The 363,629-nt window shown below is 50.5% G+C and carries 317 protein-coding genes, 2 tRNA genes, 4 pseudogenes, 2 riboswitches and 2 other annotated features (2 of these 327 running past the window's edge); of the genes and pseudogenes, 244 read left to right on the plus strand and 79 right to left on the minus strand.

All coding sequences use genetic code 11. The annotated features are described in order from the left end of the window. Both MKX98_RS06680 and MKX98_RS06685 read left to right on the plus strand, forming a co-directional pair. On the plus strand, window positions 1-313 hold the 3' portion of the coding sequence (locus tag MKX98_RS06680; protein WP_339222196.1) for an NAD(P)H-dependent oxidoreductase. The gene continues 233 nt to the left of window position 1, outside the view; the window shows 313 of its 546 coding nt (coding positions 234-546); its start codon lies beyond the left edge, outside the window; its stop codon occupies window positions 311-313. 190 nt (window positions 314-503) lie between these two features. Continuing rightward, the gene (locus tag MKX98_RS06685) at window positions 504-1,034 is read left to right on the plus strand and encodes a GrpB family protein (protein ID WP_339222198.1); all 531 of its coding nucleotides are present in this window, start codon (window positions 504-506) and stop codon (window positions 1,032-1,034) included. A gap of 12 nt (window positions 1,035-1,046) precedes the next feature. Here the strand turns inward: MKX98_RS06685 and MKX98_RS06690 are convergent, their stop codons facing one another. Then, window positions 1,047-2,108, minus strand: coding sequence for a response regulator (locus tag MKX98_RS06690; RefSeq protein ID WP_339222200.1), 1,062 nt, complete (start codon window positions 2,106-2,108; stop codon window positions 1,047-1,049). Then, window positions 2,083-3,954 (minus strand): histidine kinase, encoded by a 1,872-nt coding sequence (locus tag MKX98_RS06695; RefSeq protein WP_339222202.1) that lies wholly within the window; start codon window positions 3,952-3,954, stop codon window positions 2,083-2,085. The genes MKX98_RS06690 and MKX98_RS06695 overlap by 26 nt, the downstream gene beginning before the upstream one ends. A 190-nt stretch (window positions 3,955-4,144) precedes the next feature. On the opposite strand from MKX98_RS06695, the gene MKX98_RS06700 reads away from it, so the two are divergent. From MKX98_RS06700 to MKX98_RS06735, 8 genes and pseudogenes are all read left to right on the plus strand, one after another. Further along, window positions 4,145-5,509 carry a sugar ABC transporter substrate-binding protein gene (locus MKX98_RS06700; RefSeq protein ID WP_339222204.1) on the plus strand — a complete coding sequence of 455 codons (1,365 nt, stop codon included), beginning with the start codon at window positions 4,145-4,147 and terminating at the stop codon, window positions 5,507-5,509. Window positions 5,510-5,539: 30 nt separating this feature from the next. Beyond that, window positions 5,540-6,505: a sugar ABC transporter permease gene (locus MKX98_RS06705; RefSeq protein ID WP_339222206.1), complete on the plus strand. Its 966-nt coding sequence runs from the start codon at window positions 5,540-5,542 to the stop codon at window positions 6,503-6,505. 60 nt (window positions 6,506-6,565) lie between these two features. After that, window positions 6,566-7,390 carry a carbohydrate ABC transporter permease gene (locus MKX98_RS06710; RefSeq protein WP_339222208.1) on the plus strand — a complete coding sequence of 275 codons (825 nt, stop codon included), beginning with the start codon at window positions 6,566-6,568 and terminating at the stop codon, window positions 7,388-7,390. Window positions 7,391-7,459: 69 nt separating this feature from the next. Further along, the gene (locus MKX98_RS06715; protein ID WP_339224347.1) at window positions 7,460-8,326 is read left to right on the plus strand and encodes a sugar phosphate isomerase/epimerase family protein; all 867 of its coding nucleotides are present in this window, start codon (window positions 7,460-7,462) and stop codon (window positions 8,324-8,326) included. Beyond that, entirely contained in the window at window positions 8,323-9,333 is a 1,011-nt protein-coding gene (locus MKX98_RS06720; RefSeq protein ID WP_194541257.1) for a Gfo/Idh/MocA family oxidoreductase, read from the plus strand. Before MKX98_RS06715 ends, MKX98_RS06720 begins: the two co-directional genes overlap by 4 nt. Before the next feature lie 54 nt (window positions 9,334-9,387). Then, window positions 9,388-10,416, plus strand: coding sequence for a Gfo/Idh/MocA family oxidoreductase (locus tag MKX98_RS06725; protein ID WP_194541258.1), 1,029 nt, complete (start codon window positions 9,388-9,390; stop codon window positions 10,414-10,416). A gap of 16 nt (window positions 10,417-10,432) precedes the next feature. Beyond that, window positions 10,433-11,215: pseudogene (locus MKX98_RS06730) on the plus strand (glucosamine-6-phosphate deaminase); the annotation flags it as partial. A gap of 186 nt (window positions 11,216-11,401) precedes the next feature. Beyond that, window positions 11,402-12,379, plus strand: a pseudogene (locus tag MKX98_RS06735) (amidohydrolase family protein); the annotation flags it as partial. 153 nt (window positions 12,380-12,532) lie between these two features. Here the strand turns inward: MKX98_RS06735 and MKX98_RS06740 are convergent. Both MKX98_RS06740 and MKX98_RS06745 read right to left on the minus strand, forming a co-directional pair. Continuing rightward, complete coding sequence (locus MKX98_RS06740) at window positions 12,533-13,195, minus strand: CatB-related O-acetyltransferase (protein WP_339222211.1); 663 nt, start codon at window positions 13,193-13,195, stop codon at window positions 12,533-12,535. Between the two features lie 181 nt (window positions 13,196-13,376). After that, the gene (locus tag MKX98_RS06745; RefSeq protein WP_339222213.1) at window positions 13,377-14,324 is read right to left on the minus strand and encodes a YafY family protein; all 948 of its coding nucleotides are present in this window, start codon (window positions 14,322-14,324) and stop codon (window positions 13,377-13,379) included. 112 nt (window positions 14,325-14,436) lie between these two features. Here MKX98_RS06745 and MKX98_RS06750 point away from each other — a divergent pair, with 112 nt between their 5' ends. The 3 genes from MKX98_RS06750 to MKX98_RS06760 are packed head-to-tail and all read left to right on the plus strand — an operon-like array spanning window position 14,437 to window position 15,758. Further along, a complete protein-coding gene (locus MKX98_RS06750) occupies window positions 14,437-14,925 on the plus strand; it encodes a DinB family protein (RefSeq protein WP_339222215.1) in 489 nt (162 codons plus the stop codon). Between the two features lie 37 nt (window positions 14,926-14,962). Continuing rightward, a complete protein-coding gene (locus MKX98_RS06755) occupies window positions 14,963-15,451 on the plus strand; it encodes a helix-hairpin-helix domain-containing protein (protein WP_220686318.1) in 489 nt (162 codons plus the stop codon). A gap of 10 nt (window positions 15,452-15,461) precedes the next feature. Further along, entirely contained in the window at window positions 15,462-15,758 is a 297-nt protein-coding gene (locus MKX98_RS06760; RefSeq protein ID WP_339222219.1) for a DUF4097 family beta strand repeat-containing protein, read from the plus strand. A 40-nt stretch (window positions 15,759-15,798) separates the two neighbouring features. Here the strand turns inward: MKX98_RS06760 and MKX98_RS06765 are convergent, their stop codons facing one another. From MKX98_RS06765 to MKX98_RS06775, 3 genes are all read right to left on the minus strand, one after another. Next, window positions 15,799-17,250, minus strand: coding sequence for an erythromycin esterase family protein (locus MKX98_RS06765; protein WP_220686317.1), 1,452 nt, complete (start codon window positions 17,248-17,250; stop codon window positions 15,799-15,801). Between the two features lie 162 nt (window positions 17,251-17,412). Beyond that, entirely contained in the window at window positions 17,413-17,610 is a 198-nt protein-coding gene (locus tag MKX98_RS06770) for a helix-turn-helix transcriptional regulator (protein WP_009594955.1), read from the minus strand. Between the two features lie 25 nt (window positions 17,611-17,635). Beyond that, the gene (locus MKX98_RS06775; RefSeq protein ID WP_339224349.1) at window positions 17,636-18,151 is read right to left on the minus strand and encodes a DUF6773 family protein; all 516 of its coding nucleotides are present in this window, start codon (window positions 18,149-18,151) and stop codon (window positions 17,636-17,638) included. A gap of 451 nt (window positions 18,152-18,602) precedes the next feature. Here MKX98_RS06775 and MKX98_RS06780 point away from each other — a divergent pair, with 451 nt between their 5' ends. The 16 genes from MKX98_RS06780 (at window position 18,603) to MKX98_RS06855 (ending at window position 40,665) form a co-directional block, all read left to right on the plus strand. Continuing rightward, entirely contained in the window at window positions 18,603-19,475 is an 873-nt protein-coding gene (locus MKX98_RS06780) for a putative RNA methyltransferase (RefSeq protein WP_339222225.1), read from the plus strand. 111 nt (window positions 19,476-19,586) lie between these two features. Then, on the plus strand, window positions 19,587-20,018 hold the full coding sequence (locus MKX98_RS06785) for a VOC family protein (RefSeq protein ID WP_220686315.1): 432 nt from the start codon (window positions 19,587-19,589) through the stop codon (window positions 20,016-20,018). Between the two features lie 416 nt (window positions 20,019-20,434). Next, a complete protein-coding gene (locus MKX98_RS06790; RefSeq protein WP_220686314.1) occupies window positions 20,435-21,349 on the plus strand; it encodes a hypothetical protein in 915 nt (304 codons plus the stop codon). Between the two features lie 219 nt (window positions 21,350-21,568). Next, window positions 21,569-22,612: a LacI family DNA-binding transcriptional regulator gene (locus MKX98_RS06795; protein ID WP_194541268.1), complete on the plus strand. Its 1,044-nt coding sequence runs from the start codon at window positions 21,569-21,571 to the stop codon at window positions 22,610-22,612. A gap of 427 nt (window positions 22,613-23,039) precedes the next feature. Next, the gene (locus tag MKX98_RS06800; RefSeq protein ID WP_194541269.1) at window positions 23,040-24,407 is read left to right on the plus strand and encodes an extracellular solute-binding protein; all 1,368 of its coding nucleotides are present in this window, start codon (window positions 23,040-23,042) and stop codon (window positions 24,405-24,407) included. 61 nt (window positions 24,408-24,468) lie between these two features. After that, complete coding sequence (locus MKX98_RS06805) at window positions 24,469-27,426, plus strand: extracellular solute-binding protein (protein WP_220686313.1); 2,958 nt, start codon at window positions 24,469-24,471, stop codon at window positions 27,424-27,426. A 12-nt stretch (window positions 27,427-27,438) separates the two neighbouring features. Then, complete coding sequence (locus MKX98_RS06810; protein ID WP_216533217.1) at window positions 27,439-28,407, plus strand: sugar ABC transporter permease; 969 nt, start codon at window positions 27,439-27,441, stop codon at window positions 28,405-28,407. A gap of 4 nt (window positions 28,408-28,411) precedes the next feature. Further along, entirely contained in the window at window positions 28,412-29,323 is a 912-nt protein-coding gene (locus MKX98_RS06815; protein ID WP_071221217.1) for a carbohydrate ABC transporter permease, read from the plus strand. A gap of 10 nt (window positions 29,324-29,333) precedes the next feature. Next, window positions 29,334-30,797 carry a gluconolactonase gene (locus MKX98_RS06820; RefSeq protein WP_339222231.1) on the plus strand — a complete coding sequence of 488 codons (1,464 nt, stop codon included), beginning with the start codon at window positions 29,334-29,336 and terminating at the stop codon, window positions 30,795-30,797. Continuing rightward, entirely contained in the window at window positions 30,778-31,398 is a 621-nt protein-coding gene (locus MKX98_RS06825) for a Yip1 family protein (RefSeq protein ID WP_339222233.1), read from the plus strand. Before MKX98_RS06820 ends, MKX98_RS06825 begins: the two co-directional genes overlap by 20 nt. A 14-nt stretch (window positions 31,399-31,412) precedes the next feature. After that, complete coding sequence (locus MKX98_RS06830; protein ID WP_220686310.1) at window positions 31,413-33,989, plus strand: DUF5696 domain-containing protein; 2,577 nt, start codon at window positions 31,413-31,415, stop codon at window positions 33,987-33,989. Continuing rightward, window positions 33,986-34,885 (plus strand): sugar ABC transporter permease, encoded by a 900-nt coding sequence (locus tag MKX98_RS06835; RefSeq protein WP_220686309.1) that lies wholly within the window; start codon window positions 33,986-33,988, stop codon window positions 34,883-34,885. Before MKX98_RS06830 ends, MKX98_RS06835 begins: the two co-directional genes overlap by 4 nt. A gap of 43 nt (window positions 34,886-34,928) precedes the next feature. After that, window positions 34,929-35,924, plus strand: a complete 996-nt coding sequence (locus MKX98_RS06840; RefSeq protein WP_220686308.1) for a carbohydrate ABC transporter permease — start codon at window positions 34,929-34,931, stop codon at window positions 35,922-35,924. Window positions 35,925-36,065: 141 nt separating this feature from the next. Then, entirely contained in the window at window positions 36,066-37,082 is a 1,017-nt protein-coding gene (locus MKX98_RS06845; protein WP_220686307.1) for a glycosyl hydrolase, read from the plus strand. A 154-nt stretch (window positions 37,083-37,236) separates the two neighbouring features. Next, a complete protein-coding gene (locus MKX98_RS06850; RefSeq protein WP_339222236.1) occupies window positions 37,237-39,795 on the plus strand; it encodes a glycoside hydrolase family 2 protein in 2,559 nt (852 codons plus the stop codon). Window positions 39,796-40,119: 324 nt separating this feature from the next. Continuing rightward, window positions 40,120-40,665 carry an alpha/beta hydrolase gene (locus MKX98_RS06855; RefSeq protein WP_339222238.1) on the plus strand — a complete coding sequence of 182 codons (546 nt, stop codon included), beginning with the start codon at window positions 40,120-40,122 and terminating at the stop codon, window positions 40,663-40,665. A 171-nt stretch (window positions 40,666-40,836) separates the two neighbouring features. Here MKX98_RS06855 and MKX98_RS06860 read toward each other — a convergent pair whose 3' ends face one another. The 5 genes from MKX98_RS06860 to MKX98_RS06880 all read right to left on the minus strand — a co-directional run bounded on the left by MKX98_RS06860 (window position 40,837) and on the right by MKX98_RS06880 (window position 46,742). After that, window positions 40,837-40,971, minus strand: coding sequence for a hypothetical protein (locus tag MKX98_RS06860; protein ID WP_267907841.1), 135 nt, complete (start codon window positions 40,969-40,971; stop codon window positions 40,837-40,839). Between the two features lie 242 nt (window positions 40,972-41,213). Beyond that, the gene (gene tnpA / locus MKX98_RS06865) at window positions 41,214-41,702 is read right to left on the minus strand and encodes an IS200/IS605 family transposase (protein ID WP_071223663.1); all 489 of its coding nucleotides are present in this window, start codon (window positions 41,700-41,702) and stop codon (window positions 41,214-41,216) included. A gap of 175 nt (window positions 41,703-41,877) precedes the next feature. Next, window positions 41,878-43,698 carry an ABC transporter substrate-binding protein gene (locus MKX98_RS06870; RefSeq protein WP_194541280.1) on the minus strand — a complete coding sequence of 607 codons (1,821 nt, stop codon included), beginning with the start codon at window positions 43,696-43,698 and terminating at the stop codon, window positions 41,878-41,880. 79 nt (window positions 43,699-43,777) lie between these two features. Further along, window positions 43,778-45,286 (minus strand): ABC transporter permease, encoded by a 1,509-nt coding sequence (locus tag MKX98_RS06875; protein WP_339222242.1) that lies wholly within the window; start codon window positions 45,284-45,286, stop codon window positions 43,778-43,780. 13 nt (window positions 45,287-45,299) lie between these two features. Then, the gene (locus tag MKX98_RS06880; protein ID WP_220686304.1) at window positions 45,300-46,742 is read right to left on the minus strand and encodes an ABC transporter permease; all 1,443 of its coding nucleotides are present in this window, start codon (window positions 46,740-46,742) and stop codon (window positions 45,300-45,302) included. A gap of 147 nt (window positions 46,743-46,889) precedes the next feature. Between MKX98_RS06880 and MKX98_RS06885 the strand changes: the two genes are divergently transcribed. From MKX98_RS06885 to MKX98_RS06940, 12 genes are all read left to right on the plus strand, one after another. Next, a complete protein-coding gene (locus MKX98_RS06885) occupies window positions 46,890-48,632 on the plus strand; it encodes an ABC transporter ATP-binding protein (protein WP_220686303.1) in 1,743 nt (580 codons plus the stop codon). A gap of 334 nt (window positions 48,633-48,966) precedes the next feature. Continuing rightward, a complete protein-coding gene (locus MKX98_RS06890; RefSeq protein WP_339222245.1) occupies window positions 48,967-49,602 on the plus strand; it encodes an SGNH/GDSL hydrolase family protein in 636 nt (211 codons plus the stop codon). Between the two features lie 367 nt (window positions 49,603-49,969). After that, the gene (locus MKX98_RS06895) at window positions 49,970-51,091 is read left to right on the plus strand and encodes a sugar ABC transporter substrate-binding protein (RefSeq protein ID WP_071221205.1); all 1,122 of its coding nucleotides are present in this window, start codon (window positions 49,970-49,972) and stop codon (window positions 51,089-51,091) included. 87 nt (window positions 51,092-51,178) lie between these two features. Next, window positions 51,179-52,726, plus strand: coding sequence for a sugar ABC transporter ATP-binding protein (locus tag MKX98_RS06900; protein WP_339222248.1), 1,548 nt, complete (start codon window positions 51,179-51,181; stop codon window positions 52,724-52,726). Next, window positions 52,723-53,718: an ABC transporter permease gene (locus MKX98_RS06905; protein WP_071221204.1), complete on the plus strand. Its 996-nt coding sequence runs from the start codon at window positions 52,723-52,725 to the stop codon at window positions 53,716-53,718. Before MKX98_RS06900 ends, MKX98_RS06905 begins: the two co-directional genes overlap by 4 nt. A 234-nt stretch (window positions 53,719-53,952) precedes the next feature. Further along, the gene (locus MKX98_RS06910; protein WP_220686301.1) at window positions 53,953-54,408 is read left to right on the plus strand and encodes a thioesterase family protein; all 456 of its coding nucleotides are present in this window, start codon (window positions 53,953-53,955) and stop codon (window positions 54,406-54,408) included. A 50-nt stretch (window positions 54,409-54,458) separates the two neighbouring features. Next, window positions 54,459-55,457 (plus strand): Gfo/Idh/MocA family oxidoreductase, encoded by a 999-nt coding sequence (locus MKX98_RS06915; RefSeq protein WP_220686300.1) that lies wholly within the window; start codon window positions 54,459-54,461, stop codon window positions 55,455-55,457. Window positions 55,458-55,583: 126 nt separating this feature from the next. Further along, window positions 55,584-56,660 (plus strand): fatty acid desaturase, encoded by a 1,077-nt coding sequence (locus tag MKX98_RS06920; RefSeq protein WP_220686299.1) that lies wholly within the window; start codon window positions 55,584-55,586, stop codon window positions 56,658-56,660. A 99-nt stretch (window positions 56,661-56,759) separates the two neighbouring features. Continuing rightward, window positions 56,760-57,893, plus strand: a complete 1,134-nt coding sequence (locus MKX98_RS06925; RefSeq protein ID WP_194541288.1) for a sensor histidine kinase — start codon at window positions 56,760-56,762, stop codon at window positions 57,891-57,893. Further along, on the plus strand, window positions 57,890-58,492 hold the full coding sequence (locus tag MKX98_RS06930) for a response regulator transcription factor (RefSeq protein WP_071221199.1): 603 nt from the start codon (window positions 57,890-57,892) through the stop codon (window positions 58,490-58,492). Before MKX98_RS06925 ends, MKX98_RS06930 begins: the two co-directional genes overlap by 4 nt. A gap of 367 nt (window positions 58,493-58,859) precedes the next feature. Continuing rightward, window positions 58,860-60,080, plus strand: coding sequence for a cation:proton antiporter (locus MKX98_RS06935; protein ID WP_220686298.1), 1,221 nt, complete (start codon window positions 58,860-58,862; stop codon window positions 60,078-60,080). 81 nt (window positions 60,081-60,161) lie between these two features. Next, window positions 60,162-60,650, plus strand: a complete 489-nt coding sequence (locus MKX98_RS06940) for a cation:proton antiporter regulatory subunit (protein ID WP_071221197.1) — start codon at window positions 60,162-60,164, stop codon at window positions 60,648-60,650. Window positions 60,651-60,863: 213 nt separating this feature from the next. Here MKX98_RS06940 and MKX98_RS06945 read toward each other — a convergent pair whose 3' ends face one another. Beyond that, window positions 60,864-61,610 (minus strand): class I SAM-dependent methyltransferase, encoded by a 747-nt coding sequence (locus tag MKX98_RS06945; protein ID WP_194541291.1) that lies wholly within the window; start codon window positions 61,608-61,610, stop codon window positions 60,864-60,866. Window positions 61,611-62,083: 473 nt separating this feature from the next. Here MKX98_RS06945 and MKX98_RS06950 point away from each other — a divergent pair, with 473 nt between their 5' ends. Genes MKX98_RS06950 through MKX98_RS06965 form a run of 4 tightly spaced genes read left to right on the plus strand, consistent with a single transcriptional unit; the run spans window position 62,084 to window position 65,351 of the window. Continuing rightward, window positions 62,084-63,268 carry an acyltransferase gene (locus MKX98_RS06950; RefSeq protein ID WP_194541292.1) on the plus strand — a complete coding sequence of 395 codons (1,185 nt, stop codon included), beginning with the start codon at window positions 62,084-62,086 and terminating at the stop codon, window positions 63,266-63,268. A gap of 8 nt (window positions 63,269-63,276) precedes the next feature. Beyond that, window positions 63,277-63,441 (plus strand): hypothetical protein, encoded by a 165-nt coding sequence (locus MKX98_RS06955; RefSeq protein WP_194541293.1) that lies wholly within the window; start codon window positions 63,277-63,279, stop codon window positions 63,439-63,441. Next, complete coding sequence (locus tag MKX98_RS06960) at window positions 63,420-64,112, plus strand: response regulator transcription factor (RefSeq protein WP_113060234.1); 693 nt, start codon at window positions 63,420-63,422, stop codon at window positions 64,110-64,112. Before MKX98_RS06955 ends, MKX98_RS06960 begins: the two co-directional genes overlap by 22 nt. A 21-nt stretch (window positions 64,113-64,133) precedes the next feature. Next, complete coding sequence (locus MKX98_RS06965; protein ID WP_339222256.1) at window positions 64,134-65,351, plus strand: ATP-binding protein; 1,218 nt, start codon at window positions 64,134-64,136, stop codon at window positions 65,349-65,351. A gap of 434 nt (window positions 65,352-65,785) precedes the next feature. Here MKX98_RS06965 and MKX98_RS06970 read toward each other — a convergent pair whose 3' ends face one another. Further along, window positions 65,786-66,127, minus strand: a complete 342-nt coding sequence (locus MKX98_RS06970; RefSeq protein WP_194541295.1) for a sigma-70 family RNA polymerase sigma factor — start codon at window positions 66,125-66,127, stop codon at window positions 65,786-65,788. Window positions 66,128-66,372: 245 nt separating this feature from the next. Then, window positions 66,373-68,085, minus strand: a complete 1,713-nt coding sequence (locus tag MKX98_RS06975; RefSeq protein ID WP_194541296.1) for a DUF4127 family protein — start codon at window positions 68,083-68,085, stop codon at window positions 66,373-66,375. Between the two features lie 271 nt (window positions 68,086-68,356). Here MKX98_RS06975 and MKX98_RS06980 point away from each other — a divergent pair, with 271 nt between their 5' ends. The 11 genes from MKX98_RS06980 to MKX98_RS07030 all read left to right on the plus strand — a co-directional run bounded on the left by MKX98_RS06980 (window position 68,357) and on the right by MKX98_RS07030 (window position 81,296). Beyond that, on the plus strand, window positions 68,357-68,680 hold the full coding sequence (locus MKX98_RS06980) for a hypothetical protein (RefSeq protein ID WP_220686291.1): 324 nt from the start codon (window positions 68,357-68,359) through the stop codon (window positions 68,678-68,680). Between the two features lie 192 nt (window positions 68,681-68,872). Further along, a complete protein-coding gene (locus MKX98_RS06985) occupies window positions 68,873-71,128 on the plus strand; it encodes a PQQ-binding-like beta-propeller repeat protein (protein WP_339222259.1) in 2,256 nt (751 codons plus the stop codon). A 59-nt stretch (window positions 71,129-71,187) separates the two neighbouring features. Next, the gene (locus MKX98_RS06990) at window positions 71,188-71,529 is read left to right on the plus strand and encodes a hypothetical protein (RefSeq protein WP_220686289.1); all 342 of its coding nucleotides are present in this window, start codon (window positions 71,188-71,190) and stop codon (window positions 71,527-71,529) included. Between the two features lie 189 nt (window positions 71,530-71,718). Next, window positions 71,719-72,270 carry a PadR family transcriptional regulator gene (locus MKX98_RS06995; RefSeq protein ID WP_220686288.1) on the plus strand — a complete coding sequence of 184 codons (552 nt, stop codon included), beginning with the start codon at window positions 71,719-71,721 and terminating at the stop codon, window positions 72,268-72,270. Next, complete coding sequence (locus MKX98_RS07000) at window positions 72,251-73,012, plus strand: type II CAAX endopeptidase family protein (protein ID WP_339222262.1); 762 nt, start codon at window positions 72,251-72,253, stop codon at window positions 73,010-73,012. The genes MKX98_RS06995 and MKX98_RS07000 overlap by 20 nt, the downstream gene beginning before the upstream one ends. A 242-nt stretch (window positions 73,013-73,254) precedes the next feature. After that, window positions 73,255-75,570 carry a helix-turn-helix domain-containing protein gene (locus tag MKX98_RS07005; RefSeq protein ID WP_339222264.1) on the plus strand — a complete coding sequence of 772 codons (2,316 nt, stop codon included), beginning with the start codon at window positions 73,255-73,257 and terminating at the stop codon, window positions 75,568-75,570. A 191-nt stretch (window positions 75,571-75,761) separates the two neighbouring features. Continuing rightward, the gene (locus MKX98_RS07010) at window positions 75,762-76,682 is read left to right on the plus strand and encodes an ABC transporter permease subunit (protein ID WP_339222266.1); all 921 of its coding nucleotides are present in this window, start codon (window positions 75,762-75,764) and stop codon (window positions 76,680-76,682) included. A 12-nt stretch (window positions 76,683-76,694) separates the two neighbouring features. Then, the gene (locus tag MKX98_RS07015; RefSeq protein WP_339222268.1) at window positions 76,695-77,555 is read left to right on the plus strand and encodes a carbohydrate ABC transporter permease; all 861 of its coding nucleotides are present in this window, start codon (window positions 76,695-76,697) and stop codon (window positions 77,553-77,555) included. Between the two features lie 60 nt (window positions 77,556-77,615). Continuing rightward, on the plus strand, window positions 77,616-79,166 hold the full coding sequence (locus MKX98_RS07020) for an extracellular solute-binding protein (RefSeq protein ID WP_220686285.1): 1,551 nt from the start codon (window positions 77,616-77,618) through the stop codon (window positions 79,164-79,166). A 28-nt stretch (window positions 79,167-79,194) separates the two neighbouring features. Further along, the gene (locus MKX98_RS07025; protein ID WP_220686284.1) at window positions 79,195-80,250 is read left to right on the plus strand and encodes an amidohydrolase family protein; all 1,056 of its coding nucleotides are present in this window, start codon (window positions 79,195-79,197) and stop codon (window positions 80,248-80,250) included. Window positions 80,251-80,924: 674 nt separating this feature from the next. Beyond that, window positions 80,925-81,296 carry a Rieske (2Fe-2S) protein gene (locus MKX98_RS07030; protein ID WP_220687502.1) on the plus strand — a complete coding sequence of 124 codons (372 nt, stop codon included), beginning with the start codon at window positions 80,925-80,927 and terminating at the stop codon, window positions 81,294-81,296. A gap of 613 nt (window positions 81,297-81,909) precedes the next feature. Here MKX98_RS07030 and MKX98_RS07035 read toward each other — a convergent pair. The 3 genes from MKX98_RS07035 to MKX98_RS07045 are packed head-to-tail and all read right to left on the minus strand — an operon-like array spanning window position 81,910 to window position 83,557. After that, window positions 81,910-82,452: a chromate transporter gene (locus MKX98_RS07035; RefSeq protein ID WP_194541307.1), complete on the minus strand. Its 543-nt coding sequence runs from the start codon at window positions 82,450-82,452 to the stop codon at window positions 81,910-81,912. After that, on the minus strand, window positions 82,452-83,021 hold the full coding sequence (locus MKX98_RS07040; RefSeq protein WP_194541308.1) for a chromate transporter: 570 nt from the start codon (window positions 83,019-83,021) through the stop codon (window positions 82,452-82,454). The genes MKX98_RS07035 and MKX98_RS07040 overlap by 1 nt, the downstream gene beginning before the upstream one ends. 53 nt (window positions 83,022-83,074) lie before the next feature. Then, entirely contained in the window at window positions 83,075-83,557 is a 483-nt protein-coding gene (locus MKX98_RS07045; protein WP_339222271.1) for an Lrp/AsnC family transcriptional regulator, read from the minus strand. A 332-nt stretch (window positions 83,558-83,889) separates the two neighbouring features. Between MKX98_RS07045 and MKX98_RS07050 the strand changes: the two genes are divergently transcribed. The 6 genes from MKX98_RS07050 (at window position 83,890) to MKX98_RS07075 (ending at window position 97,264) form a co-directional block, all read left to right on the plus strand. Further along, entirely contained in the window at window positions 83,890-84,984 is a 1,095-nt protein-coding gene (locus MKX98_RS07050; RefSeq protein ID WP_339222273.1) for a CapA family protein, read from the plus strand. Window positions 84,985-85,453: 469 nt separating this feature from the next. Next, window positions 85,454-91,570, plus strand: a complete 6,117-nt coding sequence (locus MKX98_RS07055) for a phosphodiester glycosidase family protein (protein ID WP_339222275.1) — start codon at window positions 85,454-85,456, stop codon at window positions 91,568-91,570. Window positions 91,571-91,808: 238 nt separating this feature from the next. After that, window positions 91,809-92,135, plus strand: a complete 327-nt coding sequence (locus tag MKX98_RS07060) for an antibiotic biosynthesis monooxygenase (RefSeq protein ID WP_339222277.1) — start codon at window positions 91,809-91,811, stop codon at window positions 92,133-92,135. Window positions 92,136-92,173: 38 nt separating this feature from the next. Then, on the plus strand, window positions 92,174-93,169 hold the full coding sequence (locus MKX98_RS07065; RefSeq protein ID WP_220686281.1) for a Gfo/Idh/MocA family oxidoreductase: 996 nt from the start codon (window positions 92,174-92,176) through the stop codon (window positions 93,167-93,169). Between the two features lie 334 nt (window positions 93,170-93,503). After that, window positions 93,504-96,440, plus strand: coding sequence for a family 10 glycosylhydrolase (locus tag MKX98_RS07070; protein WP_339222280.1), 2,937 nt, complete (start codon window positions 93,504-93,506; stop codon window positions 96,438-96,440). Between the two features lie 185 nt (window positions 96,441-96,625). Continuing rightward, on the plus strand, window positions 96,626-97,264 hold the full coding sequence (locus tag MKX98_RS07075; protein WP_339222282.1) for a TVP38/TMEM64 family protein: 639 nt from the start codon (window positions 96,626-96,628) through the stop codon (window positions 97,262-97,264). On the opposite strand, the gene MKX98_RS07080 is transcribed toward MKX98_RS07075, so the two are convergent. Both MKX98_RS07080 and MKX98_RS07085 read right to left on the minus strand, forming a co-directional pair. Next, window positions 97,259-98,935 (minus strand): PH domain-containing protein, encoded by a 1,677-nt coding sequence (locus MKX98_RS07080; RefSeq protein WP_339222285.1) that lies wholly within the window; start codon window positions 98,933-98,935, stop codon window positions 97,259-97,261. The two genes, MKX98_RS07075 and MKX98_RS07080, sit on opposite strands and share 6 nt — an antisense overlap. Then, window positions 98,928-99,410, minus strand: a complete 483-nt coding sequence (locus tag MKX98_RS07085; protein WP_339222287.1) for a PH domain-containing protein — start codon at window positions 99,408-99,410, stop codon at window positions 98,928-98,930. The genes MKX98_RS07080 and MKX98_RS07085 overlap by 8 nt, the downstream gene beginning before the upstream one ends. Before the next feature lie 243 nt (window positions 99,411-99,653). Here MKX98_RS07085 and MKX98_RS07090 point away from each other — a divergent pair, with 243 nt between their 5' ends. Both MKX98_RS07090 and MKX98_RS07095 read left to right on the plus strand, forming a co-directional pair. Beyond that, on the plus strand, window positions 99,654-100,604 hold the full coding sequence (locus MKX98_RS07090; protein ID WP_339222289.1) for a YafY family protein: 951 nt from the start codon (window positions 99,654-99,656) through the stop codon (window positions 100,602-100,604). A gap of 57 nt (window positions 100,605-100,661) precedes the next feature. Then, window positions 100,662-101,174: a GyrI-like domain-containing protein gene (locus tag MKX98_RS07095; RefSeq protein WP_339222291.1), complete on the plus strand. Its 513-nt coding sequence runs from the start codon at window positions 100,662-100,664 to the stop codon at window positions 101,172-101,174. A gap of 140 nt (window positions 101,175-101,314) precedes the next feature. Here MKX98_RS07095 and cpaA read toward each other — a convergent pair whose 3' ends face one another. The 5 genes from cpaA to MKX98_RS07120 all read right to left on the minus strand — a co-directional run bounded on the left by cpaA (window position 101,315) and on the right by MKX98_RS07120 (window position 106,263). After that, window positions 101,315-101,800: a capreomycin N-acetyltransferase CpaA gene (gene cpaA / locus MKX98_RS07100; protein ID WP_220687501.1), complete on the minus strand. Its 486-nt coding sequence runs from the start codon at window positions 101,798-101,800 to the stop codon at window positions 101,315-101,317. A 155-nt stretch (window positions 101,801-101,955) separates the two neighbouring features. After that, window positions 101,956-102,780 carry a carbohydrate ABC transporter permease gene (locus MKX98_RS07105; RefSeq protein ID WP_339222293.1) on the minus strand — a complete coding sequence of 275 codons (825 nt, stop codon included), beginning with the start codon at window positions 102,778-102,780 and terminating at the stop codon, window positions 101,956-101,958. Window position 102,781: 1 nt separating this feature from the next. Next, complete coding sequence (locus MKX98_RS07110; RefSeq protein ID WP_339222295.1) at window positions 102,782-103,735, minus strand: sugar ABC transporter permease; 954 nt, start codon at window positions 103,733-103,735, stop codon at window positions 102,782-102,784. A gap of 85 nt (window positions 103,736-103,820) precedes the next feature. Beyond that, window positions 103,821-105,128, minus strand: coding sequence for an ABC transporter substrate-binding protein (locus tag MKX98_RS07115; RefSeq protein ID WP_339222297.1), 1,308 nt, complete (start codon window positions 105,126-105,128; stop codon window positions 103,821-103,823). A gap of 202 nt (window positions 105,129-105,330) precedes the next feature. Next, window positions 105,331-106,263, minus strand: coding sequence for an AraC family transcriptional regulator (locus tag MKX98_RS07120; RefSeq protein ID WP_339222299.1), 933 nt, complete (start codon window positions 106,261-106,263; stop codon window positions 105,331-105,333). Between the two features lie 183 nt (window positions 106,264-106,446). On the opposite strand from MKX98_RS07120, the gene MKX98_RS07125 reads away from it, so the two are divergent. Beyond that, window positions 106,447-107,646, plus strand: coding sequence for an acyltransferase (locus MKX98_RS07125; RefSeq protein WP_339222301.1), 1,200 nt, complete (start codon window positions 106,447-106,449; stop codon window positions 107,644-107,646). Window positions 107,647-107,778: 132 nt separating this feature from the next. Here MKX98_RS07125 and MKX98_RS07130 read toward each other — a convergent pair whose 3' ends face one another. Next, window positions 107,779-110,046: an AraC family transcriptional regulator gene (locus MKX98_RS07130; RefSeq protein ID WP_339222303.1), complete on the minus strand. Its 2,268-nt coding sequence runs from the start codon at window positions 110,044-110,046 to the stop codon at window positions 107,779-107,781. Window positions 110,047-110,408: 362 nt separating this feature from the next. On the opposite strand from MKX98_RS07130, the gene MKX98_RS07135 reads away from it, so the two are divergent. The 13 genes from MKX98_RS07135 (at window position 110,409) to MKX98_RS07195 (ending at window position 129,255) form a co-directional block, all read left to right on the plus strand. Next, window positions 110,409-111,299, plus strand: a complete 891-nt coding sequence (locus tag MKX98_RS07135) for an ABC transporter permease subunit (protein WP_233355163.1) — start codon at window positions 110,409-110,411, stop codon at window positions 111,297-111,299. A 15-nt stretch (window positions 111,300-111,314) separates the two neighbouring features. Then, a complete protein-coding gene (locus tag MKX98_RS07140) occupies window positions 111,315-112,196 on the plus strand; it encodes a carbohydrate ABC transporter permease (protein ID WP_071221163.1) in 882 nt (293 codons plus the stop codon). A gap of 33 nt (window positions 112,197-112,229) precedes the next feature. After that, window positions 112,230-113,849: an extracellular solute-binding protein gene (locus MKX98_RS07145; RefSeq protein ID WP_194541325.1), complete on the plus strand. Its 1,620-nt coding sequence runs from the start codon at window positions 112,230-112,232 to the stop codon at window positions 113,847-113,849. A 650-nt stretch (window positions 113,850-114,499) separates the two neighbouring features. Continuing rightward, window positions 114,500-119,614: a choice-of-anchor I family protein gene (locus MKX98_RS07150; protein ID WP_339222305.1), complete on the plus strand. Its 5,115-nt coding sequence runs from the start codon at window positions 114,500-114,502 to the stop codon at window positions 119,612-119,614. Between the two features lie 167 nt (window positions 119,615-119,781). Continuing rightward, window positions 119,782-120,150, plus strand: coding sequence for a hypothetical protein (locus tag MKX98_RS07155; protein WP_339222307.1), 369 nt, complete (start codon window positions 119,782-119,784; stop codon window positions 120,148-120,150). Between the two features lie 236 nt (window positions 120,151-120,386). Continuing rightward, window positions 120,387-120,553: riboswitch (FMN riboswitch) on the plus strand. 136 nt (window positions 120,554-120,689) lie between these two features. Further along, window positions 120,690-121,670, plus strand: coding sequence for a DMT family transporter (locus tag MKX98_RS07160; RefSeq protein ID WP_220686265.1), 981 nt, complete (start codon window positions 120,690-120,692; stop codon window positions 121,668-121,670). A 205-nt stretch (window positions 121,671-121,875) separates the two neighbouring features. Next, complete coding sequence (locus MKX98_RS07165) at window positions 121,876-122,418, plus strand: sigma-70 family RNA polymerase sigma factor (RefSeq protein WP_220686264.1); 543 nt, start codon at window positions 121,876-121,878, stop codon at window positions 122,416-122,418. A 61-nt stretch (window positions 122,419-122,479) separates the two neighbouring features. Continuing rightward, window positions 122,480-123,481: a hypothetical protein gene (locus MKX98_RS07170; protein ID WP_220687500.1), complete on the plus strand. Its 1,002-nt coding sequence runs from the start codon at window positions 122,480-122,482 to the stop codon at window positions 123,479-123,481. 542 nt (window positions 123,482-124,023) lie between these two features. Beyond that, window positions 124,024-124,989, plus strand: coding sequence for an ABC transporter permease subunit (locus MKX98_RS07175; protein WP_339222311.1), 966 nt, complete (start codon window positions 124,024-124,026; stop codon window positions 124,987-124,989). Between the two features lie 13 nt (window positions 124,990-125,002). Next, the gene (locus tag MKX98_RS07180; RefSeq protein WP_339222313.1) at window positions 125,003-125,875 is read left to right on the plus strand and encodes a carbohydrate ABC transporter permease; all 873 of its coding nucleotides are present in this window, start codon (window positions 125,003-125,005) and stop codon (window positions 125,873-125,875) included. A 47-nt stretch (window positions 125,876-125,922) separates the two neighbouring features. Continuing rightward, window positions 125,923-127,548 carry an extracellular solute-binding protein gene (locus MKX98_RS07185; protein ID WP_339222315.1) on the plus strand — a complete coding sequence of 542 codons (1,626 nt, stop codon included), beginning with the start codon at window positions 125,923-125,925 and terminating at the stop codon, window positions 127,546-127,548. Window positions 127,549-127,658: 110 nt separating this feature from the next. After that, complete coding sequence (locus tag MKX98_RS07190; RefSeq protein ID WP_339222317.1) at window positions 127,659-128,459, plus strand: Nif3-like dinuclear metal center hexameric protein; 801 nt, start codon at window positions 127,659-127,661, stop codon at window positions 128,457-128,459. 121 nt (window positions 128,460-128,580) lie between these two features. Continuing rightward, window positions 128,581-129,255, plus strand: coding sequence for a GntR family transcriptional regulator (locus tag MKX98_RS07195; RefSeq protein ID WP_194541333.1), 675 nt, complete (start codon window positions 128,581-128,583; stop codon window positions 129,253-129,255). A 77-nt stretch (window positions 129,256-129,332) separates the two neighbouring features. On the opposite strand, the gene MKX98_RS07200 is transcribed toward MKX98_RS07195, so the two are convergent. Continuing rightward, window positions 129,333-130,106: a sporulation protein gene (locus MKX98_RS07200; protein WP_071223634.1), complete on the minus strand. Its 774-nt coding sequence runs from the start codon at window positions 130,104-130,106 to the stop codon at window positions 129,333-129,335. Between the two features lie 230 nt (window positions 130,107-130,336). Between MKX98_RS07200 and rlmD the strand changes: the two genes are divergently transcribed. The 3 genes from rlmD (at window position 130,337) to MKX98_RS07215 (ending at window position 133,788) form a co-directional block, all read left to right on the plus strand. After that, complete coding sequence (rlmD, locus tag MKX98_RS07205; RefSeq protein ID WP_339222321.1) at window positions 130,337-131,938, plus strand: 23S rRNA (uracil(1939)-C(5))-methyltransferase RlmD; 1,602 nt, start codon at window positions 130,337-130,339, stop codon at window positions 131,936-131,938. Between the two features lie 365 nt (window positions 131,939-132,303). Continuing rightward, window positions 132,304-132,879, plus strand: a complete 576-nt coding sequence (locus MKX98_RS07210) for a 50S ribosomal protein L25 (protein WP_220686259.1) — start codon at window positions 132,304-132,306, stop codon at window positions 132,877-132,879. Between the two features lie 204 nt (window positions 132,880-133,083). Then, entirely contained in the window at window positions 133,084-133,788 is a 705-nt protein-coding gene (locus tag MKX98_RS07215; protein ID WP_339222323.1) for a DNA alkylation repair protein, read from the plus strand. A 64-nt stretch (window positions 133,789-133,852) separates the two neighbouring features. Here the strand turns inward: MKX98_RS07215 and MKX98_RS07220 are convergent, their stop codons facing one another. Next, window positions 133,853-134,281 carry a GNAT family N-acetyltransferase gene (locus MKX98_RS07220; RefSeq protein WP_220686258.1) on the minus strand — a complete coding sequence of 143 codons (429 nt, stop codon included), beginning with the start codon at window positions 134,279-134,281 and terminating at the stop codon, window positions 133,853-133,855. A gap of 346 nt (window positions 134,282-134,627) precedes the next feature. On the opposite strand from MKX98_RS07220, the gene erm reads away from it, so the two are divergent. The 8 genes from erm (at window position 134,628) to MKX98_RS07260 (ending at window position 141,513) form a co-directional block, all read left to right on the plus strand. Then, entirely contained in the window at window positions 134,628-135,494 is an 867-nt protein-coding gene (erm, locus tag MKX98_RS07225; RefSeq protein ID WP_339222326.1) for a 23S ribosomal RNA methyltransferase Erm, read from the plus strand. 127 nt (window positions 135,495-135,621) lie between these two features. Then, window positions 135,622-135,999, plus strand: a complete 378-nt coding sequence (locus MKX98_RS07230) for a MerR family transcriptional regulator (protein WP_071223574.1) — start codon at window positions 135,622-135,624, stop codon at window positions 135,997-135,999. Next, window positions 135,996-136,316 (plus strand): thioredoxin family protein, encoded by a 321-nt coding sequence (locus MKX98_RS07235; RefSeq protein WP_113058574.1) that lies wholly within the window; start codon window positions 135,996-135,998, stop codon window positions 136,314-136,316. Before MKX98_RS07230 ends, MKX98_RS07235 begins: the two co-directional genes overlap by 4 nt. A 142-nt stretch (window positions 136,317-136,458) precedes the next feature. After that, a complete protein-coding gene (locus MKX98_RS07240; protein ID WP_339222329.1) occupies window positions 136,459-137,136 on the plus strand; it encodes a CPBP family intramembrane glutamic endopeptidase in 678 nt (225 codons plus the stop codon). A 244-nt stretch (window positions 137,137-137,380) separates the two neighbouring features. After that, window positions 137,381-138,235, plus strand: coding sequence for an aminoglycoside phosphotransferase family protein (locus tag MKX98_RS07245; RefSeq protein ID WP_339222331.1), 855 nt, complete (start codon window positions 137,381-137,383; stop codon window positions 138,233-138,235). Between the two features lie 82 nt (window positions 138,236-138,317). Continuing rightward, window positions 138,318-138,704, plus strand: a complete 387-nt coding sequence (locus MKX98_RS07250) for a MerR family transcriptional regulator (RefSeq protein WP_339222332.1) — start codon at window positions 138,318-138,320, stop codon at window positions 138,702-138,704. Next, window positions 138,691-139,431 carry an SDR family oxidoreductase gene (locus tag MKX98_RS07255; RefSeq protein ID WP_339222334.1) on the plus strand — a complete coding sequence of 247 codons (741 nt, stop codon included), beginning with the start codon at window positions 138,691-138,693 and terminating at the stop codon, window positions 139,429-139,431. Before MKX98_RS07250 ends, MKX98_RS07255 begins: the two co-directional genes overlap by 14 nt. Before the next feature lie 153 nt (window positions 139,432-139,584). Next, entirely contained in the window at window positions 139,585-141,513 is a 1,929-nt protein-coding gene (locus tag MKX98_RS07260) for a PAS domain S-box protein (RefSeq protein WP_194541343.1), read from the plus strand. 179 nt (window positions 141,514-141,692) lie between these two features. Here MKX98_RS07260 and MKX98_RS07265 read toward each other — a convergent pair whose 3' ends face one another. The 4 genes from MKX98_RS07265 to MKX98_RS07280 all read right to left on the minus strand — a co-directional run bounded on the left by MKX98_RS07265 (window position 141,693) and on the right by MKX98_RS07280 (window position 149,639). After that, on the minus strand, window positions 141,693-143,405 hold the full coding sequence (locus MKX98_RS07265; RefSeq protein ID WP_339222336.1) for a cellulase family glycosylhydrolase: 1,713 nt from the start codon (window positions 143,403-143,405) through the stop codon (window positions 141,693-141,695). Window positions 143,406-143,783: 378 nt separating this feature from the next. Continuing rightward, entirely contained in the window at window positions 143,784-147,611 is a 3,828-nt protein-coding gene (locus MKX98_RS07270; protein WP_339222338.1) for a copper amine oxidase N-terminal domain-containing protein, read from the minus strand. Between the two features lie 173 nt (window positions 147,612-147,784). Then, the gene (locus MKX98_RS07275; protein WP_194541346.1) at window positions 147,785-148,750 is read right to left on the minus strand and encodes a proline dehydrogenase family protein; all 966 of its coding nucleotides are present in this window, start codon (window positions 148,748-148,750) and stop codon (window positions 147,785-147,787) included. An 82-nt stretch (window positions 148,751-148,832) separates the two neighbouring features. Continuing rightward, window positions 148,833-149,639 (minus strand): AraC family transcriptional regulator, encoded by an 807-nt coding sequence (locus MKX98_RS07280; protein WP_339222340.1) that lies wholly within the window; start codon window positions 149,637-149,639, stop codon window positions 148,833-148,835. A 145-nt stretch (window positions 149,640-149,784) separates the two neighbouring features. Between MKX98_RS07280 and MKX98_RS07285 the strand changes: the two genes are divergently transcribed. The 7 genes from MKX98_RS07285 (at window position 149,785) to MKX98_RS07315 (ending at window position 160,057) form a co-directional block, all read left to right on the plus strand. Further along, window positions 149,785-150,102, plus strand: a complete 318-nt coding sequence (locus MKX98_RS07285) for a metalloregulator ArsR/SmtB family transcription factor (protein ID WP_194541348.1) — start codon at window positions 149,785-149,787, stop codon at window positions 150,100-150,102. Between the two features lie 67 nt (window positions 150,103-150,169). Beyond that, the gene (locus MKX98_RS07290) at window positions 150,170-150,652 is read left to right on the plus strand and encodes an SRPBCC family protein (RefSeq protein ID WP_339222342.1); all 483 of its coding nucleotides are present in this window, start codon (window positions 150,170-150,172) and stop codon (window positions 150,650-150,652) included. 129 nt (window positions 150,653-150,781) lie between these two features. Continuing rightward, window positions 150,782-151,789: a C45 family peptidase gene (locus MKX98_RS07295; RefSeq protein ID WP_339222344.1), complete on the plus strand. Its 1,008-nt coding sequence runs from the start codon at window positions 150,782-150,784 to the stop codon at window positions 151,787-151,789. Window positions 151,790-152,164: 375 nt separating this feature from the next. Beyond that, window positions 152,165-152,866: an ABC transporter ATP-binding protein gene (locus tag MKX98_RS07300; protein ID WP_339222346.1), complete on the plus strand. Its 702-nt coding sequence runs from the start codon at window positions 152,165-152,167 to the stop codon at window positions 152,864-152,866. A 13-nt stretch (window positions 152,867-152,879) separates the two neighbouring features. Further along, entirely contained in the window at window positions 152,880-156,197 is a 3,318-nt protein-coding gene (locus MKX98_RS07305) for an FtsX-like permease family protein (RefSeq protein ID WP_339222348.1), read from the plus strand. A 277-nt stretch (window positions 156,198-156,474) separates the two neighbouring features. Further along, window positions 156,475-158,217: an ABC transporter ATP-binding protein gene (locus MKX98_RS07310; protein ID WP_194541352.1), complete on the plus strand. Its 1,743-nt coding sequence runs from the start codon at window positions 156,475-156,477 to the stop codon at window positions 158,215-158,217. Then, window positions 158,198-160,057, plus strand: a complete 1,860-nt coding sequence (locus MKX98_RS07315; RefSeq protein ID WP_339222350.1) for an ABC transporter ATP-binding protein — start codon at window positions 158,198-158,200, stop codon at window positions 160,055-160,057. The genes MKX98_RS07310 and MKX98_RS07315 overlap by 20 nt, the downstream gene beginning before the upstream one ends. A 403-nt stretch (window positions 160,058-160,460) precedes the next feature. Here MKX98_RS07315 and MKX98_RS07320 read toward each other — a convergent pair whose 3' ends face one another. From MKX98_RS07320 to MKX98_RS07330, 3 genes are all read right to left on the minus strand, one after another. After that, complete coding sequence (locus MKX98_RS07320) at window positions 160,461-161,381, minus strand: class I SAM-dependent methyltransferase (RefSeq protein ID WP_339222352.1); 921 nt, start codon at window positions 161,379-161,381, stop codon at window positions 160,461-160,463. A gap of 145 nt (window positions 161,382-161,526) precedes the next feature. Beyond that, window positions 161,527-161,811, minus strand: coding sequence for a hypothetical protein (locus tag MKX98_RS07325; protein ID WP_339222353.1), 285 nt, complete (start codon window positions 161,809-161,811; stop codon window positions 161,527-161,529). A gap of 260 nt (window positions 161,812-162,071) precedes the next feature. Continuing rightward, a complete protein-coding gene (locus MKX98_RS07330; protein WP_339222355.1) occupies window positions 162,072-163,466 on the minus strand; it encodes an MFS transporter in 1,395 nt (464 codons plus the stop codon). 119 nt (window positions 163,467-163,585) lie between these two features. Here MKX98_RS07330 and MKX98_RS07335 point away from each other — a divergent pair, with 119 nt between their 5' ends. From MKX98_RS07335 to pepT, 11 genes are all read left to right on the plus strand, one after another. Beyond that, on the plus strand, window positions 163,586-164,497 hold the full coding sequence (locus tag MKX98_RS07335; protein WP_220686243.1) for a LysR family transcriptional regulator: 912 nt from the start codon (window positions 163,586-163,588) through the stop codon (window positions 164,495-164,497). A gap of 98 nt (window positions 164,498-164,595) precedes the next feature. After that, complete coding sequence (locus MKX98_RS07340; protein WP_339222357.1) at window positions 164,596-165,552, plus strand: cupin domain-containing protein; 957 nt, start codon at window positions 164,596-164,598, stop codon at window positions 165,550-165,552. 281 nt (window positions 165,553-165,833) lie between these two features. Further along, window positions 165,834-166,610 carry an ABC-2 family transporter protein gene (locus tag MKX98_RS07345; RefSeq protein ID WP_339222359.1) on the plus strand — a complete coding sequence of 259 codons (777 nt, stop codon included), beginning with the start codon at window positions 165,834-165,836 and terminating at the stop codon, window positions 166,608-166,610. Next, entirely contained in the window at window positions 166,607-167,407 is an 801-nt protein-coding gene (locus MKX98_RS07350) for an ABC-2 family transporter protein (RefSeq protein WP_071223555.1), read from the plus strand. Before MKX98_RS07345 ends, MKX98_RS07350 begins: the two co-directional genes overlap by 4 nt. Before the next feature lie 15 nt (window positions 167,408-167,422). Continuing rightward, a complete protein-coding gene (locus MKX98_RS07355; RefSeq protein ID WP_339222361.1) occupies window positions 167,423-168,409 on the plus strand; it encodes an ATP-binding cassette domain-containing protein in 987 nt (328 codons plus the stop codon). 102 nt (window positions 168,410-168,511) lie between these two features. Next, entirely contained in the window at window positions 168,512-169,009 is a 498-nt protein-coding gene (locus tag MKX98_RS07360; protein WP_194541359.1) for a DUF3995 domain-containing protein, read from the plus strand. Between the two features lie 207 nt (window positions 169,010-169,216). After that, window positions 169,217-171,187, plus strand: coding sequence for a tetratricopeptide repeat protein (locus MKX98_RS07365; protein WP_339222363.1), 1,971 nt, complete (start codon window positions 169,217-169,219; stop codon window positions 171,185-171,187). A 220-nt stretch (window positions 171,188-171,407) separates the two neighbouring features. Continuing rightward, window positions 171,408-172,157, plus strand: a complete 750-nt coding sequence (locus tag MKX98_RS07370; protein ID WP_339222364.1) for a methionine ABC transporter ATP-binding protein — start codon at window positions 171,408-171,410, stop codon at window positions 172,155-172,157. Between the two features lie 4 nt (window positions 172,158-172,161). Continuing rightward, window positions 172,162-172,860 carry a methionine ABC transporter permease gene (locus MKX98_RS07375; RefSeq protein WP_339222366.1) on the plus strand — a complete coding sequence of 233 codons (699 nt, stop codon included), beginning with the start codon at window positions 172,162-172,164 and terminating at the stop codon, window positions 172,858-172,860. A gap of 56 nt (window positions 172,861-172,916) precedes the next feature. Next, window positions 172,917-173,753, plus strand: coding sequence for a MetQ/NlpA family ABC transporter substrate-binding protein (locus MKX98_RS07380; RefSeq protein ID WP_220686237.1), 837 nt, complete (start codon window positions 172,917-172,919; stop codon window positions 173,751-173,753). 145 nt (window positions 173,754-173,898) lie between these two features. Further along, on the plus strand, window positions 173,899-175,131 hold the full coding sequence (pepT, locus tag MKX98_RS07385; protein WP_339222368.1) for a peptidase T: 1,233 nt from the start codon (window positions 173,899-173,901) through the stop codon (window positions 175,129-175,131). 100 nt (window positions 175,132-175,231) lie between these two features. Here pepT and MKX98_RS07390 read toward each other — a convergent pair whose 3' ends face one another. Next, entirely contained in the window at window positions 175,232-176,116 is an 885-nt protein-coding gene (locus tag MKX98_RS07390) for an AraC family transcriptional regulator (RefSeq protein ID WP_220686235.1), read from the minus strand. A 190-nt stretch (window positions 176,117-176,306) separates the two neighbouring features. On the opposite strand from MKX98_RS07390, the gene MKX98_RS07395 reads away from it, so the two are divergent. Beyond that, window positions 176,307-177,605, plus strand: a complete 1,299-nt coding sequence (locus tag MKX98_RS07395) for an alpha-glucosidase/alpha-galactosidase (RefSeq protein ID WP_113056501.1) — start codon at window positions 176,307-176,309, stop codon at window positions 177,603-177,605. Window positions 177,606-177,775: 170 nt separating this feature from the next. Continuing rightward, on the plus strand, window positions 177,776-178,126 hold the full coding sequence (locus MKX98_RS07400; protein ID WP_339222371.1) for a hypothetical protein: 351 nt from the start codon (window positions 177,776-177,778) through the stop codon (window positions 178,124-178,126). A gap of 73 nt (window positions 178,127-178,199) precedes the next feature. Here the strand turns inward: MKX98_RS07400 and MKX98_RS07405 are convergent, their stop codons facing one another. After that, window positions 178,200-179,453, minus strand: coding sequence for a HAMP domain-containing sensor histidine kinase (locus tag MKX98_RS07405; RefSeq protein ID WP_233354782.1), 1,254 nt, complete (start codon window positions 179,451-179,453; stop codon window positions 178,200-178,202). Window positions 179,454-179,695: 242 nt separating this feature from the next. Between MKX98_RS07405 and MKX98_RS07410 the strand changes: the two genes are divergently transcribed. The 12 genes from MKX98_RS07410 (at window position 179,696) to ald (ending at window position 195,156) form a co-directional block, all read left to right on the plus strand. After that, window positions 179,696-181,516: an ABC transporter substrate-binding protein gene (locus MKX98_RS07410; RefSeq protein WP_339222373.1), complete on the plus strand. Its 1,821-nt coding sequence runs from the start codon at window positions 179,696-179,698 to the stop codon at window positions 181,514-181,516. Between the two features lie 103 nt (window positions 181,517-181,619). Continuing rightward, window positions 181,620-182,630, plus strand: coding sequence for an ABC transporter permease (locus MKX98_RS07415; protein WP_113056503.1), 1,011 nt, complete (start codon window positions 181,620-181,622; stop codon window positions 182,628-182,630). 1 nt (window position 182,631) lies between these two features. Further along, window positions 182,632-183,468: an ABC transporter permease gene (locus tag MKX98_RS07420; RefSeq protein WP_339222376.1), complete on the plus strand. Its 837-nt coding sequence runs from the start codon at window positions 182,632-182,634 to the stop codon at window positions 183,466-183,468. An 8-nt stretch (window positions 183,469-183,476) separates the two neighbouring features. Beyond that, entirely contained in the window at window positions 183,477-184,487 is a 1,011-nt protein-coding gene (locus MKX98_RS07425) for an ABC transporter ATP-binding protein (protein WP_071223652.1), read from the plus strand. Continuing rightward, window positions 184,474-185,274 carry an ABC transporter ATP-binding protein gene (locus MKX98_RS07430; RefSeq protein WP_100540692.1) on the plus strand — a complete coding sequence of 267 codons (801 nt, stop codon included), beginning with the start codon at window positions 184,474-184,476 and terminating at the stop codon, window positions 185,272-185,274. The genes MKX98_RS07425 and MKX98_RS07430 overlap by 14 nt, the downstream gene beginning before the upstream one ends. Before the next feature lie 262 nt (window positions 185,275-185,536). After that, window positions 185,537-187,969: a PAS domain S-box protein gene (locus MKX98_RS07435; RefSeq protein ID WP_339222378.1), complete on the plus strand. Its 2,433-nt coding sequence runs from the start codon at window positions 185,537-185,539 to the stop codon at window positions 187,967-187,969. 53 nt (window positions 187,970-188,022) lie between these two features. After that, window positions 188,023-188,688, plus strand: coding sequence for a response regulator transcription factor (locus MKX98_RS07440; protein ID WP_194541369.1), 666 nt, complete (start codon window positions 188,023-188,025; stop codon window positions 188,686-188,688). Window positions 188,689-188,908: 220 nt separating this feature from the next. Next, window positions 188,909-189,031: a hypothetical protein gene (locus tag MKX98_RS07445; RefSeq protein ID WP_256720554.1), complete on the plus strand. Its 123-nt coding sequence runs from the start codon at window positions 188,909-188,911 to the stop codon at window positions 189,029-189,031. A 6-nt stretch (window positions 189,032-189,037) separates the two neighbouring features. After that, the gene (locus MKX98_RS07450) at window positions 189,038-191,035 is read left to right on the plus strand and encodes a methyl-accepting chemotaxis protein (RefSeq protein WP_339222381.1); all 1,998 of its coding nucleotides are present in this window, start codon (window positions 189,038-189,040) and stop codon (window positions 191,033-191,035) included. Window positions 191,036-191,217: 182 nt separating this feature from the next. Then, on the plus strand, window positions 191,218-192,138 hold the full coding sequence (locus tag MKX98_RS07455) for an AraC family transcriptional regulator (RefSeq protein ID WP_194541371.1): 921 nt from the start codon (window positions 191,218-191,220) through the stop codon (window positions 192,136-192,138). Between the two features lie 107 nt (window positions 192,139-192,245). Then, entirely contained in the window at window positions 192,246-193,751 is a 1,506-nt protein-coding gene (locus MKX98_RS07460; RefSeq protein ID WP_339222383.1) for an alpha-glucosidase/alpha-galactosidase, read from the plus strand. 286 nt (window positions 193,752-194,037) lie between these two features. Then, entirely contained in the window at window positions 194,038-195,156 is a 1,119-nt protein-coding gene (ald, locus tag MKX98_RS07465) for an alanine dehydrogenase (RefSeq protein WP_339222386.1), read from the plus strand. A 145-nt stretch (window positions 195,157-195,301) separates the two neighbouring features. Here the strand turns inward: ald and MKX98_RS07470 are convergent, their stop codons facing one another. Continuing rightward, complete coding sequence (locus MKX98_RS07470; RefSeq protein ID WP_339222387.1) at window positions 195,302-195,994, minus strand: pseudouridine synthase; 693 nt, start codon at window positions 195,992-195,994, stop codon at window positions 195,302-195,304. Between the two features lie 192 nt (window positions 195,995-196,186). Beyond that, window positions 196,187-196,747 carry a DUF1273 domain-containing protein gene (locus tag MKX98_RS07475; RefSeq protein WP_220686224.1) on the minus strand — a complete coding sequence of 187 codons (561 nt, stop codon included), beginning with the start codon at window positions 196,745-196,747 and terminating at the stop codon, window positions 196,187-196,189. A gap of 125 nt (window positions 196,748-196,872) precedes the next feature. On the opposite strand from MKX98_RS07475, the gene MKX98_RS07480 reads away from it, so the two are divergent. Beyond that, complete coding sequence (locus tag MKX98_RS07480; RefSeq protein WP_339222389.1) at window positions 196,873-197,748, plus strand: DUF6612 family protein; 876 nt, start codon at window positions 196,873-196,875, stop codon at window positions 197,746-197,748. 229 nt (window positions 197,749-197,977) lie between these two features. On the opposite strand, the gene MKX98_RS07485 is transcribed toward MKX98_RS07480, so the two are convergent. Together MKX98_RS07485 and MKX98_RS07490 are read right to left on the minus strand one after the other, a co-directional pair. Further along, entirely contained in the window at window positions 197,978-198,958 is a 981-nt protein-coding gene (locus MKX98_RS07485) for a DUF4871 domain-containing protein (protein ID WP_339222390.1), read from the minus strand. Beyond that, window positions 198,955-199,473, minus strand: a complete 519-nt coding sequence (locus MKX98_RS07490) for a sigma-70 family RNA polymerase sigma factor (protein WP_339224353.1) — start codon at window positions 199,471-199,473, stop codon at window positions 198,955-198,957. The genes MKX98_RS07485 and MKX98_RS07490 overlap by 4 nt, the downstream gene beginning before the upstream one ends. Window positions 199,474-199,627: 154 nt before the next feature. On the opposite strand from MKX98_RS07490, the gene MKX98_RS07495 reads away from it, so the two are divergent. Then, window positions 199,628-200,131 carry a hypothetical protein gene (locus tag MKX98_RS07495; protein WP_339222392.1) on the plus strand — a complete coding sequence of 168 codons (504 nt, stop codon included), beginning with the start codon at window positions 199,628-199,630 and terminating at the stop codon, window positions 200,129-200,131. Between the two features lie 43 nt (window positions 200,132-200,174). Continuing rightward, on the plus strand, window positions 200,175-200,690 hold the full coding sequence (locus MKX98_RS07500; protein WP_339222394.1) for a mismatch-specific DNA-glycosylase: 516 nt from the start codon (window positions 200,175-200,177) through the stop codon (window positions 200,688-200,690). 141 nt (window positions 200,691-200,831) lie between these two features. Here the strand turns inward: MKX98_RS07500 and MKX98_RS07505 are convergent, their stop codons facing one another. After that, the gene (locus MKX98_RS07505; protein WP_071223528.1) at window positions 200,832-201,686 is read right to left on the minus strand and encodes a 1,4-dihydroxy-6-naphthoate synthase; all 855 of its coding nucleotides are present in this window, start codon (window positions 201,684-201,686) and stop codon (window positions 200,832-200,834) included. Next, entirely contained in the window at window positions 201,683-202,393 is a 711-nt protein-coding gene (locus MKX98_RS07510) for a futalosine hydrolase (RefSeq protein ID WP_194541380.1), read from the minus strand. Before MKX98_RS07510 ends, MKX98_RS07505 begins: the two co-directional genes overlap by 4 nt. Before the next feature lie 187 nt (window positions 202,394-202,580). Between MKX98_RS07510 and MKX98_RS07515 the strand changes: the two genes are divergently transcribed. From MKX98_RS07515 to mmsB, 7 genes are all read left to right on the plus strand, one after another. Next, on the plus strand, window positions 202,581-203,180 hold the full coding sequence (locus tag MKX98_RS07515) for a TetR/AcrR family transcriptional regulator (protein ID WP_194541381.1): 600 nt from the start codon (window positions 202,581-202,583) through the stop codon (window positions 203,178-203,180). Between the two features lie 225 nt (window positions 203,181-203,405). Continuing rightward, window positions 203,406-204,413 carry a substrate-binding domain-containing protein gene (locus tag MKX98_RS07520; protein WP_194541382.1) on the plus strand — a complete coding sequence of 336 codons (1,008 nt, stop codon included), beginning with the start codon at window positions 203,406-203,408 and terminating at the stop codon, window positions 204,411-204,413. Continuing rightward, window positions 204,403-206,337, plus strand: coding sequence for a sensor histidine kinase (locus MKX98_RS07525; protein ID WP_339222399.1), 1,935 nt, complete (start codon window positions 204,403-204,405; stop codon window positions 206,335-206,337). The genes MKX98_RS07520 and MKX98_RS07525 overlap by 11 nt, the downstream gene beginning before the upstream one ends. Continuing rightward, window positions 206,334-207,551, plus strand: a complete 1,218-nt coding sequence (locus tag MKX98_RS07530; protein ID WP_339222401.1) for a response regulator — start codon at window positions 206,334-206,336, stop codon at window positions 207,549-207,551. The genes MKX98_RS07525 and MKX98_RS07530 overlap by 4 nt, the downstream gene beginning before the upstream one ends. Window positions 207,552-207,843: 292 nt before the next feature. Continuing rightward, a complete protein-coding gene (gene chvE, locus MKX98_RS07535; RefSeq protein ID WP_194541385.1) occupies window positions 207,844-208,929 on the plus strand; it encodes a multiple monosaccharide ABC transporter substrate-binding protein in 1,086 nt (361 codons plus the stop codon). 42 nt (window positions 208,930-208,971) lie between these two features. Then, window positions 208,972-210,504: a multiple monosaccharide ABC transporter ATP-binding protein gene (mmsA, locus tag MKX98_RS07540; RefSeq protein ID WP_339222404.1), complete on the plus strand. Its 1,533-nt coding sequence runs from the start codon at window positions 208,972-208,974 to the stop codon at window positions 210,502-210,504. Window position 210,505: 1 nt separating this feature from the next. Then, a complete protein-coding gene (gene mmsB / locus MKX98_RS07545) occupies window positions 210,506-211,672 on the plus strand; it encodes a multiple monosaccharide ABC transporter permease (protein WP_194541387.1) in 1,167 nt (388 codons plus the stop codon). A gap of 83 nt (window positions 211,673-211,755) precedes the next feature. Here the strand turns inward: mmsB and MKX98_RS07550 are convergent, their stop codons facing one another. The 4 genes from MKX98_RS07550 to MKX98_RS07565 all read right to left on the minus strand — a co-directional run bounded on the left by MKX98_RS07550 (window position 211,756) and on the right by MKX98_RS07565 (window position 214,548). After that, on the minus strand, window positions 211,756-212,481 hold the full coding sequence (locus tag MKX98_RS07550; protein WP_339222406.1) for a Tat pathway signal protein: 726 nt from the start codon (window positions 212,479-212,481) through the stop codon (window positions 211,756-211,758). Next, window positions 212,478-213,356: an ABC transporter ATP-binding protein gene (locus MKX98_RS07555; RefSeq protein ID WP_339222408.1), complete on the minus strand. Its 879-nt coding sequence runs from the start codon at window positions 213,354-213,356 to the stop codon at window positions 212,478-212,480. The genes MKX98_RS07550 and MKX98_RS07555 overlap by 4 nt, the downstream gene beginning before the upstream one ends. After that, window positions 213,346-213,732: a GntR family transcriptional regulator gene (locus MKX98_RS07560; protein ID WP_071223518.1), complete on the minus strand. Its 387-nt coding sequence runs from the start codon at window positions 213,730-213,732 to the stop codon at window positions 213,346-213,348. Before MKX98_RS07560 ends, MKX98_RS07555 begins: the two co-directional genes overlap by 11 nt. Before the next feature lie 222 nt (window positions 213,733-213,954). Further along, window positions 213,955-214,548 carry a M15 family metallopeptidase gene (locus MKX98_RS07565; RefSeq protein ID WP_339222411.1) on the minus strand — a complete coding sequence of 198 codons (594 nt, stop codon included), beginning with the start codon at window positions 214,546-214,548 and terminating at the stop codon, window positions 213,955-213,957. 173 nt (window positions 214,549-214,721) lie between these two features. On the opposite strand from MKX98_RS07565, the gene MKX98_RS07570 reads away from it, so the two are divergent. Further along, entirely contained in the window at window positions 214,722-215,249 is a 528-nt protein-coding gene (locus tag MKX98_RS07570) for a hypothetical protein (RefSeq protein WP_194541391.1), read from the plus strand. 200 nt (window positions 215,250-215,449) lie between these two features. Here the strand turns inward: MKX98_RS07570 and MKX98_RS07575 are convergent, their stop codons facing one another. The 3 genes from MKX98_RS07575 to MKX98_RS07585 all read right to left on the minus strand — a co-directional run bounded on the left by MKX98_RS07575 (window position 215,450) and on the right by MKX98_RS07585 (window position 218,555). Then, window positions 215,450-216,631, minus strand: coding sequence for a PatB family C-S lyase (locus MKX98_RS07575; RefSeq protein WP_216534760.1), 1,182 nt, complete (start codon window positions 216,629-216,631; stop codon window positions 215,450-215,452). Window positions 216,632-216,664: 33 nt separating this feature from the next. Beyond that, window positions 216,665-217,588, minus strand: a complete 924-nt coding sequence (locus tag MKX98_RS07580) for an AEC family transporter (RefSeq protein ID WP_194541393.1) — start codon at window positions 217,586-217,588, stop codon at window positions 216,665-216,667. 247 nt (window positions 217,589-217,835) lie between these two features. Next, a complete protein-coding gene (locus MKX98_RS07585) occupies window positions 217,836-218,555 on the minus strand; it encodes a 3-ketoacyl-ACP reductase (RefSeq protein WP_220686211.1) in 720 nt (239 codons plus the stop codon). 162 nt (window positions 218,556-218,717) lie between these two features. Between MKX98_RS07585 and MKX98_RS07590 the strand changes: the two genes are divergently transcribed. After that, window positions 218,718-220,850, plus strand: coding sequence for a class I SAM-dependent methyltransferase (locus tag MKX98_RS07590; RefSeq protein WP_339222415.1), 2,133 nt, complete (start codon window positions 218,718-218,720; stop codon window positions 220,848-220,850). 160 nt (window positions 220,851-221,010) lie between these two features. Here MKX98_RS07590 and MKX98_RS07595 read toward each other — a convergent pair whose 3' ends face one another. The 4 genes from MKX98_RS07595 to MKX98_RS07610 all read right to left on the minus strand — a co-directional run bounded on the left by MKX98_RS07595 (window position 221,011) and on the right by MKX98_RS07610 (window position 223,612). Further along, on the minus strand, window positions 221,011-221,733 hold the full coding sequence (locus MKX98_RS07595; RefSeq protein WP_220686209.1) for a peptidylprolyl isomerase: 723 nt from the start codon (window positions 221,731-221,733) through the stop codon (window positions 221,011-221,013). A 241-nt stretch (window positions 221,734-221,974) separates the two neighbouring features. Beyond that, on the minus strand, window positions 221,975-222,367 hold the full coding sequence (locus MKX98_RS07600; RefSeq protein WP_071223510.1) for a hypothetical protein: 393 nt from the start codon (window positions 222,365-222,367) through the stop codon (window positions 221,975-221,977). 92 nt (window positions 222,368-222,459) lie between these two features. After that, window positions 222,460-222,636, minus strand: a complete 177-nt coding sequence (locus MKX98_RS07605) for a hypothetical protein (protein WP_201259445.1) — start codon at window positions 222,634-222,636, stop codon at window positions 222,460-222,462. Window positions 222,637-222,916: 280 nt separating this feature from the next. Further along, window positions 222,917-223,612: a hypothetical protein gene (locus MKX98_RS07610; RefSeq protein ID WP_339222418.1), complete on the minus strand. Its 696-nt coding sequence runs from the start codon at window positions 223,610-223,612 to the stop codon at window positions 222,917-222,919. 343 nt (window positions 223,613-223,955) lie between these two features. Between MKX98_RS07610 and MKX98_RS07615 the strand changes: the two genes are divergently transcribed. From MKX98_RS07615 to MKX98_RS07625, 3 genes are all read left to right on the plus strand, one after another. Then, complete coding sequence (locus MKX98_RS07615) at window positions 223,956-225,407, plus strand: SulP family inorganic anion transporter (protein WP_071223508.1); 1,452 nt, start codon at window positions 223,956-223,958, stop codon at window positions 225,405-225,407. Between the two features lie 204 nt (window positions 225,408-225,611). Then, window positions 225,612-227,519 (plus strand): ATP-binding protein, encoded by a 1,908-nt coding sequence (locus tag MKX98_RS07620; RefSeq protein WP_339222421.1) that lies wholly within the window; start codon window positions 225,612-225,614, stop codon window positions 227,517-227,519. Between the two features lie 149 nt (window positions 227,520-227,668). Next, on the plus strand, window positions 227,669-229,558 hold the full coding sequence (locus MKX98_RS07625) for a sensor histidine kinase (RefSeq protein ID WP_194541400.1): 1,890 nt from the start codon (window positions 227,669-227,671) through the stop codon (window positions 229,556-229,558). 94 nt (window positions 229,559-229,652) lie between these two features. Here MKX98_RS07625 and MKX98_RS07630 read toward each other — a convergent pair whose 3' ends face one another. Together MKX98_RS07630 and MKX98_RS07635 are read right to left on the minus strand one after the other, a co-directional pair. Further along, window positions 229,653-229,892 (minus strand): NHLP leader peptide family RiPP precursor, encoded by a 240-nt coding sequence (locus MKX98_RS07630; protein WP_194541401.1) that lies wholly within the window; start codon window positions 229,890-229,892, stop codon window positions 229,653-229,655. Between the two features lie 72 nt (window positions 229,893-229,964). After that, entirely contained in the window at window positions 229,965-230,918 is a 954-nt protein-coding gene (locus tag MKX98_RS07635) for a hypothetical protein (RefSeq protein ID WP_194541402.1), read from the minus strand. A gap of 235 nt (window positions 230,919-231,153) precedes the next feature. On the opposite strand from MKX98_RS07635, the gene MKX98_RS07640 reads away from it, so the two are divergent. Then, complete coding sequence (locus MKX98_RS07640) at window positions 231,154-231,816, plus strand: general stress protein (protein WP_194541403.1); 663 nt, start codon at window positions 231,154-231,156, stop codon at window positions 231,814-231,816. Between the two features lie 76 nt (window positions 231,817-231,892). Further along, the gene (locus MKX98_RS07645; protein ID WP_220686204.1) at window positions 231,893-232,261 is read left to right on the plus strand and encodes a hypothetical protein; all 369 of its coding nucleotides are present in this window, start codon (window positions 231,893-231,895) and stop codon (window positions 232,259-232,261) included. A gap of 193 nt (window positions 232,262-232,454) precedes the next feature. Here the strand turns inward: MKX98_RS07645 and MKX98_RS07650 are convergent, their stop codons facing one another. Beyond that, window positions 232,455-233,564 carry a GNAT family N-acetyltransferase gene (locus MKX98_RS07650; protein ID WP_339222424.1) on the minus strand — a complete coding sequence of 370 codons (1,110 nt, stop codon included), beginning with the start codon at window positions 233,562-233,564 and terminating at the stop codon, window positions 232,455-232,457. Between the two features lie 193 nt (window positions 233,565-233,757). On the opposite strand from MKX98_RS07650, the gene MKX98_RS07655 reads away from it, so the two are divergent. The 3 genes from MKX98_RS07655 to MKX98_RS07665 all read left to right on the plus strand — a co-directional run bounded on the left by MKX98_RS07655 (window position 233,758) and on the right by MKX98_RS07665 (window position 236,976). Further along, entirely contained in the window at window positions 233,758-235,206 is a 1,449-nt protein-coding gene (locus tag MKX98_RS07655; RefSeq protein WP_194541406.1) for a potassium/proton antiporter, read from the plus strand. Window positions 235,207-235,411: 205 nt separating this feature from the next. Continuing rightward, window positions 235,412-235,885, plus strand: a complete 474-nt coding sequence (locus MKX98_RS07660; RefSeq protein WP_220686202.1) for a DNA starvation/stationary phase protection protein — start codon at window positions 235,412-235,414, stop codon at window positions 235,883-235,885. Window positions 235,886-236,070: 185 nt separating this feature from the next. Then, window positions 236,071-236,976 (plus strand): EcsC family protein, encoded by a 906-nt coding sequence (locus MKX98_RS07665; RefSeq protein WP_220686201.1) that lies wholly within the window; start codon window positions 236,071-236,073, stop codon window positions 236,974-236,976. A gap of 121 nt (window positions 236,977-237,097) precedes the next feature. On the opposite strand, the gene queF is transcribed toward MKX98_RS07665, so the two are convergent. The 6 genes from queF to MKX98_RS07695 all read right to left on the minus strand — a co-directional run bounded on the left by queF (window position 237,098) and on the right by MKX98_RS07695 (window position 241,100). Next, on the minus strand, window positions 237,098-237,595 hold the full coding sequence (queF, locus tag MKX98_RS07670; protein WP_009591586.1) for a preQ(1) synthase: 498 nt from the start codon (window positions 237,593-237,595) through the stop codon (window positions 237,098-237,100). A 67-nt stretch (window positions 237,596-237,662) separates the two neighbouring features. Beyond that, on the minus strand, window positions 237,663-238,373 hold the full coding sequence (queE, locus tag MKX98_RS07675) for a 7-carboxy-7-deazaguanine synthase QueE (protein WP_233355165.1): 711 nt from the start codon (window positions 238,371-238,373) through the stop codon (window positions 237,663-237,665). Window positions 238,374-238,446: 73 nt separating this feature from the next. After that, window positions 238,447-238,938, minus strand: a complete 492-nt coding sequence (gene queD, locus MKX98_RS07680) for a 6-carboxytetrahydropterin synthase QueD (RefSeq protein WP_220686200.1) — start codon at window positions 238,936-238,938, stop codon at window positions 238,447-238,449. A 1-nt stretch (window position 238,939) separates the two neighbouring features. Beyond that, entirely contained in the window at window positions 238,940-239,611 is a 672-nt protein-coding gene (gene queC, locus MKX98_RS07685) for a 7-cyano-7-deazaguanine synthase QueC (RefSeq protein WP_194541411.1), read from the minus strand. 134 nt (window positions 239,612-239,745) lie between these two features. After that, window positions 239,746-239,777, minus strand: a riboswitch (PreQ1 riboswitch). A 111-nt stretch (window positions 239,778-239,888) separates the two neighbouring features. Further along, window positions 239,889-240,593 carry an AIM24 family protein gene (locus tag MKX98_RS07690; protein ID WP_194541412.1) on the minus strand — a complete coding sequence of 235 codons (705 nt, stop codon included), beginning with the start codon at window positions 240,591-240,593 and terminating at the stop codon, window positions 239,889-239,891. A gap of 54 nt (window positions 240,594-240,647) precedes the next feature. Then, on the minus strand, window positions 240,648-241,100 hold the full coding sequence (locus tag MKX98_RS07695; RefSeq protein ID WP_194541413.1) for a cell division protein ZapB: 453 nt from the start codon (window positions 241,098-241,100) through the stop codon (window positions 240,648-240,650). 221 nt (window positions 241,101-241,321) lie between these two features. Here MKX98_RS07695 and MKX98_RS07700 point away from each other — a divergent pair, with 221 nt between their 5' ends. The 7 genes and pseudogenes from MKX98_RS07700 (at window position 241,322) to MKX98_RS07730 (ending at window position 247,948) form a co-directional block, all read left to right on the plus strand. After that, on the plus strand, window positions 241,322-241,477 hold the full coding sequence (locus tag MKX98_RS07700; RefSeq protein ID WP_220686199.1) for a hypothetical protein: 156 nt from the start codon (window positions 241,322-241,324) through the stop codon (window positions 241,475-241,477). Between the two features lie 150 nt (window positions 241,478-241,627). Beyond that, window positions 241,628-242,005: a hypothetical protein gene (locus MKX98_RS07705; protein WP_339222430.1), complete on the plus strand. Its 378-nt coding sequence runs from the start codon at window positions 241,628-241,630 to the stop codon at window positions 242,003-242,005. 293 nt (window positions 242,006-242,298) lie between these two features. Next, on the plus strand, window positions 242,299-242,925 hold the full coding sequence (locus MKX98_RS07710; RefSeq protein WP_259445414.1) for a hypothetical protein: 627 nt from the start codon (window positions 242,299-242,301) through the stop codon (window positions 242,923-242,925). A gap of 114 nt (window positions 242,926-243,039) precedes the next feature. Further along, the gene (locus MKX98_RS07715; RefSeq protein ID WP_194541417.1) at window positions 243,040-243,438 is read left to right on the plus strand and encodes an HTH domain-containing protein; all 399 of its coding nucleotides are present in this window, start codon (window positions 243,040-243,042) and stop codon (window positions 243,436-243,438) included. A 323-nt stretch (window positions 243,439-243,761) separates the two neighbouring features. Beyond that, window positions 243,762-244,694 carry a copper amine oxidase N-terminal domain-containing protein gene (locus MKX98_RS07720; RefSeq protein ID WP_339222432.1) on the plus strand — a complete coding sequence of 311 codons (933 nt, stop codon included), beginning with the start codon at window positions 243,762-243,764 and terminating at the stop codon, window positions 244,692-244,694. A 929-nt stretch (window positions 244,695-245,623) separates the two neighbouring features. Continuing rightward, a pseudogene (locus tag MKX98_RS07725) lies at window positions 245,624-246,163 on the plus strand (DUF5704 domain-containing protein); the annotation flags it as partial. 87 nt (window positions 246,164-246,250) lie between these two features. Beyond that, window positions 246,251-247,948 carry a hypothetical protein gene (locus MKX98_RS07730; protein ID WP_339224666.1) on the plus strand — a complete coding sequence of 566 codons (1,698 nt, stop codon included), beginning with the start codon at window positions 246,251-246,253 and terminating at the stop codon, window positions 247,946-247,948. 258 nt (window positions 247,949-248,206) lie between these two features. On the opposite strand, the gene MKX98_RS07735 is transcribed toward MKX98_RS07730, so the two are convergent. Beyond that, entirely contained in the window at window positions 248,207-249,310 is a 1,104-nt protein-coding gene (locus MKX98_RS07735; RefSeq protein ID WP_194541420.1) for a YheC/YheD family protein, read from the minus strand. A 292-nt stretch (window positions 249,311-249,602) separates the two neighbouring features. Between MKX98_RS07735 and MKX98_RS07740 the strand changes: the two genes are divergently transcribed. The 19 genes from MKX98_RS07740 to MKX98_RS07830 all read left to right on the plus strand — a co-directional run bounded on the left by MKX98_RS07740 (window position 249,603) and on the right by MKX98_RS07830 (window position 266,286). Next, window positions 249,603-250,748, plus strand: coding sequence for a glycosyltransferase family 4 protein (locus MKX98_RS07740; RefSeq protein ID WP_220686195.1), 1,146 nt, complete (start codon window positions 249,603-249,605; stop codon window positions 250,746-250,748). A gap of 82 nt (window positions 250,749-250,830) precedes the next feature. Continuing rightward, window positions 250,831-251,391 (plus strand): WIAG-tail domain, encoded by a 561-nt coding sequence (locus tag MKX98_RS07745; protein ID WP_220686194.1) that lies wholly within the window; start codon window positions 250,831-250,833, stop codon window positions 251,389-251,391. A 279-nt stretch (window positions 251,392-251,670) separates the two neighbouring features. Next, a complete protein-coding gene (locus MKX98_RS07750) occupies window positions 251,671-252,426 on the plus strand; it encodes a glycosyltransferase (protein WP_071223649.1) in 756 nt (251 codons plus the stop codon). A gap of 85 nt (window positions 252,427-252,511) precedes the next feature. Next, entirely contained in the window at window positions 252,512-253,507 is a 996-nt protein-coding gene (locus MKX98_RS07755) for a glycosyltransferase family A protein (RefSeq protein ID WP_339222436.1), read from the plus strand. Beyond that, window positions 253,504-254,265 carry a glycosyltransferase family 2 protein gene (locus tag MKX98_RS07760; RefSeq protein ID WP_220686193.1) on the plus strand — a complete coding sequence of 254 codons (762 nt, stop codon included), beginning with the start codon at window positions 253,504-253,506 and terminating at the stop codon, window positions 254,263-254,265. The genes MKX98_RS07755 and MKX98_RS07760 overlap by 4 nt, the downstream gene beginning before the upstream one ends. Continuing rightward, complete coding sequence (locus MKX98_RS07765) at window positions 254,262-254,993, plus strand: sugar phosphate nucleotidyltransferase (RefSeq protein ID WP_194541426.1); 732 nt, start codon at window positions 254,262-254,264, stop codon at window positions 254,991-254,993. Before MKX98_RS07760 ends, MKX98_RS07765 begins: the two co-directional genes overlap by 4 nt. Continuing rightward, entirely contained in the window at window positions 254,990-255,727 is a 738-nt protein-coding gene (locus MKX98_RS07770; protein WP_220686192.1) for a glycosyltransferase, read from the plus strand. Before MKX98_RS07765 ends, MKX98_RS07770 begins: the two co-directional genes overlap by 4 nt. A gap of 66 nt (window positions 255,728-255,793) precedes the next feature. Further along, on the plus strand, window positions 255,794-256,084 hold the full coding sequence (locus MKX98_RS07775; RefSeq protein WP_071223480.1) for a nucleoside-diphosphate sugar epimerase: 291 nt from the start codon (window positions 255,794-255,796) through the stop codon (window positions 256,082-256,084). Between the two features lie 17 nt (window positions 256,085-256,101). Further along, window positions 256,102-256,428 carry a hypothetical protein gene (locus MKX98_RS07780; protein ID WP_339222439.1) on the plus strand — a complete coding sequence of 109 codons (327 nt, stop codon included), beginning with the start codon at window positions 256,102-256,104 and terminating at the stop codon, window positions 256,426-256,428. After that, window positions 256,428-256,742: a hypothetical protein gene (locus tag MKX98_RS07785; protein WP_220686191.1), complete on the plus strand. Its 315-nt coding sequence runs from the start codon at window positions 256,428-256,430 to the stop codon at window positions 256,740-256,742. Before MKX98_RS07780 ends, MKX98_RS07785 begins: the two co-directional genes overlap by 1 nt. A 7-nt stretch (window positions 256,743-256,749) precedes the next feature. Beyond that, a complete protein-coding gene (locus MKX98_RS07790; protein ID WP_074961975.1) occupies window positions 256,750-257,058 on the plus strand; it encodes a hypothetical protein in 309 nt (102 codons plus the stop codon). Between the two features lie 203 nt (window positions 257,059-257,261). Then, entirely contained in the window at window positions 257,262-258,353 is a 1,092-nt protein-coding gene (locus tag MKX98_RS07795) for a glycosyltransferase (RefSeq protein WP_220686190.1), read from the plus strand. Window positions 258,354-258,402: 49 nt separating this feature from the next. Further along, window positions 258,403-259,527 carry a glycosyltransferase gene (locus MKX98_RS07800; protein WP_071223476.1) on the plus strand — a complete coding sequence of 375 codons (1,125 nt, stop codon included), beginning with the start codon at window positions 258,403-258,405 and terminating at the stop codon, window positions 259,525-259,527. A 167-nt stretch (window positions 259,528-259,694) separates the two neighbouring features. After that, window positions 259,695-261,080 (plus strand): glycosyltransferase, encoded by a 1,386-nt coding sequence (locus tag MKX98_RS07805; RefSeq protein ID WP_339222444.1) that lies wholly within the window; start codon window positions 259,695-259,697, stop codon window positions 261,078-261,080. Window positions 261,081-261,233: 153 nt separating this feature from the next. Continuing rightward, entirely contained in the window at window positions 261,234-262,328 is a 1,095-nt protein-coding gene (wecB, locus tag MKX98_RS07810) for a UDP-N-acetylglucosamine 2-epimerase (non-hydrolyzing) (RefSeq protein ID WP_194541430.1), read from the plus strand. Continuing rightward, window positions 262,318-263,304, plus strand: a complete 987-nt coding sequence (locus tag MKX98_RS07815; RefSeq protein ID WP_071223473.1) for a polysaccharide biosynthesis protein — start codon at window positions 262,318-262,320, stop codon at window positions 263,302-263,304. The genes wecB and MKX98_RS07815 overlap by 11 nt, the downstream gene beginning before the upstream one ends. Beyond that, window positions 263,301-264,128 carry an SDR family oxidoreductase gene (locus tag MKX98_RS07820; RefSeq protein WP_071223472.1) on the plus strand — a complete coding sequence of 276 codons (828 nt, stop codon included), beginning with the start codon at window positions 263,301-263,303 and terminating at the stop codon, window positions 264,126-264,128. The genes MKX98_RS07815 and MKX98_RS07820 overlap by 4 nt, the downstream gene beginning before the upstream one ends. Then, window positions 264,110-265,069 carry an NAD-dependent epimerase/dehydratase family protein gene (locus MKX98_RS07825; RefSeq protein WP_339222447.1) on the plus strand — a complete coding sequence of 320 codons (960 nt, stop codon included), beginning with the start codon at window positions 264,110-264,112 and terminating at the stop codon, window positions 265,067-265,069. The genes MKX98_RS07820 and MKX98_RS07825 overlap by 19 nt, the downstream gene beginning before the upstream one ends. 176 nt (window positions 265,070-265,245) lie before the next feature. Further along, window positions 265,246-266,286 (plus strand): sporulation protein, encoded by a 1,041-nt coding sequence (locus tag MKX98_RS07830; RefSeq protein WP_339222449.1) that lies wholly within the window; start codon window positions 265,246-265,248, stop codon window positions 266,284-266,286. A gap of 97 nt (window positions 266,287-266,383) precedes the next feature. Here MKX98_RS07830 and nagA read toward each other — a convergent pair whose 3' ends face one another. Genes nagA through MKX98_RS07845 form a run of 3 tightly spaced genes read right to left on the minus strand, consistent with a single transcriptional unit; the run spans window position 266,384 to window position 269,175 of the window. Next, window positions 266,384-267,571, minus strand: a complete 1,188-nt coding sequence (gene nagA / locus MKX98_RS07835; protein WP_339222451.1) for an N-acetylglucosamine-6-phosphate deacetylase — start codon at window positions 267,569-267,571, stop codon at window positions 266,384-266,386. Next, a complete protein-coding gene (gene nagB, locus MKX98_RS07840) occupies window positions 267,568-268,296 on the minus strand; it encodes a glucosamine-6-phosphate deaminase (RefSeq protein WP_339222453.1) in 729 nt (242 codons plus the stop codon). Before nagB ends, nagA begins: the two co-directional genes overlap by 4 nt. 6 nt (window positions 268,297-268,302) lie before the next feature. Beyond that, window positions 268,303-269,175: a MurR/RpiR family transcriptional regulator gene (locus tag MKX98_RS07845; RefSeq protein ID WP_194541435.1), complete on the minus strand. Its 873-nt coding sequence runs from the start codon at window positions 269,173-269,175 to the stop codon at window positions 268,303-268,305. Window positions 269,176-269,465: 290 nt separating this feature from the next. Here MKX98_RS07845 and MKX98_RS07850 point away from each other — a divergent pair, with 290 nt between their 5' ends. From MKX98_RS07850 to MKX98_RS07880, 7 genes are all read left to right on the plus strand, one after another. Beyond that, window positions 269,466-269,690 (plus strand): LuxR C-terminal-related transcriptional regulator, encoded by a 225-nt coding sequence (locus MKX98_RS07850; protein ID WP_006208732.1) that lies wholly within the window; start codon window positions 269,466-269,468, stop codon window positions 269,688-269,690. A gap of 278 nt (window positions 269,691-269,968) precedes the next feature. Continuing rightward, the gene (locus tag MKX98_RS07855) at window positions 269,969-270,241 is read left to right on the plus strand and encodes a hypothetical protein (protein WP_339222456.1); all 273 of its coding nucleotides are present in this window, start codon (window positions 269,969-269,971) and stop codon (window positions 270,239-270,241) included. A 174-nt stretch (window positions 270,242-270,415) separates the two neighbouring features. After that, a complete protein-coding gene (locus MKX98_RS07860; protein WP_339222457.1) occupies window positions 270,416-272,209 on the plus strand; it encodes a sensor histidine kinase in 1,794 nt (597 codons plus the stop codon). Beyond that, window positions 272,184-272,969, plus strand: a complete 786-nt coding sequence (locus MKX98_RS07865) for a response regulator (protein ID WP_339222459.1) — start codon at window positions 272,184-272,186, stop codon at window positions 272,967-272,969. The genes MKX98_RS07860 and MKX98_RS07865 overlap by 26 nt, the downstream gene beginning before the upstream one ends. Before the next feature lie 115 nt (window positions 272,970-273,084). Next, entirely contained in the window at window positions 273,085-274,404 is a 1,320-nt protein-coding gene (locus MKX98_RS07870) for an extracellular solute-binding protein (RefSeq protein ID WP_194541439.1), read from the plus strand. A 99-nt stretch (window positions 274,405-274,503) separates the two neighbouring features. After that, window positions 274,504-275,385 carry a sugar ABC transporter permease gene (locus tag MKX98_RS07875; protein ID WP_194541440.1) on the plus strand — a complete coding sequence of 294 codons (882 nt, stop codon included), beginning with the start codon at window positions 274,504-274,506 and terminating at the stop codon, window positions 275,383-275,385. Between the two features lie 13 nt (window positions 275,386-275,398). Continuing rightward, a complete protein-coding gene (locus tag MKX98_RS07880; protein WP_339222462.1) occupies window positions 275,399-276,283 on the plus strand; it encodes a carbohydrate ABC transporter permease in 885 nt (294 codons plus the stop codon). A gap of 106 nt (window positions 276,284-276,389) precedes the next feature. Here MKX98_RS07880 and MKX98_RS07885 read toward each other — a convergent pair whose 3' ends face one another. From MKX98_RS07885 to MKX98_RS07895, 3 genes are read right to left on the minus strand one after another with little or no spacing between them, the layout of a single operon-like run. After that, the gene (locus MKX98_RS07885) at window positions 276,390-277,775 is read right to left on the minus strand and encodes a nucleoside recognition domain-containing protein (protein WP_339222464.1); all 1,386 of its coding nucleotides are present in this window, start codon (window positions 277,773-277,775) and stop codon (window positions 276,390-276,392) included. Then, a complete protein-coding gene (locus tag MKX98_RS07890; protein WP_194541443.1) occupies window positions 277,726-278,472 on the minus strand; it encodes a FeoB small GTPase domain-containing protein in 747 nt (248 codons plus the stop codon). Before MKX98_RS07890 ends, MKX98_RS07885 begins: the two co-directional genes overlap by 50 nt. After that, complete coding sequence (locus MKX98_RS07895; RefSeq protein WP_339222466.1) at window positions 278,469-278,720, minus strand: FeoA family protein; 252 nt, start codon at window positions 278,718-278,720, stop codon at window positions 278,469-278,471. Before MKX98_RS07895 ends, MKX98_RS07890 begins: the two co-directional genes overlap by 4 nt. Before the next feature lie 232 nt (window positions 278,721-278,952). Here MKX98_RS07895 and MKX98_RS07900 point away from each other — a divergent pair, with 232 nt between their 5' ends. The 8 genes and pseudogenes from MKX98_RS07900 (at window position 278,953) to MKX98_RS07935 (ending at window position 289,234) form a co-directional block, all read left to right on the plus strand. After that, window positions 278,953-280,023 (plus strand): NAD(P)-binding domain-containing protein, encoded by a 1,071-nt coding sequence (locus MKX98_RS07900; protein WP_339224357.1) that lies wholly within the window; start codon window positions 278,953-278,955, stop codon window positions 280,021-280,023. Further along, complete coding sequence (locus MKX98_RS07905; RefSeq protein WP_071223457.1) at window positions 280,004-280,309, plus strand: metalloregulator ArsR/SmtB family transcription factor; 306 nt, start codon at window positions 280,004-280,006, stop codon at window positions 280,307-280,309. The genes MKX98_RS07900 and MKX98_RS07905 overlap by 20 nt, the downstream gene beginning before the upstream one ends. A gap of 368 nt (window positions 280,310-280,677) precedes the next feature. After that, window positions 280,678-282,397, plus strand: a pseudogene (locus tag MKX98_RS07910) (proline--tRNA ligase). A gap of 312 nt (window positions 282,398-282,709) precedes the next feature. Beyond that, on the plus strand, window positions 282,710-282,856 hold the full coding sequence (locus MKX98_RS07915) for a hypothetical protein (RefSeq protein WP_339222468.1): 147 nt from the start codon (window positions 282,710-282,712) through the stop codon (window positions 282,854-282,856). A 123-nt stretch (window positions 282,857-282,979) separates the two neighbouring features. Beyond that, window positions 282,980-284,002 carry an MBL fold metallo-hydrolase gene (locus MKX98_RS07920; RefSeq protein WP_339222470.1) on the plus strand — a complete coding sequence of 341 codons (1,023 nt, stop codon included), beginning with the start codon at window positions 282,980-282,982 and terminating at the stop codon, window positions 284,000-284,002. 446 nt (window positions 284,003-284,448) lie between these two features. Then, window positions 284,449-285,633, plus strand: a complete 1,185-nt coding sequence (locus tag MKX98_RS07925; RefSeq protein WP_194541448.1) for a glucose-1-phosphate adenylyltransferase — start codon at window positions 284,449-284,451, stop codon at window positions 285,631-285,633. A gap of 14 nt (window positions 285,634-285,647) precedes the next feature. Next, window positions 285,648-286,751 carry a glucose-1-phosphate adenylyltransferase subunit GlgD gene (gene glgD / locus MKX98_RS07930; RefSeq protein ID WP_194541449.1) on the plus strand — a complete coding sequence of 368 codons (1,104 nt, stop codon included), beginning with the start codon at window positions 285,648-285,650 and terminating at the stop codon, window positions 286,749-286,751. Between the two features lie 38 nt (window positions 286,752-286,789). Further along, window positions 286,790-289,234 carry a glycogen/starch/alpha-glucan phosphorylase gene (locus tag MKX98_RS07935; RefSeq protein WP_220686172.1) on the plus strand — a complete coding sequence of 815 codons (2,445 nt, stop codon included), beginning with the start codon at window positions 286,790-286,792 and terminating at the stop codon, window positions 289,232-289,234. 366 nt (window positions 289,235-289,600) lie between these two features. Here MKX98_RS07935 and MKX98_RS07940 read toward each other — a convergent pair whose 3' ends face one another. Then, on the minus strand, window positions 289,601-290,164 hold the full coding sequence (locus tag MKX98_RS07940; RefSeq protein ID WP_071223452.1) for a phosphatidylglycerophosphatase A: 564 nt from the start codon (window positions 290,162-290,164) through the stop codon (window positions 289,601-289,603). Between the two features lie 166 nt (window positions 290,165-290,330). Here MKX98_RS07940 and MKX98_RS07945 point away from each other — a divergent pair, with 166 nt between their 5' ends. The 3 genes from MKX98_RS07945 to MKX98_RS07955 all read left to right on the plus strand — a co-directional run bounded on the left by MKX98_RS07945 (window position 290,331) and on the right by MKX98_RS07955 (window position 292,894). After that, on the plus strand, window positions 290,331-291,389 hold the full coding sequence (locus tag MKX98_RS07945; RefSeq protein WP_071223451.1) for a GerMN domain-containing protein: 1,059 nt from the start codon (window positions 290,331-290,333) through the stop codon (window positions 291,387-291,389). A 112-nt stretch (window positions 291,390-291,501) separates the two neighbouring features. Then, the gene (gene rph, locus MKX98_RS07950; RefSeq protein WP_339222473.1) at window positions 291,502-292,260 is read left to right on the plus strand and encodes a ribonuclease PH; all 759 of its coding nucleotides are present in this window, start codon (window positions 291,502-291,504) and stop codon (window positions 292,258-292,260) included. A 4-nt stretch (window positions 292,261-292,264) separates the two neighbouring features. After that, window positions 292,265-292,894: an XTP/dITP diphosphatase gene (locus MKX98_RS07955; RefSeq protein ID WP_339222475.1), complete on the plus strand. Its 630-nt coding sequence runs from the start codon at window positions 292,265-292,267 to the stop codon at window positions 292,892-292,894. Window positions 292,895-292,973: 79 nt separating this feature from the next. On the opposite strand, the gene asnB is transcribed toward MKX98_RS07955, so the two are convergent. Next, on the minus strand, window positions 292,974-294,818 hold the full coding sequence (asnB, locus tag MKX98_RS07960) for an asparagine synthase (glutamine-hydrolyzing) (protein ID WP_339222477.1): 1,845 nt from the start codon (window positions 294,816-294,818) through the stop codon (window positions 292,974-292,976). Window positions 294,819-294,980: 162 nt separating this feature from the next. Between asnB and MKX98_RS07965 the strand changes: the two genes are divergently transcribed. Next, entirely contained in the window at window positions 294,981-295,289 is a 309-nt protein-coding gene (locus MKX98_RS07965; protein ID WP_339222478.1) for a hypothetical protein, read from the plus strand. Between the two features lie 56 nt (window positions 295,290-295,345). Next, complete coding sequence (locus MKX98_RS07970; protein WP_194545084.1) at window positions 295,346-295,711, plus strand: hypothetical protein; 366 nt, start codon at window positions 295,346-295,348, stop codon at window positions 295,709-295,711. Window positions 295,712-295,816: 105 nt separating this feature from the next. Here the strand turns inward: MKX98_RS07970 and MKX98_RS07975 are convergent, their stop codons facing one another. Next, window positions 295,817-296,842, minus strand: a complete 1,026-nt coding sequence (locus tag MKX98_RS07975) for an aldo/keto reductase (RefSeq protein ID WP_339222480.1) — start codon at window positions 296,840-296,842, stop codon at window positions 295,817-295,819. A gap of 100 nt (window positions 296,843-296,942) precedes the next feature. On the opposite strand from MKX98_RS07975, the gene sigZ reads away from it, so the two are divergent. Together sigZ and MKX98_RS07985 are read left to right on the plus strand one after the other, a co-directional pair. Continuing rightward, on the plus strand, window positions 296,943-297,518 hold the full coding sequence (gene sigZ / locus MKX98_RS07980) for an RNA polymerase sigma factor SigZ (protein WP_339222481.1): 576 nt from the start codon (window positions 296,943-296,945) through the stop codon (window positions 297,516-297,518). Window positions 297,519-297,844: 326 nt separating this feature from the next. Continuing rightward, entirely contained in the window at window positions 297,845-299,326 is a 1,482-nt protein-coding gene (locus MKX98_RS07985; protein ID WP_339222482.1) for a copper amine oxidase N-terminal domain-containing protein, read from the plus strand. A 91-nt stretch (window positions 299,327-299,417) separates the two neighbouring features. Here MKX98_RS07985 and MKX98_RS07990 read toward each other — a convergent pair whose 3' ends face one another. Then, a complete protein-coding gene (locus MKX98_RS07990) occupies window positions 299,418-299,714 on the minus strand; it encodes a DUF4870 domain-containing protein (protein WP_194541457.1) in 297 nt (98 codons plus the stop codon). 159 nt (window positions 299,715-299,873) lie between these two features. On the opposite strand from MKX98_RS07990, the gene MKX98_RS07995 reads away from it, so the two are divergent. From MKX98_RS07995 to MKX98_RS08005, 3 genes are all read left to right on the plus strand, one after another. Beyond that, a tRNA-Arg gene (locus MKX98_RS07995) sits at window positions 299,874-299,947 on the plus strand. 208 nt (window positions 299,948-300,155) lie between these two features. Continuing rightward, complete coding sequence (locus MKX98_RS08000; RefSeq protein WP_194541458.1) at window positions 300,156-300,620, plus strand: GNAT family N-acetyltransferase; 465 nt, start codon at window positions 300,156-300,158, stop codon at window positions 300,618-300,620. A gap of 62 nt (window positions 300,621-300,682) precedes the next feature. Then, a complete protein-coding gene (locus MKX98_RS08005) occupies window positions 300,683-301,123 on the plus strand; it encodes a hypothetical protein (RefSeq protein ID WP_194541459.1) in 441 nt (146 codons plus the stop codon). Window positions 301,124-301,211: 88 nt separating this feature from the next. On the opposite strand, the gene argS is transcribed toward MKX98_RS08005, so the two are convergent. The 3 genes from argS to MKX98_RS08020 all read right to left on the minus strand — a co-directional run bounded on the left by argS (window position 301,212) and on the right by MKX98_RS08020 (window position 304,758). Next, the gene (gene argS, locus MKX98_RS08010; RefSeq protein ID WP_194541460.1) at window positions 301,212-303,074 is read right to left on the minus strand and encodes an arginine--tRNA ligase; all 1,863 of its coding nucleotides are present in this window, start codon (window positions 303,072-303,074) and stop codon (window positions 301,212-301,214) included. 63 nt (window positions 303,075-303,137) lie between these two features. Beyond that, window positions 303,138-303,362 (minus strand) — a binding site (T-box leader). 55 nt (window positions 303,363-303,417) lie between these two features. Beyond that, window positions 303,418-304,185 carry a class I SAM-dependent methyltransferase gene (locus tag MKX98_RS08015; protein WP_194541461.1) on the minus strand — a complete coding sequence of 256 codons (768 nt, stop codon included), beginning with the start codon at window positions 304,183-304,185 and terminating at the stop codon, window positions 303,418-303,420. Between the two features lie 144 nt (window positions 304,186-304,329). Then, window positions 304,330-304,758, minus strand: a complete 429-nt coding sequence (locus MKX98_RS08020) for an EamA family transporter (RefSeq protein ID WP_339222486.1) — start codon at window positions 304,756-304,758, stop codon at window positions 304,330-304,332. Window positions 304,759-304,865: 107 nt separating this feature from the next. On the opposite strand from MKX98_RS08020, the gene MKX98_RS08025 reads away from it, so the two are divergent. Further along, window positions 304,866-305,336: an acetyltransferase gene (locus MKX98_RS08025; RefSeq protein ID WP_339222488.1), complete on the plus strand. Its 471-nt coding sequence runs from the start codon at window positions 304,866-304,868 to the stop codon at window positions 305,334-305,336. Between the two features lie 177 nt (window positions 305,337-305,513). Then, window positions 305,514-308,309, plus strand: coding sequence for a DEAD/DEAH box helicase family protein (locus MKX98_RS08030; RefSeq protein ID WP_339222490.1), 2,796 nt, complete (start codon window positions 305,514-305,516; stop codon window positions 308,307-308,309). Window positions 308,310-309,600: 1,291 nt separating this feature from the next. On the opposite strand, the gene MKX98_RS08035 is transcribed toward MKX98_RS08030, so the two are convergent. Then, a tRNA-Arg gene (locus MKX98_RS08035) sits at window positions 309,601-309,674 on the minus strand. A 361-nt stretch (window positions 309,675-310,035) separates the two neighbouring features. On the opposite strand from MKX98_RS08035, the gene MKX98_RS08040 reads away from it, so the two are divergent. The 5 genes from MKX98_RS08040 to ispG all read left to right on the plus strand — a co-directional run bounded on the left by MKX98_RS08040 (window position 310,036) and on the right by ispG (window position 315,713). Beyond that, window positions 310,036-310,875, plus strand: a complete 840-nt coding sequence (locus MKX98_RS08040; protein WP_071223436.1) for a hypothetical protein — start codon at window positions 310,036-310,038, stop codon at window positions 310,873-310,875. Between the two features lie 145 nt (window positions 310,876-311,020). Next, complete coding sequence (gene tig, locus MKX98_RS08045) at window positions 311,021-312,343, plus strand: trigger factor (RefSeq protein WP_071223435.1); 1,323 nt, start codon at window positions 311,021-311,023, stop codon at window positions 312,341-312,343. Between the two features lie 275 nt (window positions 312,344-312,618). Then, complete coding sequence (gene clpP / locus MKX98_RS08050; protein WP_009590407.1) at window positions 312,619-313,209, plus strand: ATP-dependent Clp endopeptidase proteolytic subunit ClpP; 591 nt, start codon at window positions 312,619-312,621, stop codon at window positions 313,207-313,209. A gap of 14 nt (window positions 313,210-313,223) precedes the next feature. Next, entirely contained in the window at window positions 313,224-314,489 is a 1,266-nt protein-coding gene (gene clpX, locus MKX98_RS08055; RefSeq protein WP_071223434.1) for an ATP-dependent protease ATP-binding subunit ClpX, read from the plus strand. A 114-nt stretch (window positions 314,490-314,603) separates the two neighbouring features. Next, window positions 314,604-315,713, plus strand: coding sequence for a flavodoxin-dependent (E)-4-hydroxy-3-methylbut-2-enyl-diphosphate synthase (gene ispG, locus MKX98_RS08060; protein WP_339222494.1), 1,110 nt, complete (start codon window positions 314,604-314,606; stop codon window positions 315,711-315,713). Window positions 315,714-315,922: 209 nt separating this feature from the next. Here ispG and MKX98_RS08065 read toward each other — a convergent pair whose 3' ends face one another. Continuing rightward, window positions 315,923-316,105 (minus strand): hypothetical protein, encoded by a 183-nt coding sequence (locus MKX98_RS08065; protein WP_339222496.1) that lies wholly within the window; start codon window positions 316,103-316,105, stop codon window positions 315,923-315,925. Between the two features lie 151 nt (window positions 316,106-316,256). On the opposite strand from MKX98_RS08065, the gene lonB reads away from it, so the two are divergent. The 45 genes from lonB to MKX98_RS08290 all read left to right on the plus strand — a co-directional run. Next, complete coding sequence (gene lonB / locus MKX98_RS08070; RefSeq protein WP_339222498.1) at window positions 316,257-317,987, plus strand: ATP-dependent protease LonB; 1,731 nt, start codon at window positions 316,257-316,259, stop codon at window positions 317,985-317,987. 84 nt (window positions 317,988-318,071) lie between these two features. Beyond that, on the plus strand, window positions 318,072-320,408 hold the full coding sequence (gene lon, locus MKX98_RS08075; RefSeq protein ID WP_339222500.1) for an endopeptidase La: 2,337 nt from the start codon (window positions 318,072-318,074) through the stop codon (window positions 320,406-320,408). 17 nt (window positions 320,409-320,425) lie between these two features. After that, on the plus strand, window positions 320,426-321,070 hold the full coding sequence (yihA, locus tag MKX98_RS08080) for a ribosome biogenesis GTP-binding protein YihA/YsxC (protein ID WP_113061184.1): 645 nt from the start codon (window positions 320,426-320,428) through the stop codon (window positions 321,068-321,070). Between the two features lie 214 nt (window positions 321,071-321,284). Next, window positions 321,285-321,875 (plus strand): non-ribosomal peptide synthetase module, encoded by a 591-nt coding sequence (locus MKX98_RS08085; protein WP_339222503.1) that lies wholly within the window; start codon window positions 321,285-321,287, stop codon window positions 321,873-321,875. Window positions 321,876-322,165: 290 nt separating this feature from the next. Next, a complete protein-coding gene (gene speD / locus MKX98_RS08090) occupies window positions 322,166-322,564 on the plus strand; it encodes an adenosylmethionine decarboxylase (RefSeq protein ID WP_006208786.1) in 399 nt (132 codons plus the stop codon). A gap of 339 nt (window positions 322,565-322,903) precedes the next feature. Next, window positions 322,904-324,310 carry a glutamyl-tRNA reductase gene (gene hemA, locus MKX98_RS08095; RefSeq protein ID WP_339222505.1) on the plus strand — a complete coding sequence of 469 codons (1,407 nt, stop codon included), beginning with the start codon at window positions 322,904-322,906 and terminating at the stop codon, window positions 324,308-324,310. Between the two features lie 18 nt (window positions 324,311-324,328). Next, a complete protein-coding gene (gene ccsA / locus MKX98_RS08100) occupies window positions 324,329-325,159 on the plus strand; it encodes a cytochrome c biogenesis protein CcsA (RefSeq protein ID WP_071223427.1) in 831 nt (276 codons plus the stop codon). A gap of 7 nt (window positions 325,160-325,166) precedes the next feature. Then, a complete protein-coding gene (locus MKX98_RS08105; protein WP_339222507.1) occupies window positions 325,167-325,826 on the plus strand; it encodes an NAD(P)-dependent oxidoreductase in 660 nt (219 codons plus the stop codon). 3 nt (window positions 325,827-325,829) lie between these two features. Further along, complete coding sequence (hemC, locus tag MKX98_RS08110; protein ID WP_339222509.1) at window positions 325,830-326,786, plus strand: hydroxymethylbilane synthase; 957 nt, start codon at window positions 325,830-325,832, stop codon at window positions 326,784-326,786. A gap of 4 nt (window positions 326,787-326,790) precedes the next feature. Next, a complete protein-coding gene (gene cobA, locus MKX98_RS08115; RefSeq protein WP_339222511.1) occupies window positions 326,791-328,347 on the plus strand; it encodes a uroporphyrinogen-III C-methyltransferase in 1,557 nt (518 codons plus the stop codon). Between the two features lie 55 nt (window positions 328,348-328,402). Then, window positions 328,403-329,401 (plus strand): porphobilinogen synthase, encoded by a 999-nt coding sequence (hemB, locus tag MKX98_RS08120; protein ID WP_194541474.1) that lies wholly within the window; start codon window positions 328,403-328,405, stop codon window positions 329,399-329,401. Window positions 329,402-329,437: 36 nt separating this feature from the next. Further along, window positions 329,438-330,733, plus strand: coding sequence for a glutamate-1-semialdehyde 2,1-aminomutase (gene hemL, locus MKX98_RS08125; protein ID WP_127589524.1), 1,296 nt, complete (start codon window positions 329,438-329,440; stop codon window positions 330,731-330,733). Then, a complete protein-coding gene (locus MKX98_RS08130; protein WP_339222515.1) occupies window positions 330,730-331,638 on the plus strand; it encodes an RluA family pseudouridine synthase in 909 nt (302 codons plus the stop codon). Before hemL ends, MKX98_RS08130 begins: the two co-directional genes overlap by 4 nt. Window positions 331,639-331,801: 163 nt before the next feature. Continuing rightward, window positions 331,802-333,163, plus strand: coding sequence for a LysM peptidoglycan-binding domain-containing protein (locus tag MKX98_RS08135; protein ID WP_339222516.1), 1,362 nt, complete (start codon window positions 331,802-331,804; stop codon window positions 333,161-333,163). 254 nt (window positions 333,164-333,417) lie between these two features. After that, window positions 333,418-333,717: a binding site (T-box leader), on the plus strand. Window positions 333,718-333,828: 111 nt separating this feature from the next. Next, window positions 333,829-336,498, plus strand: a complete 2,670-nt coding sequence (locus MKX98_RS08140) for a valine--tRNA ligase (protein WP_339222517.1) — start codon at window positions 333,829-333,831, stop codon at window positions 336,496-336,498. 35 nt (window positions 336,499-336,533) lie between these two features. Next, entirely contained in the window at window positions 336,534-337,910 is a 1,377-nt protein-coding gene (locus MKX98_RS08145) for a folylpolyglutamate synthase/dihydrofolate synthase family protein (protein ID WP_339224359.1), read from the plus strand. A gap of 6 nt (window positions 337,911-337,916) precedes the next feature. Next, a complete protein-coding gene (murC, locus tag MKX98_RS08150) occupies window positions 337,917-339,293 on the plus strand; it encodes a UDP-N-acetylmuramate--L-alanine ligase (RefSeq protein WP_071223416.1) in 1,377 nt (458 codons plus the stop codon). Window positions 339,294-339,506: 213 nt separating this feature from the next. Further along, the gene (locus tag MKX98_RS08155) at window positions 339,507-340,892 is read left to right on the plus strand and encodes an SPOR domain-containing protein (RefSeq protein WP_339222518.1); all 1,386 of its coding nucleotides are present in this window, start codon (window positions 339,507-339,509) and stop codon (window positions 340,890-340,892) included. A 127-nt stretch (window positions 340,893-341,019) separates the two neighbouring features. Then, window positions 341,020-341,262 (plus strand): DUF4321 domain-containing protein, encoded by a 243-nt coding sequence (locus MKX98_RS08160; protein ID WP_071223415.1) that lies wholly within the window; start codon window positions 341,020-341,022, stop codon window positions 341,260-341,262. 25 nt (window positions 341,263-341,287) lie between these two features. Further along, window positions 341,288-341,899 carry a Maf family protein gene (locus MKX98_RS08165; RefSeq protein WP_071223414.1) on the plus strand — a complete coding sequence of 204 codons (612 nt, stop codon included), beginning with the start codon at window positions 341,288-341,290 and terminating at the stop codon, window positions 341,897-341,899. Between the two features lie 84 nt (window positions 341,900-341,983). Beyond that, window positions 341,984-342,673 (plus strand): DNA repair protein RadC, encoded by a 690-nt coding sequence (gene radC, locus MKX98_RS08170; RefSeq protein ID WP_009593994.1) that lies wholly within the window; start codon window positions 341,984-341,986, stop codon window positions 342,671-342,673. Window positions 342,674-342,711: 38 nt separating this feature from the next. Next, window positions 342,712-343,746: a rod shape-determining protein gene (locus MKX98_RS08175; protein WP_009593998.1), complete on the plus strand. Its 1,035-nt coding sequence runs from the start codon at window positions 342,712-342,714 to the stop codon at window positions 343,744-343,746. A 56-nt stretch (window positions 343,747-343,802) separates the two neighbouring features. Next, the gene (gene mreC / locus MKX98_RS08180) at window positions 343,803-344,678 is read left to right on the plus strand and encodes a rod shape-determining protein MreC (RefSeq protein WP_194541479.1); all 876 of its coding nucleotides are present in this window, start codon (window positions 343,803-343,805) and stop codon (window positions 344,676-344,678) included. Beyond that, window positions 344,675-345,202 (plus strand): rod shape-determining protein MreD, encoded by a 528-nt coding sequence (gene mreD, locus MKX98_RS08185; protein WP_194541480.1) that lies wholly within the window; start codon window positions 344,675-344,677, stop codon window positions 345,200-345,202. The genes mreC and mreD overlap by 4 nt, the downstream gene beginning before the upstream one ends. Before the next feature lie 83 nt (window positions 345,203-345,285). After that, entirely contained in the window at window positions 345,286-345,948 is a 663-nt protein-coding gene (locus MKX98_RS08190) for a septum site-determining protein MinC (RefSeq protein WP_194541481.1), read from the plus strand. Window positions 345,949-345,951: 3 nt separating this feature from the next. Beyond that, entirely contained in the window at window positions 345,952-346,746 is a 795-nt protein-coding gene (gene minD / locus MKX98_RS08195; RefSeq protein ID WP_009594006.1) for a septum site-determining protein MinD, read from the plus strand. Window positions 346,747-346,881: 135 nt separating this feature from the next. Beyond that, window positions 346,882-347,787, plus strand: a complete 906-nt coding sequence (locus tag MKX98_RS08200) for a M23 family metallopeptidase (protein WP_339222522.1) — start codon at window positions 346,882-346,884, stop codon at window positions 347,785-347,787. After that, window positions 347,780-348,643 carry a M50 family metallopeptidase gene (locus MKX98_RS08205; RefSeq protein WP_216535365.1) on the plus strand — a complete coding sequence of 288 codons (864 nt, stop codon included), beginning with the start codon at window positions 347,780-347,782 and terminating at the stop codon, window positions 348,641-348,643. The genes MKX98_RS08200 and MKX98_RS08205 overlap by 8 nt, the downstream gene beginning before the upstream one ends. A gap of 117 nt (window positions 348,644-348,760) precedes the next feature. Continuing rightward, window positions 348,761-349,996 (plus strand): Rne/Rng family ribonuclease, encoded by a 1,236-nt coding sequence (locus MKX98_RS08210; protein WP_220686151.1) that lies wholly within the window; start codon window positions 348,761-348,763, stop codon window positions 349,994-349,996. A gap of 162 nt (window positions 349,997-350,158) precedes the next feature. Beyond that, entirely contained in the window at window positions 350,159-350,470 is a 312-nt protein-coding gene (gene rplU / locus MKX98_RS08215; RefSeq protein ID WP_113061207.1) for a 50S ribosomal protein L21, read from the plus strand. A 13-nt stretch (window positions 350,471-350,483) separates the two neighbouring features. Beyond that, a complete protein-coding gene (locus MKX98_RS08220; protein ID WP_339222525.1) occupies window positions 350,484-350,816 on the plus strand; it encodes a ribosomal-processing cysteine protease Prp in 333 nt (110 codons plus the stop codon). Window positions 350,817-350,833: 17 nt separating this feature from the next. Continuing rightward, window positions 350,834-351,145, plus strand: coding sequence for a 50S ribosomal protein L27 (gene rpmA / locus MKX98_RS08225; RefSeq protein ID WP_015734021.1), 312 nt, complete (start codon window positions 350,834-350,836; stop codon window positions 351,143-351,145). 169 nt (window positions 351,146-351,314) lie between these two features. After that, a complete protein-coding gene (locus MKX98_RS08230; RefSeq protein WP_233354790.1) occupies window positions 351,315-352,055 on the plus strand; it encodes a Spo0B domain-containing protein in 741 nt (246 codons plus the stop codon). A 13-nt stretch (window positions 352,056-352,068) separates the two neighbouring features. Next, on the plus strand, window positions 352,069-353,379 hold the full coding sequence (gene obgE, locus MKX98_RS08235; protein ID WP_071223403.1) for a GTPase ObgE: 1,311 nt from the start codon (window positions 352,069-352,071) through the stop codon (window positions 353,377-353,379). 278 nt (window positions 353,380-353,657) lie between these two features. Further along, entirely contained in the window at window positions 353,658-354,965 is a 1,308-nt protein-coding gene (locus MKX98_RS08240) for an SPFH domain-containing protein (RefSeq protein WP_339222529.1), read from the plus strand. 20 nt (window positions 354,966-354,985) lie between these two features. Continuing rightward, window positions 354,986-355,744, plus strand: coding sequence for a hypothetical protein (locus tag MKX98_RS08245; RefSeq protein WP_339222531.1), 759 nt, complete (start codon window positions 354,986-354,988; stop codon window positions 355,742-355,744). 24 nt (window positions 355,745-355,768) lie between these two features. Next, window positions 355,769-356,521 (plus strand): hypothetical protein, encoded by a 753-nt coding sequence (locus MKX98_RS08250; protein ID WP_339222532.1) that lies wholly within the window; start codon window positions 355,769-355,771, stop codon window positions 356,519-356,521. Between the two features lie 43 nt (window positions 356,522-356,564). Then, window positions 356,565-357,218: a hypothetical protein gene (locus tag MKX98_RS08255; protein ID WP_194541489.1), complete on the plus strand. Its 654-nt coding sequence runs from the start codon at window positions 356,565-356,567 to the stop codon at window positions 357,216-357,218. Window positions 357,219-357,492: 274 nt separating this feature from the next. Continuing rightward, the gene (locus MKX98_RS08260) at window positions 357,493-357,930 is read left to right on the plus strand and encodes an ACT domain-containing protein (protein WP_009594028.1); all 438 of its coding nucleotides are present in this window, start codon (window positions 357,493-357,495) and stop codon (window positions 357,928-357,930) included. Between the two features lie 55 nt (window positions 357,931-357,985). Then, window positions 357,986-359,272: a homoserine dehydrogenase gene (locus MKX98_RS08265; RefSeq protein WP_194541490.1), complete on the plus strand. Its 1,287-nt coding sequence runs from the start codon at window positions 357,986-357,988 to the stop codon at window positions 359,270-359,272. 62 nt (window positions 359,273-359,334) lie between these two features. Beyond that, window positions 359,335-360,408 carry a threonine synthase gene (gene thrC, locus MKX98_RS08270; protein WP_339222535.1) on the plus strand — a complete coding sequence of 358 codons (1,074 nt, stop codon included), beginning with the start codon at window positions 359,335-359,337 and terminating at the stop codon, window positions 360,406-360,408. Next, entirely contained in the window at window positions 360,405-361,373 is a 969-nt protein-coding gene (gene thrB, locus MKX98_RS08275; RefSeq protein WP_339222537.1) for a homoserine kinase, read from the plus strand. Before thrC ends, thrB begins: the two co-directional genes overlap by 4 nt. Further along, on the plus strand, window positions 361,370-362,257 hold the full coding sequence (gene pheA, locus MKX98_RS08280; protein ID WP_194541493.1) for a prephenate dehydratase: 888 nt from the start codon (window positions 361,370-361,372) through the stop codon (window positions 362,255-362,257). Before thrB ends, pheA begins: the two co-directional genes overlap by 4 nt. Then, on the plus strand, window positions 362,258-363,142 hold the full coding sequence (gene ilvE / locus MKX98_RS08285) for a branched-chain-amino-acid transaminase (protein ID WP_071223394.1): 885 nt from the start codon (window positions 362,258-362,260) through the stop codon (window positions 363,140-363,142). A gap of 163 nt (window positions 363,143-363,305) precedes the next feature. Next, a protein-coding gene (locus MKX98_RS08290) for a LysM peptidoglycan-binding domain-containing protein (protein ID WP_339222540.1) crosses the window boundary here: on the plus strand, window positions 363,306-363,629 show its start. It continues 1,413 nt past the right edge of the window; 324 of the gene's 1,737 nt are visible here — the first part of the coding sequence; its start codon is at window positions 363,306-363,308; its stop codon lies beyond the right edge, outside the window.

A 363,629-nucleotide genomic window follows, 5' to 3' on the forward strand; every position in this document is an offset into this window, starting at 1 on the left:
GAAATGGTTCGATGACGTTCTGACCTTCGGTTGGGCGTTCGGACCAGAAGGCAACAATCTGAAGGGCAAGGAATTTATGGTGGCCACGACGGCAGCAGGCTTAGAACAAGGATATCAGGCAGGCGGGGACAATTGGTATACCGTAAGTGAGCTGCTGCGCCCGATTCAAGCTACGTTGAACCGGTGCAAAGTTCGATATTTGCCGGCCTTTGCGACCTATAACGTAGAGAAGGTAAGCGATGAGGAGCTCCAGGCGGAGGCAGGCAGATATGCCGACCAGGTTCTAGCACCTGCAGCCGAAAGCCGATATTGAGGCATGCTTCTCGGCCTGAACCGATAGAAGATTGGCACTTGCCGGCCGGCGCCATAAAAGGCATGATGGAGTCATGTATGACATGACCTGTAGCAGTGCCTCGGGTTTTTGGGCCAGCCCATTTACGGGTTGGGTTGGCTCGAACCGGCTTCATCGCACATGCTTACAAAAATTGTGAGGAGGAGCCTTCATGACAATTGACGAAGCCATTCACTTGGAGTCCTACGACCAGCAGTGGGCCGATCGGTTTAGCGAAGAACTTCAGACGTTAACGAGGGAGATCGGGCCCTATACGGCTGCCATCGAACATTTTGGAAGCACATCCGTACCTGGGATGACAGCCAAACCCATCATCGATATTCTGGTGGGCGTGGAGAATGCGCTGCATTCGAGTGAAATCATCCCCAGACTGACCGCTATGGGTTATGAGGATCTCGGAGAAGCCGGAATTCCAGGCCGTTTATATCTCCGCAAAAGAGGCAGCTTTGCCTATAACGTTCATATTGTGTTATTTCGTGGCGACATCTGGAATCATAACATCATGATCAGGGATTACCTGCGGGCACATGCCGTCGAAGCCGAGCGTTACAGCGAGATCAAACGACGGATCGTTTCACAAGGGACCCGGACCCTCCTCCAATACTCCGATGAGAAGAATGCGTTCGTTGAGCAGCTGCTTGGCAGGGCGAAAGCATGGAAGAACGGTGTGCAATCCGAATAAGCGCCTGCGAATTTATTCTCCATTCATGGCCTTGCACTGCTTTCGGTAAGCGGAAGGGGTGAGGCCATGAAATTTTTTGAACGTTTTGCTGAAATGGACATAGTCCGAGAAACCGACGCGGTAGGCTGTTTCCTGAGCGGAAAGCTCAGACTCCGCCAGCAATTCCCTCGCTTTTTCCATGCGTACCTGCACCAGGTATTTTACGAAGTTCATATTCGTTTCGCTCTTGAAGGTGCGGCTTAAATACGTGACCGACATCCCTACCGAATCAGCTACCTCCTGCAAGGACAAATCCTCCATCGCGTAATTCTCTTCAATGTAACGTTTGGCTTTCTGAATATTGTGGCGAGACCCTAGATTTCGGGAGCCCTTAATCAGCGCCAGCATTTCCTTGATCTTATCTTGTATTTGACGGCTGCAGGCAATGGGATCGTCCTGTGGCCATTGATCCTCGCCAATCTCCATCGCAAGAAGCAAACCGCGTTCTTTCATCGCCGTCAGCAGATCCTGCATCAGCATATGGGCGTAACGTGACACGCTGACTTCTTCTGGCCCGCTCGTCTCGAAAAGAGCCATGATCTCGCGAAATTGTTCCAGCGCTCCCTGTTCATCGGCAGAATACAACAGGTCAGCCAGCCTGGCTTTATGGCGCTGCTGCGCAAGCGTCCATTCCGTTTGCCGGGAGAACCGCGCTTTCCGCTCATCCAGCTCCCTGCAGGCACGTTCCAGCGTCGTTTGGAACTGGGCAGGATCGATGGGCTTCAGCAGGAAGTCCGAAACGCCATAGCGCAGGGCCTGACGCGCGAATTCGAAGTTGTCATGGCCCGACAGGATAATGAAAAACATCTGGGGATGGGATTCCCGCACACGGCGGATAAATTCCAGTCCATCCATTTCAGGCATGCAAATATCGGTCACGATGATGTCGGGCCGGCTATCCTCCAGCAATTCCAAGGCCTCAACCCCGTCTTCGGCTTCGCCGGCAAACTCAATCCGAAGACCCGACCTCTCTACAAGCTTTCGCAAACTCAAATGAATGGCGTATTCGTCATCTATCAACATGATCCGGTACATGGCGTCCCTCCTCGCTAGTCTTGTACGGCAGTCTGATTTCAAATATCGTGCCTTCCAAGGGCACGGATTCCACAAGCTGCAGGCCATACTCGTCACCGAAGGTAAGCTGAAGTCTTTGATGTACGTTCAAGAGGCCGATGCCGCTGGTGGTTTCCTCTCCGTCGTTTGGCAGCATGCCTTCACCCGGCTTCTCGCGGGGTTGCAGGATTTGCCTGATTTGCCAAAGTGTTTCCGCCGTCATGCCAATCCCCTTGTCCCGGATGATGATGGCAAAATAGCCCGCCTCCGCACGGGAGCTGATCCCGAGGTAGCTTGGTTTCTTGCCCCGGTATCCGTGGATGAACACATTCTCTACGATCGGCTGCAGCGTCAGCCTGACGGCGTTTACGCGATCCAGGTCCCGTTCGTTCAGGTTCATATCGATCCGGAGCCTGCGGAAACGGGCGCTTTGAAGGTCGAGATAATACTGGACATGCGTAATCTCCTCCCGCAGCGGAACGACGGATCCGGCATGACCGATATTGTAACGAAACATATGGGCCAGCGCCCTCGTCATGCGGCTGATTTCCATATGATCGTCCGCAATGGCATATGAATTAATAATCTCCAATGAATTGTACAAAAAATGCGGGTTGATGTGGGACTGCATGGAGCGGAGCTCGGATTCCTTCTGCTTGATCATGAGCTCCCGTTCCTTCAGCTGGGAATCCTGGACCTCCCGGATCAGCCGCTTCAGCTCTCCCGTCATGCTGTAGAAGCTATGAAACACGGCGGTCATTTCATTGTTGCGGAACCGGTTCACGTTGGTAGGAAGCACAAAATCCCCCCGCTCGACGCGGGCCATCAGCTTCTGCAGCATGGAGAGCGGTCTTGTTAAAGACAAGGAGAAGCCGCCCACAAGCGCCAATGCAATGATCATGAGAACGGCTGCGGCCGCAAGCGAGTAATTGCGCTGGGTGATTAAACCGCCGATGAGATTGTTCAGCGGCAGATCGGCAACAACCGTCCAGCCGGTGATCTGCGAGCGTTCATGCAGGACCATCTTTTCGGTGCCCGAAACGGTGTCTTGATGCTGGAAGAAGGAGGAGTCCCGGTTTTGAATACGTATTAACAGCCCCGGTTCGACTGGGGTTCCGACCCGGCTCGGATCCGGGTGGTAGATCATCTGCCCATCCTTGCCCATGATCCAGACGTCAAAGCCCCCCAGCGAATCGTTAGAGCAGATGGCTCCGAGTTGCTTCAGATTGAGGTCGACAATCAATAAGCCTTTATAGAGAAAGGACGAATTGTCATACAGCTTCCGGGCCACGGTAAGGGCTGGCGTGTTTCCTACCCGGCTGAGGCCGATGATTTGAAAATCGTTGAATTGATCCAGCTGCGCCTGATAGGATCGGTTGCGTTTGCGGATTTCACTCATGTCGAGCAGTCCCGGCGCGCTTTCGTAATCGGTAATTTGTCTTTTGTTCTCGGCGACGAGCGAGATTCCGATAATGTCGGATCTGCCGTAAATCATCTGGGAAAACAAGTCGTCCTCCACTTTTTTGGCAAGCTGAAAGTAGGCATAGGGAGTAAGCTGGGCAGCCGAGAGAAATTGCTGGATCTGAGGGTTGTGAATAAAGGGATAGGTGGAATTCTCCAGATTGGATATGTACGAATCCAGCGAGACGTTGGTTTGCTCGATGATACGCTTGTTAGCGCCTGCGGCAAACTGTTCAATCGCTTCAGTTGACGACTGGTACCAGAAGCTGCCGAGCAGAAAGAAGGGGAGGCCAATGAATAGGGTGATCAGCACGAACAAACGTTGGTTAATGGTCAGATTACCGGTGGAAACGCCTTGGATGTTCATCGCTCTTCCGCCTTCCTCGCATTGAAGTAGGGAATGTAAGGAACATTGTAGCAAAAAAACACAAGTTGTAAATAAAAAACCATGATGCCGCAGCAAGAAATCACAAGTGGGCTAAGAAAGCACAGGGCGCATTCGGTCGTTATCAACTACAATCGCATTAATCCATTTCAAACAATAGGGGGCGAGGATTGTGAAAAAGAGAAAAGGGTTTTACAGCTGGTTAACGGCCTTATTGCTGATATCCGTTATGGTAAGCGGTTGCGGCAATGCTGGCGATGGTCAGAGCGGCACCGCATCTTCCGGCACCGGAGGCGGCGAGGAAGATAAGAAGGTAGAAATCCTGCTCGGATATTATTCGAGCGACAGCTCCGATGCGAAGATGAAGGAGCTGATCGAGCAGTTCGAGGAAAAGCATCCGAACGTTACGGTGAAGACGCAGAGCGCGCCTTACGGGCAGTTCTATCAGAAGCTGGATACGCAGATCGCGGCCGGCCAGGCGCCGGACGTATGGCTGTCCGACGGCGTCTACGTGATGAAATACGCCCAGCGGGGCGCGGCCAAGGATCTGACCGATTGGATTGCAAGGGATCTGAAAGCCGATGAGTACTACGGCCTCGATTTCAACAAGGACGCGGACGGGCGCTATTGGGGCGTGCCGCAGGGCATACAGGTCGGCGTGCTGTTTTACAACAAAGAGCTGTTTGATAAGGCCGGCGTAGCGTATCCTTCGGATGAATGGACCTGGGAGGATCTGAAATCATCGGCAGCCAAGCTGACGGTGGATGCCGGCGGAAAAACGGCCGAGGACAGCGGGTTCGACGCAGCCAGCGTGAATCAGTTCGGGCTTACGTTCTTCAGCATTACCGAGGGCTGGTTCTCCGTGATGAAATCCTACGGCGGTGGAACCCTTGACGAGAAAGCGGAGAACTCGATCATCAATTCCCCTGAGAACAAGCAGGCGTTCGAATGGATGGTCGACGGCATGCAGCGCGGCATCATTACGGATCCGGTCGATCTGAAGAGCTTCCAGAGCAATACCGCCGTGTTCCCAAGCGGATCGGCCGCCATGCGGATCGGCATTTATGCCCGGGTGCAGGCAGCGAATGAAGCCGGTCTGAATTACGATGTGGCGCTGCTGCCGAAGGGACCTGACGGCAAGCGGGTGTCCCCGGTCATTGCCAACTCGTGGGTGGTTAATCAGAAGTCAAGCGACGAGAAAGCGGAAGCTGCCTGGGAGTGGATTAAATATTGGGCTACGGAAGACGATGTGCAGAAGCAGTGGACCGAGCTTGGCGAAGCCGTGCCCGTGAAAAAATCCGTTGCGGAATCCGAAGTGTTCCTCAAGGCGGGAGAGCAGCCTGCTAATCGCCAAGCTTTCCTGGATAGCCTGGCGTTCGCGCAGACGCTCGACAATAACGCGGTCTGGGAAGAATGGGTAGGCAAATTCAACGAGCATGCGGAGCGTGCCTTCCTGGGGGATGCAACCATCGATCAGGCTTTAAGCGAAGCGGACGCAGCCGTCCAGGCGGTCCTCGATGATTTCTATAAAAAATAAAACCAAGGGTAGAAGAAAGGCGGGAGTGAAATGGACAATACGCTAAACGACAATGCAGCACTCAAAGCCGATCCGATGCCGCACGGAAAGCCCGCCCGAAAACGGAAATGGGATCATGAGGGGAGATGGGGGCTGCTCATGGCCTCCCCCTATGTTCTCCACTTTATCATTTTTGTGGCGGGTCCTCTCGCCGCATCCCTGTACTTCAGCTTCTCCGATTATGACATGCTGAATCCGCCCGAGTGGAGCGGATTGGATAATTTCCGGCGCATGGCCGAGGAATCGATGTTCTGGCGTTCCCTGTGGAATACCTTGTATTTTGCGGTTCTGTTCGTGCCGCTCCAGACCTTTCTGGCCTTGGTGCTGGCCGTTGCGCTAAACCAGCGTTTGAAAGGGCTTAAATGGTTCCGGATGGCCCATTTTATCCCGGTGATCTCCTCATGGACCGTCATCCTTTATGTTGCTGACGCTATATTCAACCCTCGCTTCGGTTTGGCGAATACGCTGCTTGCCAAGCTGGGGCTGGAAGGGCAAGGCTGGCTGCAGGATCCGAAGCTGGCGATTCCGCTGCTCGTGTTCATCGCGGTTTGGAAAGGGATCGGCTATATTATGGTCATTTATCTGGCGGGACTTCAGAGCGTTCCCGGGGATTTATATGAAGCCGCGGAGATCGACGGTGCTGGAGCCCTGCGCAAATTCCGGTATATTACCGTTCCATTGATCTCGCCGACGACCTTCCTGGTTGTCATCATGAGCACGATCTCTACCTTCCAGGCATTCGAACAGATCTACGTGCTGACCGGCAGGGGCGACATCAGTTCGGCGGGAGGTCCGAATAACTCCAGCCTGGTCATGATGCTGTATTTATATCGCGAAGGGTTCACCTTTATGAGGATGGGGTATGCTTCCGCCATTGCCTGGGTGCTGTTCATGATCCTGTTCCTGTTGACGCTGATACAGCTTCGGGCCCAAAAGAAGTGGGTGCATTATGACTGATCAAGCGATCAAGATGGAACCGGGGATTTGGAACCGCATCGGAGGAAGGAGTGGCCTCAAATGAGAAGAAAGCTGCTGGGAAAAAGTATCGGATACGTGCTGATTGGGATCAGCTCGCTCATCATGATCGTGCCGTTTCTGTCGGCACTCATGAATTCATTGAAAACCTACAAGGAATATACAACGGTTCCGCCCCGCTGGATCCCTGAATTATTCCAATGGTCCAATTACGCCCAGGTGTTCCAGCTTGGGAATATTGGCGGCTACACGCTGAACAGCGTCTTCGTAGCCGCATTGTCCGTCATCGGCGCCCTGATCTCCTGCTCGATGGTCGGTTATGCGTTCGCAAGACTGCGCTTTCCGCTGAAAAGTGTGCTGTTCGTGATGGTGCTGGGTACGATGATGATTCCGGCGGTGGTCATCATCATCCCGCATTTTATCATTTTTAATAAGCTGAACATGCTGGATACGCTCACGCCGCTGTGGATTATCGAATGGCTGGCTCAGCCGTTTGGGATTTTCCTCATGCGGCAGGCTTTTATGAATATACCTAAGGAGTACGAGGAGGCGGCCAAGATGGAGGGCTGCAATCCGTTCCAGATTTACCTGCGGATTTTTATTCCGATGGCCAGGCCTACCCTGGCGACGCTGGCGATCTTTACGTTCATGGGCAAGTGGAACGAGATTCTGACGCCTGTCATTTATTTGACCTCGAATGAGAAGTATACGCTGCCCATCGGCATTCTCTCCTTGTCAGGCCAGTGGACCGGCAATGAACAGCTTATGATCGCAGCCGCACTGGTCAGTCTGGTTCCGATCCTGCTGGTATTCCTGTTTGCCGAGAAATATTTTGTGCAGAACCACAATATGGCCGGGATTAAATAATGAACGTTACTAACGTTACTATCGGCTCCGGAAGGGGCCATGTCTGTGATGGAAAGGATGAAAGAGAAGATGAAAATAGCGGCATTCAGCGGATCGTTAATCGATTACAGCATCCATGAAGCGATGTCGATCGCGGCCAGGCTCGGTTTTAACGGAATCGAAATTGCCTGCCGCGAGCCGCACTTAAGTCCGGAAGCTTCGCTGCCGCGGGTACGCGAAATGAAGGCTGTTGCGGAAGGCCATGGCTTGGAGATTCCTGCATTGGCTGGTTATATGGGACATTTCTCGACAAGCGGAGATGCGGAATGCGCTGAGGCTTACGATCAGTTTATGGGCCTGCTTGAACGCGCGGTCATGTTGGAGACGGGGATGATACGGATCTTTCAAGGAGGGCCGAATGCCTTCCTGGCGGAGGATTATCATTATGACAAGGCGGCTTTCTGGATTCGGAAATGCGCGGAGGAAGCCCGCGCTGCGGGAAAACGGATCGTGCTGGAGATTCACAACCAGAGCCTGGTAGAGACGACAGATAGCGCTCTACGTCTGCTGGATTTGATCGGCGATGACCAGGTTGGTCTGATTCATGACGCAGGGAATATGTACATCACGGACACGGAATTTGGGGAAGAGTCGGTCCGGCAGCTCGGAAGCCGTTTGTTCCATGTGCACATCAAGGATGAACGGCGGATCGCGCAGGGGGGCGCACCGGGAACGTTCAAGAATTTGACCCGTCACGGGGAAGAGTTCTTCCTGCAGTGCCGCCTTGGTGAAGGAGAAGTGGATCACGACGGGCTGCTCAGAGGACTTCGGGAATACCGGTACGAGGGTTGGCTTACGCTGGAATGCGCAGCTCCCTATCCGCCGAAGGAACGGCTTGCTTATGATCTGTCGGTCATCAAGGAGTGGCTGCAGGCTGTGGAGGTGTCGATCGGATGACGGGGAACGCGCGGAAATTTGGAATTATCGGCTGCCAGCATGCCCACATCGGCATGTTCATCGAGGAGATGCTGGCACTGGGCTACGAATGCGCAGGCGTATACGAACCGGATAATAAGCCGCTAGCCCGTACTTTTGCCGACCGGTACGGTCTGGAACTGACAGGGGATCAGGAATCGCTGCTGAGCGACGAAGGCGTGAGCGTTATCGGCTGCGCGGCTATCAACCATGAGAAGCTGGATGTCATTGAGCTGTGCGAGCTGCACGGCAAGCCCGTCATGATCGACAAGCCTGCTGTGACGGATCGGGCGGGGCTTACCAGGCTGCGCGGCGTTCTGGAGCGGGGAAGAATCGAGGTAGGGATGATGCTGACCGAGCGCTTCCGCCCTTCGCTGCATACCATTCATCGGATGATCCGGGCGGGAGAGTTAGGGGACATCGTCCACATCTCGATGCGTAAGCCGCATCGGCTGAATCCGGAATCGAGGCCAGCCTGGCATTTTGACAAGTCGCAATCCGGAGGCATCATTAACGATCTCTTCGTGCACGATTTTGACCTGTTACGATGGCTGACGGGCCGGGAGGTGGAGGCTGCATCCGGTTATCTGGCGAAGCATATGCTGCCTGAATACCCGACCTTCTATGATGCAGCCGGCGTGCAGGTATTCATGGATGGCGGGATCACGGCACAGCTGTACGCCGACTGGCACACACCCGCTGGCAGCTGGACTTGGGGAGACGGCCGGATATTCATTACGGGGACGCACGGCATTGCGGAAATTCGGCTGGAAGGCGATCCCTTATTATCGAGTGATGAGGTTGCGCTTGTCATCACCGAACAGGAGCTGCGTTCTTTGCCTTTGGCACCGCCGCCCCTCTCCCTTGCTCAGGATTTCCTGAACCGGGTGGAGGGGGAAGAGGGGGTCATCACGCATGAAGATATTTACAAAGCCTCGGAGGCTACGGTGATGGCCGATGAGGGAGCACGGGTCCTGATCCGGGAATAGGGAATGTATACGGCTTTCATCGAAAACAGAGCGTATGGAGGAGGCGTAGGGAACATGACAAAGGAAAGGCTGCCCGTCCGATTCGGTATGATCGGCTGCGGGATTATTGCGGATATTCATGCGAAGGGCATCTTGAATACGGAGGAGGCTGAGCTTGCCGCCGTATTCGATACGAAACGGGAATCAGCCGCCAAGCTTACCGAAACGTACGGAGGAGATATCTGCAACACCTTGGAAGAACTGCTGGCACGCGAGGATGTGGAGGTCGTCTGTATCTGCACGCCAAGCGGCATGCATGCAGAACAGACGGCGATGGTTGCCCGGGCGGGCAAGCATGTGCTGGTGGAGAAACCGATGGCGATCCGGCTCGACGATGTCGAGCGCATGATTGAGGTATGTGCCGAGAACGACGTGCTTCTCGCAACGGTCTTTCCGAGGCGCATGTCCCCGCAGGCCGGGTACGCCCGGCAGGTCATTCAAGAAGGACGGCTTGGGAAGCTGAGTTTATGCTCGGCGTATGTCATGCTGTACCGTGATCAAGCCTATTATGACAGTGCGGGCTGGCGCGGGACCTGGGCCATGGATGGCGGCGGGGCGATGATGAATCAGGGAATCCATACGGTGGATATGCTGCAATGGCTCGTAGGCCCTGTTGCGTCCTTGACTGCAAAGGCCAAGGCCGTTCTGCGCAATATCGAAGTCGAAGATACCGTTATCGCTGCGCTTGAATTTGCGAGCGGGGCGCTCGGCGTGCTGGAGATCACGACGACGGCCTGCGACGGCAAAGGACAGCGGCTGGTCATCCATGGGGATAAGGGCGTGCTCGTCATTGAAGAGGATACAATCGTATCCCTTGAGATCGATGGCCAGCAGATTCAGCTGCCTGAGTTCGAGCCATTTAAAGTCATACCGGACGGTCATCGCCTGCAAATTCGAGATATGGCGCTTGCCGTTCGCGAAGGCCGACAGCCTGTTATCACCGGGAAGGACGGCAGGCATTCGCTGGAGATTATTCTCGGCACCTACGAGGCTTCCCGCCAGCGCAAGGAAATCGAACTGCAGACCGGAACACCGGTGTTGTAGGGATGGAGGTGACTTTATGATGTCTCAGCGCAGCGTAAAGCCTGTGCTTGAAAAAGTTCAGGATCAACTGAAGGTCCGCATTTATGACCAGCGCGAGGCGATGGGGAAGGCGGCCGCCGCCGATATTCGTGTTGCCATTCAGCGCCTGCTGGCCGAGAAAGTGCGCATTCGCATCGTCTTTGCAGCCGCCCCGTCCCAGAATGAGTGCCTGGCGGCGCTGGTGCAATCGGACGGATTGGACTGGAGCCGAGTCACGGCTTTTCATATGGACGAATACATCGGCCTTCCCAAGTCGGCCCCGCAGCGGTTCGGGAACTTTTTATCCCGGCGGCTGTTTGATCTCGTATCTCCAGGAGAGGTGCATCTGATCGACGGCATGAATGATCCTGAAGGGGAGTGCGACAGGTACAGCGGATTGATTACCGCTGCGCCGATCGATATGGTGGTCCTCGGCATTGGCGAGAACGGGCATATTGCTTTCAACGATCCGCCCGTTGCCGATTTTGCGGATCCGTTATGGGTAAAGCGGGTGAAGCTGGACGAGGATTGTCGCCGACAGCAGGTGAATGACGGCTGTTTCGCGAGCTTGGAGGAGGTTCCGAAATACGCGCTTACGCTTACCATTCCGGCCTTAATGTCGGCTGCCCATCTGTTCTGCGTCGTTCCCGGCGCAAGCAAGCGAGCGGCGGTACAAAGGACGCTGTACGGCGATATAAGCGAGGCCTGCCCTGCCAGCATTCTTCGGCAGCATTCGGATTGCACGCTGTACGTGGACCGGGAGTCGTACGGGGAATCCGGAATGGATAGCCATGAACTTGTTCGTATGGGCCGTCATTACGCAACAGGGGAGCAAATAAGGCTAGAATGGGACTCTGGCGGCGGGATAGAACGGATACTTCCTCACGATGGTGAAGAGGAGACGTGGATCGCTCCCGGATTGATCGATCTTCAGATTAACGGCGGTTACGGACATGATTTCAATTCGCTGCCGCTCACAACGGATACGATCATTCAGGCAACCCGGCGCTTATGGGAGAAAGGCGTAACGCTGTACTACCCCACCGTCATTACCAACGGAGACGAAGAGATCGAGCAATTGCTGCGGGTTATCGACGCGGCTTGCCTGGAGGATGAAGCGGTCGGTTCAACCATAGGCGGGATTCATTTGGAGGGACCTTTCCTTTCTCCGGAGGAAGGCCCAAGGGGAGCGCATGATTCCCGGTATATCAAGGAGCCGGACTGGGCATTGTTTGCGAGATGGCAGGCGGCATCGGGGAACCGGATTCGGATCGTCACCCTATCGCCGGAGTGGCCCGATGCCCCGAGTTTTATCCGGTTGTGCGTCGAATCGGGAATCGTCGTATCGATCGGGCACACCGCTGCGACGCCTGCGCAAATTCGGGAAGCCGTGGAAGCAGGAGCCACGATGTCCACCCATCTGGGTAATGGCGCACATCTGACGCTGCCGCGGCATCCGAATTATATATGGGAGCAGCTTGCGCAAGATCAGCTGTGGGCAGGAATCATTGCGGACGGGAACCATCTGCCGGATTCGGTGATCAAGGTGATGCTCCGCGCCAAGTCGTCCAAAGCGCTGCTCGTCAGCGATGCCGTCTATTTAAGCGGGATGCCGCCAGGGGAATACGAGACCCATATCGGTGGAAATGTTGTCTTAACGCCTGAGGGTCGATTGCATCTCGCCCGCAAGCCCGAGCTGTTGGCAGGCTCGGCCATGATGCTTGCCGATGCAGTTTGGCGGCTGGCTCAGTCGGGGCTGTGCACGTTTCCTGAAGCTTGGGACATGGCTTCCATGCGGCCCGCCGAGGTTATGGGGCAAGCGGAACCCTATGGCCTGAAGAGAGGAGCACAGGCCGACTTCGTGCTTCTGGAGAAGCGCAAGGGGTGCCTCCGCATTGTGGAGACCGTCAAGGGAGGCCGTTCAGTTTACCAAGGGGATTGTTAGGTGTCCTTTTTAGGATATCTAATACGGGGTCCATAGGTTGTAATGAACAGCTGCAGATTTCTTCGCTCTTTCATTTTTATGTGAAAGACCACGTAAAAAATATCCCTTCTTGAATTCAAGAAGGGATATTTGCATCCGTTTTTTTCTAACGTTTTAAACGTATGGCTTTATTTCTTTTTGATAAAAGTCATATAATTGATTTACAGAAGAACTTGACAAGATCTGACCGGCTCGTTCAACTTTCTCGCGTTCCCAATCGAACCATCGCATTTCCTTTAACTTCTCAATTTCTCCATCCGTAAAGCGTTTCTTCATCTCTTTAGCAGGGTTGCCGCCTACGATCGTATAGGGTGGGACATCTTTTGCAACAACCGAACCAGCTGCCACAATGGCACCTTCGCCAATGGTCACACCTGGCATAATCATGGCATTCATTCCAATCCAGGCATCACTTTCGATGATGGTATCGCCTTTTGGTGCGTAAGAAGTTTCAATCTGATCGACAAACGGGTACACAGTTATCCATTCAGGATGATGATTGTGATTTCCACCCATTAGTATAATAACACCACTTGCTATACATACGTAATTGCCAATAATCAACTTATCTATATGCCAACCATGGTCTTCGATGGGATTAAACAACCTTCGGGATTTCTCATCCCCCCAAAGGTATCTAACGCAACCATCTTCAAAATCATGATGATCGTAATAACCGGAATAGTAAGAGTATTCTCCTACTGTAATCATTGGGTTAGTGACAATATCCTTTAAATACTTAATTTCGGACCAGTGTTCGAACCGATGTTGTTTCATTCTTATACCTCGCTTCTAAGTAGAGTTGGTCATTACTTAGAAGCTAATGCAGTAGCGACATTCTTAAACCTTATCAAGCGACGAACCATCGTTCTCATCCTTTTCCTCAGTATTGGTGAGATTGTAACAAAAGGTTGATCTTTTCGTCAAACGCATGCTTTACAAGCCATGTTGGGTACCTTTAATCGTATTTCGCCATAACCTTCTTCAGAATCCCCTTCATGCAATCCACCAGCTCCTGCGGCTCCTTCACCGTGGCTTCATTCCCTAAGCCTAGAAAAAATTTAGCAAAATACAAAATTTCGCTGACAGGAACGCTCTGATCGAGCCGTCCGCTTCCATCCGGTTGCATGTCAACATGGGGAACAGGACACAATTCGGATTCGCAGCGCTGAACGCCTTCCCGGCTCAGATCAACGACCATCCGGGTATAGACTGATTTCTCTGCCCCGTATTCCCTCCAATTGCCCAGATGGATATGGCGGTGATCCCGCGGCTCGACTCCGGTTGTATCATATACCACGGTCTGCATGCGGTCACAACGGAACAGACGGAAATCCTCCCGCAGAAAACAATAAGCGGGACAATACCAGAAGCCGTTGCTTGCATAGATGCCCACCGGCTGAAGGCTCCGCTCCGTATAGCCTTCTTTGGTCTCGTATTCCACCGTAACGACTCGCTGATCAACAGCGGCATCCAGCAGAACGCCGAGAGATTCGGCCTTCTGCCGTCTGGTATGCGTCAGAAAATCCACACGGTTCTTCATCTGGTCAATCCGGTCACGAACATCACCCGGCATGTAATAATAAAATTTTTGAAGCGCGGTAGAGGACTCGGCTTCAAAGGGAAGAAATAGATAGTGACGCAGGGCGTGGCTGGCAAAAAACATCGCAACGGCTTCTTCCTCGCTGAAGGCGATCGGGGGGAGAATCCGTTCTTTGAGCACCTGGTATCCGCCGTGCGGTCCTACCTCGGAATAGAGGGGAACGCCCAGCTCGCTCAGCTCCTGCAGGTCCCGCAAGATCGTGCGAGAGGACACGTCGAATTGATCGGCCAATTCCCTTACCGTGAATTTCCGCATCCGGTTCACGGTCATCATCAGCTCCATGAGACGTTTGGATTTGGACATAAGATCAGCTCCATATCTGTTTGATGACTATGACAATAGTTGTCACCATTATACGCTATACTGGCTGTAGAACCCAGAGACCCCTTATAACTAAAAAATGGAGTGATGAAACGTGAATCAATTGCATGAAATGAAGCAGCTGTTGTTCGAGGAACTGGAGCTTATCGTTAGGACCAGTTCGAATCTGATCGGCAAAATTTCACCGGAGCATTGGGATTACAGGCCTGCCCATAATATGAGATCGCTTCAGGAGCTCGTGCATCATCTGGTGTCAGTGCCTGCAACGGATCTGTTAATTTTGCAAGAGAAGAGCGAAGCGGAGATCCGGGAGCTGGAAGCTAGCATCGCCGCTGACGGCGTGGACAAGGACAAGCTGATCTCCTGTATGACGAAGGGACTTGCGGATGTGAAGTCTTACATGGGCGGACTGACAGATGAAGAATTTATGCAGAAGAAAACGAAACCCTTCTACTTGGAGCATGGTTCAACCCAAGCCAAGTGGCTGATTGAAATTGTCACGCATGCCCAGCATCATCGGGCGCAAATGTTCAATTATCTGAAAGCCCAGGGCTATGAAGTGAGTATGTTCGATTTATATTAAACGTCAGGAGTGCTGATTAAGAACAGGAGGGAGAAGGATGCCGCGACAAATACCGGGAAAATCGCCGAAGCTGCCGTTAACCGGCAAAGAGCGAGCAAAGCTGCGGTCAAACAAAATGAAGCTCAGCGATATTGCGCATATGGATATCGAGTTATTGTCCGGCGTGCTAGGTGTTTCGGATAGCCGCGCCCAATATATCCGGGGAATGGCGCAGTTTCAGACGGTTCCTTCGATCGGACCGAAAGTGGCTGAACGCGTAGTCCAGTTGGGGTATTACGCATTGGAAGATATCAAGGATGAAGACGCTGCCGCTTTAACGGACCGGATGGAAGCGAGCAGCGGTTTCTGGATGGATCCTTGCGTGGAGGATGCGTTTCGCTGCATCGTATATCATGCCAATCATCCGGGGAGCGGGAAGAGCTGGCATGACTTTACCGAAGTGCGTAAGCAATTCAGGGAGCAGCACGGATATCCTCCAACCCGTCCAACATTATCGTGGTACGACAACAAAGATGGACAACCATAGGATCCATAACTTGACCAACATACAGCTCGATGAAGAAACGCCTGATGCGACATGGATGCTGCAATCCGGCAGCGGACATCGGTCCATTGCCGTTCCGCTCGAGGACAGGAAGGAGAGCAACCGGAAGACGGAAGGACGCTCCGGTGACGGGCAGCATGAGGTGAAGCTCAAAACCTCCTCGGGGAATATCTCGATAAATAACATGCTAGAAAGTAAGAAAAAGAAGCATCCCCGTACTGGTCCGCTCCAGAGTCCACAGTTTATGTGCTCTAAGAAGCAGACGATCAGGGGATGCTTGGCATGTTAACCTATTAAACTCTTATATGATTAAGAAAAATGATAGCACCTTATTCTTCGGCAGGCACTGAAGCCTTGGATGAAGCGGAAGATCTCATATATTGAGGCGGGTTCACATCATCGATCAGCAGAATACCGTCGTATTGGTCACGGGCGATTAAGCTCTCTGGAATCATGCCCCAGCTATAGGCAAAACGCGGCTCGAACATCCAGGAATTACCTGTCTCACGCTTTTGGTACCGCAGATCAACGAAGGTATACGGCGAGCCTGCGGCCGACAGGATCGATTCGATGGATCCCGGCTCTGCCGGCAGAACGTCATGCACATTCCCCATGTTATCTGCGGTTTGTCCGCTGGCTGGATACAGGCCAAGCACGTAACTGTATTTTTTCATTTCATCCGAGAGTTTTTCTCCCATTAAAGTCACCGGATATGGCGAACCCATCACTTCCGTTTGGGCTTTGCGGATGTGGTCGTTATGTCCCCAAACGATGAATTTCTCCGTCGGGTATACTTCGGTTGCCAGCCACATGAGATTGTCATGCATCGCCTGATCCCGCCATTCCATCGATTCCATGAACGGTTCATAATCCCCGCTTTCCATGCCGAGGGTTGACTTGATGGAGAGCTCCACATATTCCTGAGCTACCCGAATCCGGTCGTTCAAGCTTCTTTCAAGCAGCATGGACAGTTTGGGGTTATCTGGATATAGCCGCTTCAGATGAGACTCGTTTGCCTCCGTCTTTAAGGATTTTAGGGCATCTTTGTATACTTGAATCAGCTGATTTTTCTCTTTGCGGTATGCGGCAAGATCCGTACCAAGAGCGTAGTCTGACAATTTCTTCTCAGCTTCCGTTAGACGCTTAGCCATGGCCTGATCCTGCAGCCATTGCCCATCCAACAGCGGATGCTGCAACTGCATGTCAAAACCGGTCAGCACGAGCGGCTGCTTGCTCTTTTGTGCTGTTTGTATGTATTCGAACAACGGCAATATCTCCTTGGACCACCAGACGCCAAAGATGGAATCTTTCATCGTTTGTTCCGCGCTCTGCTGTCCGGCCCGGCCGTAAGCCAAGGAGCTATTGCCAAGACCACTCTCAAAGGCCAGAACGTTGTACCCCATCTCCTGATGCAGGAATTGAATTAAACGGGTCTTAGCCAGATTGAACTCGCCAACCCCGTGGGAGCTTTCCCCCAGAAACACGAAACGTTTATCTTGCAGCAATGGTTTTAGCATAGCCAGATCCTTATATTGGTTTGGACCGCCCGCCGTCTCGGCGGGTTGAATCGTATCCAGTCGGTACGCGTGGTCTTTGGCCCAGTCCTCCCACTCGGCAATCTTTTCATCCGAAGTTCGGGCTGTTTTAACTTCTGTAACCTGGCCTTGGATGGAATCGGCGGTAGCAGCATATGCATCTCCGTGAGGGATTAGGGAAGTTCCTACGATAGAAGCGGTGAGCAGAAACACGGTGAATGCTTTTCTAGCGTTATGTAGTGGCACAGAGGATCACTCCTTATAAGATGTCGTATGATTTTTAAATTGTATGAACGGACGTGTAAAGATGCCCGCCACTAAGTGCTTTCTGCCTTGAATGTGGGAATCACCTCCTTAACATAGCCGAGATTACGGCTCGTTGGTTCAACGCCGCCATGAGTTGGCCGCTTAATCCTCTTCCCAGAACAGATCGTTCAAAGTACGCGATAATGCCTTGCATATGGCCACGCACAGGCTGAGGGACGGATTATATTTCCCCAGCTCGATCAGGCCGATGGTCTGCCTGGAGACACCGACGATCTGGGCCAGTTCTTCCTGCGATAAATCCTTCTCGACGCGGGCCATCTTCAATTTGATGTTTTTCATCCGTCAGTCCCCCTGATATCCCTTTCTATGAGTCGAATGGATCGTTCTGTGACATTTTCTGGCTTACCTTGTTGGCGCCGTAGTGGATCAACCAATTCCCTCCGACAAAGAGCGGGATGTAGATGATCAGTGAGACCAAGAAAACGCTGAAGAAATATTTGAGCTCGGTCGCACTGTTGTCATTGCCAAACAGGATCGCGCTGCGGATACCGAAAAAAAGAGCAAGTGCAACACCGATAATGAGCCCCCATATCGCCGTACGCATGCTGAACGAAATTTTGCTCCGCTGGTCATGGACCTCCACTTCATCCGAGTAAATCCCCAGCGCCACGCTGCGTATCCCAAAATATAAGCTTCCTCCCAGTATGATCAGCATTTCCAGCCAGACGGACTCCGTTCGCGGGAGTGCAAAAGATTTGATGATAACGGAAATGCTGCATATGATCATGATCAAGGTATACACCTCTTTATATAACTTGTTCTTTAGATTGACGATACGCTCATCTTCAGCCGTGCTCTTCTTAAACCAATTCAAGCTCATCATTCCTTCCTTTGGTTAGAGATAGGTTTTGAGATTTTCTGGATACATGCATTGTAATAGTATTTACGTCTTTTTGCAATATATATATGTCATTTTGAATTTAATATTTGTCTTTTTAAGTGAGCAGGTGAATAGAGCTTCAAGCACTCATCATAGTCCATAGGGGGAGCTAATTCTTGATATTTTTTGCTGAACCGGATGCTTGCGCCGGAGGTTTACACTCTGTGCTCGCGTGTTAAAATTGGAATAGGGCATCTCTCTTGCCCGAATTGATGTCAGGAGCGTGTTTTTTCGTGATCCATTTCATTCGTTTACGTTAATGTGAGGTACAGATCAAAGTAGGCTCGGCCCTTTTTTTTTGACAACTGCGGCCGGAGTTTATTTTTCTGTGCCTTTTTCATTGCGATCAATCGAATGAAAGGGTGATTTTGCTGTGTCCAACAATGAAAAATTGATAAAAAAAGCACGAAAATTTTCGATACACGAGAAGATGTTTCAATGCCCGATTTGCGGCGGTGCCATGAAGGTAGAACGGATGGCCAGCCTGGAATGCGAGAACGGGCACTGCTATGATATATCCAGACAGGGATACGTAAACCTGTTGAACCATTCATCCAAAACCAAATACGATAAAGCCTTGTTTGAGGCTCGAAGAACGATCAGCGGCAGCGGCTTTTTCGGCCCCATGGTAGAAGCGGTAACGACTCGCCTGATCCAGGAACTGAAGTCCCAGGAATCCGTGAAGCCCGTAAGACTGCTTGATGCAGGCTGCGGGGAGGGCTCCCATCTATCCGCCATTTTACGTAAGCTTCGGGAGCAGCGAATGGTGCCGGACGTTCTCGGTGTGGGTATGGATATTGCCAAAGAGGGAGTTGTAACGGCTGCCAAGACATTTCCGGACCCTATGTGGTGCGTGGCCGACCTGTCTCAGAGCCCGTTTGCCGACCAACAGTTTGATTACATTTTGAATATTCTGTCCCCTGCTAATTATTCGGAGTTCAGGCGGCTGCTAACGAGTGACGGAATGTTGGTGAAGGTAATTCCGGGGAGCATGTATTTGCAGGAGCTTCGCGCTTTGCTTTATACAGGTACAGGTAAAGAGACGTATTCCAATGACGGCACGATGGAGCTGTTCATCCGTCACTTTGAACGGATCGAATTCGAAGAGCTTCGGTATCGCGTCATTCTGGATTCCGAGCAGATGAAGCAACTGATTCACATGACGCCGTTATCCTGGGGCATTTCAGATGAGCTTATTGAACGGATACCGGATGGAGAGAGGGAGGTAACCGCCGACTTCACACTTCTGTATGGATGGATATGAGGTAAGTATGTTCCCGTCTTAGAGTTGCGTCATATTTTGCTAAAGTGATCCTGTTGGGAGATAATAGGAGTTATCTACTTCAATATGAAAATAAAAGGTGGTTAACGATCCATGACACTTCGATTGAATCCGTATCTCATTATGGATGGGAATGCTAAGGAAGCTATTCAATTCTATGAAAAAGCGTTGGATGCCCAGGTCGTTATGGTTCAGACCTTCGGCGAAATGCCGGCGAACCCTGATTTTCCGCTGCCGGAGAGCGCGAGGGATCGCGTTTCCCACGCTTTGCTGAAGGTAGGAGAGACGGATCTGATGTTTTCGGATACATTTCCCGGTCAACCGGTTGAATCCAGCAATCAGGTTCAGATCTGCATCATGACCGACGCACCCGAACACGCGAAGCGGTTCTACGAAGCGCTGCTTGAAGGTGGCCAGGTGGTTATGCCGCTGCAGGAGACGTTCTGGAGCCCGGCCTACGGGATCGTTGCGGACAAATACGGCGTATACTGGAATATCTCAACCGAAGTTGAAGCGCAGAAGTAGATTCTACTCCTGTAGGTATAATAAAAGGGCCCTGACGATTTGCCGTCAGGGCCCTTATTCGGTTCAAAAGGCATAATCTACGACTCGAATTGTATAAGCGTGTTTTTCGACCGGTCAAGCGTCTGAAAGCGCTTCGGGTCGAAGATGGGCTGTTATAACTAGCTAACTCGATGCTTAGTGACTACAGGACTAAGGAAGTGTATATATCCCCCACTTTGAAAAATGGAATCGCGAAAAAAAGGCATGTTTTTCGCGAAGGTGCTAGGGAATGAAGTACGATGTACCATGAAATAATCGAGCTCGGAGCAAGCAGGTTATAGTCTAAAAGTTAGGGGTTCGGAATTCCTATTGGAAGACAACATGCCATTAGGTAAAATATCCCTTATTGACTATCTATAAAAGAGGGGCGAAATTCGATGAGATTGGTGCGAAAATCGGTATTGACCATCTGCAGCCTTTTGCTTGCAGTCTCGGTCCTATTTCCGCAAACAACGGTTCACGCAGCGGATCAGAAATGGATGAATCAAGTATGGAGCGAGTATAAATCCTATAACAAGAAGACGGTAGATGCGTATAACAATTACCAGAAACAAGTAGACAAGAAATATAAGGTGTTTTATGATGCAAGCCATGCGTCCCTGGATCAGCTGGAGAAAAAAGTGCTGGAGGATCAAAAGCAGTGGGACGAGAAGCTTCAAGCAGATCTGGATCAGCTGAAGCTGAAGTATGAAGGGAACCGTGATTTAAAGGATAAGCTGACACAATATGAACGGTTGATCAATCCAAGCTATTTAAACAGTCCGATGTGGAAGTATGCGAAAGCCGCAGACCGGGATTATTTGAACAGCACCCTCTGGAAGCTAAGCAAAGAAATGAACGAGGGTTATTTGAACAGCTTGATGTGGACATACAAGAAGACGATCACCCCGAGCTATTTGAACAGTTCCGCATGGAAATTCAGCAAAATGGTCAGTGAAAGCTATTTAAACAGCCCGATGTGGAAGCTTCGTAACGGATCGAGTACGTCGTATCTGAACAGTCCGATGTGGAAGTACAAACAGGGGAAAATCAGCAAGGCAACAGCTAAGAGCCAATACAGCAAGCTGTTTAAGGAACAGACAACCGCGATCTCCAAGGGCAATGCTGCAAGAAAATCCGAAATAACGAAAATGGCAAGCGGTACGCAGAAGAAGATAGGTGAGCTATACAAGGAAACGGTAATCACACTTGAGACACGCCGCGAGGAGGCATTGAAGAGCATCTCCGACCTCCGGACAGAAATCACCGGGGAAGGCTTGCAGTGGGAAGCGCTGCTCGTGGAGAAACCATAATATCGTAATATTATCTCTTACAAGAGAGGAGCTGTCCTGCTGGTCTGAACATGACCAGAGGACAGCTTTTGTTTTTGTAAAAATGAAAACAAGAAAATGCAGGATATTCTTTGACTTTGACTGCTTTTTCAAATAATATTATGTCTGTAACCTAACAAAAACTAACATAAATAACACGGGAAATGAACGACAAATTCGCACTTAAGTAGGTAGATAACGATGAAAACGAAAGTGACGATTCAGGAAATTGCCGATTTCACGGGCGTATCTAAATTCGCGGTATCCCGTGCTTTGTCGGGAAAGTCGGGCGTCAGCCCGCAGACCAGGGACATGATTCTGAAGGCAGCGGGGCAACTGGGGTACTTTAAGGATCAGCCGAACCAAGCCGCGGGGAAAAACCAGCAGCTTCAAGATCCGGAGAACAGGAAATGGGCGGGGGCGGTGCTTGTTCTATTCCCGAATGTCCGTTATCAAAATCGGGAATCCCTCTATTGGGGACCGGTGTTTGACGGCATATCTACTCGTCTGAATCAGAAGGGGCTGGACATTCTCACGCTGACGGAGCCATCGAATGACCATATGTTCACTCTGCTAAATCCCCAGGGCATTCTCGGGATTGTGACGGTGGGCTCGGTATCCACCCAAAATTTAATGGATATCAAGAAGCTGAACATTCCCGTGGTCATGGTGGACCACATGGACCCGGCTTTTCAATCGGACACGGTATTCACCGACAATATGCACAGCATGAAACAAATCATGACCAAGCTGATCAGCAGAGGGTATAAAAAGTATCAGTTCATCGGCAATATCGAAGATGCCCAGAGCTTTTACGAGCGCTGGATCGGCTTCTCGTCCGCGCTGGCCGATTACAAAATCGAACATCGTCAGCTGCCTTCCCTGATCAGCCCGGAGATTGAGAATATACACGCAGCGTTAGAAAAGGTCCTTGCCGGAAGCGAGCTTCCGGAAGTGTTTGTTTGCGCCAACGATATCACCGCCATGTTTGCAATGGAGGCGCTCAGGAAACAGGGCATCGACGTACCGGGCCGCGTACAGGTGACTGGATTTGATAATATGTACGATAACCTGCCGATTATGGCAACCGTCAACATCGATAAGGAACTGCTCGGGATGCGTGCCGTCGATCAATTGCTGTGGCGGATATTGAACCCGGATTCCAATTACGAGCGGCTTTTAATTCAAGCGGACGTCATTGTTAGGGATTTGAATAACGCAACACGCGATACGGATGAAATGTAAGCTGCATTGTCATATTCTCACGTTAGCCCCGGTGTCTCCATGACATTGGGGTTTTTTATATATTCATAACAAAAAAATAACGAATATTATGATCGTATAAAGGTCCACTTCGCTGGATTCATTGAAATATATCGTTGATATATAAGGGAATGTATCGAAAAAAGCCGAGTTGTGCAGAAATAATTTGTAATCGCTGTCACTAAATATTTATGTTATTTTTAATAATTAATTAGGTTTATTGTTATTATTATCATAAAATATATTGACGAGATTACAATCGAAGTGATATATTTTTTGGCAAACAGGGATAACGGATTGGGGGCGAGGATAGCAGCAGGGAAAACTGTGAATTAATCCATTCAATATCATCTTAGGGGTACATGCAGCTTTTAAACAGGGCGTTTAACAAATAGGGGAGGTTTTTAGCGTGAGAAAAATGAAAGGGCTTTCTTTATTGCTTGTCTGTTTATTATTTTTGATTACGGCCTGCAGTGGGGGAGGCGCTAAACAAGCGGAGACACCGCCTGCGACTCCGGCTCCTAGCACGGACAAGGCAGCTGAGACTCCAAAAGAAGAACCCGCTGAACCTGAAGCAGAACCTGTAGATCTAGGCGGCCGCGTAATTAAGGTTGCTTCTTGGTGGGACCTGAAGCCGGCAGGCACAACAGCCGGAGAGAAAGCCCGCTTGGAGAAGATTGCCGAAATCGAGAAGAAATACAATTGCAAAATCGAGTTTGTTAACGTTCCCTTTGAGGAGTACATGAATAAATTTACGACAAGCGTGCTGGCAGGCGAGCCGTTTGCCGATATCGTGCAGCTGGAGTACAAATCGGCACTGCCGGCTATTATGAAAGGGCAGATCCTGCCGATCAGCGAGTTTACGACGGATCAGAACAATATCAATAACGAAGCCGATCTGCAGGCGAAATATCCTGCCATTGGCGGAGGAGAATACGGCTTCGATAATCCGACCTCCATCGGACTTGGACTTCATTACAATCGCGATTTGTTTAAGAAGAACGGCCTCCCGGATCTTCAGGAGCTGTATGCCAAGGGAGAATGGAACTGGGATAAACTCATGGAGATTGCCAAGCAGGCAACCAAGGATACGAATAACGACGGGAAAACCGACGTATGGGGCTTCTCCGGTTGGGCAATTGATGCCGTTAAACATTTCACCGCCGCTAACGGGGGCAAAATCGTTGATGATTCCAATGGCAAAGAAGGTTTGTCCGATCCGAAAACATTGGAAGCTGCCGAATTTGTGAACCGCCTCTACAACGTGGAGAAAGTGGTTAAAGTCAAGAGCGGCAACAAAACGAACTGGGAAGAAACAAACACCTTTAAAGACGGTGATGTAGCCATGTTTACGGCAGCGGAATGGATGCTCGGCGACATTACGTTCGAGGTCGGGGTGGTTCCGATTCCTAGCGGTCCGCAAGGCTCCCCGGAAACAACGTATGCCAATACCGCCGCATCCGCGAAGTTCATTCCAAAGGGCGTGAAAGATCCGGCCATCGTCTATCAAATTTATGAAGAGACGTTCGATATACCGCCAACAGAGGAATATCCGGGCCAGGATTACCTGGAGAGCATCTATACCAATCAGGAAGACATCGACATGATTCGCGAGCATATTGCCGGAACCGGTGTCATCACGGTCGACGAAGCTTACACGGATTACCCTACTGGGGCTTTCATTGAGGATATTATCGTGAACAATCAATCGGTAACCGCTACGGCCGAGAAATATAAACAACAGGCGCAGGCTGCTGTCGATAAAATGGGCAAATAAGATGGACGGGGGCGTTAAAGCTTAAAGCCGCGCCCCCTTCTCCTGAACAGGGGGATGAACATTGACACTTCATGTGCAGCTAAAAAAATGGATGAATCGACTATTGATTCTTTTGGCGGTCATGGCCGCTTTGATTCTGTTTTTTAATAGAGGGGGAAGTGAACCCGGATCCGGCATCAAGGCGGAAGACAGCCGGACAGAGCTTTCGTTGGAACGTCCCGCATCGCTGGTCAAACTCAGCACGCAGCAGGGAAAAAGCATTTCGTATGCCCAGTATTTGTCGGATCATGACGGAAAGAGTCGACCTGATCGTGTAATCACGATTCCTGCGGCGGAATACAGTCGTGCCGACGGCGGGGAATTCCGCAGACTGGAAGCCTATGAGGGTCATCCTGGAACCTCGCTTTTTACGGGGGAGAAGGGGGAGGTGGAATGGAAGGTTCATGTAGAGGAAGAGGGAATGTACAATCTGTCTCTGCTCTATTATCCAGTGGAAGGAAAGAGCTCCTCTATTGAGCGCTCCATCCGCATCGACGGGAAGCTTCCCTTCCAAGAGGCTGGCTATTTGCAATTCGATCGGATCTGGGATAACGCCAAGGACGGCATCGATCAGGATAACCAGGGCAATGACCTGAGACCGAAGCAAATCGAACGTCCGGTCTGGGTCGAGGCAGTGCTGAAGGATGCGGACGGATATATCACGGAGCCGTTTCTTTTTTACTTTGAAAAAGGAGAGCATACCGTGTCTCTTACAGCAGCAAGGGAGCCGATGGTGATCGGGGAGCTGAAGCTTTTCAAGCAGGAGCGCCCGCTGACGTACGCCGAGCTGCATCAACAGTATGAGGCTGAAGGTGCTCGAATAACCGAAGGAACTTTACTTACGATTCAGGGTGAAGACGCAGTCGCCAAATCATCACCGACCTTGTATCCGCTAAGCGAGCGTTCGAGTCCGAGCGTCAGTCCCTACAGCGCCTCAAAGATCCGAATCAATACCATTGGCGGTTTGAACTGGCGACTGCCCGGGCAGTGGATCGAATGGGAGCTGGATGTACCCGAGAGCGGGCTCTACAAGATTGCATTTAAATCGCAGCAAAATTTTGTGCGGGGCATGTACACGACGAGAAGGCTGACGATCGACGGGAAGGTTCCGTTTGAAGAAATGAACCACGTTCCGTTCCAATTTAAGAACGGATATCGCATGGACGTGCTTGGAGGCGATGAACCCTATCTGTTCCGGTTGGAGCAAGGTAAGCATGTGTTACGCCTCGAGGCGAGTCTGGGTGAATTCGCTCCGCTCATTCAAGAGGTGGAGGACAGTCTGCTGAACCTGAATGCCATGTACCGCAAAATTTTGATGATCACTGGCACGAGTCCGGATGAATTCCGCGATTACCGCGTGGAGCAGCGGATACCGGAGCTGCTGGAAATCTTCCGATTCGAAAGCGACAGACTGAAAGTCATCGCGGCCAGATTGGTTGAACTGTCGGGACAATCCGGCGATCAGGAGGCGCTGCTAAAGACCATGGCGCTTCAGCTGGATGAGATGATCGCGAAGCCGGATACGATTCCGCGCAGGCTGGAGGCTTACAAGACGAATACCGGCGGACTTGGAACATGGCTGCAGCAGGCTAGGGAGCAGCCGCTCGAGATCGATGCCCTCTATGTTGCCTCGGCCGATGTCAAGCTGCCCAAGAGCGGGATGGGTGCCGGTGATAAGGTGAAGCATGAGGTGTCGACGTTCATCAGCTCCTTCTTTATCGATTACAACAATATCGGTAATGTCGCGGATGCGAAGAATCAACGTTCGATCACGGTATGGATCGGCAGCGGTCGCGATCAGGCCAATACCATCAAGGCGATGATTGACGAGACCTTTACGCCGGAGACCGGCATTAACGTCAATCTGAAGCTGGTCAACATGGGGACGCTGCTCCCCGCAACTTTGTCGGGACAGGGACCTGAGGTCGCGATGCAGATCGGTAATGATCTGCCGGTGAACTTTGCCATGCGGAACGCGGCAGCAGACCTGACGCATTTCCATGATTTCGATTCGGTAGCGGACCGATTCAGGGACAGCGCTTTGGTGCCTTACCGATACCTGGACGGCGTGTATGCGCTGCCCGAGACGCAAACCTTCAATATGATGTTCTACCGGAAGGATGTGCTGGAGGAGCTTGGACTTGAAGTTCCGAAGACCTGGGACGATGTAGCCAGCCTGCTTGCCGTATTGAACAAAAATCATATGCAATTCGGTCTTCCCGTTGTGGCGCAGGCACCGGATCAGTGGACTACACTGCCGCCGAATTCCTTGTATGCGGCGCTCCTGATGCAATCCGGCGGGCAATTCTACCGCAACAACAATCAGGAATCGGATCTGGATTCCAAGATAGGGCTGGAAGCCTTTAAACAATGGACGGAATACTACACGGATTACAAGCTGGAGCGGGAGTATGATTTTGCGAACCGGTTCCGTACAGGACAAATGCCGATCGGCATTTCCGACTACACCACCTATAACCAGCTGTCGGTGTTCGCGCCGGAAATTCGTGGCGTATGGGGCTTTGCGCCCGTTCCGGGAACCGTTCAGGCGGACGGCACGATTGATCGCACCGTTCCAAGCGGTGGCAGTGCCGTGCTGATGCTGGATGATGCCAAGGATAAGGACGCGGCCTGGGAGTTCCTGAAATGGTGGACCAGCGATGCAACGCAGACCAGCTTCGGCCGCGAGATGGAAGGCCTGATGGGCGCAGCGGCACGCTATCCGACCGCGAATATTAAGGCGCTTGACAGTCTGCCGTGGCCCGTTGCCGATTATGAGAATTTGAAATCGCAATTTGAATGGGTGCAGGGAATTCCGGAGGTGCCAGGCGGCTATTCGACGGGCAGGCATCTGTTTAATGCCTTCTACCGAGCGGTGATCAGCGGCATCGAGCCGCGGGAGGCCTTGATGGATTCCGTGCAGTATATTCACGACGAAATCCGGACCAAGCAAGAAGAATTCGGCGAGCCGCAGGGATAGGGGGAATCCAAATTGCATAATGTCAGCCTTCAGGATCCTGAGGTTACGATCTCTGCCGCTGTTCACCCGGTGAAGCCGCAATCATGGTGGAAGCGGAAGCTGGCGGAGATCAAGGCCAGCAAGCATTCCTATATATTGCTTGCGCCTTATATGATCCTGTTCACGCTGTTTACCGTTTTTCCGGTCGTTATTTCCATGATTCTCAGCTTTACGTACTTCAACATGCTGGAATTTCCGCGGTTTGTCGGTTGGGATAATTACACGCGTTTGTTCCTGGAAGACGATATCTTTCTGGTTGCGCTGAAGAATACTCTTCTCTTCGCCGCCATCACAGGACCCATCAGCTATTTGGCCTGTTTCCTATTTGCGTGGGTCATCAATGAGCTGGGTCCGCGGCTGCGGGCGTTCATGACTCTGATCTTCTATGCGCCTTCGATCTCCGGGAACATTTACTTCATCTGGCTGATGATCTTTTCGGGCGACCGCTACGGCATAGCGAACGGCATGCTGATTAAGCTGGGCATCATCCTGGAGCCGATCCAATGGCTGAAGACCGAAGCGTTGATTATGCCGATCATCATTTTGGTCCAGCTGTGGCTCAGCCTCGGAACCGGCTTCCTGGCTTTCATCGCCGGTCTTCAGACCGTTGATAAAACGCTCTACGAAGCCGGTGCCGTGGACGGGGTCCGCAACCGTTGGCAGGAGCTGTGGTACATCACGCTGCCTTCGATGCGGCCGCAGCTCATGTTCGGCGCGGTCATTCAGCTTACGACATCGTTTGCTGTGGCCGATGTATCGATTGCGCTTGCCGGTTTCCCGAGCGTGAATTATGCGGCGGAAACGATCGTAACGCATCTCATCGATTTTGGCACGACTCGTTTCGAGATGGGTTTTGCTTCGGCGATTGCGACCGTGCTGTTCATTCTGATGGTGGGAACTAACCTGATCGTCCAAAAATTGCTGCGCAAGGTAGGTGAGTAGACGCATGAGGGTTACATACGAACTTCCAAAAAAACGGGGCAGCCGCCTGCTGAACGTAAGTCTTAAAGGGCGCAGCAAACGGGTAAACCGCTCCTTCATGGGCACCTTCTCCCTGTTTGCGCTGCTGGCGGTGTTCGGCGCTTTCATGGCGCTGCCCTTGGTGTATGCCATCAACAATGCCTTCAAGCCGCTGGACGAGATTTTCCTGTTCCCGCCCACGTTGTTTGTCCGCAATCCCACGTGGAATAATTTTTCCGATTTGATCAACCTGCTCGGTCAGTCCTGGGTGCCGTTCTCGCGGTATATCTTCAATACGGTATTCATTACCGGCGTTGGCATTGTCGGGCACGTAATCTTTGCCTCCGCTGCGGCATATCCGCTGGCCAAGCACAAGTTTCCGGGCAAGGTTTTTCTGTTCCAAATCGTGGTGTTGTCTCTGATGTTCACGCCGGTCGTGACGGCGACGCCGAACTATATGATCCTGTCGTGGCTGGGACTGATCGACACCTACTGGGCGGTAATTATACCGGCATTCGGTTATTCGCTCGGCCTATACCTGATGAAACAGTTCATGGAGCAGATACCGGATGCCCTGCTTGAAGCGGCCAAGATCGACGGAGCCAGCGAATACCGGATCTTCTGGTCCATCGTGATGCCTAACGTGAAGCCGGCGTGGCTTACCTTGATTATTTTGCTGTTCCAGATCCTATGGGGGACCGATGGCAACGGCTTTATTTACAGCGAGCAGCTCAAGACCCTGCACTATGCGTCCAATCAGATCATTCTGGGCGGTATATCCCGGGCCGGCGCAGGCGCGGCCGTGGCAGTCATCCTGATGAGTGTGCCGATTGTGCTCTTTCTGTTCTCGCAGAGTCGGATTATCGAGACGATGGCCACATCCGGGATGAAGGATTAGGGGGGATCACATGTCAGCGAAAAAATGGTTGCTATCGCTCGCGGCGGCCTCCCTGCTGCTAACCGGCTTGATGCCGGGGAGTGCATCCGCCAGTGCTCCGTATGAGAGCTATATCTACAATTATTGGGAGGAAACGGTTGCCGTGCCTGCAGCCTATCTGCCGGTACGCTCCGTGACGGGGAAAGATCTGGGTATCGGGGAGTTTTTGGAGCCCAGCGATATGTATGTGTCAGAGGCGGGGAACATCTACGTGCTGGACAGCGGCAATAAACGGATTGTATGCCTCGATGAAGCGTGGAATGTCGTTCGCGTCATTGATGCCTTTATGAATGAAGGGAAAGAGGACGGCTTTGCCAATCCTTCCGGCATCTTCATTGACGGGGACGAGAACATCTATGTTGCTGATACCGACCATCAGCGGGTTGTCGTATTAACGGCGGAAGGCGCGCTTGTCCGGATCATTGAGCAGCCGGAATCGGATGTGCTGCCTCAAGGCTTTCAATTCATCCCGCTGAAAGTAACGGTGGATGAAGCCAAGCGGGTATTCGTTGTCGCACGGGGTGTTTATGAAGGCATTATGCAGTTTGAGGAGAACGGTACCTTTCTCGGTTACGTCGGAACGATTAAGGTAAAACGCGATTATGGCGATTATTTCTGGCGACTGGTATCAACGAGTGCCCAAAAAGCCCAGATGAGACTGTTCATCCCGACCGAATTCTCCAATCTGGATATCGACGCCAAAGGATTCGTTTACGCCACGAATATTGATGTCGGGTCCAAGGAGCCGATTAAACGCCTTAATCCGTCAGGTGAGGATGTGCTGAAACGCTTTGGCTACTTTCCGGTTGCCGGGGATATTTATTATCGGAGAACGGTAGGTCCCTCCAAGTTCGTTGATATTAAAGTGCTTGGCGACGGGATTTACAGCGCGCTCGACTCTACTCAGGGACGCGTATTCACCTATGATGAGTCCGGAAACCTGCTGTATGTCTACGGCGGCATCGGGAATCAGCTGGGCGTGTTTAAGACGCCGGCGGCGATTGAACAGCTTGGAGACCGTCAGCTTGTGCTGGACCGGGGAAAGGCAAGCATTGTCGTGTTCGAGCCAACCGAGTTCGGGAAACAGGTTAACCTTGCCGTACGCCACCATTATCGCGGGGAAGACGCGGAGGCGGAAAGGTACTGGGAACGCGTGCTTCAGCTCAATGCCAACTATGACATCGCTTATATCGGTATAGGGAAAGCGAAGCTCATGAAGGGGGAGAACAAGGAAGCCCTTCGATATTTTGAGTTAGGCATGGACCGCAAAAATTATTCCGTTGCTTATAAACGCTACCGCAGAGAGGTCATGAAGGAGCATTTCGGCACCATTTTATCGGTTGGGACCAGCGTTGTGCTGCTCTATGCGGTCTATAGAACGGTGAGATACCGAAAGCAGAGGAGGGAAGGGAAGCATGAAACAGGATTATCTTAAATTCCCCCTTCATTTGATTGTTCACCCCTTCGACGGATATTGGGATCTAAAGTACGAGAATAGAGGTCGTCTCGGGGTTGCTTATGTCGTATTGGTGCTTGTGGTCATGGCCATGATTTTGCAGCGGCAATACGCGGGATTTCTGGTCAATTACAATGATCCGCGGACGCTGAGCAGCATCGACGAACTGATCTTTATCGTGCTCCCGTTCTTTCTGTGGTGCGTCTCCAACTGGTCGGTCACCACGCTCATGGGCGGGGAAGGGAAGTTTAAAGAAATCGTGATGGCCAGTGCGTATGCCCTGATTCCGATGGTGCTGATTTATCCGCCCATGACGCTGGCGAGCCGGTTTATGGTGCAGGAAGAGACCGTGTTCTACTATCTGCTTACGACGGTTGCGGCGATTTGGTTTATCGGGCTGCTCTTTGTCGGCACGATGACGGTTCATCAGTACTCGGCCGGCAAAACGGTCGTCACGATGTTTCTGACCCTGATCGTAATGGGCATCATCGTATTTCTGGGCACGCTCGTGCTGAGCATGATGCAGCAGATTTACACGTTCGTTGTCAACGTTTACCGAGAGATCCTATTCAGGCAATAGAGGAGGCCGCATCCGTGGAAAAAAGAAAATGGCTGTACACGGTGCTTGCATGTACCGTTATAACGTGCATGGCTGCGGGCTTTCTGATCTACGTGAATCGGGGAGCACCGGCAGTTGACGTGGCGGCTTACCGAATCGCGGCAGCTGAGTCGACGCCGGGCGGTGAGCTGACCCTTCTGAACGATTCGACAGACGGCGTAGCCGGTATGGATCTGGTAGCGGAGACGGCGGCGCTTGCTCTGTATTATCATCCGGAAACGACCGAGGTGGCGGTACGGGATAAACAGAGCGATACGATATGGTACAGCAATCCGTCAGACCGCATGGAGGATGGAATTGCCTCGCCGTTTGAGAAGGAAGTGCTGTCTTCGCAATTGACGCTGACGTTCCGGGATGCGATCGGCACGCTTGAGACCTATCCGAACTATACGTGGAGTGTGATGAACGGGAACTACACGGTGGAAAGCTTGGACAACGGAATTCGCGTCACGTATACGCTTGGAGATGTGTCGCTCGGAATCGACGCCTTGCCGAAATACATCTCACAGGACCGATTGCAGGAGAAGGTGATCAGCAAGCTGGATGAGTCGCTGGCGAGATATGTGCAGGCCCGGTATTACCCCATGAAGGATAATCCGGCGATGCTGGAGCGATTGGATGACCAGATCAAGAAAGAGCTGGTGCTGAAAAAAATGCTGGGGGCGTTCGAGCAGGCCGGCTACACCGCGGAGGATCTTGCCTTTGATAACGAAGCGGGCGGAGGAGCCGCCGCAAGTGCCTCTTCGAAACCGCAGTTCAAGATTCCGCTCGATTACCGGCTGGAGGAGGATTCGCTGGTCGTTTCAATTCCGCTTGACCAGGTAACGGAAAGCGAGAGCCACCGTCTGCGCAGCGTGGAGCTGCTTCGTTATTTCGGCGCGGCCGGCTCGCAGGAACAGGGATATATGCTGGTCCCGGACGGCAGCGGCAGTCTCATTAAGCTGAATAACGGCAAAGTGAAGGAAGAGCAGTACGTGCAGCGGATATACGGCACCGATCCGAATAATAACAGCGGCAGCCGCGGGCAGGTGGCGGAGCAGGCGCGGATGCCCGTGTTCGGTATGAAGAGCGGTGATCGCGGCTGGTTTGCCGTGATTGAAGAAGGCGACGCCATCGGGAGCGTGTCCGCTGACATCGCAGGGAAGCAGAACTCGTACAATCATGCATTCAGCAGCTTTGCCGTGCGCGGCGAGGATATGCTGGAGCTTTACACCGGCAGTACGGTGCAGGAGATTCAGCTGCTGAATGACAAGCTCTACAGCGGCAATCTGGCGGTTAGATACAGCTTCCTGTCGGGTGATGAGGCCAGCTACTCGGGCATGGCGCGCTTGTATCAGCAAACGCTCGTGGAGGATAACCAGCTGACTCCACTGGAAGAAGACGAGGGGATCCCGTTCTATCTGGATATGCTGGGCAGCGTGGATAAACGGAGATCTTTTCTGGGCGTACCTTATGATGCCGTCGTCTCGATGACCACCTTCGAGCAGGCAGGGGAGATCGCCGCTCTTCTGAATGGCGAGGGCATCGCCAATCTCCGAATGCGTTACCTCGGCTGGTTCGGCAAAGGCGTCCATCACAAAACCCCGGTGAAGGTAAAGGCTGATCGCGTGGTAGGAAGCACAGCGGAGCTGAAGGCCCTATCCCAGCAATTGAAGGATTCCGGCGGCGGATTGTATCCGGATGTTGCCTTTCAGCACGTCTACCATGACGATGGGGCGTTCACGCCGTCATCCGATGCATCCCGTTTCGTGACCAGGGAAACGGCAGCGCTGCATCCGTATGACCGGAACATGAACCGGATGGATTCTTATTACGGTACGTACAATCTCATGTCGCCGGCGAAGCTTCCCTATTACGTGGACCGATTCGCGGGGCAATATGAACGCTTTGGCATCGGGGCTGTGTCATTGCGGGACCTGGGCGATGTTCTGAGCTCGGATTACCGGGTGCAGCGGGTGGTGTTCCGTGAAACCGCGAAGCTTATCGTGACCGATCAGCTGCAGAAGCTGCATGAGGTCTATCCGGATACGATGATTTCCGGCGCCAATGCATACAGCTGGGCTTATGCCAGCCACGTGATCGATGCACCGACGTCGAGCAGCGGATTCGGGCTGACGGATGAGGAAGTCCCCTTTTATCAAATGGTCATTCACGGATACCTGGATTATGCGGGGGCAGCAGTCAATAACCTGAATGAGCAGGATTTACGCAAGCAGCTTCTGCAGTCACTGGAATCCGGATCAGCTCCGCACTTCCTGTGGTCATATGAACAAAGCTCGAAGCTGAAGTACACGCGTTTTGATGACATGTACTCCACCCATTACAAGGATTGGTTCGAAGAAGCGGTTTCCTTGTACAAGGAGCTGAATGAGGTGCTGGCGCCGCTCCGGACGCAGCGGATGGTGGAGCATAAGCGGCATGAAAGCGGCGTGGTCGAAGTGAGGTACGAGAACGGCACGTCGATTCTGATCAATTATACCGATCAAGCCGTCGATGTTAACGGGGTCCTTGTGGAGCCGCAAAATTATGCTGTAGGGGGTGGCCGGGCATGAAAATGAGATTGTCCCTGACTCAGAAAAGATCCATGCTCGGTCTCCTTTTCATCGCACCATGGCTGATCGGTTTCATCTTTTTGTTTGCCGGACCTTTGCTCCAGTCCATCCTGTTCAGCTTCAGTAAATTGAACATTTCCCCCACAGGCTATGAACTGGAGTCGGTTGGATGGAGCAATTTCAACACGGCGCTGTTCGTGGACGCGAATTTCAACCGGATCTTGACGGAATCGATACTGGGCATGGTGGTGGACGTTCCGCTGATCTTGTTCTTCAGTTTGTTCTCCGCCATTCTGCTGAATCAGAAATTCAGGGGGAGAGCCCTAGCAAGGGCGATATTCTTCCTGCCGGTCATCCTGGCGTCAGGCGCAATTTCCGCAGCGGAAACTTCCGGTCTGATTAATCTGGTCGGAAATGCTACGGTGGCGGAGGAGCTCGGGCAAGCTTCCGGGCAATTCAATGTGCTGTCGATGGTGCGCATTTTATCCGAGGCCGGATTTCCCCTTACCGTAACCGAGTATATTATCGGGGCGGTCATGAGGATCTACGATATTATCAGCAGCTCGGGTGTTCAGATTCTGATCTTTCTTGCCGCCTTGCAGGCCGTCCCGGGTTCAATGTACGAGGTCGCGAAGATCGAAGGGGCTACCGCTTATGAATCGTTCTGGAAAATTACCTTTCCGATGGTCAGTCCGCTCATCCTGACAAACATGATTTATACCATCATCGATTCGTTCGCGGACAGCACCGTGACCCGGACGATATACGAGACGGCTTTCAAAACGCAGAATTTCGGGCTCAGTGCTGCGATGGCTTGGCTGTATACCATCTTTATCAGCTTGCTGCTGATTATTATGGGGATCATCGTCTCAAGGAAAACCTTTTATCAAAACTAATGGCTAAGAGATTCCTGACGGTACAGGAAAAAAGGAGGTCCGTATGGCATCGATTCGGGATCGCTCGGACGAAACGGCTCAGGAACGAATGAACCGGTTCAAGAACAAGGCGCTGCCTATTCTGTGGGCGGTGTTCCGCTACCTGCTGATCATCGGCATTACATTCATCATCATCTATCCGATCATCTCCAAGTTCTCTGTGGCGTTTAAAGACAAACAGGATATTTATAATCCAACGATTTATATGATTCCGGTGCATTTCACATTGGATAACTTCAAGCTCGTGCTCGACCTGCTGGATTATTGGCCGCTGCTGCTGAACACGATGATTTACGTATTCATCACGATGCTGCTGACCACGATGTCGACCGCGCTTGCCGGATATGGCTTTGCCCGGTTCACCTTTCCAGGAAGCAACCTGCTGTTCGGCCTGGTCGTGCTGACGATCTTGATTCCGATGAGCACGCTGATGGTACCGATGTATTTGCATTTTCGCAGCTTTGATATTCTGGGGCTGGTTCATTTGTTTACCGGAAAAGAAGGTGTTAACCTGCTGAACAGCTACTGGCCCTCGATTATTACTTCGGCTACGGCCACCGGGCTTAAAGCCGGACTGTTCATTTATATCTTCCGTCAATTTTTCCGGGGGCTCCCGAAGGAGATTGAGGAAGCTGCGCTGATTGACGGTGCAGGCGGGATTAAGACGTTTTTTGCGATCATGCTTCCCAATGCGATTCCGCCGCTCATTACGGTGACGCTGTTCTCGTTCGTCTGGCAGTATAACGACACCTTCTATACCTCGCTCTTTATGAGCGAACAGTCCCTCATGCCGCTGAAAATCGCTTCGCTGCCGGCGGACGCCAACCAGTTTCTCCCGGCTCTGATGGGGCTCGGCTCATCGGCCAAGGCCGATCCGAACTATGTGGCGCTTGTGGTGGATACAGGGATTTTGCTGGCCATTCTGCCGCTGATCGGACTGTATCTGTTCGTGCAGCGCCATTTTGTGGAGAGCGTGGAGCGTACGGGGGTTGTCGGGTAGAGGCTGCTGCAGGGCAGGTGCATCGCCGAAGGATCGATATCATCTCGGAGGATAGAATGCCGTGTCGGAGGATAAGTCTTGTGCTTTGTTGCGGGCGGCAACCTTCACCTAATAAGAACTTACAGGACAGGAGTGAATCGCATGACAAAAGCAAGCAGCACCCGCTTTGAGGTCCAGCCGGACCTGATCAACCCGGCCGCTTCCGATCAAGCCAAACGGCTAATGGAGTATTTGTGCAGCATCTACGGCAAACGGATGCTGACAGGGCAGCAGATTGGCGTTGTATCCACGCCGGAGTTCGACATGATCCACGAGGTCACGGGGAAATACCCTGCCGTCGGCGGATTCGATTTCATGAATTACTCGCCTTCACGGGTGGAGCGCGGAGCCGAGTGTCAGGACACGGATCTGGCGATGAAGTGGTGGAATCGCGGCGGGATCGTGACCTTCTGCTGGCACTGGAACGCCCCGAAGGATTTGGTGGATTTGCCGCCGGATCGGACCTGGGGCAGAGGCTTTTACACCAATGCGACAACCTTTGATATCGCACAGGCGATGGCGGAGCCTTCATCGGAAGAGTACGGCCTTATCATCCGGGATATCGATGCTATTGCAATCGAACTTAAGCGTCTGCAGGATGCCGGCATCCCGGTGCTGTGGAGACCACTGCACGAGGCTTCGGGAGGCTGGTTCTGGTGGGGGGCCAAAGGCCCCGAGCCTTGCATCGCGCTCTGGAAGCTGATGTACGAACGCATGACGCATCACCACGAATTGAACAACCTCATCTGGGTATGGAACGGGCAGCACAGGGATTGGTATCCGGGCGATTCCTACGTCGATATCCTCGGAGAGGACATTTACCCGCCTGCCCGGGATTACGGTTCGCAATCTGAGCGGTTCCGCACGGCTTTATCGTATACGGATACGGCAAAAATCATTGCGCTGACCGAGAACGGCGTCATTCCCGACCCCGATCTCATGCTGGAGGACGGATGCCCGTGGGCATGGAATTGCACGTGGTATGGAAACTTCGTGTTCACAGAAGAAGGAAATGAACGGAGGTATTCAGAAGAGTATACGGACGAGCAGCAGCTGATCCGAACCTATCATCATCCGTTTACGGTCACGCTGGATGAGCTTCCGGATCTGAAAGGCTGAGCGGCCTTGTATCTGACAGGGATGCAGGCATAAGGCGCAAGTAACGACTGTAGAGCTAGAGTGGAGAACAAGCTGATGCGCGGAGAAGCCATATCTGTATGGAATATGACCCGATCCGCATCAAATAAATATATAGAGATGGAGAGACTACATCATGAATCATAACGTTATGACCTTAAACCAATGGAAATTCAAAGCGTGCGACGAATCCGAGTGGCTTCCGGCACAGGTGCCGGGCTGCGTACACACGGACCTGCTGAAAAATGGCAAAATCCCGGATCCCTTCTACGGAACGAATGAGCATGACCTACAGTGGATCGACAAGAAGGATTGGGAGTATGAGACGACATTTGACCTGGATCCGAAGTTGAGCGCCCAATCCCGCATTGAACTCGTATTTGACGGCCTGGATACCTACGCGGAAGTATTCGTCAACGGGACGAAGGTGCTTTCCGCGGATAATATGTTCCGTTCATGGCGGATCGATGTGAAATCGCAGCTAAAGATTTCCGGCAACGTGATTAACATTCGCTTCCGTTCCCCTATCCAGGAGGATCTGCCGAAGCTTGCGAAGCTCGGATATCCGCTGCCGGCTACGAATGACCAGTCTGAGCTTGGAGGCCTGGGCGATCAGAAACTGAGCATATTTTCCCGTAAAGCGCCTTATCATTATGGCTGGGATTGGGGACCGCGGTTTGTGACCAGCGGAATCTGGCGGGAAGCCCGGATTGAGGCTTGGTCCGAGGTGCGAATCGATGACTTGTTCATCCGTCAGGATGAGGTTACGGCTGACATGGCTAGAGTTACCGCAGTAGCTGCAATCGAAGCGGGGCAACCTTGGCAAGGGGTGCTGCGCGTAACCGCAGGCAGTCAGGTATGGGAACAGCAGGTACAGCTTGAAGAAGGCCGTCACTCGGTTGAATTAAATCTTGCGATTGCGGAGCCGAAGCTGTGGTGGTGCCGCGGCCTGGGCGAGGCTCATCTGTATTCGTTCCATGCCGAGCTGGTGGAAGCGGAACGGATCGTTGCAGGGAAAGAGGTTAGAACCGGCCTGCGCACCGTCAAGCTGGTACGGGAACAGGATAGCCGCGGCACTTCTTTTTACATCGAGCTTAACGGCACGCCTGTGTTTGCCAAGGGGGCAAACCATATCCCGAATGACAGCTTCATAACGGAAGTGACGGCAGACCGTTACCGTCATGAAATCGCGTCCGCAGCGGAGTCCAACATGAACATGCTGCGCGTATGGGGCGGCGGTATTTATGAAGAGGACGTATTCTACGATCTGTGTGATGAATATGGAATCATGGTATGGCAGGATTTCATGTTCGCTTGCAGCATGTATCCAGGCGACGAGCCGTTTCTGGAGAACGTACGGCTGGAAGCGGAGGAGAACCTGGTCCGTCTGCGGAATCATCCGAGCATCGTGCTCTGGTGCGGCAACAACGAGATTGATTCTGCATGGGCGCATTATGAAGAGAAGGGCGGCTGGGGCTGGAAGCAGGACTATACCGAGGAACTCCGCGAGAAGATCTGGAGCGACTACGAAAAGGTATTCCACGAAATTCTGCCTGAGGCAGTAACCGGTTATGCACCGGGCGCGGAGTATTGGCCTTCATCCCCGCTGGTATCGCTCAGCCATGACAAGGAGCAGCATGCCAATCCGTCCACAACGAGCGGAGATATTCATTACTGGGGCGTATGGCATAATACGGAGCCGTTTGATAACTACAATGTTTATGTCGGCCGGTTCATGAGCGAATACGGATTCCAGTCCTTCCCGGAACCGAAGACGGTCCGTACCTACGCCGAAGACGGTGATATGGAGCTGGAGTCGACAGTCATGCTGGCGCACCAGAAGAACGGTGCCGGCAATCGCTTGATCAAGACTTATATGGATCAATATTATAATGAGCCGAAGGATTTTGAAGCTTTCCTGCATATGAGCCAAATTCAGCAGGCCGAAGCAATGAAGATGGCGATTGAAGCCCATCGCCGCAACAAACCGTACTGCATGGGCACGCTGTACTGGCAAATGAATGACTGCTGGCCGGTCGCTTCGTGGGCGGGCATGGATTATCTCGGCAGATGGAAGGCGCTGCAATATGTGGCCAAGCGCAGTTTCCGGGATGTGAGTCTGTCGATCGAGTCCAAGGACTCCGAAATTCTGGTCCATCTTGTATCCGACATTTCAGAAGAGGTCCAAGGGACTCTTAAGGTTCAGTTATTCGATTTTAATGGAAAAGAGCTCTATGTATCGGAGCAATCGATCCGTGCGGAAGAGCAGGCGTCGCTCGTTGTGTTCCGAGCTGTGAACGAGGAACTGCTTCGTGGACATGATCCAGCTGAGGTCGTGCTGTTGGCGCAATTGCTTCAGGACGAGGACGTGGTAGACAGCAAAACATTCTATTTCGTGAATGACAAACAACTTCGTCTGCACAGCCCGACCATCCACGTAAAAGAGGTCGAGGGAAGTAACGGCACCACGTTTGTGCTGGAGAGCAACGTGCTTGCCCGCCACGTATGGCTGTCGTCGGAAGCGGAAGGCTTCTATAGCGATAACTTCTTCGACTTGATACCGGGCATTCCGATGACGGTTTCCTTCAACTGCCGAAATAACGGAGAGCAGGCATTCGTACCGGGCAAGCCAGGCCAGGTCGAGGTTCGGTCCATGGCTGATTGTATTGACCCGGCGATGGTGCTGGCGATATAAAAAAGAGACTATAATAGATCCGCTAAAAAGAGCCGTCCCTTCAACCGATTCTGGTGAAGGGGCGGCTTGCTTGTCTTTAGTGGAGCCATGAATTTGATGCTAACCATTTCTTTGTTGGCATAATCATAAGCGGGTGATCACGGGGGTCGACACCTTGATCTGGATACCTTTAAGTGATAAAGGGTATGCCATGGGTTGTGATACAGGTCGGATGTCAGCAAACGAAAAGAAGTCCGGCACGCTGCTATCAGTTATTCTAGGTTGGTACACATCCTGTTGGACATGCTCATACCCCATAAGCAAAGATCGGGAAGGAGGCTGAACATGAAAAAACAAGTTATGTTCATCCATAGTGCAGGCCCGCAAGGTATTCACCAAGGCAGCAGCGGCTTGATCGCTCATCTACAAGAACAGCTCGGTGAAGCTTATCATGTTATATCCCCAGGCATGCCCGAGAATCTGGATTGTGCTCTGTGGAAAGCGCAGATAGCTAGTGAAATCGAGGAACTGGATGAGGAGCTTTTCCTCATAGGCCATTCCCTAGGCGGCTCGGTGCTACTGAAATATCTATCGGAAGAAGGTTGCAAGCGAACCATCTCTGGACTGTTCTTGGTCGCGGCCCCCTATTGGGGCAAGGACGAGAATTGGCAGCATGAAGAGTATACGTTATCCAAGTCATTTGCAGCCAAGCTACCGCACATATCAAAGTTAATTCTATACCACAGCCGTCACGATCCAGTAGTACCTTTCGCGCATGCCCAGCACTACGCGAAGCAGCTGCCCCAAGCCGTCACCCGAACATACGAGGGTGACGATCACTACTTCGGCAAGGGCTTGCCCGAGCTTGTGGACGATATCAAGCGCATGTAATCCAAGCCTTCAATCTTCGTCTGTTCAGCCACCCCTGTATATGTGAATTACAGGGGCGGCTTCCTCTCACCACCCTCCCAAAAAAGGGAGAGAGTGGCTGCGCCGCGGCTATCCTTCGTCCTTTTAAATGGTATACGAGATGCATCGAAGCATGAGCCAACAAGGCATTACTTAAAGGTACTGCTCCAGCGGAGAAGGCGGAATGATTCTGGAGAAGCGATAGCGGTCTCCCGAAAGCTTTCTGAAAGAAAGCTGCATCGTAAGCGTAAACCGCACCCGGATTTCTACACTGGCCCATTCATTCATGGAAATCTGGGGGCAACAGAGATCGGAAGAATCATCCGCATGCGGAGCGATGCAAAGGGCTACCGTGTCCTTAGTGACGTTATAGTAGTTAGTGGCGCATATAAACCTCGCATCAATCAAAACCACCCGTGTGAACGGGTGGTTTGCTCTGCGGCTGAAAGCCTTTGTTACTGGCCAGCCCTAAAGGGCATTGAATCGTTCGCCAACCGCACTACTTTTTCGGCTACCCCTTAAGGGGTCTTCTAGTTCTTCTTCTTTCGTTTGCTTCCTGTTTCTTCTCCTGTGAATGGATCTATATACTCTTCCAGCGTCATTTGCTCTGCAACCACGTCTTCTTGTAACTGATTTCGTATATACTCTTCAATCACTTTCTTGTTCCTTCCTACCGTGTCCACATAAAACCCTTTACACCAGAATTTTCGATTCCCATACTTATATTTTAAATTTGCATGGCGATCAAATATCATTAAGCTACTCTTCCCTTTTAGATACCCTATAAATGATGACACACTTATTTTCGGCGGTATACTTACCAGCATGTGTATATGATCTTTACATGCCTCTGCTTCTATAATTTCTACACCTTTTCTTTCACACAATTGTCTTAGTATTTTTCCTATATCTCTTTTCAATTTCCCATAGATCACTTGTCTTCTGTACTTTGGTGCAAACACTATGTGATACTTACAATTCCATTTTGTATGTGCTAAACTGTTCACATCAGATGCCATCTGATCTCCTCCTCGTGTTTTAAATTTGGTTGGCGAACCGAATTTATCTTAACACTTCGGAGGATTTTTTTTATACAACGCTTAAGCTATCCTGAACCATACGCATAGCGTATGGTTTTCTTTTTACAAAATAAAAAAAGACGACATCAGCTTTTCGCTAATGTCGTCCTCTTTTTTACTTGCTCGCTTTATATGCGCTCAAGAATTCCTTCACCTTCGCCGGATCGGCCACCAGCTCGTTGCCGGTTTTTACGATTGGGCTGACGGTGGAGTAGGCTTTGATTTTGTTATTGTTGTAGTAAGTCAAAATTTCATCCTGGTTGATGGAGTAGAGCACGGCTCTTCTCAGATCATCGCTTGTTGCCACATCACGGTTCTTCGTGTTGAACAGCAAGTAGGATACGGCGTTGCTTTCGATCGTTTGCAGCTTCAGCTTGCTGTCGCCTTTAACCACATCGTATTTCGTTTCAGGCACGCCGTAGTACAAGTGAATCTCGCCGCTGCGCAGTGCGGAAAGCGTGCTGTCCGCATCCTTGATAAAGCGCACCTTCACTTGCTCGATTTTCGGTTCGTGCTCGGTGCCCTTCATGTAGCCAGGGTTTTTGAAGAAGGTCGCTTCATAGTCATTTTTGGAAGACAGAATATAAGGACCGCTGGCATACAGCGTGTTGTTATATTTGTCGCCTTCGGTTACCGTGTTTTGGTCGCCGTAAGGGATGTCTTTGTTCACATCGAATTTCTCAACGTCATACGTGTTGATGGATTCCACTTGTTTCTTCGATACGATACCGGCCGATTGGTGAGCCAGGTAGTTCAACACTTGCGGGAACGGCTCAGTGGTCGTCAATTTAATGACTTGGTATTTACCGTCTTTCGTGCTTGCTTGATTCTTGTCGTCAACGAGGGAAGTGATCTTGGTATCCAAGCCAGCTTCCAGCGCATCCTTAATGCTTTCGCTGCCACCGGATACTTTGGTGTTCTCCAGTGCGCTCAGATCGGTTACAGCTTCAACCGTGTTGATATGCTCGTGAAGCGTGTAGGTGCGGTGATCCGGTACCGAATTTTTGTCTTTGGCTCTGTTCATGGAGAAGATGACATCGTTAGCGCCTACGCGCTCGCCGGAATCTTCAGCCTTTTTGTTTGTGATTTTGGCAAAGTTAATGTCGTCTCTAAGAATGAAGTAATACTCCGAGTTGCCTTCGCCAATGGCATGGTTATAAGACAGCGAGCCTTCGGATGTGATCTTGTCATCATCGGTCAGGTTGATCAGACGTACGTTCATGTTGGTGTTGATGATGTTGATGGAACCGTCATTACCCTTGATTGGATCAAGAGAAGTCAGTTCGGAGATCGATTGGGACAGAATCAGCGGCTGCGAAGCACGCTTGGATTGGTCTTTGAAATCAACGGCTTCCCAAGGAAGGGAACGGGATTTCGAGAGACGGACGGAATTTTCGTCCAGGACGTCCTTGTTGAACGCTTGGCTCTTCAAGGAGATGTACAATGGTGCGATATAAGCTTTGTCTGTTACAAGACGTTGTTCCAGCTGTTTGTAAGTCTCAACAGCGTCTTCAGGCGTTTGCGTTGCTGCTTGGTCGATCAGCTTGTCCACTTCTTCGTCGGACAGGATGCTGTAGTCGCCGCCGGTTTTGAACAGGGAACGTACGGCATAGTCAGGGTTACCCGTGACGGTAGTCCAGCTGGACAGCGCGATGTCGTAGTTGCCGGCATCCTGCTGTGCCTTGAAGCTGCCGTAGTCCGCCTGCAGATTCAGCTTCACGTTGAAGCCGTTCTTCGTGAGCTGGTCGCGAATGATGTTGACATCGGATTCGTTCGAGCTCATGCCAAGCAGTTCAATATTAACAGCGGATGTGTCTGTAGCTGTATCCGATGGTTCTTGCTGATTTTGCTGTGCATCATCTTTGGTTGTTACGTTGCATCCGGCCAGTACAATAACTAGCGAGAGAAACAGTAACAGCAAGGAACTCTTTTTCATTGGTGATACCCTCCTGAGTTGTATATATATGAAATATTTTTTGAAACCGATAGTTAGTGTGCCGAGGGCACGAAAAGTTTTAATCCAGTTTAGGATCCAGGGCATCCCGCAGTCCGTCGCCAAGGAAGTTGAAGGACAGGACAAGCCCAATGATGGCTAGACCCGGATAAATGGCCAAGTAGGAATGCGTCTCAAGATACGTGCTTCCGATCTTCAGGATATTCCCCCATTCCGGGATGTGCGGCTCAACGCCGAGACCCAGATAACTCAAGCTGCTCGTCGAGATGACGGCTGCACCAATGGTTAGCGTAGATTTGACAATCATGGGTGCAAGCGAGTTAGGAACGATATGCTTGAATATAATCGAAAAATTGCTGGAGCCGAAAGCTCTGGCCGCATCGACATATTCAAAGGTGGAGACCAGGAGCACGTTCGCCCTCATGGTTCTCGCATAAGTCGGAATTGCGCCTACGCTGAGCGCCAGGATGAGGTTGACGGTGTTGGCTCCGAATGCAGCAATGATCGCAATGGCGAGCAGGATGCCCGGAATGGCGTACAGCACGTCCAGCAAACGCATGATGATGTTATCGGTATGGCGGCCATAGTAGCCGGAGATGGCACCGAGAACACCGCCGATGACAACCGGGATCGCTGTAGAGGCAAATCCGACGATCAGCGAGATTCGGGCACCGAATACGATTCGGGAGAACAAATCCCGGCCGAAGTTGTCCGTACCGAATGGGTACACAAGGCTTGGCGGCTGCAGGATGGCACTGTAATTGTTATCGATCGCGATGCTGTAATCAAAGGTAAACAGACTGCTTACCGACAGACAGAATAGGAAGATCACAAAGAACAGTCCGGACATGGCCGCCTGGTTGGCAGTAAGCTTCACCCACACGTCGCCCCAGCGGGTCATCGCCGGATTGCCGTTCTTGCGTATTTTCGCAAGCAGGTTGATGCCGAGCACCAAGGCAAAAATATTACCCGTCACCGCAGTCAGAATGAGCGGAAAGGCAAGCCAGGCCATCCGGGGAGGTGCAGAATTCGTTGTAACATATCGGGCAACGAGTATAAGCGCGATCAGCTGAATGACTGCAATAATCAGAAGCAAGGCCATCGCTGGCAGGAATGTATTCGAGACGTAAGGCTTGAACAGATTCAGTGCCGAGACCGCAATGACAAACAGCTGGGTTAACAGCATGTAGACGGCAATTGTATATTCAGGAGGCTTCTGTTTTTTTATCAGATTGAAACCGAACGTGACGGTAAACAGATTTCCTGTGACAATGCTCAGCAGCTGAATGTATCCCATGATCCTTGTCGAGCGCCGGATTTCTCCCTGGCTATGAAGATCTCTGCGGATCAACAGCGTAATGATGATCTGAATGATGGTGAACAATGCATATGCCGCAAAGGCGGCGAACACCCACGGTTTGATGGTTCCCCCAGTGAAATCAAAGCTGTTCAGAAGCAGGATCACCGTTAAGGTCAAAGAAATAACCCATGTGAAGCTGGCTTGACTGTACTCGTGTGAGGATTTCAGCTGGTGTTTGGTTTCTTGTTTAGAAAGAAGCTTCTTGATCATGAGTACACCTGCTTTAGTATTGTTTCATCTTGGACCTGATCCGTGGATCGAAGAACGCGTACAAGATATCAATGATGACGTTCACCAGCGATATGGTAATGGCGGTGTAAACGACGCCGCCCATAATGGCCGGGATGTCAGGGATGAATTGTTTATCGACGATGTAGCTGCCGATTCCGCTGATGTTGAATACCTTCTCCGTAACGGCAGAGCCGCCGAGCATTCCGCCGAACTGAAGTCCGATGACCGTAATGATCGGAATGATGGCGTTGCGGACAGCATGCTTCATCAGAATGGTGCCCTTGCTGAGCCCCTTCGCTCTGGCCGTGATCATGTAATCTTCATTTATAACCTCCAGCGTAGAGGAGCGCGTCATTCTCGCTACCGAAGCGGTAAGTCCGGTACCGAGCACGATCACCGGCATGATCATGGACAACCAGTTCTCAGGGTTAAAGGTGGCGGGGAGCCACTGCAGCTTGATCGAGAAATTCAGGATGAAGATCAGTCCCTGCCAGAAGTTTGGAATGGACAGCCCGATCAGCGCGATAAACATAAACGTATAATCAAAAAACGAATTCGGTCTCGTAGCCGAGATAATCCCGATCGGCAATGCGATCACAATCGCGATAATCAGGGAAATGACAGTAAGCGTCAGCGTAATCGGGAACTTTCTGGCGATGCTTGAAGTAATCTCTTCATTGCCCGAGAAGGATTTGCCGAGATCGAAGTAGGCGATTCCTTTAATGTTGTTCCACAGCTGGGTGAGATAGCCCTGATCCAGTCCGTGCATTTTGTTAAAAGCCGCGATCTGTTCCGGCGTTGCCGTCTCGCCCAGAATGTTGGCCGCCGGGTTGAACGGCGACAAGTGGAGAATCGTAAAGACGAGCACCGCTACCCCGAAGATAACGAAGATCGTCATCACGAGTCTCTCCAGAATATATTTCAGGTAAGGATTGCTGTACAAAAAAATAAGGATGTACATCAGCAAGCCCGGAATAAGTGATATAATGAAGAACAACGGATTCTCGATGAGAGAACCAAACGTATCGGCCATGGTCAACCGTTTCCGGTTGCTCAGTTTCAGTTCCTTGACAGTCCGTTCCTTAAGGACTTCCCGGAATCTTGCTTCTACGATTTTGTCGACTTCCTGCCGAAGCTGCCCCTCATTGACTTTTTGCTTGAAGAAGTCGTGCTTGCGCTTCTGCTGCTCCATAATCTCGGAGCGAAGGGCCTCCAGATCTCCGGCAGCCAGCATCTCGCTGCGTATGCGGTTCTCAGCCGCCGCGTAGTCGTCCTTCTTTCTCTGAACCAAATAAAATAGGAAGACCACGAGATTCACGGGCGCTCCCAATAATAATAGTAAGTATCTATAAGAAGGATTCAGAAGGATCTTACTGTATGTGCTGCTTATCGAACCTATGAGTCTGTTTGGTCTTGCTGCTTCTGTCCCCCCCATAAGCTGCCTTTCCTCCTTGTTTCAAATTGCATTATTCCGAGTGATATAGTATATTTTATTTTAGCCTATTTTAAAAGTCAATAGATTATAAGAGTTGTAGATGATATTACTTTAATGACATAAACGCATAATGGCAGGTGAGCAGAGTTGGAACCGATATTGCAGGTTAGAAATTTGAGTGTAGCCTTTCAATCCCGTGATTCAGAATTTCACGCGGTGCGTGGGGTCAGCTTTGAAGTGAAGAAAGGGGAAACGCTCGGAATCGTTGGGGAATCGGGAAGCGGCAAAAGCGTCACCGCACGCTCGATCATGCGGCTGCTGCCTTCCCCGCCTTCTTATATGAAGGATGGGGAGATTCTGTTCCTTGGCCAGAACCTGGCGGAGAAAACCGAGAAAGAGATGGAGAGCATCCGCGGTCGCGATATCGGGATGATTTTTCAGGATCCGATGACCTCGCTTAATCCGACGATCCGAATCGGGGAACAAATATCAGAGAGCCTGGTCAAACACCAGAAGCTGTCCAAGCAGGAAGCGAAGCAGCAGGCGCTTGAGATGCTGAAGCTGGTCGGCATCCCGAACAGCGAAGCGCGTTATAATCAATATCCGCACGAGTTCTCGGGCGGCATGCGGCAGCGGGTGATGATCGCCATCGCCCTGGCGTGCAGACCTGCGCTGCTGATCGCGGACGAGCCGACGACGGCGCTTGACGTAACCATTCAGGCCCAGATCCTCAATCTGATGAAAAATATGCAGGAGCGCTTCGGTTCTTCCATTATATTGATCACGCATGACCTCGGCGTTGTTGCGGGCATGTGCGACCGTGTGGCGGTAATGAAGGACGGCGTGATTGTCGAGACGGGAACGACGGAGGAAATTTTCGAGAACCCTCAGCATCCCTACACCTTGAAGTTGTTAAACGCGCTTCCGCGCCTGGACGAGAAGAAGAAAGCGAAGCCCGCGCCGATCATTGTGCCAAGCACCGATTACAAGGGACCTCTGTTAGAGGTTAAATCCTTGAAGCAGTATTTTGATATGGGCAAAGGTAATGTGCTTAAAGCGGTGAATGATATCAGCTTTCACATTCAGGCTGGGGAAACGCTCGGGGTTGTCGGGGAATCCGGCAGCGGAAAATCGACGACGGGACGAGCCATCCTTCGCCTTCACCAGCCAACAGGCGGAGAAGTGCTGTATCAAGGAATGTCCGTAAATCGACTTTCTCCTTCGGAAATGAAGGCCATGCGGCGCCATATGCAGATGATTTTCCAGGATCCGTATGCCTCGCTCAACCCGAGATTGAAGGTGGTGGACATTATCGGCGAAGCGCTGGATGTCCACAAATTGACCAGCAGTAAGCAGGAGCGGAAGAAACGGGTCGAGGAGCTGCTGGATATGGTCGGATTGGATCCGGCCTATGCCACGCGCTACCCGCATGAATTCTCCGGAGGCCAGCGCCAGCGAATCGGGATTGCCCGGGCGCTTGCGGTGGAGCCGAAATTCATCGTGTGCGATGAGCCGCTCTCCGCGCTCGACGTGTCGATCCAATCGCAGATCGTGAAGCTGCTGGAGGAACTGCAGCATCGTCTAGGCTTGACCTATCTGTTTATTGCGCACGACCTGTCGATGGTGAAGCATATCAGTGACCGCGTTGCCGTTATGTATATGGGCAAAATCGTGGAGCTGGCTGAAAGCGAAGAGCTGTACTCCAATCCGCAGCATGATTATACGAAGTCCTTGCTCGCGGCGATTCCGGTACCCGATCCGAAGATCGAATCCAAGAAGAAACGGGTACTGCTGGAAGAGCGCACCGGTGAGGACAAATATAACCTCGAGCATTCGGAGCTTGTGGAAGTATCGGAAGGCCATTGGGTGGCTATGCCAACCGGAGCTTAATCGAACTATAACAGAACCTGTCCCGATTTTGGGGCAGGTTTTTATATGAGTAAATAAGAATAAACTTCAGATGCTTATTAGCATCCTCATCTCACAAGAAAAGCTTCCGCTTAAAGCGGACTGTCTCCTGAGAAGATGCGTAGATACACGTTGTTCTCTTCCAATGAGTCATGCCAAAAAATTCGCTCATAAATCGACGATTTGCATGGTACATAAAAAGGAATTGAGCCCTGCATGGCAAATATTTAATGCTAGGAAGCGTTCTCACGAGAAATGAGCCTACGGATTTCCAATTGTACGTACATTAGCAACATACCGATGAGGAGGAAGTGGAATGAATCGTTTGCAGCAAGGGGATGTCGTATTATTTCAAGGAGACAGCATTACGGATTGCGGTCGCGACCGGAACTTTTCCGGCAGCTTGGGGAACGGATACCCGCTATTGATTGACTCGTTGTTCGGCATGAAATTTCCTGAGTTAAACGTAACCTTTTTGAATAGAGGGATCAGCGGAAACCGAGTCGTCGACTTGAATGCTAGATGGCAGGAGGATTGCCTGGACCTGAAACCGGACTGGGTATCCATCTATATCGGAATCAATGACACTTGGCGCCGGTATGATAGCGGGGACCCGACAAGCACCGAGGATTACAAAGCCGGTTACCGTAAATTGATCGAACGCACCAAAGGGGCGCTTGACGCCAAGCTGATTCTGGTTGAGCCGTTCGTGCTGCCGCATCCGGAGGATCGCAAAGTTTGGCGCGAGGATCTGGATCCGAAAATCACGGCCGTTCGCGAATTAGCAGTGGAATACGGGGCGCTGCTTGTGCCGCTGGACGGATTGTTTGCTGCGGCGTCGGCGCGCCGCGAAGCTGCCTACTGGGCGCCGGACGGCGTGCATCCGTCACCGGCCGGACATGGGCTGATCGCGAAGGCTTGGCTTGAAACGATGGGCGTTCGTTTGGATTAATTCATTTGTCAGCGAAAAGCGGAATGCAAATGCTGCAGGATAAGCTTGGGTGAGCTGATCGATTAGGATGGGTAAAGAGCTCGGGGGGTGAATCACTGCCTTCCCGAGCTCTTTTTTTCTGATAGGATTTGCACGGGATATGAAATATGAGCGAGCCGCTACCGATACATATCAAATGGGGCTGGCGTTTGGAATGAAAGCGTCCCGAAGGCAGAACGAGAGTTAGAAATAACTTTCATTTTTTTTGCCATTGTGGTGTAATGCATTAAAGCGAGAAAATAAGGGTTGACGCCTCTAATTAAATCCTATAGGATTACTTGTATTAATTAGTATAGTCCTTTTAACGGAAAACAGGGGGAGAGAGAACATGAAAGGCAGTAAACACGTAAGGAAATTAACCGCGCTGGTGCTAGCGTTTATGATTGTCTTAACCGGCTGTGCTGAATCGGGCAGCGGCGGCGGTAGTGGAGCAGGCAATCTGGCGGACAAGGTCGAGAACCTGCCGGCAGGCATTGCCGAGAAGGATCCGGTGAAATTGATGGTCGTCCGGAAAATCGGGGGCGATGATCATACGGCGCAATTTTTGGCAGGCGCGAAGCAGGAAGGCGAGGCTCTCGGATTTAAGGTAGATACCTTCTCGGCGAACGGGGATTCCGCTAAATTCCACGATGCGATCGCCCAAGCCATTGACAGCGATTACGATGGATTTATCATTTCGCACGGAGATGATCCCGCATCCGTTCAAGACGTGAAGAAGATTACGGATAAAGGAATTCCTGTCGTTACCTTTGACTCCTTGCCGGAGATCGGCGACATTGCAGGGGTAACCCAGACGTCGCAGGATGATGAGCAGCTGGCGAAGCTGGCACTGGACAAGCTGGTCGAAGAGCAAGGGCCGGAAGCCAACATCGTCTACCTCTGGGTGGACGGATTCCCGCCGATGGTACGACGTAATGCCGTATACCAGGAAACGCTGAAGAACAATCCGGGCATCAAGGAAGTGGAGCGTTTCGGCGTGGCGAGCGACCAGACTTCGCTGGAAACGCAAAATGCGGTATCCGCCATCCTGACGAAGTATCCGAAGGGCGAAATCGATGCGATCTTCGCAACCTGGGATGCGTTCGCCATCGGCGCAGCCAGAGCGCTGGAGGAAGCGGGACGCACCGAGGTCAAGATTTACGGCATCGACGTATCCAACGCGGACCTGGAGCTGATCCAGAAGCCGGACAGCCCTTGGGTGGCCACCGCAGCCGTAGATCCGAAAACGATCGGCGCGATCAACGTCCGTTTGCTTGCTAAAAAGATTGCCGGCGAGGAAACGCCTGCCACGGTCAATCTGGAGCCTGTATTGATCGAGCGCTCCAGCCTTGAGGGTGCAGCCGAAGCAGTCAACATGGTCAACCTGGCGGATATTATCCCTAGCTGGGGGACGAGCACCGAATTCGAAGAGGACTGGATGAAGGCGTTGAAAGAAGCAAGCGGCAAATAAACAGCATTATTCATACAGGCGCTCTTGTCGGTCATCGATAAGGGCGCCCTATCCTATTTGAAGGGAAGAATACACTTGCGAAGCGTTATGGAGCCAACAACTGCCACATCGACCGACGTGTCGGATTCGGCACCCTTACTTCAAATGAAGCATATCTCAATCTCTTTTCCAGGCGTTAAGGCGTTAATCGATGTTGATTTTCAGGCGGTCGCAGGAACAGCACATGCATTAATTGGCGCGAATGGCGCAGGGAAATCTACATTAATGAAGATTCTATCGGGTGCTTACAACCATTATGAGGGCGAGATCTGGATCGATGGGAGCAAGGCAGACATCCGTTCCCCGAAGGAAGCGAAGGATCTGGGCATTCAGATCGTCTATCAAGAGGTGGATACGGCGCTCATTCCGAACCTGACGGTCGGAGAGAACATTATGCTCGACCGGACGGTTCACGATATGGGCAAGCGGCACCTGATCCGCTGGAAGGAGCTCCATCAGGAAGCTGAGTCGATTCTTGCACGGATGAACATCCGGGTTCCCGGCAAGAAGCTGATCTCGGAGCTGACGCTGGCGGAGAAGCAGATGGTGCTGATCGCAAGAGCCGTCTCCAAGCAGTGCCGGATTCTGGTTCTGGACGAGCCGACCGCGCCGCTCAGCCACAGCGAGACAGATCAGCTGTTCAAGCTGGTGCGCAAGCTGAAGCAGGAGGGGGTCGGCATTATTTTCATCTCGCACCGCCTGCAGGAGCTGTATGAAATCTGCGATGATATTACAATCATGCGGGATGGTCAGCTGGTGAAGAGTGACCGCATTGCGAATATCGACCAGCCCAAAGTGGTGGAGTACATGCTGGGCTCCAGGATGGAGCAGCAGTTTCCCCATAGCCAGCGAGAGATCGGCTCCGTCTGCTTCGAGGTGAAGAACATGTTCGACCCAGGCAAAATCAACAGTGTTGACCTGCACATACGCAAGGGAGAAATCGTCGGCTTGGCCGGGCTGGTCGGGGCCGGGAAAACGGAGCTGTGCCGGGCGATATTCGGAGCATCCGACACATCAACCGGCGAGATCACGCTGAACGGGAATAAGCTCCGCATCCGCTCGCCGCACGATGCCGTCTCGCATGGCATCGCGCTGGTCCCCGAGGAACGCCGACGCGAAGGCGTCTTCGTGGAAGAGCGGGTGTCCGTCAATTTAACGGCTGCGGTGCTGTCCCGTTTTTCCAGATGGGGATCCTGGCTTAACTTCAGCAAGGAAAAGCGGGCGGCGAGGGAGATTATCGAGTCGCTCGGAATTAAGACCCCGAACGAGCGGGCCCGAGTGAGAAACCTGTCCGGGGGCAACCAGCAGAAGGTGGCAATCGGCAAATGGCTGCTGGTCGACGCCGATGTGTATATTTTTGATGAGCCGACCAAAGGGGTTGACGTTGGCGCGAAGCGGGACATTTTTCATCTGGTGGCCGAGCTGGCCAAGCGGGGGAAGTGCGTGCTGTACGCCTCCAGCGAGCTGTCCGAAATTGTTGGCATCACGGATCGGGTGTATGTGATGTATGACGGCGGCATCACGAAGGAGCTGACGACGCAGTCATCCAACGAAGAGGAACTATTGCTTTACTGCACAGGAGGCGGATTAACATGAATACAGCAAGACCAATTAAGGAGAAGCCGGCGGCTAGTTTCGCTTTTGATTTTCTATATAAATACGGCACGTTGATCACGGTATTTGCACTTATTCTCGTATTTGGGACCGTTGCCGACAACTTTTTGAATACAAGCAACATTATTAACATACTCCGTTCGATCTCGATCGTGACGATTATTGCCGTGGGACTGACCGTATCGCTGGCTGTGGGCGGCTTTGACCTGTCTGTTGGCTCAACGGCTTCCTTGGCGAACGCTCTGGTTATTTCCATGTTCGTCTGGCACGGGCAAAATATCGGCATCGGCATCGGCCTCACGCTGCTGTTCTGTCTAGCCGTCGGGCTGATCAACGCGTTTCTGGTCATCAATTTCAAGATCGACGACATGCTGATGACCCTGGCGACGATGTTTATCTTCCAGGGCATTGCCTTGACATATACCCGCGGCGCTACCATTTCCCAGAATATGATCCTGCCGAGCGGAGATTTTGCCACGGGTAAAATTCCGGCGGTGTTTGAGAAGATCGGGCAGGTGCCATGGATCATTATCATCATGGTGCTCGTGGTCCTCGTGGTCCATCTGTTCCTGACCTATACCAAACACGGACGGTATATGTACATGATCGGAGGCAACCGAGAAGCGGCAGCATTATCCGGGATTCCGGTGAGCAAATACCGTTTGATTGCATACCTGGTCTCCGCATTGTTTGCCGCCATCGGCGGGATTATCCTCGGGGCTCGCGTCATGACGGCCGAGGTGGGCTCCGGCGGACCTTATCTGATGGATGCCGTCGCTGCGACCTTCATCGGATACTCCGTATTCGGAGCCGGCAAGCCGAACGCGCTCGGGACCTTTGTCGGCGCCGTGTTGATCGGCATATTGCAAAACGGTCTGATCATGCTGTCCGTGCCGTATTATGCGATGGATATCGTGAAGGGCTCGGTGCTGGCGTTGGCGCTTGCCTTAACTTACTATAAGAAGAGACATTGATGGCTAAGCGGCACGTATTTTGACCAACTTGTTCCATTCATCCTTATCAAGACCATCCCTCCAGTGATTCTGCCCTGGAGTGGGTGGTCTTTTTTCATGGCCGGCTGCATTCTTGGCAGGTTATCCATGATTTGGTTAGGTAGTTGACGGACTCAACTTGTATTGACTATCCTTGTAGAAGACTGATTTAATTGTACATACATTTGTCTCTTACAGAGAGAAAGGGGACTCATCATGAAAAAAACAACCTTCATACAACCGGATCCCAAGGCTTGGCTGGACATGTTTCACTTTGAAATTCCGATAAAGATAAGGTACTGCGAAACGGATATGCTTGGTCATGTCAATAACGTCAGCTATTTCATGTATTTTGAGCAGGGACGCATTGAGTATTTCGAGAACTTGGGATTGACCGAGGACCTGTTCAGCAAACAAAAGGTGTCGGTGGTTGCGGATCTGGAATGCCAGTATCTTGCTCAATTGTATCTGAAGGACCCGCTTAAGCTTCATGTCCGAGTGGCTGAGATCGGACGCTCCTCCATGGACGTCCAGTATGCGATCGTGGTGGACGGCACCTTAAAAGCGGCCGGTCGCGGAACCATTGTGCTCATCGATACCGCGACAGGCAAGAGCACGCCGATTCCGGATTCGGCACGCGAGCGGATTTCGACTTTTGAAGGATGGATGTAACGCAAAGTGAAAGATCACTTACTATCAGATGAGAAGGGAAGGGATTAGGGATGAACATCCGTTTTGCCGTTATCGGCACAAACTGGATTACCGAGCGGTTTCTCCAAGCTGCTCTGGAGACGGAAGAATTTATACTTGCTGCCGTATACTCCCGTACGGAAGAGAAGGGCAGGGTTTTCGCGGCGAAGTACGCGGATCCCAAAGTGTATACGGATCTTGTGACGATGCTGCAGGATGACGAGGTTGACGCAGTGTACATTGCGAGTCCGAATTCCTATCACGTAGATCAGGCGATATTATGCATGAACTACGGGAAGCATGTTCTGTGCGAGAAGCCGATGGCTTCTAACGCAGCCGAAGTGTCCGCCATGATAGAAGCAGCGAAGAATAACAACGTTCTGCTCATGGAAGCCCTGAAGTCGACGTTGATGCCGAATTTCAAGACCGTTAGGGACAACCTGTACAAGCTGGGTCCGATTCGGCGTTATTTTGCAAGCTATTGCCAATATTCTTCCCGTTACGATGCTTTCAAGCAGGGGACGGTGCTCAATGCGTTTAACCCCGAATATTCCAACGGCTCTCTTATGGATCTGGGGATTTATTGCCTGTATCCGATGGTCACCCTGTTCGGCAAACCGGACTCCGTCAAAGCTTCCGGCTATATGCTATCTTCCGGGGTTGATGGCGAGGGCAGCCTGCTGTTGTCCTATCCCGAGATGGATGCCGTGATCATGCACTCCAAGATCAGCGATTCCTATGCCCCTGCCGAAATCCAGGGCGAGAACGGCACGATGATTATCGACAAGATCAATCAGCCTTATGATGTGAAGATTCATTACAGAGACGGCACCATTGAGAACGTGACCCAGCTGCAGACCCATGAATCGATGTATTATGAAGCCCGGGAATTTATCGATTTAATCCAATGCGGCGAACGGGAAAGTGCAATCAATACCCATGCCAACTCCCTCATTACGGCCGAAATCATGCAGGAGGCCAGACGCCAGGTAGGACTGCGGTTTCCGGCCGATTCCCGGACCGATATATGATATTTGTCATACTCCCGAAATGACGTTTATGACTACGACGTGCGTGACATTCTATCTATAATTAGATTAGACAAGTGCGTGATGCATGTATAACGTCCTTGCGCCATTTCGAGGAGGAAGACAACTATGGCTAAACCCGATAACAAACTATCCAGCTTGAAAAAGAACGTTGCCCCTTATGAAGAAATTGACACAAAGGCGAGTATAGGTCAGCTTTTCAATACACTGGTTCCCTTGATATTGCTGTGGTATGCAGCCTATTTAAGTTTATCCGTATCATACTGGCTGACCATGCCCATAGCGATTATTGCATCGGGATTTGTTGTTCGGACGTTTATCATATTCCATGACTGTTGTCACGGATCTTTCTTTAAAAGCCGCCGGGCGAACAAAATTCTCGGTACGATTACAGGCGTTATTACATTGTGCCCTTACGAGCAATGGAAGAACACGCACGCGATTCATCACGCGACGAGCAGCAATCTCGATAAGCGGGGAATCGGCGATATGTGGGTATTGACCGTTGAAGAGTATGGAGCGGCTTCTTTTTGGCAGCGTTTATACTACCGGGTATACCGTAATCCGATCGTGATGTTCGGACTGGGTCCCATCGCCATATTTCTGGTATCCTACCGTTTTAACCGTAAAGGTGCGAGACGCAAGGAGAAAATCAGTAACTATATAACAAATATTTCGATTGTTGCACTGTATGCACTGCTGTGCTGGGCGATCGGATGGCAGGCCTTCCTGCTCGTTCAAGCTCCTATCTTCATGGTGTCGGGAATGCTTGGCATTTGGCTGTTCTATGTACAGCATCAATTCGAAGAAACGTACTACGAGCATGATGAAGAGTGGAGTTATATCAATGCAGCCGTAGAAGGCAGCTCTTATTACAAACTTCCGAAGGTTCTGCAATGGATCACGGGTAACATCGGCTTCCATCACGTTCACCATCTGAGCCCGAAGGTTCCTAATTACAACCTGGAGAAGGCGCATGAAGCTGCTCCTCCGCTGCAAAAGGCAACAACGATTACACTCAAAACCAGTTTGAAATCTATTCGTTTCCGTCTGTGGGATGAAGAGAAAAAGGTGTTTGTCACGTTTAAGGAAGCAAAGAAGTCGCTTCGAAAACCGAAGGAATCGGTATTGGCAAAAGCCGAGAAGAGCTTGGCGAGCAGCAGACCCAGAGTTCAGGGCGAGTAATTCCTTGCGGTTATGAGGTTATAATAGGAATAAATAAGAATAACGGGTGCGTTATACAGAAATGAGGACAAAGCTAGAACCGACAGAAGGTGGGACTCCATGCAGAAATGGTATCAGATATTTCATAAAAGTACGGGGCTGAGCCCTTATGTATGGGTCGTCTTCTATATCCTTCCGTTCTATTTCATCTTCCGGTCGACTTCTACCTATCAGGTCGTATTCGGTACTCTGATGATCCTGATGTTCTTTGCTTTCTACGTGCTTTCATTTCTGGCCAAAGGCTGGCTCGTCTACTTCTGGACGAGTCTGCAAATTCTGATATCGATTACGATGTCATTGGTATTCGGGTATATCTATTTCTCGTTGTTCCTCGCATTTTTTATCGGGAACATCAAGAATAAGGCCGGGTTTATCACGCTGTATTCGATCCATCTGGTCACGACCATCATTACGGTCAATTATGGATTGTTAACGCGGAATCCGTTCTTTATCACACAGCTGCCATTTGTGCTTGTCAGCGTAGTCGGGGTGATTCTGCTGCCCGTGACGAACTATAACCGGAATAAGAATGATCAGCTGCAGGGTCAGCTGGAGGATGCCAACAAACGGATTTCGGAACTGGTGAAGCTGGAGGAACGTCAGCGGATTGCCCGCGATTTGCATGATACGCTCGGACAGAAGCTGTCTCTCATTGGTCTAAAAAGCGATTTGGCCGGTAAATTGATGACGCAGGATACGGAGAGAGCCCAGGCCGAGATCAACGATGTACGCCAGACGGCCAGAACGGCGCTCAAGGAAGTGCGCGAGATGGTGACACGGATGCGGGGGACCCGGCTTACGGATGAAATTTTCCGCATTCAGCAAATTCTAAAGGCTGCCCAGATTGAATTAACCTTTGAGGGAACGCTGGAGCCGGAAAATCTGTCGTTAATGAATGAAAATGTGATCAGCATGTGCCTGAAAGAGGCCGTGAATAACATAGTGAAACATAGCAATGCCACGGCTTGCTCCATTGTGATCGAATCCACGGAAACGGATCTGATTGCGAGGGTGAAGGACAATGGAACAGGGTTCGTGACCGATGCGAGAAACCGCGGCAATGGACTGCGGGGAATGAGAGAACGGCTTGAATTCGTAAACGGAAGCATGGAGTTCACTTCCGGCGAGGGGACTACGCTGGTCCTACGTGTACCTAATGTGCTCAGAATGCCGGATAAGGAGGCGGGAATATGATCCGAATTGTCATAGCCGAAGATCAGCGATTGCTGCTTGGAGCCCTGGCCTCACTGCTTGATCTGGAAGAAGATATGCAGGTGGTCGGGACGGCAGGTAATGGGAAGGATGCCGTACAGCTTGTCAAACTTCATAAACCGGATATCTGCATCATGGATATTGAGATGCCAATGATGAACGGACTTGAAGCGGCTGAAGAACTAAAGGGCTCTGGCTGCAAGGTGATGATCTTGACAACCTTCGCCCGGCCGGGGTATTTTGAGCGTGCCGTGAAGGCCGGCGCCAACGCCTACCTCCTGAAGGACAGCCCGAGTGAGGAACTGGCGGCATCCATTCGGAGCATTATGGCCGGCAGACGAATATACGCCTCCGAGCTGGTGGATGAAGCGTATTCCGGCGAAGAGAATCCGCTGACGGAGCGGGAAAAGGAAGTGCTGGGCCTGATTGCGGACGGCAAGAACACGAAGGAAATTGCCAATCAGCTGTTTATTACAACGGGCACCGTCCGGAATTATATTTCCGTTATTCTTGATAAGCTTGGCGTCAGTAACCGGATCGAAGCGATTACGCGTTTTAAAGAAAAAGGTTGGTTTAAATAATCATCCGAAAATAGCCGGAAGCCCCGTGGTTGCAGCCGCCAGGCTTCTTTTTTGTGTGGGTAAAGAGAAAGGGGATCGGCCACAAGGCCGTTTTTTTTCGCGATATATGTATTTTTTTACCTGGTATAGTATTCATTATTATGCATAAATATTCATTCCTATTCGTGAGGTAGAGTATTTGGATATAATTTATATTTTTTGGAAAGCATAAAATCACTAATAAAATTAAGTCTGTCCATTATGGAATGAATATAGCATTTATTGGGTTATCAAGCAAGAATACTGCTGTTACTTTGTAAATGTATGCATTCTTATGTATAATAGAAATGATTGCCAGAAGTCAAATTTGAGGAGGAGGAGGTCTTCTATGGACCATATGATGTTTGAGGTTGGAACTGCTCTGATTCTGGTTGCTATAGCCTCCGTAATTGCTGGAAAGCTCAAGTTCTCGATCATACCGTTCTTGATTGTGCTCGGGATGCTTGTCGGTCCGCATGCACCAACGATAGGGATTCTTGACTTTAAGTTCATCGAGAGCCAGGGGATCATCGATTTTCTGGGACAGATCGGTATTCTATTTCTGCTCTTTTACCTTGGTCTTGAATTTTCCGTTCAAAAATTGATCAAATCCGGAAAAAACATTGTGGTAGGCGGAACCGTATATGTAATATTGAACTTCGTACTGGGTGTGGCTTACGGTTTCGTGATCAATATGCCTCTGTACGAGACGCTGATCATTGCAGGGATGCTGTCGGTTTCCTCCAGCGCCATTGTCGCTAAGGTTCTTGTGGATCTGCGGCGCACAGGGAATGCGGAGACGGAACTCATTCTCGGCATGATTTTGTTCGATGATATTTTTCTTGCCGTGTTCTTATCGATTATGTCGGGACTATTATTAGGCGGGGCTACATCGATAGGGGCAACCATCATCTCGGTTTGCATTTCCATAGGTTACATGCTGTTGTTCTTTGTTATTGCGAGAAAAGGCCCGCCTATACTTAACAAATTGCTGAATATTACGTCCAGCGAGATTTTCATTATCGTAGTATTCTCGTCGATGTTCTTTATTGCCGGGTTTTCGGAGACACTGCACGTAGCCGAAGCGATCGGCGCGCTGTTGTTCGGACTGGCTTTATCGGAGACGGATCATAGCGAACGGATCGAGCAGCTGGTCATTCCATTCCGTGATTTTTTTGGAGCCATCTTCTTCTTCAGCTTCGGTCTCGGCATCGACCCGACCACGCTTGGGAATGCGCTATGGCTTGCTCTTGGCGCCGTGGTATTGACCATTATCGGCAACCTGGTCGCAGGCATGATAGCGGGCCGGAAGGCCGGATTATCGCATAAATCGTCGCTTAACATCGGATTGACCATTATGGCTCGCGGGGAATTCACGATCATCGTTGCGAATCTGGGACTAGCCGGCGGACTGTCGGCTATGCTGAAACCATTCTCGGCCCTCTATGTTCTGATTCTTGCGATTCTTGGTCCTCTTCTAGCCAAGGAGTCAAAACGTATCTACCGCGGAGCGAATAAAATATTCAAATGGAGCGAGCCTGTGGAGAAAGTAAAAAAAAGGAAGGCGTAAAGCTGCTGGGCTGATTTACTTTCTTCCAACTAATCTATATAATCTAGAGATTGAATTAACCCCAGAACGGAGGATTTTCACATGAGTATTATTCGCGAATCTGACCTGCCGGGTATCGGTAAGAAATTCCTTATTCAGGCGAGATCAGGGGATAAGCTGGTGATTGTTATTCATGACGATGGCCGAAGAGAGCTGTACCATTTTGAAGATGACGATCCTGAGGAGACCATCTCCCAGATTACATTAGAGGATGATGAGGCTAGACAAATCGCCGGCATCATCGGCGGCATGACGTATAAACCGAAAGCGCTCGAGACCATCGAGGTGACACTCGAGGATCTGATCATCGAATGGGCACGCATCGAGCCGCATTACAAATGCGTCGGACAATCCATTGCGGGGCTTCAGGTTCGTCAACGTACAGGTGCTAATGTATTAGCGATTGTGAACAAGAAAGAGCAGAAAATCAATCCGGGTCCGGATGACATCCTGACAGCGGGATCGACGCTGGTGCTTGCGGGCGAGCGTAAGCAGATCAAGCAGCTGAAAGAACTGCTGGTTAACGGCTAATATTGCTCCTTCGTGGATGCGAAGATAACCATACCGAAAGCAAGCTCCTCCTTTTGCGGGGGGCTTGCTTTTTTATGTGGAGGGGAACCTATTCATCAAAGGGATGATATCCGAAGCTGTTGTGCATAAGAAAAAGCGCCAAGGTCTCGTCCCTTTGCGCTTTTTCTGTTTAACAGCGGGATGCTGCGGATTATGGATTGCCAGAGGGGCCGGTTATTTCCGGGCCACGATCATAAACCGGGCGGAATTCGTCCGGATTCCCCGATCTGTGCGATGGTCTCTGATAAACTGCTGCAAGATGCGAAAATCCGATTCCTCCTGTCCAAATCCGGGGATAATGGGCGTGTGCTTCAGCAAAAAGATAAGATCCTCTTCACGTTCATAGTATTCATCCGCATCGTATTCGGCATATTGGATATTGCGGAACCCGGCAAGCCGAAGTTCCTCCATATATTGATCCTTTAAGGCACCGTCTTCACGGGAGGATTGCCCTCTGCCAAAGGCTTGAGCCAGATTGGCTTTATCAGATTCGCGAACCTGCTGCGTCAAAAACACGCCATCCTCTTCCAGTACTCTCCCCACCTCTGATGCACGAAAAGGGGAGTGTCTGCAGGAGATCAGATTGAAAAACGCCTCCGGAAATTGAAGCGACTCTGCATCCATCTGCATAAAGCGTACATTGGAAGCTGCAGCCTTCCGTTTATTACTCTGGGCAGTTTCTATCATCGAATGGGAAAGATCGATTCCAACCAGCAATGCCGGCTTTGAGGCGATGGACAACAAGCTCTCTCCTCCACCAGTGCCGATATCAAGCACAACATCGGATGATGTGCACCGCTTGCTTACCTCATCGTAAAAATTCCACTCCACGCCCTCCGAGATACATCTGAGCTGGCTGAAGTCCCAGCCGTTTAAGGCCCCTACGATATCATAAAACTGCTTGTATTCCTGTGAATTCATTTATATTGTTCACCTTCCATTTGAGATAAAATGGGATGCTGAAAACAGATCGTCTCTTATTCGTTCGCAGCCTGCTACTGTGATTCTGGCTAGGCCCGGTCCAGTATGATAGACCGGGCCTAGCTACTTCGAACGGCAAGGATCCTAATCAGCATCCAATTCACCCCAATTCTGAAAGATTATTTTTAAGAGTTAAGAAAGTATAAGCTTCAGAGGCTTACCATCCTTATCTCGCAAGAAAAACTTCCGCTATACGCGGTCTCTCCTCTGAGAAAGTACGTCGATAGATGTTTTTCTTATTGTAAGTCCAAGGATTCTTCATGATCAAGGAGAATTTTATTAGGAGGAAGGACCGTAATCTTAAGCAAATGATAAGAATTTGGAAGTATGGCGTTAAGAACTGTCTACTATACTTGATGAATCTGATCGCAAGAACGAGAATAATCGGATTTTAAGGATGAGAGGGTACTGTCATGAACAAATTAAAATCTTTGTCAAGGGAACGTCTTCCCGAGCTGCAATTGGTACGCGCATTCGCCATCCTCGGCGTGCTGTCCGTTCACTCCACATCGTATGCCGTATCTGCGATGACGGATTCCAACTACTTTTTTATGTACAACTTCATGAACATCTTCATGAAATTCGGAACGCCGACATTTATATTTTTGAGCAGTCTGGTACTCTTCTATAATTACTATGACCGTCCCATAACGAAGAAGCTGATCGGCGGATTTTACAAGAAAAGACTGCTGTATATTATCATTCCGTATACGCTGTTCTCCGTGTTCTACTTCGCGCTGCTGCACTATTTGTATTATCAGGGCAGGCCGTTCGGTGAGACGATGGAGAGCTTTGTGCAAAAGCTGTTGACGGGCAAAGCGTATACGCATCTCTATTTCGTATTTATCAGCATTCAGTTTTATGTGCTGTTTCCGCTCGTATTGTGGCTGTTCAAGAAGGTGCCCCAGCTTGCAAAATGGGCGATACCGATTGGACTGGTGATCCAGTGGACGTTTATACTAATGAATAAGTATTATTGGCAGGTACCGAATAAAGGAAGCTGGGCATTGTCCTACATTGCCTATTTCATGCTGGGTGCTTTTATCGGCATCTATTACCCGAAACTGAAAGCCTGGCTTGTTATTAGCCGCGCGAATGCACGGCCTCATCGCATTACCGCCTGGGTGGTGCTGTGGATCGCATGGGCGGCGGCCGGTCTCGGGCATGTGTACATTTATTACAACAGCCGGCTGCATGGAACCGGGTATAATTCAACGCTGTATGAGCTGCTGTGGAATATGCATACGTACCTGGGGGCGCTCGTTCTGCTCCAGCTTGCGATTCTTTTTTATCGGGCAGGGGTGCGGGGATGGACGCCGGCGCTGGAAAGACTGGGTGCCGTATCCTTCGGGATATATCTCATTCATCCGTTCTTTCTGCTCGTCTACCGGGAGTTTCCGTTAATTACGGGGAATTCCATGCTAACCCACCTGTGGTATGCAGGCGGTTTTGCGGCAGCATTAGGCTGTTCATGGATCGTGGTAGAATTGACGGTTCGATTTATACCAGGCTCATGGGTGATATTCGGTAATATTCCGAAGGCGAAGAAGTCGGTTAAACCAGTCGATTCGCCGTCTGTGCCGCTTTCCGGTTCGTAGTCTGCTTCATGGCAAACCAGGACGTATCCAAAGACGAGGGCATGGCTCTGGCGAAGCGAAGAGACAACCATTACCGCACCACGCAGTCTGACATCCGTGAAGAATGGCGCCGTACGGCGTTGTTCTGGCAGCCGTTGATCAAGGAGGAGCCATGTCTGGAGTTACGATATTAATGGTTGATGATGAAACCGAAATTTTGAAATTGATGGAGATTTACGTCAGGAATGAGGGCTACACGCTGCTCACCGCATCTCACGGCCTGGAAGCGCTGGAGATTCTAAGAACCCATAAAGTGGATTTGATCATACTTGATGTCATGATGCCGCAGATGGATGGCATTGAGGCATGCATGAGAATCCGGGAGGAGAACAACACGCCGATTATCATGCTGTCGGCCAAGAGTCAGGAGATTGACAAGATCGCCGGACTCAGCATCGGCGCGGATGATTACGTGACCAAGCCGTTCAGCCCGCTGGAATTGATCGCAAGAATCAAATCGCAGCTCCGCCGATACAAACAGCTGAACAGTAACTCGGTGAGGGATGAGAACGAAATCCAGATCGATGAGCTGGTTATTAATGTCGCTTCCCACCGGGTGGCGGTGGCAGGCGTTGAGATTAAGCTGACACCCCGCGAATTTGCTCTGCTGCATATGCTGGCCATCAATCGTGGACTCGTCCTTAGCATGGACAAGATTTATACCGAGGTGTGGAACGAACCGTTCATGGAATCGAAAAATACAGTCATGGTACATATACGCAAGCTGCGCGAGAAGATCGAGAAGGATCCGCAGCAGCCGGTATATATTAAGACGGTGTGGGGGATTGGCTATAAAATAGAGTAAACTTAAGCAGAGGTGACGAACTTGAAAATAATGAAGCTTCACAGCATCCGCCTGAAGATGCTGCTTATGCTGCTTGCCAGCATCGGCATCACGGCCGCCCTGCTTATCATACTCTATGCATTAAGCACGCTGATACTCTCTATTCCGGCCATCAAGCCGCCGCTCGTCTGGATCATTAACAACATTGGCTCGGATCCGGTTATGCTGGTTGCGGGCATTATTCTTTTTTTGGTCAGCTATTATGTGAGCACAAAGTGGTTTGTCCTTGATCTGCAGAAAATTCAGACTGGCCTTCAGGACATTACGGCGGGGCGATTCGATTCCAGAATCGAGCTCAAATCCCTAGACGAATTAGGTGTCGTCGCTTCCAGCATAAACCGTATGACCGATCAGCTGAACGTTTATCTGGAAGAAATCAGGAATGGGCTTCGCGAGATTGCCAAGGGGAATTTCGACACCGACATTCCGGTTCAGTCAGGCAGCCAGCTGGGTGAGGTGGCCGAGAGCATCAACCAGATGAGCAGGCAGCTTCACCAATCCATTCTGGAGGAGCGTAACGCGGAAAAAACAAAGAATGATCTGATTACGGGAGTCTCCCATGACTTGCGGACGCCGCTTACATCGATACTGGGATTTCTGGAGGTTATCGAGGAAGACCGGTACCAAGATGAAGTGGAGCTGCGTTATTACGTGAACATCGCATATGAGAAAGCGCAAAGTCTGAAGAAGCTGATTGATGATTTATTCGAATACACCCGGATTAATAACGGGCTTCCGCTGGATATCCGGGAGATCGATATGGCTCAGTTCATGAGACAGCTAATCGAGGAATTCGTTCCTGCCCTGGAGAAAGCCGGGCTGGAATGTAAGCTTGCTGCAGAGGAAGGGCTCGTAGTTCTTGCAGACGGCGCCCAACTCGTCCGGGCTTATGAGAATTTGATCTCCAATGCGATCCGTTACGGGGAGTCGGGCAAAAGGATCGACATTGCCGTCCGCAGCGATGGCAATCGGGTGAGCATCAGCTTCACCAACTATGGCGATCCGATTCCCGAGCGGGATTTGCCGTTCATTTTTGACCGCTTCTACCGTGTAGAAGCATCTCGTTCGAAGCAGACCGGTGGCACCGGCTTGGGATTGGCCATTACGAAGAGCATAGTGGAAGTTCAGGGCGGCGAAATCCGGGTACGGAGCGATCGGCAGCGAACGACCTTTGAAACGAGGTTTCCTACAGTCGTATAGTGTTATCTTGAATGAGCGAGCCTTGACAGAGGGCCTGCAAAACGAATGCAATTTCTGTAAAACAGAACCCAGTACCTCGGGCGGTACTGGGTTTGTTGCTATACTGGAAAAAGGAAAAAGGAAGAGAAGTCGTTTGATTCACAGGCAGACAATTAACCATGTTCGTCGTAAACCTGAAATGGATGGTCGATAGAATAAAGCGTCCCATCCTTATATTCGCTCTGAACCGGGAAAGGGTTCAAAAGAAATTCAGTCTGTCTCATACGTATCATTGTTCTCTCGAATCACTTCCATAAACTCCAGGACAATTGTTGATATGGCATCCTCTTGAGGCATATAGATATATTGACTGATTCTCATGATATCGTCTTTGTATAAATCAATGAGTTGCAGAATGGCTTAATCTTCATTCTGCTTTGCAGCTTGCAGCAAAATCATGAATTCGCGATCTGAGATAACTTTTGGATCATTTTTCTTTTCCATCGGTTCACCGCCTGTTGAGAGATATGGAGCTGCTTGGCTACTTCCGCTTCAGTGAGGTCTTCTAAGAAGAGTTTATATATAATGGTTCTTCCTTGAGGGGGTAATGAATCCAGTAATTGACCAATCCAAATGCGGTCATCGGATCTAGCATGAAATGACCCCGTCTGCACGGTACTAAAATCAGGGTATAGCGTTTCTCGTTTTCTAAGTTTTTTAGCCTGATATTGTATTCTCCAACCAATTCGATAAATTTCAGTTTTATAGCGCTCGTATGCTGTTATATGCTTTTTCATAAAGCATCCCTCCTATGCCTGTCTATCATCGTAATCATTATTTAGGGGAGAAAGAGAAAGTTAACGAACTACAAAACAGGAACATTTGTTCTCATTTCATTGTACCATTTTTTACATCCATTGTGAAATGGTAATCTACTCTATAAGTTGAATTATTGAATTCACTGTAGAGATCCACTCACAAAAAGGACAATAGAAAAAGGACAGCTCGGTCTTTATCGGAGCTGTCCTTTTTCATTCTCATATTATTGGAGTGTGACCTTAGGATTGAGCGTGATCTCAAAGGCGCGCCACCAGATGAAATCAGGATTGTCATAAACCAGCGAAGCACTGTCGTATTCTGACAATGTCCACGAAGACCCCTTTATTTGTTTGACATTGCATGTCGGAGTGGGGGCACCGATCAGGAAAGCGTTCCTTCCGGCCAGCGTTGTTTTGTGGATCTGCATTTGATCTCGAAGAATCGTGAACACTTGCTGGTAAGCTGATTCTGTGTTAAAGAGACGCATGTTTTGATCAGCGAACGAGGCTTGAAGATTATCGTAACGAATATTGCTTGGAGTTCTGGAATAGCTTCGGACATCGACTACAGCAAGCCTCTTATAATAATAATCCTTCAAAAATCGTTTGAAGAGTAACGACCCATGAGCGTTCACGGCCATGTTCAATTCGGAGGCAGAGGACTCTGATACCAAAAAAGCGTAGCGCGCTTGCCCCATGCCAAGCGAGATGCCCATAAGGTTCCCGGCAGTGTTCCATGCACTATAACCCAATAGGCGTCCCGTGTACTGGCTGTCTAGCAGCGCTTCCGTTACCGTTGGATTGGCAGAGCCTTTTCCCGTGAAATCCATGACCACAGTTGCTACAAAGTTTGTTCCATTGGCATGGATACGGCTTACGGCACTGGACACCTGTGTTTCGTCTGTGATTGCCAGGATTTCAATGTTTGGTGTGCTAGTGACACATTGGCCACCAACAACATCAATATGACGAAGAATATTCTGATGAACAGTCATGTATTCATAGTTGTTGATGATTGTGGATCCATGAGGACCGAAATATTGCACCGAAATTTGCGTTTTTCTTCCTTCCCGATGCAATTGATTAGCCATCCGTGCTACCAGAGAATGACCCAAGCCATCTGCATCAGGCAATATAATGGCCCGATTCGGATTTTGCCCCTCACAACCGCCTAGATAACGATCGATGTAGTTCTCCACAAATCGAATTTCATTCATTTGCACGCCTTCTTTATTCGCATCGTCCACCCCAACGGCCAGGAAATCAATATAACCATGACGGACAAGTCTGTCCAAGACATAATGATTGGTTTTAAACTTATGCTGCCTTGTATTGTAGTAATGGGTTTTATTGAAGTGGACGGTATCGCCCAACTCGGTGCCATCACTGGATATATTATAGCCGTTCAAAATATCGTTGAAGTCTGTATATTTTTTGCGAGCTATCCCCATGAGACTGCGAGACTCTGTGTACGCGTTGTAAGAGAGTCCTTCCACATATGTGGTCGTAGCGAGTCGCATAATGGTATCCAACACATAGATTGGCTTGTTGGGATAAAGCTGTTTAATCTCGCGGATTACGTCAAGCAAGTCTGCTGTCCCTGAATCATAATGGGGATACGTTCCTCCTCCGCTTGTTCGTAAACGTCTGCTACCGATTAAGCCTCCATAAACGAGCATATCGATCGAAATAATAAAACCCTGGACGGAAGAGGCGTGACCCAATATGAACTGACGAATATCTTCCGGTTTACCAAAGGTAGGTGCCGAGGTGCCTATAAGTTGGCTGCCTGAAGCTTCTGCGACCGAATCGAGCCGGTTACGAATATCTGCAGCAAGAGGAGTTATCAGGTTCAAGCCTGAGGCTTGTCCTAGTTTGATTACATCATCAAGGTTTACCGGGCGGTCATCCAAGGGTACATACAATACATTTCTCATTGGTCAACTCTCCTTATATATGGTTTAATTGGCCTTCATATATATAGGTGAATTTCCCATTCCTTTTACAACCACAAATCAGTTTTTTTCATTAAGCAGTCCAAAAAAAGGGGTAGAAAAAGAAGTCGAAGAAGCTTGCTAAGATCTGTTATAACGTGGCGAAGGTAATTGTTCAGCTTTATTTAAGTATTCGTTAAGATTTTGGACCATGGAATGGTAAGATGTGTTCCTTATACTTTCCTTCAGGAACGTACATAAGGAGGCAGTCGGGATGGGATCCATACATCATGCGAAACGGAACATCAGGCTTACGATGGCATGGCCGGCAATCATTGTGATGGTTGTTGGTGTCATGTTGCTATCGGGATGCGCAGAGTTCAAGATGTCTAGCGAAGATACACGGATTGAGAATCGATCCGCTCAGGGGATGGCCACAGCAAGCAATAGAAGCACGTCAATGGCTCCAGCATCCTTTCTCGGGCAGTTATGGGGGGACATATCGGACGGGGTGACGAACCGCACCAGAAAAATGACAGGCAGGCCAACGCCGAGCCGTACTCTATCCGAAGCGAGTTGGCGTATGGAGGTGCGATAATGTGGAGAAGACGGCTAATTGTGAATTTGCAGCAGAAATCATTTTAACGAGAATCTTTTGTGAATGTACATTAGCAATAAGAGATGGATAGACTCCTTTCCTGGAAGGGAGTTTTTTTGTTTTGATTTTGGAACCGTTTGCCTTATAATAGCGTTTACATTATATAGGCTTGTATGGGAGAGGATGGTTTCTGTGAATTTACGCGTATCGATCCGAAAGCGGCTATTCATCGGAATAACGGCAGCCGTCTGTATTTTACTTGTTGGGCACCCAACTCAGCGGACAGAGGAAAGCGCACATGTCGTATTCGCTGATGCTGCAGAAGCTGAGGGCTTTACATCCGGCCAACGTGTTACGATTCAGCAGAAGGCTGCATTGTTTCCTAATGTGCTTAGTAAGAATAGCCATCTGACAAATCTCAAGGTGAGCTATTACGGTGCCAAGGGAGAAAGGCTCCGGCTTACCTCCGTGAAGGGGGAATTAGCCTTTATCCAATCCGATTCCCGGGGAGACTTGTGGCTCCCGACATGGTATGTTTCCAAGGAAGCTGCCCAAGTGAAAGAAACGTTCCCGCTCTCGCTTCAACTGCGCAGCAGCGGCAGTATATATCTTGCTCCCGGAAGCGCAATGAAATGGGCGGTATCCCAAACCGGAACGTCGCTCATCGCCGTAGCCCAGTGGAAGGACTGGTACGGCGTCATGGTCGCACCTTCCAAGTGGAAGGAAGATTACCGGATCTACCGCCCGGCAATGATGTGGGTACAGGGTAAGGATACGACGGCCAAGAAGGCGATGCCTGATGGTCTGCTCGATGGAAATTCGGAAGTAACGACGGATATGGTACGCAACTTGACGGAGCTTCTTTTTAAGAAAGGGACTCCTTCTTCATATGTGAAAAAGCTGCTCGGCGAACCGCAGGTGAAGGAGACATCGCGGAATCAGGAGGAGTCCTCCAATAAACCGATGATACTCGGCGAGACCTGGAGATATGAACAGCGGGATGCCCATTATACCGTGACGTTCTCTCCATCCGGAAAGCTGACATCCAGCGAGTGGGTAATTCCTGGGACCGGATCTTTTGAGCGGAGTTACAGTCCTGGCGATGATTACGAGTTTACCTATCGTTTTGCCGCCGTGCCGCCTCAAAAGACGATTGAAGCCGAACCCGACTGGCGAAATCAGGGCAATCTGAATTTCACCTTCCTGCTTGAGGCAAACGAGGATGTCCTGCTCCTCAAGGGAGATGATGGCGGATACAGCGGGATGCACGATAATTCTTCCCTGTATGCGATTGACCGTGGCACCGGCAAGAAGCTGTGGCAGGAGGATGCGGGATTTGGCTGGTATACGGCTTTCACGGATAAGGAGCGGAAGCATGTTACGATGTACTCGGCTTATAACCCGGAGGTTAAGGATTATGTGGCCAGAGTGAGGCATATTCGAATGTCGGATGGACGAGTGTTGTGGGAGGTTAAGCCGAAGAATGAATTTGGCCTGACCATGATGGCTGCGGCCGATACGATTATTCTGGATGAGGCTTTGAATCTGAACGAAACCATAAGCGTGCTGAGTGTGCTGGATCAGGAAACCGGAAAGCTGCGTTGGAAAAAGGCGTTGACCAGCGAACACCGCTTGCTGAATGCAGGTTCGGGTGATCCGTATGTGCTCGTCGAGCAGAACGGACAGCTTACCGCTTACGATCCGGTCACCGGCAAAGCGGCATGGAATGTAAAGGTTGGTAAGAGGGTTATGGACGATCCGACCCAAGATCCGTATTTTATCGGAGGGTATCGCTACAATCCGGTATCTCCTGCGGATATGACAACAAGATGGATGCTGCTTGGCAAGGAATGGGTTCTGCTCAATATGGAAACCGGGGCGCGCGAAGCCGTGTATCCGGCCCGTCAGATGGAAAGGTTCGAGGTGCTGAATGAGCGGTATCTATTGGTGCAGCGTGCGCTGAACGGGGAGTATTTCAGCGGGGCTACCGCTTACGAAAGCGTATTGTATGACAGCCTGGAAGATAAGGAAATGTGGACCGTGAGAGGCAAAGCCGCACGCGGCGCCATCGAGGGAGAACGAATCTATCTTACATTGAACGGCATTCCGGCAGCGATAGATCTAGAGAGCGGTAGCATCCTATGGAAAATGGGGACCTCTTCCAAAGCGGGCGACGATCTCTCCCATCTGGTTGGCAGCAGCTACGGAATTCTGGATTCGTACCTGCTGGTAAGTTTGGGAAGCGATCTTGTGGTGTTGAACAAGGAAGACGGCAGAAGCTTGGGCAGATTGCATAACGTAATCACCGGCAGCGTCGATTTGCGAGAGGTGTATGCCAAGAACGGCGCGCTGAACGTAACGGAACGGGAAGTGCTCGTCGGCACGGTCAACGGTGCTTTTATTCGTTATGATGCCCGAGCGTTAAAGGAACGCTTGGATGAGCTGTAATAGCTGTTATCGATAGATGACACACACCGTAGGGAGACGTCCGCAAAGGAGGAAGACTTATGGGCAAGAGGCTTAAGATAACAGGGATTCCGATCATCAGCCTATTGTTGATCCTATGTTTGGGCTGCGGCAGCAAGCAGTCGGCCAGTTATGCGTCTCTGTTAAAGTACGATGACCAAGAGTATATTGGAAAAGACATTGAGGGTGCCGAGGCTTTTGCGGAGACAGATTTGACCTTGGCGGGCACGATTCAGAAGCGGCTCGAACCGGATCAATATCCGGATACGCATTTATCGTCGAACGAGCTGCCGGAAGGCACGGAAATTTACGTAGTCGATGAACATACGTTGGTGGCATTGCAGGAAGATCGAAGGTTTAAGGTGTTTGAGCGCATGGAATAAAACGAACGAATGGATGGATAAGCGTCCCTGGTGTCTGGCGACAGATGCGGGGGCGTTTTTGGTTTGTGTTTGATAAACGCAAGAACAAGAATTATTTGTTGAAAATTAGATTGACTCCTTTTGGAAAAAATGCGATGATCAATATATCAAACAGATATATCGAATAGATATATTATATGAAATGTGGTGATGACATTGCTGGAGTACATTCTCCTCGGCATGCTAATGGAAGGAACAATGAGCGGCTATGATCTTAAGAAAACAATCGACAGCACTGTAGGCACTTTCTACAAAGCGAGTTACGGAAGTCTTTATCCTGCGCTCAAGAGACTCGCAGAGAAGGACATGGTTATGCTGACCGAGACGGATAACAGTAAGAACAAGAAGCTATATTCTCTGCGGCCCAGTGGTGAAAAGGCTTTTCTCGACTGGTTGTCTGGACCGATGCAGACAGGACGCAATGAGCAGCTGATCCGTATTTTCTTTTTTGATTATTTGGATGAAGAACTTCGTCAAAAACGATTGGCCGAGTACATATTTAAGCTGGATCAGGAAATTCACATGCTTGAAGCGGTGAAGAACGTCGTGGCTGGAGAATTGGCTGAGATCGAACATCCGGAGAATTATTACTATCGGGTATCGGTTCTGGCGTATGGACTGAACCATTTTCAGATGGAACGGCAATGGTTGAAGGATATTATGGAGAGGAAGGATCTGAACCATGTTAAACCGGAAAACTAAGGATTCTTTTTCGCATAAACACCCGATTTTCACCGTTGTCATTATCGAGGTTCTGCTGTTATTAGCCGTATTTGCTGCTGGGGCTTACTCTACGATTAAAGAGTTAAGTTACACTTCGCCTGTGCTGATCTCATTTATCCCAATCGCTCTTGTGTTGATAGCGTACTTTACATGGAAAAAGAAGTGGAACCCGCTCGGTTTCCTTAAGCTGAACAGTATACCGGCCGCCGGATGGCTCTATTATTCCCCCTTGCTTCTTATTCTAATTACAATCTCGCTTAAGGGGATGCGTGAAATCAGCGCATCGGAGATCCTGTTCTTTATCTTCTTCACACTGCTCGTTGGATTTGTGGAGGAGAGCATCTATCGGGGATTGATTTTGAAAACACTGCTGCCCAAAGGCATTCCAACCGCGGTCATCACCTCCAGCACTCTGTTTGCGGTCACGCATGTACTGAACGTCTTATCAGGGCAGGACATATTCCAAACGGTTTTACAGATTGTATATGCTCTGCTTATAGGCGCTGTATTGGCTCTGCTGATGGTGAAAAACCAAAATATCATCCCTCTGATTCTATTCCACTTCCTTCATAACTTTATCCAGTTTGTCGGTAATGACAATAGTGATGTATTTATCGGATACGATCTGTTCATTTTGCTGGTGCTGGCCGTCCACTGTGTCTGGTTGTCTCTCTCTTTAAGAAAACCTCCGGTGTCCACAAGAATAGATCAAGCGGGTTAATGGAGTGCTACTGGAGTGTCGCAACGATTTACTGTAAAATAGGTTGACTTTGAATGGATGCGTAAGGGCCAGGAGATTCCTGGCTCTTTTTGCTATGGATGCAAACATGTCCGGTAACGTCATTTCTGTGCAAACTCCATGCATGGAAGTTGCGGCGAATATTATAACTGACATCTAAATATAGTAGACGTAAATGCAAGCCTTGTTTACTTGCAATTTTAAATAACAAGGGGGGGACACTCATGAATCGCAGGACAACGCCTAACCGATCTCCTGAGCCGGGGGAGCTTGATTCTCCACCTCCCAGAAGGCACACCTTGTTTTGGAGACTATTCGCCAACTATTTTCTCCTCATTCTCATTCCCGTGATTGTTGCGTCGGTTCTCGCTCAGGTGCTGGTCGTTCGCATCATTGAAAAGGATGCCGAGCGTTTCAATCAAGTGATGATGAACCGCTTCTCCGAGCAGACGGACACCGAGCTGCAATCCTTGAAGACCAGCATGATTAATATCCTCAGCACCTCCAGATTACGGAGCGTGCTGCTCGCTCCCATGGCCTCTTCGCCGGATAGCCTGCTGCTTCCGGAATTGCTTCATTCCCTGCGGGAGCAGCTGCAGCAGCTGGAATCCGATGACTTGGTCGAGAAGGCCTATTATTATTTCGTGCACCAGGATTTGATGATCGATGCCGAAACCTACACGAATAAAGCGTATTATTTTCGTTCCCGCTATCCCCTGGATTTGAACCGACGCCATCAGCTGGAAGCCGAATTATCCGGCAAAAAAATGATGGATTTCATGGATTCCCCCGCCTCTTTGACAGCTGCCATGAGCTACCCGTTTAATACGACCGCCCCTGAAGTCTATCTCCTGGTCGAAGTGAAACGAGACAAGCTTGAGGAGCAGATTCACATTCCGGAGAGCTGGGTTACGGGCACGGCGATTGTAGATCATGGGGCCAAAGTGATCGCCCAGAACGGACTGACTGAGCAGGAACAGCTTGCTCTGCAGCAGCGAATACGTACGGACGGCACTGCTTCGCAATTCACGATATCGGACAAGAGGGGGCTGTCCTTCATGGCCTCCGGCTTCGATCCGTCCTGGCATTATATCAGCATGATCGACTTAGGCACATTGATGAAGCCGGTTTATATTACCCGATGGATCTGTTGGTTGTTCCTCGTATTCTTCCTTCTAGTCGGCGCACTCGCCTCGTATTATTTAAGCCGGCGATTATACCGGCCGATCCGGGAGATTAAGGATGGGCTGAAGCTGCATCACGCTCCGAATGGGGAAGTCGGCCATGAAGGAAACGAGTTTGATGCCATCAAACGTTATTCCCAATTCATCATGACGGAGAATAAAGAGCTGTACCAGATGGTGAACGGGATGCTGCCGATCGTGCAGGAGCAGTTTTTCACGAAAATCCTGCTGGGGCAATACCGCGATGCCTTATCGATTGAGTACTACGCCAAGGAGATTGAGTTTGCTTACAGCCACAAGGCGGCAAGAACCGTCCTGTGCATCTCTTTCCATTATGACCGGTCGGTTTACGACTCGACATCGGAATCCGCCAAGATCTTTATGCTGACCGAGCTGAAGGACAAGATTCTTCGGCTGGCACCCGGCATGGTCTGGATCTGCCAGACAAGGCCGGATTTGATGGCATGCATCGTTGAGCATGGCCACATCACGGAGGGCCAGGGTCATCCTGAAAAAGTAGCGGAGCAAATCCGGCACATTTTCCTGGAATACGGGACCTATTATAAAGCGACCATCGGTATCGGAAAGACCGTTCGTGCCATGGAAGAGCTGCACCAGTCTTATGAGCATGCCCTGATCATGCTGAAGTACCGGGGGCTGCATTCCACCGTAGAGATTTGCGGCAGACAGCCTTCCCGGGAGCTGCAGCAGTGGGATCCTTTCTTATCCGTGCAAGAGGTCCAGCGGATCCTAAATCAGTACAAAACCCGTGAGTATGACAAGCTGCTTCATTCTGTGCTTGCTCTGCTGGAGGAGGGAAAGGGCAAGGATGCAACAGCCGTGCAGATGAAATATCTGCTTGCCGATGTGCTCAACACCTGGATTCGGGCGGTGGAATCGGAGCGCAATGAACTCAACGTTCCGTATTACTCGGGGCTGTTCGAACGGATGAATCGCTGCATGACATGGGACGAGCTTACGTGCTGCTTTACGGAGATTCATGGTTTTCTGTTTCGGAAGCCGGCTTCCAGCAGCCGGAGTCAACAGTTTATGGAGATTCTGGAGTACATTCATAAGCATTACGATCAAGAGCTGTCGATTGAGCATTTTGCCGGGATGATGAATATGTCCATAGGGCATTTCAGCCGGACCTTCAAGGAGGAGATTGGCGAGAAGTACGTGGAATATATCGCGAAATACCGGCTGATGAAGGCGAAGCAATTGTTGCTTGAAACCGATTTGAAAATTGACGAAATTGCTGAGAAGGTCGGGTATTGGGGGCGAAATTCTCTGATTCGGGCTTTCCGCAGATACGAGGGCATTACACCTGCTAAATACAGGAGCTCCCACCAATAGGAAAGAAGAGACTGCATTATTTTCTGAAGTCTCTTTTTTTGCATGGACCCAAGCGGAAAGCCTTGTGCCACGGGGGTCGCAAAAGGAGTGTCTCCAGGAAAAGATGCACGCTTTACGCGAAAGAAGGACGGCTCGTATAGTGGGGACAACAACAAACGAATGTAAATGCTTTCAATCGGAGGTGAGGATTATTGGCGCAGCTATCACGGATCGGCTATGTTCTGAGAAAGCATAAAGCGTTGTACTTGCTGATGCTGCCTGGCATTTTGTATTACTTAATATTCAAGTACGCGCCGATGTACGGCATCATCATCGCCTTCCAGGATTATTCGATCGGCCGGGGCATTTTGGGAAGTGAATTTGTGGGACTCAAGCATTTGATTGAATTTTTCTATGTCACCCCCGATGCATGGAAGCTGATTCGCAACACAATCATGCTGAATGTGTACGATCTCCTGTTTCATTTTCCGGCACCGATCATTCTGGCGATCCTGTTCCATGAGCTGAAGAGCAAATGGTTCAAAAGGTTCGTGCAAAATATCAGCTACATGCCGCATTTCCTGTCCACCGTCGTAATCGCGGGCATTCTCGTGACCTTCCTGTCTCCGACCACGGGCGTCGTGAACCATCTGCTGGTTAAGCTGTTCGGTATGGAGCCGATCATGTTTCTGGGCATGCCGGAATGGTTCCGGACGGTGTATGTAGGCTCCGAAATATGGCAGAAGGTGGGATGGGGCACCATCCTCTATCTGGCTGCGATTGCCGGCATCGATCCGACGCTGTATGAAGCGGCCAAGATGGATGGGGCAAACCGGTGGCAGCAGGTCCGGCATATTACGTTCATCGGCATGGTGCCGGTCATGATTATTCTGTTCGTGCTGTCGCTCGGCAATTTCATGGAGGCCAGCTTCGAGAAAATCCTCTTGATCTACAACACGATGAATTACGAAACCTCGGATGTCATTAACACCTTTGTGTACCGGCGGGGCATCCTCGATGCCGATTTCAGCTTCGCGACCGCGGTCGGCCTGTTCCAGTCGGCGATTGGATTCATTCTGGTCGTTATGGCCAACCGGATCGTACGTAAATATTCGGAGACCAGCCTGTGGTAAGGGAGGTGCGTGATGAAAAAACAGGAAAGCTTCGCCTCGAAGCTGTTTGACGTATTCAATGTCTTGTTCATGATTGTGCTGATCATGGCGATGGCCTACCCGATGGTGTACGTCTTCTCGGCTTCCATCAGCAACAATGCCATGGTTGCGAGCGGCGCGGTGCTGCTGTGGCCGAAAAAGATTACGCTCATTGCCTACGAGCAGCTCATCTATAACCCCGATCTCTGGGTGAGTTACTGGAACACGATCCGGTATACGTTCCTCCATACGGTGCTGACGCTGATTGCGACCTCCGCGATGGCCTACCCGCTTGCGAAGCGATGGCTGCCGGGTCGGAGGGTGATTCTGCTGATGGCGGCGTTCACGCTTCTCTTCAGCGGCGGCATGATTCCAACCTTCCTGATCGTTCAGAAGCTGGGGATGCTCGACACGATCTGGGCGATCGTCCTCCCTTCCCTGATCAGCACATGGTATCTGTTCATTATGCGGACATTCTTCGAGGCGCTGCCGGAGGAGCTCGAGGACGCGGCTGCCATCGACGGGTGCGGATCCCTGCAGATTCTGGTACGGATCGTGCTGCCGTTATCCGTGCCCGTGATGGTCACGATCGGCCTGTTCACGGCCGTGAATCAATGGAACTCCTTCTTCAGCGCTTTGATCTATCTGAATGACCGGGAGATGTACCCGCTGCAAATCATGATGCGCAACATCCTGATCGCCGGCACGAATGTTCAGGGCGAAGGGGACCTGACGCATCTGGAGACGTTGAAATACGCCATGATCATGATCGGGACGCTGCCGATTCTGTGCGTTTATCCGTTTATCCAGAAATATTTTGTACAGGGCACGATGATTGGCGGCATTAAGGGGTAGTTATGGATTCCACGCTAATCCATTTCTATACGTTGTGATGATAAAAAAGGAGGTTAGGAAATGAGGCGAAAGGGGTTCAGAACAGCGCTTGCCATGATCCTGCTCTGCGCGATGCTGGTTACGGGATGCACCGGCGGGGGCAAGGATGATTCAGGGACATTAAGCCCTGACAAACCGGTTACTTTTTCATGGCTGGTATACGACCGGGTGGAGGGCAAGGTTCGGGATGACTGGGAGATTTTCAAAGAGATTGAGGCCAAGACGGGCGTCAGTGTGAAGTTCCAAATCGTAAGCCAGGAAGGACTTGAGGAGAAAAGGCAGATCATGATTGCCACGAACACGGCCACGGATTTTATCCAGGTGCCGACGCAGGACGGCCGGGAGCACGGGCCGGAGAAGGTGTTCCTGAACCTTAATGATTACTTGGACCGGGCACCGAACCTGAAAGCCTTTTACGAAAAATATCCTGAGGCCAAGGCGCTGGCAACGGGCACGGACGGGGGCCTGTACACCGTACCTGTCCTGGAAGGGGATGCGGAAGGCAAGGGCTTCAACTTTATCTGGTATGCCCGCAAGGACATCATGGATCAGCATGGGATACAGGCACCGACCACGGTGGATGAATTTTATCAGTATCTGAAAACATTGAAGGAGAAGGTTCCGGATTCCTATCCGCTCATCTCGAACGCCATCGTTGGTGATACGGGGCTGTATACGACCTTCGGACGTATCTTCACCGGCATCAGCGGGTTCTACAACCTGGATCCGACCACGGATCAATACGCATTCGCGCCGTACCATGAGAATTATCAGGATATGCTGGTGTATCTGAATAAGCTGTATGCGGAAAAATTGCTGGATCCGGAATTCTCGCTGCTGACGCAAGCACAGTGGGAGGAGCGCATACTGACGGGCAAATCCTTGGTGACCTTTTTCTGGAAGGCTGATCTCGAGTCGCTTGTAGCGAAGGCGCGTGGGGCCGGTACGGCGGAGTATGAGCTGGACGCGATTCCTTCCTTTGCCGCCGAAGGGATCAAGAACTATCAGTTCTCCCGTCCGGTCGTTGGCACCGTCGGCCGAGCGATATCGGCCAAAGTGAAGGATAAGGAGCGCGCCGTCCAATTCCTCGATTATTTGGTGAGCGAAGAGGGAACGAATTATTTGTCCTTAGGCATTGAAGGCAAAACGTATACGATGGAGGACGGCAAAGCGGTATATAACAAGGAGTTCGGCGAATCTCCGTTTAATGCGCTGCGCAAGGACTGGGGCGTATGGTATGACCTGATCACGTTGAATAACGCCAAGTCGCGAGAAGTCTGGGAGCGTGGCTTAAGCGAGAAGAGCAAGGATATCAATGCAAGGTATGAGCAGTATATTGTCCCGGCACCAAAACAGATCGTCAAGACGGAAGAGGAGCTGGAGCTCGAGAAATCGAAGCTGAACAATCTGAACAAATTCCTTGAACAGAAGGTGACGGAATTTGTGACCGGTAAAACCCCGATTAACGACACCACCTATCAGCAGTTTATTGACCAGGCCAAGAAACTCGGCTCCGATGAACTCCTTACCATGTACAACACCGCCTATACTCGCACATACGGCGGCAAGTAATCCGCAAGTGGAATGGAGGAATCAGGCAATGGACGATAAGAAAATCATCGATGTCGACGTTCATAACGAACAGGACGACAGGGCGCTTCTGCCATATCTGCAGGAGCCCTGGCGCTCCCGGGTAGCGACATCCGGCATCGGTTATGCAGGCTCAGGGTACTACTCGCCGATCGGCGTGATGAAAAAAGACTCGATCCCTCCGGGTGGAGGCAAAGCCGGCTCCGATCCCGATTATATGATCAAGCAGCTGATCGAAGGCTACAATCTGGATTATGCCGTGCTGACGGGTGTCGTCTACAATATCTCTTCCACGCATGATCCGGATTACGCGGCCGCGATATGCTCGGCATATAACGATTATCTGATCGCCGAGTGGCTCGGCAAACATAAAGCATTCAAAGGCGCAATGGCGGTAGCCACCCAGGATCCGCTGCTGGCGGCACGCGAGATCGACCGGATCGGCGGTCATCCGGATATCGTGGAGGTGATGATCTCCAGCGCGGCGAGGTCGCCGCTGGGTCAGCGCCACTATCACCCGATCTACGAAGCGGCGGAGCGGAACGGCCTTCCGGTCGCGATCCACCCGGGAGCGGAAGGCGGCGGGAGCTCGACGGCTCCCACCGCTGCCGGCTACCCGACCCGCTACATTGAGTGGCATACCTGCCTCTCCCAGATGTTCATGGCACATCTGGTGAGCATGGTATGCGAGGGCGTGTTCGTAAAGTATCCGAACCTCAAGGTCGTTCTGGTTGAAGGCGGAGTGGCCTGGCTGCCGGGCCTGATGTGGCGGCTGGACAAAAACTACAAGGCGCTGCGCGCAACCGTGCCCTGGCTGACGAGAATGCCGAGCGAGTACATCCGGGATCACTGCTACTTATCGACGCAGCCGATTGAGGAGCCGGACAATCCGCAGCACCTCATCGATCTCTTCAACATGATTGATGCCGAGAACATGCTGCTCTATTCCAGCGACTACCCGCACTGGGACTTCGACTCGCCGAGCCACATTTTACGGGGGCTGAAGCCGGAGGCAAGGCGGAAGATTTTTTACGAGAATGCGAAGCAGCTGTACAGGTTGGATTGAGGGAATGAGTGAATGGATTAATGGATGAATGGATAAATGGATAAATGGATAAATGGATGAACGGATGAACGGTCCGTATGAAAGCTTGCTTGAACAATTGAAGCTGGGGTATGGGTAAAGCAAAGTCAGACCACAGACGGGTCAAAGACCAACGAAAGACGAGCCAAAGATGAGCCAAAGACCAACGAAAGGCAAACGAAAGATGAGCCAGAGAAAAACGAAAGATGAACCAAAGGCGAGAGAAAGTCGAAAACAAGGGCAAAACAAAGGCGAAAAGAAAAAGGCAAAAACAAAGTTGAACTAAATTCAAAGCAAAGTTGAACCAGAGGCGAAAGAAGAAGGTCGAAAACACAAAAACAAAGTTGAACCAAAGGCGAAAGAAGAAGGTCGAAAACACAAAAACAAAGTTGAACCAATGGCGAAAGAACAAGGTCGAAAACACTAAAACAAAGTTGAACCAAAGGCGAAAGAAGAAGGTCGAAAACACAAAAACAAAGTTGAACCAGAGGCGAAAGAAGAAGGTCGAAAACACAAAACAAAGTTGAACCAAAGGCGAAAGAAGAAGGTCGAAAACAAAGGCAAAAAAATAGTTGAACTAAAGTCAAAGCCAAACTCAAAGCAAACTCAAAGCCAAACCCTACAAAGCTGGGCTCATAGGCAAGGAGGTGGCATGTATGGCGGTACATTACGTGCTGGCGGAGGAGGACGTTCCGGAGGGCTGGCACGCGGTCGTGAACATAGAGGGACGCGAAATCGGCATCTATCGGGTCAACGGCGAGTACCATGCGATTCTGAACTACTGCCCGCATCAGGGGGCGCCAATCTGCGCAGGACTGGTCTCCGGTACGACGCTTCCTTCGGAAGTATACGACTACGAATACGGCCGGGCAGGCGAAATTGTCCGCTGTCCCTGGCATGGGTGGGAGTTCGACCTGCAGACCGGCAAGTCGCTGTTTAGCGACCGCATCCGGGTGAAGAAGTATAAGGTGGAGGTCCATGAGGGCAAGATCGGGGTGGTGATGGGGAGGAAGCAGGCGGGGAGTTGAAGAGGTGTAATTAATGGGATGTAATTAATGGGGCTGAAGGTACCAGTACTACCCATGGGGACTCAAGTTTCTTGTGTCAGCTTTTAACGGACCCTAGATCCGTTATTTAAGATCAAAACTCGATTATTTACAATGTATCGGACTCCAGATCCGTTATTGTGCGAATTACGGGTGCCAATATCAATAAAAACAGCAAATAAGATCCTCTGTGTCCGCTAAAGCTACCCAAAGGGCTATTTTGTACAAAATAAGGTATTCTGAGTCCGTTAGAAAGTCCTCACGACCATAGAGCAAGAGGACTTAGGGACATATTGAATGATATTTGTACATCGTGCGCACTGCTCCCTGTGCGCACGATGCGTGGTTCGGGGCATGCTTGGATGGCTGTCGACCATATGGCGATCATATTTTTGGACGTCCGGTTCACAGTGAACTGCTGCTCATTGTACTGTTCGTCTAAGCGGGGTCATAGGCACGGCGCGTAGTCCGGTGACGGCTTGGATGGCTCTCAATTGAAAAAAAGAGCGAGTATGGTGGGAGTGAGTCCCTCATACTCGCTCTTTTGGTCAGGGCGATTTTAGAGAACGGGTTACTGTTGTTACTCAATCCACCCTCACACCACCTGCGACAACACCAAGCCCCCGTAAGCAAACGCGGCCAGGATCACCAGCGCCGGGTGGATCTTGCGGATGTTCATGGCCCAGAAAGCGACGGCGGCGATGCCGAGGGATTGCAGGAGGCCGATGGAGATGACGGAGCTTTGGCCGATCTGCCAGGTCAGAGTCAGCATCATGATGGCGATGACCGGCTGGACCAGCAGGGTCATGCCTTTGACCACGGGCGACGTGCGGTATTTCTGCAGCAAATTCAGCAGCCAGATGAGCGCTACCGCGGAAGGGATGACCGTCGCCGCGAGGGCGAGAGTCATGCCCATCCAGCCGGATACGCCATACCCGACAAAAGCGGCAATTTTGGTGGCGATCGGCCCGGGAAGCGCGTTGCCAAGGGCAAGCATGTTGGAGAATTCCGGGTCGGTCAGCCAGCCGTGATTCGTGACGATTTCCTTATACATGAGGGGGATCGAAGCAGGGCCGCCGCCATACCCGAGAACGTTGGAGACAAAAAAGCTGACCAGCAGCTGCAGCCATTCTTCCATCAGGCGGACCCCTCCTTATCCCGTCTTTGTTTTTTGAGTTTGGCTACGGTTCTAAAATGCACGGTGCCATAAGCAAGGAACAGCATAATGACGAGGGCCGGATGGAGCTGGAAACGCTCTAGCAGGAGAAACGACACCACGAAAAATCCGATCCCGGCGTAAATGCCAAGTCCCTTTACAGCCTTCTCGCCGAATTCGTAAGCCATCGTGCCCAGCATGACGGCAATGACCGGCGTAACGCCGGCAATCATGCCCGCCACCACTTTGGAGCTGCTGAGGAATGTCACGGCCGACAGCAGCGCGATCATCGCAATGCTGGTTGGCAGGATATGCGCGAGAACGGCAGCTATAGCACCAGGCACCCCTTTTTTCCGGTAACCGAGATAGGCGGCCATCTTCGTGGCAATCGGGCCCGGGAGCGCGTTGGCCAGCGCGAGTACCTCTCCGAATTCATCGTCGCTGAGCCAGTGGTAACGAACGACGGCCTCGTGACGGATCAACGGAATAACCGAAGGTCCGCCGCCGTAGCCGAGTATGCCAGTTCGGAACATGCCGAACATTAATTCCATGTATGGGTTGCTAGTTTTATCAGGCAAGGTATGAGTCCTTTCTGTCGAGAGAGTTAGAGTCGGATGCCCATTCGGCTTTTATAGCGCTTGATCAAGATCTGCGTGTCCACACTCGTAATGCCCGGAAGCGGGTAAAGCTTCTCATTTAAAAACATTTCCATTTCCTTATGATTGGTAAAAAGTCCGTGCATATGCAGTTTACTTGGACCGGTCATATGATACAGGCTTGTTACATACGGCTCGTTCTCCAAAGTATCCGCCACCTGCTGCAAATATTTGGGCTCCACCTCCACATTAAAAAAAGCGGACACCGAAATTCCCACTTTCTCCGGATTAATGACGGCCGCGAAGCGCTCAATGACGCCTTCATCGAGCAGCGCATTGACCCTGGCCTGTACGGCAACGCGGGACAATCCGATCTCCTTGGCCAAATCCGTGTACGAGATTCGCCCGTTCTTGCCGAGGATCGCAATGATTTTGCGGTCCGTATCATCAATCATGAGAGATGAGTTCTCGCCGGCAGCGTGAATATTCATGGGTTGCAGCTCCTTTTGTTTACTTATATGTAGAATTTCCTCATGTAATTATTACAAAACGTAATTAATATTCAATGTACACTTACGATACGTTTAAATATATAAGCAAATTACGATGTTTTCAATATAATTTGCGAATATTGAAACTTTTTCTCGGCATTTCAAGTCTAAGGCTATGGGTAGTGCTGAAAGAGCTGACTGGTTAGCATCCAGGCTGGATTCTATTAAATGGTTCGTTTGATATAAATACCCTTTTCTATCAAATTATGATAGGATAAACATGGTAAATGACTAGCTTCTTAGAAGTTCTTATTTGGAAAGGCGGCATGTATATGAAGAGATTATTTTACCTCATTCTGGTTATTGTTATGCTCATTCCGGCGAGTATGGTCTCGGCGGCAGGCACGGATGGTAAAGAGACTCAGAGCAAGGTCCAGGAGACTAATGATAAAGCGGGCACAACCATCCAGGCCAAGTCGAAGAGTAAACCGATAGATCTTGTTTTTGTAGGTGATATTCTGTTAGACGGATACGTGGGGAACCAGATTGATAGATTCGGGAACCTATACCCGTTTAAGAAGGTGGCCCCCATCTTGAAAGAGGCGGATATGGCATTTGCCAACCTGGAGACGCCGGTCTCCATTCGCGGCAAGGCTGCGGATAAAACCTTTGCCTTCCGTTCGAAGCCGGACACGCTCAAGGGCTTGGTATACGCGGGAATCGACGGCGTAACGCTGGCGAACAACCACATCCTGGACTATGGCCAGCAGGCCATGCTGGACACGATTACCCATCTGAAGCGCCAGAAGATCGGATATACCGGAGCGGGGCGAAATATTGACGAGGCCTTCCAGCCTTACGTGAAGAGCATTGACGGAAAGAAAATTGCGGTGCTGGGCGTCAGCCGGGTGCTGTCAGACAATTCCTGGATCGCGGGCAAGAACCATCCGGGCGCTGCTTCCGCTTACACGATGGAGCCGATGCTGAGCCATATCAAGAAATCGGCAAAAACAAATGATTACACAATCGTGTACATCCACTGGAACGAGGAATTCGCTGACTATCCGGAAGAATATGCGCGCACGATGGCGAAGAAGTTGATCGACGCCGGTGCCGACATCATTATCGGATCGCACAGCCATACGTTGATGGGCATCGAATATTACAAGAACAAGCCGATTTATTATTCGCTCGGGAACTTCGTGTTCAACCGCTCGACTCGGGGCGGGGATAAAACCTTGCTGTCGATGATGGTGCATGTTGAGATTCAGGGCTCCAAGATCACGAGCCGGGTTACGCCGGTGAAGATTATTCAAGGCCAACCGAATCTGATGGACAAGAAGTACAACAAAGAGATCATCGCGAAACTGAACAAACTCTCCTACAATGCAAAGATTGATGCCAACGGCAACGTCAGCAAAAAATAATAGGGAATGTTGAAAACAACGGCGGCTATATGCTGCGGTTGTTTTTTGTGTGCTGTTAAGTTCACCTTAAAAATAAGTCGGAACCTGGCAGAAAGGCGTTTGTTTTTATTCCCCGTATTCGACAAAAGCTCCGCTTACGTCATCCGACCGGAAATTCCTGCCGAAAAAATAAAATAAAATTTTACAAAATATATTGTAAATTGAAATAAAATTTCAATATGATGAAGAGAGAGAAGACGAGTTAATTTCGGTCGCCCGAGCGGTAATTACGGATCGGCAGCATACTTTTTTGCAGCCCTTCCAGCTAATTACTGAATGTAAAGCCGATAGCGGCAGAGTTAACTTCGTCTTAACACAGATTGGAGGTGGATTTAACAAGCCAGCGTTATACTCCCGAGTAGGTCTTTCGTTCATGAGCGGACTTACAACCGAGAGGAACCAGAGTCCAAGCAGAGAGAAGGAGGAATTCATGTACATGTTAAGGAGCAAAAAGAGAATATCATCGCTGCTCAGCGGAGTGATGTTTCTATCGCTGCTGTTTCCCGCAGGACAAGCTGCTGCCGCGGATCCAGCTGCCGCCGCGTCATCGATTATGGATATGCGGCAGATGGAGATCGGGCCGGGGGCTACATATACGTGGGCGAATATGCAAAAGGGCAGCGGCGAGCAGAAGGTCCACATGGTGGAGTTCAACCCATCGCAGGGGAATCTGGAGCTTCAGCCTGGTCTCACGGACGGCAAGGTATACGGCATGCAGGGAGTCAGCAAAATGGCGTCCGATGCCGACAAGGCAGGCAATCGCGTCATCGCGGCGGTAAACGGAGATTTCTATGATATGTCCACCGGCATTCCGCTCGGATTGTTCATGGGGGACGGGGAGCTGTTGACGGATCCGCCCAGCGGCCGGAACGCCTTTGGCATTAAGCAGGACGGAACGAGCCTGTACGGCAGTCCGAAATTAACGAAAAACGTGACGATAGGCGGAACGGTCAGCAGCCTGTCCTCTATCAACCGTCTAAGAGGGACGGACGCACTTGTCCTTTATACCGAAAAATTCAATGCCACCACGATGACCAATAATCTTGGCGACGAGGTCATTCTGGATATCGTGAGCGGCAGGGTCGCCAGCGGGGAGACCTTGACGATGAAGGTGGCTTCCGTTCTTAAGGACCAGGGGAACTCGCCGATTGGCCAAGGTCAAGTGGTTCTGTCCGCTTCGGGCTCGCAGCGGAACAAGCTTGCCGGGTTGAAGGCAGGGGATGAAGTGACGGCGAGTTTTCAGCTGGATAACGAATGGCGGGACGTCACGATGGCGATTGGCGGTACCGTGATGCTGGTCAAGGATGGCGTCGTGCAGCAGCATACCGATCCGGCTGTACACCCGAGAACGGTGGTGGGCAGCAAAGCGGACGGCTCCGTTGTGCTGTTCGAGGTTGATGGCCGCCAGCCGGGGTTCAGTGAAGGGCTTACCTACATCGAGCTTGGCGAAATGCTGCAGGAGCTTGGCGTAGTGAACGCACTGAACCTGGACGGAGGCGGTTCGGCCACCTTCGTTGCCCGCCTGCCGGGAGAAACGGAGCGCAAAGTGCTCAACTCGCCGTCGGACGGCGGGGAACGCAAAACGGCCAACGGCATTTTACTGGTGAACAAGGCGCCAGAAGGAGCAGCGAATAAACTTGTCGTTGCACCGACGCTGGAAAGAGTGCTGACTGGTTCATCCGCTACCTTCAAAACGGCGGCCGTGGATCAGAATCTGCATCCGGCGAATATGACGGAGGCCGCGGTTTGGAGCGTTGACCCAGCCTATGGGACAATCGACGCCACCGGGACGTTTAAGGCAGGCAACCAACCTGGATTGACCGAGGTATCCGTACAATCCGGTAATCTGACGGGAAAAGCCGCATTGGAAGTTGTTGATGAGCTGAACGAGCTCAAGTTCTCGGACGCGGTGAAGACATTCTCTTCCGGCTCGACCGAGACGCTCAAGGTCACGGCGCTTCGCAATGGTCAAGTGGTACAGGCCGACAATAGCCGTTTAGAGTGGCGTTCTGAAGGCGATATCGGGACGATTGACGGCAACGGGACGTTTACCGCTACGGACAAGCAGGACGTCAGCGGCAAAATCTTCGTGAAGTACGGTCAAATCGAGACCTCAATCGAAGTGAACGTCGGTCTTCCGCCGGTCATGCTCGAGGATTTCGAGAACGGTCTTAGCCGATACAAACCAAGCGCCGGTGCACGGTTCAAGTCGACCAAGGTATCCATTGAAACCGATGAGACCTATATTCGTTCCGGGAATGGCGCATTGAAGCTGGAGTACGATTTTACCGGAACGACAGGCACCTCCGGCGCTTATCTCGAGACGACAGGCGCCGCGGACTATATCGAAATTCCGGGCTATCCGGAGAAAATCAGCATGTGGGTGTACGGGGATGGCAACACGCACTGGCTTCGTGCCCAACTGCGTGACAGCAAAGGCACAATCGGGCTCGATTTTACCGATCAGACAACCGGCGTCGACTTCAAGGGATGGAAGTATCTCGAGGCGTCCGTACCCAAAGGAAGAACCCTTCCGCTGATGATGGACGCACCTGTACGATATATGGAAACAAATAACGCGAAAAAAGACGCCGGTGCCATCTACGTGGACGAAATTCGCGCATTGTACGGTCCGGCCAATGACGATATCGATCCACCGGTTCTGAAGAGATTCTCGCCGGCTGACGGTGCGGAGATTACAGAGAACACGCCGACCATTACCGTGTATGCCGAGGATGCAGGCTATGATCCTGTCGCACACCCGGGAACGACGCTGATTGATCCGGACAAAATCCGATTCTATCTGGATGGAAGTCTGGTGCAGCATACCCTGTATCCGCCGGAAGGAAGAATCCATTACACGCCGAGCGTTCCGCTCGCCGATGGCGTTCATCAAGCAAAAGTCACCGTCCGAGATCTGTCGGGCAACCAAACGACCAAGGAATGGAACTTCATCGTAAATACCGGCTCAGCCAAGGTGGTGTACGATACGCCGGATACGATCTATGTTGGCGGCAGTTACACGCTGGATATCGGCGGTGTGAAGACATCCCAAATTCGCAGCGGCCATGTCGATTTCCAATTCGATCCCACCAAAGTGGAGAATTTGGAGCTCATACCAGGGGACAAGCTGAGTGCATCCCAGGTTAGCGCAAGCATCGAGGGTACAACAGGAAAGGTAAGAGTGACTTGGAAGGACATCCATACCGCATCGTTGCAGGATACGGATTGGATCGGCCAGATCCGGTATGACGTGAAAAAGAACGCAGCCGGCAGCAGTATCATAGCGCTCACGTCCGGAGCGGTATCCTTCACCGATACGGGCAATACCGAATTTTCGTTCTATGGCCTTCCGATCGAATCGCAGATCGCAGCGCATTATGCGCTGAGCTGGAATAAGGATGGTATCGTAGAGGGATACGAAACGGTGTTCGAAGTGACCGATGCCCATGGTCAGCCTGTGGAAGGCGTCCAGATCATGGCTGACGCGGCAGCGATAGGCACAACGGATGCGGCGGGTATCCTGAAGACCGGGGCACTGACGTCCCAGGTCAAGACGTATACCGTGCAGGCCGTGAAGAACAATCAATATAGTCCGGCCTTGGAGTTTAAGGTTTCGCCGCTGGCTGGAAGTCCTACTCCGTTTAACATCAGCGTGGGCATGGGCGAAGATCCAACCACGTCGCGGATGCTGAACTGGCATACGGACCCGGCGACGGATGGGACTGTCGTGGAATTGGCCAAGCGGTCCGAATTTACGGATTTCGATGCGCCGAACGTCCAGAAGTTCAATGGTGCCAGCGAGCTGTACCATACTTTGGATCTCGGCACGGTCCGCGTCCATAAAGCGACGGCGTCTGGCCTTGAGCCGGGCACAGAATATGTGTACCGTGTGGGTGATGGCCAAGGCCATTACAGTGCCCAAGGCTCGTTTAAAACGACAGATCTTGCGGGAGACACAACGAAATTCCTGTATTTTGCGGATTCCCAGGCCTCCACCGCCAAAGAGTTTGAGCTGTGGGGGAATACGATCGATAAGGCCGCAGCAGAGCATCCGGACGCCGAATTCATGGTCCATGCCGGGGATATGGTGGACAAGGGCTTCCTGGAGGAGCAGTGGAACTATTGGTTCGATGAAGCCCAGAAGCATTTCCTGAATACAACGTTAGTGTCGGCCATCGGCAACCATGAAGTGATGGGGAATAAGGAGAACGGGGATTTCCTGGCTCACTTTAACCAGCCGGGCAATGGCTTGGACAGCCTGAAGGGAACCAACTTCTCTTTTGATTACAAGGATGTTCATTTCATTATGCTGAACAGCGAGTATCAGCTGGAGGATCAGAAGAAGTGGCTTCAGCAGGATCTGGCTAACAATACTAAGGAATGGACCATCGCGATGTTCCACCGCGGGCCTTACGGCAGCATCTACGATTCCGCCGAGGTACGCAGCCTGTGGGCGCCGGTACTAGAGGAATTCGGCGTGGATCTCGTGTTAAACGGACATGATCATATTTATATTCGTTCCTACCCGATGATGAACAACCAGATTGCCGCGGAAGGGAAGGGCACGACCTACGTCGTGGCGGGATCGTCAGGCCCTAAATTCTACTCCCACACGGAGCGGGGCTGGCATGAGGTGGTCGACGAAGAGAAGACTCAAATGTATGCCTCCGTGGAAGTGAAAGGAGACGAGCTTCATTTCGTAACCAAAACGGTTGGCGGACGCGTCGTGGACGAGTTTACGCTGACGAAATCGGAAACGAAGCCGGAGCCGCAGCGGATTGAAGTAACTCCAAACCAGCTGACGCTAGCTGTAGGCGAGAGCCAAAAGTTACTGGCTGATGTGAAGCCGAGCGGTGCGGAACGAACCGTTGTGTGGTCCGTCTACCATTCCGAACCGTCGAATGACGTCGTCAGCGTATCCGCAGACGGCATCGTGACAGCTCAAGGTCTGGGCAGCGCGGTGGTAAGAGCGATCAGCACGGTTGCACCGGACGTCTACACAGACGTGAAGATTACGGTGGACCGAATTCCGAACGGCAGCATCGAATCGATCCTCTTAAGCGGCAAATCCGAGCTGAAGGTCGGGGATGCCGACCAGACGGTAACAGAGGCGGTATATACCGACGGCAGCCGTATCCGTTTAATCGAAGGCATTACCTATGCGAGCAGTAAGACGGACGTAGCTTCCATTGATGAACAGGGCTCGGTACGGGCTTTGGCGGTAGGGGCGACCGTTATTTCGGCAACCTACGAAGGATTCAAATCGGAGTACGCTTTGAGAGTAGTCGCCCGTGGCGGGGGGAATCCTGATCCGGGACCGGAGCCGCCGGTAGACCCGCCCGTGCAGCCGCCGGTAACACCACCGGTTACGCCTCCAGTAACGCCGCCGGTAACACCGCCGGTAACGCCGCCTGTTAGACCACCGTCAGGCAGCATCACCCTATCGGCCAGCGAGCTTGCAGCTAAACTGTCGAACGGGCAAGTGATCTTGTCGGTGGACGGAAACTTTACGGATATCACGCTGCCAGGGAATGCAGCAGACATACTCAAGGATGGTTCAATCCGTCTCGAAGCGAAGAATTTGTCCCTAACGATACCTGCCGAAGTGCTTCGTCAGCTGGGCGGTCTTGCAAATGCTGGGCAGCTTGAGAATGGCGCGATAAAACTGAGTGCCTCCACGTTATCGGATGCGGAGATGAAGGAGCGAATCACGCAAGCTGCCCGCGTCTCCGGCGCTAAGCTGACAGCAGCCGGAGCCATGCTGGAGTTCCAGCTTCAATTAACGACAGCGGATGGCAAAGTTCACAGCTTAACGGAATTCGATCATCCGATCATGTTAGAACTGCCGTTAACTTCAGATGTTAATGGCAAAAGAATCTCCATGTACTATTTATCCGGCAGCGGAGAGCTGGAGTATATCGGCGGTGTAAACAAAGACGGCCGCATGGCCGCGGGAATCCGCCATTTCAGCGCTTATGGTTTGCTGGATTACGAGAAAACTTTTGCGGATGTTCCATCTTCGTTCTGGGCTGCGGAAGTTATCGGCGATTTGGCTGCGAAGCAGCTTATCGAAGGCGTCAGCGCGGACCGCTTCGCACCGGCCCAGCAAGTGACCCGGGCTGAATTTGCCGCGATGCTGGTTCGTCTGCTGGATCTTAAGGCAGAAGGACCTGCACCGTTTGCCGATGTGGATTCAAGCAAATGGTACGCCAAGGCCGTGTCAGCAGCTGCCCAGTCCGGCATCGTGAACGGAACCGGCAAAGACAGCTTTACGCCCGACGCACCGATCAAGCGCCAGGAAATGGCGGCGATGCTGGTGCGTGCTTATGCCCACGCGATGAAACTGCAGCAGGAGAGCATCAGCGCGGGAAGCGGATTTACCGATCTCGCCGAGTCCCCGGACTGGGTTCGGGAAGCGGTAGAAACCGCGCATGCCCTCGGTTTTGTTCAGGGCCATACGCCGAGCCGCTTTGAACCGGATGGCCTGACCACGCGTGCGGAAAGCGCGCAGGTCATTTATAATCTGCTGAATAAGCTGAAGTAAATTCTAGAAGGCAGAATACCGCTTCTCTTCTCCTGTAGACCATCACAGTGGAAGAGAGGCGGTTTCTTTTTTTAGACTAACCGCGGTCTACCTTCATGGCATATACGTCGAAAGACATTTTTCTTACAGGTTAAAGAATGGCGGAAGTTCCGATATAATGATTACATGGTCAATGAGTGAATGTAAATCGGAGTAATGGCTAATCTGGTAACCGGGAAGAGGGGAAGAGGGGAAGAGGATGACGGAATACGCGAACACGCCGAAGCCGCCGTATTATGCCTGCATTTTTGTGTCCAAGCGTACAGAGGGTGACCGGGGTTATGGGGCGATGGCCGATAAAATGGCAGAGCTCGCAGCGCAGCAGCCCGGCTATTTGGGGGTGGAGTCTGCTCGGGATGAGGGTCTCGGGATCACGGTATCGTACTGGGATTCCCTGGAGGCCATTCGTTTATGGAAGGAAAATGCCGCACATCAGGTAGCACAGGAACGGGGCAAGAACGAGTGGTATGAAAGCTTTGGCTTGCGAATTTGCAAGGTGGAGAGGGATAGCTTCTACAAGCTTTAGGCAAGGCCAATCAAGGAAGAGGATGGGGAGGAATAATGATGATGCAGAATCCGGGCAAGATCAGATGGGGAATTATGGGGACAGGCTGGATTGCGGAGCAGTTTGCAGCCGATCTGGCGTATGTGGAGAACGCTCAGTTTGTGGCCGTAGGCTCACGTACGGCGAGCAGTGCAGGTGAGTTTGCGTCCAAATATGATATACCGCGGGCTTATGGCAGTTACGAGGAACTCGTGAAGGATCCCGATATTGACGTTGTGTACATAGCGACTCCGCATCCGCTGCACCGGGATCATGCCTTAATGTGTCTTCAGGCCGGCAAAGCCGTCCTGTGCGAGAAACCCTTTACGATTAACGGGGATGAACTGGAGGAATTAGTGGCGGCTGCACGGGAGCAGAAGCTGTTCCTGATGGAGGCCATGTGGACGCGTTTCCTTACGCCGATCCGGCAGGTGCGCGAATGGCTGAACGATGGACTTATCGGCGACGTTCGGCTCGTGAAGGCCGATTTTGGTTTTCGGAGCGGCTGGAATCCGCAGGGCCGTTTGCTGAATTTGGAGCTTGGCGGCGGCGCGCTGCTGGATGCGGGTATTTATCCGGTATCGTTTGCATCCATGATTTTCGGAACCGAGCCGGAGAAGATATGGAGTACCGCGCATATCGGCGAAACGGGCGTCGATGAGCAGTTCTCGGTTATTCTATCTTATGAATCCGGGAAGACCGCTTCATTAAACGGGGCGATCCGCCTAGGATTGACGAATGAAGCTTATATTTATGGTACAAACGGGTATATTCACATTCCGTCCTTCCTGAATGCAACATCCGCTTCGCTTCATGTTGATGGCGAGGAACCGGTGGTTGTTACGGATGATCGTCAGGAAAAAGGGTATAGCTTCGAGGCTTACGAAGTGGGGCAGTGTCTGCTGGAAGGGCGGCTGGAGAGCGACGTGATGCCGCTTGATGAGTCGCTTGCGATTATGAGGCTGCTGGATCAGATCCGGGGGCAGTGGGGCCTGAAGTATCCTTCGGAAGGTTAAGCCGTGACGCTAATTATCGGACTTTTTGAATACGTGAACTGAATGAATTATGAAGCCGATACGGGGGATTGTCCCGTGTTGGCTTCTTTTTTGTGTTTGCTACGGCATGGGCAGCTTAAATTCCTGCCTGATTTATAAAATTATATTTTATTAAAACTATTGAAATTTGAAATAAAATTTCAATATGATAGAGATAGAGATGAACATGTATGTACAGACCATCACGAACATCTACTCCAGCAGATCGACAGGAGGTGAGCTGCAGCCGATTTCGCTTGGAATTGGACTTCAGTTTGGATAGCAAGCACTCATACTAAAGGGAGTGAATTCGTGAATGATAATCAAAAGGCGTGTCTATCGAAGTAAGTCGATCCTATCCGTGACGCTGGCGTTAGCCGTGATGTTCAGCTCGGCTGTTTCTGCTTGGGGTAATTCCGTTGATGAGTACGCAAGCACCGGAGTACCAGGGGCGGTCGTTATGGAAGATTTTGAATCGGTAACAAATTTGTTTGCATCCTCCGCAAGGGGAAAGGCCCAGCTGGATGTAGTGGGGAGGCCGGAGCCAATCTATTACGGACATCACGCTGCAGCTCTAACTTATGATTTTGTGGGCAGCGAATCCGGCACCTCGGCAGCATATCTCAACTTCAAAGACCCGGACGGTTCTACCGGCAGAAGCGTCCCCGGTTCACCGACTGCCCTCGGTTTATGGGTTTACGGCGATGGCGGGAACCATTGGCTCCGGGCCCAGCTTCAGGATTCCTCCGGCGGCAAGCATGCCGTGGATTTAACGTCTACCTCCGGTTTTAGCTGGAAGGGATGGAAATACGTCAAATTTAACGTTCCCTCTACCATCAAGGCTCCTCTCAAAGTGAATCAAATCTATATCACCGAATTAAAAGATACGAATAAAAACAAAGGCACCGTATACTTCGACAGGCTGTCCGCATTCTATACGGGTTCCCAGGTGTACGGGCTCGACATTGGCGGGCTGACGCCCATGGGCGTTGGAGAAACGGTGAAACCCCAAGTATATGCAACCTATGAAGGACAAACGGAACCTGCATTATTAACAACCGGCGTGAAACTCACCAGCAGTGACGACAACATCGCTACGGTGACAGGCGCTACATACGACACCATTGAAGCAATGGCGCCGGGAACGGTAACCATAACGGCTGAATACGGAGATGCGCCAAAATCTCAGTATGAGCTTCATATTACGCAGGATGTGCCAGCCCCTGGAGAATTGCTGTTATCCGGGCCGCTGCATATGGAGACCAGTCTTACCGGAAAAATGAGAACCAGCGTGGTTTACTCCGTCTACGGAAACCAGACGGATCCTGTATGGCTGACTGAAGGAATTAGTTATGCAAGCGATCAACCGGGCGTTGTATCGGTAGATCAAGCTGGTCAATTGACCGCAGTTTCTGCGGGAACGGCAGGCATTACAGCAATGTACCGCGGAGTAACCGCACAGCATGCCATTACGGTGACGGACCCGGTTCCGGTTCTGCAGAGCATCGAACTTCAAGGTCTTACAGCGGTTACGGTTGGAGACTCCTTCGAGACGGCGGTGTCCGCAACCTACTCCTGGATGGAGGAGCCGGTGATCATAACGGAAGGTGTTACGTTTACCAGCAGTAATCCGAGTGTAGCCGCTGTCGACGATAAAGGAGTGGTATCCGGCTTGAAAATAGGTTCCGCTAGAGTAACAGCCACATTCCAAGGAAAGACCAGCTCACTCTACATTACGGTGAATAAAGCCGCCGAGCATCCGAAAACCGAGATGAGAGCCGCCTGGATTGCAACCGTCGACAATATTGACTGGCCCGCCAAAGGAGTCACCGATCCGGATCAGCAGAAACAGCAGTTTATCAGCCTGCTTGATCAGCTGGAGGATGCGGGGATGAACGCGGTCATTATGCAGATCAAGCCGACGGCGGATGCATTCTACCCGTCCAACTACGGGCCATGGTCAGAATGGCTGACGGGAGTTCAGGGCAAGGATCCAGGGTACGATCCGCTGGCATTCCTGCTGGAGGAAGTCCACAAGCGGAACATGGAGTTTCATGCCTGGTTTAATCCATACCGCATCAGTCTTCAAGGAGATGTCAACAAACTTGTGGCAGACCACCCGGCCAGGCAGCATCCGGAGTGGGTCGAAGTTTATGGCGGCAAGCTGTATTTCAACCCGGGGATACCGGAGGCACAGCAGTTTATCATCGACGGGATTATGGAGGTCGTTCGGAATTACGACATCGACGCCGTGCATTTTGACGATTACTTCTACCCGTATCCCGTAACCGGCGTGGATTTCCCGGATACGGACACCTTTAACCAGTACAAAGGCTCTTTTACGAATAAGGGCGACTGGAGAAGAAATAACGTCAATCAATTCATTCAGAAGGTGAACGAAGCTATCAAGGCCGAGAAGAGCTACGTGAAATTCGGCATCAGCCCGTTTGGTATCTGGAAAAATAAATCCAGCGATCCGACCGGCTCTGAAACCAATGGTCTCGAGAGTTACAATGCCATCTATGCCGACTCGAAGAAATGGGTTGAAGAAGAGTGGATCGATTATATCACGCCTCAGATTTATTGGAATATCGGTTATTCCGCTGCCGCTTACGATAAGCTGATCGATTGGTGGAGCGCGATTGTGTCCGGCAGGAATGTTCATCTATACAGCGGACAAGCCGTATACAAAATCGGGTCGAATGCCGATTGGTCCAATCCCGAAGAGATGCCGAACCAGATCCATTACAACCGCAACTTTGAGGAAGTCCGGGGCAGCATGTACTTCAGTTCCAAATGGTTTAAGGATAATGCGCTCGGATTTACCGACAGACTGAAGAACGATCTGTATCGATATCCGGCATTGATTCCGGCGATGCCTTGGATCGATTCGGAAGCGCCGACAGCGCCCAAGAAGCCCAAGGCTGATCACGAGCAGGATGGTGTGAAGCTAAGCTGGAAGTCGACAGATGACGAGACGTATTATGCGGTCTATCGTTTTGATGGCAGAGGCTCCGGCAGTGTTCAAGATCCGTCGCATTTGTTAGGAACTCTCCGAAAAACCGCCGATAAGACGCAATTCTTTGTTGATCATACCGCAGCGGGGGGACAAACTTACACGTATGTTGTGACGGCTGTCGATCGTCTGCATAACGAGAGTGCCGCAAGCAAACCGGTCACGGTGAAAGTGAAACATCATGGTAAGCCTGGAAAGCCTCCGGTGAACCCACCGGGGAAACCGAACAAACCGTGAGTTTACATCCTTACTGGTTAACGGTTGGTTTACTTCCCTAAGTAAGAAGTCGCTTTAGAGAGCGGACTGGCCCGCATCAGGTAAAGGGACACCCCGGCTTATAGCCTTGGGGCGTCCCTTTTGCGTTTGTTCCAATGGACATGCTGCGTGATACAATAGGTGCATTACGACCTGGAGTGTGGTGTATGTTCAAGAAATTAGGAATGGCATTGGTTTACGCCGCCATAGGTGGTCTTGTGTATTTTTATGGAGATACCATATTGGTCTGGATTCGATCGACAGACAGTATGACGCTGATCATGTTCATGGCTGTCATCATGGCCTTGTTTCCGGTGATCCCTTATCCGGTGGTAGGAGGCGTAATCGGTGCCGCCCTCGGGCCGGTTATCGGTGGAATCGTCACTTGGGTCGGCTCTACCGCTGCTTCCATCCTCATGTTTATATTCATCCGATACGGGTTTCAGGAATGGGGCGACCGGGTGCTTTACCGTTATAACAGGCTGGGAAAAGTGACAACGATGTTCGAACGGAACGCCTTTATGACCATCCTGTTTACCCGGTTGATCCCGTTTATTCCTTCCATTGTCATCAATGTGTACGCGGCTCTCAGCAAGGTAACGTTCTCATCTTACAGCATCGCGTCCGCGCTAGGCAAGATCCCTGCGATGCTGCTGTTCTCGATGGTAGGCGATCATCTGATGACCGACCCTTCCCACATCATGATAACCATTGGGGTATACGGCGTATTTCTCGGGATAACCCTGCTGGTTTACCGGTTGTCAGGCTTTGGCCGTTCGGGAAGAACGGAGGGCAAACGGTTATAATTGCTCAATGGATGAGGCGGGACCACTCCGTTCTGCAGATGCGGAGGTCTCGCCCTTTTTCTTTTGGAACCAAGCCCGAACCGCCTCGATCTCTCGCTGATCCATGCCGTTTAAGCTTTCGTTGATCTCGCTGAATATCATCTTCACCTGCAGAGACAGGAGTCCTCTTCTTCGCTGTCTGCGGGTGCCGCTGACCTCCATGGCGATAATCTGCGGTCGGCGTATATACCTGGTGGACATCGCAATGAAACGGCTGCGGATCGTCAGCTGTTTGTCCGTTACATTAAGTCCGGAATCCCGGTGCGAAAGGAGTCCCCAAGCTAACGAGAGCGGGAGGAGCAGAAGCGATAACAAACCGAGTTTGTCAAAATACCAAATGCATGCGCCGCTAACGATCGCGGCAAAAGCCAGCTTCCACCGCAGGTACATCCATTTTGCGCGGGGCGGCGGCGAAGCGGTAATAGGCTGAGCGCTGAATTGAGGCGTGACCCGATCCAGCAGCGCTGGAATATCTACGATCTTCAGTAGAGGATGAAGCATGAAATGCTTGTCGGACTCGGACGTAAGCACATGAACCTTCACTTCAGCGTAACCGAACCAGCGCCGGAATACGCCTTCTTTCACGGTAATGGCCAGCACTCGTTCGGGAGAGAAGAGCAGTCTTTTTCTCTCCAGCAGACCGCAGCTGACCGAGATTTGTTTCCCGATGCGCTCGACGGTAAATCCCGCATATTTGATCGTGTAGAGCACGGCGGAGAGCAGCCAGGATATGATGAACGCCACAGCGGCAATGCTGATCCAGCTCCCGGGCAGCAGCTTCCCTGCCGATTGAAACAGCGATTGGTACATTTGATCCGGGAGCAGGTCATCGGCAAAAGATAAAATACCGCCTACAAAGGCTAAAGCCAGAGACAGGTTGGGCGAGGAGAGCGCGGCAATGAGCAGGCGTCCCGAGGATAGCTGGAGCAGCGTGCTGCGTTCTTCCTCTGCCGTCCCAGGATCGTCTGCGGTATCTCTCCCGGCAGTAGCGCCGAAATCGGAACCCGTCAATGGATCGCTTCCGTATGCCATGTTCTGATTCGACGGTTGAATGGATTCGTGATTCTCTCGGGTTTCCGACGCTTGAACAGCTGCCCTCTCGCTCGGAGCGGGAAAGCTCTGATCGGATGGGTCGGAACTTTCATGAGCTTGGCGAACCTCCCGTTCCGTCTGCCTTGTTCGGGTTTGCTCGCGCAGCCAGCGCTGCAGCCGTTCGCCTTCGCTATTGGTGATGGCAGGCAGTATGCCGCCGCCTTCCGTTTTGCCCGGCGTTTCGATTCGGACCTGGGTGAGTCCCAGTATTCGCTGCAACAAAGGCTGCTCCAAATTCATGGAATGAATGCGGCCTGTATAGATGGACAACTCCTCACGAAACAGAACGCCGCGACGGATGAGGATTTTGTCCTCTTCTAACGTATAGACGAAGCGTTTCCACTTCAGATACCCGTACAGAAGCAGAAGCGAGACCAGGATGACGATGACGGCGGACAGCCAATACCAGGGGATATCGCGCAGCGATTTTCCGTTAAGGAATTTGATGGATACGAGAGCGGCGATGGGAATGAGTGATTTTACGCTGCCTACGAGCGGGAACAGGATGAACAGCCGGTGCAGTCTTGTCGGTTCATTCATCGTGATCCACCACTTTGGCCAGCTCGCCGATCTGTTTTTTCAGTTCCTCTGCATCTTCCAGCTTGAGCGCCTGAATAACATGAGTCGTTGCGGCGGTAACGACCTTTACCTTGGCTAGACCATATTTACGAAGGAGCGGCCCCCGCTCAAGCTCCACATGCTGTACACGCGTCATCGGGACAAGGGTGTCACTGAGCCAGATCCAGCCGGAACGAAGCTCCAACTCTTCCTCGCTTACCTTGAAGCCGAATTGTTTGTAGGTGAAAGAGGGCACGGCCCAAGTAAACCAGGCTCCGAGAACCAGCAGTCCGATGGTGATCCAGCCCGGTATCAGGGTCCACCCGAATATAGCGGCGATGATCAGATAAGCTGCAGCAGCGAGCAGGATCACTCCATCCGTAATGAAACCCGTGATGCGGGAGATCGTTACGGAATCCGGGTGACATCTGCGCATATCGTCAAGCCGATTGTCCATATGTATGTTCCTCCTTGATGTTTAAGATTCAAACAGTCCTTCGCATTTATATGTATGTCTACGTTGCTCGGGAAGGATTCGTTTCATCCCGTCTTCCGACTTGCTTGCCGTGCTTATCATTGTAGCATAACGGGCGAACGAGCAATTGAACCAGACCTAACGGTTGCATGAACATATGCTGAATCTGTTAAGCTTGAGTTAAGGAAGAACTTGAAATGATCGAGAATGAAAGGATCGCGTGTAATGAAAATAGACCGGCTATTAGCCATAACCGTCCTGCTTCTGAACCGGGGGAGACTGAGCGCCAAGGAGTTGGCCGATCGGTTTGAAGTATCAAGCAAAACCATATATCGCGACATGGATACGCTATGCCAAGCCGGGATCCCGATTGTGGCCCACCAGGGAATATCCGGCGGGTTTGAAATTATGGAGCATTATATGATTGACAAGTACTGGCTGTCCGCCGAGGAGATGAGTGCGCTGGTTACAGCGGTTAAAGGGATGAGCAGTGCACTGGAGGATCAGCAGATGGGCATCCTGCTTGAGAAGGTAAAATCGCTGCTGCATAGGGTAGAGCAGGGGCTTGGCGATGAATATCGAAGGGAACCGGTGGTCATGGACTTTCAGCCTTGGGGACAGCGTCAAGGACTGAAACCCGCCGTGGGCCTGCTCAAAAAGGCTATTCAAGAAAAGCGCCGGGTCGTGATGGAATATATCGATAGCCGGGGCAACGTGGAGCGAAGAACCATTGAACCGGCATCCTTGATTCTGAAAGGAAATATTTGGTATGTACAAGCCTTTTGCCTGGAGCGGGAAGACTTTCGAATCTTTCGGTTATCGCGCATGCAGCATATCAAGATGCTGGATGAGACTTCGGAGACAAGAATGATACCGAGCATGGAACGCTTGGAATGGGTTTCCTCTTGGTCAAGCGCGCTGGAGCAGGAGACGGTGCTGCTATTCGAAGCTGCCGCGCGTCAGCGGGTGGCGGATATTTTTCCGCCGGAACGAGTAACCGTCAACCCGGACGGCTCTTTACGCGTTCGAGTGTTATACAAATTGGATGAGTGGTTTTACAGCATGATACTAAGCTTTGGGGATCAGGTGCTGATTGAACAGCCGGGCGAAGCGGCGGAGGAAGTGAAACGAAGAGCGCAATTGATTATGCAGCGATACGATAACCAGGACAGATAGATGTCCACGTTACCTCTTTAGAATAGAAACATATTCATCTCAAGGAGGAAACAACATATGAGTCATAGTCAACAGCAGAATCAAAGTGAACGATGGGTCGAGACTAGACCCGCCATGTTCATTCAGGGTGTCGGCGTTCGAACGACGAACGAAGCGGAGGCAGGACCGCAAGGCAAAATACCGCAGTTATGGGACCGGTATTTCCAAAGCGGGTTGCAGACGCAATTATCTGATAAGGATCAAGCCATCTATGCGTTGTACACGGATTACGAGAGCGATGCATCCGGGGCGTACACCTTAATTATCGGCAACAGGATGGATGAAGCTGTGGCAGTTGCGGCTTCTACGGAGGAGCTGCAGCAGGCTTCCGTCCCGGCAGCTAAGTACATGGTATTTCGGACAAGACGCGGCCCTTTGATGGAAGTCGTTCCGCAGGTGTGGCATGAAATTTGGAGTTATTTCCAGCAATCAGCCGATAAAAGGACGTATACCGGGGATTACGAACGCTATGACATGCAGGAGTTTGATCCTGCGAATACTGTGGTGGACGTATATATCGCGATTGAATAGGAGTTAATTTCGGCAGGGCGTTCCAGTGCCTGGAGTGGAAAGCGACTATTCTTCGGATGATATGACCTAACCCGGGAATACGCGATATTGGCTAATCATGAAGAAGAGGGTGATCCTACAATGGGATTACCCTCTTTATTTTACGATCCAAAGTCCGGCTTCTTGATCATCGTTATGAACGTAGTGCCGCCATAATCAAACGTTGCAACTTCCGAGAAGCCCAGCTGGGTATACAAGCGAATGGCTCGTTCATTGAATTTGGCAACGGTCAGCCGAAACGATTGGCGATTGTGAAATTTAGCGATGGATGCCAGCACGAACGAGAGGAACTCTTTTCCCCGGCCTTGTCCGGTCAATTCCGGTTTCATGCCAAGTCCCAAATCCAGCAGATCCTCGTCATATGCACCTAACGGGATTGCGATCGGAATTTGGGCTGATGAGCCTGTACAGCAAAAGCCGAAGAGCTGCCCTTCCTCGTCCAGTATGGCGTAATACGAACATTCCAGAATTTCTTTCCGAAACTCCTCATCCGGCTCGTTATTGTAGAAGTCATAGGGAGGTTCATAGCTCCATTGCATAATTTGATCGGCGTACGTTTCGGTCATGGCCGTGATACGAAGAGGCATTATTCTCATCCTTTGGGTTTGTTGATATAGGTTCCATCCCTATATCCTTTATTTCGATTTGGAAGTAAAAAAACCTTCTCTTCCGTGTTCATAGCCGGTCTAAAGGACCCCGAGCCACTATGGAAGAGAAGGCATCCATTCCGAGAAGGTTCAGCTTATTTGAACCCGGTTAGTGCCGATCCCGATTTCATGAAATACTTCTGTCCGAAGAAATAGATCAGGATCATGGGAATCGCCATGATGGTGGAAGCCGCCATCAGTTTTTCCCACTGCGCCCCGTGGTCCTGCTGAAAGCTTTGCAGGCCGACGGTGATGGTCCATTTTGCTGAATCGTTCAGATAAATGAGCGGGCCCATGAAATCCACGTACGACCAGACAAAAGAAAATAAAGCGACGGTGGCCAATGCCGGTTTCAGGATCGGCATGATGATCTTGACATATATTCGCAGCTCCGAAGCCCCATCGATCTTTGCTGCCTCGGACAATTCGGTCGGTAAGCCAAGCAGGAACTGCCGAAGCAAAAAGATGAAGAACGGTGCCCCGAAGAATGCGCCGATGGTAAGCGGCATGATCGTATTGACCCACCCGAGCTTGGTGAAGATGATGTACTGCGGAATCATCTGCACTTGCGCCGGCAGTATCATGGTCGCCACCACGATGGTAAAGATGATGTTCCGGCCCTTCCAAGGAATGCGGGAAATCGAGTAGGCTACCAGCGGTGCAGAGAATAGCTGACCGATGATATTCACCATACAAATCAGAAACGTGTTCATCATGTAGCGGGTAAAGGGAATAGCTGAAAGCGCCTCTTTATAATTCGACCACTGAAACGTCTCCGGGAAGATGCTCGGCGGGAACTCGAGTATCTCTTCCGGCGTCTTCAACGAGGTCATCACCAGCCATACGAATGGAAACAGAAAGATCACAGCGAATAGAAGAAGGACCAAATGCGGTATGATCACTCGCAGCCTGACAGCCATATTAATCACCTCCGTAATAGACCCAGCGGCCTGACGTTTTTAACAGGATGAACGTAATCAGCAGCACAATGATAAACAGAATCCAGGCGAGCGCCGAGGCATAACCCATCTTCAGAAAGACAAAGGCTTCCTGGTACAAATTGACCGCGTAGAACAGCAGCGATTGCTCCGGCCCGCCCAAAGAGCCGCTTCCATCCACCTTGCCTCCGGCCAGGATATAAGACTCCGTAAAGATTTGAAAGGCGCCGATCAACCCCATGATGAGCTGAAAAAGAATAATGGGGGACAGGGCAGGGACCGTAATCTTCCAGAACCGGTACCACCAGTTCGCTCCGTCTACCTGAGCCGCTTCATAATATTGCCTCGGCACGCCCTGAAGGGCGGCCAGGAAGATTAATGCGCCTGCACCTGATCCCCATAGGCTCATCAGGATAAGAGACGGTTTCGTATAGCGGGGATCAAGCAGCCACGCCGGGTCCGTTAAACCCAGGGTGCGAAGTGCCATGTTAACCAAACCGAAGTCGGGGTTCAGCATCCATGTCCACAAGAGAGCGCTTGCAACGATGGGTATGACGGATGGAAGGTAGAAGATGGTGCGGTAATAATTGATTCCTTTCACTTTGAAATTGAGCATCATGGCAATCAGCAGAGAGACCGCCAGCGTGATCGGCACGGATATGAACGCCATGAAAAAGGTGTTACCGAGCGACTTATAAAAGCGGTCATCCGCAAAGATTAACTCGTAATTCTGAAGCCCTACCCACTTGGGAGGGCTGAATAAATCGTATTCGGTCAGACTCAGGTAGAGCGAACCGAAGAACGGGTAGACCGTAAAAGCCAGAAAGCCGATAATCCAAGGAGAAGCGAACGCCAGGCCAAGGAATACATAATGACGCTCCTTCCGGGACCAGCCTGATACGCGTTTTCGTTGATTGGCTGCTGTGGTGACCTTCATCTTCGCGATTCTCCTTCCGCATTAAGTATTTAGTATGCAACTCCGCCCAATACATCGCTGCATTGGACAGAGCCTGCTTAGCTCATCATTTCACCAGCGGCTGAATCTTTGCCTTTACCTTGTCCAAGCCTTCCTCCATGCTGACGGTACCTCGGAGAATAGCATCATATTGCGCGCTGAATTCCGTCATGTACTCATTCGCGTAGGAAGAAGCCGGGAAGGACTTCAGGTTCTCGCTTCCTGAATAGTCCAGGAATTCCTTGAACCCGGGCACATCCTCATAGAGTGGATTGGAGAAAGCAGAGTTCCTCGTCGGGAGATTCCCAAGGGCAGCCGTAAATTCGGCCATTTGCTCCGGCTCGGTCATCCATTTGATGAATTTCCAGGAAGCGTCCGGGTTTTTGACGCCTTTCGGGATATAGAATACGCTGGTAGTCACATTTCCGGAGTTTTTAAATTCCGGGTTGTTCTCATCATAAGGAATCGGGGCAATGCCATAATTCAGATCAGGCGCGTATTGTTTGATGAAGGTGGGCAGCCATTCTCCGTCAATCGTCATCGCATACTTGCCCGAGAAGAACGGATTCTGTGCCGACATGTATTGGCCAAGTCCGGAAGAGAATCGATCCAGATTATCGGAACCGTATTGATCCCAGATCTCCTTCGAGAGCTTAATGGCCGATTGGATCCCGGGATGGTCCGGCGTCACCTGCTGCGTCGCTTCATCATAAAACGATCCGTTGAAGGCATAGCTGAACGTATACGCATCCATTCCGGGCCACAGTCCGAGCCGCTGGAGGCGCCCGCCATCCTCGACGATGCTCAGCTTTTTGATATATTCTTTAAGCTCGCTTATGGTTTCCGGTGGACCGTCATAGCCGGCTTCCTGCAATATATCCTTGTTGTAGAACAGCATGGATACATGCATGGCCGTCGGGATTGCATACGTCTTGCCTTCATGCTGGGACGTGCTTAGGGCGGCCGGCACGAAGTCCTTAAGATCCAAGCCGTCCTTCGTTATATAATCATCGAGCGGCATCATGGCGCCGCGCAGCCCCCACGGCACGACATTTTGTCCAAATTGGGATGCGATGTCCGGAGGATTGCCACCGGTAATCGCGGTAAGCTGTTTCTGATAGTCGCTTTGGGACAGCCCCTTTACTTGAATGTCGGGATTGGCCGAGTTCCACTTGGCAATCAATCGTTCCAATGCTTCCGCTTCCGGTCCGGTCCATCCGTACCAGAAGTCGAGCGTTACGGCATCCTGTGCAGGTGGATGATCGGATGGCTTGTCACCATCACTGCCTGATTGCGGCGCATTGCCGCCTGAGCATCCTGTTGCGATAGAGAACAATAGAATAAGGCTCCAGATCCAATGTTTCTTCTTACTCATTCCTCTTCCTCCCCTTGAGCTATCGTGTACAATCCGTGTAGCGTAATCAAAGTTCTATTAATTTCCCTCCCCAAAACAGTTGACTAAACAACCGGCCCTGATCCAGTTATTTGTAAGAATTATGGATATCGTAGCATGTAATAAAATCATTTCATTTCACTATCGTGTTCAAAAATAGGATTATCGTATGGCATTGAACGTTCTATTTGATCGCTTGTTTACGAAAGTCGGTGGGGGAGATGCCCGTGTATTTTTTGAAGATTCTGCAAAAATAGGAGAGTTCGTTAAAACCGGTGGAGTAGCAAACATCCGTGACGGTTAACTCCGGCTGCTTCAGCATCATCATGGCTTGTAGAATCCGCAGGTCGGTGAGATACCGGTTGAATGTTTTGCCTGTCCATTCTTTGAAGAGGATGCAGAACGTGGACCTTGATAAATTCGATAGGGTGCATAGATCATTTATATTCATATCTTCCTGGTAGTGGTTATGGATGTGATCAACGACTCTTGTCATGATCCCCCGGTATTTCTCTGATTTCTCGAATCCTTCTCTGAGCAGTTCACCGTTGACCTGCCGTACCAGAATCGAGAGGAGGATAAGCAGCTTCGCCTTGAGCGCTATTTGAAAAAAAGGGGTACGTCTCTCGTATTCAATCAGCATGTCCTTCAAGACATTTTGGACCGTTACGTCGGTAACGGTGTCCAGCGTTATTTTGGCCTGGGCGTTCATTTCCTTGCGCAAAAAGTATTCCAGGAACGCCACATCGAAAAAAGCATGATCTGTTGGCATTTCCTGAAATCTCTCGTTCACAAAGGCAGGCATAAATTCGCATCCGTAAATCTCGATGTCCTCTTCGGGTGAAATGCTGACACTGTGCAAGGTAAATGGAGGTATAACAAAAATATCGCCTTTGGAGATCTCGTACGCCTGCTGATTGACGGTGTGTTGGAATCCCCCTTTCGCCACATACCAAATCTGAAAATAATCATGACAATGCGTCCATAAGCTCTGTTGATAGGTCAATTTATACATTTTGCACGGAAGACCTTCCAACATTTCCATCTTTGAGTTAAAATAAACGACACCTGATCCAGTTAGTTCTTCAAGATCCACCTGACTCCAATAAATACTCAATGTTTTACCCTCCCCTATTGATTTCCTTCAGAATTAAGAAAACGCTTTCAATTTAGGTGTCAGCTATTTTCTTAAAGATGATTATCCCTGAAAAACAAATCGTGTACAGCATTCCTCTTCCTGCCCTTTGAAATATGTTTCGCATTCGCAAACATCCTATTTCTAGGGGAACGTGGGGTTGTTATGAAAATTGTATATTTGGATGGTTTGAGAGGTTTAGCTGCCTTGATCGTGGTCGTATCTCATTTTTTTCAGGTGTTTGCACCGTCTGTTTTTGAGGGGAGGAAGGAGATCGTGCATTTCGCTTTCGAGGGGATTGCCGCGCGAACACCGTTCAATCTGCTGTTTAACGGCAACTTCTCGGTCTGTCTGTTTTTTGTGTTGAGCGGATATGTGCTTAGCTATCGATTTTTTCAAACCCGGGACAGGCTCGTCATTTATTCGTCTGCCATTCGCCGCTATTTTCGTTTGGCCGTACCCGCCTTGGTGTCCGTTTTGCTTGCTTATCTGATTCTCGTTCTGGATCTCGGAGCGTACGACAATATACGCGGAGTGACGTTATCTTCGATGCCGGATCCGTTTGCTGCTGACGCCAATCTGTTGGTCATGCTGAAGGAAAGCCTGTTTCATACCTTTTTCACGTATGGATCGCAATACAATCCCGTGCTTTGGACGATGACCTACGAGCTGTTTGGATCATTTCTGATTTTTGTTATTCTAGTAACTTGTGGCCATCATGGGATTCGTTATGCCGTTTATGCCGTCCTTATCTGCGTATTCATCGATTCCTATTACCTGGGATTTATATTGGGCATGCTGCTCAGCGATGTAAAGAATAGCAGGAGGGACTGGCTGGCATCTATCCATCGGCCCTGGATCCATATCCTGCTTCTCTGTATCGGTATTTACACAGGCTCCTATCCCTATGTCGCACCGCAAGGAACGATTTATTCGCTTCTTCAATGGGGAGCTTCCGATTTTAATTTCTTTGTGTTCTATCATGTTATCGGATCCTTCCTCATCCTAGGGGTCCTGTTGAATTCGAACCGAATGCAGTCGATATTCAGCCACAGGTTTTTTGCTTATTTGGGTAAAGTCTCTTTTTCGTTGTACCTTGTGCACTTCACCGTTATTTGTTCCCTAGGGAGCTTTATATTTCTGTTTCTTAGCCCGCTTCTAACCTATGGCTCCAACGTGCTGTTTACAACGATCATCACGTTCCTGGTTATCGCTGTCACGGCCCATGGGTTCTACAGGCTGATTGATGCCCGGATATTGCTCTGGTTAACGCGGTGGAACAAGCGGCTGTTCTCTGCTCAGAAATTAAGGGGACTGGGACATAGTGGGCAAGTACAAACGGACCAGATCATGAAGGCCGATTAAATCAATACAGATCCGTTTATTTCAGCGTGTGGGCGAAAATAAAACGAAAAAACCTTCTCTTCCGCGTACATGGCCGGGCATACGCCCGGTCCATGCCGAGAAGAGAAGGTTTTCTTTTGTCACAGCGACCATTCAAGATCCGCTGGCATGGGTCTGCACCACATGCTGCCTGCGGTAGGCGCCCGGCGTCATGCCGACGGCCTTCTTGAACGTCCGGTTGAAGGAGGTAATGTTGAGATAGCCAACACGCTGGCTGATCTCATTGACGGTCAAGTCCGTGCATGCCAGCAGTTCCTTTGCTTTGTTCATACGGATGCCAAGCAGATGGTCGCTGAAGTTAAGACCGGTCTTCTCCTTGATATAGACGGAGAGGTAGGCGCTCGACAGGTTCAGCTTGGCTGACAGATAGTCGAGAGACAGATCATCGGCATACTGGTTATGGATAATGTTCATGAACATGGCGATGAGCGGCTCTTCGCCAGTATCCTTTTTCTTGCGAATGAGGGCGCAGGAGGCTTCGACGAGCTGGCGGAATACCCCCTGGTAATCTGTTAAGCAATGGCATTCTGCCAATCTTGCGCTCCACTGCTTTAAGGATTGGACAGATGTTTTGTCAATCTGGGCCGTCTCCATATAACTTAGAATCTTGGAAGCGACCGAATCGGCGAAGAAACGGAATTGCGAGATGCCGGCCTCCTTGCGCTGCATGGCCTCGAGCGCCTGATCGATGATTTGCAAGGAACGGCTGTCGCTGCCGGATTGCAGCGCGTCAAGCAGTCCTTTTTCCTGAGACGGGCTTAGGTTGACAGTGTTTGGAAGGACCCGCTGCTTGGTTACCATCTGTGATTCCTCCAAGAGTTGTGCCTGTGCGGTCAGTCCTTTGACCTGGTGGTAGGCTTGATTGAATTCGGACGAGTGGCTCACTTGGGAACTGACGGCGATGGTGACAAGGAACAATTCCTTTTCCTCATTTAACATGTCCTTGATTTCCTGCAGCAGTTCCTCCAGGCGGGCGGCTTCCTCCCGTTTAAAGATGGATACGATCTCATTCTTTTCGATCTGGAACGTGTGGGATCCCGGATAGCGTTCTGCCGTGATCAGATGAATATGTTCCAGTATATGGCGGACCGCCTGATCGGTCTGGAGGGGGAGCTCATAAACCGGATTCATCCGGAAACGGATGTGATATAGAACCACGATGAAGCTTCCATCATCCGACAGGAAATCCTCCCACTCGCTAATATCGGTATTGATGCTCTTCAGCTGACTGATATAAGAGTAACTGGTTAGAACGGATTTATGCTTGTTCATGCGCTCCCGTATTTCTTCCTTCTCCCGGAACAGCTCTTGAATCCGGTTCTGGATCAGATCGTATTCGGTGATGCTTCCGGATTCCGGCATGGATGAACTGTTGGCTCTGTTCAGCACGGTTGTTAAAATCTGCTTCACCGGCTTGTGCAATCTGCGACTCAGGAAAAAGGAAGCGGCAAGGGCCACGCCAAGCGACAGGCAGAAGATGAGCAGCAAACCGCCGGTTAACCGGCTGAGCTGCGAAGAGACATGGCTGTAAGGCACAGCCGAGACATAGGTCAGTCCGTCGGACCCGGCTTCGGCAAAATAGTAGGTTCCCTCTTTGAGCACGGCCTTCTGTCCGGCTTCAAACGTCGGCAGCTGATCTTGGTTCATGGAGCCCAGCATATAGAGCACTTGGCCTTCGTCATTCAGAATGGCGAGTGCACGATCATCGGATTCGCCGAAGAAGGACTGAGCGGCCTTGTCGATATCGATAAGGGCAATGACCTCATAAGGACTGTCCGGCTGCTTGTAGACAAAAGGCATCAGTGTTTTCTCGGACAAATCGTTGTTGATTTGATAAGTTGCCGCAGGGAGAAGTTTGAAGGATTCCTGATGGCCCTCGTAGCTGCTCCAGAACGAATAAGGATACCTCGGGCTTGCATAGGAACGATTGAACATATAGGAAGCATCGCCGCTTCCGGATTTGCTCAGTACAAAATCAAACTCCCGGAGATAAATCAGGGTATCCTCCAGAAAGAACAACGGATTATAGATATCGCTCCGCATCTGCAGCATCACATCTCGAGCCTTCAAGTAATTGACTTCGTTTCCGGCCTGGTGGCGAAGCTGATTATTGAAGCCGATTAATTCGGATTGATTGTATATATCGAACATTAATACCTGCAATCTGCTGAATTGGTTGTTGAACCGCTCTGCCGTATCGTGAACCGCCTGCTGGCTGGTATCGATGATTTCTTTCTGCAGGCTGGTCTTAAAGAGTTGGAAAATGACCGTATAGAACAATCCGAATAACACGATGATGGCCAGAAAGCTCAGAAAAATTTTAAAGAATACACTGCGGCTTTTATGTCTGATCCAATTCACAGCCTTCCCCCCTTTATATTTTTCTGACGTCCAAGGTTTCACAACATTATATAGGACAAGTGTTAAGGATTGTGCCCGATTCATGTTAATCGTTCGTAAAAAATGGATAGTCAATATTTTAGATTTTAAGCAATGCTTTAGGAAATCGGTGTTTCTGCCCATTCATCCAATGAAAGGCGAGACATCATTAAAATGGTCAATACCCTTAATACGTTCGAGTCGTTTATGATGCAGTCGTGGACCTTGGGACACACGAAGACGCATAGACGAAAGAGGGGGGATTGCCGATTTTACAACGTCATCTAAACACCTTGGAAGCGCATTCAAACATTCGCAGGAAAAGTGCTTGGCGAAGATGGATGATGCAGGTTCGCAGAAACTGGCAGCTGTACGCTTTATTTGCACCAGTTCTGTTATACTTCATTGTATTTCATTATGTACCCATGTATGGCGTCCAGATTGCATTTAAGGATTTTATTGCGAACAAAGGGATCATGGATAGTCCATGGGTAGGCTTCAAGCATTTTGAACGCTTTTTTGACAGCTTTTATTTTTGGCGCATTATCAAAAACACGATGGGCATCGGGTTATATGAGCTGGCGGTCGGATTTCCGATTCCGATTATCCTGGCATTGATGATCAATGAAGCCAGATCGGGCCGGTTCCGCCGATTTGTACAAACCGTAACTTATGCACCCCATTTCTTATCTACGGTGGTCGTCGTCGGCATGATCATGATGTTCCTGTCGCCGGTCAGCGGCCTGGTCAATTCGATTATCACCTCCTTCGGCGGAGAGCCGATCGCCTTCATGACGGAGCCCTCCTGGTTCAAGAGCATCTACGTATGGTCCGGCGTATGGCAGGGTATGGGCTGGAGCTCTATTATCTACTTGGCGGCACTCGCCGGGATTGATCCGCAGCTGCATGAGGCGGCCAAGGTGGATGGAGCAGGCTGGTTCCGGCGAATATGGCATATCAATCTGCCGGGCATTGCTCCAACGATGACCATTCTGCTGATTCTGAACATCGGTTCCGTTCTGGGCGTCGGCTTCGAGAAGATCTTCCTGATGCAAAATTCACTCAATATGGAAGCGTCTGACGTCATTGCTACGAATGTATACCGGAGTGGTATACTGGGTGCCCAGTACAGCTTCTCGGCTGCGGTTGGCCTGTTTAACTCCGTTGTAAACTTCATCCTGCTGATTACCGTAAACCGGATCGCCCGAAAAGTCAGCGAGAACAGCCTATGGTAAGGAGGAATGATGCGTATGCCGCAAAGCCGAAGTGAACGAATAGCCGGAGTATTTATTTACATTATACTATCTTTTATCACGCTCCTTGTACTGTATCCTTTATTTTTTGTTCTTATTGCTTCCATTAGTGCACCAGAAACGGTCATGCGAGGGGAAGTATGGCTCTGGCCCAAGGAGCTGTCGTTTGTCGGATATGAGCGGTTGTTTGCCAATTCGGAGCTTGTGCGAGGATTTCTGAACACCTTGCTCTATACCACGACGGGAACGGCGCTGAATGTTCTGATGACCATTGCGGCAGCCTATCCGCTCTCCAGGGTTGATTTCAAGGGTCGACATGTATTTACACTCATCATTGTCTTTACTATGTTCTTCAGCGGTGGGATGATCCCCAATTACTTGCTGGTGAAGGAACTGGGAATGCTGGATACGATTTGGGCCATCATTATACCTTCGGCCGTATCCGTGTGGAACATTATCATCATGCGGACCTTCTTCCAGAGTTCCATTCCGAAGGAAATGCAAGAGGCAGCGTTCATTGATGGGGCGTCCAATATGCGGGTACTGCTGCGGATTGTGCTGCCGTTATCCGGACCGATATTGGCCGTGATGGTGCTGTTCTACGCCGTAGGTCACTGGAATTCGTATTTCAGCGCGCTGATCTACTTATCTGATCGTGCTAATTATCCGATGCAGCTGTTCCTGCGCGAGATTCTGGTACAGGGACAGATGCAGGAGATGGTGGATATCAGCGACGATTCACTGGCGCGAAGTCTGATGGACGCGGAAGCCATCAAATATGCGGCGGTCATTGTGACGAATCTGCCGATGCTGCTGCTGTACCCGTTCCTGCAAAAGTATTTTGTGAAGGGCGTTATGATTGGTGCAATTAAAGGTTGATTACGGATATTTCATGAGGAGGAATTGAATTTTATGGTGATGAGAAAATGGACTTCACTCACATTGGCAGCTGTACTGGCAGCCGGATTGCTGGCAGGCTGCGGTAGTAAAAGCGGGGAAAGTGCAACGGATAAAGGTGAGACGCCGCAAGCCAATTTTAACGAGACCGGCATGCCGATTGTGAACGAGCCCCTCGATCTGACGTTCTTCACGGGCAAGTCGCCATCAAACGGGAGCAAATTCGAGGAAACGCTCGTATGGAAAACCTATCAAGAGATGTCCAATGTGAATGTGACCTGGAACCTCATTCCATTCGATACCCTGACCGAGAAGCGGAATTTAGCGCTGGCAGGTGGAGATTATCCGGATGTATTCTACTCCGCAAGGGTCAGCTCCGCAGAGTTAACCCGTTATGGGGAGCAAGGAGTATTTATACCGCTGAATGATCTGATCGATAAATACGCACCGAATTTCAAAAAGCTGATGGAAGAGTACCCAGATATTCGAAAAGGGCTGACGATGCCGGACGGCAATATTTATTCCCTGCCATCTTTCTACGATCCTGCGCTGCTCTCCATGTTGATTGGTACACCGATTTGGATTAATCAGGAGTGGCTGGATCAGCTCGGGATGAAAGAGCCGCAGACGACAGAAGAATTCTATGCGTATTTGAAGGCGGTAAAAGAAACCGATCTAAACGGTAACGGAAAGCATGATGAGATTCCTTTCGCTTCAGCAGGCATTACCGGAATCATCGATCACTTGAAAGGATCTTGGGGACTTGGCACAAGCGGACTTGGCCATAAATTGGTGGACATAGATCCGGACACTGGGAAACTGCGCTTCACCAAAGCGTTGCCGGAGTATAAGGAAATGCTCCAGTTCGTAAACAAGCTGCACCAGGAAGGACTGCTCGATAAAGAGATCTTCACGATTGAGGGCGGCGCATTGAATGCCAAAGGGCAGGAGGGCCTGCTCGGTGCTACGATTGTGCCGAATCCGGAGATGGTGATGGGTCGCAAAGAATACATCGGCCTCGGGGCGCTTAAGGGACCGCATGGTGATCAGCTTTACTCCCACGTCAAAGTGCCGATGGTTCACGTAGGTGCATTTGCGATTACCGATAAGAACCCGAATCCGGAAGCAACGATCCGCTGGATGGATTACTTCTACGGGGATGAGGGCGCCCAGTTCTATTTCATGGGTAAAGAAGGCGAGACATTTACGAAGAACGCTGACGGTCAGCTGGAGTATGTGAAGGAGATTACGGAGAATCCAAATGGATTAACGCAGGATCAGGCGTTGGCCAAGTATTTCACTTGGCTGGGGGGCAGCTATCCTGGCTTTGTGCGGGAGAAATGGTTTAAAGCCTCGGAGACACGACCTAACGCCATGGCCGCAGCCGAAAAGGCAGAGCCGTATGCCGTGAAGGAGATTCTGTACAACTTTAACTTTACATTGGAGGAAACGGAGGTCATGACCTCGATTGGTAAAGATATCGAGGATTACGTTAAGGAAATGGAAGCGAAATTCGTGAACGGCTCGGCCTCGTTCAGCCAATGGGATGAGTATGTGAATACACTTAACAAGATGGGATTGGACCGATACATGGAGGTTTACCAGGCCGCTTATGAGCGCTACCAGGCGGAGTAAACGGAAACGATGACAATCGAAAGACGCGGTACGGGGCGGAACCCGTATCGCGTTTTTTGCTATTCCAAACAATTGGTGAAATATTCCAAAAGGGGTGATAAGATCATATTTAATGACAATTAGACGCCCTCACAAAAATGAGTACTCAAAATCCCACCTTGGCGGGAGTATATTCGTAAGTATCGATATCATGAGGGGAGGAGTCGCACATAGAGCGGAAGACGACTTTCAGGAATATTTCCAAGGGAATCGCGGCATGGTTATTTAAGCAGAGGCGCAGGCATAGCTCAAATAAAAAACTGGAATGGATAGTTGAGCGTTTGATTCAGGGTTCTCTGATCATGTGGGCCATCCTGTTCATACGTTGGTGTATATTGATAACGATTGCTACGATGAGGCATTTTGGAATCATTGATTAATGGCGATGAGTATGCGGGTACTCGTTCTGATAAGGAGAGTATCACAATAGATATGAAGGTAATTTCAAGCGGCAGTTAGCTCGGACACAGCTGCCGCTTGCAGAAGCCCGGCATGGATGTCGCGGCTTTTTTGCTGTTTAGCGTCCTTTTTACACAATCCGCCACCTTTATTGAGCATGCGTTAACATTTCTTCCTTACACTTGGAATTAAATAAGGATAGAAGAGGGGATATGGAGTTGAAGCATAAAAGCATGAAAGTAGTCTCGCTGTTGATGGCGGCGGAAATCACGATGGCCTCTTTATTTTCGGCAGGCACCGTGATGGCTGAAGAGGGACAGGAGATACTCCAGACGGCCAGCGCGGAAACAGCATCACAAGATGCAGCTATCGATATCGCTGCCGTTGATTTCGGCATTACCGATAAGATCTTTCCGGATGCGCATGCAGAAGAGGCATACACGGTGACCGTTGATGTGTATGGTGGACAAGCGCCCTATACCTTCTCGGCGACGGGTCTGCCGGCAGGCTTGGACATTACGCCCGATACAGGATTCATTACGGGTACGCCTGCTGCTGGTCAAGAGGGCGAATATACGGTTGAGGTAACGGTGCAGGATAGCGCACCCGTACCTGCGACCGCTCAGTCGCTTGTGAAATTGCAAGTATTGGGGAAACGCCCAGATCCGGTGGCTGACAAGCTGGCCATGAGGATGATCGGTCATTATTCGGTAGGTACCTCCAATAAGGATGGCGGCGTGGCGGAAATTGTAAAATACAACAAAGATAATGGAAAGCTCTATCTAGTCAATGGTTCAACCCAGCCGGCAAGTCTCGATATCGTGTCTCTTGGCGCTGACGGCAGCTTGCTGAAGGACAAGCAGATTAATGTGGAAGACTTGGCAAGCAAGGACGGTTTTCTGTATGGGGACCTGACCAGCGTGGATATCAACACCAAGACGAAGCAGGTTGTGGTCGCTGTACAGGAGCAGGATCATACGAAAGCCGGCAAGGTCCTGGTGCTCGACTATGACGGCGGTTTGATCGGATCTTTTGAAACCGGCATCCAGCCGGACATGGTCAAGTATACGTCCGATGGCCGTTATATCCTGACGGCGGATGAAGGCGAGCCACGTACGGAGACCGCTCCTGATCCGGAAGGAAGCATTACGATTATCGACACCTTATCAGGCGAAGCAAGTCATCTGAAATTTGATGACCCGTCGATCATTGACGATCAGGTGCATATTCGCGGACCTGTGGAAGCGGACGGGCAAATTCGCAGCACCGGAACCAAAGCTGAAGCGATTCGTGATCTGGAACCCGAGTACATCTCGTTGTCCGAGGATGAGCTCACGGCTTATGTCGCCTTGCAGGAGAATAATGCAATCGCCGTGGTCGATATCGACGCGAAGCGTATCCAATCGGTCAAAGGGCTCGGGTATAAAGATTTCAATCAACCAGAGAACCAACTCGACCTCCTGAAGGATGGACAAATCAAGTTTGAGAACGTTCCTTTTTACGGCATGTATATGCCGGACGGAATTGCGACCTACAGCGTGAACGGACAGCAGTATATCCTGTCTGCGAACGAAGGGGATGCTACCGGCTGGGATGACCGAAGCAATGAAAGCAACATTGGCAAAATGAAGCCTAGTCTGGATCCGTTATCTCCGGCAGCTCAATTTTTGGCTGACAAGGGAACCACCTATGACAAGGTTGAAGTTGCCAGCGATATGGGCACTGAAGGGCTATATCTGTATGGAGGTCGTTCATTCTCCATCTGGAATGCAGCCGACATGTCCCAGGTGTACGACAGCGGCAGTGATTTTGAGAAGATTACGGCCGAGCGCTTGCCGAATCATTTCAATGCCAGCAATGATAAAACCGATCTGGACAGCCGCAGCGCCAAGAAAGGACCTGAGCCGGAATATGTTGCCGTGGGTAAGGTCGGACAGAAAACGCTGGCTTTTGTCGGACTTGAGCGCATTGGCGGGGTTATGACGTATGATGTCACGAATCCATCCGATCCTGCGTTTCTGAACTATATCAACACACGGGATTTTAACGGCGGGATAGAGTCGGATTCCGGCCCGGAGGGACTGGACTTTATTCCGGCCGCGGACAGCAAGACAGGACGGCCGCTGCTGCTGGTCGCTAATGAGGTCAGTGGAACGGTGGCCCTGCTGGAGCTCCAGGTAACCAAGATTACGGTGGACAAGACATCGCTTAAGCTGAGTCCAGGCGGCACACCGGAACTATTGCAGGCGAGCGTGGAGCCGATCCAAGGCGGTTCAACCGAGCTGGCTTGGAGTTCCTCCAACGAAATGGTGGCTGCGGTAGACCAGAATGGCCTGGTCACGCCGATCTCCGCAGGGGAAGCGGTGATTACCGTCCTGAGCAAGGATGGCTACGGATCAGCGGTAGTGCCGGTTAAGGTAACGGACGGTTCAGTGGATGGAGAACCGTGGAAGTTAACGGTGATGCATACCAACGATACCCATGCGCATCTGGCGGAAGTGGCCAGACGGGCTACGCTGGTTCAGGAGGTCCGCAGCGAAGGCGGGAACAGCCTGCTGCTGGATGCAGGGGATGTATTCTCCGGCGATCTGTATTTCACCAAATGGTTTGGGCTGGCGGATCTGGCCTTCATGAACTATATGGGTTATGACGCGATGACGTTCGGTAACCACGAATTCGATCAAGGCACCAAGACGCTTGCAGATTTCGTGAGTAAGGCGCAATTCCCGCTTGTCAGCGCGAATGTGGATCTTAGTCAGGATGCTAACATCTCGCACCTGATTCGTAAGCCGGCGGTGATCGATACCGATCAGCCAAAGACGACGGCAAATAACGGGGTATATCCATATGTAACATTGCTTGTTGACGGCCAAAGGGTCGGGGTATTCGGCCTAACGACCGAGGATACGGCCGAGACGTCCAGCCCGGGGAAAGACGTAGTCTTCCGCGATGCGGTGACTTCGGCCCAGGCAACGGTTGAAGCGATGGAGAAGGACGGGCTTGATAAGATCATCGCCTTGTCTCACCTGGGTTACGCTAAAGATCAGGCGCTGGCCGAGGCCGTCGAAGGCATCGACCTCATTGTCGGAGGCCATACCCATACAACGCTCAATGCACCGGAAGTGGTGACGGACAATCAACACGGTACACCAACCGTCATCGTGCAGGCGAATGAATGGGGCAAGTTCCTCGGCCGGGTAGACCTGCAGTTTGACAAAAACGGCGTTGTTCTCGTTGGCGACGGCGAACTCGACGGCAAGCTGATTCCGGTAGACAGTACGGTCCAGGAAGACACGCAGGCCAAGGATATGCTGGCTCCTTACAAAGCGGAATTGGAAGAACTGATGAAGCAGGTTATCGGTACTGCAGGCGTCGTACTTGATGGCAAACGCGAGAATGTCCGCTCCAAGGAGACGAATCTCGGTAATCTGATTGCGGATGGCATGCTGGCTAAAGCTAAAGAGCTTAAGAATGCTGATATTGCCCTCACCAATGGTGGAGGTATTCGCGCCGCGATCGATGAGGGCGAAATCACGATGGGCGAGCTGAGAACAGTGATGCCATTCGGGAATACGCTGTTTGTCATGGATGTCACGGGACAGCAGCTGAAAGACGGATTGGAAAACGGAATAAGCGGTGCCAAACTGGCGGATCTGCCAGGGAAGTTCCCGCAAATCGCCGGGATGAAATTCAAATGGGATCCTAGCGCTCCGGCAGGCGATAAAGTGTTCGACGTACAGATCATGAAGGACGGAAGCTACAAACCTCTGGTATTGACCGAGACGTACCGGATGGCAACGAACAGCTTTGTAGCCAAGGGCGGGGATGGATATAAATCCTTTGCCGATGCGATTGCCGAAGGAAAATACAACGAGGATCTGGGTTACCCGGATTATGAAATTTTTATGGAATATGTGAACAAGCTGGGCGGTAAGGTTACGCCTAAGGTCGAGGGGAGAATTACGGAGCAGAAGAAACCGGCGAATCCGGGCGACGGCTCTTCTCCTGGATCTGGATCAGGCGGGTCGGGAGGCGGTTCCGTAACACCGCCGGTATCACAGCCTAATCCTCCTTCCTCTGGCAAAAACACATCATTGCCAAACGTAATGGCAGGCAAGGATCTGAATATAACTGATGCAGGCGGAGCAGTGGACCGCATTACGGTGAAGGAAGAGGCGTGGAAGAAGGCAGTTGCCGGATTGTCTGCGAACGGGCAGCAGGAACTCATTATTCGGGCTCCGGAGTTGAACCGTGCAGCCGAGTTATCCCTTTCGGCAGCAGGTCTGAAGCTCGCCATGGAACGGAATTCGAATGTGACCCTGGTGCTGGAGACCGCACTTGGAGCCTTCCGTCTTCCAGTGACGGCTCTACATTTGGATGAGGTTCTGAAGCCGGCTCAAGGCTCTGGCAGCATCCAAGTGAAGGTATCCGTGGCTCCGGCAGCCAGCAAGGTAACGGATGCTATGATAAGCAAGGCAGCTTCCATGGGTGCCTCGATGGCTGCGAACGGAGCGCTTCAGTTTGACGTAGCGGTTGGAGCACCAGGCGCAGAGCAAGAACGGAAGGATTTCGGGAAGCGCGTAATCAGCCGCATCCTGCCGCTGCCGGCAGGGACAGCTTCGAATTCGGTCACTGCTGTAATTTTTGACGCAGATGCGGGAAGCTTCCGATTTGTACCGGCCACAGCGACGACGTGGAATGGTAAACCGGCCATCGAAGTGAAGCATGCCGGAAACGGCATTTACGCACTGCTGCAGTATAAGAAAAGCTTTGCCGATCTAAACGGCCACTGGGCGAAAGCGGAAATCGAATCCATGGCTTCCAAGCTGCTCGTGAACGGAGTTAACGCTAACTCGTACGCGCCGGGCAAAGTAATCACGAGAGCAGAGTTTACGGCAATGCTGGTCCGCGCGATGGGACTTAGTCCGGTCATCGAGAGCAGAGCATTCAAGGATGTTCAGGATGCCTCCGCGTATGCTGGCGAGATCGGCGCAGCGTTGCGTTACGGCTTGATCGAGGGCGGCACTGGCGGTGCCTTCTTGCCCAATGCCAGCATGACTCGAGCGGAAATGGCCGTAATGATCACCAGGGCCATGGAGGCGGTGAATCCGACAGACCTGCCGAACCAGAGTGCGAATGCCAGTATTGAATTCAAAGATCAGGCATCCATCCCTGCTTGGGCGGCTGCCCATATTGCCAGTCTTACGGAGCAAGGCATCCTGCGGGGTGACAACCATGGTCATTTCGGTGCACTCGATTCGGTTACCCGTGCGCAAGCGGCACTTGTTCTGAAACGTACTTTGGCAGCATTGAACTTTATGAACTAAGCGAAGCAGGAATCCATTAGAAATTATAAGACCGTCCTTAAGGTTGCTGAAACCTTAAGGACATTTTTTTTATAACAATGTAAATTGCGAGCGGTTAAAGAGAAGTGCGCTGGTATCCGATAATATCCGTAAGTGTTAGATTAACGATGGGATAAGGATGTGGGTTCATGCGCATTGCGTCTGCATATACATACTGGAGTCAGGTGAAACGGATGGACGCCGAATCAGCCCAAGGCGGATTTGAACAGCTGCTCCAGAAGAGCAAGGAGGAAGAAGAGAATAAGGGAAAGCTGGTAACCGTAAGGGAAAACGGTTATTTGCGTCAGTATATGGTTCAACCGGATGGGAGCAAAATGCTGTTAAGCGAGACGAAGCAGTACGAGAGTGAATCCGCCGGCAGTTCAACAGATCTATCGATGTCGTTGCCTCAAACAGGCGGAATGAGTCATAATACCAAGGACGCTCTCGATCTGTTATGTCTTCAGGCTGGTGCGGTCGGTACCCGTTCCAGCTACAAGATATTCGATATTACCTAAAATGAATAAATACCAAAAAATCATACTGGTAACAAATCGATACTTGCTGTATAATTCTCAGTAAGTCTTGGTTGAACGTGAGATTTTTCATTGTATTCAAGTCTAATTTCACTTATTTTGAAAATAGATGTATTTACATGAAAGAATTCATGTTATAATTTCAATATATCAACTAAGCTCATAGGAATTATCGGTTAATTAGTGAGTGTGAATGCATTACAAAATAAAACATGAATATGGATCTTCGGGGTAAGGTGAAATTCCTAACCGGCGGTGATGCTTCGTTCCGGCGTGAACGAAACTCAGCCCGCGACTCGCTGCGTTCTGGTGTGAATCTGATCGCAGCGACTGACTTGGTGCAATTCCAAGGCCGACGGTAAAGTCCGGATGGGAGAAGATCAAAGATGAGTTTGCCGTGGATGCGAAATTTTCCATTCGGGCGCAGGCTTATTTGATCAGCCCCCGTTTACGTCGACATATGTCGATGACGGGGGCTTTCTGCTAGTAAGACCTCCGTATTCAAGACAGGAGAGGGCAAGATGAGTAATATTAATACTGGAGTCAAGGTGAAACCCTATGGTTCCGACACACAGGCAAGTCGACGTTTTAAGGGAGGGTTCTGGCTCGTCGTTTTGGGAGCCGCCCTGTGGGGCGTAGACCCCTTATTCCGGGTCATTCTGCTTAAGAATCTGACTTCGGCACAGATCGTTTTGCTTGAACATATCATTATTTCCCTGATTGCAATTCCTGTATTGTGGAAGAACCGGGAGGAACTAAAAGGCCTTGGCTGGAATCATGTAGGTGCTCTGCTGTTTATATCCTGGGGCGGCTCGGCATTGGCTACCGTATTGTTCACGATGGGGCTATCGAGCGGCAATCTGAATGCCGTCCTGCTGCTTCAGAAGCTGCAGCCGCTGTTTGCCATCATTCTGGCCAGCCTGCTTCTGAAAGAGAAGCTTCCGCGCCATTTCGGGATACTGCTCACCATCGCGTTGGCGGGCACGTATTTACTGACCTTCGGTTTAACCTTGCCGATTGGCCATTGGAATGAGTTTATTCAAGTTGGCAGTCTCTTGTCCTTAGGCGCAGCAGCGCTGTGGGGCGGTTCAACCGTCATGGGGCGCCTGATGGTAGGCAAACTGAAATACGAGACGGTAACCTCGCTGCGCTTCGTGCTTGCCCTGCCGCTCCTGACCGTCATCACGTGGAGCGAGGGTGCAGCATGGAATATGCCGGCCTGGAATACCGGGGCCTTTGCCTTGGTATCGCTGAACCTGATCGGTCAGGCATTACTGCCGGGTCTCCTGAGCTTGCTGGTTTATTATAAAGGATTAACCACGACCAAAGCCTCCGTGGCAACACTCGCGGAATTGAGTTTTCCCATGGTGGGCGTGCTCATCAACTGGATCGTATTCCAGCAGATCGTGACAGGTCCTCAGCTTCTGGGATTCCTGCTGATCTGGGTCGTACTGTTTATTATTTCCAGACAGCAATCCGAAGCTTCCCCGCAATTGCAATAAAATCATACGTTTGTAGAAAAAGCCGATCCGGATGGGGTCGGCTTTTTTGCCGTTACACAAAACTGTTCCAGTAAGTTTGCCTGGCGAAAGGATCATTTTTTTGAAAGATGTGTAGGGTTTCCGGAATTAAAGGTGTCTTATATAGTAGCACCGGATCTATGGCTTGGTTCAACCAAAAGAGATGGATATAAAGGGGGGAGGATCCATGGAGGATCGGACATTGTTGGACGGGCTTGCGCAGAAAGATCCGCAATGTTTTGAAACATTGGTTGACCGCTATTCACGCTACATAGCCGCGGTGGTCGCTAAAGTGGCCGGTGGACGGTTTAATTCCTACGATGTGGAGGAAATCACCGGGGACGTGCTGGTCAAGCTGTGGACAGACGGGCCCAAAATCATGCTGCGCGGAGATAGCCTCAAGCCTTATCTGGCCATAGCCGCGCGTAATCATACCTTGAATGTTTTGCGAAAAAGACAGCGGGTCATTGAATCCGAATTGGAAGATGATGCGGTTTCTTGTCCTTCTGCAGAGGCATTGGCTATTCTGCGGCAGGAGAAGGAAGCGATTAGCGGCATGGTCCAGGATATGGGGGAACCGGATCGCGAAATCTTCATCCGCAGGTACTTCTATTTGGAGAAAGTCCGAGATATTGCAAGCAGGCTGAATATGCAGGAGAAAGCCGTCACGGCCCGGATCCGCCGGGCAAAGGACAAACTGCGCATTCATTATGAAACCGAGAATCCGTAGGATTTCTATAAGGACCGTGTCTATAGGAGTGAAGCTTCGAATCGATAGCGAAAGGGGATGGATGCAAGTGAAGCGGCGAATTGTAGATATCATGGCCAATATCGACAATCAGGAGCTGGAGAATCTTCTCCTTACGGAGGAAGAGGAACGCGAGTTGACACAGCAAATCAGTATGGAACGCATCAAGAATCGAGCGATGAACCGTATTCAAGAGGAGGAAACGATGATGTTTAAAAACAGGAAAGTGAAAAAATATAAAGCCAGTATCGTTATCGCTGCCGCGATGATTATGATACTTAGCACGACCGCATTTGCGAGCCAATACATGGATAGCTTGAAGCAGTTCTTCGGTCAATCCGCGTCCATTGCGGAAGACGAACGATCACCTATACAAGGGACAGATACCGCGTCCGGGGTAACCATGAATGTGGAAGAAGGGGTTTATGTCGGCAACAGCGGTTATTTGGTGGTCAGCTTCATGAAAGAGGATGGCACGCCATTCCCCGAGGGTGTTTCGATCCCCCTACTTGAACTGAAAACGGAACATGATGTGAGTTATATGGTGGGGCAGCAGCTTCTTGAGGATAACAAAAAGCTTGTCGGCGTATTTGAGATGGATGCGATGAATGACCTCGACGGGCTTAAGGCACGGATCACAGCCGATCGAATCACGTCAGCGGACAACACCCAAGCCGTTGAAGGCCCTTGGGATGTTCAATTCACCATTTCTCCCGGGAAGCAGAGAGAGCAGAGTCTGAATCTGGCGATCGATGAGGGTGAGGAGGCACTGTCTCTCAGTACTATTAGTGTCTCTTCCATCGGTGTAGCTATCGAAGGCAAGCGTACCGATGGTGAGCTGGATAAACTGCCGGAGTATACGCCGGAGGTTAAGGTTATCGCCGCTGACGGATCAGAACTGATGCTTCATGCCAGTTCGACAAGTACCACAAAGAGCGGGTTTCAGTGGCTGTATAATTTGGACAGCAAGAACAACCTCGTTTTTCTGGGGGATGTGGACATCAAAAGCATCAGCATTGACGGCAACGTGACGAAGCTGAAGTAAATATAGATATATAGGTGGCAGGAGGAATCTCAAGGGGCAGAAGTGATGACTTCTGCCCTTTTACTTGATCAACACCTCAGCAGGAATGGAATCCGAAAGCCGTAAGCGCATCAGGCCATAGCCTAAATACGCTTACGGTTTTTTTGAGGCTTCGGACCGAAATATGATTCATGAGAAAAAAATGTATTGAAATTGGAGAAAACGTCCATTAAAATGAAACTAACTACCATACTAGTTATACTAGTATGGTGAAACGCGACTCTCAACATAGGTGGAAGAGGCAGCTGGGTCACTTTGTCGGTATAACGTTCAAGATACGGAAGTCTATTGGTAAAACCAATATTGTAAGCGCTTAATATTGAAGGGGGGATCAATATATGGGAGGATATTACCTGCCGTAACGCTGCAACCTGCTTATAGCCACAATAATTGAAAGCGATTTCTTCGTGAGTACTGAATGGAGCTGGATCATGAAACACGGCCATATTCCATGACGAAAGAGGTATGAGAAGAGGCCATACGGATTGGAGTGAATTACGTCGATGGAGCCAAAAGTTGCGCATCATTCCTTGCTAGCCGTGAAAGCGGCCAAGAAGCCATCCAAACTTAAAACCGTCGCTGCCCTGGTCCGGAAGGATTGGCAGCTGTATTCCCTATTGATTTTGCCGGTCATGTACCTGCTCATTTTTAAATATGGACCGATGATTGGCAACGTGATCGCTTTCAGGCGATTTATGCCCGGAGGAAGCATCTATGGGGAGAAATGGGTAGGACTGCACTATTTCAACATGTTTATCCATGACCCGGCGTTCTGGAACGTATTCAAGAATACCCTGCTGCTCGGTGCGCTATCCCTGCTCTTTACGTTTCCGGTACCCATCATCTTTGCGCTGCTGCTGAATGAGGTGAAGAGCAGGCGATTCAAGAAATTCGTTCAGACGGCTTCTTATCTCCCGCACTTTCTGTCCATCGTCATCGTTGCCGGGATGATCCTGCAATTGACGTCGGTCAACGGCTCCGTTAACTCGCTCGTGGAGTTCTTTAACGGGGAACGAATCAATTTCATGCAGCGGGCCGAGTGGTTCCGGGCGATCTATATCTCGTCGGAAATCTGGCAGGGCATGGGCTGGGGCGCGATCCTGTATCTGGCCGCATTAACGACGATTGATGAATCGCTGTACGAGGCGGCAAGGATCGACGGGGCCAACCGCTGGAAGCAAACGCTGTTTGTCACGATTCCGGGCATCCTGCCGACGATTGTGACGCTGCTGATCCTGAACATGGGGGCATTCCTGGCGGTAGGGTTCGAGAAAATATTGCTGCTGTACAATCCGGTTATATATGAGACGGCCGATGTGATATCGACGTACCTGTATCGGGTTGGTCTCGTATCGAACAACTTCAGTTATGCCACGGCCATTGGACTGTTCGAATCCATAATCGGACTTATATTGGTATTCTCCGTGAATGCGATCTCGCGAAGACTAACGGATCGAAGCTTATGGTAAGGAGGGAGCGGTTATGAAGGAGTCAAGATCCTATAAGGTGTTCAAAGTGTGCAATGCCATCATTCTGCTGTTCGTTGTCTTCATCACGCTGTATCCCTTCCTGAACGTGGTCGCTCAATCCTTCAGCGGCGAGTCGTACATCAATTCAGGGAAGGTGAACCTGATTCCGAGGGGCTTCAATCTCGATACTTACAAAACCGTCACCAAAGACGCCATGTTCTGGACGAATTACAAAAACACCGTCGTGTACAGCGTGGTCGGCACCGCGATATCGATGTTCTTAACGACGATTTTTGCTTACGCCCTGTCCAAGAAAAGGCTGGTAGGACGCAAGTTCCTGACGATGTTTGCCGTGTTCACGATGTTCTTCAACGGGGGGCTGATCCCGAACTATGTGCTCATTAACAGCCTGGGCTTCAGCAACTCGATCTGGGCCATCGTAATCCCGGGAGCCATCAGCATATATAACATGCTCATCATGAAATCCTTTTTTGAAAATATGCCGGATGAGCTGGAGGAAGCCGCGGCCATTGACGGCTTGAACACGTATGGCATGCTGTTCCGAATCGTGCTTCCTTTAAGCAAAGCGGTCATCGCGACCATGGTTCTCTTCTATGCCGTCGGGCACTGGAACTCCTGGTTTCCGGCTTTCCTGTACCTGGATCAGAAGGAGCTCTTCCCGGTTACGATCTATTTGCGCAACATGATAGCGGGCGCAACGGGCGTGACCTCCGCCGGTGCTACCTCGGCCGATAACCTGACACAGATATCCGCCAATATCAAATCGGTGACCATGGTGCTGACCATTTTGCCGATATTGACGATTTATCCGTTCGTGCAACGTTATTTCGTAACCGGCATCATGCTGGGCTCCGTAAAGCAATAGGACCATCCGTAAGGACATTTTATTGATATCATGGGGGGAATGAGAAAGTGAAAAAGAGTCATCGATCGTTTGCCGGCAAAGCTTTATTGCTATCGTTAATCGTTGCGATCTTGGCGGCGTGTACCGACAAGACAGGCGGCAAAGAGGCCGAAATCCAGGATAAGGGCGCGATGGAAACCTACGCCGTAGGCGATACGTTCAAGGCGACGGAGCCATTCGATCTGTCCATCCTCTACAGCGACCAGCCGGCGTATCCTTACAAGCAGGACTGGATGCTTTTTGCTAAAATAAAAGAAATGACGAACGTGACCTTGAAGCCGACGATCGTGCCGATGAGCGATTACAGCCAAAAGCGCAGTCTGCTGATCAGCTCCGGCGATGCGCCGCTGGTCATTCCGAAGACTTACCCTGGGGAGGAATCCGCGTTCGTGGCTTCCGGTGCGATTCTTCCGATCAGCGATTACATTGACCTGATGCCGAATTTCAAGGACAAGATCGAGAAATGGGACATGGAAAGCGAACTGGAAGGGCTTCGCCAGGAGGACAAAAAATATTATGTGCTCCCGGGCCTCCATGAAGCGGTGTGGCCGGACTATACGCTGATCGTGCGCACGGATATTTTCGAAAAGCATAACATCGCAATTCCGACCACCTGGGATGAGCTGTATACGGCCATGAAGCAGTTGAAGCAGGAGTACCCGGACGTTACGCCGTTCTCCGACCGCTTCAAATTCAACAGTACGCTGAACATCGCGGCTACGGGCTTCGGCACCAAAGGCGGATGGGGCTACGGCAGCGGACTTACGTATAAGGAAGATACGGATGAATTTGTGTACACGGCGGCAACGGATGAATATAAGGACATGTTGGCCTACTTCCATAAGCTGGTGGATGAAGGACTGCTGGACAAAGAGAGCTTTACCCAGGATGACGATCAGGCCGTGCAAAAGTTCGTGACCGGCAAATCCTTCATCATTAACGGCAACTCCCAGACCGTGGTCCAGCATCGCAATGATATGGACAAAACGCTGGGCGAAGGCAAGTATGCGATCAGCAAAATCACGGTTCCCGGCGGCCCGGCAGGCCAGCTGATGTCCGGCAGCCGACTCGAGAACGGGGTGATGATCACTTCCAAAGTGAAAGAGAGCGAGCATTTTAAAGCCATCCTGCAGTTTATCGACTGGCTCTATTACAGCGACGAGGGACAGGAATTTACGAAGTGGGGCGTCGAAGGCGTAACGTATACCAAGGAAGGCGGCGTACGCAAGCTGATGGACGACATTAACTACAACGGATTGAATCCGAAGGGCACGAAGGATCTGCGGATCGAGCACGGCTTCTCGGGCGGCGTGTTTGCGTACGGCGGCACGACCGAGCTGCTTCAATCCATGTTCAGCGAGGAAGAGCAGCAGTTCCAGAAGAGCATGAGCGAAACAAAAACCGTCGTGAAGCCGGAGCCGCCGATTCCGTACTCGGTCGAAGAACGCGAGCGAGTGACGCTTTTGAGCACGCCGCTGAAGGACTACACGGATCAGAACACGCTGAAGTTCATTCTGGGCGATCGCGATCTTGCCGAGTACGACAAGTTCGTGAAGGAGCTGGATAGCCAGGGCGTAGGACAATACCTGGAGATTGCGAATAAGACTTATAAAAAATATAAAGAGCAACAATAACCAACGGATCGACAGGCTGCCGTTTTTTTATGGAAAGGCAGCCTGTTTGGAAGTTCGGACGGTCGCGATGTTCCATCCTGCACTGTTGACGACAAGGAGGTTGTTCTAAATTGAGTGTGACCGTTCAAGACGTAATCAACCGATTAACCGAACCAGCGGGACGCCTTGAATCCACGGTGGACGGGGTTGTAGCCGGAAGCGCGGATGCCATCGTTCACGGCATCGCCGTCACGTTCGCCGCCTCGTTTTCGGTTTTGCAGAGAGCCGTACAGGCGGGAGCTAACCTTGTGATCACCCATGAGGGGATCTTTTACAGCCACCATGAGGATGGAGTGGATGGGATGCAGGCGAGTTCTGTCCACCAGGATAAAATAGATCTGATCCAATCCGGCAATCTGGCGATTTACCGGTTTCATGATGCGCCTCACAGGTATGTTCCCGATATGATCACACAGGGATTGGTTCAGGCACTGGACTGGGAGCCCTATATCGATACGTACCTTCCTACAGCTGCCCTAGTCACACTGCCCGGAGAACTGACAGTTCAGGAGATTGCAGAAGATATAAAAAGAAAACTGAATCTTCCGTATCTTCGTTATGTGGGGAATCGAAGCGGAATATGCTCCAGAATCGGCATAACCGTCGGCTACCGTGGCGGCGGCGCGCATGCCATTCCTCTCTGCGTGAATGAGCGGCTGGATCTGCTTATCGCCGGCGAAGGCCCGGAATGGGAGACACCCGAATATATCGGCGATGCAGTGGCTCAAGGCCGGAACCCGTCCATGCTTCTGCTTGGTCATGCCGCCAGCGAGGAGCCCGGTATGGCCTGTGCGGCCAAGCTGCTCCGGGAGCTTTTTCCGCAGATTCCCGTACATTATATACCGCCCGTGCCCTTGATTCAGGTAATATAGAGGGAGAAATAACTTCAAGCGGTATCGGAAGAGCCATCCGCATAGAAAGCGATGCGATCAGCCGAATCTTATAACGTAAGCAAAAAGAACACTTGAGCATAAGAGAAAGAGGTAACGACATATGTCAACAGAGCAAAAGATTAAAGGCTCTACCAGGGAGTATTCCTATCAGCTGCTGAAAGACCGGATATTCCATCTGGAGCTGGAGCCGGGTACGAAAATCTCGGAAAAGGAAATTGCGGATGAATTGAACGTCAGCCGAACGCCGGTCCGGGAAGCGTTCATGAAGCTTGCCGAGGAGGAACTGCTCGACATTATTCCGCAAAGCGGGACAATCGTATCCCGTATTAATCTCAAGCATGTTGAGGAAGGCCGGTTTATTAGGGAGAAGATCGAGAAGGAAATCGTGGCGCTCGCCTGCGAATTTTTCCCCGAAGAGTTCCGTTTCCGTCTGGAAACCAATATTGCGCTTCAGGACATATGCGCGGGAAACCATAATTTCTATAAGCTGTTTGAGCTGGACGAGGAGTTCCATCAAATTCTGTTTGAGGGTACGGGCAAAGAACGGACCTGGAAGATGCTGCAGCAACTGAACATTCATTTCAACCGCTTGCGGCTGCTTCGCCTGTCGAAGGACTCCAACTGGGAGAATATTATCTCGCAGCATAAGGAAATGTATCAACTGATCGTTAATAAACAAGCGGAGCAGGCCATGAACGTAATGGAGCGCCATCTGCGTCTTGTCGTTGTGGAGCAGGATATTTTACGCGAGAAGTATCCGCATTATTTTATTTAACAAGCTTTATTAAAAATAATGACCCGCAGGAGAGTCACTTGGGATCAAGTGACCAGCCTTGCGGGCCATTTTTTTCATTAGATCGATCTGCGGATAACACCGTCAAGAATTTGAGCCACATGAGATGGTCCTTGCTCCAGATCCTGTTGATCCAGGGTAACCCAGGAGTGCTGTTCATCCATATCAAGGGATCGCTGGAGCCAGCCCGATACCCCTCTGCCTCTGCGGTCGACTTCGACCAGGACGGAAATCCCTTCCTGCTCCGGATACAGAATCAATTCAAGCTCTTTGATATGGCCGGCATAAGAGGAGCCAGGATAAAATTCAATTTCTTGCACAAAAGGAACGCCCTGGCCTAATCTCGGGTGATATTCACATGTGGCCATTTTGAAGCTGAAGCCAAGTTCTTCCACGGCGTCAAAAACAACGGATGCGCCTTCGTCCGGTTCAACGTCGATAAAATCACGGTCCTTCGGATCGATGGCATTGTCGATATCAAGGCCGGTATGGATCCATACCGGCTGCCGCGAAATGGTGAGCGGCGTTTCCAGCGGCAGGGCAAAAGAGAATGGTATTTCCTGTTGATCGCCAGGCTTTAACGTGAGGCGGCTGGAGACATTGATTTTGGCAAGGGTATAGGATTCTATGTACTTCTTGTCGTCGCTTTCCCTGGTGTATTCCGTCATCACTTTCAAGTAAATACGGTCGACCGTCTGCTCTACGTTTCCTCCTTTAATGTGAATGACGCCGCGTACTTCTTCACCTGGATAATAGGAGGATTTTTCGAGATGCGTATCGATCTGGGCTGCTCCAATTCCTACACTGGCTAGCATTTTGTTAAAAAACGACATAAAAGATACCTCCATAAGAGAATGTATGATAATGGAATTATACGCTGGAAGATTGCCTCTGGTTTCCGAATTGCAAAAATATTTTTTTGCAGTTTACGTAGTGAAGATATTGACTCCCTGGAAGCTGAAGAATAGCCATGAAATCAGGAAAAAGAGTACAGCCCGTTAGCATTCGCAGGTTCGGCATGGTATATTGGACACGATACCATTAAGGATGGAGCATTCAAGGCATGAGCGAACAACAACGTTCCGGACAAGGAACCAAAAATAACAAATCAACGGCATACGGAAAGAAGCCGGGTGATAAGGCGGCTGCGAACCAAACAGGGGCCAAGCCGGCTTTTAAGCGCGAACATAGGAAGAACAAGGATTCGTTATCGGCTTCATCGTATTCGAAGGCGAAACCGTCCGATAAATATAAGCAAGGAGTACGCGGGCCACGGCCTTCATCCGGACGTGAGCACGCAGATGAGCTGCAAGCAGGCGACATTATTGTCGTTACGATCAAACGGCTTGGCATTAACGGCGAAGGGGTCGGTTATTACCGCCGCAAGGCGGTGTTTATTGACGGAGCGATCACGAACGAAGTTGTCAAAGCCGAGGTGAAAGAGGTCCAGCCTAAATTTATCAAGGCACAGCTGGTAGAAGTGGAGAAGCGATCGCCTTACCGGATAGAACCTCCTTGTCCGGTATTCGGCATCTGCGGCGGCTGCCAAATTCAGCATATCTCCTATGAGGGACAACTGCAGGCTAAGACGGATATTGTGCGTGAGGCGTTCAGCCGGTATGCAGGACGGGACGATGTGAAGTTTAAGCCGATCCTCGGCATGGAGCACCCATGGAATTACCGGAACAAAGCGCAGCTGCAGCTGAAACGGAAGGGCCACGAAGTGATCGCAGGGCTCTATGAAGCGGACAGCCATACGATTGTGGACATTAGCGGCTGCCCGATTCAGCATCCGAAGGTGAATGAAGCGGTGGAGAAGGTCAAATCCGTCCTCGAAGAGTTGCGGATTCCGCTGCACAAGGAGAATGGAAACAAGGACGGCGTTCGGACGATTGTGGTTCGTCACGGCTTCCAATCCGGGGAGCTTCAGGTGACGCTGGTGACGGCCGGAAGCAAGCTGCCAAGGCAGGATGATCTCGTTCGCATGCTGCGCCTTACCATTCCGGAGGTGAGCGGGATTTCACTCAATATTAACCCCAAGAAAACCTCACTCATCTTCGGAGACCGGACAATCTCGCTGTGGGGAGCCGAGAGCATGCAGGAATCGCTGAGTGACCTGCAATTCTCGCTGTCGCCCAGAGCGTTCTTCCAGCTGAATCCGCAGCAGACGGTCAAGCTGTATGAGTCGGTCCGGGGGGCAGCCGGATTGACGGGGAAGGAAACCGTCATCGACGCCTACTGCGGAACGGGCACGATCGGCCTGTGGCTTGCGCCTTATGCCCAGGAGGTGCGCGGGATCGAGACGATCCCCGAAGCCGTCGAGGATGCCAAGGCCAATGCGCAGCGAAACGGACGGGCTAATGCGAGCTTTCACGTCGGTCAGGCAGAGGAACTGCTGCCGCGCTGGGTCAAGGAGGGTATGAAGCCGGACGTCATCATTGCCGACCCGCCGCGTACCGGCCTGGACTCGCGCTTCCTGGAGACGGTGCTCCGCACCAAGCCGAAGCGGTTTGTATACGTATCCTGCAATCCCTCGACCTTGGCGAAAGATTGCAAGGTGCTGCTTGACGGCGGTTATGAGCTCGATTGGGTGCAGCCGGTCGACATGTTCCCGCAGACAAGCCATGTGGAGGCGGTAACGCTGTTGATCAGGAAAGACAATTAAAGCGGAGATATTGCAAAGAGGGGCGAAAGAGCCCCTCTTTTTTCATTGTTATAGCAGGACACTTGAGACATCACATTACAAGATTATGGAACAAGACCGTTTGTAGTGAATATTGACCAATTCCAGTCCGCTTCGGTCGACAACACTCATTTTCTATGATATGGTAGCAAGTAATTAGGCATTTCGTTCCCTTGGGACGAGGTGCCTTCTCGCATATTTATAGCCGTTTTACATTAAATGTCTATCTGGAGGTGATGCAATGGTGCTCCTGATTTCCCCGCTACGGGGGGAGAAATCCGTAGTTCATTATGGACGATCGATGGAGAGTGCACCCAAATAACGATAATCTGAGGAGTGTTGTTGAGATGAGAGTAAATTTACGAGCAGAAACGCGCGCCGCGATGAACAAAACTGGACTTAAGCAGCTTCGTCTTTCGGGACGAATTCCGGCGGTTGTATTTGGCACAGGGGAAAACAATATGATGATTCAACTGTCCACCAAAGAATTCGGCAAATGGGCAAGGAACGGCAAGGGAGGAATCCTTGAGCTCCATTTTGACGATCGGGAGCCGCTTGCGGTTTTGCTGGAGTCCGTTCAGCGTGATCCAATTACTCGTGAATACATTCATGTCGACTTTTTGCGCATCAATATAAATGAAGTTGTTCGGACGAGAGTAAATCTCGATTACATCGGCGCCGCCAAGGGAGCCAAACTTGGAGGCGTCGTCCAAATTCAAAGCACGTTCATCGAGATTGAGTCTTTCCCTGACCGTATTCCTGCCATCATTCCAGTTGATATCAGCGAACTGGATATCGGGAATTCCTTACACGTCGGGGATCTTAAACTGCCCGACGGGGTCGTGCTGATCTCTTCGGCAAACGAACTGCTCGTGTCGGTGGTGACACCGAAAGTCCAGTCGGAGCAACCGGAGGCTATGTAATTTCTGCTGCCGGCGATTACTTCCCGATACTCCATCGGGAAGCGATCGCCGGTTTTTTGCGTAAAATTTGATCAGAATCCGGAACTTTCCATCAAGTGAGACTAGGCTTGTCCGTCATTATTATTGTACACTCAAGTCATGTGAACTGCGGTCTGTCGCTTATTCGGCAGCTGCATACTAAGCCAATGAAGGAAGTGTCGAACCATGAATGCAGAATCCGTTATGGCGGAGCTTGAAGCGCTAGGCAAGGAACGGCTCAAGAAAATGTATCTGTCCAATGGGGCGCGTGAACCGCTCTTTGGCGTGGCGACAGGTGCCATGAAGCCGATGGCCAAGAAAATTAAAATCAATCAGCAACTGGCTGAGCAGCTTTATGCCACCGGGAACTACGACGCCATGTACTTTGCCGGCATCATTGCAGACCCTAAAGCGATGACGGCAGCGGATTATAATCGCTGGATGGATGCGGCCTATTTTTATATGCTGTCCGATTATGTGGTTGCCGTAACGTTGGCAGAGGCAGATATTGCGCAAGACATTGCCGATCAATGGATCGCAAGCGGCGAAGAGCTCAGAATGTCGGCGGGGTGGAGCTGTTACTGCTGGCTGCTCGGCAGCAGACCGGATCGTGAGTTCCCGGAGAGCAAAATCTCGGCCATGCTCGAACTGGTGGAAAAGACCATTCACGAGTCTCCGGACCGAACGAAATCCGCAATGAATAATTTCATGTACACTGCAGCCATCTCCTATTTGCCGCTTCATGATAAGGCGGTTGAGACCGCAAAGGCCGTAGGACCGGTAGAAATGAAGCGGGACAATAAGAGCAAGTTCCTGAACGCTTCCGAAAATATTAGGAAAGAAGTCGAGAGAGGGAAACTAGGTTTTAAACGCAAGTATGTGAGATGTTAAACCATGTTTTTAATCGGCGGATTTGATGGAAGACCTAAAGAAGGCGGTGTTTTGCTGCCTTCTTTTAAATATCCTTTTTCATATAGTAATGCGTATGCCGTCCGGCATTCTCGATCTGGCCATATACCTCATACCCCTGCTTGATGTAAAAATCCAAGGCTTGGAAGCTCAATGTATCCAATTTAACAAACTCGCATTGTTTCTCTTTCGCTATTTTTTCCGCCTCGTTTAACAGCTTGGCGCCGTACCCCGATTTACGGAAAGCTTCATCCACGAACAAGTAGTGGATCTCCAGCCAGTTCCAGCATATTTCCCCCACAATTCCTCCCAAAATCTGACCGTCCGCATTCCTCAACAATAGGTTTACTTCCTCATAACGGCCCTTTAAGTCGTCTGGGAAATGCTTGAGATTATACTTAATCATTTGGTTCCTTACGTAATTTATGTCGGCGCTGTTTGATTCTGCAGTTTCATTAGTAAAATAAATTTGCATAAGGTTTGCTCCTTCTGGTATGCCAGATCTGTGGTATGTGTAGGATACGAAATCGGTTTATTCCTATCCTTCTCAAGATATCATAGCTTTCGAGTGGATCGGCGGTAAAAAATCTTTTTAAAAGAATGTACCCGTGAGGCAACGGGATGCCTATGCTATACTGAGGTTGTTATTTGATCCGCTTCATCTAAGGGAGGATTGTCCTTACATGTGTTGCATCGCATTCATACGTATTCGTTAATGATGGTACAGAACATCTAAATCCGTCCATTTTCATGTAAAAATGCGAAGGATTATTTGTGCTGTGCCTTTTTCATTACTATACGAATGAATGAGGTGCTTTTTTGTGTTTAAACATAATAAAAATAGTCGGAAAAAACTGAAGAAACCTTCTAACTTTTCCGCTCAGCATTTATTAATCAGCAAACGGCTGATTCATGATATGATCGATTTGGCCCGGATTCAATCCACCGATACCGTGCTCGATATCGGAGCGGGGACAGGGGCATTAACCTTTCCGCTGGCAGAGAAGGCGGCACAAGTGCTCGCGATCGAGACAGATCCGGCGTTTATTGATAAACTGTTCAGCAAGATAAAAGATGGCAGCAACATTCGCGTTAAGCCGTCGGATTTCCTGGAGGTTCCTCTTCCGAAAAGTCCGTTTGCCGTCGTGGCGAATATTCCGTATTCGATCACCACAGCGATCATGGCGAAGCTGCTGGATCATCCCGGCGTGCCGCTGCAGCGAGCCGTACTGCTTGTGGAGAAGGGGGCAGCCAAACGTTTTACGGCAGTTCCGGTTCGAGATCCGCGTATCTTAAGCTGGAGGATGCATTATGACATGCGGCTCGTGCGGACCGTATCGCCTCAACATTTTGCGCCGCCTCCCAAAGTGGATTCCGCTATTCTAGCCATCAACCGGAGGAAACAGCCGCTCATTGCCACGCAGCATCAACCGAAGTTTAGAGCGCTGGCAGCCTACGGATTGCGGGACCCGAGGCTGCCGTTATTCGCGTCTCTGGCGGGCGTGTTCACGCCTCCTCAGATTACGAAGCTGGTCCGAATGCTGGGGGTGGATCGGGAGCTCCCCATCGGGAGGCTGAACGAAGAGCAGTGGGGGACTGTATTCCATACGATGCTCCAGCATGTGCCGTCGAATCGTTGGCCCAAATTTTCCGCAAGCTTGAAAGGCAAATCCAACAAAAGAGAATAACATTCGATGGGGATATCCGTCGTTTCTAACACGATCATTTATAAATATTCGCAGAATTCGCTTGACCCTGACACTAGTGTCAGGGTTTACAATGAAATCGAATCGTTCATCCAGGAGGCGAAAAAGCATGAAAATCGGAGAACTTGCAGCCCGTACAGGCGTCAGCATCCGTTCGCTTCGATACTACGAACAGCAAGGATTGCTTATGCCGGTTCGCAACGAGAACGGGTACCGGGAGTATTCGATTCTCGCAGAAGAACAGGTGCGTACCATCCAGTTATATTTGAATCTGGGATTGTCCACCGAGCAGATCGCGGGTTTCCTGCATTGCGTCTTGAAAAATAAAGAGGCGTTTTGCGCGGAAGTGTTTCCGATTTTTCGTCAAAAAATTGCAGAGATCGATGCGCAAATCCACCAGCTGAACCATATCAAGATGAATCTGGAGGAACGCATGCAATCGATTCTGGAGGAACGAGAATCGGAAGAAGCGGAGGAATGCAAATGAGTTTACCACGAATAGATGCAGCCAGCTTTCAAGACGCGATTAAACAGAATGGAGTCACTCTGGTTGAATTTGGAGCCACATGGTGCCCGCCGTGCAAGGTGCTGCTACCCATTCTGGAAGAGCTGAGTCAGGAAGAAGCGGGTCGCCTGGATGTCTATCAGGTGGATTGTGACGAATCCCCGGAGCTTGCCGCTCAATTCGGTATTATGTCCATGCCGACGGTGATCGTGTTTCATAACGGAGAACCGGCAGACAAACTGATTGGACTTCGACCTAAGAGTGTGTACCAAGCGGCGCTAGGCCGTTATGTCTCATAGAATCGAATATAGATTGATTGAGCGAAAACGCCTCTGTTGTTTGATGACACAGAGGCGTTTTCTATTGAGGAAGAGGGCATTATACGCCGTGTATCGAATTCTTATATAGCAACCGTAATTCGCTGCCGAAGGAGATACTTTCATGAGATCAAGAAGGAAAATCATATCTCTTCTGACTATCATCGTACTAAGCTGTCTTGCCATGAGCTTGGTAGACGCGGTGATCCGTCCGGATTATGCCGTAAAATCCGCCATCAAGATCATCCTGTTTCTGACATTACCGATTGGTTACGCCGTGATCGCCGGCGGGGTATCGTTTCGGAGGTTGTTCACCTTCGAGAGAAAATGCCTCCTGATGTCCTTGCTGCTGGGATTCGGCGTATTCACGATCATACTCGGCGGATATTTTTTGTTGAGTCCTTTATTTGATTTCACCAACGTAACAGGAGCCTTACAGGAAAACTTGGGGGTAAACGCAGGCAATTTTGTGTTTGTAGCCCTTTACATATCGATTGCGAATTCACTGCTGGAGGAGTTCTTTTTCCGGGGTTTTGCTTTTTTTACGCTGAAGGAGCAGGTCGGACGACGGTTTGCTTATCTATTCAGTGCAGGGGCCTTTGCCGTGTATCATATTGCGATGATGTCCGGCTGGTTCTCGGTAGGGCTATTCCTCTTATTAATCGCCGGTCTGGTTGTCGCGGCCCTACTGTTTAACTGGTTGAATGAGCGTAGCGGCAATATTTACGCATCTTGGATGGTCCATATGTTTGCCAATCTTGCCATTAACACCATCGGATTTATGCTGTTTGGGATCATCTGATGAAGGATTAGATTTGTTTGCGGATAAATATACGCCTTGCAAGGCAGTGGAAAATTTTAGGGAGGCGTTTTAACTGACAACAGAAATCTTTTTCTCAACCAACCCCATCGGTCATGTAACGGATGAGCAGCTCCAGACCATGCTGGACAGACACCATCTAGGGAACCTCATTTCAGCTGAGAAAACGTCTAAGGGAGTAGGAAATCAGACGTTGTTCATTAACTCGAGCAAAGGAAGCTATGTATTGAAGGGAAATCCCCTTTATGCAGGGCAGTTCGCTGAAGAGAAATTTTATACGGACTATTTGCAAAAATATACATCACTGCCTTTATCGGCTCCGTATCTGCTGGATGAGTCCAGCGATATTTTCGGCTGGAGTTACGCGATCATGCCCCGTCTTCATGGCGTACATATGAATGATCCACAATGTAGAGCAAGTCTTGGCGCAGCGGATCGAATGGATATTGCCTCTTCAGCAGCCAACATTTTAAATGAAATGCACGGCTGGACAGTGAATCAGTATGGCGAGCTCGACCCGCAAACACTAAAGATCCGCCCGTTTGAGGGATCTTATAAAGAGTGGCTCTACAACCGGATTCGGTTTTGGTTACAGGATGCCAAGCAATATTCCCAGATCACCCGAGCCGATACGGAATGGGTTGAAGAGGTGCTGCGTGCCTCGGCGGATGAGTTCGATAAGCATTGCTCCCCCACTTTTGTTATGGGGGATTTCAAGGCAGAGAATATGCTGGTAGCGTATGATACGGTTCGTCAGGCGTGGCGAATCAGCGGCATTTTTGATTTTACGACCGGATATTTTGGGGATGGAGCAGCGGATTTGCCCAAGATGGTGATTATGTATTGGGATTTCGAGGAACAGGAAGCAGCGCGGCATTTTGTACAGATGTACTTGCAGGGTTCTGCCAATAAGGAAGGCTTTGTTGATCGATTTAGAGTGCATATGCTCCATCAGCGTATATTGGATTGGGGATGCGCCAAAGCGATTGGTGCAGTTACTTGGGATCCGCAGCTTGCTTTTTCCGAATGGGCAAAAGATTATGTTTATGCCATGGACTACTTGAGATCGTGGATTGCATGATGCTTGTGAAATTCCGGATTGACCTTCACATCATGTGATGGTTTACAATGCGGTTAACCGAATGAAATAGGAGCTGCTGCGTGTGCATATTAGTGAGTTGTCACGTAAAACGGGCGTAAGTTTGCGTTCCTTGCGTTATTACGAGGAGAAGGAACTATTATCTCCGGACCGTCAGAATAATGGCTACCGTGAATATAGGGAGACGGATATCGAGCGGGTTCGGCTGATCCAGATGTATTTTAGCCTGGGATTGACGGTGAAGGAGATTATGAGTTTTTTCCAATGTGCATTTGATGAGCAGCCCAGAATCGAATGTCTTCCGAATGCGATTGAGGTAGGTAAGCGGAAGCTGGATGATATCCAGCTGCAGATCGAGCTGCTGAAGCAGGCGGAAATTCATTTGCAGAAGAACATTAAGGCATGGGAAGCTATTTTGGACAAGGGGGATCGGCGTAATGAACAAGGTTGACGGGCTGGTTGTGAAGCGAGTTGCTGTCGTGACGGGGGGCAACCGCGGAATTGGAAAAGAGATTGCAAGGCAGCTTGCTGCCAAAGGACTTCAGGTGATCATTACGTCCCGGGACGAAGGGAAGGGGAGGTTAGCTGTCCAGGAATTGCTTGCGGCCCGGCTCGATGTAAAGCTGCAGGTGGCGGATGTCCACGAAATCAACGATGTGGCACGGATGATGGAGCGAATACAATCAGACTACGGCCGTCTTGACGTGCTGGTGAACAATGCCGGGGTTATTTTGGACCGAGGGGTTTCTGTGCTGGATGTAGAGGAGTCGGTCGTGCGGCAAACGCTGGAGACGAATTTTTTTGGTGCTTTTCGTATGACGCAGGCGGCGATCCCTCTGATGAAGAAGCATCATTATGGGCGTATCGTAAACATCTCTTCCGGTCTTGGTGCTTTCGAAATCATGCAGGATGGTTACGGTTTAAAAGGGTCGTCCTCGGCTTACCGTATCTCCAAAACGATGCTGAATGCGTTAACCTGCCTCGTCTCGCAGGAGGTAGCCTGTGCCGGTATAAAGGTAAACGCGGTTTGCCCGGGCCGGGTTCAGACCGATATGGGCGGTGAGGATGCTCCGTTAACCGTTGCCGAAGGGGCTGATACGGCTGTTTGGCTGGCGACGATGGAGGATGATGGGCCTAGCGGGGAGTATTTCCGTGAGCGGCAGCGAATCGCTTGGTGATGTGGCGGGAATTTTCGCTATGCAAGGGATGACATCTATTGTTTGGTTTACCGATGGATGACGCTGCTAATGATTAGCAATATAAAAATACTCTGAAAAAGACCCATTTCGAAGATGCTGATGTATAATAATCGGTATCAGGAGGTGCAGAGTATGAGTGATATCAACATTTTTGGCCATCAGGCTTTGTTTGAACATGTCTACAAAAGTGCTCCAATTGGCATTGCCCTGGTTACGATAGATGGAAATTGGATCAGCGTAAATCCTGCGGCTTGCAAAATGTTTGGCTTGACGGAAGAAGAATTGATGGCACAGCCGGCAACCGATTATATTTATTCTGATTGCATTAACAATAAAGATAAGCTGTTTCAATCTTTGGATGAGACGTCCTCAACCATTGCGGTGGAAAAACAATTCGTACATAGAGACGGCCGTGGCATCTGGGCATCGATGCATGTTTCTCTGGTTCGTGACGAAAAGGATCAAACTCCTTTGTTTTTCATTTCGCAAATTGTTGATATTACCAACAGCAAGGTTGCCGAGCAAAGGCTCCAGGAGAGCATTGAACGCTATACCTCGCTGAAGAAGTATAACCATGATGCGATCATTTCCTTCAATCTGGAGGGAAGGATCATTAACGGGAACCAGATGGCAGAGCAGCTGACTGGTTTTAAAATTCCCGAATTAATTGGAACCCGGATTTCCAATTTGATCGGTGAACGTCATCTTGCTCGTATACTTTCTCCTTTAGCGGATTATGTTGCTGTCGAGAAAGCTATAAACGTTATCCATCACAAAAACGGACACACGGTTGAAGTGCTAGCTACGCTTGCACCGATTGTCATTCATAACAAGAATGTGGGTTTTTACATTATTGCCAAGGATATGACAGAGCAGAAGAGACTCATCATCGAGAAGGAAGCAGCCGAGAAGACAAATAACGCCAAGAGCGAGTTTCTGGCGATGATGAGCCATGAGATCCGCACACCGATGAATGGTGTGATCGGGATGACGGACTTGATACTTGAAACAGAGCTTGATGAGGAACAGCGGGAGTATGTACAGATCATTAAGAAAAGCGGGACAACCCTTCTGAACATCATCAATGATATTTTGGACTTTTCAAAAATCGAATCGGGCAGAACGGAGCTGGTGGAGGAAACATTTAATCTAAGAACGGCTTTGTCCGAGACATTGAACCTGATTCTTCCGAAGGCGCTGGAGAAAAATATTGAGGTGACCACCTCTGTAGCTTCTGACGTGCCGAATCAAGTGTATGGGGATGTGACAAAGCTAAGGCAGATCTTAATGAACCTGCTTAGTAATGCGATTAAATTTACGCCTAATGGCGCCGTCTCCATCGCTGTGCAGTGTGTCGAGGACCAGGGGAACTCGGCCCTTATCCAATTCTCCGTTATGGATACGGGCATTGGCGTGCCGAGTGAGAAGGTTGCGCAGTTATTTGAACCCTTTTATCAAGTGGACCACTATATGACCCGCCAGGTGGAAGGAACGGGGCTGGGTCTGGCGATCTGCAAAAAACTCGTTCAGTTGATGGGCGGAGATATCTGGTATGAGAAGAATCAGAACCAGCAGGGGTCTGTCTTTACGTTTACGGTTGATTTTTCGTTTAAGCCGAATGATGTCAATCAACAGGAGAATGGGGCCGTTCACGAGAATCACTCCTCAGGAAACGATCTGAAAATTTTGATTGCCGAGGATAATGAGGTGAATCAGTTAGTCCTCAAGAAAATGATTGAGAAGCTGGGATACCATTCGACCACCGTCCAGAATGGACTCGAAGCGGTTGAAGCCTTCGAGCGTTACCCGTATGACATCGTGTTCATGGACATTTCGATGCCCTTCATGGATGGAACGGAAGCGGTCCGGCTCATTAAAGAATCGGTATCATCCGAAAAACAGCCCTTTATCGTGGCCGTTACGGCCCATGCGATCAAGGGCGATCGTGAGAAATATTTAGGGATGGGCATGGATGAGTATGTAAGCAAGCCTGTCAGCATGAATGTTATCTCGGGCATTATTGATAAGTTTCTGGCTGAGCGAGATATGTCTCAAGCCTAAACAGATGAAAGCTCAAGTGATGTCGCTTGAGCTTTTATTCATTCTAATTATAGGAACGAATTCGCATGCAGTATGCAGCTGCTAGGCTGCCGTCGCGTGTATGGGAGTTGCAGTCATAGTGAATGAAAAACGGCCTGCGGGAAGAATCTCGACAGGCCGTTAATGTTATAAAGGATGTCCTAAGAAGCGTTACCGGTTACGCTGCTTCCGCTTTTCGTAAGTTTATAGGTGATGACCTCGCCGCTCCAGAAATGGAATTTAAGAATTACTTCTCCGTCTCTGACCTCATTAAAAAAGGTAGGCTTGAGCTTGATTTCATCCGTCGAGTAGGATGGGGAGAACGTATATTCAAACTCTTTGAAGGAGGTCCAGTCCTGCGGTCCTGCATTGCCTCCCGTCGCGTATACCGCCTCCATCGTGGCTAGCTGATCTCCGTTGAACGTCGTTGGAATGCTGAACGAATCGGTTGTACCCTGCGTGTTGCGAAGCTCGGGCTTATCATGGAAGATGACCCTGAAATTCCAGTCCGCACCGCGGTTGAATTTGGCCGTCAATACAGCATTCACGCCGAATTGGCCGGATGAAGTCAGTCTGGACAGCAGGCTGGACGTAAACGTGATCGCATTCCCGTTAAGCGTATAATCCTGCCCGGCAACTAGCAGTTGTCCGTTTGTGCGGACTTCGGTTAACGTGTGGCCGTTTAAGTTCAAAGGGATGCTCTTATTCTGGATGGCCGCTCCTTTTTTTACGAAGACCAGATCGGTGTCAGCCGTGGAAGAACGACCGCTCCAACCCGCCTTCATGATGTTGTACAGCTCCGGATCGGACCAGGTAAAAGCGGTTCGCTTAAAGTGCTGGCCATTGTCCCATAGCATATGGGTAATGTTCTTCTCTTTGAGATAATAGGTTAGATACTCGAAGAACTTCAGTTTCTCCCCCTGCTCAATAACTCCTGTGCTCTGGTCGAAGCCAAGCAGTCCATATTCACCCAGGATGACGGGAATCCCTCTGGCGATAAAGGTGTTATACACATTGTTGAATGTTTGATCGATATCGTTCCGGGTATCCGTCTCAAAACGGGTATAACCCGCGATGTTCACACTGAACGGCCAAAATCCATAATAATGGACCGTCGCAATCAGATTGGAGTCATTCAGCTTCGTCATGGTGTTATATAGTTCGCTCATTCTCTCCTGGGTTGGAGAGGCCTCCAGGGTAGATAGCACAAGCGGCCGGGTTGCGTTGCGTGCTCCAGAGCCGCGGACAATCCGATGGAATGACGTTTGAAGTTCGTCCAGCATCTGAAATGCTTTCGTTTCATCGGTGGTCCCTCCATCCGAGAAACGAGGTTCATTGACGCTTTCAAACATCAGTTTGTTGGAATGGTTCCGGAAGCGATGGGCAACTTGAGTCCACACGGCGTTGTACTTGGCAACGACCTCATTGCGATTGTTCTCCATATGGCTGATCCATAGCCAAGAATCGTGATGGACATTGATCATGACATACAGATCGGCTTTAAGCGCCCAATCGACAACCTCCTGTACCCGGTCCATGTAAGCAGTGTCGATGGTATAGTTCGGCCCGCTGCCGATATGGGTGTTCCAGGTTACCGGAATGCGGATACTCTTATATCCCTGTGCCGCGATTTGGTTGATCAAGGCTTTGGTGATGCGCGGATTTCCCCATGCTGTTTCGTCAGCCCCCACGGCATCCAACGAATTGCCAAGGTTCCAGCCGGGCTGCATATCGTTGACGTAGGCTTGGGGATTTTTCTTTGGAGATCTTGAATGTTCGTTTTTCGCAGCGGATGCGAAAGATGGGAATAGTGAAAGGACTAGAACAGCGATAAGTGCTAAGGAACATAGGGATTTCTTATTCAGGTTTATCATTAGCATCTCCTTTTGTAATGAAGTTGTAAATCGGTGTTTTTAAATAGAGTGACTTCGTGTGAGGTATCTGTCGGGTGTTGAGGTTCTAGTTATCACGAAAGGATTTAGAGCAGACATTCACCTCCAAGTGTATGTTGAAAGCGCTTTCTAATTTATAAATTATCATATTTTCCCATTTGGAAGTACCCGGATAATTCCTCATAAAATCATGTGAAAATTAGTTATAAGATGGCAGGTAGTTTTGGAGAGGGCTTGATGGGTGGAAAGGGATAAAAAAAGAGCTGACCCTCATGGTCAAGTTTGACATGAGGGTCAGCTCTTTTGGGACTGAAGCGTTTGGAAGTTTGATGGGAAACTTCTATACCGCTAACCGAATTTTTACGGAGTTGCTGTAGCTGTCGGCAATTTCAAGGTATTAGATGGTTTAGAGAGCAGAGTAGCTGTCTGCACATTTATTTGATCTTTTAGCTTTGAAAAAACATAGACGGCGTACTCCGTATCAGTCTTAATAGTCTGGTTTAATGCATCTACCGTTGGGATATCGATTAGTTTTGAAATATTAACGCCACTTGGTTTAATTGCAACATTTGTTTCCTCTTTGGCAACGGCTGCTGTTGCTTTTTGAAGATTGAAATCTTTGATATCTGTTTTTGCCACAAACAACAGCCGATAACTATCCATGCTTGCCTCATTGATCGCTTTCGTGAATTCAACTTGAAGCTTCTCGTCCTTATTCAAACTGGCTTTAACGGCCGAAGCTTGATATGGGGCGGGTATGGTGAAGTTCTCGGATGGTCGAGATAAGCCAATAGGGTTTTGGGTTGTTCCATTCGCTACCACGAGAACGTAAACTTTATATTCCTTACCCTCAGATATGGCAACATCGTTCACGTCTTTCGAGTTGGTTAATTTTTGCTCTATTTCGCCTGCTTTAGGCTTAACTACAGTGTATTGATTGGTATCCTTTATCCCTTCAGCTCCTTTTAATTCCAAGGTATTATCTGAAGGAACAACCATAATTCGATATTCCTTAATCCCTGTAGTTGTTCCCGTGAACTTGACAGCAACATCACTGGCATTACCATTTCCACTTACAATTTCTGCCTTCACTGCGGAAGGAATCTCCAGTGCTGTTTGGTTTTCCAATGTTACGGAATTGGAAGCTTTCGAGAGCGTGTTCTTAATATTCTTACTGTTGCTGACTGATAGAACATACACACGGTATTTTTGTTGGTTAGCAATCTCGTTTCCGAACGCGTCTCGGGTGCCTTCTACGAGATTGCCATTATGGTTAGTGCCGGGAAAGACGGTAACATAGCTTTCTGCTGGGAGTCCATTAGCAACATCTAGATTGAATTTGTTCAAATCGGATTCATTTACAACGATGATTCGGTATTCACTAATATTTTGTTCGTTTGCAGCTTTAGTGAAGGATACTTTCAGGTCACTAGCGTTACCTTTATCACCATCATCAATCACTCGAACATTAATTGCTGCTCCTACCTGACTTACTCCCTGCAGTTTGATTTCGCCTGATGGAGCGGATAGAGCATCGCTGTATCTGGAGGAATTATTGCTTACCGATAAGACATACACGCGATAGCCTTGATCATTCCGAATCAGCTCACCGTCTGTGTCTTGGGCATTAGCACCTAAATTTTGACTGTAACTGTTCGCTTTATACACTTGTGTGTAATAATGGTTAGATTGCGCTTGGGATAATGTCAGACTCTTGGATGATTTGACTACAAAAATGCGATAGTGATCAATATTACCTTCTCCGCTGGCGTGGGAGAAAGTTACTTTCAGATCACTTCCGTTACCTTCATTGCCCTCATCCGCTGCCGTAATATTCGTAGCCTTACCAACTTCCGTCACGCCTTGTATCGTTACGTCACGAGAAACCGATGAAAGTGCTCTGCCGTAATTCGAGTAGCCTACCGATAAGACATACACACGGTAGCTTGAACCTCTTTGAATGAGATCCCCGTCGGAATCCTTCGTCGTGCTAGTCAAATCCCGAGTGATGGTGCCGCCGGTTTTGTAAACCGTGGTGTAATTCTTGTTGTCATAAGCTTGGGACACGCTCAGGCTCTTGGATGACTTCACAACGAGAATCCGGTAATGATCGATGAAGTTTTCACCATTTGCTGGATTGAAGGAGACTCTTAGGTCACTTCCGTTACCATTATTGCCGATAATGGACAAGGTTGGCGTGGAAACAGGGTTTACATTGCCCTGATTGTTGTTTCCAAGCGTAATCGATGAGTAATTGGATAATGCATTATTACCCGAATAGCCTACGGACAGGACATATACGCGATAGCTGATACCATTGCGAATGAGCTCTCCATCGATATCACGGCTGTTGGAATTCAGGGTTTGAGTAATGTAGTTGCTGCTGTTGTTCTTATTGATTTGAGTGTAATAATAGCTGTTGTTTAAGTTATTGGCTCTATACAGATCGAAATAGCTATCGGATGATTTTACAACGAATACCTGGTAATAGTTGATGTTCGAACGATCGGACGGCTGGGTGAATGACACCTGCAGGTCGCGTCCGTCATTGTAGTTGTTCACGTCGGTGACAGACAGGCTGGTAACCGCGCCCACATTGGAGCTGGAACTCAAGATGATGGAGTTAGATGGCGCAGACAGCACGTTATTATTGGAGTTATTATTGTTCACGGCCATGACGAATACGCGATAGTACACACCGCTACGAATCGTTGCTCCGTCTACGTCTCTAGCCCCCGATGCCAGCGTCAAGTTGTTGATGTTATTCCCGGTTTTGTTGACTTGGGTGTAGTTGTAGCTGGATACACCATTGGCTTTGCTTAAGTTGAAGCTGTTGTAATTGCTGTCCTTTACGACAAACACGCGATAAGAGTGAATGTTGGATTCGTTGGATACCTTGTTAAAGCTTACGCGAAGATCGCGGCCATCACCATAATCGCTGATATCCGTCACCTGCGTAATGGATGGAACCGTTGCATTGCCTGTGCTGAGGGTGATGGAAGACGAACCTGAAGACAGGTTGCTTGCAAGCACGTTCTCATTGCTGCTCACAGACTGGACGAACACGGTGTAAGCGACTCCGCTGCGGATAAGCTCCCCTGACGTATCACGAGCGGAAGAACTCAGCGTCGTGGACAGCGTTGTATTCGTCGTGCTGGTTTTACTTACCGTCGTGTAATTTTGGCTTTGAACGGATTTGGCAGCCGTCAGATTAAACTTGGCAGCATCCTTCGTTTTTACGGCAAACACTCGATAGTTGGTTACATTGCTCTCATTCTGGGCACGCGTGAAGCTGACCTGCAGATCACGGCCATCGCCATAGTCGCTCACATCGCTTGCCTTCACGTTGGTTGCTCCGTTTACTGAATTGGTGTTGGTCAGCGTCAACGACGGCGAAGCCGAGGAAAGGGCATATGTACCGCCTGTTTTGCTGACTGCCAATACGTAGGCTTTATAAGCCTGGTTATCGCGGATCAGATCATTATCCACATCCCTTGAGCCCGACGTGAGGGTCAGCGTCGGATCCGAGCCGGATGGGTACACCGTTGTGTAAGCTGCCGAGGACACGCGCTGTGCCTCAGATTGGTTTAACGTCTTGGACTGCTTTACAATCATCACCCGATAATGCGAAATTAAAGACTCGGTGGATGATTTGGAGAAGCTCACCTGCAGATCGCGGCCGTCGCCGGTATTACCGATGTCCCGAAGAGTCACATAATTTACAGGCACGATACCGGTATTATTTCCGCCGCCTGAATTGTTCGTTGTTTTGACGGTGACCGTTTTCGTTTTGGAATTCCAGCCGATTTTTTGGCCGAGGGCTTCACTTACGAAGCGTACCGGCACCATGGTGTTGCCTTTTAAGTTTTTCGCCGGAACATCCAGCGCTACCGTCTTGTTATTGATGGTGGCCGTCTTGGAGTTGATTTTTAGAATGACGGTTGTGCCATCCTTGGTCGCTGTGACGGTTTTCGTTTTTTGATTCCATTTGACCGATGCATCCAAGGCTTCGAAGATGGATCTCATCGGAAGCATGACGCGTCCTTGGATCATGACAGGCGCTTGAGGCGTATACAGCTTGACGCCGTCAATCAAGACGCTGATGTTCACTGCCGCCTGTACCTGCGATTGGAATGTCATGGGGATTAACAGTATAGCTGCTAGCAAGGCAGTCCATATTCTTTTCACACACTCAACCTCCTGAAATTTAGCTTTGTTATTATTTTCCTCTACAATATGACGCATTGGCCTAGAATAAAGTTTCAACTATAACATCGGCAATCCGAAAATATTTTTTAGTACCTAGTCATAAAAAAGAAAGAAACAGCGTGTTTCTGCCGTTTCTTCCCTGCTGATGTTGATCAATATTGTTTAATTGTATCGGTGCCGCCCAGGATCGACCGAGTCACTGCATCGTATATATTCGGCGGGTACTCGGCGATGCGGTGGCACAGGTACAGGAACCATTCCTCACCGTAAGTCAGATAAATCCGAATAGGGAAGCCGTCATCTTTCATTTGTCTGGACAGGTCCGGACGTATGCCATACAGCATTTCAAGCTCGACGGCTGAGTCGCGATACATTTCGTTGCTGGTGATATGCCGCAGGATCCTTTCATCATGGGTGGCGACCGATACGGGCCTGCCTGCTTGAATGCATAAATCCACCATTTGTACATATCTCGAAGTCAGCATCTCGGAACGGGGAATATAGTGCCCCTCTTGTTCCTGATAAGCACCTTTCACAATACGGATCGTGCCGGAGCCGTCGGCAAGAATTCTTTCGAGATCTTCCAAGTTTCGCGGGAGCTGCGCTTGCAAAGTAATACCGACATTCGTGAATTGGGCCGAAGCTTTTCTGTACAGTTTAAGGATGGCATCCGTTTTGGCGGATTCCTCCATGCTGATGACCAGCTCCAATCCAGCTTCCTCGGCTTGGCCAGCCAGTCCGAGAAGATGCCGGTATGCCAAATCCTCGCCTACCGATAATCCGATATGGGACAGGTCGAGTGAAATGCGGGTTCCTGTCCTCTGTTCCGCACAAGCTTCAATTAACTTAGTAAACTCCAGGAAAGCGTGCGTGCATTCCGCTTCAGTCAGCGTATTCTCCCCGATATACTCCAGCGAAGTGCGATAACCTTTGGCGTCCAGAGCATCCCGACATGACAAACCTTGTTCCAGCACATCGCCCGTGACAAAACGCTCTGCTGCACGCAGCAGGATCGGATACCATTCGGCGGATTGCTGGACGTACTGTTTAAGTTGCAGGTTACGGGCGACTGACTTCAAAGCGTCGGCAAAAGCCAGTTCCGTTAATGAATCGTTCAAGTTAAACACCTCATTTGATTAAGATCTCCTGTGATTCTATCAACGTATAGGCGAGAGGGTCTTGTATAAAATTGCGGTTTGTTTAAGATGTCGCTGCTTTTGCATACCGAAGTGGCGTTGTCCCTACGCAACCGGCAAAAGCTCTCGTGAAATGGCTCTGATCGTAAAACCCGGTCTCCACAGCAACGTCGGCTATGGCTTTTCCTTGAAGTAACTGCTCTTTGGCGTAATTGATGCGCAATAAATTCTGATAAGCGTGGGGAGCAAGATGATAGGATTCTGCAAACATCCGAATCAGGTGGAATTTGCTGACTCCGGAGATGCCTTGCAGAATATCAAGTGTAATGCGATCTTTGTAATGATGATCCAGATACTGCTTCACTCGCAGAATAGCCGGGGATCGATGAACGCTGCCGCTAGACGCCAAAGCGGCTTCCTCTTGAAGGAGACCCGTCTCCCGCATTAATGCCATAAGCATGGACTCCACTTCGAGGGGAGTGGCATTTTGCTGTAGCAGGGTCCTGCAGGAATGGATCAGATGCCGGGATCGTTCGTTCTGATATTTCGGATGCAGGATGGGCACATGGGGTTGACGGAAATTGGAATTATAGTCCGAAGAGGTTTGACTGAGCCACCGGGGATGGATAAAAATCATCGTGTACTTCCAGTTTGCAGGATTCTCGGGATGACAGGCATGAGGGAGCAGCGGCGGAAAATGCACAATATGTCCCTGGGCAGCTTCAAACCGTTTCCCGGCCGACCATACGCGGGTGGCTCCCTTTTCAATGAGGCCAATGGAAATTTCTTCGTGAAAATGCTTCTTATAAGAAAGATTGTCTATAGTATCGCATTCTTTAATTTCAAGAAACGGCAGGTCAGGATCACGCAAAAAAATGATATCGGGCATTACCGTCAGTCCTTTCCTTCAAACATCAATAGATTCATTATAAGGAAGGCGTTATGTTTGTTCAAAGATTGCGTCCGTCTTTGTATATAACTTTACAGAAATATAACTATAAAGTAATATAATAAACATGTTGAACGATAACCTTTTTGAAGTATTGGCAGAACCGAACCGCAGGACGATATTGGACTATCTGCGCGTGAAAGAGTGCACGGTAGGCGAGATTGTAGATCTCATGCAGCTCAGCCAACCAGGCGTGTCCAAGCATTTGCGCATTTTGCGGGAAGCCGGTCTTGTCTCGCTGCGGAAAGAGGCACAAAGGCATGTGTACAGTCTGAATGCCAAGCCCCTGGAGGAAATCCACCACTGGCTGGAGCCTTACCGGCAGTTCTGGACGAATAAGCTGAATGATCTGGAGAGGCTGCTGGATGAGGATGAATCTCCTTAAACATCCTGATGTAGTTTTTGATTGGAAGATCTATTTTTAAATAAAACATTACTAAGGAGGATGAAAAATGCTGGCAGTAGTACAGCAAGACGAGTTCGGAACGACCGTCCGATTTGAACGCCGCCTGAAGCATTCGGTTGAGAAGGTGTGGTCCTATCTGACGGATAATGACAAGCTCACACAGTGGTTTTCGGAGCTGAAGGTGGAAGATTTGCGTCAAGGCGGAAGAATTACATTTGACATGCAGGATGGAACGTTCGAAGAATTTGAAATTACGGACTATCGGGAGTTTTCGGTACTGGAGTATACGTGGGGAGAGGACCGGGTACGTTTTGAGCTGCATCCCGAGGCCGAAGGCTGTCGTATGGTACTGATCGAGACGATAACGAAAATTACGGATCATACACCGAAGGATATTGCCGGTTGGGACGTATGTCTGGACGTCATTGAAGCACTGCTGGATGGCAGGACGCTTGAATCGCGCAAAGACGCCTGGTCCGAAAAATACGAGCAATACGTTCAAGTATTTAAACAATTGCCGCGCGCATAACAATCTGCTCCGACCCAGTATGTAAACATGCCGGGTAGGAGCTTTTTTATTGGAAGATGGATGAATTGCATCTATAATCGGGTTAGGGATATATTCCCATATGGAAACCGCTTGGGTGGAGGGGTTAAAATGCCGGATTACACGGTGCACATCTTACAGCTTAGAGAAGATAACTATCATAACGGGCTTAAGCTGGGTCGCAGTCTGCGAAATCAACCGATATTAAAAGCGTTCGAAGCGGTCACCAAGCCGGAGATCGACTCGGAACAACTGAAGAGCATTTATAACGAGTTTGCCCCGCAGCTGTTGTCGGAGCTTGAAGGGTTGGCGGAAGGCTTGGAAATGCCGTTTTCCAAAGCAGCGGCGCTTCTCGGCGGATATGACGTCCCGAAAATCGCGGCCATGGGATGCTCGGCGATGATCACGGCTTCGTATTACGTAAGAAATTACGATTTTACGCCTGCGTTTTACGATGGTTATTTTACAGTGGCTCAAGCCGATCAAGGCTTAGCGAGTGCAGGCTATAATTTGCAGGCAATAGGCAGGCATGACGGGGTGAATGAGCAAGGGCTTGCCGCCGGGCTTCATTTTGTCAGCTTTGACGGATACCAGGCGGGTGTGTCGCCTTGGGTCGGCGTTCGGATGGTATTGGAGTCATGCGGTACTGTGGAAGAAGCGTCTTATATGCTGCGCCATATTCCCCATGCGGCTTGTTATAACTATTCAATAGGGGATGCACGAGGGAACATGGCCGTTGTGGAAGCAAGTCCGGATCAAGTGATTACCCGTGCGGGCGGGGAGGCGGCGATCGCCTGCGTTAACCATTATGAGGCTTTGACGGGCAAAAACAGGCCATCCATCGAGCATTCCCTTCGGCGTAAACGTTATATCGATAGCTTGGATGCTGAACAGTTAACCCAAACCGAGGTTTTCGGTTTGTTTAAGGACCGAAAGTCCCCGTTATTTTTTACGGATTACGACGATTTGTTCGGAACGCTGCATACCTTTTCGTACGCCTTCGAAGAAGGAAGGGTCATGACATCGCTTGCTCAGGGGCGCGTGCTTGACTTTTCGTTCAGGGATTGGGTCGAAGGCAAGGATCTTCAGGAAGCGACACTGACTGGGCATATCGATTGACAATAAATCTATCAGAGAAGCGCTTCTTCCCAGGCGAAGAAGCGCTTTTTTGTGCTGCTCGGGCTATTTCGAATTTGGAACATTCTGTGACATTGCCACCCGCGGGGGTGGCTGCGTTTTCTTTGGCCGATTTGTTTGTGCTACACTGATTTTAAAGGATCATTTCATTGAATGAACGTCAGAAAACAAGGAGTCTAACAACGGTAAAGACACAAACAAGAGGTTTAGCACAGTCACGACAGATGCCGAAGTTCGTATCCAATCACGGTGAACGGCCCTCTGGCTTAAGCACCGGATAAGCCCTCTTTTGGGTTACATTAGTTTACATAACGATTTAAGCCGATATTGCAACCATGAGTTGGGAGGGGGGTACACATGGCTTTTGTGAGCATGAAGGATGAATATAAGCGCTACCGAATGGGAGAGACCACGATTGTAGCCAATGATGGAATCAACCTGGAGATTGAAAAAGGCGAGTTTGCGATCATTGTCGGTCCCAGCGGTGCAGGCAAATCCACGGTGCTGAATATATTGGGCGGCATGGATACGGCGGATGAGGGACAAGTACTCGTGGATGGAACGGATATTGCAAGGTTTAACAGCAAGGAGTTGACCGGCTATCGGCGCAATGACGTCGGATTTGTGTTTCAATTTTATAACCTGGTTCCCAATCTGACGACAAAAGAAAATGTGGAGCTGGCTTCGCAGATTTCTCCTCGGGCCTTGGACGCGGAGCGAGTATTGCGGGATGTCGGCCTGGGTAATCGTCTGAACAATTTTCCGGCACAGCTGTCCGGCGGAGAACAGCAGCGGGTAGCGATTGCCAGGGCACTCGCCAAGCAGCCGAAGCTGCTTCTCTGCGATGAACCCACGGGTGCGCTTGATTATCATACGGGGAAGCAGGTGCTTAAGCTGCTCCAAGACACTTGCCGCCATACCGGAACGACGGTTATCGTCATTACGCATAATTCTGCCCTGACGCCGATGGCGGATCGGGTCATCGAGATCAACAATGCCAAGGTCCGAAACATGGTTTTGAATCCGAACCCCGTTTCTGTAGACAACATCGAGTGGTAGGGAGACACATATTATGAAGAAAAGAGCGTTGTGGACTGATATTTTCCGGGAAATATCGCGGACAAAAGCTCGGTTTCTGTCCATTTTTGCCATTATTATGCTCGGCGTCGGTTTTTTTGCGGGGATAAAAGCCACGGGTCCGGATATGCTGGACACAGCGGATCACTATTATAGCGATTTAAAGCTGATGGATCTTAAGGTTCAGTCCACCTTGGGTCTCGAACAAAGCGATATCGAGAAGCTGAAGTTGATTGCCGGAGTGGATGAGGTTCAACCTGGCTATAGTGCAGACGTATTTCTCGGTGACAGCGGGCGGATCGCGAAGGTCCTCTCCTATGACCCAGGAAATAATCTGAATCAATACGTGCTTACAGAAGGTCGAATGCCGGAGGCCGCAGGAGAGATCGTCATCGACGCGGGAGATCGGGGGAACGAATGTAAACTGGGGGATCAGATTACCTTTACCAATCCGGATGAGGAAGTCAATCTCAAGAAAACGTTTGACCACCTCACTTATACGGTCGTGGGAAGGGCGAAGAGTCCGCTGTTCATCAGCAGCATGAGCCGGGGAACGAGCGGCATCGGCAAGGGGACTGCGGATGTGTTCGCCGTTATACCGGAGCAGGACTTTAAACTACCTGTGTATACGGAAGCCTACCTGACCTTCCAGGACACCGCTGAATCAGCTCCCTATACGCCTGAGTATGACGAGAAGATCAAACGGCACAAAGAAGCGGTAGAACTGGCACTGAAGACCATGCCCCGGGAGCGGCTGGCAGAGATTCGTGCCGAGGGGCAGAAGAAGCTGAATGAGGCCCTGGACAAAATCAAGGATGCCAAGAAGCAGCTGACCGATGCGGAGCAGGAGTTAAAGGAAGCGAAAATCAAGCTGAATGAAGGAGAGCAATCCTACCGCGATGGCGTGAATAAACTTCAAACCGAGCTGGCACAGGGACAAGCCAAGCTGGATGCCGCGGCAAGAAAGCTTGCCCAGGGCAGAGCGGAGCTGAAGCGGAATCATCAGCAGTTGGAACAGGGACAGTCCCAGCTTAAGACAGGTCAAAGTCAACTGGATCAACAAAAGTTGGAGCTTGCGCCAAAGCTGGCACAAGGGCAGCAATTGGCGAAGGCGCTGCAGCAAATCTCCGGTTTAGATCCGATAGACATACCGGAAGAACAGAGGCAAGAGCTGCTTTCAGCGGCTCAGGCAGCAGATCCGAAGCTGGGAGCAGCCACTGCGGGTTACATGGAGGGAGCATTGGATGGAGCTGCTTTGCAAAAGGCTGCTTCTGCGTTCCAGAGCGGTTTAAACGCAGCTTCGCAACAGATGGATCACGCTCAGCAGAAGCTGGATGCAAGCCGGGCACAACTAAAAGAAGGTGAGGCCAAGCTTCGGGAAGCCGAGCGTCAGCTCGTGCAGGGTGAAGCTTCGTTGAAGCAAGGAACGGAGGAGCTTGCTGCTGCTAAGCAGGCAGGGGAAGCCAAACTCGCAGATGCGAAAGCGGAGCTTAGCCAAGGACAGGAGAAATACCAGGAGGGTCTAAAGAAATTTAATGAAGAAAAAGCAAAGGCTGAGCGAGAAATCGCCGATGGCGAGAAGGAAGTGGCGGAGGGACAGAAGGAACTGGATCAGCTTGAGCTGCCCAAAGTCTACGTCATGGACCGCAGCGTCAATCCGGGCTATACCGAGTACAGCGATAATGCGGACCGCTTATCTTCCATTGCAACGGCATTCCCGGTATTCTTTTTCCTGATCGCCGCCCTCGTCAGCCTGACAACGATGACTCGTATGGTTGAGGAGCAGCGGCTGCAGATTGGGACCTTGAAAGCACTTGGATACAGCAATCGGGATGTGATGAAAAAATTCCTGGTGTATTCGACGCTGGCAAGTGTTGCGGCCTCAGCAGCCGGACTGGGTATCGGCTTCACCTTGTTTCCCGCTATTATCTATGATGCTTACGGCGCTTTATACAACCTGCCGGATGTGAGAACGCGATTTTATCTCAGCTACAGCATCATCTCGATCATCGTGGCCGTGCTCTGTACGACCATGACCGCTTATGTGGCGACGCGGGTGGAACTTCGAAGCAACGCTTCGGTCCTGATGCGCCCCAGAGCCCCAAAGAACGGATCCCGCATATGGCTGGAGCGAGTTCCTTGGGTGTGGAACCGGCTCGGCTTTATTGGAAAAGTCACCGCCCGTAATTTGTTCCGCTACAAGCAGCGGATGTTTATGACCGTTTGCGGCGTTGCCGGCTGCACGGCCCTGATACTGACCGGTTTCGGTCTCAAGGATTCCATCGGGGATATCGCGCCGCTGCAATACGGAAAGATTATGCAGCATCAGGCGACCGTTGTATTTCAAGACGATAACGGCGATAGCGGCATGCTGGAGGATTATAACAAGCGCATTGCGGAAACGCCGGAGATTACGGGGATTTTAAATGTGACGCAAGAGGCGATGACTGCGGCCGCCCCCGGGGTGAACACTCAGGATGTGAGTTTGTTCGTGCCGCAATCGCCAGATGAGATCGATTCGTTTATCATCCTGAAATCCCGTGGGCAGGAGCAGACGCTGTCCCTGACGGATGACGGTGCGATCATTACCGAGAAGCTTGCCAAGCTGTTTGATCTCAAGATCGGCAGTACTTTCACCGTACAGAACAGCGACAACGATCCCTTTGAAATACGTGTAGCCGGGATAACGGAGAACTATGCCATGCACTACGTCTATATGACGCCGCTGTATTACGAAGAGATTTTTGATGCAGGGCCGGAAGTGAACAGTCAATTGCTGACGTATGACAATCACGATCACAATCCGGAGTGGGAAGCCCAGCTTGGAGAATCGTTAACCGCAAGCCAGCGGGTGGCAATGGTCAGCTTCACGAGCGGGGTAAGCGACGCTTTCAGTGATACGATGGACAGCATGAACGTCGTGGTGGTTGTCCTGATTGTATCTGCTGCGGCACTTGCGTTTGTCGTGCTGTACAATCTGACGAATATTAACGTATCCGAGCGGATACGGGAGCTGTCAACGATCAAGGTGCTTGGCTTTTATGATAAGGAAGTAACCATGTACATCTATCGCGAAAATATGATTCTGACCGCGCTGGGGATTATAGCGGGCAGTCTGGGTGGCGTGTTCCTGCACCGGTTCGTGCTACTAACCGCAGAAGTGGATGCGATGATGTTCAGTCCCGCGATCCATGGAATCAGTTACGGCTATGCGGCACTGCTGACGCTGTTGTTCTCGGCCATTGTGATGGCCTCCATGCATTACAAGCTAAAGCGGATTGATATGATTGAAGCGCTGAAATCGGTGGAATAGCTATATGTTTCAACAAGAGAGCCCTATTCGAGAGGAGACAATCCTGAAGAATAGGCTCTTTTTTTCATCTCCTTTGCAATGCTTCCTACACAAGCCAGGAGTTGCGATTTGGAATGTGAATTACTGTGATTTTTTAATCAGTCGGTAAGTTCTAGGAGAAAATATATTATAATAGACATATCGAGCTCTTGTACGAACTAATATTGCTACTACATGAAGACCAGTGGGTAATTGATGTATGAACATGATAAAGGTCTTCAGCCTCGGAGGAATGCTTATGGGAATGGTTTTCTCGATCTTGAAAAAGTACCGCGTCGCAGCGATTGCGGCACTGGTCATGATGCTGATTGAGCTCACCGTTGAGCTGATTCAGCCGCTGCTCATCTCTAAAATCATTGACGACGGCATACAGAAACAGGATTTATCCGTTGTCTGGATGTGGGGAGCCGTTTTAACTGGAAGCGCTATTATTGCCTTTATAGCGGGAATATCCAGCTCTTTTTTTGCGGCGCATACGAGTCAGGGACTCGGCTATGATCTGCGTGATCAGCTGTATGAAAAGGTGCAGTCTTTCTCTTATTCGATATTTAACCGGTTTGCTACCTCATCTTTGATTACCAGACTTACAGGTGACGTCACCCAGATTCAGGATACGGTGTTCATGGGCTTGCGGTTTATGACGCGCGTTCCGCTCGTTGTGCTGGGAAGCATCATCATGGCATTGGTGGTGAATGTGAAGCTGGGCTTGCTGCTTGTCCTTACCGTGCCATTATTGTTTATTTTTATCGCTTGGATTATGAAGCGGGCAGCGGATGCGTTCCGCCATGTACAGCAGCGACTGGATGCGGTGAACGGCGTCATTCAGGAGAATCTGACCGGGATTCGGTTGATACGCGTATTCGTACGGATGGGACACGAAATTGAACGCTTTGCCCGTACCTCTGGCAAGCTGATGAGCACCACGGTCTCGACCTTGCGATTAACGGAGACAACGATGCCGTTTATTCTTCTCATAATGAATGCAGGGATTATGGCGGTCCTGTGGTTCGGCCGCAAAGACATCGCGTCCGGCAGTGCCAGCGTCGGCGAAGTGGTTGCCGTAGTCAATTATTCCCTGCGTTGTATTGGTGCCATGTCCGCCCTGTCCTGGGTTGTCGTTGCCTTCTCCCGGGGACGCGCTTCCGCACAGCGGACGCAAGAGGTGTTAAATACGGAAGAGGATGCAGCAAGCGCGGCCAAGGATAAGAATAAAAAGGTTCAAATTCAAGGCGGCGTGAAGTTCGAGCAAGTGAGTTTTAGCTATCCGGGCAGCGACATCGACGTGCTGACGGATATTTCCTTTGAAGCGAGGCCCGGAGAGCGGATCGCGATTATGGGAGCAACTGGTTCCGGCAAGTCTTCATTAGTACAGCTGATTCCACGGCTTTACGAGGAAGAGAAGGGAACAGTACGCGTAGACGGAATGGACGCCGGATCGATCGATGAGGTAAATCTGCGCAGCAGCATCGGTTATGTGCCGCAGGAAGTGCTGCTCTTCTCCGGTACGGTGCGGGAGAATATTGCCTGGGGACGCGAGGAGGCTTCCATGGAGGAAATTAAAGAAGCGGCGCGCAGAGCGCAAATCCACGATACCATTGAGCGTCTCCCTAACGGTTATGACACGATGCTGGGCCAGCGCGGGGTCAACTTGTCCGGGGGACAGAAGCAGCGCCTGTCCATTGCGCGGGCGCTTGTGCGAAAGCCCGCCATCCTTATTCTGGACGACAGCACCAGCGCCCTTGACGTCCGAACGGAAGGCGCTCTGCTGGATGCACTGAAGGATTTGTCCTGTACGACGTTTTTGATCACGCAGAAGATCAGCTCGACCACTTCGGCTGATTTGATTCTGCTGCTGGACGACGGGCGTTTGATTGGAAAAGGGAACCACGAAGATTTGATGGAAAGTTCCTCTCTATATCGACGCATCTATGAATCCCAATACGGAGAGGAGGCGCAGCAGCATGCTCAAGGCATTCACTGAACCGTTTCGTCATCCGAGACCGAAGATTGATCTTGGCAAGAATAAGGATGGCGGCCAGGGGAGCAAGCCTAAGGCCAAGGCCAAAAACTGGTCGGGCACCCTCTCCAGAATATGGACTTATCTCGCCCGCCGCAAAGGCAAGCTCGCACTCGTGCTGCTGATGGTGTTGATCAGCTCGGGCCTTGCATTGCTAGGTCCCTATCTGCTTGGCGTCGGCGTGGATAGATTTCTGGATGATGTGCGTAATCCGGACAGCTCCATCGACGCGGCCTGGTTGTATTTTCTCGTTGGCTTGGCCGCCGTCTATGTTCTTCAGGCTTTAACCACTTGGCTGCACAACGTCTGGATGATCGGCATCGCCCAAGAGACGGTGTACCGGATGCGGATGGATCTGTTCACGCATCTGCACCGGCTCCCGATCCCGTTCTACGGCAAGCGCCAGCAGGGCGAGATCATGAGCCGCCTGACGAATGATATCGAGAACGTGAGTTCAACGCTCAACAGCTCAGCGATTCAAATCTTCTCGAGCGTGTTGACCTTAATCGGCACATTAACCGTCATGTTATGGCTTAGTCCGCTCCTTACGCTGCTGACATTCCTGGTCGTGCCTCTGATGATGATGGGGATGCGCTGGATTACCCGGCGGACCGGCCCCTTGTTTAAGGAGCGTCAACGCAACCTGGGGGATCTGAACGGGTATATTGAAGAAACGCTGTCGGGGCAGCGGATTATTAAGGCTTTTTCCCAGGAAGAACGGGTTGTCCGCGAATTCGATGAGCGCAATCAACGGATTCGTCTGTCGGGCTTCTGGGCGCAGAGCATATCAGGCTTCATTCCGAAGCTGATGAACGGGCTCAACAACTTGAGCTTTGCGATCGTAGCAGGCATCGGCGGCATCATGGCGATTCAGGGGCATATTACGATCGGCGTCATCATTATATTTGAGAGTTATGCAAGGCAGTTTACGAGACCGCTGAACGATCTCGCGAACCAATGGAATACGCTGCTGTCTGCCATTGCGGGGGCGGAACGCGTATTCGAGGTGCTGGATGAAGAGGTTGAAGCGAAGGACGAAGGGGCTGCTGTCACGCTGAAGAGCGTGGAGGGCGCGGTGAAGTTCGACAACGTCTCGTTTTCTTATGAGAAAGACGGAGACACACTGGAAGGAATCAGCTTTGAAGCGAAACCCGGTGAGATGATTGCGCTGGTCGGTCCGACCGGTGCGGGGAAAACGACGTTAATTCAGCTGCTCTCCCGGTTTTACGATCCGGACAGTGGAAGGATTACCCTCGACGGGCGGGATATTGCTTCGATCCGCAGGGAGAGTCTGCGCGCGCAGATGGCTTTTGTGCTGCAGGATTCCTTCCTCTTCCAGGGCACGATCCGTGAGAATATCCGCTTCGGACGGCTGGATGCCACCGATGAGGAAGTGGAAGAAGCCGCGAAATTGGCCAACGCCCACTCGTTTATCGTGCGGATGAAGGATGGTTATGACAAGAAACTCAAACCTGACGGCAGCGGCATCAGTCAAGGACAGAAGCAGCTGCTTGCCATCGCGAGGGCGATTCTGGCCAACCCTTCCATGCTGGTGCTGGATGAAGCGACAAGCAGCATCGATACCGTAACGGAAATCAAAATCCAGGAAGGATTGCAGCGATTGATGAAAGGGCGGACGAGCTTTGTCATTGCCCACCGTCTAAACACGATCCGCTCGGCGGACCGCATCCTGGTGCTCAAGGATGGACGCTTATTAGAGCAGGGCTCCCATGATGAGCTGCTGAAGCAGGGAGGATTCTACAGCGACCTGTATTACGGCCAGCTGAAACGGGCGGCTATGTAACAACATGGCGCAGACACCATGATAAGGGAGTGTACCTCTGCTCTAGAACCACTATCATCATTTGTCCGAACTGCGGTTCCCCCAAATAAGGTTACCTGGTATAGGTCATAGTTGGAGCCGAGCGTCCCATACCATTTGGAATATCGCATTAGCCATAATCAAAACCACCGGAGAGGCTTTAAGCCAAGCAGGGCTCCGGTGGTTTTTTTGGGTATTCGGATTTTATGATTTTCACTCATTCGTTGACAGTGGTTCCGTTAGCTTCTACTTTTTGCGCGATTTGAGCTTGTTTACTGACAACCGTTCCGTATTTGGAGCATACCCCAATAAACTATGGACGAGTACTGAAGCTTCATCCCCTTGTGGAAGAGAGAAGTCAAGCTCTTTCCGCCCTCATCCGTGATTATCGGGAGGACTTGACAGCCAAGCAATAGTTAACGTTGTCGAATGCCGTTATTTTGTGATCAGGCTGACTCTCATTATAGGCCTGAAACAGCTCCCTTGTAATCTCGGAAGGAGTTAGATGTTGGTAAATCAACAAATTAGCCTCTTCCAGCAATTGCTCCAGCTCCGCGTAGGAATAGCCTGCCTGCATGGGTTCGCCCGCCCGCATGGCCATCATGACCTGCTTCTGCGCCCGTTCACCCGCCTCCGGGGTAAGTGTAAGCTCATCGGGATAATCAAAGACAAAGCTGCTGCCGCTGGGGACCCGCCGGGCAATGGACGACAACAGCTGCTTGAATGCCTGTTTTGGCAAATAATAACTGATTCCGAGCAAGCTGCTGAAGCTGATTCGTTCCGGGTCAAAAGCCGGGCAGGCTGCTAAACGGCTTGTCCAGTCCGCTTCTAAAAAGTCTGCGGCAATGCAATGTAGATTCGCCGGCTTGGCCAATGGGAGAGCGGATACGCGCCTTTCTTTATCCGCTGCCGTAACGGGATGATCGATCTCGAAAATACGCAGCTTTTCAGCCCACTCCGGCTGTCTGTAGGCGAAGGTGTCGTAGCCGGAGGCAAAGATTAGATACTGTTCGGCTCCCAAGCCGGCGGCAACGGCGAGCGATTGCTCGGCAAATGCTGCTCTCCCGAGCGGAGAAGGAGACAGCTGATAATCGACGACTTCGCGCAGCGCCTGCTCCTGCGAGCCGACAAACGACGGCCGGAAGAAAGTTACGGCCTGGGACATGTTGAAGGCTATCTGCTCGTATTCCTGATCGGTTAACAACTGGATGGCGATGGGATCGTCAAAAATTTTCACTTGATTATGCTTGGCGTGATACGCCCGCGAAAATGCGCTGACAAGAGCGGTCAGGCTTTTCTTTTCCATGATGGATCACCTCTTATCCGTTGTAGCATGGCAAGGCCCGGCAGGATAAGACTTGACTTTCATGTAAATTTATGGTATAATAAATGTATTGAATAGTTAAAGTTCACATTATCGCCATATTTGATGGCGTTTTTTTTATTTTCTCCTAATATTGGATGTGATATCTGGTAAATCCGGTACCCGAGTGGAGCGATTCGATCGACTTCTTGGAGAATCCGGGAGCCACCAGCAGAGACGAAAACCAAGGGGCTGTCCCAAAGGTCGATTGACCAGGGATAGCCCCTTGGTATGTTGATAAGACGCTACGAATATAAATCCATTCCTTCAATCGCTGTTGCCCCCAGCGGAAAAATTCGAGGACAAAGGCAACCGCTGCAGCTTTTCCGGGGCACTTCGTCCTCTCAGCTACATCGGGCTTCGTGTTGTGCAAATCGTACGAGGTGCATCAATAGTCCGCCAGCTTCCTGAGATAGTCAAACGGCACTCCGTAATTCTAGCCTTTATCAGCCAATTCGTCAGGCCAACGGGTTCAGGCTAGACGGTGTCTCGAAGGTCGTCGGGCTCACATTGCGGAATCTCGATATAAAACGGCCTGATTTCCGCATTGTATAATTGTGGGTAATCACAAAGGGTCAAATACGGAGGCTTGCATATTTTAATTTAACACGGACCTATCTGCTGTTCTTTCCCTTATTTAGAGCTCGTAGTTTGAAGCTGCAGTTTACGCTGCCCCGCGGATTTGCCAAACTGCAGCATGAACAGCAGAAGAACTCCAGCTTGCAAGGCAACCAGGACGATATAGATGTTGCTGTAGGTGGAAGCGCCCTGGAACAGGTTCAGCGGATTCCAGGAGCTGCCGGCGCCAAGATCGACGGCTTTGCCGTACACCCCCGTGGAGATCGCGCCGGACAGGAAGTTAAGCAGCGAGAACAATCCCATCCCGACACCGGTTTGCTCTTTGGGCAGCGACAATGAGATGGTCTTGGAGAGCGAGATTTGCATAAATATTTGACCTACATTGCCAAAGACCAGAATCAGCGCAATGAGGTATGGCGATACGCCCGCGAAGGTGGACAACAGGGCGAAACAGAGCAGAAGCAGGGTGGACGCTGTATAGAACAGATAACGCGTTCCCTTGGTGTCCGCGAGCTTGCCGCCTCTTCCACCGAGTATGGCCGCAGCGACGGCTCCCGGCACCATAACAAATCCGATCCATCCCGGAGCCAAACCGTTAATATCCGCCAGCAGCTGCGGAGTAAGAAAAGGCAGGGCGTAACCGACACTCATGATGAATATGCCGAGGACCAGACCGACCGAATAGCTTTTGTTGCTGAATAAACGGGGCTGGACAAAAGGCTCTTTAGCCGATCGAATGCGCAGGAGGAACAACAGGAACAGCATGAAGCTGCCTACGCCGAATATCCATCCACTCTGCGTCACCGCAAGGAGCAGCAGCGCAACCGTTCCGGCGAGAAGACCGCCGCCGAGCCAATCGATTCGTCCACCCTGACCTTGTTCATTGCCCAAATATTTGCGGTACAGCGGCAAGGTAACAAGGATCAACAGCGGGATGCAGAAGAGCCATCTCCAGTGGAACACGCTGACGATCAGAGCCGAGACAACCGGCCCAATCGCACTTCCTATAGCGAGTCCGGTGGCGGTTATGCCGAGCGCGCGGCCCCGGCTTTCCGCAGGGAAATAGCGAACGGGAATGATCATGGCGGTTGCAGGAATGACGGCTGCCCCCGCAGCCTGGAGGATCCGCCCCAGCAGCACCATCCAGTAGGCTTGTGCCGACAAACCTACAATAGAACCGACTAGGAAGAGAAGCAAACCGAAAGTAAGCAGATTTTTGAGTTTATAGGTGTCGGCCAATTTTCCATATAGGACAGAGCCTATGGCATAAATCAGCATGTAAATCGACGATACCCAGCTGACCTGGGCAAAGGAAAGCTGGAATTGCTTGCTGATCTCCGGAAGCACGATATTAAACATCGTTGCGCTCATCGATGAGAGAATCATCGTAAAGGCCAGAATGCGTATTAATTTTTCAGCAGATGGTGGTTGTTGCTGATGTTCGTTCATGTGATTTCCCCCTTTCCTTTGGTTACGATTTATTCTACAATCGATAGTTAATAAATAAAAATATATATTATGACATGCATTCATATACTCAAGGGTATCAATAAAGGAGGAAGAACATCGTGGAACTGCTTCAGCTGCATTATTTTCAGACGGTGGCCAGAATGGAGCATATGACCAAGGCTGCGAAGGAACTCCGAATTGCCCAGCCTGCGCTCAGCAAGACGATTGCCAGGTTAGAGGAAGATTTGGGAGTACAGCTGTTCGATCGGCAGAATCGGCAAATCAAGCTCAATTCATTCGGGAAGGCTTTTCTGAAAAGCGTAGATACGGCATTGTCAGCGCTTGAGGAAGGGAAGAGAGAGGTGTCGGATTTGGCAGGTATGGAGCGGGGCAGCATCCGCATTGCAACGACGGCACTGCCTCGGCTGTCCAAAGCATTGGGAGCTTTCCGTGCGCGATATCCTGATGTGAATTTCCGCATTATCCAGATTCCGCCTGACTCGATGATGGAGATGGTGCAGATGCTGGAGAATGGTGAAGTCGATTTATGCTTTGCGGCTGCGGCATTGGATGATGACAAGTTTCGGGAAATCCCGGTTCTCCATGCCGAGGTGTTCTTGGCGGTACCCCACGGTCATCGATTGGCGGGCAGGAAGAGCATTTCCCTTCAGGACGTTGCGGGGGAAGCCTTCATCGAATACAAGGAAGGCCACCCGTTCCGAAAAATGAATGAGGAGTTCTGCCGATTGGCCGGGATCAGCCGGGATGTCGTCTGTGAAGTGGATGAACCTGCCGCTTTGGGAAGTCTGGTGGCCGCCGGGCTTGGAGCCGCATTTGTACCCGGGTGCAAAGGGGATGAAGAGCCGCCGTACGCGATGGTGCGTATCGAGAAACCTTCCTGCTACCGTACCTTCACTCTAGCGTGGCTGGAGCAGCGATATTTGTCCAAGGCCGCAAGAGAATTCCAGTCATTCCTGGTAGACTATTTCGGCGAGTTTCAGGAGCCGATGATGCATAGGGACGTGATCTGACAGATCACGTCTTTTTTCCTGTCCCGGCGATCCCCTTCTACATAGGCCGGGCCTTCTACGCATACAGATAGATCAAGAACTTTCAAGGGAGGAATACGATGCTGGATCCAGTACTGACATCTCCGAATTTGAAGCTGTTTGCGGACTCGAACGACACTTTGAACTATAAACGCGATGCGGGAAATTACATAACCCAGGTGTTTGAAAATCAGATGCCGGCCATTGCCACAGGATTCTTCAACGTTCATATGACCAAAGGAATTATCATCCAGCCCCATTGGCATACGAATGTCGATGAGCTGGTGTTTGTCATCAGCGGCGAAGTGCTGACTTCCGTATTTAATCCCTTCACCCAGAAGCTGATGACCTACAAGCTAAAACCGGGACAGGTATCGATGTTACCAAAAGGCTGGTTCCACTGGATTCTGACGCTTAGCGACAAAGCCCATATTCTGACCATATTTGATAAGCCAACGCCGGATATCGTATATGGATCGGACTTCCTTAGGCATATTCCCAAGGAGATCTTGCATATCGCATACTGCGTGAATGAGGAGGATTACGCCAAAGCGGTTGCTCCGCTGAAGGAAACGGTCATATTAGGGCCACCGCCGGGCTGCGGCAAGCGGGACGACCATGCCCCCTACGTTGAATCGATTCAGCGGCAGCCGTTTGACCAGCCATTTCCGTTGAACGCACAGCAACCTTCGCCGCCTAGCTATTATGGATATGCACCATCGCCACCATCCTATCCATCGTATCCATACAATTATCAACAAGCGAGGATGCAGCAGTACGGCGTTTCCCCATCGTATTCCCCTTATTCACAGCCGCCATCGTTTCCGCCGCAAGCTTCCTTCTCGCCACCCTATGCGCAACCGGCACCCTATGCACAACCGGTAACCTATTCGCAGCAGGCACATCAGCAATCGCCATTTTTCCAGCCGCAGCCCTTCCAGCAGCTTCAGTATCTGTACAAAACGAGTCCGGATCCAGAGTCTGTCTCTAGCCGTGGTCCCGAATCCGATACGGAAAATGGGCGAGAGGGCCAGTGACACCTTAAGCTTGCGGTCTGTTATTGCAAGCAGTATAAGATGATGACGCCTGATCATTTATATGACGACTCCGAAGTCTTCAAACTCCCTTGGTGGTTTTTTTTGAAACCACCCTCCGGAGAAGAAGGCTTCTTTTTGTATCCCGGATCGTCCGTATATTTTCCTTCCGAAAAAAGCCTTGCCTGATCTGGAACGTTCTGGTATGCTATTGTCCTTCTCTCATTTTCGCCTTGTCTGAAGTGGATGGGTCCGCCATCTAAAATGCTTATCGGAGGTGCTTCATGCTTTATTTCACATTGGCTTCCAAAGCCTATGCCCGCAATTTGCAGTACCGCGGCGCACACATGGTGCACAATATCGCCAGCGCGATGTTCGGCTTCATGTATGCCTGTATCTGGATCGGTCTCGGTGCAGACTACGCACTCGGAGATTACGGAACGCAGGGAATGGTCGGTTATATCGCCTTTACGCAAGCTGCGCTCTGGGTTTCCAGTTTCGTCACGAATGGCCTCGGCATTCCCCAAGCCGTGCGAACCGGCCATATCTCTCTGGATTTGATGCGACCCGTTCACTTGTTCAGTCATTTGATGGCCAAGGAATGGGGGCAAATCGCCTACCAATTCGTTTACAAATCAATCCCGATCTACCTGGTGTATTATTTTGCTTTCTCGCTGCATTTACCCGGAAAAGCATCTACCTTCCTCTATGTAGCCATTGCGCTTGCAGGAGCCGCCTATTTATCGATCTGCATCAACTATCTCATCGGCGCATCCGCATTATGGACAACGGAATCGTCCTGGTTGTATTGGGGCAACCATGCGATGATCAATCTTCTTGCAGGCTTCTTTATTCCGATTGAATGGCTGCCGGGCTGGCTTCAGACGTTGGCCTGGTGGTCGCCGTATCCGTATCTGCTCTATGTGCCGACCCGGATCTATCTGGGTTTTGATGACGTTTCCTATCTATGGGGGACGCTCTTGTGGTGCCTGCTGCTCACGATGGCCAGCCTGCTGGCAACAGGCTTCCTAAGACGGAAAGTGGAGGTGCAAGGAGGATGACCACGAGATCCTGGTTATCTCTGTACGCGCTGCTGATCCGCACCAGCATCAAAAGCCGCATGCAATACAAATTCAATTTTATCCTGGCTTCGTTTCTGGCGGCGCTGATCCAAATTTCTGAATTTCTTATGGTTGCTATCGTGCTCTACAAATTTGGGGCCATTCAGGGGTGGTCCATGCATGAAATCGGGTATTTGTTTGCCGTTATGACCTTATCGAAGACGCTCTACCGGACGTTTGCGGATGAAGTGCACCATCTTGAACACTATCTGGTCAACGGGGAGCTTGACCAACTGCTGACCCGTCCCATGCCGGTGCTGCTGGCGCTCATGCCGCAGAAATTCCGGATTATGTTGGGCGAAGTGCTGCAGGGCGGTTTTCTGCTCTGGTGGTCGCTGCATGGCATGATGGCGGCAGGGCAAGTCGGATGGAGCGCGGTGCCGCAATCGCTCTATATTATCGTCACGGGAGCCGTCATCCTGTTCTCGATCGGACTTGCGACCGCCACGTTCGGTTTTTGGACGACCCGGATCACCGAGCTTCAAAATATTACGGAGGACGCGGCCCGGACGGCAGCCCAGTATCCGCTCACGCTGTATCCCAAATGGATGTCGTCGATCCTGCTGATCGTGGTCCCGGTCGGTTTAGTCAATTACATTCCGTCATTATACATACTGCGGGGCGAGCTCGGCGTTTGGGTGCTGCCCGCGTTGGCCGGAGCGGCTCTGGTATGTCTCTTCTTAAGTCTGAAATTCTGGCAGTTTGGTTTGACCAAATATCAAAGTACAGGGAGCTAAAGGAGGAACGCGTCAATGATTGAAGTCCACGACATACGCAAGGAGTTCAAAACGCCGGTTGTGAAGGAGGGGCGCTTCTCCGGGCTGCGAACCCTGTTCACGAGAGAATACCGGACGAAGGAAGCCGTGAAGGGAATCAGCTTTCAAGTGGAGCGGGGGGAATTCGTCGGATACATCGGACCGAACGGGGCCGGCAAATCCACCACCATCAAAATGCTGACCGGCATTCTCCACCCGACCTCGGGTCACGTATCGATCGGAGGCTTGAATCCGCACAAGGAGCGGCGCAGCGTCGTGAACAACCTGGGCGTCGTATTCGGTCAGCGGAGCCAGCTGTGGTGGGACCTGCCGGTGAAGGATTCTTACGATATTTTGGCTAAAATGTACAGCGTGGATCAGGCGGACAAGGAGCGCAGACTCGGACAGTTTGCCGAATTGCTGGATTTACAGGCGTTCTGGGAAACGCCTGTGCGCAAGCTGTCGCTCGGCCAGCGCATGCGCGCCGACCTCGCCGCCGCGATGCTGCATGATCCGGACGTGCTGTTCCTGGATGAGCCGACGATCGGTCTGGACGTAAACGCCAAACGGAACATCCGCCATTTTCTCAAGCTGATCAACGAGCAATTCGGCAAGACCATACTGCTCACGACGCATGACATGGATGATATCGAACAGCTGTGCAATCGCGTGATGGTCATTAACAACGGCGAGCTGTCTTATGATGGGACGGTAAAGTCATTACGAGACACCATCGGGCTGCCTACCGTAATCACGGTTACTTTCCGCGGTCCTTTTGTAATTCCCGATCAATCTTTGCGCGAAGGCGGTCTTCCCGCCCCGATTCGGGTGACAAGCACACTGGATAACACCGTCACCATTGAGGTGAACCGCCGTGAGATGAACACGCTTGATATTTTTAAAGAGCTGGGCCGCTGGGGCGAGCTGGATGATATCGATATGGAAGATCCCGATTTCGAAGATGTGATTCATAAGGTGTACTGAACAGAGCCAAGAGCGGGCCCTATCGCATATTTAAACTAAACTTAAACTTCAAGTCATCTGAATGCTCTTTTCGTTAAGTATGATGAGCTTGAGGTGATTGATATGAATCATTCAAGAATGAAAAAAGCCGGGTATACGGCTTGCATTGCCGCTGTTATGTATGCCCTCCCCCATTTCTGGTGGGGACTTGGCATCGGGTTTGCATTCCCAGGGGATTTCCAGGAAGCGCCTGATGAATTTTGGACGCACGTGATCGGTTACTGGGGAATGGGTACCCTGGCCTTATTGGCAGCCGTTTTCGCGCTTGCTTTTGCCAGGCCGTGGGGGCTGCGCTTACCGAAATGGTTGCTAACTATACCAGCTGCCATCGGTTCTGTTTTGTTGTCATTATGGGGATTTACTTACTTCGTCATGCAGTATTTGTTGGCGGTCGGCCGCGTTCAGTCGGCCCCCATGTATGCCGATCAAGATGCAAGCCCCATGGCGGTGTGGGGATACTTCTGGTACGCACTCTTCCTGATCTGGGGAATTTCACTGGGTACAGCAGCATACTATGGGGGAAAAGTTCGTAAGCAGAATAAATCAAAATCGTTTCACTAAATAACGCATGTATTTCTTTCGTTGGACATTTTTGGTAACCTTGTACAATATAATAGGATACACACCTAAAGAGGAGCCTGCACGGTTCCTTTTTAATTTGGGTGCAAATGGACATAGAGGAAGTATAATATAGAGATAGAGGAAGGAAACCTCTGCTCTGATCATACGAGCCCAAGAATAACATCTACATATAAAGGATGAGCCACCATGAAGTTGATGAAGCGGATCTGGTTCCGTATCGGTAACCATTACAGAAAGAAGCGGGATTTTGAACAAGCCCTTAAATATATGAGAAAAGGCGAAAGTGCCATTACCAGTTTCAATGATAAGCTGCACTATGCGGAGCTGCTGCACAACAGCGGCCATTCGGAAGAGGCCATAACTTATTTGGGGCGCGTGATCGATACGAGCGGAAGCCATCGCGCTTATGAGCGGCGCGCTCATATTTTGCGTGAGCTGAACCGGGAGCGCGAGGCCATTGAGGATCTAAATGAAGCGATTCGGTTGAATGCCGACAATTATATGAATTGGTATACCCGGGGGATTGCCCACAAGGATTTGAATCAATATGAAGAGGCGATCCGCGATCTGAAGGAAAGCATTAAAAGAGAGGACAGGAGCACGGTTATTTCAACTTATTATGAGCTGGGCATGACCTTTTACGAGAGCGGCAATCCGGCGGAAGCGGCGCACTATTTTCGCCTAAGCATCCAGGAGCCGGAACGCGCCATCCCGATGTATTATTACATGCTGTCCGTATCCCTGGATCTGATGGATCATGTGCAGGAAGCCGTGGGAGTCCTACAGGAGGGAATCCAGCTGGCCGATCGGTATGAAGCGGAAGCGGATGGCGGATATGCGCTGTTTGCAGGCAGCACCAACTACAGCTACGGTGCATTTCAGACGTTTCAGCGGCAAGTGCGGGAGGCGTATTCCTTTCGGAAATCTATGGCGGACCTGTACGTGCAGCTTGGGGACATGGGACAGGCCGAGCACTATCTATCGGAGGCCATTGATCGGTATCCGGATTCATACGAGCTTTACTTAAAGAGAGCGGAGGTCTTCAACCGGTCCGGTAACAAAAATGCAGCCAAAGCGGATTTGGAATGGGCGATTGAAGCGGCGCCGGACGATTGCCGCGCGTATTTCGACATGGCCCGGATTTATCGCGAGGATGGTCTGGAGGATCAGGCCTACGAGCTGATTTCGAAGTTGTATGCAAGACAGCCGGACTCCCCGCTGGCCTGCTATTGGATGGCCGACTGCTATTACCGGCTGGGGCGTCAGGAGGAGGCGCTGGCGATCAATGACAAGCTGCTTAAGCTTGAGAATGATGATGCACCGAACTATGTGCAGCGCGCCGATATTTACATGGAGATGAATGATCTGCCATCAGCGGAGCAGGCTCTGAAGGAAGCAGCCGCGCTTCAGGACGGGACTGAAATCCGCAACAAGCTGAGTTATGTGCTCTATCTTCAGGGACGCAATGAGGAAGCGCTGCTTGAACTGCAGGAAGCGGTTAAGCAGGAGGAGTCCTTCTCCGAGCATCCGACGTATTTGGCGGCCAGCGGCCATATCTATAAGGAGATGGGCATGTGGGATCTGGCCATCGATGCTTATTCCCAGGCAATCCAGGCGCATCCGTCGAACCCGAGATTTTACGAGTTTCGTGCCGTTTGCTTTGTGGAGACCGGACAGCTGGAACGGGGATTAGCGGACTGTGCCCAAGGGCTCAGTTTGAACCCGGGGCAAGGCAGCCTCTACAGCCTGCGAAGCGGAATCTATTATTCGATGGCGGATTATGCGCGGGCGAAGGAAGATACGCTGCAAGTGCTGGAGCTTTCGCCGGGTCATCCGGGCGCTTATTTCAGACTGGGACAGATTTATTACAAGGATCAGGACGAGGATGCGGCATTAGCTGCTTTTGACGAGGTACTGAGGCTGGTTCCCGAGCATGCCGACAGCTATTTGTACAAAGCACATATTTTTTACGGCCAGTTCGAGCATGAAGATGCCATACAGGCCATCGTGAACTGGAGCTTGCATCTTCAGAAGGAGATGCCGCCGGCGGATAAAATCCAAGCCATCGAAGGCTTGGAGGGCTTTGAAGAGAGCTTGCTGAACAAAGCGGTAGAACGGTTAACGGGCATGTATGGGCATCAGCTTTATTTGTCCTGAATGCCGCTCTTAACCAGCAGAATCATCGAATTCTGCATTCACCCTGTAAGTCCGGTGCTCATGTAGGGATGCGTTGATCACGAAGAAGTTAGAGTCCGCCAAGAAGTGGTGTCACATTTTGTCTGAAATTATGGTATGATTCAATAGTTGTTGCAGCATAACATGCTCGCAGGCTGCATAGCCAAGCGGGCTTTCTTCATGTGCAAGGAGGGGGATTATCATGATCTCACTGCAAGAGGTCAGTAAAAGCTTTGGCAGCGGCAGTGGCCGTTATCAGGCGATAGACGCTGTCTCTCTTCATATTGAGGAGGGAAGCATACACGGAATCATCGGCACGAGCGGAGCTGGGAAATCGACGCTGCTGCGCATCATGAATGTACTGGAGAGACCGGATTCCGGCCGAGTCGTGGTGAATGGTCAGGAGCTGACCTCCCTTGGGGGCAAGGAGCTTCGGGAGGCAAGAAGATCGATTGGCATGATCTTTCAGCTGTTCCAGCTGGTCAGCAACCGCACGGTATGGGGCAATGTTTCGATGCCGCTTGAGCTCGCAAAGGTACCGAAGATCGAACGGGCGAATCGTGTCCAGGAGGTTTTGCGTTTTGTCGGACTTGAGGATAAAGCGAAGTCGTATCCGGCTCAGCTAAGCGGCGGGCAGAAGCAGCGGGTAGCGATTGCCAGAGCGTTAGCCAATTCGCCGACCGTCTTGTTGTGCGATGAGCCGACCTCTTCCTTGGATCCCCAGACAACCGCGGATATTCTGGAGGTGCTCCGGCATATCAACCGAACGCTGGGGGTAACCATCGTAATCGTTTCCCACGAGATGGACGTGGTGAACGACATTTGCGACCAGGTGTCCGTTATGGAGAACGGACGTCTGAGCAGAACGTACCGCAATCAGCTAAGCGATGGAGAGACTTCTCGGGGTTCCGGATCTTCAATGGACGGTGTAGGGAAAGTGGGGGATTGTTAGTTCCATGAATGACATCATTCCATATTTAAGTGATTATTTTGCCTATGTCCTGCAGTATCAGAATGAAATCTGGCGGGCGATTGGCGAGACGTTCATCATGGTGGGCATATCGATTGCTGCCGCTATAATACTGGGTATTCCGGTAGGAACACTGCTATTTTTGTGTCGAAAAGGCCAGCAGTATGAGAACCGCCTTTTATTCTCCATTTTGAATGCCTTGGTTAACGTCATACGGTCATTCCCGTTTCTGCTTCTGGTTGTCATTATGATACCAGTCACGAGATGGATCGTCGGTACTTCCCTTGGGACGCTGGCCGCTGCGGTTCCTTTATCCGTCGTTGCGGTGGCTTACTATTCAAGGCTGGTAGAGCAATCCTTGCTGGAGGTGCCGAAGGAAGTGATGGAGGCGGCCGCTTCCATGGGGGCATCCACACTCCAGATGATATACAAATTCCTGTATGTAGAGGCCCGCTCGGGCCTTGTGCTTGGGCTGACAACATCCACAATCAGTTTTATCTCGTACTCTACGGTGATGGGGATCGTGGGTGGGGGTGGCGTCGGAGACTTCGCGATCCGTTACGGGTACCAGCGATTTGAGGGAGAGCTTATGTCATTTACAATCATCATTATGATCATTCTGGTACAGTCCATCCAGTTTGGAGGGAACCTGGCATCCAGACTGCTCGATAAGAGAAAAGTTTAATTCTATTTTTTGAACGCATGTACACCGATTATATTTTAACTGGAGGTAACCAAACGATGAATAAGAAATTAATGCTGCTGATGCTGACTCTCTTGCTGGTGCTGGCAGGCTGCGGGCAGCAACCTGCCAAGGACAAGGTTCCGGAGAGTGCTGCACCCGATGCTGCGGAAGAGGTTACATTAAAAGTCGCAACGCTCATTCCGCCAATGACCGAGGTGCTTGATCTGGTGAAGCCGATGCTGAAGGAAGAAGGCATCAATCTTGAAATCCAGATCTTGTCCGATAATGTGCAGCCGAACAATGCGCTGGCCCATAAAGAGGTAGATGCGAACTTCTTCCAGCATGTGCCGTACATGGAAGAGTACAATGCGAACAACGGCTCTGAATTGGTTCCGGTCACGCCGATCTATAATGCCGTTTTTGGAGCCTACTCCAAAAAATATAAGACCATCGAAGAGCTTCCGGACGGTGCAAGCATCGCGATTCCTAACGACCCTTCCAACATCGGCCGATCCCTGGTGATGTTCGAGAAGAACGGCCTGATTAAGCTGAAGGAAGGTGTCGGCATTCAAGCGACGCAGGCGGATATCGTGGAGAATCCGCATAAATACAAGTTCACCGAGGTGGATCTGCTCATGCTGGCCCGTACGCTCGACGACGTCGATATGGTTGCCATGACGCCGGCATACGCGAAACCGCTGGGACTTACCCCTAAGAAAGATGCTCTCGTAACCGAAGGCAACGACTCCGAATTCACCATTACGCTGGTGGCCCGTAAAGATAATGTGGATTCCGAGCCGATCCAGAAGCTTGCCAAGGCAATGACCAGCCCGGAAGTGAAAAAGTTCTTCGAGGATAACTACTCTGAGATTGCGCTGCCGGCTTTTGAATAAAGCGCGTATTTTATGGTTCATAATAACCGTTTTCCGAGGTTTTCGGGGGGACGGTTATTTTTTTGAGTGCGGCCAAATATGGTATACTCTTCATGGATTTGAGAGGTGCACCTTACATACCCATACGTATTGGAGTTGAGAATTTATGAAAAAAGAAGTAATCGACAGACTCATTACCTATGCACAAGTGGATACGCAGTCAGACGAGAACAGTAATACCTGCCCTTCGACACCGGGACAGCTGACGCTGGGTCAGCTGCTGGTGGACGAGCTGAAGGAAATCGGCATGCAGGACGTAACGATGGATGAGAATGGCTATGTGATGGCCACACTACCGGCAAACTCGGATAAACAGATCCCGACCATCGGCTTTTTGGCACATATCGATACGGCTACCGATTTTACGGGCGCCGGTGTCAAGCCGCAGATCGTCGAACAATATGACGGACAAGACATCATTCTGAACAGAGCGCAGAATGTGGTGCTCTCCCCGCGGGATTTTCCGGAGCTGAATGGCTACAAGGGGCATACCCTCGTTACAACGGATGGCACCACCTTGCTTGGAGCTGATGATAAAGCGGGAATTGCCGAGATTATGACGGCGATGGCTTATTTGATCCAACACCCGGAACTGAAGCACGGTAAAATCCGGGTTGCTTTTACGCCGGACGAGGAAATCGGGAGAGGACCGCACAAGTTCGATGTGGAAGCCTTTGGGGCTAAATACGCATATACGATGGATGGCGGACCGCTCGGGGAGCTTCAATACGAAAGTTTTAATGCGGCAGCGGCGCTGGTCACTTGCAAAGGGAAGAATGTCCATCCCGGAACGGCCAAAAACAAAATGGTCAACGCGGCGAAAATCGCCATGGAGCTGAACAGCATGCTCCCCGCGGAAGAAGCGCCTGAACATACCGAAGGTTATGAAGGCTTCTATCATCTTACTTCCATTGAGGGTGATGTGGAGCTGACCGAGCTTCGTTATATTATCCGCGATCATGACCGGGAGCTTTTCGAAGGAAGAAAGGCCAAGCTGGCCTCCATCGTAGAGGAGCTTCAAAACAAGTATGGAGCCGAGCGGATCATCCTTCAGATGAAAGATCAGTATTACAATATGCGTGAAAAAATCGAGCCGGTCAAAGAAGTGGTCGACATCGCCCAGACAGCCATGGAGAAGCTGGGAATCAAGCCGATCATCGAACCGATCCGCGGTGGCACCGACGGTTCTCAACTGTCGTACATGGGCCTGCCAACACCCAATATTTTTACGGGCGGGGAGAACTACCACGGGCGGTATGAGTATGTATCCGCCGACAATATGGTATTGGCCGTTCAAACGATTATTGAAATCGTGCAGTTGTATGAGGAGCGGGCTTAAGTTAAATCTTTTCAAAAAAGGAGCTGCCGGCAAGAATGCCGGCAGCTTTTTCGTGTGCTCTTGTTATCGACCCGCATTAGATATCTTGCCTGTCTATAGATCATGCTTTATTAGAGCCTTTCTCCAGGCTGTATTTATACTCGCTTGGGGTCATGCCTGTCCATTTGCGAAACTGCTTGGAGAAATAGAGTGCATCATTGAAACCGACAGAGGAAGCAATCTCATGGATGGAGAAGGACGATTTCATGAGCGACTTGGCTTTCTCAATACGTACCTTCATGAGATATTGCATGGGGGACATGCCTGTATGCTGTTTGAACATTTTGGACAGATGTGCCCGGTGATAGCCAAGCGTTTTGGCCATTTGATCAATGGAGAGCTGTTGATGATACTGGGTCGAGATCCATCTCTCGGTCTGCCTTACGCCTCGCTCGATATCCGGCACGTCATTGGAGTTTGACGGAAGATGCTCACGGTTTAACATCGCCAGCTTATGGAGCAGCAATCGGAGCCACCCGGAAGCCTGAAGATCCTCAAGCCAGGGATGATCCGATTGGTTAAAGCCCAGACGGAGATGACGGTACATGTCGATCAGCGACCTAAGCTCAGCTTCATCCGTGCAGTGGATAATCGGCTTAGCCGGCGTAACACCCATGTCGGCCAGCAGCATCTTGGTGCCTTTTTCTTGTAATGCAACCCAGTTATAGTGCCAGGGGTTCCGATCATCGGCTTCATAACTGAACAGAACACCGGGAAGGATCACGAAGGTGTCGCCTGCCTGGCAATGATGTACGATGCCGGCACACTCGAAGATGCCTTGGCCTGTCAAGACGGTATGAATGAGGCAGTAATCATGAATGATCGGACCGATTTTGTGGCGTGGTATGGGAGTTCCCTCACCGCTGAACAGGATGTTCAGGTCGTGACCGCCCGGTGAAGGATTCATACCAATCGTGTAGAGCGTATGGTCTGGCAAAATAGACATGCGCTATCCCCCTTAAACGTGTGCGAGATCAATCGATATCGTGGATGTTGAGTTAGGGTTAGCTTACCTAATGAAACAACAAATGTCCATATCGCTCTTGTTTTGCTCCATATTCAAAAAAGACCGATTATCATATAGTTAGTCTTGTGAAAGCGTATTAATTCATGGAGTTTAGGGAGGGAATTAATTGATGTCTAAGATTACATTTATCGGAGCAGGAAGTACCGTATTTGCCAAGAATGTCCTGGGGGATTGCATGCAGACCCCGGCCTTGCAGGGATTTGAACTTGCTTTGTATGATATTGACCCGATCCGTTTGAAAGATTCGGAGAACATGCTGAATAATATAAAGAAGACCAGCGGCAGCACCTGTGTCGTCAAATCATACAGTGACCGCAAGGAAGCTCTTCGCGGAGCAAAATATGTCATCAATGCTATCCAGGTCGGAGGATACGATCCGTGTACGATTACGGACTTTGAAATTCCGAAGAAGTATGGACTCAGACAGACGATTGCGGATACTGTGGGAATCGGCGGGATTTTCCGTAATCTCCGCACCATCCCGGTCATGCTGGATTTTGCGGCCGATATGCGGGAAGTTTGTCCACAGGCGCTGTTCTTGAACTATACGAACCCGATGGCGGTGCTGACCAATGCGATGAACACGCTGGGCGGCGTGCAAACGGTAGGTCTGTGCCACAGCGTACAGGCTTGCATTCCGCATCTGTTCGATAATCTGGGGATGGACAAGGAAGGCGTGCAGGCCAAAATCGCCGGCATTAACCATATGGCATGGCTGCTTGAGGTAACGAAGGATGGCGTGGACCTGTATCCGGAAATTAAGAAGCGCGCGGCCGAGAAGCAGAAGGAGAAGCATCATGATATGGTTCGTCTCGAGATGATGCTGAACTTCGGTTACTACATTACCGAGTCGTCCGAGCATAACGCCGAGTACCATCCATATTTCATTAAGCGTAACTATCCGGAGCTAATTGAGCGCTTCAATATCCCGCTGGATGAATATCCACGTCGCTGTGTGAACCAAATCGAGGGATGGAAGGCGATGCGCGAGGATTTGGTCAACAACCAGGATCTGAAGCACAACCGCTCCCATGAATATGCTTCTTACATTTTGGAAGCAATCGAGACTAATGTTCCGTTCAAAATCGGCGGTAATGTGATGAACACGGGACTGATCACGAACCTTCCGAAGGAAGCTTGCGTTGAGGTTCCGTGTCTGGTCGATGCCAGCGGCGTAACCCCGACCTATGTCGGCGATCTGCCTCCGCAATGTGCCGCGCTGAACCGCACCAATATCAATACCCAGCTGCTGACGCTGGAAGCGGCCGCAACCGGCAAGAAGGAGCATATCTATCATGCGGCGATGCTCGACCCGCATACGGCTGCCGAGTTGTCCATCGATGACATCAAGAGCCTGTGCGACGACTTGATTGAGGCGCATGGAGACTGGCTCCCTAAATACCAATAAGGCTGAATGGATGAACGATTGTAACGCAAGGAGCGGGAAGGATTTCCTGCTCCTTTGTTTTTTTTGAGGTGCAATTGACTAACCGATGTTACACTAAATCTAATGATAACCCGGTTTTGACTCTCTCAGCTATGTAAGTAGTTATAAGGAGAGGTATAAGGAGGTGCGGAATGAAGCTAAAGCTGAAGCTATTCATTGGCCTGCTGTTGCTGCTTACGACCGGATGTGCCGGGGATGTAGCGGTGTTTGAGTCCGCGGTTTATTCGCTGGAAGACGACAGGATGGCCGTGGACTGCTCCGACGAAGTGAATCGTAACCGGAAGAACCACACGGATGAGGGGTACCACTGTGAGGTGCTGGTCACCGAAGCTACTTCCCTGAAGGAAAGTGGAGGAGGAACGATCAAGCTGGAAGAACTAAAGGAAGGCGATCTTATCCGGATCACATTAAAAAAGCCGTTGAATATAAGCAAAAACAACAGAAATTTTGCAGCAAAAGAAATATTATTACTGGATCCATAAAAGAGAGACGCTCTGGTAACTACACCGGCGTCTCTCTTTATCGTTAACGGGTTGTGTGCGGAAATTACCCATGCTAAGGATTTATATTGGCGTGCGGGAGCGTGATAAGAAACACCGTTCCTGATCGTGGCGAGCTCCGAACCGAGACACTTCCATTCATGGCACGGATGGCTTGATAGGAGAAGGTGAGTCCAAGTCCGGTGCCGCTCATTTTAGTGGAATAGTAGATTGAACCGAGACGGCTCAATTGCTCGGGCGTCATGCCGATCCCGTTATCCTTGATTTCGATGGACACCTGCTCTGCTTCTTCATAGATGGTGATGTGGACCGTGCCTCTGTCAACGTCTTTGCTGGCCTCAATCGCATTCTTAATAAAGTTGACCAACAGCTGCTTGAGCTCCGCCGGACTGCCTAAAATGTAAATGGGGAGCTGAGGGTAATCAGCGCTGAGGGTCACGTTGCTCATATTAGCGTATGAAATCATGAGCTCGACAACAGACTTGATCTGGGCCGAGAGCTCGATTCTTTGCTGATACGGCAAGTGTGGTTTGCTGATCGAGAGATATTCGGACAAGATTTGCTCGGTCCGGCGAATTTCCTCCATGCTGATTTCCAGAAAACGTTCGGTTTTTTCCTGAGGGAACGTACCGCTCTTAATCAACTGCAGGAACCCAAGCACGGTGGTCAGCGGATTGCGGACCTCATGGGCAAGGGATGCGGCGACATGATTGACGGCTTCGGCTTTCTCATTCTGGATATACCGCAGATAAAGCTCTTTGTCGGATACGGATTTGTTAAACAGGGTTACGAGAAGCCATATTCCGAGCGAATTATGTACAGGCATGGCTAAAATATTAAAAAGAAAGTAATTCATGATGTAGTCGGGTTTGGTTATATAGAGTAGCAGCAGCGGGAGGACAGAGAAGCTGATGCCCGCTATAAAAACGATCCAAAATTTGTGTTTGGTTCGATGGTACATGAACGACAATAGAACGGACAGCGGGAACGTAAAGATCAAGATAATAATGGCATCGATCATGCCGGATCCGCCAATGTACAACCTGTAGATTAGAAATTCCACGAGCAGGATTGCCCCAGTTAGGAACCCTCCGAACAGCATGCCGAAAAACATAATGACATACCGCACGTCAAAGATCAGCCCGCTTTGAACGGACGAAGCAAAGGTCATGGACAGCAGCATGCACAGCGAACAAATGACAATGATGAAATTACGGGAATAGTTGACTGTCAGTTTTCTGTAATAGATGTTGTATGCGACAAAAGGCATCAATGCAAACAACAACTGCAGCAAAACATCTTTAATCACAGGCAGTAGGCCCACCCCTTTGAAAAGTATCGAATCGTCCGCTAGATTACCTTGTCCATTCAAGTTCGACGTCAATTGGAAAAATCCTTGAGGCTTGAATAAAAATAACAAAATTTATTCGTACTCAGATGGAGTGAAGGAACATATAAATCCATCAAGAAAGCGTTTGCAGATAACATATGTTTGTCCCGGAAACTCAGCACTTAAGTGAGAACACATTTCCATGAATGGAGGGTTCACAAGTGAAGCTGAAGACCGTTCTGAGACCCATGTTCATTCTTTTGTTGGCCGCGTCTTTTTTTGCTGCCGGATGCCAGAGTGTAACGCCGCCGACCGCATCAGATCCGCCGCCGCCCAAAGAAGAGGTAAACACACCCGGAGGCAGCGATGAGCCGGCACCGCAGGGCGATGCGAAAGCGACGCCGAGAAATGAAACGTTATACGTGAACGGTTTGCAATGGGGGGCACCTACGAATTTTAACTTGCTCAGCGGAAACCCTGCGTTTCCGATTAACTACGGAAACTCCAGAGAACTCGTCTATGAAACCTTGTTCATGGTCAATCAGCTGACAGGCGAGCTGGAGCCGCTGCTGGGTACCAAATATGAATGGACCGACGATCTGACCCTGAAGATCGAATTGAACAAGGATGCCAAATGGAGCGACGGCAAGCCGTTCACCTCCGATGATGTCGTCTATACTTACCAGCTCGGCAAAAAATATGACATTAACTGGAGCAGCTTCTGGACCTACATCGAGGACGTAACGGCAGACGGGCCGCAAACGGTGAACATCAAGCTGAATAAAGACAATCCGAACAAATTGACGGTGCTCGACAGCATCGAGATCATGCCGATGCTGCCTAAACATGTATGGGAAGAGGTCGAGAAGAAAGCCAATAACGACCTTGCCACCATTCGTAAAGAAGTCAACGAGGACCCGATCGGAACGGGGCCTTACAAAATGTATTTTTATAATGATCAGAAGATCACGATCGTACGGGACGATAACTATTGGGGGCAGGCACTCTTTGGCAAGCTGCCGGCTCCCAAATATATCACCCATGTCATCTATAAAGACAATGCAGCGGGTGACCTGGCATTCAAAAGCGGTCAAGTAGACGTATCGCAGCAGTTTATTCCGCAGGTATGGAAAATGTGGGAGGGCGGGGCTCCGGTTAAAACCTATATCAAAGACGCTCCCTATTATGTGCCCGGCTCCATGCCATCGATCTTCTTCAACATGACGAAGGAAGGACTCAACAATGCGAATGTCAGAAAAGCGATCGCAATGGCGATTGATTACGGCAAAATTTCGGAGCTGGCCATCAGCGGCTACTCGGCCCCAATGGAGCCGTCGTTGACGCTGAATACGGAGGCCGAAGCAAAATATGTAGACCAGGCGGCTATCAAACCGCTCCAATGGACAACGGATGTGGATGCGGCCAATGCGCTGCTCGATTCCATCGGCGCCGCGAAGGGGAAAGACGGCATCCGCGTCCTGAACGGAACCCGCCTCGGCCCGTTTGAAATCGAGTGTCCATACGGCTGGTCGGATTGGAATGCGGCGCTTGAGATTGTTGCCCAGAATGCGAAGGCAATCGGTATCGAGATTCGCACCAAATTCCCGGAAGCGCCGGTATGGACCAATGATCTACAGACCGGCAAGTTCGATATCATCATGAATACGCCTGCCGGCGGGGTCAGCCCAAGCCAGCCGTGGAACCGCGCCATGACCATCATGTACTCCAAGGGCGTTGCGCCAATGGGCGAGATGGCATTCTACAACTGGGGCCGGTATAAGAACGAGCAAGCCGATACCATCATCGAGAAGATTCCAACCATTACGGACGAAGCTGAATTGAAAGCGCTCTACACTGAATTGACCCAAATCTGGTTAAAGGATATCCCATCGATTCCGCTCATGTATCGTCCTTGGGTATTCGATACGGTCAATGAATCCGTATGGAAGGGCTTCCCGACGGAAGGGGACGGCAGCAACATACCGCCTCAAATTTCGATGGATGGAGCCGGTATCAAATCGCTGTATCAGATTCATAACTGATGGATATAACTCATTGAACCAAGACCTATATTGGCGGATTTGCACCCCTGATATAGGTCTCTTTTCCACCAATTTCAGGGTGTGATCCATGGGGGTGAGCTGCTTGAGCGTTTACGGAAAATATATCGTCAAGAAGTTCTTCTGGTACTTTCTGACGCTGGTGATTGCGGTCACGCTGAATTTCCTGCTGCCCCGGATGATTGAAGGGAATCCGGTGAGCATGATTGTGTCTGAGATGACGCAGGGGATGACCGACAGCGATACGATTAAACGGGTCTATGAGACGTTTCTCGTCGAGTTTGGAATCGACAAGCCTTTATGGGAGCAGTTCTTCATCTATCTGAAAAATTTGGCGACAGGCAATCTGGGCACTTCATTCGGCCTATATCCAAAACCGGTAACGGAGATTCTGGCCTCGGCGGTTCCATGGACGATCGGGCTTCAGCTTCCGGCCATTCTGGTTGGCTGGCTGATCGGGAACGTGCTGGGCGCCGTTGCGGCTTACCGCAAAGGTGTATTCGATAAAGTGATATTCCCGGTGGCCTTGTTTGTGAATTCCATTCCTTTCTTTACCCTAGCCATTATTATGCTGTATGTATTCGCCCTGTCCCTGAACTGGTTTCCGCTGCACGGGGGCTACGATTACCAGATGGTGCCGTCACTCAGCTTTGAATTCTTCGCTTCCGTACTTCGGCATCATACGCTTCCATTTCTATCGATCGTGCTGGTTACGATTGGCGGCCAAGCCATTGGCATGCGGGAGATGTCCATCTATGAGCTGAATTCGGATTATGTACTGTACAGCAAACTTCTCGGGATACGGGACTCCAAGATCGCGAGGTATGTATTCCGAAATGCGATGCTGCCCCAGATCACGGGATTGGCGTTATCCATCGGTACGATGGTGGGCGGTTCGCTGATCTGTGAAATCGTATTCAGTTATCCGGGAATCGGAACCTGGATGTTCACGGCTATCCGTCAGCTGGATTATCCGTTAATTTCGGGCTGCACCCTCTTGATCGCCCTGGCCGTGCTGCTGGCCAACTTTACGATTGACCTAATCTACGGCTGGATCGATCCAAGAATCAAGGCCGCTCAGATGGAGGATCAATAATATGAACAGTTCCTTTCGCATATTGATCAAATCGCCAAAGTTTATGTTCGGAGCCTGCATGCTGCTGGCTATGATCGGGATGGTGCTGATCTACCCGCTCTTTAACCGCAACGATCCGCTGGAGATGATCGCCCTGGCGTACCAGCCGCCGGATTCGAAGCTGCTGCTGGGGTCGGATAACTTCGGCAGGGATTTATTCCTGGAATTGATCTATGGCATTCGGACCTCCCTGCAGGTTGGGCTGATTGCCGGCGTATTTGCTACAGTGATTGGTCTTGTGATCGGTTTAGCCTCAGGTTATATCGGAGGCATGATTGACAATCTGCTGACTGCCATCACCAACATTTTCATCGTGATACCTTCCTTTGTCATCCTCATTCTGATCTCGGTCAGCATCGATTCGCGCAGCTCGTTTGTTACGGCGGTTATCATTGGCATTACCAGCTGGCCCTGGACAGCCAGGGCCGTACGTGCGCAGACATCCTCGCTGCGAAACCGGGATCACGTAAATATCGCGAAAATATCCGGGTACAGCACGCCGCGCATTATCCTCTCGGAGATATTGCCGTACATCGCTTCCTATGTCGTCATGGCGTTTGTGCTGCAGACGGCATCAGGTATTCTGTCCGAGGCTTCCATCTCGATGCTGGGGCTGGGACCGTACAACACGATTTCCCTTGGCATCATCATGAACTGGGCGCTCGTATTTGAAGCACCGGTTGCCGGCGCGTGGTGGGCCTTTATCCCGGCGGCGATCTCCATCGCCATCATCACCTTCTCCTTGTACATGATGAACACCGGCATGGATGAGATATTCAATCCGAAGATTAGGAGCTGATGGGTGTTGTGAGCACAAATATACTGGAAGTGAACGAATTGAAGACCTATTACCGTACCCGGTTGAAGGAGCACGTCTATGCCGTAGACGGGGTGAGCTTCTCGCTCGAAAAGGGGAAGACGCTTGGCATTGCCGGTGAATCCGGCTGCGGCAAATCGACCCTTGCGCTCAGCCTGATGGGTTTCTATTTTCCACCGCTGCATTATGGCAGCGGCTCGATTGTCGTAAGCGGCACGGATATTATGAAGCTTGGCAAGGAACAGCTCCGTTCCCAGGTGTCGGGAAGAGAGATATCGTATATCCCGCAAGCAGCTATGAATGCCCTGAATCCTACGCTCAAAATCATTCATTTCGTCGAGGATATTATGAAGGAGCATCGCCCTGAGCTGAACAAGAAGCAGGTGTGGGATATGGCGGCGGAACGGTTCGAAACCTTGAATTTGTCAACCAAGGTGCTGAACTCCTATCCGAACGAGCTGTCAGGCGGCATGAAGCAGCGGACGGTGATCGCTATTTCCACCATTCTGAACCCCAAAGTGCTGATTGCGGACGAACCGACCTCGGCGCTGGACGTAACCTCGCAGAAAGCGGTGATCAAGCTGCTGAAAAGTCTGCTGGATCGGGGCTATATTCAGTCTCTGGTATTCATCACCCACGAGCTGCCGCTGCTTTATCACGTAACGGATGACATCATCGTCATGTATGCAGGGGAGATCGTGGAGCGCGGAACCGCAGAGCAAATGATTTTTGACCCGATCCATCCTTATACGAAAAAGCTGATGGGTTCCATCATTGTGCCGGAGGAAGGCATGAAAGGCCACAAACTGGCCGCTATCCCGGGTACCCCGCCTAATCTGAAAAACGTACCGGAGGGCTGCCGGTTTGCAGATCGCTGTTCCTATGTGCAAGACGCCTGCCGTAAGGGAAAGATAACGAGCCGGACCGTGGAGGATCGCATGTATCGCTGCATCGTGGAACCGGGTGTGCTTAAGGAGTGGTATGCAAATGAAGAGGAATGATGTCCTGATTCGGGGAGAGCATCTCACCAAGGTGTTCGGTTACGGGAAGCAGAAGACCACCGCCGTGGAGGATGTCAGCTTTACCTTTCATGAAGGCGAAATCATATCGATTGTCGGCGAGAGCGGAAGCGGCAAAACGACACTGGCGAAAATGATCATGGGCCTGCTGAAGGAGAGCAGCGGTACGATAGAGTATATGGGCAAGCCAAGGCAGCTGAAGCGGCACAGAGATCGCAAGCGCTATTGGAAAAATATCCAGGCGATCTTTCAGGACCCGTTCTCTTCGTTCAATCTCTTCTATAAAGTCGAGAAGCTGCTGCTCGATTGCATCAAGCTGCAGGGGGATAAACTGACGAAGGAGGAGCAATTCCGCAAAATGAAGGAAGCGTGCTCCTTCGTCAATCTGAAATTCGAGGAGCTGCACAATAAATACCCGTTCGAACTGTCCGGCGGACAAATGCAGCGCCTGATGATCGCCCGGATTTTCATGCTCCATCCGAAGCTGCTGATTGCGGATGAACCGACCTCCATGGTCGATGCATGCTCGCGGTCCACGATACTGGATATGCTCTTGAAGCTGCGAGATGAGAACAACATGACGATTATTTTCATTACCCATGACGTAGGGCTTGCTTATTATGTAAGCGATACGCTGTATATTATGGAACAAGGGAAAGTCGTGGAGCGGGGACCGGCGGAAGAGGTTATCTTGAATCCGCAGCATCCTTATACCCAGCAGTTGATTTCCGATGTGCCCAAGATTCACTCCGAGTGGGATTTGGCATGAGCGTCGTGGATAATGGAAATCTCATGAGAAAAGCTCGAAGCGTAACGCCGCTTCGGGCTTTATTTTACTTTCCGTTTATTGCGCGGATATGACACTTTGAATCGTTACGTAAAATTTCTCTATTCTTGATCTTCGCATTTGTGAAGGATTTGCCGATAAATGATATGGCTGCCATTTGATTCATTCCGCAGCTCGCATTCGGTATACCGCAAGGCATCTGACATGACTGCGTGTATGCTTCATAAGGAGATCATCAAACATCATGTGTACTTACTTCTTGGGGGCAACCATCCTGGTATTAGTCGCCCTCACCTTTACATTCTGGATTTTAATGTTCAAAAGCGCATATCAGCGGAAGTTAAGCCATCAGGCTTTGGACATGGCCGAAGGCAGATTCCGCTTGCTTGATGATATGCTGCTTACGCTTGATGTGGGTATTTGGTCATACGATTTCGGCACAAGGAGTATCCAAAATACTTCTTTGGCTTTTCATAAAATCACAGGTTATTCACATCATGATTTCGCAGGCGGCCTTTCCTGGGAAACGCTGATCCATCCGGAGGATATGGCGCTGTTCCGATCCTTGGTTGACAAACTTCGACAAGGCGACGCCGTTCATACCGAATACCGAATCATCCATGCGGATGGTGATGTTCGCTGGGTTCAGGTAAAGATGATTCCGACGTTGAATGACGCCGGTCAAATGATCCGCACGGATGGCATTGCCGTTGATATTACCACCCGCTTCCGCATGGAAGAGGCGCTGTATGATATTACAGAATGCAAGAAGATGGAACAGGCGCTCAAGGAAAGCATGAACCGGTATCGCAGGCTGGTGGAGTTATCACCGATTGCCATCGCAGTCTGCAAGGACCGCAAGCTCATGTACGTGAATCCCGCCGGACTTCGGATCCTTGGGGCGGCGGGTCCTGAGAACATCCTCGGTACCGATCCTTGGGACTGGGCGCTTGATCCCTATGAGGAGTGGGCCCGCAAACGGTTCACGCAACTGATTCGGACAGGGGAAGTTGTTGCCGAAGAACTATCCATAAGGCGGGTTGACGGAGAACGGGTCGATGTCGTGGCGACGGCCCTTTATGATGCGCAATCGGACACGATTGAAGTTTTTTTCGAGGATATAACCGCCCGTAAATCAGCGGAAAGGGCCCTTATGGAGAGTGACCGGATCAACCGCCATATTCTGGATATCGCTCCGGTTGCGATGTTCCTGCATTCCGATTTTTCTTATATTTATGCGAATCCTGCGGGCTTATCCTTATTGGGAATTACGGACATCGCGCAATTGGACGGCACCTCCTTCCAGGACGTGATTCCTTCCGACCAGCTCGAGTTTGTGACGTCTGAGGTTGAACATGTGTACGCAAGCGGAAATACCTCGGAGCTCGCCGGCAACAAACTAATTCGGCTGGATGGGACGATCATTGATATAGAGGCCATAACGACGCCTATCCCTTATATAGGCCATCATACGGCGCTTACCATTATTCGGGATGTTACGCAGCAGAAGCAGGCCGAACGGGAGCGGATTGCGGCAGAAAGGCTTGTCCGGGAGAGCGAGGATCTGTATTTCAGGCTGCAGATGAGCCTGGATCAATTCTCCTCCGATCTTTTCGGGATGGTGAAGATCAGTGAATTGAATGCCCGCATCGTACGGGAAATCAAGAAGGTGCTGGGGACAGATCGGGTGAGCCTCATCCAGATAAACCACAACAGTCTGCATATCAAAATCCAAGGGGGCCATAAAGAGCCGCCACAAGGGGTGATTCGTGCGATCCATACATGCGGTCCAGAGCATATTCCGTTCTGTAAACTGTTTGAGATGTGTGACGGATATTTTGTCAAGATTGGAGAAATGAACGGGGATAGCAGCATTGTCTGTATTGGCGGCGAGGTTCCCTTGCTCCTGATTCAGGCCCAAAAAATATGGCTGGAGACCATTACGCGTTATGCAAGTGTTCTGTACGATAACTTCCGCGTCATTGAGGATTTGACGAGGGAACTGGAGAAGCTGGGTTCATCCCAGCAGATCATGCCCCTATGGCTGCTGCGACTCATGCTTCATTTATCCGAAAATGAGCGGAAGCGATTGTCCCAGGACCTTCACGATGCCGCGCTTCAGGAACAGATTATATGGTACAGGAAATTGAATCAGATTACTTCGGATCATGAGCTGCCGGAGGATCTGCGCCCGCAGCTGGAGGAGATTGAGCAGGGGCTTCTGGATGTCATTTATCAGATTCGAATTACGTGCAACGAGCTTCGTCCCCCGCTGCTGAAGGAGGAGGGGTTGGAACGCTCGCTTGAGGCATTGTTTGAATTTACTCAGCTCCGCACCAATTATTCCATACAATTCGACTGCTCAAACTTCGATGATGATATCAGTGACGACCATTTGATCGGACTGTACAGGATTGTCCAGGAGCTGCTGGCCAATGCAACGAAGCATTCCAACGCAACGGAGGTAAGGCTCCGTTTGTCCACCCAGTCGGATGAAGTCAACCTGAGTTATGAAGACAACGGGATTGGGATCGACCCCAGTCAGCAATCGGACCAATTCAACAGCATGGGGATTGGCGGCATGAAAGAGCGAGTCAGGAGCATGAACGGCAAAATCCAGTTCGACTCGTCGGATAGCGGCGGGTTGGCTGTCTATATATCCATTACGGCAAGGTAATTCGCCGTCAGTGAAGCAAGCAAGATACCAGGCTGAAGGAGTCATGAGTGACGATGATCGAAATTTTATTGGTGGATGACCATCCCTCGGTGATGGAGGGAACCAAGGTTCTGCTTGAGCAGGAAAAGGATATGTTCGTGAAGCTTGCCAATACGCCGGAGCGGGCACTGGAGCTGGTGAGCGCGCTGCATTTTGACGTGATGCTGATTGATATGCATATGCCGGGCATGAACGGAATTGATTTGGCCAAGCAGATCCTCCGGATTGCTCCGGACGCGGTAATGCTGATTTATACGGGCTTTGAAGTCAGCAATCATTTTAATTTGATTATGGAGGCCGGACTGGCTGGATTTGTCTCGAAAACGTCGGGCAAAGAGCAGTTGGTAACGGCTGTTCGGTGTGCGCTGCGAGGAGAGGTCGTTCTGCCGTTGACACTCGTGAAGCAGCTCCGCCGCGTTACCGCAAATGGTCCGGAACGGACAGCAGGCGCGCCGGCAGCCCAGTCTATAACCGATAAAGAATATAGTATTCTCAAGGAAATCGCTCGCGGAAAGAGCAACAAAGAGATTGCGGGGACGGTGATCATGAGCCAGCGTTCACTCGAGTACTGCTTAACCAATCTCTTTCAAAAGTTGAATGTGAAGTCACGTATAGAAGCTGCACTGAAGGCAAAGCAAATGGGAATCCTCTCGGATTCGGATTTTGTCCAGATAAGCTGATAGAAGGTTTACTCTTTTTTTCGTTTCAGATCATGAAGCAATGCATTCTTCGATATAATTTTAGGTGAATTCGCAATCATTCGACAACAATCGCAGGGCGGCCCGCAAAATTCTTGCGTGCTCACGCAAGAGAATTTCGGTTACGAACGGTATGTAAGTGTATATGCTTATGTTACTGGATGGATATAGTCTGTTAGTAGGAAGGGTGGTTACTTGCGGCATGACAAAGGACCTATTTGAATATGGTGTCGATGACCTCTTGTCACCGGAAGAGATTGAAGAGGTTTTGGCGCAGCTTGAAGAAGAATGGAATGAATTTAACAGCCGGAAGAAGCGAGGGTGACTCATAATGAAACGATGGAAGTCTTTGAAATCTCTGTTTGCAATGAAACTCCAGAGTCGTATGCTGCTTGTCATTTTGGGGTCGATCACGATTTTTCTAGCTGTCATGATGACTTATATCAGCATGACCACAACGGAGGAGGCTCTGGATTCGGCCAAGACGCTCGCGGTGACAACGAGTGAGAAGATTGGCGCTCTGGTACAAGCAGAGCTCGACGATGTGATGAACTCCGCACGTACATTGGCTGTAAGCTTTGTTGGAATGAAGGAGAGCGACACCACGAATCGCTCAGCCGTTAATGAAATATTGAGACGAAATCTGGAAGACAATCCTTCCTGGAAAGGGATCTGGACCTTATGGGAGCCGGATGCCTTTGATGGCCAGGATAACGAATACAGAAACAAACAGGGCAGTGACCATACGGGGCGAATGATGTCTTACTGGGCAAGAACGGAATCCGGCCTGGAACGTTCCGTCATCGAGGATTACGAGCACGAAGGGGAAGGTGACTTCTATCTCCTGGCGAAGAACAGCGGCAAGGAAATCATTATGGATCCGTACGTCTTCAAAGTAGGCAACGAAGATGTCATGATGACATCACTCGTTGTTCCGATTATCGATAACGGCAAGACCGTCGGCGTGGTTGGCGTCGATATTTCCCTGGCGCATTTGCAAAGCATAATGGAGCAGTTCCGATTGTTCGATACGGGTTATGCTCATATCTATTCGAATACCGGCGTGATCGTAACGTCACCGGAGGACGGATTGATGGGGCAGACGCTTGAGAAGGCATATCCTGGCAAGACGGTTCCTCTTATACTGGATGCGATTCGGGAAGGGGATGTCTATACCGAAGAAGATGCCGAGCTGTACAAGCTGTATACGCCCATTAAGACCGGATTGACGGAAACGCCATGGTCTGCCGCTATCATTATCCCGATGGATGAGATTACGGCGAAGTCGGATGCACTGATCATCTCCATTATCGTTGCTGGTGCAGCCACCTTGGTAGCTATGGCAGCTGTCGTAGTCCTGTTAACGAGATCCATCGTGAAGCCGTTGGGCGTTTCCGTTTCTATCGGCGAGTTCATGTCGAAGGGAGACTTCACGCAGGAGGTTCCTGCGGCTTATCTTCGCAGAGCCGACGAAATCGGCACATTGTCCCGAGTATTTGCGCAGCTGCTGGAGAGCATGCGGGAGATGATCGGCAGAGTGAACATGAACGCATCATCGGTAGCCGCCGCTTCACAGCAGCTGTCAGCTGGTGCCGAGGAACTGGCTGTTGGGAGCAGCAGTCAGGCTGAATCCGTGCAGACCGTCAGTGAGTTGTTCCATGAATGGTCGAATGCCATCAATTCGGTTGCAAGCGACGCCTCGGCAGCATCCGAGCTTGTAAATCAGACCTCCGGTATTGCAACGGAAGGCAGCGGCATCGTCCAGCAATCGGTGGAAGGCATGAATCGGGTACGGGATCAGGTTGCCAAACTCGAAGCGGACTCCCAGCGGATCGGTGAGATCATCGAGGTCATCGACGATATCGCCAAGCAGACCAACCTGCTTGCCCTTAATGCGACGATCGAGGCTGCTCGGGCCGGCGATCAAGGAAGAGGCTTCGCCGTGGTGGCGGATGAAGTGCGTAAGCTGGCCGAACGCAGTGGAGGGGCCACGAAGCAGATTGCCGATATCATCAAGGGCATGCAGAAGAATACGGCCGATAGCGTGGAGGCGGTGAATCAAGGCGTCATCCACACGGAAAAAGCCGGGGAAGCTTTTGCCTACATTACAAGCATGGTGAATGAATCGGCGGGCAAAGTGATGGATATTGCAGCAGCCAGCGAGGAGCAGGCAGCCCAGGCTGCCGAGGTGGCAAGCGCCATTGAGACGATATCTTCGTCGACGGAGGAAACGGCGGCTACAAGCGAGGAATCGGCTGCAACGGCACAATCGCTTGCCGAGCTTGCCGAAGAGCTGAACCATACCGTATCGGCCTTCAAAATCTCGTAGCACCACTGGCATATTGATGATAAGCTTGGCCTAAGGGCCAGGCTTTTTTTCATGCAAGGCATTGGCGGCCTGCTATCGCAAGAAAAACTACTTCTAACCGCGGTCTGTTTTTTGTAAGGACGTCGATAGATGTTTTTCTATGAATTGGAACTCCGTAATGCTTGGACAAAGGAGGAAAACGTGTGAATGGCAGCTTGTTTCAGCAGATGTTAGAAGAGGGGGATTACGTCCCGCGCTTTTACGCCTATTACTATAAGCAGTGGATGGATTATGAAATGCCTTACCATCAGCATGATTCAACCGAAATTATGTATATGATCTCAGGGGTATGCCGGATTGACGTGAAGGTAGGCGATACGGAAAAGAGTCTCACGCTGAAAAAAGGGGAGTTTATGGTACTGGATGCCGATGTCCCGCATCGGTTAATCGTTGAGCAGGCGGCCTCCTGCCGAATGCTGAATGTGGAATTCGGGTTTATGGAAACTGAAGGAAGGTCACTTTCTCTTAGGCAGATTGCCCGGGAGGAGCAAGAGGTATCTTTTCTGTTGAATCGGCCGTTTCCCTACTTGGTGTTAGTGGATCAAGAGGAGGTATATCCGGTGTTAAGGAGCCTCGTCCTTGAACTTGATCAAAGAGGGACTGAGGGCAGAATGATGACGCATATGCTGTTTATTCAGCTGCTTGTATGCATCGCCCGGCTGTATGATGAAAGGGAACGCAGCGAAATGCAGCAGAGCGAGTTCTACATTAAACGAAGCGTCGATTTCTTGCATCAGAACTATGACCGCAATATTCAGGTGAAAGACGTTGCCGCTGAGGTGAATCTGCATCCCGGCTACTTGCATCGAGTATTCCGCAGAGGGACGGGCAGAACAATAACCGAGTATCTGACCATGATTCGAATGGAAAAGGCCAAAATGCTGCTGGAGCAGACGGATATCCCCATCCATGAAATATCGGATTATGTGGGTGTTGGCAGCAGACAGTATTTTCATATGTTGTTCAAGAAGTATGCGGACACCACGCCGGTGGAATATCGGCTGCGGAAGGACCGCAATGCCTGGAAATACGGTGATCAGGATGCCGGAGCAGATAAGAAGTGAGGATTTTTGACTCAGAAGAGTTCAAGAGGTCATAATTTTGATAACGCTTTCTACCACTTGATTGTTACAATAACTACAATCTAATTTGCAGCTAAGGAGTGGATAGAATGTCATTTAAGGTTGCTTTTATCGGAGCGGGAAGCATCGGCTTTACCCGGGGAATTCTGCGTGACTTGTTGACTGTACCGGAGTTTAGGGATATCGAGGTCGCATTCACCGACATCAGCCAGCATAACCTGGATATGGTCACGGAATTGTGTCAGCGGGACATTATCGAGAACGGGCTGTCGATTGCGATTCAGTCCACCACGGATCGACGACAAGCCCTGCAGAATGCCAAATATGTCATCTGCACCATTCGCGTGGGTGGATTGGAGGCGTTTCGCACGGATGTGGACATTCCGCTGAAATACGGCATCGATCAGTGCGTAGGCGACACGCTCTGTGCAGGCGGCATTATGTATGGCCAGCGGGGAATCCCCGAGATGCTGAACATTTGCCGGGATATTCGCGAGGTGAGCGCGCCAGATGCACTGCTGCTGAACTATTCGAACCCGATGGCTATGCTGACATGGGCATGCAATCAGTATGGCGGCGTGCGGACGATTGGTTTATGTCATGGCGTGCAGCATGGGCATCACCAAATCGCCGAGGTGTACGGTCTAAAGAAACAGGAGGTCGATATTGTCTGTGCCGGAATTAACCATCAGACTTGGTATATTCAAGCCTCACATCAAGGCAAGGATTTGACGGCTGGACTGCTGGATGCGTTCGAACGGCATCCGGAGTACAGCAGGACTGAGAAGGTTCGCATCGATATGCTGCGACGTTTTGGATATTACAGCACCGAGTCCAACGGCCATCTAAGCGAATATGTTCCTTGGTACCGTAAACGGCCGGAGGAAATTATGGAGTGGATCGACCTCAGCAGCTGGATAAACGGAGAGACGGGCGGATATTTGCGAGTCTGTACCGAGGGACGCAACTGGTTCGAGACCGATTTCCCGAACTGGATGAAAGATCCGGCTATGGAGTACACGCCGGAGCAACGAGGAGAGGAGCATGGCTCCTACATTATTGAAGGCTTGGAAACCGGCCGGGTATACCGGGGCCATTTTAATGTGGTGAATCAGGGCATTATCTCCAATCTGCCGGATGATGCAATCATTGAGGCGCCGGGTTACGTGGACCGCAACGGCATTTCCATGCCGCATGTAGGGAATTTGCCGTTAGGGCCGGCTGCCGTGTGCAACGCAAGCATATCCGTGCAACGGCTAGCGGTTGAAGCGGCGGTTCACGGAGATGACAAGCTGCTTCGTCAGGCATTTATGATGGATCCGCTGGTCGGTGCGGTATGTAATCCGAAGGAAATTTGGCAGCTGGTCGATGAAATGCTGGTAGCCGGTGAAGCATGGCTTCCTCAATACGCGGCTTCGATCGCCGAAGCGAAGGCACGGCTAACATCTGACAATCTGATACCCACCCGTCCGTATGAAGGAGCAGCGAGACTCAAGGTGAAGACGGTGGAGGAGATGCAGCTCGACCGGGAAAAGGCGAACAAAAACGCAGGTGAATCCGACAAAGGGAAGGATCGCGAAAAAACGTTAAGCTGATTGCGCATTAACGAAGGTTTCAAACAACAGAAATACTTATGGTTTCATGAATGCGTATTATACAAACACTTGGGCGAGGATGATATAACGGACAAAAATCCGTTATAATTCCTCTGCCAGAAGTGTTTTTTTTCTGCATGCGGTTCATCTTTCACCTGCATATACTACGGATACATAGATATAAATTCGGATGGACAATCCCATACCTTAGACAGGTACACAGTTTGGGTAAAAATGGTTACAATTCAATTAGATAGGCAAAGCTCACCATTAAGGAGGCATGGGGATGATCATTGGGGTTCCCAAAGAAATCAAAAATAACGAGAGCCGTGTAGGCATGACGCCGGGTACGGTCGTCAGTTTCAGGAATGCCGGGCACGAAGTGCTTGTTCAATCCGGGGCAGGCCTTGGGATCGGATTTACGGATGAAGCTTACAGAGCGGCTGGAGCCAAGGTGGTTGCTTCGGCTGTCGAAGCGTGGAAAGCCGAGATGGTTGTGAAGGTGAAGGAACCCCTGCAAGAGGAGTATGAATACTTTCAAGAGGATATGATCCTATATACGTATCTGCACTTGGCCCCCGAGCCGGAACTGACCAAAGCACTGGTCGACCGTAAGGTGAGTGCCGTTGCTTATGAAACGATACAATTAACGGATGGCAGCTTGCCGCTTCTGACACCGATGAGTGAGGTGGCAGGAAGAATGTCCATCCAAATCGGGGCGCATTTCCTGGAAAAAGCACATGGCGGCAAGGGTGTCCTTCTAAGCGGCGTACCTGGGGTCGCACCGGGTAAGGTTACCGTTATCGGCGGCGGCATCGTTGGCACCAATGCGGCAAGAATTGCGCTGGGACTCGGTGCGGACGTCAGCATCCTCGATATTAATCCCGGCCGACTTCGTCAACTGGATGATCTTTTCCAAGGGCGGGTCAAAACGATTATGTCCGATCCGTATCATATTGCGGAATCGGTGAAGGCCGCCGACCTTGTCGTGGGTGCGGTATTGATCCCCGGTGCAAGGGCTCCTCGCCTCGTAACGGAAGAGATGGTAAAAGAGATGAGCCCGGGATCGGTCATCGTGGATGTGGCAATTGACCAAGGAGGCTCGATCGAGACGATCGACCGGATCACCACGCATGATAACCCGACTTATGAAAAGCATGGCGTTATTCATTATGCGGTAGCCAACATGCCGGGCGCCGTAGCGAGAACCTCCACCATGGCACTGACCAATGTAACGGCACCGTATGGGTTGAGAATAGCAAGTAAAGGGCTCCGGTCTGCCGCTCGTCATGATAAAGCGCTTGCCAAGGGCATCAATGTCATCGACGGCAAGGTAACCTATGAAGCGGTTGCGGCGGCTCATGGTTATGCGTATACCAGCATTGACGATTATTTGCTGGCATAGCGATAACAAGTTTTACAGCATGCAGAGCCATTTTTCATATACTTGACACGATACCAAGGTTTGACGTAAACCTTAGCGGTGCTTTCGCTCGGCCGCCGTGGGCAAAGCTGAAAAATGGCTTGTTATGTTGGTTAGACGCCTTCGCCTAGTTCAACATGAACAGGAGCTGATGCAGTTCCGTTTCCTTCAAATGCCTCCACTCCCCCCGTTCGAGCTGATCCAGTGTAATATTCATAATCCGAACACGCTCCAGCTTCAGGACTCTGTACCCCAAGGCTTTACACATTCTGCGGATTTGCAGATTAAGGCCCTGCGTCAAAATAATACGAAATACATCTTCGCTTTGCCTGTAAACCTTGCATGGTTTGGTTATGACGTCCAGGATTTCAACGCCTTGAGACATCGCTTGCATAAATTCGTCCGTAACGGGTTTGTCCACGGTCACCACATATTCTTTCTCATGATTATGCTCCGAACGCATCATTTTGTTCACAATATCTCCGTCGTTCGTGAGTAAAATCAACCCCTCAGATGCTTTATCCAACCTCCCGATGGCAAAAATGCGCGATGGATAGTTAATATACTGAACAATGTTTCCCGCCACATGCTCAGCTGCCGTACAGACAATACCGATGGGTTTATTGAGAGCCAGGTAAACCGCTTCGCTATCTTTATAAGGAATTTCCTTTCCATCTATCAACACGATATCGTGCAGCTCAACGTCCGCCCCTTTTTCACACACCTTGCCATTGATTGTAATGCGTCCGGCTGCAATCAATCGGTTGGTTTCTCTGCGCGAGCAATATCCCGTTTCGCTTATGTATTTGTTAATTCGCATGCTCCACCGCTTCTCATGTGTCATATTGCCACAGGTTCATTTTAGTTAGTTCAACTTCTCTTTTCCTTGATCTTTGTGAAATTTGGCATGCTCCAGCTGGGGAGATTCGCCAGCCGGAATTCCTCGAGCGATCCAGTTGGGAACATAACAGCTCCTCTGGCGGATCGAAGTGGTAACCGGGGAATATCGAGCCTAGTAAAAATCCTGCGACATGCTCTCTTCGTCTGCAACAGCCTGTATCTCCTCCGATCCGATGCTGATAAAGCGGTAGCCTTCGGCTGCCTGCTTCTTCAGGGCACGCTCTTTGATGAACTTGGGGCTGGCTTCGCCGTTATCTTCGTCATACACGAGCAGAATACCATCGGTTTTGCGGAGAAGCAGATCATCCCTGGCCGTAAACTGCCATGGCCCCTGATAAGGGCCCTTGCTGACGGGTGCATAGAAGTCTACCCCCTTCATCACTTCCTGGAAATAAGCTTTTTTATCGTCGTTCCATTGCTCCTCGGGATTCTGGTAGGCCGTCAGAATGGAGCATTTCAGGTTGGGGTATTGGGACTTTAGTTCGATAGCCGCTTCGATGGCCCATAGGTCCACGCCATATTGTCCTGGCGTGATGACCCACCGGAGGCCTTCCTCAAGCAGTGGAACCAGGCGATTGGCAATCGCCTTACGTATATAAGGTATGCCTTGGTGTTTGTTATTGTAAATACCGAGCTCGTGGGCCCGATATCCGGTAATCAGAATGTTTTCCAATCGAGCACGCTCCCTGACAAAGAATAGGTCTAGTGTACCTTTTTCGGAAATTTTGATCAATCGATGTTACAAATCGTATAGAATGGGGAAGTAACTCGGAATACATATTTTAGGAGGACATTCGATTGAAGAAGTGGACAGCAGCATTACTAGGGGCAATTTTGGTTATGAGTATGACGGCATGCGGTAAGGACAACAAAGCAGCAGATGACGCCGCAACGCCGCCAGCAACAGAACAAGGGACGACTCCTTCGACAGAGACGCCAGCTAAAGAAGAACCGAAGGAGGATGCTCTTCCGACTGCTGACGAGCTTCTCCAGAAATCGGCCGAAGCTTCCCAGAATTTGAAGAGCTTTGCGATGAAAGCCGATGTTAAACAGCATATCGTGGTTGAAGGCGAAGAGAAGCAGGAGCAGGATGTTAATATGTCGCTTGATTCGGAACTTACGCTCGAGCCGGTGGAGATGATGCAGAACGTCGTGATGGATTCTCCGGAAGGCAAGGTCGAGATGAAGCAGTATATAACGGAAGACGGTATTTACATGCTCATGGATGGTCAATGGATGCAGGTTCCGAAGGAATCGGAGCAGGAGATCCGTGATAGCCTGGATCCAAGCAGTGCGAGTCCGGAGCAGCAGGTAGAGCAGTTCAAGACCCTTGCTAAGGACTTCAAGGTAACGGAGGATGGAGACACATACGTCCTGACGGCGGATGTCTCCGGCGACAATCTGAAGGAGCTTGCCAAGTCCATGATGAGTCAAGCGGGCAACGATCCGCAGATGGAAGCCATGATGGATCAAATGGATATCAAGAGCATCCATATTATTTATGGCGTACAGAAGGAATCTTACCTGCCTGCAACAACCGATTTGGACATGGTGATGGCAATGGAAGCCGAAGGTCAGAAGGTATCCTTGGATATGAAAATGAAGAGCACCTACTCGAAGCATAACGAAATCAGTAAGATCGAAGTGCCGAAGGAAGCATTGAACGCGGAATAATGTTGTTCGGCAGATGATATGAGAGGAATATGAAATGACGATATTCCTCATGAGTAAGGCTGCCCCGATTCTGTAGATGACTACAGACCGGGGCAGCTTTGTTTTTATCCAAAGGTCTCATTTCAAGGGTTTGGTCAAGGCAGCGTTTGCCTCAAATAGAGAACGAGGAGTGGCATGAGTCGTGTTTGAATTCATGATCAGTAGCTCATATATTTTGGGACATCGCTATTTATGGTTTATCGACCTCCACAATGACGCTGTCGAACAGCTGACCGTTAATGGAGACCATAATGCGCCATAGTCCTGGCGAAGGCAGCGACATGGAGGTAGGTATTGCTGCATCGGCGCCGTTTAACGGAAAGGGCCGTAAACCGGCAACTTTAAAGACATCGATGATCTCGGACGTGTTTCTTTTTACAGCCGTAATGTGCAAGTCACCCGTTAATTCCTCGTCTCGCCCCCAGAAATGCCACATGTATTTATTAGGCTGATTTGCATTAAACCAACCCGGATGTATAAAACCCAAGCGACCTTCTACACCGGTCATGGCATAATTACCTGATCTAAAGCTCGGGCTCGGCTCCCAGCTGCTGTCCGGCACATCGACCACGATATCGCCGTACTTCTCCTGATCCACCATCACGTCGAAACGCCATAAACCGGAGAGCGGCAGGGCAAAGCGGGAAGATACTCGCGTAAAGTCATTGTATGCCATATCGGAGGAAATCTTCGTCTCAGCAAGCTCTTCTAGGGTAATTCCCGTATCCCGGTGTACGGCGGATATGCGAATGTTTTTCCCTTCAAGATCTTGAATGGGGGTCAGAAGATTCCACCAGGCACCGGCTGGAGAGCCCGCTGCATAATCACCGCCCGGAAATGCCTGAAGTTTAACTATGCCATCCTCCGAGTACACGCTGCGGGGAGCCCAATTGGCAGCATTTCCCCAACCCTTGATCGGGATCAGCTGTTGAATCACGGGTGATTCACGCCATCCCCATGCCGCCATGATTAGAAGAAGCATGAACACACTTGCGGTCGTAATACGCAGACGTGTTGGAGACCTCCGTTTTTTTCTGCCCATTCTTACAGAGCCATTAGCAGCGTTGTTTAATACGCTGGATTTCATCTCTTCGGTGAACATCGGCTCGTTAAATGGAGAAGAAGCGAGTTCCTGAATCCAATCGGGCCGCAGCTCTTGTTCGGTCTTCACTGGACATCCTCTCCTTTCAGCATCGTTTCCATTCGGGCTCGAGCCCGGTGCAGTCTGGATTTGATTGTTCCTTCGGATATGCCGAGCAGTTCCGCTATTTCTTTTCGCGGCAGCTGGTAATGGGATTCAAGGATCAACACCTCCCGGTATTTGGGCGGCAGCTCCAACACATACTTCCAAATCTGCGAGACGGCAGCAGCATCCATAAACTCTTTTTCAGCGGAAGGTTTGGTCTGCGTGGAAGTGATCCAGCCGGTTAATGATACCCTTGTCATATAGGAAGACTTGAGATAGTTCAGGGAAAGATTGCGGGTGATGGTTAACAGCCATGTTTTGACAGAGCTTCGGCCCTGAAAATCATTCCAGTGCTTAAATGCTCTCAAAAACACGTCCTGACTGATATCGTCAGCCGCATCTTTGCGTTTCGTTAGGAAGAATGCATAGTTCCATACGTCCTGGCCGAAGGACTCCATCCAATCGCTCAGCACGGTGCTCGCATCATTCACGGCCACCATCGATTTAAGGTACTCCAATAACATCACCTCGAATATTAGACAATTAAATAACGGATCGGTTCCCGAACTTCCCGCAAAAAAATTGAAACAATTTAATCTGCAAATCGTTGTATGAATAACAGGTATGCAGGAATCGAGGAAGGGGAGAAGTCCTATGCATTTATATTTTAAGGATAACTTTTTTAGCTCGGGTATAACAGATATTATGGATAGGGAAGGCAGTGTCATAGGACGTCTGGATTTGAAGAGCGCTTTTGGCTCCTCGCTGGACGTATATAACGCTTCTGGAGATCCGGTATGCAGCGGGTCGTTTCGATTCTTCTCGAACAAATGGAATATTACTGGCGGCAATGGGGAAGAACTGGGCCTGCTGCGCATGCGGATGAGCTTTTTTACGAAAAAATTCGAATACGATGCGGGATCGCGGGGCGTATACGAGATCACTTCGCCTGCTTTTTCCAATGAGTATGAAATAACGGATGATGCCGGAGGGGTCATCGCCTCTTTTTCCCGCATTAGCGGCTGGCTTCAAGCCGGAGCCTATCAGCTTCAGAATGAGAGCGACGTTCTTGGTGACTGGGAGCTTGTTGCCGTCGTGATGGGCATTCACCAGATACGCAAACGCAACAACAGCGCTGCCGCATCGAGCTCTCATTAAGCTCAAGGGGACCCAGATTTAGATGATGAGAGGAGGAAGCAGAGTGGATGAAGTCAGCGATCATCTGGATTATGGATTGACTCTTGTATTTATCGGTTTTAATCCGAGTTTGCGATCCGGGGAGGTCGGTCATCATTATGCGAACCCTCGCAACAATTTTTGGAGGATTCTGCATAAATCCGGTTTGACCCCGCGCTTATATGAAGCCGCTGAGGATGGGGAATTGCTTAAGCTAGGGTACGGATTTACCAATATTGTAGCCAGGCCCACAAGGGGGGCCGAAGACATAACCCGCGAAGAGTACAGACTCGGTAGAGAGACACTGCGCGAGAAGCTGGCCAAGTACAGACCGGAGGTTGCCTGCTTTGTCGGCAAGGGCGTGTATACCGAATTCAGCGGCAAAGCCAAGGCGGATTGGGGAATTCAGCCGGATTCCGTCATTGACGGCGTGCGTGAGTTTGTAGTTCCTTCTTCCAGCGGACTGGTGAGAATGCCCATGGATGAGATTATCGGAATTTATCGGCGATTGCATGATTTTATATCGAGGAATGAGTACTGAACAGGAGTGTACGACAAGAACCATTCATGAGTAGACAATGAAAAAGAGGAACGTCCAGGAGACCCGGTTGTCGGGTTCTTGGTGCTCCTCTTATAAATATAGAAAATATAAGCTTTCAGTGAAGCCGTTTAGGCTGCCATATTACGGACGCTTCAGCAGCGCAGGATCGATCCTCGGCACAAGCCCTTCATCGGCTGCGCGGTTCAGCAGGGCTGAAATCGCGGCATAGCCATCCTCGCCCAGCTCCGCGGTAAATGGATTGACGTACAGGTCGATGTGAGCATCGGCGACATCCGGGTCCATTTCCTGAGCGTGATGGAGGACATAGGCCCGAGAGTCCTCGGGATGTTGCCAGGCGTATTCGACAGAGGAGCGGATCCAGTTCGAGATGCTTGCCAGATCCAGCGACCTGCGGGCCACAATCGCTCCCAGAGGGATAGGCAGATTGGTATCGGACTCCCACCAGCTGCCCAGATCCGTCATCATCTTCAATCCATAAGACGAATAGGTGAACCGTGCTTCGTGAATGACCAGCCCGGCATCAATCGCTCCATCCCGGACAGCCGGCATAATCTGATCGAACGGCATCACCACGATTTCGCCAAGCCCTCCGGGTACGTTCTGTGCGGCCCACAGACGGAACAACAGATAAGCCGTGGAGCGCTCGCTTGGAACGGCTACCCGCCGGCCGGACAAATCCGCAGGGCTGTCAGGAGTTTTACCATCCGTCAGCTTGTCCGCTGTCAGAACGAGCGGCCCGCATCCGCGGCCAAGTGCTCCTCCGCAGGGCAGAAGGGCATATTCATCCAGCACCCAGGGGAGCGCGGCATAGGATATTTTTAAGATATCATGTTCTCGATCTTCGGCTGCCCAGTGATTGGTGATATCGATATCCGCATAGGATACATCCAGCTTGGGGGCGCCTGGAATCCGTCCGTGAACCCAGGCATGAAATACAAATGTGTCGTTGGGGCAAGGGGAAAAAGCGATTTTCATCGTAACACCTCCGGTAGTAATGAACTTGCGGTCTCAAGCGCCTGCAGCGCCTCCTTGATCTTCCATGCACTGCGGTCCCGCGGACCGACCTGATTGGAAATGGACCGGATTTCGAGCACGGGCACACCGACTGCAGCGGCAGCGGTGGCCACGCCGAAGCCCTCCATCGCCTCGGCTGCGGCGTCCGGTACCCGGTGGAGGAGACGTGCGGCCGTTGCGGCTGTTCCCGTCGTAGTGGAGACCGTCAGAACGGGCCCGAGGGTTACGGGAACGCCAGCATGTTGTAAGGCCTCCGCGAGTTTGCGGGCGGAATCCGGATGTGCCTGCACCCGATCCGTTCCGAAGCCGAGCTCCTGGACGCTGCTGAAGCCGTCTTCAGTTTCGGAACCGAGATCAGCGGCAATGATGGTGTCCGCAATAACGATGGAACTAACCTCAGCCTGACCGGCAAATCCTCCAGCGATACCTGCGCTGATAACCCAATCATAGGTGCCTTGAACCAACTTGCGGGCAGTCGCAGCAGCGGTTGCCGCTGGGCCGACTCCACCCGCGATGACATCAAATCCGTGAGCATGGTTAAGCCCGCGCTGCACGGCTTCTTTTTCAGCATCGACCGCCGTGACAATAAGTACGCGTGTGGATGACGGGTCTTGCGAGTTATGTGACTCGGTTATATCCACCGAGTTGGATGGGGTATGTTTCTGCATGTTATTTATCTCCTTCTTGGCTGTAACGATAAACATCGTTATCCTTTTACGTTATAACGTTCTTGTGGCGATGTAAAGTCTCGTGCATGTTAAGACTGGACTTTATCTGTAGCAGCAACTTTCCGATATAGAGTATAATGGACGGTAACTTACATACATCATGAGTAGATTCGGAGGTTGGATAGCTTTGCGTAAGAAGGGTGCGAACGGACAAGAAAGCCGGGCTAGACTACTGATTGTCGCTGCTAATGAATTTGCAAAGTCAGGATACCATCAGACCAAGATCAGCACCATCGTTTCTCGGGCTGGATTGACGCAGCCGTCATTCTATTTGTATTTTGAGAGCAAAGAAGCCGTGTTCAAGGAGCTGGTGGAGAAATTTCGAGCTGAGCTCAAGATCCTGCTCGAGGGCAGCAGATTGGAAAGCGGAATCGATGAGAATCATGTGACCGGCCGTTTGCAGAGCGTACTGACAGGGTTGTTCGCGTTTCTTGGCAAAGACCCGGATCTGACGCAAATCGGTTTTTTTATTGGGGATGACGCGGTGATCGTAAAGTCGGAAATGGCAGCCATGATTGAGCAAAATCTGAAAGCTGAGCAGCGGGACGGGTATTTTGACGGTGAATCCGATATGCATATCGTTGCGGAGTGCTTGGTCGGTGTCATTGAAAGACTGACCTCGCAGCAGCTTCTGACAGGCAAGCGGACTCCTGAGGATCTTGCGCGTCACGTGGTGAGTTTATTTATGCACGGTATCAGCATTTATCCAGCTAAGCGGGCTACATAAGGCAATGAAATTCAATGTACAAAAATAAGATAATTAACATATCAGAAACAGGCTGCAACATGGTTAGGTTTAACTGTGGACGGTCTGTTTTTTGCTGCCGGCCATAGCCAAATTTTAGCAAGGGTTTGATCTTTTTCAAAGAATTGCAGTATATTCATTATACGTTATGTAACCGATTGCAACTGAAGATGGCGAACGAAGGATCAAGGATCGGGGGACTTATTCATGAAGAAGATGATGCTGGTGTACGGTGCGCTTCTATTGGCTTTTTTCACCTATGTCTTCATGTACAGGCTGGAGGACAAGCGTTCTTCCGCTTGGGAGGAGGGCGGCCTGCACGGCAGCATGGGTGAGAATTATGTTATGGTGACTTTTCAATCCGGTATGGAATACTGGAAAAATATTCTGAAGGGCTTCGAGGATGGAGGGGATGCGCTAGGCGTAACTGTCGATTATCGCGGCTCTACACAATACGACGTGGAGGAACAGATCACTGTTCTGGAACAAGTGATTGCCAAAAAGCCTGCTGGTATCGCCCTGTCGGCCATCGATTCCAAAGCGCTGACGTCGACAATTAATAAAGCCGTGGATGCCGGGATCCCCGTCGTGCTGTTTGATGCGGATGCGCCTGACAGTAAGGCCTATTCGTTCCTGGCAACCAACAATTACAACGCTGGCGTTGCGGCCGCGGACAAAATGGCGCAGCTTCTCGGCCGGGAAGGGGAGATCGGGATTGTTACCCAGCCCGGGCAGCAGAATCATGATGACCGTTCCGAAGGCTTCAGGGACACTTTAGAGCAGCGATATCCCGGCATGTCCGTGGTGGAGATCAGGGAAGGCAAAGGGGATACCCTCGTTGCCAAAGAGGCTGCTGCCGACATGCTGGACAAGCACCCGGATCTCAAAGGGATCTTCGTAACGGAGGCCAGCGGCGGAATGGGCGTGGCGGATGCCGTGATCGGCGCGGATAAAGCAAACCGGATTACCATCATCGGATTCGATACGAATAAAGGAACGCTGGACCGGATTTCCGATGGAACCATCGCGGCAACGATCGCCCAGGGGACGTGGAATATGGGCTATTGGTCCTTGCAGTATTTGTTTCATCTGCATCATGGTCTTACCGTACCGGCCCCGACGCTCGGCAATGACGTATCTCCGCTTCCGACAAGGGTGGACACCGGGATTTCCATTGTGACCCGAGAGAATGTGAATGATTATTATGCAAAATAGAAACAGAGCGGAATCCTGGCGCGAAGGCATGTCGCGGTGGCTGCGGTTCGGGGATTTGCCGCTGAGATACAAGCTCGTCATTTTGTTCCTCATGGTTGGCATCCTGCCCTCAATCGCGCTGAGTGTCCTCGTCAATTGGACGGTTAACCGCATTGTGGATCAGCAGGTAACCTCGAACACCATTCAATTGATCGGAAAGGTCAATCAGACCTTGGACAATGATATGGAGAATCTCCAGAACATTACGTATTTGATCGGATTTGACCCGCGCACGGAACGATTTCTGAATGGGGAAATTCAAGGGGACAAGCCAGCCGTTGGAACCGAAGATACGGGTGATTCCGGCCCGCGAACCGCCTCGGTCAAGCAGGACAATGCGGAGAATTATGAGATTAAGCGGTACCTTCAAGGCTTCACGACGCTGTACCCGGAAATCGCCTCTATTCTTCTGGTCAATCGCGAGGGAGAGTATATCAGTAACGAAATGTACGTACGCAGTCCGGCAAGTTTGACGGAGGAAGAATGGTACCGCGAGGCTGTTTTAAATGAAGGGATTTTCACCGTGCTTGGCCATCCGGCAGAGCGTAATGTCACCACCCATGTTCATTACGGCAACGAGGAGCTGGTATCGGTCGTTCGCTCGATTGTGGATCCGGATACGAGGGAAGTAACCGGTGCGGTATTGATCGATTTGAAGCTGCGGGCAGTCGCGAGAGCGGTCCGGGATGTCACGCTTGGAAAAAGCGGATATTTGATGGTGGCAGAGGCCGGCGGCTCCAGCATCTATGCTCCGGAGGATTCCATCATTCCGTCCATTCCCCCCTCGTGGTTTCCGGAAGAGGACAGCGGCGCCTTGATCCGCGAGGTGAACGGGGAGCGTCTGCAATTGATATACGGCACCTCCTCATTTACCGGCTGGCGGACGATCGGCGTATTTCCAACCAGCGAATCGGTGTATGAGGTCCGGGAGATTCGTTTTTATATGATTTGTTTCTTGTTTGTGGTGTGCTTGTTTGGGGTTGCGGCATCCTATACGCTTTCACAGTCGATATCCAGACCGATCTGGCAGCTCATGTCCTTCATGCAAAAAGCCGAATCCGGGGATTTGACGACCCGTTACTGGGGAAACCGGCAGGATGAGGTGGGTATGCTCGGCCGCAGCTTTAACCGCATGCTTCTGCAGATTCGAAAGCTGATGAAGCTGAGCGAGCTGCGGGAAAAGCAGAAGCGCGAAGCGGAGCTGCGCAGCCTGCAGGCTCACATTAAGCCGCATTTTCTGTACAACACGCTGGATACGATTCATTGGATGGCCCGCAAGAAAGGGGCGGACGATGTATCGAATCTGGTGGAATCCTTGTCGCGGCTGTTTCGGATCGGGCTCAGCAAAGGGGATGATATCATTCCCATGTCCGACGAATGGACGCATATCAGCAGTTACCTGCAAATACAGAAAACGCGTTACCGCGACAGGCTGCAGGTTGAGATGGAGCTTTCGCCAGAGGCTGAGAAATTGTACGTGCTGAAGCTCTTACTGCAGCCGATCGTGGAAAACGCGATATACCACGGCATTAAGGCCCGTAGAGGGCCTGGGCGAATTGTCATCAAAGCCGAGGTGAACGGAGACGTTCTACTCCTTAGCGTCCAGGATAATGGGGCCGGCATGTCTTCTGATCGGCTGGAGGCGCTTCGCAAACAGCTTGCCGACCCGGTAACGGCCATGGAGGCGACGCCGGGAGAAGGGCTGGGCGGAAGCCGAAGCTACGGCATGCTGAATGTGCAGGCACGTATCAAGCTAACGTTCGGCGATGAGTACGGAATCACGATTGACAGTACAGAGAACGAGGGAACCACGGTAGTGATTACGCACCCGCTGGTGCATGCCGTTCCTTCGTCCTCCGATCATGATGGGAGAGACAGGTTATGAAGAAAGCGTATCAAGTCTTGATTGCCGACGATGAGCCGATTATCCGCGAAGGCATTCGGGATGCGGTCGACTGGGAGGGACTCGGCATGGAGGTGGCTGCCGAAGCGGAGGATGGCGAAGAGGCGCTGGAGCTTGCGCTCAGCCAACCAATTGACATTATGCTGGTCGATATGAATATGCCGTTCCTGGACGGCATCGGGCTTATGAAGCGGATGAAGGAAGAACGTCCCGAATGCCGGTTCGTCATTATTACCGGCCATGACGAATTTGCTTATGCGCAGGAAGCGATCCGGCTCGGGGTTAAGGATTATATATTGAAGCCGGTGAATGCGGATCACCTGATCCAGGTGCTGGGCAGCGTTCGGGATGAGCTGAACGACCATCAAATCCAGGAGAACTATCTTAAGAAGGCGTCCGAGCAAATCGAGAAGAACATTCCGCTGCTGCGGGAACGGTTCTGCCTCGAATGGATACATGGCCTGCTGGATGAGGAGGAGGCGCTCGAGCAGCTGGAATTCCTGGGACTGCCGCCTTGCCGTCCATCCCGGATCGGCATCGCCAGATGGACGGAGATGACGGCTCCGCAGCCTTTGATGAAGGAAAGCGACCGGCAGCTGTATCTGTTCGCGATGGAAAATATAATCGCCGAGCTGTTTCATCCCGCGCCCTGCGTTTTGTTCCGGGATCACACCGGATGGATCGGCATCTGCTGCTGGGGAGTAGCGGATTCGAACATTGCGGCCGATGCCGAGCAACTGATCCAGAAGTACTTAAAGCTGGCTGTGAATGTACATCTGGAGCCTGTTTCGGAAGAAGCGGACGGAGCGGTTGCAGCCGCCTATGAGGCTTGCCGGGAAGGGGTGTTCAAGGAGGCGCAGCTCTCTCCGCTGGTACGGCGGGCTCGCCAGCTCATCCAGGAGCAGTATGCCGTTCGGGAGCTGACGCTGGAATCCTTTGCCCATGCCTTGCAGGTTTCGCCCGTCTATCTGAGCCGGACGCTAAAGAAAGAACTGGGCACGTCTTTTATCACGCTCATGACCCAGACGAGGATTCAGAAAGCAATCCAGCTGCTCAACTCCACCGAGCTTAGCATCCTGGACATCGCGGAGCGGGTCGGGTATGACAGCCAGCATTATTTCAGCACGGCTTTTAAGAAGGTGATGGGGGTATCGCCGAACCGGTACCGCAAAGGGGCGACGGTTCAGGAAGAATAAGCGGTTGAGTGAAGGCGATAGCCTCTGTTTTGTTGGGATAACCAACTTAACAGAGGCTTTTTTTATGCAGGCAACCGCTTGAGACATGCTGTGTACGGAGCCGGGACGTTAAGCAGCCATGTACACACTCGCGCGAATTCCAAACAACAAAAGTATGAAAATTATAAAAAAGGTTGTTTTCGTGGAAAGACCCCTCCACCCGTTGGGAGGTATCCTTTGTAGTACAGAGAGGCTTTTCGAACCTTCGGTTGTAAGCGCTCTCGATTCCATTTTTCGGAAAGGGGAACTACCGATGAAGAGAGGATTGCCAGGATTGCTGATCGCGGTGCTGCTCTTGGCCCTGACGGCCTGCAACCTCGCCGAAAGCCAAACCGGTGATGCTGAGAAGGGATACGTCGGCCTTGCGATGCCAACGAAATCATCCGAACGCTGGGTGGCTGACGGAAAGAACATGGAGCGGCTGTTTCAGGAAAAGGGATATAAAACCGATCTTCAATTCGCCGAGGACGTGATTGAAAACCAGATTTCCCAAATCGAGAACATGATTACGAAAGGGGTCGACGTCATCGTCATTGCTTCCATTGACGGCAATACGCTGACAGACGTGATCAAGAAGGCTCATGATCAGGGAATTAAGGTTATCGCTTATGACCGGTTAATTCGAAATACCGAGCATTTAAGTTATTATGCCACCTTCGACAATTTCCAGGTCGGTGTTCAGCAAGCATCTTATATTGAAGAGAAGCTTGGCCTGAAGGAAGGGAAGGGGCCGTTCAATATCGAGCTGTTCGGCGGATCGCCGGACGATAACAATGCTTACTTCTTCTATGACGGCGCGATGTCCGTGCTGAAGCCTTACATGGATTCAGGCAAGCTTGTGGTTCGGAGCAAGCAGACTACGATGGCCCAGATTGCGACCCTGCGCTGGGATGGGGCTTTGGCCCAGTCGCGGATGGATAACCTGATCAGTGCCAACTATTCGAGCGAAAACTTGGATGCGGTGCTGTCGCCCTACGACGGGATCAGCATCGGCATTATCTCTTCGCTCAAGGGCGTAGGCTACGGGACAGCGGCCAAGCCGCTGCCGATCATCACGGGTCAGGATGCGGAGCTAGCTTCCATTAAATCGATCGTGGCCGGAGAGCAAACGCAGACGGTGTTCAAGGACACGCGCCAGCTCGCCGAACAAGCGGTCAAGATGGCGGAGAGCGTGCTGAAGGGAGAAGAGGCCGAGGTCAACGATACGGAATCGTACGATAACGGCATCAAGGTCGTGCCAGCCTATCTGCTCCCTCCCGTATCCGTTGATGCTTCCAACGTGGAGAAAGAGGTTGTGGAGACGGGCTATTATTCCAAGGAAGAAATCGGATTGAAATAGCCTTTAGGCAGCGAACACGAAACGATAGGAAGGTGAAGCCAGATGTCAGAGTACATTCTTGAAATGCGGAATATTACGAAAGCGTTTCCCGGGGTGAAGGCGCTGGATAACGTGAATCTGAAAGTTCGCGAAGGCGAAATCCACTCCCTGTGCGGGGAGAACGGAGCGGGCAAATCCACGCTGATGAAAGTGCTGAGCGGCGTGTATCCACACGGCTCGTATGAGGGAGATATTTTGTTCAAAGGCAGCGTCTGCCAATTTAAAAATATTAAGCAGAGTGAAGACCTGGGCATCGTCATCATCCATCAGGAGCTTGCGTTGATCCCGTATCTGTCGATTGCCGAGAACATTTACTTGGGGAACGAGCGCGCAGAGAAGGGCATTATGAACTGGAACGAGACGATGATCGGAGCTAAAGAGCTGCTGGATAAGGTGGGACTCAGCGAAAACCCGAACACGCAGGTCGGCAGCATTGGCGTCGGCAAGCAGCAGCTGGTCGAAATCGCGAAGGCCTTATCGAAGAAGGTGAAGCTGCTTATTCTGGACGAACCGACGGCAGCGCTCAACGAGGACGACAGCGAGAACCTGCTTGAGCTGATGCTGGAATTCAAGAAGCAGGGAATCTCCTGCATCCTGATCTCCCATAAATTGAACGAGGTGTCAAAGGTATCGGATTCCATTACGATTCTGCGCGATGGTCAGACCATCGAAACGCTCGATATGAGAGGCGGCGAGGTGAACGAGGACCGGATCATCCGCGGCATGGTCGGCCGGGATTTGACGAACCGCTATCCGGAGCGGACACCAAAAATCGGGGAAGTCATTCTGGAGATTAAGGATTGGACGGTGTATCACGAGCAGCAAGCAAGCCGCAAAGTAATTGATAAAGTTAATATGAATATCCGCCGGGGGGAAATCGTGGGCATTGCCGGGCTGATGGGTTCCGGCCGGACCGAGCTTGCGATGAGTGTTTTCGGTAAGGCATACGGCAGGAATATTACAGGAACATTGCGCAAAGACGGGAAGGAAATCCGGAATCAATCTATTACCGAGGCGATTGAAAACGGCTTTGCTTACGTGACCGAGGACCGCAAGGAATACGGGCTGATCCTCATGGACGATATCAAACGTAACATCTCGCTGACCGGACTGTCCAAGCTGGCAAAGAACATGGTCATTAATGAACGGGAAGAAATCCTCGTGGCGGAGGATATGCGGAAGAAGCTGAAAATCAAAACGCCGAACATTCTCCAGAAGACGGGAAACCTCAGCGGGGGGAACCAGCAGAAGGTTGTCTTGAGTAAATGGATATATGCCGAGCCGGACATTCTGATCCTGGATGAGCCGACGCGGGGGATTGACGTTGGGGCCAAATACGAGATTTACGCGATCATTAACCAGCTGGCGGATGAGGGCAAGGGCGTGCTTGTCATTTCCTCGGAGCTGCCGGAGATTATAGGGATCTGCGACCGGATTTATGTCATGAGCGCGGGACGGCTGACCGGAGAAGTTAGCAGAGAGCAGGCTTCGCAGGAAACCTTGATGAGATACATGACCAAGAATGGAGGGGCTTAAGATGGAGACACTCAAAAAAATGTTCAAAAACAACATCCGCCAATACGGGATGATTATCGCCCTTGTTGTCATTATGATATTTTTCCAGATCATTACGGGCGGACTTCTGCTGGAGCCGATCAACATCACGAACCTGATTCTCCAGAACAGCTACATCCTCGTATTAGCCATCGGCATGGTGCTTGTCATTATTACGGGTCATATCGATTTGTCGGTCGGTTCGGTAGCCGCGTTCGTCGGTGCGGTTGCAGCGATCATGATGGTCGATATGCAGCTGCATCCCGTCATTGCCGTCATCGTATCCTTGATCGTCGGCGGTCTGATCGGAGCTTGGCAGGGATTCTGGGTAGCTTATGTGAAAATACCGGCCTTTATCGTAACTCTGGCGGGCATGCTCTTGTTCCGCGGTCTAACCATGATCGTGCTGGAGGGCCAATCCATTGCGCCGTTTCCGGGAGGCTTCCAGAAGCTGAGCTCCGGCTTTATCCCGGACTTCGGCAATACCGGCACCAATCTGATCGCCATTCTGGCGGGCATCGTCTTTACGGTTATTTTCCTGATCAATGAGCTTCGCGAGCGAAAATCGCATAAAAAATACAACTTCGAAGTTCTGCCAAACGGCTTGTTCCTCTTGAAGCTTATCCTAATTGCAGCGGTGATCAATGCCTTTACGTTCATGCTGGCCAGTTATGCCGGCCTCCCGAACATTCTGATTCTGCTGTTGGTGCTGATCATCATCTATTCCTTCGTGATGAACAAAACCGTGATGGGCCGTCATATTTATGCGCTCGGCGGCAACGAGAAGGCGGCGGGGCTGTCCGGCGTGAAAACCAAGAAGGTCACGTTCTGGGTATTCGTTAATATGGGCGTAATGGCAGCGATCTCCGGGTTGATCTTTGCCGCCCGCTTGAACGCGGCGACGCCAAGAGCCGGCACGAACTTTGAACTGGATGCCATCGCGGCGAGTTTCATCGGCGGCGCATCGGCCACCGGCGGGATCGGTACGGTCTTTGGCGCCATCATCGGCGGTCTTGTCATGGGCGTGCTTAATAACGGGATGTCGCTGGTGGGTCTTGGCATCGACTGGCAGCAAGGCATCAAGGGTCTGGTTCTTCTCGCGGCGGTAGCCTTCGATATTTATAATAAAAAGAAGAGCAGCGCTGCTTAATTCAAGCAATGTAAAGAATGATAAATGGCTGACTCCGGAGTAGATATGCTGCTACCCGTGAATCAGCCATTTTGGCGTACATGTTACATTTTGATCGTAACTCTTCGCGTGATCAGCCGAATCAGAATAAGTGCAATCAGGATGACGATCAGGGAGCCTGCAAGAGAGACCGGCAGCGTAACGGAAAAGTCAGTCGTGACCGGCAGCCACTGTTCCCATATGGAAGCCAGCTCGAATTGCCATAATGCATCCATGAAGGCGATCAACACGAGGGCTAAGGCGATCCACCCCAAGCCGCGAATCCAGCCAAACCGGTAAAATCCGGATCCAATCATCCATCCCATCAGATAGTAGATAAAAATTTGGACGCCGTAGGAGACAAGTATCAGCAGCCAGTTGTTATCGAGCATCTGCAGCAAGGTGCTGCTGGCATCATGGGAGGTAACCATCCCGATGATCCAATTGACCAGACCCACCACGACTGGAAAGGCCAATGATAGATAGACGGCCGCCAATGCGGCTCCTTTAAAGAAATCCCTGCGCGTAATCCCGTTTCTTACATAATAGCTCAGAAAGCCGTAAGCAGAAATGATGCCGATGACGAGCATAAATCCTTTGGTTGAACGGTAAGTGATAGAGAAGAAGTCCTCCTCTGCGATTCCTTCGCGAACATTGACACCCATGCTGGTACCGATGCCGACTCCAATATAGATCAGCAGCACAACAAATAGAAAACCCATGGACCAACTGCCTTGCTGAATAAACATGTCCGTCGAAACTCTGGTTACGGCAGATGACGTTTTTTTCATGCGGAATATTCCTCCCCCGTCAGATGGATAAACAAGTCCTGGAGTGAGATCGGCCCGATCTCAAGCCCCGCCCGATGTGCGGCCAGCTGGGCTTCCTCGCTTAATTCTCCATAGACCATGACGGCTTTGGTAGAACCGAGCTGCTGCACGTTCAGCACCTTCATACCCTGGATGTATTCATCCACCTTTGCCGCCGGGCCCGTAATGGAAACGCCTCGGGATGTGAGGCTTTCATAATCGTCTTGCAGCACGAACTGGCCTTTGTGAATGATAATGACTTCTTCGAACAGATAATCCATCTCCGAAACCAGGTGGGTGGAGAGAATGAATGTACGGGGATGGCGCTCCTGGTCTTCCAGCAGCTCCCGGTAAAAAATTTCGCGTGACGGCGCATCCATGCCGAGATAAACCTCATCCAATATGGTCACCGGCGAGCGGCTGGCAAGGCCGATGCATACGTTAAAAGCGGATTGCATCCCTTTGGAAAGCTCCTTCAGCTGTTTATCCAAGGGCAAATTGAATTTGCGTGCAAGCTCAAGGGCATATCCGGTATCGAAATGGGGCCGGTGTCTGGCTGCCGATTCAATCGCTGCCTTGACTTTGTCGGTCTCGTCTTTATAGTCGATATCGTAGATGAAGGAGACCTCCTTCATGATTTTTGCATTTTCAAACGGCTGCTCACCGCCGACCGTAACCGATCCCGATGAGGGTTCACGAAATGAAGCAAGAACAGACAGAAGCGAGGTTTTGCCTGCTCCGTTCCGCCCCAAGAGACCATAAATTTTGCCGGCCGGGAGATGAAACGAAACATTGCGGACGGCTTCGAGGTCACCATATACCACCGATAGGCGATCAAACTGAATATCAAGATTCATGGACGTCACTTCCTTTTAACTGGGTTATGATTTGAAAAAGCTCATCCGTGGATAAGCCGAGTTTGTCTGCTTCCTGTACCATAGGCACCACATAATGTTCCGCAAATGCACTCTTTCGGGTCTGGAGCAGCATTTCCTTGGCCCCCTCTGCAACAAACATGCCGACACCTCGCTTTTTATAGATGAGTCCGGAATCAACCAGCAGGTTGATGCCCTTTAATACCGTGATGTGATTGATTTTGTAAAATTGGGAGAGCTGCGTCGTGGAAGGAACCTGTTCACCTTCAAGCAGTAGATCATTCACGATCTGGTCCTCGATCTTCTCCTTGATCTGGATGAACAGGGGCTTATTATCTGGGTGTACGGTACCGCTCAATAAGAATCACCGCCTTGCCTTCATGTCCTGTTAAGGTTATATACTCATATATATGACTATATAACCAAAAGGTGAATCGAATGTCAAGCATTTGGTTGGATATCACGAATCATCAAAAGTTTTGGTAGAGAACAACGTCAAAAATGCCGACCAGAACGATCTGGTCGGCATTAATCTAAAAGGTGATGCGTAAGGTTTGAGGGACATGCGCTGCTTAGCCGTTCACTTTGCCTCCAAAGTCTCGGAAGCGTCCATGGGAGGGAGCTTTCCCCGTTTTAAATCACGGATCGTCAGTCCAAAATCGATCTGCAGATGCGGATAATCCGGGAAGTTGGCCCAATCGCCGCCCCACTGGAAGCCTAAATCTTTGGCAATTTCCACAACTTCCATCCAGTCAGCCTTGCCGTTTCCGTTCCCGTCATATTCCATATCCCAGATGACGCTTCCATCCTTTAGCCTTAGCGCAAAATCAATCGCAAGTCCATAGTTGTGGAGGGATTCTCCGGCTTTGGCATTCGTCACGATGTCGCCCTCGGTGCTGCGCCCCTGATTGTAGATGCGGGTCTGCTCTTCATGGCTGCGGTAACCGTCCGTTATGATGATCATGATTCCTTTTTTCTTGGTGAGGCGGACAAGCTCATTCTTTTGCTGTAATACATAGGGGTGGAGCTGGGTGACTTCAGGTGTTTCTTTACTGTTAAAATCAAAATCGAGATCGTTGATGAATCCCGGTATGGAGGTTTGCAGCTGCATATAAAATATGGCGAGTAATAAGGCAGCAATCAGGAACAGTGTCGTTTTTTTGCGTTTGATCATGAGGACTCTATAATCTACCTACTTTCATATGATGGCTTACTCTATTATATCGGCATCCCGTCCCGTATTCCAACAGACGGGACCCCTGACCAGATATCGACATGAATAGCAATCCATGGTTTATCGCATCCTATTCATAAACATGTACGCTATCCGGAAAAGGGGGAATTGCAATGAGCAACATACAAAATATGTCGATGAGACTCAACCAGCTATCGGGCCAATTGACCGCTGCAGCGCAAAACGGGGGAATGAGCGAAGTCGGGATGATCGTAAGTGAGCTAAGCCATATCCAAGCCGAGCTTCAAAGCGCCCAGGCAGGGGTTACGCCTGAAACTTCTTCTGCCGTCCGGCAGGAGCTGGTGAATTGCCGAATGGTCTTGCATGGGATGATGAACGCAGTGCAGGATATCCGAACATCTATAGCGGAGCAGTACCGTCAGGTGCTGGGCGAGAACAAAACGGCATTCGAGCAAATGGACGAGACTGCGCAGCAGAGCGGGTACGCCGAAGCTTATCGACATCGTCAGCTGTTCCAGCAGATGGACCAAGTCAGCCAGCAGCTTCATCAGCTGGACGGCTCGATGCTGGACGCAGGTTATCAGATGGAGCGGGGACAGGTGGCCGGCGACAGTCTGAATGGAGCCGTAACGATTGAGGGGCTGACTTCCGGTACCGACGACAACGGAAGTTTGATGTGAGACTGCTCGATCGGAGGGACGGAACAGGATGTATCGCCGGATGGACGTGACTTTAGAGGCGGCCCGCGGTGAACGACTGGAAGTGGTATCCCGATAAGACATTTGATGCGGATGGCAAAATATATCAGCCGAGTAGTTTGCAAGCAATAAAAAGGAGCTGCGCGTATAGCGCGGCTCCTTTTGTGATTGAGTTTATGTCCTTAGGCTTTCCGCCATTCCTCGACAGCTTTATGCAGACGAGACAACGCCTCATGGACGGTGGCGCGCGTGCAAGCCAGGTTCATGCGCATGAAACCTTCGCCTTCCTTCCCGAAGGCCGCCCCGCTGTTTAATCCAAGCTTCGCCTCTTGAACCAGGAAGCGATTTAAGTCCTCGTGGGACATGCCCATTCCACGGAAATCAATCCACAGCAGGTAAGTAGCCTCCGGTATAACCACCTTCAGCTCGGGCAGATGCTCCTGTGCGTAATTCGCAACCAGCTCCATGTTCCCGCGGATATAAACCAGGAGTTCATCCAGCCATGGTTCGCCCTCACGGTAAGCGGCCTCGGTGGCGGCGGCGCCCATCGGTGTAATGGAGCCAATGGCGTAACGGTTCAGTATTTTGCGGAATTTGCTGCGCAGCTGCGCATTCGAAATGATAATGTTTGCCGTGTTCAGACCGGCGATATTAAATGTCTTGCTTGGCGCGGTGCAGATGATGGAACGTTCGGCGGCATCCTCGGACAGAGCAGCGAATGGCGTATGCGCCCCGGATTCAAACACCAGATCCGCATGGATTTCATCGGATACGACAAGCACATCGTATTGCTGGCAGAGAGAAGCCAGTCGCTCTAATTCTGTTCTGCTCCACACCCGGCCCACCGGGTTGTGCGGACTGCACAGAATGAGCATTTTGATTTTGCCTGTAGAAAAGCTCTTCTCCAAGTCTTCGAAATCCATCGAGTAATCGCCGTCCTCACTTCGAAGCAGCGGATTATGCACCAGCTCACGGCCATGGTCTTGAACGACGCTATAGAACGGCGGATAGACCGGCGTCTGGATGACGACTTGATCGCCCGGCTCGGTGAACGCATCCACGATCAGGCTGAGTGCCGGAACGACACCCGGACAGAATTGAATCCACTCCTGCTGAATACTCCAGCTGTGGCGTTTCTCCATCCAGTCGCATATCGCTTCACGGTAAGAGTCGGAAGGGAACGTATATCCAAATACACCATGCTCCACCCGTTGATGGAGCGCCTTTACAACGGCGGGAGGAGCGGCAAAGTCCATGTCAGCCACCCACATCGGAAGCGCATCCGGCACGCCGAAGATGGTGGGAACATTGTCCCACTTCTGACAGTCGGTACAGGTTCGGTCTATTGCAAGATCAAAATTCATATGTAAATTCCTCCTAGCAGAGATGAGTTAGCGTTAAGCTACAAATTTGGCTAATGTAATTAAGCCGGTAATTGTAATTACGTTTAGTATGGTCGATATAAGGACAGTTTGTGCAGCAAAATCAGGCTCATTCTGATATTCTTCCGCCAAAATGGATGAATTTACGCCAACCGGCATGCCTGAAGCAATGATCAGCGCTTGAGCCGGAACGCCTTTTAGCCCGAGCAGCAGCACGATCAGAATGCCGATGGCTGGCGCGACCAGCAGACGCAGCAGAACGCTGAGGTAAACATCGAGCCGGCGCAGGCGGAGCGGATATTTAATGATCTGTGCGCCAAGCGTCAGCAGGGCGATCGCGACCATGGATTGGTCCGCATACATCAGCGGCTGTGAGATAAAGACCGGGAGCGGCAACGCCAGGGCATGCAGCACAATGCCGATGACGAGGGCATAAGGAACGGGCATTTTTAGAAATCCGATGATGGCCTGTTTGTATAATCCTTCCGTCTTGGCTCCCTGAATGGAAATAACTCCGTACGTGAACGTAAGGAGGCTCTGAAAAGACATGATGAGCGCTTGTACCGAGCCGGCCATCGGGTCTCCCTTGAAGGCCAGATCATTGATCGGAAGGCCGTAGTTTCCCGAATTATCGAGCAGAAGGCTGTTGGTAAAAGCAGCTCTCATCCCCCGATTGAATTTGCGCTGCTTGGCAACCAGCATGCTGATCACGTAGAGCACGCCGATATAGAGCGCATAGAATAAGGCCACCATGCCCAGGAGCTGCGGTGACATTTTGGATTCGTACATACTCATAAATACCGCTGCAGGCGTAATGTAGTAAAAGTTGATTTTGGCGAGTGTGTACAAATCGAGTTTGAAGGCATATTGCATAATGATGCCAAAACCTATCAGGACAAAGATGGGAAGTACCACTTCTAGTAAAATGTCAGCGATCATGCTGTTGTCATCTTCTTTCCATGAGTGTAGCTTAAGGTAACTATCTGGCTGTCGTATGACGCCATGTCATTATATCATGACAACGGATTGTTGACACTTGATTCCGTATGGAAAAAAGAACAATTGTTGCTGTCCGCGTTACGGTCGCTTTATATCCAGGCTGTACGCAAAAAGGGTGCTCCCTTGGCCGATGACCAGGGAACACCCTTGAATGGCTGTAGCAATAGGTGCGTCTGTCGACGCGCCATTATTGCGGGTTGGTTGTCCAAATCCCGGCGGATTTGACAAATACCCGCTGCGGCAGCTTCAGTGCAGCGAGCACAAGCTCAGCTACGTCTTCCGGCTGCATCATCCGGTCCTCGTCCCCGATCTTCAGGCCGGCATTGACGGCAAGATCCGTGTTCACGGTGCTTGGGGTCAGTGCGGTCACCCGAATGTTGTGTTTGCGGACCTCCTGGAGCACGGCTTCGGTCAGTCCCATAACGGCAAATTTAGAAGCGTTATAGGCAGAGCCTGTGGCGAATCCGCGCTCTCCGGCCGTAGAAGAGATGTTGATGATATCGCCCATGTTATGCTCAATCATGCCGGGCAGCGCTGCGCGCGTCATGTAGTAAGTCCCCATCAGATTTACGTCAACGATACGTTTCCAGGCTTCAGGTTCCATTTCCAGCAGATTGCCGAACTGGGCAATGCCCGCATTGTTAATCAGAATGTCTACCGATCCGAGCTCCATGTTTACCGCTGCAAACGCAGCCTCTGCCTCGCTCTGCACGGAAACGTCGGCAACTGCAGCCACGGCTCTGACACCATATTGTTCAGCAACCAGGGCGCTCAGCGGCTCCAGATCAGCTGCCGTACGGGCGACAAGCCCAACGTGCACGCCTTCCTTGGCAAGAGCAATCGCCAGAGCGCGTCCAATCCCTTTACCTGCACCCGTGATGAGGGCTGTTTTATTTTTCAGGCTCATGTACACTCACTCCTTCACATCAATAAAAAATATGGTTTCGTTGACCAGTATACCCTGTAGCATCGGCTACTACCAAATGCCATCGACAGGAATTTGTTATAATCGTAGCAGCGAAAAAACGTAACGTGTTCATTATTATTTCAGGAAGTGGAGGAACAATCTATGCTGCACGCGCTGGATATCATAACCGCTTTTCGGCAGGGGGATGAAGCGGCTGCCAAGAGGTATCCATGGTTAATGAAACTGGTATCAGCCGAAGAACGAATCGTGAATCTGGAACGGATTACGTCCATTGGCCAATTGGCACATGCCAACCCCGTGCTCGATTATGTAGAACGTACATTGAAGATACTGGATTCGCTGCCTGTTTCCTATTGGATCAAAGAACTGCTGGAAGAAGTACTGGTGTGGGCGGAAACGGCCAAGGGCGGAACGATGCGGGATCGCCTTCGCTGGCAGCAGTCGGGTATGAACTTGTTCCTTCATAATATCGGGTCTGCCCAGTTATATGAGAGACATATCCGGGATTGCAACGGAACCATGTCTCCGCATGAGGAGATGGTCCATACACTCATACTTACCCATGGACTGCTCGGTCAACACATTCGCGGGGAAGTCGCTTTTGAGGAGAATCTGCCGCTGCATAAGCTTACGGAGGAAGGACGGCTGACCGCGGAGGAGTTGATCCGGCTGCTAATCCCCTTGAATCACTGCATCATCGGCGGCGTATCGGAGGAGCTCTGGCATTCCGTTCAGGAAGAAATAACTCAGCTTATTCGGAATCTTGCCGAAGGGGACGTACCGGATCGGTGGACTTACGAGGAACGGCTGCGCCGTCTTCGATCCGTTTCGATTGCCCGCGGAGAAGACTTCGATAAGCAGCTTCATGGGATTCGTGAGCAGTGTGATCTGCCAGCAGTTCTGCATGGATTTCAGGATATGACGCTCTGGTACGTGGAAGCCGCCTTGCAGGATTTCTCGTTGGAAGAATTCGTGAAGGTTCTCCTGCTTGCTCTCCATTCGGAGAAGCGAAACATGGATCAGCCGCTTGCGGAGGGGCAGGGGGATCGGCTGCTACCGGATTCGGCGAACCACTTAAGCTTTGAGCCGCTGATGAACGATATGTATTACGATTACAAAGGCGTCAAGAAGCTGAACGTATATAAGAAGAGAATGATTGAGCAATATTTGCGCCAAACGGATTGGACGTCTTGCCTTCATGGGTCGGTGATGGCCAACCCGCATCTGAGCCACCGGATTGAACGGAAGCCGGAGCTGCCGGATACGATATTTTTTACCTTCGAATTCTCGCAAGCAGCGGAGAAACTAATTGAATTTTGCATCGAAGCGGAGAAATCGCCGCTCTATGAGAAAGCGGTCCTGCTCCTGTTCGACCTATTCGGCCTGCGCCGCGACGCCTACGACAGATTTCATAACGAAGAGAGTTATTTGAGCGATATGAACAGCACGGGAGATTATAAAAAAGTGATTCTGGATTATATAACGGGAACGGCGGTGCTGGATATCGGGCCCGGAGGCGGCGTGCTGCTTGATCTGATCGAGGAACGGCTGCCGCAAGCGCGCCCAGTCGGGATCGACATCTCCTCGAACGTGATTGAAGCGCTGGAGAAACGTAAACGCTTGGAGCACAAAGCATGGGAAGTGATGAAGGGGGACGCGCTGAACCTCAGGGATTACGTGGAGCCGGGGAGTGTGGATACGGTTATCTTCTCCTCGATTTTGCATGAGTTGTATTCGTACATTGAGACGGACGGTTCACGCTTCAATACGGCGACCGTGGAGGCAGCCTTGCTCAGTGCCTATGATGTGCTTGCTCCAGGGGGGCGCATCATCATCCGTGACGGGATTATGACCGAGCCCGAGGATGCCTGGAGAAGGATCCGCTTTCTTGAGGCCGACGGTATGGAATGGCTGATCCGATATGCCTCGGATTTCAAAGGGCGGGTCATATCATACGAGCAGCTGGCCGAGGCGGAAGTGCGCATGCCCGTGAACGATGCAATGGAGTTCCTGTACACCTATACTTGGGGCGCTGAAGCTTACGTTCATGAAGTGCAAGAGCAGTTTGGCTACTTTACGCCTACGCAGTATGCGGAGTGTATACGCAGGACGCTAGGTCCTGAGGCGATCATCCGCGTGCAGCAGCATTATCTGCAGGAAGGATATGCCGAGGCATTGGCTGATCGAATCGAATTCATGGATGAAGATGGAAAGCCGGTGAAGCTGCCTGACAGCACTTGCTTGTACGTCATCGAGAAGCCGGCCCATTCCTAGAAACAGGCTGTAACTTAGAAAAAGACCCGCACGCTCAATTCAGCGTACGGGTCTTATTTTGATTGTATCGTTAAACCTGCCGGTATGCCTGTATTCACAAGTGATCCGGGATGTGTGCCAATGCCATGAACTTGCGAGGTAATGCTAGTCCGAAAAGATGCTATTCCTGCTTCTTGGGATCCGGGTAATCCTTGCCGAGCGTATCAACCGTCACTTTCTTCATGACGGGAACCTCAAGCGGTTTGTCCATCTGATCCCGCTCCAAGCCCACGATCTCCTCTGCGGTTTCCATTCCTTCGATCACCTTTCCGAAGGATGCGTACTGAGCATCCAGCGAAGGTGCATCCGCAACCATAATGAAGAATTGCGATCCGGCGGAGTTTGGATCCTGCGCCCGGGCCATCGATAATACGCCTGTCGTATGCTTCAGGTCATTCTGAAAGCCGTTGGACGTAAATTCGCCGGGAATAGCGTAGCCGGGTCCCCCCGTTCCGTTACCGTCAGGGTCGCCTCCCTGAATCATGAAGCCGGGGATGACGCGGTGAAAGCCTGTCCCATCGTAGAATCCTTGCTCCACCAGGGAGATGAAATTGTTCACCGTGTTCGGCGCCACCTCCGGATAAAGCTCAAGCTTTATCGTTTTGCCGTTCTCCATCTCAATGGTAACGATAGGGTGGCTGGCGTTCGGGTCCGGCACGTTCTGCTTAACCTCGGTTTCCTTCGGCGGTTCCGCTTCGGGTGCTGTTGCCCCGGTCGTCGAGCCCTTTCCGCCGCCTGCGCCGCTTTCGGCTCCCTTGTCATTCTGACCGCATGCCGTCATCACGAGCAGCAGCGCCAGGATGACGAATAGGGCGGGCATCCAGCGTGTTCTGCGTTTCAACATCATTGATTCCTCCTGTATTCCTTATCAAGCCTTAAGTATTTAATCTGTATCATATTTTAGCACAGGTTGGACAAGTACTGAAAATCGAAAAAGGTGAGTATACATAATCTATAGGAAAACGTTATCGACGTAATGTCACAGAAGCCAGTCGGTCCTGCCTGAGTATCCATAATCAAAAAATAAGCCTCCGGACTTGTCGCAAGTCTGGAAGCTTGAGGAAAAGGAAAACGTTTAACTGTCTCTACTTCACCGGGAATATGCCCTCCACTTTGTTTAATGGGAGCAGAATCCGGGAACGGTTCTTATCCTTGGCGAGCAATTCAATAAAATCGGCTCCGATTCTGACCAGACGGATCCGGTTAAAGGCACCACGGGTAGAGAAGGTGGTCCGCACGCCTACCAGCACCGTTTTGCCCGGCGGCTTGACATCAAATACCCGAACCGAGTTGAGACTGGACGGCACAAAGAGCTCGCCCTGTACCTTGATGAAATTTTTCGGGAATACCCGCTGCAAACGTCCGGGTTCTAAACCGGTGTTCGGTGCGTTGACTTCTACCAGATGACCGGTTAAAGAGGCCAGCCGCTGCTGCAGCGTGATTTTATGTCCGCAGGGATGGATCGGCAATCCTTTCATATCAGCATCATCCTTCCAGGGTCGTATGGTGTAGTGTATGTTGGAAGGTATGACTTGGGTGAACGTAGAGGTTACATTTCCGGTGTGAAGGATCAGGAAGATGAAGAGTTTCCGCGGTTGCTCGTTTCACTGCCATCTGGCTTCTCGTGTTTGATGCTGTCTGGTATCGGGATACTGTCCGGATATGAATCCTCGACAAACAGGCCAAAATCCTCATCAATGTCGCGTTCGGTCACTAAACGTGGGTTCTCGTCAGGATGCTTCTTCATCGGCGGTTCCTCCTATTAAATCTAGTCTTTGAAATGGTTGGCTAGTATAAGAACTGATAGCTCGACCCATACTGTTTTACTATAAAAGATGTTGTATGGGAGGCATAGGCATGGAAAGAAAGGGAAACATATTAACAGCACTCATATGGGGTACCTTGATCGGCATCCTGCTGTGGATGTCATTTCTCGGCTGGCTGGATATCATATTCGGAAAATAGAGGATCGAACCCATACAAGTATAAAACCCGCCTTCCTATTAGGAGAGGCGGGTTTTGCAGGTTTAGTCGTCCTCACCATGGCTGCCGTTTAGTAGATCGGTACCGTGCATCTGTTCCGTTGGCGGGGCGGCTGGGTCCACCGGGCTGTTAGCCGCTATGGCGTCCGCATCCGGTACATCCTCCAGCGGCTGGTATTCATCTTCTTCGGTCGGGTAATTCGTAAAAATGTCCTGATTTAAAAACGCAGTTCCGCTGCCGGTTAATGAAGCGTCAGCTGCAAGCCGCCGTTCTGTATCGCCGGAATATTGGCCGATAATTTCGTCTCCGGGGCGAGAAGGGGGCTCACCTTCGACAGCTCGCCATTCCCGATCCGTTACATCATCTGCGACATCGCGAATGTAAGTTTCATCGACTGGTCGATCCCGTTCGATTCGGTCTGCTTCGGCCAGCCCGGAGGAAAAGTTTCTCTCGTCGGCAATGGTCCGCTGATCGGGATCGGCACCGGTCGCTTCCCATGCATCGATGGCGCTGTGATCCGGGTTCAGACGTTCGTCAGGTTTCGCATCCGCAGGCGCAGCTTCATTCTGATCGTAGGCGATGTGGTCCGCGTCTTCGCTGCTTAGGCTTTGCTCCGTGTAGGTGTTGACGTCTCTCAGATCATCTTGTGGAATCATGTCCGTATCCTCGACTCTCCGTTTGGCCTCGAATTCCAAATATGTCAAATCTGCCAGCGTATTGCGGTTATTTTCGTCTCGCATAGGGTCCATCTCCTTCCAAGAGTTCAAATACAATAGGTTTCTATACTTCGACTTTACCCGCTGAATCAAGAATGAATCTTGGATCTTTTCAGGTTATGATAAACCAAACAAGTTTTATCTTTCCCTGTCATTTGCCGTATTATGAATATTTTTTAAATTGGAAAAATGGACGTAATTCAAGACAAACGGGAGAAAATGAATGATATCGTGGGATAGGTTCCTTAAATTGAATAATGAAATTTTGAAATGATCCCGTTATAATCGAAAAAGTGATTATCGGACCAGGACAATCCTGAGAGTGGATTGTCAAACCACTATAATAGAACAGGAAGTGATCAGGACTTTGTTTCAATGGATTAAACAAGGCTTCTTTGGCAACTCGCGCAGGGATATTTTGTCAGGATTGACGGTAGCGTTCGCTCTCATACCGGAAGCGATCGCATTCTCCATCATGGCTGGCGTCGATCCCATGGTTGGACTCTATGCCTCTTTTGTGATAGCAGTCAGTATTTCATTCTTTGGCGGCCGTCCCGGCATGATCTCCGCAGCAACAGGGGCCATGGCGTCATTAATGGGGCCGCTCGTGGCGATGCACGGGATCGAGTATTTGTATGCGGCAACCATTCTTACAGGTATTTTGCAATTGTTGATGGGGGCGCTCAAATTCGGGCGGTTTATTACATTTGTTCCCCAGCCGGTCATCACCGGATTCGTGAACTCGCTGGCCATCATCATATTTCTGGCCCAGCTTCCGAATTTCAAGGGCGAGTCGTGGCCCATGTACTTGATGGTCATCGGAACGCTGCTTATCATCTACTTGCTGCCGCTGATTACCAAAGCAGTTCCTTCGGCGCTAGTTGCCATCATTGTGATGACCATCATCGCGGTGTGGTTCAAAGCTCCTGTGCAAACGGTGGGCGACATGGGCAACATTACGCAGGCTCTTCCGTTCTTCCACATTCCGAATGTAACCATCAGTTTGGATATGATCATGACGATATTGCCTATATCTCTGGCTCTTGCTGTCGTCGGGATGACGGAATCGCTGCTGACGGCGTCACTCGTGGATGAGATGACGGAGACCGGCAGCGACAAGAACCGCGAAATCCGCGGGCAGGGTGTTTCCAACGTGATCACTGGTTTCTTCGGCGGCATGGCCGGTTGCGCCATGATCGGACAGACAGTGATTAATGTCAAATCAGGCGGTCGCACCCGGTTATCAACGCTGGTATCCGGTGTGTTCCTGCTGTTTCTGATCATTGTGCTCGGTGATGTCGTGAAACAAATTCCGATGGCAGCGCTTGTCGGGGTCATGTTTATGGTTTCCATCGGTACATTTGAATGGGGATCGCTTCGCACACTTCATCGTGTACCACTAGGTGATGCCATAGTCATGCTGGCAACGGTAATCATCGTGGTGGCCACGCATAATCTGGCCATCGGGGTCATGATCGGAATTATATTAAGCGCGCTGAATTTCGGCTGGAAAATGGCAAAAATCCATGCCGTACCGCATGTGCAGCCAAACGGTACGAAGGTATACGAAATCCGGGGACAGTTATTTTTCGGAACGATGATGTATTTTGTAAACCTGTTTGACGTAAATGAGGACCCTGAGCAGGTCGTGATTGATTTTTCCAAATCCCATGTATGGGATCAGTCAGCCACCAATGCTATTTCCAAGGTATTGAATAAGTACAAGGAAGCGGGTAAAGACATCAGGCTCGTGGGGTTGAACGACGAAAGTCAGCGGATGGTTGATAAAGTCGGCCTTGCTTCAAGCTCCACACACTAGAGGTGTAAGGGATTGCTTTTAACCTTAGGGTTAAGGGCGATCCCTTTTCATTTGCCTGTATGTAATAAAAAATTTACAAACGGAACAGACGTTTCATGTTATATTGATTGTAAATGAACACGAAGTTTGTCGAATCGGCAAGACGGAGAAGATGCGGACTTTTATTGACTATAGACGGTTAGAGGTGCTGACTAGATGAAGGATATGCCCAAATCCATATTCCTGCTTCTGCTGGTGGTGCCGCTGCTGCTGATTATATCGACCATATCACCGGGAAAATCGGACGCAAAGAGTTCTCAAATCGTGATATCCGATTGGCAGTTTATGTGGGATAACGAACAACAGGAGGTTGTTTCGCCGGTCAACCTGCAGGGAAGAAGCTGGTTGGCGGGAATACCAGACAAGAAGGGCCCCCCCGAGTCAGATGGGGTGTATTCAGCATGGAATCGTTTTACTTTACCTGCTCTCCCTTGGAAACATTCGGCCATCATGATTGACCGCATCAAGGGACAGGATGTTGTGGCTTTCTTGGAGAATGAACAGATGTATGAAGCCAAGCGAGACTATATGTACACGAATCATTCTCTTCTGCTTCCGGTCCATCCGGATGATGCCGGCAAGACCGTTTATATATGGACGAACGGCGTAAAGGATATGACGTTAGGCATCGAAGGCGATATTATACTTGGCGAATATGAGCATTTGCGTGGAAACTTTATCAAGAAGGACCTGGAAGATTTCATATTGGGCAGCTCGTTTCTGTTTATTGCGGTGGTCATGTTCTTTTGCTGCTTGTTCCTCCCGAAGCATACGGTATCCAGCTGGCTGTCGCTTAGCGTGGTTATTCTGGCAAGCGGGGCTATGCTTATTACGTATTCACCGTTCCTATACACTTTCTATGGAGAGCAAGGCAGCGTGTGGGTCTCGGTGTTTGATATTTCACTCTTCGCCGTGCTGCCGGCGCTGTATTACTATTTTGAGAATATGTATGGCCCCGGGCCCTATCGAGTCATTCGCTACTGCCGAAGATTTCAAATAGCCTATTCCGTCATATGCCTGATATTTCTAGTTGCCCATGTGGTCAGCCATCATTCATTTTACGAGATCTACTATTTGGTTTCGGTGAAGATCCTGGGTATTCTGATTATCCTGCAGATGCTGCTGCTGGTCGGTACTACGATTCTGTATGCATCCAAGCGGAACAAGGACGCTTATATCTTTTCTGTAGGCTTTGGGATAATGGCGTTAGCGACGCTCGGAGATCTGCTGGCTTTTTATTACCATGACGGGGAATATCATTTCTTTTTATGGAAGTGGGGCATTATCGGACTGATTGTCTCCTTGATCGTCATGCTGGGCCGTAAATTCGTCCGCAGCCATGAGCAAGTGCTGCAGTATTCCAGGAAACTGGAGATGTTTAATAATGAGCTTCAGCGATCGGAGAAGATGGAGATCATCAGCGAGCTGGCCGCCTCAGTAGCACACGAGGTTCGTAATCCACTGCAAGTGACACGCGGCTTCATGCAGCTGCTGGCACAGAACACCAAACAGGCGGAGAAGGAGTATTTTGGCCTGGCGCTGAAGGAGCTGGATCGGGCTTCGGGAATCATCACGGATTTCCTCACATTTGCTAAGCCTCAATTAGAGAACGAGACCAAGCTGAATGTGTATGAAGAGTTGAAGCACGTAAAAGGCATCCTGCTGCCGCTTGCCAATCTTAGCGGAGGCTCGATCGAACTGGATAACGCAAAGGAATTATTCATGAAGGGTAATTCTTCCAAACTTAAACAAGCGATGATTAATATCGTCAAGAATAGTATCGAAGCACTGGATGGAGAAGGGGTTATTCGCATATGGGCCTATGCCAAGGGAGAAGAAGTGGTCATTCATATCAAAGATGACGGCATCGGAATGGATGCTGCCGATCTTGAGAGACTTGGCGAGGCTTACTTCTCCAATAAATCCAAAGGGACGGGGCTTGGCTTGATGGTTACCATTCGAATCATCGAAGCGATGCATGGCACCATTCATTTTGTTAGTGAGAAGGGCAGCGGGACCGAGGCCATTATACGCTTTCCGGCCGTACCTGCTACGCAGGAATCGGAAGTATAAATGGAAGAGAGATGCCATAACGGTGTCTCTCTTTGTTACATCTATAATAGAAAATTTTATCATTTTTCCGAATTTTAGAAGGTGGAAGGTTTTGTTGCATCGAATAACACAGTAAGAGTTTCACTCATTATAATGTTTGAGGTGCGTCAATGAAGTCTGGATGGAGAATCGCTGTGTTCCTGATCATCGTATTTACTTTAAGCCAGGGGCTCCCCAGGCTTGTCTTTGCCACCGAAGAAACGGCAGTTCGTGCAGCGATTAAGGAGTGGAGAATCCTCTGGTCGGAGTCCCGGGGGATACCAGAGAGCGTCCCCGTCCATATCAATGACTGGATGGAAACTTCGGCCGGTGATTCGAAGCCTTTTAAGCCGCATACCAAGGCATCCGCGTGGATTCATATGAAGATTCCCGAGATCGCATCCACATCCCCTGGCATTTTGATTGATAAGCTCCACGGACAGCAGGTTGCGGTTTATGCGAACCATGAGAAGATTTACGAATCTACCCGAACGTACAATTATGAGCTTAATTACATCTTGCTTCCTCTGCATCAGAACATGCTCGGCAAGGACCTTCACATCTGGCTGGAGACCGCTAGAGATCATGTGACGATTGAAGGGAAAATCCTTGTCGGCGATTATCAGGACATGTTTAATCGGTTTATCAAGTCGAATTTAATGGACATCATTCTTGGGAGCGCCTTTATATTTATCGCATTGGTGATGTTGATCTGCGCTATTTTTTTGAATAGAAAATATTTGGTCGCTGTATTATCCCTTTCTTGCATTATTTTATCTGTAGGCATACTGGTGTTTACATACTCCCCGTTTCTTTATACGATTTTTAATCAATATGGAAATATTTACACTCACTTATATGACATCTCATTATTTATCTTACTTCCTTCGTTCAGTCTCTTTTTTGAAACCATCTTTGGACCCGGCTGGAAGGGCTTGCTGCGCAAACTCCGCAAGTTCCAGATATTTTACTCGCTGTTTTGCGGGCTGTTTCTGATTGTTAATCAATGGGGTTCGAATCAATGGTTCGATCTGTATTATTTCTTCTCCGTTCATGTAATGGGTATTGTGATGATCGTTCAATTTGTTTTGCTGGTCGGAAGCTCCATGTATTATGCCGTGAAGGGTAATAAGGACGCTGTTATTTTTAATGCAGGCTTTGCAATCTTCGCAGTTGTGGGCTTAAGCGAGCTGCTGCAATTTTTCCTCACCCGTGGCAGCTACAATCTCTTCCTCTGGAAATGGGGGATTGTCAGCTTCATTATTGCCTTGATTGTCATTCTGGGACGGCATTTTGCCAAAAACCACGAACGGATTCTTCAATACTCCAAGGAGCTTGAGATGTTCAACAATGAACTGCAGCGATCGGAGAAAATGGAGATCATCAGTGAGCTTGCAGCATCGGTTGCGCATGAGGTTCGTAACCCGCTGCAAGTTACGCGGGGATTCCTGCAGCTTCTAACTGGAAAAGCCCAAGCCACGGAACGCGAATATTTGGATTTGGCTCTGGTGGAATTAGACCGTGCATCCGGCATTATTACGGATTTCTTGACCTTTGCCAAACCGGAATTCGGCAAAGACACCGTGCTACGGGTTGCGGAGGAGTTTAAACATATCGAAGGCATACTTGGTCCGCTTGCCCACCTCCAAGGAGGCAGGATTACCGTTGATATTCCGGAGGATATTACGATTCGGGGGAATTCCTCGAAATTTAAGCAGGCTTTTATCAACATTGTTAAGAATAGCATCGAGGCGCTGGGCGAAGAGGGATTGGTTCATATAAGGTGCTATCGTCAGCAGGACCAGGTATTTATTCATGTTATAGATAATGGCGAAGGGATGGAGCCGGATGTGTTGGCACGGCTGGGAGAGCCTTATTTCTCCAACAAAACCAAGGGCACGGGGCTTGGTCTGATGGTGACCTTCCGAATTATCGAGGCCATGAATGGAGACATTTATTTTACGAGTAAAAAAGGAGTGGGGACGGATGCTGTCATTACGCTTCCCGCAGCTGGCGAATAATTCGCTAAGCTGCGGCAGCGCTTTGACGGCGATCGTCCCCACTCTTTGTGCCGATAACATCTATTTATGAAATGTCCAAGCTGTTATGTAGTCTTTACCAGATGGCTTTTGCTGTGGCTTCTGACTTGATCACGCCTGATGGATTCGGAGGAATGACCAGATACAGCTCGTTAGGGTTCTCTTCAAGCGTTCGAATCTCGATGTGGTCGGGAATCCGCACCCCAAGAACTTCCTTGATGGCGGATTTCGGATCGCTAAGCAATTTTGCCTTAAAGCTAGGATCCTCCCAAGCTTTTTGAATCAATTGTGTTTGAAAGATGGCTTCTGTCGTCATAAGAATCACCCTTTCAAATAAATTGGTTATTTTTTACTCTTAAAGAATACCATGGAACAAATATAAAATCTATTATTTTTTGCTTAGAATAGACAAGTAATAGTTTAATCCGCCAAAAGAAAGGGTTTCTTTACTGTTTTCGATATGATTTGCTTCGGCTTGAAGCTCGTCCACCATCGTTTGATGAAAGGAGATGAGATGGGGGGCGTCTATATCTACCGATAAGAGAAAGGCATGGGTCGCTGCCGCAATGTCTGCATAGGGCTTCAACGCGTTGTTGATATAGATGGCTTCTTGAACTTCGGCCATCGTCAGATTCGTGTCGCGTGGTCGTCCCAATTCCGATTTAATGAGAGACAGCAGACAATTGTAGCTGCCATCCGCAAGATCCTGTTTCCAATCGGTCCAATCGTCCATCATCTGCAAGGTAAGCAAAACATGGTTCATTACATCATTCGTTCGTGGAATGAGGCCTGCTTGATCAGATAAAAGCAATGCTGCCGTGCTTCCCAGCTTTACGGGAGCTGCCTTTTTTGCAACCATGATAGGGTTGTGCTTGAAGTAATCATCCTGGGTTTCATGGATAACGCCTTCCGACCATTCAAACGTGTAGTTTTTGAAATAAGACCAGAAGTCGGAGTTTGCTGGAAAATAGGGTTGATAGGATGTGAGAAATTCGTAATACAGCAGGTTAGCAAGTGCGAGATGATGTTTCGAATCTGTGGAAGACTGACTGTCATGGGGCGAGTCCATTATGTCGTCTTGAATGAAGTAGTATAACATGCCGATAATGTTGGCCGCTGAGAGGTGTCGGTATACATCGGCGGGGAGTTCGGTCAGTTCTTTCATCCAGAATGGAAGCAGATAACAAATGTAATTTTTGGAACTGTCCTGCTCGAACACGTCAAACTTTCTCAAGTAGGAAAGACCGATTTCATTCAAGGGAGCAGGGAGCTCGGATAACCTTGCTTCGCAGACAGAGAATGCGGCAGCAAGATCGTCCTCGAACGGCTTGAACCAGTTCATGCAATCACCAACCCTATTCTATTTTTAAGGTACAAGTGCTTACTTGCTATATTAACATGAATATTTATAAAGTTAAATATTACCAGTCTTTAAAACTGGATAATTATGGGGTTATTGGTGCTGCGGGGAGGCCTATTACAGACACTACATCAGTTTTTTTGTTTGATTATGGCGGCTGGCGTTTAAGTTAGGAATGTACAGCGATAACCGAAAATGACCATTAGGAGGAATTCATATGACTCAGAAAATTGTAGGAGCTTTTCGGACGGAGCAGGAAGCAACCCGGGCCATTGAGGAACTAAAGCAGCAAGGTTTCAGAGCCGATGAAATCTCTGTCATTGCCAAAGATCGCGGAGAATCTTCTCATATTCAGGAGGAGACCGGCACCAAGGCGCCTGAGGGCTTGGCATCCGGTGCGGCTACAGGCGGTGTGTTAGGCGGCGTAACCGGATTGCTGGCCGGCTTAGGTGCATTGGCCATTCCAGGCATTGGTCCGATCGTCGCGGCTGGTCCGATCGCGGCAACCCTTACGGGAGCAGCCGTTGGCGCCGGCGCGGGCGGATTGGTAGGCGGTCTCATTGGACTCGGAATTCCGGAAGAGCAAGCCGAGGAATATGGGGGCTATGTAGATGAAGGCCATATTCTGGTCATGGTGGATGCAGATGAAACGAACGGTGGCCGGGTATATGATATATTCCGCAGCAATAGCGCCCTTAATGAACATCATTACCGTGAGGAAGGCACCTATAGCGGTTCCGGTGCGCCGGTAGATTCACGCTCCGAAGCAGCGGCTGCCACCGAGGATGCGGTTCCGGACCCTAATCTGTATCAAGGTTATGGTGATGGTAATGGCGGTGCCATAAGTCCGGATCGGGATGAGATCTCGAAGAGACGGTAAAGGCCATTTATAGATATGGATTATCAATAACAACCCGCCCGGGATGAACCGGGCGGGTTGTTATGCGCGTTAGCGAGTGTTTACCGCTTACTGCGCAGTCTCTGTGCTCCCCTCGGCCCGTAACCGGGACCGCCGACAGGACCGTGTCCGTGTCTGGGACCACCAGGACCGCCTGGATGCCACGGACCCGGTCCGTGTCCCGGTCCGCCAGGATGCCATGGGCCATGTCCATGCCCGTGTCCAGGAAATCCGTGTCCAGGAAATCCGTGACCGGGATATCCCGGATAAAACGGAGGGAAAGGATAGATCGGATAATAAGGTGGATAGTATGGATAAGGATAGAACGGGTATCCGGGGAAAAGCCCTGGAATACCCAGGCTTGTTTGGGATTGCAGGCCTCTTTTTGGATGATGACTCAAGCCATGCACCTCTTTCTATCAGATAGGTTATTTCATCCTATGTGGAAGCGGAGGTGAAGGGCACATATCCAGTTAAAAATAGGCGAACGACCATCGTTGGTATGAATAGCAGCGCTGTACTGTCGGGTAATAGATTCAGATCCATAACCAATTAAATAAAAAGGGTGCACATGACCTCCCCGCTAGGGGAAGGAATCAAATGCACCTTCAGTATCTGCGTCAAATATATTGAAGACCCGCTGTGTACGGGAGAGGGATAGGTTCAAAGGTTATGCTTCCGTTAGCCCGATAAGAGGATTCCGGATCAAACAGAATCGAGAGCAAACCCTCATCATCCAGTTCCAATACTTCATTGTTCAAGGCAAGACGGTAAGGACCATGCTCGCCATCTGCCTGAATCAACCCCTCTGGCAGCAGGGGAGCCAGCTGACGGAGCAGTTCCGGGCCGCTAACCAAATACACGGTCCCCTCATTCTGAATATATTCAGGCTTGATGCCGGCGGATTGGATTAACGCTGCCAGCTCTTTATCCTGCCATGGCAGCGGAACGGTTAGCTCTGACAGATTGAAGGAAGAGATCGCCTCGGCTATGACCAGCGCAGCCGCTTCAGGGCTTCCCCCCCATTCTACAAGGGTAGATTCTCTCGAAGGAGTCATCACAGCTCCGGGTACTGCGATGATAGCAAATGCAGTCAACACGCCGTTTTCTTCGGCGACAAGCACCTGCTGCTCGAGACGGATCACGTTGGAATAGGCGCTTGCACCCAGCAGATTGTTAAGCTCCGAAGCTGTGGTAACATAACCGGCTTCCCGCTGTTCCATGAGCTTTTGAAGGTGGAATAAATCCTGCGGCTGCATTGCCCGGATGCGCACTTGTTTTCCCGTTACCGCCCGTAAGGGCTCCATGACGGCCCGGTCTAGACGAAACCGGAGTGCACGGCCGAACAAACGGCTGCCTGCCCGGGTATACAGGGATCTTCCGCCGGAAATGAGGATTAAGGATGCCCCCGTAGCTTCGCCATGACGGATACACTGTTCCAGGAGACTGCCTGCGAGTCGCTGACCCCGGTATTCCGGATCTGTGCAGACGGAGCCGATGGAGTAGACATTTAAACGAGCACCGCGAGTTTGAATGGTAAATGGTACGAATCCCATGAATGAAACGAGTTTGTCTTGATCCCATGCACCGTAGGAATGGCTGATTCCCGGCGAGAATATCGGAGGAAAGGATACCCCCATAGAAGGCTGTTCCGGCTGCTTCAGAAATATACGGTCGGACAGCTCAACAGCTTGATGTAGTTGATCGCTTTTCATAATAGATATGTTCACTCGATTGACGCCTCCCCTATGTATGTCGCTTGTTACCAGTATAAAGTCATTGGGCGTGGAATTTCCAGTAAACGTTTGCAAATTTCTTGTCTGCCAGCTCCGCCGTTAATCTTTGACCGATGGAGTAGTTATTGTGTGCGAGGAAGCGATGATTTTCGGGTAATATAATGTACGAATTTGACGCACCGGAGGGATGAGCTTGCCAAGTTTTGTTGATTCCATGATTTTATTATGCGGCGCCTTGCTAGTGACAGGTGTATTGACCACCAAATTTTCTTCTCGCTTCGGCATGCCCGCCCTGGTGCTGTTTATTGCCATCGGGATGATTCTCAGCCGCTTCATTTATTACGATAATGCGGAGCTCACACAGCTGGTCGGCATATTTGCGTTGATTGTCATATTGTTTCAGGGCGGGATGCAGACCGATTTCAAAGAAATCAAGCCGGTTATGGGGACGGCCATTTCACTTGCAACGATAGGTGTGTTGCTGACAACGGTTGTCGTCGGAATATGCGCTGCATTCATTCTGGATATTTCGTTACAAGAGGGGTTGTTAATTGGTGCGATTGTTGGTTCGACGGACGCGGCGGCCGTCTTCTCGGTACTCGGCGGAACGAATTTGAAGAAACGGATTCGAATGACGCTGGAGGCTGAATCCGGAAGCAATGACCCGATGGCGGTATTTCTAACCGTATCCCTTATCGAATGGATCGAATACCCGGAACTGAATTTGATAGGTCTTATTTTTTCGTTCGTAATGGAGATGGGACTGGGTCTGGTTGTCGGTGTTCTTATCGGCATGCTGGCCGTATATGTGATCAATCGTATCAATTTCGATTCCTCGGGCTTATATCCCGTAACGGCACTGGGATTCGCCGTGATGTCGTATGCCGCCGCCGCTTGGCTTGGAGCCAGCGGTCTGCTCGCCGTATACGTGATGGCTTTGCTGCTCGGCAATACCGAACTGACATACCGGAAGACGATTCAGGCATTTAACCAAGGTTTCGCCTGGATGATGCAGATCGTCATGTTTGTCCTGCTCGGGCTGCTTGTTTTCCCGAATGAGCTGTCGGAGGTTGTATGGCAAGGACTGTTATTGTCCCTGATTCTCATATTTATAGCCAGGCCGATCGGCGTGTTCAGCAGCCTGTTGTTTACCAAATTTGCCATGCGGGAGAAAATATTAATTTCATGGGCGGGCCTTCGCGGGGCCGTACCGATCGTCCTGGCTACATATCCCGTTCTGGCGGGAATCAAGCATGGAGAATTGTTTTTTAATGTCGTGTTCTTTGTTGTGTTGACCTCAGCGGTGATCCAAGGCACCACGATCTCTCCGCTCACGCAGATGCTTTCGCTGGTGGAGAAGGATAAAGCCAAAGCACCGACTTTATTAGAGTTAATGGCTCTTGGAAAAACGGATTCCGAGATCAACCATATTCTGGTGGATGGGGAGATGCCCATTATCGGCAAGGAGATTCAGCAGCTGAATCTGCCGGACGATATCCTCTTTACGGCTATTATTCGGGAGAAGCGGATCATTACGCCTAAGGGGAGTACGGTCATAGAGGCAGGGGATACGTTGTATGTGATGAATCCGAAGCAAAAGCGGAAGGAAATGAAAACGATCCTGGGGTTGTCTTAAGGTTACTTGCAGCCGGAGAAATATGATGCCTATCATAGCAGTTGATCTTAAAAATAAATTAGGATAGGAATAAATAGAAGGTAATTTCTTCATCCTATCTTCATCTTAAGTTTCCGATTCCCTTTGCAAAAGAGACGAGAATCTGTTATGATCAATACAAGGATTTAGAATAAGTCTAAATACAATAACAAAGGAGACGATATAGATGAGTAACTTTACCCAACAAACACAAGGAACGACAACCAATGAACTTCAACAAATTTTGAACACGCAGGTAGCCAATTGGAGTTTGCTTGGCGTGAAGCTTCACCACTATCACTGGTATGTAAAAGGTCCTCAGTTCTACATGCTGCACGAGAAATTCGAGGAACTGTACAACACTGCAGCTGGTTATGTGGATGAGCTGGCAGAGCGGATGCTGGCCATTGGCGGCAAACCGGCAGCCAGTATGGCGCAATATCTGAACCTGGCCACGCTGAAAGAGGTTTCCGATGAAAACACGGCCGAGCAGATGGTCGGACGGCTGGTTGCGGATTTCGAGCAGCTTGCCGGCGAACTGAAGGCGGGAATCGAAGCCGCAGATCAAGAAGGGGACGACGCTACATCCGATCTGTTGACCGGCATGGTCAGCGATGTACAGAAGCATACCTGGATGCTGAATGCCTTCTTGGGTAAATAATTTCACATCTGTCGCCTGACGGATTGCGATAATAAAGAGGGAGATCGACCTGATGGGGTTGGTCTCTTTTTGTTAATCTTGCTTGTGATGTTGTAAGATTAAATTTGAAATTTATTGCGTCTTTCTTCAATTGAACTGCGTATACAGTTTATAGTTACTTTTAATGTTGGATAGGAGTAGTGAGGATGACAGAGATGGAATCACGACAACAGCTGGAGTCGCAGCTTCAAGAGATTTTGAAATGGGAGAAAGAGCAGAAGGATGTCATGTTCTGGGAGAAGCTCGGTAGAATTCCTTTCATGCTGCTGGATCGCCTCACGCCCAAGGCTGTTCAAGAGAAAATCGGAAACGCCTTGAATGAGGTAGGCGGATTTATTCAGAGCGGCGGGAAGCATCTGGTTCGCGAGAAGGCGGTTATGAACGTTCTGGCACAGGCAGCGGGATTGGACGGTCCGAATGCGGTTTCCGGCCCTTCCGTAAAGTCCGCTCAGGAGGAATCCATTGAAGATGAGAACGAAGAGGGGGTGGCGTCGACTTCCGGGCTTACGCTGGCATCTGCCGCGAAGCTGCCGCTCCAAGTCATGGATACTGCAGCGGATACGCTGACGGTAAAACGAGTCAAATTCGCCGCAGCGCAAGGAGCAGCCACGGGAATCGGGGGGATATTTACGATAGCGGCCGATCTGCCGATGGTGCTCGGTCAATCGCTTAAGGTGCTGCAGGAGATGGCGCTTTGTTACGGTTATGATCCGAACGATCCCCGGGAGCGGGTGTTTATCGTGAAGTGCTTGCAGTTTGCATCTGCCGATATCGTGGGAAAAAAAGCGGTGCTCGAGGAACTCGCCACTTTTGATGATGAACAAATGACAGAGCAGGTATTCTCACAGCTGCAGGGCTGGCGTGAAGTCGTTCAGTCTTATACCGATAACTTCGGGATGAAGAAGCTGTTTCAGCTGATTCCGATCGCCGGGATTGTATTCGGTTCGATCAGCAACAAAGGGACGATCAGCGATGTGGCCGAAGCGGGGAAAATGCTGTACAAGAAGCGGCGTCTGAATTACCGGCTTAAGAAAATGGAATATCCCCTGTAATCGTGTAGTCCTCCTGATAAAATGACAAAAAAAGGGGTTGCCCACCTTATGCGGGCAACCCTTTTTATCATCATTATAAATTTATGAAATTAGAACTGACATCATTCAGGAAAAAGGCTACCTATCGGTTGTCCACTTTTTCCGGATAGAGGTCATGATTCATCAGACGGTTTGCAGCGATCTCCTCGTATTTGGTCCCCGGACGACCGTAATTGCAATACGGATCGATGGAAATGCCGCCCCGCGGGGTAAATTTGCCCCATACCTCGATATATCTCGGATCCATCAGTTTGATGAGGTCATTCATGATGATATTGACGCAGTCCTCATGAAAGTCCCCATGATTGCGGAAGCTGAACAGGTACAGCTTCAAGGACTTGCTCTCCACCATCTTGATATCCGGAATGTAGCTGATGTAGATGGTCGCAAAGTCCGGCTGTCCTGTGATCGGGCACAAGCTTGTAAATTCGGGACAGTTGAATTTGACGAAATAGTCGCGGTAAGGATGCTTGTTGTCAAAGCTCTCCAATATGCCGGGATCATATTCAAACGTATATTTCGTGCCTTGGTTGCCGAGCAGGGTAACGTCTTCCATTTCTTCTTTTTGTCTTCCAGCCATATAAGGTAGCTCCTTTATTAAAATGAATAAATGCTCAATCAGGCGCAGCGTATTTTTTATTATAACGTCACACGCCGCGTTTATTGCCCCAAACGAGCGTATGCAATTGCGGCAGGACACGCACATCGTTCAACCGGTCGGATTGCATGACGGCATCGACAAGCAACTCGTACCGATCCAGCAGATGGGAGACCAGCGAAGTGGTATCGCCTGTACCTACATCGGGATTGCCGGTCTGCAAATAAAACGGCACGTTCGGGTATCGCTCATGGACCGTTTCCGCATAGCTGAGGTCTTTATCGTCAAATACGACAACCTTGAGGCTGAAGGATCTGCCGGGCGCCCGAGCGGACAGCTTGGAGACGATATCATCGAGTTTGCCCCAGTCCGTATTCATACCTGAGCTTGGCGGCTTGGGGGAGATGGTGACCTCATCAATGTCATTCAGCCAATCCTGCCAGCGTGAACCTTGGGTCTCCACGGCAACGGTGATTCCATGTCGGTGCAACTCATCCACAAGCGTGCCGAGCTGCGAGAGAAGAGCGGGATTGCCGCCGGACAGGGTGACATGATCGAAGCGCTCACCGCCCAGCCGGTACAGCTCTTGCCAGATTTCGTCTGCATTCATGCGCGAAATGGTGTCTTTGGCGGATCCGTCCCACGTAAATGCGGAGTCGCACCAGGAGCAGCGATAATCGCAGCCCGCCGTACGAACGAACATGGTCTTGCGGCCAACGACCATGCCTTCACCTTGAACAGTAGGACCGAAAATCTCCATCACGGGAATCGGACGGTCCACTGCTATGACCGGGGAGGAGGCAGTTGAATCGTTCTCAGGCTTTACATGCACATTATTCATCGATCATCCACTCCCGTCTGACCTCAGCGTAGCTGGTCGGCGTTTCGAACAGGCGAACGAATTCGGTTCGTGTGCCTTGTTGCTCGTGCGACTCTCTGCTGCGAAGGGATTCTTCCATTTTTTCAAACAGCCAGACCACCATGTTTTCCGCTGTTGTGTTCATTGGCGGCAGGGTCTCGTTCAAGTAACGGTGATCCAGATAAGGTTCAATGTCCGTTTTCCAGCAGTCCTTAATGTCCCCGAAATCCACGGTAATGCCCACTTCATTGGGAGTACCGCTGATACCAAAGACCACTTTGTATGTGTGGCCGTGCAGGTTCTTGCATTTACCCTCATAGCAATGCAGATGATGGGCAGCATCGAAGGTAAACTCCTTAGAGACAAGCACCCGCTTCCGATGGTAACGCAGGTTTCCGGCATCGATGTCCTCGCCAAGCTTCTGCAGATGCTCTACAATGCGGAAAGCCCCGGGCTCGCGGCTCATATCAGACGCCCCCTTCGGATACATGATTACGGCGCTGCATATAGTTATCGAGCCCGGCTTTTCTCAGCTTGCATGCAGGACATTCCCCGCAACCATCGCCCTTGATGCCGTTATAGCAGGTTAACGTATGGTCGCGAATGTATTCAAGTGCATTCATCTGGTCGGCTAGCTCCCAGGTTTCCGACTTGTCGAGCCACATGAGCGGCGTGTGAATGACGAACGGGTAATCCATGGCCAGATTCAGCGTAACGTTGAGTGACTTGATGAAGCTATCCCGGCAATCGGGATAACCGCTGAAATCCGTTTCGCATACGCCCGTGATCAGATGTTTGGCACCGATCCCCTTGGCCAACACAGCGGCAAAGCTGAGGAACAGCAGGTTTCGTCCCTCCACAAACGTAGTGGGCAAGCCGTCGCCTTCGGCAATTTCGATATCGCTGCGCGTCAGCGCATTCGGTGCCAGCTGATTCAGCAGGCTCATATCAAGCACGGTTTGCTTCACGCCTTGTTCCTTGGCGATCTGTGCCGCGCATTCTATTTCAAGCTTATGGCGTTGGCCATAATCAAAGGTTACGGTTTCCACTTCGGCGAAGCGTTCCTTCGCCCAGAACAGGCAGGTGGTGCTGTCTTGACCACCGCTGAAAACAACGACCGCTTTTTCATTTTTAAGCATAAAAAAACCTCTCATCCTTCATATTTTAAGAACAGCCGAAAGGGCTGAACCTGTAGAAGAAAGAGAAGTTCATTGAACTGAATCCGTAAAAAAACAAGCCTTATTCTTAGGGTGCAGCACCGAATAAGACACGATAGTTTTTTATAGAGGGAGTTCACGAACCTCTCCCACACACCGCGATAGGCGTATGGATTGTCTTCTGTTGTCCTTGTGACCGCATAAGGTGTTAGAATCCAGCATGCAGTCTGATTACGCCCTCCATTATAACACGGCCCGATTATTTGATAAACACTCCGCCAAAGGGAATTGCTTCCCGCAGAAAACGCTTGATGATGCCTTCATCGTTTAATTCGTCCACGAGTCGCTGATTCTGGCGTCCCGCTTGAAACAACACGTAACCGTCACCGGTCAGCTTCCAGTGGTAGTTCATATGTTGGCTGGCCAGATGATTGCCGTATACGGTCAGGTCCAGCTTGGCCGCTTCCGGATAGGCGATGATGCTCCCGGCGTCCACATACAACGGCTCGGTAGGATGCAGCTTGACTTTACATACCGGACCTTGGGTCAAAATGCCGATGCTGCCATTTCCGGAAAACTTCATCTTAATCGCGTCTCGCGTGACCAGCATGTTCTTGATCTTAAGGATTCGTGTCTGCATCGTAACATGCTGGGTATAAAAGAAAACATGCCGAAAATCATAGAGCATGTCCTGTTCGCCTTCCAGCTCAATTTCATGCATATTGAAGCCTGGGGGGAGCGCAGCCGTAAACTGACTGGGCCCTGTAATATCGGCTCGAATCAGTTTTTTCTTGCGGTATATGCCCTTTACGTTCATGAGACGGTCGCTGCGTCCGGAGGAGGGCCCCCGATAGGCAACGATTTGCTCAGGATGGAGGACATGGGCCGTGTCCCCTTCAGTCAGGGAGAACGTAACCGCTTGTCCCGCTCCGCTGCCGGCTGCATCTTCCATTCGGATAATCATGGCCGCGCCTCCTTTTGCCTGGTTGGATGATAGGAATCCGGATAAGAGCTTGTCCTATTTAGAACGATTCGTTCGGCGCATGCCGAATCGCAGGACGCGAATGATGACAAAGTATCCGGCAGCTAATGCCACGGCGGTGATCGCCACGGTCTTTATACGTTCCGCCCCGCGATTTCGTGCGGCTTCAGCCTGCTGAAGCTGGCTTACCATTTGGGTTAATTGCTGGTTTTGCTCCGCGAGATTGGAGTTCTGCTCCGCCAGCGTCAGATTTTGCTGCTGCAGCCGTTCGGAAGCGATTCTGGCTTTATCAAGTTCCTGCAGGGCTTGGTTATAGTTGCTCTTGAGCTGGTTTATTTCATCGGGCAATCCGGAGAACTGCTGGATATTGTCGTACAAATTATTAAAGTAATTGGCGCTGGCGGTCCGTCCACCGGCCGGCAGCGCGATCCCCGCCACCAGCAATAGGAGAGAAAGTTGAATTAGCTTGGATTTTGTCGGCTTATGCAAGAGGGACCACCACCATTCGATTATTTATAGTAAATACGAATCAGATTCTGACAGGTTTCTATTAATATATTACCCACATTTGCGATGGAAGTGAATCTATTAGCAGGCCAAGTTGTTTAACTAGCTCAAGTAAAGGTTAATGTATGTAAGTAAGAGCCCAACAAGCCATCCCATACGAATGATCATAAAATGAACTAACAGATAAAAAGGAGATTACAATCATGATGAAGGATAACAACGTGAAGAAAATTATGATTACAGTGAATGGAAAACCCGTGGGTAACGGATTATTAATTGATAAAGTAACGTATGCTCCCATTCAACGTACATCAAGACATACTGGAGATAAACCCGTTTCGGCAGCAGAAATAGGTTAATAGACCCTGTATAGTGAAATCAACAGCCTTTAAAAACCCGGAGAACGTCTCCGGGTTTTTTGCGTTTAATAACGAATAGAACTTCATTCATTTGCTTATGAGTGTGGCATTAAGCAGGTGTTCTATTCCGGATTGGGGATGGTATCAGCCTTGTTAAGTAATTTCGGCATGGGGAGCCGGGCACTTTTACTGGGGCTGTTCTCAACCGTCATTTTATTGGTTTCCTTCTGGTTTACGGGCAATATGATTACGAAGCAGAAACTTGACTTGAAGGAATTCATTGCGAAGATCGGTTCTTTTCAGCTGCCGTTCGGAGCGGCGCTTATCGTAAGCGGATTGATCAGCTTCATGTCGTTAAAGCTGGCATTCCTTATCCTTGTATTTGCTTTAATGACCGGACTGGCGGTGAACAGCGCAGCCATTATCGAATTGTATCGTATCGGATCCAACCAATGGATAAAATTTTTAGGGGTAGCTATAGGCATTTATGTATTATTATTTGCCATTGTACAGACCGTATTATTGTAGAAATAAGTCAATTACGAGGCAGAAAAAGACTTCCTGGTCCGACATCTGACAAAAATCAGCATATCCAAAAGACCGCAGCTGCTAGGGCTGTGGTCTTTTTTTGTCGAATTCATAATAGGAACATATGTTCCGTGACAGTAAGATGTCCATCTGTATTGGTACATTATTAGAAGAAGAGGAAAGAGGTGGATGTATTGCAGTCTGGCTTGTTTTCGGATTTTACATGGAGCCACAGCCATGTATTCGCTGGGGGCACTAGTCAGGTCTTTCTGCTGATCGAGTGGAGGGCTGGTGTGTTAAAGCAAAAAAAGAAGTCTCATGGCGGCTTTAATCAGCCCATGGCTGAAGATGTCCAATTACACCTTCAATTAGGGGAATACGTTCAAGTAGGACATATGTATGGATGCCATGGCGAGATATTGAATGATCGCAACATTTCATTGTCTCTAGGTTCTTTGTCGGAAGGGAGAACCAAACAGCTGGTTCTTGAGCTAAGTGTCGGAGCCAGGCAATCGGGGGTGTATCCCATAATTACCGCTCTATGGACCTATATGGATGTTCAGAAGCAGCAGGTCGTCTTGCAGCCGTCTCGAACGATTCCGCTTCAATTCAGCAATCATACGGCATTGAAATACCGGGAGGCAGATGATCGCGTTGAGAAGGTGCTGAAGTTATACCAGAATGCTTCCATTCTGGAGCAAGCAAGAAGAGAGCTGGAACGGGGGAAGCTGGCTCGAGGAGAAGAAATGATTCGTAGACAGGCAGATGAGATGCTTTTATACGCAATCCGATTTCGGGATGCGGATTATTTGAGGGAGGCAGAGACCCTATATCAACTAATTGGATTGTATCTGAATACATATCGGCAATTATCTTCTGAAAATGCGAATAGGAAGAGGGACTTTAGACTTAAGGAATAACTGGGAATGAAGAATCTGTATATAAAAAAGGAAAAATGATTTCAGGGTCGAATGTACTATTTAGCAGTCAATAAATGTATGTCTAATTTACTAGAAAGATAGGGAGAATGCCATATGACAGACCGACTGATCCGACTAATGAGAATCATTACCCTTGTACAAGCAAGACCAGGTATACTGGCTCGAGAGCTTGCTGAACGTTGTGGAACCAGCGAAAGAACCATTTATCGGGATATGGATGCCCTCAGCGCCATGCATATTCCCATCACTCACCAAGGCCGAGGCCGAGGCTACACATTTATCGGGCATTTTGCAATGTACCCGCTTGGTTTAACGGAAGAGGAGGTACAGGCGTTATTTAAGCTATTGACCATATTGGAGCAAATCAAGTCAATGCTGCCCGATGAATTTGAAAGCGCTTATGAAAAGGTATTGGCTGCTGTATATAAGCAAAGCGCGGAAAAAGCTGAAATTCAGGCCGGGGACCGGGATGAATCCTCCACCGGTCTATAACGGTTCCACTACGTGTAACAATTAAACCTCGAACGAAAGGACACATCTTCATGTGACTATCGTCGAGGTTTTTATTAGTTTATGGGGAATTAATTATCTCATGTGGAGATGCGAATAGAGTAGTAAATTAGAATCAGGATAGGAATATTATACCAAAATAGATGATTATATGATAATATAACTATAATTTCTCTCATTCATCCAAAAATGTCATGGATGTGTAATTGTGAGAGACGGCGGTTGATGTCCCTAAGCAAGGGCGTAGGAAGGAGATATGGAGCAATAGCATAGGTTTATTCCACAACTTGTATAGGAGGATATTCATGAAGAAAGAGGTAACTAATAAGGTAAGAAAATGGAATATAAAGCTATTGGTTATGGCTTTGATTAGTATGACATGGCTCGGGTTATGCGATCCTATTCCTGTTGAGGCAGATAGTGCCGTTGGGGGTCCTAAATTAGCAGTTTTGGTGGATGGAAGAAAGGTGAAGTTTCAAGGCGGAGATCCTACTTTTGAAAATGGCCGGGTACAAGTACCACTCAGAGGTATTGGTGAAGCTTTAAAGGCAGAAATCGGCTTTAGTGGTAAAACTGTTACTTACATGAAAGATGGAAAATCGATTGCCCTTACCTTAGGGAGTAAAGAGGCCATTGTAAACGGTAAAAATGTCACTATGGATACAGCTGCTAAAGCTGTTAAAGGGCGCACTTATGTGCCATTAAGATTTGTAAGTGAAAATCTTGGTGTACCAGTAAACTGGGATAAGGTTGGTAATTGGGTTTGGATTGGTTCGAAGGAAGTTCCTAAAATAGAGGATGTACAAACAGTGAAGACGTACAATTTGAATAAGACATTTCTAGATTTAATCGGTGGAGAAGACTATTTAATCAGAGATAGAAAAAACGTTCGTGTTTTTACAATTGACGATCTGCCAATGCAAATAGGGACATTTGTTTTTTATGATATCTGGCAAACCAAGAATGGCGATTACCCATTCCTAAAAGCTAGATTTAATGGCGGTGTTGGATCAATTGCTTATCTACAACAGGGCTATACACCAAGATATAGAAGTCAAGCTAATCCAGAACGTTTTTCGGATAAAACTTTTATAAAGTCATATCCAACATGGAGCGATTATGACGAAATTAATGGGGGAGATAAAAAATGGCGTTCATTTCGTATTGAGAATGCTGATTATATCGCTATTCATCTGGCTTCCGATTCATTAGCATTGTTAGTGAATCCATTTAATTAATGTGAGTTTGAATTATGAATAAATTCAAAATGACTGTTATCTCTATGCTGTTATTGGTGCTTATTTTTCAAACATGTAACACAACTTTTGCTGGGGTATTACCAACAACACCGAAACCAAGCGATCCAGAAGATACACATCTGTTTGTAGGCATGTTTACTTATGATATATGGCGAGATTCAGCAGGAAATTGGACTTCCGACGGTGCCCCAGGCCAAACAAAACAAATTCCATTCCCATATAGTTTTGATTTTCCAAATAGAAAAATCAAGGGCGTCACTGTTGATAAATTTAACGTGAATATGACTGACCCTGATGGTGAAACACTATATTTCAATTCTCGCTATAAACAAGAAACATGGAGGGATCGAGTAGATAACGTCGCTTACTCCTATTCGGTGAATGTTCCTCAGCACAGTATCCAAGGTATTGGAACCGAATCAGTCTCCTTTACCGTTAACATGTCTGCAACACTAAGTGCGCCTTTGCCAGAAAATATCACTAAACAAGACATGTCAGGTTTAGTAAGAGGACAACGATATTACCTTCCCTTGCTTATTACTATTTTGCTTGAGCCAGAAGGTGGTGAGGTGTTCATCAGGCACTACACCACAACAGGAACAGCACTGGATGGTATAGACGGATTTACTGATCGAACTGAGATACTTAAAGTAGGAAAAACAAATTCATTCATTCACACACCGAGTACAAAAAAATTTTTGTACAAAGGGTATAAAGTAAGTTCAATAGGTCCTCCGTCCGGAGGAAATATAAATCAAGGCGATCCGCCATCGTTAAGCTATGATGGATCATTTCAAAAATACTATGTGTACTACTATTATGAATCGATGGAGCCTCCGCATCCAAAACCAGGGAACTCTACTTGTTCTGACCCTGTCCCTAGTGGTGCTCCAATTAATAGTAAATATATGGATCCTGTAGTCACAGCTAAGATTTTAGCAGATCTACGTGGAAACGAAGTGTTTGACGTTCAACAGGGGATACCTACATCTGAAAGTCTGTATGGTAATATAATTGCCCGTAATTATTTATTTACGAATACATTTGTAAATGTGAAAGGTATTTGCACCTTTGAGGTCAACGTTGAAAAGACATGGACCTTATATTGGGACCCAGGGAAACCAGGACCAAATAATCCAAGTGGTAATCCTACAACGGTACCTGATCCACAACAAGCCGAGGAGAAGGTCACAGAACGATACACCGTGGAACGGCCATATTCTTATTGGGTGATTGATAATCTGGAAGTTTATAAGATCGATCAGGGGATCCTAAGGAATTACGCATTACCAGGTGAGCAAATTACAATTTATCCTCAAGCGTACCAGCCACCTCAGTTTACAGCCAGTACATCTGGAGCGTTTTATCCTCCATCCCCACCTGATCCCATTATAGCTCCAGCAGGCTCTTACGGAGGAAACTCATATAAAACAAAACCTTCCCCGCCAAGTGAGAATCTACAGAGTGTAGCTGAGAATGCTGTAGAGAAAGTCGAGGTCACGAATGACTCTCTGATTTTTAACGGATCTACCATTATGAATTCGAATCGAACACCGGAAAAAGGGCCTACACCGGGCAGTATCCCCGCTCCCACACATATTAGTGACAATGTGCTGTACAAGCCCAATAATATGATTAGTAGCGATAAGGTTAACAGGGCAAATACAACAAGCGCAGGTACAATTCAATATGGTTTATTACCAGGGAATATTAATGGTGGAAGCAACAAGGAATTTCCGATTCACGCCATCAACACCGTCACCGTCCATACGCCGGTAGTCAATTATTCCTCAGTGACGGATGATCAAGCCCACAATCAGAAGACGACCCCGAACCCGAACCGCTCTGCATTCATCTTGGATCGGCCGTTTACGGTACGCATCCCTACCTCGGGTCAGCACCGGAACATCCAGGGATACGGAGACCGGGACTATGCGAAGTATGTAAGATCGAAGCAGGTGTATTTTCCGTTCGATGTCTACAGCAGCGACAGGAGCACCTTTTATCCAAAAGAAACCTGGATTACAATCCCGACGGCTCAGCTGGATACGGAGTTTATCCTGCCGGTATGGGTGGATGAGGGGGATTATCAGGTATATTTCCGTACGATTGCGGAGAACGCTCCATCCGACTTCACGACGCAGCCCAGCGCGAACCTGGATTTGGCTCACCATGTGGCTACGGATATAGAACCGGTTGAAGTGATCGGGCGCGTATATGATTTCCATATCACGGATATTGCCGATTATAACTGGGAGACGGTCTTCCGCAAACAAAAAGGGAATGCGGCTCCAAGCGGCGCGTCCTATTGGACAGGACTTCGCGATATTGACGGTGGAGCACGCGGTAACTCGCTGCCGTACACACTTCCCATCGCACCGGGCAAGCATCCGGCACAGGGATATAAGAATGCGGCCGTAAAGACAGGCTACCATTTCAAATTCGATTTGAAGACGAAGGGCAATATGTTTGGTGTACAAGACGGCATTTCAATTACCCCGAGCTTTTATTTTGTTAATCAGGACGGCAGCGGACGGCAGCCCGTTGATCTGTATTACCACAGCGGAAACCGGAAATTTATTCGGATCGGTTCCCCGCAGGACACGGAGAAGCGTTATGTCATCCTGAATGACAGGCTGCGCAATGTTCCGCAAGACGAGCTGCAGGCTACGGCTTCGTATTTGTACAACCGCGGCGGAGCCCCGGCGGGAATGTCCGCGGCAGCCTACATGAAGCAGTATTTGGAGAAGATCAGCAAAAGCAAGACCTGGGTAGGTCGGATCGACTGGATGCTGCTTCCATACGAAATACGCACACTGATCGGCCCGAAGTCAGGATTGCCAGCCTCCGTTGACACGGAGAGGGCCAACGCGGCTGTACAGCGCTGGTATGGTGAATACAGTCTTCCTGCCGACGTGTATGTGGTGAAGAAAGGGACCGATCTGGCCGCCTATGGGCGGACGAACCGACTGGACGAGAAATCCTCGATTTTTCTCAAAAAAGGGTATATCGTGGTCAATTTCAACATCGAGACGATCCGGGAGGGCAACATGGTCAAACCCCATTTGCAATACATTCATGGCCCACTCATGAATCAATGGCAGCTTGAAGGATACAGCCGCACGTATAACGATCCGTATGGTAAGCGGTTTTCTCTGATGGATGGGGATGTCATATTCTATCATGCCGATCAGTCCAGCAAAGGGGATTTTAAATCTCAGGTACCTCATTAAAGTGTTCACCTGACCTCCTTATAATAAAGAGGATGGTCCCTAATCCTTACCCGTAACAACACCAAAACAGCCACGCCTGAGTATTTCTCAAAGGCGGTGGCTGTTTTTGGGTTGTGCTCGCAGTGCTTGCAATGAAAAAGCTCTGTTGATTCACGGCTGCATTGTTTACATGGAATTAGGTTTCGATACAGACAAGGAGCGGTGTATCCCGTATCGGGATCAAACCGTAAGCGTCATCGCCAGCGCATTCGGCTTATCTCAATACGCGGGCCAGGCATCGTTATCGTAGAGATGGCGGACAAAAGCCATTGGATTCCGATACGAGTTCTTCCACGCCTCTCCCATGCCAGCCTCCAGGAAACCATACCGTTGATCGCAGCCGTTGCACTCAATGAAATAGAGCCTTCCATCTTCGGTGATACCGATGTCCAGTCCAAAATCGGCAGCATACGGAATAAACAGGGACAGGATGCGGGCGATATGCAGGGAGAATTCCGCAATACGCTCAAGGGTTTCTCCAACAGGGGCATTCGGCATGCAGCGGGTTAGAATGTCCGGTACCTGATAAGCGGAGCCCCCCTGCGCGATGTTGGAGACAAAGGTTTGAGGCGGCGAGGTTTTGGCGAACATGCCCGCGATTTCCCAGCTGCCGCTGCCCCCCCGCTGCACGGTGACCCTGATGTCAAAGGGACGCCCCCTGTATTCTGCCAGCGGAATGCGCTCCTGTGCCAGAAAGGGCGCACGTCTGATTCTCTGGTAGATTAACGGATGAAGCTTGCCCTCGGCCAATGTTACTGTTCTCCATCCTTTAGCCGAAGGGGAGGAGCGGGAATACGTCAACTGGCTGTGTCCGGCGCTGCTTTTTAGCCGCATGATGCCGATGCCGATGCTGCCGCTGCATGGTTTTAAGACGAGGTCACCATGTTGGCTTAACATGGATCGAATGGAGACGGGCGTAGCCTTTACCGTATGCGGTAAGGCATTCGTTAATCCCGGATCCTGTTCCAGCATATGGTGTATCGTATCCTTGCCGTAGCGCGTACGGCCGTTAAACACAAAGATTCCTTGTTTGATCAGATCGTCGATCCGCTTGAGTTCACGTCGGTTGTGGTAGATGGCACGCATATGGATGGCGCGCGGAATGGGAATGTGGACACGGCGGTACCCGGATGGAATGGGTGTATATCCTGTCACCTTTCCGGTATCCAATGAAATATGATGAATGGTAAAAAAACAAGGAACCAGCCCGTACATGGCAGCGGCTTCTTCATAGTTAGCCAGTGATTCAGTGCCGATTCTCCCGCTGGAAATTCTGCGATACGTGTTGTTGTTGAGCAGAATGCCGACAAATTCCGGATGCATGGTCATCCTCCTTGTTACCACAGATCATGGAGTCTTTGTACCACATCGTATGCAGGAGGAAGTTTGTCCCGGGTGGACGGGTGTCGCCCGTGGTTGGCCTATTCTTTATCGAAAGATTAGTCACCAATAGACCCTGATTCGGTATATGTTAAGGTATCCGGCCATACACATGACAGGGATGCGCTTTTTTGAATTAGGGCAATGAAACACTGCTGGTATCAAGGGGATGGGTACCTATGATATATCAGTAGGGGTTTTTCATATAGATAAGTTGTGAGAAGGGTGTGGAGTTATGGGTTTGCGGAAGGTGGCCGTTGTGACGCCGGGGTCCTTTGTGATTCCTTCGGGGAGGAGCAGCTCTGTCGAGCGTGTAGTGGAGCAGACCATTCCATTGGCACAGGGAGCCATGGATGTGCGCATATTTGGAGTGCTTGGAAAAGGACTCCCTTCAAAAGACACGATCAACGGCGTTCCGTGTTACCGCCTGCCATCGGGAGCGAATTATTATCCTTCCCTGCTGCGGAGGCTTCAGAAATGGAGACCGGATATTATCGAAGTACACAATCGCCCGCTGTTAGCTCAGCGTCTGAAGATGCATCTCCCGGATGTAAAGACTGTACTTAATCTCCATTCCAATACCTTTATATCGCCTCCGTATATGAGCGAGCAGCGGTTTGGAAACATCGCCAGGTGGATGGACGGCATCGTGGTGAACAGCCGTTTTTTGCTGGAAGATATCACGATAAGGCATCCAGAGCTGTCGGATAAAATTACGATCAATCATCTCGGAGTCAGTCTGGAGCATTTTACCCCGCCCTTCAGCCCGGCAGCCAAGGCATTGCGGGAAGCCCGACTTGCTCATTACGGATGGAACGGGCGGCGCATCATCCTGTTTGCCGGACGACTTATTCCGGATAAAGGCGTTCACCATTTGCTGGAAGCACTGCCGCAGATCATCGATAAGCATCCGGATGTACTGCTGCTCATTATCGGGAGCGCCGGATACGGATCGGACCGGGAAACTGCCTATGTGCGGGAATTGAAAAAAGCTGCAAGACCCTACCAGCATTGGGTAAACTTTCGCCCCTTTGTGCCATACCCGGCTATTGCGGATTGGTATTCGCTTGCAGACATCGTGGTTGTTCCGTCTGCACCCAGAGAGGCGTTTGGCCTCGTGAATGTGGAAGCAATGGCAGCAGGCGTGCCGGTCATCGCTTCAAGTGCCGGAGGAATTCCGGAAATTGTGGAAAACGGAGTGACGGGATATTTGGTGCAAAGCGATGATTTTCCAGCCGGACTTGCGCAGCAAATTAACAATCTGCTGCAGGACGAAAATCTTCGCAGACAGATCGGAATGGCCGGTCGCGAAACGGTGCGGCAGCGCTTCAGATGGGACCATACGGCCGAGCGCTGGGTTCATTTGATGCAGACCATCTGAGGATAACCGATGGAACAGTGGCAGGCGCCCCCCTTGCCGAATAGGATGAAGTAACGATTAGAAGCAGAGGAGAGAGCCGACAGTGAACAAAGCCAGAAGGATCACCAGGGGAAGAGGGAAGAGACCGTACCGGCGATATCCTGGCCGTCTCAAGACATCCGCGTACAGAACGGGCATTGATCGTGGCGGTACGGCCGAGTATGAATTGGCCGATGATACGATTGACGCGGCTCATCTTCGACATCGCAGTGTAAGAAGCGAGGCGATTGAAGACTATTCTGTATATAGCATTCACTTATCCCCTGAATCGATTACTTCCTCTAAAATTGCAAGCCATTCGGTGGGCTTGGCGCATTTGAGCTTTAATCCGGTACAAGGGATGCCCGACAGGCCGTTAATGCAGCAGTTCGGCGATATGCCGTTCATGTTTCCCGAAGGCGTGGACACCATCGATGTTGCCGTCTCGCTCCAATCCCCTTATGCCGATGGAAATTATGTCATGGTGGTATCATGCAGCGACCCCGGGTTTCAAGCGGGGGTCAAGTCACGGAATGAGCTTCAGGCGATGGTCGGCATCACAAGGTCCGCAGGCAATCCGCATGCAGCCGGATGGTTATCATGGATAGCAATAGGCGGGCAATAGAATCGTAAAAAAGGGCAGGGAGTTTACTCCCCGCCCTTTTTGTATGTACAGATAGCGGATGGGGATAAGCGTTGGGGCGTAACCGTACATATGCCGTTACGATGAAGAAGAGCAAACATACAATAGGATAGATTGCCAAGGAGCAAGTGACCGTTACAAGGGAGGAGGAGTGCAAGTATGCGCAAAATGCAGCGGTTAAGGCCCCGAAGAAGGCCGGTTTCTCGGCGTCCTTCCAGGGAATCGTTGCAGCCACCCGCTATTCCTACCACCTACCGTCCTATGGAGCCACAGATCCCACGGGAGAATCACCCCCATCCTTGCGTGTCTGTCATTATTCCCGCTATGAATGAAGCCGGTAAGATTTCCGCGGTCATAGCAGAAGCGCGGGCGGTTCATCCCGAGACCGAGGTAATCGTTGTTGCGAACGGGTGTAAGGATCAGACCGCAGCTGTCGCAGAACGGATGGGAGCCAAGGTATTGTCTTTTGCGGAGCCGCTGGGACACGATGTGGGACGAAGTGTGGGCGCAGAAGCAGCTAAAGGACGAATTCTTCTTTTTACAGACAGCGATATGGTTATTCCTTCCGGTGAGTTAAGGCCTTTCGTGCAGGCGGTTCAATCCGGCGTTGATGTGGCCTTGAACGATTATACCGGTCCTATCGATCGGCAGCCGGTTCACCGGGTTATTCTTGCGAAATATACATTAAATTCGATGCTGGGAAGATCTGATTTGCGGGGCGCGTCCATGACAGCTGTACCGCATGCCTTAAGCCGTCGGGCGCTGGAGACAATCGGTGCAAGTGAGCTGTCCATTCCGCCGAAAGCGCAAGCGGCTGCGGTGAACCGGGGGCTGCGTGTAGAGGCGGTCTACCGAGTGGAGGTTGGACGCTTGAATCCCGGTCGAATCCCGGGCGGAGATCCGCTGGAAATGCTGGTGCTTGGCGATCATTTGGAAGCACTGGAAGCCGTGATTGCAGAGCGTGGTATCCGGGGCGGATATCACGATGGTGGACGAAGACGGAGCGTGGTGAGGTGAGCACGTGCAAAAACGGATTCATAAAAAAATAAGTCGATCAGGATCTAAAGGCCGAAGACGTTTAAGGAAAGGTTCCTCACGGGTGGTGGCATACCGTTTAACACGGAGCAGCCGTTGGGAACGGCTCGCGCTGAGTGCGGGAGGTATGTCCGGGAGAAGACGAGGGGCCGCTTCCAAAAGGGATGCATCCATGGCCTTGGGTCAATGGCTGGCTTCCAGCGGAATCCCCCAGCACCAGCTCTATCACGTTCTGCCGGGGGTAGCCGAAGCGTTCCGACGAGGATACGCCAGAGGGGCCAGGCAGTCGATTCCGGCACCGCTGCTGCCGCCTCTGAACGGGCGTGCTTCCGTTATCGTGTCCGCCTGCAACGAAGCGGGTTCCATTCCGATGGTGCTGCGAGAGCTAAAGCGGCTTCCATTTCATGAAATCATCGTTGTCGAGAATGGGAGCCATGATCATACGTACGCGGCAGCGCGTGCATTTGAAGGGGTTACGGTGATCCACATTCCCGAGCTGCTGGGGCATGATGTGGCCCGTGCCTTGGGAGCGAAGATGAGCACCGGGGACATCGTTCTGTTCATGGACGGGGATATGCCGGTGCCTGCGGAGAAGCTGAGTTCCTATCTGGTTGCGGCAGATCGCGGAGTGGATGTGGCATTGAATGATATCATGCCATTGCTGCCGGAATTTGGCCGCCAAGATGAAGTTACCCGCTGCAAAACATTTCTCAACCGCATGCTGGGACGTGACGATCTGGAGGCCAATTCGCTAACTGCTGTTCCCCATGCGATGACAAGGCAGGCGCTGGAGAGTATCGGTTATGCGAATCTTTCAGTCCCTCCCAGAGCCCAGACGTTGGCCATAAGACAGGGGCTTCGAATTGAAGCGGTGCAGACCGTGGATGTTTTGAGCGTAAACCGGCGAAGGAAGACGAATCGCGGCAAGGACAATCCAGTGGCAAAGCTGATTATTGGCGATCATATCGAAGCCCTGGGAGATACGATGAAAAACCTTGGCGGGCGCCTTCAATGGGGACAGGTGTCACGGACGGAATTAGCCTTACGGAGGAACAGCCTATGAGCGGACTAACGAGTATTATTATTCCCACGTATAACGGACTGCATCTGCTCCGTACCTGTGTGGAGCATATCCGGGCATATACCGATGTCCCCTACGAGATTATTGTGGTGGACAATGGCTCACGGGATGGAACCGGTGAATATTGTGTACGGGAAGGGCTTTTGCTTGTCTCGCTGCCGGAAAACACCGGTTTCCCCATCGCGTGTAACCATGGTCTCCGGTTGGCATTGGGAGATCAATTATTGCTGCTGAACAATGATGTTTTTGTTTCGCCGCGGTGGCTGACGTTATTGCAAGAAGCGTTATACAGCCAGGAAGAGATCGGGGTCGTGGGGCCTGTAACGAATTACGCAAGCGGTATCCAGCAGGTAAAGGTAGGTTATACGGACAGAGCAGGCTACATCCAGGAGGCAGAACGCTGGAATGTACCGAATGCGGCACTGTGGCACGAAGTGAATCGTATCGTGGGGTTATGCTATTTGTTTAGGCGCACGGTCATGGATCGGGTGGGATACCTGGATGAGATGTTCTCGCCCGGACACTATGAGGATGATGATTACTGCTATCGCGCTCGCCTTGCAGGGTTCAAGCTGGTGGTGGCAGGGAATGTGCTGGTGCACCATGAAGGGAGTGCAAGCTTCCGAACCCGGTTCCCGAGCGGATTCCAGGAGTTGATTGAACGAAACCGGAGACGGTTTGTAGAGAAGTGGAATGTAGACCCATTACAATTCATCGAGGAGAGAGGTGACGCATCATGAAGGGCGTATTGCTGGCAGGGGGGAACGGCACCCGACTACTTCCGCTGACGAAATATATGAATAAGCACCTGCTTCCGGTAGGAAAGCATCCGATGATTGCATATGGAATCCACAAGCTGCATCAGGCGGGCATCGATGACATTTTATTGATTACCGGCTCCAAATCGGTTGGCCTGTACGCCGAATATTTGGAGAACGGACGGAGCTTTGGTGTCAATTTGACCTATAAGGTGCAGGAGCAGGCAGGCGGAATTGCGGAGGCGTTGGAGCTGGCGAAAGGATTTATACCTCACGGTGAAAAATTCGTTGTTCTGCTGGGGGATAACCTGTTTCAGGATGATTTAAAGCCGTTCATTCAGCATTATGTACAGCAGCCTTCCGGTACGGCTATGGTACTGCTTAGTCCTACGGATAGCCCCCATCGGTATGGCGTACCTGTATTTGCGGAGGATGGCAGCGGGAAATTGCTTTTCATTGAGGAAAAACCCGTAAATCCCCGGAGCCGTCATGCGGTGACGGGAATATATATGTATGACCATAGCGTATTTGATATCATCAGCCGAATCAGTCCGTCAGAACGAGGGGAATTGGAGATTACCGATGTCAACAATCTGTATGCAGCCAACGGGACATTAATGTATGACATCCTGCAGCAGTGGTGGTGCGATGCCGGCACTTTTGAATCGTTGCAGGAGGCGGCTGTGCATATGAAGGATGAATTGCCATGAAAAAACGGCGTGCAGTTCGGGCTGCAGTCCATACCGGAGAGCAGCGAGAGGGGGGCGTATCGGGCGAGCATTACCGAGCCGGTTATGAGGCCGGTTATGCTCTCGGGCTAAGGCTTGGGCAGGAGGACCGGGGCAGTGTGTTCGAAGGAACGAGCATTATTATCCCTGCGGATTCTCAGCATGATGCAGCGGTTCAAGTCATACAGCATATTGAGACAATGACTCCCCATCTCTATGAGGTGCTTGTTGCCGATGCTGGCGCCACAGCGAATACGAGGCGGTATATTCATGATCGAAGAGGAGTCGTGCGTCACATCAAGGGGAATAGTGGAGATCATCTAGCCCGCGTAGTGAATAAGGCGATTGCAGCTTCACTTGGCGAGCATATCGCCATATTGGCCAACGATCCTCCACATATGGATAACTGGCTTGGGGTTCTGATGTGCGAGTTTGAGCGTGAACCTGGTATAAAAATGGTCTACGCCAGTTCTGCAGCAACGGGTTTAGGAGCTGCATTAGTGGGCGAGGAGAAGTCAGCTCTGCCGAGTTCCTCGCCCAGTCCATTGAGCTGTTTGCTGTTCAGACGTTCGCTCCCGGCAGAGATCGGAATGTGGACGGAAGAGATCCTTTCCGCGGAAGACCATATGCACAGATGGCTTGAACGGATACCCGCGGAACAGAGATTACAGATAGAGGCATCATCTATATTTTGCAAGCGGGAAGATATGATTTGATTGTTGCACGGAGAATCCGTTTTCCGCATATGCTGAACTGATAGAAGAGTGAAGGGGAGTACCGACGTGGAGAGCAAAATCGATGATATGATAGCGCATCTTTCGCATTCTCAACAGCAGCTGGCCCGGATTTTGGAAGCTCAGCGCCATGCTGCTGTTCGCATGGCTCAAATTATACATTCTCTTCCTGAATATGAATTTCAGCTTGCAGAAGGACCGAAATCATCAGGAGGACAGACGACCCAAATCAATCGCAGCATCGTGTCTTATTTGAATGCCATGGCGGATCTGCAGCAAACCGCAGCAGATAGCCTGGAGATCGTGTTAAAGGAAATGAGAGATCAAGAGGAAGAATAACCCGGTAATCTTACCGGATGACAGAGGCGGGAATGCAGGTGAGCAAAGAAGAGTCTTTGATGAGAATGCTGGAAGCAGCCGTAGCCATTCAGCGCGAGACCTCTCTGATCCTGGAAGGGAAGGCTGTCGAAGCTGAAAAAGTTCGCGAGTGGGTGCTTTCGCAGGATCCCTCTACCGGCGGATTGAAGGATTCGCTGGTGATGCATGAGCAAATCGTGGAGCAGATTGAAGGACTGACCCGAATCGGATCAGGGCTCTGCCGGAATCTGCGTGTGGCTTTAGGTACCGATGATCAGGCGTCAAGCGGAGGTTTTGATGAATTTGATTTTGGAGATTCGGATTGATGATTACACGCACCCACCGGGAACATGAAGCAAGGGTAGCCATGATATCATCTATCGCCAGAAGCCAGGAGGCATTGGCCGGCATTTTGGAGAATATCGCCGAAGTCTCGGCCCATTCCGACGTGACTGCGAAAAAGCTTGCTGAGAATATCCGGCTATTAACCGGTTACCAGTCGGTTATGACGGAGATGCTGACAGGCATACCGCTGAACCGAACGAAACGGGGGGCTCCTTCTTCCCCATGGCTTGCAGCCGGAAGGATTGCAAGCCACGGTACAGCAGACCAGGAACAAAACACGCACTTGGGAGGTTAATGACAGGATGAAAGTAAAAATAAAGGGCTTGCGAAAGAGCGGACGTGCACGTCGTGCCGGCAGCAAGAGATTGTCCTTGGCTGTAAGACGCTTGAAGATTGTTAAAGGTGCCAGACGGCGTCGTGGCGGAAACTTGAGTTTGCGTAAACGCCGCGGGATTCGGGGCCGCTATCGTTTACGAAGAGGAGGGCGCGTTTTCTATCCCGCCTCATCCCAGGCGTATAACCAAGGTTATAGTCAGGCATATGACGAAGGATTTAAATCGGGATTTGCGAAGGGTTATGAAGACGGGCAAATCCCTCCTGCACCTGTATGAAGGCGGACAGGGCGGCTCTCACGGAAGGTTTCGAATCCGTGAAGGACCGCTCTTTTTTTATTTTCACTCGCCGTTTTCAAGGGGGCGATACGTAAGGGCATACGCCAAATTCCCGGTTCAAGGGACAATCGTCCATGATGCATTCGTCCTCTTGGCATATAGTTATATGAACCTTTGTAAATCCCATAAGAGACAGGGTGAAGATGGTGAGCTTATCGTTTCTTACAGGTCAGAAGGAGGGCTACCAGGCAGGTTACAGTGAAGGTTACCGTTTGGGGGGGTGCCGTGCGCTGATGGAACGTATTCCAGTCGAGCCCTCGCCATATTTCAATCTTAAAATTCTGTATGTCCCTCAAGGATTTGAGTCCATTGATGAAGGGGTAGTCAAGGGACTTGGCCGAATCGTTCGGGAATGTATCGTGGTGCCGCCGGAACAAGTGGTGGAGGTAGCGCTGCAGCAAAAGCCGGATATCATTCTGGTGATGAACGGCTTGCACGTATTTCCGGAGGGGTTTCGCCGTTCCATGAATCAGCTCCGGAACCTCGGCTTCCGGACGGCCATTTGGTTTGTCGATGATCCTTATTTTACGGAGGAGACACCGGGATTGGCACAGCACTTTGATGTTGTGTTCACGCACGAGCTGAGCTGTGTTTCATTGTATCAAAGCGTTGGGGTGAAGGAAGTGCATTATCTTCCGCTTGGCGTTCATCCGGAACTATTCACCCCTACGATGGCAGGGCCGGCATATCGTTCTGACATTTGTTTCATCGGGAACGCGTTCCGCAACCGTGCGGCACTGTTTGATGAATTGGCCCCGTTCTTGAAAGGGAAGCAGGTTCGTATTATCGGAGGCTACTGGGAACGACTTGCCCGTTATAAAGAACTCTCCCCGTTTGTGTACAGCGGCTTCATTCCGCCTGCTGAAACCGTGAAATTCTACAACGGCGCCAAAATTGTGATCAACCTGCACCGGCCCACACAAAGCGGTGACGATAACCGCAACAGCCTGAATTATCCGGGACGTTCGATCAACCCGCGCACCTTTGAGATCAATGCTTGCGGTACGCTGCAGATCACGGATATCCGTGAGGATCTGAGCCAGTATTATACGCCAGGAATCGACATCGAAACCTTTGGCTCCGTTCCGGAATTGAAACATAAGATTTCCTATTATCTCTCTCAAGAGGATCAGCGCAGAAGTATAGCGCAGCGGGCGCTTCAGACAACGATGACAAGACATACGTATGTTCACCGACTGCCGGAACTTCTGACTTTGATCGAAGCCAATCGATAGGACGGACTTTGTTTTTCGTTCAAGCAAATATCAGGGAGGAGCGAAGCGGATGGCTAGAAGTTTAGTTACAGGACCACGTCGGTCCGCCGTATCCGATGCATACGGGCAAGGCAGGAATGCCGGTCTTCAAGCGGGATACGATGAAGGGTACTTCCGGGGGAAATCACAAGGCATCGTCAACCGGATTGTATACACCCCGCCTGTGCGGGATATCCATGTCTTGTTTGTCAGTTCGGGAAAAGGATTTCCCTACTCGCCGATTGACGAGGCGATTATTGGCACGCTGCATGGCATGGTACGTCAGCTTTCGCTGACGGATGCGAAGCAGGATGTAGCAGCGGAAGCAAGCCGCACCAGGCCGGATCTAGTGCTGGTGCTGGACGGCATGTATCTTCCTGTGGAACAGATGGATGCCGTTCGGGCCATGGGGATTCGGACAGCCGTATGGATGACCGACGATCCGTATTATACCGATATGACCATAGGCTGGGTTCATCACTATGATTATGTGTTTACGCTGGAGTTTAACTGCGTGGCCCATTATCAGAACTTGGGCTGCGCTCAGGTTCATTATTTGCCATTCGCTGCATTTCCCGGTCATTATCGTCCGATCGTCAAACCTGGAGCGGCAACCCGCGATATCAGTTTTGTCGGTACAGCCTACCCGAAGCGGATTCAGTTCTTTGAGCCCATTATGGATCAACTGATGGCGCACCGTACATTTATAAACGGAAATTGGTGGGAACGATTCCCTGGGTATGGGCGATATAACAACCGAATCGAGGTCAACAAGTGGATGGGCCCCGCGGAAACGGCAGACGTATACAACAGTGCCAAGATTATCATCAATCTGCACCGTGCGGTAGATGACGACGACATTAATCAAAATAGAGGTCATATTCCTGCGGCTTCCCCGAACCCTCGGACGTTTGAGATCAGTGCCTGCGGTACGCTTCAACTCTGTGATGAGCGCGCGGATCTGGCACGCTTTTACACGCCGGGTGTGGAGATTGAGACATACCGATCGCCTGGTGAACTGCTGGAGAAGATTGAGTATTACCTTACGAATGACCAACTGCGTAAAGATATCGCCCATCGTGCGCTGGAGAGAACGTTTCAGGAGCATACCTATGCGCATCGGCTGAACACGATGTTCTCGGTCATCTTCCCTTGATCGATATTCAGAAATAGATGAATGTTGGGGGAACAAGCGTCGTTGCGGTATCTTTGTCTCCCTAATATATTGTACCAACTGGGTAAAAAGGAGGTGGATCGCATCCGGTACTGCGAGAATCACGGTTACTGAAGATGCGGACGATACCGATGGCCCTTAAACCGAAAATGTTGATTTTTTCACACGTATCCAATCCTTCAAGCATTACGGGAGCGGAGAAGCTGCTTCTGTTCTTCTGCGGGCAGTTAGCTCCATACTTCGATTGTGTTCTGGTTGCACCGAATGAAGGCCGGTTGACCATGCTGGCCAAACAATCCGGGATTATGGTCAAAATATACAAAATCCCATTGCTCCACAGTATATATACACCTGGTGCCCATCTTATGAACGAAGCGGAAAAGTTAATGACAACACCTGTATTCCGTGCCTTGACAAAATGGATAGCAAATGAAGGACCTCAGGTGATCCTTACCAATACCTGCGTGCATTTTATGCCGGCGGCTGCCGGAAAACGACTCGGGATTCCCGTGATGTGGCAGCTGACAGAAAAAATTACGGATAACGGGTATGCCCATTTCTCCACTTCGTTAATCCATCAGTACAGCAGTTGGATCATCAGTATTTCCGAATCGGTAGCCGAGAGCTTCCCGCCGGAAGTGAGGCAGACGAAGATGACGGTTCTTCCTCCATCCTGGAGCGAGTCTGACATTCAGCCGGAAGCATGGCCGGGATGGAGGGCTTCCTACCGGGAGAAGCTTGGGATCACATCGAACAGACCTGTTATTGGAATGATCTCGTCGTTTCTGATCGAGAGCAAAGGGGTCCATCATTTTATCGACATGGCGCTTTCACTCAAGGATGCCTATCCGGACGCGGTCTTCCTCATTGTTGGCAGCGTGCTGGACCTGGACTATGAGAGATTGTGCCGCGATCGGATTGCTTGGTCCGGAGCTCAGCACCGATTCATATTCGCCGGTACCCAGGATGATATCACTCAGGTGTACTGTGCACTCGATGTTGTTGTTGTACCGAGCGTGGTACCGGAGGGATTCGGGTTGACGGCACTGGAAGGCCTGATGTACGGAAAACCGGTTGTTGCCTATGCCTCAGGAGGACTCCAGGAAGTGTTGACAGCTGCCGGCTGTCCGCAACTGCTAGCCGACCCAGGGAGTACGGCCTCTCTGGTGGAGAAAGTAAGGTCCATACTGGATCAGCCGGATCAGGGAGTTTCCTTGGGAATGCAGAACCGGATGCAAGCACAGGCTGTTTATGGTCCTGCGATGTACCAGGTACGAGTGAACGAAATGGTTTCCCGGTGGATGAATGAGCATCCTGAGTGGTTCCAGGCGACGGCAAGAACGGCGAAGCACCGGGCTGCTCCGACGAGACGGCATAAACAGCAGCGTAAGCGGATCCGGAAGAAACGCGGCAAAGCCGGACTGCGCCGAATAATCCCTCGCACGAGAACCAGAGGAACAGAAGGAAAACCGACCAGGCGACGGGCATCAAAGCCTAGACAACGCAGAACGTCCGCAAGGCGACGGAAGGCATAAGACGAGGGGAAAGGCAGAGTGGTCCTCAGGCTCTGAGACATTGAGAAGCAGATATGCATTCACCTCTGCCTCCTCACGAATACGGGAAGAATGGTCGTGCTGCGGAAAGATCGCCTTCGGATCTGTGATTAACTTGGCAAGGGAGAATCCGATATGAAAGTCATGACAATCTTGGGTACGAGGCCCGAAATTATCCGATTAAGCTTGATCATTCCTCTATTAGACCAGTATGCAACGAGGCATGTGCTCGTGCATACAGGGCAAAATTTCACGAATACCTTAAGCGGGGTGTTCTTCTCGGAGATGGGACTCCGCAGTCCGGATTACGTCCTTCAGGACCGTCAGGCAACGCTCGGAGGCCAGCTGTCGGTCATGTTCAGCCGTATGGAAGAAATCTTGGAGCAGGAGAAGCCCGATACCGTTCTGCTGCTAGGCGATACAAACAGCGCGCTTTGCGCTGTGCTGGCTGAGCGTCTGGGGTATCCCGTGGTGCATATGGAAGCGGGGAACCGCTGCTTTGATCTTGATGTGCCTGAAGAGAAGAACCGCAAAGTCATTGATGCGGTATCCTCTATCAACATGCCTTATACGAACTATAGCAAGAATCATCTGCTTCGCGAGGGTGTGCCGAGTCAGCGTATCGTTCTGACAGGGAACCCGATCTATGAAGTCATGAAGCATTATGAAACTCAGGTCAATCAAAGCCGGATCATGGAGCAGCTGTCCTTGTCGCCTCAGCAATATTTTCTGGTCACGATACACCGCTCCGAGAATGTGGATCGACCTGAGAATTTAAAGGAAATTTTAAATGGGTTAAACGCGGTTGCGGAAACGTTCGGACACCGGCTCATATGCAGCCTTCATCCCCGGACGGCTTCGCGCCTTGAAGGGGCGAAGGAGGTTAGTCTCCATCCGCTCATTGAATTCCACGAGCCGTTTGGCTTTTTTGATTTTGTGAGGCTCGAGAAGGATGCTCTGTGTGCCATCACCGACAGCGGCACGGTACAAGAGGAATGCTGCATCATGCACGTACCCACAGTAACGGTTCGGCGGACGACGGAGCGACCGGAAACTGTGGATTGCGGAAGTAACATCGTATCCGGCTTGAGTGCCGACCGGATCCATGGAGCGGTCAAATTGATGACTCAATTGAGTCGCGACTGGAAGTGCCCGGACGGATATTTGGCGGACAATGTGTCGCGTACCGTCGTAAAATATGTGCTTGGAGGGAAAGTGAATGTTCACTAATCAACGGATTTTGGTGACTGGCGGCACAGGCTCTTGGGGACATGAACTGATCAGCCAGCTACTGCCGCTAAATCCTAAGCAGGTCATCGTCTATTCCAGAAGCGAGGCTACGCAAGTGGCCATGGACCGTGAGTTTGAAGATCCGAGACTCACTTTCCGAATTGGGGACATCCGCGACAAGGAAGCTCTTACGGCAGCCTGCCAGGATGTCGATTACGTCTTTCATCTTGCGGCGCTGAAACATGTGCCTGTATGTGAGGAGCATCCCTATGAAGCTCTGAAAACCAATGTAGTAGGCACGCAGCATGTCATTGAAGCAGCCATTGAAAACCAAGTGAAAAAAGTGATATATATTTCAACGGATAAAGCTGCAAATCCATCCAACTTTTACGGCATGACCAAGGCGATTGGCGAAAAGCTGATTGTGTATGCTAATCTGTTGAGTAATCACACCAAATTCGTTTGCGTGCGGGGCGGCAATGTTCTCGGAACGAACGGGAGCGTCGTTCATGTATTCAAGAATCAGATTCGGCAAAAGGGACAGATCAGCATCACCGATCACAACATGACCCGTTTCTTCCTGACCTTGAAGGACGCAATCTCCTTGCTCTTCAAAGCGTCGATTGAAAGCATAGGCGGCGAAATCTTCGTTATGACGATGCCGACCTGCCGCATCGTGGATTTGGCGGAAGTGCTTATAGAGGCTTCCGGGCGAAACGACGTCACAGTGGTTGAAACCGGAATTCGACCGGGAGAGAAGATCCATGAAATACTCATGAGTGATTTTGAAAGCCAGACAACCGTTGTTTACGATGACGAATATTTGGTCATATTACCGACTTTAGATATTCCTGATCTGAAGGAACGGTATCAACACCTGCCCAAAGTGTCTTTCAACAGCTTCAGCTCGGAGCATCAATTGATGACGAAGGTCGAAATACGGGATATTCTGCGCCGCGGAGGATTCTTGCCATGAAGATGCTCATTCTCGGGGGAAATGGCATGGCGGGACATATGCTTGTACAGTACTTTCAGTTATCCGGCAAGCATCATGTCTTTTATACGACCCGGGACAGAAGCGATTCACAAGGCCTGGTGCTCGATGTAACCGATATGAGTGCTGTAGAGCATATCGTGAAGGCGGTTGGGCCCGATATCATCATCAACGCCGTAGGCGTCTTGAATCAACGAGCTGAGGAAGACAAGATAAATGCGTATCATATCAACGGTTTTTTACCTCATCGGTTGCGATATTTAGCGAATAGCATTTCAGCCAGACTTATTCATATCAGCACGGATTGCGTGTTTCTGGGGACCAAGGGAGGCTATCGGGAAGATGATCTTCCCGATGGTGTGACTTCCTATGCGGTAACCAAAGCGCTGGGCGAGGTCCAAGACCCGGATCACTTGACGATTCGAACCTCGATCATCGGACCTGAAATTCGGCAGAGCGGAATCGGCCTGTTTAACTGGTTTATGAAGCAGCGGGGCGAGGTTTCCGGCTACCGGGCTGTGCTATGGAACGGTGTTACAACGCTGGAGCTTGCCAAAGCGATCGAATTCTTCATGAACAAGGACGTGGGGGGGCTCATCCATCTCGGACATCCGAATCCGGTAAGCAAATATGAGTTGCTGCTGTTGTTCAAGGACATATGGGGGAAACACGATGTGGTTGTGGTCCCGACCGACGAGTTTGTTCAGGATCGGACGCTGCGCAGCACGCGACTCGATGCAACCTATCCATTTCCGGATTATGCTCAAATGTTAAAGGAGATGTATGAATGGCAGCAGAAACATTAACAAACAAAAAACTGCTGATCACAGGAGCCACAGGTTTTACCGGCTTACATGCTTGTGCTTATTTCGTCCGGCAGGGCTGTACGGTCGTTGCTGCCGGTCGAAATAAGAAAACGCTGGATTCGATACAAGGCGTCATTTCCGCCGAGTGTCACCTGGAGGATCGTGAACAGGTGAATGACCTTATTCAAAATAACCTTCCCGATTATATTTTGCATTTAGCCGGAAAAAATTCAGCATCGGAGTCGTGGAAGCATCCTGCTTCATATATGGAGAGTAATGTTATGGGTACCATCTATCTGCTTGAGGCTGTTCGGCAGCACTGTCCGGAGAGTCGCATGGTGATGGTTGGGTCCAGACTAAGCGTAGATCCCGCAAAAGGCGCGGCCGCCGTTCCTCATCCATACAGCCTTAGCAAAACCTTTGCCAGTTGGTCCGCAGCGGCCTGGCACAGCATGTTTAACCAGCATATCGTCCTTGCTGAGCCGTCCAATCTGATTGGCCCTGGAGAATCGACAGGATTCTGCACGCTGCTTGCCCGGTATATTGCAGGCTGTGAAGCGGGTAGGGGCCTGCCGCTATTCCGTATCAGTTCCCGATTCGAATCCAGGGACTTTCTGGACGTTCGGGATGCGGTAGCTGCATACGGCGTACTTCTGAAGAGCGGGTCTTCCGGCATGACGTATCCCATCGATTCGGGGAAAGAGCATACGCTTGGAGAGCTGGCGGAGCGCTTACTGAAGGAGACCGGGACGGCGGTGCCCATCGATTGGGGACCTGAATCCGCCTCGCTTTCGTTGGATTCGTTAAATAAGGGGACCGGGGGCCAGCAAGGGGCCGGGCTCCTCAAAGCGCTGGGATGGAGTCCGCAATACGTCCTGGAGCAATCGCTTGCCGATATTATGGATGACGCCAGAATACAGGTGCAGTCCTCCACTTCATAAGTAGTTTGAAATAAAACGCCGATGGATGCTCGTGATCTAATCGGTGTTTTTTTGTCCATAAAATTAGGCTTGATCATCAGTAATCTTCCATGTTAAAACCTTTCAGCATACCACTTCTGCCGCAAGGTCATCCTATACGATGTTAATACACTCATTATAGAGATGGAGGATGAATCATGATTAAATCCAAGGCCCTCAACCTGACCGTCTCCACGGCATTGCTGCTGAGTATGGCTGCAGTAGCAGGATGCGGTAACGCCAACGACGGCAATACGACACGTACGAACAATGTGGACAGTGGCCGTATCGGTGTGAATTCCGTACGGAACAACCAGAACGTCCGCAGCACGCAGCAGCATGACCTGACCAACCTGAAATACAGCAAAACGCTGTCGAGAAAAGTTTCGGATATCAGTGGTTTAGGTACAGCGCATGTATTCGTGACGAACCGCAATGCGTATGTATCGCTGTCCCGGGATGGCATGAACACGAACAACATCAACGGTCGTGTGACAGGTATGAGCACTGGAGCTAATCGTGCCACTGACCGTACGCTGACAGGCACGAACACCACGAATATCAGAAACCATACCTTCGGTACCTCAGGTACAGGCAGCGTTGGACTCCTGCAAGGAATGGCAAACGACACAAGACGTGCTGTGGACAATACGACAGGTCTTGGAACAGGTTTAGGCCGTAATGCCGATAACCGCGGCTTCGGTGTAAATGGAACGACAACCAATGGCGGATTTGGCGGCAGCAATTATAATACGTTAAACGGAACACGCACGAATGGACTGATGGGTACTAACGGAACGAACGGTACGACAAATGACACTCATATGGGAACAGGCATCAATGGCGTTCCTTATGGCACTTACAACAACAATAATATGGGCATCATGAGCAACAATCGTGAAGAGGTTCCTCAACATGTACGTCAGGAGATTACGAGCAAAATTCGCAAGACCGCTCCGCATATCAGTCAAGTATATGTTTCCACGGATGAGGATTTTTATCAGCATGCCAATCGTTTTGGAACTGACGGTAATGCAGCGAACTCGGTTGGAACGCTTACGCGCGATTTCGGCACATGGATTAACCGTGTGTTCCCACTGAACCTTGGCGGTCGTGACGGCATGAACGATACCCGCGGCAACCTGATGAAGAATGATACGGATGACGGTTGGTTTGGCGGTAATCGGAACAGCCGGTAAAACCTCTATACCAAAAGGAGCTGCTCTTTAGGAATGAAATCATCCCTAAAAAGGCAGCTCCTTTGCTATGTCTGCTATAAGTAATAATCAATCAGGATTAATGTTTGCGTTGTCCTTGAATCCAGACGCCTTGAAGCTCCAGATCACTTGAAAGCATCAGCACATCGGCAAGCTTGCCGGCTTCAAGAGAGCCTGTAAGATCTGCGATGCCGATCTTTGCGGCGGGATTAAGACTTCCAACGCGGGAAGCCTGCTCAATGCTTAACCCAACCTCTCGGACCAACAGCTGAAAGCCCTTGATCATCGTCAGTGTACTGCCAGCCAGGCTGTCTCGGTTGCTCTTGAGCGTGGCGATGCCGTTCTCGACAACAACCGGCAGGTCACCAATCGTATATTCGCCGTCAGCCATACCGGTAGCGGACATCGCGTCGGTAATCAGAATCAGATTTCCGTCTTGCTTCATGCGGGCCAGAATCCGAATGGCTGCGGGGTGGACATGGATACCGTCAGCGATAATCTCGCAGCTTAAGCGATCATCACTGAGCATCGCGCCCACCACGCCAGGCTTGCGGTGGTGCAGTCCTGTCATCGCATTGAATGTATGCACGCCATGGCTAAGACCTGCTTCAACGGCGGCTTCGACTTCCTCATAGGTGGCATCTGTATGCCCCAAGGCGGCTACGATCCCGTGGGTGTTCAGCCAAGAGATAGCCTCTAGTGCTCCCTCGCGCTCGGGTGCGAGCGTCACCTGGCGGATCAGGCCAGGGTAAGTGGATACCCACTCTTCCAGCCAATCGATATTAGCGTGGACGATATGCTCCGGATTTTGTGCGCCGGGCCATTTCGGACTGATAAAAGGGCCTTCGAGATGTACGCCCACCAGTCTTGTGTAAGGCATGCCTTGGCTCTGGTAGTCGTTAACTTCTTGCAGCACATGGTCGATGGCTGCCTTAGGGGCCGTCATCGTGGTAGCAAGCATGGCCGTTGTTCCCTGGGAGCTGTGGAACGACGTGATTTTATCCAGGACATCCTTGGAGGCATCCATGAAATCTTCACCGTTACCCCCATGTACGTGGATATCAATAAAACCGGGAATAATGTACCCATCCGGTTGATGGATCACTTCCGCTGCGGCCTGCTTCAGATCGGCAGGGAGTCCGGAAGCATCACCGGCGTAGGAGATGCTCTCACCTTGAATCGCCAGCACGCCGTCTTCGCGGATTCCGTTTGGCGTCAGGACTTGACCATACAGCAATTGGACAGATTCTTTTCGTTCGCCGCTCATACCAGCAGTCTCCCCGCACCTTGATCCAAAAGGACAACCACGTTCGGATGACATTGAAGCAGCGATGCCGGACATTGTGTGGTAATCGGTCCTTTCAATGCACGGTGAACAATTTCCGCTTTATCCTCACCACGGACGAGGAGAAGGATTTGCCGGGCTTTCAAGATCGTGGCAACGCCCATCGTAATCGCATGGGTTGGCACATCATCCAGGGTAGGGAAGAATCTTGCATTGGCGTTGCGTGTTTTCTCTTGCAGCTCAACCACATGCGTACCCCCACTCAAGGCTTCGCCAGGTTCGTTAAAACCGATGTGTCCGTTATGTCCAAGGCCGAGAAGCTGGAGATCAACCGGGCCGAATTCTTCCAACATTTTATCGTAATTCAGGCATTCTGCTTCCGCATCGGCAGCATTTCCGTTCGGCACATGGGTCCGTTCGATCTGGATGTCCACATGATTAAAGAACTTCTCATTCATGAAAGTGCGGTAGCTCTCGGGATGGTTCTCGGGAAGGCCTACATATTCGTCCAGATTATATGTTGTGGTCTGGGCGAAGCTGACCAGGCCCTGACGGTTCATTTCAATCAGTTTGGCATAGAGCCCGACCGGTGTGCTTCCTGTAGCCAGTCCCAGCTTAGCGCGCGGATTGGTGTGAAGCAGGCTGGAGATCAGGTTGGCACCTGTTTGCACAAATTGCTCTTCATCGCGGAATGTGTAAATATTCATTGGTTATTATCCTCCTCGGCTTTTGCGATAGTTTTGAACATTAAGATATGATTGCTCCAGACGGGGAACATACGTAGAGAAGTCCCGACTGGCCATACCCATGAACAGGATGTCGATAATGTGAAGCTGAGCGATACGCGAAGCCATGTCTCCCCGCCGCATTCCTTCCTCTAATGAAGATGAATACAGTGTGATGTCTGCCAGAGCGGAGATGGCGCTGCTTCGGTACGAGGTGATGCTGATCGTGAAGGCGCCGGCGTCTTTGGCACAAGTCAACGCATCGATGGTCTCCGGTGTTTCGCCGGAGTATGAAACAGCAACGGCAACATCGCTTGAAGCCAGGGTAGAGGCTGATGTGATCTGCATATGCGAATCTGCGAAAGCCGTGCAGTTTTTGCCGATCCGGATCAGCTTCTGGTAGAAGTCCTGTGCCACAATGGAAGAGGTAGCCACTCCGTACAGATCAATGCGCTTCGCGCGGCATAGGGCATCCACGGCACGCTCCAGCTGACCCAGATCGAGCAGCTCTGTCGTATCCCGTATCGAAGTCAGATGATTGGATTCAATCGCCTCGACGATGCCGGCAAGCGCGTTGCCGGCAACGATATCCTGATAGCGCGTATTTCCCGTGCGTGAGGCCATTTCGGCATGAGCGATCTCGGCGGCGAGCTTGAGCTTAAAATCAGGATACCCCTTACACTGAAAGTTCTTACAAAAACGGGTTACGGTGGCAGCGCTGACCTCACACTGCTCTGCAAGATCTTTAATGCCCATATGCACAATCTCGGATGGAGCTGTCAAAATAAACTCTGCGAGCCGTCGTTCCTGACGGGGCAGACTTTCCTTTTCGACAGAAATAATATGCAAGATTGGTGTCATCACAAGCCTCCTTCAAGGTTCCCGGTGAGCTTATTGCTTGGGCATAACAAATGGGATTCCATTTCTGAAAATAATTTTTATAAATATGAAAAAATAAAGAAAATTATTTTTACACCATCATCATAGACCAACCCTCGAGAGGAAGCAAGGACAAAAATCGCCAATACGGGCCAATCGCCCAAATTGTTCGCCTCTTTCGCACCTTCCCCCCTCATCTTACATAAGATGAGTTGACTGTATCCCTTACCCTTGTTAGACCACACATACCCGGGCAAGGAGGGGTGACACCATTGAAGGGGACCGACCATAACAGCAAGTTCTTGTTAACCCACCGTGAACGCGAAGTGTTTGAATTGCTAGTGCAGGACAAAACGACTCGCGATATCGCCGGGCAGTTGTTTATTAGCGAAAAGACGGTGCGTAACCACATCTCCAATGTCATGCAGAAATTAAACGTCAAGGGCCGTTCGCAAGCTGTCGTTGAGTTGATAAAACTCGGTGAGTTGAAGATCTGACACCATGCCGGTTGCATGAACGAAAGCACAGCGAAAGCCTTCCTTCCCGTAGCAACGGGAGTGAGAAGGCTTTTTTGTGTTTTCATTGCGGAAGTCCGGTTATATTCTGTGATTAGAAATGGGCAGAAACTGCCATGACAAATACAAGATATGTTAAAATGTTCGCAAATGTATTAATGTAGCGACGTCGTTTATACGTGATCATGGAGTGTAAATCTGCTAATCGTTTTTTAGCTATTTTGTACAAATAGCCTGCACATGTCGGAGGTGAAATAAACATGGGATGGATGATCGGGATGATGACCGGAGCCGTTCTAGTCCTTCTTGCAGTTGTATGGATCAGACGCAAGAAAAGAAGCGGAAGGGAACGTAATGTTATCCATCTGAACACAACAACGCGAACCCGGAGCGGTCAGCACGGACAAGCATGCAGTAAATGCCGGCGCAAGCGACAATTAATCTTTTACGCGGATGACGCCGGCGCCGTAAGAGGGCTGTGCACCGATTGCAAAAGAGAGCTTGAGCGGCATCAGGAATTATATCCGGTATAGTATGTTTGGCTGTATATGAGAGGAAGTGCAAGGGGAAACTACCTTCGCATTTCCTCTTTTTTTGAGTAATAAAGTACATATGCCTTGGCCCTTTGCGGAACGGCGAGGACTCCCTAACTTCAACAAGATTGTGTATAGTGAATTACAGTTCCAAATCGAAAGGGAGTGCAGAACTTGAACAGGTTTGGCAGGCTGAATACACTGCGGAATCAAATCTTCCTTGGATTTATGCTGGTGATGGTTATCGTATTGGCATTGGTCGGGGTGTTTGTATATGATCAGGTTTCGGCTTTGCTGCGCAACAGTGCGGAGAAGCATATTCAGCAGACGGCCGTTCAGGCCACGGGAAAGCTGGATGCGCTGCTCAAGCAGGTGGATACGCTGACGGCTCAAGTCTCGACGAACGCAACGGTTCAGCGCTTTCTGGCGCAGGAGACCGCGGGTAATCCGATAACATTCGGTGAACGGCAGTCCCTTCAACAGGAGGTTCGTAAATATGAAGCCTACGCTACGGGCATCCGGTCGCTGGAATTATATACGAAGGATTATCGGCGGCTGTTTCCACTGGATGAAGGAAGTCTGACCAGCCGGGTTAGGAGCGATTGGATTGCTGCGGCAGACCAGGGCATGGGGAAGCTGGTATGGTTCGGTCAGGATCCCCGGGACCCGGATGTGGTGGTAGCGGTACGGAGAATTCGGCTGATTGACCATTCCTTTGCCCACGGCGGATACTTGCTCGTGAAGCTGGAGAAGGACTATTTTGCGCTGGCGGACTCTGCAGGCGGCATGGGCACCGATTCGCGTGAAACGATGGGATTGTTTGATCAGGCGGGGAATGAAATCTCGTCCGATTTTGCCACCGTGGTGGATGCGAAGGAGGTTTTGCACCGCGAAGGGGAGACGGTTACGGTCGGCCATGAGGACTATATTGCCGTACAGAAACAGTCTGAGGCCACGGGCTGGAACCTGGTCATCCTGACGCCTGTCGATTATACGACGGAGGGGATATCGGTGCTGCGGACCGCGATCATCGTATCCGGGGGCGTGGGTGCGCTGCTGTTTCTGTTCTTAAGCTTTATACTGACCACGATGATCATCCGGCCGATTTTGAATCTGATCAAAGCCATGCGCGGCGTGAGATTGGGAACGCTGAAGCCCATTGCCGTCACCTCGAAGACGATGGAGATCAACGAGCTTAACAATTCGTATAACCAGATGGTGGATTCGCTGAACGAATTAATCGAGGTTGTGTATCAGAAGGAGATCATTCAGAGCCGGACGGAACTTAAAGCGCTGCAGGCGCAGATCAATCCGCACTTTCTTTTTAACACATTGGAAGCGTTTTACTGGGCGCTGGATGATCAAGGGGAAGAAGAGCTGGCCCAAATCGTGGTCGCGATGTCCGGCTTATTCCGTTACGTCATTAACCGCAAAGACGAGGATGAGTGGGTATCGGTCCGGGACGAGCTGGATCATGCCGAGCGTTATTTGATGATTATGAAAATGCGGATGCTGGACCGGTTATCCTGGAAAATCGAGGCGGATGAAGCCAGCAAAAACGTGCCGATTCCGAAGCTGCTGATTCAGCCGATCGTGGAAAATGCGATCCTCCACGGAGTTGAGCAGCGATTGGGTCCGGGCACCGTTATTGTACGGGCGAAGGTCTCGGATCATCCGGGATATACGGTCATTTCGGTTAGCGATGACGGCCCGGGAATGGACGAGGAGACGGTGGCCTCTCTGTATTCCTCCATGGAAAAGGGATACGCGGAATCTTCTAAAAAAAGCGGTGTTGGCATTGCCAATGTAGAGCAGCGAATCCGGTTGTATTACGCTTCCGGGCAAGCCGGCCTGCGTATTCACAGCGTGGTGGGCCAGGGAACGACGATTTCATTTCAAATTCCGAATGATTTTCAGGCTAATGGTGGGGAGGGGGAACAGCATGAAAACGATACTGATCGTGGATGATGAGCCGAGAACGAGGGAAGGGGTAAGGAAGACCCTGGAGGCATGGTCGTCGGGGCGCTGCAGAATCGTGACGGCTTCAAGCGGCGTAGAGGCGCTGGAGTGGCTGCAGGAGCAGGTGGCTCATCTGGTGGTGACGGACATCCGCATGCCGGAAATCGGGGGACTTGAGCTCATTGAGAGATTGCATGAACTAGAGCATCCGCCGGTCATTATCGTCATATCCGGTTATTCGGAATTCGATTATGCCCGTAGAGCGCTGCAATACGGCGTCGTGGATTATCTACTAAAGCCGCTGGATAAGCGGAAGCTGGTAACTGCGGTCGAATCGGCCCTGGAACGCCGGGAAAAAATAGACCGGATTGAGCGGATGGAGAAACTGGTGGATCCCAAGCTCCTGGAGGCGGCGCAGCAGGATAAGGGCTACAGCACTCAGGTGCAGGAAGCGCTGAAGTACGTGGATCAGCACCTTCAGGAATCGGTATCGCTTAAGGAAGTGGCAGAAGTGCTTCACCTGAATTCCAGTTATTTCAGCGTGTTATTCAAAGAGCAGACCGGACTCACCTTCAGCGAATATTTAACGCGTCGCAGGGTACAGCGGGCCAAGGAGCTGTTGGCGGGCACATCGCTGCCTATCGCGGAAATTGCGGAGAAGGTGGGATACCAAACGGCGAAATATTTCGTGAAAGTGTTCCGTGACCTTGAGGAGGTAAGCCCGAGTCAATACCGCCATAGCGTATCCGATAGCGGAGAGGAAATCTAATAAAAGTGGAATTAGTCCCAATCATTATGACCTTATACAATCATCCCCTCACTGATAAAATTTGATTAAAGCGGTTTCAATACGCGAACAGCATACTAGAAAAGGGGTTGTAAACGTGTTCAACAAAAAATGGACGGTTCTGCTTCTAACATTGTGTCTCGCACTGGTTGCGGCTGGTTGTGGATCGAGCAACAGCAGCACGGGGGATTCAGGCAACAGCGGCAGCGAGGGCGATAAAGTTACGGTGAACTTCATGCACTTATGGCCGGCAGGCGTTTCTGCGGGACAGAACAAAATCGTGAATCAGATCATCGAAGAATATCAAAAAGAGAATCCGAACGTGACGATCAAACAGGAAGTTCTGGATAATGAGCAATATAAAAATAAATTGAAAGTGCTTTCCGCCTCGAACGAGCTTCCGGACGTAGGGGTAACCTGGGCAGCGGGATTCCTGAAGCCTTATGTCGAAGGCAAACTGTTTGCACCAGTAGATGATTTGCTGGACGGTCAGCTTAATGGCAAGTTCGTAGCCGGCACGACCGAGGCTTATGCCATTGACGGCAAAACGTATGCGCTTCCACTCGAGTTCAATATCGCTCCGGTATACTACAACAAAGCGATATTCGAGCAGCATAATCTGGCGATTCCGCAAACCTACGAAGAATTCAAAAATGTCGTGAAAACGCTGTCCGATAACGGGATTGCTCCGATCGCACTGGGTAACAAGGATCGCTGGACCGGTTCGCTCTGGTACATGTACCTGGCAGACCGAATCGGCGGACAAGAAACGCTTGCCAGCGCAATCAGCGGTTCGGGTTCTTTCAAGGACGAATCGCTTGTAAAGGCAGCCGCCGAGGTTCAATCGCTGGTGGATGGCAACGCGTTTGTCAAAGGGTTCAACGGCTTATCCAACGAGGAAGCGAAATCCGAATTCCTGAACGGCAAAGCGGCCATGTACATGATGGGGACCTGGGAACTGCCTAACTTTACGACCAATGAAGAGATTCCGCAAGAATTCCGCGACAGCGTCGGTTTCTTCAAATTCCCGACGGTTGAAGGCGGCAAAGGCGATATTAACAGCTGGGTAGGCGGACCGGGTGTCGGCCTGTTCATCGGCGAGAACTCCAAAGTGAAAGAGGAGTCCAAGAAGTTTGTTGAGTATTTCGTCACCAAGTGGGGCGAGCAGTCCGTCACAGGTGCCGGCGTCATCCCTGCAACGAAGGTGGATACCTCGACGCTTGAGCTTCCGCAGCTGTACATCGATCTCTTTGATGAAATGAACCAAGCAAGCAGCATCACCCTGTTCGCGGATGTACAGATGGAGGCGAATGCCGCCGAGACACATCTGAACATGATTCAGGCGCTCTTCGGCAAAGCCGTGACGCCGGAGAAATTCTCCGAAGAGCATGAAGCGGCGATCTCCAAAGGGAACTAAGACTCTTTAGGACAACAAAGAAACGGGACCCTGATTTATCCGGCAGCGATGCCGGATAAATCTTTCCTTAAGACCATAGGAAGAAAGGAGTCGGACACTTTGGATAAAGTGATGTCCAACAAAAAAATCATCGCGCTGTATGTTTTGCCCGCACTGCTTGTGATTATGGCCGTCGTTTATATTCCGATCCTACTTACCGCCTATTACGGACTGAACGAATGGAACGGCATCGGTGCGATGACCTTTATCGGACTTGATAACTACCAGGCCCTGCTCTCGGACGGCAAGTTCTGGGACAGTGCATGGCACTCCCTGCTGTTAGCCGTATTCTCGGCAGCAAGCCTGATCATTTACCTGGCCGTGGCAATGGTGCTGGCCTCCAAGATCAAGGGAGCCAACCTGTTCCGTAAAATCTATCTCATCCCCATGCTGCTGTCCTCCGTTGCGATCGCGCAGCTGTGGCTGCGCATTTACCACCCGACGAACGGAATTGTGAACAGCTTCCTGGAATCCATCGGGATCACGAACCCGCCGGCATGGCTCGCTGAGCCGTCGCTTGTCTTGTTCGCATTGTTTATTCCGATTCTCTGGCAGTATGCCGGTTTCTATATCTTGATCTATTATGCAGCTTTGAAGAATATCCCGGCATCGCTGGTGGAAGCGGCCAAGATCGACGGTGCGACTTCCCTGCAAATTGCGTTCCGGATCAAGCTTCCACTCATCATGGAAGTGATTAAGGTTACGATCGTGCTGGCGGTGGTAGGTTCCTTGAAATATTTCGACCTCATCTTTGTTATGACGGACGGGGGGCCTAACGGCGCAAGTGAAGTGATGGCGTCCTACATGTATCACACGGCTTTCCGCGCTTATGATTTCGGTTACGGCAGCGCGATCGGATTCTTCCTGCTGGTGATCTGTCTGATCGTAACGTGGGTCATACGGAAATTAACGGCATCGAAAGAAACGATCCAATATTCATAAGGAGGAATGCTTCATGATATCCGGAGCCACAGGACAGCTCCAAGACGGGCGCGCCCGGTCCGGAAACGGAGTGGGGGGCAAGCTGGGTTACGCGCTGCTGTATATCGTGCTGATCGGCGTTGCCGTATTCCAGCTGTTCCCGCTCGTATGGCTGCTGCTGTTCTCATTAAAAAACAATCAGGAAGTATTCGATCTTCCTCCGTTGTCTCTTCCGATGAATCCGCGTTGGGAGAATTATGAGAAGGTATGGAGTGCCGGCAACATCAGCGTATATTTTCTGAACAGCGTCTGGATCACCGTTGTCGCGACTGCGCTCACGGTCATTCTGGGAAGTCTCGTCACCTTCGCGGTTACGAGAATGAAGTGGAAGGGCAGCTCCTTCGTCCTCGGATTATTTATGGTTGCCATGATGATTCCGGTTCACTCCACCTTGATCCCGCTGTTCAGCATGTTCAACAAGGTTGGCCTGACCGATCATCCGGTTTCTTTGATATTGTCGTACGTGGCCTTCAATATGCCGATTACCATTATGATTCTGCTCGGGTTCTATTACACGCTGCCGAAGGAAGTGGAAGAGGCGGCGGTCATGGACGGCTGCTCGGTTCACCGGGTCTTCTTCCGGATCGTGCTTCCGATGACGGGCTCGGTGCTGGCGACGACAGCCATCATTAACATGATCTACAACTGGAACGAATTTATTTTCGTGAATACGTTTATCAGCTCGGACATATTCAAGACGCTCACCGTCGGCGTGCAGAACTTTATCGGACAATACACAACCGATTGGGGCGCGATTGGCGCAACCTTGATGATCAGTATTTTGCCAATCCTGCTGATGTTCCTGTTCCTCAGTGATCGTATCGTGGAAGGCATCGCTGCTGGTTCGGTGAAAGGTTAAGTTTCATAGAACTCATCCATTTCCGGATAAAATAAACGAGCCGCTTCAAGGAGACTTCTTGGAGCGGCTCGTTTGCTTTATATGATGCTGATTCAATCCTCGGTCGTTAAACCCATCCCAGTGCCCGGGCCACCTGAGTGACCAGGAAGGTGACGCCGATGGCGATGGCCGTCGGGATGGCAAAGGACAGGAACGTCCACTTCGCGCTTTTCGTTTCCTTCCAGATGTTGACGAGCGTGGTTCCGCATGGATAATGAAGCAGCGAGAACAGCATCATGTTCAGTGCGGTCAGCCAGGTCCAGCCTTGGTCCAGGAAGATTTGCTTGAGGGCAAACATATCGGTAACTTCGGTCAGGGACCCCGTAGCCAAATATCCCATCAGTAGGATCGGCAGCACGATTTCATTGGCGGGAAGTCCGATGATAAAGGCCATCAGAATGAAGCCATCGAGTCCGAGTGCGCGCGCAAACGGATCAAGAAATTCAACGAAATGAATCAGAATGCTGGCATCGCCAATATAGATGTTGGCAAGCACCCAGGTGAGCACGCCTGCAGGCGCCGCTACGATAATGGCTCTGCGCAGCACATAGAGGGTTTTATCCAGGGTCGACCGGAGAATGGTATTCAGTATCTTCGGTTTACGGTATGGAGGCAGCTCCAGGGTGTAGTGGGAAGGAATGCCTTTCAAGGCGGTTTTGGATAGACCCCATGATACCGTGAGCGTGACAACGACACCGATCAGCACCATGCCCATAACAACGGAAGCCGTTACGAGCGTCTGGGCTCCTCCCGAGAAACCTGCAGCCATGAACAAGGAGGCCAGCAGGATCAGGGTCGGCCAGCGACCGTTGCAGGGCACGAAGTTATTGGTCAGAATAGCGAGCATCCGCTCCCGAGGCGACTCGATGATCCGGGTCGACATAATGGCCGCCGCATTGCAGCCGAATCCCATCGCCATGGTGAGGGACTGCTTGCCGTGCGCTCCTGTTTTTTTGAACAGGCGGTCCAGGTTAAAGGCTACCCGAGGCAGATAGCCATAGTTCTCCAGCAGCGCAAAGGCTGGAAAGAAGATAGCCATGGGAGGCAGCATGACACTGACAACCCAGGAGGTCCCCCGGAACAATCCGAGAATCAGCACGCCATAGAGCCAATCGGGAGCATGGAGGGCCTGAAAGGCCATCGTCAGGTATCCTTCGATCCAGCCAAAGAAATTTGCCAGCATGGAAGAAGGCACGTTAGCCCCTGCGATCGTTAAGTAAAAAATAACGCCGAGCATGGCCAGCATGATCGGAAATCCCCACAGCTTGGAGGTGAAGATGCGGTCCAGACGCTCGGAACGGTACAGAAGCTCACGATTGGTGACGGTGACGGCATTACTGCACAGCTCGCGGGATTTTTTGAATAATTCGCCCACGATGTCTTCCCGAACGTCCTCTACCTGCTCAGCAGGAATGGCGGCTGTTAGAGCTTCCAAGCGCTTTAGCTGTTCCAAGTGAAATCCCTCCTTTATCCGAAGCCTTTAATCGTTCTTTCAGCGTCGCGATCAGCTTCCGGTCTCCATCAAGAAAACGGATCGCCAGCCATCTGGCTGGATATTCGTCGCCAAGAATGTCTCGTAATTCGGACTCCAGGCCGGAAATTCGCGATTCCAGATATTCGTTATATTTCATACGGTACGGCGTAGTCGGAGTCTGCCCTGTGCACATGAGAAGCAGCTGCTCGGACAGGGTATCCAGCCCTTCGTTATTTCTGGCCGATATCGGAATGACGGGAACCCCGAGCTGATCCGCCAGCTTGCGTGCGTTAATCTTGATACCTTTTTTCTTCGCTTCGTCCATCAGATTCAGGCAGATGATGACCCGGTCGGTCATTTCCAGCACTTGCAGCGCAAGGTTAAGGCTTCTTTCCAGCGCCGTAGAATCCAGAACCAGCAGGGTAACGTCCGGTTTCTCAAAAATAATATAATCGCGCGCCACTTCTTCATCGGCCGAGTTGGAGAACAAGGAGTACGTCCCGGGCAGGTCGATAAATTGGAAGCGGGTGTCTTTGTAATCGTAATAGCCGCTTGCGAGACTGACTGTTTTGCCGGACCAGTTGCCGGTGTGCTGCTTTAGCCCGGTGAGCGCATTAAACAGCGTGCTTTTTCCCGTGTTCGGGTTGCCAGCCAGCGCGACGGTAAAAGTTCTCATGATGACATCACCTTACCCCAGATTAACTGACTTTCTTCTTTTCTTAATGCAATGACGGTACCTGCCACTCTATAAGAGGTCGGATCGCCGAGCGGGCTGGCTTGCAGTACTTCGACAACGGAGCCCGGTACGAATCCGAGGTCCAGAAGCCGTCGTTTATGCTCTTCGCGGATATCCACCTGTTCAATCAGAAACCGCTCGCCGAGCGCTGCCTGATGCAAATGCTGCCGATATTTTGTCTCATCCATAAAGTTTAACCTCTCCCTACTAAATTGGGCCGAGCATATATTGTTTCCTCGAAGCAACTTTATGCCTATAGTATGACTGAATGTGTATGTTGTCAACTGGATTCATCAGATATTTATTCCAGTTTCATGCGGCGTTTGACGATGCAATCACCATTTTATGCTTGAAGGGGAAACAAGATCCATGTTATATGTATATATGAGCAATTATTCATATAATTGGAGTGATACCTATATGATATGGGACGTAATCGTTATCGGCGCGGGGCAGGCAGGATTGGCAGCTGGCTATTGGCTGCAGCAGGCAGGGATGAAGTTTCTGTTGTTGGATCGGGGGATGGAGGCAGGCGATGCATGGAAGATGAGATATGATTCCTTGAGGTTGCTTACGCCGAGGACTCGTAGTGCCTTGCATGGAATGAGGTTAGAGGGGGATCCCGACGGGTTCCCGGATAAAGATGAGATGGCGTCCTTTCTGAAATCGTATGCAGCGCGGTTTAGGCTGCCCATTCAGTTTGAGACGGATGTGAAGTGTGTCCGGAAGGAAGAAGACCGTTTTATGATCGACACCCATCAGGGAGAATATCATGCAAAGGCGCTGATCATCGCTACCGGGCCGTTCCGGCAGCCTCGAATTCCGACGTTTGCAGCATCGGTTCCAGAGGACATTCTCCAACTGCACTCATCCGATTACAGGCAACCTTCACAGCTTCAGGAGGGCGGCGTTCTTGTCGTTGGCGGCGGGAACAGCGGGGCACAGATTGCGGTCGAACTGTCACGTGGTCGGGAAACGTATTTGGCCCTCGGACAGCAGCCGCGTTATTTACCCATGACCATTGGGGGAAAGGGCATGTTCTGGTGGTTGGACAAACTCGGCATTTTATCTGCCGGCGGTTCCTCCTGGTTGGGGCGTAAGCTGAAGCGCCGCGGAGACCCGATTTTTGGATATGAATTGAAACAAGCGGTCAAGTGCGGTAAAGTGGTGTTGAAAAAGAGAGCCGTTGATGCCGGCGCTTCCGGAATGCGATTCGAGGATGGAACGGAGCTTAAGGTTCAGAATATTATCTGGGCGACCGGCTTTGTTCCCAGCTATGATTGGCTTCAAGTGGATCGAGCGCTGGATCATGAGAAGGCTGTTATTCATACACGCGGTATCAGTCCGGTAAAGGGGCTCTATTATGCAGGTTTGCCTTGGCAGACGCACAGGGGCTCCGCACTCTTGGCAGGAGTTTCACGGGATGCCCGCGAAATCGTTCAAGCCATTATGGAGAAGAGGGGATTAGTTTATGGAAAAAGAGCACCATGAGCTGCTGCACGAAGACGAGGCCATGGAAGCATCACGACTGCTGAAGGCCATCTCGGATCCGACGCGGATCCGGATTCTTCATTTGCTCTCGCAAGAAGAATGCCCGGTCGGCCATATTGCCGAGGTGCTTGGCATGAGTCAGTCGGCGGTATCCCACCAGCTTGGCTATCTGCGAAGTTTAAGACTGGTCAAATACCGGAGGGAAGGAAATACATATTTTTATACGTATGAAGATGAGCATGTCATCGGGATCTTACGGCAGGTGCTGGACCATATCGCTCATTAGAATCACCTGACCCGTTCATGCTTGACATTCCGACCGTCCGGCTGTAATGTATTGGAAAATGAATTTCCCGTGAATAACGATCATCAAGGACATGAGGATGCAAGATTCGGCGAGACAGAAAAGAAGCCCTTGGCTGAAAGGCTTCCCCCGCTAGGCTGTGTCCTTCCTACCTTGTAGTTGCCCGCTGTGAACAAGCGGCGCCGGTTTGGCCCGTTACCGCCGTATGAAGCATCTTCAATGGAGCGTCTTTTGCGTCCGGCAAGATGGAATCAGGGTGGTACCACGAGCACATTCGTCCCTAGGAGCGAATGTGCTCTTTTTGCGCTCAGGCAGGTTCATTCATGGATATAAGAAGGAGTATGAGGAAGATGCGGCAAAGCCAATTATTGATGACAACGATGCGTGATGTGCCTTCCGAGGCGGAGGCACTGAGCCATCAATGGATGCTCCGCGGCGGCTATATCCGTCAAACGGCAGCAGGAATCTATTCGTATCTGCCGCTGGGATGGCGGGTCTTGCGAAAGATCGAAGCTATTATTCGGCAGGAAATGGATGCCTCCGGCGGACAGGAAATGCTCATGCCCGCTGTTCAGCCCGCCGAGCTGTGGAAGGAATCGGGCAGGTACGATGTTTACGGTTCGGAACTCATCAGGCTGCATGACCGCCATAATCGGGAGTTCGTGCTTGGACCAACCCATGAAGAAGTGATTACGTCCATCGTTCGCCAAGAGATTTCTTCGTACCGGAAGCTGCCAGTCAACCTGTACCAAATTCAGAACAAATATCGGGATGAGCGGCGTCCGCGTTTTGGTCTGCTGCGGGGGCGTGAATTCCTGATGAAGGATGCGTATTCCTTTGATCGGAACTGGGAAGGCCTGGATGTGTCCTACCGGAACATGTATGAAACGTATGAACGAATCTTCAGACGCTGTGGCCTGACGTTCCGGGCGGTGGAAGCCGATGCGGGTGCCATTGGCGGGCAAGGGGAAACCCATGAGTTTATGGCACTGGCGGATATAGGCGAGGATACCGTTGTTTCCTGTACCGATTGCAGTTATGCTGCGAATCTCGAGCGAGCGGAGTCTGCGGTTTCAGCTGAGCCTGCAGGAAGAGAATCCGTAAAGACAGACGGAAGCTCAGTTATAGAACGGGTAATAACTCCCGATGTGAAGAGCATTCAGGAATTGACTGACTTCCTGCAAGTCGGTCCGGAGCAATTGATCAAGACGCTGATTTACCACGTGGATGGAGAACGGGTTGCTTGTCCGGGGAGACCGCGAAGCAAACGAGGCAAAGGTGAAGTCTTACCTAGAGGCAGAACTCGCGGAATTAGCGAGCGCCGAAGAGGTGATGCAGGCGACGGGAGCCCCGGTCGGGTTTGCGGGACCGGTAGGTCTAACCCTGAAGGTATTGGTCGATTCCGAAGTAGCAGTTATGGCAGAGGGGATCACCGGTGCTAACCAGGGGGATACCCATCTGAAGGGAGTCCGCCCAGGACATGATTTTTCGCTGGAACACACCGGCGATTTCCGAAATGTAACAGAAGGTGAACCTTGTCCGCGCTGCGGAGCTCCGCTTCAGTTTCATCGCGGGATCGAGCTTGGACATGTGTTCAAGCTGGGTACGAAGTACAGTGAGGCTATGAACGCCATGTACCTGGATTCCGACGGACGGGAGAAACCGCTGATCATGGGCTGCTACGGTATTGGCGTCTCCCGCGTCATGTCCGCCATCGCCGAGCAGTGCATCTCGGATGAGCGGTTGGTCTGGCCGATGTCCGTGGCTCCGTTCAAGGTGCACATTATCCCGGTTGCGGTTAAGGATGAGATACAGATGAAACTGGCTGAACATATCTACAGCGAGCTGAATAAGGCTGGTCTGGAGCCGCTGTTGGATGACCGGGACGAACGGGCTGGCGTCAAGTTCAAGGATGCCGACCTTGCCGGCGCTCCGATGCGTCTGATCGTTGGACGCGGAGCCGTTAACGGAGAGGTCGAATGGATGGGCGAGGACGGAATCAAGATCACCCTGCCTGCCGAGAAAGCCATCCAGCGCTCACTCGCGGAGATAGACCGTCAGCTGAAGTGATATTATGGAGCCTTTCAGTATGAGGCGAGTATTCATTAAGCTGGAGATGAGTAGAAGGAATTAACTTGGAATTTCAAGAGGTTGCAGAACGTGCAATTTCCCAAGAGGGACTTTGTGGATCGAAAAGAGAGTGTAAACATCATGCAAGTCCTAAGAAAGTCTTACAGGATTGAAATGAAGCGTACTCAGCTAACTCAAAAAAATTACAGTTTCGCTAATGGAGAAGCATCCCCAAGTTTATATGACTATGGGGATGCTTTTCGTATATGAAAGAAGGTCATCTGCTTATTAAGATCAGATGGTACACGCTTTATGATGAACGAGCACGAAGCAGCGGAGCGGACGAATCGATTCCGTAAAAGCGGCAGCGGTCGCCTTTGCCATCGGATTTTTACAATCAATCAATACGATGAAAAAAATCCGGGGGCAACAGCGATTGGAGGAACGATGCGTACGTGAAGCGTCCTTTGATGGAAAACAGTAGCATCTAAACCAGGCAGCCTGCTATACATATCCCGATTACAAGCTTATGATGAAAGAGTCGGATTTGAAGTCATAATGCAGATGGAGGTTGCATCTACAATGAATCAGGAAGAGAAGGGAAATAGCCCGGACATTCATCATATAGAAGAACATCAGCTCAGTCAGGTGAAGATTACATTGTCCAACCCTTTAAGATGGGTGAACAGCTATGTGCTGCGGGGGGATGACGGTATGACCATCATCGATCCGGGGCCGCGAACGAGTTCCTCGGAGCAGGAATGGCTGGCGGCGATGGAGCAGCTCGGGTTCGAGTTCAGCGACATCGCTTCGGTCGTGCTGACCCATCATCACCCGGATCACTATGGGCTTGCCGGGTGGTTTCAGGAGCGTTCGGGCGCCAAGGTGTGGATGTCAGAGCGGGCGCATCGGGAAGCGATGCTCATGTGGGGAACGGATTCCGCGATGGATCACGAACTCCCGGCGTTCTTCCGGCAGCATGGCATGCCGGAAACCAAGCTTGCCCTGCTGCCGGAGCATCTGAACGGCTTCTTTCCCCAAGTTACGCCGCAGCCGGAGATCTCGTTTATCAGCGAGGATCTGCCGTTCCGGATGGGCAGCCGGATATGGGTCCCGGTGCAAACGGCCGGCCATGCTCCGGGGCATCTGTCGTTCTTCCATGCAGACAGCGGCGTTCTGCTATGCGGCGATGCCGTGCTGCCGCAAATCTCGCCCAACGTGAGCCTGCTGCCCGGCAGCGACGCCGAGCCGCTGGCACTATTCCTCGCAGGGCTGCGCCGCCTGCGGGAGCTGCATGTCCGGACGGCGTACCCCGGACACCGCCACCCGTTCACGCATTTTCGTGAACGGATCGAGACGCTCCTCCTCCATCACGAGGAGCGCTTAGCCGCCATCGCCGGCATGCTGAGTGCTGCCGGCCGCCTAACCGCCTTCGAGGTCTGCACCGCCCTCTTCGGCGAGAAGCTCGGCATCCACCAGCTGCGCTTCGCCATGTGCGAAGCGCTGGCCCATCTCGCCGAGCTGGCCCGCCGCGGGGAAGCCGAGGAGATCGAAAACGAGGATGGAATGCGCTATTTTTCTGTACGGAAACAGCCGCATTCCTGATATAATCAAGACATAAATAAAACCGTCTGCTTGTACGTTGACTTCCATCATGCGTAGAATAGGCGGTTTTTTGTTTAATAGATTCAGAGGGCTACATTGTGGAGCATCTCTTGATCAGAAGCAGCCGGATAGTCTGCCCGCGCAGCCGCTGCGATCAGGATGCTTGGCAAGTGGCGCCACGGCTTTTTTATAGAAGAGGAGGCCGATAATTCCTAAGATGGGGGGCCTTTCCCTCAATAGAGTCAGAGTTAGAGTCAGAGTTTCTCACTACCCCGCATATAGTTGATGTACCTTGCTGTTTAAGTAAGGCATTCCCTCAAGGCTTTTTTCTTAATCACTCATCACCATGATTCACTCCACCATATTCGTATCGAAGCGTTCTTGGTTCCGCAATTTTCATGTTATAGGATTCGTATCTCATAAAGCCCCTTAAAGGAGAATCTGTCATGAAGAAAAAAGATGTGGTCGCTATGCTGCTCGCAGGAGGTCAGGGCAAACGGCTGAAGGGCCTCACGAAGACGCTCGCCAAGCCGGCTGTTTATTTTGGGGGTACATACCGGATCATTGATTTTCCGCTGAGCAACTGCTCCCATTCGGGAATCGACACGGTTGGGGTACTAACCCAGTATGAACCTCTGGTTCTGCATTCTTACATTGGCGTAGGAAGCGATTGGGACATGGACCGGTTGAATGGGGGCGTATTCGTGCTTCCGCCCCATGAACGCGAAGACGGGACGACCTGGTACCGCGGGACGGCGGATGCGATTTATCGGAATCTTAAGTTTATTGATCAGTACGATCCCGAGCACGTTTTGATTTTGTCGGGAGATCACATCTATAAGATGGATTATGACCGTATGCTGACTTATCACAAGGAGAAGGATGCCGATTGCACCATCTCCGTCATCGAGGTGAGCCTGGACGAAGCGAAGCGGTTCGGCATGGTGAATACGGATGAGAACTGCCGGATTTTCGAGTTCGAGGAGAAGCCTGCGCATCCGAAGAGTACGACGGCATCCATGGGCGTTTATCTGTTTCGCTGGAAGCTGCTGCGATCCTATTTACTGCGGAATGCGGAGCATCCGGATACGAGCCATGATTTTGGCAAAGACATTCTGCCGAGCATGCTGGCGGACGGCAAAACGCTGTACGCTTATCCGTTCGAAGGGTACTGGAAGGACGTCGGCACCATCGAGAGCCTATGGGAAGCCAATATGGATCTGCTCTGCGAGCAGCCCAAGCTGGACTTGAACGATCCGCTGTGGCGCATTTACACCCGGAACCCGAATCAGCCGGCAGAGTATATTTCTCCAACCGGCGTCGTCCGGAACAGCATGATTAACGAGGGCTGCACCGTGTGCGGCGAGGTAGAACATTCGGTCCTCTTTTATGGCGTGGAGGTAGGGGAAGGCAGTGTCATTACCGATTCCGTCATCATGCCCAAGGTGCGCATCGGCAGCCATGTACGAATACACCGGGCGATTATCACTGAGGACATGATCATTCAAGATCATGCCGTCATTGGTCCCCCTCCTGAAGATCCATCCCGGATTGTGCTTGCAAGCGGTCAAGATGAAGACGTCCTGAAGCTGCTTCAATCGTCGTCTTCGTCCCATAATAATCAAGGTTAGGATGGGATTCGCAGATGAGAGAACTCATGGGTATTATTAATTTGGAGCATGAACGGGATGTATTGAGTGAATTGACATATTACCGGTGCGGGGCCGCTGTGCCTTTTGCGGGGAGGTACCGCCTGATCGACTTCGTGATGTCCAATATGATGCATGCGGGCATCGAGGATATTGCGCTGTTTGTTCGCAGGAAATACCGGTCCCTGATGGATCATCTGGGCGAAGGCAGGCCTTGGGATATGCATCGCAAGCGGGGCGGCCTGTTCATACTTCCGCCGGATTGGAACGATGAAGCCGATGTGTCCGCCGGCGAGCTGCGGCATATTTATAACAATCTCGATTTTTTTGAGCGGGGATCCGCGAAGCATATCGTGCATTCCGGCAGCCAGCATATAAGCACCGTCGATTTCAATGAGGTATACGAATACCATTTGGAGCAGGGCGCCGACGTGACGCTTGTTTATACAAAAGTGACTGCACCACGGGAAGAGCACCGTTCCTGTGTTCGCCTCGATGTCGATGAGGACGGCATGGTCAAGGATATTCATTACGATCACAAGCATGATGCGGTATACATGGAGATGTTTGTGATGGAGAAAGCGCGGTTTCTGGAGATGGCCGACCACTGCATCGCCCATGGGGGCAGCCATTTCTTCCGGGACGCGATCATGCGTAACCGGCACAAGCTGAACATTGCGGGATATGAATACCTCGGCTATCATGCGGTGATCAATTCGCTTGAGAGCTATTACCGTACCAGCATGAACCTGCTGAATCCTAAAACGTACAACAGCTTGTTTCGCAAGCAGGCGGTCCACACCAAGATCAAGTATGAGGTTCCCGCTAAATATTTGAATTCGGCCGATGTGAGCAATGCACTGGTGGCCAACGGCTGCCAGATCGACGGGGAAGTAAAGAATAGCATTCTGTTTCGCGGAGTACAGGTAAAACGAGGCGCAAGCATCCATAACTCCATCATCATGCAAAAATGCGTCATTGGCGAGAATGTGAGGCTGGAGAACGTCATACTCGATAAAGATGTGATGATCTCGCGGGATCATAAGCTTCAAGGGGATTTTCGCAAACCTTTTGTCATCGCCAAGGACATCTCGATTTGATCACAAAATAATTCGAATCCGTCAGGAGGAACTTTCTTTTGTTTAACAACAAGGAAACATTCAAGCAGGTCTTTACGGAGCAGTTGGTGAGTCGGTTGGGGAAGGGACTTGAGGAAGCGACAGCTGAGGATGTATACAAAACACTCGGCGGCATGATCCGGGAGTATGTCGGACGGGAATGGGCGGCCGCCAATCGGATATACCGGGATACCGGGCAGAAGCAGGTATATTATTTCTCGCTTGAATTTTTGATCGGGCGGTTAATGGGAAACAATCTGCTGAATTTGGGCGTGCTGGATATGGTCCGCAGCGGCCTTTTGGACCTCGGGTGGAATTTGGATGAGATTGAGGAGCAGGAACCGGATGCAGGACTCGGCAACGGGGGGCTCGGACGCCTTGCGGCATGTTTTCTCGATTCGTTGGCATCACTAAGCTATGCAGGCCACGGGTGCGGAATCCGGTATAAGTACGGATTGTTTGAACAGAAGATTATTGATGGCCACCAAGTCGAGCTGCCGGACAACTGGCTTCAGCGGGGCAACGTCTGGGAAGAACGGCGGGCTGACAAGGCGGTGGAAGTGCGCTTTTGGGGCCGCGTGGAGGTGGATGTGCAGGAGGGGCGAACCGTGTTTCACACGATGGATTATGAGCGGGTTCTGGCGGTACCTTACGACGTTCCAGTGATCGGGTACGGTGAGGGGCAGGTGAACACGCTGCGATTGTGGAGCGCCGAGTCCGCTTCGGATATATCCAGAATCCGTTCGGCTCATCATCACAACAGCTATTATAAATTTTTGGAATATAACCGTTCGGTCGAATCGATATCGGAGTTTTTGTACCCGGATGATTCGGCTTACGAAGGCAAGCTTCTCCGGCTGAAGCAGCAGTACTTTCTCTGTTCCGCGGGCGTTCAGAGCATTCTCAGGACGTTCGACAAGCTGGGACGGTCCTATCATGAGCTGCCCGAGCATGTGGCCATTCATATCAATGATACGCATCCGACCTTGGTGATTCCGGAGCTGATGCGGATTCTTATCGACGATAAGGGCTTCGGTTGGGAGGAAGCCTGGGACATCACGAGCCGGACCGTTTCCTACACAAACCACACGCTGCTTAGCGAAGCTTTGGAGAAATGGCCGGCCGGCATGGTTCGTGAGCTGCTGCCGCGCATTTACATGATGATCGAAGAGATCAATAAGCGCTTCTGCGGCATGCTGCTGGAACGCTATCCTGGCGACCATGAGCGCATATCGCAGCTTGCCATCATTGAAAGCGACCAGATCCGCATGGCCAATCTGGCAATTGTGGGCAGCTATCATGTAAACGGCGTGGCGGCGCTGCACACGGAACTGCTTAAGACACAGGTCATGAAACCGCATTATGAGCTGTATCCGGAGCGATTCAGCAACAAAACCAACGGGATTACCCACCGGCGCTGGTTGATGCACAGCAACCCCGGCCTGAGTCAATTGATATGCGATGGTATCGGCGATTCATGGATCACGGATCCGCATCAATTAATTCAGCTCAAGGGACTGAAGACCGATTCCGCCTTTCAGCTGGGGATTCAGCGGATCAAACGGAACAATAAAGAACGGCTTGCCGATTACATCGCGAATAAGCAAGGGATTGTGATTAATCCCGATTCCATATTCGATGTCCACGTGAAGCGGCTGCACGGCTATAAACGGCAATTGCTGAATATATTACGGGTGATGCACGCGTATAACGAGATTAAGGATCAGCCAAGCGCGGATCGCGTTCCCCGTACCGTCATTTTTGGGGCGAAGGCAGCACCGGGTTATTATCTGGCCAAAAGCATCATCAAACTCATTAATGTCGTTGCCGAAGTCGTGAATAAGGATCCGCAGGTCAATGACAAACTCCAGGTGCTGTTCCTGGAGAACTATTCGGTGTCTCTGGCGGAGAAGATTATCCCCGCAGCTGATGTAAGCGAGCAAATTTCCACGGCTGGCAAGGAGGCATCCGGCACGGGAAACATGAAGTTCATGTTGAACGGCGCTTTGACCATCGGCACGCTGGATGGGGCTAATGTGGAGATGTTCGAGCTGCTTGGCCATGAGAATATGTTCCTGTTCGGATTGAAGCTGGAGGAAGTGCTTGAGTATTACAGGACGGGAGCTTATGTATCCAGGGAGCGGTATGAGCAGGATCCCAGAATCGCCCGTGTGCTGAATCAGTTAATATCTTCAGGACCTTTCTGCTGTCACGAGTTGGAGTTTGGTCAGATTCTCCAGTCCCTGCTTGATCATAACGATGAGTTTTTTGTATTAGCGGACTTTGCCAGTTATGTGGCAACCCAGTCGGAGATCGATCGTGCTTATTTGAATACCGGAGCCTGGACCGAGAAATCGATAATAAATATGGCCCACTCCGGACATTTCTCCAGCGATAACACGATTCACCGTTATGCATCCGACATCTGGAATGTTTCTCCTGTTATGGTTGGTGCGAACCGGTAATCTATCTCTATCATATTCTTTAAAAAAAGAACCCCGCCATAGGCTTGGCGGGGTTTCCATAGGTGCTCTATTGGAATGTTCTTCATCATATCATATGATGGATCTTTTCAAAAATGACTAGATAGATTTACCGATTTACGTGATTGGACAGCCCGTTTTTTCATAGGTGAGAGGAGGCTTCTTATTATAGAAGAAACTCATTGTTCCGGCCCGTAAAGAGGTATGCTTTCTAACTGCATTCGTCTATAATTCTTTGAAATTACCTACTCTCGGCTTGGATAGCTCCCGTCCGGTGAGCTGTTTCCTTCTGGTAGGCAGAAAAAAAGAAGATTCGCATGTTGAGCGAATCTTCTTTTTATGAGCGTTTTATTCTTTTGGAAGCTCTTCGGTCGTGCCGTACAACTCGATCTCGCGCTCCGCTTGCTTGCGATGGGCGATCCGGCTGCTGGCGGCTGCGGCAACCGCGCCGACGATATCGTCGAGAAAGGTATGTACACGGCCGCTTGATTTATCATTCAATTGCTCAAGGATGCCGGGTTTGAGTTTGTCGATATACCCGTAGTTGGTGAAGCCGATGCTTCCATATACGTTAACGATGGAAAATGCCAGGACTTCATCCACGCCGTATAACCCTTCGTCATTGGCCAGCATTTCTTGAAGCGGGGATATGAGATTGCCTTCCTCCGCCAAAATATCTAGTTGGATTCCGGTTAATACGGCGTTTTGGACTTCGCGTTTGCTGAGTACGGCATCCACGTTCTCCATGCACTCGTCCATGGTCAAATTCGGGTAGTATTTATTCTGAAGGATCATCACCAGTTCCGCGATTTCCTCCAACTTGATTCCACGCTTATGCAGCAGGCTCCGTGTCGCATCCGCTACCTTCTTGCTGTTCAGACTGTATGGAATGTTTGAATCGTTTTCTGCCATGATGGAACTCACCTCATTTTCGTGGTTGATGAAGATGCATACGACGATTGTACTTTTTCCACCCCCCTTTGTCCAGAAAGGGCAAAACTGAGAGTTATTTTTTTGGAAAGGGCTCGTATACATAGGAGTACAACCTGTACAAAAAAATGTTAGGGAGGAACAATACATGAAACGTAGTAAACGTAATCTTCGCAGGCTTTCCGCCGCCGGGCTGCTTGCTGTTCCGATCGTGTTGTCCGGCTGCGGCGTATTTTCCGGGAAGCAATCGGAGGCGATTGACCCGCCGCCTGCACAAGTGGAGAAGCAGATGCTGAACACGGCCGGATCCACAGCGGCACAAGGTGACATTGGCACGCAGACAACGGTTTATCTTTCGGATGCACGGGGAATGCTGGCACCTGTAACCTTGGGTATTCCGAAGGTAGAAGGTGCAAGCGCCGTGAAAGAATCTCTTGAAGTGCTTGTGAACGGAGGCCGCTATGCTGGCTATGTTCCACAGGGTTTCCAGGCGGTATTGCCTGCAGGTACGCAGATCCATAATGTGACGGTCGATCCGGAGAGCAAATTGGCCGTTGTTGAATTCAATAAATCGTTTACGGAATATCAAGCGGCAGATGAACGAAGAATCTTGGAGGCGTTGACGTGGACGCTGACGGGACATGAAGGCATCGAATCGATGCAGGTATGGGTGGATGGAGTCAAACTAACGGAAATGCCGGTCAATCACACGCCGCTGGACCGTCCGCTTTCACGAGCAATGGGGATCAACCTTCAAAAGGCGGATGACGCATTGTACACTTCCTCTTCGCCGGTTACCGTCTATTTCTCTTCAGTGACGCCAGACGGCATTCAGTATTATGTACCTGTTACCAGACTTGTTCCGACTGGACAGGATGCGGTTAAGGCTGCTTTGAACGAGCTGATCCGGGGACCGCATTACGGTGATGGGCTTGTCGAGGTCATCCCGGACGATACCACCGTTGCATCGGTCGAAAAAGGAGAGGACGGCGCTGTTACCGTATCGCTTCAGGACAGCATGTTTGAGCAGGGAGAGCAGGTTCCAACCGAGCTGCTGCAGGCCGTCGTGCTAACCGTAGCCGAGAATTCGGATGATGCGAAGGTCAAAATTCGAATGAACGATCTCTCCGAGGTCGTTGGAACGGATAGCCGTAATTACAGCGAGCCTGTCAGCCGTCCGGAGTTCATTAACGAAATTTCGATCTGACCCTTCACGGCCATCTTTGAAATATGCGCCGGAAAAGGTGCTTTTGTGCCTGCACTTTGGTAGAATAGGGAATGCTAATCAGGATTGCGATAAGAAGTAGGAGGCAGAAAACATGAGATCTAACGGACGTAAGAGCGATGAGCTTCGACCGATGAATTTATCGACCCATGTGAATAAATATGCGGAAGGCTCCGTGTACATCGAGATGGGAGACACCAAGGTGCTGATTACGGCAACCGTGGATGAGAAGGTTCCCCCGTTTCTGAAAGGACAAGGAAAGGGCTGGGTGACGGCTGAGTACTCCATGCTGCCGCGCGCAACACAATCCCGTAACCAACGGGAAGCCAATCGCGGTAAACTCAGTGGCCGGACGATGGAAATTCAGCGATTGATCGGCAGAGCGCTTAGGTCTGTTGTGAATCTGCATGCTCTTGGCGAGCGGACAATAACTCTGGACTGCGATGTAATCCAGGCGGATGGCGGAACGCGGACCACCTCCATTACAGGAGCATTTGTAGCTTTAGCCATAGCGGTAAATAAAATTGCAGAACAACATAAACTAGCGGTATTTCCGATTACGGACTACCTGGCCTCCATTAGCGTGGGCATTGCAGGCGGACAGGCGCTGCTGGATCTGAATTATGAAGAGGATTCCAAAGCGAAGGTGGACATGAATCTGGTCATGACCGGAAGCGGCAAATTCGTTGAGGTTCAGGGAACCGGCGAAGAAAGCCCGTTCTCTCGTGAGGAGCTGGATCAGATCCTGGAGCTTGGGGAACAGGGAATCCGCGAGCTGATCGAACGTCAGCATGAGGCGCTTGGCCCGATTGCAGCAAAAATAGGTTCCGTGAATGCGAGTACTGGAGTATAAACCCATGACATTGACACTTGGAGACACACTAATCGTAGCTACCCGCAATCAGGGGAAAGTCAAGGAATTTGCGCATGCTTTTGCTGCTTTCGGTACGGAGGTCAAGAGCATGTACGATTACCCTGATCTGCCGGATGTCGTTGAGGATGGAGCCACATTCGCAGCCAATGCATTTAAAAAAGCCAAGGCGGTTGGCGACGCACTGGGATTGCCTGTTTTGGCCGATGATTCGGGATTGTGCGTGGATGCGCTGAATGGCGCGCCCGGCGTTTATTCCGCCAGATATGCCGGCGAGCACGGCGCGGATGAGGACAATAACGAGAAGTTGCTCAGTGAGCTGGAACAATTAAGGCTCGGTGAGGATACGGAGCAGCCCTTGCTAAGTCCGGCCCGATTTGTCTGTGTGCTGGTGCTGTATGATCCGGTCTCGGGAGAAAAACTTGAGGCTGAAGGGAGCGTTGAAGGCTGGATCACGTCGGATCCGTCCGGAAAAGGCGGGTTTGGATATGATCCGCTGTTCTACCTGCCAAGCCATGAGAAGACGATGGCCGAGCTTTCCCTGGAGGAGAAGCAGGAGATCAGCCATCGGGGCAAAGCGCTGCGCAAGCTTGTAGCGGACCTGCAGGCACGATAATTGAATAGTGAACTATAAAAAGAAACCATACCGGCTATTGCGGGTATGGTTTCTTTGATTTTTCGTAAACAATAAGAACTTAACGTATGGATACGTTATACTCTTTGAGCCAGAAATGCACCTGGGCCAGGTAGGCAAACAGCTGCGGACCGGACATCAATTGACCGAACCAAGGGAGATTGGAGGAAGCATCCGGCGAAGAAGCCAATTCCCGGATCCGCGCCGTATCGATGAGCGGAAGCAACGGCGAAGAAGGATCGTCCAGAATGGACAGCACCTGCGCTTTGACGGCTGCCAGATAGTTCGGATTGTGAGTTTTGGGATACGGGCTTTTTTTGCGGTACAGGACATCGTCGGGAAGCACACCTTCAAGGGCTTTGCGCAGAATGCCTTTTTCACGGTCGCCTGTCGTTTTGATGCTCCAAGGAATATTCCACACATAATCGATCAGGCGATGATCGGTATATGGAACGCGGACCTCCAGCCCAACGCCCATGCTCATCCGGTCCTTGCGATCGAGGAGCGTTGGCATGAAGCGGGTGATATTGAGATAGGACATGACCCGCATGTTGGCCTGCTGCCCGGTCTCCCCGTCCAGCTTCGGCACTTCGGCTACCGCATCGGCATAACGCTCTCCGAGGTATTCCAGCGGTTTGATCCAGTCCCGAATCTCGGCAGACAGCAGCCCGGCTCTCATCTCCGGGGCGACAGACCATGGGAAAGTACCGGAATTCAGCATTTCTTCCCGGTGAAACCAAGGGTAACCGCCGAATATTTCATCAGCGGCTTCACCGGATATGGCGACGGTCGCGCCTTTTTTAATCTCACGGCAGAAGAGGAGAAGGGAGGCGTCCACGTCAGCCATGCCCGGGAGGTCCCGCTTCTGTGTGGAGACATCCAGCGCTTCGACCAGTTCGGGCGTGTCGAATTCAATCCAATGGTGGTTCGTGCCCAGCTCCTCGTGCATCCGTTTGATCCATGGCGCATCCGCGCCCGGCTGGAAGGAATGGGATTTAAAATGTTTGTTGTTGTCCACATAATCGACGGAGTAGGTGTGCACTTGTCCTTGGCCCGTCCGTTTGTAGTAATCGACGGCGAGCGAGGAGAGCGCACTGGAATCAAGACCGCCGGATAACAAGGAACAGACCGGTACATCGGATACCAGCTGACGTTCAACGGTGTCCCGCAGAAGATCGCGTAAGTAGCTTGCCGTCTGATCCGCATCATCCTCATGGGGCTTGCTTTCCAGCTTCCAGTAGGTATACTTGCGCAAACCTTCCCGGTTAAAGATCATCGCCATTCCAGGGCGAAGCTCTGCGATATCCTGGTAGACACCATGTCCCGGGGTTCGCGCCGGACCGATAATAAACACTTCCGCAAGCCCCTCGGCCCCGACCACAGGCTCCACCTTCGGGTGCTGAAGCAATGCTTTCGGTTCCGAGCCGAATACGAGCGTTCCGTCAATATAACTGTAGAACAGGGGCTTTACCCCCACCCGGTCTCGAGCCAAAAATACTTGTTCCCGCACACTGTCCCAAATCGCGAATGCAAATATGCCATTGAGGCGTTCCAGACAATCGGGACCCCATTCGATATAAGAGACTAACAAAACTTCCGTGTCGCATTTGGTATTGAAACGATGACCGCGTCGTACCAATTCGTCTTTAAGCTCCGCAGCATTATATAATTCCCCGTTATATACAATGGCATAGACTTCCTCTTCCCGATGAATGATCATCGGCTGGGCGCCATTTTCGGGGTCGATCACGCTGAGTCTTCGGTGACCGAATGCGCACGGGTTGGAAATCCAGGTGCCGGATCCGTCAGGTCCGCGGTGAGCCAAACTTTCTGTCATTTTTACCAGCAGCTGCGAATCCTGCGTCAAATCGCCGCTCCATTGTATAAAACCGGTTATTCCGCACATGACGGTTCATCCTCTCTTTGTCTTTGTCATACGCTGTCCCATCTTTTTAATCCTACGTCGCCAAAGTGATACAGATATATGCCGAAGGAAGGCATAAAATGTCTGTCCTTTTACGAAAACTAAGAAAGAGGACGAATATCAAAGAGAAGGAGAGATGCGTCCATGAATAAGTCGACCTACTACGTTTCCGTCCAGAGCCGCTCCGTGTTGACCGAACAGGGAGCGAGCGCTTATGAATGGGAGATCGAAGCAACGCCGGAAGAGGCGGACCAAGTTCGGATTGAGCTGGACATGATGCAGGAGAAGGACGAAGAAATGACGGGGTACTTGTTTCCTTGGCCGGATACGCCGCAACAAAGCTCCAATGCCCTGTTTCAATATTCCTTGGACAAGGTGTATCGAACCATTTATCAATTGGGCACACCGGCCACGCGCCAGCAAATGGAAGAGCTGCGATTGCTCTCCGACTGACTGAAAACTATACGGATCGTGCAGTCCCTGCACATCGCGATGAAGGAGAATGTATGATGTATGCAATTAAAGATGCAAAAATCCGCCGGATTACGGAAGTGAATGGCGCTCCTTGCGCTGAGGTTGAGGTCTATCCCGCAGCGGAAGGAGAAAGTGCATTGCTGGCTTATCTGACGCCGTCCTCCCCGCTGGGAGGTTATGAGCTGGTGAAAATCGTCCGCAGCGACGCCAGCATGGAGGTGGATTGGTACGACAACAGCATGCATGATGCATTTGTCGATGCCACGGATGAAGCGTTCGAGAGCACCGTTCAATCCACCGCGGAGGAAGATCGGGATGCATTCAAGCAGCAGCTGCTTTCTACAGGCCAGCTATATGAGCAGCTGAACCAGCGGCTCAGCGAAGGGTCTCAATATTTTTAGAGATATAAAAAAGAAAGAAGAGATCTGTCCGATGCTCATCGGCAGATCTCTTTTTGTATGTGTAAGGGCAATGCCGCCATACCAGCATTCCCCATTCTAAAAAACTCAGTTCTGCCCATGCTTTCGAATGATATCCTCGTCCAGTTCCATAAAAGGCCATCCCGGATATTCAGCAGGCAGACGGCTTACTTCATCCAGTCGAGAAAGTTCGGTTTCATTCAGACTCAACCCGCTCGCTCCCAAATTATCTTGCAGTTGGTCAGTACGTTTAGCTCCTACGATAACTGTGGTGACCGCTTGTTGATGAAGGAGCCACGCAAGCGCAATTTGGGCGACAGTTGCCTCATGAGCTTGCGCGATATCTTGAAGCACATCAAGAATCGGGTACACCCGCTCCGTATCAATCGGCGGAAAAGCCAATTTGGCATGGCGGTCCTCGGAGTCTCCCCGATGTTCACGCGTATATTTTCCGGTCAAGAACCCGCCTGCTAACGGGCTCCAGACGATCAAACCCATATGCTGATCCTTTAGGGCAGGGATAATCTCTCTTTCGATATCCCTTGCGGCGAGTGAATAATACGATTGGCTGCTTTTGAATGCATGAAGACCGTGCATAGTGGAGATGCCGCGCGTTTTCATGATTTCCCAACCGGTCATATTGGAGTTGCCAATGTACCGGACTTTTCCGCTTCGGACAAGGTCATCCAGTGCACGGAGTGTTTCCTCCCAATCGGTTAATTGATCCGGGTTATGAATTTGATATAGATCGATATAATCGGTGTTAAGGCGTTTAAGGCTTTCTTCCACCTGACGAATGATATGCAGCCGCGACAGTCCAATATCATTGGGGCCCGGCCCCGTGCGCGCACGAACCTTCGTAGCAATCAGCGCTTGATGTCGCTTGGATTTCAGTGTTTTACCGAGAATCTCTTCAGAGCGGCCTTCGGCGTAGGCATTGGCTGTATCAAAGAAATTGACACCCGCATCCAAGGCCTGATCTACAAGATATCCTGCTTCCTTATCATCCAGCGTGCCGAACATTCCCCACTTCGCTCCTCCGCCAAACGTCATCGTGCCGAGCCCGATCTCTGATACCAGCACACCTGTATTACCGAGTAAATTGTATTTCATCTCTTTCCAGCCTCCTATGATTTGGTTTACACTAAGGGAGACGCTGGTCTGTTGGAATGGACGCAAAAATCAATAGAATTATTTTTGGAAAATGCCGGGGGTGAGCTTTCAGATGGATGCAGTCGCCATTTGGACGGAGTACCATGAGCCTGTTAAAAGGTTTGTCATGACTAGGATTCGTGAGCGCGCTGATGTGGATGATATTGTACAGAATGTATTTATGAAGGTCCACACCCATATCTCAGATTTAAAGGATGAGGAGAAACGGGGCTCCTGGATATTTCAAATAACTCGCAACAGCATCGTGGATCATTACAGGAAGACTCGTTCAGGTGAAGAGCTGCCGGAACAGCTGTCTGTTGTCGATGAATATGCAGAGATTGATTATGATCAGGAAGTGATTGCCTGTTTTCAGTCCGTGCTGCCATGCTTGCCGGATAAATATCGGGAAGCTCTTGAATTGACCGAATATAGAGGGATGTCGCAAAAGGAATTAAGCGAGCATTTGGGGATATCCTACTCCGGCGCTAAATCAAGAGTACAGCGCGGAAGAGAAATGATGAAAGAGCTGCTGACGGGCTGTTGTCATATCGAATCGGATGCATACGGGAACATCGTGGATTTTCGGATCGTGTACGATGAGCCGCAGCCGGTAAGAAAAAAGACCAAAAAATAAAGCTTGGTGCGTTCACCAAGCTTTTTATTATTATGTATCACAATGGGAATCACCCCGAAGCGTATATGTTCTTTCCAGTGGCTATAACAATGATGATATTCCTATATAGGACAATGGATTTTTACGTAGTTCTGCAAAAGATGTCGATAAAAGATAGGATTCTTGTCGATTCCGATTCCGCTTCAGTAGGGAGTATGGACCACGCGGGACTCTTGATTATGAAAGAGATGCAAATAGGGCTTTTCCTCTATATGATTACTGAAGAATCCTCCCTATAATGTTGGATTAGCGTCACTTCTAACATATTAGACAAGGGGAGATTGAAATTGGGTAGATGGAATAAACATATGGTTAAGCTGTGGGGAGCGGGAATCCTGGCATTGTCGATTACATTGGGCTCCGTCCAAGTGCCGGTATACGCGGATACCGTACAGAGCGTCACGGTTCTTGAGTCCACGCATGAGCTGGTGAACGGCAAGATGCGCGTGACGGCGGATATTCGCAACGGAGGAACCGGTGCGGAAGCGGGATTCTATGTCGTGGGTTATGATGAAAACGGCAAAGCGCTTGAGGTTGTCGGTGATTCCGAATATATGATGAGTGATGAAATCGGTACATATGAGGTGGATCTGGATAGCGGCAGCAGCGTTAAGCGGGTGGAAGTCATTCCTGCAGGACCCGCCGGCGATCAAGCACAGCTGCTGGCTTCAGGTTACTATACGAATAACGGCGTGATTAACGTGTCGGGTGTCGTGCAGAATTCAACGGTCGGGCACAACGTGGGCATGCTCGCGGTAGGTTATGATGCTTCCGGTAAAGCGGTTGAAGTGACATCGGCGGACAGCTACTTTGGCGGCAGTGATGTCGGTACGTTCATCGTACAGCTGAAGGCAGCCAAACTGATCAAAAGCGTAAAGGTATCCGTTATCGATCCGGTTGAAGATGCCGTGAAGCTGCTTCAAACGGGCAGCCGCCTGGAGAACGGAAAGCTTGTCGTGACCGGCTCGATTCAGAACCGGAATAAAGGCGGGCAAGCGGGAGTCATTGTTGTCGGCAGCAACGGCAGCGGCAAGGTTTTGGAAGTCAATACAACCTCGGGCTACCTTTCATCTAACGAAATCGCGACTTTCCAGGCTGAGCTGGAAGCTGGCAAAGCGGTCAGCGATCTCAAGGTGTTCCTGACGGGAAACAGTCAGGCTCCAAAAATCATAGCCGAGGGCAGAACGACGATCAACAATAAGCTCGTCGTTACGATCGGGGTGGAGAACGGGGATGTGTCCCAACGAATTACCGTGAAATCAACGGCATATGATGCAAAGGGACGCTCTTTGGGGACGGATACGGATTCCATGTTCATGACGGCCAATGAAACGACGACCCTGCGCATTGATTACGATACACGCGTAAAAAGCGTAAAGCTTAAATATTATGATCAGTCCGGCAAACAAATCGGAGAAGCGCCGATTCGCATCAAAATCAACGGTCAGCTCCAATCCTATGCACAGTCACCGGTCATGGTAGGGGGAAGCGTTCTTGTCCCAATGCGCCCGATCTTCGAATCCCTCGACGCCTCGGTCAAATGGGATCAAAAGACGCAAAGCGTATCTTCCAGTAAAGGATCTACCCAGATCAAGCTGAAGATGGGCTCCAAGCAAGCGGTCGTTAACGGAAAAAATGTAGTACTGGATTCGGCGCCGAGGATGGTAAAAGGCACCACGATGGTGCCGCTGCGTTTCGTTGCATCCGCGCTGGGCTGTGAAGTGAAGTGGGACGGAAATGAAAAAATGGTGCTGATTACAACGAAATAACACGAGAAGGACCATGCGGTTAAACGCATGGCACAACCAAATAACATAAGAAGGACCATGCAATTAAGCGCATGGTCCTTTTTAAATATGATCAGTAAGCGTACTCCCTCAGCACTTGAATGCCCATGATCACATTATAAACAAAAGCCCCGAAGTAGATGATGCCGAACAGGATCAGGTATCCAATGACGGAACCGAAGGACCCTGCGGTTACGGCCATGTAGATTAAAGGGATCGCAGCGATAATGGGGAACAGGTGCGAGAATAAGGCGCGACGGGCGTGCTTGGCTACATAGGCGTCCGGGGAAAAAATCCAAACGATGACAGGAAGGATGAAGGGGGCAAAGAAGATGCTGAAATACGATAAAGAGGATAAAAGCTGTCTCATGATATCACGCTCCTGAAGTCATTTTCATGATATTCATATTACCCAGTAAGCCCGCTCCTGATTCTGTTCCGAACCATTCTGAAAAAAAGTTCTTTGAAAAATACGAAAGATGCGATATAATATACTTCGTTACTGTTTAAAAGATTTTCATACATATTTGTCCCAGTAGCTCAGCTGGATAGAGCAACGGCCTTCTAAGCCGTCGGTCAGGGGTTCGAATCCCTTCTGGGACGTAAAAAGAAGACACCGTCAAATGACGGTGTCTTTTTATGTCCCGTGAGGATGAGAACCCCAAAAAAGGGGTTCGCCGGAGGATAAGCTTCGTTAGGATTACATCGCAGTCGGCCTGGAAGGCCGTACCCCGACGGGGACGAGTACGTCCCGTGAGGGTGATGAATCCCCAATCCATAATACGACTAGAAACGTGGAGGTATATGATAGATGAATGAAATCACTATGACATTGGTAAGAGAGACCGACAAGGATCTTCAGGAGCTCATCGCGAAGCTGGACGATTATTTATCAACGTTATACCCGGCGGAAGGAATATTCGGGCTGGATCTGACTGACCCCAAGGTAAAAGAAACCCTCTTCGTGGTCGCCTACCAGGAGGGCCGACCTGTCGGCTGTGGAGCTGTACGGCCGCTGGATGAAGAGGTGGTTGAGATCAAGCGGTTTTTCGTGGATATTCCATACCGGAACAGAGGAATAGCCTCTCGGATTCTGCTCTATCTGGAAGAGCAAGCGAAGAATCGGGGTTATCGTTTTTCGCGCCTGGAAACAGGCGAGCCGCAGGAGGAATCCGTTCATTTTTATAAGAAGCTGGGGTATGCCCAGATTGAACCGTTCGGTGAATACATCGGGAGCGAATATAGCTTATGTTTTGAGAAGTGTCTGACATCCTAGCGGTTTCGTCTTATAATAGAAGAAAAAAGTATTTTACGATACATATTGAGGAGGCGTCGAGCATGCAGCTTACGAAAATCTCACAGAATACCGCCATTTTATTGGAGCATGCCAAAAAATCGGGGCTAACTACCTCCGAGCTGCTGGAGGCTGTGCGCTCGGGTGAGGTCGAGAGATTCCAAGTCGCGAACAATGGTCATTTTCACTATGAGGAATTGTTCTCTTATGCAAAAGAACATGGGGAAGATTTAGAGAAGGCCGTTAGCGAGGGATACAAAATGACGTTTAATACCCGCAACGGGTTGAAGATCTGGCTGGAGGAAGCCTTCCACATCAGTTCAGAATCCGATTTTAGTGTAGGTGAAGGCATTATTGAGGGGCTGAAGCTCCAGGAGGAGCAGGTCGCTCGCTTGAAGGAAGCGCTGGCCGTCAACTGGACCCTGCAGGAAGAGCCTGCAGCAGATGCCGTCCAGATCAGATTGACCGTCAGAGGATTGCAATAATATATGATAACCACCGTACGTATTCAACATGAATCGTACGGTGGCTTTTTTAGTACACCGTCATTCGTTAAACTCGTTAGATGGAGATTTACATCCGGCTGGGCGTGGGCAGTCCCAGTACATCCAGTGCTTCTCCAAGAGTGTTTTTAAATAAGGAAGTGAGCCATACACGGAACCGGAGCACTTCATCCGCCGATTTCAGAATTGGGCATGCCGAGTAAAAATTGTTGAACAAGGAGCACAGCTCATAAGTAAAGTTGCAGATGGCGCTTGGAGATAGATCCCGGCCGGCGGCATACAGGGTATCGTGCCAGGTGCTGATATGGCGAAGGAGCGCATGCTCCGCTTTTTCCATGGCAGGGAACCGGGCAGGCACCGACGGCGAAACCCCCGCTTCTTGCGCTTTGTTGAGCACGCTGAGTGCACGCGCGTAGGAGTAGAGCAGGTATACCCCCGTATTTCCCGATATTTCAGTGGCCTGCTTCAGATCGAACACCACTTCGGTTTGCAGTGCAAAACGAAGCAGATAGTAACGGATGGAGGCGGCTGCGATCGTATGACTGGACAAACCGTTTTTATCGGAACGGGTGTCTTCGATGAACTTGGCTACTTGATGGATAAGCTCGGTGATTTTAATTCCGATCCCCTGACGTCCGGACATCGCGTAGGATGCTTTCCCGTCGGAAGTATCGATGCCGAGATCCGAAGCGGCAGAAGGGCTTAACGAAACGACGCCGTAGCTGACATGACGGAGCTTGTCGGCCTCTTTATGGAATCCCAGGCTTTCCAGCGCCTGCTTCACCATCGCCTGCGGGTACTGCTGCCTGTAATCAATGACGTTGATGACCATGTCTGCTTTGCCGAAAGAGAGCTGCTCGCCATGAGTGCTCGTCGTCCAAACTTCGTTTGTGAATTTTTTATATACAAAATCGTTGGAGAGCACACCGTATTTCCACAGGTGATAGGCGATGTCTTTAGCGGTGTAAGTCAGGATGCCATTGGAGCGCACGAGCACTTTATCCATGCTGTGGTCTGACTCCGGATCGTCAACGGCTTCCGTTCCTGTTTGCTTGAGCACCCAGCAGCCTGCAAGTTTGCCCTCGGTTTCCTGATGGAAGAGCGGCGTGTTCTTCAACAGCTCGAAAGCGGATGCCCAGAACCCCTCTCTGACAATGCTGCTCTCCCACACAAGCAGATCATAGTCAATGCCGAACTGCTTCATTTCTTCAAGATGCTCTTTGACAATTCTCTCGGCAACGAGCAGTCCGATCCAGGACAGATTCTGGTTACCCTCTTCCAGTGCGTGCAGAACCTCGGTCCGATGCTGAACCAGCCCGGGCTCCCTTTCGTAGGCCTTATTGGTACTTGAATACACGTCCCAGCAGTAATCGCCGAACCGGGCATGTTCCTTTGACAGCGGCGTGTGGAGCATCCCGACCACCGTATCTGCCAGTTGATTGCCAAGGTCGTCGATATAATTATGAACCTCCACCTCGTAACCAAGCTTCCTCATCAGCCTGACCAGCGTATCGCCGATACAGGAGTTTCTTAGATGGCCGATATGGGCGGATTTATTCGGATTGATGGAAGTATGCTCAATGACAATCTTCTCGTTCGTTGCCGGGGGCAATTCAAAGTGATGACCAGCCCAATATTCCCAATCGATACGCAGATTCATAAAACCTGGTGCAACAATCTCCGTGGCATAGACTAGCTGTTTATAAGTCGTATCCTGCTCAAGCTCGGCTTGAATCAGCTCGGCAATATGCAGCGGAGCTTTACGAAGCAGCTTCGCAAGCTGCATCGCAATGTTGGTGGCATAGTCCCCATGCTCCATGCTGGCAGGCTGCTCAATCCGGATTGGAGTAGAATCGGGCAGTTGGACGCCCATATCTTCACACACCTGGTTTACAGCTTGTTGAAGGCTCGAAGTAATCAAATGACTTAACACGTTAAATCCCCCTTTGAAAAATAAACAAAACACGTCAGAAAAATCAAAAAAGCCCTCATCTCCTAAAGAGACGAGGACTTGTGCTCGCGGTACCACTCTTGTTGTTAAACCATAGAGGGTTTAACCACCTTGATACGATAACGGTGTAAGCCGGGGCTTCCTACGATATTTCATTTCGGAAGACCATCTCCTGGGTCCGTTTCACCGCCGACATTGTACCGGTTTCCACCCTCCCGGCTCGCTTGGACTAAAGTCAAGTGCAGTTACTCTCCCAATCAACGAAAATCACATGTTCAAGTTTTTCATATTATTAACCATTCTATTTAGAAAATCAACCCTAAAATTATGAAACTTTCTCTGCAAAGACTCGCAGGCGCTTGTAATCTGCATAAAATGCATCCTCACGCCAGAGCGTCGCCCGGGCAGCTTGGCTGATACGGGCAATGGCTTCGTCCTTCTCTTGAGCCGAGAATCCAGCAAAGAAACGATCGCCAAAATGCAGCAGCCAATACTTCACGCCATCCTTGCCCTCAGGGAGCTTCGTGGGACGGTCGAAGTGATGGGCGATATGCACCCGGAACCCATGGGATTCAAGCAAGGTCGTATATTGGCCCAAGCTGGGAAAATACCACGGATTTCGGGTGTCGGCATCCATTCCATAATGGTCGGCGAACACCGTTTTCAAAGCTTGGTAAATTCCGTCGATATTCCCCTTGCCTCCAAACTCCGCTACGAATCGGCCACCGGGCTTGAGTGCGCCATAGACGGAGCGTACCACACCACCAGCATCCTTCATCCAATGCAAGGCTGCATTGGAGAAGACGGCATCATACGGCGATTCGGTGTCGAAGTTCTCGCCGTCTCCGGCCAGAAACGTAAGCCCGGGGTATTTGCTTTTGGCGCGCTCAATCATCTCGGCCGAATCATCCATGCCGGTTACATGTGCACCCGAAGCAGATATTTCATTTGCCAAATCGCCGGTTCCGCAGCCGAGATCAAGAATCCGCTCTCCGGGTTGGGGCGCAAGAAGCTCTACTACGCTTTTTCCATAAGCCGAGACAAACGATAACTGCCGATCATAATCGTGAGCTTTCCATACTTGCTCTGACATAACAACAACTCCCTCACCCATGAATTATCCTCATTGTGACATGTTTATCTTATAATTAGAAATATATAAATGTGATAATATTGATAGGTTTTAACAATAAACGAACGAACAAAAAGCCGCTGAGCAGCGGTTTTATGTAGAACCTTATTTAACGGCAACCAGAAGAGCGCCAACGGCAATGAGTGCAACGCCGGCTGCGTTAATCCAGGATATCTTTTCTCCAAGAAACACAAAGGCCAGAATGACCGCGATGACAACGCTCAATTTATCGATAGGTCCTACCTGCGATACTTTGCCGTATTTTAGCGCAAGAAAATAAAACAGCCAGGACAATGCCCCCGCAATGCCGCTGAGCACAATGAAGCTTAATGCTTTCTTCTGAACCAGAATGTCACCGAGTTCCGAGAATTTGCCCTGAACCCCCACGACTCCCAGCAAAAACAGGGCCATAATGACAGAGCGGATGGCCGTTGCCGAATTGGCATCGATGTTTTGCAGGCCTATTTTTCCGAAAATGGCGACAAGAGCAGCCGTGACCGCCGACAGCAATGCATATAAAAGCCATAACGGCATGTTGTTCTCTCCTTCCTGACAAAGATAAAGTCTCTGATTAATGTACCGAATTCCACTATAATAGTATAGAGCAATTTACACGTTATCATGAATATCGATGAGATCGAATGATTTGGAAGGGACTGGATGAAGTGGTGTTACATATAGCGCCTTATACAGAAGAGTATCATGATCGGCTGGTGGAAATATGGCTTCGTGCCGTATCCCAAACGCATGATTTCCTGACGGAGGAGGATATCCGGTTTTATTATGAGATGATGCAAAACGGAGCGCTGAGAGCCGTAGAGATCTGGGTTTGCTTGAATACCGAACAGGGGGAACCGATTGGATTTATGGGGCTGGATGGCGCCAAAATCGAAATGCTGTTTGTGGATCCCCTCCATCACGGCCAAGGCTCAGGAACGGAACTGATCCGGCATGCCGAACAGCTCAAGGGGCGGAGGCTGCAAGTCGATGTGAATGAACAGAACCCCATGGCCCATGCTTTTTATAAAAGATACGGCTTCGTGCAAATCGGTCGCTCCGAGCTGGACGGCTCCGGTAAGCCGTTTCCGCTTATTCACATGGAATTACAGTAGGTTATGGATCACTTTTTTAGACTATCGAATATATAAGTTTTCAGCGCAGCTGAACCCAATCGATAATGCAAGAAAAACATCCTTTACACGCGATCTGTCTTCTGTGAACGTACGTCGATAGACGTTTTTCTTATACACACCGAAGAAGAAAGAGGTGCATCTAAACTGGAGGAATTCATGAAGTTTTTTCCGAGTAATCTGTCGTTTCGTTATCCGTGGCGCTCCTATCAGAAAAGGGTCCTTCACGGGCTGGAGCATCATCTGAAGAATCGGCATCTGCATTTGGTGGCGCCGCCGGGTTCGGGGAAGACCGTTCTTGGACTGGAAATCATGCTGCGCATTAACCGGCCGACGATCATCCTGGCCCCCACACTCACCATCAAGCAGCAATGGGCGAGCCGATTCGTGGAATTATTCCTAGACGATCAAGAACAGCCCGAATGGATCTCCACCTCGCTCAAGCGACCGGCATTGGTAACGATTACGACCTATCAAGCCCTTCATAGCCTGCTTAGTACTGCTGGGGAGCAAACCTCTGTGAGGAAGAAAGGTACGGCGGAGATAGAGCATGCGCATCAGGTTGAAGATGAGAACTACAGGGATCCCGAAATGGCCATGGAAGCTTCTGAGGCGGAGGTGATGGATAGCGCTAGCGAGGATGATATCACGAACGGTACCGAGGCTCAAGAAACTTTGGAATTGTTGAAGCGACAGGGCTATCATACAGTCATTTTTGACGAGGCGCATCATCTCCGGATGTCTTGGTGGCAAAGTGCTATGCAGCTGTGCGAAATGCTGGGCCAGCCGACGAAGATTGCCCTTACTGCCACACCGCCATATGATGTTAATCCAAGGGAATGGCAGCGGTATATCGAGCTTTGTGGTCCCATCGACGAAGAGATTAGCGTCCCGGAGTTGGTCCGTCATGGTGAGCTGTGCCCGCATCAGGATTACATAAGTTTGACCACGCCTACACAAGAGGAGGCAGCTAAACTCCGGGAATTTCGGCTGCAGGCAGCCCAGGTTAAGGACGAGCTGATCCGGGATAAGTTCCTGGCGGATTTGATTGTCAATCATCCTTGGATTACGCAATCCGAAACGTATACCGAAGAAATATTATCCTCGCCCGAGTATTACTCCAGTATGGTGCTTTATCTGCGTGCCGCCAATCAGCCCATCTGGAAGGAGGCGGTGAAGCTGCTCGGAATGAAGGAGAAGGAAACGCCCGATTTTTCGGAAGAGTGGTTGGAGGAACTCCTTAGCGGCATGCTGTATAAAGATCCGCATATGGATCGTGAGCTGCCGGAGTTAAAGGGTTTACAAAAGAGGCTCAGCCGAATGGGCATGATTGAACGCCGGAGGGTTTATATGCGTTCTACCCCGGCATTTGACAAAATGCTGGTCCAGAGCGTTTCGAAATTGCACGGCATCGGCCGTATTCTTGATTTCGAGCGTTCCGTGCTGGGGGAGAACTTGCGGATGGTGATTTTGACCGATTATATCCGTAAGGAGGACCTGCCGAAGGATGCAGCTGACGAGAAGCCGCTTCATCGGCTCGGCGTTGTCCCCATTTTCGAGTTAATCAGAAGGCAGCTGGCTGAGAAAAACAGCTCGCAGAGCGAGCATGAGCTGCCTATCGGAATTCTGACCGGCTCCTTTGTAGTGCTGCCGGCAAAGGCTCTGCCTTTAGCCAGGGTTTGTGCCGATCGGCGAGATATTCACTTATCGGAGCGCCCGCTTGCTCACGACAGCCGCTATGTAACGATTGATGTTCGTGATGCGAATCGCTCGGCTATCGTCGCAATCATAACGGAAGTGTTTTCGGAGGGAGAAATCCGGGTGCTGGTTGGTACGGCGGCTCTTCTGGGTGAGGGGTGGGATGCCCCCGGAATCAATTCCTTGGTCATGGCATCATATGTCGGTTCGTTCATGCTGTCCAATCAGATGAGAGGGCGGGCGATTCGGGCGCAGCGCGGGAATCCTGATAAAACCGGAGCGATCTGGCATCTGGCTTGCATAGATACAGCCAAGAGCGACGGCGGTGAAGATTTGGGCTCGCTGGCCCGAAGATTTCGATCTCTCGTAGGTTTATCGATCTCGCACCAGACCATAGAGTCGGGCTTGGAGCGCATGGGCCTTGATCTTCGGAAAAGGCAAACCGCAGACAGCATTAACGATTATAACCGCGACACATTGGAGCGTGCGATGCAGCGGCATCTTCTGAAGGGGCGTTGGGATTCGGTGATTGCCCTTCACAGCTCCATGACGGAAGAACTGACGGCGGATCGTGAGAGCATCCCTAGGCCTGTCGTGTTTGCTCATACGGTGAAAGCCGTACTCCTATTCGCCGTTGGTCTGGGATTGGGCGCCTTCAGCGAGACGTTAACGTCTCCGCGTTTGTTCCAATCGGACGCGCCGGCCTGGTTCAATATACTAATCCCGGTTGCCTTTGCCTTACTCATATCAAGCCCATGGGTATATAAAGCCATCAAAATGCTGGCGCGGCATCAGTCGCTGGAGCGTAGTATCCGTGAAGTTGGTCTCGTCGTTTATACGGCCCTGTTCGATATGAAGCTGGTCGAATCTGGGCCAAGCATTCACCGATTGAAAGCTGAGGAAGTGGGAGGAACCGTCACGTGTTGGCTTAGGGACGGAACCACTCAGGAAAAAACACTCTTTTTGGATTCGCTGCAGCAGGTGCTGGACCCGATCAATAACCCGCGTTATCTTCTATACCGTGAATCGCGAAGCTGGTTTATGAAGAAACGGGATTACCATGCCGTGCCGGAGGAAATCGGTCGCCGCAAAGAACACGCGGAACGGTTTGCCCAGCTGTGGCGCAAGCATATCGGCCCTGCCGAACTGGTCTATACTCGCACGCCCGAAGGAAGGAAAATACTTCTGACCGCGCGAGCGAGAGCGTTGTCTTCCATTTTCGTGAAGAAATCGGAGCGGGTCAGTGCTTGGCGATAGGCAGGACTGTTTGCAGAAGTTATAGAGCAAGTGGCGGTTATGCGTTGCCTTAACGGACTCAGGGGCCGTTATTTGCGGGGAAAACGCTCTTACAGGTTCTGTAACGGACCTGAAGTCCGTTATTTAGGAAAAATGAGGGTAATTTGCCTATGAAATAGCTAAATAACGGCTGTGGTGTCCGTTAAATTCTAATTTGGGCCGTTTTATCGGAAATAACGAACCTACGGTCCGTTAGAGTTTGTGTTCTTTGTGGGATGTTTTGGAATCGACTATGGGGTTCATCCCCCTTCTGGAATGCAAGAAAGCCGCGACTATAAAAAGTGGCGGCTCCATCTTTTACGTCCCAGAAGGGATGCGGCCCTTCGGGCCGACTGCGAGGTAATCCTCCCGAAGCATAGGCTCCGACGAACCCCCTTGTGGGGTTCTCATCCTCGCGAACGCAAAAACACCGCCCTTAAGAGGCGGTGTCTTTTTACGTCCCAGAAGGGATGCGGCCCTTCGGGCCGACTGCGAAGTAATCCTCCCGAAGCATAGGCTCCGACGAACCCCCTTGTGGGGTTCTCATCCTCGCGAACGCAAAAACACCGCCCTTAAGAGGCGGTGTCTTTTTACGTCCCAGAAGGGATGCGGCCCTCCGGGCCGACTGCGAGGTAATCCTCCCGAAGCATAGGCTCCGACGAACCCCCTTGTGGGGTTCTCATCCTCGCGAACGCAAAAACACCGCCCTTAAGAGGCGGTGTCTTTTTACGTCCCAGAAGGGATGCGGCCCTTCGGGCCGACTGCGAGGTAATCCTCCCGAAGCATAGGCTCCGACGAACCCCCTTGTGGGGTTCTCATCCTCGTGAACGCAAAAACACCGCCCTTAAGAGGCGGTGTCTTTTTACGTCCCAGAAGGGATGCGGCCCTTCGGGCCGACTGCGAGGTAATCCTCCCGAAGTATAGGCTCCGACGAACCCCCTTGTGGGGTTCTCCTCCTCACGGACACAAAAAACACCGCCATAAGACGGTGTCTTCTTTTACGTCCCAGAAGGGATGCGGCCCTTCGGGCCGACTGCGAAGTAATCCTCCCGAAGCGTAGGCTTCGACGAACCCCTACCAGGGGTTCTCCTCCTCACGGACATAAAAAACACCGTCATATGACGGTGTCTTATTTTACGTCCCAGAAGGGATGCGGCCCTTCGGGCCGACTGCGAAGTAATCCTCCCGAAGCGTAGGCTCCGACGAACCCCCTTGTGGGGTTCTCATCCTCACGGACACAAAAAACACCGCCATAAGACGGTGTCTTCTTTTACGTCCCAGAAGGGATTCGAACCCCTGACCGACGGCTTAGAAGGCCGTTGCTCTATCCAGCTGAGCTACTGGGACATAGAAATTTTTCAAGCAAAAAATATATTATCACATACGTCGGAAAAATTCAATCATTATTTTAAGTTGCAAAGATTATTGGTCCTGTAAGATTATGAGTGCAGCATATCGGGTTATATTGATAAAATATACGCTGGAATATATAAAAACAGGCGTCAACTTGTTGCCGGATGCGGCAACGCACGAGGGACGATTGCCTTTTTTTTAACTTGGCATTACATATGCTATAATCAACGAATACGAAAAACAGGACTAGAAAGGAGGTGTCCTTATCAAGGACTCTTACTCCCAAGAACAAGAGGACAAGAACATCATCCTGTTTCCGAAGACGCTGGACTATTACCAGATTCAGCTTACGGTTATGCTCGAGAATGAACGTTACGGTGAAGCGATGGAGGTTCTGCGCTTTCTGCTGAAATGCGGCGGACAGAATGAACGGCATTACGAAGAGTGGAATTCGCTCCTCGACTGGCTTGAAGCTGCATTTCCGGAACAGGCTGTACCCCGTTCAGTTAACGAAGCAGAGCCCGAGGAGGATGATCCGGACGAAGCGGACATGGCGAGGCAGATGGTTAGGGACAAAGTTGCCCAGGATGCCGGATATGCCGACAAGCTGCTGGCTTCGGTCATGAACGGACCGTTGACGGAGCAGACCATTTTGGCGCTGGAACAGCTTGCCTATTTGGACCGTCCGGAGATCGACGCTATTCTGGTCGAGTGGCTGCATGATACGCCGCTTCATCCGCTGCTGCAATTTCGGGTGCTGCAAACGCTGCGGAGAAGAGGGATGGAAGGGCATGTGAGCCTTCATCGCGGGCAGGAAGCCGTCGAGATTGAGATCGATACGGTTCCCCTGGACCCGGGAGGTTTCCCGGACGCCATTACGAGAATTTTGGAGCGCGTTGCCGATCAGACTGAGGTTCATGAACCGACACTGTTTTATTTTGCACAGGAATTATGGTCTCAGTTCATCATGGCGATTTACGGCACCGAAGATTACCATTCCATGCTGGATGAAGAAGAATCCACGCTTGACATATGGGCGGCTGCTCTGCATGACATCGTGTCGGAGAGTCTGAAAGGGTTTCGCAATGAGGAGGAAATCCGCCCGCTCTACGGCATAACGGACACCATGAGGTTCCGCTATGAGGGAGCCTACCGATCTCTCAAGCAATTTGTCGCAGCTGGCGTGGAAGATTAGCCAGAGTTGGAAAACGTTTACGGTATCGTAGCATAAGGGTTCGCCCTTGAAAAAGAATTTAATGTTGTTTATACTATAGTGGTTATTCGGTACGTGATACATTATTGCGTCGACCACGTGAATTATTTTGGAGGGGAAAGCATAAATGAAAGCAACTTGGGAAAAAATAGAGAAGAACCTTGGCGTTCTTGACGTTGAGGTTGATGCGGAGCGCGTTGCATCCGCCCTCGACAAAGCTTTTAATAAAGTAGCTAAAAAAGCAAATGTACCTGGATTCCGTAAAGGTAAAGTACCTCGCTCGATCTTCGAAGCTCGCTTTGGCGTTGAGAGCTTGTACCAGGATGCAATCGACATCCTTCTTCCGGAAGTATACAGCGAAGCTGTAGAACAAGCGGATATCTTCCCTGTGGATCGTCCGGAAGTGGACATCGAGCAATTCGCTAAAGGCGAAACTTTCAAATTCAAAGCAAGAGTAACTGTGAAACCAGAAGTTAAACTTGGCGAATACAAAGGTATCGAAGTTGCTGCAGTAGCTGCTGAAGTTTCTGACGAGGAACTGAGCGAAGAGCTTGAGCGTCTGCAACAACGTCATGCTGAGCTTACCGTTATTGACGAAGGTGCTTCCCAGTCTGGCGATATCGTTGTGATCGACTTTGACGGTTCCGTTGACGGCGTTCCTTTTGAAGGCGGACAAGCTGAGCGTTATTCCCTTGAGCTTGGAAGCAACACGTTCATTCCAGGCTTTGAAGACCAAGTGATCGGAATGGCTACTGGTGACTTCAAAGACGTGGAAGTGACATTCCCTGAAACTTACCATGCTGAAGAATTGGCTAACAAACAAGCCGTCTTCAAAGTGAAGGTTCACGAAATCAAACGCAAGCAGCTTCCTGAGCTGGATGATGAATTCGCTAAAGACGTAAGTGAATTCGATACGCTTGACGAGTACAAGGAAGATCTGAAGAAACAATTGCTGACTCGCAAAGAGCAAGAAGCACAAGGCGTTCGTGAGAACGAAGCTGTTGAAAAAGCAGCAGCTAACGCTGAAGTTGAAATTCCTGATGCTATGATTCAATCCGAAGTTCAAAACATGATGCGCGATTTCGACAACCGTCTTCGCCAGCAAGGCATGAACCTGGAAATGTTCCTTAGCTTCTCCGGCCAAACGAATGCCGATCTGGAAGGTCAAATGAAGGACGATGCTGAAAAACGCGTTCGCAACAACCTCGTGCTCGAGCAAATCGCAAAAGAAGAAAAACTCGAAGTATCCGAAGAGGAAATCAACAAAGAGCTGGAGAACATGGCTGACACGTACAAACGTCCTGCTGATGAAATCCGCAGCATCCTGGGTGCTAATGGTTCCCTTGACAGCCTTCGTGAAGAACTGCTTCTTCGCAAAACAATCGACTTCTTGTTGGAAAACAGCGTAGAAGGCGCTCCTGTTGAGAAAAAAGAAGCAACTGAAGAATAATAAATAGGCAGCTGCGATAAGCTGCCCTCACATTAGATAAGGCACGTACATTTCATGCGTGCCTTATTTTTAACTAAGAATAGCCAATTTACTACTAATTGTGACATGAATTGGTTATTAATTTCGACATACATAATGAGACAAGTTGGCAGGATATAATTCTTGGCAAGTTCATAGAATGTAAGCAGGGTTAAAAAATGACATCGTGCTTTGAACATGTTAGAATAACTTTTGTAACGCTGTAGTATATTTTTCAAGGAAAAGAGGTTGGTCGCATGAGTCTTGTACCTATGGTTGTGGAACAAACCAGTCGAGGCGAAAGATCTTACGATATCTACTCAAGATTACTGAAGGATCGCATAATATTCCTCAGCAGTGCGATCGATGACGATGTTGCCAATCTTGTCATTGCCCAGCTTCTGTTTCTAGCTGCGGAAGATCCGGAAAAAGACATCTCTTTGTACATCAATTCCCCTGGCGGTTCGGTTACAGCCGGGATGGGTATATATGATACGATGCAGTTGATCAAGCCTGATGTGTCCACGATTTGCGTTGGCATGGCTGCCAGCATGGGATCACTGTTGCTTACTGCAGGAGCGCCAGGCAAACGCTACGCTCTCGAGAACAGTGAAGTGATGATTCATCAGCCGCTCGGCGGTATTCAAGGTCAGGCATCCGATATCCAAATCCATGCAGATTGGATCATCAAGACCAGACAGAAGCTGAATCAAATCTATGTGGAGCGCACGGGTCAGCCCCTTGAAAAAATCGAACGCGATACAGACCGCGACTTTTTCATGAGCGCGGAGGAAGCGAAGGCGTACGGTATTATTGATGATGTTCTGTCTTCACCGACCAAATCTTAAGGGGTGGTAATAGCATGTTTAAATTTAACGATGACAAAGGGCAGCTGAAATGCTCCTTCTGCGGTAAATCGCAGGAGCAGGTCCGCAAGCTGGTTGCGGGGCCCGGTGTTTATATATGTGACGAGTGCATTGACTTGTGTTCAGAGATCGTTGAGGAAGAACTCGGCCATGAGGAAGAAGTGGATCTGAAGGATATTCCGAAACCGCGCGACATTCGTGACATTCTGGATCAATATGTTATCGGTCAGGATCAAGCGAAGAAATCTCTTTCCGTTGCTGTTTATAACCACTATAAACGGATCAACACCCAGAGCAAGATTGAGGACGTAGAATTGCAAAAGAGTAATATTTTGCTGCTCGGACCTACAGGTTCCGGTAAAACATTGCTCGCGCAAACCATGGCCAAAATTCTCAACGTGCCGTTTGCTATTGCAGATGCAACTTCACTGACCGAAGCTGGTTATGTGGGTGAGGATGTTGAGAACATTCTGCTGAAGCTGATTCAAGCAGCGGATTATGATGTGGAAAAAGCGGAACGCGGCATTATCTATATTGATGAGATCGATAAAGTGGCTCGTAAATCGGAGAATCCGTCCATTACCCGTGACGTTTCCGGTGAAGGGGTTCAGCAGGCGCTGCTGAAAATTCTTGAGGGAACCGTTGCTTCCGTGCCTCCGCAAGGTGGACGCAAGCATCCGCATCAGGAATTCATTCAGATCGATACAACGAACATCCTGTTCATTTGCGGCGGAGCATTTGACGGATTGGAACAGTACATTAAACGCCGGATCGGTAAAAAGGTTATCGGCTTTAATGCATCCGGAGAAAACCAGAAGGATCTTAAGCCAGGTGAATACCTGACGATGGTTCTGCCGGAAGATCTGCTGAAATTCGGCTTGATTCCGGAGTTCGTTGGTCGTCTGCCAGTTGTGTCTACACTCGAACCGCTGGATGAGGCAACATTGGTACGAATTCTGTCCGAGCCGAAAAACGCGCTGACGAAGCAGTATCAAAAGCTGCTTGAATTTGACAACGTAAACCTCAAATTTGAGCCAGGCGCGCTAGAAGCGATTGCCCGCGAAGCCATTAAGCGCAATACCGGTGCACGCGGACTGCGTTCCATCATTGAAGGCATCATGCTGGACGTGATGTACGAAGTGCCGTCCAGAGATGACATTAAGGATTGCGTCATTACGGAGCAGGTCGTTCGGGATAAAGTGATTCCTGAACTGCAAGCCAAAAGTAACGATGACGACAAGAAACAAGAAGAAAGCGCCTAATTTGCTTTAGCGCATTAGACGTGGAATAAATCTACGCTGATTCTCCACTTCCAGTTATACCCAGTCGGGTTTTGCTGGGGTGGAGCTTTGGCGTTATATGGGAGAGATCGTACCATGTTTTTGAGACAAGACACACGGCCCGTCAAGGTGGGTAATCTCACCATTGGGGGAAAGAACGAAGTCATTATTCAAAGCATGTGCACCACCAAAACAGCAGATGTGGAGGCGACCGTTGCCGAGATACTCCGTCTGGAAGAAGCGGGATGTCAGATCGTTCGGGTAACGGTGAACAATGAGGAAGCAGCTGCGGCCATTAAGGAAATCAAGAAACGCATTCATATTCCGCTTGTGGCGGATATTCATTTTAACTACAAGCTTGCCCTGATGGCGATCGAGAACGGTATCGATAAAGTCCGGATCAATCCGGGAAACATCGGTAAGCGTGAAAAGGTCGAAGCTGTCGTGAAAGCATGCAAAGAGAAGGGAATTCCGATTCGGATCGGGGTTAACGCCGGTTCCCTGGAGAATCATCTCCTTGAAAAATACGGGTACCCGACACCGGAAGGCATGGTGGAAAGCGCCCTATATCATATCGGGATCCTCGAAGAACTGGATTTCCATGATATCATCGTTTCGCTTAAAGCTTCTGATGTACCGATGGCGATTGCAGCTTACACGAAGGCAGCGGAAGTAATACCATACCCGCTTCACTTGGGCATTACCGAAGCAGGCACCCTGTTCTCGGGTACCGTCAAGAGTGCCGCCGGGCTTGGCGCGCTGTTGTCTCTTGGAATCGGCAGCACGATGCGTATATCCTTGAGTGCCGATCCGGTGGAAGAGATCAAGGTGGGCAGGGAGCTGCTAAAATCCTTCGGTCTGATCTCGGATGCGGCAACCTTGGTATCATGCCCGACCTGCGGACGTCTGGATATCGATTTGTTCTCCATTGCCAATGAGGTCGAGGAGTACATCTCGAAGATCAAAGTGCCAATCAAGGTTTCCGTTCTGGGCTGTGCCGTAAACGGTCCCGGAGAGGCTAGGGAAGCCGACATCGGGATTGCGGGAGCACGTGGGGAAGGTCTTCTCTTCCGTTACGGAGAGATGATCCGTAAGGTGCCGGAAGAGACCATGGTTGAAGAGCTTAAGAAAGAAATCGATCATATCGTGAAGGTGTACGAGGAAACGGGCGAAATCCCGGGCCGCAAGCACAAATCCACGGTCTAAGCTGGATAACTAAGTTTCCGTATAGGTAGTTTCTATCTCTAATATAAAAACGGCAATCTCTGGACCACAAGAGATTGCCGTTTTTGTTGTTTTTAAGAGTTTAAGGGGGGCGGGGCATTTCTGACACACGGTAAGACGTGCAGGAGGCCCGTTTCAATGTATTTTTTTAAGTTGCTCTTTATGGAGCTTCTTTTTATGAAGCTCATGCTTTACCCACTCCCCACCCCCACGATAAAGAAGGATGCCTGACGCCGCACCAGCGGAGCGGACGAATCGATTCCGGAGAAGCGAAGCGTTCGCCTTTGTTGCCGAATTTCTACGTTGTGATCGTCATTCATGAAATTCGGAAACAACAGCGATCGGAGGAACGATACGTACGCGGAGCGTCCCATTGGAGCATCTCACTTAAGTGTCTTACTTAAGCATCTCCATCCACTTTTTGATACTTTTCCGCCTCCAGCGTTTTACCATCCAAGGAATCGGCAATACTACCATGTATTAACGTTTGGATGAAGACATAATGGAGTACAGGAGGAATGACTTGTGAATTTAAGTATCGTGATTATGCTGGTGCAGCTGTTTTTTGCGGTCATCATCGGCATTTATTTTTGGAATTTATTGCGCGGGCAGAAGACAAGCAAAACAGCGGTGGATCGGGAATCGCGCAAGGAGCTCGATAAACTCCGCAAACTCCGGTCGATATCGCTAACGAAACCGCTCGCTGAGAAAACAAGGCCGCAAACGATGGATGACATCGTGGGTCAAAAGGACGGCTTGCGCGCCTTAAAGGCCGCCTTATGCAGCGCAAATCCCCAGCATGTGATTGTATATGGACCGCCGGGAGTCGGGAAGACGGCCGCGGCCCGCGTGGTGATGGAGGAAGCCAAGAAGAATCCGCAATCTCCGTTTAAATATGACGCGAAATTCACAGAGATTGATGCCACGACGGCCCGCTTCGATGAACGCGGGATTGCCGACCCGCTCATCGGGTCTGTTCATGATCCGATCTATCAAGGTGCCGGAGCCATGGGGGTTGCAGGCATTCCTCAACCCAAGCCGGGAGCGGTGACCAAGGCCCATGGCGGGATCCTGTTTATTGATGAAATTGGGGAATTGCATCCGATTCAGATGAATAAGCTTTTAAAAGTGCTGGAGGACCGCAAGGTACTGCTCGAAAGTGCATATTATAATTCTGAGGATGCCAATACACCTGCCTATATACACGATATCTTTCAAAATGGCCTTCCGGCGGACTTCCGTTTGGTGGGTGCTACGACACGTTCGCCCGAAGAGATTGCTCCTGCGCTTCGTTCACGCTGCATGGAGATTTTTTTCCGTCCGCTTTTGCCCGAAGAGATTGGGAGGATTGCAGAGGATGCCATTCAGAAAATTGGTTTGAATGCTGCGCCGGAAGCGGTTGAAGTTGTGAAACAGTACTGCTCTAACGGGCGGGAAGCGGTCAATATGATTCAATTGGCTGCCGGTCTTGCATTGACCGAGAAACGAGATTCGCTGCGGGCCGCGGATGTGGAATGGGTAGCGAGCAGCAGCCAGCTTCAGCCAAGGCCCGACCGGAAAATACCGGAGAAGCCTCAGATCGGCGTAGTCAACGGATTGGCTGTATATGGCCCGAATATGGGGGCACTGCTTGAAATTGAAGTATCTGCGGTTCCTGTCGAGAAGGGCCGGGGTACCTACAATATCACCGGGGTTGTGGATGAAGAGGAATTTGGCGGAGGTTCTCGCAAGCTGCGCCGCAAGAGCATGGCCAAGGGCTCGATCGAGAATGTCCTAACCGTGCTCGGTTCGATGGGCTTTACGCCGAAAAACTATGACCTGCATATCAATTTCCCTGGAGGAACGCCGATTGACGGCCCTTCCGCCGGTATTGCGATGGCTACTGCGATCGTATCAGCCATGAAAGGGATTGAAGTCGATAACAAAGTCGCCATGACCGGCGAGATGAGCATTCATGGAAAAGTAAAACCGATAGGCGGGGTCATCGCTAAAGTGGAGGCGGCATTCCAAGCAGGCGCGACCCGCGTGATCATCCCTAAAGACAACTGGCAGACGCTGTTCCAGGATTTGAGCGGCGGTTTACGGGTAATTCCGGTCGAATCGGTGGATGAAGTGTTCGGCCATATTTTTGGCGGAACGTTCGCTCCGGAGGTTGTTCAACTCCCTGCAAACGAGGTATTTCCATCCTCTTCCGCTTCATTGCTGCAGGCGACGCCTCCGCGCAACGGTAAAATAACGGACGCCGGAGGATGTTAAGCTTCGTATGGTTGGTTTTTTATACGCAGATTTGATAAAATAGGAATAGTGTCAACATTGAGAGCCATTGGAGGTGCGAAAGCGATGGGACCCAGTAAATCCAAAGGTCGTCGTTTTCCTTTACTGCCTTTGAGAGGTCTTTTGGTCTATCCAAGCATGGTGCTTCACTTGGATGTAGGCCGGGAGAAGTCGGTAAAGGCTTTAGAAAAGGCGATGGTTGAAGACAATTTGATTCTCCTATGTTCTCAATCGGAAGTGAACATTGAAGAACCGACGCATGATGATATTTTTCGGATTGGCACAGTTGCGAATGTACGCCAGATGCTTAAGCTTCCTAACGGTACCATACGTGTGCTAGTGGAGGGTATGGAACGGGCGGAAGTTATTGAATATACGGATCAAGAGGAATACTATGAGGTCATCGCTCGGGAACTTCCCGAAGAAGAGAACCATGACCCTGAAGTTTCCGCATTAATGCGAACCGTACTGTCTCAGTTTGAGAATTATATCAATCTGTCGAAGAAGGTGACACCAGAGACATTGGCGGCCGTTTCCGATATTGATGAGCCGGGTCGACTGGCAGACGTCATCACGAGTCATTTGTCACTGAAGATCAAGGATAAGCAAGAAATTCTCGAAACAATTGATGTTCGCAAACGGCTCGAGAAACTTCTAGATATACTGAATAACGAGCGCGAAGTGCTGGAGCTGGAACGTAAGATTAACCAGCGGGTCAAGAAGCAAATGGAGAAGACCCAGAAGGAATACTACTTGCGCGAACAGATGAAGGCCATTCAGAAAGAGCTTGGCGACAAGGAAGGCCGTGCAGGGGAAGTAGAGGAACTCCGAAGTCAGCTTCAGGAGCTTGAACTGCCGGAGCGCGTACACGAGAAGGTAGAGAAGGAAATTGACCGACTTGAGAAAATGCCGGCGAGCTCTGCTGAGGGCGGCGTGATTCGGAACTATGTCGATTGGCTTTTGGCGTTGCCGTGGACCAACATGACCGAGGATGATTTGGACATCGTCAAAGCGGAGCAAGTGCTGGACGAAGACCATTACGGACTCGAGAAGCCGAAGGAGCGCGTGCTGGAATATCTGGCGGTGCAAAAGCTGGTGAAGAAGATGAAAGGGCCTATTCTATGTCTGGTTGGCCCTCCGGGGGTCGGCAAAACATCACTGGCCCGGTCCATCGCCCGCTCTCTGGAGCGCAAGTTCGTTCGCATTTCGTTAGGCGGGGTAAGAGACGAGGCGGAAATCCGCGGCCACCGGCGCACTTATGTAGGGGCCATGCCGGGACGTATCATTCAAGGCATGAAAACGGCAGGGTCAATGAATCCTGTATTCCTGCTTGATGAAATCGATAAGATGGCATCCGACTTCCGCGGCGACCCGTCTTCCGCCCTGCTTGAGGTACTTGATCCTGAGCAAAATAATACGTTCAGCGATCATTTCGTGGAAATTCCTTTTGATCTGTCCAACGTCATGTTTGTCACGACGGCAAACGTGCTGCATAACATACCAAGACCGCTCCTGGATAGGATGGAAGTGCTGTACATTCCAGGATATACGGAGCTGGAGAAACTGCAGATCGCCAATCGTTATTTGCTGCCCAAGCAGAAGAGTGAGCATGGGCTGACGCCGGAGCAGTTGATTCTGGACGAGGAAGCGCTCATGAAGGTGATCCGGGAGTATACCCGTGAATCCGGGGTTCGGAATCTGGAGCAGCAAGTGGCTGCGCTGTGCCGCAAAGCCGCCAAACAGATCGTCACCAATCAATCGGAATCCATTGAGATTAAGGCTGACGACATTAAGGAATATCTCGGTATTCCGAAGTTTCGCTATGGCATGGCCGAGCTTGAAGATCAAGTGGGCACGGTAACAGGGCTTGCGTGGACGGAAGTGGGCGGCGAGACACTGACCATTGAGGTAACCGTGGTGCCTGGGACCGGCAAGCTGACCTTGACGGGTAAGCTTGGCGATGTGATGAAGGAATCGGCTCAAGCCGCTTTCAGTTTTACCCGCTCAAAAGCGGTAGAATTGGGCATTGATCCGGATTTCCACGAGAAGCTGGATGTCCATATCCATATCCCGGAGGGAGCCATTCCGAAGGATGGCCCTTCAGCCGGCATTACGATTGCGACGGCTCTTATCTCATCTTTAACCAAACGGCATGTAGCCCGTGATGTGGCCATGACGGGGGAAATTACACTTCGGGGACGCGTTCTTCCGATTGGTGGCTTAAAAGAGAAATCCCTGGCAGCCCACCGTGCCGGCTACAAAAAAATATTACTCCCTAAGGATAACGAACGTGACTTGCGTGATATCCCTGACAGCGTAAAGAACGACGTTGAGTTCGTTCCGGTATCCCATATGGATCAGGTTCTGGAGCATGCGCTCGTTGAACAAGCGGGAGTGCACTAGAGAGGAAAGTCTAAATTATGAAAGTTACGAAAGCCGAGTTTGTCATCAGTGCTGTCGTACCTGCTCAATATCCTGAAGACGCCTTGCCGGAAATTGCTCTGGCAGGGCGTTCCAATGTGGGCAAGTCATCACTGATTAACCGTATGATATCCCGTAAGAACCTGGCCCGTACCAGCGCTACGCCGGGGAAAACCCAGCAGCTCAACTATTATCGGGTGAACGACGACCTGTATCTGGTCGATTTTCCCGGCTATGGTTATGCGAAGGTATCCAAGACCCAGCGTGCGGCATTTGGCGAAATGATTGAGAGATATTTGCTCAGCCGGGAAGAACTGAAGCTTGTATTATTGATTGTGGACATGCGTCACCCGCCCTCAAAAGACGATATCAGCATGTATGAATGGCTGCAGCATTATAACCGGCCGGTATGCGTGGTCGCGACCAAGGCGGACAAAATTCCGAAAACACGCCGCCAGAAGCATGTTAAGATTGTGAAGGAGACGCTTGGCTTCAAACCCTATCACTCTTTTGTCATGTTTTCATCCGAGCTCGGTTTGGGTAAAGATGAGTTATGGGCCATCATGGAGTCCCACATGGGGACAAAGGATGACGAGGAAGAGACATATTTGGATTCGGAAACGGAAGGTAAAGAGCAATCCTGATCCGGTTCATTTCGTGATATTTTTTTCGAGGGTAATGTAGGGAATCGGTGTATTCTTTATAGGAAAGTGAGCATCTTGCGGGAAATATCGCTCTGATTCCGGCTAATTCCGTTTTTTTATGAAATATGATGGATATTCTCGTTCGAACGGCAGGAAAGACCGCTTGGATCTGCTGTATAATGGTAGTAAGTTAAAAGAATTGAGGGAGATTTTTATGGCTCAGCGGTTAGCCACAGAATATGTTAATGCCACAATGCAAATGACGGATTTTCAAATGGATCAATTTCTGCAATATACCCAAGCTTTCCGGGTTACTAACCGGGTAAAAGTCATGGATAGCGGAGAGCAGGAGTTTGTGCTCGAAGATGAAAGCGGGGAAGAAGTTCATTTGCCCTTTGAACGCAAGAATGGCTTGTACGTCTGTGAGCTGTCGTGCCGATTGGTTACTCCCCATCTGACAAATGCCGTACGCAAACTGTTTGCGGCTTTTAAGGGATCAGGTAAAGTGAATCGGATTTATCGCGGCTTTACGATGAGCTACGACTACCATGCGGGAACGGTGCACAGAATTACGCAAGTCGCCGGGAACGACAGCATTGTCATTTATGAGTACAAGAATACGGCAGGAGAGCTGCAGCGACTCTTCAACAGCAATGAAGCAGAGAAAGAGATCGAATCCATCCAGCATCATATTAATGTGCTTCTGGACCAGCGGATTGCAGCAGGGAATGATAAACTTATTACGAAGACAATAGATGAGCGGCTGCGACAGTTTAATCAACGCCTATTCGTGCTAGAAGCCTAAGGAGGCTGCCCTGTAACAGGGCGGCTTTTTTTATTATTGGATCCATGACACCAAGTAGTTCGGACGCACATATATTGAGCTGTAAAATATTTATGGGTTATTTTCGAAAAAGGTGTTGCATTTAAGCGTCATAGATGTTATTTTTAATCTCGTTGAAAAGAATATAGGAACCAGGATTCACTCAGGACATGTAATGTTGCGAGAGATTATTCCCTCGGGAAGTGAATGACGTAGGTCCTAGCGGATGAAATTTTCAAACATTTTATTCCTAGGAAGGGGGAACCCGGAAGATGGAATACTCAACTTTCGGAAGACACGTTGCTGTTGATACTTGGGGAGTCGATTTTGAACTATTGAACAGTGCAGAATTTTTACAAGCTCAGATGGTGGAAGCCGCTGAAGCATGTGGAGCAACGGTATTGTCCGTCCAATCCAAGCAGTTTGAACCACAAGGTGCGACTGTGCTGGTGTTGCTGTCGGAAAGCCATCTCTCGATTCACACATACCCTGAGAGAGGTTTTGCTGCGATTGACTGTTATACCTGCGGGGAGACAGTAGATCCGCAGTTGGCTATTGACTATCTGGTATCCGCTTTGAAACCTGAAAAATGCTATGCCAAGAAACTCGTGCGCGGACTCGGCGAAATGACCGTGGAAACGCCTGAGATGAAACAGGCTGAACTCGTTTAATCCAGCCTTCTAAAAAATGCGTATACTGATAACCATGGATTTTTCCATGGTTATTTATTTTGAGAACATGAGAAGATCGGCGGAATTCCAGGGAGGCGTTCTCTGAAATGAGATTTCGTAGTAAATAACACGTATATCTAGACTGTTCTATATCCACAATAGTAAGGTGCGATCAAACAGGTAGAAAGTTTCATGAATGGAACGAAGAAGTATGGGGATTTCATAAACATTTCATAAAATAGACAAGGCTGTTCAGCATACTGTGATATAATGAACAAGGTCAAGGATGTCCGTTGTGAACGGCAAAACTACTCGGAGAAATAGGCAGGTGAACATGCAATGCACATCGTCGTTGTTGGGTTGAACTATCGCACGGCGCCTGTGGAAGTCAGAGAACGCTTTACATTCTCGGAAGAAGACATGCCCAAGGCGTTAGAGCAGCTTAATTCGACCAAGAGCGTATTGGAGGGCGTCATTGTCGCTACCTGCAACCGAACTGAGATTTATGTTGTGGTAGACCGCCTTCATATGTGCGGCTACTTTATCCGCAGTTTTATGGAACAGTGGTTCGGCATTAATCGTGAAGAATTTACACAGCACCTCTATATATATGAAGACGAACAAGCGATTTCCCATCTGTTTAAGGTTACCTGCGGTTTGGATTCCATGGTCATTGGAGAAACGCAGATCCTGGGACAGGTGCGCAATGCTTTTTTGACGTCGCAGCAGCAGAATGCCACGGGTACTTGGTTCAATATGTTGTTTAAGCAAGCCGTTACGCTCGGCAAGCGGGCTCATTCGGAGACATCGATCGGAGAGAGTGCCGTCTCTGTCAGCTATGCAGCGGTGGAACTGGGTAAACGAATTTTCGGGGCATTTAACGATAAAAAAGTGATGATACTTGGTGCGGGCAAGATGAGCGAACTTACCGTGAAGCATCTTTATGCCAACGGTGCCGCTGAAGTAATTGTGGCTAACCGTACGCTTAGCCGTGCTCAGGAACTTGCAAGCAAATTCAAAGGGACGCCATGCACCATTGCCGAAGCCAAGCATTTGCTGAATGACGTGGATATCATTATTAGCTCCACGGGCTCGAATGAATATGTTCTGAATGCGGATCGGGTGAAAGAGAGCATGAAGAAACGCCAGTCCCGTCCGTTGTTCATGATTGATATTGCTGTGCCACGGGACATTGATCCGGCGGTTGGGGAAGTATCCAACGTGTTCCTGTACGATATTGATGATCTGGAAGGCATTGTAGAGACCAATATGGAAATGCGCCGGGCGGAAGCAGCGAAGATTGAAGTGATGATTCAAGAGGAGATGGATGCATTCCACACATGGCTGAAAACGCTCGGTGTCAGACCGGCAATTCGGGCCTTGCAGGAGAAGTCGAATGCCATTCATGAAGAAACGATGGAAAGCTTGTTTAACAAGCTTCCGGAACTGGATGAACGCCAGCGAAAAGTCATCCGTCGTTTGACCAAGAGCATCGTAAACCAGATGATGCATGATCCCATTAACCGGATTAAGGAAATGACGGGCGGCAAGCAGGGCGGCGAAGCACTGGATTATTTTTCACAAATCTTTGCGCTGGAAAGCTTGATCCATGAGAATGAGCAGGAAGCCCGCAGCCGCAACAAGAAAGCAACTGCACCCGTTATAGCTGAACGGTCGAAGAATGCTGTAGATCAGCAGGCAGAAGAGAAACCGCTTAAGGTGTCTCTGGCCCCAGCCACCCTTTGAGGAGGGTGAGTATAACCCATGCTGTTAAACTTAATTTATATCACCGGCATTTGCATCTATGCCCTGAGCCTTCTGTTTTATATCTCGGATTGCGTTTCACGCAATTCGGTGGCGAAGCGGATAGGCACAGGGCTTCTTGTTATTACTGCGCTGTTACAATTTACCGGAATCGGCATCAGAGCGATGGAAGGCGGACATTTCCACTTTCCGGTATTTACTTTGTTTGATTTCCTGTTTCTGCTGGCGTTCTGCATATCGATCACTTCGATTGCTCTGGCGTATATGAAGCGGTCGGAATTTGCCGTCCTGCTCATGAACCTCGTCGGGTTTAGCGTCATGCTGGTCAATCGTTTATGGTTCACGGCAGGAGACAATGCATTGCACAGCTGGGAGACGGAACATCGTCTCTTGCTTATTCATATTGCCCTGGCGAGTATCAGCTTCGCCGCTTTGACCGTCGGGGCCGTGTTTGCGGCGATATATATGTTCCTGCACCGGAAACTGAAGCACAAGCAATGGAATGATACGATGCGCAGGCTGCCAAGTCTGGAGAAGCTGGATGTTTATTCCTATAAAGCGCTGATGGCCGGGACGATTATTCTGGTCATGTCGCTCATCTTGGCCGTGATGTCGGTGGCCATGGCTGGACGGTGGACCCTGTTCTTGGACATCAAAGTCATGTCTACCATGACGGCTCTTGCGATGTATTTGGTTTATTTCATCAAACGTCGCTTGTGGAGAAGGTCCGGCAGGGAAGCGGCCATATGGGCTTTAATCGGGTATGGGTTCATTATTCTGAATTTCTTTCTCAATACGTGGTCCGCTTTCCATAGTTGGTCAGGAGTGTGATGCAAGAATGGCCTATGATGATCATTATGTACCCGTAATGCTGAATTGCAGGGGACGTTTATGCTTGATTGTCGGCGGCGGCACGGTGGCGGAACGTAAAGCCGTCACCCTACTGAATGCCGGGGCAGTCGTACATATTGTAAGTCCCTTATTGCGAAGCGAGAAACTTCAACGTTTAGAGAGCGAGAAGACTTTTCGATGGACGAAGCGGAAGTATCAATCAGACGATCTGATAGGCGCGTTTATGGTCCATGCGGCAACGGATGACAGCAAGCTGAATCTGCAAATAGCCGAGGATGCCGATCGTCTTGGCATACTGGTTAACGTGGCCAGCAACGGCGAGGCGGGAACGTTTATCAACCCGACGGTGCTGCGACGGGGAAGGCTTACGCTGGCTGTATCCACATCAGGAGCAGGGCCGATGGCCGCACGCGAGATACGCGACGAGCTCGAAGACCAGTTCGGGCCTGAGTATGAGGACTATTTGGATTTTTTATATAGGATGCGTTCGATGATCAGGGAAGAGGTGGAGTCCGCTGACGCACGCAGGCGGCTTTTGCACAAGGCATACCGCATGGATATGCTCGGAGAGATTCGCCGTGGAGGTTATGAGCCCTGGAGTGCGGACAAGATCAAGCAGTGGATTGCGAATAATCAGGAGGAATGAAAGATGCGTACAATCGTAGTTGGCAGTAGACAAAGTGCTCTGGCACTGACACAGACAGGACAGGTTATTGATGACTTAAAGCGCTTAGCCAAGGAGCACGGTCTGGACTATGACTTCACCGTCAAAAAAATCGTCACGAAGGGCGACCGCATACTGGATGTTACGCTCTCCAAGGTAGGCGGCAAAGGATTGTTTGTCAAGGAAATCGAGCAGGCGATGATGGACGGCGAGATTGATATGGCGGTTCACAGCATGAAGGACATGCCTTCCGTTCTGCCCGAAGGTTTGGTGTCCGGCGCGGTGCCGGCAAGAAAGGATCCTCGTGATTGCCTGATCTCCAAAGAAGGAACAACGCTGGATGACCTTCCTGCAGGTGCCAAGGTGGGAACAAGCAGTCTGCGCCGGTCCAGTCAGCTCAAGGCCTACCGGCCGGATCTGCAGATCGAATGGATTAGGGGGAATATCGATTCTCGCATTCGCAAAATGGAGGACGGTGAATTTCAGGCCATCATTCTGGCGACCGCCGGTCTTCAGCGTATGGGCTGGGAGGACCGGATCACGTCGTACTTGCCGATTGAAATTAGTCTGCCAGCCGTCGGCCAGGGCGCACTTGGAATTGAATGCCGCGAAAACGATGCAGATCTGCTGCATTTGCTCTCTCTTTATAATGATGAGGTTACTGCACGAACCGTTGCGGCGGAGCGCAAGTTTCTAAGCGAGCTTAACGGAGGATGCCAGGTGCCTATCGGAGCTTACGCCGTCCTGAAGAATGTGGATGCCGGAGATTCCCGCGGAGAACAAAACGTTATACAATTAACAGGAATGGTAGGTTCTCCTGACGGCGAAATCATACTGAAGGAAAGCGCCGAAGGAACCGACCCTGAATCGCTCGGAGTGGAAGTGGCTGAAAAGCTGAAAGCTAAAGGAGCGGAGAAGATACTGGCACAAGTTAGGGGCTGAGGGGATGGCAGGCAAGGTTTATCTGGTGGGAGCAGGACCGGGCGATGCACGCCTGATTACGATTAAAGGCAAGGAATGCATTGAAAAAGCGGATGTCGTGGTGTATGACCGATTAGCTAGTCCTCGGCTGCTGCGATGGATGAAACCCGGAGCGGAGAAGGTCTATGTAGGCAAGCTTCCGGATCGGCATACGATGAAACAGGAGCAGATCAATCAGCTGCTGGTTGATTATGCTTTGGAAGGCAAGACAGTTGTCCGTTTAAAGGGCGGCGATCCAACGATCTTCGGAAGAGTGGGTGAAGAAGCGGAGCTGTTATACCGTCATGGCATCATGTACGAAATTGTGCCGGGGATCACCTCGGCGATCAGTGTTCCGGCTTATGCCGGGATTCCCGTGACGCATCGTGACCATGCTTCGTCATTATCGATAATTACCGGCCACGAAAGTCCCGAAAAGCTGGACCGAATGATTCAATGGGACAAGGTTACCAATGCAACGGGAACTTTGATTTTTATGATGGGTGTGGCGAAAATCGGTTATATCAGTCGTCAGCTGATCAAGCACGGCCGACCGCCGGAAACCCCGGTGGCACTTATTAGATGGGGAACCCGGGCAGAGCAGGATACGCTGACGGGGACACTGGCGGACATCGAGGACAGAGTCAAGGCAGCGGATTTTCAGCCGCCTGCGGTTATCGTTGTTGGACAGGTGGTGCTTCAGCGGGAGCACCTGAAGTGGGCGGAACGGCTGCCCCTCTTCGGCAAAAGAATACTGGTCACAAGGACGAGAAGCCAGGCCAGTGTATTGGTATCCCAGATCGAAGAGCTGGGCGGAGAGCCTTATGAGTTTCCCGTCATCGAAACCGTCATGCCTTCCAAGAGCGAGAGGCTTGCCGGAATTCAACAAGCACTGGACAAGCTGAGTACGTATGACTGGGTATTTTTCACCAGCGTGAACGGAGTTGAATTCTTTTTCCGCCACCTGAAGGAGAACGGTCGCGATATTCGCGCCTTAGCCTCGGCCCGCATCGTCGCGGTTGGCCCCGCAACAGCCCATGCTCTTGGAAAATACGGTGTAGTGTCTGAAGTTATCAAAGAACGTTACCAGGCGGAAGGCCTTATCGATGCTTACGGTTCAGAGCTCCAGCCCGGTCAGCGCGTGCTGCTGCCACGCGGCGATCTGGCACGCAAGTGGCTGCCGGAGAAGCTGACGGAAATGGGACTGAACGTGACGGAAGCAGTGATCTATGAGAACGTGTTGTGCGGCGAGGACGATGATGAGCTGTTGAAGCTGCTTGAAGATGGAGGCATTCACGCCGTTACGTTCACCAGTTCATCTACGGTTACCAATCTGCTGAAGGTGCTGAAGGGGATGGGCGTGGAAGATCCAGTCGAACTGTTGAAAGGTTCGACGATTGCTTGCATCGGACCATTAACCGCGCAGACGGCTGAAGAAGCCGGACTGCACGTATCCCTCCTCGCCGAGGAAGCGACGGTCGACAGTCTGGTTAAGGCCTTATGCATTTGGAACGAGAACGATCCACGCCGTGTTGCGCCATAATATCCATAATCTCTTATATACATGAACGAAATTACATCATTTGGAGGTATACGTCATGAGTTTTCCAATCGTACGCCATCGTCGGCTGCGTCAAAATGCCGGCATTCGCAGCATGGTCCGCGAGACCGTGCTTCATACGGAGGATCTGGTTCAGCCGATCTTCGTGACCTATGGCAATGGTGTGAAATCCGAGATTTCCTCCATGCCGGGCGTCTATCATTTTTCGCTTGACACCTTGAAAGAGGAAGTAGACGAAATCGTAAGTCTAGGCATTCCTGCAGTGCTCCTGTTCGGAATCCCCGAGACGAAAGACAGCGTGGGCACATCCGGTTTCGCGGATGACGGGATTGTCCAAGAGGCTACCCGTCTCATCAAGTCGTGGCATCCCGATCTTCTGGTGATTGCTGATACGTGCCTATGCGAATTTACCGACCACGGCCACTGCGGTATGGTGCATACCTTTGAGCGTGACGGCCACACCTGCGGCGATGTATTAAACGACGAGTCGCTGGAGCTGCTCGTTCGTACAGCGGTTTCCCAGGCCAAAGCTGGAGCCGATATTATTGCACCTTCCAATATGATGGATGGTTTTGTCCAAGCCATTCGTTCCGGTCTTGACGAAGCCGGATTTTATAACGTGCCGATCATGTCTTACTCCGTTAAGTACGCTTCGGCCTTTTACGGACCCTTCCGTGAGGCTGCCGATTCCGCTCCGCAATTCGGCGACCGCAAAACTTATCAGATGGATCCGGCCAATGTGAGAGAGGCGCTTCGCGAGGCGGAGACGGACGTGCTGGAAGGCGCCGATATGCTGATGGTGAAACCGGCTATGGCCTACCTTGATGTTGTCAGATTGCTGAGAGACCAGTTTGATCTACCAATTGTTGCATACAACGTGAGTGGTGAGTATTCCATGATTAAAGCGGCTGCTCAGCAGGGATGGATCAGTGAGCAGGCGATTGTGATGGAGCTGCTGACCGGGATGAAGCGTGCCGGTGCGGATATTATCATTACGTATTTCTCGAAGGACGCAGCACGCTGGATGCGCAGCTAGTAACCATTAACGATGAAAGAGTTAGGAGTGCATACGATGAGCCAAGATTTGCGAAAAGAAGATTTGTCGCGTTCTGCTTTTGAAGAAGCGAAGTTATATATTCCCGGCGGTGTCAACAGTCCGGTACGTGCGTTTAAGTCTGTTGGACTAACCCCGATTTATATCGATCGCGGAGAAGGCAGCCGGGTATATGATATCGATGGCAACAGCTTTATCGATTATGTCGGTTCCTGGGGGCCGCTGATTATGGGTCACGCGCATCCTGAGGTTGTTGAAGCGCTTCAGGAGACAGCTGCCAAGGGGACCAGCTTCGGTGCTCCAACCCTATTGGAAACGAAGATGGCGAAGCTCGTCTGTGAACGCGTGCCGTCGATCGAGGTGGTGCGGATGGTGAATTCCGGTACGGAAGCAACCATGAGCGCCATTCGTCTAGCGCGCGGATATACAGGACGCAGCAAAATCATTAAATTCGAGGGCTCCTATCATGGCCACGCCGACAGCCTTCTGATCAAAGCGGGATCGGGCATCGCAACGCTTGGACTTCCTGATAGTCCGGGTGTGCCAGAAAGCGTTGCTTCCAACACCATTGCGGTTCCTTATAACGATCTGGAATCGGTACAGCTTGCCTTCGAGCGGTTCGGCGAAGAGATTGCAGCCGTTATTGTTGAGCCCGTGGCAGGCAATATGGGCGTGGTCCCTCCGCAGCCAGGATTCCTGGAAGGTCTTCGCAAGGTCACTTCTGATTATGGCAGCGTGCTTATTTTTGACGAGGTGATGACCGGATTCCGCGTTGATCTGAACTGCGCGCAAGGCCGTTATGGCGTTACACCGGATTTGACATGCTTGGGCAAGGTGATTGGCGGCGGTCTGCCAGTCGGTGCTTATGGAGGCAAGCGTGAGCTGATGGATCAGATTGCTCCGGCAGGACCGATCTATCAAGCAGGAACGTTAAGCGGTAATCCGCTCGCCATGGCGGCTGGTTACACCACCCTGAAGCTGCTGACGCCTGCCGTCTATGAACAGCTCGAGGAGCGGGGAGCCCGTCTTCAGGCAGGATTTGAGCGTAACGCTCAGGAATTCGGTATCCCGCTTACGATTAACCGGATCGGCTCCATGGTATGTCCATTCTTCACGAATACGCCGGTCGTCAATTTCGATACGGCCAAGACTAGTGATCTGGATCGTTTCCGTCGTTATTTTGCAGCGATGGTACAAGAGGGAGTCAGCGTACCTCCTTCCCAGTTCGAGGGCATGTTTATCTCGGGCGCTCATACGGTAGAAGATATCGATGCTACCATTGAAGCCAACTACAACGCCTTCAAAAGCCTATGAGTTACGGGGGAAATTGGAGCAAACGCGGCGAATGGCTGGAGATGACGCCGGGTAAGGCGCTATTGAGTCTGCCGGATCGGAACGAAGCCGCTGCCAAGTGGCTTATGGAAACGGTCGGTATGCCCGAGAAGCTGTATCGTAAGCTTCGTCATGAACAGGGGATACAATGGAGAGGGGATCGGCTTCGGCTGGTCCTTTTTCCTTATCGGGATTACGGCATCGAACCGAGATGGCAGGAGCTTGATGTATTGTATGAGGACGATTTTTGCCTGGTTGTGAACAAACCGGCCGGTATGGCAGTCCATCCGGACAACGAGAGCCGCGAGACGACCCTGAATCATGCGGTTGCCGCATATTACGAAGCCGAAGGCATCCATACGGCAGTCCGGCATATTCATCGGCTGGATAAGGATACAACAGGTCCCGTACTGTATGCCAAGAACGAATATGCGCAGCTAAAGCTTGACGAGGACATGCGGGAGAAGAAGATCGTCCGGATATACGCGGCTATCGTTCAGGGGAGGGTCTCTCAGGATCTGAAGAGAATCGATCTGCCGATAGGCAAAGACCGCTATCATTCAAGCCGTCGGAGAGTTTCATTAACCGGGCAGGCTGCAATCACGCATATTCTATCATCTGAGGTGTATCCGAAAGCCAGCCTGCTGCAAATTCGACTGGAAACCGGCCGGACGCATCAGATCCGGGTGCATCTAAGTCATATGGGACACCCGCTTCTGGGAGATTCCTTATACGGAGGACCAGGGGCGTTTCCGCGCCAAGCGCTGCATGGCGAACGTCTGCTATTTACTCATCCTTTCTCGGGCGAGGATATTGAGGTGAATGCACCCTGGCCTCTGGATATGTTGGAGTTAAGAGAGCGAATCATAGAGACATCGGACCGGTAAGAAAACTTGCAAGATCCTGAATGAACCTGTAACTTTCACGCACAATTCGCAAAAAAGTCATGCTCTCCTATTTTCGGCATATAGATAAATTGAGTGGCAAAACTTAGGCTCATGCCGTGATAACAGATCACGGATAGTATATGCCAAAAAGGAGGACATTCCCGTGTTTGACCAGTCCTACGGATTGCGGTTCGATATTTACGAGCGTATTAATTTAACGGAAGATTTGCCGGGAATCGAAGAATTGGAAGAGGCGGAGTTGATCCCGCATATTCAGGTGATCAGTCAGCAGGACCAGGCTACGCTTCGGGGTCATCTGCTTCTTGCAGGCCTGTATAAAGGTGACACCGAAGCAGGAGAGACGGAGCCGCTCGAACACTGGATCCCGGTTGAAATCACGGTCCCGATGAACCGGGTATCATCATTGGATGACATCGCGGTCGAGATCGAGAATTTTGACGTGGATTTGTTATCCAAACGCAGCTTGAACATTACAGGGGTTCTGTCGCTCAAAGGAATTCAGGCGGCGGCTCCGGGAGCCCGTGACCAAGTATGGGCCAATGAGGAATTCACAGTGGTACATGCTCCTGAAGCGACTGATTTGTATTCGAACGGGGAGCAGCAGTTCGCAGCCAACCCGTACGACCAGCTTCATGGCAGCGGAGCTCATACAGACGCTAACTCGCCTTCTCCTTCTTACTTCAACGAGGCTCAGACCAGAGCCCAAGAGTTCGGGACGGATGCGCGCACACAGCAGTATCTGGCATCCTGGGCGCAGTATGAGAACCAAACACGGGATTCACAGGACTCAGAAGACAGCACCATTAGCATTTCTAATTCGCCTGAAGCTCGGGATACGGTCGAATATGCCTTACATAATGAGACGGAAGCTCAGGCAGCTGAGTCGTCGATTCCAAGTGTATGGCAATTCGAACAGGCTTCGGTCCAGCCCGAGCCGGAGCAAGAAGATCCAGCAGCCGGTTTTCCGGGTGTCATTGAGCGTAAGGGTGAAGAAGTGGAAGCCGTTCCGGTACTGGAATCACCGGAAACGGAGGAAGTGCAGCCTGTTTTTGCTGAGGAAGAATTCCCTTCGGAGGATAGGGATGATATAATGGAAGAGGTTTCCATTAAAGCCGAAGAGGTTCCGACCAAGCCGGAGTTAAAGGTGGCCTTCAACACGAAGAACAGCAGCACAACCAGCGCATCGGGCGTAGGCTTCTCTTCGTTGCTTCAATCGAGCAGAACGGTTCAGGATCAGGATCAAGCCGCTCGGGACGAGGAAGAAGAGACGGAGGAATTGGTTGACTCCGCAACGGCCGAGGACGTGGAGTGGAAGAGTCTGTTCCTGGGTAACCGCCGTGAGGAAACGCCTTTCCGCAAGGTCCGGATGTGCATTGTGCAGCGTGAGGAGACACTCGACGTGATTGCCGAGCGTTATCAACTGACGCCGCGAGAGCTTTTGTTATATAACCGCATGTCCGAGCAGAATGTGGAAGAAGGCCAGGTATTATACATTCCCCAGTAATCAGCGGAGGAAGCGATCGCGTAAGAACAAGCAGGTCAAGGTAGGATATCCTTGGCCTGTTTTTTGTGTTTGGCGGGGAGTCGGTTAGAAGAAGAGGGGAATCGGACGAGCCGGGGCTTCTTTTTTACAATGTATTAGCATTAATTTGGATCGACAGGTATGATGTCTAAATCGTTCGGAAACACTCGAAATATTGACTATATGCAACAACCACGGTATATTTGAATAGTATATGTACAGGTATTCCTAAAGCTAGAACAACGTTGAACGGGAAGAGTAGGAAGGTATGGCCTTCAGAGAGCGGAATTGCTATCAAGCGCTGTGAGATTCCGCAGGAACCAGCTTGCCGAAGTCGCCCCGGAGTTGCGGACTTGAGATAGAGTAGGGATCGATCGCTACCCTGGTTAGAGTTCGCCGGCCGCAGCCGTTATCTGCGTAAAGTGTCGTGCTTGGTCGTAGGCCTTTCATGTTCTTCATGGGAGGACTCGATTCATGAATGATTATAAGCGCGAAACAAAGGTGGTACCGCGAGAGAACAGTCTTTCGTCCTTTGAGGACGAAGGGCTTTTTTTGTTTCACGCAAACATGGATATCCATGGCCACGCCCGGAGGCTAAAACGTTACGGGTTGGCAAAACTGATTAACAGTATCGGAGGTACGAAAATATGGATCAAAAACAAAACCAATCCCAGTTAGACATGCCGACGACGTATGATCCGAAGGCAGCCGAACAAAAATGGTATCCGTACTGGAAGGAAGGCGGCTTCTTTGAAGCTGGCAAACGACCGGACGCGGAGCCGTATACGATTGTTATTCCTCCACCAAACGTTACGGGAATGCTTCACATCGGCCATGCCCTTGACTTTACGCTGCAGGATATCCTGATTCGCGTAAAGCGGATGCAGGGCTATGATGCGTTGTGGCTGCCGGGCTCTGACCATGCGGGCATCGCCACGCAAACCAAGGTTGAGCAGAAGCTTCGCGAAGAAGGCGTTACCCGCTACGATCTGGGACGTGAAAAATTCCTGGAGAAAGTGTGGGAATGGAAGGATCTATACGCGAATACGATCCGTGACCAATGGTCCAAGATCGGCCTGTCCCTCGATTACTCCAGAGAGCGTTTCACGCTCGACGAGGGGTTGTCGGAAGCGGTTCGGGAAGTATTCGTCAAGCTCTATGATAAGGGGCTTATATATCGCGGCAAACGCATTATCAACTGGGACCCGGCTGCCCGCACGGCTTTGTCCGATATCGAAGTGGAGTACAAAGAGGTCAACGGCCATTTGTACCACTTGCAATACCCGCTCAAAGACGGCAGCGGCTCCATTACCGTAGCCACCACCCGCCCGGAGACCATGCTTGGCGATACGGCGGTAGCCGTTCATCCGGAAGATGGGCGCTATAAAGACATGATCGGCAAGACATTGGTCCTGCCTATTGTCGGCCGAGAAATTCCGGTTATTGCCGATGAGTACGTGGAGAAGGATTTCGGCAGCGGAGCGGTTAAAATTACGCCGGCCCATGATCCGAATGACTTCGAAATGGGTCTTAGACATGATCTGCCGCAAATCACCGTGATGGATGAATCCGGGACGATGAATGAATTTGCCGGCAAGTACCAGGGTCTTGACCGAGCAGAATGCCGCAAGCAGATCGTAAGCGACATGAAGGAATCGGGCGTGCTGCTTCGCATCGAAGATCATGTTCATCAGGTTGGCCATAGCGAAAGATCCGGCGCCGTTGTCGAGCCGTATCTGTCGACGCAGTGGTTCGTTAAGATGCAGCCGCTTGCGGAAGCAGCCGTTACTGCGCAGAAATCCGGCAAGGGCGTAAATTTCGTGCCTGACCGGTTCGAGAGAACCTACCTGCATTGGATGGAGAATGTGCGCGATTGGTGCATCTCTCGTCAATTGTGGTGGGGCCACCGGATTCCGGCCTGGTATTCCGAATCCACGGGCGAAGTGGTTGTTGCCATGAATGAAGAGGAAGCGCGCGCGAAGCTTGGCAAGGACGATCTGAGACAGGATGAGGATGTGCTGGATACCTGGTTCAGCTCGGCATTGTGGCCGTTCTCGACCATGGGCTGGCCGAATCTGGACAGTGAGGATTTCAAACGTTATTATCCGACAAGCGTTCTCGTAACGGGTTATGATATTATTCCGTTCTGGGTTTCGCGGATGATTTTCCAAGGGCTTGAATTTACGGATCAAATGCCGTTCAAAGATACGCTTATCCATGGTCTGGTTCGGGATAGCGAAGGCCGCAAGATGTCCAAGTCGCTCGGCAACGGTATCGATCCGCTCGAGGTTATTGAACAGTATGGCGCAGATGCCATGCGTTATATGATATCGACCGGCAGTACGCCGGGTCAGGATCTTCGATTCCGCTGGGAACGTGTGGAACAAGCGCGTAACTTCGCGAACAAGATCTGGAATGCGTCACGTTTTGCACTCATGAATCTGGAGGGCTTCACGGCGGCGGATATCGACATTTCCGGAGAGCTGGGAACGGCCGACCGTTGGATTTTGCATCGTCTGAACGAAACTTCCCGCGACATTACGCGTCTAATTGATGCCTACGAATTTGGCGAAACCGGTCGACTGCTCTACAATTTCATCTGGGATGATCTGTGTGACTGGTATATTGAATTTGCTAAGCTGTCCCTGTACGGCGAGGATCAAGCGGCCAAGAAAAAGACGCAGTCGGTGCTTGCCTATGTGCTGGACCGCACGATGCGCTTGATCCACCCGTTCATGCCGTTCATCTCCGAAGAGATCTGGCAGCATTTGCCGCATGAAGGCGAGACGGTGATGCTGGCTTCATGGCCGACCTATGATGAAGCATTTGAGAATGCGGAAGCCGTTACCGAAATGAACCTGCTGATGGATGTCATCCGTGCTGTACGTAACATCCGGGCGGAAGTAAACGTACCGATGAGCAAAAAAGTAGAACTCCAGTTGAAGCCGGTAAGCGAGCAAATTGCCGGCATCATCGATCGCAATGCGGATTATATTCGCCGCTTCTGCAACACGTCGGAGTATCAATCCTCCCTTGCGCTTGAGGCACCGGATAAGGCGATGACCGCCGTGGTAACAGGTGTTGAAATGTATCTGCCGCTTGCCGGGTTGATCGATATCGCTCAGGAGATCACGCGTCTGGAGAAGGAAATTCAGCACTTGAACAGCGAAGTCGAGCGTGTGGAGAAGAAGCTGAACAATCCTGGTTTCGTAACGAAAGCACCTGAAAAGGTGATTGAAGAAGAACGGGCGAAGCTTGCGGATTACTCGGACAAACGCAGTAAAGTGATTGCGCGCATCGAAGAACTGAGAGGCTAAAGGGCAAGATGAATCTGGACCAGAAGGTGAGAACGATGGTTGATCATTCGGCAGCTGCAGTGGCAGCTCCGTTCCATACCTATGAGGAAGCGGTAGCTTGGATCAACGGGCTGATTCCGTTTGGAATCCGCCCGGGCATGGATAGAATTCAGCGATTGATGGAGCTTCTCGGCCATCCGGAGCGGCGGTTAAAATTTATTCACGTGGCCGGAACGAATGGAAAAGGCTCCACATGCGCTTTTTTAACAAAGGTTCTGCTTCAAGGGGGATTCACGGTTGGCACCTACACGTCTCCCTATATTACGAAGTTTACCAATCGGTTTCAGTATAACGGCGAGGACATACCGGAAGAGACGCTGCTTGAACTGGCTAATCGCTTAGAGCCGCTTGTAGCCGAAATTGCGGGCTCCGGGCTCGGATCGCCCACCATGTTTGAGGTGTCCACCGCCCTTGCGATACTGTATTACGCCGAGGTATCTTATCCGGACGTGGTGGTATGGGAGACGGGACTTGGCGGTCGACTTGACGTGACCAATATCGTTCATCCCATCATTTCGGTGATCACGAATATCGGAATGGACCATACCGACGTTCTGGGTGATACCATTCAGGAGATCGCCACGGAAAAGGCTGGCATTATCAAGCCTGGAGTTCCTGTGGTGAGCACGGTAACTCAGCCGGAGGCTGTCGATATTCTGAAACAAACGGTAGCCAAAAACCGTACAAGTCTCTATCTCGTAGATGAACAATTCTCCTATGAGCGGCTGCGTGGGAACGAAGAAAGCCAGACTTTCCGTTTTAAGGGTCCGTTCCGGGACATGGATCTGGACATCTCGATGCAGGGTGAGCACCAATGCGCCAATGCCGCGCTTGCGATGATGACGCTGGAAGTGCTTCGCCAGTATATGGCTTTCATCGTGGATGAAGAAGAATTGCGTACAGGGTTTAAGGATACTTTCTGGGCGGGAAGACTGGAACAAGTGCAGTCCTCCCCGCGGATTGTTCTCGATGGTGCGCACAACCCCGAAGGGGCTGAAACCTTGGCCAAAAGCTTGCCGCAGATCTATAAGTATCGGAAACTGAACTTAATGATGGGAATGCTGGCAAATAAGCATCATGAATCGTATTTGCAGCATATACTGCCAATAGTGGATACGCTTATCCTGACTGAACCGGATTTCCGGAAGAAACTGGACGCCAAGGCGCTTGGTGACATCGTAGAGCAGGTAAGGGAGAAATACGCCAAACATACACTGCAAATCATCATAGAACCAAATTGGAAAAACGCACTTGAAGAGTTGAAGTCACGGACGGAAGCGGAGGATCTTGGGGTGGTGTCGGGCACGTTGTACCTGATTGCCGACGTGCGTTCCAACCTCCTGGGCCTTTCCGATTCTGAAAAAGGTTGGTGATATCTGTTGAATACATCGGAACATGTTCATTTTATAGGAATTGGCGGCTACGGGATGAGCGCCATTGCAAGAGTTATGCTGGAGATGGGTTATAAAGTCACGGGTTCTGACGTGGCATCGCAAGAATTGACAGAAAAGCTGGCGGCCAAGGGCGCCAAAATATACATTGGACATACCGCCGAGCAAGTCCAGGGCGCGGACCTTGTGGTTTACTCGACGGCATTGTCCCAAGACAACGTGGAGCGGGTCGAGGCAGAGAAGCTGAACATTCCTGTCCTTCACCGTGCGCAGATGCTGGCGCGTCTTCTGAACGAACGCAAAGGGGTTGCCGTAGCGGGTGCGCATGGTAAGACAACCACTTCATCGATGATTGCGCTCGTAATGGAAGAATGCGGCGTCGATCCGACGTTTATCATCGGCGGGGAAATCATGAACGTTGGCACGAATGCCAAAGCTGGTGAAGGCGAGCACGTGGTGGCCGAAGCGGACGAGAGTGACGGTTCATTCCTTCAGTACCACCCTTGGCTCGGCGTTGTTCTGAATATTGAGGCCGATCACCTGGAGAATTACGAAGGGGATTTCAATCGTCTCAAGGCAGCATATGTACAATTCCTCAGCCAAATCAAGGCAGACGGTACGGCCGTAGTTTGCGCGGACGATAACAACATTCAGGCGATTTTGCCTGACCTAAAATGCAATGTGACCACATACGGCATTCATGCGGATGCAGAGTATACGGCAACGAATCTGGTGCTCGGCGACCGTCACGTCAGCTTCACGATGCTTCATAACGGCATGGAGCTGGGTACCGTGGAATTGTCCGTACCGGGTAAACACAATGTCTACAACGCCATGGCTACGGTGATTTGCTGCTTGAAAGGCGGAATCTCGTTCGAAGCGATTGTAGAGGCCATCGTCAAGTTCAACGGAGCTAAGCGCCGCTTCCAGGTGCTGGGCGAAGCTGAAGGCATTCTGGTGATTGACGACTATGCGCATCATCCGACGGAGATCGAGGCTACGATCAGTGCCGCCAAAGCTACAGGCAAACGGATTATTGCCGTATTCCAGCCGCAGCGGTATTCGAGGACCTTTTTCCTTCTGGATGCGTTTAGCCGCGCATTCGGGGAAGCGGACGAGGTGATCATTACCGATATTTATTCTCCTGCCGGCGAGAAGCAGATCGAGGGTATCAGTTCCGGTAAGCTGGTGGAGCTGATTGTCCAGAACAGCAATGCCGGTGCCCGCTATTTGCCTACCAAAGAAGATGTCCTGAGCGATCTCAAAGGTCGCGTAAAAGAAGGCGATCTGGTTCTGACGATGGGTGCGGGCGATATTTGGAAGGTCGGCGCTGCTTTAGCGGAGTCTATTAAAGGCAAGAAGTAAATGGATTGCAAGCATGCTTTGCTGCTTCGATGCAGCAGGGGATTGCATGGGCTTTTGTCTTCGAACGGAGGCAAAGCAGCGGATCGATAAGTAGAATACAGGCTGATCAAGATACTTTCTTGATCAGCCTGTTTGTTTTGTTTTTCGCACACTCATAAGTTGCCAAGCTTGATCATATAGCTAGGTGTAGAAGGACAAGTGAGGTGTGTGGATATGAATAAAGCACGAATGACGATTCGCTTCGATCACGATCCGCCAAAAGATAGTCATAAGGATCATATGCGTGAGGAACGGGATTCGTATCAGAAAGTTCCCGCAAGGCGCAATGATCAAGTTGATGACCGTCATCTTGTATTCGACGAGTTTGACTCAACGACTGATCGGTTTACCGATGCGGGCAATTCGTTTGAACATAGGAGCAGCATGCAGCATGATCATCTGCGCGTTGTTCCGCCGCTCCGGGAGGAGGACACTCGGGATGTGAACGGACAAGATTGGAGAACATCGCGTCATACCCAATCCAGGGGGCGATTAGCTGAGGAAAGAAGACGTCTGGATCATGTTGAGGGCGGGTCGTTCGGTGACGGGCCTGATCCTGCCGATACATATGACGATATGCGTGAGGTTGAGGATCTTTACGATCTTCATGATGACGCGTATTCCGGAAGTGTGGGCTCCGGCGCAAACGATTCGAATTGGAATCTCGGGCCCGAGAAGGATCTATATGAGTCACCTGCCGATGATTACGGTTATTATCGCTCGCGCAAGCCTACCTCCTTCTGGAAAATGGCTGTATCCGTGACCGCGGCTGTTGTGACGGGTTTGCTGTTTGGGTATATGGTGCTGTCCATGTTTAACGGCGGTAATGCAGGTGAAGACCCTGCATCGGGGCAGCTTGGAAGCAATGACGCAGTTAATCAAGCACCGGCTGACTCTTCCGGGGGAACGGGGGCATCACTCGCACCCGGTTCAACTGAATCGGCAGTACACGTTCCGGGTCAAATTTTTTATATGCTTCAGTACGGTGTATTCAGCACGCCGGAACGGGCAGAGCAGGCGAAAGGGGAGCTGCTGCAGTCCGGTATTGCGGCTGGGGGAGATTTGGATGAGGAGAACCGGGTGTACGCCGGCGTATCACCAGACCGCGAGCAGGCCAAGCTGCTCAGCAATCAGCTTAAAGCCGAAGGCGTCGAATTATACGTGAGAGAAATCGCGCTGCCTAATATAGAGTCAGCTGCCTTTGCGGGCGAGGAGCAGACGCTGACGGACTATTTCACGATAAGCGGGGAGCTTGTGTCGGAGTTGAGTACGCTATCGGCATCGCTGCTGGGGCAGCAGGAGGCGGGCGCGGTGGCGTCAGAGAGTATGACTGCAATCACAAATCTGCACCAGCAGTGGATCCAATCGATGAAGCTGCTGTCCGCCGGTTTGGGTCCGGAGACCGGGGCAGTACTGCCGGCGATGGAGCAATCCATGAACAGTTCGATCACGGCGCTCTCCGAATATAACAAAAACCAATCCAAGGGGCATTTGTGGGAGATTCAAACGGGCATGATGAACTATGTCATGGGCCAAAAGAAACTCCTGGACGGCCTATAAATTCAAATTTACGTCAAATCCGGCTCGGAACTGGAAATAGTTCCCCCTGCCGGATTTCTGTTTGTATTGCTTATCGATTCACCGTATAATAATTAGGGTGTCAAAATATGGCGAGGGAAGAGGATGCATGAAGAAAAACAAAGGAATGCTCATCTTGTTTTTGCTGCTGGGGTGGCTGACGGGAACTTGGCTGGCCAAGGCGCTTCAACCTGTTAAGGCTTTGTCGTTTTTAACGTCAACTACACCGATTAAGTGGTCGCCTAGCGCTGATTTTGACATTATTCGTTATGACATTAACCTTGAACTTAACTTTTGCCTGCTCAGTCTGCTTGGCATTATAGCAGCGCTTTGGTTATACCGCAGGCTCTAAGACATGACAAAGGAGATTATCCCCCTTGAATGAGAAGAGAAACCGCCGTATCATATTGGCCTCCACCTCTCCTCGGCGTCAGGAATTGATTGCCTCCCTTCGTATCCCATTTGAGATTATGCCTAGTGAAGCTGACGAGGACACCCCGCATGGGTGGTCGCCAGAGCGAATTGTGGAGTCACTGGCACTACGTAAAGCGGAAGCGGTTCTCCGAAAGCTGACGGATGATCCGGGAGATGGTATCATTGTGGGAAGCGACACGATTGTAGTTGTCGATGATCTTGTCCTCGGGAAACCGGAGGATCATGCTGACGCGGCAAGGATGTTGTCCATGCTTCAAGGACGGGCTCACCTCGTGTACACGGGCGTGGCTTGTGTCGACCGGGAATCTGGTCGTACCAAGGTCGCTCATCGTGTGACAACCGTAAAGATGAAATCGTTAAGTGATGACGCGATCGCGGCTTATGTAAAGAGCGGGGAACCTGCTGACAAAGCGGGCTCGTATGCGATTCAAGGCTTGGGTGCAACCATCGTGGAAGGAATCGAAGGCGACTATTTTAACGTTGTCGGCCTGCCGCTTTCTCTGCTGTCCGACATGCTGTCTGAAATGGGGATGGATGTACTCACCGATTCATAGATATAGAACAACGGTATCCGAAATGTAGGGAATCCTGAGGTTTCGGATACCTGCTGATTTAAATCTTAGAAAAGAGGGGAATATATGGAGTCGCCAACGCTATTGCTGCGCGACATCCCCCATGATGAACGACCAAGAGAGCGCATGATGCAATATGGGGCGAGCGCTTTAAGCCATGCAGAATTGCTGGCGATATTGCTTCGGACCGGAACCCGCCAGGAATCTGCCGTACATATAGCCCAGCGGCTGCTGGGGGAAGCAGGCGGCATCCGGCAGCTCGTTGATCTTAGCATTGAGGAAATTACGCAAATCAAAGGAATTGGAACCGCTAAGGCTGTTCAGTTGAAGGCTGGCATCGAGCTTGGACGGCGCTTGGCCGCATCGAGACATGTAGAGCCGGTTATTATTCGCAGTCCGCATGACGCGGCAGAACTGCTCAGTGAACAGATGCGCTATTTACAGAAAGAGCATTTTGTCTGTGTATTTTTAAATACGAAAAATCATGTCATTGCCCAGGAAACGTTATCGATGGGAAGCCTTAATGCTTCCATCGTTCATCCCCGCGAGGTGTTCAGAGCGGCCATCAAATGCAGCAGTGCATCCCTGGTGTGCGCGCACAACCATCCTAGCGGAGATCCGACGCCCAGCCCGGAAGACATATCGCTGACTGCACGCTTAGTGGAGGCAGGACAGATTGTCGGGATCGACGTACTGGATCATCTGATCATTGGGGACGGATCGTTTGTAAGTTTGAAGGAACGGGGCTTGATGTAATATAATAGTTCAGATTGACGAAGAAAGGGAGATACATCATGTTAGGTGGTTTTACGAAAGATTTGGGAATCGATTTGGGGACGGCAAATACGCTGGTTTATGTTCGTGGGAAAGGAATTGTCGTAAGAGAGCCTTCCGTGGTTGCTCTGCGTACAGATACGAAGAGCATTGAAGCCGTTGGTGAATCGGCTAAGAAAATGATTGGACGCACACCAGGCAACATTCGTGCCATTCGTCCGATGAAGGACGGCGTCATCGCTGATTTTGATACAACGGCTACGATGATTAAATACTTTATTCGTCAAGCACAGAAGCAGCGTTCCATATTCCCCCGTCATCCGAACGTGATGGTATGCGTGCCTTCCGGCATTACGGCGGTAGAGCAGCGTGCGGTGGAAGATGCTACCAAGCAAGCGGGAGCACGCGAAGCTTACACGATCGAGGAGCCTTTTGCAGCTGCAATCGGTGCCGATTTGCCTGTGTGGGAACCTACGGGCAGCATGGTCGTTGACATCGGCGGAGGTACGACCGAGGTTGCGGTCATTTCGCTTGGCGGTATTGTAACCAGCCGCTCTGTACGCGTTGCAGGCGATGAGATGGATGAGTCTATTATCTCCTATATCAAACGTCAATATAACTTGATGATCGGTGAGCGCACATCCGAGCTGCTTAAGATGGAAGTCGGTTCCGCCATGCCGCTGGAGACCGTGGAAACGATGGAAATTCGCGGCCGTGACTTGGTGACGGGGCTGCCGAAGACGATCACCATTACTTCGGATGAGATTAGCGAAGCGTTGGCAGATACCATTAATGCGATTGTTGAAGCGGTAAAGGTTACGCTTGAGAAATGTCCTCCGGAGCTTGCTGCGGATATTATGGACCGGGGCATCGTGCTTACGGGAGGCGGCGCATTGCTTCGCAACCTGGACAAGCTGCTCGCCGAAGAGACCGGCATGCCGGTGATCGTTGCAGAGAATCCGCTGGATTGCGTAGCCATTGGTACAGGTAAAGCGCTCGAGAACATTCACCTGTTTAAATCCCGGAGCAGCTCTGCCGTCCGTTCTAAACGGTAGAAACCGAATAGAAGTGTAAACCCCTAATGTTGGGAGAGAAAACAGTAAGTTAGAGGGTGTTGCAACTGTTTAAGCTGCTAGGCAATAAGCGTTTGTTTATTATGCTCATCGGGCTGGTAGCGTTTATCGCTATTATGGGGTTTACGCTCGGCCCGAGAGCTTCTTTATCTTGGCCTGAAAAATTCGTCAAGGATACGGTCGGTTTTGTGCAAAGTGTGTTTTATAAGCCCGCTGCCTATATAGCGGGTTTCTTTGAAGATGTGCGGAACATGAAGGCAATCTATGAAGAGAATGAGGAGCTGCGGAGAGCCGTGGCTCAATATTCTCGAGAGAGTGCGAATTACAACACGATGAAAGCTAATTACGAGAAGCTTCAAGAATTACAAGGTTTTACAGAGAACCAGAAAAATCGTTATAAATATGAATACCGTACTGCCCAGGTGCTAAGTGTTAATTCGGACCCCAATAATCGGACACTTGTCGTCGATCTGGGAGAGCGCGATGGGGTTCGTCCCAACATGTCGGTCACGACAGTGGACGGCATGGTCGGCATTATTAGCAACGTCAGCAATTTCACCTCAACGGTGAAGCTGTTGACAACGATGGACGCTCAGGATCCGAATCCACAGCCGATTTCGGTAACGGCGATCGGGAAAGAGGATAAAACGTTTGGCGTGGTTGAGAGCTATGATGAGAAGACCAACACGCTGCTCATGACGCGAATTTCGGAAGATGATCCGATTAAGGAAAAAGATAAGATCATTTCATCCGGTGCCGGAGGAGTTATTCCACAAGGTATGATCATAGGTGAAGTCATAAGCGTTCAGACGAGCCAATACGGTCAAAGCAGAACGGCTACGATCGAACCGGCGGCCAAGTTTGATGACTGGAAATATCTGATCATCGTCTTTACCCCTGAGGAGCCGAAATGATGGCGCGTAAACAAATTCTCGTCCTGCTGCTGTTCGTGCTGTTTATTCTGCAGGGCACGGTGGTTTTCTGGTTAACGCCAAGCTCGCTGCAGCTTCAGATTTATCCTAATTTTGTGTTGGTTTGCTTGTTTTTTGTATCGATTTATTATCATCGCCACACGGGGCTGGTACTCGGACTCATATTCGGCATGCTTCACGATATCGTGTATTACGGCGAGATGATTGGCACTTATTCGTTCGCTATGGGCGTATCCGCATATCTGGTGGGACTTGTATTCAAGTCCCCGCGGGCGCCGCTGCCCATGATGATGACCATTGTCATTCTGGGGAGCCTGTTGTTTGACAGTACGCTTTTTGGCATATATAAGGTGTTTCGACTCAATCCGACTTCTTATAATTGGTCACTGCTTCATCATATGCTACCCAATCTCCTTGTTCATTTTGCCTTTGCTCTGGCGATTTACGTTCCTCTTCGCAAGCAGATTGAGTTGGTTACGAAGAATCAGAGAAGGAAGGCATCCTGAACCCTCCATTATGACATTTTACTAGACTAGCAGGAACTTGAAGGTTTGAGCGCGAAATGTATAGGGATGGGAGGGACAGGCTTATGGCTGTAAAATCCAATCATGTGACGATTAAGGGCATCAAAGATGGCCTGGTATTCCTGCTTGATGACCAGTGTGAGCTGGAGGAGCTGCTCGGCGAGCTGCGCTATAAGCTGGAGCACAGTCATCAGAATATTTTGACCGGACCTATCATTCATGTGGATGTGAAGCTGGGTTCCCGGAAAATTTCCGAAGAAGAGAAGCAGACGATTCTTGACATATTGAAGCAAAAGGGCAATCTGTTGATACGTAATGTGGAATCACCGCCGTTTGAGTCGGAGCTCATACCAGAGGAGAAGCTTACGCTTAAGACAGGGATGGTGCGTTCCGGACAGGTGCTGCATCATGACGGCGATCTCTTGTTCCTCGGGGATGTGAATCCCGGCGGAACCATAACGTGCACCGGTGATATCTACATATTGGGAGCTCTGCGCGGAACCGCGCATGCCGGTGTAGAGGGCAACGAGGAAGCGATTATAGCGGCTTCGTATTTTGCCCCTACCCAGCTCCGTATCTCCCAGATGATCAGCAGACCGCCGGATGAATGGGAGACGCGGGAAACGGTCATGGAATTTGCGTATTTGAAGGACGGTAGCATGGAGATCGATAAGATCAGCAACATCTCACGTTTGGGTCGGGATTTTAATGTGTTTAAAGGGGTGTAGAACATGGGAGAGGCAATCGTCGTAACTTCAGGTAAAGGCGGAGTCGGTAAAACGACGACATCGGCGAACATCGGCACAGCTCTGGCACTGCTCGGAAAAAAAGTGTGTCTGGTTGATACGGACATCGGTCTTCGTAATTTGGATGTCGTGATGGGCCTGGAAAACCGGATTATATACGATTTGTGCGACGTTGCAGAAGGGCGATGCCGACTTAACCAGGCGCTGATCAAGGACAAGCGCTTCGATGAGCTGTATATGCTTCCTGCAGCCCAGACCAAAGACAAGAATGCCGTTTCTCCAGAGCAGGTGAAAGATATCGTACTTGAATTGAAAAAGGAATTCGAATACGTCATTATCGATTGTCCGGCTGGAATCGAGCAAGGATTTAAGAATGCCATTGCCGGCGCAGATAAAGCGATTGTGGTTACAACGCCCGAGAATGCGGCCGTGCGGGATGCGGATCGGATTATCGGCTTGCTGGAGAGCTCTCATGTAGAGTCTCCGAAGCTTGTTGTAAACCGGATTCGCCCGAACATGGTGAAATCCGGCGACATGCTGGAGATTGAAGATGTGCTGCAGGTGCTGAATATTGATCTGATCGGGATCGTCCCCGATGATGAAATGGTCATTAAAGCGGCCAATATCGGGGAGCCTACGGTGATGAATCCGGACTCTCAGGCAGCCATCGCCTATAGAAACATCGCCCGGCGTATCCTGGGTGATACCGTTCCTCTGATGCAAATCCATCAGAAAAAAGGAATGTTTACCAAATTCAAAAAGTTTTTTGGAATGGGTTAAAGACTTTAACACGAACCGGTGCCGGGAGGCATCGGTTTTTTTGTTCTGTTCGCCTCTTCAATAGGGCTTGTTCTAAATATCTTTCATCTCCTCATAGGATAGAGTAAGAAAACAAGCCCCAAGGGGGAAAGAACAATGGACATCAAAACTTCAGTTAAGAACCGAAGAGAAGCCCGCATTCGCGAGCTGCTGGAAGGAGCGTCACCGGCGCCGCAAGATAAGTCGTCATGGGGGCCCGTTCCCGAGAAAAAGCCTGCCCATCCCAATCTTCACAAGACAGGCTTTATACAGGATCACAGGGCGAACCCATCCCCGCTTCTTGCAGAGAGTGAACCGGATCCCGAGCGGCTTTGGAAGCAAGGGCACCGCGGTTGGTATGGTGAGCTGGATCCGGGTGATCCAGGGGAACCGCCAAGAAAGGCTTCGTTTCTGTCGGGCTTAGTGCGCCGTATCATCGTCAGTGCGCTGGTGTTTGGATTGGCATGGGGGGTATTTTCGTTTCAGCACCCGTGGGCTCTTCGTACGCAAGCTTTTATCGTTGAGGGACTGAGCCATGAGATGGATTTTCAGGCAGCCCAGGTATGGTACGAGGAGCATTTTGGAAGCGCGCCTTCCTTCATTCCGATTTTTGGACAAACCGACGAGCACTCGACGAAGGTGAATGCCGGGACTTCTTTAGTTCCTCCGCTTTCCGGAAAGGTGGTCCAATCCTTTGCCGTGGATCTGAAAGGCATCGTTTTGGAAGCCGGAGGGGGTTCTTTAGCAGACAGGGCGGTTAAGAGTATAGAGACCGGACGCGTGCTTGAGGTTAAAGAACATCCTGAGAATGGGATCACCATTCTCATACAGCATACAGGAGAGAGAACGGCGATATACAGCAGATTGGCAGAAACGGGACTTAAGGTAAACGATTGGGTTCAAGGTGGAGATATTGTTGGCACATTGGCGTCTTCAGGCGCAGGCAGCCCGCCCTCCCTTTATTTCGAACTGAAAGAGGGGGATCGAGGTATCGATCCGGCGGAAGTGATTCCGTTTGATTAAGTTTAAGGGAACGGTATTGTCGCTGCATCCTCTCTTTGTTATTGTCATGCTGGCCTCCGTATTCACCGGTCGCTTTTTGGAATTGCTGACCCTGTTTATTATCGTGTTTATTCATGAATTGGGACACGCCGCCGCAGCGGCAGCGATGGGGTTCAAGGTACGAGCCATTCAGATGCTGCCGTTCGGCGGCGTTGCTGTCATAGAAGATGACGGCAGGATGACTGCAATGAAGGAAATCATCATTGCGCTTGCGGGTCCGCTGCAAAATGTCATCATGATTGGAATTACCCTGATGTGCAGATGGGCGGGATGGGGAGACGAGCAGCTGTTGTCTTATATCATTCAGGGGAATCTCATCATCGCGCTGTTTAACCTTCTCCCGATTCTTCCGCTGGATGGCGGCAAAGTGCTGCAAGCCGTCATCAGCTTGCTCGCCCCATATCATGCGACCTTGTTGTGGGCTTCCCGCGCTGGTATTTTGTGCAGCCTGATCATGATCGGATATGGCTTACAGCCGTTATTTTCCGGCGGCGGTATTCGTTTAAATGTGCTGATGATCGGCCTGTTTTTAGCGTATTCCAATTTTGAAGACTATCGGAATGTGCATTACCGGTTTTTAAGATTTTTGGTCAATCGGAGCGAGATTTATGAACGAAATTTGGATGGACTCGGTCCTGCGCAGCCAATCGTTGCAGATTCTTCGAAACCTTTGGATGATATTATGCGTCTATTTAAACGAGAGAAGTATCATCTGATTTATGTTATGAGCGGACGAGGCAGCCTGCTTGCCGTCGTTCCGGAGCAGCATGTGATTTCTTCTTATTTTGCATCAAATGGTCCGCCCTGGTATGCGTAAATCGTAAACACCATGAGGAAGACGCAGGGCGGGCCATGATTCTTTATCCATTCAACTCATCTGAGATTGTGTTAGGATAAAAAATAGAATATCGTCTTCCATTTGAGGGGTGAAGCCATGAGGCAAATGATAGTTCATTGTGAACATGAGACCATTCAGATGGCCCTCATCGAAGATGGGAGGTTAGCAGAATTCGCCGTTGAGCGGAGTTGTGAGCAAAGCGTAGTCGGCAGTTTTTATAAGGGCAGGGTCGTAAATGTGCTGCCGGGGATGCAGGCGGCTTTTGTAGATATCGGGCTGAAAAAGAATGCATTTTTATATATTGATGATGTGCTCCATCCTCATTTAGAGAAGCAGCCCAAGCAGAAGCCTTCCATTTCGGAGCTGCTAACGGTAGGCCAGGAATTGATCGTGCAGGTGATGAAGGAACCGAGAGGCGGCAAGGGGGCGCGGGTCACTACCCATTTTTCGCTGCCTGGCAGATGCATGGTGTACATGCCTACTGCGGATTATGTTGCCGTCTCCAAGAAAATTGGACGTGATGCGGAGAGAGCAAGGCTGAAGAGTATCGGCGAGCAGCTTCGCACGGATGAAGAGGGGATCATTATCCGAACGGTATCAGAGGACGAGCCTCTGGAATTCCTTAAGGGAGATCTTGAGTATCTGCGAAAAGAGTGGGCGCGAATTCTCGACAAGGCCGAGCTTTCTTCTGCTCCGGCGCTGCTTCATCGCGATTTAGGTCTGCTGCAGCGGTTTCTCCGCGATGCCTTTGATCCGCTTCATGATGAACTTGTGATCGACAGCAAGCTTAAAGGCGAGGAGACCAAAAGCTATCTGAAGGAAACCGTCCCTGGTATGGAGCCTAAGGTTACATATTACTCGGAAGGAAGTCCGATTTTTCAAGCTTATGGGTTGGACGAGCAGATGAGAGCCGGCTTTGCAAGGAAAATCACGCTTCCGGAAGGTGTGACCATCGTTGTTGATCAGACGGAAGCCATGACCATCATGGATGTCAACACAGCCAAATATATCGGTGGCGATAATTTCGAGGAAACGGTGCTGAAGACGAATCTTCTGGCGGCGAAGCAGATTGCAAGAATTTTGCGGCTCTGGGATATCGGAGGCATTATCATCGTTGATTTCATCGATATGGATCGTGAAGAGCACCGGGAGCAGGTTGTTTCTGCCATGGAGGCTGTAATGCGCAAGGACCGCACCAAAAGCTTTGTGGTGGGCTGGACCAAGCTGGGACTGCTGGAAATGACCCGCAAAAAAGCCAGGGAAAGCTCTTCGCTCCCATTTGCCAAGCCTTGCGGGGCTTGCGGGGGCAGAGGTTTTGTTATCGAACAATGATGTTGACGGTGAACATGGATTATGATATTATCATTAGGTATGTGTCTAGTGATGGTTTGCTGCACATGCTGTAACCGCTCCGGTTGGGTTAGCAAGGACGTTCCTGCTTTAGGACGGACACCTTATACTAGGCGAGTCTGAGACATAGGGAGGTGCAAGCAAATGTACGCTATTATCGAAACAGGTGGTAAACAATACAAAGTTCAAGAGGGCGACGTATTGTTCATCGAGAAGCTGACTGCAGGTGACGGCGAGAGCGTGACTTTCGACCGTGTACTGGCCGTATCCAAAGAGGACGGGTTGGTAACAGGTACGCCGGTTGTTTCCGGTGCGACTGTAACTGCAAAGGTAGAGAAGCACGGTAAAGGCCGTAAGGTCGTTGTATACAAATACAAGCCGAAGAAGAACTACCACAAGAAGCAAGGTCATCGTCAACCTTACACTAAAGTAACCATCGAGAAAATCCAGGCGTAAGTAGGTGCGGTAATTGATTACTGTACAAGTACTGCGCGGGGGAGATGGACGGATCCATAGCTTTAAGGTAATGGGGCACGCGGGATATGCCAATCCTGGAGAAGATATTGTATGTGCTGGAGTTTCCAGCATTACAGTGGGAACGGTCAATTCCATTGAAGCGTTAACCGGAACTGTTATGGAGACCCAGATGAAGGGCGGCTTTCTTAGTGCGAATCTTCCGCCGACGGCAAACGACTCCGTCTCGGGACAAGTTCAACTGCTTCTCGAATCCATGGTTGTTATGTTACAGGGAATTGCCGATTCATACGGCAAGTATATAAGAATACAGGAATTGACTACTTGAAGAAGGAGGTAGACAACATGTTGAAATTGGATCTTCAGTTATTCGCATCGAAAAAAGGTGTAGGTTCCACAAAGAACGGTCGCGATAGCGAATCGAAACGTCTTGGTGTGAAACGTGCAGACGGTCAAGCAGTGACTGGCGGCAGCATCTTGGTTCGCCAACGCGGAACGAAAATTCATCCAGGCACGAACGTAGGTATCGGTAAAGACGATACTTTGTTTGCGAAAGTTGACGGCGTTGTGAAATTTGAACGTTGGGGTCGTGATCGCAAGAAAGTGAGCGTCTACCCGGTTGATGTCGCTCCAGTAGCGGCTGCAGTAGAAGCTTAATCGTTTCTTATGCTGCATACAGAAGAAGCCTTTCGGCATCGTTGCCGGGGCTTCTTTTTTTGTAAATAACGCAAAGATCATCATCCAGGGGATGAACCGTCCTGAAGGTCTATGATATACTGGGATTTGGTGAATGTAACCAATTGCTGTTGAAAGACGAGGAGAAGCGATGAAATCCTGGAAATGGATAGCAGCTGGGGCGGGGTTAACCTCCGTAATACCCGTAGCATGGATGGTATGGAAACCGACTTTGGCTGCAGGAGCAGTGTTAACGGTTTGGGCTGTCGCTGCGTCTGCCTGCGGGGCTTGGCTTGTCCGAAAATCGGAGGAGCGCAGGCAGCAAGCCATCATTCGGAATGTGGAGCAGACGGCGATTCAGATGCTGAATCACCATCGTCATGATTGGATGAATGAGCTTCAAATTTTGTACGGCTACATTCAACTTGGAAAGCTTGATAAAACAGTGGGTTCTGTGGAAAGAATAAAGGACAGGATGGCGACGGAAAGCAGAATCTCTAAGCTGGGCATTCCTTCGCTGGTTTTTTATTTACATTCATACCGTACGTACAGCAATAATCTGCAGCTCGACGTTGAAGTTGTGGACCAGGTGCAACTGGAAGACAAAGTATCGCCACAAACGGCGGAGTCTTTTACCGAAGCTATCATTCAAACGGTGAGAGCTTTTCAATTAAGCGGAAAAGCGTCTTGGGGGGATACCCGGCAATTAACATTAACATTTATGCAGCAAGAACAAGAGCTGATGGTATGGGCACAAGGAGAAGGATCCTTTGGAGACCCGGACAGCTTGAAGCTTCAGATTGAACAATCCGTAAAAGGCGAAGGCATTCGGGTAGAACAAACGGAGCCGGGGGAGACCTCGTATCGTTTGTATTTGCCGTTTGTGACTTGAGGAAGGTGATTTCATGTTTGTAGATAAGGCAAAAGTATATGTAAAAGGCGGAGACGGCGGCGATGGTCTCATTGCGTTCCGTCGAGAGAAATACGTTCCTGAAGGCGGACCTGCCGGCGGAGACGGCGGTAAGGGCGGCGACGTGATTTTCCGGGTGGACGAAGGACTGCGCACGTTGATGGATTTCCGTTACCAGAAGCATTTTAAGGCCAAGCGCGGGGAAAAAGGCCGCAATAAAAGTCAGCATGGGGCCAATGCGGATAGCATGATTGTCCGTATCCCGCCGGGTACCATCTTAACGGATGACGATACCGGTGAGGTGATTGGCGATTTGACCCGACACGGTCAACAGGTTGTTGTTGCCAGAGGAGGCCGTGGAGGGCGAGGAAATATCCGCTTTGCTACCCCGAACAATCCGGCGCCTGAGCTTGCCGAGAACGGCGAGGAAGGCGAAGAGCGTTACGTAACCATGGAACTTAAAGTGATGGCTGATGTAGGTCTCGTCGGGTTCCCGAGTGTAGGCAAATCAACCTTGTTGTCCGTTGTATCTGCGGCTCAGCCAAAGATCGGCGCATACCACTTTACGACCATAACGCCGAATTTGGGAGTTGTTGAGGTTGGAGACGGTCGCAATTTTGTTATGGCTGACCTGCCTGGTCTGATTGAGGGTGCTCATGAAGGCGTGGGACTTGGTCATGAATTCCTCCGGCACGTGGAAAGAACACGCGTCATTGTCCATGTCGTGGATATGGCAGGCACGGAAGGAAGGGATCCGTTTGAGGACTGGGAAAAAATCAATGATGAAATCAGGCTCTACAACCCGGTTCTGGTCGAACGGCCGCAAATCGTAGCCGCTAATAAAATGGACATGCCGGAGGCCGAAGAGTATCTAGCGGCCTTCAAAGAGAAGCTGAAAGAGATTCGTCCGGACATCGAGGTCATGCCAATCTCCTCGCTGACCCGTCAGGGTATTCAGGAACTTCTTTACCGCACGATCGATGTGCTGGAGAGCATTCCGGACGAGCCGGCCATTGAAGAAGTATCCGAGGTTTCCGAGCGCAAGGTTTATAAATTCAAAGCGCAGAACGACAACTCCTTCACCGTTACTAGGGATAATGAGATGTATGTTGTGCATAGCGAGCGAATTGAGCGGATGCTGAAACGGATGCAGATGAATTCGCATGATGCCATTCTGAAGCTTGCAAGAACGATGCGCCATATGGGCGTCGATGAAGAACTTCGGAAACGGGGCGCGACAGAAGGCACCATTGTACGAATTGGTGATTTCGAATTTGAATTTGTTGAAGGCAGCAGCTACTATTAATGCGCAAAAAATACGTTCGTAAGAAAATACCGCAAGGTCTGTTTAACAGCAGGCTTGGCGGTATTTTTTTTATGGAGGAAGTTGTGTCCCGGATATCACGTAAACATGCTCTGTGTTTTATGGCAACGGTTAGGAAGTTGTTCAGAGATATCATTTTCCACTTAGGTTTCCAAATTTTGCATCCACATATCGGGTAAATCGTATACAATGGTAGTACAATAGTCCTTTTCCATAGACTATCAGGATGGAAGGAACGGTGTATAAAGGAGAGTAGAACTATGGCTATTATTGAAGTTGTAAAATACGAAGGACCGCCGGATGTGTTTGCCTGGCGTTATCCGAATCAGGAGTTAGGTACATGGACCCAACTTATTGTTCATGAGACACAGGAGGCCATCCTGTATAAGGGTGGTCAAGCCCTGGACTCCTTCGCGGCTGGGCGGCATACACTGAGTACGGCGAATATACCGATATTATCCAATGTGATCAATCTTCCATTCGGCGGGAAGTCTCCCTTTACGGCAGAAGTCTGGTTTGTGAACAAACTTCGTTCACTGGACGTGAAATGGGGGACCAGCTCGCCGATCCAGCTGCAAGATCCAAAATACAATATTATCGTATCGGTCCGGTCTTTTGGCCAATTCGGCGTACAGATCAGCGATCCGCGAAAGTTTCTGGGGACCCTGGTTGGCACACTGCCGGCTTTTGACCAAAGCACACTGATTAAATATTATCGCGGCGTACTGATGTCCAATATTACGGAAATCATATCCTCCTATATCGTTCGCAAAAAAATCAGCGTTGTGGAGATCAATGCTTACATAGCGGAAATATCGAAGCATATCATGGAAGCGATTGCGCCTTCATTTGAAGAAATGGGGATCACCCTGCTGAATTTCTATGTGGACTCCATCAACATCCCGGAGAATGACCCGGCAGCTGTTCGAATCAAGGAAGCGTTGGCAAAGAAAGCGGAGATGGACATCATCGGATATACCTATCATCAAGAAAGAACCTTTAATACGCTGGAGGGGGCGGCAAAGAATCAAGGCAGCCCGGCAGCGGTCATGGGAACCGGATTGGGCATGGGACTTGGGATGGTTGGTCCGATGTATGAGACCGTGGGGAAAATGTTTGAGGACTCAAAGGATCCAGGAAAGAACGAGCTCCATACCAAACAGAAAGCGTGTACCCAGTGCGGAACACTGAGCGCAGAAGAGGCGCGATTCTGTTCGGGATGCGGACAATCGCTTCAGGTGCAGGCTGAGGAGGAACTGGCGAGCACCGTTCGATGCAACGATTGCGGACAGCCACTGCCTCCCAATGCCAAGTTTTGTCTTCACTGCGGTGACCCGTACCATGCATGCCCTGAATGTGGCCATGACCACCCGGCCGGTGCCGTCGAATGTCCGGATTGCGGTGCAGCGCTTCCTATGCCTTGCAGGACATGCGGTGAACTGGTGGATGCAAAAGCCAAGTTTTGCCCGCACTGCGGGTCAAGCCATGCGCTAACATGTCCTGGATGTCATCATGAGATCAAACCAGGCCAGAAGTTTTGCATGGAGTGCGGACATAAATTGATGTGAAGTGAAAGTGAGGGAATAGAGTGAGTACAAGAACCACAAGTCGAAATGGATTATGGCTGGCTGCCGCGGTGCTTCCGGTCTTAACCATCCTTCTGTTCGGATTGATCGGAGGGATCGTTCAGCTGAATGCTTGGATATCGGGCATCGCTCTCGGATGCGCCGAGGCGGCCATTCTCGTCTTTATCGGTTTAGTTGTCCACCGGCGCAAAGCGGGTTCGCCAGGAGCTCCTTTTTATATTGCTTCAGGCGTCATTATAGGAGTCTATGCCATTTCCGTTTTGCTGGAGGTCATTCTGCTGGGATATTTATTTAAGCTGCCTGAATCTTCTTATTTTATGATTCATCTTATAACCTTACTGGGGTTCTCGGTGGTTTTGGGACTGATAGCTCTGACGGGAAAATATGCAGGAGCTCATGAACGAAAGGAAAGTGATCATCTGGCGGTTCAGAAAGAGACGGTGGCCTGGATCGGGGGAATCCGAAGAAAACTAGGTGAGATGCCAGGAGAGAACATTCATTCGTTAGACCGGCAGATGGCCGAGCTGGAAGAAACGCTTCGTTATAGCGATCCTATCACGCATACCTCTTTATATGAAGTGGAGCATATGATCCAGCAAAAAATCGCATTGTTGGAGGACCAAGTGGCGCTGATCGGAGAGACGCAAGCAGAACAACGCGATGAGCTGGCAGAGCAAACCGTTCACATCATCCGCGATATCCTGAGAACGGTACAGGATCGTAACACCGAACTTCTGAAGGCAAAAGCGGGATCGACCTAATGCAGATGATAGAGGGGATAGAATATGGGAGCGTCTGAACTGAAGCGCTTTAAACAGAAGTTCACGACCATGGATTATTTCATTATTGCGCTGGCGGTACTGTTTTTTCCGCTGGCCATTGTGCTGGCGGCTGTTCGGGTGCTTGTCACCCATCGCCATAACCACTGTAAGGGAAGAAACAACCGGCTCTTCGGGTGGGTTCTGGTCATAACCTATGGAATCATTGAATTGCTTATGATCCTCGCGACGATTGAAGATAAAGATGTCGACGGCCTCTATTCGGCTTCCATCGTATGGGGCGTTATTATACTGGTTCCAGCCATCATCATGCTGTTGATTGGCAAGAAAGAAGATAAGAAATTCAACCGTTTGTTGCAATTTTATTCGAATGCCATTATGCAAAGAGGGCTCGACCAAATTGATCATATCGCTCGAGAGGCAAGGCAAAAGCCGGCCCATGCCGTCCGAGATATCACGTTCATGTTTGAACGGCGTATGCTGCCTAATGGAAAGCTGGACAATGGAGTTGTCATCATCCCCTCCTTGCAGAGGAGATCCCAGTCTTCATTCCAAGGAGAATTTGTTTCACGCAGCGGACAGCGAGTGCAGTATTCACTAGGTCAAGTTGCGGCTGAACCAGCGGCAATAACCCGAAACGAAGCGGAGCCCAATCCAGGGCCGAAGTCTGTGGAATGCCCGGGCTGCGGGGCAAGGTCGGTCGTAACGCACTTGGAGAAAAAAGAATGTGAGTATTGCGGTTCGGTGATTGTGGCTTAACCCTAGTTATGCGTCCGATTAACAAAATTGAGGAGATCGTGGTATGAGCATTCCAATAAAGCCCTTTAAATCGCAATTTTCAAAATTCGATTATTTTATTATTGGCTTGACGTATGTGTTTTTTCCATTAGCGTTGATCATTGCTGGATTTCGTATTTTGCCTACACAACAACATCACAGTTACAGGGGCAGAAATGCAAGGCTGATGGGATGGGTATTGTTCGGTTCGTATATTATGACTTCTGTGATCTTTTTACTGGCGAGCGAAACCAGTGAGGAGTTCTTAAACGACAATTTAGCAATGGCATTGTGCCTATTAGTCCCTGGCCTGCTGCTGCTTGTTGCTGCTGACCTGGCAGACAAGAAATTCCGAAAGCTGTTGAGAATTTATGCAGAGGCCGTCTTGCAGCGGCGTCTGATTTACATCGATCATATTGCGATTGCAGCGAATCAAACTCCATCCCATGTGGTCCGTGATTTGAACTATATGATCAAGGAGCGGATGCTCCCTTACGGGAAGATTGAGAATGGTGTGCTGATGATCACTTCACTGCATAGAGAGTCAGTAAAGTCAGCCGAGATTCAGCAGGATATTGGATCGAAGTCTGTGGAATGTTCAGGCTGTGGTGCAAGAACCGTGATTTCACACCAAGAGGAAAAAGAGTGCGAGTACTGCGGCACGATCATTGTTGCTTAGATTTCACGCGGACCGTTTGAACTCAAATCGAAAGCATGGTTGTTTTATCGGCAGTCTCCGCATACCGGAGACTGCTTTTTTTTGCGCATCATTTACAATTTTGACGTGAATATCGATGTGTTCCGGTTTGAATTGCGATATAGTATAGGCTATAGAGTTGACATATAAATATCGGGTTAACCAAAAAACTGGACACTTATGTATTGCCCTTACATGGTATATCCAGTATAATGTCCACTATACGAATACAGTAGTCTTTGAGGAGAGGACGTTTGTGAAGGAACGCTACTATTTGGTCCGGGAAGACATCCTTCCCGAGGCTGTGGTTAAGACGATGCAAGTAAAAAAATTGCTGGCATCGGGAGACGTTAGAACGGTTCATGAAGCCGTTGAACAGGTTGGGCTTAGCCGAAGCGCTTTTTATAAGTACAAGGATGGAATCCATCCCATCAATCAACTGGAACGTGATGAAATCGTAACGATTTCTATCGATATGGAACATCGCTCGGGGATGCTATCCGAAGTGCTGGGGCTGGTAGCGGGTGAAGGCGGGAATGTGCTAACCATTCATCAGAGTATTCCGCTGCAGGGAATCGCCAATGTCGTGATTTCCGTCGAAGTTTCCCGGCTGAATGAGGAGCTGGATGACCTGCTTGACGGATTGAGGCGAATAGCTGGAGTAAGAAGAGTGCAGATGATAGGCCAAGGTTAAGTTATGACGAATTAAATAGATATCTATGTGATGGGATACAGGAGGTAATGTATTAATGAAACCGGTCAAAGTAGGGCTTTTGGGATTAGGAACCGTAGGAACAGGGGTTGTCCGCATCGTAGAGGGACACCAGGAGGATTTGAGCAGCCAGGTCGGTTCGCCGATTACGATAGAACGTATCGCTGTCAAACATTTGGAGAAGTACCGCAGTGTCAATGTGGATCAGAATAAACTGACGGAAGATCCATGGGCGGTCATCCGCGATCCCGAGATTGATGTCATCGTTGAAGTGATGGGCGGGATCGAGCAGACGAAAACCTATATTCTCGAAGCGCTTGAGCGCGGCAAGCATATCGTTACCGCGAATAAGGATCTGATGGCTCTCCACGGTGCCGAAATATTGGCCAAGGCGCAAGAGAAGCAGTGCGACGTGTTCTACGAGGCAAGTGTTGCTGGCGGTATTCCCATTATCCGCACGCTGATTGAAGGCTTCTCCTCGGATCGTATCATGAAAATTATGGGGATCGTGAACGGTACAACCAATTTCATTCTGAGCAAGATGAGTCAAGAAGGCGCATCGTATGAAGATGTCCTGGCCGAAGCTCAGGAACTGGGTTATGCAGAAGCTGACCCGACCTCCGATGTTGAAGGATTGGACGCGGCGCGCAAGATGGCGATTCTCGGCACACTTGGCTTCCGCACGAACGTCGAGCTCCAGGATGTAACCGTTAAGGGAATCTCGCAAGTGACCAAAGAAGATATCGCTTATGCGAAGCGTTTGGGTTATGAGATGAAACTTCTGGGTATCGCGGAGCGTCAGGACGATGAGTTCAGCATCACGGTTCAGCCTACGATGGTTCGGAAGGGACATCCTATCGCAGCCGTGAATGGGGTATTTAACGCGGTTTATGTATACGGGGAAGCTGTAGGCGAAACGATGTTTTACGGAGCCGGCGCTGGTGAGATGCCAACCGCTACATCCGTTGTGGCAGACCTGGTTGCCGTTATCAAGAATCTGAAGCTCGGCGTCAACGGTCTCAAAGCCATCGTTCCTTACAAACCGAAGAAACTGAAAACCGACGAGCAGATCATGTATAAGAACTTCATTTTGCTTCATGTCGACGATAAAGCAGGTGTACTTGCCCAAATTACCCAGGTGTTCGCTGAATATAACGTCAGCCTGGAATCCGTTGTCCAGCAGCCGAACGAGCATAATCCGGACGCAGAGATTATCATTGTCACCCACAATGCGAGCAAAGCCAATATGGATGAAGTGTTGAATCATTTTGAAGGCCTGGAAGTCATTCGCCGGATTAAAAGTGTTTACCGTGTTGAAGGATAAAGGATTAGAACTCATTAAATAACCCTATATAATTTTTTCTTAAGAAAAGGAGAACAAGAGAGATGCCGTATGAAGGATTGTTTCAAACCTACAGAGAATATTTGCCGGTGAATGAGCGTACTCCGCTTCTAACGCTAAAGGAAGGGAACACCCCTTTGATCAAAGCTGTGAATCTATCCGAAGAGCTTGGAATTGATCTGCATTTCAAATTTGAAGGGCTGAATCCTACGGGTTCATTCAAAGACCGCGGGATGGTGATGGCCGTAGCGAAAGCGATGGAAGAGGGAAGCCGCACCATCATGTGCGCTTCAACGGGCAATACGTCTGCAGCAGCTGCTGCTTATGCCGCTCGTGGCGGATTGAATTGTATCGTAATCATTCCGAACAACAATATTGCGCTGGGCAAGCTCGCCCAAGCGATGATTTACGGAGCGAAGGTCATTGCGATTGAAGGCAATTTTGACCGCGCGCTGGAAATTGTGCGTGAGATTACGGCGAAGCATCCGATTGCGCTTGTAAACTCCGTGAATCCTTATCGAATCGAAGGCCAGAAGACGGCTGCATTCGAAGTCGTTGACCAGTTAGGGAAAGCGCCGGACGTGCTGGCCATTCCGGTTGGCAATGCGGGGAACATCTCCGCTTACTGGAAAGGATTTAAAGAATACCATGCTGCGGGCAAATCGTCCTCTCTGCCAAGAATGCTTGGATTTGAAGCGGAAGGAGCGATGGCCATCGTGAAGGGAGAGCCTATTGCAAATCCGGAAACGGTAGCGACTGCCATCCGTATCGGGAACCCGGCCAGCTGGAAAACCGCGGTTGAGGCCGCTGAGGAATCCGGCGGACAGATTAACTATGTTACGGACGAAGAGATTTTGGAAGCATACCGCAAAATCGCATCGCGTGAGGGCATTTTTGCCGAGCCAGGATCGGCTGCCTCCATCGCAGGCGTTTATAAAATGAAGCGCGAAGGATATTTTAAAGGTGGAGAGTCCGTAGTCTGTGTGCTGACAGGGCATGGGCTCAAGGATCCGAATATCGCCATTTCTACCGTGAACGCCGAACCGCTCGTCGTATCAGATACGGAATCAGCCGTAATGGATGCTATTGCTAAGCTTGAAGGAGCTGCACGGGTATGAGTTTGTCCCAAGGTGTCCGGGTGAAGGTACCGGCCAGTACGGCTAATTTGGGACCCGGATTCGATACACTCGGCATGGCATTGTCTATGTATTCCTGGATCGAGATGAAGGCGTCGGAGCGGACCGTATTCCATCTTCATGGTGATGAGATGGGCGGTCTGCCGACCGATAAGAGCAACCTGATCTATAAGGTGGCTCAGATGGTTTTTGAAGAGGCGGGACAGGCTGTTCCCGATCTTGAGATTTCCATGTATTCCGAAATTCCGCTTACCCGCGGTCTTGGCAGCAGTGCTTCGGCGATTGTAGGGGCGCTGGCGGCTGCCAATGCGCTGATCGGTTCACCCCTGCCGGATTCCAAGCTTTTTGATATGGCGACGAATCTTGAGAAGCACCCGGATAATGTAGGAGCTTCATTATTTGGAGGGATTATTACGGCTGTATGGGACGGAGCTCATGCGGATTATATACGTATTGAACCTCCAGCAGACCTCGGCACGCTCGTTGTTATTCCCGATTTCGAATTGGCAACATCCAAAGCAAGAGAAGCGCTGCCCGCCCAGGTCAGTTTAGCGGATGCTGTGTATAATATTAGTCGGTCCTCCTTGATGACCGCGGCTCTTTCTGCAGGCAGACTGGACTTGATATCTGCCGCAATGCAAGACCGGATTCATCAGCCTTATCGGGTACCGCTTGTGCCAGGGATGAGCAAAATTTTGGCCGAAGCGACAAGCCACGGAGCGCTGGGGATTGCGCTAAGCGGAGCGGGCCCGACGATGATTGCGTTGGTGGATCGGAACGATTCGCGGGTAGAAGAATTGAGCGGGTATTTAGTGCAGACGATGAAGGCGGAAGGAATTTCGGCTTCGTGCTACCCGTTGAATCCAGTTGCCGAAGGCGTCCAGCTCTTGGAAGATATCAACAATAGATCCTTTTTGGATATGATTAGAGGGGAAGTTACCGCATGAAAAAAATAGCCTTGTTGCCCTCAGGATCGGTATCTCATGAAGCGATACTTTATCTCCTTAACGGTGAGCCGGTGGAATTTGTCCACCATAAACTGATCTCTGATGTATTTATGTCTACAGTAGAAGGAAAAAGCGATTACAGCGTAATCCCGATTGAGAATACCATCGAAGGTTCCGTGAGCCTTCATATGGATTGGTTGGTCAATGAGGTGGATCTGCCGATGCAGGTGGAGTGGGTTTATCCTTCCATTCAGAACCTGATCGGAAATGCTGCCGAGTTCCAGTCCAATGACGGTACGATGGATTACAGTAAAATCACAAAAATTTGGTCTCACCAAGTAGCAACGGCCCAGTGCCGTCAGTTCCTCGCGAAGGCCGCGCCACAGGCTGAGTTGGAGCAAGTAGGCAGCACCTCGGAAGGGGTTAAAATCGTAAAGGAAAATCCCGGCCAGGGATGGGCGGCGATCGGCACTACACTAGGCGCTGCCACTCACGGATTAAACGTGCTTGCCGAGCGTATTACCGACCATGATAATAATTACACCCGGTTTGTATTAATCGGACGCGAGCCGATTTTAGTCAACCGTTCGCCGGAGCATATCAAGACCAGCATTCTCGTGACCCTCCCAGAGGATGTGCCGGGAGCGCTGCATCAGGTGCTTTCGGCGTTTGCTTGGCGGCGCCTGAATCTGTCGCGGATTGAATCCCGTCCGACGAAGAAGAAGCTGGGTAATTACTATTTTTACATCGATGTCATGGCTGCAGCAGATTCGGTTCTGTTGGTCGCCGCCATGGGAGAAATTGAAGCGCTGGGATGTGTGGTTCGTGTGCTGGGTACTTATCCGGGCTATGCGTACGAGAGTGAGAAAATGGAGGTTAAGTAAATGTCAGAGCAATGGATCTATCTGGATGGAGAATTCGTCACAAAAGAGAATGCAAAAGTATCCGTTTTTGATCATGGATTCCTGTACGGAGACGGCATATTCGAAGGGATTCGGATATATAACGGCAACATCTTTAAGTGCAAGGAACACTTGGATCGGCTGTACGATTCCGCCAAGTCCATCGATTTAGTCATCCCATTGGCATATGATGAGCTGCTGGAGGCTATGGCCGAGACGATTCGGCGCAACGATATGCGAAACGGGTACATCCGTATCGTAGTATCCCGAGGTGCAGGCAATCTGGGTCTGGACCCGCGTCGCTGCCCTAAACCAACGGTGTTGATCATTGTGGAACAGCTGGCGATATACTCCGAAGAAGCTTATCTTAACGGTTTGAAGGCCGTATCCGTAGCCCAGCGCCGCAACATTCCGGATGCGCTCAATCCGAAAATCAAGTCTCTGAACTATTTGAACAACATTCTTGTGAAGATCCAATCCAACTTTGCGGGAGCGGATGAAGCGATCATGATGAACGCACAAGGATATGTGACGGAAGGCTCAGGTGACAATATTTTCATCGTGAAAAACGGCGTGGTCACAACGCCTCCGTGCTACCTTGGTGCGCTTGAAGGCATTACGCGCCAGGCGATTATCGATTTATGCGATAAACTCGGCATCAAATTGAAGGAAGAGCCTTTCAGCATGCATGACGTATATATTGCAGACGAAGTGTTTTTTACAGGAACCGCCGCTGAGGTCATCGCCGCTCGTGAAATTGACGGACGGATGATCGGAAAAGGGCAGGCTGGTCCAATTACGCTTCAACTGCTCGAGGAATTCCGCAAAATTGTGGATCAAGACGGTTATAAAGTATGGGAATCCTAACGTTTTAGGACAGCTAAATAAACGACTTAAACCATCCTTTCATGTCGATGAAAGGATTTTTTTTGCCCAGAGGGATGTCAATCGCCCATTCCGTGCATAGGATGTAGTAACGAAAGCGGGCGAATAACATGACGCCTAGAAGAGTGTAGGAGGTTTTAGCGGCGTGAAGATACACATCGTCAAGGAAGGCGACACCCTATATGAGCTGTCCAAAAAATACGACGTTCCATTAGCGAAAATCATCGATGCCAATCCACAGCTGGTGGATCCGAATAAGCTCGATGTCGGTGCCAAAATCAAAGTACCGACAGAGCCTGTTCCGGTACCAGGCGGCAGCCAACCCATTATCCATAAGCATACGGTAAAGCAGGGGGACTCCCTCTGGAAACTGTCGAAGGCATGGGGCGTAACCCTGAAGGAAATCATTGATGCCAACCCGCAGCTTAAAAATCCGAATGCCTTGCTGGTTGGAGAGGTCGTGAACATC

It is taken from the genome of Paenibacillus sp. FSL W7-1332 (assembly GCF_037969785.1).
GTDB lineage: Bacteria > Bacillota > Bacilli > Paenibacillales > Paenibacillaceae > Paenibacillus_AQ.

What these genes read in the sequence shown, in the direction of transcription:
- MKX98_RS06685 (WP_339222198.1), top strand. Translation starts at nt 504, where the DNA reads ATGACAATTGACGAAGCCATTCACTTGGAGTCCTACGACCAGCAGTGG.
- MKX98_RS06690 (WP_339222200.1), bottom strand. Translation starts at nt 2,108, where the DNA reads ATGTACCGGATCATGTTGATAGATGACGAATACGCCATTCATTTGAGT.
- MKX98_RS06695 (WP_339222202.1), bottom strand. Translation starts at nt 3,954, where the DNA reads ATGAACATCCAAGGCGTTTCCACCGGTAATCTGACCATTAACCAACGT.
- MKX98_RS06705 (WP_339222206.1), top strand. Translation starts at nt 5,540, where the DNA reads ATGGACAATACGCTAAACGACAATGCAGCACTCAAAGCCGATCCGATG.
- MKX98_RS06710 (WP_339222208.1), top strand. Translation starts at nt 6,566, where the DNA reads ATGAGAAGAAAGCTGCTGGGAAAAAGTATCGGATACGTGCTGATTGGG.
- MKX98_RS06715 (WP_339224347.1), top strand. Translation starts at nt 7,460, where the DNA reads ATGAAAATAGCGGCATTCAGCGGATCGTTAATCGATTACAGCATCCAT.
- MKX98_RS06720 (WP_194541257.1), top strand. Translation starts at nt 8,323, where the DNA reads ATGACGGGGAACGCGCGGAAATTTGGAATTATCGGCTGCCAGCATGCC.
- MKX98_RS06725 (WP_194541258.1), top strand. Translation starts at nt 9,388, where the DNA reads ATGACAAAGGAAAGGCTGCCCGTCCGATTCGGTATGATCGGCTGCGGG.
- MKX98_RS06740 (WP_339222211.1), bottom strand. Translation starts at nt 13,195, where the DNA reads ATGAAACAACATCGGTTCGAACACTGGTCCGAAATTAAGTATTTAAAG.
- MKX98_RS06745 (WP_339222213.1), bottom strand. Translation starts at nt 14,324, where the DNA reads ATGTCCAAATCCAAACGTCTCATGGAGCTGATGATGACCGTGAACCGG.
- MKX98_RS06755 (WP_220686318.1), top strand. Translation starts at nt 14,963, where the DNA reads ATGCCGCGACAAATACCGGGAAAATCGCCGAAGCTGCCGTTAACCGGC.
- MKX98_RS06770 (WP_009594955.1), bottom strand. Translation starts at nt 17,610, where the DNA reads ATGAAAAACATCAAATTGAAGATGGCCCGCGTCGAGAAGGATTTATCG.
- MKX98_RS06775 (WP_339224349.1), bottom strand. Translation starts at nt 18,151, where the DNA reads ATGAGCTTGAATTGGTTTAAGAAGAGCACGGCTGAAGATGAGCGTATC.
- MKX98_RS06785 (WP_220686315.1), top strand. Translation starts at nt 19,587, where the DNA reads ATGACACTTCGATTGAATCCGTATCTCATTATGGATGGGAATGCTAAG.
- MKX98_RS06790 (WP_220686314.1), top strand. Translation starts at nt 20,435, where the DNA reads ATGAGATTGGTGCGAAAATCGGTATTGACCATCTGCAGCCTTTTGCTT.
- MKX98_RS06795 (WP_194541268.1), top strand. Translation starts at nt 21,569, where the DNA reads ATGAAAACGAAAGTGACGATTCAGGAAATTGCCGATTTCACGGGCGTA.
- MKX98_RS06815 (WP_071221217.1), top strand. Translation starts at nt 28,412, where the DNA reads ATGAGGGTTACATACGAACTTCCAAAAAAACGGGGCAGCCGCCTGCTG.
- MKX98_RS06820 (WP_339222231.1), top strand. Translation starts at nt 29,334, where the DNA reads ATGTCAGCGAAAAAATGGTTGCTATCGCTCGCGGCGGCCTCCCTGCTG.
- MKX98_RS06825 (WP_339222233.1), top strand. Translation starts at nt 30,778, where the DNA reads ATGAAACAGGATTATCTTAAATTCCCCCTTCATTTGATTGTTCACCCC.
- MKX98_RS06835 (WP_220686309.1), top strand. Translation starts at nt 33,986, where the DNA reads ATGAAAATGAGATTGTCCCTGACTCAGAAAAGATCCATGCTCGGTCTC.
- MKX98_RS06840 (WP_220686308.1), top strand. Translation starts at nt 34,929, where the DNA reads ATGGCATCGATTCGGGATCGCTCGGACGAAACGGCTCAGGAACGAATG.
- MKX98_RS06845 (WP_220686307.1), top strand. Translation starts at nt 36,066, where the DNA reads ATGACAAAAGCAAGCAGCACCCGCTTTGAGGTCCAGCCGGACCTGATC.
- MKX98_RS06850 (WP_339222236.1), top strand. Translation starts at nt 37,237, where the DNA reads ATGAATCATAACGTTATGACCTTAAACCAATGGAAATTCAAAGCGTGC.
- MKX98_RS06855 (WP_339222238.1), top strand. Translation starts at nt 40,120, where the DNA reads ATGAAAAAACAAGTTATGTTCATCCATAGTGCAGGCCCGCAAGGTATT.
- MKX98_RS06860 (WP_267907841.1), bottom strand. Translation starts at nt 40,971, where the DNA reads ATGAATGAATGGGCCAGTGTAGAAATCCGGGTGCGGTTTACGCTTACG.
- tnpA (WP_071223663.1), bottom strand. Translation starts at nt 41,702, where the DNA reads ATGGCATCTGATGTGAACAGTTTAGCACATACAAAATGGAATTGTAAG.
- MKX98_RS06870 (WP_194541280.1), bottom strand. Translation starts at nt 43,698, where the DNA reads ATGAAAAAGAGTTCCTTGCTGTTACTGTTTCTCTCGCTAGTTATTGTA.
- MKX98_RS06875 (WP_339222242.1), bottom strand. Translation starts at nt 45,286, where the DNA reads ATGATCAAGAAGCTTCTTTCTAAACAAGAAACCAAACACCAGCTGAAA.
- MKX98_RS06880 (WP_220686304.1), bottom strand. Translation starts at nt 46,742, where the DNA reads ATGGGGGGGACAGAAGCAGCAAGACCAAACAGACTCATAGGTTCGATA.
- MKX98_RS06890 (WP_339222245.1), top strand. Translation starts at nt 48,967, where the DNA reads ATGAATCGTTTGCAGCAAGGGGATGTCGTATTATTTCAAGGAGACAGC.
- MKX98_RS06895 (WP_071221205.1), top strand. Translation starts at nt 49,970, where the DNA reads ATGAAAGGCAGTAAACACGTAAGGAAATTAACCGCGCTGGTGCTAGCG.
- MKX98_RS06900 (WP_339222248.1), top strand. Translation starts at nt 51,179, where the DNA reads ATGGAGCCAACAACTGCCACATCGACCGACGTGTCGGATTCGGCACCC.
- MKX98_RS06905 (WP_071221204.1), top strand. Translation starts at nt 52,723, where the DNA reads ATGAATACAGCAAGACCAATTAAGGAGAAGCCGGCGGCTAGTTTCGCT.
- MKX98_RS06910 (WP_220686301.1), top strand. Translation starts at nt 53,953, where the DNA reads ATGAAAAAAACAACCTTCATACAACCGGATCCCAAGGCTTGGCTGGAC.
- MKX98_RS06915 (WP_220686300.1), top strand. Translation starts at nt 54,459, where the DNA reads ATGAACATCCGTTTTGCCGTTATCGGCACAAACTGGATTACCGAGCGG.
- MKX98_RS06920 (WP_220686299.1), top strand. Translation starts at nt 55,584, where the DNA reads ATGGCTAAACCCGATAACAAACTATCCAGCTTGAAAAAGAACGTTGCC.
- MKX98_RS06925 (WP_194541288.1), top strand. Translation starts at nt 56,760, where the DNA reads ATGCAGAAATGGTATCAGATATTTCATAAAAGTACGGGGCTGAGCCCT.
- MKX98_RS06930 (WP_071221199.1), top strand. Translation starts at nt 57,890, where the DNA reads ATGATCCGAATTGTCATAGCCGAAGATCAGCGATTGCTGCTTGGAGCC.
- MKX98_RS06935 (WP_220686298.1), top strand. Translation starts at nt 58,860, where the DNA reads ATGGACCATATGATGTTTGAGGTTGGAACTGCTCTGATTCTGGTTGCT.
- MKX98_RS06940 (WP_071221197.1), top strand. Translation starts at nt 60,162, where the DNA reads ATGAGTATTATTCGCGAATCTGACCTGCCGGGTATCGGTAAGAAATTC.
- MKX98_RS06945 (WP_194541291.1), bottom strand. Translation starts at nt 61,610, where the DNA reads ATGAATTCACAGGAATACAAGCAGTTTTATGATATCGTAGGGGCCTTA.
- MKX98_RS06950 (WP_194541292.1), top strand. Translation starts at nt 62,084, where the DNA reads ATGAACAAATTAAAATCTTTGTCAAGGGAACGTCTTCCCGAGCTGCAA.
- MKX98_RS06955 (WP_194541293.1), top strand. Translation starts at nt 63,277, where the DNA reads ATGGCAAACCAGGACGTATCCAAAGACGAGGGCATGGCTCTGGCGAAG.
- MKX98_RS06960 (WP_113060234.1), top strand. Translation starts at nt 63,420, where the DNA reads ATGTCTGGAGTTACGATATTAATGGTTGATGATGAAACCGAAATTTTG.
- MKX98_RS06970 (WP_194541295.1), bottom strand. Translation starts at nt 66,127, where the DNA reads ATGAAAAAGCATATAACAGCATACGAGCGCTATAAAACTGAAATTTAT.
- MKX98_RS06975 (WP_194541296.1), bottom strand. Translation starts at nt 68,085, where the DNA reads ATGAGAAATGTATTGTATGTACCCTTGGATGACCGCCCGGTAAACCTT.
- MKX98_RS06980 (WP_220686291.1), top strand. Translation starts at nt 68,357, where the DNA reads ATGGGATCCATACATCATGCGAAACGGAACATCAGGCTTACGATGGCA.
- MKX98_RS06990 (WP_220686289.1), top strand. Translation starts at nt 71,188, where the DNA reads ATGGGCAAGAGGCTTAAGATAACAGGGATTCCGATCATCAGCCTATTG.
- MKX98_RS06995 (WP_220686288.1), top strand. Translation starts at nt 71,719, where the DNA reads ATGACATTGCTGGAGTACATTCTCCTCGGCATGCTAATGGAAGGAACA.
- MKX98_RS07000 (WP_339222262.1), top strand. Translation starts at nt 72,251, where the DNA reads ATGTTAAACCGGAAAACTAAGGATTCTTTTTCGCATAAACACCCGATT.
- MKX98_RS07005 (WP_339222264.1), top strand. Translation starts at nt 73,255, where the DNA reads ATGAATCGCAGGACAACGCCTAACCGATCTCCTGAGCCGGGGGAGCTT.
- MKX98_RS07015 (WP_339222268.1), top strand. Translation starts at nt 76,695, where the DNA reads ATGAAAAAACAGGAAAGCTTCGCCTCGAAGCTGTTTGACGTATTCAAT.
- MKX98_RS07020 (WP_220686285.1), top strand. Translation starts at nt 77,616, where the DNA reads ATGAGGCGAAAGGGGTTCAGAACAGCGCTTGCCATGATCCTGCTCTGC.
- MKX98_RS07025 (WP_220686284.1), top strand. Translation starts at nt 79,195, where the DNA reads ATGGACGATAAGAAAATCATCGATGTCGACGTTCATAACGAACAGGAC.
- MKX98_RS07030 (WP_220687502.1), top strand. Translation starts at nt 80,925, where the DNA reads ATGGCGGTACATTACGTGCTGGCGGAGGAGGACGTTCCGGAGGGCTGG.
- MKX98_RS07035 (WP_194541307.1), bottom strand. Translation starts at nt 82,452, where the DNA reads ATGGAAGAATGGCTGCAGCTGCTGGTCAGCTTTTTTGTCTCCAACGTT.
- MKX98_RS07040 (WP_194541308.1), bottom strand. Translation starts at nt 83,021, where the DNA reads ATGGAATTAATGTTCGGCATGTTCCGAACTGGCATACTCGGCTACGGC.
- MKX98_RS07045 (WP_339222271.1), bottom strand. Translation starts at nt 83,557, where the DNA reads ATGAATATTCACGCTGCCGGCGAGAACTCATCTCTCATGATTGATGAT.
- MKX98_RS07050 (WP_339222273.1), top strand. Translation starts at nt 83,890, where the DNA reads ATGAAGAGATTATTTTACCTCATTCTGGTTATTGTTATGCTCATTCCG.
- MKX98_RS07055 (WP_339222275.1), top strand. Translation starts at nt 85,454, where the DNA reads ATGTACATGTTAAGGAGCAAAAAGAGAATATCATCGCTGCTCAGCGGA.
- MKX98_RS07060 (WP_339222277.1), top strand. Translation starts at nt 91,809, where the DNA reads ATGACGGAATACGCGAACACGCCGAAGCCGCCGTATTATGCCTGCATT.
- MKX98_RS07065 (WP_220686281.1), top strand. Translation starts at nt 92,174, where the DNA reads ATGATGCAGAATCCGGGCAAGATCAGATGGGGAATTATGGGGACAGGC.
- MKX98_RS07070 (WP_339222280.1), top strand. Translation starts at nt 93,504, where the DNA reads ATGATAATCAAAAGGCGTGTCTATCGAAGTAAGTCGATCCTATCCGTG.
- MKX98_RS07075 (WP_339222282.1), top strand. Translation starts at nt 96,626, where the DNA reads ATGTTCAAGAAATTAGGAATGGCATTGGTTTACGCCGCCATAGGTGGT.
- MKX98_RS07080 (WP_339222285.1), bottom strand. Translation starts at nt 98,935, where the DNA reads ATGAATGAACCGACAAGACTGCACCGGCTGTTCATCCTGTTCCCGCTC.
- MKX98_RS07085 (WP_339222287.1), bottom strand. Translation starts at nt 99,410, where the DNA reads ATGGACAATCGGCTTGACGATATGCGCAGATGTCACCCGGATTCCGTA.
- MKX98_RS07090 (WP_339222289.1), top strand. Translation starts at nt 99,654, where the DNA reads ATGAAAATAGACCGGCTATTAGCCATAACCGTCCTGCTTCTGAACCGG.
- MKX98_RS07095 (WP_339222291.1), top strand. Translation starts at nt 100,662, where the DNA reads ATGAGTCATAGTCAACAGCAGAATCAAAGTGAACGATGGGTCGAGACT.
- cpaA (WP_220687501.1), bottom strand. Translation starts at nt 101,800, where the DNA reads ATGCCTCTTCGTATCACGGCCATGACCGAAACGTACGCCGATCAAATT.
- MKX98_RS07105 (WP_339222293.1), bottom strand. Translation starts at nt 102,780, where the DNA reads ATGGCTGTCAGGCTGCGAGTGATCATACCGCATTTGGTCCTTCTTCTA.
- MKX98_RS07110 (WP_339222295.1), bottom strand. Translation starts at nt 103,735, where the DNA reads ATGAAGGTCACCACAGCAGCCAATCAACGAAAACGCGTATCAGGCTGG.
- MKX98_RS07115 (WP_339222297.1), bottom strand. Translation starts at nt 105,128, where the DNA reads ATGAGTAAGAAGAAACATTGGATCTGGAGCCTTATTCTATTGTTCTCT.
- MKX98_RS07125 (WP_339222301.1), top strand. Translation starts at nt 106,447, where the DNA reads ATGAAAATTGTATATTTGGATGGTTTGAGAGGTTTAGCTGCCTTGATC.
- MKX98_RS07135 (WP_233355163.1), top strand. Translation starts at nt 110,409, where the DNA reads ATGCAGGTTCGCAGAAACTGGCAGCTGTACGCTTTATTTGCACCAGTT.
- MKX98_RS07140 (WP_071221163.1), top strand. Translation starts at nt 111,315, where the DNA reads ATGCCGCAAAGCCGAAGTGAACGAATAGCCGGAGTATTTATTTACATT.
- MKX98_RS07145 (WP_194541325.1), top strand. Translation starts at nt 112,230, where the DNA reads ATGGTGATGAGAAAATGGACTTCACTCACATTGGCAGCTGTACTGGCA.
- MKX98_RS07150 (WP_339222305.1), top strand. Translation starts at nt 114,500, where the DNA reads ATGGAGTTGAAGCATAAAAGCATGAAAGTAGTCTCGCTGTTGATGGCG.
- MKX98_RS07155 (WP_339222307.1), top strand. Translation starts at nt 119,782, where the DNA reads ATGCGCATTGCGTCTGCATATACATACTGGAGTCAGGTGAAACGGATG.
- MKX98_RS07160 (WP_220686265.1), top strand. Translation starts at nt 120,690, where the DNA reads ATGAGTAATATTAATACTGGAGTCAAGGTGAAACCCTATGGTTCCGAC.
- MKX98_RS07165 (WP_220686264.1), top strand. Translation starts at nt 121,876, where the DNA reads ATGGAGGATCGGACATTGTTGGACGGGCTTGCGCAGAAAGATCCGCAA.
- MKX98_RS07170 (WP_220687500.1), top strand. Translation starts at nt 122,480, where the DNA reads ATGCAAGTGAAGCGGCGAATTGTAGATATCATGGCCAATATCGACAAT.
- MKX98_RS07175 (WP_339222311.1), top strand. Translation starts at nt 124,024, where the DNA reads ATGGAGCCAAAAGTTGCGCATCATTCCTTGCTAGCCGTGAAAGCGGCC.
- MKX98_RS07180 (WP_339222313.1), top strand. Translation starts at nt 125,003, where the DNA reads ATGAAGGAGTCAAGATCCTATAAGGTGTTCAAAGTGTGCAATGCCATC.
- MKX98_RS07195 (WP_194541333.1), top strand. Translation starts at nt 128,581, where the DNA reads ATGTCAACAGAGCAAAAGATTAAAGGCTCTACCAGGGAGTATTCCTAT.
- MKX98_RS07200 (WP_071223634.1), bottom strand. Translation starts at nt 130,106, where the DNA reads ATGTCGTTTTTTAACAAAATGCTAGCCAGTGTAGGAATTGGAGCAGCC.
- rlmD (WP_339222321.1), top strand. Translation starts at nt 130,337, where the DNA reads ATGAGCGAACAACAACGTTCCGGACAAGGAACCAAAAATAACAAATCA.
- MKX98_RS07210 (WP_220686259.1), top strand. Translation starts at nt 132,304, where the DNA reads ATGAGAGTAAATTTACGAGCAGAAACGCGCGCCGCGATGAACAAAACT.
- MKX98_RS07215 (WP_339222323.1), top strand. Translation starts at nt 133,084, where the DNA reads ATGAATGCAGAATCCGTTATGGCGGAGCTTGAAGCGCTAGGCAAGGAA.
- MKX98_RS07220 (WP_220686258.1), bottom strand. Translation starts at nt 134,281, where the DNA reads ATGCAAATTTATTTTACTAATGAAACTGCAGAATCAAACAGCGCCGAC.
- MKX98_RS07230 (WP_071223574.1), top strand. Translation starts at nt 135,622, where the DNA reads ATGAAAATCGGAGAACTTGCAGCCCGTACAGGCGTCAGCATCCGTTCG.
- MKX98_RS07235 (WP_113058574.1), top strand. Translation starts at nt 135,996, where the DNA reads ATGAGTTTACCACGAATAGATGCAGCCAGCTTTCAAGACGCGATTAAA.
- MKX98_RS07240 (WP_339222329.1), top strand. Translation starts at nt 136,459, where the DNA reads ATGAGATCAAGAAGGAAAATCATATCTCTTCTGACTATCATCGTACTA.
- MKX98_RS07255 (WP_339222334.1), top strand. Translation starts at nt 138,691, where the DNA reads ATGAACAAGGTTGACGGGCTGGTTGTGAAGCGAGTTGCTGTCGTGACG.
- MKX98_RS07260 (WP_194541343.1), top strand. Translation starts at nt 139,585, where the DNA reads ATGAGTGATATCAACATTTTTGGCCATCAGGCTTTGTTTGAACATGTC.
- MKX98_RS07265 (WP_339222336.1), bottom strand. Translation starts at nt 143,405, where the DNA reads ATGATAAACCTGAATAAGAAATCCCTATGTTCCTTAGCACTTATCGCT.
- MKX98_RS07285 (WP_194541348.1), top strand. Translation starts at nt 149,785, where the DNA reads ATGTTGAACGATAACCTTTTTGAAGTATTGGCAGAACCGAACCGCAGG.
- MKX98_RS07290 (WP_339222342.1), top strand. Translation starts at nt 150,170, where the DNA reads ATGCTGGCAGTAGTACAGCAAGACGAGTTCGGAACGACCGTCCGATTT.
- MKX98_RS07295 (WP_339222344.1), top strand. Translation starts at nt 150,782, where the DNA reads ATGCCGGATTACACGGTGCACATCTTACAGCTTAGAGAAGATAACTAT.
- MKX98_RS07300 (WP_339222346.1), top strand. Translation starts at nt 152,165, where the DNA reads ATGGCTTTTGTGAGCATGAAGGATGAATATAAGCGCTACCGAATGGGA.
- MKX98_RS07305 (WP_339222348.1), top strand. Translation starts at nt 152,880, where the DNA reads ATGAAGAAAAGAGCGTTGTGGACTGATATTTTCCGGGAAATATCGCGG.
- MKX98_RS07310 (WP_194541352.1), top strand. Translation starts at nt 156,475, where the DNA reads ATGGGAATGGTTTTCTCGATCTTGAAAAAGTACCGCGTCGCAGCGATT.
- MKX98_RS07315 (WP_339222350.1), top strand. Translation starts at nt 158,198, where the DNA reads ATGCTCAAGGCATTCACTGAACCGTTTCGTCATCCGAGACCGAAGATT.
- MKX98_RS07320 (WP_339222352.1), bottom strand. Translation starts at nt 161,381, where the DNA reads ATGGAAAAGAAAAGCCTGACCGCTCTTGTCAGCGCATTTTCGCGGGCG.
- MKX98_RS07330 (WP_339222355.1), bottom strand. Translation starts at nt 163,466, where the DNA reads ATGAACGAACATCAGCAACAACCACCATCTGCTGAAAAATTAATACGC.
- MKX98_RS07340 (WP_339222357.1), top strand. Translation starts at nt 164,596, where the DNA reads ATGCTGGATCCAGTACTGACATCTCCGAATTTGAAGCTGTTTGCGGAC.
- MKX98_RS07345 (WP_339222359.1), top strand. Translation starts at nt 165,834, where the DNA reads ATGCTTTATTTCACATTGGCTTCCAAAGCCTATGCCCGCAATTTGCAG.
- MKX98_RS07350 (WP_071223555.1), top strand. Translation starts at nt 166,607, where the DNA reads ATGACCACGAGATCCTGGTTATCTCTGTACGCGCTGCTGATCCGCACC.
- MKX98_RS07355 (WP_339222361.1), top strand. Translation starts at nt 167,423, where the DNA reads ATGATTGAAGTCCACGACATACGCAAGGAGTTCAAAACGCCGGTTGTG.
- MKX98_RS07360 (WP_194541359.1), top strand. Translation starts at nt 168,512, where the DNA reads ATGAATCATTCAAGAATGAAAAAAGCCGGGTATACGGCTTGCATTGCC.
- MKX98_RS07365 (WP_339222363.1), top strand. Translation starts at nt 169,217, where the DNA reads ATGAAGTTGATGAAGCGGATCTGGTTCCGTATCGGTAACCATTACAGA.
- MKX98_RS07370 (WP_339222364.1), top strand. Translation starts at nt 171,408, where the DNA reads ATGATCTCACTGCAAGAGGTCAGTAAAAGCTTTGGCAGCGGCAGTGGC.
- MKX98_RS07375 (WP_339222366.1), top strand. Translation starts at nt 172,162, where the DNA reads ATGAATGACATCATTCCATATTTAAGTGATTATTTTGCCTATGTCCTG.
- MKX98_RS07380 (WP_220686237.1), top strand. Translation starts at nt 172,917, where the DNA reads ATGAATAAGAAATTAATGCTGCTGATGCTGACTCTCTTGCTGGTGCTG.
- pepT (WP_339222368.1), top strand. Translation starts at nt 173,899, where the DNA reads ATGAAAAAAGAAGTAATCGACAGACTCATTACCTATGCACAAGTGGAT.
- MKX98_RS07390 (WP_220686235.1), bottom strand. Translation starts at nt 176,116, where the DNA reads ATGTCTATTTTGCCAGACCATACGCTCTACACGATTGGTATGAATCCT.
- MKX98_RS07395 (WP_113056501.1), top strand. Translation starts at nt 176,307, where the DNA reads ATGTCTAAGATTACATTTATCGGAGCAGGAAGTACCGTATTTGCCAAG.
- MKX98_RS07400 (WP_339222371.1), top strand. Translation starts at nt 177,776, where the DNA reads ATGAAGCTAAAGCTGAAGCTATTCATTGGCCTGCTGTTGCTGCTTACG.
- MKX98_RS07420 (WP_339222376.1), top strand. Translation starts at nt 182,632, where the DNA reads ATGAACAGTTCCTTTCGCATATTGATCAAATCGCCAAAGTTTATGTTC.
- MKX98_RS07430 (WP_100540692.1), top strand. Translation starts at nt 184,474, where the DNA reads ATGAAGAGGAATGATGTCCTGATTCGGGGAGAGCATCTCACCAAGGTG.
- MKX98_RS07435 (WP_339222378.1), top strand. Translation starts at nt 185,537, where the DNA reads ATGTGTACTTACTTCTTGGGGGCAACCATCCTGGTATTAGTCGCCCTC.
- MKX98_RS07440 (WP_194541369.1), top strand. Translation starts at nt 188,023, where the DNA reads ATGATCGAAATTTTATTGGTGGATGACCATCCCTCGGTGATGGAGGGA.
- MKX98_RS07445 (WP_256720554.1), top strand. Translation starts at nt 188,909, where the DNA reads ATGACAAAGGACCTATTTGAATATGGTGTCGATGACCTCTTGTCACCG.
- MKX98_RS07450 (WP_339222381.1), top strand. Translation starts at nt 189,038, where the DNA reads ATGAAACGATGGAAGTCTTTGAAATCTCTGTTTGCAATGAAACTCCAG.
- MKX98_RS07460 (WP_339222383.1), top strand. Translation starts at nt 192,246, where the DNA reads ATGTCATTTAAGGTTGCTTTTATCGGAGCGGGAAGCATCGGCTTTACC.
- ald (WP_339222386.1), top strand. Translation starts at nt 194,038, where the DNA reads ATGATCATTGGGGTTCCCAAAGAAATCAAAAATAACGAGAGCCGTGTA.
- MKX98_RS07470 (WP_339222387.1), bottom strand. Translation starts at nt 195,994, where the DNA reads ATGCGAATTAACAAATACATAAGCGAAACGGGATATTGCTCGCGCAGA.
- MKX98_RS07490 (WP_339224353.1), bottom strand. Translation starts at nt 199,473, where the DNA reads ATGGTGGCCGTGAATGATGCGAGCACCGTGCTGAGCGATTGGATGGAG.
- MKX98_RS07495 (WP_339222392.1), top strand. Translation starts at nt 199,628, where the DNA reads ATGCATTTATATTTTAAGGATAACTTTTTTAGCTCGGGTATAACAGAT.
- MKX98_RS07505 (WP_071223528.1), bottom strand. Translation starts at nt 201,686, where the DNA reads ATGAAAATCGCTTTTTCCCCTTGCCCCAACGACACATTTGTATTTCAT.
- MKX98_RS07510 (WP_194541380.1), bottom strand. Translation starts at nt 202,393, where the DNA reads ATGCAGAAACATACCCCATCCAACTCGGTGGATATAACCGAGTCACAT.
- MKX98_RS07520 (WP_194541382.1), top strand. Translation starts at nt 203,406, where the DNA reads ATGAAGAAGATGATGCTGGTGTACGGTGCGCTTCTATTGGCTTTTTTC.
- MKX98_RS07525 (WP_339222399.1), top strand. Translation starts at nt 204,403, where the DNA reads ATGCAAAATAGAAACAGAGCGGAATCCTGGCGCGAAGGCATGTCGCGG.
- MKX98_RS07530 (WP_339222401.1), top strand. Translation starts at nt 206,334, where the DNA reads ATGAAGAAAGCGTATCAAGTCTTGATTGCCGACGATGAGCCGATTATC.
- chvE (WP_194541385.1), top strand. Translation starts at nt 207,844, where the DNA reads ATGAAGAGAGGATTGCCAGGATTGCTGATCGCGGTGCTGCTCTTGGCC.
- mmsA (WP_339222404.1), top strand. Translation starts at nt 208,972, where the DNA reads ATGTCAGAGTACATTCTTGAAATGCGGAATATTACGAAAGCGTTTCCC.
- mmsB (WP_194541387.1), top strand. Translation starts at nt 210,506, where the DNA reads ATGGAGACACTCAAAAAAATGTTCAAAAACAACATCCGCCAATACGGG.
- MKX98_RS07550 (WP_339222406.1), bottom strand. Translation starts at nt 212,481, where the DNA reads ATGAAAAAAACGTCATCTGCCGTAACCAGAGTTTCGACGGACATGTTT.
- MKX98_RS07555 (WP_339222408.1), bottom strand. Translation starts at nt 213,356, where the DNA reads ATGAATCTTGATATTCAGTTTGATCGCCTATCGGTGGTATATGGTGAC.
- MKX98_RS07565 (WP_339222411.1), bottom strand. Translation starts at nt 214,548, where the DNA reads ATGATCAAACGCAAAAAAACGACACTGTTCCTGATTGCTGCCTTATTA.
- MKX98_RS07570 (WP_194541391.1), top strand. Translation starts at nt 214,722, where the DNA reads ATGAGCAACATACAAAATATGTCGATGAGACTCAACCAGCTATCGGGC.
- MKX98_RS07575 (WP_216534760.1), bottom strand. Translation starts at nt 216,631, where the DNA reads ATGAATTTTGATCTTGCAATAGACCGAACCTGTACCGACTGTCAGAAG.
- MKX98_RS07580 (WP_194541393.1), bottom strand. Translation starts at nt 217,588, where the DNA reads ATGATCGCTGACATTTTACTAGAAGTGGTACTTCCCATCTTTGTCCTG.
- MKX98_RS07585 (WP_220686211.1), bottom strand. Translation starts at nt 218,555, where the DNA reads ATGAGCCTGAAAAATAAAACAGCCCTCATCACGGGTGCAGGTAAAGGG.
- MKX98_RS07590 (WP_339222415.1), top strand. Translation starts at nt 218,718, where the DNA reads ATGCTGCACGCGCTGGATATCATAACCGCTTTTCGGCAGGGGGATGAA.
- MKX98_RS07595 (WP_220686209.1), bottom strand. Translation starts at nt 221,733, where the DNA reads ATGTTGAAACGCAGAACACGCTGGATGCCCGCCCTATTCGTCATCCTG.
- MKX98_RS07600 (WP_071223510.1), bottom strand. Translation starts at nt 222,367, where the DNA reads ATGAAAGGATTGCCGATCCATCCCTGCGGACATAAAATCACGCTGCAG.
- MKX98_RS07605 (WP_201259445.1), bottom strand. Translation starts at nt 222,636, where the DNA reads ATGAAGAAGCATCCTGACGAGAACCCACGTTTAGTGACCGAACGCGAC.
- MKX98_RS07610 (WP_339222418.1), bottom strand. Translation starts at nt 223,612, where the DNA reads ATGCGAGACGAAAATAACCGCAATACGCTGGCAGATTTGACATATTTG.
- MKX98_RS07620 (WP_339222421.1), top strand. Translation starts at nt 225,612, where the DNA reads ATGCCCAAATCCATATTCCTGCTTCTGCTGGTGGTGCCGCTGCTGCTG.
- MKX98_RS07625 (WP_194541400.1), top strand. Translation starts at nt 227,669, where the DNA reads ATGAAGTCTGGATGGAGAATCGCTGTGTTCCTGATCATCGTATTTACT.
- MKX98_RS07630 (WP_194541401.1), bottom strand. Translation starts at nt 229,892, where the DNA reads ATGACGACAGAAGCCATCTTTCAAACACAATTGATTCAAAAAGCTTGG.
- MKX98_RS07635 (WP_194541402.1), bottom strand. Translation starts at nt 230,918, where the DNA reads ATGAACTGGTTCAAGCCGTTCGAGGACGATCTTGCTGCCGCATTCTCT.
- MKX98_RS07640 (WP_194541403.1), top strand. Translation starts at nt 231,154, where the DNA reads ATGACTCAGAAAATTGTAGGAGCTTTTCGGACGGAGCAGGAAGCAACC.
- MKX98_RS07655 (WP_194541406.1), top strand. Translation starts at nt 233,758, where the DNA reads ATGAGCTTGCCAAGTTTTGTTGATTCCATGATTTTATTATGCGGCGCC.
- MKX98_RS07660 (WP_220686202.1), top strand. Translation starts at nt 235,412, where the DNA reads ATGAGTAACTTTACCCAACAAACACAAGGAACGACAACCAATGAACTT.
- MKX98_RS07665 (WP_220686201.1), top strand. Translation starts at nt 236,071, where the DNA reads ATGACAGAGATGGAATCACGACAACAGCTGGAGTCGCAGCTTCAAGAG.
- queF (WP_009591586.1), bottom strand. Translation starts at nt 237,595, where the DNA reads ATGGCTGGAAGACAAAAAGAAGAAATGGAAGACGTTACCCTGCTCGGC.
- queE (WP_233355165.1), bottom strand. Translation starts at nt 238,373, where the DNA reads ATGGAGATTTTCGGTCCTACTGTTCAAGGTGAAGGCATGGTCGTTGGC.
- queD (WP_220686200.1), bottom strand. Translation starts at nt 238,938, where the DNA reads ATGAGCCGCGAGCCCGGGGCTTTCCGCATTGTAGAGCATCTGCAGAAG.
- queC (WP_194541411.1), bottom strand. Translation starts at nt 239,611, where the DNA reads ATGCTTAAAAATGAAAAAGCGGTCGTTGTTTTCAGCGGTGGTCAAGAC.
- MKX98_RS07690 (WP_194541412.1), bottom strand. Translation starts at nt 240,593, where the DNA reads ATGATTATCCGAATGGAAGATGCAGCCGGCAGCGGAGCGGGACAAGCG.
- MKX98_RS07700 (WP_220686199.1), top strand. Translation starts at nt 241,322, where the DNA reads ATGATGAAGGATAACAACGTGAAGAAAATTATGATTACAGTGAATGGA.
- MKX98_RS07715 (WP_194541417.1), top strand. Translation starts at nt 243,040, where the DNA reads ATGACAGACCGACTGATCCGACTAATGAGAATCATTACCCTTGTACAA.
- MKX98_RS07720 (WP_339222432.1), top strand. Translation starts at nt 243,762, where the DNA reads ATGAAGAAAGAGGTAACTAATAAGGTAAGAAAATGGAATATAAAGCTA.
- MKX98_RS07730 (WP_339224666.1), top strand. Translation starts at nt 246,251, where the DNA reads ATGAATTCGAATCGAACACCGGAAAAAGGGCCTACACCGGGCAGTATC.
- MKX98_RS07735 (WP_194541420.1), bottom strand. Translation starts at nt 249,310, where the DNA reads ATGCATCCGGAATTTGTCGGCATTCTGCTCAACAACAACACGTATCGC.
- MKX98_RS07740 (WP_220686195.1), top strand. Translation starts at nt 249,603, where the DNA reads ATGGGTTTGCGGAAGGTGGCCGTTGTGACGCCGGGGTCCTTTGTGATT.
- MKX98_RS07750 (WP_071223649.1), top strand. Translation starts at nt 251,671, where the DNA reads ATGGAGCCACAGATCCCACGGGAGAATCACCCCCATCCTTGCGTGTCT.
- MKX98_RS07760 (WP_220686193.1), top strand. Translation starts at nt 253,504, where the DNA reads ATGAGCGGACTAACGAGTATTATTATTCCCACGTATAACGGACTGCAT.
- MKX98_RS07765 (WP_194541426.1), top strand. Translation starts at nt 254,262, where the DNA reads ATGAAGGGCGTATTGCTGGCAGGGGGGAACGGCACCCGACTACTTCCG.
- MKX98_RS07770 (WP_220686192.1), top strand. Translation starts at nt 254,990, where the DNA reads ATGAAAAAACGGCGTGCAGTTCGGGCTGCAGTCCATACCGGAGAGCAG.
- MKX98_RS07780 (WP_339222439.1), top strand. Translation starts at nt 256,102, where the DNA reads ATGACAGAGGCGGGAATGCAGGTGAGCAAAGAAGAGTCTTTGATGAGA.
- MKX98_RS07785 (WP_220686191.1), top strand. Translation starts at nt 256,428, where the DNA reads ATGATTACACGCACCCACCGGGAACATGAAGCAAGGGTAGCCATGATA.
- MKX98_RS07790 (WP_074961975.1), top strand. Translation starts at nt 256,750, where the DNA reads ATGAAAGTAAAAATAAAGGGCTTGCGAAAGAGCGGACGTGCACGTCGT.
- MKX98_RS07795 (WP_220686190.1), top strand. Translation starts at nt 257,262, where the DNA reads ATGGTGAGCTTATCGTTTCTTACAGGTCAGAAGGAGGGCTACCAGGCA.
- MKX98_RS07800 (WP_071223476.1), top strand. Translation starts at nt 258,403, where the DNA reads ATGGCTAGAAGTTTAGTTACAGGACCACGTCGGTCCGCCGTATCCGAT.
- MKX98_RS07805 (WP_339222444.1), top strand. Translation starts at nt 259,695, where the DNA reads ATGTTGATTTTTTCACACGTATCCAATCCTTCAAGCATTACGGGAGCG.
- wecB (WP_194541430.1), top strand. Translation starts at nt 261,234, where the DNA reads ATGAAAGTCATGACAATCTTGGGTACGAGGCCCGAAATTATCCGATTA.
- MKX98_RS07815 (WP_071223473.1), top strand. Translation starts at nt 262,318, where the DNA reads ATGTTCACTAATCAACGGATTTTGGTGACTGGCGGCACAGGCTCTTGG.
- MKX98_RS07820 (WP_071223472.1), top strand. Translation starts at nt 263,301, where the DNA reads ATGAAGATGCTCATTCTCGGGGGAAATGGCATGGCGGGACATATGCTT.
- MKX98_RS07825 (WP_339222447.1), top strand. Translation starts at nt 264,110, where the DNA reads ATGGCAGCAGAAACATTAACAAACAAAAAACTGCTGATCACAGGAGCC.
- MKX98_RS07830 (WP_339222449.1), top strand. Translation starts at nt 265,246, where the DNA reads ATGATTAAATCCAAGGCCCTCAACCTGACCGTCTCCACGGCATTGCTG.
- nagA (WP_339222451.1), bottom strand. Translation starts at nt 267,571, where the DNA reads ATGAGCGGCGAACGAAAAGAATCTGTCCAATTGCTGTATGGTCAAGTC.
- nagB (WP_339222453.1), bottom strand. Translation starts at nt 268,296, where the DNA reads ATGAATATTTACACATTCCGCGATGAAGAGCAATTTGTGCAAACAGGT.
- MKX98_RS07845 (WP_194541435.1), bottom strand. Translation starts at nt 269,175, where the DNA reads ATGACACCAATCTTGCATATTATTTCTGTCGAAAAGGAAAGTCTGCCC.
- MKX98_RS07855 (WP_339222456.1), top strand. Translation starts at nt 269,969, where the DNA reads ATGGGATGGATGATCGGGATGATGACCGGAGCCGTTCTAGTCCTTCTT.
- MKX98_RS07865 (WP_339222459.1), top strand. Translation starts at nt 272,184, where the DNA reads ATGAAAACGATACTGATCGTGGATGATGAGCCGAGAACGAGGGAAGGG.
- MKX98_RS07880 (WP_339222462.1), top strand. Translation starts at nt 275,399, where the DNA reads ATGATATCCGGAGCCACAGGACAGCTCCAAGACGGGCGCGCCCGGTCC.
- MKX98_RS07890 (WP_194541443.1), bottom strand. Translation starts at nt 278,472, where the DNA reads ATGAGAACTTTTACCGTCGCGCTGGCTGGCAACCCGAACACGGGAAAA.
- MKX98_RS07895 (WP_339222466.1), bottom strand. Translation starts at nt 278,720, where the DNA reads ATGGATGAGACAAAATATCGGCAGCATTTGCATCAGGCAGCGCTCGGC.
- MKX98_RS07900 (WP_339224357.1), top strand. Translation starts at nt 278,953, where the DNA reads ATGATATGGGACGTAATCGTTATCGGCGCGGGGCAGGCAGGATTGGCA.
- MKX98_RS07905 (WP_071223457.1), top strand. Translation starts at nt 280,004, where the DNA reads ATGGAAAAAGAGCACCATGAGCTGCTGCACGAAGACGAGGCCATGGAA.
- MKX98_RS07915 (WP_339222468.1), top strand. Translation starts at nt 282,710, where the DNA reads ATGATGAACGAGCACGAAGCAGCGGAGCGGACGAATCGATTCCGTAAA.
- MKX98_RS07920 (WP_339222470.1), top strand. Translation starts at nt 282,980, where the DNA reads ATGAATCAGGAAGAGAAGGGAAATAGCCCGGACATTCATCATATAGAA.
- MKX98_RS07925 (WP_194541448.1), top strand. Translation starts at nt 284,449, where the DNA reads ATGAAGAAAAAAGATGTGGTCGCTATGCTGCTCGCAGGAGGTCAGGGC.
- glgD (WP_194541449.1), top strand. Translation starts at nt 285,648, where the DNA reads ATGAGAGAACTCATGGGTATTATTAATTTGGAGCATGAACGGGATGTA.
- MKX98_RS07940 (WP_071223452.1), bottom strand. Translation starts at nt 290,164, where the DNA reads ATGGCAGAAAACGATTCAAACATTCCATACAGTCTGAACAGCAAGAAG.
- MKX98_RS07945 (WP_071223451.1), top strand. Translation starts at nt 290,331, where the DNA reads ATGAAACGTAGTAAACGTAATCTTCGCAGGCTTTCCGCCGCCGGGCTG.
- rph (WP_339222473.1), top strand. Translation starts at nt 291,502, where the DNA reads ATGAGATCTAACGGACGTAAGAGCGATGAGCTTCGACCGATGAATTTA.
- MKX98_RS07955 (WP_339222475.1), top strand. Translation starts at nt 292,265, where the DNA reads ATGACATTGACACTTGGAGACACACTAATCGTAGCTACCCGCAATCAG.
- asnB (WP_339222477.1), bottom strand. Translation starts at nt 294,818, where the DNA reads ATGTGCGGAATAACCGGTTTTATACAATGGAGCGGCGATTTGACGCAG.
- MKX98_RS07965 (WP_339222478.1), top strand. Translation starts at nt 294,981, where the DNA reads ATGAATAAGTCGACCTACTACGTTTCCGTCCAGAGCCGCTCCGTGTTG.
- MKX98_RS07970 (WP_194545084.1), top strand. Translation starts at nt 295,346, where the DNA reads ATGTATGCAATTAAAGATGCAAAAATCCGCCGGATTACGGAAGTGAAT.
- MKX98_RS07975 (WP_339222480.1), bottom strand. Translation starts at nt 296,842, where the DNA reads ATGAAATACAATTTACTCGGTAATACAGGTGTGCTGGTATCAGAGATC.
- MKX98_RS07990 (WP_194541457.1), bottom strand. Translation starts at nt 299,714, where the DNA reads ATGAGACAGCTTTTATCCTCTTTATCGTATTTCAGCATCTTCTTTGCC.
- MKX98_RS08000 (WP_194541458.1), top strand. Translation starts at nt 300,156, where the DNA reads ATGAATGAAATCACTATGACATTGGTAAGAGAGACCGACAAGGATCTT.
- MKX98_RS08005 (WP_194541459.1), top strand. Translation starts at nt 300,683, where the DNA reads ATGCAGCTTACGAAAATCTCACAGAATACCGCCATTTTATTGGAGCAT.
- MKX98_RS08015 (WP_194541461.1), bottom strand. Translation starts at nt 304,185, where the DNA reads ATGTCAGAGCAAGTATGGAAAGCTCACGATTATGATCGGCAGTTATCG.
- MKX98_RS08020 (WP_339222486.1), bottom strand. Translation starts at nt 304,758, where the DNA reads ATGCCGTTATGGCTTTTATATGCATTGCTGTCGGCGGTCACGGCTGCT.
- MKX98_RS08025 (WP_339222488.1), top strand. Translation starts at nt 304,866, where the DNA reads ATGATTTGGAAGGGACTGGATGAAGTGGTGTTACATATAGCGCCTTAT.
- MKX98_RS08030 (WP_339222490.1), top strand. Translation starts at nt 305,514, where the DNA reads ATGAAGTTTTTTCCGAGTAATCTGTCGTTTCGTTATCCGTGGCGCTCC.
- MKX98_RS08040 (WP_071223436.1), top strand. Translation starts at nt 310,036, where the DNA reads ATGCTCGAGAATGAACGTTACGGTGAAGCGATGGAGGTTCTGCGCTTT.
- tig (WP_071223435.1), top strand. Translation starts at nt 311,021, where the DNA reads ATGAAAGCAACTTGGGAAAAAATAGAGAAGAACCTTGGCGTTCTTGAC.
- clpP (WP_009590407.1), top strand. Translation starts at nt 312,619, where the DNA reads ATGAGTCTTGTACCTATGGTTGTGGAACAAACCAGTCGAGGCGAAAGA.
- clpX (WP_071223434.1), top strand. Translation starts at nt 313,224, where the DNA reads ATGTTTAAATTTAACGATGACAAAGGGCAGCTGAAATGCTCCTTCTGC.
- ispG (WP_339222494.1), top strand. Translation starts at nt 314,604, where the DNA reads ATGTTTTTGAGACAAGACACACGGCCCGTCAAGGTGGGTAATCTCACC.
- MKX98_RS08065 (WP_339222496.1), bottom strand. Translation starts at nt 316,105, where the DNA reads ATGGGACGCTCCGCGTACGTATCGTTCCTCCGATCGCTGTTGTTTCCG.
- lon (WP_339222500.1), top strand. Translation starts at nt 318,072, where the DNA reads ATGGGACCCAGTAAATCCAAAGGTCGTCGTTTTCCTTTACTGCCTTTG.
- yihA (WP_113061184.1), top strand. Translation starts at nt 320,426, where the DNA reads ATGAAAGTTACGAAAGCCGAGTTTGTCATCAGTGCTGTCGTACCTGCT.
- MKX98_RS08085 (WP_339222503.1), top strand. Translation starts at nt 321,285, where the DNA reads ATGGCTCAGCGGTTAGCCACAGAATATGTTAATGCCACAATGCAAATG.
- speD (WP_006208786.1), top strand. Translation starts at nt 322,166, where the DNA reads ATGGAATACTCAACTTTCGGAAGACACGTTGCTGTTGATACTTGGGGA.
- hemA (WP_339222505.1), top strand. Translation starts at nt 322,904, where the DNA reads ATGCACATCGTCGTTGTTGGGTTGAACTATCGCACGGCGCCTGTGGAA.
- ccsA (WP_071223427.1), top strand. Translation starts at nt 324,329, where the DNA reads ATGCTGTTAAACTTAATTTATATCACCGGCATTTGCATCTATGCCCTG.
- MKX98_RS08105 (WP_339222507.1), top strand. Translation starts at nt 325,167, where the DNA reads ATGGCCTATGATGATCATTATGTACCCGTAATGCTGAATTGCAGGGGA.
- hemC (WP_339222509.1), top strand. Translation starts at nt 325,830, where the DNA reads ATGCGTACAATCGTAGTTGGCAGTAGACAAAGTGCTCTGGCACTGACA.
- cobA (WP_339222511.1), top strand. Translation starts at nt 326,791, where the DNA reads ATGGCAGGCAAGGTTTATCTGGTGGGAGCAGGACCGGGCGATGCACGC.
- hemB (WP_194541474.1), top strand. Translation starts at nt 328,403, where the DNA reads ATGAGTTTTCCAATCGTACGCCATCGTCGGCTGCGTCAAAATGCCGGC.
- hemL (WP_127589524.1), top strand. Translation starts at nt 329,438, where the DNA reads ATGAGCCAAGATTTGCGAAAAGAAGATTTGTCGCGTTCTGCTTTTGAA.
- MKX98_RS08130 (WP_339222515.1), top strand. Translation starts at nt 330,730, where the DNA reads ATGAGTTACGGGGGAAATTGGAGCAAACGCGGCGAATGGCTGGAGATG.
- MKX98_RS08140 (WP_339222517.1), top strand. Translation starts at nt 333,829, where the DNA reads ATGGATCAAAAACAAAACCAATCCCAGTTAGACATGCCGACGACGTAT.
- MKX98_RS08145 (WP_339224359.1), top strand. Translation starts at nt 336,534, where the DNA reads ATGGTTGATCATTCGGCAGCTGCAGTGGCAGCTCCGTTCCATACCTAT.
- MKX98_RS08155 (WP_339222518.1), top strand. Translation starts at nt 339,507, where the DNA reads ATGAATAAAGCACGAATGACGATTCGCTTCGATCACGATCCGCCAAAA.
- MKX98_RS08160 (WP_071223415.1), top strand. Translation starts at nt 341,020, where the DNA reads ATGAAGAAAAACAAAGGAATGCTCATCTTGTTTTTGCTGCTGGGGTGG.
- radC (WP_009593994.1), top strand. Translation starts at nt 341,984, where the DNA reads ATGGAGTCGCCAACGCTATTGCTGCGCGACATCCCCCATGATGAACGA.
- MKX98_RS08175 (WP_009593998.1), top strand. Translation starts at nt 342,712, where the DNA reads ATGTTAGGTGGTTTTACGAAAGATTTGGGAATCGATTTGGGGACGGCA.
- mreD (WP_194541480.1), top strand. Translation starts at nt 344,675, where the DNA reads ATGATGGCGCGTAAACAAATTCTCGTCCTGCTGCTGTTCGTGCTGTTT.
- MKX98_RS08190 (WP_194541481.1), top strand. Translation starts at nt 345,286, where the DNA reads ATGGCTGTAAAATCCAATCATGTGACGATTAAGGGCATCAAAGATGGC.
- minD (WP_009594006.1), top strand. Translation starts at nt 345,952, where the DNA reads ATGGGAGAGGCAATCGTCGTAACTTCAGGTAAAGGCGGAGTCGGTAAA.
- MKX98_RS08200 (WP_339222522.1), top strand. Translation starts at nt 346,882, where the DNA reads ATGGACATCAAAACTTCAGTTAAGAACCGAAGAGAAGCCCGCATTCGC.
- MKX98_RS08210 (WP_220686151.1), top strand. Translation starts at nt 348,761, where the DNA reads ATGAGGCAAATGATAGTTCATTGTGAACATGAGACCATTCAGATGGCC.
- rplU (WP_113061207.1), top strand. Translation starts at nt 350,159, where the DNA reads ATGTACGCTATTATCGAAACAGGTGGTAAACAATACAAAGTTCAAGAG.
- rpmA (WP_015734021.1), top strand. Translation starts at nt 350,834, where the DNA reads ATGTTGAAATTGGATCTTCAGTTATTCGCATCGAAAAAAGGTGTAGGT.
- MKX98_RS08230 (WP_233354790.1), top strand. Translation starts at nt 351,315, where the DNA reads ATGAAATCCTGGAAATGGATAGCAGCTGGGGCGGGGTTAACCTCCGTA.
- obgE (WP_071223403.1), top strand. Translation starts at nt 352,069, where the DNA reads ATGTTTGTAGATAAGGCAAAAGTATATGTAAAAGGCGGAGACGGCGGC.
- MKX98_RS08240 (WP_339222529.1), top strand. Translation starts at nt 353,658, where the DNA reads ATGGCTATTATTGAAGTTGTAAAATACGAAGGACCGCCGGATGTGTTT.
- MKX98_RS08250 (WP_339222532.1), top strand. Translation starts at nt 355,769, where the DNA reads ATGGGAGCGTCTGAACTGAAGCGCTTTAAACAGAAGTTCACGACCATG.
- MKX98_RS08255 (WP_194541489.1), top strand. Translation starts at nt 356,565, where the DNA reads ATGAGCATTCCAATAAAGCCCTTTAAATCGCAATTTTCAAAATTCGAT.
- MKX98_RS08265 (WP_194541490.1), top strand. Translation starts at nt 357,986, where the DNA reads ATGAAACCGGTCAAAGTAGGGCTTTTGGGATTAGGAACCGTAGGAACA.
- thrC (WP_339222535.1), top strand. Translation starts at nt 359,335, where the DNA reads ATGCCGTATGAAGGATTGTTTCAAACCTACAGAGAATATTTGCCGGTG.
- thrB (WP_339222537.1), top strand. Translation starts at nt 360,405, where the DNA reads ATGAGTTTGTCCCAAGGTGTCCGGGTGAAGGTACCGGCCAGTACGGCT.
- pheA (WP_194541493.1), top strand. Translation starts at nt 361,370, where the DNA reads ATGAAAAAAATAGCCTTGTTGCCCTCAGGATCGGTATCTCATGAAGCG.
- ilvE (WP_071223394.1), top strand. Translation starts at nt 362,258, where the DNA reads ATGTCAGAGCAATGGATCTATCTGGATGGAGAATTCGTCACAAAAGAG.